The sequence below is a fragment of the Synechococcus sp. MIT2312 genome (genome assembly GCF_059772315.1).
The window spans coordinates 159,029-597,928 of the sequence record NZ_CM186281.1 but is presented as its reverse complement, the minus strand read 5'-3'; the positions used below and the strand labels follow the sequence as shown (position 1 = coordinate 597,928).

The window sequence follows — 438,900 nt, the reverse complement described above, 5'->3', positions numbered from 1 at the left end:
TGCTCGGCAGATGCGTGTCGATCGGTCGTTGCGGGTAGTCCCTTTCAATTCGCCGGGCAATCGTGGCCATCGTCTCCACTGCCTCGACGGGAAAATCTCCCACCGCAGTCTCATTGGAGAGCATCACGGCATCGGTGCCATCAAGAATGGCGTTCGCCACATCGCTGACTTCAGCTCTTGTTGGACGGGGGCTTGAGGCCATCGAATCCAGCATCTGGGTGGCCGTGATGATCGGAATTCCCAGGCTGTTGGCCTTGTGGATCAGATCCTTCTGCAGCAAAGGCACTTCTTCGGCCGGCATTTCGACGCCAAGATCCCCTCTGGCCACCATCACGCCGTCGCAAAGCGGAAGGATGGCGTCGATCTGATCGATGGCTTCAAATTTCTCGATCTTGGCGACCACCGGAGTCGAGAATCCATGCTTCCTGATCAGTTCACGAATTTCCTGCATGTCCGAGGGATTACGGACGAAACTCAGTGCGACCCAGTCGACTCCTTGCTGCAGGCCGAAGGCCAGATCCTGTCTGTCCTTGGTGGTGAGTGCTCTCACCGACAGCTGAACATCAGGGAAATTGACTCCCTTGTTGTTGGACAGGACTCCGCCAACCGTGACAACGCAGTGAAGGGTCTGGTCAACCTCATCCACGCGGTCAACCTTCATCTCCACCCGACCGTCGTCGAGAAGGATGCGACTGCCTGCTGTGACCTCCTCAGCCAGCCTGTCGTAGGTGACCGTGGCAACGGTCTGATTGCAGCGAACCTGCTTGGACGTGAGAGCGAAATGATCGCCCTTCCCCAGGGTGATTGGACCTTCCTCGAAGCGACCCAGTCGAATTTTCGGTCCTTGCAGATCCTGCAGGATTCCGATGTGAACCCCGAGCTCATGCGCCACCTGACGGATTGTGGCGATCCGGGTGGCGTGCTCGGAGTGGTCTCCGTGAGAGAAGTTCAGTCGGAATGTTGTGGCGCCTGCTTGAACCAATTCCCGAATGCGTTCGGGACTTTCGGTGGCTGGGCCGATCGTGGCGACGATCTTGGTTCTGCGTGTCAGATCGAGCTCGGCCATCCTTGGCGCCGGAAACCAGCGGAATCTACCGTCATGCCCTCAACCCTCCGCTGAGCTTCCATGCTCCTCAACGACTACCAACAACAATCACGTGACACGGCTCGATACCCCGATGCCGGCAACAATCTCATCTATCCAACTCTTGGCCTGACCGGTGAGGCCGGTGAGGTCGCCGACAAAGTGAAGAAACTGATTCGGGATCGTGGAGGGGTTGTGGATGAGCGCTTCACCGAGGACGTCGCTCTTGAGCTGGGAGATGTGCTCTGGTATGTCGCGCAACTGGCCACTGAACTAGGGCTCAGCCTTGAGCAGGTGGCCGCTGCCAACCTCAGCAAACTCAGAAGCCGGTCTCAGCGCGGAACGCTCCAAGGCGAGGGTGATCATCGCTGAGACCCCGGTGATTGGTCTTCAGCCGTACATGCCGAAACCGCCGGCGAAAGCGAAGCTGGCAGACATCAGCAACTGCTGCATCAGGCTCAGGGCGATGAAGGCCAGGATCGCCGAAAGATCCAGTCCGCCGAGCGGAGGAATCAAACCGCGAAAGGCATTCAGATAGGGATCAGTAATCGAACTCACGGTGCTGAGCACTGGATTTCCCCAGTCGAGATTGGGGAACCAGCTCAGAAGCACCCGCACGATCAACACCAGTGAATAGATCTGGAGTGTCTGGGCGAGCACCTGAAGGACTGTGGACAGAAGCTCGGTGGCCATGGAAATCGCGGAATTAAATGAATTTTATGCAGCCTGGGATGGTTCGGAGCCACCGCCAAGATCAGGAAGAACGGAGAACGTTCTGTGGAACTTCTCGGAGAGGGTGATCCAGTAGGAGCGCCCTTCACTCTGACGCTTGCGTTCGATGAAGTTCTGGTTCACCAGTTCCTTGATGTGGTCGTAGGCCCCTGAACCTCTGAGATCCACCAGATCCGACTGGAGAATTCTTTTTTTGAGTGCAACCGTGGCCAGTGTTCTGAGCGTGGCTGTGGAGAGATTCACCGGAAGCAGATCGCGCACCAGTTCACCCAGACCTGGACGCAACTGCAGGCTGTAACGACCGTTGCTCTGATTGATCTCCAGAGAGGTGTCTCGCTGGGCATAGCCAGCAATCAGGATCAGCATTCCCTGCTCGGTCTCCGCTTCGGAGAGCTCAACCAAGGACGACAACTCCTGCAGCGACACAGGACGTCCTTTCAGGTAGAGGATCGCCTCAAGACGAGCGGGGAGTGATACCAGCGACGCAGCGCTCTGAGCGCTGTGACTGCTTGGTTGGTCGCTTGCCTGGTCCAAGCCAGCATCCCTGAATCCGACAAGCCAAGGTAACGCCCATCCCAGTGAGCGCCATCAGGGACCTAGAAAAATCCGGTAGGCGGGATTGGATGTTTCTTCCCAGCTCGGATAGCCCAGGTCTTTGAGGACTGCTTGCCATGACTCCAGATCATCGGGGCTGACCAGAACGCCCACGACGATCCGACCGACATCGGCACCATGGTTTCGGTAATGAAAAATGCTGATGCTCCAATTGGAATGGAGCGCATTCACAAAGCGCATCAGCGCACCCGGTCGTTCCGGGAACTCAAAGCGATACAACAGCTCCTCAGTTGGCTGTTCCGACCTCTGCGGCAAACGGCCTCCCACCATGTGACGCAGATGCACCTTGGCCAGTTCGTCGTCGCTGAGATCCAGGCACTCATATCCATTGCTGCGCAGGGAAGCCAGCAGATCCGAGCGGTCCTGGACATCCTTGACCTGAATTCCCATGAAAATGTGGGCCTGATCACCAGCGCCCATCCGATAGCTGAATTCCGTGAGGCTGCGCTTCTGAAGGAGTTCAGACAGCTTGCGCAGGCTGCCGGGCCGTTCAGGGATCTGCACGGCAAGCATGGCCTCACGCTCTTCACCCAGCTCGGCCCGTTCCGCAACAAAGCGCAGACGGTTGAAATTCATGTTGGCGCCGCAGGCGATCGCCACAAGCTGCTTGTTTTTCAATTGCCGCCTGGTGACATCGGCCTTCAGTCCTGCAACTGCAAGAGCACCGGCCGGTTCAAGGATGGATCGGGTGTCTTCAAAGACATCCTTGATGGATGCGCAGATCTCATCGGTGCTCACCGTGACGATCGAATCCACATACTTCTGAGCCAGTTGAAAGGTGTGTTCTCCCACCTCTCGCACGGCCACTCCATCCGCGAACAATCCCACCTGCGGCAGACGGATTCTCTCACCGGCCTCCAGAGACAAGGTCATCGCAGCGGCGTCATGGGGTTCAACGCCAATCACCTCGATGTCAGGCCAGAGGCTCTTGACGTAAGCGGCCACCCCACCGATCAGGCCACCACCGCCAATGGCCACATAAATCGCATCGGGAGGTTGCTGGCTCTGGCGCAGGATTTCCATTCCCACGGTTCCCTGGCCGGCGATCACCTCCGGATCATCGAAAGGATGGATGAAACAGAGTCCATCCTCTTCGCTGCGTCTTCGGGCCTCCGCATAGGCCTCGTCGTAGGTCTCTCCATGCAGGATCACCTCGCCGCCCAGCTGACGAACCGCTTCCACCTTCACGCTTGGTGTGGTGATCGGCATCACGATCACAGCTCTGCACTGCAGATGGGCCGCGCTGAGTGCCACGCCCTGGGCATGGTTGCCCGCGCTCGAGGCAATCACACCACGTGAACGTTCGTCGTCCGACAGCTGAGCCATGCGGTTGTAAGCACCGCGCAGTTTGAAAGAGAAGACCGGTTGCAGATCCTCACGTTTGAGCCAGACGTGGTTGTTCAGTCGCCGGCTGAGATTCGTCGCTGACTCGAGCGGGCTTTCGCGGGCGACGTCGTAAACCCTCGCGCGCAGGATCCTCTGCAGGTAATCATCCATCGGATCAGTCTGACAACCAGAGGCTTTCACGGGCGGCAGGCACGCCTCGTAGATTGACTCAATCTGCCGGGAGGCTCATGCACCTGAGCGATCTATCGCATCCCAATCAGCTGCATGGACTATCCGTAGTCGAGCTTGAAGATGTTGCGGCTCAGATTCGACAACGCCACCTGGAAGTGGTGTCCAATAGCGGTGGTCACCTCGGCCCTGGCCTAGGGGTTGTTGAGCTCACTCTCGCTCTTTACCAGACTCTTGATCTGGATCGTGATCGTGTGGTCTGGGATGTGGGCCACCAGGCCTATCCGCACAAGCTGATCACAGGTCGCTACGCCGATTTCGATTCACTCAGACAGAAGGGAGGTGTTGCTGGTTATCTCAAACGTTGTGAGAGCTCATTCGATCATTTCGGCGCCGGTCACGCCAGTACATCCATTTCAGCTGCACTGGGCATGGCCATGGCCCGCGACCGCCTTGGCCAGGACCATAAATGTGTTGCGGTGATCGGTGACGGAGCACTCACCGGCGGAATGGCCCTTGAGGCCATCAACCATGCGGGACACATGCCCAACACACCCTTGCTGGTGGTGCTCAACGACAACGACATGTCGATTTCCCCACCGGTCGGGGCTCTCTCTAGTCATCTGAACCGGATGAGGCTCAGCCCTCCGATGCAGTTTTTGTCAGGGAGCGTGGAGGAAAGTATGCGCCATCTCCCTTTCATGGGAGGAGATCTTCCCGCTGAACTCAACCGACTCAAGGGCAGCATGCGTCGTCTGGCGGTGCCCAAGTTGGGTGCTGTGTTTGAAGAACTGGGCTTCACCTACATGGGGCCCGTCGATGGCCACGACATTGCCGAGATGATGAGAACATTCCAGGAGGCTCACCGCGTGGGTGGTCCGGTGCTGGTGCATGTGCTCACCACCAAGGGCAAGGGTTACCCCTATGCCGAGGCCGATCAGGTGGGATATCACGCCCAGTCGGCATTTGACCTCAACACTGGTAAGGCCCGCCCGAGCAAAACTCCCAAACCACCCAGTTACAGCAAGGTTTTCGGACAGACTCTGGTCAAAATCTGCGAGCAGAACCCCCGCGTTGTGGGGATTACCGCGGCTATGGCCACAGGCACGGGACTGGATCTGCTCCAGAAGGCTCTACCGGATCAATACATCGACGTGGGTATTGCTGAACAGCATGCGGTGACTCTTGCCGCCGGTATGGCATCGGATGGCCTTCGTCCGGTTGTCGCCATCTACAGCACCTTCCTGCAAAGGGCTTTCGACCAGTTGATTCACGATGTAGGGATTCAGAAACTGCCGGTCACCTTCGTGCTGGATCGTGCTGGCGTCGTTGGCGCCGATGGCCCGACTCATCAGGGCCAGTACGACATCAGTTACATGCGTGCCATCCCCAACTTCACGGTGATGGCGCCCAAGGATGAGGCTGAACTACAACGCATGCTGGTCAGCTCCCTCAAGCACGACGGGCCCTGCGCCATTCGAATTCCAAGGGGGCCCGGTGAAGGCGTTCCCCTCATGGAGGAAGGATGGGAACCGCTTCCGATCGGTTGCGGGGAAGTTCTGCGGTCTGGAGATGATCTCCTGATCGTGGCCTATGGCGCCATGAATGCCAAAGCGATGGCGACAGCTGAAATTCTTGCTGCTCAGGGGATTCAGTCCACAGTCGTCAACGCTCGATTCCTCAGGCCTCTCGACACAGCGCTGCTGCATCCACTGGTCCAGCGCATCGGTCGAGTTGTCACGATGGAGGAGGGGTCATTGGAGGGCGGCTTCGGGTCCGCGGTGATTGAATCCCTTCAGGAGTCTGAACTTCATCTGCCTGTCATGAGGCTTGGAATTCCAGACGTGTTGGTGGACCATGCCACCCCACAGCAGAGTTTCGAATCGCTCGGCCTGCTCCCTGATCAGATGGCTGAGAGAATTCGCGCACGTTTCAACCTCATCAACACCCAGGTTCAGAACTCCTCTGAAACTGGTGTTGAAGTGCCTTCTGTTCGTAGCTGAAACCACAAAAAAAGGGTGGCCTCGCCACCCCTGCATGTGGATTGATCAGTTCGGAGTCGTTTTAAAGAACCCCTCGGGTAGACAGGCCGAGAATGGCACCCATGCCGATGACGTGGCCAAGGCTTGTTGTGGCCAGCAGAGAAGCATGACTCATCCCACCGAAGAATGATGGGTTGGGCAACTGGGCCCCCTCATTCGGAAATTTGATCGCAGCTTTGCCGATCACAATGGCGATGACGTTGCAGACAATCATCACAAGCCCCACCTTTGGAGACCAGGTCAGCGTGGCGGGAGCAATGGCCAGTAGTGGAGCGAGCATGAAGAACAGAGGCAACGATTCATCTTCCAGCCTTTAGGCACTCACGTACAGCTCTTGTAAAAGTTGTTCATCGCAGTGCTTTTTGATACCCGACCAGGCCTGCCACGATGACGGCGTTGCTGAGGGTCAGGAACGCTTCGGCTCCGCCATGCAGGGGATCGATCGCCACCAGCTCAGTTCCAAATTTGAGATCTGCAATCACAGCTGCTGCAATGGTGATTCCGACAAACAACAGCGTGAGCTGAAAGCCCCTGCGACTGAGGGCGGGAAGCAGCCGACGTTGACCCAGGTAATAAAGAAAAATCAGATAGGGGAACAGAGAGAGTGCGAACAAGGGTGATGGATCGAAGTCGGGCATCAGATCTGATCCTCCAGGCTTGTTGGCGCTTTGATCGACCATGCAGCCCAGGCCAGCATGGCGTTGCCGATCAGGGTGAACGATGCCTGAAGCGTGACCAGCCAGCGCAGTTCTTCAGCGTTGTCGTAGAGATGCCAGGTGCACGCTGCCATTGCACTGACCAGAGCTGGAAGCATCGCCCAGGCGATCCGCTGAGTCGTGGCTGTCTGGCCATCGGGTTTGTATTGATGAATCAGCACGATGGCCATCAGCCATTCAGCCACTGAGGCCCAATGGATCCACCACGTCCCCAGCGATAGCGCGTGCATGTCATTTCAATGGCGTCGTTCACCGTAACGGTTGAGGACTTGGATAATGTCTGATCAACTGTGGATGACTGGTGAGGGCGCTTCGCAGTGGCCGGAAGTTGAGCGTGCTGCTCTGTGGTTATTACGGAGAGCACAATCTCGGCGACGATGCACTGCTCCAGGTGCTCGTATCGCAGATCCCTTCCACTTGGGACCTTGTGGTGACAGCCAGGGACTCCGACGCTGTTCACGCGTTGGTTCCTGGGGTGTCGACGGTGGATCGTCGATCACTGTCGGAGACCATTCAGGCTCTGAACCGCGTTGATGTTCTGGTTCTTGGTGGGGGCAGTTTGCTTCAGGACGGAACCAGCTTTAAAAGCCTTGTTTACTATCTCGTTCTCCTCTGGATCGCCCGTTTCAAGCGTCTTTCAATTCTGCTCTGGGGTCAGGGACTAGGGCCATTGCAGGGTCGATTCAGCAGTTTCTTGGTGAAACACACACTCTCTGGAGTAACTGCTGTGTCCTGGAGGGATCCAGGCTCGATGGGGCTGGCGCAGCGCTGGGGGCTCAGCATTCCCATGGTGATGGGACCTGACCCGGTGTGGCGTCATCCCTCGCCATCCTGGAGGGGTGGAAACCGGCTGATCCTCTGCTGGAGACCCACTCCTTTATTAGACATCAAGGGTTGGAGTGTTCTTCTCGAGGCGGTTGATCGATTCAGTTCCAGTGGTTGTTCTGAAGTGGTCTGGCTGGCTTTCCACGCAGATCAGGACGCCTCATTGTGGAATGATTTACGCAGTCGAAATGTGATCCCTGAGGGATTGTGTCGACGTTCCGTGCAGATCCAGGCCGACTCTCTTCAGCAGGTCCAGTCGTTGTTTAGTGAATCGGCACTGGTCATCGCAATGCGTCTGCATGCCTTGATTCTCGCTACAACGGCAGGTTGCCCGACCGCAGCACTGAGTTATGACCCGAAAGTGAAGGCAGCCGCTCAACTTGCGGCCTTGCCCTGGGTGGATCTAAACGATGCGCTCAACGCCGATCAGTTGAACCACCAATGGCAGGCAGCGATGACGGCCCATCGCGATGGCTCACAGATCGAGCAACTCAAGCGTGATGCTCAGCTTCACGAGACCATGCTTGTTGGTGAACTTCAAAAATTATCGGCTTAAACGACATCCTGTTTCAGCGTTGAAGAAAATTTCGTCCTCAGCCCGCCAGGTCAGTTTGATCTGTTCCGGAATGTTCTGCTCAGGAGGTGCCATCATTCGAATCAATCCTTGTTGTGTTTCAACGAACAGCAACTGGGAATTCCCCAGCCATTCTCTCGATTGAAGCTTGCCGGGTAATCCTGAATCAGAAAAATGAATCGATTCTGGTCTCACAGCGCGAAGATGATCTGACTCGTCCTTCAGGCAATTGATTTGTGGTCGACCAATGAAACGCGCAACGAAAAGGCTGCAAGGATTGTGGTAGAGATTGTATGGGGTATCAATCTGTTCGATTGTTCCTTCACGAAGTACAGCGATCCGTTGTGCCATTGCCATGGCTTCATGTTGATCATGAGTGACATAGATGGTCGGTTTGTTTTGCTCCAGGACCAGTCGACGAAGTTCAGGACGAATATCCTCTCTTAACTGTGCATCCAGATTGCTCATTGGTTCATCGAGAAGATAAACCTCAGGGTTTCTGAGCAGTGCCCTGGCCAAGGCAACTCTTTGACGCTGACCACCTGAGAGCTCAGCAGGGCGATTGCCGGCTCGATTCAGAAGTTGCACCAGCTCAAGAATCTGTCTGATCTTTGAGGTTCTTTCGCGTTTGGATACGCCTCGAATCCGCAAACCAAGTTCGAGGTTTTCAAACACCGTCAGGTGCGGAAGCAGTGCGTAGCTTTGAAACACCATGCCAACGCTTCGCTCAGCCGGAGAGAGGGGTGTGATGTCACGACCACTGATGTGAATCGATCCGGAGCTAACAGGATCAAGTCCTGCGATTAGGCGCAATGTTGTGCTTTTGCCGCAACCACTTGGTCCTACGAGAGCAAGACATTCATTGTCTGCGATCGTCATGGTCAGGTTTTCAACAATCCATTGGTTGTTGATGGCTCGCCCGACCTGCTTGAGTTCAAGTGTCATCCCTTAACGGCTCCAGTGGTTAAGCCCAAAACAATCGGTTTTTGGAACACCATGACCAATAGGATGAGGGGTATGGAACCAATCACTGTCGCTGCTGCATAAGGACCGTAAGGAACTGAATGAATGGATGATCCCGCAATTCTTGCCATCGCAACTGGTAGTGTTAATTGATCTGAGTCGCTGATCCATGTGAGTGCGATTGGATATTCATTCCAAGAGAACAGAAATACAAGAATTGCTGTGCTGGCAATGGCTGGTGAAATCAGTGGAAGCAGGATCCAACGAAATCGTTGCAAAACGCTTAAGCCTTCAACTCTGGCTGCATCTTCGAGCTCAGGAGGCAGATCTGAAAATGCATTTGTGAGAAGCAGAACTGCCAAAGGTTGCGATAGTGCTGCATAGGGAATGGCAAGTGCAATCAGGCTGTTTCCCAGTTGTAGGTGTCTGGCGATCTCTAGTAATGCCAGAAAGAGCAGAACGTAGGGGAATAATGCACATCCAATTAATACACATTTGACGATCAGTGCACTTCGCTGCCCGAGTTTGCTTAGGCTATAACCTGCGGGAATTGCCAATAACAATGTGAGGACTGTTGAGACGGCTCCTGCGAATAAACTATTGAAGAGATAGCGTATGAAAGGGGGATTACTCTGCAGAACACTTTGATAATGGGCGAGTGTCCAACGTTGATCAAGTGAAGCAAACGGTGTCACCAGAGCCTGATCCGTGCAGAACGAGGTGTAAAGCTGCCAGGCCAATGGGCTGAGTGACCAGATCAACAAAGTGATAACCACTAAACGTGTTGCTTTCATTTTGCGAAAGCTCCTGCGCAACGGTTTCGAGCCATCGAGATCACCAACCAGGCAATCACAATGAGTGAACAGAGAATCACGAAGCTGCCAATCATGATGGTTGCGCTATATCCAAAATCGAGAAAACGCAGAGCGTTCCAATAGGCATAAAGAGCAATACTCTCCGTGCTGCTCGCTGGTCCACCTCCGGTCATCACCTGGACAAGATCAAACACTCCGAATGCCTGAGCAAGTCTGAACATCAGCGCAAGACCCAAATAGGGAAGCAGGAGAGGAACCGTGATGCGCCGCAGACAGATCCAGGGACCTGCTCCCTCAAGTTTTGCAGCTTCGTAGAGATCAGAGGGAATCGTCTGCAGGCCGGCAAGCAGGATCAGCGCAACAAATGGCGTGGTTTTCCAGATGTCCGCGTAGACGGTGGTGATCCATGCAATCGATGGTTCTCCGAGTGCGTTGAGCGGTCGTCCCAATCCCGATTGCATCAGCCGGTCAAGGGGCCCATAGGGAGTATTGAAAATCCATCTCCAGCCCAGCGCCATCACCGTTGTGGGCAAGGCCCATGGAATTAATGAGGAGGATCGGATCAGTGCCCGCTTGCGCAAGGGCTGATTGAGGATCAAGGCAATGATCAAGCCGAGCACGATCTCAGCCGTCACCGAGACAAAGGCGAAGCGAAGCGTCTGGAGCAGGTCCTGCCAGTAACGGGAATCATGCAAGAACCGCTGCCAGTTCGCCCCCTGATTGGGGATGGCCAGCAGTCCTGTCATCACGGAATCAGCGTGGAAGCTGAGCCACGCGTAGCGAATCAGCGGCAGTGCAAACACCGCAATCAGGAAGAGCAGGGATGGAAGCAGCAGCAGCATCAATGGCATTAGGGGGCTGCTCCTGCTGCTTCAAGCACCTGAATTGTCGATTGCTCGGCTTGTTGCATTCCTGCTTTGGGGGATGTCATGCCAGTGAGTGTGCCGCTGAGTTTCCGCTGTAGAACATCACTGACCTGCGCATAAAGGGGAGTTTCTGGTCTGGAACGTGCATACGCCAAGGCTTCACCGATGGATTGCAAGGAAGGATGCTCCTTCAGCAGGTTCTGATCATTGAAGATCGCTTTTTGAGTTGGCGTATAGCCGTATTGGCTATACAAATAGCGTTGTGATTCCTCGCTGGTGAGGAATTTAATCGCCTCAACGGTTGATTCAGGATTTTCGGACCCCTTCAATAAACTCAGTCCCCAACTTCCCAGGGTTGCAGCAGGTTGATCGCCCTTTTGCGCCACCATCGTTGTAATACCAATTTTGTCCCTAACCTGACTGTCATTTTTTTGTAATTCAGCCCATGCATAGGGCCAGTTGCGCATGAAGGCAGCCTGGCCGGACTTGAAACTTTGCAAGGCCTCAGATTCAGAAAAGTTGGTGACGGCCCGTGGGCTGATGCCTCGTTGCATCAGGCCATCGAGCCACTCTGCAGCGGCAAATCCCGCTGGCTTGTCCAATCCAATTTGCCCGGATTCGGGTGAAAACCATGTACCGCCAAAACCATCAATGATCTCGAGAAAAACACAGCTGAGTCCTTCATATTGCCTTCCCTGCCAGACATAGCCATAGGGGACGCTGCCGCTGGATTGAAGTTTCTGACTGATGCTTTCCAGTTCTTGCGGAGTTCGAGGGGGTTCATCCATCAGGTCTGTTCGCCAGTACAGAAGACCGATGTCTGCAGTGAGCGGCCAACGCAACAGTGACCCCTGATAGTGATTCCCTTCACTGGCCCCTGAGGCAAGTGCATTCACTTCATCGTTGCTGAAATAGTTGTCAAGGGATTCGAGCCATCCCGCCTTTGCATATTTCGGCACCCAGGTCACGTCCATCAGAAGTCCATCAAAGGGCGTATCACCCAATAAAAGACTGCTGATTGCCAAGTCTGAAATTGCCTCAGTTTCCAGAGGACCCCTGATCACATTCAGATGAATTCGACCCTGGTGTTGTCGATTAAACCTTTTAACGAGTTCAACAGTCGAATCAGCGAAGGGAGCCGGCATCAAGATGGAGACATGCTCCGGTTGTCTTGCAACCACAGAAAGACCAAAGAGACCGCTGGCGATGATGATGATCGAGACCATCAAAAGCCTGAATGATCTCCTTCTGATCCAGAGCATGCTTTTACTCCTGGGTCTCAAGTGCACCCATTTGTTCATCCGCCCAGTCCGACACAGTGAATGCTTCCACTGCTGAACTCATTTTCTCCATTCTTTCGACCTGTTCTGATATGGGCATATCAATCGCTGCGTCAATGGCAGCATCCATCTGTTTATGCGAATAAGGATTGGTCAGAACTGCACCATCCAGAATCACTGAAGCACCTGTAAATTCGGACAGTACGAGAACTCCAGCCTGCCCTTTTCTGGCGGCGGCATATTCCTTGGCTACCAGGTTAAGACCGTCACGAAGTGGTGTGATCCAACAGATATCTGCTTGTGAAAACCAAGCCACCATCTCCTCATAGGGAATTCTGCGTGTTGAGAACCGAATTGGAACCCAGTCCATTTTGCTGAAACGCCCATTAATACGACCAGCTGTTTCTTCAATCAGTCGCTGGGTATCTTCATAGATTCTCATTCCTGAAGCTGCGGCAACGCAGGCCAACATCAGCACAACTGTTCCGTGCAGGTCGGGACGACGTTCAAGCAGTCGCTCAAATGCCAATAACAATTCTTCGTTACCTTTGGTGTAATCGACTCTGCTGGCAGAAAGGATAAGCTTTCGTCCTTTCTTTGTATCTTCGTCGATACGCTCTGATAAATGACGGACATGCGAATCTTTTGTGAGCGCTTGAATAACATCCGGAGACGTTCCAACTGGAGATGATAGAAGGCGCACCTTTCGCCCTCGATAATTCAGCCATGGGGTTTCACATGGCTCTGTCAAGGCAGATCCACAACCAAGAAATCGAAGAGAAACGTTTTGTTTTTCTCCTTTTTCCACTCCAAGCAGACAATTCGCGGCCCTTGCGAAGTTCTCTGTATAACGAGGAATATGAAATCCAACGACGTCGCAACTGAGTAAGCTTTCCACAATCTGCTTCCTCCAGGGAAGGATTGAAAACACATCACTACTGGGGAATGGAGTGTGGTGGAAAAAAGCTATTTTTAAGTCTGAACGCTTGCTGCGAATGTATCCAGGAACCAGCCAAAGGTTGTAATCATGAATCCATACAGTTGCCCCTGGGGCTGCTTCTGAGCATGCAGCGTCCGCAAAGCGTTGATTTACTTCTTCGAAAATACTCCAATCGGTATTGTTAACGTCAAAGTAATTTGGGAATGTATGTAAAATTGGCCAGAATGATTCCTTGGAAGTAACGTGGTAAAAGCTTGAAATCTGTTCCTGTTCCAGTGGTATTCGTCTTAGTGTGAATGAAGCAGGTTCATCCATCGTAATTCGTTCATCTTCGGCATTCGTTAAGTCATCAACCTGTCGCCAGGCAATCCAGGTTCCGTTGTCTCGGTCTCGGAACAGGTTTCTCAGAGTCGGGATAATTCCATTCGGACTCTTTTGGTCTCTCCAAACCCGTTGACCTGAATCATCTTTTGCTTCATCGAACGGTGTCCGATGATAAAGAATGATAAAATTACTGCTGCCGATGTTCAAATTCATTGGCATGAACTCCCGTATGATTCTGATTTAACTCCACGATTCAGCTCCTCAGAGATTCTGTTAAGCAATGGAATTACTCTGTTCTGACACCAAAGTATTTAGCACGTCCTGAGCATGCCCAACAGGTCTGACTCCCGTCCAGCGTGCGCGTAAAACACCCTTCGGATCGATCAAAAATGTGTGCCGAAGTGAGTACGGGGCCATCCATGAACCGTACTGACGACTGACCTTGCCTTCAGGATCGGATAGCAACGTGAAGTCGAGTCCTTCGCTGCTGCAAAATGACTCGTGATCATCAACGCTGTCAGCTGAAACTGCTGCGATATCGCACTGATGAGCGTTGAAATCTTTGAGTGATTCCTGGAAGCCGTGAGCTTCAATCGTGCAACCAGACGTGAAGTCTCTCGGATAGAAATAAAGCACAAGCCAGCGACCGGCCCAGTCGTCCAGGTTCCAGTTTTTTGACTCGCTTCCCCCCAGAGTGCCTGGGAGGTTGAAACTGGGTGCTGGATCTCCAATCTCGGGAAGCTTGCCTCCAAGGGCCTTTGCCTTTGACGGGTTCCAAAACAGAGCTGCTGCCCCAGTGATTGTGATGCCGAGAAAGTCTCGGCGTTTCAGCACAAGCTGAGGCATGTCAGTAACGATTCAGACTTTGGCCAAATCAATGCCAAGGGACTTGGCATAGGCACCAAGACCTTTCTTTTGAATGGTCTTCAGGGCACGGGTTGTGATCCGAAGATTCACCCAGCGGTTGCCTTCTGCCCACCAGAGTCGTCGTTGCTGCAGGTTGGCCTGCTGCAGCTTTTTGGTTCTGATATGGGAGTGGCTCACTGCCATTCCGTTATTGGCACGCGTACCAGTGAGCTGACACACCCGGGACATGATGACGATCCTTTGTTTCAGTGGCCATTGGCCAAGCAGCCAATTTAGCAAACAGACCTGGTCAGGTCCCTTTGCTGACCAGCTCGGACATCAGCCTGGCGCTGCGTGTCTGGAAGCCCGCCAGCTCATTGGGTTCCAGTCCACCCACGCTTAAGCGTGCCATGTCATACAGGTGCAAAGCGAGCTCTGAAGCCAGTTGCTTGCTAGGGGACGACTGTTCAGTTCCGACAAGCACGCCTCCTGAAGACAATCTCAGCAGTCCTTCGACAAGCGGATGCCGGCGGTTGATCAGCAGCACATGGTGGTCAGGCAACCCGGGCAACCGTTGATCCATCAGCGCGCCCATGTCATTCATGCGTCGCATCTGCTCCGGAAGCAGGATCATGGCTGGTGGGGCATCTTCACCTCCCTTCAGCGCCTGTACCTGAATCGTGACTTTGTCGTTGCTAAGTGCTTCTTTGATCAGGTTTCTGATCGATTCACTCTGCGTTTCACCATCCTGGTCACTGATTTCCGGCTTCTCATCGCGGAGACTTTCGTCGAGCTCCGCATCCACTCTCTGGAATTTGAACTGTTCATTGGTTGCCTCAAGCCATGGCAGAAACTGACTGTCGATGACCGTTTCGGCGAAAACCACTTCAGCTCCCTGGCTTTTCCAGAGGGACAGCGCACCAGCCTGGGCCACTTCATCAGTGCAGTAAAGAATCCGTTTGGATTGCGTGTCTGAAAGTCTCCCCTGGTATGACGACAATGTTGTGTAATTTTTTTCTCCTGCCTTGATCGGTTCGGGTTCTCCCTCAGTTGCTTCTGCAGTTGTTGTGAACAGAATCAAATCGGAAACCTGCTCGGCAAACTTATCATCTTCCATAGCGCCTATTTTCACAAAAGGCGCCAGAGAGTCCCAAGCTTCAGCGTATTGTTCTGGTTGGTCCTTCTTCAGATTCTTCAGGCGATCAGCAACTTTCTTGGCAACAAAGTTGCCGATAGATCGTACTTTGCGATCTGTTTGGAGAGCACTTCTGCTCACATTCAAAGGAATATCGGGGGAGTCAATCACTCCTCTCAGAGGAAGCAGATAGCGCGGAACAATTTCCTTGATCGAATCACTCACATAAACTTGATTGCAATACAATCGAATATCTCCCTTTTCCCAGTCAGCTCGACCCACCGATTGAGGGAAGAAGAGGATTCCCTGCAGTGTATAGGGGTAGTCGGTATTTAAGTGAACCCAGAGTAGAGGATCTCCCTGGAATGGGTAAAGATAGTGGTAAAGGTCGATATAGTCCTGGTCGGACATTTCTCTTGGATTTCTCCTCCAGGCTGGGTTGCGCTTGTTGACACTTTCACCTTCGAGTTGAACATCAATAGGCATGAAGTCGCAGTACTGGGTGATCAGTGTGCGCAACCTTGCTGGCTCCAGATACTCCAGTTCATCATCCATTAAATGGAGGATGACATCTGTTCCAGGCTCAGATCTTTCGTGACTCTCGAGTTTGAATGCGGGTGATCCGTCGCAAACCCAGCGAACTGCGTCACTGTCGGGACGGGCTGAACGTGTGATCAGTTCAACCTCTTTGGCAACCATGAAGCTGGAATAGAAGCCAAGGCCGAAATGTCCGATGATGGCGTCTGACTCCTGTTTGTATTTTTCCAGAAAATCTTCTGCACTGGAGAATGCGACCTGATTGATGTACTTTTTCACTTCATCAGCAGTCATGCCGATTCCGTTGTCACTGATTTTGACCGTCTTTGCTTCTCGATCAACAGTGATATTGATCAGACCTTCATCTCCTTCAGAACAATCGCCTGCCATTGCAGCCATGCGTCGCTTGCTGATGGCATCAGTGCCGTTGCTGACAAGTTCTCTTAGAAATACCTCGTGGCCTGAATAAACGGCCTTCTTGATGATTGGAAAAATGTTTTCGGTATGGATCTGAATCTGACCCTGTTCAAGCACCGACATCAGCACGCATGAGTTTGCTGAAAATTAGTCATGGTGGGTGCTGCTGATCAAGAGCTTGCTTGGAGAGTTTTCCGTACGTCAGAGCGTCCGTGGCTGTTGGAGCTCTGATCGTTCCTCGGGCAGGATTGCGCCCTCGAGGGGGCAGATCTGCAGACAAACGCTGCAGTTAATGCAGGTTTCGAAATCAATCCAGTAATACTCAGTTCCTTTTGTGTTTTTACCAGTTCCAGGTGTGATGCAAGCGACAGGACAGGCGTCGACGCAATCGCCCCCTCCTTCGCAGACGTCGGTCACGATCGTGTGAGCCATGCATCCGCTCAGCGCCGGCTGATCTTAGGGATCGATCCACTCGAGACTGTCGCAGCCCGACTGTTTCAGGCGATCCAGGGCTTCAGCCTGATCGCTGCAGGCACGATGATCCAGCACGCTGATCCTTCCTTGTTGGTGCAGCGCCATCTGGCGCTGCAGTGCTGACTCGAGAGTTTGCTTGGGCCCAAAACAGATCAGCGCCGCGGTCTCTTCACGGGTTGTGGGGATGGGATCTCCCGGCAGATCCCTGATGTCATCCACGCAGTAGCTGAATCCCAGACCTGTTGCCTCAGCACCTTCACCGCCAAGTCTTCTGACGAGTGAGTCGTACCGTCCGCCGCGCGCGATAACAACGGGAGCGGATGTTCCCTGACAGACCAGTTGCAGCACGATTCCGTCGTAGAGCTCGTAATGAGGTTGAAATGTTGGGTCGAGTTGCAGTTGCAGGCCCGAATTTTCAGCAAGAGGGTGGAGATGTGTGAACAATCTCTGCAGCTGCTTCAGCACAGCTTGATTGGGATACTGCGTATCCAGTGCTTCGAGGATCTCCCCGGGACTGCCTCGTCGGTCGAGCCAGGAAGCCAGGTTGTGATGCGCAGCGTTCTCCAGTTCAAGCTCCTGCAGTCCCAGGCGGTCGTACTGACTGAGGCAGGTTCGGATCCTGTGCCTCTGCCTCGCATCAAAAGGTTCGAGCAACAGGTCCATCAGGCTGGTGTGTCCGATCAACAGCCTGGGTTGATGGCTCTGGTTCAGGTTCAGGCCCTTCAGCGATGCCAGCAAGAGACTGAACAACTCAAGTTCTGACTCAACCCCCAGGCCTCCGAATAGCTCAACACCGCAGTGCAGGTTCTCCTCAATGCACTGACCGCCTTCGTCGGCTGTTCTTGACTCGAAGACCGTTCCGCAACTCCAGAGTCGTAATGGGCGTTGGCGCTCTAACAGCCGCGTGCAGGCTGCTCTGGCAATGGAGGCAGTCAGTTCTGGTCTCAGTCCCAGTGGTTCATCCGCGACGAGTCTCACGATGTCTCGGCTGTCGATGGCTCCTCCTGCCTTGAGCGTGTCCATCCGTTCAATCCTGGGAGGCGTGACTTCCTCGTATCCCCAGAGACGAAACACCTCCGCCAGTGTTTCTCTGAGTTCCTGGTTGCGCTGAACCTGCTGAGGATTGAGATCTCTCACGCCTGAGGCGGGTTGCAGGGCCATCGCGCCTATCGCTGCTTCGATCAGGATCCCATGGCCCGGGTTTCAGTCTGCGTAGAGCCGTTCTGCGAAAGGCTTGATCCCCTCGAGTTCACTCTGAAGTGTGCTGTGCAGCCCAGGGCCACTGGCCAGAATCCGACCGGACGAGATGTCGTAATTCCGCGCTCGGTAATCACTGACTTCACCTCCTGCGATCGCCACCAAAGCAGCTCCAGCTGTCAGATCCCAAGGAGATAAGCCTCGCTCCCAGTAACCATCGACTCGTCCCGCAGCCACATAGGCCAAATCAACAGCTGCAGCTCCACCGCGACGCACACCCCTTGTCTTGTGGGTCAACCGGCAGAACTCCGCGTAGTTGTTGTCCGCGCGTTCCCTGCGGTCATAGGCGAAACCAGTCACCAGCAGGCTGTCTTCCAGTGACGTACAGCCACTCACCTTGATGCGATGGTCATGGAGGAAAGCTCCTGTGCCGGGACAGCACCAGAACACCTCCTGCAACAACGGAACAGCCACCGCCCCGAGGATCGGGAGACCTTTCCAGAGCAAGCCGATTGATGTGGCAAAGAAGGGGTATCCGTGCGCGAAATTCGTCGTGCCATCGAGAGGATCAACACACCAGCACAGTTCGGAAACATCGCCTTGTGCTCCTGATTCCTCTGCCAAAACCGGAATCTCAGGGGTTGCTTCGCCAAGACCGCTGAGCACGGCTTTCTCAGCAGCCAGATCGGCATCGGTGATCAGATCTCCGGCACGTCCTTTCTCTCGGATCGAGACGTGTTGCCCGTAATGCTGCATGAGCACCGATCCACCCAAAGCAGCTGTCGCTCTGGCGACCTGACTGAGTTCCTCAAGTCTCAGGGCCGCCAGTCCGGCATCTGCGGCGGCTGCATCGCAATCAAGATGTTGCTTTGTCATTCATTCCAGGTTTCGAGTTCCTCGAGAGGGATCTCACGTTTGATCGTCCCTCTGCCGAAGTGTCGACCGAATTGCAGGTCGTAGACCTCATCCTCATCCTGAGTTTCAACGACAAGAGGGCCAATAGCTCTTGCCACACAGAGAAGCCCATAGCCCTTGGCCCTCAGTTCTCTGGAGAGTCCCATGGCTTCCTGTTGATCCAGTTCACCCTGCTGAACACGAACAGCGCAGGTCGTGCAACAACCGTTTCGGCACGAAAAAGGCAGTGGATCTCCCTGTTGTTCAAAGCTCTGCAGGATGTAATCACCCTCCGGCACCTCATGAGAAATCACCCGACCTTTCTGTCTCCAGTGGATGGTGACCCGATGAGTCGGCCTCATTCAGTGAAGTGGAAACGCCCTGCTACATTCTGACGTGCCAGACGAGCCCCTGGAGAGGTGGCCGAGTGGTCGAAGGCGCAGCACTGGAAATGCTGTATAGGGGCAACTCTATCGAGGGTTCGAATCCCTCCCTCTCCGTTTTCAGCCGGTCCCATGGGACCGGTTTTTTATTGGAAGGTTCACAGCGATCGATCTATGGGGATCGATGCTTTCAATTCATCCACAAACGGTTGATCAGCCGAATCGACCTGAGACGTAATCCTGTGTGGCTTGTTGAGATGGTGAATTGAAGATCATTTCTGTTTCGTTGAACTCCACGAGATAGCCGACTTTTCCAGATCCTCCTTCGACTGCTTCAGCATTAAAGAAAGCGGTCATATCACTAACTCTCAAGGCCTGCTGCATATTGTGCGTCACAATCACGATCGTGAAACTCTTCTTCAATTCGTGCATCGTTTCCTCGATTTTCAATGTCGAGATTGGATCCAGAGCTGAGCAGGGCTCATCCATCAGGATCACTTCCGGTTGAATCGCGATCGTGCGTGCAATGCAGAGGCGTTGTTGTTGACCGCCAGACAGGGAGTACCCACTCTCATTGAGTTTGTCTTTGCACTCATCCCAAACGGCAGCTTGGCGTAGTGAACGTTCAACCAATTCATCCATATCTCCTGTGTAGCCATTGATTCGAGCACCGAAAGCAATATTTTCATAAATACTTTTTGGGAACGGATTCGGTTGCTGGAACACCATGCCTATTCGGCGCCTCACTTCCACCGGATCGACTGACGGGCCATAAAGATCAGCTCCGTCGAACAGCACGCGTCCTTTCAGGCTGCAGCCCTCAATCAGATCATTCATCCGATTCAGTGCTCTCAGAACCGTTGATTTACCGCAACCTGATGGGCCGATGAATGCGGTGACTTTGCCTCGAGGAATATCGCAGTAAACGCTCTTGACGGCCTCATAGCTGCCGTAGCTGATTGTGGTGTTCTGAATGGAGAGGCAGATGTCTTTTGTGACGGCGCTGCTCGACTGGCTGGTGGAAGTCATTTGGTTAAAGATTGGTGCTTCAATTGGAGGCAAAGCGTCTTAGCCATCGAGCAAACATATTGATCAACAGGATAAATAGAACAAGCACGAACGATGCTGCCCATGCGAGTTCGTTCTGAGATTCATAGGGCAGTGTCGCAAAGTTGTAGATCAGTACTGAAAGCGTTGCAATTGGGTGGAAAATTGCATCGAATCCTTCAGGCCAGAAGGGTGAAAACAGAGCTGTGAAAATCAATGGCGCTGTCTCTCCTGCTGCTCTCGCAATCGATAACACCACACCTGTGGCAATGGGGGTGAAGGCTGAAGGAAGGGTGATTCGCAGAATCGTGACGAATTTGGATGCGCCCACACCCAACGCGGCGCGACGGAGATCGTCGGGAACCAGCTTTAGCCCCTCGTCAGTGGTCTTGATGACCGTCGGCAGCATCAATATCGACAATGCAACGCCACCTGCAATTGCACTGTAGGAGTTGCCAAAAATAATCTTTGTTTTGACGATCACAGCATAAACAAAGACACCGGCAATAATTGATGGGACGCCTGCCATCACGTTGGTCCCGAAGCGAATAAAATTCGCAAAGACCCCACCTCCCGAATACTCAGCAAGAAAAATCCCACCTCCTACCCCGACTGGAATGGCGATCAGAGCCGATAGAAAGGTGACGATGATTGTGCCGATCACAGCGTTGCCAATGCCACCACCTTCAAGTCCTGTTGATGCTGCAGTGAACAGACTCAGGTTGAGCACACCTCCACCCTTGATCAGCACATATGCCAGTACGGCAATTAACGGCAGAACGGCTATCGCTGAAAACAATCCGGCCAGAAACGTCAGAACTCTGTTGAGTAAATTGCGCCTCAAGCCCTGCTTATACGACAGGTCTGGGATGTCTCGTCTCTGGCTGAATGCTGGTGAAAGTGCCATGGTTCAGTACTTGAGGCTCAGACGTTTGACCAACCATTGGGCCAGAAGGTTCACCGCAAGGGTGAGAATCATCAAGATGAATGCTGCATACATGAGCGACGAAACCTGGCTTCCGTCGGCCTCGCCAAACTGATTGGCAAGCATCGCTGAAATGGTGTTACCGGGTGCCAGCAGTGACCAGCTGAAGGTGTTCGAGTTGCCGATGATCATGGTGACGGCCATCGTTTCACCCATGGCTCGTCCAAGGGCCAGCATGACGCCTCCCACAATTCCTGAGATTGCAGCCGGAAGCATCACGTTGAGAATGGCCCCCCAGCGCGTTGTGCCAACGCCGTAGGCGGCTTGACGCAGCTTCATCGGCACCTGGTTGAGTGAGTCTCTGGAGATCGCCGTGATGATCGGCAGAATCATCACAACGAGAATCAACACCGCCGGTGCGATTCCAGGTCCCATGGGATCCGTTGAAAAGAAAGGCAGCCAGCCGAGGGTCTTGTGCAGGACTTCGAGGAAGGGACGGATGAACGGTTCCATCACGAAGATGGCCCAAAGTCCCAACACCACTGAGGGAATCGCCGCCAGCAACTCCACCATCAATCCGATCAGCGTTCGGAGTCTCAGGGGAATGATGTTTTCGGTGATGAAGATCGCTGTTCCCACACCGAGAGGCACTGCAATCAGCAATGCCAGCAGCGATGTCAGCAGCGTTCCGTAAATGGCTGTGAAAGCGCCGTATTCATCTTTGACTGGATTCCAGTTGGAGGTCACCAGAAAAGACCAGCCATATCGGCCCATCGAATCCAGCGATCCCCAGAACACCACGATGAGGATGGCCAGCAGCACCATTGCCACCACGGAGGCCAGCACGATCGCCAGGATCCTGAAACCGCCATCCACCGATTTTTCAATCGGCGGACGTCGCCGTAAGCGATACAGCTCCAACGACCCGGGCATTCTGTTCTGAACAGACCCTTGAAACGTAACGGTCCAACGGCACCCGGATCACTAAGAGCGCGTTAAAGCACTCTGTGGGATGCGTGCGTGGGGGGCTGGGTGAGAGCTGTTTGGGCCGTTACCGTGGGATTCCACACAGGCTTTTATGGGCCGGATCGTCGGAATCGACCTGGGTACCACCAATTCCGTCGTGGCTGTTCTTGAGGCCGGGCGGCCCGTGGTGATTGCCAATGCGGAGGGGACCCGGACGACCCCCTCTGTCTTGGGGTACACCAAAGACAACGAACTCCTGGTGGGTCAACCGGCTCGACGTCAGCTGGTTCTCAATCCGCGCAACACTTTTTCCAATCTCAAGCGTTTTGTCGGTCGTGCCTGGGATGAAATCGACGACGGATCACTCACCGTTCCCTACACGGTCCGTTCCAACAGCCAGGGCAATGTCCGCGTGGCATGTCCTCAGACCGAGCGTGAGTATGCCCCAGAGGAACTGGTGGCCAGCATCCTGCGCAAGCTTGTGGATGACGCTTCCACCTATCTCGGCGAAGAGGTGGAATCCGCAGTCATCACTGTTCCCGCCTACTTCAACGATGCCCAGCGTCAGGCCACCCGGGATGCCGGTCGTCTGGCGGGAATCAATGTTGAGCGGATTCTCAATGAACCCACTGCTGCAGCTCTCGCTTACGGCTTTGATCGCAGTGCGGTCCGTCGCGCCCTCGTTTTCGATCTCGGTGGCGGAACCTTCGATGTGTCGCTGCTGAGGATCGCCAATGGTGTTTTCGATGTCAAAGCCACCAATGGAGACACCCAACTGGGTGGCAACGACTTTGATCAACGCATTGTTGACTGGCTTGCGGAAGCTTTTCTCAAGGAGCACGGTGTCGACCTGAGGCGTGATCGCCAGGCACTGCAACGACTCACCGAAGCTGCTGAAAAGGCCAAGCAGGAGCTCTCCGGTGTGACCTCAACGCCCGTCTCTCTGCCCTTCATCGCGACAGGCGCTGACGGCCCTCTTCACATCGAAACAACTCTGGATCGGGAAACCTTCGAGGGATTGTGCCCAGATCTTCTCGACCGGTTGCTCGTTCCGGTTCAGTCAGCACTCAGAGATTCCGGTTGGGCCGCTGAAGACATTGATGACGTGGTGCTTGTTGGCGGAAGCACCCGCATGCCGATGGTTCAGCAGCTGGTCAGAACACTCATTCCCAATGATCCCTGCCAGTCGGTGAATCCAGATGAGGTCGTTGCCGTGGGCGCAGCGGTCCAGGCAGGAATCATCACCGGTGAACTGCGCGATCTGCTTCTTAATGACGTCACGCCGCTGTCGCTGGGCTTGGAAACCATCGGAGGCCTGATGAAGGTGTTGATTCCTCGCAATACCCAGATCCCTGTCCGTCAGTCCGACGTGTTTAGCACGTCGGAGCCCAATCAATCGTCTGTCGAAATTCATGTCTGGCAGGGAGAGCGCCAGATGGCGACAGACAACAAATCACTCGGCCGTTTCCGTCTTTCGGGTATTCCTCCCGCCCCGCGTGGTGTGCCTCAGATTCAGGTTGCCTTTGATATTGATGCCAACGGAATCCTTCAGGTGAGTGCAACGGACCGGACGACAGGCCGCAAGCAGTCGGTGACCATCCAGGGAGGATCAACACTCAGTGAGGATGAAATTCAGAGTCTCCTTGCTGAAGCCGAAGCACGCGCTGATGAAGACCGTCGCAAGCGCTCCACCATTGAGCGGCGCAATTCGGCGATGACCCTGGTGGCACAGGCCGAGCGTCGCCTTCGTGATGCTGCTCTGGAGCTCGGTCCCTATGGCGCAGAACGTCAGCAAAGAGCAGTGGAGATGTCGGTTCGTGATGTTCAGGATCTCCTTCAGCAGGACGATCTTCAGGAGCTTGAGATGGCTGTGAGCGGTCTTCAGGAAGCGCTGTTCGGTCTGAACCGTCGACTCACGGCTGAGCGTCAGACCGAGGCGGGTCCTCTGCAGGGACTGAAAAGTACCCTCGGCACTCTCAAGGACGAGCTGTTTGCCGAAGACGACTGGGATGATGATCCCTGGGCATCGCCACAAACCCGCTACGACCGTTACGACGGACGCATGAGTGGTGGACGCAGAGGGATTGACCCCTGGGACGATGACAACTTCCGCTGAACCGGACTACTGGTCATTGCTTGGTCTGGAGCCTGGCGCAGCTCCGGACGCGCTCAAGCGGGCATTCAGGCGTGAAGCCAGACGCTGGCACCCTGATCTGAATGGCAATGATCGTCACGCCGAAGAACGCTTCAAGCTGGTCAATGAGGCTTATGCGGTGCTCAGCAACCCTGAGCGGCGCAAGGAATGGCAGACGCGCCAACGCGGAGGAGTTGCTGCAACTGACCCTTTCAGCACTGGATTTCCCGATTTTGAGGACTACCTTGCCGTTGTTCTCGGTCTGGAACGAGAGCCTGTTCGTCGAGAGCAGGCTGCAAGAGATCAGGACGTGCCAGAGCAGCCGTCAGACCCCAGCGCAGGGACTGACCAGGCGTATGGGGCTCACTGGCCTGAGGCTTCGCCGCAACCACCCCCTCCGGTCCGCAGTGAAGACGATCTGGAAACGGTTGTTGATCTCTCACCGGATCAGGCCCTTCAGGGCACAACCGTGGAGCTGGAGCTAGGGGACGGCACCCTGGTTGAAGTCGGGACTCCGCCTCGAGCCGGAGATGGTTGGCGGTTGCGCCTGGAAGGGGTTGCACCGGGAGGTCGCGATCATTTCCTGCACCTGCGGGTGATCACGGATGACGGGCTGCGCATTGATGGTCTTCGGGTGCATTACCGACTTGAGTTGCTTCCTCCGGATGCCGCGCTTGGTTGTGCTGTTGATGTGCCCACTCTGTCCGGCCCGGTGACCCTCCAGGTCCCTCCGGGTTCATCCAGCGGACGACTGTTGAGATTGCGCGGTCGCGGTCTTCAGCTTGGAGACGATTGCGGAGACCAGCTTGTGGAAATTGTGATTGTGATCCCAGCGGCTCTGGATGACGATGAACGGGCGCTTTATCAACGACTGCAGGAACTCAGTCTTGAGCGAGCAAACGGTTACTAGGCCCCTGTTCCGATGAGAGACTGCTGTTGACGACTGATCAGCATGTTGGTTCACGTGCTCCTGTACGACGCAGGACAGGACAGCGAAGGCATTCACTCCCTCGAGCTCTCGGGTCAGACGGTGGTGCTGATGTTTGAGAACCGCGATGATGCTGATCGCTATGCCGGACTGCTGGAAGCGCAGGACTTTCCCACTCCCAGCGTTGAAGCTCTCGATCGCGAGGAGATCGAGTTGTTCTGTCGTGAAGCGGGTTATGAGGCCCGTTTCGTCTCTGATGGTTTTGTGCCCAAGTCGGATGATGAACGCCTGATGCTGGCCCCACCGACTGCCAATCGTGACGTGGCCAACTGGCAGGAGCAGGAGCCGGAACAGGATCTGAACCAGCAGCAGGGACTTGCATCCAAGGACGACACGGATACCTCCATCAAGGATCTTGATGATGTTCGGCGGCGCCTTGAGGGTCTTCTCTAACCATGGCTGACGTCCCATCCATTGGCTCTGAGTCCAGCCCCTCGCTGGTGTCTCCGTCGGATGACCGGGGTTATCTGCTCACCGAACAGGTGAATCCAGCGAGTGATCAACTTGATCAGCTCTCCACCGATGCACTGGTTGAGCTGTTCATTGACGAGGATCGAAGGCCCCAAGAGGCTGTGTTTGGAGCCAGAAGGGCTCTGAGCCAGGCCATCGATGCGATTGCCGAACGACTTCAGCGGAACGGTCGGTTGTTTTATCTGGGTGCAGGGACCTCAGGTCGGCTCGGAGTTCTGGATGCTGCTGAATGTCCACCCACTTTTTGCAGCCCACCGGAGCTGGTTCAGGGCGTTCTTGCCGGGGGTGCTCCGGCGTTGTTGCGGAGTTCCGAGGGTCTTGAAGATCTTGAATCTGCTGCGGTCACCGATCTTCAGCAACGTGGTTTTCGCACAGAGGATTGTTTGGTCGGTATCGCTGCAGGAGGGACGACTCCTTATGTCCGCGGTGGACTCAGCTATGCCAAGCAGCTCGGAGCACTCACGATTGCCATGGCTTGTGTTCCTTCGGAGCAGGCACCTCTTCCTTGCGCGATCGACGTTCGTCTGCTCACAGGGCCTGAGCTGTTGACAGGTTCAACCCGCCTGAAAGCTGGAACGGCCACGAAAATGGCACTCAATATCCTCTCAACAGGGGTGATGGTGCGGCTTGGCAAGGTCTACGGCAACCGGATGGTTGACGTTGCTGCCAGCAACAGCAAACTTGTCGATCGCTCCATTCGGATGCTCAGGGACCTTCTCGGGTTGAAACGCGAAGTCGCTCTTGTTCTGTTGGAACGCGCCCAGGGATCAGTGAAACGTGCCCTGCTGATGGGCAGCTGTGATCTGGGGGCGAAGGAAGCTGATGCCCTGCTTGAAGCTCATGCCGCTGATCTGAGATCAGCGCTGGCCAGTCAGGGCAAGTCACTCCCTGTTCAGGTCTGAACGCTTCCCCAGTAAGGACTGGTGAACAGGTCGAGGCGCTGGCGTGTTGCAGCAGGAACCGCATCGGGAGCCGTCATCAGCGCATGCTCCAGTGCACGGTGTGCTGGCGATTCGGGTCGCTCTTTGGCGAAGTGGCCCATTAACCGTTCCAGAATCGGCCCGGTTGCCGTTGCATTGGCTTTGAGGTTGCCGACCACCATCTCCACGGTGACGGCGTCATGGTCGTCATGCCAGCAGTCGAAGTCAGTCACCATGCTCAGGGAGGCATAGGCGATTTCCGCTTCTCTCGCCAAGCGTGCTTCCGTGTGGTTGGTCATGCCAATCACATCGCAACCCCAGTTTCGGTAGAGCTCGCTTTCTGCGCGGGTTGAAAACGCTGGTCCCTCCATGCAGAGATAGGTTCCACCACGATGCAGATGGTGACCTACGGGCATGGCTGCCGCTGCTGACGTTGCCAGCCATTCACAGAGGGTGGGGCAGAACGGATCAGCCAAGCTGACGTGCGCAACGCATCCGTTTCCGAAAAATGACTGAGGGCGTTGCCTGGTCCGGTCAATGAATTGATGCGGCACCACCATGTCACGTGGTCTCAGGTGTTCTCTCAGCGATCCCACGGCGGACACTGAAATCAGCCAGCGCACACCGAGGCTTCGCATGGCCCAGATGTTGGCCTGATAGGGGACTTCGCTGGGAAGCAGATGGTGCTGACTCCCATGACGAGCCAGAAACACCACCTCAACGCCGTTGAGTGTTCCGACTCTCAGTGCATCCGATGGCTTGCCGAACGGAGTCTCGGTTTGCACCTCACGCACCGATTCCAGGTTGTTGATGGAATACAGACCGCTGCCGCCGATCACTCCCACCCGGGCGGAATCAAGCTCTGGACCTGAGGCTGTTTGACTCATGGCGTGGTTGAGGTCGGCCTGCACAGCCACCTGCCTAGCATGGTGTTTTCGAGTTGACGCCTTGACGACCGTTCTCATGTCCACGGACGCCGGCGATATCAAGCTGGAGATGTTCGAACAGGATGCTCCCAACACCGTTGCCAATTTCGTCAAGCTCGCTCGCGATGGCTTTTATGACGGGCTTGCCTTCCACCGCGTGATCGACGGTTTCATGGCACAGGGTGGTTGCCCCAACAGCCGTGAGGGTTCACGAGGAACGCCCGGCACCGGTGGTCCCGGATACATGATCGATTGCGAAATCAACAGCAAGAAGCACGTTCCCGGTGCTCTGTCGATGGCCCATGCCGGTCGCAATACAGGAGGCAGCCAGTTTTTTATCGTTCATGACGCACAGCCTCACCTGGATGGTGTCCACACCGTCTTCGGATTGACCGGTGATATGGACGTGGTCATGGCCATCAAGAACGGCACACGCATTAACAAGGTCAGCGTTCAGGACCAGTGAATCAAGGCTGCCTGGTTTCCTTCGGGGAACCAGGCAGTGTCCTGCGACGCATCAGTCAACGAGCTGCGTTTGAGCTCCCTGCGTTCCAGTGTCTGGGGTGGATGGGTGATCTGCTGTTCATTCACCGTATGCAGAAGACCAAGCCTTGAAGTTTCCGGCCAGCTCGCCATGGTTTCAAGCATTGCCATGATCGAGCCTGAGTCAGGATCTGATCCCTGCAGCGACCAGACGAAACGTGGTCGTTCCCACAAGGCCAGCAAGCGTGGCCCTTGTTCGGCCCGTAACTGAAGGCCACTGATTTTGCTGAGCTGTTCCACGCGATGCAGCAGATCTGAAAGAACCCCGTCATCGGTGGAGTTGCTGTCGAGAGAGAGAACCCAGTGAGAGCTGAGTTCGATGGCATCGAGCAAATGCCCCAGCTTTTCTTTTTTGGTGGCCAGATATCTGGCATTGAAATCACCGACAGGTGCTTTCATCGGCACACGATTCACCACCTCAAGGCCATAGCCGCCCAGGCCTGCAATTTTTCTGGGGTTGTTGGTGAGCAAATTGAGCCGGTGAATTCCTAGGTCGCTGAGAATCTGTGCTCCGACGCCGTAATTGCGCAGATCAGGTGCAAACCCAAGCTTCTCGTTGGCTTCAACGGTGTCGAGACCGCCCTCCTGCAGGCTGTAGGCCTTGAACTTGTTGATCAGACCGATGCCCCTTCCCTCCTGGCGCAGATAGACAACAACGCCTTCGCCTTCTTTTTCGATGTGCTTCATCGCCATATGCAGCTGAGCGCGGCAGTCACAACGCACGGATCCGAAGGCATCACCGGTGAGACATTCGGAATGCATCCGCACCAGCACCGGTTCGCTCAGGTTGTTGGGATCGCCTTTGACCAGCGCGACATGCTCACTGCCGTCCAGCTCATTGGAATAACCAATGGCGAGAAACGATCCGAATTCCGTCGGCAGTGAGCATTGAGCCGATCGCACCACAAAGCGTTCGTTATCGAGGCGATAGCGAATCAGGTCTTCAATGCTGATCAGCTTCAGCCCGCGTTCACGCGCATAGATCTTCAGCTCCGGAAGACGTGCCATTGAGCCGTCCGGATTCTGAATCTCACAGATGACACCGGAGGGATAGAGGCCCGACATCTGGGCGAGATCCACTGCGGCTTCAGTGTGTCCTGCTCGCTTGAGAACACCTCCCGGCCTGGCTCTGAGCGGGAAAATATGTCCAGGTCGCCTCAGATCCGATGGTTTGGAACCCGGTTGGATCGCCACCTGGATCGTGCGCGAACGGTCGTCCGCTGAGATCCCTGTGGAAACCCCATTCTCAGGGCCCGCATCAATGCTGACCGTGAAGGCTGTCTGATTGGAATCGGTGTTGCGATCGACCATCAACGGGAGATCAAGCGCGTCCAGGCGTTCGCCCTCCATGGCGAGACAGATCAGACCACGCGCGTCGGTGGCCATGAAATTGATCTGTTCAGGGGTGGCGAACTGTGCTGCACAGATCAGATCACCTTCGTTTTCCCGGCGTTCATCGTCCACAACCACAATGCACTCACCATTTCGGATGGCCGCGAGTGCATCAGGAATGGAATCAAACATGGGAGTAGCCCCCTCGGTATGAGCAACGGAATCGGGCAGCGGTCCAGGTGTCCTGAAATCTTTGACCATTATCGACGTCGGTACGATCGATCGATGTGCCGTCGCCGCAATGGGGATTCAACGGGTTGCTGTGGTGGGTGCCTCCGGGTACGGAGGTCTGCAGACCCTTCGCCTTCTGAACTCCCACGCAGGGTTTGACATCACCTACCTGGGAGGTGAGCGATCCGCAGGTCGTTGCTGGAGCGAGATCTGCCCGTTCCTGCCGCTTGGTGAAGACCTCACCGTGGACAGTCCGGATCCGGATCGCATCGCCGCAGCCGCTGATTTTGCGGTGTTGAGTCTTCCCAACGGACTGGCGAGTCAGCTTGTGCCTCCTCTGCTCGACAAGGGCGTCAGGGTGGTGGATCTCTCTGCTGACTATCGCTACCGCAGTCTTGATCAATGGGCTTCGGTGTATGTGCATGAGGCCAGAACCCATCAGCGCACGGACGCTGATCTCTGCAAAGAGGCGGTTTATGGGCTGCCCGAATGGCATGGCCCTGAGATCGCCGAGGCCAGGCTTGTTGCGGCTCCGGGATGTTTTCCCACCACCAGCCTTCTGCCCTTGCTGCCATTTCTCAAACAGGGCTTGATTGAGACCGAGGGTTTGATCATCGATGCCAAAACCGGTACGTCCGGAGGAGGTCGGGCTGCGAAAGAAAATCTGCTCCTGGCCGAAGCATCGGAGTCGATCAGCCCCTATGGCGTGGTGGGGCATCGCCATACATCGGAAATCGAACAGCTCGCCAGCAGCGTGGCGGGATGCCCTCTTCAGATTCAGTTCACCCCTCATCTCGTGCCAATGGTCAGGGGCCTTCTTTCGACGGTCTACGCACGATTGAGGGATCCCGGCCTCACCGCCGAAGACTGCACAACGGTTCTCAAAGCGGTGTATCGCCACCACCCCTGCGTTCGCGTGTTGCCTGTTGGAACCTATCCAGCCACCAAATGGGCCAAGCACACGAATCAGGCTCTTCTGTCCGTGCAGGTGGATGGACGGACAGGTCGTCTGGTGTTGATGAGCGCCGTCGACAACCTGATGAAAGGACAGGCTGGCCAAGGGGTGCAGTGCCTGAATCTGATGGCGGGACTCACGGTCAGTGAAGGGCTCCCATTGGCACCCTTCTATCCCTGAGCTGTGGCTGCCGTTCTCCAGCGTTGACCGGCGAGGGCCGTCGCCCAGGGAAGCAAACGGTGTTCCTGCGCCTGAATGCGGCGGCTGAGTCGCTCCCTGCTGTCATCACTCAGGATTGGGACGGCAGCTTGAGCCAGGATTGGGCCGGCATCCACATCGTTCAGCACTTCGTGCACCGTGCAACCAGTCACGGTCGCGCCTGAGTTCAAACACTGACCGATCGCATCCATGCCTTTGAAGGATGGGAGAAGCGAGGGATGGATATTGAGCAATCGGCCTGGGAAGGCATCGATCAGCACCGGTGTCACGATGCGCATCCATCCCGCCATCACAACGGCTTCAACACCTGCGCTCTGGAACGTGCGCACCAACTCGTGATCCATCGCCTCTCTGCTTGAAAACAGGCGGTGGTCTCTGAGCTCACATTGGATGCCAAGCCGCTCAGCTCGATCGCTGGCTCCACAGCCGGCTTTGTTCACCACGAGGACAAGGATCTGGGCATCCAGGTCGCCGCAGGCAATGGCGTTGTGCAGTGCTTCGAAATTGGTTCCTGTTCCTGAGGCCATCACCCCCAGTCGCAAAGGTGAATCAAACCTGGGCCACGTCCCGATCGCTGGAACGATCAACGCGGGATAACACTCGCTGTCCGTCTGGCTAGGGTCAGATTGCGCGGGCATTCCGATTACATGTCCCATTTGTCCATCCTGCCCACATTGGTGACCGATCTCGATCTGCTTGAGATCGCTCTCCGCAGCGAAGGATTCCAGGTCTTTCGAGGAGGGGTCGTGAGCTCCTTCGATAGTCATCAGTCGGTGGATCTTGCCGCCGTGCATCCATCCGGTCTGCAGCTGGGCTGGAGACACAGTGACAATCAACCCCATTTCGATCTGGTGGCGGACTTATCCGCACCTAAGGGTTCCGGACTGACAGAACCCTCTCTGCGACGCGTCTTGCGTCGTTACGCCATCAGTCAGGCCATGCGGCAGGCGGAGATTCTTGACGCTGAGACGGTCTCCTCCGGCATCTGATGGCCGACGTTCACGTTGCGCTCGATCTCAGTACTCCCGCTTCTCAGCTTGTTTGGGTCGAGCTCCGGTGGAGTCCTGCTCAGGCTCGACAAACCTGGACCCTGCCTGTTTGGACCCCAGGGTCATACACCGTCCGGGATCCCTCCCAGCATCTTCACAGCCTCACCGTTGAGCAGGCTGGGCAATCCCTCGTTCCGCGTCGCCGTTCACCGGAGACATGGGATTTGGAGTGCCGTGGTTCAGAACCGATCACGTTGCGCTACGCCCTGGAAGCGAGGCAGCTGACCGTCCGCACCAATCACGTCGATCCTCTGTTTGCGTCACTCTGTCTTTCCGCAGTCGTGATGTTGGTGGAGGGTCAACGCTGGAATCCACACGTTTTGGAGGTTTTGGTTCCTAGCTCTTGGTCTGTGGTCTGCCCATTGCCAGGGAACAACAACTCCTTTCGGGCCGAAGACTTTGACCATCTTGTGGACGCGCCGGTTCATGCCGGTGAGCTTCATATCGAGATGCTGAACGTCAGGTCGGTGTCTCATGAACTGGTGTTGATCGGCTCTCCGCCTTCGGGATGGTCAACAACGCTGCCGGCCGAGATCGAATCCATCTGCTCATCGGTTTGCGATCTGATGGGTTCCGACCCGCCTTCCCGAGAGCCTTATCAGCTGGTCTTGCAACTGCTGGATCAGGGTTACGGAGGGTTGGAGCACGACAACTCCTCGGTGATGCAGTTCCCCTGGACCCGCCTGCTGGAAGAGGGAGGAACCCGCAGTTTGTTGCAGCTGATCGGCCATGAATATCTTCATCAGTGGAACGTTCGACGACTCCGACCGAGTGAATACGTTCCCTACCGCTACGACCGGCCCGTGATCAGCGAGGGCCTTTGGTTTGCTGAAGGCATCACCAGCTATTTCGACCTGGCCTTGCCTCTGCTCTCCGGTTTTTCCAGTCGTCTGGATCTGCTTGAAGATCTGGCTGCTGATCTTTCCCACGTGCTGCTGAATCCAGGGACCGGCATTCAGTCCCTGGCTGACAGCTCAAGGGAGGCCTGGGTGCGGCTCTACAAGCAGTCCCCCGCCAATGCCCGCAGTCAGATCAGTTATTACCGCCTGGGAACCGCATTGGCCTTCTGCCTCGATGTGCGCTTGCGTCAGGTCGGTGGATCTCTGGCAGAAAGCCTGCGTCTGTTGTGGGCTCGACTTGGCTTCCATGGTCGGGGTTACACCCGCCACGATCTGATGGAGGTGATCGCAGCCAGCTCAGCAGAACTTGCTGCACAACTGCCAACCTGGCTCGATGACTGTGGCTCGATCCCGATCGTGTCCTGTCTGAGCGACCTTGGCCTCGAGCTGGAGCCTGTGATGGCAGCTCATCCCGATGCGGGATGGACGCTGCGTGAAGCGGATGGAAGTGTGTGGATTGACCGCACAGTGTCGTCTGGTTCCGCAGAGTCCGCGGGTCTGGTTGCAGGCGATGAGTTGCTGTCACTCAGGAATTGGCGCTGCCGAAACCTGAAACGCAGTCAGCAGCTGCTGCAAGGTTCGGAACAGTGTCAGGTGACGTACAGCCGTCGTGGCCGGATTGCCAGCACGGAGCTATCCCTGAAGAAGGCCGGGGTGGAACGCCACCGATTGGCCTGGAACCCTGGTGCGACCAGGGAGGCTCGTTTGCTCCGCGATCAATGGTTCCAGATGATCTGAACCGTGTGTGGCTCAAGTCCTTTGGCTTGCTGCGCCATCCAGGAGCTGGGATTCTGCTGGCGACAACCTCCACGCTGGTGCTGGTCCTGTCGCTGGTTGGTTTCACTGCAGAAAAGTCCACTGAACGCTTCGCTCGCAAGCCTTCCCTGCTGGATTTGCTGGATGAAGTCGCTCGCGACTCCGATCCGAACAAGGTTCTGCCGGGGCAGCAGCCTGATGCTCCAAAAGGTGCGTCCTGGTCATCTCCTCTAGCCCGGCAATGTTCCGGGATTGATCAGTCGACGCGCAGTCGACTTCTCGCCAAGCGCCGCAAACTGCCTCAGCTGCGCCAATCCATTCCGGCTGATCCAACCAATTACGGAGACCGCTTTCGCAGCAACCCATGGGGCCAGTCCATCAATCCTGCTCCTCGGGTTGTGGTTCTCCATGAAACGGTCTATTCCCTCAGCTCAGCCGTGAACACATTTCTGACTCCCCATCCCCGTGATGAGGATCAGGTCAGTTACCACACGTTGGTTGGTCTGGACGGATCGATCGTGGATGTGGTGGATCCCCTTAAGCGGGCCTACGGCGCTGGATACTCGGCGTTCCTCGGTGAGTGGGCCGTCACCAATGCAGAGTTCGATGGCTCTGTGAACAACTTTGCACTTCATCTCAGTCTTGAAACACCGGTTGATGGGCATGGCAGCCATGGCGACCACAGCGGTTACACGGTCGCTCAGTACGACGCCCTGGCCCTGGTTCTGGATGGATGGCTCGAACGCTTTGAGATCGATCCTGCTGCGATCACAACGCATCGACATGTTGACCTGGGTGGAGCAAGGGCTGATCCCCGCAGCTTCTCGTGGTCCGATCTCCAGAATCGCCTTGCTGCCCTAGGCAGGCTCTGCCAGTCGTAGCGAACAGCGGCAGCTGTTCAGATCACAGCAAGTGGTGCCGGTCGGATCGTGGAATAAATCAGTCCATGGAGAGCAGGGTCCTGCATGTAGCGGAGGACCCTGGCGGGATAATCCAGCTTGCCGTTATGGAGGTAGGCCAGCGTTGCGATGGCCTTGGCATCGACATAGGACCGGCTGGCAATCAGGATTGCGTGGCGCTCCAGTCCGAGCTCACCTTTCAGTCGCGTCAGCTTCGCTGCCAGCAGCTCCACGTTGGCGTCTGGATCCATCAGCAGGTCACGGGCAGCTGCAATCTCCTGAGGCGAGGGATTGGCAGGAAGCCGCCCTTGATGAATCAGTTCACTGATTCCAAGCTGGGCAGGACCATGTGTCTCCACAAGACCCGAGTGAACAACGAACGGCAGATCCTCTCCCGGTTTGGAGTGCTGAATTTCGTCGAACAGAATGGCCGTGATCAACATCGGATTGATCGTATGGCGATCCGCTTCTCTCTGGATCACCGGCTTCAGTCTGTGCAGTCTCGACAGAGTGTTGGCACGGAGAGGCTGGAGCTGATCCACTCCACGGGTGAACAACTGAGCCAGCTGAGTCTGAGGTCCATGGACGCCAAACCGGCGTTGCAGATGGTCGAGCTCTTCGGCACTGAAATCGGTCGGATCGGGATCAGTCTCCTGAGAAAGGAGCGAGGTTGACCGCGCAAAATCGCTGTGTGGATTGGTTTCACGCTGAGGGGGCCAACCCGCCATGGAAACGGCAACAGCCGTGATTGCCAGGGCTGTGAGGCTTGTGATCGCTCTCGGGACCATTGCGGAGCAGAAAATGAGCCTGTCAGGAAGCATTGACGGAGATTAGCCGTGGTGTCTCAGTTCATGGGCATTCCGCAGGATCCTGGATAACTTCGGCACAGAGAGTTTTCTCCGTTAGATGAGTTTCCCGGATTTCAGTGCCACTGATGCCCAGATTCAATGGCAGAGATTCTGTGATCTTCTCTGGCACCACGAGGACCTCGGAATGTGGCTGGATGTCAGCCGCATGCACCTGAACAATGCCCAGCTTGAAGAGCTCACGCCCAGACTGGAGAAGGCTTTTGAGGCCATGAAGGCCCTTGAGAACGGTGCCATCGCCAATGCCGATGAAAATCGTCAGGTTGGTCATTATTGGCTCCGGCATCCCCAACTGGCTCCTGATCCGGAAGTGGGTCAGCACATCTCCTCCGAGATTGATCAGATTGAGCAGTTCGGAAAGGCGGTGATCAATGGAACGATCAAGTCTCCGACCGGCCAACCCTTCACGGATGTTCTTTGGATCGGCATTGGTGGGAGTGGACTCGGCCCCTTGCTGATGATCCGTGCCCTTCAGGACAAGGGTGTCGGACTTCCTTTCCACTTTTTCGACAATGTGGATCCGAACGGTTTGAGTCGGGTGCTGGCTGAGCTTGGCGATGCTCTACGCACCACTCTGGTTGTCACAGTCAGCAAGTCTGGAGGTACCCCTGAGCCCCATCTCGGGATGGAGCAGGCCCGTCATCGCCTGGAAGCAGTCGGAGGTCAATGGTCGGCTCAGGCTGTGGCGATCACCATGGCTGACAGCAAGCTCGACCAGCAGGCCGTTGCTGAACAGTGGCTGCAGCGCTTCGACATGTTCGACTGGGTCGGCGGACGCACCAGCATCACCAGTGCTGTGGGCCTGGTTCCGGGAGCATTGATCGGAACTGATATCCGCAGCTTCCTGGCAGGTGCTTCTCAGATGGACGAGGCCACTCGTGTGAACGATGTGCGCCGCAACCCCGCAGCACTGATGGCGGCAGCTTGGTACTCCGCTGGGGGAGGCAAGGGCAAGCGCGACATGGTGGTGCTCCCCTATCGCGATCGCCTGGAGGTGTTCAGTCGATACCTGCAGCAGCTGGTGATGGAGTCCCTCGGCAAGCGCCTTGATCGCAATGGTGATGTGGCCCATCAGGGCATCGCCGTTTATGGCAACAAGGGATCAACGGATCAACACGCCTACGTTCAGCAACTGCGAGATGGTGTCGACAATTTCTTCGTGACCTTCATTGAAGTGCTTCGTGATGTGGAGGATATCCCCGAGATCAACGGCGAGCGGCCAGGAGACTTTCTTGATGGCTTCGTTCAAGGAACCCGCTCAGCTCTCACAGAGGGAGGCCGTCAGAGTCTCAGTATCAGCATGCGTCAGTTCGATCCCCGCCGACTCGGCGCGCTGATTGCCCTGTTCGAACGTGCCGTTGGTTTTTACGGAGAACTGGTCAACATCAATGCCTACCATCAGCCCGGCGTTGAAGCCGGCAAGAAGGCAGCAGCTGCGATCCTCAAACTCCAGCGCCAGGTTGAGGAGGTGCTCAGCGATGGGGTGTCCCGCTCGGTCGTGGAAATCCAGCAGGCCATCGGTGAGGGATCGGTTGAAGCCGTCTTCTGGATTGTGCGTCATCTCACCGGGAATAACCGGGGCTATCAAGCACAGGGTGACTGGAACAAACCGGCAACTCTGCGTTTCAGTAAATCCTGATTGGATCTCAGGACGGCACCAGATTCACCAGTTTCCCAGGTACAACAATCACCCGCCTGGGGGGCTTGCCGTCTAACCAGCGCTCGGCCACATCGCTGGCCAGCGCAAGGGCCTCCAGCGTGCCCTTGTCGCATTCAGCAGGAACCTGAATGGTTCCACGGACCTTTCCCTTGATCTGAATCACCAGATCCACCGTGTCTTGCACCAGTGCATCAGGGTCATGCTCAGGCCAGGCCTGGAGATGAACACTGCCCTGTCCACCGAGTCGGAACCAGAATTCCTCCGCAAGATGTGGAGCAAAGGGTGCAAGCAGTCTGATCAGTGCTCCCATCGCTTCCACCTGGACCGGTCGTGATGCCTCAAGCACAGCGCCAGACAGTTTGTTCGACAGTTTCATCAACTCCGATATCGCGGTGTTGAACTGGAACTCGCCGCTGAGATCCTCACCCACAGCCTGAATGGCCAGATGAACTGCCCGTCGAATCTCTGTTTCGGATTCGGACAGCTCGTCGGGAATGCCTGAGGCGTCGTTGTTCAGGAGTTGATCCGGAGCTGTCACCTTGCTGACGCTGTCCACCAGCCGCCAGAGACGTTGAAGGAAGCGAAACTGACCTTCCACATCGGCGTCATCCCACTCAAGATCCTTCTCGGGCGGAGCTTTGAAGAGGATGAACATCCGAGCTGTATCCGCGCCATATCGATCAACCACAAGCGCTGGATCGACTCCGTTGTGCTTTGACTTGGACATTTTTTCAAACAGCACCTCAAGCTCCCCGCCGTCTTCGGGATCACTCGGAGCACCCGGGTCGACCACCTGAGCGGGAGCGACATATTTCCCCGTCCGTGGATTGCGGTAGGTCACCCCCTGCACCATTCCCTGAGTCAACAGACGCTCAAACGGCTCATTGATCGAAATCAAGCCGCGATCCTTCAACGCCTTGGTGAAAAATCGTGAGTACAGCAAGTGAAGAATGGCGTGCTCGATGCCTCCGACGTATTGCTGAACAGGGAGCCACCTCTTGACGGCCTCGCTGGCAAACGGACGATCGGAGTTGCGCGGATCAGCGAAGCGCAGGAAGTACCAGGAGGAACACATGAAGGTGTCCATGGTGTCCGTCTCGCGTCGTGCCGGTTTCCCACAGTTTGGGCAGGGAACAGTCACCCAGTCATCGAGTGCGGCGAGAGGTGATCCGCCTTTGCCAGCAAGATTGACGTCTTCAGGCAGTGCCACCGGTAATTGATCAGCTGGAACCGGTTGGGCGCCGCAGTCGGAACAGTGAATGATCGGAATCGGACAACCCCAGTAGCGCTGTCGCGAAATCAGCCAATCTCGAAGCCTGTATTGCCGCTTGGCTCGTGCCCATCCTGTCGCCGTGCCTTGTTCGGTGATGGCCTCTCTGGCCTGGTGATTGCTCTGGCCATCAAACGGTCCGCTGTTGACGAGGGTTCCAGATCCTGTCCAGGCCTCACCGTCATTGAGGTGTTCATCAGCGCCATCCATCTGTATGACGCGCTGCACGGGCAGCTCGTAGGTTCGTGCAAAACGGAAATCGCGTTCGTCATGGGCGGGAACTCCCATCACGGCTCCGGTTCCGTATGCCGCCAAGACGTAGTCAGCAATCCAGATCGGAACCCTCTGACCGTTGGCCGGGTTGACCGCTACTGCACCGGTGGGCACACCACGCTTGGGGCGATCATCCGCTGTGCGCTCATCGATGGACAGGTCGCTGACCAAATCGCGGAATGCTTCAACGGATTCTTTCCGATCCGCAGTGGTGAGGGTATCGACGAGTGGATGCTCAGGTGCCAGAACCACATAGCTGACACCAAACAGGGTGTCGGCTCTGGTGGTGAACACGGTGATCGTGGCGTCGTTGTGGCCATCAACCTGGAAGTCGATCTCTGCCCCGATGGAGCGTCCGATCCAGTTGGCCTGCATCGTTCGGACTCGCTCAGGCCATCCCTGCAGCTGATCCAGGTCTTCGAGCAGTGCATCCGCGTATTGGGTGATTTTCAGAAACCACTGCTTGAGGTTTTTCTGCTCAACCAGCGCACCGGATCGCCAGGAACGCCCCTCGGAATCAACCTGCTCGTTGGCAAGCACTGTCTGGTCGATGGGATCCCAGTTGACAGTTGCTTCCTTCTGGTAAGCCAGGCCTGCTGAATGCAACTCAAGAAAGAGCCACTGTGTCCAGCGGTAATAGTCCGCATGGCATGTGGCCTGTTCCCGAGACCAGTCGATCGATAGCCCCAGGCGACCGAGCTGATCTCGCATCTGATCGATGTTTCGGTCAGTCCAGACGCCTGGGTCCACATTGCGTTCAATCGCCGCGTTTTCAGCTGGCAGTCCGAAGGCATCCCATCCCATCGGATGCAGCACAGCGTCACCACGCATCCGCTGAGCTCTGGCGATGACATCAGTGATCACATAGTTGCGGACATGCCCCATATGGAGGCTGCCGGAGGGATATGGAAACATCGAAAGCGCATAAAACGCCTTCTGATCTGGCCTGGGCTCCTGTGTTTGATAAAGCGCTGTTTGCTCCCATTTGCGCTGCCACTGTTCTTCGAGAAGCGAGGGCTCATAGCGATCGGACAGTCCCGAGGTGGATTCGGGCATGGACGAGGACTGCGGGGCTGTCACATCAGGAGAACACCTGCGAGAGATCGTGACACAGCTTGAGGCCTTCCTCTGGACGCAGCGCCGAAGTCTCTCAGGCCAAGGGGCGAATGGTGAGCACCGCCAGACGATTGATCAAGACGGGATCGCTGCTGTCCTCCCGTTGCAGTGCGAAGTACTGGGGATCCTGCCAGGCGAGACATCCATCCAATCTGCGGCCATCGTTCAGCTCGATTCCGAGCACTCGCTGCTCACGAATCCACGACTGAATCAACCGGATACCGGGCAAGCTGGGGTCGAAGCCCGTTGAATCCATGGTGTGGAAGCGAAAACGGCATGTTGTCTGCACTCCAGCAAAGACACCTGGCCACGTCAATCCGGACTTGGCGATGCCTGCTTCTGTGATCGATTGATCCTGCAGACTGAAGCCGGTTCGAACTGAAGGCACAACATCGCCTCAGCCATCATCGCCGAATCACTGATCAAGGTCTTGATTTGAATTTACTCGCTGAGACCAGAGAGCAGTTGCTCATCGCGCTCACGAATCAGTGGGCGTCAATGTTGGATCAGCTTGATGAAGGTGATTTCACGCCTGAAGATTTTTATGAGATTCGTAAAGCGGATTCAGATGATGAGCTGATCAGGGAAAGTGGCTGTCAAACGGATCAGGAGCTCAACAAATTCATTGATGACTGGTATTACAGCGGCTTCTGGACTGCGCCGTGATCAAGACGATCTTCGGAATGACGATTCTGAGATTGCATCGTGTTCCGTTAAAGACTGAGATTGGTTGAATTGGTTTTTTAAAAAATGCACTGATCCTTCAAGACTGAGCATTGTCAGTGTTCACGCCAACAATGCAAAAGGCCTGAGTTAAACTGATGCTCTTCGAGTTCAGCTTGATAATGAGTTTTTCTGTGAGGTTCTTGAGTTTTGCGGTTTTGGTTGTTTGCCTCCAGGGTTGTCAATACTTCATGTCTCCAAAAAAGATGCTGGAAAACACTGAAGCTGATGAGCTTTGTTATCAGTGGAAGGAGCAAACGAGAAAAGTAATTGTAAGATTTGACATGGACTACACGTTATTCAACAGGGGTTGTCAGTTGGATTCTGACCGGTCGCTTTATCTTGGTTACGAAGGTAATTATTTGACAGGCAATCAAGAGCAGGACAGGAAAATCATGTCGGGATGGACTGTTGTTAAGACGTTTAATTTGAAAAATTGATTCACGACTTGAAGCTTTCCACTGGATACATATCGGGAAGAAAGCATGGAAAAATCCAGGCCATTAATGGTATCTTTTGATTCGGCGACGTGCTGCAATCTTTCGATTTATGCCGCTCGTGTTTCAGGTTCAGTCATTAAATTATTTGTCTTTGATTGAGATTTCTGTGTTGAATTTCCTGCTTCTTCTGATTTTGCCCGTGGTGGCAATGCTCGGAGGTTGGGCTGTTCTTTCATCAGCAACCTGACGCGAGATCGATCAAGAGGTTGAGCTGTAATGCTCGGGATCAGCTCAGCTTGAGTGTCAGTGCTCGCGTGCAGCCTGACCGCATTCTCCTTTTGCATCGGTTTCATCAGCGCCGCTCTGAAGAGCAACTGAAGTTGAGCAGGATTGAAGTTGGAATATCTGTTCTCGAAATCCTGTAACGTATTGGTATCACTGGGTTGTTCTGAATGCTGACTTTCAGCAAATATCAAGGGCTGGGCAACGACTTCATTTTGATGGAGGGCCGTTCCGGGCAATTGTCCGCTGAGATTCATACACCCGATCCAGGCTGGGTCCAACGCCTTTGCGATCGCCGCTTCGGCATCGGAGCGGATGGATTGATCCTGGCTCTCCCCCCGGAAGGCGATGCCGAGCTGCGCATGCGCATTTTCAATGCTGATGGCTCGGAAGCGGAGATGTGCGGCAATGGAATTCGTTGTCTTGCGCGCTTCCTTGCTGACAGTGATGGGGATGGTTCAGGTCGTCGGTGGTCAATCGAAACCCCCGCTGGTCTGATCATTCCGGAACTTCAGAACGACGGTCAGATCCGTGTGGATATGGGAGCTCCTTTCCTTGATCCCGCCTCTGTACCCACCACGCTCAGTGCTGATGCAACGGGTCTTCCGGTGGGTGATCTCACCCTTGATGGAGACACCCTTGCCCTGGCTGCAGTGGGCATGGGAAATCCTCATGCAATCGTTCCCGTCAATGATCTGAACTCCATACCCTTTGAACGCTGGGGAGCAGAGCTGGAGTGCCACGAGGTTTTTCCGGCCAAGACCAATGTGCATTTTCTGAAGGTCCACGGTCGTTCTCAGCTCGAAATCAGAGTGTGGGAACGAGGTGCCGGTCCCACTCTTGCCTGTGGCACCGGTGCCTGCGCCACGCTTGTCGCGGCTGTTCTGCTCGGCCTCAGTGATCGGCAGGCCACTGTTGAGCTGCCAGGAGGTCCCCTTCAGATCAGCTGGGAGAGGCCCGGTGCATCGGTGTTCATGACCGGACCAGCAGTTGCTGTGTTCGATGGAGTTTTGAATCCTGAACTCGTTCCCTTACAGGGTTCAACCACTGATCCAGCATCGGCGGTGAAAGCTGAACAAGCAGCGTTCCTCCAGGCAGAAAGCAGCGAGCCTGACAACCGTCAACTCGCTGAGGACTGTTCTGAGGAGGAAGCCCAATCGAGAGTTCAGGAATTCCTTGCGTCCAATTCGCTCGATTCGATGATCAACATTGCCACTGAATCCCTGGAACAGCGAACGCTCTCGCGACTCCAACGCGATCCCCAATCCTGAGAAACGTGTGATTTATCTCGATGCTTGCGCCACTGCACCCCTCAGACCGGGGGTGCTTCAACGCATGATCGAGACCCAGGATCGAGCCTGGGCTAATCCTTCCAGTCTTCATGGATTCGGTCTGCAAGCCTCTGAAGCCTTGGAGAGGGCCCGCTCTCAGATCGCTGAAAAACTCAGTGCAGATGCCAGAGATGTGGTCTTCACCTCGGGAGCCACCGAGTCCATTCATCTCGCGCTTCATGGGCTCGCCGCCACACGTTCGCCGGGCAGGCTTGTGATCTCTTCGGTGGAACATCCCGCCGTCTCCGGCGCGGCAGGTCTGCTGTCCATGAGCGGCTGGGAGGTGACCGAATGGCCTGTGGATCAGCTGGGCAGGATCAGATTGGAACATCTGGAAGAGTTGTTGGCGCCTCCCACTCAGATGGTCTCCCTGGTCTGGGGCCAGGGTGAAGTGGGCACGATTCAGCCACTGCTGCGCGTGGCAGAAGCCTGCAGAACCAGGGGAATTCCCATCCATACCGATGCCACGCAGGTGCTGAGCCAGGGACTTCCCAGGTGGAAGCAGTTGCCGGTTGATTTGCTCAGTGCCTCGGCCCACAAAAGCGGAGGTCCCAGAGGAATCGGCTTGCTGATGATTCGTGAGTCGCATCGCTCTGAGCTCATGCCGCTCCTTTCAGGTGGCGGTCAGGAGGGTGGCCTCAGAAGTGGTACCGAATCAGTTGTTCTGGCTGCCGGGATGGCCGCTGCGCTGGATCAGATCGAATGCTGTGCACCAGCCGATCTCCCACGCTCAGGACACGGTGTTGCTGATCTACGCGATGCGTTGCGAGAGCGATTGCTCACCGATGAACGCTTGATGATCTGTGGTGATCCAGAGAACCGTCTGCCTCATCATCTTTCACTGCTGGTCAGCGATCACAGCGGTCAGCCTGTGTCTGGGCGTCGGCTCGTGCGCAGTCTTGATGCCTGCGGGTTGGCCGTCAGCAGCGGTAGTGCCTGTTCCTCTGGCAAAGACAGCGACAGTCCTGTTTTGGTTGCCATGGGGCTTCCACAGAGCCGGTGCCGATCCAGCGTCCGACTCAGCCTTGGGCCCTGGATTGAGCCTCAGCAGCTTGATGAGATCGTGCAGCGCTTCCAAGCCGGTCTTGAGCAGTCGCTCTGCAGTTGAGGCTGCAGCGGCAGTACGCTCCGCCAAACAATTGACAGAGCCTGGTGAGCGCCGTTCTTCCTGCTGATCTATCCGAAGCTGAACAGCGGACTTTCGTTGCTCTGAGTGAGGTTCTCAGCTCCAAACGTCGTGGTCGCTGGCAAGTGACGTGGAAGTTCGAGGGTCTTCGCTTGCTTGGGCCCTCTATCAGGCTGTCTCAAGCGCTGAAGGACAGCGGTCTTGGCTTGCTGCTGGCCTGGCCAGATGCAGGAGCTGCAGCCCTGGCCAAACGTGATGGACCTGAGCTGGCCGACTGCTGCGTTGATCTGAATCAGCTGCAACGCGACCCCGCTTGGGCAGGTCGTGGTGATCTGTTGTTGATTGTCGGCGCTCAACCCAGCGATTACGAAACGGTGGAAGCAATCTGCAGTCAGTGGTTTGAACCGGTCGTGCTGTTGAACAGCCGTCTTGAGGACGCCGCAGTTGGAATCGGCAGCGTGGCTCGTCAGCGACGCAAGGGGTTCATGTCCACCTGGCAGTCGGCTTTTCATCTGGAACCCTTTCTTCAAGGTGCTCTGATGCAGGAACATCAGCAGCAATGGGAACTGTTCCGACAGGATCCGGACGGATATCGCTGGGTCAAGCAATTCGAGGCCCGTCCGGATCAGGAACAAATTGACGAGGCCTTGGCCGCTGCGGGGGATGGTCTGAGGCAGACCCTCGGGGCGATGGATCGCTTCATCGATGATCTGCGTGGTTGATCGCCAGGTCCATCACTTTTAGTGTTGCCATCTCAAGCTCAATCCCATGGCCTTCTCTGAACGCCTTCGATCAATCTCCGTCATTGACGCAGCCGCAGCGGTTGTGGCGCTTGTGGCTATCGGAGGTGTGCTGTGGAGTCCGAAGCTCAGCAACCAGCTCGCCAGAGCCACAGGATCCATCAAACCGGTTGAAGTCTCTGTGGACGTCCGTAACACCAGTGCTGCGGATCCGGATCAACTGATTGCGGAGGCTCTCAAATCAGGTCGCACATCACTGGTGATCCGCAATCAGCCCGCTGGAAGCGTGCAACTGATCAGGGTCGACGACATCAGACGCCAGCTTGCAACCGTGCTTCCAGATGGAAGTGTTGTGATGGCTGATGACCCCAACAGGGAGATTCAGGGCATGCTTGATGCCCGTTTCGTTCTTCAGGGTGATGCCACAGTCACCTCGACCGGTGTTGTGATGGCAGGTACCAAGCTGAAAGTGGGAATTCCTGTAGAACTTGAAGGCCGTTTCTATCGGATGAACGGAATTGTCAGTGGAGTCTCCGTGCAATGAGAACAGCGTTCCTCACCTCTGGACTTCTCCTGACTCCAGTGGCCATGCCCGTGGCTGCCAGTCAGTTGGTTCCGCTGACGATGCCGCCGCCGCCGCCGACTGAGCAGCCGCTGCCGCAGTTGCAGCCGGGTCGTTCGTGCCCAGCTCTTCAAACCGCTCTGAAGACCAATGTCGGCAGCGAAGCGAGGGTCTGGTCCGTCACGGTTCTCAACAGCGACGGAGATCTCCTTGGACAGATCAACGGTGCCGTTCCAAGAATTCCAGCGTCGAATCAAAAGCTGATCAGCACGGCCTTTGCCCTCGATCGCCTCGGCCCGGATTTTCGCTTGAAAACCCGTTTGACCCAGAGGCCGGATGGTTTGATGGAACTGAACGGTCAGGGAGATCCTGATCTCGGTATCGCAGGTCTTCAGCGATTTGTTCTTGCCGCTCTTCGTCAAGGCGGTGCCAGAGGCAACTCAGTCGCTGACGTGAAGCTGATGGTGCGCGAAGAGCCCCGTAGCAACTGGTGGCCCAGCGACTGGCATCCTGCCGATCGTGGTTATGCCTATGGCGCTCCGATCACACGCTTGGCTCTCACCAGCAATGCCGTTGGCGGTGCCGTCAGCGATCCCTACTCGCGCCTCCAGCGACTGTTCCAGCAAGAAGCCCTGCGTCGCGGAGGAACGGTCCAGATCCAGAGGGGCCAACCAGTTGGAGAAACGCTTTCAGCTGTGCAGCAGAACACGGTGGTGTTGCACGAGGAAAGCTCTGCTCCCATGCACGCGTTGCTCAGTCTTGCCAACACGGAGAGCCACAATTTCACCGCAGAGGTGCTCATGCGCCAGGCTTCTGGTCGATGGGATGTCAGGGCGGCCTCCCGTGCCACAGAGCGCTGGATGTTTGAGCAAGGACTCCCAGTTCAGGGCCTGCGTGTGGCAGACGGCAGTGGTCTCTCACGTAACAATCGGGTCACGAGCAACACCATCGCTGCTCTGCTGATGCGCATGGATCAGCACCCGTTTTCCGCCTACTACCAAGCCTCAATGGCTATCGCAGGCCAAAGGGGAACCCTGCGCAATCTCTATCGAGGCAGCGTTCTTGACGGTCGTTTCAGAGGCAAGACAGGAACGATCAGCGGAGTGCGCAGCATTTCCGGTTATCTGCAGACCGCCGATGGCCCCAGATATGTGAGCATGATTTCCAACGGATCGGGCCGCCCCAACACGGTGATGGGGCAAATCCTGCGATCCGTCCAGAGGTTCAGCCCATGCCCCTCATCTGTCGCACCCGTGAAGCGGCCCGACGTGCTCGGCTGATCGGAACGGTTTTGCCGTCCTTGGCTTCAACCTCGGATGACTCTTGGCGTCCTGTCTGGATTTTGACCAGTTCCTGGCGTCCGGCCAGCACCACCTGAGCCATTTCTTTGAGCCTCTGCTCGAGTTCGCCCAGTGTCTGTTCGGCATAACGGTTGGCCCCGTCCTGAACATTTCCAGCTTCCTGGCGGCTGCGCTGAATCAGGGTTTCACATTGCTGCTGCGTCTGCTGTCTGAACTGCAAAGCATCCTGGTGCAGTCGCTCCGCTTCAGTCTGGGCTTCTTTCTGCAGGCGCAGTCCTTCCACTCGAATTTGCTCGAGTTCCTGAAGTGACTGTTGCCGATTGCGCTCATGCTGCTCGGTCAGCTGTCGCTTGAGTTCGTTGGCTTCCTGATCGAGCTGTTGCCGGCGCTGCAGTGACTCCTGCTCAAGCTGTTGGCGACGGGATGCAAACTGCTGTTCAAGCTGTGCGTGCTTCGACTGCATGTCCTGCTCCATCTGTGCGGACTGCTGGCGAACGCCCTGCAGCATCTGCTCGCACTGTTGACGAACCTGCTCGCGCATTTCGTTGACCTGGCGTTCCGCCTCCTGACGGATTGATGCCTGAGCCAAAAGCTGTTCGCGCTGTTGTTGGGCTTGGTTGACGATCTCGTCAGCCTTTGCGCGTGCCGTGGAAATGAACTCATCCCGCTTTTGGAGCAGTCGGTCTGCCTGCTCAACCTGTGCGGGCATGGCTTCGCGCACTGCGTCGAGCAACTCAACAGCATCCTGCTCATTCACGAGCCGCCCGCCACTGAAGGGGATGCGACTACCCTCCAGCACGATCTCCTCGAGCTGGTCGAGCTGGTCGAGTACGGAGAACCGGATCTCGCTCATCGCTGCGGTTGGTTGAAAGCCGAATTAAAGAACCTCATGAGGTCCTTCGCCACCACCGGCGGGACCATATGGTCAACAGAACCACCGAAACGAGCCACCTCTTTCACAACGGAACTGCTGAGAAAGCTGTAGTGAGCAGACGTGCTGAGGAATACCGTCTCAAAATCTGGATCCAATGACCGATTCGTATGGGCGATCTGCAGTTCGTATTCGAAGTCGCTCATCGCACGCAGACCACGCAAGATGAGTCGTGTGCCGTTGGATTTGGCGCATTCGACGGTGAGACCGTCAAAACTGATCACGCTCACATTGCTGAGATGGCTTGTTGATAGACGGATCTGATGAAGTCGCTCATCCAGCGAGAAGGCGGGTGACTTTCCTGGGTTCTGAAGCACCGCAACAATCAGTTCCTCCACCAGGGACGATCCACGTTCGATCAGATCAAGATGACCGAGCGTCAGAGGATCGAAGCTGCCTGGATAAAGCGCTTTCATCGCGACAACCTCAGCGGGAGCTGGCCGGATCCTATGCACTCCGGCATCACTAGATTCTCGGCATGCCCACCCTGCTTGAGCAACCGGATCGCCTGGAACGTCGGCTGAAGGACATCCCGGCCGAACCTGGTTGCTATCTGATGCGTGACGCTGAGGATCGTCTGCTTTATGTGGGCAAATCCAAGAGTCTGCGCAGCAGAGTGCGCAGTTATTTCCGCAGCCGTCACGATCTGAGCCCTCGCATCCGCTTGATGGTGCGTCAGATCTGTGAGATCGAGTTCATCGTGACCGACAGCGAGGCAGAGGCACTCGCCTTGGAATCCAACCTGATCAAGAACCAGCAGCCGCATTTCAATGTGCTGTTAAAGGATGACAAGAAATACCCCTACCTCTGCATCACCTGGAGTGAGGCTTATCCAAGAATTTTCATCACCCGGCGCCGACGTTTTCGCAGTCCGTTGGATCGCTTTTACGGTCCTTATGTGGATGTGGGGTTGCTGAGACGAACCCTGTTTCTCGTGAAGCGGGTCTTCCCGCTCAGGCAACGTCCCAGACCACTGCACCAGGACCGCACCTGTCTGAACTACAACATTGGACGTTGTCCTGGTGTGTGCCAGGAGCAGATCAGCTCAGAGGATTACCACAGCACGCTTCGCAAGGTGGCGATGGTGTTTCAGGGGCGCAGCGATGAGCTTCAGAACCTTCTCCATCAACAGATGGATCGTTATGCCGAGCGATTGGATTTCGAAGCTGCTGCCAAAGTGCGTGACCAGCTCAAGGGCCTCGATCAGCTCACTGCCGATCAGAAAATGAGCCTGCCCGATGCTTCCGTCAGCCGTGATGTGATCGCCATGGCTGCGGATGAACGGCTGGCCGCCGTACAGCTGTTTCAAATGCGGGCAGGCAAGCTCGTCGGTCGACTCGGATATATGGCCGATGCTTGCAATCAGGATCCTGGACAGATCCTTCAGCGGGTGATCGAGGAGCACTACAGCCAGGTGGATGCGGTTGAGATCCCACCTGAACTGCTGGTGCAGCATCCACTTCTCCAACAGCCCCTGCTCGAGGAATGGCTCACGGAACAGCGCGAACGCAAGGTTCAGATTCACTGCCCAAAGCAGCGTCAGAAAGCAGATCTGATTGAACTGGTTCAGCGCAATGCCGACTATGAGCTCCAACGTGCAAAGCAAGGTCAGGAGCAACAGGCGCTTGCCACTGAGGATCTGGCTCAGCTGCTGGAATTGCCTTCGCCGCCTCGACGCATCGAGGGCTATGACATCAGCCATATTCAGGGCAGCGATGCCGTTGCATCCCAGGTGGTGTTCATTGATGGCCTCCCCGCCAAGCAGCACTACCGCAAGTACAAGATCCGCAGCAGCAGCATCAGGTCTGGGCACAGCGATGACTTCATGGCCATGGCTGAAATCATGCGGCGACGCTTTCGCCGCTGGGCACGGGCCAAGGCTGAAGGCGTCGATGTCGGAGCCTTGCGTCGAAGGGGCGGAAGTGCTCTGCAGACCGATGGTCTCAATGACTGGCCTGATGTGGTGATGATTGACGGCGGAAAAGGTCAGCTCTCCGCAGTGATGGAAGCTCTCCGGGAGCTGGACCTGCAGGAGGATCTCAATGTCTGCTCTCTGGCCAAACAGAGAGAGGAAATCTTTCTGCCAGGTGAAAGTCATCCACTGGAGAGTGAACCCGATCAGCTTGGCGTGGTTCTGTTGCGGCGCCTTCGCGATGAAGCTCACCGTTTTGCCGTGAGCTTTCATCGACAGCAACGTGGTGAGCGCATGAAACGTTCGCGTTTATCTGATATTCCTGGCGTTGGACCCAAACGGGTGAAGGATCTGTTGGCCCATTTCCATTCCATTGACGCCATCCAGCTGGCACCGGTGGAGACTCTCGCTCAGGCGCCAGGTGTCGGTCTGGCGCTGGCCAGAGATATCCATCGCTTCTTTCATCCCGATCAGGAGACCGAGCAGGATGGGCAGATTGCAGACCCGGGCTCCTCATCACCATGATCCGTGCTTTCAAATTGGCTGCACTGGTGATGGGTCTTGTGATCGGCCTCATTTCCACCCGTGCGGTCCACGCCTCACCTGGACTCTGCACCGGACCTGTCTGTGCGGATGACATCACACGCAGTGCCAAGAATCACTGGCAGCTTGTGCTGAAGCTCAACGACCAGCTGGGCCATCGAGAAAAAGTCGTGATGAACTGCAGGGCAGGCCAGCTCAGCCCCATGTCAGGTCCGGTGGACAGGGCCTACGCCACATCGATCGGACGACGTGCGTGTCGTCTGGCGGGGGAGGGCTGAGATGGAGCTCACCGTCGTCTATCCGAATCAGCTGTTTGCCGATCATCCCAGCCTTCAAACAGGCCGGGTGGTGGCGCTGATCGAGGATCCGCTCTTCTTCGGTACGGACCCGCGTTGGCCGATGCAGGTGCATCGTCAGCGGCTGTTGCTGCATCGCTGTTCGATGTCTGTCTACGCCGAGGGCCTGCGAAAACGAGGCTTCACTGTTCTGGAACAACGCCATCAACTGGCGCCTGACACGCAGGGACATCTCCAGGCTCTCTTCGCCATGGGCTACAAGCACTTCCATCTGGCGGATCCTGTCGACGACGTGCTCAGTAAGCGCCTGCATCGATTTGCAGAGCAGAACGGCTGCGACCTCACAATCACTGCCACTCCGATGTTGCTGACGCCGGATTCCGTGATCAATGAGCACTTCGCCACAGGACGCAAGCCGCTCATGGCCAAGTTCTATGAGATGCAACGCAAACGTCTGAGTGTTCTGCTTGAAGCGGATGGTGGCCCCGTTGGAGGTCGTTGGAGTTTTGATGCTGACAATCGCAAAAAGCTCCCCAAGGGAATCGTTGTTCCTCAGGAACCAGCAGCCAGTCCAGCTGCAGTGGTGGACCGGTCGCGTCAGGAGCTGGAACAGGAGAATCTGCCGCTGATCGGTCGCTGGGATCTGTTTGCCTATCCGCTGGATCATGATTCCGCTGATGCCTGGCTTCAGGACTTTCTGACGCAGCGATTGAGGGACTTCGGCTCGTATGAGGACGCCATCAGCACACAGCATCGGGTGATGTGGCACAGCGTGCTCACGCCCATGCTCAATATCGGTCTGTTGACACCTCAGCAGGTTCTCGATCGCACGCTTGAAAGAGCAGCTGAGGGGGATGTGCCGCTCAATTCCCTTGAAGGCTTCATTCGTCAGATCATCGGTTGGCGCGAGTTCATGGCCGCGATGTACAAGCGCCATGGGGTGGAGATGCGCACCGGTAATTTCTGGGAATTCGACGACAGGCCCATCCCCGAGGCCTTCTACCGGGGCACAACCGGTCTGCCCCCAATCGATGACGCGATTCATCACGCTCTAGACACTGGCTATTGCCATCACATCGAGCGTCTGATGCTGCTGGGCAATGTGATGCTGCTTTGCGGCTTTCATCCCAACCGTGTCTACTGCTGGTTCATGGAGCTGTTCATTGATGCCTACGACTGGGTGATGGTTCCGAATGTCTATGGCATGAGTCAGTTTGCTGACGGAGGTCTGTTCTCCACCAAGCCCTATCTCTCCGGCTCGAATTATGTGCGCAAGATGTCGGATTATCGCAAAGGGGATTGGTGTGATATCTGGGATGGATTGTTCTGGAGTTTTATCAAGACACACGAGGACTTCTTCCGTGGTCAGTTCCGGCTGGCGATGATGGCCCGCAATCTGGATCGAATGGATTCCGACGTTCTGCGGAAGCACCAAAATCATGCCAGGCAATTTATTGAATCCCTATGACATGTCTCGATCAATGAGAGATGAAAGCGTTTAAAAATTTCTGATTGACTCAATCATTTCATCGACTTTTGTCCAATTCGTAAATTCATGTACTTTAGAGAGGTCTTTTGGACCATTGGTGATGGCCATAATCAGTAAAATCGCCAATCTGTTGGGACAGTTGAGGCTGGGATAGTCGAGTCTGCCTGCAAAAACACCTTTCAAGTCGGGATCCCATTCGACCTTTTTCAAGAATTTAACGATGTAGGGATTGGTCTCAGGGGTTGCTTTTTCAGGCTTTCTCGCCGTGAGGTTCAATGAAAAAAATGCCGTCTTTTTCTCAGAGAGCGTATCTTTGTTCTTTGTGACGAATTCATATACGTTTTTTCTGTGGTAGCCATATCTGACACTTGCGCCCAGCAGAACCTCATCAAAATCAGAAAGGTCTTGCTCGGAATCCGTATCAAGTGAGGCAATGGTTATCGCCTTGTCTTCATTCAACTTTTCCTGGGCGTATTCGCAAATATGCTTGGCATGTCCATCAACGGTTGAATAAAGGATTAAAAGCTTAGGCTTTTTATCAGACACGCTGGTTTGATGACGTATGACTCAACTATACTGTTACATGATCAACAACGCTTGTTTTTTCAACAACTGTAAAGAGTGCTGACTCGCTTCACTGTTTTTGTCATGCCTTGTTGACGTTAATCCTTGACTTGATCTATCCCTGTCATTTCTTTAATCTTCGTCTCAAGGATTGATTTCAGAGAATCACAATGCTTTGTCAAACATATCGATGTTGCAATCGATTGGTTCCCTTAATCTTCCGATTCGACTGCTCTGCTGATATCATCAATATGAAAAGATCAGTTGTTGATGCTCGTCGGCTGGGAGCGTGTCTTGTCAGTTGAATCTCACCCTCTTCGAGAGGTTCTCAGAGACGTCGGTCCCGACAGCTGCCCTGATATCTGTAATTTCCACTGCCACACACAATGCAGTGATGGCAGTCTGCAACCACTTGAATTAATTGAACAAGCAACTGAACGTGGTCTCAGTCATCTCGCTGTGACTGATCACCACTCCAGTGCTTCATTTCAACCGATGCTCGACTGGCTCAACCAGCGTCGTCAGCGTGGTGACAAGGTTCCGACTCTCTGGAGCGGTATGGAGATCAGCGCCATCCTGCGGGGCTGTCTTGTCCATGTGTTGGCTCTTGGTTTTGAACCTGGGCACAGGGCACTCGCTGTCTACAACAGCGGTGATGCAGCGGTCGGAGAGGATCTCAGAGCGGAGAGCGTCTGCCGAGCGATCCATGAGGCAGGCGGTCTGGCCATTCTTGCCCATCCAGGTCGGTACAGGGTCGGCTTTGCAGATCTGATCGATGCTGCTGCAGACCTCGGCTTTGACGGGGGTGAAGCCTGGTATGACTACGACATGCAAACCCGCTGGAGCTGGTCTCCTGTGGTCTGTGAAGCCATCGATCGTCGTTTGAAGAACCTTGGCCTTTTGCGTACGTGTGGAACAGATAGTCACGGCTTGAACCTGGAAGGTCGCTAAGTTCTACGGAATTCCCTGTCTCTGGGTATGGGCCTCTTCGATCGTCTGCTTAATTCCAGCTCGGATCAAAACGAGTCTGCAAAAGGTCCCAAGGCCAAAAAGCCGAAACAGGAAGCTTTTTTCCTCGACAGCGACAGCGCGTCAACCTTTGGCGACCGCGACTACATGCGTGAGTCGAAGACCATTCGCCACACGTTTCCAGGAACTCTTGACAGCCCTGGGATGAAGGAGATGGTCACTGAAGTGGACGCCACGGATCTCAAAGTCGATAGGCGCAGTGAGGGTCTGGGTGATCAGGTTGTCAAAAAGGAGACGGTCAGCGTCAATACCGGTGTTCCCAAAGCGGTGAAGAAAACCTTTGCGGAAACGATGTCGCAATCGGAACTGGACGAGCGGCTCAAAGGCAACGCACTGAAGCAGGCAGGTGTGAACGCTCTCGCTGCCCCTGATGCGGCTCCTCTGGCTCGCAAACAGGAGCTCAAACCCAAAGAGGAACCGAAGCCTTCGAGCTCAGGTTCTCAGAAGAGTAATAAGCCTGGTTCAATCGATCCTTTCCTCTCCATGGTTCGGGATCTCAACAAATAAAGTCGGGCCTCAGCGGTTGATGTCAACTCCTTCAACCGCACGCTCCGATTCGAGCAGGACACGACTGATCGCATCGAGCAACGAGGCATCGGCATCGGACCAGAGTCCCCTTGTGGCTGCTTCCAGACAGCGTTCGGCCATATCTCTCATGACCCAGGGATTGCGTCGCAACAGAAACTCTCTGACATCCTCGGCAAGCAGCCAGCTTTCAGCGATTCGGCCGTAACACCAATCCGGAACCGCACCGGTTGTGGCGTCGTAGGCGAACAGATAATCAAGGCTGGCTCCCATTTCGAAGGCCCCCTTGTAGCCGTGCTGCTTCATCCCTTCGATCCAGCGTGGGTTAAGCAGTCGGCTGCGGACCACCTTGTCGATCTCACGATCCAGTCGATGAATCCGCAAGCGTTCTCTGCGGGAATGATCAGCGAAAAACAGTTTCGGATCATTGCCGCTGACCCGGTTCACCGCAGCTGCCAACCCCCCCTGAAACTGGTAGTAGTCATCGGAATCCAGCAGGTCGTGTTCCCTGTTGTCTTGGTTGTGCAGCACAACCTGAATGTCCTGAAGAGCCTGTTCGAGTCCCACCCTGTCGCTGTGGGCTTTCGCGTCGGAGTCATAGCTCCAGGAACTCCAGGCCAGATAAGCCTCTCCAAGCTCATCACGCCGTTCCCACTGACCTGAGTCGATCAGGGCCTGAAGGCCAGCGCCATAGGAGCCTGGTGCGGATCCGAACAGACGGGCCTGAGGTCCCCGGCTGCGAGTGAGAGCTGCCAGGGGATTGTCCCTGTCGGCCTCCTCAAGCCCAGCAACCATGGACAAGGCGCGATCGACCCAGGCAAGCAGCTGTGGAAAGGCATCCCGGAAGAGACCCGACATGCGCAGGGTGACATCCACGCGTGGTCGCTCCAGCAGGGTCAAGGGAATCAACTCAAGATCCACCATGCGCCGAGTCGGGCCATCCCAGACGGGCCGTACGCCGAGCAGGGCAAACATCTGCGCGATGTCTTCGCCTCCATTGCGCATGGTGGCTGTTCCCCAGACCGACAACGCCAGGTGCCGCAGGGGTTCCCCCTCCTCGAGTTCGTAAAGATCCAGCAGTTGTTCCGCGCTGCGACGACCCAGATCCCATGCAGCTTCTGTTGGTAGACCTCTCAGATCAACGGAATAAAAGTTTCGCCCCGTCGGCAGAACGTCATCTCGTCCACGGGTTGGTGCGCCAGAAGGACCGCTAGCGAGACGTCGGCCGCTCGCTGCCGCCAGTACGGCCTGATGCTCATGACCGGCGGATTGCTGCAACCGAGGCCAGAGATCAGTCTTGATGAACTGGAGTGGACCGGGCAGTGGCTCTGAGCTGACTAGTTTGTGAAAGACATCGTCCAGCGGCGGGGCCTGGTCGTGCTGCTGCGATCGATCGCCATCGATCAGCTTCAGCAGAAGCCTTGCGGCCTGTGCCTCGATCCACTCCACCGCATCACTGAGTCGCCGAGGCTGATGACAGCCATGACATTCCAGGATGTGCCGATCCTGATCGGACAACACAGTTCCGTCCTCGTCCTTCCAGGGATCGCATTCAAGGCCGACACTGCGACTCATCCACTGGGTGAGTCCAGGACGATCAGACGCCGGAGAGCGGGCGATCGCCAGCAACAACTCTGCCAGTTGGGTTGGTTGGGGATGCTCCCCCAGCCGGTGCAACCCAGTCCTGATCTGTGCTTCCTTGAGTTCGCACAAGTAGGTCTCAACCTGCTCGAGCAAGTCAACGATCGCTGCTGATGAGCTCTGGTTCGCCAGGATGTTCTCCATTGACGGCCAGTTCAGATCGCTCAGCAGTTGGATCAGCTGTTGTTGGATGTGATCGCATCGAGAGGCACCGAGTTGCCTCGCTTCGACGTATTCATCCAGAAGAGATTCCAGGGACAGCAGAGGTCCATGCAGACCGGCCCTGCCGAGGGGAGGTGTGAGGTGGTCCAGGATCACCGCATGCCCCCGGCGTTTGGCCTGTGACCCCTCGCCCGGATCGTTGACGATGAAGGGATAGAGATGTGGGATGGCACCCAGAGCGAGCGCAGGGGCACAGGACCGACTGAGGCCCACCGACTTGCCAGGCAGCCATTCCGCACTGCCGTGCTTACCCACATGCAGCATCAGTTGACAGTGGTGGATTTCCCGCAACCAGAGGTACTGAGCCAGATAGCGATGGGGAGGGGGAAGATCCGGTGAATGCAGATCACTGAGCTGATCGGCGTCATAGCCACGACTGGGCTGCACCAGGACCACCGCATGGCCGAATCGCACACCGTGGATTGCGAAGCCCAGTGGCTCAAGATCAACTGCATTCTCTGGTTCCCCCCAGCGATCCTGAATCGGCAACCTGGCGGACTCAGGCAGTGATGACCACCAGCGCTGATAGTCAGAGAGCGGCAGATAGGTGAGCGGAGGCCTGGTGTGACTTTCTGGATCGTTGGTTCGGCCGTTGAGAACCTGTTGGATCAGCAGATCAGGATCCTGCGGCAGAGGCTCATCACCGAGATCGAATCCGTCATCGTGAAGCCAGCGCAGGATGTTGAGACAACTGGCGGGCGTATCGAGACCCACGCCATTGGCCAGCCGTCCGTTCCTGAGGGGATAATTCGCCAAGACCAGAGCGACTGAGCGTTGTGCAGCCTCAGTAGAACGCAAGTTGACCCAGGCCCTGGCGTGCTCAGCAATCCAGTGCAGGCCAGCGCGATCAGGCTCGAGGCGTTTGACCGCCGTGCACAAGCGCTCATCCGCGTGGTCCACCTCGCGGAAAGCTCCGATCCGCGTTGTGATTCGACCATCCAGCTCCGGCAGCACAACCTGAAGGGAGAGATCAATGGGATCAAGACCTTGAAACGAGTCCTGCCAGCTCTCACGGGAACGTCCTGAGCTCAGCATCTGCAGAACAGGACGATCCAGGTCATCCCAGAGGGGTGCACCCAGACCAGCTTCCGAAAATTGAACAGAGGCGAAGGATGTGCAGGTGATCACCAGCTCCACGGCCTGTTGTCGGTACAGATCCTTCACAGCCCTCTGAACGGCCGGATCACGCAGGCTGCTCACCCAGAGTGCTTTTGGCACCAGTCCATGCGCTCGCAGGGTTTCAAGCAAGACATCGCACCAGTGAACATCCGCCGATTGACGATGGGCGCGGTAGAGAAGCACCCCGACGTTCGGCCCGTCCTCCTGCCGCCAGTCGTAGGGATCAGGATCGGGATTGGCCGTCGACGTCAATGACGGTGCATCCACGGCAGACGTCTGGCCTGAAGCCGTGGACAGGATCCATTTCAGACCGTCGAGCCAGCGCTGCAGGTTGTCTGCTCCTCCTTCGCGCAGCAGCCGTGCCATGGCATCGCAGAAGGGCTCAGGCAGGCTGCTGAGTGGATGCAGTTCACGGTCCTGTTCCGGTGTACCGGCCAGAACCAGGAGCTGCCGACCCTTCTGTTTGGCAAGCCATGAGCAGCATTGTTCAAGTCCGTAGGACCAGTGCCCACGCCCCCCGAGCAATCGGATCACGATCAGTTGCGTCTTGTCGGTGCAGAGGGCCAGGTAATGATCGATCTGAGCCGGATGGGAAAGCGCCTCGAGTGGGAGCGCACGGATTGCGTCCTGCCAGAACGGTTGCGTCTGCCTGTCTAGAACCCTTGCCAGGGCAGAGATGTCCGAGCTGGCGCTGGTGAGAAACAACACCGGTGCGGTGGGTTGCTCCACGTAGGAGATCGGCCCATCGGTGTCGGCCCCCGGAAGGCTGCTTAGGCGATGCATGTCCCCATTCTCCAGAGGACAGGACGAGCGGGAACTGACGGGTGAGAAGATCTGGTCAACGGACGCTCAGCGATGCATCAGTTCCTTCCCTACGCCTGGTTCCAGGGACGATGCGTTCCTTTTGAGGACGCCAAGGTGTCGGTGGCGACGCATGCACTGCATTACGGAACCGGAGCCTTCGGTGGGATGCGGGCCATTCCCGACCCGATCAAACCCGGAGGAATGCTCCTGTTCCGTGCTGACCGTCATGCCCGTCGGCTGTCTCAGAGCGCCCATCTGTTGATGGCAGATCTCAGTGAAGAGACCGTGATGGAAGCTCTCACAGCGATGCTTCATGCCAACAGGCCCACCACACCGATTTATCTGAGGCCATTCGTCTATACGAGCGATCTCGGCATCGCGCCAAGACTGCACAACATCGAGACCGATTTTCTGATCTATGGGCTGGAGCTGGGTGACTATCTCTCTCCGGATGGAGTGAGTTGTCGGATCAGCAGCTGGACCCGCCAGGAAGATCGCTCGCTGCCACTGCGCGGCAAGATCAGCGGCGCTTACATCACCAGCTCACTGGCCAAGTCAGAGGCCGTCGCAAGCGGTTTCGACGAAGCTCTGCTGATGAACACCCGCGGCAAGGTGAGTGAGGCCAGTGGGATGAATCTGTTCATCGTCCGTGACGGCCAGCTGATCACCCCTGGGGTGGACCAGGACATTCTCGAAGGGATCACCCGTGCCAGCGTGATTGAACTGGCCAAGGGCATGGGCATTGATGTGATCGAGCGGCCGGTCGACAAGACCGAACTGTTCATCGCTGATGAGGTCTTTCTGACAGGAACAGCGGCCAAAATCAGTCCAATCCGCCAGCTGGAATCAACGGTTCTCTCGCAACACAGACCCCTGATGGAAGCGCTTCGCTCCAAGCTGGTGGCCATCACGGAGGGTCGGGATGAGCAATATGCCCACTGGGTCACCCGGATCGACCTGGAGAGCTGAGCCCGGCAAGGTCTGTGACTTTGGCCTCAAAACCAGGATCCTGAGACCTGCATTTCTTAGAATGCGCCCACCGATCCAGTGGTGATGCAGGCAGTTCAGACAAAGTCCATCACTGAATCATCCCGCTTCCTCAAGCGTCTGCACGATCCCAGTCGGCCTGTGCTGGTGTTTGACGGTGCCACCGGGACCTCCCTTCAGCAGATGGACCTCTCGGCCGATGATTTCGGCGGGGAAGTGCTCGAGGGTTGTAATGAAAACCTTGTGGTCACGCGTCCTGATGCGGTGCAGGCCGTGCATCGCCAGTTTCTTGAGGCCGGCTGTGATGTGATCGAGACGGACACCTTCGGTGCGGCATCCGTGGTGCTGGCGGAATATGACCTCGAGGATCAGGCTTTTGTTCTCAACAAGCGTGCAGCGGAACTGGCGCGTGAGATCGCAGATGAATACAGCACTCCCGACAAACCGCGCTTTGTCGCCGGCTCTATGGGGCCGACCACGAAGCTCCCCACCCTCGGCCACATTGATTTCGACACGCTGAGGGCTTCCTTCCGGGATCAGGCGGCAGGCCTGATCGCCGGCGACGTGGATCTGTTCATCATCGAGACCTGCCAAGACGTGCTCCAGATCAAAGCAGCACTTCAGGGCGTTGAGGATGCCTTTGAAGCCAGCGGCGAACGTCGTCCGTTGATGGTGTCCGTGACGATGGAGACCACGGGAACCATGTTGGTTGGCTCGGATATCGCTGCCGTGGTCTCAATTCTCGAACCGTTCCCGATCGATGTGCTCGGTTTGAACTGTGCCACCGGTCCAGAGCAGATGAAGGAGCACATCAAGTACCTGGCGGAATACTCGCCCTTTGTGGTGAGCTGCATCCCCAATGCCGGACTACCGGAAAACATCGGCGGCGTTGCCCATTACCGGCTCACCCCCATCGAGCTGAAAATGCAGCTGATGCACTTTGTTGAGGATCTTGGCGTTCAGGTGATTGGTGGTTGCTGTGGCACCACACCAGCCCATATCAAGGCGCTGTCAGAAATTTCCGATGAACTGAAACCGGCCAGCCGACAGGTGCGGACGCACCACCTTGAACGCCAGCAGCTTGGCTATGAGCCGGCGGCAGCGTCGCTCTATGGCGCCACACCCTATTTCCAGGACAACTCCTTCCTGATCATCGGCGAGCGATTGAATGCGAGCGGATCCAAAAAGGTGCGTGAACTGCTCAATGAAGAGGACTGGGACGGCCTTGTTGGTCTGGCGCGTGGGCAGGTGAAGGAGAACGCTCATGTTCTCGATGTCAATGTTGATTATGTGGGACGCGACGGTGAGAAAGACATGCATGAACTGGTGACCCGTGTGGTCACCAATGTGAATCTGCCACTGATGCTCGACTCAACGGAGTGGCAGAAAATGGAAGCCGGACTGAAAGTTGCCGGCGGCAAATGCATCCTTAATTCCACCAATTATGAGGATGGTGATGAACGGTTTTTCAAAGTGCTCGAACTGGCTCGCCGTTACGGCGCGGCTGTGGTGATCGGCACCATTGATGAGGAAGGCATGGCGCGAACGGCTGAGAAAAAAGTCGCTATCGCTAAACGTGCTTACAGAGATGCTGTTGAGTTTGGGATCCCGGCCCGAGAGATTTTTTACGACCCTCTTGCATTGCCGATTTCAACAGGAATTGAAGAGGACCGCCGCAATGCCACCGAGACGATTGAAGCGATTCGCCGTATTCGCAGCGAACTGCCCGGAGTTCACGTTGTGCTTGGTGTTTCGAATGTCAGCTTCGGACTTTCACCTGCCGCCAGGATTACGCTTAATTCAGTTTTTCTCCATGACTGCTGTGAGGCAGGGATGGACGCTGCGATTGTTTCTCCCGCGAAGATTCTTCCCCTGATCAAGATTGAGGAGGGTCACCAACAGGTTTGTCGCGACCTGATCACAGATTCCCGCCGCTTTGATGGCGATGTCTGCATCTACGACCCCCTGACTGAGCTCACCACGTTGTTTGAGGGTGTCAGCACAAAGGAGGCTCGCTCTTCAGGGCCCTCTTTGGCCGATCTTCCTGTTGAGGAAAGACTCAAGCAGCACATCATCGATGGTGAACGTATCGGACTTGAAGTGGCTCTCAACGAGGGGCTTGAAAATTACAAACCACTTGAGATTGTCAATACATTCCTTCTTGATGGGATGAAGGTTGTCGGAGAATTATTTGGCTCTGGCCAAATGCAGCTTCCGTTCGTTTTGCAATCCGCTGAAACCATGAAATCAGCCGTTGCTTTCCTTGAACCACATATGGAGAAGAGTGACGGAGAACGTTCCGCGAAGGCAAAGTTCCTGATTGCCACAGTCAAGGGTGACGTCCATGACATCGGCAAAAATCTTGTTGATATTATCCTCACAAATAATGGCTACGAGGTTATCAACCTGGGTATTAAGCAGGATGTTGGAGCCATCATTGCTGCCCAAGAACAACACCAGGCTGACTGCATCGCGATGAGTGGACTTCTGGTGAAATCCACCGCGTTCATGAAAGACAATCTCTCTGCTTTCAATGAAGCTGGAATCAACGTTCCAGTGGTTCTTGGTGGAGCTGCTCTGACTCCGAGATTTGTCAATAAGGACTGCAGTGAGGTGTACAACGGCAAGGTTCTTTACGGGAGAGACGCATTTACAGATCTGCGTTTCATGGATGCCTTTGTGGATGCCCGTCAGTCCGATTCCTGGGATAACCAGAAAGGCTTTCTGAATGGCACTCCCGAGGGACTGAGCCTCGGTGGTGAATCGATTTCGCAATCCGAGACCGACACATCCGACGATTCGAAGCCGAGTGAAGCCGGCAAGACGATCAAGGTCGACCCAGTGCCGGTCAGTTTCGATCGATCCGACACCGTGCCGGAGGAAGCGGCCATTCAGCCTTCGTTCCTGGGTCCGAAGGTGTTGCAGGGAGACAGTGAAATACCTCTGCCCGAGGTGATGGCCTATCTCGACCGACAGGCTCTGTTTGCGGGACAGTGGCAGATGCGCAAAGTCAAAGGTCAGTCGAGAGAAGACTATGAGGCTGATTTGCAAGCCAAGGCAGAGCCGGTCCTTCAGTCCTGGCTTCAACGCTCAATCAACGAAAAGCTTTTGCACCCGGCTGTGGCCTATGGCTATTTCCCCTGCGGACGTGAAGGCAACGATGTTGTTGTTTTTGATCCGGACGGATCGCGTCAGCTCGGCCGTTTTTCATTGCCCCGCCAGCGTGGCGGCAATCGTTACTGCATCGCCGATTTCTACAGAGATCTCGTTGACGGCGGTCCCAGCGATGTTTTGCCGATGCAAGCAGTCACCATGGGGGAACAGGCCTCTGTCTTCGCTCAAGAGCTCTTCGAGGCAGATTCCTACAGCGACTACCTGTTCTTCCATGGACTGGCCGTCCAGATGGCAGAAGCTCTTGCCGAATGGACCCATGCCCGCGTGAGGCGTGAATGCGGATTTGCGGATCCCGAAGGGATGCCGCTCAGGGATGTGCTGGCCCAGCGCTACAGGGGCAGTCGTTACTCCTTTGGCTACCCGGCATGTCCCAACGTGGCGGATTCTCGGCAGCAGCTGCTGTGGCTTGGTGCTGACCGTGTCGGTCTGAACATGGATGAGGGTGACCAGCTTCATCCGGAACAGAGCACCACGGCACTGGTGGCTTTGCACAGCAAAGCCCGCTACTTCAGCGCTTAAGCAGGTTCACTGCTGCAGACTGCAGCTTTCATCAAACGCATCACCATGGATCTCAGTGGGCCCGGCGCCATCGATGAGGCGATCAATGCAGGGATCGATCTGGATGGATCCCCTCTGCCTGCTGAGATGCTTGCGCTTTACAGGGAAGTGATGACCCTTGAAAGCCAGCGCAAGCGCAGTGGGGTACGCAAATCGATGCGCAACCGGGTGGTCAAGACAGGGGCCAAGCACTTTGACCAGGACACACTGAATCAGCGCCTGATCAATGCTGGATGGGAGGGTCTCAAGGCTAAGGAGATCAGCTTTTTCTACGGCTGACCCAAGCCGCTGACGGAGCTCTGCGGATCATTCCTGGCAGAGCTTCTCCATTGTGTCGATCACTTCCTGTTGAAATTCCTCGAGTGCGCTGGATTCGCTGAGGTCGATCCCCTCTCCCGCTGCATTCTGAGACAGGTCCTGGAAGTGGAAAGCCCCCTCACCATTGGCGAGGAACTCAATCGCCGAGGATTCCCCGCTTTCGCGGAAGGCGTCGCAGAGGGCGAGGAACGCTGCGTCTTCAGTGAACTCCCAATCCATCGAGGAGGCATAACTGATTGACCTTTAACGCCTCGCCCCCGGGATCCGTCAACCATCTTGTCGCGCAATGTGCCAGTCCTTCGGCAGACTCCTCATGGAATCCAAGGCCCGATGAGCTCCGACACGTTTCCCGAAACCGAAGTCCAGGCAAACGATCTGAACGTTCTGGGCAAGCCTCTGGAAGTGTGCAGTTGTCAGCCCATAACCGGATGGTTCAGAGATGGACATTGTCGAACCGATGTGGGCGATCTCGGACGTCACAGCGTCTGTTGCGTGATGACCGAAAGCTTTCTCAGTTACAGCAGGGCCCAGGGCAATGATCTGAGCACACCGATGCCTGAGTTTGGTTTTCCGGGTCTTCAACCTGGAGATCACTGGTGTGTCTGTGCTCCTCGCTGGAAGGAGGCGCATGAGGATGGAATGGCTCCGCCGGTTCTGTTGAACTCCACAGAACGCAGCACGGTAGAAATCATTCCGCTGGACATCCTGCGAGAGCATGCTCACCAGGGAATGTCCTGACCATCCCAGGCGAGAAATCGACCGCTGTCGGATGGTGTCTGACCCAGCAGCACATCCAGGAGATGCCCTGCTGCCCTTTCAGGGCTGAACAGCTTCTCCTTGGGTACAAAGCTCTGAAAAGGCTTTGAAAGGGCCGTATCTGTCGTTCCAGGGTGCAGAAGAGTCACCGTCGCGAGCGGCAGACGTCTGCCCCACTCAAGACTCAGACAGCGCAACATCATGTTCTGTGCTGCTTTTGCACCGCGATAGGCGTACCAACCGCCGCTGCGGTTATCGCCAATGCTGCCAACCCTGGCACTGAGACTGGCGAAATGAAAGGGTGAGTCTCTGCTCAGAACAGGCTCCACTGCCTTGGCTAGCAACAGTGGGCCAGCCGCGTTGATCGCAAACGAGTCGAGCAGGGCTGATTGCTCAGCATGTTGCAGTCGCTTTTCAGGTTGATACGAGGGACCGTGGAGACGTCCGGTGGCGTTGATCACAACTCTCAGAGGGTGGGAGTCACCCCTCAGCCGTTCGGTCAGTGTGCTGAGACTGTCCGTGCACTGGAGGTCAACGGTCCACTCCTCATCCGAAACCGGGTGACGCGTCGCCAGCGTCACCAGCAGAGAAGGCTGACGACGGGCCAGTTCCGCGCTCAGTGCCCGACCGATTCCGCCTCCTCCGACAACGAGAGCTCGTCCCTGCCAGCTATCGGTGCTCATTTCAGGCATGATTCCAGCTCCGCTTCAGCGGGTATGCGTCTCGTTCGACCACTGTTACTGACTCTGATGGCGAGTGCGGGGCTGACAGCACTGATCGTCTGGTCCAGCGGGACTGGGCGTGTCCATACAGACAGCCAGGACGCAGAGCTCTTGCTCAGCACCTTGTTTGACGCTGAAACTCAGTCCAACAACGACGGTCATGAGCTGCAAACAGCCTCTGCCCCTGAGGTGCCTGCACCCAGTGAGAGTCCTGATCCTCAGCTGCGCGTCGCCCTGTTGAGTCAGCGCCCGCTCCGTCAGATCAGCACACAGGGTGGAGCGGGTTGTCGGAAGCAGGGCGGAATTCCCGTGCCGCCCGGACTGGTCAACGGGATGCTCACTGAGGTCTCGACAGGTCTTGTGAGTTGCGGTGGGACCAGCGGGGCGGTGCTGGTCAACGGTCGTGCCTACGAAGGAACCATTCATCTGCTCAACAGAGGGCAGGGATGGCTGGCCATCAATCAGATCAACCTGGAACGCTATGTGGCGTCCGTTGTGGGAGCTGAAATGCCCAGCCACTGGAATGGTGAAGCCCTCAAGGCCCAGGCTGTGGCCGCCCGCTCCTACGGCCTTGTTCACATGCTGCGACCGGCCGATCGCGACTGGAACCTTGGAGACACCACTCGCTGGCAGGCTTACTCCGGAAGAACCAGCAGCAACAGTTCAACGATTCAGGCCACGGAAGCCACTCGAGGACTCGTGCTGAGTTTCAAGGGAGGCCTGGTTGAGTCGTTGTATGCAGCCACTCAGGAGATTTCCGATGAAGCACACGGACACCTCGGTGCGAGCATGAGCCAGCATGGTGCTCAGGAGCTGGCACAGCAGGGGCTTCGATTCAACGAGATCCTCGGCAGGTACTACGCAGGAGCATCACTGGCGAGGATCAAATCCGATGGGTGAGAAGCAATTCTGGTCGAAGGCGCTGGAGCGTTCCGAACAGGCCTTGAATTGCGGTGCCCTGATCCCTCTCAGCACCTCCACCATCGGGCTCTCAGGGGCCAGTGCGGAACAGTTTGAACTGCGTCAGCTGAATGCGGCTCTGCCCAAACATCACAGACCGGAGGGACCCAAACCCAATCCGTTTCTTCCCTGGGACCCTCAACTGGAGATTGAACGGATTCAAAACCATCACGTTCTGATTCTCAACAAGTACCCCGTGCAGCGTGGGCACATGCTGTTGATCACCCAAGGCTGGGCATCCCAGATCCACTGGCTTCAACCTCAAGACTGGCGTGCCCTGGTGCAGGTCGACAGGGACAGCACAGGGCTTTGGTTCTTCAACAGTGGTCCCAGGGCCGGTGCCAGTCAGCCTCATCGTCATCTTCAACTGTTGCCCCGTCATCCAGGTCAGCGAACCTGTCCGCGACTGTCCTGGTTTATGGAGCGACTCCACAAAAGTTCTGCATTGACAGGCAACAATCAAACACTTGATCCACTGTTCAGCAGCTGTGTCATCGCTGATCGTCCACTCTCGAGCGATCCAGACGAGGAGGCGAATCTCCTCCATGATCTTTACCGTTCCCTTGCCTCACGACTGGGGCTCGGGAATCAATCCAGTCAACATCCGCCAGCAATTCCCTACAACCTGCTGCTGACGCAGTCTTGGATGGCGTTGATTAAGCGCAGTCGAGAGAAAGTCAGGGGATTCAGCGTCAATGCACTGGGTTTCGCTGGTTATCTGCTGGCGACGAATCGATCTGATTTGGCCTGGCTTCAGAGGCATGGTGGTGAACAATTGCTGCGACAGGTTGTTCCTGACTTCCGTGATTCCACTGATGCAATGAGTTGATCAGCGATGTCTGTCTGAAGGAGTCCATCAGCTCCATTTGAAGGGATCCATGAACAGACAGCAGATCAGACGCAATGCAAGGGTTGAACAACACATGCAGCTTGTGAAACCGCTGGCCAGGCGTTATGCGGCAAAAAGCGGTCAGGATCCAGATGACCTTCTGCAGGTGGGATTGCTGGGTTTGCTGAGGGCTGCTGAACGCTATGAAGGCCAGAGAGACATTCCTTTTTCAGCCTTTGCCCGACCCCACATCAGAGGGGCGATCCTGCATTATCTGCGAGATAAAGCAGCAATCATTCGACTTCCGCGAGCGTTGCAGAACAGTGACTGCGATCTCGGGGCCGGATTCAATGCAGCGACTCAGCAACGACAACTGGTGCCACTTGACGATGACGCGATCAGCTCAGTAACCGACCTCACGAGCGAACTGGATCGAAGAGAGCATCGGCGGCAGCTCACTCGAGCGTTACAACGGCTCTCAAGACAGGAGCGGACTGCGCTGGAGGAAGTGATCCTCAAAGGGCAAAGTTTGAGAGACGTGGGCAATCAAGCTGGCGTCAGCGCCATGACCATTCAACGGCGAGTGAAGCGGGGTCTTGCCCAGCTGCGTCAACAACTCACCGTTCAGTTGGAACCAGCCTGATCTCGTTCGATCTGCTGTTCTAGGGTGCTGATTGCTGCTGTCACAGCAGCGATTTGACGCTCAAGTCCATCACGCCAGAAGCGCATCATACGCAATTTGCGCTCCTGGTGATGACGCTGCCAGTCGCCATCCGCGCAGGGTGAGCAGCCAAATGGAGGGAACATCCGAAGCGTTGTGAACTCTCTCCATCCTGGCGAGAACGGCACCCTCACTGCGTCATCGAGATTGCTTGGCGGTTTTTCCTCTGGCGATTAAGTTTGGAACTTGAGCCCTTCCAAGGCCACCAGTCACCAGTCGCGAGTGTCTCACCGAATCCCACTACTGGTCTTGATTGGCGTCTCGGTTGGGACGGTTTCGAGCGAATTTGCGAGACCTGTTCAGGCCTATGTGCCGTTGATGGCCGGTCAACGCGCAAGGCCTCTGAATGGCAGCTTCAATAATGTGCCCGTTCTTCACTCCAATCAGCCGGAGATTGTCAAAGGGCCAGGAATCCTGGTGAACACCTCACCTGGCAGTTCGATTGCTGCCGAAACCAACCAACCACTGAAGAACACCACATTCACTTTCAACGGTGAATTTGGTGTGCATATGCATCACAAATATTACCCGCAGGATTCCAGCAAACTCGGAGGCCGCAGAGCTCGTGGCCTGCTGACTGTTGCTGCTATTGCAATCAATCCCGGTACAAAACCTGTCACTCTGAGGTTCAAAAGAGGTTCCGTCAAAAATAGTTTTGAAGCTCCCTATCATCCCAACAAATTGATGGGAGTTAAGCCGCTAGGTCCCAGGCCCTGGAACACGGGACCTGGCGATGCGACTGCAGTTCAGATTCTTCGTGGCGAACTTGATCGCAATCTTTCCAGAGAAGTTGTGATTCCTCCAAATAGTCGCAAAGTGATTGTGAGCTCGGTTCTGCCCGCTCGCGGAATCATGAACGGGCTTTTGCGTGGCCATAGCAATGGACCCTTCCAAATGGCTGTGATCGCGGCGGAAGAAACTCAAGACGAACGTGCACTAATCGCTGTGCTTGATCGTGGACGACTAGCACCTGGAAGAATTTATCTCAATCGCATTCGCGAGATTCAGTCAGGACAAGTATTCTCCCGCGTTGCAGGAGTTGCGCTTGGTGATGAGTACAAAGCCTCAATTCAGCACGATCTCTCTCAAGGCTCATTGCATGTGCCATTAACCAGTACGCGAAAGCATCATTTCGGGACTCGAGATATTCAGGTCAATCAACTCAGCACCCGCATGGTTGATTCAGCTGTGAACAATGTTGGTACTTATGGAGTCCGTTTTGACATTGATCTGAATCTTGCAGGCGAGGGCGCACATGAGCTTGTTCTGAGTCACCCTGTTGCATCCGGTCGCTCATCGTTTACGGCGTTCCGTGGATCAATCGGCATCAAAACTGATCGGGGTTATCAAGAGGTCCATGTCGGCATGCGTTCCGGACAGAGTCTGTCCATTGCTGATCTTGATCTCAAGCGTGGAGCCAACAACCCAGTCACTGTGAGCGTCGTCTACCCAGCCGATGCCACGCCGGGACACTTGCTCAGCGTGGTTCCAGTGACGCAGTTGGCCATGCTGCGTGAGCGTCAGCAGATGTTGAAGGCAGCCCGCAAGGCGCAGGCTGAAGCCAAGGCGCGCAAGGTCAAGCCTGAAGTGGCTCCACCTGCGGTGAATGCCCAACCTGCACCTGAAGTGAAGCCTGCTGTGCCCATGGCCAAGCCCGCCCCGCAGCCGGTCAGAACCACTGCACCTCCACCACCTCCGATACTCGTGGCTCCCAGGGGTGGCACCAATGTCATGCCTCCTGCAATGATCATGCCGTCAAGAGTGAACAGCAGCCTCGAGCAGCGTTACCGTGACGCCATCCGTGCTCAACAGGAATGGTTGCGTCGCCTGCAGGGTCGATAATTCAACCTGCTTGACGGTCAGCAAGTCAGATCCTTATGAGCGGCAAGCGCATCAGTCTGGAATTACCCGAAGAGCTCGTCGACCAGATTGATCAGCTTCGCAGAGACTGGAAGACTCGTTCCAGGGGGGAATGTCTTCAGCGACTGCTTGAGGAAATCTTTCAGCCCGATCTTGATCAAGAGGAGGCGCCTGAAGCACTGATTGATTCACTGAGTGATCAGTCTTCCGAGGGCAGATCAGAGCCAGTTGCTTCTGAAGCTACGGCTGGGTCCCACGCTCCACCTGGTCCACAAGCGATCCAACAACCTCAGTACGACGAGGATCGCGCCATCGTTCTGGTTGGTTCAGCTGGCGGATTAGAAGCGATCGGTCAGGACGATGATCCTCCCCTCCCACCGCGACCAACGGCTCGCAATGCATCTCCTGCTGGGGTCGGGATTGATCTGCCCGGTTTCGTTCGCAAGCGCAGCACTGCCATTCGCGAAAGCCTCACACCACAAAACCAACCCAGCACGGAGATTCCCGTTGTTCCAGTGATCAGTGATGAGCAGATCAAGGATTGGTTTGACGTGGCTCTCAACCATTGGCTCAATCTGTATGGTTCCAATCCGGGTCCCACCGTGATGGAGGCGGTGATGCTGTGGATGGCTCGTGACATCTGGCCCCATATCGATGGATCCGAGGGGCGCACATTCACCTGGAGTCAGGTCAATCACTCCATGACCGAGTTCTGTAAAAGCTGGATGGTTCCTTCTCCCCGCTTTGAACAGGTGATTGTTGCTGCCGCGGTGTTGGAGGATCCTTTTGCCAGCGCTTCAGTGCCAGATCGAATCCCAACCCTGATTCGTCGCTTTGTCAGTCGTTTCAAACGCAGCCGCAAGGTCACATCCTTCGAAACGCTCGAATCCACGATGACTCTGCATGGTGCACTGAAACAACTTGAGTTGCCCACGCAGGCCGGCCAATCATTGACCTTGCGCTCAATTCGCGACGCATACAAGCGCAAAGCCGTTGAAGTTCACCCTGACTCGGGAGGTTCAACCGATGCCATGCGCCGACTGAACGAGGCTTATCAGATGCTGAAAGAGCTGTATCGCCAGAAAGAACTGTCTCGGTAGTCCAGATCAAGTCTCTGCCCTGGACTCAGATTAATTCTCAGCTTAGACGGCAGAGAGGTAAGATCAGTGGCCTCAGATTGAACCTTCAGGTTTCGAACTGGTGAAGTTCAATCATTTCTATCAAGATCACTTTTTTTCATTGTTTTATTTGCGTGATGCATGTCTTTGCATGCTGAATCTGAGGCACTGACTTTTGTTTGAGTCCTGCAGATTTCAACAACTTGCGATCGATCAGCGGCTGTCCAACGAGCGGATCGGCCTGTCCAGGTAATGAGCAGGACGGTTTCAAAGCCAGTGAGGAAGCACTTTTCTTGCCTTGCGTCTCTGCTGTTGACACAGTGACGCAAGCTTGTCGGACACAGCAAAAGGGAGACGGTGAAGGCTTGATCAGATCAAATCGATCAATAAAACCGGCTCCAAGAGTGGAGCTGTTTCTCAAAATCAGGCAATCCCATTCATCTTGAATGAGACCAATTTGAACCTTGAAGCAAGTCCTAGGTGAGACCCTTGAACATCTCAAAAAACCAAGAAGCTTCTTCAAAGGGGGGCTGCTCCCTGAGGAAGGGATAAGGAGAAAACAGCTGTCTCAGTCAAGACACACAACAAGTCCGATGAAGAGTCTTGCTTAAGAAGCCAGAGCCAAAGAATTTCAAAATTGGGAATGCTGTCGATTCAGCCGATCGATCAGGTGCTGGTCTGCATTCCTTTGATCAGATAATCGAAATAAGGACCTGCAATCTTTTGTTGTTCTTCCGAAAGAAGCACCAGGGAGGCCTCTCTCATGCACCGCATGGCATCTACCATCCCAGGCATGGGTACGCCAAGGCTGTTGTACATCTCACGGGCGCCGATCAAGCCGATCTGCTCAATCATGTCGGTGCTGCCTGCAAGCACTCCATAGGTCACCAGCCTCAGATACCAGCTGTAATCGCGCAGGCACTGGGCCCGTTGCTTCTGGCCGTATGCATTTCCGCCAGGAGCGACATATTCAGGTCGCAAGCCGAACAACTGGCGCGCTGACTCATCGACGATCTTCTTTTCGCTGTCGGTGAGGATCCTGACCACAGCCAGACGTACAGCACCCTGGCTGAGGTACTCAACCATCGAGCGAAGTTCTCCACTGCTCGGATAACGCAGATCGTCATCCGCCTGGAGGATCAGATCCCTTACAACGCTCATGACGGCTGGCATGCTGGAAACAGTTTAAGGGGCATGAACCCCAGTCATGGGGTGGAGCTGAGGGGTGTTACGCCATTGCAATGACAGCGATGAATGAAACGCCGCATCCGGGACTCACCATCGACGTTGTTGGAGAGGATCTCGACCAGCAGGGACGTGGTCTTGCCCGTTGGAATGGCTGGGTCATCACGGTGCCTGAGCTGCTGCCTGGCGAGGAGGCCAAGGTCAAAGTTCAGCAGCGACAGCGGCGGATGTGGCTGGCCCGAAGAGTGGAGATCATCTCCGCCTCTCCCCATGCACGCCGACCACCTTGCATTCTCGCTCGCGACTGCGGTGGATGTTCGTTGCAGCATCTCTCGGTGGAGGCCCAAAACAACTGGAAACAGGAACGATTGACCAACACGCTCACTCGCATCGGCCAGCTGGATCCGGATGTGAACGCGCTGGTGAGTCCAGACCGGGAATCACTGGGCTACAGAAACCGGGCGTTGATCCCTGTCCGTCGCGATGGACGGAAGGTGCGCCTCGGCTACTACAAACGCGGCAGTCATCGCATCGTTAATCTCAACCACTGCCCTGTTCTTGATCCACGACTGGATGCATTGATTGCTCCGATCAAGCAGGATCTTGAATCAACCAGCTGGCCCATGGATTCAGACCTGCAGGGCGATCCTGGTCTTCGCCACTTGGGTTTGAGAATCGGCGTCCGAACCGGTGAGGTGCTGATCACCCTGATCTCCGCCACACGGTCGCTGAAGGGCGTCGAAGCGCTGAGCGCAGCATGGATGCGTCGCTGGCCACAGCTGAAGGGTGTGACGCTCAACCTGCAGCCGAAACGCAGCAATGCCGTGTTCGGTGATCAGACCCTTTGTCTTCAGGGCGAGGATGCGATCGAGGAGAGGTTTTGTGATCTATCACTCGAGCTTGGAACCACAACTTTTTTTCAGGTCAACACACCCCGGGCCGAACGGGTGGTGGAGCAGATCCGCGACTGGCTCACGCGCGCGCAGGCCAATCAACGGGTGATTGATGCCTACTGCGGCATCGGCACGATTGCCTTGCCACTGGCAGCTGCCGGCCACAGAGTGACCGGCTTGGAAATCAGTTCTGCATCCATACGCCATGCCCAACGCAACGCACGACGCAACAGGCTGAAGTCAACACAATTTCTGGATGGCGATGTCATTCGGCATTTGCGCGACATGTTGCCGCTGCACGATGCCCTTGTTGTGGATCCTCCCCGCAAGGGCCTGGATCCCTCTGTTCTGGCGATGATCCTGGGCCATCCGCCACAACGGCTGGTGTATCTGAGCTGTGATCCTGCAACCCTGGCGAGGGATCTCAAACACTTGGCTGGAGATTCGGGTCCTTATCGAATTGAACATGTTCAGCCGATGGATTTCTTCCCTCAGACCTCTCACCTGGAATGTCTGGTGTTGATGTCGAGCTTCAACTGCGCAACTCCACCTGAAACTGCTTGACCAGTGCCTGGCGCACCTTCTCATGCACAGGCTGAATCATGTCGTCGGTAAGCGTGCTGTCTTTGCCGCGATAGCGCAGCCGGAACGCCTGACTGCAGGCATCGTCGCCCAGCTGTCCGCCTTCAAAACGATCGATCAATTCAACCGACTCCAACAGTGGTTTACCTGCTTTACGGATGGCCTGCAGGAGATCTCCTGCCGCCAGGCTGCGTGGAACAACCATGGCCAGATCTCGCTCTGACGAGGGAAGGGTGGAGTAGGCCTTGAATTGCGGGCTCCAGCGATTGCTGCGCGTGACTGCTTCCAGCAGACGTGCCAGTTCCAGATCAAACAGATACGTATCCGCCGGCAGCTCATGGCTTTCACACAGAGCAGGATGCAACTGACCGAAGCAGCCGAGGGGGCGACCTTCAACAACCACACACGCTGCACGGCCTGGATGAAGACGCGCATCATCGTTGAGACGACGATCCTGAGCCTCAATTCCGAAGGAGTTCAGAACGGTGGTGAGCACGCCTCTGGCCTCGTAATAGTTGAGAGGTTGTGGCTTGCCACTGGACTGCCATCGCGACAGGCGACGATCACCGCAGATCACACCCGAAAGCCGAGCGTCCTGATTGATCGCGGTGCCATCGGAGCTGAACACATGGCCGATCTCGAACACCCAGCAGCCAGGCTGTGAGGCCTGAAGATTGCGTTGACAAACCTGGAGATGCTCCCTCCAGAGTGCAGTGCGCAGATGGCTGGTCTCCGCCAACAGAGGATTGCTGATGGCGATGCGAGTTGGATCAGCTTCATCGGCACCAGTGAGTGACAACGTGGTGATCTCCTGCAGTCCTGAGGCAGTCAGCCGCTGACGCAGGCGTCGTTCGGCCTGCTGGATAAGCGTCAGCTGGCCGGGTTGCAGCGGGTCCGGAAGCTGAGACTGAAAACGATCAAATCCCACCAGTCGAGCCACCTCCTCGATCAGGTCAACCTCACGCAGCAGGTCCATTCGCCTCGACGGGGGAACGACCACCCTCCAGCCATCGGCATGGGGAGAGAGTTCACAGCCGAGCGCTGCGAGACAGGCCTCGACCTGAGCGTCAGCGAGCGGCTCAGGCTGACCTTTGCTGACTGGGGATTCAAGAGGCCCGAGCAGGCGATGCAGTGATCTGCGTCGCAGAGTGACGACAGGATCGTCTGCCTGTTCCGCTGAACAAACCCAGGTTTCACCGATCTCAGCACCCAGCATCTCCCTGAACAACGTCAGAGCACGACCCGCTGCGATCAGAGTGATTTCCCTTGGCAAACCCTTCTCGTAACGACTGCTGGCATCCGTGCGCTGACCTGTGGCCCGACTGCCGTTGCGGACGGAAGCAGGTGTGAACAGGGCCGATTCCAGCCAGATTCTGCGAGTGCTATCGGAGACACCACTTTCGGCACTGCCGATCACACCGGCCACGGCGACAGCACGATCCCTGCAGGTCACCACCTGAACACGGGGATCCAGTTCAATTTCACGTCCGTCCAGGCCTTTGAAGAGCTCACGTTCACGGGCCTGACGCAGTCCGAAATCCTTGGCTCTGATCTCAGCTCCGCAGAGTGATTCCAGTGCATCTGCATCAAAGGCATGCAGCGGTTGGCCCTGTTCAAGCATCACGAGGTTGGTGATGTCGACGACGGCGTTGACGGGCTTCACGCCGGCGCGCGTCAGCCGTCTCTGCAACCATTGCGGTGAGCGAGATGAACCGTCGACGCTCTTCACCTCGGTCAAGCCGTAAAGGCCTCCGGCCTGCATGGCAGCTGTGGAGTTCTGATCAGTTGCCAGCGTTTGCGTAGCTGATGGAGCGGATGACTCGGGCAGTGAAAGCCGAGCTCCTGTGAGTGCCGCCACTTCCCTTGCAATGCCTGTCATGGAGAGGCCATCAGGACGATTGGCGGTGATGGCGAGTTCGAGAACGCTGTCGTTGAGGCCGAGGGATGGGGCAACTGGCTCACCCGGAGCTGGCGCCTCAGCAAGGAGATCCTCGAGGATGGCGATTCCGTCCACATCACTGGCCTGGCCGAGTTCTGAGAGCGAGCAGATCATTCCTTCACTGCTCACACCACGCAGTTCACCTGCTTTGATCGTGAGGTTCACGGCTGGAAGCACAGCTCCAACCATTGCGACAGGAACGTGAATGCCAGCTCGCACGTTCTTGGCTCCACAGACAATTTGCAGAGTTTGTTCAGCACCCACATTCACCGTGCAGACACTGAGTTTGTCGGCATTGGGATGCCGTTCGCAGGCCACAACTTGACCGACCACGACACCTTGAGCAAGCAGAGAGAGATCCTCCAGCTCCTCCACTTCAAATCCAGCCATCGACAAGCGATCACCCAGTTGATCAGCGGGTTCATTCACCTGCACCAAATCCTGCAGCCAGGAGAGAGAAACCCGCATTGGGAGATCGAAGTCAGCGCGTGATCCTACGAACTCACAATCACTGCTGAAAGCTTGGAGTGGGGTGAGGTTGACCTGTAAAGTGGATGTTTGTCATTTCGCTTCGCAACTGCGGCGCTACGTCCTTTATGGCCAAGAACAAGGGCGTCCGGATCGTTGTCACCATTGAGTGCACCGAATGCCGGTCCGTTCCCGCCTCCGAAAAGCGTTCTCCCGGTGTGTCCCGATACACAACCGAGAAAAATCGTCGGAACACCACAGAAAGGCTGGAACTGATGAAGTTCTGCCCGCAGCTCAACAAGATGACTCTCCATAAAGAGATCAAGTGAGCCTGCTGTTCATCCAGTTTTCCAATCGTTTCTGATTCATGTCGAGCTCCTTCTTCAAGAAGCGTCTTTCTCCAATCAAGCCCGGCGATCCCATCGATTACAAGGATGTGGATCTGCTCAAGAAATTCATCACAGAGCGCGGCAAAATTCTGCCAAGACGTCTCACTGGCCTCACTGCGAAACAGCAGCGTGATCTCACCAATGCTGTTAAGCGTGCCCGGATCGTGGCGTTGCTGCCCTTCGTGAACCCCGAGGGTTGATTTCTGGCCACTGCTGACTGCAAACCGGGAGATCTGGTCGGCATCAGCGACCTGAAATCACCTCACCTTGCAGTTGTGCTTGCCGTTCAAGGCAGCAAACGTCGTTTAAGCGTTGGTTTTCGAGGCAAAGAACAAGTTGTTCCAGCCCGGACCATTGATTTGATTCACCCCCAGTCAGGCGACGCTGATCCGTCTGCCCGGCTGGGGGTTTTTCCATGGACATTCAACGAGGAGGATCTCACTCAAGCCAGTCCCAGCTGTCGCGACTGGGGCGAAGCATGGGTCCTGATTCTTGAATCAGGTGAGACTGTTGATCTCGCGGGATTTGCGGAGCTGGCCTGCGGCACTGATGCCGCGATCAGCAAAGCTGCCTGTTGGCTTGCTTTGCATCGTGACCAGGACTTTTTCCGCTGCAAACAGGGCGTGATTCAGGCCCGGCCTGCTTCCGAGATCCGTAGCCGACGTGCTGAACGGCGCATGCAGATCAATGCTGAACGACGAGGCAAGCGATGGATCCAGGTCTTGAAGACACGTCAACCTGTGGTCTTCAACAAGCTTGATCCCCTTCATCAGACATGGATCAAGTGCATGCAAGAGCTGGTGGGCGACAGCATTGAAGTGGTCCAACTTGATGCTCAGCTGTTGAAGTCACTGCAATCGGCGCGTATCGATGCCAACGCCAGAGATCTCCGTCATCTGCTGATTCAGCTCGGCCAGTGGGATGAGCATCGACCTGCCTCGATCACTGGCACGCCCTGGAGCAATGGATTCAGTGAAGCGCTGCTCCTGCATGCAAGGCAGCTGGTCGACAGCAGTGAGTCGGCGCTTCCAGGAGATGAAAAAAGACATGACCTCACGGCTCAGGCCTGCGTCACCATCGATGATGCCGAGACCTGTGACATCGACGATGCGATTGCACTGGAACGTCGACAAGACGGATCCCAACGTCTCTGGATCCATATCGCCGATCCGGGTCGGTTGATCTCTGAGGGATCACCCCTGGATCTTGAAGCTCGACGCCGCGGCAGCAGCCTTTATCTGTCACGGGGCAATCTCCCCATGTTTCCATCCGAGCTTTCGACAGGGCCTTTCAGTCTCAGAACCGGGCGCCGCAATGCTGCCTGGAGCACCTGGGTCGATCTCGACCAACACGGTGACATCAGTGATTTCGGGATGCTGCGCAGCTGGGTCACCCCCCGTTACCGCCTCACCTATGAGGATGCCGATGAACTGATCGATTTCGCTCCACCGGAAGAGGCAGATCTTTCGGATCTGCATCAGTTGCTGGAACGTCGTCGACGTTGGCGGACTGATCAGGGCGCACTGCAGATGGACCTCCCGGAGGGTCGTATCCGTTGCCGCGATGGAGAGCTGTCCGTGCAGATCACGGAGCCAGGCGCCTCAAGGACGATGGTGGCTGAGGCCATGATCCTCGCTGGTGCCGTTGCAGCCCGATTCGGATCGACCCACAACTTGGCGCTGCCCTATCGCAGTCAGCTTCCCGCCGACCTTCCCTCGGCAACTCAGCTTGAGCAGCTACCGGATGGAGCCGTTCGATTTGCTGCCATCAAACGTTGCCTGAGCCGCGGACTGATGGGAACACAACCCTTACCTCATTTCAGCCTTGGCCTCAACGCCTATGCCCAGGCCACATCGCCGATCAGGCGCTATGGGGATCTTGTTGTGCAACGCCAGATCGCTGCTGTGATCAACGCCGAAACCCCGCTCGGCGAGGAGTCCATGCAAGAGCTGATTGACAGTTTCGATTCAGCTGTACGCGAAGGGCTCACCATCTCAAGGGAAGATCAGCGTCACTGGCAACAGGTCTGGTTCGAGCGTCACCAGAGCCAGCAGTGGCCCGTGGATTTCCTGCGCTGGCTGAGACCTCAGGACAGGCTGGGGTTGGTTCGACTTGATGATCTGGCCATGGATGTTGCCGCTGAATGCCCTGCGGGATCAGCGCCGGGAGACGCTCTGGCGCTGAAAGTCGATCAGGTTGATTCTCAGTGTGATCAACTCAGACTGATTGCCTTGGCTTGTTGATCAACACAGCGAGGAGACCCGAAACCATCCTCCCCAGGGGTTATGGGTGCCTTGAACCATGACGCCTGTCGGCTTCTCGAGCATCTGAAGTCTGGCGTACACGGCTGGTTCCAGCGTGATCAACTGGCAGGACTCGGCATTCTCAAGCTGGATTCTGTAAGCACCTTCACCGTCTGGGCTGACCATGGCGTGCACTGATCTGCCTGAGTCCAATGTCTCGGGAAGGGCTGCTGTCAGCGGTTTGCGATCGAGGGCTGCTGTCTGCCGTTCCAACCACTGACTGTGATGCCAGGCTGTATCCCAGAGCGGTGCGACAGCGGCTGGCGCCCTGTCGTCGCCGATCAGTCGATTCTGCAGGCTGCGCACCGATAGTTCAGAAGGTTGCAGGTTTGATTCCACGGCGAGAGCGGACGCTGCACCTGCAGCTTGGCCGATGTTCATGATCAACGGTTGCAACCGGGTGGCGCCATTGGCCATGTGACTCGTGCTGAAAGCCTTGTCCGCCATCAGCAGATTGTCGATTGCATCACTCAGCAGGGCACCGAAGGGGATGCAGAAGGGTGTTCCTGTCCAGCGGCCGCCCCAACGACAACTTTTGGGCGCCAATGGCCAGTCATCGCCGGGGTAGTGATGGTCATTGGCGTAGTTTCCCACCGCAATCGACTGGAGCACTTCGCTGTCATTGACTGGTGGACCGGACATGCACACCCCTTCTGGCAGGGGGAGGAGGTCCTGTTCAATCACAGTGGTCCGGCCAATCATCCGTCGGCCTTCTCGCCAGTACGGCATGGCAGCAATCCAGGGCGCAGGGCTTGCAGCACTGCTGGGAAAGGCCCGGCCAAGTTGCAGCCAGCCATCAGTGGCTCGGCGCAGCTCGTCGGCGAAGCAGAGACTGTGTTGCTGCATCTCACTGAACAGCTCAGCTTCCTGGCGGGCATCAGCGAGGAATGCTCGTTCCAATCCTCGATGCCAGTCGTTGCCGTGCAATGGCCAATTGAGCATCACCAGTCCTGACGGCAAGCGGCCATAGGTGATCGTTTTTTCCAGCCCGAAGGTGTCGCAGGCACCTCCAAAGGGGGCAGGCAGTGGTGAGCCAGATGGTTGACCGTTTCGCTGAAGATGATCCGCGAGCTGATCGTTCTGAAGCTGGCCCATCACCACCCATGTGGGGGACTGAATGGGTTGATGTCTGAAAAAGGGTTCTGTGCTGAGACGTTGCTGCGATGGAGCACTGGGTTCATGCCACTGCTCCTGGGGCTCCCAGCCGAAACGAAAGGGAGCATCCGCCAAGGGCAACAGATCACCTCGATCGCTGCCGTCGATCACAACGCGGCACTTCACCCTGTGAACGCCTCCCTTTGTCTCAACGTGCAAGCCCGTGATCAGAGAGCCAGCACGCTCAACGTTCAGCAGCTGACACCCAGGCCACCAAAGCAATCTGGACTCCTGACGCAACCAGTTCTGAAGAATGATCTCCGCTGTGCCGGGTCGGTAACCGAAACAGCTCACCCAGTTCTGATCCAGTCCTTCTGGCTCGGCTTGTTCCAGTTCACGCAGAAAGGCTCCCCACAGCCCGGTTTGCCATGGGCTGAGTTCATTGCCATCTGGACAGCAAACACCGGCAGCACTGACCATCCCGCCCAACCATGCGCCTGGCGTGAGAAGCAGGGTGGTGGCACCGCCACGGGCGGCCTGAATCGCTGCTGCCGCTCCGCCAGTGCCCCCCCCCCAGACCAGCACGTCCACCGAATCAATGTTGACGGTCATGATCCTTTCCGTTCCTTGATGAGGACGGCCCGGCAGTCTGCCAATCACCCAGCTCAGAGGCCTGCAGCTGAATCAGATCTCACCCAGTCGCATGCTCCAGGCAGCGGGGTCGCAAGATCAGGTCCCCGGAAAGAGGGTCGTTAAGATCCAGCCCCAGAGCAAGGGGCCTAAGGAGAGCGCCGAAGCGATGACCTACAGCCTCACAACACCGCTCTATTACGTCAATGCCAAGCCGCATCTAGGCAGCACCTACACGACCATTGCCTGTGACGCCTTGGCTCGTTTTCAGCGCCTTGAAGGACAGCAGGTTCTGTTCGTCACTGGGGTGGATGAGCATGGTCAGAAGATTCAGCGCACGGCCGAGGCTCGCAAGATCAGCCCACAGGCTCACTGTGATCAGATCAGCCGCGAATACATGGATCTCTGGTCCCAGTGGGAGATCAGTAACGATCGTTTTGTACGAACCACAAGCGAGCGACACCTTCCCTTGGTTCAGGAGTTTTTCCATCGCTGTGAAGCTGCAGGTCACATCCGTACAGGCCATCAGGAGGGTTGGTACTGCGTCGATTGCGAGGAATTCAAGGATGATCCTGCCAATGCCCAATCACCGAGCTGTCCAACCCACCAGAAGCCCCTTGAATGGCGCGATGAAGAGAACCTGTTCTTCTGTCTCTCCCAGTTTCAGAAGCCGATTGAATCCCTGATCTCACAGCCTGGATTCATTGCGCCGGCAAGTCGTCGCAGGGAAGTTGAAAATTTTGTGGCCGGAGGCCTGCGCGATTTCTCAATCTCCAGGGTCAATGTGTCTCATGGGCTTCCGGTACCAGGCCATTCCGGCCACACCTTCTACGTTTGGTTTGATGCACTGCTGGGTTATCTGACAGCTCTGCTGGATGATGGAGGTTCAGTGGATCTGAATCGCCTGAGCAGTGCTGGCTGGCCCGTCAGCGTGCATGTCATCGGCAAAGACATCCTGCGTTTTCATGCCGTTTACTGGCCAGCGATGTTGATGTCGGCAGGTTTGCCCTTGCCCAAGAGCGTCTTCGGCCATGGCTTTCTGACCCGCGAAGGCCAGAAAATGGGCAAATCTCTGGGCAACGTGTTGGACCCTGAACTGTTGCTTGAGCGCTGCGGTACGGATGCTGTGCGTTGGTATCTGCTGCGCGACATTCAGTTCGGTGATGACGGTGATTTCCAACAGCAGCGGTTTGTGGATCTGGTCAATAACGATCTCGCCAACACGATCGGGAATCTGCTCAACCGCACCTCGTCGATGTCCAGGAAATGGTTTGGCAGTGGCTTGCCTCCTGTGGCTGAGACGGTTCGCGACGACCATGCACTTCGCGGCAAGGCAGAGCTGACGATTCAGCAGGTTCGGACGTCAATGCCGGCGCTCAATTTTCAAAAGGCTGCTGAAGCAGTGCTTCAGCTTGCAATCGACACCAACGGTTTCCTGAACGAACAGGCTCCCTGGAGTCTGATGAAGCAACCAGGCCAGGAAGTACAGGTTGGTGAAGATCTCTATGCCGTTTTGGAATGTTCCCGGATTGTGGGAATTCTTCTGCAACCGATCGTGCCTGATCTCAGTCAACGCATCCTTGCTCAGCTGGGTCTTTCCCCGATTTCAGGATCCTGGAACGATCATCTGGACTGGGGGAGGCTTGTTCCCGGATCACCTCTTCCCAAGCCGGAACCTGTCATGCAGAGACTCGAGCTCGAATCACCACTCTGATGACCTTGATCAATGCAACAGGTCGTCGGCGCGGTGGTCTGCTCATCATCCTGTTGCTGTTGACAGGCTGTGGCAGTGACAAACCGACGTCAACAGCTCAGGCACCACCGTTTGTCTTTCGCTCGCTGAAACTCGAACAGAAGACCAGACAAGGACTGATGGACTGGAGTTTGAACAGTCCTGAAGCCCGTTATGAACTCACTCGACGTCTTGTTCGTGCCCGCCAGCCTGTCGGTGTTCTCTACAGGAACGGCAAGCCATCATTCAGGGTGAACTCAGATCTGGCTCTCGTTGTCAACGATGGTGAGCAGATCCTGCTTGAAGGTGATGTGAGGCTGCAGCAACTCAATGGTTCGAGACTTCTGATCGAGGGAGATCGTCTGCGCTGGCGTCCGCAGCAGGGGATTTTGTTGATTGAGCAGCGACCGAGGGCTACGGACAAGGAATCCAGGATCAGCGCCAGCGAAGCACAGCTTCTGCAGACCACGAACGACCTGACCCTCAGGGGTGTTGTCAGACTTGAGCGCTGGTCAAAGGACTCCGATCCATCCAAGCCGGACACCACACTCCGAACCGGTCTGGCCGAGTGGAATCTCGATTCCGGTTTGCTGAAAGCCGAGGGACCCGTTCTGGCACAGCGACGCGACACGGAAGGAACGGTGCTTGAGCAGCTTGAGGGCAAGACTCTTCAAGGAAATACACGTGTAGGCGACCTGATGGTGATGGCTCCGGTCACTGTCCGGATGCCACGTCAACAAGGAGTTCTCAAGGCGCAGGACACCACGTGGAATTTTCGAACGCAGATCGTGCGGAGCGAGCAACCCTTCGAGGCGGTACTCGACCGCACCAGAATCTTTGGCAATGCTTTTCAGGCTGAACTGCAGGACAGCACGGTGGTGATCAAGGGTGACTGCAGGATTGAACAGCCCGGAGAGGCGCTCGATGCCACCACTTGTCGCTGGAACTGGGGCACTGAGGAGGTTCTGGCGGAGGGGAACGTCCTGTTAAAACGTGACGCCAATGACCAGTTGACCCGTGCCAGCAGATTGATGGGTCAGGTTGGTGAGAAAGGCAGGATCACCTTCACCGCTCCGGGCGGAAAGGTGCAATCTCGGGTCAGATTCCCTTCGGATCAATCTGTGGATCAGAGTCCTGGACCACGGAAATCAGCTCCAGTTGAGTTCTGAGCCTTTCTGCCCAGCCCGCCAGCCATCGTTCATCAGAACGGGTGAAGCAGCGCTCTGACCAGCCACCCAGCACAATCCAACCACGCTCTCCGAGGGGTTGAACCATCACAGCCGGCAGACCTGGCAGAACAGCATCAAATTCCTGACGACCTGGGTAGAGAGCGGTTCGGACCAGTGACACCAAGGCCTGCCGATCCGTACTGCGTCGACAGATCTCACCAGGAGAGAAAGGATCCTTGGTGATCAAACCTCGTCTCAGGAGCACCGTCTCGTCCCAGTTCACCAGGATCGTCGCCGCCGAGGTTGCCGTCAGAAACTGATGGCTTCCCCAGGCCAGTTCCGTGCGCAGGCTTTCGGAAAGTCCAGCGGCGATTTCAAGACCCTGTTTGCCTTCAAGCTTGACGGCCTTGGGGTTGCGAGGAACCGCTCGGGTCCAGAGCACTGCCACGAGCATCAGGCCAACCGCCGCCATACCCGACAACACTTCTGCACGCTGAAGTGCCGGTGTGAACGTTCCGGCTGTCAGAGCATTGAACACAGCCAGCCCCAGCACCAGCAGTCCGGAGATCAGACAGAGTCGCGCGGAGCCTGGCATGGTCTCGAGAGTCCTGCGGTCAGAAGAGCTCACTCTTGCTCAAATGGGGCAGCACTGACCAGTGGTGATGACGGACGCAGAAGCTTTTGCCTCGATTGCACTGGCTGCGGTGGCCTGCGACGGCACCCTCGGTCGTGAAGAAGCCCATGCCCTGCGACGATCACTGGAGTTCCGCACTCCCTACAAGGACCGCACGGAACAGGAGATGGGAGCCTTGTTCGACCGATTGCTGGTCACGCTGCGCGAACAGGGGGTCAACCAGCTGGTCACTGAGGCATTGCCGGCTCTCACTCCCGTGCAGCAGGAGACGGCACTGGCGGTGGCGGTTCAACTCACTCATGCCGACAGGGATGTCTCGCCAGCAGAACAGGTGTTCCTGAACCAGCTCTGCGATCGACTGTCTCTTCCTGACGGCCGAGCAGTGGCGGTGATGGAGGCCATCATGGCCCTGCATCGCGACAGCCTTTCCACCTGAAGGCAGACTGTCAGCACATTGCTCCTGACCATGAAGCGTCTGAACCACCTCCTCGGAGGGATTCTGTCTGCTGTGTTCTGTCTGCTGCTGGCTGTTCCAGCAGCAGTAGCGGTGTCTGCACAGGATTTCCCGCTGTCTCTGCCTGATGACGTCGTCCTCGATTCAGCTGATGTACTGAGCAGAGCCAGCAGGAACGAGATCAGCACGCGTTTGCAGGAGCTCGACCAGTTCCATGTCGATGCCCGTTTGGTGACGTTGCGACGACTCGACTACGGACTCAGCCTGTCCGGTTTTGGGGACGAACTTCTGGCTCGATGGGGCCAGGAATCCAACTTGACTGATCGCCCCCTGCTGATCTTCCTTGAGGAAACTCAGAGCAAGCAGGCGACGGTTGTTGCGGCTGACCAGCTGCTTGATCAGTTACCCGAGTCCCTGTTGCGCAGTACCGGACGGACGACCATGAGCCAGCCGTTGCGAGATGGCGATCGCTTTCGGCAAGCGACCCTCGACGGAGTCAGCCGAATTGAAGTCGTCCTCAATGGAGGAGAAGATCCTGGACCGCCCGTTCAGCTCGACCGTGTCTCCAACCCAACCAATATCCCAACTGCTGAAGAGACTGGAGAAAGCAACGCCTTCACATGGGTTGTCGTTCTTCTCGTCGTCGGCACCATAGTACCAATGGCGACCTGGTGGATTTTCTCCAGCTAACGACACGATGGCAGGACGTAACTGGCTTGGAACCTTCGGTGGAGCCAAGTCATTCAATGTGAATTCAGAACTGGATCGCGGTTACGAAGCCGCGCTTCTGATTCAGAGTCTTGAGCTTGAATATTACGGTGACAGGCCTATTCGTCCGGACTTGGAACTAGCTGTTCCATCAACTGTTCAGGCCACGATCCTTCGCAAGTTCAGGGCTGCTATCAACGTCTGCCGCTCATCCCTCGACAAACTGGAGTACCAGCGAGCGCAATTTGACACCCAGGAGCTCAGACAGCTTCAACTGATTGAAAGTGTTGTTAATCGATATAGCCCCAGGCGTGCAGCCTCTGCGCCAACGATCAGCCGTGCCCCTGACCCTCTGCCCCGCTCCTTGCTGGGCATCTTCGACACATTGCGGCGTCAGCTCAATCCAGCTGCAGAAGCGACGTTGGTGGCAGGTTTCCGACGCCGTAGAGATTCAACACTGATTTCACTGAAAGTTCTGCTTCTGCTGATTCTTGTTCCGTTGTTGGTTCAACAAGTCAGCCGCACATACATCATTAGTCCAGCTGTTGATCACTTTGCTCCAGACCTCCCGTTCCTCAGTTATCCCAAGCCTCAGCTTGAGGAGCAGGCTGTGGAGAAACTCAGGGTCTATAAGGCTGAGATTGAATTTGACGCTCTTCTTCGTGGAGATTCCATTCCCACCCAGGAGGAGCTTCAACAGAAACTATCTTCAAAAGCCGAAGAATTGAAGGAAGAAGCTGATTCAGAAAGTACTCATGCTGTTAAAAATGTTTTGGCAGATCTCGCAGCAACGATCGCGTTTGTTGTGGTTTGTCTGTTCAGTCGCGAAGAACTGAGGGTGCTTCGTGGATTCTTTGATGAAGCTGTCTACGGACTCAGCGATTCAGCCAAGGCTTTCGCAATCATTCTCTTCACCGATATTTTTGTTGGTTTCCATAGTCCTGAGGGCTGGACTGTTCTGTTGGATGGAATCGCCAATCACTTTGGGTTTCCAGCACGAGAGAACTTCATCCTTCTCTTCATCGCCACGTTCCCTGTGATTCTTGCGACCATCTTCAAGTATTGGATTTTCAGATATCTCAACCGTGTCAGTCCATCCTCTGTGGCCACACTGCGCGGCATGAACGGCGGTGGCTAATCCCTTGCATGGTCTGGTCATTGTGACCGGCCCAAGCCGTGGTGGAAAGAGCCGCTGGGCTGAACATCTCGTCGCTCAACACAGTCCTGTCAGTTACGTCGCCACATCCGATTCACGCCCTGACGACAGGGAATGGCAGGAGAGACTTCGCTTGCATCGAGATCGGCGCCCCTCGGATTGGGATCTGGTCGAAAGTGGAGCCGATCTATCGATGGCTCTGAACACCATTCCCACCAACCACACCGTTCTCGTGGATGCTCTGGGAGCCTTTACGGCTTGGCACTTGGACGCATCTCCCCCTCACTGGATGGAACTGAAAGCTGAGCTGTTCCAAAGCATTCAGGCGCGACATAGACCTGTCGTGATAGTGATCGAGGAGACGGGCTGGGGAGTTGTGCCGGCAACTGCCATTGGAGGTCGATTTCGTGATCGCCAAGGCCGGCTGGCCCAACAGCTTGAAACCATGGCCTCAGCGAGTTGGCTTGTGGTCCAGGGACGAGCCCTTGACCTGCATGCACTCGGATGCGCGGTACCTGATCGATGATGTTGGATTCCACGCCCTTGAGAGTTGCGCTGTTCGAACCGAGGATTCCCCCGAACACCGGCAGCATCGCGCGAACTTGCGCAGCATTTGGTCTGCCGCTCGCACTGATCGAGCCCCTTGGATTTTCAATTGACGATCGTCACCTCAAGCGCGCTGGCTTGGATTACTGGCCTTTTGTTGATCTGTCTGTGCATCAGGATTTTGAGCATTTTCTCAACAGACTTCCAACGCCGTCACGGTTGATCGGCTGCAGCCGTCGCGGAGGGCAAACCCTTCAGACCATCAGTTTTCAAACAGGCGATGTTCTGTTGTTCGGACGTGAAGACATCGGCCTTCCAGATCCAATCAGGACTCAATGCGATCAAATTCTCACGATCCCGATGCCCTGCAGCGCTGCTGACGACGGCAGTGGTGGTGTTCGCAGCCTGAATCTCTCAGTCGCCTGCGGAATCGTCAGTTATCACGCAGGAACAAAGCTTCAGTTGTGGTAATTGGAGATCTGCCACGAAAGCCCTTGCACTGTTGTATTTCGCTCGCTACTTTCAGCCGAATCCCGGGTTGTGGCGGCTCCGTCGGGAATGATCCTCAAGCTTGCCTGAATGAAGCCCCTTTTCATAGCTGTTACCGCAATTACTTCCTGCAGTGCGCTGTTCGCGGTTTCTCAGCTTTCGGGGTACGCCGAATCCGATCACTACAGCGCCCAGCAGCTTTTCACTGCACTTCCCAATACAGCATCTACTCCTTCTCCCCCAACGTCACTGATCTGGGTTGAGCTAGCAGCAGACAGCGATCTGAGTGTGATTGCCAGAGAGCTTGACCTTTCTCTGAGTGAACTTTCAAAACTGAACGAACAGTCAGCTTCCACGTTGCTAACAGCTGGCCAATGGCTTGTTTTGCCTGAACAGAGTCGTAGTGAAGTTGCCAGCTCATCCCGATTTGTTGCTGGGTCACTGCGCAAAACCGCACCTCTCAGTTCTCCTCCAGTTCCTAAGGATGTGGTGGAGATTCAATCAGATCAAACCCTGTCTGGGTTCATCAGGGACCATGGCATCTCGCTCCAACAACTCAAGGATCTCAACCCTGGAGTCCAGCTGTCGAAAATGTTGGTGATTGGCAGCAAAGTTCGTGTTGCCGAAGCACGCCCTCTGATGGGAATCCGACCACTCAGATCCGGTGGAGCGAGCTGGCCCAATCTTCCTGGCTTCAGTGGTTCTGAGGCCTTTGACCCCTCCCAGTCTTTCATCTGGCCGACCAAAGGTGTTTTCACCTCCGGTTATGGATGGCGTTGGGGTCGGATGCACAAAGGCATTGATATCGCCAACAATGTCGGCACACCGATTTTTGCAGCCAAGGATGGTGTGATTGCCTTCGCCGGCTGGAGCAGTGGTTATGGCTATCTGGTTGAAATGTCCCATGGTGACGGCTCATCCACGCGTTATGCCCATAACAGTCGTCTGCTGGTGAAAAAAGGCCAGATGGTGCCCCAGGGCACCCGTATTTCTTTGATGGGCAGTACCGGCCGAAGTACAGGTCCTCACCTGCACTTCGAGATTCGTCATCCGGGTGGTGCTGCCCTCGATCCGATGGCGATGCTCCCAGCTCGTCGTAGTTGACAACGATTGAGCGTTATAACTGTATTGGAAACTTCATTAGTTGTACCTCAATTTTATTATTTCACTGATCTGAAAGATATTTTTTGAGTTTGATCTGAATAATTAAATGTCAGAGGAGAGACTTGAACTCTCGACCTCAGGGTTATGAATCCTGTGCTCTAACCAGCTGAGCTACTCTGACGAATGGCCCTCAGGCCAGTACTCATCATACATCTTGGGATGTCCTGATTGAGCTAACGCATCTCAATGGCATTGAGACGTTCTCGGAAGGATTTAGGGGACGACTGCGCTGTTCCCGCATCTTCCGCCAAGGAGACATGACCATCGGGAATCGCATTGGGCCTACGTTGCTGCCTGACTGGTTGGCCACGGTGAGGCCGAGCTTTGAGCAAGAGTGCCCTCGTTTTTGGGTCACGTTCGAGTGGTTGGCTGCTCAGCTCGCTACGCACCTGATTCAGCAGTCGAAAATGCCCGGTGCTGCTGAATTTTCTGAGAAGAGCTGGATCCCAGCTCATGGATGAATGAATCATGCGTTGATAATAAGAGTGGGCCGTGCTGAGACAGGCTCTCCGACGTGCCGCAGTCTCTAGGTCAGCCGTGATAACTTGTCGCGAGCAAATGGAAGTCGGAACGACTACGACCTAGGCCTGTTCACTTCCTTGCCAAACCTCGCATCACCAACATGTCTTCGCTGCGCGTGGGCCAACAGGCCCCCGATTTCACTGCCACAGGAGTGGTTGACCAGGAATTCAAGGAAATCACTCTCTCGCAGTACCGCGGCAAGTACGTGGTGCTGTTCTTTTACCCTCTGGACTTCACCTTCGTCTGTCCAACTGAGATCACGGCATTCAGTGATCGCTACTCAGATTTCTCCAGCAAAAACACCGAAGTCCTAGGTGTTTCAGTTGATAGTCAGTTCAGCCACCTGGCCTGGATCCAGAGCCCACGTAATCAGGGTGGCCTTGGCGATATCAACTACCCCCTCGTGTCCGATCTCAAGAAAGAGATTTCCACGGCCTACAACGTGCTCGATGAAGCAGAAGGTGTTGCATTGCGCGGGTTGTTCATCATCGATCCCGAGGGTGTGATTATGCACTCAACCATCAACAATCTCCCTGTTGGAAGAAACGTTGACGAGACTCTGCGCGTTCTTCAGGCTTTCCAGTACGTTCAGTCCAATCCTGATGAAGTTTGCCCTGCTAACTGGACACCAGGTGAAAAGACCATGAAGCCTGACCCGGTTGGAAGCAAGGAGTTTTTTGCTGCGATTAATTGATCGATACATCGCTTGCTGATGTCTCCAAGGTCCGCGGCGAGCGGGCCTTTTTTAATGGCGTTGTGCTGCTTTCATCTTTACGGCTGTCGAGAAGTGACCTCAATCCAGTGTCCAGATCAGCTGCCATTGCCACACGGCGCCCATCACTCACCACGATTCTGGTCAATGTCGGTAGCCCTCCCTGCTGTGCCCGCAGATAAATCGGTTCGACATACAGCAGTGAATCGCCAACAGGAACAACAAGCAGATTGCCTTGCACAACCTGTGAGCCCGCTCGATCCCAGAGAGCAAACTGCTGACTGATTTCAGGATTTTGATTAATCAGCGCTTGAACTTGCTCTGGGCCAAAAATCGGAACATCACTCGGGAATCGCAGCAGAATGAGTTCTCCATAGTGTTCACCATCATTCCTTGCTGCCAACCAGGCAGATAGATTCGGCCGTGCCAGGGGAGTGAGAGGTTGCAACAGAAGAAACTCTGAGCTTTGACTCGGCTTAACCTGGGCTGTAATGTGATAAGGCGCTACTGGGATTTGATTTTTCCCGTATAACTCCATTGGCACTTGCCAGACATCATCACCGCTGTAGAAAATACGAGGATTGGTGACGTGATAACGCAGCAATTGCTGGACCTGTAATTCAAACTGTGCCTGAGGTACCAACAAGTGCCTTCTAAGACTGGGGGGCATCAACTCCAGAGGTTCGAACAATGATGGGAAAACATTGGCCCAGCCTTGAATGATCGGATCACGCGGTTCATTGATATAAAGATGAACCTTCCCGTTGTAGGCGTCGACAACTGCCTTCACAGAATTGCGCACATAACGAAGAGGTCGACCATCTGGAAGCGTTGCTGCGTAAGGGACGGTTCTTGATGATGTGAACCCTTCCACAATCCAGTACTGGTGTTGGCCCTCCTGATACCCACTTGGAGCATCATCCATCGGCACAGAAACCAGATATGGGTCTCCCATCAGATCCAGAAAGGGTGCCAGTGTTCGAACTCTTTCTTTGACATCACGCCGCAGAAGCAAACGGGACTTTTCAGTGAGAGCTCCTGTGTTTAGGAACCGAGGATCAGCAAGATATGTCGCCGCGGTAATTCTCTGCCATAGATGCTCAAGCGAGACACCCGCAGAACCTGAATAGTGGTTATATGTGTTGTCGTCGCCCTCGGGATAATCAAACTCTTCGATGCGAGTGGGTGCTACGGCATAGGGTGAAGGCAGGGCTCCAAAGTAAAGTGCAGCTCGACCGATCGGTACTTCACGTTCGACATCGGCCTTGGTAATACCCAACGACTTGTTCCCTTCAATCCGTGTGGATTGGCCCAGATCACTAATGAAGTAAGCCGGAAGACCATCCGGCTCTTTTGTATTTACAGGATTCAGCGTGAAGCCGAAACCGTGGGTGAAAACAAAATGACGGTTCTGCCAGGTTCGAGAACGTGCAGGAAGTGCAGCCTGGTCCAACTCCCGGGCTGAAATAATGACTTGCTGATTCTCATTGCTTTCTGGATTGAGTGGATAACGATCAACGGAAGCATTCGCAAATTGGTAGTAAACCCTCAGTTGCTGTAACTGTCGATTGGTATCCAGCATCGGTTGGCTGTCCCAGAGTCTGATGTTTTGAAGCGTGCTTGCTCCTTTGATCAGGTCCTCTTCGCTGATCTCCTGCGTTGGCGTGGTGCCACGGGCCCTGATGGAATCCAGCTGGTAGGCCTGTCGTGTCGCTGAAATTGAGCGACTGAGATAAGGAGTTTCGAGTTGCAGTTCTCGAGGCCTGACCACCATCCACTGGACAATCGGCGACAACAGGAGTTCTGCAAGAACGGCGACCAACGCCAGGGTGAACAGTGCTGTTCTCAGCCGTCGTCGTTGTTGCTGGGCCTCTCCCGGCCATGGCAGACAGGTACCGGCCATCAGCACCAGCGACAGAGCAACTAACTGACGCAGCGGCAGTCTGAGATGGATATCGAGCCATCCTGCTCCGGCAACCAATCCGCTCTGGGTCCAGAGCAATTGGTGACGGACGAGCCATGTGAGAGCAGCCAGCACGAGAAGCAACAGGGCCAGTACGGGTCGAAGCAATGCACGTTCTTGAGAATTCCAGCCAGGAAATCCCCAGTCACTGAGACAGGGAGAACGGGTCAATCGACTCCACGCCGAGGTGCTCAACGTCAGCAGGATCTGCAGCAGCAGCAGCTCAAGGGCCAGTGCAAAGGCTGAGAAACGACCTAATCCGAAACTGAGATCCGCACCCAGAAGTGGATCCGTGGTTCCTGAATCAGGGATCGTGATGGCCAGTGCCCAGAGTCCCCAACTGCGACCTGCCACAACACAGAGGCAAAGGCTCCCATACACAAAAGCCAGGTTGATGCGACGCCTGCGTCCGAGCCCCGATGTGATCAGCAGGATCAGAACAATGCTGAAAATCAGAACGGTCCATTCCGGTTGAAACGGAACACTCCACCAGTGGGCCAGAAGAAACGGTTGCTTCCATGCGAGCCATGCCAGCCGTGTCGTGACACCGAGAACGCTGAGAAGAATCGTGAGGCAAGCAAGTAAAGAGAGGGAATAGACGCCGCCTCGTAGTGCGGGAATCTCACCCCGTGGAGTCGGGACATAGGCCCGCATCCAGCGGTGTCGCCACCAAGCGGTGATGAGCACAAGCAGGAGCGCTACACCAGCCCCAAAGAACTGAAAAGCGAGTCGTTGCCCGTAGATCCCCTGATGCCCGAACTGAGAAAACCAAGACCACTCAACCTGGAGCCTGGCGAAGAGCCAGAAGGCGGGGAACACCAGCAGGAACCACACCGCTGATGGACGCATTAGAGGGGACATGCCCCGTTTGAGCAGGCTCAAGCCCCAGCCGGCAGCTGATCCAGGCTAGAGCTCCTGGAGGGGACGTCGAGTCCTGCAAGAGCATGGAAACGATCGGACTGAAGGGTCTCTTCCTCAATCAGAGCATCGACAAGACGATCCATCAGCTCTCGCCTTGGGGTCAGTAGATCAATGGCCTGCTGCAGGGCCTCTTGTGCCAACGCTCGAACCCGGTGATCAATTTCTCGACCGGTGCTTTCGGCATAGGACTGCCTCGTATGCACCAGATCACGCCCAAGAAAAACTTCCTGATCCTGACCTTCAAGAGCAACTGGGCCCAGGTCGGAAAATCCGAAACGCGTCACCATTTCCCGTGCGAGCTGCGACACCATCTGGAGATCGCCACTGGCACCCTGCGTCACCTCAGAGTCTCCGAAAACCACAATCTCTGCCGCACGGCCGCCCAAGGCCATCACGAGCCTTGCTCTCAGATAGGCACGCGTGACAAGACCGGAGTCAATAATTTCCTCATCAGGGAAAAAACGGGTGAAGCCGCCAACTCCACCACTGCGTGGCAACAGAGTGACCTTGTCCACGGGGTCGGCATGGGGAGTGAGCGAGGCCACGAGTGCATGGCCAATCTCGTGATAGGCAATTAATCGCTTCTTTGCGCCGTCCTGGAGCGGGGCAGCAGTCAGGCCCATCGTGATGCGCTCGAGGGCCTCCTCAAGCTCTCTGTTGCCGAGGAAAGACGCCTCATGACGCGCCGTCAGAATCGCTGCTTCGTTGAGAAGATTGGCTAGATCCGCGCCTGAAAAACCAGGTGTTCTACTGGCCCATTCAGCCAGCGAAACCTCATCGGACAACGGACGGGTTCGTGCATGCACAGCGAGAATCGATTCCCGACCGCGGCGATCAGGTAGACCCACCTGGATGCGTCGGTCGAACCGTCCAGGGCGCATCAATGCCGTGTCCAGCACATCAGGTCGGTTCGTCGCTGCCAACAGAATGACCCCCGAGTTATCGGCGAATCCATCCATTTCGGTCAGCAACTGATTGAGGGTTTGCTCCCGCTCATCATTCCCACCACCGATTCCTGCACCTCTCTGACGACCAACAGCATCAATCTCATCGATGAACACGATGCAGGGGGCTTTGTCCTTGGCCTTTTTGAACAGGTCTCTGACCCGGCTGGCACCAACCCCGACAAACAGTTCAACGAACTCAGAGGCTGCAATTGAGAAAAAGGGAACTCCTGCTTCTCCGGCGATGGCTTTGGCAAGCAGTGTTTTGCCGGTTCCTGGTGGACCAATCAACAACACCCCGCGAGGAATTCGAGCACCAAGCTTGATGAAGGTCTCCGGTTGTTTCAGAAAGGTGACCACCTCCTGCAGCTCTTCCTTGGCTTCGCCGATCCCAGCGACATCTTCAAATCGAACCGTCATCTCATCTTGCGGGGTGGTTCTCGCCTGGCTGCGTCCGAACCCCATGGCCTTGTTGGCGGCCTGAGCTGATCGGCGCAACAGCAAGGACAAGCCGACAACGATCAGAACAATCAGAGCAAGATTTCCAGCGAGACCTGCCAGTGCCTGCTCTTGGCGGACGTCCTTGACATTGAGAGGTGTGCCGGATGCTTCAGCAACGCGCAGGATCTGCTGATCATTTGCCAGCACAGGAACTGTGATTTGCTTCCCGTCGCGATAGGTGACGATCACCTGACGGCGAGCGGGCACCAACACAAGTTCCTTGACGGAGCCGGACGATATGTCCTTGAGCAGGGTGCTGTAACTCACTTCCGGTTGCCTTTGAAACAGGGCGAACGGATTGTTCTGTTGCTCCTCAGGCTTTGACTTGGGCGCTTGAGTTCCCGGTTCTGACTGGGTCGGCTGCTCTGAACTCACACCGCTGATGCGTTGCACCAAGACTAGCGATTTGACGAGTGGGCTCTTCGAAGTGGATCATGGCTGTTTGGCAGCGAAACGCCCGCGATGGCCGTCCCGAAGAAGAAAACCTCAAAAAGCAAGCGCAACCAGCGACATGCTGTCTGGAAGGCCAAAGCTGCCACCGCAGCTCAGCGTGCACTCTCGATTGGCAAGTCTGTGCTGAGCGGACGGGCGCAGGGCTTTGTCTATCCCGTTGCTGAAGAGGACGAGGCTGAAAGCTGATTGTCCAAGACGTGGATCTCACGTACATCGCGTGATTCCGTGAGATCGATCACCACACGGCTCAGGGGAAGGTTGCGTAGCCAGCTCGGCGGCAGTGCGGCAAGCACCATCCGGTTGAAGTCGGCAAGTTCATTGCTGCGGTAGCCCACCCCGGTCTGCTGCTCCAGGGTGGCGAGTTGCTGCTGCTTCCATCGAGACGATTGATCGTTTCGAACAGCCCGCAGATGCCAGAGATCATCAAGGAGTGTCCAGACCTCCTGATAGTCGGCAAGTTCAGAAACGGCTCTGGAGCGCCAGACAAGCTCTTGCTCTGACAATCCATCAAGGTTTTCGGTCTCAATCGAGGGGAGCGGAGAGGCCCCCAGAAACCAGCCTTCAAGCAAGACCACTTGCGGTCGTGAACTGCTGCTTCCGCATCGATCACCACGGCCATTGCGGAGTGACTTGTCGAAGCGCGGAACCGTGAGCTCACCAGTTTCTTTCCAGATTGCAAGGGACTGCAGCAGCCCATCAATGTCGTGGCTGCCAGGAAGAGCTCTTGCAACCGACCAGGGGTTCCCCCGCATGCTCTTGTCCAGCTGCTCCGCTGGCCAGTAGAAATCATCAAGTGAAAGGTGATCCACAGGCCAGCCCAGTTGTTGAGACGCGGATTTGACCCAGCTGCACAGCGTTGATTTACCGCAACCCGGCAGTGCACTCACACCAAGCACAACACACTCCCCCTGAAGCTGAGCCGACTCAACTCGGCTCAGCAAGGGCAAACCCACGAAGGCAATCCAGCCATCCATTACTGGCACAGACCAATGATGTCTGGCCAGATTCACACCACCAAGACGCTCCCATCGGTTCCACCAGTCCTCAACGTTGGACCAGTCGTGGCTTGCAAGCAGACGCTGGAGCCCATCAGGAACCTCCTGAGGCATCAAATCGTTTTGGCGATCAGGATCCAAGCTTGTAAGCCTCGAGCACAACCGCATAGACCGTGCCGATGCGCAAGTTGTCGAGAGCAAGCCAGGGGAGAGGCCATGGGCCGGAACGCACTTTGCTGCGCAGGCGAACGATCAGCTCAATCATCAGCACCATCACCAGCACCGCTGCAGGACGGTTCTGACCGGATCTCTGAAACCAAATCATCGTCACGTTGCTGCCAATGATGAAGCCGAACAGCAGCGCCAGAACAGCAACACTGCGTCGTCTCCATGGACCGACCAGTGTCTGGTTCAATTGCCTGCCGATCCGGCGCTGCAACTGCTCGTAGCGGGTGGCCTGAAGCGTCATTGCGAAGGGGCCGTGATCAGCAACTCCAGGTACTCCAGCGTGATCCGACCCTCAGCACAAGGGGGGCCACTCAAGATCCTCGCCTCCTGATCAACGTCTCCGAACTGATCGACCACGGCCTCGGCATCTCCCAGGTTGTTGTCAATCTCGGCATCCCAGGGGGATGGGGTCAGCAGGCAGCACAAACCAGCTGCTTTGGCTGACCGCAGTCCAGGGGATGAATCCTCGAAAGCGACAACATTGGCCCGATCTGATCGACTCAGATCAAGTGCGAGTTGATAAGGATCGGGATGGGGTTTGTGTCGATCCACATCATCGGCAGTCACCATTCCTTGGAAAATTCCGGACAATTCGCTTGGTAGAGACTGGAGTAGAGCCTCAACAGAAGCTCGTCCACTGCTGGTCACAATCCACTGCTGCACCTTGGCACTGTTGAGTTCCTGAAGCAGTCGACTGACACCGGGGCGCAGTTTCACAGTTCCAGAGGACGCGATCTTCAGGTAGTGCTGTTGTTTCGATCGACGCAATCGATCGAGCTGCTCCTGATCAATCGGGGCTCCCAATTGTTCTGCGTAGAACCGCATGCGCTGCCGTCCTCCAGGGATGCTCAGCAGTTCGCAGTAGAGCTCTTCATTCCAGCACCAGTTGAGACCACACTCTGAGAAAGCCTGATTGAAAGCAGGGCGATGGCCATTCAGCTCGGTGTCGGCGAGCGTTCCATCCACATCCCAGAAAACAGCCTGCAAATGGGTCATGTTGGAGATCCGACCGGGCCCCAGCTTGAACGATCGCTTTTGAAGCGATGAGGACCCACAATGCAGCCACTATCTCTTTCGACATGGTGGCTGGCGCCCAGGATCAGCAGTGGCGACTCCCACAACCAATCGACGGTGACCCACTGCCCTCCGTGGATCTTCCAGTCGCCCTGAAAGCGATGCTGTTCAGACGAGGACTGCAGAGTCCGGAGCAGGTGATGTTGCTTCTCAGCGATCAACCGCTGCCGGCAGCGGATCTCCACTTTCCGGAGCTGACCTCAGCGCTCACGAGGCTGAAAAAAGCGTGCCTCAACAAGGAAGCAGTGGCCATCTGTGGCGATTACGACGCTGATGGCATGACCAGTACTGCTCTTCTCATGCGCGCTTTTGAGGCCATGGGAGCCAGTCCTCAAGCAGCAATTCCAAGTCGGATGGCCGACGGATATGGCCTCAACAGCGGCATGGTGGAGCAGCTCCATGCCGAGGGCATTCGTCTGCTGGTGACAGTCGACAACGGGGTGGCTGCACATGACGCTCTCGAGAAGGCTTCTGAACTCGGCGTCGAAGTGATCCTCACCGACCACCACACCCTTCCTGCCAATCGACCCAAAGCATTGGCTCTGATCCATCCTGCAACCACTCCCAAGGACTCTCCTTATGGCTGTCTGGCTGGAGTGGGATTGGCCTACGTACTGGCCAGAGCACTGGCCGCGGAGTTGAAGAATCCCAGGTCGATCACCACAGCGAGAGATCTGTTCTGCATTGGCACCGTGGCCGACATGGCACCACTCACAGGTGCCAATCGAACCCTGCTTCGAGAGGGGTTGAGTCATCTGCATCGAAGCAGCTGCCCGGGGGTTCAAGCCCTGCAGCAACTGGCTGGACTAGGAGATCGTCCCTTACGTGCTGATGACATCGGTTTCCAATTGGCACCGAGGATCAATGCGGTCGGCCGCATCGGTGAACCCTCCTTGGTGGTTGACCTGCTGACAGCCGATGACCCCAATCGTGCTTTTGAGCTCGGGCGTCAGTGCGACGCACTGAATCGTCAGCGACGCGAGCTCTGCGATGCGATTGAAGCGGAGGCCGTCGCCTTGCTTGAAAGTGACCCATCACCTCTGCCTCCTTTTGTGCTGCTTGCGCAGGGTCATTGGCATCACGGGGTGATTGGCATCGTTGCTGCACGACTCGTTGAGCGTTATCAACGCCCCGCAGCTTTGCTCGCCAGCGATGGCGAAGGACGTATGCGAGCCTCGGTGCGTGCGCCCAATGGTTTCGCCGTTGATCGTGCGCTGCAGCATTGCAGTGATCTTCTGGACCGTCACGGAGGTCATCCCGCCGCTGGCGGATTCACGGTTCAGGTCACCTCTGTCAGTGCACTGCATCAGGCCCTCAACGGTCTGGCTGCTGAATGGCTGCAGAGTCGTGGTGAGAATCTCCTGGTGGAACCGGAAGCGCTGCTAGAGCTTGATCAAATTGACCATGATTTCTGGCAAGCCCTGCAAACACTCGAACCCTTCGGTGCTGGTCATCCAAAACCGCTGTTTTGGTCGCGAGGTTGCCGCATCACCGACCAACAACCCCTACGAGGAGGGCACTTACGTCTGAAACTTGAACAGAACGGAGTGGAACGCCAGGCCATTGTTTGGCGCTGGCCTGACAACGCCGTGCTCAGTCAGACAATCGATGCCATGTACACCGTCACTCAGAATCATTGGCGCGGCGAGACCCGTTTTCAACTGGAGATTCAGGCTCTTCGACCTCATCATGAAGTGATGGAACTCCTGCGTTCTCGCGGCAGTTATCGAGTCCAGCGCATCGACAGCCAAAGCCTGGAGCTGATCAACCCAGACGGAGAAACACTGGTGAGTCGTGTCAATCACGAGGGTGTTCTGGAAAGCGACGACAGTCGCGCTTCACACCCTTACGTTGCAGCTCTACTGCAGGAGGCCTGTATCGGCCTCGGTTTGCGTCCATGAGTCCGGATAGCCGTCAGGAACCAGTTCTGATTCCAGGAACATTGCCGTCACAGAGCCGACTCCAAGGCGTTGTTCGCCATTTCATCGGTCTGGTTCTGGTTGGAGTGCTGATCGGGCTGGCCTGTCTGCCTCTGAATCTTGTTGATGGCGTTCAGGATTATCTGTACGGCCTGATGCCGACCTCCGCCAATGAAGGTTGGAGCTGGAAGGCACTGCTTGTCGCCTTCATGCCACTGGTGGTGATGCCGATTCTGCTGTTGCTCCAGCGCGGCCCTTGGCAGGCCGGTGCAGGCTCCGGCATTCCATCCACAATGAATGGGCTTGAAGACCCCTCTCAACTGCCCAAAGCGATGGCAGTGGCCGGAACAGTGCAGCGTGGCGTGCTTTGGTCCATTGCCACCGCCGCCATGCTTCCGCTTGGAAGGGAGGGTCCAGTTGTTCAGTTCGGCGCAGCAGTTGCGCGGGCCTGCCATCGGCGCTTCCGCAATTGGTTGCCTTCTCTGAATGAACGCCAGATTGTCGCCATCGGGGGAGGTGCCGGTCTTGCCGGTGGATTCAACACGCCTCTGCTTGGAGCTGTGTTCATGCTGGAAGAGCTCACCGCCGACTATTCGATCGTGACGATCTGGCCAGCGCTTGTGGTCAGTGTTGCTGCAGCGGGGTTTTCCAACATCGGTGGAGAACCGATGTTTGGGCTTGGCGTCCTCAACATCGCCTTACCCGAAGTTGAGCAACTCATGCTGGCTTTCCCGATCGGAATTGTCTGCGGACTTGTCGGTGGTTTGTTCAACAAGGGCCTGGTCTGGATGACCGGACGTCTGGCCCCGGTGATCAAAAGACAACCCCTGCGAACAGGCTTATGTCTTGGTGGTGGATTGACAGTTCTTGCTTTGCTGAGCTGGGGGACCTCAACGTCTGATGGCGAAGCACTCGTCCGTCAGCTGATCGATCAAGGAATGCCCGATGCCTTCGGTAATGATCAGAATTTCATTGCCGGACTCACCAGCGTCTGGATCACGCTGGTCAGGGTGGTTGGACCGATGCTGGCTCTGAGCCCCGGAGTCCCAGGCGGTCTGATTGACCCTTCTCTGACATTCGGTGCAGTTCTTGGCTACACCGTTTGCGCTGTGGCCGGAATCAGCTCACAGGTGGGAATCGGTCTCGGCCTGGCTGCAGGCCTTTCAGGCGCAACCCAACTTCCCCTCGTCTCGATCGTTTTTGCCTGGAGGCTTGCAGGCGACCAGCAATTGTTTGCCGGAGTTGTTCTTGCTTCAGTCCTCGCCGCTTACACCGGACGCTTGGTCTGCAGAGATCCGGTGTATCACGGCCTCAGCAAACTTCAGAGGGCACCACGGCGATAGAAGAGGATGAAGATCACAGCGGGGCCGGCCAGGGTGATCAGGGCCAGTGCCGCGAAATTGGCGATCAGGTGGAAATCAAGTCCCATGGAACGGATGCAGATGAGCGGCATTTTGCCAAATACAGGCTACGAGGCATTCCCCCTCCTCGACCAGCACGAACTCACCCTCTGTGATGGCTTGTCACAGCCAAAAGCTGCTGATCAGGGTCTTGAGGTGGTCTCATGACGCGCTCTCAACGCCATTGGTCCTGCATGAACCAGTGCGGTGCCTGCTGCCGACTTGCGCCTGATGAACGCCCTGAAGCCGTTGAAGCTCTGGATCCTCTTCAGCAACAGCAATATCTATCGATGGTGGGTGAAGATGGCTGGTGCATTCATTTCGACAGTGGAGCAAGGCGATGTCGGATCTATGACTCCCGACCGGATTTCTGCCGCGTCAGCAGTCTGTGCGGCTTGTTCGGCATCGAACCCGATCAGATGGACCAATTCGCGATCAATTGCTGCCGACAACAGATCCGTTCGGTTCATGGCGGTCGCAGCAGGGAACTGCGTAAGTTCGAACGTCTTATCCGTTCAACGGATCCTTTGTGATGACTGAATCCGGTACCCCACCACGTCCTGGTTTCACCACCGTCCTTCTGACAACCTTCACAACGGTTTTTCTGGCCGAGCTTGGCGATAAAACCCAGCTCGCCACACTTTTACTCTCCGCGCAATCCGGGCAACCCTGGCTTGTGTTCGGTGGGGCAGCACTGGCCTTGATCTGCTCCAGTCTGGTCGGCGTTTTGGTGGGACGTTGGCTGTCAACCGTGATGCAACCGGAACGGCTGAAGCAGATGGCCGGATTGCTGATGCTGGGACTTGGATTGTGGCTCGGTTCCCAGGCACTGCAGTCGTTGATCGCCGCCAACCCTCTGTAAAAGGCAACTCTCGATCGATTGGCCTTTGAACGTCTTCTTTTCATGAATCTGCCCCTGCTTCTGTCCACATTCGCCACCGTTTTTCTTGCTGAACTCGGCGATAAAACCCAGCTCGCCACCGTGGCAATCAGCGGAACATCGAACAGACCCTTGGCCGTGTTTCTCGGCTCATCATCAGCGCTTGTGCTGGCAAGCCTGATCGGTGCCGTCGCCGGTGGATCGCTGTCAGGGATTGTGCCTGCCGACTGGCTACAGCTCATGGCATCACTAGGTTTTCTGGCGATTGGACTGAAACTGCTTTGGCCTCTTCTCAGTGGGGCGGAAACCACCGCGACGGCCGACGACTGAATCTCCAGGCGAGCTAGGGGGCTTTAAGATTGTGAGATCGAGGGGAAGCGCGGTCTTCCGCTGCACGCGCACCCGAGATGAATTCTCCCGGTCCTGAAGGCCGGTTCCTGTACACCGTTCCGATGAAATTCACGGTCGCTGACCTGCTCGACCAGGTTCCTGATGAGGGCAATCTTGAGATTGCCAAGCTCGAAAAGATCCTGCGACTGACCAATCGCTCAGAAAAACAGTCTCTCGAGCTCGCTGTTCAGGGTCTGACAAGGCTTGGGATCCTTGATCTTGACAGCGATCAAGGCATCAGCCGGGGGGCAGCGGTCGATCTGGTCGAAGCACGACTTCGCTGCAGCAGCAAAGGCTTCTGTTTCGCGATTCGTGATGACGGTGGAGATGACATCTACATCCGTGACCATCAGCTCAATCACGCCTGGAACGGCGATCGGGTCCTTGTCAGGCTGACTCGTGAAGGAGGACGACGCCGTTCCCCTGAGGGTGGAGTTCAGTGCATTCTTGAACGGGCCACCACAAGCTTGCTCGCTTCGGTGGAACAACAGGATGAACGGGTGATCGCTGTTCCACTCGACGACCGTTTACTGGCGTCGATTGAACTGTCTCCCGACGATGCTTCGCATGCGGAAAAACCGATCGGCATAGCTGTTGCCGAGGTTGTGCTGGATCGCTATCCAATCGCGCAGTTCCCGGCACGTGGACATGTAGCTCGATCGCTTCCCCTCGATGGCGGTGCTGATGCTGATCGTGAGCTGATGCTCACGAAGGCCAATCTTCATCAGCGGCCGGCTGCTCCTCGCGCCAGTTTCAAGGCGCCATCAGCCAAAAAACGTGAGGACCTCACCGAACAGCCCTCGTTGATGATCAGCGGCTGGTCTTCAGAAGGCGCTCCAGCACTGCCAGCTGTTCATGTCATTCCTCACGAGGGAGGCACCCGTTTATGGATTCACAGTCCCGCTGTGGCCGAACGCCTGACTCCCGGGAACAGCTACGACCAGTGGCTTCTCAATCAGTCGGAAAGCCTCTGTCTCGGTGGACACTGGATTCCGTTGCTGAGCCCCTCACTAGCAAAGGCCTGCGGCTTTTCCGTTGGGGAGGTGCAGGACGCTGTGTCCTTGCGTCTGGATATCGATTCCGATGGTGAATGGCGCGATTGGGACTTTTGTCTCAGTCGGATTCGGCCTGTCGCTCGGGTGAATGCTGATGCTCTCCATGCTTTGCAATCGCGTAAACCAAAGTCAAGGGCTGTTCCTGCAGCGTTGAAGTCGATCAAAGACCAAATCGGTCAGCTGGAAACACTGATTTTCTGTGCAACCCAACTGCATGATGCTGAACGGCGAGAAGGTCGCATCGAACTGGATCTAACGCGAGCTCAAGCGGACGATCTGGGTGATCTCAACCACGTGTCGCCTGATGGTGACGGTCAGAACTGGTCAACTCCACTGAATGCCAGTTGCCCTAATTCGGTTCTCTCCGTACTCATTCGGCACGCCCATCGTGTTTGGGAAGAACACAGTCGAAAACTGGGTTTGCCAGCGATTCTTCTTGACGCTCCACCTGCGGAAGATGCTGCTCTCAATGATGTGGCCAAGGCCGCTATCGCACTGGATGTGCCTCTAGAACTGGACGAAGATGGTGCGCCCACACCATCTGAACTCTGCCAGGCTTTGGCGAACAGCGACTCGAGCCATGTCCTCAATCTGCAGCTGAGGCAGGCGTTGCCTGAGAGTTTTTATCGGATTTCAAACAGCATTCAGGAGACAGGCTCAGAGGGTCCTGAACAATCATCGAGTGAATCCACTGTTGATCACACTCCGGATCATGAGTCCGACAACAGCGACGCTGATGGATCGTGCAAGCAACCACTTCAACCCTTTGCACCCTGGTGCTGCCCAACGCTGCATCAGGCTGATGTCATCAACCAGCAGGTGCTTTGTTCACTGCTCAACGACGGCAAGGATCGCCCAAACGTGCGCCAAAAGAACAAAGTCAAACTTGGCGAAAAAGGAGTCGCTGCATCCGTCACTTGGCCTTTATTCACCTCATCTCAGGAGCAGAAAATTTTCGACACGATCCGGGAACGCACGGTGCAGAGGTTGAATGCGCGTCGACGCCAGGTTGAAGAGCTCAAAAGGGATGTGGTGGCAATGGCCAAGGCTCGTAGTGCAGAACCCATGCTTGATCAGCAGCAGACCGGTGTCATCAGTGGAGTTCAGAGCTACGGATTTTTTGTTGAAATTGCCCCTTCCATGGTTGAGGGTCTAGTGCATGTCAGTTCACTGAATGATGACTGGTATGAATATCGATCAAGGCAAAATCGTCTGGTCGGCCGAAGAAGCAGACGCGTCTATCAGTTGGGAGACAGCGTCGACGTGAAGGTGCTGAAGGTTGATGTGTTGAGAAACCAAATCGATCTTGAAGTGGTTGCTGCCACTGCACCGGTCGCTGAGGATCCTCTGCCGGTGGCTGTGAGCGAGGAATGATTCCCTATGTAATCGGTATCAGCGGAGCTTCAGCACAACAGCTGGCAGAACGCACCTTGCAGTGGATGCTGCGACGAGATCTGAGCGTTCACGTGATTCTCAGTCGTGGCGCCCACGAAGTCTGGCGCGCCGAACGCTCGATCTCGGTGCCAGTGGATCCAAAACTTCAGGAACGCTTCTGGCGGGATCGCCTTGGAGTGAATGACGGTCAACTGGTTTGTCATCGCTGGAATGATCAATCAGCTGTTGTCGCCAGTGGCAGCGTGCGCACCAAAGGCATGGTGGTTGTGCCCTGTTCCATGGGAACTGTGGGTCGCCTCGCGGCAGGACTGGGCGGTGACCTGCTTGAGCGCTGCGCTGACGTTCATCTCAAGGAAGGACGTCCTCTCGTCATCGCTCCGCGGGAAATGCCATGGAACCTGTTACATCTGCGCAACCTCACGACCCTCGCTGAAGCAGGAGCAAGAATTGCTCCTCCGATCCCGGCCTGGTACACCCAACCGGAAAGCATCGACGACATGCTCGATTTTCTGGTGATGAGGCTCTTTGACTCGCTAGGGGAATCCCTCACCGATCAGAAACGTTGGCAGGGCCCCCAGCCATGACACCACTCCAACGCCTGTTGCTGATTCCCTGTCTTTCACCTCTGCTTCTCACGTTGCTCGTCGGTGGCCTCAACCTCGGAAAGTCAGGCAGTCTTCGCATTCTCACTTGGGAGCTACCCAAGCTGCCTCTTGGCGTGTGGATGGCCGTCGCAGCCACATCAGGCGCCGTGCTCGGATCTGGAGGAGTACTGGCTGCAGGATCTGCGACACAGCAGACCCTGCAACGGGAGGTTCGGCGGCCCTACAGATGGCAGGAAGAAGCTTCAGAGCCCGACACGCAACCTGCTGCCACGACGGCAGCAACCATGCCTTGGCCAGAGAGAGACGTGCGTGAACCTGCACCCACCGTGTCTGTGCCCTTCAGGGTGATTCGGACCGGTCGATCATCCAAGGACAGTGCAACTCGGCCGGAGGTGAGGGAGAAAACTGTTTCCGAGACTGCTCAGACCTCAACAACAGATCTTGATGACTGGAATCAACCGATTCCGACAGATTGGTGATCTAGTGAGAAGTGCCCTGGGCTGTCTACAGTCCCGCGAACGATTGATGTCCGGTGAGCGAAACCCCCGACACTCCTGCCAAGCCCGAGACATCTGAGGCACCTGCAGTGCCTGCAGGTACAGAAGCTTCGGCGGAAGCGGACGTGACTGTCTCCCCAGACAACTCGGACAAGACCGAAGCGACGGCCAGAGCAGAAGCAGCGGAGAAAGCCGAACCTGCAGCAGAAGCAGCTGAGAAGCCTGATAACTCTCCAACCCCGGCCAAACCGGATCAAGCAGAGAAGCCTGATCCAGCTCAGGAGAAAGCTGCCCCCGTCAAAGCTGACTCATCGGCCAGTTCGGATCCAGCAACCGACAAGCCAGACAAGACTCCAACCTCTGCCAAGCCGGATCAAGCAGAGAAGCCTGATCCAGCGCAGGAGAAAGCTGCCCCCCTCAAAGCTGACTCACAGGCCAGTTCGGATCCAGCAACCGACAAGCCAGACAAGACTCCAACCTCGGCCAAACCAGATCAAGCAGAGAAGCCTGATCCAGCTAAGGAGAAAGCTGCCCCCCTCAAAGCTGACTCACAGGCCAGTTCGGATCCAGCAACCGACAAGCCAGACAAGCCTCCAACCTCGGCCAAACCGGATCAAGCAGAGAAGCCTGATCCAGCTCAGGTGAAAGCTGCCCCTGTGAAAGCTGACTCATCGGCCAGTTCGGATCCAGCAACCGACAAGCCAGACAAGACTCCAACCCCGGCTAAACCGGATCAAGCAGAGAAGCCTGATCTAGCGCAGAAGAAGGCTGCCCCTGTGAAAGCTGACTCATCGGCCAGTCCTGTTACGGCTGCGGCCAAGGCAACCAAGGCTGATGCAACGGATAAACCAGCCAAACCCGCCAAGCCCGCTCCAAAGCCCAAACCGGAAGACAAGCCCTTTGCCAACTTCATCCAGGAGGATCTGCTGCCAACACTGACAAAATCTCTCACCGCGCGTGATCAAGCGCCAATCAGTCTCAAGCTTGTTGAGGGAGAACGACCAGTGGTGGGTGGTCAATGTTGGATGGTTCAAGGCGAATTGCCTTCAGAACGACGGTTCTGGCTTTGCTTTGCATCCGATGCGATCACCTCTGGCAAAACGATTGCTCTCGCTGAATCCGGTTCAGATCCAAGCCTGCTCGAATCGTTCTTGATCGATGAGAAACGCATCAACCTGGCCTTGCTTGAATCCCGACTGCTCCAACGCCTGAATGGTCAGAAGTGGTTCGGGGGCAACTGAACCAATGGGTTACACCCAGCCCCGGCTGTGCCTGGACTGCATTTACGATGCAGAAAACACACGTTGGATCTGATGGTGCCTCCCACCGCTGTGAATGACGCAAAATCCGGAGGTTCCGGTGTCTCCGTCAAAGATCCGGTCAAGGACACGATCCTGACGCCTCGCTTCTACACAACTGATTTTGAAGCCATGGCGGAGATGGATCTCCGTCCCAATGAGGCTGAGCTCGAGGCGATCTGTGAGGAGTTCCGCAAGGATTACAACCGTCACCATTTTGTGCGCAACGAGGAATTCGACGGCGCAGCAGACAAACTTGACCCCGAGACGCGTCGCGTCTTCATCGAGTTCCTTGAACAGAGTTGCACTTCTGAATTTTCAGGTTTTCTTCTTTACAAAGAACTGAGCCGTCGAATCAAGGCCAAGAATCCTCTGCTTGCAGAATGCTTTGCTCACATGGCCAGGGATGAAGCCAGACATGCTGGCTTCCTCAATAAATCCATGAGTGATTTTGGTCTTCAACTCGACCTAGGATTTCTGACCGCAAACAAGAAATACACTTTCTTCAAGCCAAAATTTATTTTTTACGCCACTTATCTTTCTGAAAAAATCGGATATTGGCGTTATATCGCAATCTTCAGACATCTTGAGCAAAATCCTGAAAGTAAAATTTTCCCTATTTTCAACTTTTTTGAAAACTGGTGCCAGGACGAAAATCGCCACGGAGATTTCTTCGATGCCTTGATGAAGTCACAACCTGACACTGTTCGTGGTCTGCGTGCGCGACTTTGGTGTCGGTTCTTTCTCCTTGCTGTTTTCGCCACGATGTACGTCAGGGACGTGGCTCGCAAGGAGTTTTACGAAGCTTTGGGCCTCGACGCCCGTGAGTACGACCGAATGGTGATTGACAAAACCAACGAGACATCCGCTCGAGTATTCCCAGTTGTTCTCGACGTCAAAAATCCCCGTTTCTACGAACGGCTGGAAAAAATCATCAAGAACAACGAGTCTCTTGAATCTGTGGACAAGAGTTCATCATCTGCTCCTCTCAAATTCGTTCGCAAACTCCCTCACTGGATTGCCAACGGAGCACAGATGGCATCTCTTTTCCTGATGTCACCTGTTCGCAGTGAAAACTATCAGCCCAGTGTGCGCTGATGCAGTCAACCCTTCAAAAATCTTTGGCTGGGTTCAATGATCTGGACCCAGGCCATCACCCCTGGCGTCAACGCCTCGACGCCTTACTGAATGCTGGGGTCAGTGCCGGCGCTGACCTCGTTGAAGTGTTTCTGGAACGCACGGATCACCTCGGAGTTCTTGCCGAACAGGACAAGATCACAAGTGTGGGCCCCTCGTTCGGAATGGGAGCAGGGATTCGTGTGTTCCGGGCTGGGAGGGATGGTTTCGTCAGCACCAACGACCTCAGTGATCAGGGTCTGGAAGAAGCTCTTCAGCAGGCCCTGGGCATGCTTCAGCTCAACGCTTCCACCCTTGCGTCCCCCAACTCATTTGATGGTCTTGGACCTTTCCGCGACTACGGCTCCTCCAAAAACAACTGGCTGGACAGCACACCTGATCTCGTCACGATCACGCAGCGTCTTCTTGAAGGAACCCATTGCCTGGAGAAGCGGGGTCAGCATCTCGACGTCCGTCGGGGCAGCTTCGCTCGCGACTGGCAGGAAGTGCTGGTAGCAGCCAGCGATGGAACGTTTGCCCGTGACATCAGGTTGCATCAGTCCAGTGGCCTGAGTGTGCTCGCAGCCGATGGCGAACATCGCTCCAGCATTGCCCGTCGTTACGGAAGCACCGACCGTCCCGATGATCTCTGCCACTGGAACGTTGATGCCTCTGCCCAAGAGGTCTGTGACAGCGCCGCCAAAATGCTCAGGGCCGATTACGTCGACGGTGGCCAGATGCCCGTGGTGCTGGCCAATCGATTCGGGGGCGTGATCTTCCATGAGGCCTGTGGTCACTTGTTGGAAACCACTCAGGTTGAACGTGGTTCCACTCCATTTGCCGACAGCATCGGTGAAAGCATTGCCCATTCGGCAGTCACTGCGATCGATGAGGGCGTGAGTGGCGGTGCTTTCGGATCCATATCCATGGATGACGAGGGTATGGAGCCGCAAAGAACCGTTCTGATCGAGGACGGAATCCTGCAGTGTTTTCTGAGTGACCGAGCTGGTGAAATGCGAACTGGTCACGCCCGTACCGGAAGCGGTCGTCGACAGAGTCATGGCTTTGCTGCCGCTAGCCGCATGCGCAACACCTACATCGATGCTGGACCTCACAGCATTGATGATCTGATCAGCTCGGTTGACCATGGCCTGTATTGCAAATCCATGGGAGCCGGCAGCGTCGGTGCAACCGGTCAGTTCAACTTCTCTGTTGAAGAGGGATACCTGATCAAAAATGGCGAACTCGGTCAACCGGTCAAGGGCGCCACTTTGATCGGAGATGCCAAGGAAGTCATGCCCAGGATCTCGATGTGCGCTGATGATCTTGAGCTGGCTGCCGGCTACTGCGGATCCGTCAGCGGCAGCGTGTTTGTGACCGTGGGCCAGCCTCACGTGAAAGTGGATTCAATCACCGTGGGAGGTCGTTGATCATGTCCAACGCTCCGCTCAATGTCAGGTCGCTTCAGGATCAACTCCAGTCGCTTGCCCGTCGTGAAGGAATTTCAAAATGGGATCTTGGCGCCAGTCGCAGCAGCAGTGCTTCAGTGCAGGTTGACCGGGGTGAGGCCAAGCAGCTGAAGGCTGCACAACGCAGTTCGATCACCATTCGAGTCTGGAATCAACAAGGGTTGGTTGGCATCACAAGCACCTCTGACCTGTCCGATTCAGGTCTGGAAAAGGCGCTGATGGGTGCTCATCAGGCGAGTGGATTCGGCAATCCCGATGACATACCTGGTTTTTCCCCTCTCGCCACGGCACCTCAACCGGATCTTCATCGTCCTCTCCAGGAAGCTCAGGGCATTCAGTGTCTCCTCAAGCAACTGCTGGACGCTGAGCAGCAGCTGCTGAGCCGCCATCCGGCCATCGGCACACTTCCCTACAACGCCATGAATGAGGGCAGTAGTGAACGGATCTATCTGAACAGTGAAGGTGCACTGCGCCAGGCACAACGCACTCAGGCGAGCATTTTCCTGATGGCTCGTGCGGAGCAAAGTGGTCGCAAACCCCGCAGTGGCGGAGCGGTGCGGATCGCTCTCGGCAGTCGCGATCTGGATCTGGCGGGATGCATCGATGAAGCTGCGGAGCGCACCATCAGCCATCTCAATTATCAGCCCATTGACACTGGTCGCTACCTGGTGTGCTTCACGCCGGAGGCCTTCCTTGATCTGATCGGTTCATTCAGCAGCATGCTCAATGCCCGTTCCGTTCTGGACGGTGTCAGTCTCAGCAAACCCGATTCGATCGGCGATCAATTAGCCGTTCCCTTCTTCAATCTCACCGATAACGGTCTGCATCCAGCCCATGTTGGAGCCATGCCTTTTGATGGCGAAGGAACGCCAACCCGAGCGCTTCCCCTGATTCGTGAAGGTCGCCTGGCGAATTTCCTGCATTCCGAAGCCACGGCTCGGCATTTCGGAGTGGATCCAACAGGACATGCAGGGATGGGTGCCAAGGTGTCCGTCGGTCCGGACTGGTTTGAAGTCAGTCGCACGCCCTCCATGGACACAGGGGCCGATCATCTTGACCACTCCACCAGTGGAGACACTTTCGTTTTAATTGAAAGTCTCAGTGCTCTTCATGCCGGGGTGAAAGCCAGTCAGGGAGCTTTCTCTCTGCCCTTCGACGGTTGGCTGGTTCAAGGTGGGGAACGCATTTCCGTCGAAGCCGCGACAGTGGCTGGTGACATCCGCGAACTCTTACGTTCAATTGTTCATCTCGAACCGGAATCCGTGATCACCCATGAAGGCGTCAGTCCCTATGTGTGGGTTGATGGTCTGGCCATCACTGGTGAAGCCTGAACAGTCTTTGCTGATTCATTGCTCTTGAAAGTTCTGTTCTGGGGTACCCCCGTTTATGCAGTGCCCACCCTGGATGCCCTGCAGATTGCGGGGCATCAGATCGTCGGTGTTGTGACGCAGCCCGATCGGCGTCGAGGTCGGGGCAAACAATTAATGCCTTCAGCCGTGAAAACACGGGCCTTGGAACTTGGTTTAAAGGTTTATACCCCGGAAAAAATACGCCGAGATCATGCCTGTCAGCAGCAGCTAGCAGATCTTGGTGCCGACCTTTCTGTTGTGGTTGCGTTCGGCCAGATTCTGCCTCCTGAAGTGCTGACACAGCCACCCTTGGGCTGCTGGAACGGCCACGGCTCGTTGCTACCGAGATGGCGGGGAGCAGGACCAATTCAATGGTCCATCCTTGAAGGTGATGCTCAGACCGGCGTTGGTGTGATGGCGATGGAGGAGGGACTGGACACCGGTCCCGTCCTCATCGAAAGGAAGCTCGAAATCGGTTTGCTTGAGAACGCACATCAACTCGGCGACCGACTCAGCAAACTCACGGCAGATCTGATGGTTGAGGCCTTGCCAAGGATTGAAAACGCAGGAGCAGGGCCGGAAGAGGAGCGACTTCGCAGGTTGGGCGTGCGCCACCAGACACCTGAGGTCACCTATGCACGCATGCTCGTCAAGAGTGACTACCAGATCGACTGGTCTGCTTCGGCACTGTCCATTCATCGCAAGGTGATGGGCCTTTTCCCGGGCGCTGTGACCCTCTGGAACGGAAAACGGCTCAAGCTGCTGGTCACTGAACCGCTGATCGAGAGACTCCGTCACGATCTGAGCCCAGTAGCGCAAGAGCTGCTCGGTCGCTGGCCAACTGGTGGACATCAGGCTGGAACGGTTCTGGAGAGCAGTGAGGCCGGCTTGGTGGTCAGCAGTTCAGGTTGCCCCTTGCTGATCCGCGAAGCACAGCTGGAAGGAAAAGGCCGGAGCCACGGTCGAGCTCTCGTTCAGCAATTGCAGGCCACTGCTGGCGACAGGCTTGGCTGACTGAGCAGGCAACCTTTGGAGCTGATCAACGTCTGCGCTGGCGGGACACGGGTGATGAACTGCCACGACCACGTTGATGACTGCGTTGACTGCTGCGCCGTTTGCCACCGCCAAGATCCAGGGGTGGGGCCGTCAGAATCGTCGGCTCAAAACCCTTCACCTGTTCTTTGCGCAATGCTTCCCCAGTGAGACGCTCAATGGCCTTCAGTAACAGCGATTCCTCAGCGGCAACAAGCGAAATGGCATGACCGGTTTCACCAGCCCGACCGGTGCGACCAATGCGATGGACGTAATCTTCAGCCACGTTGGGAAGATCCAGATTCACCACGTGCGGCAATTGCTGGATATCAATTCCCCTTGCAGCAATGTCCGTCGCCACAAGCACCCGGACATTGCCCTGCTTAAAACCCTGAAGGGCTCGGGTACGAGCACCCTGACTCTTGTTGCCATGAATCGCAGCCGCTTCGAGTCCTTCCTTGCTGAGTTTGTCCGCAACGCGATTGGCTCCATGCTTGGTCCGCGAAAACACCAGCACCTGACGCCAGTTGCCACTTCTGATCAGGTGACTGAGAAGTTCCGGCTTGCGTTTCATGTCACAGGGGTGAACAACCTGTTCCACAGAACGTGCGGTCTGGTTTTCAGGCGTGACCTGAATCTGCAGTGGTTGATGCAGTAACCCAGTGGCCAACTTTCGGATCGGTGGACTGAACGTGGCAGAAAAAAGCAGGGTCTGCCTTTGCTCGGGCATCAGGCGAATCAATCGGCGGATGTCATGGATGAAGCCCATATCAAGCATTCGATCCGCTTCATCCAGCACGAGGCATTCCAACTGATCAAAACGCACGACTCCCTGCTGATGGAGATCAAGCAATCGGCCGGGTGTCGCCACCAGTAGATCCACACCTCCCCGAAGTCGTTCAATCTGCGGATTGATCTTGACTCCACCGAACACCACATCACTTCGCAAAGGCAGGTGATGCCCGTAAGCACGAACATTCTCATGAACCTGAGCGGCCAGTTCACGGGTGGGCGTTAAAACCAGTGACCTCGCCTGACCACGACCGGAACGTCTGCCGTGCCGAAGTCGTTCGAGCATGGGCAGTGTGAATCCAGCTGTTTTCCCAGTGCCGGTCTGCGCTGCCGCCATCACATCACGACCACGGATCACCGCTGGAATCGCTTGTTCCTGAATCGGCGACGGGTGGATATACCCCTTGTCCCTCAGCGCTTTGAGAAGGGGTTCACCGAGGCCAAGGTCTTCGAAGCCGACCTGGGCATTGACCGTGACTGAGGTCTCGCCGATCGTGTTGGGGCCGAATCCTTCACCCTAGGAGGCGACCCAAAAACTCTGGTTAGACACTTGCCTTGGCTTCAACAGAACGAACTCAGTTGATCTTCCAGACAGCATCCTCTGGAATCTCAGGTGCAGTGTGTGGATCAGGTGGCTCCTGCTGGGTCACCCGCCAGGCTGGAACCCGTGTGTCTCGATAGCTTCCATGTTGAATCAGAACCCCTTCCTGTTCATCCGTGGTGGCATAAAACCCGCCTTCCCAGTGGGACTTCTGATTCAGACCACCACGAAACCAGACCCAACAACGCTCACGTTTCATCGATGTCACGCCGACCAGTGACTGCAACGTTCGCATGGACCTTCAGGGATCACAGCGCAGCGCATCAGTGGACTTCGAGCATTGAAACGACAGGCAGGGTCACCAATGACCCAGCCATGCTGAAACCAGCGTGCATCGTTGGGCCTCTTCTGAGGTTTCACCATCAGAACGACTGAACTCAACTGATAGCGACCGGAATGCAGTCGATAACGGTGGCGGCGCTGCATCACAAGGAAACTGCCGTCATCGTGGAGGAACCACCGCCCCGGGGAGGGTGGCTCATCGAGTTCAACACGGTCGAGCAGTTGCTCACTGCCGGTTTGTCGGATTTCCACGAGCATGCGCTCAGGACTCCTCAGCCGCAGGGGATTCACGCAAGGAAAAGCCCCAGACCATCAAGCCAACGACTGCGGCAAGCGTCACCAGTTCGGATGGATGCAGGGTCGGCAGGGCCATCATCGCCAGCAACTTGAGACCAACAAATCCGACCGCAAGGAAACCTGCTGTTTCCAACCGTGGATAGATCTGAAGCCAGCGAATGAACAGTCCTGAGGTGAAACGCAAAGCGACCACTCCAATCAAGGCACCCGTCAACACAAGTAGCAACTGATCACTGATGGCAACCGCGGCAGCGACACTGTCGATGGAAAAGGCGAGGTCGGTGACCGCCAGGGTCAACACCGTTCGACTGAATCGGATTGGCTTGGAAGGTGTTTCAACCGATCCTTCACCGGCATGTTCGGTCGAAGAATTCCAGTGACTGAAGCAGATCCAGAGCAGGTAACCGCCTGCAATCAACTGAATCGGCGGAAAAGCCAGAACATATTGCGCCATCAGGATCAGCCCGACGCGCAACCCGAACGCCATCACAATGCCGAGATTCAACGCGCGTCGTTCAAGTCGGGGATCACGCTGTTCACGGGCGATTGCTGCCAGCGCAATCGCATTGTCGGCCGAGAGAAGCAACTCGAGAGTGACAAGTACCGGCAACAACGGCAGCAGTTCACCCAGCTGATCAACGCCGTCCAACCAGGCAGTGAGTGACGACAGTGCAGCTGTATCCATTTCTACAGCTTAGAAATGGAAGACATTGATCAGTGGAATGCGAACCCACGCCCAGCTCTGCCATGTGAGTTCCGACCGATGCGTTGTGCTTGTTGAGGCTTATGAGGGAACCACACCGCTTGGGAGTGCTCTCGGTGAAGGTCGCAGCGTCTCAGAAGCTGAGGATCAGGCTCTTGATCGACTTCGAATCAGGCTGGTCTACTCCGAACCAGCCAATGCGGAGGAGACAACAGCAACGCTCTCACAGGCCAGCGTTGAAAGCCTGGTTCAGCCTGGCGGATCAAAACAGCAGCAACCGATCAAGCGCGTCGCTCCGCCTGAAATCAGGGAATCCGCGGAAGCCAAGCAGGTCATGACATCCCAGCGGGAGCAGCCAACTCCTGTTGCCGAAGCTGCCGAAAGCGTGGAAAGGGGGCCTGATCCCCAACCACCCAGCGAATCACCGGTCGACCCGGAGGACTGGAGTGAGGAGCTCACTGCCATCGACCTCGAACTTCAGAGGATCGGGTGGGACCGCGACGGTGAAAAGATCTATCTCGAACGAGCCTTCGGGCATGCAAGTCGTCATCGGCTCACGCGCTTCAGTGATCTCGTGGCCTATCTCAAACGTCTTCGTGATCTGGCTGCAGGAAGTGATCCACGGCATGCGGAGATTCCTTTACGTCGATCCGATTTAGTCGCACAGGGGGACGAAATTCTTATTCGGCTGCAGTGGAATCAGCAGCAGGCGAAGGACTTTCTGAATCAACACCTTCAGGCCAGTTCACGCCAGCAACTCACCGATGAACAACTTCTGAGTTTCAACATGATGCTCGAGGAACAACTACTCAATTCTTGAACTGACAGTCCTCAGGAATGATCATTCAAGACACATGGAGTCATCACCCAGCAAAACGATCAGGACAGCAGAGTGTTCAAGAAGCTGTTGCTATTGCATCAGGAATCTCTGAGCTGGGAGCTTCAAAACGCCCGTCAAGAACAAACTCAAGCCGTAATTTCATGAATGTAATGAAATTGGAATCTGTGGAGACCACAGCCGCAGCAGGCTGAGGGAGCTGATCAAGGATCGACTTCATCTCCGCTGCATTGAGAAAAGCAGGTTGGCGAACAAGCCAGAAATCAATCTCTTTTCCATGTTCTTGATAGTGACGTCGTCTTTCCTTGAGTACTTCCTCCAATGGCTCCTCCTCGGTGAGGAATCGATCGCTTGCTGCAACGAAGTAATAGGTGGTCATCAACTTTGGCTGGCGAACAATGGCTCACGGCGAGGATTCTGAACCAAGGAGCGCATCTCGCTGACAGCGGATTTCAAACCGACTGCAAGCGCTCTGGCCACGATCGTGTGGCCAATGTTCAGCTCCTCCATTCCCTCGATGGCTGCGACTGGTTCCACGTTCTGATAGGTGAGTCCGTGGCCGGCGTTGACGCGCAGGCCGAGGGAGCGGGAGAACGCAGTGGCTTCCGTCAGACGGGCCAACTCATGGGGCTGTTCAGTCCAAGCGGCCTCCGCATAGGTGCCCGTATGTAACTCAACCCAGCGTGCCCCTGCATCACGACTGGCTCTCAACTGCGATGGGTCCGGATCCACAAAAAGGCTGACGGGAATGCCTTGTTCATGGAGACGCTGCACCATGATTTTCAGCTGCGCAAGCTGACCTGCGACATCCAACCCTCCCTCGGTGGTGACCTCTTCACGACGCTCAGGCACCAGCGTGACCATGTCTGGCCTGACACGCAAAGCGATTTCAACCATCTCGTCTGTGGCGGCCATTTCCAGGTTCAAACGGCTGCGCACGGTCTGCCTGAGCAGATCAACATCACGGTCCTGGATATGACGACGGTCTTCGCGCAGATGCACGGTGATGCCGTCAGCACCACCAAGTTCAGCTAACAGTGCCATCGGCACAGGATCAGGCTCCACTGTGCGCCTCGCCTGCCGGACATTGGCAATGTGGTCGATATTCACCCCGAGGCTGGCCACGTTGTGTCGTCGGAAAGGCGTAAATCCTATTCAGCGCATGATCCGATTCGGCCGAAGGAGCAACTGCCCAGCAGAGTCTTGGGTGTGCGGTCTTCCCCGGTAATTTCTTCGGAGTGGATTTTTAGTTCAAGGCGGTGTCCAGCAGCCTGACGACGCGTTCATCTGCCCTTGATACGGGGATCGATCCCTTCTGGGCCCCGCTTGCCATGGTTGTGACCCAGGACATGGCTCTTCACTACCTTCGTGGCAGAACCGTTCTGGGTGCTGAGCATCTCCCGAAGAATGGTCCGGTTCTCCTGGCTCCAACACACCGAGCCCGATGGGATGCCCTGATGATTCCTATGGCTGCAGGACGACGGATCACAGGCCGTGATTGCCGTTTCATGGTCACGAGAACAGAAATGTCCGGATTGCAGGGATGGTTCCTGCACCGTCTGGGTTGTTTTGCGGTCGATCAAGACAAGCCTTCACTGACAACCCTGAGGTATGCCCTGGACCTTCTGGAGAGCGGTCAGCAACTGGTGGTGTTTCCTGAGGGGCGGATTAAAAGGAATGATGAACCGATTGTGTTGGAGCAAGGCCCCGTGAGGCTTGCGCAACTGGCGCAACGCAGGGGGATCGATGTGCAGGTCGTTCCTGTCGGTCTTGCCTACAACCCTGCTGTTCCAGGCCCGCGCAGTCGCTCAGCAATCTGCTTCGAACAACCCTTGGTTGTTGCTGGCAAGGGAAAGGACGAGGCCCTTCGCTTCAATCACGAGCTGGCCAATCGGATGCATACGGCTGAACAAGCGGCCCGAGAGGCCATCGGACGACCGCTGAATTGCCTTTAAAGTCCGCGCACTCAAGATTGGTTCCATGGGCACCCGCCTTCTTTGCTCAGCGATTGCCCTGACTGCCGGTTTGTGCATGACCCCTGCATTGGCACAGTCGGGACCGGATGCTTCTGGCTCAGCCACCAAGGTGCTTGCTTCCAGTGGCACGGGGTTCAACGTCTCGTCCGTCGAGGCCTTGATTCAGCGCGGGGATGCAGCAGTGGCATCCGGCAATCTGGTCCAGGCGAAGCAGGATTACGACAACGCTCGGACCGCTTCCAAGCAGCTGTTGGCGTTCTACCGGGATCTTTCCGGTTCTTTCCGAGGGCTCGATGCCCGTATCCCCCGGGAAATGGACACCAAAGGACGTGCGGCTCTGGCTCTACTCGCCCAGTCCAACCTTCGTCTTGCTGCGCTTTTCCGCCGTCAGGGCCAGCCGGAAGTTGCTGTGCCAGTGCTGGTTGAAGTCGTGCGACTGATGACTCCTGCCAAACCAGAAGGTCAGAAGGCCTACCAGAGTCTTCTGGAACTCGGTTTCGTGGACACCCCCTACCGCGGTGCTGCCGCTGGTGAGTGATCGGATTCACACGCGACATTCATCTGCCAGCATCAATTGAGTTCAAGCTCTGTTCCAATGGTTCAGCCTGACGCCGTCACCTCTGCAATTCGTCGCGCGATCCCCGATGCTCAGGTGAGCATCGAGGACCTGACCGGTGGTGGTGATCATCTTCAGGTGAGTGTGGTGTCGACTGCCTTCGACGGTCTCAATCGCATCCGTCAACACCAGCTTGTTTATCGCGCCTTGAGGGAGGAGCTGGCTTCAGAGGCCATTCACGCCCTAGCCCTGAACACCTCCACACCCAACTGACTCGCCTCTTTTTCTGATCGCCTGATACCCATGGACAGCCAGACCCAGTCCCGCATCGAGAGCCTGATCCAGTCGAGCCCGATCTTTGTGTTCATGAAGGGCACCAAGCTGATGCCCCAGTGCGGCTTCTCGAACAATGTCGTGCAGATCCTCAATGCACTTGGCGTGAGCTTTGAGACGTTTGACGTGCTCTCTGATCCTGAGGTCCGCCAGGGAATCAAGGAATACTCCGATTGGCCCACCATTCCTCAGGTGTATGTCAAAGGCGAATTCATGGGTGGGTCCGACATCCTCATCGAGATGTACAACGACAACACACTGAAGGAAAAGCTGGAGATCGCTTTAGCCAGCTGATTCATCCAACTGAGCCAAGAAATCATTCACTACTGCAATGAATGCCCGATTGCGATCGAGGTAGGTCTTGTGACCTGCATTCATCAGCACTTCCAATCGGGCGCGATCTCCAATGATTGATGCTGCATCCTGCAAGGTCTGCGGTGTGGCCGTGTCGTGTTCACCGCAGATCAGCAGCGTTGGCTTCGAGACGTTCTGAATGCTTGGGAACAAATCGAGGTCACTCAGCATGCCCTGGTGCCGGAACTCACTCGGTCCCCACATCTGTTGATAAAGCTTGTGGTTGCCTCGCTGACGCTCACAACGCACTGCATCTTGATCTGATCCTTGATCGGAACGACAGAAGTGTCGGCGTTCGAATTCCATCTCCAAATTCACCGATTCGCCTAACTCCCGTTGAATGGTTTTGATCAGTTGATTGCAATCAGCCATCCACCGTTGTGTTGACAGCAAAGGAGACGAGAGCAACAGGGCCGCCACTCGATCAGGATGATTCAGGCAGAACTGCGCCATGATTGCTCCTCCCCATGAATGTCCAAAGACATGGGCACGGGCAATGCCCAAGTGATCAAGAATGCAAAGGGGTTCCGTCGCAAAGCGCCTCAGTGTCATCTGCTTCGGCAGCAGATCGGCAGGCGATGCAAACGATCCGAGCTGGTCGTAGAAGATCGTTGGTCGTTGATCCGCCAGAGGATGCAGTGCGTCATAGAGACCAACGCTGGAACCACCTGGACCACCGTGCGTGATCAGCAGAGGAATCCGATCGGCAGCTTCCGCACAGTGAGGTCGGTAACAGCGGAGCTCAATGCAGCCTCCTTCAACTGAGACAGTCCTTACAGCCTCCAGCGAATGACGATTGATGCCCATGACCCCGACGGTTCAATACTGATTCGGATGCCTGTAGAGAGCACTCACATCCCCATCAGGACCGATGAAACTGGAGGGGTCCAGGATCCAGCGTTCAATCAGTGTCTCGAGCTTGGCCAATTCCCTTGGATCGAGATCACCGGTTCTGCGCAGGGCATGCAGATAGCCATCGGCATAGAGGCGCAACTCAGACGGTCCGTGATAGCGCGTTGTCAGTTCCTGGCAGGCATCACAAAGCGCCTGGAAGTGGCGAATGGCCTCCGGGTGCTGAAGAGATGTCATCTTTGGTGAGGACGGCAGCCTCTGTTACCAGCATGCCTAAGGATTGGCATTAGCGTAAGACGGCTTTCGGATGCCTTGTGACCTCCTCCTCCCGCGATCTCCTCGCCCATGGAACCGGTCAGGCTCCTGTGCAGCAACTGACTGTTCCCGCGATTCCTTCTCGGGAACCCGCACGGATTCTTGTTGTAGAACCTCATCCAACATTGCGGACCGTTCTTGTTCAGCGTCTGCGCCAGGACGGCCATCTCACTGCTGCGGTGTCGTCGTCGCAGGAAGCCATGGAGGTGTGCCAGGAGCAGTCTCCTGATCTGTTGGTGAGTGCTGAACTGCTGGAGCAAAGTTCTGCCCTGAGACTTGGCCAGCAACTGCGCTGTCCGGTGATTGTGTTGACAGCCCGCAGCGGCGCTGAACCCGTGGTGGGATTGCTCGATGACGGCGCGGACGACGTGCTGCGCAAACCCTTTGGCCTTGAAGAAATGGCCGCGCGCTGTCGCACTCTGCTTAAACGGGGTCGCAGCGGTCTCCAGGAGCGCGTTGCCGTTGGTCCTCTTGAGGTTCATCTGCTGTTGCGTCAGGTGACCCTGCGAGAGCAACCGGTTGAACTCAGTCCGCGTGAATTCGCCCTGCTGTGCGCTCTGCTGATGCCACCAGGAATGGTTCGCAGCCGACAAGAGCTTCTGAGAATGGCCTGGCCACCGTTCAGCGGTGGACCACGCTCTGTGGATACCCAGGTCCTGACACTCCGCCGCAAACTTGAACAGGCAGGTCTTGGAGAGGGTGGCGGGATCACCACCGTTCGTCAGCAGGGATATCGCTTCAGCCTGGATAACCTGCCGGAATAGCGATCCATCCCGATCTCACGGCAACAGCCACCGCCATTTCGATGGTCAGCATGCCAACTGCCAGACCGAACAACAGCTGGTAGGTCCAGGGAGGAGTCAATCGTTGAATCGCGTCTGTCCTGAGACCTGTTCTCTCCTCAAGGATTGAAAGAAACCGATCGAACTGCTCGAGGCGTTGCGGAAGCAACCGCTGCCCGTGGTGGATGGTGGTGAGGTAATAAACCCTTCCTCCCTGGCTTGTACCAACAGGTACGAGTCGCTTGATCTCCTCCCATTGCAGCTGCCAGCCACGACGAATCAACCAGCTGCACCAAGTGGGATGCCCCACACTGATTCCTTGGTCATCCAGGTTCACCTGCTCGCTGAGCATGGCAAGCACCAGTGCCAGTCCGATCGGAGCAGCCAGCCAGAGGGTCAGCTTTAAGCCTGGAGGTGCCATCAACGGCAATGGCAGCACCAGTGCCAGATAGACACAGATGAGAGTTGCCCTGATCAGAGGCGAAAGTCGAAACCGCTCCTGAAGCGCGACAGGCATCGCTCAGCGATCCTCTGGTGAACCCGGCAGTGGCTCGATGACATCGTTAGGTCTGTAATCGCCGTTGAAGACTTCCTGCTCTCGGCCCTTCCAGAATTCACCCAGACGCATTAAGTCGGCATGGGCCTCCTGAATTGATTTCAGATAGGTCTCGGGAGACATCTGGTCGCGAGCCTCCTTCAACTTTGAAAGCCGCAACATCTGAAGCATCCAGGGCTTCCCCAGTTCTCCGCGTTGTTCGAGGTAGCGCGCAAGTTCTGCAGAACTGGGTTGAGGTGCCGGTGCCATGGAAATGAAATGTTCAAAACGACCCTAAACAGCTCATGAGCTCTGACGTGGTCAGATTCAGGCTGGGAGAGCCCAGGGGTTCAAACCGAGATCCGCCCCGATGCGATGGCTGCAGGCATAGCCGCTGAAGGCAACCGCATTGAGTCCCTGGCCAGGGAAACAGGAGTCTCCAACGCAATAAAGACCGTTCAACCCAGTTCGATTGAACGGCATCGGCAGCAGACCTGGCAGTCGACCTGCCGGGATCGGCCCGTAGGAACCACCCATCCGCCCGAGGAAGCGACGATGCGTTCGAGGAGTCCCCACCTCCTGAAGTTCGATGGCCTGCGAAAGACCCGGAAGGATGGACTCCAGGCGCTCAATCAGCCGCGACGCATCGCGCTGCTTTTGAGCTTTGTAGTCCTTCGGCTTGAGATCGTCCCAGTGCTGGATATCGCTCATGGTGAAGGTATGAACGATGTGCCGACCCTCAGGGGCCAGGGATGGATCCAGCAAGGTTGGAATCGACACAAAGATCACTCCCTGCTCGGCTTCCAAGTCGTTCCAGTCCTCCAAGAGCAGGTGATGACAGTGGAATCCGTCAGGCACAACATCAGCCTTCACCCCAAGGTGAACCGATAAAAACGAACTGGATGGTTGATAGCGACGTCGCCAAGTGGATTCAGCGGAAGGGGTGTGGTCTTTCGCGACCAGAGTGCTGTCGGGTGAACCGTCTCCAGCGAATGTGTCCCAGCGGGTGGCATTGCTGACGATGCGCCTGCCTCTGAGCTCTTCGCCATCAGAAAGCTCAACGCCAACGGCACGACCTTGTTCGATCAACACCCGCTTGACACGGGCCCGGTAGCGGATCGTGCCGCCATGGGCTTCAAGCCCATCCACCAGCTTCTCGGCGATCGTTCCGACACCGCCCTTGGGGTAATTGATGCCACCGGCATGGCGGTCGGAGAAGACCATGCCGGCATTGATCATCGGTGTCCGATCAGCTGGCATCACCGACCAGCAGAAACACTCCATATCGATCAGACGCAGCAAGTCCTGATCGTGGATGTGTTTGCGAGCCACATCTCCCACATTGAAGGGAAGCCAGCGTGCTAGTCCCAGACAGGCAAGCGGGGCTCTGAAAAAAACTTTGGCCAGGTACGCCGGATCCTCAAGTGAGAGGAGCGGCATGGCATCCAGGCAACGAAAGACCTGCCAGCAAGTGTCGTAAAAAGCCCTGATTCCCCGTGCTTCATGGGGGAATCTGGCGCTCATACGAGCGATGAAGCCCTCGTAATCTCGATCCACTGCCATGGTCAGACCATCGGGCAGGTGATACTCAAGCTGCACTGGATCAGGCACCGTTTCACAGCGCTGCCCCACATCGGCAAGAGCCCTTGTCAGGAGGTTGGTGTGCCCATGCTCTCCGAAGCCGAAGATCATCGAAGCACCCACGTCAAAGGTGTACCCCTTGCGTTGGAAGCTGCCACCAGAACCGCCAGGAATCCGATACTGCTCAAGCACAAGCGTTCTGGCCCCTTTGGCAGCCAGCTGAGATGCGGTCACCAGCCCTCCGATGCCGGAACCGATCACAATCACATCCCAGTCCGGGTTCGAGCTCACGGCCACACCTGAGAAACTGCTGCAGCCTCAAACCCTAGGAAACACCGGCCGCAGCGAAGGGTGGCGTTGCAGTCAGGATCACCTCCGTTCGCACAGGACAGGCCAACAAGGACTGGCATCGCTCCTGAATGCGATCGCGGATCAGATCAATGGCGCCGCCATCCATCGGTTGACTTGGATTCAGATAGACGACCACAAAAGCCGTGCGGCCGACCTGATAAACCGTGAGATCAAGAAGCCAGCAGGACAGTCCTGCCAGGAGATCTTCCAGAGCCAACCGGGTGCTGTGGATGAGATCGGTCTCAGCTGAGGCCCCTGCCGCTTGCCCTAAAGCGGTGAGGAAACCTTGCAACGGTTCACGCAGCACCAAAAGACTGACCACCAGCACCAGCAAGGAGTCGGTGACGGGAATCAGGCCTGATAACAAGGTGCCCTTGAGCAACGGTGCCCCGAGCAGAGCCAAGCCGGTCAGACCACTGATCAGACCATCCAGTCGCGCAGCCTTGGCTTCGGTGAGCAGGATCTGCGAGTGCCGCCCTGTCCGGCACCAGTCGTGATGGTGACGCCAGGCAAGCCCCCAACAACTCGCCACCATGGCAATGGAATACCAAGCGACGGGTCCGAGCCGAACAGAGCTGACGGGAACCCCATAGGCGTAATCAATCACGGTGCTGAGAGCTGAGATGGCGGCAAAAGACAGCACTCCCATCAGCAACAGAGAACGGAAGAGCACGTACAGCGCTTCTTGCCCGTCGTAGCCGTAGGGATAGGCACGATCTGGCGGGCGAACCACGTTGCGACTGATCCTGGCGGCCACAAGACCCGAACCCACCATCACCGCTGAATACAGGCCATCCAAAAGCAGGGCGTAGGAACCTGAAATCACATGAACAGCAACCCCAGCCACCGCCATCAGTGCGCTGGCATAAACGCCGATCTTCAGGGAACGGCGCTCAATCAGCCGATCATCAGGCCGGACAGGCGACATCAACAGACTCCTGCTTCTCTGTTGCTAGCAGCAAATCGTTCAGGGCTCTGTCCCTGTAGGCGCCATAACGGCGGCGCTTGTCTCTGATCTTTTCAGGCAGAACGGGCAGCAAGCCAAAGTTGGGGGGCATCGGCTGAAATTTGCCGGATGGTGCCTCACTGATGAAATGGGTCAGTGCGCCAATCATGCAAGTGGGGGGCAGGTCGAACGTGGGGCGCCCTAAGGCCAGACGGGCTGCATTGGTCCCCGCAAGCCAACCACCAGCCACTGCAGCGGCATACCCCTCAGTCCCTGTGATCTGCCCCGCAGCGAGCAGACGTTCACGGCTACGGAATTGAAGCGTGGGCTGAAGCAGCTCAGGGGCCTCGAGAAAGGTGTTGCGGTGCATCACGCCAAAACGCACGAATTCAGCCTGTTCAAGACCCGGAATCATGCGAAGTACCCGTTTCTGTTCTCCCCACTTGAGATTCGTCTGAAAGCCCACCAGATTCCAAAGGCGACCGTCTCTGTCCTCCTGACGCAGCTGGGCCACAGCGTGGGCGCGTTTGGCACGTCGCACGTCGCGATCGTTGACATCTCCCCAGCGTGGATCCCAGAGGCCAATCGGCTTCAGAGGTCCGTAACGCATGGTGTCTTCACCACGGCGTGCAAGTTCTTCGATCGGCAGGCAGCCTTCAAAGAAAGTGGCGCTGTCTTTTTCAAAGTCCTTGAGTTCAGCTTGCTCAGCCTCGAGAAGAGCAGCCCGAAAGTCCAGATACTGCGGCTGATCCATCGGGCAATTGATGTAATCCGCGTCTCCCTTGTCGTAACGGCTGGCTCGAAAAGCCTTTTCCATATCGATGCTGTCACCGTCGACAATCGGACTGGCAGCGTCAAAGAAATGACAGTCATCACGGCCGGTGAAGTCACGAAGGTCATTGGCCAGTGATTCGCTGGTCAACGGTCCTGTCGCCAGAACAGTGATCTGGCCTGAATCTGGGAGTGCCATCTGTTCACGACGTTCGATCGTGACCAGCGGATGTTGCTCGAGAATCCGCGTTAGGGCAGCGCTGTAGCGACCACGATCGACAGCAAGTGCTCCGCCTGCCGGTACCGCATGATCATCAGCTGTTCGAATCACCAGCGAACCGAGGCGGCGAAGCTCCTCCTGCAGAAGGCCGGCTGCTCGGTCACTGCTCAGGGCCCCGAAACTGTTGCTGCAGACAAGCTCTGCGAATTCGCTGCTGTGGTGGGCGGGAGATTGTTTCAGAGGTCGCATTTCGACCAAACGAACCGCCACTCCTGCTTGTGCAATTTGCCAAGCAGCTTCTGTACCGGCCAGTCCAGCACCGATGACCGTTACGGAGCTGACGCTCAAGGGATTTCAATCAACAGATTTCAACCCTATCGATCGGATCAGAGCCCGTCGGAAAGACTCAAGCTTCTCCGCGCTTGAGCATCATCTGCAACTGACCGATGGCAGCTCGGCTGATGTTGTAACCAGCCCAGCCCAGGGCAATCAGGATCGGAGCTGCCACGACGACGACGCGAAGGTCCATGGTTTTTAGGGATGGTGGCGAGATCCTAATGAATACGGCTGCATCGAAGTCTTAAAAAGGTCAGTCCGTTTGGTTTTGCAGCATTTCAGCCCAGCTTGCAGCCAGTTGTGCGTAGTTCAGCGCGTGGTGCTTCTGCTCCAGCACTGCCGCATCGCTCTGTTCCCGCTTCACCTGAGCCGGAACGCCTGCCACCAGGCTGCGTGATGGAACATCACGGGTCACAACCGCGCCTGCAGCAACCAGAGCTCCTGCGCCAACGGTGACGCCGTTGAGAACAATGGCTCCGATTCCAATCAGACAACCGTCTTCGAGAGTGGCTCCATGCACCACGGCCCGATGGCCGATGGTGACATCAGACCCAATCAACACGGGCGAACCGGGATCTCCGTGCAGAACGGCACCGTCCTGCACGTTGCTACGAGGGCCAATCACGATGGACGACAGATCTCCCCTCGCCACGGCAGTTGGCCAAAGACTGGCACCTGCAGCAATCTCAACATCACCCATCACCACAGCACTCTCAGCCACCCAGGCCTGAGGATCAATCCTTGGGGAACCGATCTTCAACGGCTCTGGAGCGGAGGAACCAGCCATCAGTTCTCAGTCCTGAACTCGAAGTGCTGATTCAAGCGGGTGAGATCAGCCACTGGCCAGATCTGGCACTGATGGTCATGCCGATTGAGGCACACGTTGATTCCAGGGAGCTCATGGACGATGGTTCGCCAGGGTGATATTTTTCTTGAGTGCTTGAGAGCACAGCCTGTTCCGGATCGCTTGCTCCGGCTCAAGGAGGGTCGCTAGCTCAGCGGTAGAGCACTCGGCTTTTAACCGATTGGTCCTGAGTTCGAATCTCAGGCGACCCATTTCACCGACAGCTTCAGAACCCGGTCATGATTGGTGAAGCTGGCCAGGATTGAGCATGGATGGCAAACCGCGCGTTGCTTTCGTGGATGACGATCCACGTCTGCGCAGCCTGATTGCCGAAGAGTTATCGGATGAAGGCGTTCAGCCTCTCGCTTGCAGCACCGGTCAGGAACTGCTCGATTGTTTGGATGTTGAGAACGTTGACCTGATTCTTATTGATCTCATGATGCCTGTCATGGACGGTCTCACCTGCCTTCGGCATCTCAATCAGCGATCAGAAAGGATTCCGATCCTTGTTGTTACTTCGTTCAATGACGAGACCAAACGACAGGAAGCAATCGACAATGGAGCGACTGATTACATCATCAAGCCAGATCTGTTTGAACGCCTGCCTGAGCTGCTCGATCGATACCTCAACAAGCCACTGAACAGCAATCAGATGGATTAAATCAATCGATTCATCATTCAATCTCTGAACCTAACGATCGTCAAGCAATGCTATGATGTGCTACATGAGGTTCATAAAGGCAGGCATCAGCTCATAAAAATTATTCAAGAAACTGAAAGCCATGGCCTTGGGGAGTAAGGAGAACAGCCAGTCAAAAGACGCTAAAATTCACATTTAAAACGTATATTTAAAGACAAATAAAGTCAGCACAATCCCCACCCCTAGGACGACAGCTCACGCGGAAGCCAGTGACACTATGGCTGGAGAGCAACAAAACACCCCGTGCGTCACGGGGCTTGTGATTATCAGGATCACTAGTGGCCGTCGCGCTGAGTCCGATAGGCCAATTCCTTCTGTTCCATTAATTCCTGAAGTGCATTCTCGGCCAGCTGTGTTCTTGCGTGGGTAACGGCACCAACACCCACAGTGATGGAGAGGGCGATAATCAAGAGAGACTTGAAAGACATGGTTTGTAGGAGTGAATATTTGGAGGTGTTGCCTCCTCGACTCCTTCAAGTTCGCAGACCTTCTGGTGCCCCCCACTACACAGCTCTGGTGCAGCACCCAAGAGGGTCTGGTGAGCTTCTGGTAAATGGCTCAGAACACTGTACATAAGTGGGCTCTGCCCACCTAGAAGAAGATGATATCAAGTTCCAGGAGAGAAAAACTTCGCCCTGAGCGCGGCGTAATTGGTGTGAGATTGTTTTGTGGAAAGATCGACAACGCTGCATACTCCCATGCGTTTGACTTTCGGTTCCTGTATTACTCTCAGCCACGCTTATATAGCTTCAGTTGTGCTAAAAAAGAATCAGCCCTACCGACTCTCCTTTGCAGTCTCTCCAATTATTTGAGGTATTGCATTCCACCAACATGACTGCTGAATCTAGTAATAGCGGCATGGATTGACATCGCCCAAGCTAGTGACATTCAAAACAAGTGGAACGCCAAAGCTGTTCTTAATATCCTATACAATTAATCTTAATTCTGTTCTTGATACCGTGCAGGTCACTCGTCAATACGTTGACAATGCAATTCATTTGCTTGAAATTGGTGCCATCGACCAGTTTCTAGCTGATTTTATAGCGGAGAACGTCCAATGGGTTATCACAGGCTCAAGTGTCCTTGCTGGTGTTTATACATCCAGGACTCACTTCATCAATTCAGCAATCTCAAGACTAAAAGCATCCTTAGATGGTTCTATTCAGTGGAGAGTCAATCATGTCATCATTGATGGCTCATTCGTTGTACTGGAGATGACTTCCATGGCTGTTGCTAAAAACGGAGAGCCTTACAACAACCAGTACGCTTGGATATTAGAATTTGATGGCAAAATGTTTTGCAATGTGAGGGTGTATTTTGATGATGTGCTGGTAGATAAAATTATTAAATAGCTCACCTTCAAACGACACCAACCAAGTCACTGTCATGACAGTGATACGAGCGAAAGCTGAAAGTTGCATTTGCATAGTCTCTGCAGAGAGGATCATTCCTCATGGAACTCTTGAACATCTCCAGGATCAACTCGACCCATACGCTGGTGAAAGTAGACCAACTCACTACAAAAATTTAATCAATTAAAGACTTATTGCTTTATATTCAAGGGCAATTGAGCGAAGTGAAACCAACATTCTATCCAGCGAATATGCAATCATCATGATCGCAATGATCCCAAAAATACTTTCTAAAATACAAATGCTTTGATACCAAGGCAGAAAAGCTTGGATCCCGCGAAGTCTATCGAGCAACTGATCAAATCCAAGGTCAACCAATTCCAAAAAAGCAGCCGTCATGCTGAAGAGAGCCAGCATAAAATAACGCCCGGACCTTTCTTGGCTTTTCATGATAACTTTATGGCGACTAATAGCGATCTGAAGACTGCATATAAGAAAAAATATTGAAAACAGAGCAAGATGCAAGATATCCCTAAACAAATACGCTTCGCGCAACTCAATCGCTATCATTGATATAGCAGCTGCTATGATAAAAAATCTAAGGACAACCAACAAAACAAAAAGAGCTTTTTTGCTGTAAAAGTTTGGAATACCAGGGTTCATGACAAGAAAAATTGCTGTTGATGCTTCACTCGCTTCGTTCCGTCATAGCAAGAGTATGTTTCCGCGCAAATAGGATTGATTGAATCACACACGCGATCGGTGCTGTTGAAATCCGTCAGTCCTTTTCTGCGCAGCTGGAAGCTGATCAGCGATAACGAACTCACGCTCATGGTTCCGTACTGCTGAGCGCCATCTTGAGGCCAAAAAGAGCTAATACCACGGATGCTCAACTTGACAAGCATGATGAGAAGTGACACAAGGTCAGGAACCATTTCCCGTGTTGCATGGTCCCAGGTGACCATGTGAGAGTCCTATTTCTGTGACCCTTTTCAATGGCTGACACAGCCTGGTGATCAAAGACGAGTAGTTCTGCGGATGTGTTTACCGACCCGTTCTGGTTAGAAATCAATCAAGGTCATAGGCCACCGGGAGTAGATTCACACGGCCTTTAGAGCCCCAGACGGGGCCCTTCTTAATGGCCACTCGTCTCCCATGTGAAGCAGGTGTATCTGTGCTGATTTACGACTGACGTTCTACCCTCACCTGTTTGCCAAGATCAAGCATTGTCTTGACCTCTTTGAAGCAGTAATCAAGGAAATCCTTGAGGTCAACTTTGTTGGCTGTGTCATACCAGGTAACCCCGATGTTATGCATCATCGCAGGAACCCAATCAGGGGTGAACCCATGGATCGCTTGAGCTGTAGCTAAGCAATAGGAGGCTTCTAGATAGTCTTGTTTGAAGGTATCAGACAGACGATTATCTTGGCCGTACACATAGTCTCTCACAAGAATTCTCAGAACAATTGCTAAGGTGTCATGCGGATAATGACGATTCTCTCGATAACCAGATGCAACCTTAAGTTGTTCCATAGTGCATCCAATATTTAAGTTCTCTTGAACCTCAATGAAGATATCCGTTGTATAGCACCAGCGAATTGCATCGTTATAGATTTCAATCTTTTCTGCCTGTGTCTTATCTTGGCCTGTGGCACCCTCTATAAAGTACCCAAAGCTATAAGAAAGTGGGGCTAGAATATCAATAGTAAGTAAGGCCCGATTGGCTATGACTGGCAATAGCCCGATGGCTAGATTAAAGGAAGTCTGTTTAACTACAGCAAGATCTTGGTCCTGTTGGGCTTGATGTTCAGGTGCTATTTGCATCCCTTCCTCAATATTCTTGCCCCAATAAAGCCATCTGGGGATGAGTAAGCCAAGGCTGAGGAGGGCCTGGTATATCTCCTCCGGTGTACGCAATCTCTCTAGCTCCGAAGGCTCTATGCCTAGGTCCGCTGCCTCTTTGCGTAACTCGTCGTTCAAGTGGATGGATGTATTTTCCCTATTCTGACCATCTGAAGCTGACTCAGCATCACCACAAACCCATGCCAATCGTCTCTAACGAGAGGTGGCCCTGCTTACTAGACCATCGCCCTTCAGCCTGTGACCAACCTCACAACGCTCCATAAGGCATTCATAAAGTCAAATGTTGAATCCGCAGATGGTGTGTATGACCACACCTGACACAAGAGCGAAACCATCTGCAGCAGTGGGTTTTGGCCAGATCCACCTCAAGCTCTACTCGGTGGGTATGCCGGGGCGTGCCGCACGCTTGGCAGCGCGCCTGCTTTGGGAGCACTCTCTGACACAAGTCCTAACCCAGTCACAGCCTGAATCTCACCCTTCTCTGCTACCTAGCGGGCGACAGCGGGCGGAGAATCAGTCAATATCAGTCAGCCTTGACGAATTAGTGCCAGGACGTCGGGGTTGATTGCTGCTGCTGAACGAGTATTGGCCGGAGTTGTTAGTTGATTGCAGACTTGATTGCTAATTAAGCCCTGACTATCTCTGCTCAACTGCGCTCAATCGTGCCAGGTGTCGGATCCAATTTAAGTGAATAGTCCTGCCATTAAAAAAATTAATCCTCTGCCATTGCAAACAGTTTTAATGCGTATGCTGTTCAAGCATTACCTACCACCGTGGCAATTAGCCTTGGCAATTGCTATGCAGCGGTAACATCGAAAGGCGAACCCGGCATGGCCCCCAACCAGCTCTCCAGGAGTCCGCGCCACCAGCGACGCCCTCCAGCTCTTCTTCAGAAATCTCTGATTGAGCGTTCTTCAAGTCATCAGCAGAAACACTAAAACCTGCTTCTTTCGCAATAGAGACCACAGCATCAGAATCAGCCGCTGCTTTTAATCTTTCCTGAAGGTTAGTGTCGCCTTTCACCTTCTCTAGGAACGCTTTAAGTTGCTGTTCAGACATGGGTTGCAGGGGCTTTGATGAGTAGGCTCAGAATCCATCAAAAATTGAAGGATGATTCCACACAGTCAGCAGTGAATTGCCTGATGATGCCATACTCGAGTTCTGAAACCACCAGCCACCCCCTCCAATTCTTCGTCTGAAAGTTCGTATTGATCCTTAGTCAAGTCATCAGCAGAAATACTAAACCCTGCTTCTTTTGCAATCGAAACTACTACATCAGGATTAGCAGCTGCTTTGAGCTTCTCTTGAAGGTTGGTATCTCCTTTGACCTTTTCTAGAAAGGCTTTGAGTTGCTCTTCTGACATGGGTAGCAGGTCTGTTCAGCAGTCATAGCAACGGTTGGCAGGAAACACCGTATTCACTTGCTGGACATAAAAAGCCCCGCACGTGGCGGGGCTAATGGTTCACCAGCAAGTCAACTCAGACTCCTCTCATTGCCCCAAGTCTGTTTCGCCATTCCCTTTGTTGTGGTGTTAACAATGCATCAGGCAACTCAAATAGTCTATCGATTCCAGACTTTCCTCCAGCAACAGCCTCTAGCTCTTGATCAAGTAGTTCAGTTTTGTTGTAGTCAGTGTTGAAAGTAGTCATTGTTTTGAAGTGAGTGAGTGATGTGTGGGGTGTTGCCCCCTCGACTCCTTTAAGATCACAGCCCTTCTGGTGAATCCCACTCCACAGCTCTGGTGTAGACCCCATGAGGTTCTGGTGATCTTCTGGTGAATAGGTGAAACCTCTGTCACCACCAGGACTGACAGCGTTTCCAGCCGCCTGGCTTCTGCATCGTTTCCCATGCCTCAATCGCGTTGTGGCGCAGCATCCTTCTGACCACAGGCTGACCGCTGCCCCGTAATGGCCAGCATCACTGCGGTCATACCAGTGACGCAGCAGCTGGACATTCCAGTGCTGATGGTCCTTTCAGCAGGACTGATAAAAAGTCTGGGCATGAGCTGAGGGCAACTGGCACACCCCTCAGTCCAATTCGCATCTGCACGCCTTTGGTCCGTCGGCATTTGCTGCAGCATCAGGGTCAACAGAATCCCACTGAAGATCGAAGGCGTGAATGCCGGGGGCTCAGCATCAGATCTCGCTGCCTTGCTGAAAGCACTGGCTGCTTAAGCCACAGCATTAAAAAACCCCGCATTTGGCAGGTACTTGTCTGGTTACTTCATGCTCTCCCGCGAAATTTGCTTTTCAATGGCCTTATCAGGATCTAACTTTTTAATAGGAGATTGAATGAATTCGTTCAATAATGGAATGAAGCGATCCATTGAAATCAATCCAAATACTACAGCTGCTGAATTGCAGACCCAGCCAAGTAGAAAAAGAAAAGGAATTAAAGGAGTTTTTGGTAACACGTCCAGCTGGCTGAAGAAGGCATCAAGCGCTGCATCTATTGCAGCGAAAAGAGTCCCTATGAACATCAGTCCGCCAATTTGAGAAGCTTTGAATGCTGACTTACGTTTTGCCGTCTGAATCAGCGCACGACTGACTCCCATCTGAAAGCTTGCCATCATAAAAAGAAAAAGAAATACTGTAAAACTTGTAAGCTGTCTCAATTCAAAAATTTCACGTGACTCGATAACTAAATAAGCTATGCCAATTAATGGCAAAAGTATGCGAAGTGCTGTAAGAGAAGCATTAAGGGCTACGCGATTCAAAAAAACAAAGCGGCTATTTGCCAAGTTATAGTCAAACTTTTTATTCTTGCCTTGAAAAAGCAATTTCTGACATGCCTCGATCAAGGTGGAGAGTCTTCGTAGTATTCGAACAACTGCAAAAGCTCGTTGACCAGAAAAAATATCCCTCTAAGTATTAACGCTTAGCAGTTCAGAGAATAAGATCCCCGCATTTGGCTGGGTGTGATTGGTGTGAGGTGTTTTGTCGGGAGATCGATAGCGACTACTCAACGCCCCCGACCACAGGGGCTTTTTATTTCTTCAACCAACACCATAAACCCAAAATCACCCTTCAATACCTGGCACGATTGAGGGCTTTAATTGTTAGCCAAAGACACTTCAAGACATTATTGCTATAACAGTTAAAGACTTCAGATACCCATGACAGAAGAACAACTGAAGGCATTCATCGCCAAAGTTCAAGCCGATCCTTCACTGCAGGAACAGCTCAAAGCAGAAGGCGCTGACCCTGTTGCTATTGCCAAAGCTGCAGGCTTCTCGATCACCACAGAAGACTTAAAAGAGCATCGCCAAACCCTGCCTGATGATGAGCTGGAAGGTGTGGCTGGGGGGGCCTATAAACTTACAAATACCTGCATCCCAAACTGCTGCGCGGACACATTTAAAAAATAAATACTAGCTGAAAATTACGGCCACAGCCTACACACTCAAAGCCCTTGCATTAGCAGGGGCTTTTTATTTCTTCAATGACTTCCCTATTCGCTTAAAATGGCATCCGATACCTGGCAACTTGTAAACTCAAACAACAAACAATTTCTAATCTCATGTCAGAAGAGCAACTCAAAGCGTTCCTAGAAAAAGTCAAAGCAGACACCGGCCTTCAGGAGAAGCTCAAAGCAGCAGCTGATGCCAATGCTGTTGCTGCCATTGCCAAGGAAGCAGGTTTTAGTATTTCTGCTGCTGACCTAACCCAGGCTCAATCAGAACTTTCAGAAGATGAGCTAGAAGTCGTAGCTGGAGGACTTGAGAAGTCTACTCAAACTGGTGGCTGGGGCTCACACTGCGGTGTAGGTTGTTGCTGGTAAAAATCTAGTGTCCGTAACTTTTTCCCCTCGGCTTCAAAACTTACACACTCAAACCCTCTGCATTAACAGGAGCTATTTATTGCTTCAATCTCGCCAATAATCCCACAAATCAGCCTTCAATACTTTGCACGATTGAGCGCAGTTGGGCAGAGATAATCAGGGCTTAATTAGTAATCAAGCCTGCAATCAACTAGCTACTCCGGCCAATACTCACTCAGCAGCAGCCCGATCGACCGGGACGCCCGAGCACCGGTGAATCGTTATGGCCTGCAGCGATCCCAGGCACTGCCTTATGGACCGGCCCCCGCATTCATGCCACCAACTCCCTGCGATTCCTCAGCATTGACTCCAGCTTTTGCTTTCCATTGAGGGTTCGAGCTCTCATGGGTGTGAGACTGATTCCGGCGAGCTGTAGACCCCCTGGTCAACCGTGGACCTCCAAGCGGCGACGGGCATCTGCCTGAGTGCGGCGGATGGCAGCTCTCACAGGCAGAAGACAGGCGAACACATTCACTACAAGCAGCACCCAGAACACACCAACTGGAAGCCAGTTCACTGTCTCGCCGTCCGATAAACGGTGGAGGATCAACAACACGCCGCTAGTGATCAGCAGCAGGACAACACGTGCGACGACATCCCATAAAAATGGTGTAATGGTGCGCCGGGTAATCGCGTAATAGATGCCAGCAAAAGGCAGAACTGCATGCGCGAACGACCAGGGCCAGACACGATCGCGAAGGCGCAGCTCCAAAGCACGCTGTCGACTTGATTGCTGAGCATCCTCTGCCGAGCGTTGCTGCAACGCAAGATGGTCCGCACGAATGGAGGGGATCGACTCAACGATGATGCCCCACACGAGCAGGGTCAATCCGAATTGCAAGATCGGATCCAAGCGCCACCCCTGAAAAAACATGATCGATCCCACCAGCGGTAAGGCGATGCAGCGTCCGGCCAGGGTGACCAGAAGCCAAACCAGCCCGAGCCCCTGAAGCGACTCGAGCGGCTGATCCCGATCCATCAACACATCGAAGCGTCGCAACGACACCACGAGGGCAGGAACCCAGAGAGCCATGAGCAGCAGCCCCCAGAGCGAGGCCCAGTTCAGACTGGCATTCACCATCAACAGCTCCGCGTCATTCCCATATTGCTGTCCGCGACACTCAGACTTTTGCCTAGATGCAGCGCCTGCAGCTCATTGCACTGCATCAGCTGCACTGATCTCTTCAGCTGGTCGTGGAGATGGCCGACGCCTGATCGTCCAGGCCACCGTTGATATTCAGCAGCCCCGCCAAGCGCGCGGCTTTTTATTGACCTGGCTTGATATTGACCGTTTCTTTGGCCTTCTCAATTTCTGCGATTAGATCCTCGATTGTTCCGGATGATCCTTTGATTTTCTGAACTGCCCAGAGTGCTGACTCAAGACTGTCGATGAAGGTCTGGTTCTGATCAGGAAACTCAGTGCTGATGAGCTTGTAAACCATTACTGAGTTCTTGAGCAAGCGCTGAAGCTTAGTTGTTGTTCCCAAGCAGGGTCGACCATGGCCTCTAGCAGGCTTTCGGCAGGATGTGAGTCACCAGATCAGCGTTGACCCAGCGGATCACGCCTGAATCCACATCAGCGATCTGGAACAGGTTGTGGATCTTCGGATCGCGGGCAGCACCGCCATTGTGGATCACCTGCCCCATCCACCAATCCTTGTCGGCTGTCTCGCCGGTCATGGGGTCATGCTGCACCGCAACCGTCATCCCTGGAGCCACATCCAGAAAAACCGGACTCTCTGACTCGGGTGAGTTGTCGACCCCGTGATCGATTGACACGCTCGCGTGACAAGGACGCTTGTACTAGCCATGAACGCAAGAAGAGCCGCTCAGCCAAAGGGTTTGTTAAGCAGCCATAGAACCACTGCAAATACTGATGCGGTCGTCGCTGAATTGCGGTTCACGCAAGAAGCGATCTTTCCGGTGAGTGCAGCGCCATAGGTCGCCCCGTAAACAAAGCAAAACAGCACTGTGTAGAGAAGGAGGAGCCAGGGGTTCACTAATGAAATAAGCAACTGACCAGAGCTCTAGCAACACTGCAAAACCCGGGCCAGCACCCTCTCAGCCGCGACGGGCGCAACCAGGAAAAGCCCGGCATCATGCGCGGACTGACGCCATCCCAATGCTCCGCCGCCTCTCGATTGGACTGCTGGCTTCAGCTGTTGCCATCGCCCCAATGCCTTTGAAGGCACAGGACGGCAGTGCAGAGGATCTCGGCGATGTGATGAGCATCAGCCTCAAGGATGTGGTCAAGCCAACCCTTGGATTCCAGGGTGCGTTGCAGGGTGCGGGAACACCGAACCAAGCAGGCATCGGTGGGTTCCTGCCTCTCTCTGTTGGTGACAGCAGCATGTGGTTCGTTGATGCCCTGATCAACGCCAACTTCGCTGATCGAGCAGGTGACAGCAGCATCATCAATACCGAGGTGGCTGGCACCACCGTCAGCACCTCTTCAAGACTTGGCTATCGCTGGCTGAATAGTGACCGCAGTTGGATGTTTGGCATCAACGGTGGTTATGACAGCCGCCCGATGAATACAGGTGGGACCGATACCTGGGTCGATGTCAGCGGCACAGAGAAGAGTGCTTTCTTCCAGCAGGTGGCTTTAAATGCAGAAGCTGTTTCCAATGACTGGAACTTCAATGCTTATGCCTTAATTCCTGTTGGTGATACTGAGCAGAAACTGAACTGGTATTACCAAGGTGGTGCACTGGATACCTATGGGCTTGATGTAGGTTATTTCATCACGCCTGAGCTGAATGCCTCTGTTGGTTATTACTACCAAAATGGGGATGTAGGCGATGCTGATGGTTCTGGTGTGCTCGGACGCCTGGCTAATGAGATCAGCAGTGGCTTAACGGCTGGTGTGAATATCTCCTATGACGAGGCATTCGAGACCAAAGTTTCAGCCGATATTAAAGTTCGCTTTGGTGGTGCGAATACATCAGCACAGAGAAAAGAAGTTCAGCAATTACCAATGATCAATGCCTTAACGTCAACACCAAGCAACCGGGATGTAAGGGTGCACGACAGGGGTCACCCTCGTTTCATTCTAGGAGGCGATTATTGCTTGGGGAGCCCCCATGGACTTCAATTCTGCGCTCCCGTTACAGATGAACCGAAACGGTAACGGGAAAGGAAACGGGAAGAGGCACTACCGGGACCGTCAAGGTGATATTGCGCGCAATTGAGCAGAGATAGTCAGCGCTTAATTAGTAATCAAGACTGCAATCAACTAGCAACTCCGGCCAATACTCGTTCAGCGGCAGCCCGATCCACCGGGACGCCCGAGCACCGGTCGATCGTAATGGCCTGCAGGGATCCCCAGGCACTGCCTTATGGACCGGCCCCCGCAGTCACGCCACCAACTGCCTGTGATTCCGCAGTATTGACTCCAGCTTTTGCTTTCTATTGAGGGTTTGGTGTCGCATGGGTGTGTGACCGACTCCCTCCTCCGCTGCCAAGTCATTGAAGGATTCGCGGTGGGCAAAGTTGCTGTCAAAACTAAAAAACCCACTCGTGAGAGCGGGGCTCTTAGTTGATTGTTCTGCCGGGGGATAGATCAGCCTCGCTTCATGACCGCCCTGCTTTTCCCTTTTGGGTTTTTTATTGCTTTCAGCCTTAAGGCATCAGGATCCCCGACATTGGCATCAGAACAGAGTGGTCGTGCCGTCGCTGCTGTCAGATGGCTGACCAAAGAGGTTTTTGCTGAACGGATCGCCACCTTCATCCAGACCACCTTCGCCGCCGTTGTTACCGCCTTCACCAGGATTAATCAAGAAGCCAAGAGATGGATCAGCAATGAAGGTCCGCTTCATTTCAAAAGGATCGATAATTGTTTCATCAATAGGGCAGATAGCTCCTCGTTGATTCGTAAACCAATCATCAGCCTGAGCGGATCCAGCATCATTGTTCTGGTTGGCGCCTGGATTAATAAGGGGATCTTTATTTTCCCATTGCTCTTTGGCAATCTTTGCTGGATCTTTGCCGTTATACAAGTAATCCCTCACTGCCTCCATCATCTCAGCACTCCATGGCTTTCCATTAGGACCCCAATTCAAGCAATTATCTCGACTGCCACCATGCGCTGTACCAGCGAGTGCCAAACAAATATTTTGTGAAGTCTGCATAGCTTCTTGTTGCATCTCATTTTCTCCTGCTAATCCTATTGCAACAGCTAATCCCAAGATTGGGTTAACAGCACCAACGAGCAAACTTGCAGATGAGTCAAGTAGTGAATCCTCTTTATTCTCTGAATGTCCAACTTGAAAAGCAGAAATATAAGCACCTGGCCCATTACTTGCGATCTCTTTTACTGTGCTTGATCCAACTCCAGCTGCTTCAACAGCGTTGCCAGCCTTTACCCCAAGGTACGTTCCAACGGCTGCCCAAAAACTATTTTTAATAAAATCGACAACACTTCCACCTTCTACCCTTTTTTCCGTGCTCTCAGTACCACTTTTAGAATCACCACCGTTAGCGAGTGTTGAATCATATAAGCCTGCAAATGCTTTTTGCATGTCAGAACCGCCATCATCCTCTCGCTGCCAAGGAAGCAGGGTGTCTTCCTTACTAGCTGTTTTAGAGCCTGTTAGCTGATCTAACTTAGAGACATTGGTGCCAATGCTGAGAGGGCTTTCTTGCTTAGAGTTAAGACTCCCGAGTATTTCATCAGCAGTAGCTAGCTCGAAATCCTTTACCGTACTGTTTTTGCTTGGCTTGGAATCCTCGTTAATACCAAGAGGGTCAATTTGATCACGCTTATCAAAGTCTGCAACCACTGATCCATCTTGCTTGCCAGACTTTTGGTCATGCCACATAAACTTTGTTTTGTTGTATCCAAGGCTTTTTAGAGTGTTTGCGCTACCAGTAAAAGCTGGCTTGCGGAGATTGGTGTAGCGAGAGACTAATTTGATTTTGAAGGTCATGGATCTTGGAAGCGATGTGGTGGGTTATCGAGGGATCTCTCCCTCCGATGCACACACCATCTCTGGATTCAGCGTCTGACTCATTGACCTGGCTCAAGAAGAGCTGTGATCTTGCTCACAGCCCCCTCAGATCGATGGGAGTGAGTACGGCATCTAAAGAGCATTTATCTCTGACACCTCCCCCCATGGCATCGCAGCCATGTCGATCCTTTCCCCCGGGGGAGGGGGAGACATAGACGTTGCATCTCCTATCACCATCACTGGGTTCTCAACTGCGCCTCCCTATTGCTTCGCAATAAGGCCCGAAACCGGCCGGATTTGGGGTGCTCTGCCCAGAACGTCTGCTGTCACTCTTTGGTTGCTCTTCTAACAGTAGAGCAACTAGCGTTAAGGCTGATTTGAGCCTGCTGTGAAGGTCAATCGCCACGGTCAAGCGACGGTGCTCACCCCCGAGCAACTCGATGAGCTGTTGGCTGCTGCTCCGTCTCCTCGTTATCGGGCTCTGTGGTCTCTGCAGCGATGGTCGGCTGCTCGCATCACCGAGACCCTGGCCCTGACTTGGGGCGATGTTGCTGCCGGTCACGTCACCTATCGGAAGGCCACAACTAAGACAAAGGCCACCAAACAGATCCGCTGCACCGACAGGCTTCAGGCTGCACTGAATGATTACCGCCAGGCTTGGGCTGATGAGCATGGCCATGCCCCTGCAGCTGGTGAGGTGCTGTTTCCAGCTACTGGCAGCACCCAGACTCCAATGAGCAGACAGGCTGCTGACAAAGCATTGAGGGCCACCGCCAAGCGACTCGGGTTTGAGGGTGTCTCGACTCACAGTTTCCGTCGATCTTTTGCCACTGGTGCCCTGAAGCGCGGCGCATCATTGCCTGCAGTGCAGCGGGTTACGGGCCATCAATCACTTTCCGGGCTCACTCCCTACATCGAGGTTGATGAGGTTGATGTGATGGCAGCCCTGGCTGGTGCATAACTAAGGCCGACATTCTGATCAGCTGCCCGGCCGATGTTGCCGGGCTTTTAATGCCTTGCTGATCCTGGAATTACCTAATGCTTTATCTATGAGTACTTAGAGTTTGATATCAAGACCTAATTGCTCATCCTCAATGGACAGTCGCGATGATTATTACGAGCTTGATAATTAAAACCATCTATCATTTGCTTCTCATCTCGCCAATTAGTTGAACCGCCTCTCTCAATTTGAGCTTTTAGTGTATCTAAAAGAGCATATACTTGACTCTGGCTATAGCCAGAATCCAACATTACGCACGCTAATGATGCGACTCCCTGGCCAAAATCATATCTAGCAGCATGCGCCGGAGCCGCGGCAAGTAAGGCAACAAGAAGGAATAGTCTTTTCATGGCAATTGGGCGAAGGTGGAGACGTCTGAATTTGGCTGAATGGCCGACGATACTAGAGATGGCATTTCCGAGCAGTATCCCCCTGAACAGTTCATATCCACTCAACAAATAATCTGCTTTTTGACTTCTTCGATGGATCGCGCTGTAGCGATTAGTGAGGTTGATGAGAAATAGAATGGAGCTAAGTGATGCTTTCTCTCCTCTCGATTATTTTTGCCGCCGATTTGGGGGTGCCGGGGGGTTGCGATATGTGGGAGACGATACTTCTGAGATCAGTTATCCCGAGTGGTGATCTGGAGCAGTTTGGCCTGCAGGTTCACAGCCCCGATCGCGTTACTGTGCTGGTTTGTTTTGATCGAGAGCTCTGCAACCCGCTCCATTTTCTCCAGGGCACTAGCGACAAAATCCTTGCGTCCTTGGTTGTTCCAACGCTCAAGGATCACTGCTCTGGCCTCGTAGAGATAACTTTCAGCCTGCCTTTTGCTGACCCCCCATTCAGCCGTTGCGAGTCGAAGCATGACTCCAGTGGGTCTGCAGAGGCTGATCCATTCGACCATGCGTTCAATCCTGTTGTCTTTTACTTCTTTGCTGCATCGAGCAGTATGTTTTTTGCTGTATTTATCTGGTGTTTCGGCGCCCATGATTGATTCTGGCGTCAATAACTGAACCGATTTTAATCACCAAGCTGATGCACTGGAAGCGGGTAAAATCGTCCCTCTGATTGATTATTTAATTAAGTAGAGCGCAGACACAAACAACTCAAGTGATGCCCTAACTATGGGGGATAGAGCAACCGGCATTGAGCACGACTTAGCTCACTCTTCGCGATGCAGTCTCTGTATTGCTGCTCATAGTTGTTGGACTCAAAGGCAAATGCAGCAGCAAATACCAGTGCAAACAGACTGGCGACAGCGATGCCAGCAAGAGATCCCGAGTTTTTGGTTGTCTTGTCCATCAATCATTTCCCCCCACTTCAAGTTCCCCCGAATCCCTCCGATCCACATCCCCCATCCGGGTGATGCACTTCTATTCACTGCGGGTGATGCTGAAAAAGCCCACCTCTGGCAGGCCAAGAATGTCGGCAGCAGTTCTGTCCCGCTCAGCCAAGCGGTTGCTGTCGACGATGACCTGCACTTGGCTCCTGATCAGCTCGACTCCGATCCAGGAATTTGGCAAAGCGGGCGAGGAACCGGGCGACGCGGGCGACAGGCGGGCGAGGGATTGCCTCTAGATGACACCATCTGAGCACATATGGCGCAAGAGCTGAGACCCACTGCTGCAGCTTGTTTCGGCGAGATCGCCGTCAGGCCCTACTATGTGGGGGTAACGGGGCGTGGCGCAGCTTGGTAGCGCGGGTGCTTTGGGAGCACTAGGTCGCAGGTTCGAATCCTGTCGCCCCGATTGATGACTGAAAATCAGACAACAAACTCCAAGATGGTGTTTGTTGTGTGCTAAGGAAGATTATGGAAAAACTCTTGAAGATCATCGCTGTGATCTGTGCAATATCAGTGGCTGTAGTAACAGGATCTCTCTATGTGCGTGGTATCCGAGATGATATCAATGAGCAGGAAAAGCTCAATCAACGCCTCAAAGGGCTTTGTGACGAGGCAAGAAAGGCTGACTGGAGCGACCAACAACGCTCTGATTACCTTCGAAGACACTGCGAGGACTGAGTATTCAGCCAAACAGATTATAATTATTTTAATTTCGACAGAAAACCTTCAATCAGTTGCTACTGAGCTTGTGAGTTTATAGAAACCTTTCTATTTCCCTTTTTTAGAGTTTAGAATTGTTTGTTGATCACCCATGAAGGGGGCAAACCAGGATCGATCAGGCTGCGGAATCAGTCTCAGCCGTGGGCGTTAGCAAAATGCTCAACCAGGATTATTGAACCAGGGCATTCGCTTTGAAGGCGTTGAAACTGCGTATCTTGTTGCGATCACCATCTGTTGGCTTCTATTGATAGTTTCACACATATTTTCAGCGAAACCTGAAATTGTTGAAAAGTTGAGTTTTGGGAATAGACTGTCAAGAATATTAAGTGTACGAATGAAAAACCAAGCCAACACTCTCTGCATTGATATTGGTGGGACTGGTGTGAAGCTCATTGTTCTTGACCCCGAAGGGAATGGGCTTTGTGATCGTCAGCGGCAAGAAACTCCTCACCCAGCAACCCCGGAATCAATTCTTGAAGTGATTGAAGGGTTGACCAGCAAAGTGCCTGAATTTGATCGTGTGGCCGCTGGATTTCCTGGTGTCGTGCGTAATGGAGTTATTGAAACGGCTGCCAACTTAGACAGTCATTGGCCCGGCATCAATCTTGCAGCTCAGCTGGAACAGCGTTTGAAAAAGCCAACTCATGTGGCCAATGATGCAGATGTTCAGGGTTATGGATGTGTTTCTGGAAAGGGTGTTGAGATGGTGCTGACCCTCGGGACAGGAATGGGATCAGCCTTGTTTATTGATGGGCAGCTGGTCCCGAATCTGGAACTTGCGCATCATTTGTTTAAAAAGAAAAAGACGTATGAAGACTATGTCGGCAGACCAGCGCTTGAAGATATTGGCAAAGAGAAATGGATACAGCGTGTTGAAAGAGTGATATCAACAACAAAGCACATCTGGAACTGGGATTTATTACATTTGGGTGGTGGCAACAGTAAACTTCTCAAAGACGCGAAATTATCCAAAGAGGTAATTCTGCATTCCAATAAAGCCGGAGTGCTGGGTGGATATTTTTTATGGGAGCGCCATTAATGCAATCTAGCTTCACTTTAATGGATTGATTCTTGAAAAATCAAAGGCGTCATTCACGCAGATTCAGATAAATACTTTAAACTTTTGACGTAACAAGGCAACCCTGACAACCAACGATTGGCTCAGGCAATCATTCTGCCTACCCGATTATTTTGCCGATTCAACCGTTGAAGAACCAGGCAATGCTGTGAGTTGTGATGGCCTTGGTAGCTGTTGAAACCACAGCAGTCCGTTACAGAGTACAAACTTCTGGCCACTCGACGATTGATGGTGGAACTTCTCACAGCCCTTGCGGCTCTGCCGTTTCTCGCCGCTCTGGTCGTTGGAGCCCGAGAGGCTGAGCAGGATCAACGCTGAAGCGTGGCATTCGCAGCAGATCCGTGGCTATGCCTGTGGAAACGGGTTCGGTTATGCGCTGGCTGCTGGTTTTTTCCGGTCTCATCATGTCCGGGATCTGGGTTGATTTGAAAGCTGAGCAACGGCCACCTGAACTGCAAGCGGGCCAATCGATTTTGGTTGTCGACCAGACCTTGACATCAACAGGCTGGAATCCGGCGCCTGAAGGGCAAGTGCAGACCTTTGAGCAGACGCTGGCGGGCAATCAGCTGTCGTCACTGGCGTCCTGCTCAGGAACGGGTGTTGGTTACTGCCGATACGACTACCAGCGAAGCAACAAGAGGCTGGTCGTGGTCACGGTGCCTGCGAGCAAGCCCAATCAGGCTGGACGCGTCGCCCGTTGGTGGATGGAATCCGTGACGCTCAACCCAGCACATTGATCAATCTCAGGGTTCCCCAAAGGTCAAACACGCAGAAGATCAACCCAATCACAATCAGGTCCCAGGCACGGTGACGCAGTGCCCAAGGAGCCAGAAAGACTTCGGCAACGCCATGAAGTGCTGTTCCCAGTGCGATGTGTTCAAGCACCAGCAATCCATGAGCCAACAGGAAAAGGCCGCTCGCAACGAAGCGCATTAGCACCGACCAGGAGACCGACACTCTTTTCATCGAACGGAAAGTCAGCCTATCGGGTTTGCAGGCTCGAACCTCTCCAGGCTGTTGAGGCTTGTTAAGGCCGATGTGAGCTCAATCGGCATGAGCCTCTGCAAAAGCCTGTCCCAAATCTCACCAATTGGTGGTTGATGTCCCAGCTGGACTCATGCTTCGTATCAGAAGTCACTCACACGACCAGCCAAAGGAGAAAACAACTCGTCAACGAGCACTGGTGTTGACTCTCAATAGTGCGTACTATTGAGAAACACTGCATACCGTTTGCATGTCGCCTGCAACCTCTTCTGCTGAAGCGACCGGAACTCTGAAGAAGGGGCTGCACCAGGATGGGCGGCGAATGACGCCGCAAAGGCGCTTGGTGCTGGACCTGTTCGAGCAGATCGGCAGCGGCAGTCATCTCAGTGCAGAAGAGGTTCACCGTCAGCTTGTGGACAATCAGTCCAAGGTCTCGCTGGCAACCATCTACCGCACCCTGCGCCTGTTGGTGGAGATGGATTTTCTCCAGGAACTGGAACTACGTGATGGCGGCAGTCGTTTCGAGCTGGCGGATGCTGAACACATCCACCACCATCATCTTGTCTGCGTGCGCTGCGGGCTTACGGAGGAATTTGAGAATGAGGCGGTTCTCCAGGCAGGCCGTGATGCCTGCAAGCAATTCGATTTTGAACTGATCGATTCCAGCCTGAATGTGCGGGGCATCTGCACTGCTTGCCGCTGATCAGTGCTGGCTAGTGATGGCCCATTGAATGCTCGGCACAAGGCATCCAGTGACTGCCCATCTGGTGGACTCCCTCACAGCCGATCAGCTTGGCCTGTGCTTCAGCTTCAGCCTTGGTTGGATAAGCCAGGAGAAGTGGATCGTCCTCTGATTCAGCAGGAGCGTGGCTGTTGTGGTCATGGCTGCCACGCCCGCCGATCTGAACCAAACCCATGCTCATCGGTCCAACCGTCCAGACCCCCATGGTGTTGGCGCCGATCGCCAGCAGCCCCATTCCCACAATCGAAAGATTGATGACGCCCATGGCGACCACACCGATGGACACGACGCCCATCGGAACGATGCCGATACAGATCACGCCCATCGGGACAATTCCGATCGAAACAGTGCCGAGTGGAGCAATTCCGATAGCCAAGCGTTTGGGCTTACTGCCGCAGTGCGCTGGCGCCGAATCAGCTGATGAAGATTTGGTCATTTCTGCATGGTGACGGTTGCTGCGACTTTCCTCCAGCCTCGCCAGGCTGACAGTAATGAATCAATTCACTCAAGAGCATTTACGGGAACTGCTTGTGATCCGACCGCAAGACGTGACGGAGGGGATGGCCGCTGTTTTGGCTGTTCGCAGTCAGAAAACGGTCGTGCTTGATCTCACGTCCATGGAGATCGCCCAGGCACAACGCACTGCTGATTTCGTATCCGGTGGCGTGAAGGCCATCGATGGTGAGGAACACCGGCTCGGGGAGCATGTGTTCCTGTTCACGCCTGCTGGAGTTCAGGTCACGCTCAACTGAGCGAACCACCACAGCTGGACCCATTGCCAGCAGTGCACCCAAAGCAATGGTCTGCGACGGCAATCGGTTGATCCATCAGTCCATCCGCTGCACTGAGTAGATCAGCGAGCACTCGAGGGCCAGCGTTGGATGCAAGATTCAACTGTTGATTGAAATCGCAGTCGTAGAGAGCGCCTGTCCAGCTCACACTGATCAGGCTTCGGCACATGACCGCAGGGATGTTTTCCGGTCGATGGGCCTCACGCAAGATCTGCTGGTAGGGCTCGAGCTGACCCTGATGCTGCAAATCTCGCGCGAACCGCTGAATTGGCATGTTGGTGATCGTGAGCAGGTGAGAGAAGGAAATCCCGTGGCTCGAGAACAAAGCCTGCCGGTATTGAGCCTCAAGGGGTTCCTGAGCCGGTGGAAGAGAAGGGCCTGAAGGGTTGAACACCAGATCCAGTTGCAGGGGTGATCCGGGTTGGGCATATCCCAAATGATTCAACTGCTTGAGACCTGCAATGCTGCGCTCATAGACGCCCTGGCCTCGCTGTAGATCCACCCTCTCCTTTTCATAACAAGGCAGTGAGGCAACCACCCTCACAGCCTTCAACGCCAGGAATTCAGCAAGATCCTCATGCCCGGGTTCGCTGAGGATCGTGAGGTTGCAGCGATCAATCACTTCCACGCCAAGAGCCCTGGCCGCCGAAACAAGCTCACGAAACTGAGGATGCAGCTCCGGTGCACCGCCGGTGAGATCAAGACAGCGAAGATCAAGGCGGGCGAGCACTTCAGGGATCAGATCAATCAGCTCGCCAGCCATCATTTCTTTCCTCCAAGGGCCGGCATTCACATGACAGTGACTGCAGCTCTGATTGCAGCGATAGCCGAGGTTGACCTGCAGGGTGGTCAATTTCCCCCGGCGAACGGGGGGGAACCTCAGTGTTTCGGGAAAGGTTGATGTCAACGTCGGTGAGCGAGCTGAAGCCGTGACCTGTTGGAATTGTGGCTAGACCCGCAGATTTAGGGAAACGACTCTTCAACCAACAGCGCACACTCCCCGATCAATCTGGAAGGGAGGTTTCAGAGTGTGAGCTCGGTCCGAGCTTCCGACAAACCGATGAACCAGTTCACGTAGGCCTCAGGACCGCCAGGAATGCAGACATCGAAGTGCAGAGGATCATCAGGATCACTGATCCCAGCGAGAGAACCATCGGCCAACGATGGTCGGTCAACCTCTCCGCCACTGCTGTCGACCAGCACCACCCGGTTGGGACGGCCAAAGCTGCATCCGAGTTCCTGAAGAAGAGTGAGAAAGCCTCGATCACTGCCTCCTCTCAACCAGCCATCACCAGAGGGATTGACCGTTGACGTGACAGTGTCACCAACACCGACCAGAGAAGGCATCTGTTCAGGCGGTATCCGTTCCTCGCAGAGAGCCAGCAGCGCTTCATGGTCGTGGGGCGCGGTTCTGACGTTGAACGCTTCTCCGAGGGGTGCCGTGCCTGTGCGTGCTGCGATGTGGCGATTGATCAACACCAGCAATCCCGCTTCCTTGATGGCTCCTCGCAACATGAACTGGATATCGGTACTGCCGACGTCTCCCTTGACGGCAGGTTTGAGTCGTTCACAGCCAAGAGGGTCACGCCCGAGATTCGGCGCAACATGCAGGAAGAAGGAGTTTTGAAGGCCTTCGGCCTGGGCCATTGCCATGAGTTGCTGCATCAGCGACTCCAGCATTGACTGCAATTGACGTTGACGGTCGACATCGTCGGGGATCCAACCGAAAAGGCTGTTGAGATTGATGGTTGGTGACACCTGAGTGTCGAGAACAGCCCGCTCGACTTCGACGGCAAGCTCCGCTTCACCCAGTTCGGGCATCAAGGCAGGGAGCATGGAACGCATCAGAGCCTTCATCCGCCCGGGAACCGATGCCAGAAAACTCATTTCAGCCTCACTCACTCCAGGATGTGTAAGCCTCCCGAATTCGTCCTGCAGCTGCACTCCACCGGCAGCGAGCCCGGGGAGATAAAGACCATGTTTTCGGGCCATGGAGCAATCGCCGAGTGCTGTCTCAACCAGACGATTGACACCGCGATGACCTTCGTGTTCGCCATTGGTCAGAACGACAAAACTGCCATGTAATCGGGCAGCGGCATGCACATATCTTTCAGAAAGGCTTCGGGTCAGTGGATCCTTCACCAGAGGCATGCAGACCCCGTCAAGGTCCTGCACGATCAGCAGGTCTGGACTGGCGACGAGTTCCTGATGCAGTGAAGCGAGATCCATCCGAACCGTTGGTGGCGCGATCTTGGTCCTCACCCTCCCATGCAGCGATTGAATCGCCAATCATCGAAAAGCGGAACGCACATCAGCTTTCGGGCAAAACCCATGACCAGCCTGAAGGCAGGCCTGAGGTTGGTGCGCTCAATCACAATCTCAATCACCGGACAGGGGCCGAGAACAAGCACTGGGACAAAACAATGGCTGGTCACTGAGATGGGCCTGAACAGCACAGTCAGCAGCACCCCAGCAGTCGCCAACCAGGGGACGATCAGGATCCAATTGGCAATTGAACATCTCCATGAGCTGTGGACATTCACGATCACGACTGGAGAGAACAAACAAAGCAATGGAAAGGTTTGCGTTAACGGACAACACCCACTGACTGTTCAATGCGTGCTGTGCGGGCGCGATGATCTCGCCGCTCTCGTTCTCAGCAAGAAAGATCCCTCCGCAAGCAGTACATCACTGACGATCAAGGCAGGAAGCTTTCCGAATGGCTTGATGCCAAAGAAATCAGCACGGCCATGCTGCTTTGGCTGCAGGTGAAGTTCAAGCAATTGATTGTTGATCGCTTTCTCCTCCATAAACCCTCGGGGCATGCTTGCTCTTGTTCTTCGACCGCCGAAGAGTGCAAAAGCCACCGGATCGCATCACCGGTGGGTGAATGCTGGCAAAGGGCTGGACCAGATTCAAGCTGTCCGAACGATCGACATCAGACCTGAGGATGTCCTATCGAAAACTGAGCCTGTGATTCTGTAGTCTCATTGAACTTATATAGTCGGACCATCCGGCTATCCCGGTAGCTTCAATCTTGATCAATGAACATTTTTGATATGACATTAGATTTGAGTTCTTCGGAAATATTCGGTTTCGCAGCAGCAACACTTTCAACTGTTGCATTTCTGCCACAGGTCATCAAAACATGGAAATCCCGATCAGCAAGAGACGTTTCCTATGCCTTGCTGCTCACTTTCAGCACGGGATGTCTTTGCTGGGTGATTTATGGGTTTCAGGTTGACGCCAAGCCGGTAATGATCGCAAATTCATTCACACTGACATTGAACCTGGCAATTCTGGCGATGAAAATCATCTTCGAGAATGAATCAAGGCCAGCAACAGCAGGAGATCAGTAGTAACTTTTGAAAATCTGAATAATATCCTGGATCTCATCAATCTGAACAGAATTTCGATTTTGATCATCTAACAAAATCATTTCAAAACCATCCCAGTTTTTAATCAAGTCAACTTCAACAAAATGATTATTCAATGTCATTCTGATATTCACGCCCCAATCAGCCGAGTCCACCAAAAGACCTTCCATCGTTCCGATGTCGGCAGTTCCGAGCAGACGACGAATTTCATTCTCCATGTCCAGGCTATTCATCACTCAGAATTTTAATAATGGCGACAGGTCTCAGAGCAACGTTAAACTATCTGCATCATGATCTATCGAACAAAAGCAACATTCTCTGCGACTCTCTGACGCAAAGCAACCAATTGCCGACACAGCTTCGGTCTTCAATAATGAAATCCTCAACAATCCGATTCATCCATCTGACGTCAGACAAACCATTCACAAACTTGGTCCATGAGGTTATCGACTGGAGTTTTCAACTATTGACCCTGGAGCATCGGTGAAGCGCCCTCTGACCTGAGAGCAGATAATGGATGATTACTCAGATTGGAATGGGTTGATCCAACGGCTCGCCACGAACTAATGAACCAGCCAACAACAGCGGTGTAACTGGGCCTCCAGCCAAGCTTTCCATCCTTTGTTCACCTCATCCTCCCCTTCATTGCAATGAGTCTCAGCACTGCAGCACTGTTGAACTCAAACGGATTCTTTCCTCCCAGCCTCGACAGGGATCAGGTGCGTCAGCGGGTCTGGGAGCTGGAGACAGGAAAGGTCGGGTTCTACAGCGTGGGGCTCTATCCCGCGTCCCTTGCCTACAACTGCGCCATGCAGCAGAAGGACGAAGAGAATCTGCTGCTGGCACCCCGACCCGATCGCGAGCTTCTCGGTGCGTTCACGCAGTCGGCCCTCGACGGCATGGACCCCAAGCACGTTGCGGTCATGGAACGCATGGGCAGCCATCTGGTTGAGGGTGTGCGTCAGCCCAACACCCTGGCTGACCTGCTCAAACGCTGTGAGCTGGTGGTGCTCAGCGCCAACAGCAATCATGTTGAAGAAGACCTGATCGAAGCGATTCAACTGCGGGATCAATTGGGTCGGCAACATGTGGTGCTGGCCTGCCTGGCTGGATCATTCAGCCATGACAACTTGATCAACGAGTCCTATGTGCTGTGCGAAAAAGTCCCGAGCCTGGGCTTTTTCTCCGGTTTTCATCGCCATGGCGCCCTGCGCAATCCACTCGACAGCTTCACGGCCAACTTCTGCCATCCCAACGCACTGACAGCACTGCTGGGAGCGCGAATGCTGGATCGACTGTCGCCGAACATTCAGGTTTCAGCTGGGGTTCACAACATTGAGGGGCAGTACATCAAGGCTGCGAAAAACATGTCGTCGGTTTTTGCCGGGTTTGGCTACGCCTATCACCAGGACAACCCTGGAGTGCTTCCAACTCTGCTGACACTTCTGCTTGACCAGTGCCTGGACCAAGCGGCAACGGTTTCCATGGCTCGGCGCAATCGCCAAAGGCTTTACAACCGTCAGCCCTTTGCACTGACGGAACTCGGTTACGGCGTTCAGAGAATCGAAGCGGCTTTAGTGCGGGGGGGGGATATGGAAAAGGTGCGCGATCACACCTTTGCGCAACTCACAGCCATGGTGGCTGACGTGCGCGGCAGCATGATGTTGCCGGTTTCCGGCACACCGACCCGTAATTTTCAGGCAGGTCAGGTGTTGGCAGAGCACATGCGGGACGAAAAGCGCTGTCCGCACTCAATGGAAGAGCTTGAGAACTGGTGCGAACAGGCAGGCCTGCGTAAAGGAGGCCTGGAAGGTCTCAAGTCGTTGCGCTACTGGCCACAGATTGTGCGCAAATACGCCATTCCTGTGCACGACGCATCGATGGTGAACCTGCTCTACATGGCCATCTATGGAAATTCCACAACCAAGGATGTGGCGTTTTCGGTGATGACCGAAAGCCGTGAGCTCTCCAACTACTGCCAGGAGTCGGTGCGACCCACCCACAGCCGGCGATACGCCGAGGCACTCCAGAATCTTGACCAGCCCGAGGCGATGGATTTGTTGGTGAATGCCGTGATTGCCGATAACGCCCGCCGCCTGATTCGAGATGACAACGGCATCGAAGAACAGGACACAGTCGATGAACCACCGGCCTATCTCAAAGCCATGAACGTGATCGAAAACGCACTCTGAACTCGATCACCCCAATCCAGAACGTCAGTGATGGTCGAGATCGATCACCGCATCGGCAATTCCTCGGTAGGGATCGGGGTCACAACTGAGTAGCACCACCTGCAGACCCAGATCAACTGCCTGCCGGAGCATGCTCCCAACCGCTTCAAGTCGCGATGGATCGCTGTTGGTGAAGGCGTCATCAAACAACAAAGGAAGACAGCCGTCATGACCATCGCGCAGAGCCTCGGCGATCGCCAAGCGAACAGCTGCGTTGAGCTGTTCCTTGAGTCCTCCGCTGAGTTGTGAAAACTCGAGGCTCTGACCTGAGCGCTGAAGACGCAGATCCTTCAGGCCGTTGCTGGCATCAAAACGCAGCTCAGAGCTGTCGCCGGCTTGCTGCAGAAACGGAGCAATGAAACGATTGATGCTGGTTTTCAGTGGTGATGAGTAGCGACGTGAAAGGTCCGCACGCGCGTCCTGGAAACGCTTGAGAAGCAGAACCCGTGACTCAACCAGCTGGGTTTCCTGTTCTTCTGCCTGTTGAGCCACCTCAAGACGATTGGACATTTCCTCGAGGTCGGCATGGAGTTCACGACTTCCGAGACGTTCACAGCGCTCGAGCAATGAGCCCCGTTCACGATTGAGATCCGTGCGTTGCCGGTTGAGCTTCAGCTCACGATCATCCAGCTCAGCCAGTGGTGTCTCCACGTCGGTGCCAGATGCGAGACCACAGTCGTCACAGAGCACGAGCAGTTGGTCCTGCAACAGCTCACACTGATGCGAGACCGTCTTGAGTTCAACCTCGATTGATTGAGCTCCTCCATGCCGCGATTCAATCTCGTGTTGTTGTTGAAGCTGCTGTGCATGCTGGGCTTCATGCCGTTCCAGTCGAATCTGGAGCTCCTGAAGCTTCTTGGCGAAACCTTTCTGTTCTCGTTCCGCGCGCTCATAGTCGCCACGCAGTGCGCGGAGCCTTTCCTGGACCGATTGATAGGTCTGGCGGCAGTCGTCCAACGCCTTTGCAAGATCGTCCTCAACGGCAATCTCACGATCCACTGGATGGTGTCGGAGTTCAGCGAGCTGCTGCTCGAGTTGTTCGAGGTCTTGATCGCCTTTCAGGTTGCTCTGCTGCTGCTCCATGAGCTGGCGAAGACGTGCATCAAGAACAGCAAGCTGCTGTTGAAGCTCAGTGCGAGTCTGCAACTGGGCCTCTGCAGCTTCAAGGCTGCTGACACCCCAGACCTTGAGGTTCTGCTCCAACAGAGACTGACACTGCGTTCTTTCGGCCATCAGTGCTGAAAGGCCGATCCCTTCTCCTGGACTGACCAGCAAGGTGACGTCTTCACCCACCTCAAGCCGAAAAGCACCTGTTCTTTGGGCAACGTCGCCAATCCCGAGCTGTTCGCCATCCAGGCACACAGTCACGTTGGAGGACTGCAATTCGATCCGCGATGCCATGCTTTGAAGACGAATCTCCAGCTCACGAAGCTGTGACTGCTGAGCTTTCAGGGCCACCAGATCGCTGGCATCGCGACTTGGCAGTGCCGTCAGCTGTTGCGTGAGCTGGAATTGCTGCTGTTCGAATTTGGCGCGTTGTTGCTTGTGCCTGCGCAAGCCCTGGATGCGTTGTTCAAGCTGTTCCTGGTCCTGACGACGTCGCAGGGCATGGCCACGCTCTTCAAGCGCCTGACGCTTGCGATCAAGTTGTTCACAGGCACGTCGTTGATCTTCGAGTGTGATGGAGGTGGTCTCAGCGGACTCGTTCATGACCCTGAGCTCCTGTCGCAACACCCTCATCGCCGTTTCAGCTGCCTGCATCTCCTTGATCAGACGCGTCAGCGCACTGAGCTGTTGTTGCCATTGGGTCTGCTGAAGTCGAAGAGGAGCCAGACGTTGTTGCAGATCCTTGAGAGCTAGCAGCTGTCGACGTCGCCTCTGCACTTCCGGTGCGCGACATTCCAACTGATCAAGAGCCTGCTCATTGGCGTCTAGCTCGATGCAGGCTGCTTCATAACTGAGCAGTCGCTCCTTTGCCTCGGCGTGTTGCTCTGAAGCTTGTTGAACGTCCCGCCGGCGTTTCCAGAGTTCACTGTTTTGTTTCACGCCCCGACTGGTGAGGCTCGACGCCACAAGTTGCTCAAGCTGGTTGTAAACCTGCTGATCCATCGGCGACTGCAGTGATTGCTCAGCCTGTCCCTCCAGAGCGGTGATTAATCCCTTGAGGTCGTAGTGCTCGCCGCTGAGATCCAGCAGGTTGCGACCGGCCAGTCCTTGCATCACCCAGAGATGAGCCCAACGGGTGGGTAGAACACGGTTCACCTGTCGGCTACCGATGATTTCCTCGACTCCCAAAAGAGCAGCCAGCTGATCCTCTGCATCGCCACCAAGCAAAGCCTCCTGACCCGCTCGGCTCAGGCGGCTGGTGCCGCCGGCACCGCTGAAACATTTCAACAGTGACCAACGATATCCGGCAGCATCAAAATCGATCTCGACCTGGGGATGACCTGCGTGCGTGGCCGAACGCAGATCACGAATTGCAGCTCCCGTGGCAGAGGCACGCAGAAACAATGTCCGGTGCATCGCCTCCACGAGCGAGCTTTTACCGGATTCATTGGCCCCCCCAATCAAGGTCAGCCCAGGAGCAAAGGACACCTCCAGAGCTCGATGCCGGCGAATGCTTTCCAGTCGACAACGAATCAGGCGCATGGATCCGAGGAGCGAGATTCAGTGGCGTATGAACCCGTGGCGCAGAGACGGTGCAACTCGATCAAAGCATGCTCAACCAGCGGATCAGCAGTGCTTTGAAGCTCGTCCTGAAGACCTGCCGCGATCGTGCTGACCAGGGGACTATCGATCCGAAGCAGCAGCTCATCCCTCTCCTCTGCGGTTGGTTGGCGGTGCAGCTTGCCTCGCAGGCGAAGGTGAAGGAGCTGTTCTCGGAGCAGCGCTAAACGTTCCTCCAGTTGGAGATGGCCCTGGAGACCAAGTTGTCCGTTCAGCTCAAGCCGCATCAGATCACGACCCACCCGGCTGCCAACCGACTCGACCAGTTGTTGCTCAAGCCGGGGCAGATCGGCATCGCCGTTGAGCGTCATGGTGATCCGGTGCCAACGCAGACGGCCCGTTGGTTTCACGATGACCCTTGGCGGCTGGGCCCTTTCCACATCAATCACGAGAACCTGTGATCTCAAGTCATCGGGCCCTGTGGGAAAGCGATCGGGTTCCGGTGTACCGCTGTACCAGGTTCTGCGATCAACCTCCATCAGCGCATGCCAGTCGCCAAGGGCGATGTAATCGATTTGATCACGGGGCAGTGGCTCGAGGCAAAGCTGATTGACCTGGCCTTCACCACCGAAACCCTGCACCGAGCCATGGGCCAGAACAACGCGCGGTTTCACCGGATCGAGTTGTGTCCAGTTGAGCTGATCGAGCCAGAGAGACGGACTCTGGCTGTTCCGCTGTCGTTGCAGGGGGCAGGGCAGAAGAGTGACACCAGCAACATCGACTGGTTCCGGCTTGTCAAGCAATTGAAGATTGCCAGCACGCTGCTGCATCTGCCGGCGCAGATCGTCACGCCTCCAGATACCACCGGCGCCACCGTGATCATGGTTACCAGGGATCACGACTACAGGTGATGGGATCGATCCCACCGCTTCCAGCACCTCCATGACCACGGCAGCAGCCACCGTGCTCGAGTCGAACAGGTCACCGGCAACCAGCACAAGGTCCACGTTTTCCTGGCTGGCCACATCAGCAATCCTCAGGACGGCATCAACGCGCTCCTGCTGCAAACGAGCCTGTTTCTGAGAATTTTCAATCCAGCGATAGGGCTTACCGATCTGCCAGTCAGCGGTGTGAAGGATTCGTGGCACCCGTGACGTTCAGACAACGATCACCATGCTGCCGCCTTCCCGCCTGATTTTCCGCACACTCATTGCTGGCAAAGGGCAACAAAGACGGCATGTTTCGTGATGAGACCCATGCGATTCGCCGTGTCCTCCCCGCTCTCCAGCCCCAACTCGATCCTGGAGACCATCGCAGGCCTGTTCCATCCACCGGAACAGATCGATGGGATCAGCCAGCTTGGTTCAGGAAATGTCAACGACACATTTCTGGTGACACTCAATCGCAGTGCTTCACGATCAGCCTTCGTGATGCAGCGTCTGAACACTCAGGTGTTCGAACAACCTGAACTGGTGATGCGCAATCTGCTGAAACTGGGCAGCCATGTTGAGCAACGACTTGCACAAGAACCGCCAGAGCTGTTGGGTCGTCGCTGGGAGGTTCCCAAAGTTCTGCCAACCCTGGATGCGGATAGCCACTGGGTGGAGCATCAGGGTGAATTCTGGAGGTCGATCACCCACATCGGTGCAGCCACCACAACGGATGTCATCCAAGACGACCTTCATGCCCGTGAACTTGGCTACGGCTTGGGCATGTTTCATCACCTGATCAGTGATCTGGCCACTGACGAACTGGCAGACACTCTCGAGAATTTCCACATCGCGCCGGCTTACCTGGCTGAATTCGACCTGGCGTTCTCCAGATCGAGTGATCGGATCAGCCGACGCACCACTCAGGCCGTCTCCTTCATCGAGCAGCGAAGGCAAGGGATCGATGTTCTTGAGCAGGCCTGTGCACGAGGTGAACTGAAACGACGACCGATTCACGGAGATCCGAAGATCAATAACGTGATGATCGATAACGCCTCCGGACAGGCCGTCGGCCTGATCGATCTTGATACGGTGAAACCGGGACTGGTTCACTACGACATCGGCGACTGTCTGCGTTCCTGCTGCAACAGATTGGGAGAGGAGACTCTCGATGCAGAACAAGTCAGCTTTGATCTCAATCTTTGCCGAGCGATCCTTGAGGGATATCTGTCCATCGGCCGATCATTCCTCACGCCAGAGGATTTCCGCTACCTACCTGATTGCATTCGCCTGATTCCTCTTGAGCTTGGAATCCGCTTTCTCACAGATCATCTATCCGGAGACCACTACTTCCGGACATCAAGGCTTCAGCACAATCTCGACCGCGCTGAGGTTCAGTTTGCCCTGACTCAATCAATCGAGAATCAATGGAAAGACCTCAACAACCTGATTGAAGAACTTGCGCAAGAACCCTAAGTTCAAGCACGCGAGCGCAGTGCACTGAAGAGAATGAGGGCAAACATCATGACTAAAGGATAAAACGTCAAGGCAAAACCCAAAGCTCTTGAAATCGCTCCTTTGCGATATCCCCCGATAAACAAGATTCGTCCTGCAAAAAAACAACAAGCCGACAGCGGAAGTACTGACAACCAGACCGAAGGAGTCATCAGGATCCAAAGCAGGTAAACCACCGTGGCCAGCACCGTTTGCTCCAGAGTGTTCTGAAGAATCGATTGGAGACACACAAGCTTCAGCGATGAAGACTTGACTGCAGAAGAATCAATATCCGCAGAGGAAAAGAAACGATACTTGGCAACTCTTGCAATGGAACCTATCAGGAAGAAACAAGGAATCAGCAAACTCCAGCCCAGAACAATTAGCCTGCTATCCACTGTCTGTGAATCAGAGAAGGACAGTGGGTTGCAGAGGATCCCATAGAGAATCAACAGGAGGGAAATGATGAACCCAAGTCCCATACCTCGCAAAACACCTGACTGCTTGTCCGCCAAAGTCAGCGCCATATTCTTCAGCTGCATCGATGACTAACAATACTCAGATCATCACTACCAACAACGCATGGGATCAGTTCGCAGATGAAGCCAGCTCTCACAAGAGCAGAAAAGGCGTCAGATTTCCGGCTTTAAAATAGTGATGTTGTATTCCTTGGAAATCAGGATTGAAATCGTAGCGATTGCTTGCTGAACGATGAGATCAGCATTTTGATTGGTCTGCTCATTAAATTCAGGAATCAGTACTGCAGAGTCCTGTAGCTCTGGAGGTGTAACCAACCTCAGCCGAGCACGATCCTTCTCTGAACAATGATCAAGCACAGTCTCTACAGCTGCTGAAATCAACCACTCCCTGGCTTGCCTGTAACTATTGGAGCGATCAATCTGTCCAGAATCCTTTGGCATCTTGTGCTCCTTGCTTGGTGTCAAGCCAGGATGACTCAGTTCATCATGAACTGGTGTGGATGATGCCCATCCCTGCCCTCAGGTTGCAAAGAACCTGGCCAGCTTTTTCCTCTCAAGACTTGAACGAAGCGTTGAGTCTCTCGATCAAGCTTGTTGCTTGGGACCTTGTTCATCGTTTGGCTCTTGTTGAGCGTCTTCGTCCTGAGGGTTGGCCAGTTCCAATTGATGGCGCGTGAGTTCCACGGAACAGGATTCGATCAGGTCTGCTGCAAGGTCTTGCTCTTCCCCCTCAAGCCGAAGGTCCTGAGAAATCGGTGCTTCGGGGCAGCTGATGGCGGCGACCTGCTGCAGAGCATTCGTGATGGCAGAAAGGTCGTTTTGCCAGGTGACTGCCAGCCCCTCGATCTCTGCGAGCACTTCAGGACTGGCAGCTTTGAGACCAGAGGCAGCATTCACACGAGCAGCGATTCGCCGCTCATCCCAGACGGAGGCACCCACTAAATGCGCTGCATGAAGCGTGGCCAGAGAGCTGATGGCTTCGGCCTTAAGGGTTTTGACCGAACGGCTGATGACACGTTGATCCAGCGAAAGTGGTTCCACTGAAGGCAGATCAGCAGCATTCGCCGAGGCTGACATTGTGAGAGGAACGCCATCCTCCAAGGGTTCCAACGGCTGCGGCAGATCTTCGAATTCATCGGGATCCACAGATGGAGCGATGCGGCATGCCGCACGAATCAACAGATCAGCGAAGCGTTCTCTCAGGCTCATGTCTTGTCAGCTCCCCCTGGTTCCATTCTGACTCTGCTCCTAGTCTGCGAATCTCAACAGGCCGGACTTCACCACTCAACAGTGACGACAAGGCACACAATCAGGCATCGAGCTCAGCACGGCACAGCCTGGTCGGAGACTTAAAGAATGGGACGACACCCGGTGATGGTGAGGCAGGTCTGCCCACTGATTCCCTTCGATCATGCTCAATGCCCTTCGGTTCTCGCCACGGCGGAGTTCGTCTGGACCGAAGACGCTCCACTTGAACTGAGCTTCAGCCTTGGACCGAAGCTGGCCGAAAGCTGCATCGGTGGCCTCTCGTTCAACAGGCATAAACCAGAAAACTCAGCACGGAGGCAGGACAACCTCTGGGAACACACCTGTTTCGAAGCCTTTCTTGCTCGTCCAGGTGCCGAAGGGTACTGGGAGGTGAATATTGCTCCGAACGGAGACTGGAACCTTTATCAATTCGACGATTACCGCACGGGTGGAATCGCCGAACCACTGGCGAAACCCCCTGAAGTGCGCTTCAGCATGAATCGAGTTGGTTGCCGCTGCACCATTCAGATTCCACTCCAGCCCTGGTGGCCGTCCGCAGAGATTCCTGAAATTGCCCTGACCATGGTTCTGGAAGACCGAAGCAGCTGTCTGAGTTATTGGGCTCTGTCCCATCCAGCGGACAAGCCAGACTTCCATGACAGAAGGGGTTTTCTGCGTTGGTGAACAGTCATCTGCCTGACACCAGGATCTGGGTGCGTTGTCTGATGAGCATCGCTGTGCTGCTCAGTCCGATCACCGTGGCTTGCAAGACGGTTGAAACCATCGAAACGGCTGTCGATGCAAGACCGAGTGGCGCAACGATCCCGAAACTGCCAAACCAGACAGGCCTGCCCATTGCTCCGAATGGTCGGAACTACCCGTTGGTGCCGAAAGAACCAAGCGATATTGCTGCGCTGATTACCGGTATCGAGGCTGCTTTGATCACCCCGCAGCTGGCAGAACTGGACCTCGGGGCTCTGGCCCATCAGCAACAGGTGATTTACAGAGTTCTGTCCAAGCGCCCGCACCTGAGTGAGAACGTTCGCTCCCAAATGGATCCACGCTGGCGCTGGGTCTTTGACCAGCACATCGCAGCCCGCAGAGAGTTCCTGGCGATGCATCGTGGAACTGCTTCGTCCACCTTGCCGGCTTGGAGAATCCAGTCTCCCGAGCCTGCTGATCAATTACTCAGGGCCTACCGCAGTGCATCGGCGGCGACAGGGATCGACTGGACCGTTCTGGCTGCCGTGAATCTGGTGGAAACCGGAATGGGAAGGATCGACGGCGTTTCCGTTGCCAATGCCCAGGGTCCGATGCAGTTTCTACCAACCACCTGGGCAGAACCAGGCATCGGCAATGGTGGCAATATCCGAGACCCATGGGATGCCATCCATGCAGCAGCTCGCTATCTCGTGAGACGCGGAGGCTTGAAGGACATCCGCAGCGGCCTTTGGGGGTACAACAACAGCGACCACTACGGCCGAGCTGTGCTCCATTACGCAGCTCTTCTGAAGCAAGAGCCACTGACCTACAGGAGTCTTCACCAATGGCAGATCCATTACGCCTCCTCCGCCGGTGACCTTTGGTTGCATGAGGGTTATGAGCAACAACAACCCATTGGGGTGAACGACTATCTGCGACACAACCGCCACAGTGCACCCCTGAAGGAAGGACTCCAGCCCTGAAGAAGAACTCAGCAATGGGTTGAAGAAGCTGCAGCAGTGGCCATCCCCCCTGGCCTTTCATCGTCTGGCATCTACGCTTCGGGGATCAGGACTTAACAAGCTGCGTGGCAAAAGAACTCACCCATCGCGCCGACGAACTGGCCGGTCTCGGCTGGTCTGCTGACGATGTCAATCGCTACGCCGAACTCTGGGAGTATCGGCAGCGCTGGGGAGCGATGAACCTGGAACGGGAAGATCGTCTGTTTCTGCGTAAAGCCGAAGCAGCTCTCCCCGTGCTGGCAACAGGCAAAGCCTCTGTCAAAAAGAACACCCAAGACAAGTCTTACTACCGCTGGCTGCGTTTCCATCTGGACGCCATGAGTGCGGCGCAGTCTGAGATGCAACTTGCTGAAGGATCCCAGGGAGCGTGGGTGATTCTTCTGGAGGAAGAACTGCGTCTTCTGGACCACTACCAGCCAGTTCTGGGTCTTCCGGACACGATCAAAGCCAAGAGCTTTGATGCCTTCCGAGAGCAGATGGCTGAACAGGCTTCGGCGCTGGGCAGCGAGGAAATGCAATTACGCAGCCATGACTTTCAGGCAGCACTGGCGGAACTGAAAGAAAAGGAGAACAGCAAATGGCGTCATCTACGCGAACTCACTGGGGAACAGCCCTATCCGGTGTTGCTTGGCGGAACGCTCGACAGCTTCCGAAGCGAAGTTCGCAGCAGGTTGACTCCGCTGCTGCGTCAGACCCTTCCCTCACTGGCAGAGACCGATAAGCCTGATCCAGACGCCGGCTGAGGTCGCTCGATCGCCACACCGCTAGAAATGGATTGACTTCTCTGCGATCGCCGTGACGGATCAGCGCTTTGAGACCCTGCAACTGCACGCGGGACAGGTCCCTGATCCCACGACCAATTCAAGAGCTGTACCGATCTATCAGACCAGTTCCTACGTCTTCAATGACGCAGAACACGGCGCCAATCTGTTCGGACTGAAGGAATTCGGGAATATCTACACCCGGCTGATGAATCCCACAACGGATGTCTTCGAAAAGCGGGTGGCTGCTCTGGAAGGAGGTGTCGCAGCACTGGCTACAGCATCAGGACAGTCAGCCCAGTTCTTGGCGATCACCAACTGCATGCAGGCTGGCGATAATTTCGTCTCCACGTCATTCCTCTACGGCGGGACTTACAACCAGTTCAAGGTTCAATTCCCCCGCCTCGGCATCAACGTCAAGTTCGCGGAAGGAGACGACGTTGCCAGCTTTGCTGCGCAGATCGACGACAACACCAAAGCGATCTATGTGGAAGCGATGGGCAACCCCCGCTTCAACATTCCTGATTTCGAAGGGTTATCAGCTCTTGCCAAAGAACGAGGCATTCCCCTGATCGTGGACAACACCCTCGGGGCCTGCGGAGCATTGCTGCGCCCGATCGAGCATGGTGCTGATGTGGTGGTGGAAAGCGCCACCAAATGGATTGGCGGCCATGGCACCAGTCTCGGCGGCGTGATTGTGGATGCCGGAACCTTCAATTGGGGCAATGGCAAATTCCCGCTGATGAGCCAGCCCAGCGCTGCATATCACGGTCTTGTGCATTGGGACGCGTTTGGCTTCGGCAGTGACATCTGCAAGATGCTGGGACTTCCGGATCATCGAAACATTGCCTTTGCCCTGAGAGCCAGAGTCGAAGGACTGCGCGACTGGGGCCCGGCAGTGAGTCCGTTCAACAGCTTCTTACTGCTGCAAGGCCTGGAAACGCTGAGTCTGCGAGTTGAACGCCATGCGCAAAACGCCATGGAGCTGGCGCAGTGGCTGCAACAGCACCCGAAGGTCACAAGCGTGAGCTATCCGGGCCTGAGCGGCGATCCATATCATTCAGCTGCCAAAAAATATTTAACAGGCCGTGGGATGGGCTGCATGTTGATGTTCTCGCTCAACGGCGGCTATGACGATGCAGTGCGTTTCATTGACAGTCTGAAACTGGCGAGCCATCTGGCCAACGTGGGCGATGCCAAGACATTGGTGATCCATCCGGCATCCACCACACACCAGCAGCTGAGCGAAAGTGAGCAGGCCTCAGCCGGTGTCACCCCAACCATGGTGAGAGTGTCTGTGGGTCTTGAACACATCGATGACATCAAGGCTGACTTCGATCAGGCCCTGGCATCTGGCGCCTGATCGGAGATGTTGTGACATGGCTCTGATCCTCCCGGCTAATTATCACAAGATCACAGCCGTTGAACGCAATCGCATTTCCTGGATCAAACCAGAGCAGGCAGAACGCCAGGACATCCGGCCCTTGAGGATCGGGATTCTGAACATCATGCCGTTGGGGAAACAGTACGAATTCAACCTGTTGCATCCGCTTGGACTTTCAGTGCTTCAGATCGAACCAATCTGGATTCGTCTGCAGACCCATGCGTACAAGAGCTGGGACCAATCGCATCTTGATGGCCTTTACAAGACTTGGGACGAGGCCAATGCCAAGGGGCCTCTGGATGGATTAATCATCACCGGAGCACCTGTTGAACATCTTGATTTTGAGGAGGTGACCTATTGGACAGAATTTGTGAAACTGGTTGATGAGGCCCGCATCAGCTGCGCCAGCACCCTTGGCTTGTGCTGGGCGGGTTTTGCCCTGGCTTATCTGGCGGGAGTTCGCAAAGTGCCACTCCAACAGAAGCTGTTTGGGGTGTTCCCAATGCGCAGCCTTGTACCTGGCCATTCTCTGATGGGCACACAGAACGATCAATTTTTCTGCCCACAAAGTCGCTACGCGACACTTCCAGATACCGCGATGGAAGCAGCACAACGACAGGGGCGATTGCGATTACTGGCACACGGAGAATTGGTGGGCTACACAATCTTCGAAACGCCAGATCAACGACAACTGATGCATCTTGGACATCCCGAATATAACGTCGACAGAATTCTGGCTGAAATGGAACGAGACAAAGCCCGGGGCGATGTTCCGCCACCGCAGAACTTTGACTCCGACCATCCTCTGACTCTCTGGAGGTCACACCGAAATCTTCTATTCCAGCAATGGCTGTGGTTCTGTTATCAGAGAGTGAGTTTTCAAGCGTGATTGAAATAGAAGACATCGATGCATCCTCTTGAAACCTTTGGACAATGGCGCCAACGCTGGCTCGGATGGTTGCCAATTCTTCAACGATGGGAACGGTCAGCTAAGGAAATAGCACCTGAGCGACAAGATGATTGGTTATTGGATCCCGTCAATCAACAAGAAGCATCAGCATTGTTTCCGCACCTCAGCAAAGAGAGAGCGATACTTCAATATCAGAAAATGAGGCTACACATGCGTGAACAAGAACAGCGCGGTTTTTGATCACGGTTCGAGCCAATAGTGTCGTGAATCAATATCAAAATTAGATTATTCGGGAAAGAGCAGATCAAGCAAGACAAATAAAAATAGATCTACACCTCAATCGATTGAGCGGCTACAGCAATCAAATAACCAAAGGATATTGCAGAAGGGAGTACAGCAGGCGTCTCACCAAGGTGGCCGCGATGATTTCTTTAATACACCAACGGTTTGATGATCCAACACAAGGAACACTTTGCACAAGCATCCGGCACTGTCTGGTTCAGGATCAAGCTTTAAGATCTGAAAGGTTGGTTCAGCTCACATCAACTGGACCGAATTCGCCATAATCTTGATATGAAAAATCTTCTAGTGAAACTTCTCGGCCCTCTGCTCGCGATCGCAGGTGTCCTGGGTCTGACGGGTTCTTCGATTCTCTGGAATTTTCAGGGTCGCACGCTTGGACTCCCTGCCACTGTGCTCTCCTTGTTAGTGCTTGCTGTGGGAGTTGTTCTCTTGCGCCCCCTGCAACCAGCCGTAGCAACGGAGACAATCAACATTCCTGAATCTGAGACTTCAGAAGTCACCACCGCTGCGTCCACTGAGGAGAAGCCTCAATCTCGAGAGGATCAGACTAGTGAAACTGCAAATCCAAGTTCAGTTGACACGTCCAACCCGAAGAAACCATCTTTGACCACGGCCGAAGCGATCGCAGCCCAGCTCGCGGCAGCGGAAGCGGAAAAGCCTGAGCTTGTTCTTGTGAACTTTGCACCGGACGCACTGTCCCCTGGCAATTCAATCCGACCGAATAAGCGAGAACCAGGGAAGAATTTATCGGGCTTCCGAGACATGGCTTCCGAATTATTCAAAAGCAGTTGATCAATCAAGAATGACTGACGCAGCTCTTCATTCATGATTAATAAAAATTCTTCATCATCAATGCATTAATATCTTTAATTCAAAGTTTCTAACCAACTTTTGCTTTATCCAAGCTGGTTAACTCAGGTTCTAGCTTTGTAATGTTAGATGTCACAATATTTTCTGATAAAACTGATTGATTGAGAGTCTCCAAGCTGACTTGCCTTGTTCCAATCTAAACATGCTCGTTGAAGATCATTCGACATTTCCATTGCCATTCCATGATTGAAATAAGCTGTTCCGTCTTCGGGATTCATTTCAATCGCAACATCAAAATCAAGAATGGCCCCAGCTAGATCTCCAGTTCGCGCCTTTGCGATCCCACGACTCCCATAAGTGTTGCCAGTTGAATCAAGCTCGATTGATCTACTGTAATCGATAATAGAGCCTTCAAAATCGCCATATTTAGCTTTAACAACGCCTCGATATTGGTAGGCAGATGCGTTCTGCGGATCAAGCTCAATCGCCTTATTGAAGTCAGTCAGAGCACCGCGATAATCGCCAGATTTTGATTTTTCAACGCCAGCCTTGAGATACGCATCAACATTGAGTGCCAGTGCTGGAGAAACAAACGTCAAGAGACAGACCATCAATGAGGCAACAATCCTTCGAATTAGCATTAGCTGAGATGACCTGCTGAGAACAGTTTAGTCTTCGGTCTAAAAACTGCAAAAGGGCTTGTAGCCTCAAAATGTTGATCACAAGAATCAGAGAACGATGGTGTCATGCCTGTGTGATCGGCACTTGATCAATCAAGACTAATTTCCAATCATTGGGATCGTACTCTCCGTCTCCAAACATAATATTAGATGCCTCATCCAAGCATGACGCTTCGACTTCAACCGTTTTTTCAGCTTTCTGATTCAAAAAGGAATAGATATGACCCTCTTCATAATAAGCAAATGGCTTGGACGGCATTTGCGAATCAGGAAGCCAATCATCACGAGCAATGATTTCCTGAGTAATCCCTTCAATCATTTTCAAAGTATCAATGTCACCGTCTTCGAAATAGGCTTGCCAATTCATCTCAGCCCATTTTCCATTATCCTCCATATACAAAACATAAGCCTCATCCTGAACCGTATCACGCATTAAACAAAAGTTTTCACCAGAAAAACTGAATTCAGCAGATTGAAGCTTGTTATGGACAGACATAATTCAAAGTTAGCAGGATATTGTGCGAATCGAAATCACAAACTACTTGTGCAGTCATTATTGTGAATCTAGCATCCTGGCTGAGCTGCCGAGGTAGAGAGCTTAGGGTCAGCTTGGTCCAACAACGGCGAGAATGTCTTGAATCGGGCTTTTAAGGCGTCATAGAATTGCATGACATCAGCAGTCACCTGTCAAGCAAATACAGTTCAACAAGACTGGAAGGGGAGGATCCACATGGAACCAAGTAGTATTTCACATCCACGGCTGATGATATCTCACAACTCATCGAGATGATGGTACTCAATTCTGTCTGAGCAGCTGAGCTCACAAAGCGATTCATCGCGTAAGCAACAGAATGGCACCTATCAGCACACACGAGGGGCTTGAGAAGCCAGTGAAGAGTTCACTGCTGATGAAAAATTGTTCTAGTCAAGGCTTAACGACGATGCTTGATAGCAGCGTTCATAGTGATCACTGAATCATTGATAACTGATCAAAAAAAGAAACGACACGAAACTGTAATCTTCTAGACTACAATTCTAAATTCTGGAGTTACAAACAGCTCAATTACCCAAGACACCATGGCGAATTCAAGATTGAAAGGAGCGTGTTACGTTGTCAAGCTCAATGACGGCAATCTTCTAATCGAGGTCGATTCCTTCGAGACCTATGCCGAGGCCTTAGAACAGTTCACTCAAACGATTGGACTAGGATCGTTCGGTCGATGGAATGAAGTGTATTTAGAGGGAAAAGATAGAGCCGGACAATTCATTGACATTTACTGTTTTCACGACTTTCGTGGAAATTCATAATCCTGATGCTACAAGCCAACTTTAAGGACAGATCAATAACATCATGCAGAATAGGATGGACGCCAATGTCAAGACACAGAACAATAGATTATTGCATAGGTGAAAAAATCAAAATAAATCCAAGTGACTGAGTAAATTACTGGAATGAGGAATGAGGAATGAAGAATGAAAAAGGTGTTTCCTTCATATCTCAGAGAATATGGATGTTCAATAAAAGTTGCTCTAGATCCTTGTGCAAGGTTTCACCTTTGATTCTGTTGAAACTCAGCTTCAATCTCGGAATGGTCAACCTCTCGACAAGTGCCCATCACATCAACCACCATCGAAATATTCCTTTGTTGAATCCTTTGCTCATAGGTGTACTCACCTACAGGATCAAGATTCATCCGGATGGTTTCCTGGCTTGTACTGAAACCTTGCCCAGACACTCCAGTACTAGACAATACCCCGTCAATCATCTCTGCATTCAACCATTGTCCGCCCTGTGACATCAGCATTCTTCTCTGGGGATCAATGATGTAGGTCTTATTTTGCTTCCCTTTATTTTGCTGAATGATTTCTGAAGTATTGGTATTCATAACCTTTGAGGTAAGTTCTCCTTTGCAATGTAAATAAATGAGCTCGTCAGCAATTGCAGGAGTGCCAAAGATCAACACAACGCCAAACAAAGTTAAAAGATTCATTTCATTCAGAAACATCGTTTCCTGATCACTGTTTTCTACTTAACACCAAAAGAATACTGAGGACATCTTTGCTCAATACCAGGGTAAAACTGGCTATTGATTTCTTGCTCACTCATTGAAGCAAGCTGGTCAATCTTTTCTGGGTATTGACCCATGACCAATCCTATGGCCATGCCTTCATTCATGCCTCGATCATAAGAGTTCATAACGCCTACATTCTCTCCTTCCATGATTGAGCAATAGGCATCAACCATTTGATTGATCATAGATTCCGAACCCATTGCAGATGCTCCAATCCCACAGGCTGCTGCAATACCTGTGATCATGTACAAGGGGTTGAACTTCATAAGTGATTCGCTTTTTCCATTGATAGCAACGCACCAAAACTCTGCCAACATCTGTCATGATGGGATGCAAAATGCGCCGTCAGGACTTATCAGAGCATTGATATTGATAAGGTAAATACTATTAAAACTAAAATCTATCTTTTGAACATTGCGATCAACAAAGAGCCTGTGCTCAGAGCGATCACCCCATAGAGCCAAGTTTTCCTGCTGTATTGACTGTTGATGGCGTAAACCCAACCTGGGACACCATCAGATGTAAAAACGATGGTGAGGCCCAAGATAATCACAAGAGGAACGACTAAGGCAATAACTAGATCCATGTGAGCGATGCACTTGGTTAAACTTTAGAGCCACATCAGAGTCCTCAATCACAACGTCGTGTTGATCAGTGGCCAATCAAAAAAGCCTGCGTCCTCATGCTGCCATGAAAGGGTGTATTGCGATGAAATATGGATGTGGAGAAGCAACTCAACACGGGTTTAACCAGGCTATGGTGTTTGACTTCCGGTTCACCAATAGCTGGAGCAGTGCCAACCAGCTAACTAAAGATTGTGAACAAAAAAAATTGAAGAGAATGGTAAATAGGCAACCATTCCTTCAATGATTTCAAAAAACTCAAACTTTCGATAATTTTTGTCTGATCTACTTCTGGCGATGGCTAAGCATTGGTTTCGCAGACATCAAACTCACGATAAAGAGCGTCAGCATCTTGGAATCGCTTGCTCAAAAGCAGGTCTCTAACCCGTAATTTCCACCAATCCTCAAGCAACCTGGCATCGCGACTACTCAAAGTCAGCTTAGGTAAATCCATCATCCTCCTTTGAATTAAATGGTTTATATCCGAATTTTCACCTCAAACAAAATAATCCTTACATAACTTAAGCAGCCTGGACTACATGCCACGACCAATACTCTTAGCCTTTGCTCTCAACAACGGCGGCGATGATCGACTTGCTTTGCCAAAAATTCAAAAGCGTCGTCGATCAATTGATTCGGGTCAGTCACTTCTGGATGCAGTCGTGAATAGACATTCAAGGTGTTCACCCTCAAGCGGTTGGTGGCATCGCCATCTTCTTCAGGCAAGAGGCCAAGAAGGCGGCGTGCCTCCTCAATCGTCTTGATCTGTTGGGGTGACGGAACCCAATCCGTCAATTTCGGGTTGATGCTGAATGGTTTGGTCATTACGCCTTGGCCTCAAGTGAACGAATCAATCCCGGTGATTGTTATCTAATATCTCTTAGAGATATCAGAAGATCTAAGAGAAACAGTTAGAAAAGTCACCACAAGAACGCCAAAAATGGCTCCAAGGGGGGATCGCGGAGCTAGCTTCTGAAACTCTGCTCCTAACCAATGAAAGCTCTCAGATTTAGGAACGGTATTGTGTAACTTTCAATCAGTGCTTTTGGTGTACTGAGCAACTCACCAATGTAACGACAATAAAAACCCGTCGCGTGGAGCTTAGAAGACTTTTCAATCACTGGAGACAACAAAAGACTCAGAGATTATCCACCCGGACGATTTGTCTGATTATTTCTCATTCCTGACGAGACCAAAGAACACTGCTATCCACGTGAAAGCGATCAACAGATAAAGCATGGCGGCTCAGTTCGTCGATTAGGAAAAAGGCAGGGACTATCACCTCCTGCCTCGGACAGTCACATCCTTCATCAATGCGACTTAGCAACAGTAGAAACTGTGGATTGAGCGGCGAGAGTTCCATGATTGCGGTTTACCCAACCATCCTCAGAGATTGATTCCGTCAAGAGCATTGACGATCTGAGTGACCCCATCAGCACAGACGCGTCTGATTGAACCGTTATCGACATCGGCACTTTGGAACAGGGAGTTCACCTCAGGATTCCTGGCACCACCCTCACAGAACACCAACTGGCCCATTCACCAGTCACCCGTCTGCGCCATGGCAACCACTGGTTGAATCTCGGCAATGACGAAGTCGCCTGATTTCACGGACAGGAATGCCGTTAGAGACAGCAGGTCGCTGGGACTCAGGACACTCTCCGCCTTCTCGGCATTCACAGAACAGCTGTACTGCTGTGCAGTTCTGACCATTGATGAGAGTCCTGTCACCCTTTGCGAAAAGACTGAAGTCAATGATGCCAATAGCGTCAAAAGCAAGAGATAAGGCGATGGGCCGTTGCTTGAAGTTCTCGATTGAAGTCGAGATCTAGGCATGCCAACGATTCGTCATGGGTGTTTGTGGCACCCCTATCAGCGATTTGGGCTGACCCCGCACTGCAATCAAGACCAGCTCAATCAGTACAGCCAACTGACAACGAACGAGAGAGTGCAGAGACGAAGAGACTGGGAGCAAAGGCAAAGAGCGAAAAGAGAATTGCTTTGCACAGTGCTAACGCGAAAGTGTTAGAACAAGAGCAAGTAAATTTTTTGGCCTGTAACCTTCAAGAAAAGATGAGGTTCTGTAAAGACACCGTCGATGCTGGAGGAGATCACACATTCACGAACCATCGATATAATTGAATAATGTAATGACTACCTTGCTCTGACGATTGCAAGACGGTATAAGCAAGTAAAGGAGGAATCCATGTCGCCCAATCCCGATTGGAGAAAAGAGCAATCTTCAACAATTAGTGAGTGGTGGAAGCACCGTATCGAGAACCTATACGCAGATTCAAAGTTTGAATCTGCGGAGGCACTTTACAGAGAGTTCCGTTTAGATGACGAATGGATGTGATGTCAGGGACGGCAAGGACTCTTCTGTCCGCAACGGTTGCTGTGCTGGCTTTAGTCGCCGTTGTTGCAGTGGGAGTCCAGCAAGGCAAGGAACCAAGCATGGATAGACCAGTCGATACCAAAGGAGAACTGGAACGCCTCAGGAATGAGCGACTGAACTGATGAATAAAGAACAATATCTGAGGTATGTCATTATAATAATGATTTCCATAGGTGTGATTGCGTTTAATCACCAAGGGAACAAAGAAACGCCTGAAGACGTTCAACCATCAGAACACATTCAAGACAACAGGGCATTGAATCATGCTAAGCGCCTAAAGTAGTTATCAATCGACTGAGAAAGTTTGACTGCTGTCTTCCTCGTGAGTTCGTTTGTGTTGGCAGTGCTGCTCTTGAATGAGAGGGATGCCTCGAACAAAGCAGCTGCAGAAAAGGATAGAGCAATCAAGAACTACAGAGCATCAGAGAGGTGGTTTATCACTGCCCTGTCCATGGCCGACAATGAACAAGAAGTCGCCGATGGACTCACACAGATCGAGAAAGTGGAGAAGAGACAATGGGACAGAGACTGGCACGGAGAGTCTGATATCAAGATGAGCATGAACGATCAAAGGTATGTTGACATCTCAATGCTCGGGCATCTTCTTAAAATGCACAAAAACAGGAATGCCTAGCGATTACCTGTACATAATTGAGCAATCGTTATGTGCATATCTATGCTATCCCTGCTTCACTCTGTGAGTGGTGATGTAAAGCTAACCCGAATCACTTCATGCGGAGATTTCCAATCTATTTGTCACATGCTTTTGCCATTCCTTGATCCCTGAGGGAGGGTGAGATAAGCCTGCGCGTTCTTGTCTTAGACAAGGACGTACAGGTCATGAGATGTCGTGAGCTTGACCAGTAACAGATCTGGCAGTGCTTCATTATCTGTTGGAAAAAACGCCCAAAGGACAGCAGATTTTCCCAGGCTGTCGACTAGTTATTTGAACAGATCCCCATGAGATCCTCAAGAGGAAACCCTGGCGATTAGAGGTTATTCAAAGAACCAGCCATAACTGTGTAATCCAATCCCAAGAAGATTGACCCCGATGTAACACACAACAATCACCACCAGGCCTGAGGCGGCAACAAGCGCCGGACGCCGACCTTGCCAACCTCGGCTCAGACGTGTGTGGAGATAGGCGGCGTAGACCAGCCAGCAAATCAATGCCCAGGTTTCTTTGGGATCCCAACTCCACCAACTTCCCCAGGCCTCGTTGGCCCAAACAGCCCCACTAATGATGCCGACAGTGAGCAAGAGAAACCCGACCGTGATCGTGCGATAGCTCAGGCTGTCGAGCTGCTCCGTGCGGCTGAAGTGAATGGATGAAAGCTGTACTTCGGGAGGGTTCTGGACGGCAACACCCCCTTCCATCGACAACACCTTCGGCCGTCGATAAGCACCGGTTCCGATGGAACTACTACGCAGTTCCAGCTCTTCACCTCGGTCCGTGAGCAGCACAGCAACCGACAACAGTGACCCCACCATGAGAGCCGCATAGCTGACCATGATCACACTGACATGCATGACCAACCAGCTGCTTCGCAGGGCCGGCACGAGTGGTGATGCTTGCTGAAGCTGGTCGGGTAGGGCAAAGCTGGCAAAGGCAATGCAGCCAAGACCCATCGGTGTGGCGGCAGCTGCCACCAGTGGTGATGACCAGTTGCGTTCAACCAGAAGTTGGGTGAGCGTGCAGGCCCATGCAAGAAAACAGAGCGATTCGTAGAGATTGCTGATCGGGAAATGTCCCGATTGCCACCAGCGCAGCACAAGCTGAGCCGTCAGCAGAAGATTGGAAAGGGCGATCAGAGAACGCACACCACTGGAGCTCCGACCATTGGAAAGGGCCCAGAAACTCCACGGCAGAGCAACCAGCAAAAAGGCAAAGGCCATCAGACCCAGAAGCAGAACGGGTTCCGAGACGATCGCTTCCAGACCGGAAAAACCCATCCAATACCTCAAGCAGAGGACTCACTGATGCTGATTCTGACGGTCTGGCTCATCGACTGGCCTGTCGTAGTAAGAAACCGCCACCCCCGAGGCAGATCAGGATCGGGCTCCAGGCAGCCAGTATTGGTGTCAGCGTTCCTTTAACGCCCAGAGCACTGAAGCTGGAAGCAAGTAAGTAATACGTCAAAATCATCACGATGCTGAGTGCAAAACCCTGGCCTCGATTGGTTCGATTATTTGGTTTAGAGCCAAGGCTTGATCCAATTAATCCGAAAACAAGGCACGCCATGGGAAAAGTGAATTTCTCCTGGATCCGAACCTGTAATTTCCTTGCGCCCTTCAAATCACCGGAGTTCTGCAGTAGCTGCTCTGCCTGCAACGCCTCAGCCACGGTCATGTTGCGGGCATCCTTCGGCAGTTGGGCGATCCTGATCGGTGCTGCACTAAGCGGGTATAAATATCGATCGAAATCGGCAGAAGTGGTGCTTCCTGAAGGGGTCAGCGTCAGGATCTGACCGTTCAAAAATTCCCACTTCGCTTCCTGTTCATTCCATTGGCCTCTTTCAGCCAGCAACATCTGAGTGAAGCCGACCCTTGAGAAATCAAGCAGCGTGACTCGGGTCATGATTCCGTCCTGGAATCTGCTCGCATAGAAGAGCTGAAGCAGACCTTTGCTGGACGAACCATCAGGTTCCTCAACACGCCCGAAGCGTGGATAGATGATGTTGTTACCTTTCTCGGTTGAAATGGCCCTGCCAAGAGCACTGCTCAGGGTCACCTCCGCCGACCGGTTACTGCGCGGCACCAACACGTCGTTGAACAGAAAGGTGAGGCTGGACATCACCAACGCCAGCACCAGAGCGGGGATGATCATGCGCGTTGCCGTGACACCAACGCTGCGCAGGGCTGTGAGTTCACTGTTGCTGGAGAGTCGGCCATAAGCCAGCAACGTGGCGAACAAGGTTGCCATCGGGAACGAGAGCACCAGGAAGCTGGGCAGACGCTGCAACAACACCTGGATGGCAATCAGAACAGGCAGATTTTTTTCAGAAATCAGACGCACGAGCTCGAACAGCGCCCCCACCGTGATGGCGAGCACCGTGAACATGGCAATGGCGAACAGAAGAGGGCCGATCAACTCGCCGAGCAGCCAGCGATCAAGGAGCGGAATCCTGCGCAGTTGAGTTTGAATTCTCTGAATAAAAGCCTCCATCACAGCTGAAATCCTTCGCCGAGGTAATGACGGCGTACCAGCGGATCCGACGCCACCTGATCCGAGAGTCCTGAAGCCAGAACGCTCCCATCCGTGAGGATGTAGGCCCGATCCGTGATGGCCAGGGTTTCCCTCACGTTGTGATCAGTGATCAGAATTCCCATCCCCCTTTGACGCAACGCCTGAATCAGTTGCTGCAGGTCAGCCACTGCCAGTGGGTCGACACCGGCAAAAGGCTCATCCAACAGCAAGTACCGAGGGCCTTCAAGACCCACCGCCAGCGCCCGGGCCACTTCACAGCGCCGACGCTCGCCGCCGGACAGCTGGAAACCCTTGCGATTCAGAAACGGCTGCAAATGGAAATCGTCAATCAGTTGATGCAGGCGTTCGCGGGCCTGAGGCTTGGCAAGGCCGGTCTGCGACAGCACGAGCTCCAGGTTCTCTCGGACTGATAACTGCCTGAAAACACTGGGTTCCTGAGGCAGATAACCGATCCCGAGCCGTGCCCTCTGAGGCATGGAAAGACTGGCGACAGGGTGCCCGTCCATCAACACCTCCCCCTGATCGGGCTTGAGCAGACCGATGACGAGATTGAAGCTGGTGGTTTTACCGGCACCGTTCGGGCCCAGAAGACCAATCACTTCACCCGGTTCCAGCGTCAGCGTGAGGTCTTTCACCAGAGGTCGACCTCCCAGGGTGAGAGAGACCCGATTGAGACTGAGACTCATGGCGTCAGCGGGGTCTGCGCTGGCTGATCAGGGCGCAGGATCATGGTCGCGCGCACTTGCCCGCCATTCGACGGCACCGCAACAGCCCGCTCATCCTCAAGGTTGTAAGTCACGCGTTCAGCCCTGAGTGTGCTGCCATCTTCCTGCACCACGTCGACGTCACCACTCAGCACCAGGCGTCCCTCACGACTGAAGTACTGAGCCTGTCGAGAGGTCGCCACCATTCCGCGGGAGGGGTAAACGATGCGGACATTACCGATGGCGGTGACCACTCCCGTGACGTTGTCGGCTGTCTGGCTATCGGATTCGATGGTGATCAAGCCGTCGTCAGATGAGGGACCCTCAAGAGGTGCAACGAGCTCCTGTGCCAGAGAAGGTCCGCTCAAGGTCAGGAGCAGACCCGCACACCAGATCACTGAAGCGCGGAGCACGGTCATCGATCGCTGAAACGGTGGAAACACGATCGGTCCAGGCGCTGAGAAAGGGATGTGTCATGGTCCCATGAATCATTTCGCTGCAATCAGTCGGGGTGGCGGTAGGACCTCCGGGTCTGCTCCGGATTGAAGGGCGCTCAGGCGGTCAGCGACAGCCGTATGCAACGCGTCGAGGTCAAGTCCCAGCGCGCTAGGTAATGAGGGCTTGAGACGTCCGATGCCTTCACCGAGAAGGATCGTTGCACCGCGTGTGTTTCCCCTTTCGAGGTGAACATGGGCGACAGCGATCTGAACGATCGCCTGAATCAACTTGCGGTCGGGATCCATCTGTTCATGCCAGATCTCCTCAAAGGCATCGTGGGCCTCGTACCAGGCTCCGGAATTGAACAGCTCCAGAGCCTGCGGGAAGCGGGGATCGTCGGCCGGACTCAACGCTTGGCCATCTTCTTCGCGGGAAGTTTGCGCAAACGAATCGATTCCGGAGTGACCTCCAGCATTTCACCGGGTCCGATGTATTCGAGAGCGCGCTCCAGCGTCATCTGAACAGGTGCCTGAAGGGTGTCGAGTTCTTCAGCACCCGCGGAACGCATGTTGGTGAGCTGCTTCGACTTGCAGACATTGATCTCGAGATCCTGAGGACGATTGTTCTCGCCGATGATCATGCCCTTGTAGACCTTGGTTCCTGGAGCAATGAAGAACTGGCCCCGGTCTTCAGCGTTCTTAAGGGCGTAGAACGTTGCCGTGCCCTCCTCGAATGCGATCAGCACACCGTTGCGCCGGGTGTCGAAATCACCCGTCATCGGACGGTATTCGAAGAAGGAATGGCTCATGATCCCTTCACCACGGGTGGCGCGGATGAATTCACCGCGGAAACCAATCAGGCCACGGGAAGGAACGACAAATTCCAACTGTGTGCGGCCGTCAGCACTGGTTTCCATGTTCTGCATTTCAGCCTTGCGTGATCCCAGCTTTTCGATGCAGCTGCCCACAGCGGCTTCGGGGACATCCATGACGAGGGTCTCAACGGGTTCGCAGGGTGTGCCGTCGATGGTCCTGAAAATCACCTGTGGCTGAGACACCTGGAATTCGTAACCCTCGCGTCGCATGGTTTCAATGAGGATGCCGAGGTGCAGCTCACCACGACCACTCACTGCAAAACGATCAGGTGAGTCCGTGTCTTCAACACGCAGTGCCACGTTGGTCAGCAGCTCTCGCTGGAGACGGTCGCGCACCTGACGACTGGTCACAAACTTGCCTTCCTTCCCAGCAAACGGTGAGTCGTTGACCACAAAGGTCATCTGCAGGGTTGGCTCATCGACCTTGATGAGTGGAAGTGCCTTGGGTTCATCCGGACAGGCGATCGTCTCGCCGATGTTGACTTCGTCGAAACCGGCAACAGCCACCAGATCGCCAGCACTGGCTTCAGCGATTTCGACACGCTGCAGGCCCTCAAAGCCAAGCAGTTTGCTGATCCGACCCTTTTTGAGGTTGCCGTCATCTTTGATCAGAACTGCATTCTGACCCTGCTTGATCACGCCGTTGTGCACCCGGCCAATGATGATCCGACCAAGAAAATCGGAGTAATCCAGTGTGGTGATCTGAAGCTGCAGAGGCTTGGTGGAATCGCCAACCGGAGGCGGAACATGGCGAAGGATCGCATCGAAGAGAGGACGCATGGTGTCGCTCTCGGTTTTCATGTCGGGCTTGGCGAATCCCCCCAGGCCGCTTCCAAACAGATAAGGGAAATCACACTGGTCGTCGTCAGCGCCAAGCTCAAGGAACAGGTCCAGCACCTTGTCGACAGCCGTTTCGGGATCAACCCGGGCACGATCAATCTTGTTGACGAACACGATGGGGCGCAGACCCTGCTCGAGCGCTTTTTTCAGCACAAAACGGGTCTGAGGCATCGGCCCTTCGTTGGCATCAACGATCAACAGGCAACCGTCCACCATGCCGAGCACACGCTCCACCTCACCACCAAAATCGGCGTGTCCTGGGGTGTCAACGATGTTGATGCGGGTGTCGTTGTAAGTGACAGCCGTGTTTTTGGACAGAATGGTGATTCCGCGCTCACGCTCCAGATCGTTGGAATCCATGACGCAGGTGGGGACTGCTTCGTTGTCACGGAAAATGCCTGACTGGGCCAGCAGTGAGTCGACCAGGGTCGTCTTTCCATGGTCAACGTGGGCGATGATCGCGATATTGCGAATCGCCTTTTGCTGGGCGCTCATAGGAGTCTGTAGGGGGCGGAATGTCTCTTGGCGCCCGCAGGCGCAGTCGACGCACCCTATCTCAACGTGAGATCGTTCCGGGTCGATGTGGACGGTCTGGCTGAAGGTTGTTCCGGTTCAACACCCCGGATCAGCGCAAATCACCACACGATCTGAACCTCAGCGAATCAGCTCGGGGTTCAGCCATCAACCACCATTGGCCAGCCGACGCGCGGGTTCAAACCTTCGCAATGCATCCGCTGAACCTTCAAATCGCCAGTGCCAGGGCTCGTAGCTGACACCCTGGGAATTCACTGCAGGGAATGAAAGCGTGAAGTGATAGCTGGCGGCATGATCCTGAAGCCAGCTGAAGGCGTCGGTCTGTTCGAACGAAGCGGAGAGATTCGAAGCAGGATCAGCCCCATCACCGAGATCGACGGCATAGCCAGTGCTGTGTTCGGAATAACCGGGTGGCGCCGATACCTTGGCCCGTTCTGCGGCCGTTTGATTGCGCTCTGATTTGACGTCGAAGAAAATACTTTTTTGGAGTTCCTGGGAGCGATAACCGCTCAGCAACCTCAGATCAACACCATCGGCTGCAGCCGCACGACGCATGGCGTCAAGAGCGATGGCGGCGTCTCGATGCAATTCAATGCCCGCCTCAACAGGCACCAGTTGATCCACAACGGCTTCCACATAGGGGAAATGCCCCAGCAGGCGACCATCACGTCCTGGCTGTTCATCGATGCCCTCCACCACCTGGGTTTTGGAGCCGAAGGGCAGAAGCTCCGGCAGGAACACCACTGTGGCCAGTGACAGCGAGAAAACCACCCCGCAGCTGAGGAGAAAACCTAGGCCACTCCCCCGTTTCGGTTGAGAGGAGCGACTGCGGCGTGCGATGGGGATGTCATCGCGGCTGCTGTCACGCTTCCTGCTGCGGGTGGCGACAGCCCGGGACAAAAGAACACTTCAGTGATGTTTCGATCGTAAGGGGGTGCGCCAGTGCCAGCACCGAAACAACTGATTGAGGTGTAGCTTCAATTTAGAGTCCAGCGGAGTGTGCTGAGATGCTGAGAGTTGCCGTCATCGGCGGAGGTCCGAGTGGATCCTGCGCGGCCGAAGTGCTTGCAAAAGCTGGCATCAGCACCTGGATATTCGAGCGCAAACTCGACAACGCCAAGCCCTGCGGAGGAGCGATCCCACTCTGCATGGTCGAGGAATTCGAACTTCCCGAATCGATCATCGATCGAAAAGTCCGCAACATGAAGATGATTTCCCCCTCCAACAAGGAGGTGGACATCCGTCTGGATCCACTGGGGTACGACAACGATGCCTACATCGGCATGTGTCGTCGCGAGGTTTTTGACGCCTTCCTGCGCAACCGTTCCGCCGAGCTCGGGGCGACACTCGTGAATGCGCTGGTTCAGAAGATTGATACCGGAACCAATCGTCAGGGGCCCTACACCCTGCATTACGCCGATTACAGCAACGGTGGACCCACCGGTGAGCTGAAGACTCTTGAGGTGGATCTGATCATTGGCGCCGACGGCGCCAATTCCCGCGTTGCCAAGGCAATGGATGCCGGTGATTACAACGTGGCCATCGCTTTCCAGGAACGCATCAAGCTGCCTGCTGAGGAGATGACCTACTACGAGGATCTCGCCGAGATGTATGTCGGCACCGATGTCTCCCCAGACTTCTATGCATGGGTGTTCCCCAAGTTCGACCACGTGGCTGTGGGAACAGGAACAATGCAGCAGAACCAGTCGCTGATCAAAGGTCTGCAGAAAGGAATTCGTGAACGTGCGCGCAAGCGTCTGTTTAAAGGTGAGGTGATCAAGGTCGAAGCCCATCCCATCCCGGAGCATCCGCGACCAAGACGCGTCGTCGGCCGGATGGCTCTCGTGGGCGACGCTGCTGGATATGTCACCAAGAGCTCCGGTGAAGGGATTTACTTCGCTGCCAAGAGTGGGCGCATGTGCGCCGAAGCCATTGTGGAGATCTCAGCGAATGGAAGCCGCGTCCCCACGGAGAAGCAGATCAAGTCGACCTACCTGAAGCGCTGGGACAGAAAGTACGGAGCCACTTATGCGGTGCTCGACATTCTTCAGAAGATTTTCTACCGGAACGACGCCGCTCGCGAAGCCTTTGTGGAGATGTGCGATGACCGCGATGTTCAGAAGCTCACTTTCGACAGCTATCTGTACAAACGAGTGGTGATGATGAACCCCTGGCAGCAGGTCAAACTCACCTTGCGCACTGTGGGAAGTCTGTTGCGTGGTCAGGCCCTTGCACCGTCCAATTACGGGTCTGTTCCCTCAGCGGTGGGTCGCTCAGACGGCGACTTCCTTGCCGAGGAAGCAGCCCAGGCGATCAAGTCGAAGGCCAGCGAGGACCCGGCTTCAAACAGCGAGGAGCGTTCAAAAGTCCCCAGCAGCTGAGGTCAACACCGGCTGAGCCCGTCAACGGCCGAGCTCAGCCAGTCGTTCACGACTGGATGTTGTTGAAACACGCCAAAACAGAAGCCTGATTGCGCAGTACACCAAGCAGGCTCAGACGGTTGCGACGCACAGCATCATCCTCAGCCATCACCATCACACTGTTTTCACCATCGAAGAACGCTTCAAGAGCTCGGGCAGCACCCTGGAGCCCTGATGCCAGACCCCTGTAATCACAGGCCTCAGCAAGCGGACTGAGAGCCTCCAACTGCTTCAGCAGATCAGACTCACTGGGGGAGTCGAACAACGAGGCTTCGATCACTCGACCTGGAACCAGTTGAGAGCTGTCGAGATCTCCTTTCTCAGCGAGCCTGGATGCACGTTGCACCACAGCCTGAACCGCCTGAAGCCGGCCATCAGCCCGAAGATCCTGGAGCAACAACAGCCGTTCTCGCGCATCGACCGGATCCTGAAGCAGGCGTGCGCTGCTGACGCCCTCTCCGCTCACGGCCTGCACAAGGTCGGGGGGGAAACCATCCTCCTCGAACTGAGACACCATGCGTTGCCGCAACAGCTGGCCAAGGTCACTGGCCAGCGATGCAGCATCGAACTGAAACGCTGGGAACAACCCTGCCCAGTGCTCTGACGCTGTACCCAAGAGAGTCTGCAGCGGAAGGCGCCAGCCACGATCCCAGAGGATCTGAACGATCCCGTTGCCGGCACGGCGGAGCGCATAGGGATCGGACGAGCCCGTCGGGCGCTGACCTTTGGCGAAAATGCTGAGCAGAAGCTCCAGGCGCTCCGCCAGAGCCAACAGGGCGCCGGCATCGCTGGAGGGAGGCGAGTCCCCTGCACCGGCCGGTTGATAGTGCTCAGCCACTGCCAGGGCAACATCACGATGCTCACCCTCCTCAAGCAGATATTTGCCGCCCATCAGGCCCTGGAGTTCAGGGAATTCCCCCACCATCTGGCAGACAAGATCGTTCTTGCAGAGGTGGGCCGCTCGGCGTCCATGGCCTGCCAGTGAGTCGCTGGTTGCAAGAGCCTGAACCAGTTGCTCCATCACCCAGCTGATCCGATCGCTGCGATCCAGCAGCGTGCCGAGCCCTTCGGCAAAGGTGACGCGATCGAGCTGCTGACGGCGCTGCTCGCTGGGCTGACGACGGTCAACATTCAGGAAGAACTCCGCGTCAGCAAGTCGAGCGCTCAACACTCGCTGATTACCGCTCACAATCGTTTTGGAAGCATCCGGCAGTCCATTGCCAACAAGCAGAAAATCAGGCCGCAACACATTGCGAGCCTCAAGCTGCAGCGGATCAGCAGTCGCGTTCGGTTGTCTGAGAGGGACATAGCGCTGATGCGACTGCATCACCGTGACAATCACTTCTGGAGGCAGATCCAGATATTGATCTGCAATTTCACCCTTCAGGACGAGCGGGGCTTCCACCAGATCCACCAGCTCCTGAAACAGACTCTCTGGACAATCCGCCTCACCACCGCAGGATGCCGCCTCAGCCGCAATGGAACTGCGGATGATTTCGGCACGCTGTTCGCGATCCACCATCACACCGGCCTCAGCCAGACGCGCGGGGAGTTCATCCGCTGACTTCAACTCAGCGAGTGAGTGGTGGAGACGATGGCCTCGACTGTGACGACCACTGCGCACAAGAGGATCAGAGGCCTGGAGCGTGACTGGGATCAAGCTCTCACCCAGCAGAGCGACCAGCCAGCGCACGGGTCGACTGAACCGCTGCTCCCCACTTCCCCAGCGCATGAAACGACGCCCCTGAAGGCAGTCGATCCACTTGGGGATGAAGTCCTGCAACAGAACAGAGCTCTCCTGACCGGGTGTACAGACGCGCGCAAACAGACAGGGACCCTTGGGCGTCTCACGACTTTCGAGCTGCGAAGGTTCCACACCACAACGCTTGGCAAAACCGATGGCAGCCGGTCCTGGCTGACCGTCAACCAGCGCCTGGGACACAGGAGGGCCCTTGCGATCCTCCTCCAGATCAGGTTGTGAATCGATGAGATCGCTGATCTGCACAAGCAAACGACGGGGTGTGCCTGTTACGGAGAGCTGTCCATGGTCAAGCCGCAGCTCCTTCAGATCCGTGCGGACACGCCGCTCCAGCTGCTGAAGCGCTGAGCGCACGAAATCGGCCGGTAGTTCCTCGGTGCCGATCTCGAGCAGAAACGTGTTTGCCACTCCACGTGCCAATGCAGGTGGCGACTTTATGAGACGCCGCTTCGCTAGTTTCAAATGCAACAACGGTGCACGTGTGAGCGACGGACTGACAGCCACATCCAATGCGCATGAGGCCGTCGTGTCTTCTGTGCTGGATGGGCCTGCAGCGCGCACAGAGTCGATCGACACTGCACTGTCAAAAGCTGAGAAAAGGAAGCTTTACAGCGGCCATCTGCGCGAGCCGCTGCAGTCGGAACTGCTGAACGACGACATCCGTTTCAGTGAGGATGCCGTTCAGCTGCTGAAGTTCCATGGCAGCTATCAACAGAACCATCGCGAACTGCGCAAAACCGACAAGGTGCGCTGCTGGCAGATGATGCTGCGGCTGCGCAACCCAGGTGGTCGGGTTCCGGCTGATCTGTTCGCAGCTCTGGATGACCTCTCCGACCGCTACGGCGACGGCACACTGCGCGCCACCACCCGTCAGGCCTTTCAGATGCACGGGGTGCCCAAAGGTGACCTGAAGACCGTGATCGGCACAATCATCACCAACCTGGGCTCAACCCTCGCCGCCTGTGGTGATATCAACCGCAACGTGATGGCGCCCCCTGCGCCGTTCGAGAAGGGTGCTTACCCCGCCGCACGTGCGCTCGCTGATCAAATCGCTGATCTGCTCAGTCCTGAAGCAGCTGAGGGGTCCTATCTGGACATGTGGATTGATGGCGACCACAGCTATCGCTTTCAGCCGGCCACAACAGTGCGCAAGGCTCGCACCCGCCAGCAGAAGGGCGGAGTCTTTTCCGGCAGCGGAGCTGAACCCCTCTATGGCGACACCTACCTGCCACGCAAATTCAAGGTCGCCGTCACCGTGCCTGGTGATAACTCCGTGGATCTGCTGACGCAGGACATCGGTCTTGTGGCTTTTGCCGATGTCTCAGGAGCATTGAAAGGCTGCAATGTCTACGTGGGTGGCGGAATGGGCCGAACTCACAACCAGGAAGACACCTTTGCAAGAACCGCCGACGTGCTCGGCTACGTGAAAGCAGAGGAGATCTTCGATCTGCTGCAGGCGATCATGGCCCTGCAGAGAGACCATGGCGATCGGGAAGTCCGCAAGCACGCCCGCATGAAATATCTCCTGTATCAGCGGGGGATCACCTGGTTCAGAACAACCCTGCGCAAGCACTACTTCAAGGGTGAACTGAAGGGCATCCGCCAGGAACCGGTTGCCAAGCTTGAGGATTATCTGGGTTGGCACCGTCAGAAGAAAGGCCTCTGGTTCGTTGGCCTGCCGATGATGTGCGGACGACTGGAAGGTGCGGTGAAAAATGGATTGCGCAAGATTGTGCAGACCTATCAGCTTGAGATCCGCTTAACGGCCAATCAGGACCTGCTGCTTTGCAACGTCGGGGCCGCACAGAAACCATCGATCAAGCAGGCACTCGCCGAACTGGGATTTGAACTTCCGGGTGAACCGGCGCCACTGGCACGTCATGCGATTGCCTGCCCAGCCTTGCCGACATGCGGGCTGGCGATCACAGAGGCCGAGAGAATTCTCCCTGATGTGCTCGATCGCCTGGATGCGTTGCTGCAAAAACTGGGAATCGACCAATCGGTGTTGGTGCGCATGACCGGATGCCCTAATGGCTGCGCCCGGCCCTACATGGCCGAACTGGCTCTAGTGGGCAGTGGCCTGAATCAATACCAGCTCTGGTTGGGAGGGACTCCGAATCTTCAGGTGCTCGCCAGGCCCTTCCTGCAGAAGATGCCTCTTGATCAACTGGAATCAACACTAGAGCCCTTGCTGATCAACTGGAAACAGTGCGGCGTCAGGCGCAGTTTCGGAGCACACGTCAACCGACTCGGAGACGAGGTGGTTCAACAACTCCTGGGAACCGAGGCGTAGATCGCTGCGGGGGTCTGTTGTTGCCAGGCCCAGAGCTGGTCTCCGTGGCTGAAATGCCACCATTCACTGGGATGTCTGGCAAATCCAGCCTTGGTCATCACTTCATTGAGCAGACAACGACGACCATGCCAGCGAGCCGCCTCTCCGAGGGGATTCGCTTCAGCCTCCTTGGCGTGGTGATCAGGTATGGACTGATCGCCGATGGCATCGATGTCACCGCCCATCTCGAGTGGAGCTCCAGCGCTGTCCGCAAGGGTGAGATCCACTGCGGCACCTGTGCTATGCGGAGGAGGTGTACAGGGATCCGGACTCGGAGGAGCCCAGAACCGGGCCACATCGCTTTGAACCTGTTCAAGAGCTGCAGCCATCAACGGGTCTGAAGGATCAAAACCCTGAGTGCGGCATTGCTCCTGTACGGCGTGCTCCACCATGAAGGCCTGCACACGGATCGGTCTCCACGCATCAAAGATCGCAAGCTGCACCGTGCCGACCTCAGGATCACTGCGCATTGATAAAAGGGTCTGTGCGGCAATCAGCCGCTTGAGAACGCCGGAACGCAGTCGATAGGGATCTGCATCCTCGCCATACGGTGCGCCGACGCAGGCATAGGGATGGGGCTCAAGGCACAGGAAGCACGGCTTGAGCGACACAAGCGGTTCTCCACAGTCGTCGATCACCACATCGCTCCAGGGACGACGCATCCGACCTCGGAACGCAAGGCAGCCATCGTATGGGGAGAGCAACAGCAGCGACGATGGATGTCAGTTGAGCTGTGCCGCCGATGTCACACGACTGCGCTGCTCATCGAGAAGACGCCTGAGCACGGCGTAATCCTTCAGCTCTGGATCTTCACGCAGGATGTCCGCGGCTTCTTCGCGCGCTTCCTCCAGCACAGATCCATCATCAGCCAGGCTGGCGAGCGCCAGATCCGGCAGGCCGGATTGACGGGTGCCGAGGACCTGGCCTGGTCCGCGCAAGCGCAGATCCATTTCAGCGATCTCGAAGCCGTCGGTGGAGCGCACCAGCACCTCAAGACGTTGGCGGGCTAACGGGTTACGACTGTCGTTGATCAGCAGGCAGTGGGAGGCCGCTGCGCCTCGGCCGACACGACCACGCAGCTGATGCAACTGCGCTAGACCGAAACGATCGGCATGGTCGATCACCATCACACTGGCCTCCGGCACATCCACCCCCACCTCCACCACGGTGGTCGAAACAAGAACCTTGGTCTCCCCTGAAGCGAAGGCTCTGATCACAGCCTGTTTATCGGCGCTGGCAAGACGACCATGGAGGAGACCCACCTGAAGATCTGGAAACACCTCATCGGCCAGCTGTCGATGCACATCCACCGCTGAGCGCAGATCCATCTTTTCGGATTCCTCCACCAGGGGCAGCACGACATAGGCCCTCTGGCCCTTGTCCACCTCTTCACGGATCAAGTCGTAAGCCTCGTCACGATTCGAACCGGTGATCATGGCGGTACGGATCGGCGTCCGGCCGGGCGGCAGCTCATCGATCTGACTCACATCCAGATCACCGTGCAGGGAGAGCGCCAGGGTGCGGGGAATCGGCGTTGCCGTCATGGTGAGCAGATGGGGTTGCAGACCCTTGCCGAGCAAACGGTTGCGCTGACGCACTCCGAACCGGTGCTGTTCATCCACGACCACCAGGCCAAGACGGGAGAAGCCCACCGGGTCTTCCAAAAGAGCATGGGTCCCGACCAGAATTTTGCAGGCCCCGGAGGCAACATCAGCGAGGATCCTGCGCCGTTGCTTCTGGGGTGTTGAACCCGTTAACAGCTCAACGGTGACATGCAGCGCCGGCATCCAGCTGCAGAGACTGCGGTAGTGCTGCTCAGCGAGAACCTCCGTTGGAGCCATCATGGCCCCCTGCCAACCGGCCTGAATGGCTCTCAACAGAGCAGCCACGGCGACGACCGTCTTGCCGCTGCCGACATCCCCCTGAACCAGTCGAGCCATGGGTTCCTGGCGGTTCAGATCCGCCTCGATCTCCGCCAGCACCCGCTGCTGCGCTGCAGTGAATTCAAACGGCAGCATGGTCAGGAACCGGCCCAGCAACCCATCACGATCCGAGGCGCTGCTGCTCAGGGAGGGAGCGGAGCGCTGCTTCAACGCCGCGCGGCGTTGCATCAAGCCGAGTTGCAGCAACAGAAACTCATCAAAGACCAGGCGATGCCGGGCCTGCTGAAGTTGATCGGACGACTCAGGACGATGAATCGCCACCAAGGCCTGATCGCGACTGAGCAGTTGTCGTGCATCACGCCGGACCCGTGGCAGGGGCTCCGGCCACAGACGCACCGACGGCAGAACGCGTTCGATCAGCGAACGGAAACGATCCGCGGTCAGACCCTCCGTAAGTGGATACACAGGCAGAAGCCGGCCGATGCGGCTGGAACGAAGCGGTGCCTGAGCACTTTCCATCACTTCAATCAGTGGATCCTGAAAACTGATTCCATACGGCCCGCTTTTGACCAGACCACTGACGGCCACCGTGGCTCCACTGGGGTACTGACGGGTCTGACCATGCAGATAGGAGGGATTGCTGAACCGCTTTCCAGCCAGAAACCGGGTCACCTTGATCCGTCCTGTTGGATCCTGAAGCTGCAGCTCAATGATTGACAGGTTGGGATTGCGTGGACTGGTGAATCCATGGCTGCGACGCACCGTGGCCACGATCGTTGCGGTTTCACCCGGCACAAGGGCATCAATGCGTCGCAGCGCCGAATAGTCGACGTAATCCCTGGGGTAGTGGAGGATCAGATCACGCACCAGCAACAGCCCAAGGCTGGCCAGTCGCTCCGCAAGTTTCGGACCGATGCCCTTCACCTGAGCTAGTGGACTGTCGAGACCGGGTGCGGCGGAAGTGGATGCAGCAGACGACGATGATCGTTGCGCAACCTTCAGACGCGGTGGTGCCATGGGTGCTGATGGCTCCAGCCGCTGGCGCAGAGCATGCAGCCACTGCCTGACCACCGTGACCTGTCGGCGGCGGGCGGCGTCATCCAGGGATGCGTAGTCGGCGAATCCCTCTGCCAAAGCCTGAAGCCGAGGCGGAACATCACCTGGCAAAGGAATCTGCGGAGCAGTTCCTAGCTCGCGCTGCATGAAGCTGTCAAAGCGTTCATTGCGGCCCTGAAGATTGCTGAATCCGCGGTCCACCTCCAGTGACAACGCCTGCTGCAGAGGTCGGATCCACACCAGGAACCGCTCAAGAGCCTGATAATCAAGGCCGGCGTTCAACTGAGTTGAGGAGTCTCCGGCTGGTTGGGCCACCAATCGTTCTGGACCTCTCGGACACTGGCGCGACGCTGCCAGTGTCGCTCCTTCAGAAGCAAACTGCCTAGATCACGACGTTGCAATCGAAGCCGAGTGCGACTGCGCCTGAGACGATGGTCATCGAACTCAAGCTCGGACGGGCGCATCAAGACGCAGGCGGTGTCCATGGCCTGGTCGTCACCGACCATCGAGAGAGGCAGCGTCAACCTCAGCACATTGGAGGGTGCTGACTGAGATGGCAGCTGACCATTGTTGACGGCATCCAGAAGCTGAATGGGAAGCAGACTGCGCGTGACCCCTGCCCGCATCAGCTCAACATTCACAGCATGGGACACATTGCGCAGCCTGCGGATCAGGGCGGAATCCACTGAATCCATCCAACCCAACAGACCACTTGCCGTCGAAGGCATCAGCTGATCGCTCGATTGGGCCGCCGGGTGAAGAAGGGAATCGTCGGCTTCGAGACCGCTCTGAAGCTCCTGGGAGGACTCTCCCTGATCCAGTGATTCTCCGGCCATGACAAACAGCGACCGCAGAATCTCCAGCTCGGACAACTCAGTCCCTGGATCAGGTGGTGTCAGTGACTGAGGGTCGGCGGCTTCGGGACGATCCTGCGAATCCTCCGTGGTGGGTGGCTGATCATTCGGCAGCAGACCCTCCAGCAGATCGGGACGTTCCAGTGGCAGATCCAGTCCCAGCTCAATTCCCTGTGACGGTGCGACATCGATCGGTGGCTCGACGCTGTTGGTGGCGCGATCCGCGAGATTCTGAAACTGCTGAATGCGGGAGCGTCGCTCTTCGTCCTGAAGGCGCATGGCCAGAACAAGCAACTGCTCGATCGTGATCATCGATGAAGCACGCTGAACGAGTGCATCAATGCGTTGCTGCAGCACCGTCTGGCGTTCTGAGAGCGCGGCGCGTTGCAGCGGGGAAAGAGTGCAGAGCAGGTGGCGGATCGCCGATTTGACGGCAGTGGGCAAGATCCGACGCACCTGTTCCAGATACTGGGCCTGCTCTCTGTAGAGATGCGGTGCCAGAGAGTTACAGCGCTCTTCCAGACGTGCAAGCTGCACGCCTGGATCGTGAGCGTGACGACTCCCAGGCAATCCCGTCAAGATCAGCCTTTCGACATGGAGGCGACTTCTGCAGCGAAGTCGGACTCTTCAATCTCAATGCCCTCTCCGAGGGTGTAGCGGGTGAAACGACGCACCTTGACGTTTTCGCCGATCTTGCCTGCTGTCTGTTTGACGAGCTCCGCCACGGTCAGCGAGCTGTCCTTGATGAAAGGCTGTTCCATCAGAGCCAGTTCCTTGAGACGCTTGTTGATGCGACCCTCGACAATCTTCTCCTTCATCTGCTCGGGCTTGCCTTCAAGATCATCCCGACCCATTTCGATCGATTTCTCGCGCTCGCGGATCTCTGCAGGGATCTCATCCGTGGTGACGTACTCCACACCAGGACAAGCAGCGACCTGCATGGACACGTCGCGGAGCAATTCCTGGAACATGTCGCCACGTGCAACGAAATCGGTTTCGCAGTTGATTTCGATCAGCACACCAACGCGGGCTCCCGTGTGGATATAACTGCCGATGGCACCCTCAGCGGCGGTACGGCCGGATTTCTTTTCAGCGCTGGCGATGCCTTTCTGACGAAGCCACTCAACGGCTTTGTCGGCATCACCTTCTGTTGCTGCAAGAGCTTTCTTGCAGTCCATCATTCCAGCGCCGGTCTTGTCGCGGAGTTCCTTAACGAGCTTGGCGGATACGGCAACAGCCATCGGATGTGTTGGTGGAGGACGTTGGGACAAAAAGATCCGCCTTCCCGCTCTGGCGGGAGGGCGGCGTGAACTTAGCGGCTAAGGCGACTCAACCTTGGTTGTCGGCGCCACGCTCGTTGGAACCGTGACGGCCTTCGTTGATGGCATCAGCGAGGCGGCTCAGCACCAGCTGCACGGAACGCACAGCATCGTCATTGCAAGGGATCGGCACCTCGCAGAGATCAGGGTCGCAGTTGGTGTCAAGCATCGACACCAGAGGGATATCGAGCTTGCGGGCCTCGAGCACAGCGTTGGTCTCGCGACGCTGGTCCACCAGAACCACCACGTCGGGGAGACGACGCATGTTCTTCAGGCCACCGAGGTACTTCTGAAGCCGATCAAGCTCCCGGCGGAGCACAGCTGCTTCCTTCTTGGGGCGCATGGCGATGGCACCACTGGACTCCATCCGCTCCAGATCCTTCAGGCGATCGATCCGGGCCTTCATCGTGGTCCAGTTGGTGAGCATTCCACCCAGCCAACGCTGGTTCACATAGGAAGCTCCACAACGTGCAGCTTCATGAGCGATCACCTCGGACGCTTGTTTCTTGGTGCCAACGAACAGAAAACGTTTGCCGCTTCTGGCCGCGGTGCGCGTCCATTTGTAGGCGTTGTTCATGCAGACAGCGGTCTGCACGAGGTCAATGATGTGAACTCCGTTGCGCGCGCAATAGATGTAGCGCGACATCTTGGGATTCCAGCGACGGGTCTGGTGACCGAAATGGGCACCAGCTTCCATCATCTCGGCGAGAGTGACGACAGCCATGGTTGTGTTGAGGTTTCGGGTTCGCCTCCACCTGTCAGGGATGGTGTGTTGAACCGGAGTTCAGATCACATCCAGCACCCGAAACAGACAGGTGTGCGGTTTGAAAGGACCCGCCGAATTTAACAAAGTACCGGCTCAGGACAGCCCTGCTTGACGCGCTTCTCGATACAGCGCCTCCACACCGATCCGGTTGAGCGGAAGCCTCAGCAGCTCGAGTGCCAGAGACGGTTGACCCAGACGAATCAACCAGGCCAGCACGGGTCGCAGGCTGCGTTCATTGAGCAAGCCACCCAACGTCAGCAGCCCCCAGAGCAGACGATGCATCCAGGTGAACTGAATGATCATTCGCACCCTGCGGCTGGGATGCTTTCGATAGAACACGAGCCCCATGCGGGCGCGTTCGCGTTCGACCCTGACGAGGTCGGGGATCTGAGCAAGGCGAAAGGCGGGATGCCAGTGGTAACCAACAGCTTCAGGGCAGCGAACCAGCTCCACTCCCATCTGGCGGAGACGTTCACCCAGTTCGAGGTCCTCCCAGCCGTACAACCTGAATCCCGTATCGAACAGGCCAGAACGTTCGAGCACTTGTCGATCGATCGCGACATTTCCAGTCGCGAAATAAGCCCACGACAGATCGCGCAGCTTGTGACGCTCTCCTGTTGGATTGTCGAAATCGGCGGTGTTGATCACAGCGCCGTAGGTGAAGCAGAGACGGTTACCGGAACGCTGCCATTGCCTCTCAAGAGCCCGCGCATGGCTGGCCAGGAATGTCGGCGTGACGACCAGATCACTATCGATGAAAACGATCACATCGCCCCGGGCATGGGCAACACCACGGTTGCGTCCCTCGGCAGGTCCCCCATGGCTTTGCTCAATCAAACGGACCCTGGGGAACGTTTCCGCCGATGATCTGAGCCAGTCCGGCGTGCCATCGGTGGATCCGTCATCCACCACGACAACCTCATACTCATCAATTTCGGAACAGGCGTTCTGAGCGTCCAGAGAACGCAGACACTTCTCGAGGATGTCGCGTCTGTTGTAGGTGGGAATCACGACGCTGATGAACATCCGCCCGCACGATGAGCCGTAGAGAGTCAGCCTAAAGGCAAGAAAAAGGGGGCCCTCAGCCCCCTGTGAACAAGCTGTTTGCAAACAGATCAGTCTGCAGCGCCACCATTGTTGGCAGTGCCTGTCACTCCGTTGCCGGCACCTTCACCACGGCCATCGTTGCGCATCTTGCGCTTCTTGAACTTGCGCGCATAGGCGCGATTGCGCTCCTGCTTTTCCTTCTTGAGGTTTCTGCGCTTGGCCATTCGGGAGTCCGGAGCTGCTTGAAGTTCAACCCAACCTACTCAATGGCCTGAAGCAAATGGCCATCCTCCATTTTCACCAGCCGGTCAGCAACATCAAGAATGCGCGGGTCATGGGTGACCATCAGCACGGAACAGGCTTGCTCGCGAGCCAGGCGCTTGAGCAATTCAACAACCTCACGACCGGTCCCGCTGTCCAGCGCTGCCGTTGGTTCATCGGCAAGCAGCAACTGGGGCCTGGCAGCCAGTGCACGGGCAATGGCCACGCGCTGTTTCTGACCACCCGAGAGGTCCTGCGGAAGCTTGCTGAGGTGATCCTCCAGTCCAACGGCCCTGAGCCACTCCCTGGCCTGATCACGGCGACCGCGGTAGCTGAAACCCTCCAGGAGATCAGCTCCCATCTGCACGTTCTGCTCGGCCGTGAGGCAGCGCAGAAGGTTATGGCCCTGGAAAATCATGCCGATCCGGCGGCGTAGCAACTGTCGTTGGCCCCGGCCGGCACCCTGGAGCTGCTGTCCAAACACGCGCACATCCCCCTGCTGAACTTGTCGAAGCGCTCCGATCAAGGTCAGCAGAGTGGTCTTGCCACAACCTGATGGACCGGTCAGCAGCACCACTTCACCGGCTGCGATCTGAAGATCAACCGACTGAAGAACCTGTCGGCGCATTGACCCACGTCCGTACCAGTGGCTGAGATTTTCAATCTTCACCGTGCTGACCACATCAGCATCTTGATGTTGAGCTGGATGGGAAAGAACCGTCATGGCTTCAGAAGATCTCCGCCGGATCGGCATCCACAAGACGGCGCATGGCCAACCCCGCCGAGGCCATGCACATGACCAGGATCATGCTGAACACCGTCATGGCGCGACTGAAGTCCATCGCCACGGGGAGCGCGGTGGCACTTCTCACCAGCAGGTAAAGACCCTGCCCGGCGGCATAAGCCGGCAGATATCCGAAGAGCGCGAGCAGAAGCCCCTCCCGTACAACGACACCCAGCAGGGTTCTGAGCTTGTAGCCCATGGCCATCAAGGTGGCGTACTCCGGCAGATGGTCACTGACATCGGAATACAGCACCTGATAAACGATCACGCAGCCGACAACAAAGCCCATGGCAGCACCCAGGGTGAAGATGAAGCCGATCGACGTGCTTGTGCGCCAGTAGTTCTGCTCAAAATCAATGAAGCCCTGCTTGGTGAGAACCGTGACGTCCTCAGGCAGCAGAGCGTTGAGTTTCTCAACCACCGCTTCAGCGTCCGCACCCTGCTGCAACCGAACCAGTCCAACCTCGATGCTTCCTGGTGGCGTGTTGGGCAGGAGCTCGAGAAACGTTTCGCTGCTTGTGAGAAGGTTGCCGTCAGCGCCGAAGGAGCTGCCGAGCTCAATCAGGCCGGCCACACGCACCCTCTGACCAGAGATCTCACTTTCAACGGTTCGACCAGCACGGAACCACTCAGCAACGGGCCCAAACTCGGGCCGCGACTTCTCGTCGAACAGAACCCGGCCTTTCTGAGTCAGCACCTGAGCTTTGGGCGCCAGAGCTGGGTCCACAAACAGGGGATCACCCGGTTCGAAACCAAGAGCCAGGATCGATCGGGTGCCGCGTGTCTTGGGATTGCGCCAGAGCAGCAGATTCCAGTGCACAGGCGTGATGCCTTCCACCTCAGGCAAGGCCATGGTCTGCACCAGACGACGTCGGGGAAAGCCGGCCATGCTCACGGAACTGGTCGAGCGTGGACTGATCAGAACAATGTCAGCGTCGAAGAGGCGGTGCACCGTGACGCTGGCATCAAAGAGACCATCGCGGAATCCCAGCTGCATGAACATCAGGATTCCCGCGAAACTGATGCCAGCCAGTGCGACAGCCAGACGAACCGGCTGCCTGACCAGCATCAGTGAAGCAAGTGGAATCCCACGCCCGCTCAGGAAGCGACCGATCATGAGGATCCGAATCGGGCGATCACCTTCAGGCCCGAGAGTCTTGAAACGCGCTGAGTGGATCCTGGATCCAAGCGAACCAGCACTTCAACAATCCTGGCGTCCGCATCTCCGGTCGGATCCGTGGACAACACCTGTCGTTGTCGCACCTGAGGACTGATGCGCGCAACGGTTCCCTGAAGATCCCCTTCGAAACCGCCGTTCTCACTGATCAGGGTGACCGATTCTCCAACCTTGATGCGATTGATGTCTGACTCGTAGACCTCGATCAGAGCTTCCATTGACTGGCTGGCTCCAACATCCAAGACACCTTCGCTGCCAGGTCGCTCACCAACCCGGGTACGCAGCTTGAGAACGGTGCCATTGATTGGAGATCGGAGTTCGCTGTCATTCAGATCAGCTTCAAGCTTTCCGCGCTCAGCGATCAGCTCCGCCTTTTTGCGCTCAAGCAGGGTGAGTTGGTTCTGTTTTTCCTCGAGTAAGACAATTTCCACCGCCCCCTGACCAGCGCCCTGCGCGTAACGGGCAACCTCCCTTCGCTTCAGCGGTATCTCCGTCTCAGCGGTGAGGATCTTGGCGTCGGTTGCGGCAAGATCCGCTTCAATCTTGGGTCTGTTGTCGAACACAGCCAGAACCTGACCTTTGCGCACCGGATCCCCCTCCTTCACCAGGAGTGACGAGACCCTCGGTGAGCCACCGAAACCACTCACGGGCGCAGCCAGACGACGGACCTCACCGGCAGGTCTGAGGCTTCCAAGGGCTGCAACCGATTCCGGCTTTCGGCTTGCGACCTGCTCAGCAGCAGCAACAGGGGTGGATGGCTGCGGTCGACGCAGCATCAACACTCCGCCAGCAACAGCAAGGATCGCCAGCGCGCCGACGCCGAGCCAGATCCGACTCGATCCATTCAGGGACTCGGTGGCTCGTCGAACAGCAGCTCCTCGATGTACCGATCCGCCCACACTGTCCCGAAGGCTTTCTCCAGAACCCGCCGCGTTTTGTCGTTGCGTTTCTGTTGCCGGCAATAGGACACCTGTCCGTGATATCGGGCCAGAGTAGAAGGAGCACTGGGGTCATCGGGCTCCGCATCCTGCACGGCATCGCCCAGAACCTGGAGGTAATCGTCGACCAGTTCCACGAACCAATCTTCTTCCTGTTGATTCACGGGACGAATGAATCTGACGAACGGCGAGAAAATGGTTGCCCAGGTGGGAAGTTCGCGCACCTGTTCAAAGGCAGGAATCACAGCGGCTTCAAGGCCGCGTTCAATGCGTTCAGGAAGCTGATCACCAACCGGGGAAAGGTCGATGATGGCCGCCGAGATTCCGGCGGGGCTGGCAACGATATCGGCACCGAACACCGGCAGATCAAAGCGAGGATCCGGAAAGAACACGCAATGCAGGATCTGAAGCCCGAGTCCAAGTCGTGCGATTTCCAGGTGCAGCTTGCGCAGTCCACGGCAGGAATGCACCTCATTGGTGATGAACAGAGCCTCGCCATCGAGCGTGCCGATGATCTCCTCGAGGTCAGCCGACAACGTCAGTGGATTGAGCTCCGGAAAGCCGTCCCTGCACTGACGGATGCGAGCAGCCAGAGCCATCACCAGCGGATGCATCTCCTGACCGCTCGGGGACGCTGGCATCAATCCGATCCGTAATTGCACAGAATGGGACTTTGCCACGGGACCCTGACTGCGATCCCATCCGGTCCGGTGCTCGAACACCGCACGCTTCACAACGGCAGCAACCTTGTGACTGCCGCCATCCCTGATGCGGCACTCACCTGCCTTGATTTCTGGTGTCGAGGCGGAAGCGCCTGGGAAAGAAGCGGTGAGGAGGGCATGGCTCACTTCCTCGAGCACATGGTGTTCAAGGGAAGTCGAAGGCTGGGTCCAGGGGAGTTTGATCGGAGAATTGAGGCGCTTGGAGGCAGCAGCAATGCAGCCACAGGGTTTGATGACGTGCACTACCACGTGCTTGTGCCCAGCGCGGAATCAAAGGAAGCACTCGATTTGCTCCTGGATCTCGTTCTCGATCCGGCCCTCGAACAGGACAGCTTCTCAATGGAGCGTGAGGTGGTGCTCGAGGAGATCGCCCAGTACCGGGATCAGCCCGATGACCAGGTGCTGCAGACCCTGCTGGAACTCTGCTGTGCTCCCCACTGCTACGGCAGACCCATTCTCGGCTGGGAGAACAGCCTGCGGAACATGAACCCTGGTGGAATGAGGAACTACCACCATCGTCGGTATCAAGGAGCCAACTGCTGCCTCTCGGTGGCTGGAGCCCTTGAGGAGGGTCTGATCAGTCACGTGCTCAGCAGCCCGCTTGCGGCGCTGGACCAACGGATGGACTCCGATCAGGACACATCAACCAAACCTTCACTGAGCTTTCAAGGCGGACGGGAATGCCGACGGTTCGCTCGACTGGAAGCAGCACGATTGATGATGGTCTGGCCGGTTGCCGCGGCAGATGATCAGCTGGCGATCGCCGGAGCGGATCTGGCCACCACCATCCTCGCCGAGGGTCGGCGCAGCCGGTTGGTGCAGAAACTGCGCGAAGAGCTTCAGATTGTCGAATCCATCGACATGGATGTCACCACGCTGGAACAGGGCAGCCTGGTGATGCTGGAGGCATGTTGCCCAGACGATCAGATCGAACGTGTGGAGAGGGAGATCCACCAACAGCTGAACAGCAGCTTGACCACGGCCATCTCGGATGAGGAATTACATCGCGCGATGCAACTGGTCGGAAACGGTCATCGCTTCAGTCTCGAAGCGCCGGGAGCTGTGGCCGCCAGTGCTGGTTCACAGACACTCTGGGGACGGCACCGAGACCTGCTGGCTCCACTTCAGGACCTGATGCACTGGAATGGTTCAAGGTTGCGGGAACGGGTCATGCCGCTGCTGCAACCCCAACACAGCTTCACCCTGATTGCCCGATCGGAGGACAACGCTTGAGCTCCAGCTGTGATCTCGTTCTGGATCCGGTGACGACGACCGGGGTGCTCTCCGCCAAGCTCTGGATCCGGCGGGGAAGCAGTGCAGATCCTTTCGGGCAGAGGGGCGGGCATCAGCTTTTGGGCTCGGTGCTCAGCCGGGGATGCGGCCCTGTCGACCACCTGCAGCTGGCGGATCTCGTTGAAGGCTGTGGCGCCGGTCTTCGTTGTGACACCCATGAAGACGGAATTCTGATCAGTCTCAAGTGCCGCGATATTGATGCCGATCGTCTCTTGCCTGCACTGGGCTGGATGCTGCGTCAGCCGCATCTGGACGAAAGTCAGATCGAACTGGAGCGAGACCTGAGCCTGCAGGCCCTGCAGAGACAAAAAGAGGATCCCTTCCATCGCGCCTTTGATGGCTGGAGGCAGCTGGCCTACGGCAAGGGTCCTTACGGGCATGATCCTCTCGGAATCGGTGTCGACCTCGAACAACTGCAGAAAGCGGAGTTGGCAGGCCTTGCGTCAGATCTCGAAAGTCAGGGCTCGGTGCTGGCGCTGTCCGGAACGATTCCTGATCAGGCCCAAGCACAACTGGAGGACTGGCTTGGCACTAACAGGACCGGATCCAGCTCTTCGGAACCTGGATCAGCGATCCGAGAATCACCTGAACTGGACCATGGCGAGAGAGCGTCGTTAGGGCTTCAGTCCCTTGCCACGGAACAGGTTGTGCTGATGCTCGGTCAGGCCGCTCTGCCCCACGGTCATCCGGACGACCTGGCACTGAGGCTGCTTCAGGCCCACCTGGGCTCAGGCATGTCCAGCTTGTTGTTCCGACGGCTTCGGGAGGAGCATGGCGTCGCTTACGACGTCGGTGTCCATCACCCGGCTCGCGCTGGAGCGGCACCCTTCGTGATGCATGCCTCAACGGGAATCGACAGGGCGGAACTCTCGCTCGAACTCTTGCTCAGAAGCTGGATTGAGCTGATGGAGGTGAGCATTTCTGAAGCCGATCTCAAGCTTGCCAAGGCCAAATTCAGAGGGCAGCTGGCGCACGGCTCACAGACCACCGGCCAGAGAGCCGAGCGAAGGGCGCAACTGCGTGGTCTACATCTCCCTGATGACCACGACCAAAGCTGCCTCAACCAACTGGATCAGCTGCGGGCCAGTGATCTGCGTGACGCTGCAGGACGCCACTTGCAGAGCCCGCAACTCAGCTTGTGCGGTCCCGCGGGAACCCTGGAATCACTGGAGAAACAATGGACCCTCAGCGGTTTTGCTGAAGGCAGCGCGCCTTGATCAGTCCGCTGGATCAGCAGTCGCCTCCGTCTCTGATGAAACATCGGAATCCGATAAGCCTTCGGAGTTCGATGGAGCATCCTGATCAGAGAGCTTGTTCAAGTCTTCGCTCACAAGCGTGAGTTGCTCGATCGACAGCAAAAACGTGCCTCTGGCAAAGCGAACCGCGGCTGTTTGCGCCGGCTGCAGTGCCATGACCCTGCCGATCTCGTTGTGGGCCACAAGATCAGGAGGCCTGAGCATCGGCATTGGATCAGCTGTCTTCAGGAAGGTCTGAGGGCGAATCAGTCGCACCTGGTCACCAATGGAAACGGACATCTCGGCTGGGCAATGCATCTCTCTTACAGCAGGATGGTGCGAGCTGACGTTTGCCCGTGCGGGCACTGGCCACCTGGAGCGGCGCTCTTGCCGGATTGCTTCTGATCCTGGTCGGAAGCCTGATTCCGACTGCCCTGCTTCTGCCGCTGCCTGAATTACCCCCGGCCTTGCTGGGTCTTCCCAGCACCTGGCAGGTTCCTGCACTGCTCGTCTGCGCCCTCGTCGCGGGCCCACGAGCGGGCGTGATCGCTTCAGTGGCTTATCTGACCATCGGCTTGGTGGACCTGCCTGTGTTCCATGGAGGTGGTGGTTTCGCCTATGTGCTGAATCCTGGATTCGGATATCTGGCTGGATTTGTCCCCGCCGCCTGGTTGACCGGTCGGCTGGCCCAGCAGAACGGAATGAATGACATCGCCCGACTGACTCTCGCAGCCATGGCCGGCCTGCTGACCATCCAGCTCTGCGGTCTGATCAATCTTGTTCTGGGGGCTGCACTGAATCGCTGGAATGAGCCCCTGATCGAACTTGTCTTCGGGTACAGCCTCGGGCCCCTGGCTGCCCAGCTCGCCCTGTGTTGCGCCGCCGGACTGATCGCACGCGTGAGCCGTCGTGTGCTCTGGGTGGAATGAGCCGGAACCATGCCATGAACAACAGACCAGCCCGAAGCATGCGACGCGGCAGCGTCGTCGCGCTCAGTGTGCTCATGGTGATGCTGGATCAGCTCAGCAAGCACTGGGCCCGAGGCGTTTTGCTTCCAGGGGAGTCGAAGCCCTTCATTCCCGGATTGCTGCAACTGAATCTGGTGCGCAACACAGGTGCTGCCTTCAGTCTGTTCCGGGATTCCTCGATGATCCTGGGAATTCTCAGCCTGGTGGTAGCCATCGGCGTGAGCATCTGGATCTGGCGGGAGGCCCGACGAGGCCTCTGGATGGGACTGGCCCTCGGCTTTCTGCTCGGAGGCACGATTGGCAATGGCATTGACCGCTGGCGGCTGGGCCACGTGACCGATTTTCTGGAACTGGTGCCGATCCAGTTTCCGATCTTCAACTGGGCGGATGTCGCCATCAACCTGGCAGTCCTCTGCTTTGCCATCGACGCCTTCAGCAACAGACATGAGCAGAGCGACGGCTGAACCCAGGGGATTGGCCCTGCTGAGGATTCATCAGCAGGATCGCCCTGATCGCACCCTGCATCTGCACGGCGAGGGCTATCGGATTGGACGCGATGCAGACGTGGAGATCCGTATCGACCATGCAGCAGTCAGTCGCCTGCATGCGCTGTTACAGAAACAAGGCCGGCACTGGATTCTCAAGGATCAAGGGTCAACCAATGGACTGTGGTGGCAAGGGCGACGTGTGCAACAGCTGGAGCTCCAGGACGGCGATCGCATCGGTTTTTCCCCGACCCAAGACGCCGATACCCCCTGGATTGGTTTTGAGAAATCAAACCAACGACTGCAGCAGCGCATCCGCAAGTCGTTGGGAATCAGCATCCTGGGCTGTCTGGGCGGGGCCGGACTGCTCCTCGCTCTGGCCACCTTCAACGTGCCTGTGCGTGGACGACTGGCCAGCGTTCGCGGACCACTGGCCATTTACGACGGCAACAACAAACCGCTCAAATCGGTGGATTCCAATCGACACCGGGAACTGGACAGCCTTGACCAGTTTTCTCCGTTGTTGATCGATGCCTTGCTCAGCAGTGAGGACAACCGCTTCTGGTGGCATCCAGGTGTTGATCCAATCGGAAGCTTGCGTGCCTTCGCCGCCAACCTCGCTGGCGGAAGGGTTCTTGAAGGTGGCAGCAGCCTCACCCAGCAATTGGCCCGGAGCCTCTACCCCAACCTGGTCGGAGAAGGCGACACCCTTGGCCGTAAATGGCGCGAACTGCTAGTGGCGCTGCAGTTGGAAAGCCGTTTCAGCAAACGTGAGCTGCTGCTGAGCTATCTCAACAGGGTCTACCTCGGGGTGGGCTGGGGATTCGAAGACAGCGCCCAGACCTTTTTTGATCAATCGGCGGCTGATCTGAGCGTTGAGCAGGCCGCACTGCTTGTGGGACTGTTGCCATCACCCAATGGTCACGATCCCTGCCGTCACCCTCAGCGAGCTCTTGAAGCCCGCAACCGCGTGCTCAACAAAATGGCCGATTCCGGTCGCCTTTCACTCGACGCCGCTCGTCTGGCGAGACGTCAACCCATCCAGCTCGCACCCCAGGCCTGCAGCAGGACTGCTCTGACCCGATCAGCACCTTTTTACACCGATCAGGTGCGCAGGGACCTGACGGCACTTGTGGGTCCGGAGGTTGCCGCAGAAGGGAATTTCCTGATCGAAACCCACCTTGACCCCGTGCTGCAGTCGGTGGTGGAACGACAGCTGCGCAATTTGGTCAGCAATGCCGGTGGACTCGGCGTGAGTGAAGGGGCCGCCGTGGTGATCGACAGCAGCACAGGAGGAGTTCTGGCGATCGCCGGCGGACGTGACTATCGCTTCAGTCAGTTCAACCGTGCGTCCATGGCCCTGAGACAGCCAGGCAGCACCTTCAAGTTGATGACTTACCTGGCGGCTCTGGAAAGGGGAATCAAACCCAGCGAAACCATTGACTGCAGCTCCCTGAACTGGAGAGGGCAGCGCTTTGAAAGCAGCTGTCAAGGGCGCCTCAGCCTCACCAACGCCTTTGCATCCAGCAGCAACACAGCGGCTCTGCGCCTGGCACAGCGGGTTGGACTTGAACAGGTGGTTCGCCAAGCCAGAGCCCTCGGCATCACCACGCCGCTGGATCCGGTTCCAGGCCTCGCACTCGGCCAGAGCGAAGTGCGACTGATCGAGCTGACTGGAGCCTATGCAGCCATTGTTAACAAGGGGGAATGGAAGCCCCCCAACACGATTCGTCGTCTGCTCGATGCGGAAACCTGTCGCGACGACAAGCTGCGTGGCTGCGGCAGCCTTGCTGGCGACGATCAGCGCGGTGTGAACCCAGGTCGGCAGGCTGTTCGCCGCGCCAGTGCAGCTCAGATGCAGGCTTTGCTGCGCGCGGTTGTGCGCAACGGCACCGGCACTGCTGCATCGCTGGGAGGACAGGAAGGGGGCAAGACCGGAACCACCAATGAGGGCAGGGATCTTCTGTTCGTCGGCTATGAGCCCTCGCGTCGCTGGGTGCTGGGCATCTGGCTCGGCAATGACGACAACAGTCCATCCACAAGCTCAAGCGCCCTTGCGGCATCGCTCTGGGCTGACATCATCCGCGCGGCGGGACGAGGAGGGATCAACGGAGGATGAAGGGATCGACACGTTGGATTCTGTTGGGAGCCGCTGGTCTGATCGCCCTCATGGTGATTGGCCTGGTGCTGCAGGGAATCCGAAACCTGCTATGGGACCTGAGTTACTGGCTACCGCCCTGGCTGGTCGGCCCCGTGCTGCTGATCGGAACGGTTCTGCTTGTGGCGGTCGTCATTCAGGTTGGCCTGCCATGGCTGCGTCAGTGGCGCACACAGCGTCAACGTCGGGACGCCTCATCTCCGCAGGACAGACCGGCACCGAAGAGCAGTCGAGATGCAGCGGAACAGAGCCTGTCCAGCGTGGATCGTCTGCTGGAACGCCTTCAGGACGATGTGGCACGTCAGTCTCTGCTGCAGGAACGGCAACGGGTCGCCAGGGAGCTTGAGCGCGGTGATCTTGTGCTTGTGGTCTTCGGCACCGGCTCCAGTGGGAAAACATCTCTGATCCGTGCCCTGCTCAAGGAGATCGTCGGCGATGTCGGTGCCGCCATGGGCTCCACCAGTGAAAGTCGCAGCTATCGGCTTCGGCTCAAAGGTCTTGAGCGTGGGGTTCTTCTCGTGGACACGCCGGGAATCCTTGAAGCAGGACAGGAAGGGAGAGGACGCGAGCAGGAGGCACGACGCCAAGCCAGCAGAGCCGATCTCATGATCGTTGTGGTGGATGGCGATCTGCGCAAGAGCGAACTCAGTGTGGTTCAGAGCCTGTCAGGACTGGGGAAGCGTCTTGTGCTGGTTCTCAACAAGTGTGATCTCAGAGGCGAGGAGGAGGAACGCAGGTTGCTTCAGCTGTTGCGACAACGCTGCTCTGAATGGTTGCAACCCGACGATGTGATTCCTGCCAGTGCACGCCCCCAGTCACTGCCTCGCCCTGGCCAACGTCCCGTTCAGCCACCAGCCGAGATCGGCCTGCTGGTGCGACGGTTGGCCGCAGTGCTGCATGCCGATGGCGAGGAACTCCTGGCCGACAACATCCTTCTGCAATGCAGAGATCTTGGCTCTGCCGGTCGGGATCTGCTCGACCGGCAGCGCACGGACGAAGCCCGGAGAATCATCGATCGCTACACGTGGATTAGTGCGGGTGTCGTCGCCGCAACGCCACTGCCCGGAGTGGATCTACTGGGCACCGCTGCTGTGAATGCGCAGATGGTGATGGAGGTGGGAGCTGTGTATGGCATCGAACTGACCCGGAGCAGGGCCCAGGAGCTGGCTGTCTCGGTGGGTCGGACCCTTGCGGGGCTGGGGGTGGTCAAAGGCGGAGTGGCTCTGATCGGCACCGCACTGAGTGTGAACCTGCCGACCCTGCTGCTCGGTCGGGCCGTGCAGGGTGTGGCCGCCGGATGGCTCACCAGAATCGCCGGTGCCAGTTTCATGACCTATTTCCAACAGGATCAGGACTGGGGCGATGGCGGAGTGCAGGACGTGGTTCAGCACCACTACGAACTCAACCAGCGGGATCGCTCTCTGCAGGACTTTCTGCAGGCGGCACTGCGGCGGGTCGTGGAGCCCCTCCAGCAGGAGGCAAAGAAACGACTTCCGCCCCGGCCAGGGCCTCGGGCGGCGGAGGACGCATCGGACCGCGGCTATCGAGAACCGTGATCAGACCGAGGTACAGAACACCAATCAGGACTGACATGGCTCCGGTCACGATGGCAACCCAGCGCCCCCGCTTGTTCTGAGCTGCAGGCATCACACCATCTCCCGTGAGCATTCGTTCAGATCGGCCGCAAGTTGGTCGATCAGCGCATTCGAGGTGTGGGGGTTACCCAGCACGACTTTGATGCGATGCCGCCCTTGATGAACGGGCCTGGACACCATGATCTGCCGATCCAGCAGCCGTTGACGCACAGCCGCTGTCCAGTGATCGCAACGTGCGGAATCCGCTCCAAACGGCGCACAGGCCAGTAGGTGCAGGGGACCTGATGTGATCTCCAGGACAGAGGCGTCGAGACCCTGTTCCAGGCGCTGACGTCTCAACAGTGCCTTCTCCAGCACTGCGTTGATCCCCTGTTCACCCAGTTGACGCAACCCAAGCCAGAGCTTGAGGATCTCTGCAGGGCGACTTCCCTGCAGGCCCAGTTCACCGCCATGGGCACCAGCGAAGGCGGGCTCCATATAAGGGAGGCCAGTGTGGAATGTCTCCTGAAGAGCTGACTGTTCTCGCACCAGCAGCAGCGACGAGGTCTTGGCGATTCCCAGCAGCTTCTGAGGGTTCACCGTGATGGAATCGGCCTGGCCAAGCCCAGCCACAAGGTTCGAGGTGCCCGGACACAGTGCAAAGACAGCACCAATCGCTCCATCCACGTGCAGCCAGAGGCCCCGGTCCTTGCAGAACTGAGCCAGAGCGGGAATCGGATCGATCGCTCCACGCACAGTCGTGCCCGCTGTCGCCACCACTGCGATGCAAGGCCGGTTGTGCTGCTTCAGCTCCTGCAGATGCTCTTGCAGGTCTGCAATCAACATGCGTCCCTGGGAATCCACGGGAACGCGCCGAATGCCGTCTGGCCTGAGCCCCATGACTCTGGCCGCCTTCTCCAGTGACACGTGGGCGTCATCACTGATCAGAATCACCGCATCGGGGTCATGATCCAGACCCATCCGATGACGGGCCGTCACCAGGGCAGTGAGATTGCTGAGGGAGCCACCGCTCGCGGCAACACCACCAGAGCCATGGGGCAATTCAAAACGGGCGGCGAACCAGCTGCAGAGCTGGCGCTCCAGTTGACTGAGGCTCGGAGAGAGTTCCTCTGCCAGCAGATTGTTGTTGAGCCCGGCACAGATCAGTTCGGCAGCGATCGATGCCGTGTTCGGAGGCGGATCCAGATGTGCGAGGGCGCCAGGATGGTTGGGCTGATAAGCACCATCCATCAACTGCTGAAGGTCATCCAGCAGTCGGTCCGCGCCTACCCCCTGGGGCTCTGGGAACGCCTCGGGCAGCAGCCGCAGAGCTGGCAGCGGCGATCGCTTGGAGGCCGACCCGAGCCACTCACACAGGCGGGCGCCGGCGTCCTCCAGGAACCGCTGCAACTGCGGATCCAGGGCCTCGGAAGAGGCAAATGCGGACAGTTCCGTCGCAGTCGATGCCGCCGATGAAGTCCTGGAGGATCCGATCAAGGAGGGAGCGGAAGGAACAGCCATTCTCACCTGCGGTGGCACATTGGACGCCTCTGCACGATGGGGTTGGACGTGCGCCTGACACCGCTCGAGCTGGAGAACGCTGAGATCCATGCCTGGATGAAGCGCCTGCTCCAGCGTGCAGAGCGTCTCGGTGAGTCGGGAGAGATCCCTGTCAGTGCCGTGGTGCTGGATGCGCAAGGACGATGCATCGGCCACGGCAGCAATCGGCGCGAGTGGGCTTCCGATCCACTCGGGCATGCGGAACTCGTGGCTTTGCGCCAGGCATCCCTAATCCTTGGCGACTGGCGACTCAATGAGTGCACATTGATCGTGACGCTGGAACCCTGTCCGATGTGCGCAGGAGCTCTGGTGCAGGCCCGTATCGGTCAGGTGATCTACGGAGCGCATGATCCCAAACGTGGTGGACTGGGAAGCACGATTGATCTCTCCAAACACCCCAGCGCGCACCACCACATGCAGGTGACCGGAGGCGTGATGGAGCCTGAAGCATCCGCACTGCTGGGGAGCTGGTTCAGGCAGCGACGGCAGCGTTCTGACGGAACCGAGGCAGTTCGGACTCGAACAGATTGAGCAGACGATCCACATTTTCAGGTGTGGAGTTGTAACCCATCAAACCGATCCGCCAGATCTTGCCTGCAAGCACGCCAAGTCCACCACCGACTTCGATGCCGTGGGTGTTGAGCAGGTGAGAGGAGAAAGCCTTGCCATCCACATCCTCGGGAATGCGAACCGTGGTGAGCGTTGGCAGTCGCAGCTCTTCAGGCACATGCATTTCCAGGCCCAGTGATTCAAGGCCAGCCCAGAGGGCTTGCGCGTTGCGGCGGTGACGTGCCCAGGCGTTGTCCAGCCCTTCTTCGGCCAGAAGACGAAGCGCTTCACGCATGCCGAAGTTCATGTTGACTGGAGCCGTGTGGTGATACACACGGTCGCTACCCCAATACTGGTTCAGCAGGGATACATCCAGGTACCAGTTGGGGACCTTGTCTTGGCGTGCGGCCAGCTTGGCCTCTGCACGCGGACCCATCGTGAAGGGACCGAGGCCTGGAGGACAGCTGAGGCCCTTCTGGCTGCAGCTGTAGGCCAGATCAACCTTCCAGGCATCCAGATACAGAGGAACTCCGCCGAGTGAGGTCACCGTGTCGAGCAGAAGCAAGCAATCGTGCTCTCGGCAGAGATCACCGATCCCGTCCATCGGCTGGCAGATGCCGGTGGACGTCTCGGCATGGACCATCGCCAGGATCGAAGGCTTGTGCTTCTTGATCCCCGCTTCGATCTCTTCCAGCGTGAATGCCTCACCCCAGGGCTTCTCAATCACCTGAACGTTGGCGCGGTAACGGCCGGCCATATCCAACAGGCGATTACCGAAGTATCCCTTCACCGCAACCAGAACCGTATCCCCGGGTTCGATGGTGTTAGCCAGCGTGGCTTCCATGGCTGAACTGCCGGTGCCGCTCATCGGCAGAGTCAACCGGTTGTCGGTCTGCCAGGCGTAGCGCAAGAGCTCCTGCACCTCCCCCATGAGTTCCACATAAAGCGGATCCAGGTGACCGATGGGAGTGCGCGAAAGCGCTTGAAGAACCGTGGGATGGGCATTGGAGGGACCCGGACCCAGCAACAGACGGTCTGGTGTGTCAATCGGACCGATGGAGCATCGATGGCACGAGTCAACCGAAGGGTGAGGGTGTGTCATCGGCGGAGACGGAACCGGAAATCAATGGCGAGAAGCCTACGCATCAATCGGTCAGAAATTGGCCCTGAACGGTCACTCCGACGCCGCTTGAAATGATTTGGAGACTTTTCTTGCGATCAGCGCTGACGCACGTCGCTGGCTGCAAGACCGGAGGCCATGTGCTCAAACGGCTGACGCACAAGTCCGCAACGCTCCTGACGAACACCCTCATTCAGGAGGCGTTCACACAGAACATCAGCCAGAAGCACCATGCTCCTCACGGTCGGGCCTGTTGGGACACCAAGACTCTTGTAGGTGTCGTCAAGACCGTTCAGGACGCGCTCGTTGAGAATCGTGCTGTCGCCGGCGATCAAGGAGTAGCTGGCGTAGCGAAGGAAATAATCCATGTCTCTCAGACAGGCAGCGAGGCGACGGGTTGTGTAGGCGTTACCGCCGGGCAGCAACAGCTCTGGATCCGCCTGAAAGAGTCTCTGACTGGCTTCACGCACCAGCTCGGAGGCTTCACGATTGATGATCTCAACAGCAAGAACACGCACTTCCGCTTCATCGAAATAGCTCTCGATGCGATCGATCGCAGAACGATCGAGATAGCGACCCAGCTGGTCGTACTGACCGATCAGTCCAGTGATGGCATCGCGCATGCAAGCCCTGTCCACGTTGGTTGGAAGGTAACACCGACAACGCGATGAAACCTGCTCCAGCAAAGGCGATCACAGCAATCTGACAGAAACGGTTACTAAGTGGCGTTCTGAAGCCACCCAGCGAGACGGAAGGCAAAAAGGTGCTCGTTGATACAAAACAGCTGCGGATCGATATCTACGGTCGGAGCGACTTGTATGGGCTCAATTCCCCGCCATGGCCAAATCTGCCCAGGACGTGCTTCGTCAGATCAAGGATGAAGGCATCGAGCTGATCGACCTCAAGTTCACGGACTTGCACGGCAAGTGGCAGCACCTCACCGTCTGTCAGGACCTGATCGAACCTGAATCGTTCACGGAAGGCCTGGCCTTCGATGGCTCATCGATCCGTGGCTGGAAAGCGATCAACGCCTCTGACATGGCCATGGTGCCCGATCCTGCAACCGCCTGGATCGATCCCTTCTACAGGCATAAAACCCTGAGCATGATCTGCTCGATTCATGATCCCCGCACGGGAGAAGCCTACGAGCGCTGTCCCAGAGCTCTTGCCCAGAAAGCACTGGCTTATCTGGCCAGCACGGGTCTCGCTGACACAGCGTTCTTCGGTCCGGAACCGGAGTTTTTCCTGTTCGACGACGTGCGTTACAACTCCGCTGAAGGCGGGTCGTTCTACAGCGTTGACACCATTGAGGCCGGCTGGAACACAGGTCGGATCGAGGAAGGCGGCAACCTCGCTTACAAGATCCAGGAGAAGGAGGGATATTTCCCTGTCGCTCCGAACGACACCGCTCAGGACATCCGCTCGGAAATGTTGCTGATGATGGCTCAGCTGGGCATTCCCATCGAAAAGCACCATCACGAAGTTGCCGGTGCTGGTCAGCACGAACTGGGCATGAAGTTCGCCGAGCTGATTCAGGCGGCCGACAACGTGATGACCTACAAATACATCGTGCGCAATGTGGCCAAGAAGTACGGCAAGACGGCCACGTTCATGCCCAAGCCGGTCTTCAACGACAATGGCTCAGGCATGCACGTGCATCAGAGTCTCTGGAAAGGGGGACAGCCTCTGTTCTTCGGGGAAGGAACCTACGCGAACCTGTCTCAGACAGCCCGCTGGTATATCGGCGGCATTCTCAAGCACGCTCCCTCCTTCCTCGCTTTCACCAACCCCACGACCAACAGCTACAAGCGACTGGTCCCCGGCTTTGAAGCACCGGTCAACCTGGTGTATTCGGAAGGCAACCGCTCCGCTGCCGTTCGCATTCCTCTCACCGGCCCCAGTCCGAAAGCCAAGCGACTTGAGTTCCGCTCCGGCGACGCCCTGGCCAATCCTTACCTCGCCTTCAGCGCGATGATGATGGCCGGCATCGACGGCATCAAGAATCAGATCGACCCCGGCGACGGCGTGGATGTTGACCTGTTCGAACTCGCCGCAGAAGAACTGAAGAAGATCGCCACTGTGCCTGCATCCCTGAATGGGGCGCTCGAGGCTCTGAACGCAGACCACCACTATCTGCTGGAAGGTGGAGTCTTCTCCAAGGACTTCATCGACAACTGGATCGACCTGAAATACGAAGAGGTGCAGCAACTGCGTCAGCGTCCGCACCCCCACGAATTCGTGATGTACTACGACGCTTGATCAGCAGTTTCTGAATGCATTCAGGGGCAAATCTTTAAAACAGATCATCAAGTCATTGTCCCCGCAAGGGGACTTTTTTCTAGCTCAATCGCACGGCGCACTGGCTATCGACCGGGATCTCTTTGTATGCTCGGAAGCCATCCATTCGGACTTTGTCACAGCTCTGAAGCAACACAGAAATAAAGTCACCAAAACTCAGGTTAAAGTATTTAGAACCGGACCTGAAAATGAAAAAATTATTTGCTGTCACCATCATTGGCGTTGCTGCAACCGCCCTTTCGTCCTGTTCATCGCAACAAACCGCATGGTGCTCGCTTGAGTGGCCGGGAACGGAAAAAAGCGCTCTTTCAGGGGATTGCCGCTTCGAAGACAAAGAAGGGAAAGATGATAATGCCACTATTGATTTTTATTCCAATGACTACAGCTTTGTATTTCCCAACTCGAATAATGGGAAAAATTATGAGCGCGAAAACACGAATCAATCCATTCGCTTCAGCCACAATGGTTATGTGTTAAAAGTCTATCCGGACGGCGAACCAAAAGCCTGAGATAAACCGAGTCATCGTGAAACAATCGACGACAATTCTGCTTCAACGTTGTAGTTGCCAAGCAGGCGTGGCGAATCATCTCAACAACGACGACCTGTTCGCTCTGACAGACCTTGGTCTCTTTCAAGGAAGGCCGATCGAGTGAAGCGCTGCACGACGATTCCGGGGCATCACCTGAAGCTTTGCTTCACGCCTTAGGCGTGCCTTAGTTGCGCCATAGCGCTGTCATGCAGTTGCCTGGCATGCAGACGGCGACGAGCACACACTTGTTGCTGAGCCAGAGCGCTGCGCTGATCCAGTCGATCAGGGTGGCCTTCAACTTGAGCATGGGCCGCTTGCTGCCTCAGCACGTCATGGGCGTGGTGCTCTGCCCAGGCCAGGAATTCAGCGGCCGCTCGCTGACGACGCTCCAGCACGTTGCCCGAATACGACGCCATGGTTCCGGCGGTGGTGATCTCAACGGCCATCGAGAGCTCCTGGGGTACCTGAGGCAATTCTGTAGCAACGGCTACCATTTTCACCGATGCTTCACATAACTTTCGTGTTCAGTCCAGCAAAAGCCCACAACCAGGTTCGCAATCCATTGAAATGAGCTTGGATCTCAATCCTTTTCATGGCGCCCAGTTTCACTGAAATCGCTTACCGGACCATGCAACAGGGCCGCAGCCTTGCCGGGCTGGTCCACAAGGAACTGAGCACCAAAGTGATGGAAGTGGTGGCGCCTGATGTGGTGCCCAAAACGGAACCTGTTCCCAGCGAAATGATGGATGCGCTGCGTCAGTCGCTGGATGATCTGCATCAGCGTGACTGGCAGGATTCTGAGTCAGGGATTTATCCCCAGTCGCTGCTGTTTGATATCCCTTGGTTGGAGTGGGCTGAACGCTACCCACGCGTGTGGCTGGATCTGCCCTCCAACTGGGCCAGAAGACGTGCCAGAGACGTCAAGGACATTCCTGACCTGGCTAACCGCGATCTCTATCCCGACTATTACCTCCAGAATTTTCACCATCAAACCGACGGTTACCTCAGCGATCACTCCGCCGAGCTGTACGACCTTCAGGTCGACATCCTGTTCAACGGTGCTGCCGATGCGATGCGGCGCCGGATCCTGCCTTCACTGCAACAAGGGTTGAAGCGATTTGCAGACCGTGCACCGGGAAGCCTGCGCATCCTCGATGTGGCTACCGGCACGGGCAGAACATTGCATCAGATTCGTGCTGCGCTGCCGCAAGCCACTCTCGTGGGCGTGGACCTTTCCGAGGCCTATCTGCGCCAGGCCAATCGATGGTTGAACCAATCCAACAAACCGCTGGTGCAGCTTGTTCAGGGAAACGCAGAAAGAATGCCGTTCGATGACGGTGGCTTCCAGGCCATCACCTGCGTGTTCCTGTTTCACGAACTGCCTGCCGATGCCCGGCAGGCAGTGCTTCAGGACTGCTACCGCCTGCTTGAACCCGGCGGGGTTTTGGTTTTGGCCGACTCAGTGCAATTGAAGGATTCGCCGCAGTTCGACGTTGCCATGAACAACTTCAGACGCGTCTTTCACGAGCCTTACTACCGAAATTTCATCAGTGATGACATTGACCAGCGCCTCGAAGATGCTGGCTTCAGTGAAGTGCAAGCAGAATCTCATTTCATGACCAGGGTGTGGACGGCCATCAAGACTTCATGACCTCAACACAGTGATTCCCTGACATAGACGCTTGCAGTGGCACGGCAACCCCATATGGTGCAATCACTCAGGGACTCCGTCCATGTCGAATCCTTTTCGGATCCGCTGGTTGCGGGGATGGACCTTTCAGATCGTTTTCATGGAAGGAAAGGTTCAGGTTGAAGCGCAAGGTTTTGGTATTGGTCTGCGAACAGCTCTCAATCCAGGTGAAAGCCCAACTTCGGCTGCGGATCGTCTAGTGCTTGCGGAGGATCGACGTCGGCGTGCCCTCTATCAGGCCTGGATCAAAGGCCAAGCTCTGCCCTCCCCGAATGAAGGCCAGATTCATCCCGAACAGCGGCTTCAGGAAGCACCGGATTCACTGGTTGTGGTCGATAGCCCAGCAGTGGCTGCCTGAGTTTCAGCGAGTCAGCCAACACCCCAGCACCAGAGCCGGTCCACCCCAGCGCAGAGCTCTCCAGAAACGCTGACCACGTTCTGGTGTGATCAGCCAGTTGAAAGCTTCAGGGTCAGCCTCCACCAATTGACGAAGCAGTCGACGCTGCTGAATTCGACGGATCGAGCGTCGATCCTTTGCCTCCCAAGATCTGGGCTGATAGCGGAGAAGAGAGCGCAGTCCGTGCAAACCTCCCCGACTGCGAAGCTGTCTGTTCACCACCACCAGCAACCACAGCAGTCAGGATAGAGAGACCCCGCTGATCCAACGCCAACGTGTCCGCGAAAAAATGGCCTGAACAGTCGATTGAACAGGCTCTGTCTCTGCATCAGAGCCTCAGTATCAGTGATCGTGAATGGCACAAACTCAAATCCGACGCGGATCGACGCGGAGCGGAATTGCTGGCCGCGGCACTGGCGCAGCTGCTGCAAAACGGACGAAATCATGACGTCGAAGCTTTGACTCAGCAGGCTCTGGGCTGGATCAGGGGAGAGCTGAAAGACCCTGGCTGCCCTCGGCACTAATGGCCCGTTGGCTGGATCCAGGCCGGCGGCAGGCCAACTGCACCCTGTTGCCTCGACGACTCCAGCGAATGTCGTCAAAACACTGATGCATCAGAAACAGACCACGCCCTTGATTGGCATCGACTTGTTCCGGCAAACAACCTTGCCTGGCATCACTCGACAGACCATCACCTTCATCCTGGATCTGCCAGATCAACCAATTCGGCGTGAGAATCCGACGGATGCGCAGGCACTTGCGAGGGTCTCCCGCATTGCCGTGACGCACGGCGTTGACCAAGGCTTCCTGAAGACCCAGTTGCAACCGACACGAGGTCTCATTGCAGTCAACAGGCTCCAGCAACAGCTCCATCAATGGACTGAGCTGAAAAGTTGACGGAAGGATGAAATCAGCCCACCGAAATTGAGGTAGAAATCGGCTGAACATCAGCACTGTTTCATCCTTTTCGACCTTACCGGCCCGCTGACGTTCTGCCAGAGCAATCCAAGGTGTCAGGTTCTGCTCGCCAGACCGGGATGCTGAAGTAGCGCATCCATCAAACGGACTCCCCTGAGCTGGTTCACCAATGGCATGTGTCCCTCAGGTGCATCCATGCACCACTGAAAACTGCCGGGATAACGGGTCCAGACACCATCGTTCTTCCAGCCGATCTTCGGCCAGAGCCTGTCGTAACGACCGCCGAGTGCACGAAGCAGTCGAGCTTGGACCGTGAATCCGAAACGTCCCTGGGAATAGGCGATCCAGAGCCTGTCGATGGTGGTGAGATCCAGTGGTGTCATCGAAGGGACCTCGCTGAAATAGACGTATCCGCGTTCCACAGCCTGATCACCAGCCAGCTGGCGCAGTGCGCAACTGGTGAGGCGATCAGCCTCCTCAAACTCTTCTGTGAGCAATGCACGTTGGAGATCCGAGTAGTCGATCCCGCAGGACGACGGCATCTGAAACCAACCGGCAGAGGCACCTTCAATGGCGTCCAAAGCCTCCGGGTGGTGACGCTGAAGGATCTGCAAGATCCAGCCCGCTCCCCAGTCATCCCCCTCTGGGGAGTAAGCCTTCAGGGCAACATCGGCTTGACCTGAAAGCTGCTCTGAAATCTTTTCCAGCGCTGAAGCCGTGGAACGCTTCTGTCGAGATGATCCAGAAACCAGTCGCTCCAGCAACTGATCAATGCCGAGTTGTGTGGAGGGAGGTCGTCCGGAAAGCATGGCGATGTGCCGGCACCGACTGGCTCAGCATTGGCCCACTATGTCAGGCATGGGCAACAGCATCGTGACCGGTCTCAACAGCTTCCGCACGGCGCAGGGGACCATCGTGGATGTGAGAACACCCTCGGAATTTGCTCAAGGCCACTGGCCGGGCGCTGTCAACATCCCTCTGTTCACCGATGAGCAGCGTCACCTGGTGGGCCTGAACTACAAGCAAGAGGGGCGACTCGCAGCGATCCAACTTGGTTTGAAGCTCTGCGGTCCCTCTCTGGCCGAATTATCGAGTGCACTCACAACGGCAGCCGCTGGACCCGCAAATCCCCTGAGGATCTACTGCTGGCGTGGAGGAATGAGGTCCAACAGCATGGCTTGGCTGGCTGGCCTGAGCGATCACCCCGTGATGGTGCTGGAAGGGGGGTACAAGAGTTATCGCCGATGGGTGCTGAATCGCTTCGAGCAGACCTGGCCCTTGCGGGTGCTCGGTGGCAGAACAGGCACTGGCAAAACGGACCTGTTGCTGGAACTGAACCAACAGGGTGTTGGTGTGATCGATCTTGAGGGGCTCGCCAGTCACCGCGGCAGCAGTTTCGGCAACCTGGGGCTGCCGCCGCAACCGACCAGCGAGCACTACGAAAACAAACTGGCGGAATGCCTGGAGGTTTTACGCCATCAAGAAGTGCAGGAGATCTGGCTAGAAGCTGAAAGCATCCAGGTCGGCCGCTGCAGGATTCCAAAAGGGCTGTTTGATCAGATGCAGTCGTCTCCGGTCTTGGAGATCCAGCGCAGTGATCAGGAACGCGTGGAGCGACTTGTGAAGGTCTACTCGTGTCATGAACAGGCCGAACTGCGGCAAGCCACCGAACGAATACAGAAACGGCTCGGTCCTCAGCGCACGCGACAGGCGATCGAAGCGATCGATTCCCAGAACTGGGATGTGGCCTGTGAAGCCATGCTCGATTACTACGACAGCTGTTATGACCGTGAGCTTGAGCGATCACCTGCGAGATCCTCCGTGAATCTCCAGGGACTCAGCTGCGAGCAAGCAGCCAGACTGCTTCTGGATCAAGGGCACGTCATCCCTGGGATCTCCAATTAAGATCCACACCTCCAAGTAGATGAACCATGGCTGAAGGCGACAAGGCGGCGATTCAGTTCTTCCGCGGCATAGACGAGCCGGTGGTTCCCGATATCCGCATGACGCGCAGCCGCGATGGTCGCACCGGGCAAGCCAAATTTGTCTTCGAGGAACCCAAGGCACTGGCACCGGAAACGATGGAAGCCATCGCCGGCATGTGGATGGTGGATGAAGAAGGTGAAATGGTGACCCGCGAAGTGAATGGCCGTTTCGTGAACGGCAAGCCTTTTGCCCTGGAAGCGACCTACACCTGGAAAAGCGAGGCGGATTTCGAACGCTTCATGCGCTTTGCGCAACGTTATGCGGATTCCAACGGAATGGGTTATTCGCAGAACTCCGGCGACAATGACTCCAGCGAGGAAGGCACAGACGGGTGAAATTTCAGCACTGGCTCGGACTGGCGGCGTTGCTGACGTCCGGGCTGTTGCTCTGGAGCCTCCGCGAAGTCCTGATTCATCTGTTCGCCGCTGTGGTTCTCGCCATGGCGATTTGCACCCTGGTGGGTGCACTGCGCCGGCGATGGACGATTCAGAGGCCGTTGGCCCTGGTGATCTGTCTGCTCGGTCTGCTGTTGATCGTGGCCCTTGCAGTGGCCGTGATCATTCCACCGTTCTTCAGTCAGTTTCAACAGCTGCTGCAACAGCTTCCTGCTGCTGCCCGCGAGCTCCAACAGATCGTGATGGGTTGGGTCAACCATGCCTCATCACTTGTTTACGGCGCAGGCGAGGCAACTGATGTCGGAGCACGGCTCGTCCCGGGTGACCTTTCATCACTCCCCAACAGCACGGCTCTGGCGTCCGGAGTGAGTGGAGGTATCAAGGGTTTGCTGGGTCTGGCCAGCAATCTCGGCAGCGGACTGGTTCAGCTGGTGTTTGTGTTTGCGGTGGCGCTGATGGTGTCGATCCAGCCGGAGTCCTATCGCAACGTGGCCATTCAGTTGGTGCCTTCCTTCTATCGGAGACGCGCCAGAACCATTCTTCTGCAGTGTGGAGAAGCGCTGAGCAGCTGGATGATCGGCGTGCTGATCAGTTCGCTTTGCGTCGGCTTACTGGCAGGAATCGGACTCTCACTGCTTGGGGTGAAATTGGTGATGGCCAACGCCCTGCTGGCTGGCTTGCTCAACGTCATTCCCAATGTGGGGCCCACCCTCAGCACCGTGTTCCCCATGGCGGTGGCTCTGCTTGACGATCCCTGGAAGGCCGTTGCCGTGCTGGGGCTTTACGTCGTGATCCAGAACGTTGAAAGCTATGTGATCACTCCCTCAGTGATGCAGCAGCAGGTGAACCTGCTGCCTGGACTCACACTGACGGCGCAGTTCATTTTCACGGTTCTGTTCGGACCTCTGGGTCTGTTGATGGCCCTGCCTCTGGCGGTGGTGATCCAGGTGCTGATCCGGGAAATCGTGATCCACGACCTGTTGGATCCCTGGAAGAAACGTCGCGCGGCCGCATGAACCCAAGCAATCTGCTGGCAGCTCTCACCCTTGTGGTGCTTGCTCTGCTGACCTGGCAGCTGCGCTGGGTGCTGCTGGTGCTGTTCGGCGCGGTGGTGCTGGCGGTGGCGCTTGATGTGCCTGTTCACCATTTGATCCATCGCTTCCGGCTCCCCCGTCCGATTGCACTGCTGGCAGTGCTGATGATCGCAGTCGTGGGAGGAGTGCTGGTGATGCAGCTGCTGCTGCCTCAGCTGATCAACCAGTTCGAAGAGCTCACAACCCTGTTGCCTGCACTGTTCGGTCAGGTCCAGGCGCTGTTGTCCAATCAACCCCTGCTTGGAGAACTGGCACGCAGCCTGCCTGACCAGTTCAGCTGGGATCGCATCCAACCCTTCGGATTTCAATTACTCGGGGTTGCCGGAGGAGCAGCCAACGGTCTGGTTCAGGTGCTGCTGATGAGCCTGCTGGCGGTGCTGCTCGCCCTGGACCCCTCTGCACACCGACGCATGGTGGTTGCTGCGACACCGCGTCCTGCACGCGCATCGATGGAGGACCTCCTGGACCAGTGCCGCACTGCTCTTGGTGGCTGGCTGGCTGGCATGACTCTCTCCGCCCTGGCGATGTTTCTTTGCACCTGGGCAGGTCTGGCAATTCTGCGCATTCCGCTGGCTCTGCTCTCCGCTCTGGTCTGTGGTCTACTCACGTTTGTGCCAACGATCGGGCCCACAGCGGCAACGCTTCTGCCTCTCAGCCTGGCGCTGATGATCTCACCGGCAACGATGCTTCAGGTGTTGGTGCTGCGGCTGGCACTGCAGAACCTGGAAGCCTTCGTGCTCACGCCGCTGTTGCTTCGGCGGACCGTGAATCTGCTTCCCACTGTGGCCCTGACCTCCCAGCTGAGCCTGGGTGCTCTGCTGGGTCTTCCTGGGGTGTTGCTGGCGCTGCCACTGGTTGTGGTGCTTCAGGTGGGGATGGAGCAGGTCGTGGTCAAGCAGATCATGGACCGCTGGAGTTAACAGGACCTGTTAACCGCCGTACTGCCAACCGGTGGTGCTCAGTTCAAGGGCATCTCCATCTCTGTGAAGCACCGCTGATTTCACCTCGCCGATGAACACGGTGTGATCACCGTGGGCAAGCTCACCCACAAGTTCACATTCAACACCGCCCAGGGCATCCTTCAGAATCGGCAGACCGAGGGCGCCAAGCTCAAAGGGCGCAGCCTCAAAACGGCCACCCACAGCCGACTGGGGCTTGAAGAATGTCGCAGCCAGATTCTTCTGGTCGGCGGCCAGCACGTTGAGAGAGAAACGACGTGTGCGCTTGATCATGCCGTTGCTGGTGCTGTCAGCACGCACACCCATCACCACCAGAGGCGGCTCGAACGAGCCCTGGGTGACCCAGCTGGCCGTGAATCCGTTCACCTCATCACCCTCGGCGACGCCGCAGATGAACAGGCCATGGGGAATTTTCCGCAACAGTGTCTTCTTGGCGTCCAGATCAAGCGACATGGCGGTTGGTGCTCACGATGCGAGCAGACTAGGCAAAACCATGACAGCACAACGCGACAGCGCTGCAGACACCAGAAAGAGACTGCTAGTTTTCGACGGCTTCTGAGCTGGATCCCTGGATCGGCCCTCCTCCCTGAGTGTGTTCGCAACGGTGGCCGGAAGCGGAGTACTGGGCCTGCTGATCTACGCCGGTTTTTTTTACGCCAATCTGCGTCAAACCAGCACCATGGAGGAGCCTCAGGAGCTTCGCCCCGCCTATCCATCGCAAGCGCAGGCCGAGCAGGAAGCCGAACGCTGGATCAAGGAGGGGGGAACTTTCACCGTCACGACCACACAACGCGTTCGCAAGACCATTCCTCTCACCCGCCAGGAACGACGCAAACTCGAGCTTTTGGCGGATGAAAAGCGCAGAGCCAAGATTGAGGCGGATTACGAAGCCTGTCTTGATCAAGCGGCAACAGACCTCGCGAAGGAGCTCTGTTCCTTTCAGCAATCACCGCCCAACGCGACTTCAACGGCAACGGGGGCTGGAGAAGCCAGCGATCTTCCAACCACCAAAGTGATCGAGGACGTTCGTGTTCAGACCAGTCAACGCCCGCGCCGAACATGCACCCCAGTGAGCGCTTATCGACGCTTCAACTGCATTGAATTCGACGTTGCCAGAGATGGACGATTGAACGCTGAACAGCAGAACTCTCTGGAGATCAAGGGGTATCGCCAGTTTCGTTACTGACGCGCCGACGGAGCGGGCCATAGCGCCTCCAGAGTGAAGGTTGCAAGGACAGCACCACCACGGCGAGCAGGTGATGACGTACAGCAAAAATCAAAGCCGTCAGGGTCACCTGATCCGCTAACAGTCGCAGTTCCGTTCTGAGATCACTCAGAGCCAGAACAAGCAACAGCAGCGGGATCCAGCGCTGGGAGCGAACTGAGGCTGTCGCTGCGCGATCAGGCACCGGCAGCTGCACCAGATCGGGATGGCCAGATGCTCAACAGGGAAGGCGCCAGGGCAATGCTGGACCAGCTGCCAACGATCACACCCAGTGCCAGAGCAATGGCGAACCAGTAAAGCGTTGAACCACCGAACAGGATGAGGGCAACCAGGGGCAGAAGTGTGGTTCCGCTGGTGTAGATGGTTCTGGTCAGTGTGGCTGACACAGCGCGGTCAACCTGCACGGAGAGAGGAAGATCACCATCCATGCGCTGGCGCTCGCGAATTCTGTCGAAAACAACAACGGTGTCATTCACGGAATATCCAGCGATGGTCAGCAGAGCAACGGCAAACAAGCTGTCAACCTCCAGACCCGTTGCGAGTCCAAGCCAGGCAAAGACGCCGCACACGATCACGATGTCGTGAGCCAGGGCCACCAGAGCCAGAAAGGCGTAGCGAGGGTCGTAGCGAACGGTGATGTACAGAGCAATTCCCGTGAAAGCGACCAGCAGGGAAATCAGACTGCTGCGCAGCAGCTGTCCACCAAGGCTGGGACCGATGGTGTCAACGGACTGACCTCCAGGCTCAAAGGGTCCAGCAACCGGTTCAAGTGCTTCGATCACAGCCTGCCCCTGGCCTGCGGAGAGGGCCGGCATGCGCAGAACAACCGACTGGCCTCCATCAAGGAGCTGAACGCGGGCGTTCTCCAACTTGGGGAGTGCTTTTCCGCCCTGAACCGGAAGCTTGATCTGCTGAAGCTCAGATTCGACGGCGATGGTGCTGAGCTGAGCGCAGCTGTCAGCGCAGCTGCGCTCCAGCTGGATCTGAGTTCCACCGGTGAAGTCGAGACCTGGTCTCAAAGGCGATCCGATCTGAGGGTCAGTCCAGCTGCGCACAATCCCGATCAGGCTCAGCAGCAGGCAGACAGCAGACACCAACCAGACCTGCCGACGACGACTGGTCAGAGGGAAGCGCAGAGGTCGCTGATCAGTTGCGGATGATGTGAAAGCCATGGCTCAGGACGCTGTCGTGGGAAGTTGCCTTGCCGGCAGGAAGTTCGTCGGACGCCGCAAGCCCTGATAGCTCATCAGGAAGCGCAGCAGCGTGCGAGTACAGGTCAGAGCCGTGAACAGACTCAGCAGAACACCAATGCCGAGAGTCGCCGCAAAGCCCTTCACCAGACCTGTGCCGAGGAAGAAGAGAGCGGCACAACTGATCAAGGTGGTCAGGTGGCCGTCAACAATTGATGAAAACGCCTCGGAAAATCCCGTTTCAATCGATCGGATCAGGGTGTTGCCTCGCCGCAGTTCATCCTTGATGCGCTCGAAGATCAGCACGTTGGCATCCACCGCCATGCCGATGCTCAAGATGAACCCAGCGATCCCTGGCAGCGTCAACGTGACAGGGATCAGGGCATAGACCGCGAGGTTGAACAAGGCATAGAGGCTGAGTGCCATCACCGCCACAGCACCTGCAAGCCGGTAAATCAGCAGCATGAAAATGCCCACCAGCACAAGACCTGAAAGGGCGGCGATCAGGCTGCGACGGACGTTTTCCGCACCAAGAGATGGTCCGATGGTGCGCACCTCAAGGATTTCCACCGGCAAGGGCAACGAACCACCCCGCAGTTGAACCTCGAGGTCACGGGCGTCCTCAGCCGTGAAATTGCCGGAGATTGACGCCGTGCCTCCTGAAATTCCGGCGGCTTTGTACTGGGGACCGACGCTGGCTTCACTGATGAGTTCACCATCAAGAACGATGCCCAGCAGGCGCCCCGTGCCGGCGATCGACTGGGTGAGTTCGGCGAATTTCTCGCCACCCTCAGCGTTGAAATTCAGAGTCACCTCCCAGCCAGAGCCGTTTTGCTGTTGCTGACGACCTGCACTGACCAGTTGCTTACCGGTGAAGGCCGTGGACTCGAACCGATCAAGAATTTCCTGATTGGTGCGCGCGAGCAGCTGCTCCAGTTGCTCCGTCTCCGTCTTGGCCGTTCCATCAAGACCGAGTTCTTTCTGGCGTCTCGCGAGCTCGTCCTGCTCAACGGGGTCAAGCTCGGATGCGTCATCTTCATTACGCGTGGCCAGTACGCTCTGCAGCTGGCCTCTCAGCTGTCGAAGGCTTTGCACTTCCTCCTGCGTGCCTTCCTGCTGAGCTCTGAACTCGAGCAAGGCCGTGCTTCCGAGCACGTCTGCGGCGCGGGTCGGATCGGTGACACCCGGCAGCTGCAGCACGAGCTGATCATCACCGACGGTCTGCAGCGTGGATTCAGCCACACCGAGACCATTGACGCGGCGATCGAGCACCGCCTTCACCGCCTCCATCTGCTCGGCGCCGATGGTGGTGATCTCTCCGGCCGGCTGAACCTCCAGTGTGAGCTGACTGCCCCCACGCAAATCAAGTCCGAGCTGCAGCGGGAAGCTGGACAGAACTGCAGCTGCCGCGATGGCAAGCGCAAGGATGAGGGCGAACCAGCCCTGTTGACGGGCCATCAATCAGAGCCCCTGACGAACAATGGTCTGAGCCGCTTCGACAATCTGATGCGGCTGAATGATGGTCAGATTCTCGAGATTGCCGTTGTAGGGGGTGGGGATGTCCTGGCTGGACAGCCGGATCGGCCGGGCATCGAGCTCATCGAAACAGTGCTCAGTGATCAGAGCGATTAACTCGGCACCGATGCCACCGGTCTTCATGCACTCCTCAACCACGATCACCTTGTGGGTCTTGCGGATCGAGCGGGCAATCGTCTCCATGTCAAAGGGCTTGAGGCTGATCAGATCGATCAGTTCAGCATTGATCCCGTCCGCCTCGAGCTGCTCCACAGCCTTGAGGCAGTGATGACGCATGCGTGAGTAGGTCAGGATCGTGATGTCACTGCCCTCCTTGACAAGATCCGCCTGATCGAGGGCACAGGTGTAGTCGCCGTCTGGCAGTTCTTCCGTGAGGTTGTAGAGCAACACGTGCTCAAAGAACAGAACCGGATTGTTGTCGCGGATGGCGGCCTTCATCAGGCCCTTTGCGTTGGTCGGCGTGCTGCAGGCCACGATCTTGATGCCGGGGACGGCATGGAAATAAGCCTCGAGACGCTGACTGTGCTCGGCTCCCAGTTGTCGACCGACACCGCCAGGGCCCCGCACAACTGTCGGGATGGTGAAATTGCCGCCGCTTGTGTAGCGCAGCATCCCCATGTTGTTGGAGATCTGATTGAAGGCCAGCAGAAGGAATCCCATGTTCATGCCCTCCACGATCGGCCTCAGGCCTGTCATGGCTGCACCCACAGCCATGCCGGTGAAACTGTTCTCGGCAATCGGAGTGTCGAGGACCCGCAGTTCGCCGTATTTCTCGTAGAGATCCTTGGTGACTTTGTAGGAGCCGCCGTAATGACCAACGTCCTCTCCCATCACACAGACATGGGGATCACGGGCCATTTCCTCATCGATGGCCTCGCGAAGTGCGTTGAAGAGAAGCGTCCCTGCCACGGCGTTGCTGCAATCCCGGCAATGCCGGCGTCAGCGGCCAAGCTATCTCAGTCCAGGTGTGTTCAGCCCCCGGCAGCGAAGGTTGCCAGCAGCAGAACCGAAAGAAGCAGCCCGGGAGACAGCAGCAGCACCAGCTGACCGAGATCGTGGAGGGTCATTTAGCCAGAAGCTCTCAGCTGAGGCTAGGCAGCGTCCAGCTTGTCTTTCATGAAAAGACTGCGAAGAAACACCAGGAACAGGCCAATCCCGATGAAGGCAAAGCTGAATGTGGCCAGAAAACACATGCCGATGAACAGCGTTTTCATGGCAGATGCGATGTTCTGAGCTGTTGTGCTGCTGAAATTTGAAGAGTGCGTCGAGAGATAGATCACGACTTTTTTGCTCAAGCCGAAACTCAACCAGGCCAGAACCAGACTGGTGATGGATCCGGAAAGGAAACTGAGGGGTCCTTTGCGGGGTTTGGCTGTGGCTGCGTTGCTGTCACTCATGCCGCCAGCTTGACGCCGTGTGGGAGCAGGGAACAACTCCAGGATTGCAGGCCCTGCGCTTCAAACTGCGCAGCAGAATGCTGACGGGCTTGTTCAGCAGCGCTGAAGTCTGGAAACAGAGCAAAGCAGCTCGGGCCGGAACCACTCATGGCCACTCGCAACCGCCCTGGCAATACATCCAGGATTTCCAGCGCAGTGCGTACCGAGGGCGTCTGCGAAGCCACCACGGCCTGAAGGTCGTTGCGCAAGGGCGGAGGCACATCGCTGCGTAGGGGGCGCAGCCATGCAGAGCTGCGAAGCGCCTCACGACGTTGCTCAAAGGCTGACTCTCCAACGAGGTAGCGATGGAAACGCTCTCGCTTGCATTCGCCATACGCCCACGGCGTCGACACGCTGACGGATGGATCCTTCAGCAGCAGAACGCCCAGCGGCGCAGACACTTCAGGCAGTACCTCAAGCCGTTCTCCGCGTCCGAAACAGAGCTGGGTGCCACCGGCAATGCAGAACGGCATGTCGGATCCGAGATCAGCAGCCAGCGTCTCGAGCTGAGAGGCACTGAGGCCGAGGCCCCAGAGCGTGTTCAGGCCAACCAGTGCTGCTGCCCCATCACTGGAGCCTCCTGCAAGACCGGCGCCAATGGGAATGCGCTTGCACAGATGCATCCGTGCGCCCAACTCCCCGAATCCTGATCGCTCACGCAGCAGCCTGGCCGCCCGCATGATCAGGTTGTCGTCTGCGCAACTGAGTCCTGGTTGATCACAGCTGAGGGAAAGCGTTCCGTCGGCAGTGTTCTCGCACTCGAACTCATCGGCGAGATCAATGCTCTGCATCACCATGGCGAGTTCGTGAAACCCGTCTGCCCGCAGGCCCAGCACCTCGAGATGCAGATTGATCTTGGCCGGAGCTCTGACGCAGACCGGAGCCGTCATGAACAGGACCTAGCGCAGTCGGCCGGACTCCGACCGGGATTTGGAGGCTAAACCACGGCCACAACCCAGTTTTGGCAAGGGATCGAAGCCAGGATGTCTTGCTGATTGGTCATCCACGGCAGGCACAGACACCGACCCGGCCTCAGCAGTTCACGCGGATGTTTCCGCTGCGCTTAACCCCCTGGCTAGAGCAACCCAGTTTTCCGGCGCCACGTCCTGAGGCCTTTGCTGCAGATCAATACCGGCCTGCTGTGCCAGCTCCTGGAGCTGATCCGGCGGTTTGACACCGGCAAGGGTGTTGCGCAGCATCTTGCGTCGGGCCAGAAACGCCTGCTTGAGCAACCGTTCCACCCCACGGCAGAGCTCTGGATCTGGGCGCTGATCCGCTGGCAGGGGGTCAAGCCTGATCACCTCGGACTGCACCTTTGGAGGAGGCTGAAAGCAACGCGGAGGCACAGGGCAAACGGTTTGACAGCGGGCCAGAAGCTGCAAGCGCACACTCAAAGCACTGAAACTGCTGTGTCCGGCACGGGCTCGAATGCGCTCTGCCACCTCTTTCTGCACGAGCAGGATGAGCCTTTCATAGGGCGGATCAACGGGACGATCCAGACGACCAATCAGCCGATCGAGCAAGGGGCCCGTGATGTTGTACGGAATGTTCGCCACCACCTTGGAGGCCGGAGAACCGTCGGGAAGTGTCAGAGGAACGCTGAGAACATCGCCCTCACAGAGGGAAAAGCGTGATTGAGCTCCGTACCGCTCGGTCAGACCTGACACCAGATCCCGGTCCAGCTCGATTGCATGCACCAACGCGGCAGGGCTCCTGAGCAGTCGTTCGGTCAGAGCACCCCGTCCTGGTCCCACCTCGAGAACCCGGTCCCCCTCCACGAGTGCTGCCGACTCGAGAATCCGATCCAGAACCCGTTCATCCCTCAGCCAGTGCTGTCCAAACCGTTTGCGGGCCTGATGTCCTGCGAAGCTCATGTCATGCGGGCCATGGGTTCACTGTGCACCAGCGCAGAAGGCGCGGAACGCGAAGATGATGGTGCTCAGGTCTGGCGCGGTTGATGAACAGACCTGCCCTGCTGATCTGCATCTCCGGCCCCTCCGCAGCAGGCAAGACACACTTCAGTGAGGTGCTGAAAACGTCGCTCGCGCAAAGAGGGATTGCTGCTGTGGTGATCGGCTCCGATGATTACTACCGCGAGCACTGGACACCGGATTCGATCTATGGATTCGACACAGTCGATGCCATCGACGGAGATGCGCTGGTCGAAGACGTTAATGCTCTGCTCGAACGCCGTCTGCAGCAGCGACGCCGTTACGACATGAGCACCAGGGACGTCAGCTGGGAGTCTTTCAACGAGATCTGTGATGTTGTGCTCCTGGAGGGGGCGTTCGGTCCCCAACTGCTGGTGGATCAGCTCAATCCTGATCTTCTGATCTATCTGCGCGCATCCCTGCCGATCAGGGTGATGCGCCGACTGCGCCGTGACGTGCGCGAACGCCAGCGGACCCCCCTGTCGGTCTTGCGTCAGTCACTGACGCAGATGCTGCCGGGAGAGCGGCGGTTCATTCATCCGCTGAGACGTTCGGCTGATCTGGTCATCCGCGATCTTTCCACCGGTCTTCCGCTGTCTGTGAAACGGATTGAAGGTTTGATCAAGACATCCGAAGCTCCGGCACCCTGATCCAGCGCACAGGCCTGGAGCTGGGTGGCAGCGGCACCAGCGCAAGCACCACCTCGAGATGCCCCTGTTCACACCAGGGGTGACATGACTGCCAGCAGGCAAGCGTTCGGGCCAGTCGTCGGCGCTTGGCCGTGGCAAAAGCTCTCAATCCGCAGCCATCAAGACCACATCGCTGCCTGGCTTTGACCTCCACCAACAGAAGTCGCAGTCCTGAGCGACCCGATTTGATCATGATCAGATCCAGTTCCCCGTAACGACAGCTCCAGCGCTCAGCCAGGCAACGCCAGCCACGACGTTTCAACAGATTCAGAGCACGCTGCTCAGCCCAGCGACCGGGATCGCTCTTCGCATCAACAGCGCACAAGAGTCGGATCCCCGGATGCTCGGAGTCTTCCCCCTTAAGCCAGGAATCAGGCCCCCTAGGCTTGGATCACGCTTTTGATCCGCTGATGCAACGACATCTGCTGGCTTCCCTGCTTGCCCTGGTCCTGATGCTTGGTCTGCCTCTGCAGCCGGCGCAGGCCGCGATGGACTACGCCAAACAGGTGTTGATCGGTGCTGATTTCTCCAACCGGGAGATGCAGGGGGTGACTTTCAACCTCACCAACCTGCGCGAAGCTGATCTGTCTGGCAGCGATCTGCAGGGCGCCAGCCTGTACGGAGCGAAGCTTCAGGACGCCAACCTCACAGGAACCAATCTGCGTGATGCCACGTTGGATTCAGCAGTCCTTGATGGCACCAACCTCACCGATGCCGTTCTGGAGGATGCTTTTGCCTTCAACACCCGATTCATCAATGTGACCATCACCGGTGCCGACTTCACCAACGTGCCATTCCGCGGTGATGCACTCAAAACCCTCTGCGCAGCTGCTGATGGCACCAATCCTGTGACCGGCCGCGAAACCCGCGACACCCTCGGCTGCTCATGAGCTTCGATCCCCGCAGTCTTGAGCGACTCAGGCAACTGGGACGCCAGCTTCCTGAACCCATCCCCGCACCTGAAGCCGAAACTGAACGCTCTGCCAAAACCAGCCGACCGCGCCACAGGGTCGAAACCGAGCAGGACCCCAAAGCGCTGTTTCATGAACTGATGCAGGTGAGCCAGGACGGCACCGTTCCTGAGCATCTGATGGCGAGATTGCGTGATGCGGAAGAGCGGGTCGACAGTGAGCGACGCCGGAAGCTGAATGCGCCATCCCCCCTGACGCAGGATTCACTGGCATCCCAAACGGCGGTCCCAACCCGTTCGACCGGCAAGGGCAAGAACACCCGCCCTCAACGACGTGATGTGGTTCCCGGCAGCGAAGAGGACAGCCTTTATGTGGCTTTCGGGCAGATGTTTCTCGAGGAACAGGACGACGAGACGGAGTGACGCCGCTGTGCCATGAACATCTCCCGATGCCGCATCATCGCGGTCGGAAAAGTGCGCAAGCGATGGGTTCACGACGGAGTGGAGCTCTACCTCAAACGCCTGCCTGGGCTGATCATCACTGAACTGCGTGACAGCACTCGTGACAAGGAAGCCGAAGCGATCCGTCAGGCCTTGCGTCCTGATGAGTTGCCGGTGCTGCTGATGGAGCAGGGCAACACCCTGACCTCGGTGGACTTCGCTGATCGTCTGCGGCACTACGGCTCCGAGCGCCTGGCCTTCGTGATCGGTGGCGCTGACGGTTTCACGGATGCATTCAAGAGCTCTGCCCGCTGGCAACTGAGCCTTTCACCCCTGACCTTTCCCCATGAGCTGGCTCGATTGCTGCTGGTTGAGCAGCTCTACAGAGCGCAGTCGATCCTGCAGGGAAGTCCTTACCACCGGTCCTAAAACCAACACCAACACGAGGCTCAGGCCGGCCAGGCGCTGAGAGCCACAGGCTCGAACTTGGCGATGCTCATGGTCCAGGCACGCCCACAGATGGCTTGAAGACTGGCCTGAAAGGCCTCGGTGTCGCCGCTGTTGAGCCAGTCGGCTTTGAGCCTGGGGAGATCCTCCGGCAGACACTCCATCGGCAGTTCCACCAGCAGCAGACTCTCCACGCCGCAAGCCCGGCGCAACGGCCCTTCATCACTGCGCTGCCACAGCCGCAGCAGCAACTCCAGGGCCAGAGAATGGGCCGCCTGCGTGGGCTGTTCCGCAGCGGCATCTTCAGCCTTCAGGGAACGCCCGGCCAGCGGCAGAGCCCTCTTCCCCTCCTGCTCGATCAGCGCGAGGGCAACGAGATATGGAGCAGCAGCCATCAGGACAACGTCAGTCAGCGCATCCTCTCCGGTCAAGGCCGCGATGGCGCCGAATCCGGATCATGGCTGAACTGGATTTGCGCAGAAAGCCCGCCATTCATGACAGCACCAGCTCAGGAGCCGAGGACCATTCTCTGCTTCGGCGACTCCAACACCTGGGGATTCAACCCCGACGGTGGTGGGCGACTGCCCCACGACATTCGCTGGCCGAATCAGTTGGAGCAGCAGCTCAACCGGCGTGCATCCGGCCAGGCCTGGCGCACGATTGAAGACGGTCTCAATTCCCGCACCTGGCTGCTCGACGATCCCATCGGAGCAGCCAGATATGGCGCGCAATACAGCTGCAGCGGCCGCTCAGGCCTGATGACGTCTTTGCACAGTCACAAACCCATCAACCTGGTGATCCTTGCGCTGGGCTGTAACGACTGCAAGGACTATCTCAATCTGTCCGCCGAGCAGATCGCTGATGGCGCCCGCATCCTGATTCATGACATCCGCAGTGCCCTCAACTGTGGGCCGCGCGAGCGGCCCGACCAGCCCCCCAACATCGTGCTGATGACACCGCCGTTGGTGATGATCACAGCGCAGTCGCTGGCCTGGGGATTCGGGGGAGCCGACACGAAATCCCAGGCACTGGCCAGCCGCTATCTGCAGCTCGCCGATGAACTGGAGGTACTGGCTTTCGATGTTCAGACCGTGGCCAGCGTCTCCTCCCTGGATGGGATCCATTTCGACAGCCAGAGCCAGTCCGCAATCGCTTCAGGCCTGGCGGATCTCATCACCTCAACCTGAACACAGAGCGCAACCAGCCTCCAGCGGCCACAATAGAACACCTGTACTATTCTGCCCGTGTCGGCCTGCTGAACCCATGGCAATGGAGATCGATCGTTCCTTTCTCCAGCCACCGCAACCCCTGCGCCCCCAGCGAATGCCAAGGCAGCTTCCACTGGCCGGAGAGCGGGTGGCCGCGGGATTCCCTTCTCCGGCGGAGGACTATGTGGACGTGGGGATTGACCTCAACGACCAACTGATCCGGCATCCCACCAGCACCTTTTTCCTGCGCGTCAGCGGCGACTCCATGACCGGTGCCGGCATTCACGACGGCGACCTTCTGGTTGTGGATCGCAGCCTTGACCCCCACCCCGGACGCGTGGTGGTGGCCGTTCTCGATAGCGGCTTCACCCTCAAGCGCTTGGTCCGCCATCACGGCCGGCTGCGCCTGGAAGCGGCCAATCCCAACTATCCACCTCTCGACCTGGAGTCCTGCAACGACGTGCAGATCTGGGGGGTTGCCATCCATGTGATTCACCCCCTCTGAACGCCATGGCTCAGATCACCGCCCTCATCGACGCCAACAACTTCTATGCCTCCTGCGAGCAGAGCCTGGATCCAGCCCTGATCGGCCGCCCCGTGGTGGTGCTCTCCAACAACGATGGCTGCATCGTGGCCCGCAGCGCTGAAGCGCGTGCACTCGGCATTGCCATGGGCACTCCGTATTTCAAGGCCAAGCAGACACTGGAACGCTGCGGAGTGGTGGTGCGCAGTTCCAACTACGCCCTTTACGCCGACATGAGCCAGCGACTGATGAGCCTTCTGGAGAGTCAGGTGGAGGAGCTGGAGGTGTATTCCATCGATGAAGCCTTCGCTCGCATCAGTCGTCCAGCGACGGCAGATCTGCGGCCCTGGGGCCGGCAGCTGCGCGCCCTGGTCCGTCGCAATCTGGGACTGCCCATCGCCATCGGCCTGGGAGCCAGCAAAGGCCAGGCGAAGCTGGCGAACCGTCTCGCCAAGGTGGAGGCCGCCCATGCAGGCCTGTTCGATCTCGGGCACTGCAGCCATCAGGACCGCTGGCTGGAAACGATCGCCATCGAAGACGTGTGGGGAATCGGCCGCAAACTTGCGGACTGGTGCCGACTGCATGGTGTGCGCAACGCCAGGGAACTGCGAGACATGGCCAGCGGCCCCCTGCGGGCCAAAGCAGGTGTGGTCGGCCTGCGCCTGCAGAGGGAACTCCAGGGGCATGCCTGTCTCCCCCTCGACCTGGCCCCATCCCCGAAGCAGGAAACCTGTGTCAGCAGAAGCTTCAGCCGACCCATCACGTCCCTGGCGGAGCTGCGAGAAGCTGTGGCGACCTACGTGGTGCGCGCCGCGGAAAAGCTGCGCAAACAGCAGCAGCGCGCAGCCTCCCTAAGCGTGTACACCCGCACCAGTCCGTTCGTACCCGCCTTCTACAGCCGCAGCGCCAGCACCCATCTGGACTTGCCCAGCAACGACACCCAGACGCTGCTGAACGCAGCGCTTCCACTGGTGGAACGGATCTTCCAGCCCCACCGTCAGCTCGCCAAGGCCGGGGTGCTGATGGAGCACCTTCAGGACACGGAGCAACTTCAGCACCACCTGCTGGTGCCCTGCAGTGCAGCACATCTGCAACGGCGAGACACGCTGATGAACACCATCGACGGGCTCAACCGCCGTTATGGACGAGGCACCGTGCAGTGGGCCGCCTGCGGCCTGCATTCCGGCTGGTCCATGCGACGGGAACGCCTGGGCCGTGCAGCCACAACACGACTGAGCGATGTACCCGTGGTCCAGGCCTGAACAGCAGCCACAGGGTTCTATGAAAAAATCTGGCCACTATCGACGGAAGGGTTGTGTTGCGGCGAATCCCGATCATTGCTGCGGGGCTTGTCCTGCTGGGGGGCAAAGCGACTTTCGCCGAGCAGATCACCCTCAAGCTGAGCAACGGCGACACCCTGCACGGAGAACTCATCCCTTCCGAAAGCACAGACACCACAACGGTGCTGCAGCACCCGGTGCTGGGACGGCTGAGCATCCCGAAAACGGCGCTGATGCCCGAACCCAAGCCGAAGCCATGGAAACTGAGTCTCTCCGGCGGAGTCACAGGATCCAACACCGACAACGATCTCGATGCCGGGGGAACGGCACAGCTCGACACGAGCTACACCTCAGGCCCCGACAAAGTCTCACTGAAAGTGAATGCTCAGTATGAGGTTTCTCGGGACGAAGGAGAGAGCAGCAACTCAACAGACACCAATGAAGGCGATGCTGAACTGCGCTACATCCGCAACTTGAACGGTCGCCTGCACGCCTATGCAGGTGCGCACTTCAATTACGACACACTGAACTTCAGCGGAACCGACGCATTTGAAAGCTCAGTTGGGCTTGGTTACGACCTGATCAAAACTTCAAAAACACGGCTCACCGTGTCCCTCGGTCCCTCCATCGAGCAGATCTGGGGAGGGGATGGATGCAACACAGATCCAGTCTGCGGACAGACCTTCGCAGCAACAACAGCGAGAGCTGAACTGGAATGGAAGCCCAGTTCTGCAGCAAGTCTCACGCTGACCAATACCTATACCGGGGCTTACGTCAATGGAATCTCGACCAACAACATCTTTTCGATCGCGCTGAAAGTCTTCCCCATGAACAATCAGCGCCTGTTCACATCCCTGAACGGCCAAACGATCTACAACGAACTGCGCAGTCCGAAAATCAACAACAACATCTCCATACAGATGGGCGTGAAGCTGGATTGACCTGAGCAGACGTCATTGAGACGATTCCGGCCAGATGGTTTTGCATTGCGGATCTCTCGACAATGCCAGGGATTTTGCCCGCTCTGTTTCTTCTGGGTCGAGGTAATGCGCCTCCAGCAGCAACGTCAGACGCTTCAAGGCCTTCCTTCCCTGATCGGGAGTGAGCCATCCCAACCCGTAATAGGTGCAAGTGGCGTCAAGCCAACCCTTGGCTTCACCCTGCAATCTCAGCTCCAGATCATCCATGGCCGGGATGGCCATCATCGGTGGAGCACAAAGACAAGAAGCAGCAGCAAGGCCAATCAAAAAACGGTGCACGGAACAACAACGTCTGAAGACATGCTGCAGCAACAGCCGTTGCGCGAACCGGACAATTGCCAACATGGAGATCAAAGGACGGGTCTGGAATGCCAGAACGAACCCGGGCAGTCATCGAGTCAGGAGCTTTAACCCCTCTCTGTCGCAACCCGTGTTGGGCGATCTTTCCGATGCGAGACCGGCAACATCAGAGTGCTTAAACCGTGAGCTGCAGTGACTGCTCCGCCAGGGCCCGGAAAATCTCCTGCTTTTTGCATTCAAGGAAGTCCTGTTCGTTGGGATCGCCGCCCGGCCAGTTACGCAGTGCATCGCAGGTTGTCTTGTATTCCAACCGCAGAGCGTTCAAGTCATACGAGAAGGTGGCAACAGATTCGTTCATGGAACACGCAAGAAGATTGAGAAATTATTACAAATTTTGCAGCTGTCTTGACGTAGCAGGGGCAGCGGTATCCATTTTTCGAGAGGGACGTTAGGTCGCTGTTGAGCTTTTCGCGAGCCGAAACAGTGCGGATATCTCCGTCACGGATAACAACAGGATTTCGCGATGGTTTCGTTGATCTTTTTTCGCTCGTTCAGATGACTAACGAAATCCGCAACTGGGCCGTCATTGCCTCCGCCATGGAAAAGCAAGGCGCCACTGACAGCCAGATGTATCGACGCGCAAAGGCCATGTCCAACGGCAGCATTGATCCAATGCCAACAAGCTATCCAGCCGCTCCTTACAGCATTTCGGTGGCCTGAGCTCCTCAGAACCATTTCAAATCCTTGGGAGGCTGACCCCAGCCTCCCTTTTTGATGCGTTGCAATAACCAGAGTGCAAACCTGAGCAACGGTCACGTTGGCATCGACGAAAAGACATCCTGCAATCAGGCCCACCGACCATGAATCCTGCAGGACGCGCCATCCCAGCAAGTCAGGATTAATCCTGAGGCTTCAGCCAGGTGCGCAAAAGGGTCGACCTGGGTTACACCTGAAAGAACCGCTTTTGGTGCTATGCCCTCAATCGAGAAGAACGCAACGCAACAGAAGAAATCAGAGGCTTCTAAACCGCTCACTCTGCTGGCCCGTCCCGTGTATCCGGGAACACGCGGAACGCCCCACACCAACAGCTGAAGAACAAATTCCGGACTTCAAAGCGCTGGCATCCGAGGGACTACGGGCAACAGCCCCTTGGATGCCATCAACATGGACTGGAGCCATGCTTCAAGGATGCAGAGTGGCGGCATGAACGAGAAGAACACGACTGACTCCTGGATCCATATCGAAACATTCAACGCGACGCATTCCTGGACACAAACCTGGATGTTTCTCGGTGGTGCAGTGATGCTGTTTGCATTCGCACTGCTGTATGAGATCGACAAAGACTTGCATTGCAGGCCCAATCAGGCCTCCAGCAACTCACAAATTCTCACAAGCACTGCATTTTCACAGGAAAGACTCATAACAATCACTCCAGACATCACACTGTGATAGCTCGGCTCTGCAGGCTCACAGATCTGGCCGCCAAGATAATGAGGAGTTGAAGCATTAACAAGAGATCAACATTCGCAATTGAAAGCCATCAACAAATCACTGCAGAACGTCTTGAACTGCCTTTGAAGTTGCCTTCAACATTATCGAAGCATCGTTCTCATTCGCAGCAAGAGTGTCCTTGATCATCTGGACGTCAAGCTGCATCAGCTGCTGATAACGAGCGTCCTGACAAAGCTGAGGGATGCAATCAAGCTGATCAGCGCTGTAAGCCTGGGCATCGACCTTGATGCAATCCTTCTGAACCACAGTCCAATTCATCAGCTGATCGGTCGCATGCATCACCGCAACCTGCAAACGCAGAGGAGCAGCTGCTGGCAGTTGACTTTCATCCCCCTCCTAAAGCCAGTTTGTGCTCCCAAATCACGTCATAGCGTGAAGCGTTCTTCCACCCATGAGCTACAGATAACATCCTGCGTGCGACGCTAATGCTCCTGCGCAAAACACGGATTAACACCAAAAAAGACAATCAATACGATCAAGACCAGAAGCGTTCGGAGACCTGAAAGGAGCTTGAACATGGGTGGCCCAGCATCACTGAGCGAGTCTGACTAATCAACCCAGCCCACGCCTGGGACAGCTCCAGGAACGATTGATGTGCCCTGAGGCAGACGGTGTGTTCAACCTGATTCAGACAAGCCATCACAAATGACACGCCACGCACTTTTGGCACAACGGAGAACAGATCGAGGTCCTTAAGGTTTTCTCAACAATTGATCAACTCATCCATTTGTTGACTCCAAATTCACCACTGGGTCCAAGACAGTCAACCGCTGACCCTGTCAATCTCTACACCGAACGCCTGAATGGGCGGATGGCCATGCTGGGTCTGGCCATCGGAGTGACCGTGGAAGCATTCACTGGCAAAGGGATTCTCGACCAGGTGTTTGGTCTGTTCAGCTGACCCAATTGGGTTGAAGTTCTGATGTTCTTCAAGGGTCCATGAGCTACGACTGAGGGATCGGTACGTTGACCATGACCGAACTCTTCAACAGAACATCTGCACGTCGGGATTCAGAGGTGTTGATTCATCTCTCCGAATGGCTTGAGAAGATCTGCATGCAGACGCTGTTGACTTTGGCGTTGTGGCCGCTGAAGTTGATGTACAAGCGTCCGAGACCTGATGAGTCGTGGCCAGCCTGGCAAGCCAATCAGAAACTCTGCAGGGCTGACCAGCGCTACTGCTGAGAAGCCCTCAACAGGGATCCCAACAACGGCCAGAAGAGCTCACAATCAAAGCTGATTCAAGCACTGGCCTGAGACAATCGCTTTGCGAGGAAGGTGCTTCAGTGGTGTCTGATTGAAACGGCAACGCATGACCCAATCCAGGGAAGCTGACGTTCAAGCCATGGGAGTTGTCTTGGCTTGAAGTTCGCAGCTTGCGGTCAGAGGAGGAGCGGCCAAACCGCGGATATCACTGATCAAAGCACCGGTTGAACGATCCAAGACATTGGAAAGGTAAGACCCCGTGTAGGGCAGCTCTTTCCCAAAACGGACTTGTTCAGATGTGAACGTGGCTGGATATTCCGTGCTGCTGCGGAATTCAGGCTTGTAAACCCAAGCCTTGCCGGCCTCCTCATCGAGCGTGATTTCCCAGATCGTTCCATCCACTCCGGAGACATCGCAACGCAGATAGACCTGATCGGCCTGAGCAGGGTTGAATCGCCCCTCCACGGCTGGAAGCAGAACCGCCCCAATCAGTGCCCCAACAGCAGAACCAACAACAACTCGACTGAGACTGTCCATTCACCGAAACAAGTTGGCGCAAGGTTCCTCGATCTCGACGCAGAACACATCCCTCCAGCGAGTGATCGTGCATCCTGGCGATCAGTAGAAATCCTGAACACCCTCAAAAGCCAACGCTCGAACGACGTGTCCTGCAGTCTCTGCACAGAAGTGAAGCAACTGAACAAGAACACCCACTTGGGGGATGGCCCCGAACTCAACCTGTCCTAGAAAGGCATCAGTGATGAGGTCTGCCAATGGCGATCCCAACCCCCATCTGCGCCTGTGAGCCCTGCAATTGCACCGTTGCCCCGGACTCTGCAGTCGAAAAAGATGGGAAGCTGTTCTGCTCTCAGCCTTGCGCTGATGGACATGCAGGCGGAGATCAGTGCTGCACCAGCTGCGAGTGCTGCTGATTCCTGAACACAGGCCTTGACGTCAGAAGCCCCACTCATCCGAGTGGGGCTTCTGTTCGCGAAAGAACAGACTTTGATCAACATGCCCGGGAACAAGGATGGACAAATCTCCCGTGCAGTTCGGTATCGCGGAAAACGACCATGATCTGTTGTTCAAAACCCTGAGACGGATTCAAAATCATCAATCAGGACGGAACATTCGAAACTCATGCCTGCAAAAAACAAAAACACAGACTGACAAGCAAACAGGCAAAATAGAGACATACATTGATATCATCAGTCAGAGCCACCGCGCTCATGACAACATTATTTAAGAAAAAACTGCCTCAAGAGAGCGAAAGCAAGCAGCACATAGAATCACATTCATGAAGCAACAAATCCTGAATTACGACCCAAGTCAATACCAATTCCAGGAATGGGCATGCGCAGTCTTAGGCATTTCAAACCTGGAACATGCACATGCATCAGACAAGGTTAAGAGGCTGAACAGAAGTCCAACTTCAAACCAGTTAACTGATGCCTTTGAAGATATTTTCGAGAATTACCGTAAATTCATATCAGACATCATCATCGGAAATATTGGCAACATCGACTCATACCAATGTCCACCATCCTTTCGTTTTCACTACTGCGGCAGAGGAAGCAGCGTTTTTCACAAGGATCGAGACTTTGGCGTTGAAGATGGAAGACTGAATGTTTGGGTACCACTCACCAATGTGTGGGGAAGCAATAGCCTCTGGGTCGAAAATCAAATTGATGCAAAAGATTTTGAGCCGTTGATCATGCATCCGGGGCAGGCTTTGGTTTTTGACGGCGTGAATCGTGGACACGGCTCAAAAATCAATACAACAAGCACGAGTCGTATCAGCTTTGACTTTCGCTTCATGCCAGGCCCCGGTCCTGCCCTTCCGACCTCCTACTGAAAAGAAACATTGGCAGGGTCGTCAAGTGGCTGAAATCTCTGAATCAAGCCAAGTCCATCATGAGTTTTTTCATCTCATGAAAAACTCTCCACAACGGAACCTATGGTCGACGCGAGAATAAAAAATGTACACACAGCGATAAAAACTCCAATGAGAACTGTTGGGTTGACATCACTGACAGCCTCTTCACTCAGAGCCTGAGCATTGCTATTAGTCACTTTGTCTTCCATACGAGGCATTGAAACTTTGCTGAGTTTATGAGACAAAGGGCCTGGAAATTCAGAAAGGCGTTGAAGGCCCCCTGAAAACACGGCAACCGTTAAAATTGATCGAGCCAAAAGAAGCATTCGCGATTGACCAATGTTGAATCGAGCAAGTTGCTTCATGAAACAACATCAATAAGACTGATTATTGAATGTTTTGGCTTGTTTCCTGAAGGGCAATGGGGCTTGAGAGCTGATCAGACGTTCCTTTCACCGCATGAGTGAATCGTTAGGCCTCAGTGATCACTCAATGGGATTGACAGATGCCTGAGGTCACTGGCTAGTGCAATCGCAGGAGGTCAAAACTTGCGGAGTTCTCGTTGCCGTCCGGTTCTTGAAGGGCGCAGCATTGAATCCTGCTGACCAGTTGTCATTTCTGCAGATGGCCTGTCGTTGTCGCACTCGCAGCGGGGTTCTTTGATCGCGAGAAAGATGACAGCAACAGCAAGGAGCGCAACAGCAATCGAGTTGATCGGTGCAGTTTTGTTGTTCATAGGGCCCAAGAACACCGGTCTCCGAAACGCCAATCGATCTCGGCATGTCCAATGGCGATCATCGCCGGCGGCAGATTGATCTCTTTAACAAACAGCTCAGCCACGGTCCGGTCGTAGACATTCATCTTGCGCAGGTGATTCGGAGAGCCCTCGCGGAAACAGGGGCAGCCCGCTTTTCCCTCAGTTCAGGACAATCGATGCAGGCCATCGACATCCGCTCCCCATCGGTTGTTCGACAGGCCTCAGCGTCACAGCAGTCGCTGATGAACACACACTCAGCAGCACCTGGAGTGCCATCAATCGATGGCTGCATCAGATCCTGCCTGCATCTGAGCTTGGGCAAATCACTTTCACTATTGGAGGTTTTGCCGTTCAAGGCAATGCGTGATTCCACCGATGCCAGATCCACCTCTGCAGGTGGAAAGTAAGGCCACGCAATCGGAGGAACCAGCCTTGGTCGACACTCCACCTGAGCAGATCGCAGAAGCAGACTGACTTCTGGCCCCTGCTCCAACAGTCTCAACAATCAACTGGGTTGGTCCTTTGGTCGGCAGACCTTGTGCGCCACGCCAATCGACGCTCCACTCGCACCGCCCTAGGTGCCCCAGGAGACAACAACCCGACTCCTAGAGCCCATGGCCCCAGGGCGCCTCTAGCCAGAAGCTTCGAACCCTTCCTTTCTCTACAAGCGATGGGTTGAACAATGCACAAACGAGCGACTTAGGCCGTCTTTCCATCCGGAAGGGCGGCCTTCCTCTTCAAGGCCAGCACTCGGGCCGGACACTGATTCAGATCTCGTCAATGAAAAAGCCTCGCCGAAACGAGGCAATGGGCCCTATCGAGGCTGGATCACCCTGTGTAGGGGACACCGCGATAAGCCAGCTGGGGGTGAAGGTCACGGGCTGCCTGCTGGCGACGAGCGTTGTAGTGCTCACGCCGGTAGGTGAGTTCAACACTCTGCTTTTGAACAGCAGTGTGATGAGGGGTGTAGGTCTGACCTCTGTAAGTGAGAGTTGTCATGGATGGTTCCTCGAAGCAAGTTCAGGTCCCCGTTCCTTGGCCTGAATCGAACTGCGCCTCTCCGAAAAGAGGTGAACGTTGTTGGTAGCTGTTGCTACAAACTTTTATAAGACAACTTTCAAGGGGTTGGTCGTTCAAGTGGATACAAAACGGACGAATTCCCCCTGCAAAAGGAACTCAGCTGGTCTGGTCAGATGTGGGGATAGGCATTCGCCAAGCCCCAAACCGCCAATGCTGTGATGCAGGCAAAGGTCATTGCCGCCCAGGCCGCTGTGCTGGAGCTGGAGCTTTTCGACAGTGGCAGCTGAATTTTGCGGGCCATCAAATCACAGTTCACTCATCTCCGTGGTGGCTCAATTCATCCCCGATCGCCAGTGATATCAGTGAGCCCTAACCATTCAGCATTTCAACGCAGAGAGTCGCTGGTTTTTTAGAACGCTTCAAGTCTCTGCTCAGACAGGGCAGACCAATTGCACCGCATTGGATCTGGAGGAAAACAAGAGCACAAAATTATCGCCATGGCCATTCAATCCAGTTTGCTCACGCAGCAAGTCAGTGCTGGCCAGAGCCAGGCCACAGGTCTCGCAGAACAACACCGGCAACGTTGCAGCACTGCCCTGCATGGCCTGAAGATCAAGGGCCTGCCGGACAGCACGCTGCGATCGTTCAAGACCGAGTCGCTCCACCAGAGCAGGCCAGAGATCGTTCACCGGTGCGCTGGCCGCGAAATCAACAGATGGATGAGACATCAGACAGGCAGCTGTTCAATCGCCACCACAATCATCTGCGGCGAAACCTCGATCACATCCAGAGGATCCTGGTTATCGAGGTAAGCCTCGAATGACGTAAAGCGCTCGATCCGCGGAGCCGCCTCCTTCACGGCACAGGCCGCTATCCAGTCGTTGTCGTCGGGCTTGACGGTCACGTAAGCCTGCAGAGCCTCCTCCAGGTCACCGCCATCACCGATGCCCTCCCCATGCCAGAACGCTTCGAAGAATTCAGACATCGGACACGGGGAACGACCGTGTTGATCATGACTCCGACCTTAGGAACTGCCCAGTGCTTAGACACTCAAGAATGGGACTTGAGGGACGTGCAGAACGATGCAGGATTCGCTGTTCAGACTTGATGGTCAGGTGGCACTGGTCACGGGATGCCGGCGTGGGATTGGTCAGGCCATGGCGGATGCACTGGCCGAAGCAGGAGCCGACATTGTTGGAATCAGCGCCTCGCTCAACCCCGACAGCAGTGAGGTGGGAGACGCGATTCAGAAGCGTGGCCGTCGATTTTCTGGTTTTCGCTGCGACCTCAGCGACCGCCATGCCGTCGACCGCGTGCTCGAACAGGTTCTGAGCCAGCATCCAGTCATTGACGTGCTGGTGAACAATGCCGGCATCGTGCGACGGTCTCCGGCAGAGCAACACAGCGATGCGCTCTGGGACATGGTGCTGGAGGTCAACCTCAGTGCAGCGTTCAGAGTGAGTCGCAGGATCGGGACGCTGATGCTGGAGCGCGGCAAGGGCAGCATCATTTCCACCGCCTCCGTGCTCAGTGATCAGGGTGGATTGAATGTGGCCAGCTATGCGGCCAGCAAAGCCGGCTTGGCCAACCTCACGCGCTCACTGGCCAATGAATGGGCCGGACGCGGCGTGAGGGTGAACGCCATTGCACCTGGGTACGTGAAGACAGACATGACCGAAGTGCTGCAGTCGGATCCACTGAGATCCAGACAGATCCTCGAACGCATTCCCGCCGGTCGCCTTGGATCACCCGATGACCTGCGCGGTCCGGTGGTGTTTCTGGCCAGTGATGCCTCGCGCTACATGCATGGAGAGACACTGGTCGTGGATGGCGGTTGGATGGGTCGCTGAGCTCTCAGAACGGAGCGTCCTGCTGAACGGCATGGCTAGACACGGGGCAGCGATGTCGGCAACCCATGCAAACGCTGGAGGAGTACTGCCGCAGGTTCAAGGATGCGGATGCCCGCTGGCCGGATCTGCCGGTCCCCGCCGATGACCGGGAACGATGGTGGGAGCGTTGGCTGGCGGAGCGAGAACCGAATGCATGCTGGGAGGATCTTCGTCAGCTGCTGCCGCAGTTGCTACTGCAGCCTGGAGTCGACGTTCACAGTGGCGATGCCTATCAACGGCTGGTGATGCGAGGAGAGCTTGCACAGACCGAAGATCTGGAACTGGCACCGGTCCTGCATGACCCTTCAGGAACGACGATCTCCATCGCGCAGCATCCGACCGGTGCCGTTCCGGTACTGACGTTCCGCAACCATGAGGATTTCGTGCTGGCAGTGCGCTGTCTGGCGCACCGCTGTGAAGCGGTTCCGATTCAGCCCACTGTGCACGCTCAGGCCATTTCAGGGCTGATCCACTGGGGTTTGATCCGTGAGTTGGGCGTGCAAGCGCGATGCCAGATCCTCCTGTTACACCGAGCTCCCTACGCCTCTCTATCAGTGGAAACCATTCAGGGTGAGCCACCAATGGAACGCTGGCTCGACCTGTCGCAGACCTGGAGGCTGGAACATGAACTCACCCATATCGCCTGCCGCAGGCTGGTTGGTGAGATGCGCATCAATCTCTACGACGAGATCGTCGCCGATGCCATGGGGATGACGGCAGCGCTTGGGCACTTCGATGCCGATCTGTTCCGGAGAGGTCTGGGCCTCTCGATCGAGGGAGTACCAGAAACACAGGCCAGGGCTCATGTCTACGTCTCAACGCTTGAGCCGAAACAGCATCATCAGGCCTTTCAGCTCACACTCCAACGTGTGGGCGAACTGGAAAGGCTGCTGGACGAGCAGCGCTGGCCAGGGCACTCGATGGCGTTGTTGGGACGACTGGTCCGCGGGCAGCTCAATCAACCGTTGACGGAGGCTGCAGGCTCAGAACTGGTGTCCTCAGAATTGGTGTGCGACTCATACCCGGCACAGCGCTGTTGATCGAGATGTTGGATGTGTCGACGTTCGCTGTAATAGAGCTCCTGAAAACGCAGGGCTTCAGCGTTGAGGTCTTCGAACATGGTGTGGATGCGCTGCTCCATGTCGACTTCCATCTCAACAGCCGGAGCTGACTGCTCCTCTTTCTCCTGCTCGATCAAGACGGCGATGCAACGCTCCAGGGTCTGCAGACGCTGACCAGTCCAGGCTTCCAGCAGATGCCGGCAGCGTTTATGGCTCTTCTGACGTTCGAGCATCGCTGCCGTGCCGCGCAGCTGATCCATCGGCCGAGCCAACGCAACACGCTGCAGTTCGCCCGGTTCAAGCAATGGCGTCAGACGCGTCACCAGATCGCTGTTGTCCAGCAGGAGCTGATCCGTGAGCAGTCGGGGCAGATCGAGATCTGCCAGTTCATCGCCGCGATCCTCACCGCGACTGATCGCTTCCAGACGCACACTGCCGAGATTGCCTTCCTCCAGATCCGTGATGCCAGACCAGAGCAGACGGTGATGCTGAAGCGCGAAATCCTCGAGCTCCCGACTCCTCAGTTCCTTGCGGATGCCAGCCCGATGGGACGGGCAATGCAGATACAGCAGCAGGATCTCAGCTTCTGAACGTTCACGCTGGGAGGCTTCACCAGCCTTTTCATGTCGGTTGGAACGGCCGTGCCAACGCTGACCTTGAACCTGCTGGCGAAGGTCGTCTTCAAGCTGCAGAGCCAGACGCCCCTGCCCACCGCTGAGGCGCTCGGCCACCTGCTGGATGTAGTGGGTGCGGATGGCGGACTGGGGAAGCTTGCCCAGCAACGCAACCAGCGAAGCCACCGAACGCTGAAACTGATCCGCCTTACTGAGATCCCTGCCCTCAAGCACCTGTTCGATCTGCCAGTCGAGCCAGAGCGGCGCCTGATCCAGCAGAGCGCGGTAATCGCCGGCGCCATGCTCCTTGAGAAATTCATCAGGGTCCTTCCCGGATGGAAGGTGCAGAACCCTCAACTCCAGTTGCCCCTGGAGTGCCAGCTGCTCCACCTCACCGATCGCTCGGTTGGCGGCGCGCACACCGGCGCCATCAGCATCGAAATTCAGAATGATGCGCTTGCCATCACTGCACCGGCACAGCTGGGTGATCTGCTGACTGCTGAGAGCGGTGCCCAGAGAGGCCACCGCATTGGTGACGCCTGCCGCATGCAGGGCGATCACATCGAAGTAGCCCTCCACCACAACAGCACGATCGTCCTTGCGGATTGCGGATGAAGCCCGGTCAAGTCCGAACAGGTGCTTGCCCTTCTCGAACACCTCCGTTTCAGGCGAGTTGAGGTACTTGGGCTCACTGCCATCGAGGCTGCGGCCACCGAACCCGATCACCCGTCCCTGACGATCGCGGATGGGAACAATCACCCGATGGCGGAAGCGGTCATAAAAACCGTTCCCCCCTTTGCGGGGAACCACCAGTCCTGCGGCCTCCAGCAGTTCCGGGGCCAATCCTTCCACTTGCTGCAGATGCTTGAGCAGGCCATCCCACTGATCGGGTGCGTAACCCAGCTCGAACTGATCGAGGGTGGTTTCGCTGAGGCCGCGGGTCTCCCGCAGATAGCGAAGTGCATCAGCACCGGCGTCAGTTCTGAGCTGTGCACGGAACCAGCCGGAGGCCAGTGCAAGCGCTCGGTGCAGCTTGTCGCGGCGGGACAGCTGTTGCTTGAGTTTCTCCTGCTGAGGACCGTCGACGGTCTCCACCGGCAGTTGATATCGGCGGGCAAGGTCAAGCACCACCTCGCTGAAGCTCTGACGTTGAAACTCCATCAGGAACTTGATGGAGTTTCCTCCTGCGCCGCAGGAGAAGCAGTAGTAAAACTGCTTGGCGGGAGACACCGTCATCGACGGCTTGCTGTCGTCGTGGAACGGGCAGATTCCGACGAACTCACGCCCCTTTTTCTTGAGCACCACGTGCTCTCCGACCACATCCACGATGTCGGCGCGTTCCTTGACGGCCTCGATGGTGCGTGGGTGAAGTCGGGGGCTGACCATCAGACCATTCTGCGAGAAACCGCGCGTCCCGTCGATCGCAATAGCTGCTTCAGACGTGGCGCACCCAGTGATGACAATCCCAAAGGGGCTCAATACGATCCCATCAACGGCCGGGGAACCATGAACCAGGGATCCTCCCTGCTTCTCGCTCTGGGATTGTCCGCTGCAATCCTGAGCGGATGCGGCGCTGCTGAGAAGCAGACCGCTGCAACGGAAAGTGTTCAACCCCGACAGGTGTCTGCCCTGGGCAGGATCGAGCCTCTCGACGGAATCCTCAAGGTGAGTCTTCCAAATTCACTCAGCAACGACAGCATTCGTCAGCTGCTGGTGGGGGAGGGGCAGGTCGTTGAACAGGGTCAACCCCTCGCCGTACTCGAAACTCAGTCCGTCCTCAAAGCAAATCTGACCAAGGCAGAGGCCGAGGTCATCGCCGCACAACGGGGACTGGATGCTCAACGCTCAGTGATTGACCGCTACAGAGCTGAACAACGACAGGCGCAGGCCAAAGCAAATCGCAGCAAGCAGCTCTTACAGGACGGCGCGACGAGTCTTCAACGCCATGAAGCGCTTCAGGCCGATTCGGATTCAGCCCTGGCACAGCTCAATGAGGCGATCGGCAACGAGATGACCTTGAAGGCCGATGTGAGCGTCAAGCAGGCTCAGGTGAAGCAAGCCGAAGCTGACCTCGACCAGGCGACGGTCAAAGCCCCGTCCAAAGGCACCATTCTTGAAATTCTGGCCCGACCAGGAGACCGCGTCGGCGAAGACGGACTACTGCTGATGGGCGACACCACCAGGATGGGAGTGATTGCCGAGGTCTATCAGAGCGATCTTCCTGAGATTCGTCCCGGGCAAACGGCCACCATCACGGCCAGCGGCTTCCCCGGCAGAAGTCAGAAAGCCACAGTCACCGAAATGTCTCAACAGATCAGCAGTCAGAGCGTGGCGACTGGAGAGGCCGGCGACATGGTCGACAAGCGGGTCGTGCAAGTGAAGCTTGCCCTCCCCAAAGAAAGCCTCGCCGTTGCGAGCCGCATCAACAATCTCCAGGTGAACGTCCTGTTCGACCCGCTGACGGACGAGCAGCGACGTATCAGACCCAAGCAGCCCTGAAGGTGGTGTCGTGAAACTGATCAAGCGCACCCCCATTGCCTGGCTTCAGTTGTCCCACCGTCCTCTGCGTTTGGCAGCGGCTCTGGCAGGAGTGGGGTTCGCCAACGTGCTGGTGTTTTTCCAGCTCGGTCTCTCCGGGGGGCTCTACGACAGCCAGAAACGACCGATTCAACAGTTCCACGGTTCTCTTGCTGTGATCCCACGTCGGTACACCAATTTCGGAGAACCCGCTGGCTTCTCCAGATCACGGTTGTTGCAGGTCCTCGGGTTTCAGGGCGTGCGTGGAGTCAGTCCTCTGCGGCTGGGAAAACTGCAGTGGTTGAACCCGGAGACTCAGGAATCAACCCAGGCACTGGTGATGGGCGTTGACCCGGGCAATCCGGCGCTGATGCTTCCGGAGTTGTCAGCACAGCGGACGTCACTGCAACTGCAAGGTGGCGTTCTGTTCGACAAGGCCTCCAAAACATCAGCCGGACCAGTGACTGCTCGCCTTGAGCAAGGTCAGTCCTTCAACACTGAACTCAATGGTCAACGCACCAACGTGAACGGGTTGTTTCAACTGGGCCTGACCTTCGCGGCCGATATCAATCTGATCACTTCAACGAGCAATTTCCAAACGCTTTTCCCGGAGCGTGATCCCGATGAAATTCAGATCGGAGTGGTTCAACTTCAATCCGGAGCTGATGCCAGCGATGTTCAAAGCCGACTGAATGAAGTTCTGGGGCCCTCGCTGCAGGTCCTCACCGTGGAGGAGCTTCAGCAACGCGAAGTGGAGCACTGGAAACGCAACACCTCCTTCGGATTGATTTTCGGACTTGGCGTTCTTGTGGGATTCAGCGTTGGAGGAATTGTTGTTTACCAGATTCTGTATTCAGAAGTGGGTGAACACATCAGTGAATACGCCACGATGAAAGCAATGGGATATGACGATCGGTTCGTCGTGGCAATCATCATTCAGGAATCGGTGATTCTTGCGAGCCTGGCTTTTCTGCCGAGCCTGATTGTTTCAGCCCTGCTTTACAGAATTCTGATGCAAGCGACAGGCTTGCTGGTGGTGATGTCGTTCAGTCGGGCGGTGCTGGTGTTCACCACAACCCTGCTGCTTTGTTCAGGCTCAGGCTGGCTGGCCACAGCAAAATTAAGACGCCTTGATCCGGCGGATGTGTTCTGATCATGACTGAACAAACGCCACTGGTCGAAATCAGGGATTTGAATCACTGGTTCGGAGATGGAGATCAACGCAAACAGGTGTTGCGGTCAATCAACCTCACCGTTCAACCAGGTGAGATCACCATTCTTCTTGGTCCTTCCGGATCAGGTAAAACCACATTGCTGACAATGGTTGGTGGATTGCGCTCGGCGCAAGATGGCAGTCTGCGGATCTTCAATGAGGAATTGCGGCAAACATCGAAGACCAATCTCACAAGACTGCGCCGCAAAGTGGGGTTTATTTTTCAGGCTCACAATCTGATGCCATATCTCAACTCTCAACAGAACGTTCGGCTTGGATTGGAGGTTGTCCCTGAATGGCTGGAGAAAGGCCAGGCAGCCATGAATGATCGCTGCAACGAGGTGCTTGGAGAGGTGGGTCTGGGAGAACGCCTTGAGTACTTCCCTTCGAAACTTTCGGGTGGGCAGAAGCAACGCGTGGCGATCGCCAGAGCACTTGCCGCTTCACCCCAGCTGCTGCTTGCTGATGAACCCACAGCCGCTCTCGACAAGGACTCCGGACGCGATGTGGTGGATCTGTTCAGAACCCTGGCCCGTGACAACAAAACCGCGATCGTGATGGTGACCCACGACAACAAAATTCTCGACATCGCCGATCGGATCGTGAAGCTCGAACAGGGCTCGCTGGTGGAATGAGCCCGCCCTGATGTTCCAACACAGGGCTCGATCAGGAACAGCTGCGGTGGCATCGTTGAGAACTAGCGTGCAGAACGGTGCATGCGAGGCCTGCTGACAATCTTCCGCAGATCGCAGTCCCCTGAGGAATGGAAGGCCTGCGTGAGTCTGGTCGGAGCGGCATTGGCCTTCAGCCTGATGACCGTCTGCGTCAAACACCTCGGAGGTCGCTTACCCGTGGCTGAGGTCGTTCTGATTCGATCGCTGATCAGCCTCGCGATCACGGTCACCATGTTGAAGCGACTGGGAGTGTCACCCTGGGGCCACCAGAGGGGATTGCTGCTGGTGAGAGGGGTGCTCGGCACTGGCGCACTGCTGATGTTTTTCCAGGCCATTTCCAGCCTGCCTCTGGCCGCAGCCACCCTTCTTCAGTACACCTACCCGACCCTCACGACGGTTTGCGCCTGGGCCTTGCTGCGGGAACCGATCCGCAAGCGCATCAGCCTGGCGATCCTGCTGGGGCTGTTCGGTGTCCTGCTTGTGGTGCAGCCCGAATGGGCAGGACAGTCGATGGCGGGACTTCCACCGCTCTCAGCACTGATCGGACTTGGCGGAGCCCTGTTAACGGCACTCGCTTACGTAAGCGTGCGCCAGCTTTCTGTGCGGGAGCATCCTCTGGTGATCGTGTTCTATTTCCCGCTCGTTTCCGTCCCGGCGACGTTGCCGTTACTGGTGAACAATCTGGTGCTGCCGACGGGAAGCGACTGGCTGTGGTTACTGGGGGTTGGTCTGCTCACGCAGATTGGGCAGGTTTGGCTGACCGAAGGCCTGGCGGCGCTCCCTGCGGCGCGCGCAACCTCAATCAATTACGTGCAAGTGGTGTTCGCCACCCTCTGGGGTGTGTTGATCTTCGCTGAACCGGTCACCGGCACCGTCATCGTTGGGGCGCTTTGCGTGCTCGGCGCCACGCTGATCAGCCTCAGCGCCAAGCAACGTCAGGCCGGGTCGATGGCCAGTGGATAAGTGATCCAGGTCTGCGAACTGCCGTCATCGGAACCACTCGGCAACGCCAGACGCCAGCTCTGGCCGCGTTCACCTCGCTCCAGAAACAGCTCGAAAGGACTATCGACCTTGACAGCATCTCCAGGCAGTCGCCAATCGAAGCGTCCGATCAGATGCACGCCGTTCTGATCACCAATGCTCAGACTTTCTTGCTCCTCAAGGCGGACCCTGGTGACCTCTGGAGCCCCGGAGGCCTCAAGATCCAAGGACTGGGCGATTGCACTCTGGGTGAGCTGAATTTGCTGGCCCAGAGCGCTGAGAATCACTGCGCGAGGCGGACGATCGCCAAGTGAACAGGAGGTCAAACCAAGACTGATCAGACACGCCAGCAACACGGACAGAAGCAGCCTGCTCGCGCTGTGTAGAGATTGAATCACTGCATAGTGGAGAGCACGATCAGGCCCATGGAAATCTGAAATCTCGCTGACCTGGATGTCAATCATTGGTGATGTTCAGAGCGATCAAGCGGGGGTGCCGCACAAGGCTAACGGCAGCTCGACCCCTGAAACACACGCTTCCGACTGAACCCGAGATCGCCCTACCTCTCTGCGCCAGCAACGACTAGTCGGACGCCGAGGCAGCAGCCATGTTCCGCTCCCTGTTGAACATAAACAGACCGAACGAAAAAGCAAAGGAAATTGCAAACGTCACAGCGATGTAGAGATACCAAAACTTCATTTTCAACCGGATCCCTTCCGCTGCATAAAAAACAAACGATGCAATCAGCACAAGCGTGAGGTCAGCGGCAATAAATCCCGCAGAAGCATTGGCCCAGACACCCTGAGAGAACAAATTAACAATTTCAATTGGATCTGTTAAACCGAGTGCTTCCGTTTCTTGAATGAACTGATAAATGCAATACCAAGGCCACGCAATTCCAGCAAGTGCAGTGGCTCCATAAAGTCCAAGCCTTAACTTCGACATGTCTCAAAAACTAATGGCTCACATTCTCACACAACAAGAACCACTCAGGTGACCAAAGCTACAAGAGCTCAGAAGGACTTTCATTCACTGATGAATTCATGTACGAATCATCAATCAACTCATCGAGTTCATCATTGACAATGTGATTCATCAATCCACATCAATCAGGAACAATTCAACGTTCTGAGCCGGCCCAAAGACCTTCATGGGAACCGTGCAAGGGATGTCCCGGATGCTGACGCCCTTCGGCGTAATACAACTTTTCAGCCATGAGATCTCCGACCATCGGCGTGGCATCCGATTTGGCAGGGATGACCATCAGAGAGAGAGCAGCAAGAGAAGCAAAAAATTTCATGATCAATCACAGTGCAAGACGATGGGGAACACCATTTCGTGGATCATCGGAACAATCCAGACTTTCGATCCGCGTCACGTTCAATAAGGAGGAGTTGCATTATTCAAACCAGAACAGGACCGACTGACTTGGTGTAATCCCGATTCAGATCAACGTGAAGTACGGAGAGCCGCCATCAGAGGTACGGTCGGCGACCTGAAACATCATCCAGATCATGCGACTGGCAATGCTTGGCAACGTTTAAGCGTGTAATCCATGAAGTCAATATCAAAACCCCTGAATTTCTAGAGGCTGATTAATCAACAGTGATAACGACCACTTCAGCATGAACAGACTCTTTCAACATCAGGACGGAAGAGGACTCAAACACCATTGAATTCACCACATCACAATCCCTTGCTGGCGGGGAGTCACCCCAATCCCGGCGCGAATGGCTCAGCCAGACTGACCAGGAGCACTGCGAACAGACTCAGATCAGCTGAAGCAGTCATCCAAGCCGTTCAATCACTGCCTTCACCCTGGCAACCCAAGCGGGATGATCAGCGCTTCTCAGCCAGGCTGGCGAGCTTCAATCTGCCATTGATCAACTTGAACGGCTCTGAATTCAGTATTTACCGGCATCATTGAAGGCGGTCAGCATTCAACAGGCGGGGGCATTTCATGATCGGCTGGCTTCGGGGCGAACGGATCCAGACCTGGGAGCAGGGAGGCCGCCGGGGCGTCGTGATCGCCTGTTCAGGGGTGGGGTACGAAGTTCAGCTGACCAAACGCGACCAGCAAGCTCAGATTGACGACAGCTGCACCGTCTGGGTCCATCAGGTTCAGCGAGACGACGGTTCGACGCTCTACGGATTCCCCCAGCAACGCGACCGTGATCTGTTCCGAACCCTGATCGCCGTGAATGGCGTCGGTCCTCAGATGGCTCTTTCCTTGCTCGATTGCTGCGCCGCACCGGAACTGGTGATGGCGATCATTGAGGGGGATCTAAAGCGGCTGACGCAGGCTCAGGGGGTCGGCAAGCGCACTGCTGAACGCATTGCCGTGGAACTCCGTGATCGGCTTGGCTCCTGGGCACCCGAGGCCAACGAGGCGTCTCTATCGCTGGTTGATCGCAGCGACGTGAAAGCGCTGCCGATCCAGCCTGAATCGCTGCAGGAACTGCAACTCACCCTCGAGACTCTCGGCTATGAGGACCTCGAGATCCGACGCGCCATGCGTGCTGTCGCCAGCGGTTCCGAGGTACCTAAAGACAACGACAATGAAGGATGGCTGCGCGCCAGTTTGCGTTGGCTCAGCGAATCGGCTTAACGGGACCGCGGGAAGGTAAGTTGGTTCTTTGCACTGTCAGGGCCAGACGCCGCGCATGTCGCTCGATACCACCGAAAAGCAGCAGCTGATCAACACCCATCAGACCCATGCCACCGATACCGGATCGGCTGAGGTTCAAGTGGCGATGCTGAGCGAGCGCATCTCAAAGCTCAGCAGCCACCTGCAGCAGAACAACCACGACTACTCCTCCCGTCAGGGGCTGTTGAAGATGATCGGTCGCCGCAAGCGCCTGCTCAGCTACGTGAGAGGCAAGAGTGAGCAGCGGTACAGCAGCCTCATCGCCAAACTGGGGATCCGCGGCTGAACCGCGTCCTGGAATCTGCATGAGTCATGGCTGAAAAGCGCGATCCTCTTCCTTTTGAACCGCGTCGTTCAGCCCCAGAGACCAGCCGGAATCAAGCGATTCCGAGAGAAGTGGCCAACCGCATGGCCCGACGCGTCGCCATTGCCACAGGGGTGCCTTCCGTGATGGGAATGGCCGTTTTTGTGATCAGCTACCTCGTGGTGAGTCGGGGCATTCTTGATGTACCGCCGAGCATCACCCTGCTGGGCTCGGGCTTCTTCTTCCTTTTGGGTCTGGTCGGCCTGAGCTACGGCGTGCTGTCGGCTAGCTGGGAACCACAGCCGGGAACATTTCTGGGTCTTGAGCATCTGAAGCCCAACCTGCAACGTCTGCGCAGCTCGATCAAAGCCCAGAAGCAGGCCTAATCGGATTCAGCGTCAACGCATCAACGGATCGCTGCAGCTGACGGTGAAAGCACTGTTCTGCAGATGTTGCTGAGCCGCGGCCACATCCTTGACGCAGAACTGGGGGCCAAGACGCACATAACGCACTTCGGGGCCTCGACGCACCGCTGCCACCACGGGAACACGGACACCCAGCTCATCCTGGTCAGGACGATGGGCCTGGAGACACTCTCTCAGCTTGTGCTGAACCGCCACATCTGAGGCCTGATCGGGGTCGAGCTCCACCAGAAGCAGACGCAAATCATCAATCGCGCGGCAGTCATCCACGATCAGCTGAACCCTTTCATCGCGTCGATCCACGGCGGCCCAGACCAGAAGCCTGGCCTCAGCCATCAGGTGATCGGAGAGCCTCGCATAACTTTTCGGGAACACCACGGCTTCACAGGACCCGGTGAGGTCCTCCAGCTGAAGAATGGCCATGCGGTCGCCTTTGCGCGTGGTGACCTGACGCATCTCACTCACCATCGCGATGGCGCTGACCTTCGCCTTGTCTGCTTGTTCTTCCAGGCTGGCCAGGCCGATCGGTGCCAGCAGACGGGCGGGTGCGGTGAGCTGCTTGAGCGGATGATCGGAGAGATAGAACCCAACCAGGTCTTTTTCCAGCTTCAGTTTTTCACTGGGGTGATAGTCCTTCACAGGAGCTGCCTTGGGAGCAAGGCTCAGGTCCGTGCCGGCATCAGTTTCATCCTCAGCAGGTGCCGCCATCAGATCAAACAGATTGCCCTGACCGCTGGCACGATCCCTTGCACGGGATCCGGCCCAATCGAGCAGAAGATCAAGATCGGCAATCAGTTGCGCGCGGTTGGCCCCTGGCTCCAGCGCATCGAGTGCGCCGCAGTGAATCAACGATTCCAGGCTGCGCCGGTTGAGCACACTGGAGGGAACCCGGTCACAGAGATCGGCGAGTGACTGGAACACGCCATCGGATTGCCTGGAGCGAATCAGGGCACGGATCGCACCGTCGCCGAGATTGCGCACCGCCGATAGCCCGAAGAGAATGCGGCTGTCCCTGGGGGTGAAGTCGGTGCCAGAGGCGTTCACATCCGGCGGCATCACTTCGATGCCCATGGCGTTGCAGTTGGAGATGTAACGCTGAACCTTGTCGCTGGCACCGGCATTCACCGTGAGCAGCGCTGCCATGTACGCCACTGGATAGTGCGCCTTGAGATAAGCGGTTTGGTACGTCACCGCTCCATAGGCCGTGGAGTGGCTCTTGTTGAAGCAGTACTCGGCGAACAGAACCATCTGGTCGAACAACTCGTCGGCGACCTTGGTGTCAACGCCGCGCTCCGTGGCTCCCTTCACAAAAATGCCGCGATGCTTCTGCATCTCCGAAACTTTTTTCTTGCCCATGGCACGACGCAACAGATCCGCCTCTCCAAGGGAGTAGCCGGCCAGGTCCTGCGCGATGCGCATGATCTGCTCCTGGTACACCATGATTCCGTAGGTCTCGGACAGAATCGGCTCCAGGGTGCTGTGAGCGAAGTCGATCGCTTCGCGGCCATGCTTGCGGTTGATGAACTTGGGAATCAGGCCAGCATCGAGTGGACCTGGTCGATAAAGCGCCAGGATCGAGGAGATGTCTTCCAGAGATGAGGGTTTCAGATCACGAACGATCTGGCGCATCCCTGTGGACTCGAGCTGAAAAATACCCTCGAGATCACCGCGGGCCAGAAGATCGAAAGTCCCCTCATCTTCAGGTGGCAATTGATCAGGGTCGATCCGTTGGCCACTGGTCTGCTCGACAAGCTCGAGGGTCTTGTCGATCATCGTGAGGTTTTTGAGACCAAGGAAGTCCATCTTGAGCAGACCCATCGACTCCACGTCTTCCATGAAGTACTGGGTGATCACCTGACCATCGTTGTTGCGCTGAAGAGGGACCAGTTCGTCGAGGGGATCAGCTGCAATCACCACGCCAGCGGCATGAACGCCGAATGTTTTGTTGGTTCCTTCGATGCGCATGGCCATGTCGACCCAGCGCTTCACGATGGGATCCTTCTCGTAGCGCTCCTTGAAGTCGGGATTCGGCGACTCATCGCCGATCATGGCTTTGAGTTTGGCGGGCTTGCCTCTGACCACTGGGATCAGCTTGGCCAGACGGTCCGCATCTCCGTAGGGAATATCGAGGACGCGGGCCACATCCTTCAACACGGCCTTCGAGGTCATGCGGTTGAACGTGATGATCTGAGCCACCTTTTCATCGCCGTAGCGGCGCGTGACGTAATCGATCACCTCGCCGCGGCGCTCAATGCAGAAGTCGGTGTCGATATCAGGCATCGACTTGCGTTCCGGATTGAGAAAACGCTCGAACAACAGACCGTTGCTCACGGGATCAATGTTGGTGATTCCAAGGGCGTAGGCCACCAGTGAGCCTGCGGCCGAGCCACGACCGGGGCCCACAGGAATGCTCTGTTCCCGAGCGAAGCGGATGTAATCCCAGACGACCAGGAAATAGGTGGGAAAGCCCATCTGTTCCATGATCTTGAGTTCGTGCACCATCCGCTCGGCGTACACCTCCTCGATGGTGTCTGCCGGTGTCAGACCGAGACGGGCACGCAGGCCCTGCTCGGTGACCTCACGCAGATAGGTCACAGGAGTGTGGCCATCCGGAATCGGGAAACGGGGCATCTGATAGCGGCCCAGGATGTCGTAGTCCTCGACTTTGTCTGCAACGGCAACGGTGTTGGCAATCGCTTCCTGCACCACCTCAGGCTCGAGATGATCAGCGAAGAGATGGCCCATCTCCTCCTCCGATTTGAGGTATTCGGTGCCGGTGTAGCGAAGACGCTTTTCGTCGCTGATCAGTTTGCCCGTGAGCACGCACAACAGGGCGTCATGGGCCTCAACATCATTACGGGTGAGGTAGTGAGCGTCGTTGGTGGCAACAACCTTGATGCCCAGTTCGCGGGCGATCTTGACGATCTCCACATTGACGATGCGATCCTCCGGCGATCCGTGATCTTGAATCTCCAGGTAGAAGTCGTCACCGAAAACGCTCTGGTACCAGCGAGCAACATCGCGGGCCACATCCGGTCGTTCGCGCATGATGGCCTGAGGAACCTCTCCGCCCAGGCAGGCTGTGGCAACGATCAGGCCTTCGGAATACTGAGCGAGCAGATGCTTATCAACGCAGGCGCGTGAAAAAATTCCACGGCCGCGCATGCCACGCAGGTGACTGATGCTGGTGAGCTTGACGAGATTGCGATATCCGACGGCATTCTTGGCAAGCACCACCAGGTGATATCGACGTTCTTTCTTGGGCTGTGGGTCATCAATCGAACCGTTGATGACATACATCTCGTTGCCGATGATCGGCTTCACACCACTGCCCTTACAGAGCTTGAGCAGCTCCACAGCGCCGTACATCACCCCATGATCGGTGAGTGCCAATGCCGGCATTCCCAGCTCCTTGGCACGCTTCACCATCTGAGGCAGCTGGGAAGCACCATCCAGCAGGCTGTAGTCGCTGTGGTTGTGAAGAGGGACGAATGCCATGCACCCAGCCTAGGTGCATGCGCAAGATGCAGTGCACACGCAACCCAGCCAACACCAGATGCAGTGCCGCCCAGGCGATAAGTCTGGTGTCAAGCAGGGACCAGACCCGCTTCCGGCCTGGACTTCATCACATCGGCCGCGCGCTCGTACTGATGAGCCACCTGCAGCAGACGGGGCTCCTCCAGCACATTGCCGATGAGTTGAACACCGATCGGCAGACCACCGGCATCGAAGCCGCAGGGCACGCTGATGGCCGGCAGACCGGCGAGGTTGGCCGGAATGGTGAGCAGATCCGATAAGTACATGGCCAGGGGATCATCGGCATGGGCACCGTTCTTGAAGGCGGTGCTGGGAGCCGTGGGCGTCAACAGCACATCCACCGACTGAAAAGCCGAGTCGAAATCGCGCCGGATCAGCGTTCTCACCTGCTGCGCTTTCTTGTAATAAGCGTCGACATAACCAGCTGACAGGGCATAGGTCCCGATCAGGATTCGGCGTTGCACCTCACTGCCGAACCCCTCCGCACGACTTCTGGCCGTCATGGCAGCCAGAGATGCTGCATCCTCGGCCCGATAGCCATACTTCACGCCGTCGTAGCGGGCGAGATTGGCCGATGCCTCCGAGGGGGCGATCACGTAATACGTGGCGATGCCATCGTTGAAGCGGGGGCAGCTCACGTCCACCAGTTCGGCACCGAGAGCCTTGAGCTGATCCGCTGCCGCCAGCACCGACGCCTTCACCTGCGGGTCCAATCCGTCCTGGTCAAAGCACTCGGTGACCAGACCGACCCGCAACCCCTTGATCGGAGCGGCAAGGCCAGCGGAATAGTCAGGAACAGGAACATCCAGGCAGGTCGAATCGCGAGGATCAGCTCCTGCCATGACCTGCAACAGTTCGGCGGCATCCGCCACGGATGTGGTGAAAGGCCCCACCTGATCCAGGGAGCTGGCAAACGCCACCAGGCCATAGCGACTCACGCGTCCGTAGGTGGGCTTGAGACCAACCACCCCGCAGAAGGATGCGGGCTGACGAATCGAACCACCGGTGTCGGAGCCGATGGAGGCCAGACATTCTCCGGCGGCTACAGCGGCTGCACTGCCACCGGAGCTGCCACCCGGCACGTGCTCGGGATTCCAGGGATTGGCGGTGGCTCCAAATGCGGACGTTTCGGTTGAGCCACCCATGGCGAATTCGTCCAGGTTGGTCTTGCCCAGAAGAACTGCTCCGGAGGCCCACAGCCGGTCAGTCACCGTGGATTCATAGGGAGGCACGAACTGCTCGAGCATGCGACTGGAGCAGGTGGTGCGAACGCCCCTGGTGCAGAGATTGTCCTTGATGCCAAGGGGGATCCCAGCCAGTGGAGGGAGATCCTCACCGGCACGTCGAGCCTCGTCAATGCGATCGGCATCCTGACGGGCACGCTCTGCCGTGACTTCAAGGAAAGCATGAACGCTGGGGTCGACCGCATCAATCCTGGCCAGGTGATGGTCGGTGAGTTCCCTCGCGGACACCTCCCCGTTTGCCAGTTGCTGACGCCATTCGGCGATCGCCATGGTCAGGATTTGCGTGCAGCTGAGACGCTATCAGTCAGATGCGTTCGCATCGACTGACTCAGCCCTGGGATTCAATCGTGAACGGTTCGGAACGGCGACAGCGCACCAGTGAATGATCGAGTGAAGCGGGCGATTCCGAGGACACATCACTCAGAAAAGCGGGAAGCTCTCGCTCCAGAGTGGAGCGGCGCACGAAAGGACCGAACCAGTAGGTGACATCTGGACCATGGGTCTGAACCCTGGCCCACCAAGCCATGCCTAGACCGTTGGCAAGTGAGCGCATCGGTCGGTTCAGAGGGCCCATGGCGGAGCGATAAAGACAAAGTCATTGTGCACTGATTCAACGTTGGTGGAAGAATTCCAGCCATCGCTGTTCCGAGTCCCTGAAGTTCGCCGCACGGCGGTCAGAGATCGATGCTGCCTTCAAAGGGTGCTTCGGCGGTCTGCGGCAGACGTTCAAGTTGCAGATCAATGCCTGGAGTCTCGGGCGGCACTTGGGAGGAATCAGGCTCACTGGACGGCTGCATCCCAGCGGTCTCGGATTCCTCCGACGGTGCTGCAGTCCCGATCTTTGAGACCTCAATCTGCTCTGAAGGCTCTGATGGCGGCGGGGACAGCTGAGGACGAACGATGCGAGGAGATGGGTTCTGGCCCTTAAGGCCCTTCATCCAGCCTCGGCGTGCCACTTCATAGAGACAGAGAGCGGTCGCAACCGAAGCATTCAGGCTTGGCGTGACACCCCGCAATGGGATGCGAATCAACTGATCGCAATGGCGACGGGTGAGCATGGACAGCCCCTGGCCCTCAGAACCCGTGACCACCACGAGCGGACCTTCCAGATCAACTTCCTCAAGGGTCTGATCACCTTCCTCGGCAAGACCAACCACGCGATAGCCAGCATCTTTGAGGGTTTCCAGGGAGCGGTTGAGGTTGACCACCCGCGCGACAGGCAGATGTTCCAATGCACCAGCTGCAACTTTGGCCACGGATCCCGTCAGGCCTGCACTGCGGCGCTGAGGCAGAACCACTCCATGGGCTCCTAGGGCTTCAGCTGATCGAACGATCGCACCAAGATTGTGAGGATCGGTGAGACCATCCAGAGCCAGCAGCAGTGGTGGTTCATTGAGCTCACTGCAGCCATCGATCAAATCAGGAAGATTCAAGGTGTCCGCTGCAGCGGTCTGCAGCGCGATTCCCTGATGGACAGCACCACCGGTCATCTGAGCTAGACGCGCCCAGGTGACTTCCTCCACCAGAACTCCGGAAGCCTTGGCATCCCGGAGAAGCTGCATGAATTTGGGAGCACTTCGCATCTCACTGGTGCACCAGATGCGATGGATCGGCCGGCCGGCCTCCAGTGCCGCCTGCGTGGCATGCCGGCCCCAGAGCAGATCATCAGCGACAGGATCAGCACCATGGGGAGTTGCTTCTCCGCGGGGCTGGTCATCAGCCTGACGGTCTTGGCGCTCGCCGCGGCCAGGGCGAATGCTGCGGGCATCGCCATCACTGAAGCGGCGAGCTCCAGGACGACGGTCTGGGAATCGCCTCGCATCAGAACGATGCCCTTTAAAGCGCTGATCTCCATCCCGGCGCTCGTCAGGGCGCCGTCCTTCGAAACGGCGGTCTCCCTCACGGCGGTCACCCTCGCGGCGGTCTTCAAAGCGCTTTGAATTGAAACGCCGATCATCAGAACGGCGGTCTCCATCGCGGCGGTCTCCATCACGGCGGTCACCCTCGCGGCGGTCTTCGAAGCGGCGACCTTCAAAACGCCGATCACCCTGACGACGGTCTTCAAAGCGACGATCATCCGGACGGCGTTGTTCAAAGCGCCGGTCCCCATCACGGCGATCGCCTCGACCAGGAGGTCTTGATGCATCTCTGGGACCGCCGCGAAATGCACCATTCCGAGACGGTCCGCGTCCTCGAAACTCACCATCACGCGATCCACGCCAGGGCGTATCACCCCGGCTGTCATCTCCATCCCGCCGGCGGAATCCTGTCGGGCTGCCATCCACTCTTGGGCGACGACCACGGGGCCCACCGCGAGACGGTCGACCGCCTGCGGAATCACCACCACGGGAGGAACGAGCGGGGCGGCGATCAAAACGGGAGCTCATGGGATCGATGGTTATGACAGGGCGGATTCGGTCTCCTCGAGTCGATCCAGAAGCTGGGCAAGCCGCGTCGGATTCTGCAGAAAGAGCCAGCCAACCATTGTCTCAAACCCCGTGGCCTTTCCATAGGCCGCAGGGTCTGCACCGCGTGGGCCGCGGCCGGCACGATTGCGGCCACGACGCACAAGATCCTTCTCCTCCTCAGTCAGCCAGGGCTCAAGACGTTTCAAGGCAGCCGCCTGTGCATCGGCCCGAACCTCGGCCACCACCGCTCGGTGCAGATCCTTGGAACGGCCAGCCTGCCGGCAGTGCCGCAAACGCTGATGCAGCTCCCAGACAGCATCTCCGAGCCAGGCAAGCTGCAAGGGCCCGAGATCAGTGGAACCTGCCGGAAGAGCGTTTTGAAGCCGGATCCAGTCGCTCAAGCAGCCAGCTGGGTGTAGGCCGTCTCCAGATCATTCACCAGATGAAGGAACGATTCCAGTCGGACCAGTTTCACGGTCTGGGTCACACGGGCATTGCCAACCACTACGAAGCTGCGCTTGGCGTCTTTGCATTGTTTGGCCAGCTGCACCAGGGCGCCGAGACCGGAGGAATCGAGAAAGTCGATTTTGCTCAGATCAAAGACAGCCGGGAAGGCATTGGCCTTCAAAACATCCATCACGTAAGTGATGAACTGCTTTTCGGAGTAGGCATCCAGCTGGCCAGTGAAGTGAAACACCAGGCAGCCATCCTTCTGCTCAAAACCTCCACGGAGAGAAACCGTCAGTCGCTGCAGTTCAGTGATGGGACCAGACCCCCCATGTTGCGTCGTCGTCGTGCGAAGTGTAGTGATGCTCCAACGGACAGACCACGCATCAACGTCGATCTGACATCAGCGAAACGAAACGGGCAAAATGATGGTCGGCATCGTGAGGTCCAGGACTTGCTTCAGGGTGATATTGCACCCCAAACAGCGGCTGCTGGCGATGGGCCATTGCTGCAACGGTGCGGTCGTTGAGATTGAGATGAGTCACCTCGATGCTGTCGGCCGGGAGACTGGCTGCATCCAGGGCAAAACCATGGTTCTGACTGGTGATCTCAACCTGGCCAGTGGTGCCGCATGGATGGTTGAGACCGCGATGCCCATAGCCGAGCTTGAAGGTGGTGCCCCCCATGGCCAGTCCAAGAATCTGATGGCCGAGGCAGATGCCGAATAAAGGGAGATCCCGCTGCTGAATCAGACCGCGAGCCAGAGTGATCCCATCACTGACGGCAGCCGGATCACCCGGTCCGTTGGAGAGAAACACACCCTCAGGCTTGCAATCCAGCACGCTCTGCAGGTCTGTCGATGCCGGCATGACGGTCACATCACAACCATGACTGACCAATCGATCGAGGATGGCGCGCTTGATGCCGAAATCGATCGCGATGACGCGATACGGACTCTGCGGCCGGCCGCTCTGCAAGCGTCGGTCGAAATCAACCGCACAGGTAGCGCTCCAGGCGTAGGAGGTGCTTGTCGAAACCGTGTCGGCGAGATTCAAGCCTTCCATCGAGGGTGCTGAACGCACCACCTCAAGCAGCTCAGCCGGCGAGCGTCCGTCGGAGCTGATCACACCATTCATGGCGCCTGTTTCACGCAGATGGCGAACCAGGGCGCGGGTGTCGATGCCCTGAATGCCGACAACTCCATGGGCCACCAACCAGTCCTGGAGACTTTGACGAGAGCGCCAGTTGCTCGCCACCGGAGACAACTGCCTGGCGATCAGACCTTGAGCATGCGGCTGATCTGCCTCCTGATCATCGGGATTGACCCCTGTGTTTCCCAGTTCCGGGTAGGTGAACGTAACCAGCTGTCCGGAATAGCTGGGGTCGGTCATCACCTCCTGGTACCCGGTCATGCCGGTGTTGAAAACAACCTCACCGACCACGCTGCCGCCAGCGCCACAGGGCACACCGGAGAAGACAGTGCCATCGGCCAGCACCAGCCATGCCGACTCACTGGATGAAGCAGTCATCAGCAGACGAATCCCCTCAACAATGCTGGAACCCTCATCCTCCCTCGGCGGGGGTCAGCCCCTGGCGCAATTGCTCAAGACGCTTCCAGGCAAGGCCATCACCGAGAGCCGAAAGAGCTCGCTGCGCACCAGATTTCAGATCCATCTCCACACCGGCCACCCAAAGCACCAGAGCGCAGTTGAAAGCAACCACATCGGCCTGGGCTTGAGTGCCGCGCCCCTGGAGTAGATCACTGAGGATCGCCTGATTGCGGGCAAGATCACCGCCACGCAGCGCTTCGAGCGGTGCCTCCTGAAGTCCGAGATCTCCAGGTGAGATGAATTCTGAACGCAGCTCTCCATTTTCAAGAATGCGCAGGGCGTTGGGTCCGGCCAGTGACGCTTCATCCAGACCACCGGCACCGTGAACCACAACGGCTCGCTCCTGGCGAAGACTCTGGAGTGCCTCCGCCATCGGATCCAGCAGATCTTCGGTGGCCACACCCAGCACCTGACCATTGGGTCGCAGGGGGTTCACGAGAGGTCCCAGCAGATTGAACACCGTGCGCACGCCCAGACTGCGGCGAAGTGGAGCCAGGTTCACCAGAGCTGGATGCCATGCCGGCGCAAACAGAAAGGTCACTCCGGCCTGAGAGAGAGCATCCACCACCTGAGCCGCTGGTGCCTGCAGATGCAAGCCGAGCCCTTCGAGCACATCCGCTGAGCCAACCTTGCCGCTGGCACTTCGATTGCCGTGCTTGGCCACGTGGGCACCGCAGGCGGCGGCTGTGAAAGCCACGGCAGTGGAGATGTTGAAGGTGTCCGCACCATCGCCCCCAGTGCCACAGGTATCCACCATCAGCAGGTCCGGCCTTGCCCCCGGCAGAGGACAGGCTTCACGCAACACCGCTGCCATGGCACCGAGTTCTCCGCCGTTGACACCCCGTGCCCGTATGGCGGCCAAAAATGCCCCTGTTTGCACAGGCGTGAGTTCCTCGGAGAGCCAGGCTCTCATCAATGCCGCTGCCTGATCAGGAACGAGCACTCCGCCGTTGAGCAGAAGCTCAAGTGTCTGAGGCCAGGAAAAAGATGCGGAGACCATGGGAAGAGAGGCCTGGAGCCTGGAGATCGACGGACAGAAAAAAGCCCGGGTGCAGATGCACTCCGGGCCGGGTGATGGGGACCTCAACACTATCCCTTAAAAAGGATGCGATGGCCAGTTCAACGCCAATCTCAACGCTTACCGGAGCACTGCGCTCTCCTGAGCATCCGCTCAATGCCTAGGTTGTTCGTTGTTCAGGGTTCGCGATGGCCGCTTTCCGCCTCGATCTGATCGGCCGCTACCTGAAGCCCCATCGCCGCACGGTGCTGATGGGTGCGATCGCTCTGGTCATCGTGAACATCCTCAGCGTCACCATCCCGCTCGAGGTTCGGCGGGTGATTGATGACCTTCAGGAGGGTTTCGCCTTCTCCGATGTGCTTGCCCAGGCGGGCTGGATCGTGCTGCTCGCCACGAGCATGGGAGTGGTGAGGCTGATCTCACGCCAGTTGGTCTTCGGAGTCGGGCGTCAGGTGGAGGTTGAGCTTCGTCAGAAGCTGTTTGATCAGATGCTGCAACAGGAGCCCGGATGGGTTCAGCAAACGGGCAGTGGTGAGGTGATCAGCCGTGCCACCAGCGATGTTGAAAACGTTCGTCGGCTACTTGGTTTTGCAGTGCTCAGCCTGACGAACACCGTTCTGGCCTACGCCTTCACGCTGCCGGCCATGCTGGCGATTGATCCCGGTCTGACCATTGCTGCAATCTCCCTCTATCCGGTGATGCTCGGCGCCGTTCGCCTGTTCGGGGGGCGAATGATGCGCGAACAGCGTCGCCAGCAGGAAGCGCTGGCAGGTCTCAGTGAACTCATTCAGGAAGACCTGTCAGGCATCGCAGCCATCAAGATCTACAGCCAGGAACAACAGGAACTGAATGCCTTCAGTTCTCGCAACCGCGGTTACCGCGACACCGCCATCCAGCTGGCACGCACACGCAGCACCCTCTTCCCATTGCTCGAGGGCATCTCGTCCATCTCCCTGCTGTTGCTGCTTGCACTTGGCAGTGGGCAGCTCCAGCAGGGCACCCTGTCGATCGGTGGCCTGGTCGCCCTGATCCTTTACGTGGAGCGACTGGTGTTTCCCACCGCCCTGCTGGGCTTCACGCTCAATACATTTCAAACCGGACAGGTCAGCCTGGAACGTGTCGAGGAACTGCTGTCGCGACAACCGCTGATCCGTGATCCGATCGAACCAGAGCATCTGGAACTGCCTGTGCGCGGAGAGCTGGAGGCTCGCAACCTGCACATCCGCTACGACGGATCCGATTGCGACACCCTGGACGGCCTGAGTTTCCAGATTCACTCAGGCGAACTGGTGGCCGTTGTCGGTCCAGTCGGATGTGGCAAGACCACGTTGGCCCGCGCTCTGGGCCGCATGGTGGAAGTGCCCGCCAATCAGCTGTTCCTGGATGGGCATGACCTCACCAACGTGCGACTGAATGACCTGCGTGAACAGATCGCCCTTGTTCCCCAGGAGGGCTACTTGTTTACCAGCAGCCTGGCGGACAACCTGCGCTACGGCGAACCCGAAGCTGAGATCGAACGGGTTGAAGCAGCAGCGGAACAGGCCCGCCTGTTGGGAGATGTGCGCGGATTTCCCGATGGCATGAACACGCTTGTCGGAGAACGGGGAATCACGCTCAGTGGAGGCCAGAGGCAACGCACCGCACTGGGCAGGGCTTTGCTGCTGAAAGCTCCTGTACTGGTCCTGGACGATGCACTGGCGAGCGTCGACAACAACACCGCAGCTGAGATTCTCGCTTCAGTCCGACGCCAGACACAACGCACGATTGTGATGATCAGCCATCAACTGTCGGCAGCCGCGGCATGCGACAGGATCCTGGTGCTGGATCAGGGACGGTTGGTGCAGCAGGGGCACCATTCCGATCTGATCAAGGAACAGGGTCTCTATCGCAGTTTGTGGGAACGGGAACAGGCCGCGGAACGGCTGGAATCGGCGGCCTGACGCAAAGGTTGCGCAACGAACGGGCGACAAACCCTGGTGCCTCGGCTTAGCTGGAGTCTCTGCTGCCGAACCATGAAGTCAGGAACCCCATTCTCGGTCCGCTGCACCCTGACGTTCGGGGATATCTACGGGCAGATCCTGGCCTGGATGGCTGTGATTTTTGTGAGCCTGGCAGCGGGGCTGGCTCTGATGGGGTCTTCACGGCCGGTGTTTGCCCTGGTGGGAGTCGGCTTGATTCTCGTGCTCAGCGTTCCGTTTCTGCTGTTCGCCTTCGTCACCACGCTGCTCAACCACATCCGCCTGGATCCGATGACATCTGCCTAGGGTTGCGACACAGACAAGGATGTGATGCTGCCCAACTGGCTAACGGGTTCTCAGCAAGGACAATCAGACGGCAACGCTGACGAACGTCACGTTGTGCTCGGAACGCCACTCAAGGCTCCCCTGATGGAAGACCAGGAGGAAATTGTTTTTGGCTGCGGATGCTTCTGGGGTGCTGAAAAGGGTTTTTGGCGGTTACCGGGTGTTGTCTCCACAGCCGTGGGTTATGCCGGTGGCCAGACTCCAGCGCCAAGCTACGAGCAGGTCTGCAGCGGACGGACTGGTCACACCGAAGTGGTGCGCGTGGTCTACAGCACCCCCGCCATCGACGTCAGCGACCTGCTCAAGCTGTTCTGGGAATGCCATGACCCCACGCAAGGGGACCGCCAGGGCAATGACCAGGGCAGCCAGTATCGATCTGCGATCTACACGACCACCAGTCGGCAAATGCAACTGGCCCTGGCCAGTCGCGACTGGTACCAGCAGGCTCTGACTCAGGCCGAACGGGACAGCATCACAACCGAAATCGCAGCCGACCGAACCTTCCATTTCGCCGAGACTTACCACCAGCAATATCTGGCGCGACCCGGCAGCAGGCCCTACTGCTCCGCCATGCCCACAGGGATCAGCCTCGGTGCCTTTGATGGAGCCGACTATCACTTGCCCACTCAGGTCTGGAGCCATTACGACTGGACCATCAGTCACTGCGTCCTGCGTGGTGACAACAGTCCGATTCCGCTGCAGACATGAATGACTCACTTCCCGACAGGGTGGTGATCGCCGTCATCGCTCTGACGGTGATCCTGGTCTTCTCGATGGCCTTTGCTCTGAGACCAAGGCCGGATCATGAGCGTCCGTTTCTCTGGCGTGACCCTTCTCCCGCTCCTCCTGCACAGGTCAGCGCTCCCCTTCTGAGAGGAACGCTGGCGATCTGACCACTCCCTTCCCTCTGATCAAACCGACCTGGCAAGGTTGGTAGCGACTGGACTCCTCGCGCGGCGTGCCAACCATTCCCGAGCCGAAGCCCCCTCGTCGTCTGCATCCACTGCCGAGTGGCCTTGTGGAGCTCTATGGCCTGATTGCTGTGCTGGTGGTGCTGATTCCAGAGTGGATCGCAGATGGCACCCTGAGTCTCGGGAACAACAAACGACGCTCCAATCTGCCGATTGCCTCCAGAGCCTGGAGGACTCTGCCTGAACTGCAACTGGCCTCCATGAACCTGGTGGCGTTGCGTCAGCTGGGCAGACAACTGCGACTTTGGGGGTATGCGGGCGACAGCCGTGACAGGCTCACAACAAGACTGCTGACACGCATCAAGCGACACACGAAGAGCGGGAATGCCTTGTGATAGCTTGCATCTGCCGTCGGGGCGTGGCGCAGCTTGGTAGCGCACTACTTTGGGGTAGTAGGGGTCGTGGGTTCAAATCCCGCCGCTCCGATGTCACAGTCCAATCAATCAACTAGACCCCTCAATTGAGGGGTCTTTTTTTTGCTGTTCCCTGCAATCTGGCCAAAGTCAGCAACAACAATTCCGATCAAAAGCAGTGAAGACGTCTTACTCAGGGATCATTCATTTGCAGGGCAAATGCGTGATCACAAGGTGACGTTGGCCGTCGATCTTGAGCCATCCTTCGTCTCGGAGCAGACCGATGACCCTGGTCACCGTGACACGGGTGGTGCTCAGAGCACTGGCCATCTCCTGATGGGTCAGGCGCAGGTTGAGACGCAGTCCCTGTTCACAAGGCTGGCCGTAATCCTGGGCAAGCAGCTCCAGAAAACCTCTGACACGCTCCTCAACACGACGCAGACCAAGCAGAGAGAGCAGATACTCCGACTGCCGATGACGAAGCACAACCGCTCCCAGCAGATCGTTGGCCAGGTCCTGTGACTCACGCACCTCACCCATCGTCATACAGAGAAGATCCGAGTCGGTGAGCGTCACAGCCTCATAGGCCTGCACTGTGCTCAATGGCTCGCCAAAGGTTTCGTTGGGACCTGCCAATCCCAGCAGCAGCTCATCTCCATGAACAGAAACCGCCCCGAGCTTCACCATGCCATTCACGACAAGCCAGAGCCTGTTTTTGTGCAATGGCACCACATTTCCCGCAGCAAGGTGCAAGCGATTTCGATTTTGAATACTGGAGTCCAGAAGGCAGGACCTTGCATTTTGTATTTTGATTCTGGAGGAAATTCGACAGCATCGACTGACGATTCCCTACCGACGAGTGTATGGAGCGCAACATCACACACCCAGACGAAGAGCCAGCAATCGAATCAATAAGGAGTGGTCAAAAGTATCGAAAGATCAGGGCTTAAATGACCAATCGATGGTTGTCAAACCGGACAATGATCGATCAGCAGGCCTGCAATTACTGAGCAATCCGTTCAACGACTGGCCGCGACTTGCTGAGAATTTCAGCCTCCAGCGGAATCAAACCAAGCTCGGCAACCTGGCTTTGTGTCTGGTTGCTGAGCATGAAGTCAAGCGCCGCTCTGATCGCCGGCGTGTTCTCGCCGTTCCCAGACCTGTAGGCCAGAACCCAGATCAGCGAGACGATCGGATAAGCACCCTTGACCGAAAGGTTATGGCTGCTGCCTGCAAGATTGAAATCCAGCTCGATGGCCTTGAGGGTCTTGGCAGCTGAGCTCAAACTGGGCCGCAGAAACTCTCCGACGTTGTTTTCCAACGCAGCAGCCCTGACACTTCCGCTGAGATAGGACAAACCGAGGTAGCCGATGGCTCCCCGTCTGTTTTCAATCGCAGCAGCAACTCCGGAGTTCCCTTCCGCAGCGATCGCATGACCTGCTGGCCAGCGAATCGACGCGCCGGTTCCCAGCGGCCATTGCGAGGAAAACGCCTGCATGGATTGTGTGAAGGCATCAGTCATCCCAGAGACATCGGATCGATACACCCAGGTCAGAGAACCGGGCTGACAGCCGAGCTGCTTCCAGTCAGTGATCCTGCCGCTGGCCAGCTGAACAGCCTGCTGCTGGCTGAGTTTCAGGTCGCACCCTGGCTTGTTGTATCCGAAAGCGATGGCGCTGGCAGCGATGGGAATCTGAACCACACCACGCCTCACCTTGGCCAAATCCTTCGGTTGCATCGGGGCATCGGAAACCGCGAAATCAACGGTCTGCCTGATCAAGGCCCATTGAGCGGAAGCGGAGCCCACAGAGCGATAGCTGACCTCAGGGCCGCCTGAGCTGGCCATCTGAGCAAACCAGTTTCGGTAGAGCCTGGCGGGGAGTGAGGCACCAACACTGGTCAGAGATGACTCTGCAGAAGCGGAGACCCCGGCTCCGACAGCGAGCAGAGAACACAGGATGAGAGCCTGCCTGGCAACGCTCATGGGTGGCATGAGGGGAAGCGACCTACGCATAGCGGAAAGCGGACCCCGGCAGCGGTGGTGGCCGTTGTTGGTGAACGCTTCAAAGCGTTGACCAGGAAATCAAGGCTCCTGTGTGGATGCACCTGATGGCAATCGCGTTGATGCCGAATAACGGTTCAGCCATCGATTCACTCGCGACCGCTGACAGGAGGGAACCTCCTCCAGCAAATGCGAGAGTTCCAGCGCACCGAGACGCTTCAGTTCACGCACATCCACATGCCAGAGGCACTCCGCCTCGCGAATCAGGCGCGCCCAAGTGCGGACCTGCTGCCAACGCTGAAGGCGAGAACGAATGGAAGGCGGATGCCTGGGAAGATCCATGACGTCAGCCTGGCTGTCTGAGCGGCAGCAGCGGCAAACCCACCATGAGGCTTCCGACTGCTGAAGCAAATCAGGATGCCAGCGGCAATTCAGGATCAACAGGCACAACAGGAAAATCGAGTGTGCCGGCCTCCCTCACCGATAGACGCCTGGCCCAGGCTCCTTTCACCGGTTCATTCCAGCGGAAACCGGCATCCCGGGCGAGATGACGTTCGTCGTAAGACACCTGGGCACGCATCAGCTGACGTGGCTCCAGGCCTCGCTCGATCAACTGCTCAAGATCGTCACAGCGCCGGAAGACCTCTGCCAGGTAAATGCAATCAGTGAGAGCACGATGGGCGGCCCAGACGGGGATTTCATAGGCCAGGGCCAGATCACGCACCGATGGCCTCGACCTGAGCTGACGGTCAGCAGGCCAGCGCATGTCCTCCATGCTGCAGAGCCAGCGTTTCTCAGTGGCCGGCAGGTGACCACGCCCGAACCACTGGCGGTCGAAGGCGGCGTTGTGGGCCACCAGCACATCGGCAGCATCCAGCAACGACTGGAGATAATCGAGAGCGGGCCGCCAGGGCTGAGGCAGGTTGGTCGCGGAAGCGGGAATGCGATTGATCGCCTCTGCGGCATTGGCCTCCACCGGCAACAGAAACGATTGCTGCGCCAGAACCTGACGACTGGACACATCGAAGAGAATCACGCCCACTTCTAGGCAGTGGTCCAGCTGCGGGTCCAGTCCGGTGGTTTCAGTGTCAACAATCAACAGCGTGCGCGCTGCAGCCGAACCATCGGCTGCTGAGTGAGGCGAGGGACTGGTCTCAGGCCGCTGCAGCGATGGCGGTGGAACCTGAGGCAAAGATTGAGGCGGGGATGGGGGCGGCGAGACCGGAGACGAATGGCCACCGCTTAACGACAGCAGATCGAGCTGACCCGGTACGGATTGGTTCTCCATGCACTGACCTCCCTCCTGGATCGCTCCATTCTCCGTCCTTTATCCACGCTTCCTAAGGTTTCGCCACCAATTCGACTGCTTGGCATGGCCCTCACCGTTGGTGACAGCGTTCCGACTATCAACCTGGAGGATCACGAAGGCAACAGCTGCGCCATCAGCGAGCGCAACGGCACTCCCCTCGTGTTGTTCTTCTATCCGAAAGACGAGACCCCTGGCTGCACCGCAGAAGCCTGCGGGTTCCGGGATTCCCACCAGGAGTTGCAACAGCTGGGTGCTCAGGTCTGGGGCGTCAGCGGTGACGATCTGGTGAGCCATCGCCGCTTCGCGGAACGCCATCAGCTGCCCTTCCCTTTGCTGAGTGACAGTGATCAACGCCTGCGCCGAGCATTCGGTGTTCCCAAAACCTTCGGTCTGCTGCCTTCCAGGGTCACCTATGTGATTGATGGCCAGGGAGTGATCAGGCACGTGTTTAACAACTTGCTCGATGGCCCGGCCCATGTGCGCGAAGCCCTGCAGGTGCTGCGTTCGCTGCAGCCCAGTCAATGAGCAACTGGGTTCGCTTCCGTGACTGCTGGACCCTCTACCCGCGTCAGCCACGCGGGTTGGTTGAATTCGTGGGAGGCAGCTACCTCGCGGCAACACCACAGATCAGTTACCGGCGTCTGCTAGAAGGACTGGCGGCCCGTGGGGTCGCCATCCACGCCTGGAGCTATGTGCCGGGTTTCGACCACCAGCTTCAGGCACGCGAAGCCTGGAGTTCCATGCGCTCCTGTCGCTCACGACATCAGGACCGCCTGGGTCAGCTGCCACCACCTCTGAGGCTCGGTCACAGCCTGGGTTGCAAACTGCATCTGCTGGCTCCCGATGGAGGGCGGAACTGCAACGGCCTTGTGGCGCTCAGCTTCAACAACTTCACCGCAGATCAGTCAATACCACTGCTCGACGTTGTGGCGCCAAGCCTGGGGGTGAGCACCGAATTCAGTCCGAGCCCCAAGGAAACCCTGCGCTTGATCGAACGTCAGTATCTGCAGCCTCGCAATCAGGTGGTGCGCTTCAACAAGGACAAGATCGACCAGAGTCTCGATCTGATCACGGCACTGCAGGCGCGCAAGGGCGACTGCAGTGAACTGTTGAGGTTGCCGGGAGATCACCTCACACCCGCCAGTGCCGGCCTGCGCAGACAGTTCCTCGGCGATTGGGCGGAAGGCAGCGACCGGCAGCAGCAGGTGAACCGTCTGCAGGACCTGATCACCTCCTGGGCCTTGGGCGGCCCAGTCTCATCGCGTTAGGTCACCGGCACTGTTCAACCGTCGTCTTAGGAACGCAGCTTGTCCAGCACAGAGCGATCTTCCAGGGTGCTGGTGTCACCTGTGACTTCCTGACCGGCGGCGAGGGCGCGCAGGATCCGGCGCATGATCTTGCCGCTGCGGGTTTTGGGCAGGGCATCACTACAGCGGATCTCATCGGGCCTGGCGATGGGACCAATCTCCTTACCCACATGGGCCCGCAGTTCTGCGATCAGGGCATCCTCCGGTTCACGTCCTGCCTCAAGGGTGACGAAGGCGACAATGCCTTCACCCTTGAGGTCATCGGGACGACCGACAACCGCAGCCTCCGCCACGGCCGGGTGACTGACCAGAGCAGACTCGATCTCCATGGTGCCGAGGCGGTGACCGGAAACGTTGATCACGTCGTCCACACGCCCCATCACCCAGAAGTAGCCATCAGCATCACGACGAGCGCCATCACCGGCGAAGTAGATGTGACTGCCGTCAGAGGGACGGATGTGCTCCCAGTAACTTTCACGGAAGCGCTGAGGATTGCCATGCACGGTGCGCATCATCCCCGGCCAGGGACGACGCACCACGAGGTATCCCCCTTCATCGGCTCCAACCGTGTTGCCATCGGCATCAACCACATCGGCTTCAATGCCGGGCAACGGCAGTGTGGCTGAACCGGGCTTGGTGGGCGTTGCACCGGGGAGAGGGCTGATCATCACGCCACCGGTCTCGGTCTGCCACCAGGTGTCGATAATCGGGCAACGACCGGAGCCGATCACATCGCGGTACCACATCCAGGCTTCAGGGTTGATCGGTTCCCCCACGGTGCCCAACAGCCGCAGGCTGCTCATGTCGTACTGATCGGGCACCTCACGGCCGTTTTTCATAAACGCCCGGATTGCGGTTGGAGCGGTGTAGAAGATCGTGATGCCGTGCTTCTGAATCAGTTCCCAGAATGCTCCGGGCTTGGAGGGACGCGGCGCCCCCTCATACATCACTGTGGTCGCACCGTTGGAAAGCGGGCCGTACACGATGTAGCTGTGACCCGTGATCCAGCCCACATCAGCTGTACACCAGTAGACGTCATCGTCGCGAATGTCGAAGATCCATTGGAATGTGAGATGGGCCCAAAGGTTGTAGCCAGCGGTGCTGTGCACGACACCCTTGGGTTTGCCGGTGGAGCCGGAGGTGTACAACACGAAAAGACGGTCTTCACTGGCCATCGGTTCCGCGGGGCAATCGGCGCTCTGCGCCTCGACCAGTTCATGCCACCACTGATCACGACCTTCAGCCATCTCCACCGCCTGCTTGGTGCGCTGCACCACCAGAACGGACTGCACAGTTGGGCAACTCCCACCAGCGAGAGCCGCATCAACAGCTGGCTTCAGCGACACGGGCTTGTCCTTGCGGAAGCCACCATCAGCCGTGATCACCGCCCTGGCTTCACCGTCGATCAGACGATCACGCAGGGCTTCCGCTGAAAAACCGCCGAACACCACGGAGTGAGGTGCACCGATGCGAGCGCAGGCGAGCATGGCGATGGCTGCTTCAGGCACCATCGGCATGTAGAGCGCCACGAGATCGCCCTTGCCGATTCCCATTGCCTTGAGGGCATTCGCAGCTTTACAGACCTCGGCATGCAGCTCGCGGTAGGTGAACCGGCGCACATCACCCGGCTCGCCTTCCCAGATCAGCGCCGTTTTGTTGGCCTTTTCACTCTGGAGATGTCGATCCAGGCAGTTGTAGGAGATGTTGGTGGTGCCGCCTTCAAACCAGCGAGCGAAAGGCGCCTCCGACCAATCGAGGACTGACTCGAAAGGAGTGAACCAGGACAGTTGCTGGCGCGCCGCGTCTCCCCAGAAGGCTTCGGGGTTCTGGCGGGCTGCGTCGGCCATGGACCGATAAGCCTCCATGCCACCGATACGGGCGGAACTGGAGAAGTCGATGGGCGGCTCAAAAACCCGTTGCTCCTGAAGGACGCTCTCGATGGTGGATTTCTCGGTCGTCATCTGGGGATTCCTCGTCGTGATGCAGGCTATGACTGACATCAGCTGATGTCAGCGGAGAGCAATTGATTGACAGCTTTCTGACGCCTTAGGCGCGCTGTCCACGGCAATTGGTCAAATCAAGGACCCGATGACCGTCTTGACCAAAACTTGGATGCCATGCACGGCCGAGTCAGAACCCTGGATCAGAAGGCTGCAAGAAACGATGCAGTCAATTGCGGTGACAACAGCTGAGTGTCCAAGCGCTGAAGCGCCGCCAGCCTTGAACGAAAGGATGCAGGGAGGATTAACTTGCTGCTCTCATGGCCTGAAAAGACCGCAAAGGTTCGATGACTCCAGTCCCAGACCCTAAAACACTTAAAAATCTTGGCTTGATTTCTTATGCGACCTTTCTTTCAACAGTCTTACTGACCGCCACATCGTATGGCGAAAAGTCGTTCATCACAGACGTCTCAACCCTTCAACTTGCTCTCTGCTCGGCCGCAAGCCTCACAATCCCCCTCGCAATCTTCAGACGTCGCAAATCACTAGGACGACGAGAATGCCTGACCTGGATTGTTCTAGCGGTCGGATGCGCAGTTCTCGCAATGGACGACAAACTGATGCTGCATGAAAGACTGGATCAGACAATTCACGCAGCATATGGGTGGGAGGAAACACGCATAAGCGACAAAATTGACGACATTATCGTTGGCCTTTATGGAGTGATTGGCATTGTTTTCATAGCAGCGAACAGAAGATTTTTTCTCTTTTCCGCAAGATTCATGGCATTCGCAAAAGGCTCAATCGCTTTGGCCTTCATCATGGTTTTATGCGACATGAGGTCGCTCTACGGGCTCAACGAGACTCAGAATCAAGTCCTATCCCATCTTGAAGAATGGTCAAAAATATTCGGAGGAGCTTTACTTCTGATTGGGCTACTTTGCGCCCTAGAAGATGCTATGAAAACACAAGCAAGAATCCCCGAAGACCTTCATCAACTGCCATGAAAATTCAGGACTAGAGCATTAAGCGAACTGGATCAGCAAAAATCATTGTCATTCAGCTTCTGAAGGCTGTCCATAAGAAAACCCCGCTTGAAGCGGGGTTCGTTCACATCAATTCCTGAGCTTTATTCATGCCAACACGGGCTCACGCTGTGGCTGGAACTGATCTTGACGCTGCGGCTGCATTGGATCGGACGCTTGGATGGCCGCTTGGGTGGGATCAACAACTGATTGATCGCTTGGAAGCAGAGAAACAACATCAAGTTTCATCGGATTGATCTGCTGTTTCTGAAGCATGAAGTCTGCTTCAAGACTTCTCTCCTCAAGCGACGTGTCAAGCCCCCTCGGATCAGCCTGGCCAGATCCCCAGGCAGAAGGCTCCTTGAATCGATCCGAATCCTGTAATGCAGTCACGGAATCCGAGGATTGATTGGAATCCATCCCTGTCAATGGATCCTTCGTCGTGAACAATCCTTCAACGGCATCTGCAGAGCTGCTGGTGTTTTGGCCAGTTTGACCGGTCAGCACATCCCTCTCAGATGCTTGATCCTTCATCGCGAAGGGCTGTTTGTTGACATCATCCAAACCAGTAGAGGAGACGTCACCGATTTGCCCTTCGATTCTTGAATCAAGCGTCTCCGCTTGCTCCAAGCCGGCGATTGCATCTATAGAAGGATCATCTTGTCCAACATCCTTTGCGGCGGAATCTGAATCAGCTTGATCAGTTTCGTTGACATCCTTCTCCGCAACTTCTGCAGAAGCTTGATCAGCTTGATCAGCTTGATCAGCTTGATCAGTTTCGTTGACATCCTTCTCCGCAACTTCTGCAGAAGCTTGATCAACTTGATCAGTTTCGCTGACATCCTTCTCCGCAACATCTGCAGAAGCAACCTCGGTTGAATCAGGTTCTTTTGCATCATTACCCTTTGGATCTACAGCATTAGGATTGGAAGGCGCATCAACTTTGACCTGAACTTTAACGGGTTCAGCAGGTGGTTTATTATCGTCTCTAATCTTATTCGCTACAACAAGACTGGTTCCAACAGCACTCACTCCAAGTGAAGCTTTAGCTGTTGTTGACGCAGCCGCTGCTTTTGTTGCAGCAACGGCTGCAGCTGTTTTTGTGGCACCAGTCGCTGCAGCTGTTTGTGTGGCTGCAGCAATCGTGGCTGTTTTGGTCGCGCCAGCAGCTGCAGCTTTTGCCGCTGCCACAGTTGCCGTCTTTGTTGCTGCTTTGGCCGCAGCCACAGTTGCTGCCTTGGCTGCAGCTTTAGCAGCTGCCACAGTTGCTGCCTTGGCTGCAGCTTTGGCTCCGATCACTGCGCCAGCTTTGATCGCAGATTTAATGGCGACTACACCAAAAACAATGAATGGAATAGGCATTGGATTAAGCAGATTGTGGGATCTCTCCCGGACAACTGCACCCTCACCGTTGACTTTTGGAGGCTGTGGTTGAGCGCTGGTCAGAACTCAGAACAGTTCTGGTGAGAACCAGGAGATGTCGGTCTGCACTGGGATTTGACGTTGTTTGATCGTTCCACCAAAAAGATCCTCATCTCTGCGCTGAGTCGTCACGGACCCCACAAACAGAAATCAACACAGGTCAGATTCATGACCAGCCATCTCAGCCGTTCAGCTCAGGCGCTGGTACTGCCGTTGGCAGTCCCGTCAGTGCATCGGTGTTGTTGAGGCAGCATGCTGTGAAGAGAACCATTGCGGTCGCCCATGCGGCCAGCAGCCATTGCAAGCAGAGAGGCTGTCTCTGAACCAGCCAACCCACCCACCTGACGCCTGCCTGTTTGACCTGGACGGCCTGCTGCTGGACACCGAGCCGCTGCATGCACGCGCCTGGCAACAGGCGGCAAGCCATTTCGGCAGCGATCTCATGCCTGACCAGTTGATCCAGCTGCAGGGCCGCCGCCGTCTGGATAACGCGAGGCTCGTCTGCTCCTGGATCGAGCAGCCGATCACACCGGATCAACTGCTCGCCGTCAGGCAGCCGATCGCAGCACAGCTGCTGCCTGGAGCCAAGGCGATGGAGGGAGCCGAATCGCTGGTACGGACGGCCGACCGACTCGGCATCGCCATGGCTCTGGTCACCAGCAGTGACAGGCAGTCAGTGCAGCGCAAAATCGACAATCATCCCTGGGTGAATCTGCTGCAGTTGATGATCTGCGGCGACGATCCACGGATCAGATCAGGGAAGCCAGCGCCAGATCCATTTCTCACAGGAGCCGAATGTCTTGGCGTTAGGCCCGAAGACTGCTGGGCTTTCGAGGATTCCCAGGCCGGTTGTCGATCAGCCCTGACCGCTGGATGCCAGGTCTGGCGTCTGCTCAGAACTCATGAATCCTTCGATCCTCTGACTGATCAGCCAGAGGATCTTGAGAAAACAGCGCGACTGATCAACATTCACAGGCTCAGCGAAGCTGAGGCCTGCCTGAAACTGTTGAGTCAGTAAAGACGACTGAGCACGAAATCGGGGAGCTCCAACAAGGCCGTGCGATAGGGGGAATCCGGAAGCCATGTGAGCGCTTCACGAGATTCCTGGGCGAAGGTTTCAGCCAGCTGACGGGTGCGAGCAATCGCATCCGACTCACGTACGATGGCCAGGGCTTCGTCGAGATCACCCTCATTGCTGAATTCCCGTTCGATCAACACACCCATGGCTGGATTCCGCTCGAGGGCATACAAAGCCGGTGCGGTGAGGTAACCACTGGAGAGGTCACTGGCGGCAGGCTTGCCCAGTTGCTGATCACTGGCCGTGAAATCAAGAATGTCGTCCACCACCTGGAAGGCCAGACCCAACTGGCGCCCGTAGCGGTAGAGCGATTCCAGCTGTGGCTCGGTGCAACCACTGAGAACCCCAGCAGCACGTGCGCTGTTCGCAACCAGAGAAGCGGTTTTGCAGTAACTCTTTTCCAGGTAGGTCTCGAAGGTCTGGCCTGTGTCGTAGCGGAACAGACCCTGCTTCACCTCACCATCAGCCAGATCCATGATCACGCGGCTGAGCAGTTTCACCACATCAAGATCATCGAGATTGGCGAGGTGCCAGCTGGCTTGCGCAAACAGGAAATCACCGGCCAGCACGGCCACACGGTGATTGAAACGACTGTGAACAGTTTCAACCCCACGCCGGGTCGCGGCTTCATCCACGACATCATCGTGAACCAGCGAGGCGGTGTGGATCATCTCGGTGATCTCTGCCAGGCGGCGATGCCGGGATGTAAGCCCACCGTCGCTGGCAAGGGCTCTCGAGATCAGCAGAACGATCCCTGGACGTAAACGTTTGCCACCTGCACTGAACAAGTGCTCTGCAGCTGCTTGAAGGATCGGATGACCCGCTCCGATCAGACTGCGAAGATCGCTGAGCAGGATCTCCAGATCCGCCTCAACCGGCTCCAGCAAATCGGTGACGGTGGTCATGAATCCTCTCAGTGCGCAGATCCTAGAAGGCGTCGACCTGTCACTGCAGTTGCACCAGCTCAACCCGCGGCCGTTGCCCCAGCCAGGGCGTCGCGCGGTCCGCGAATCCCTCCGCGTCAGCCGTGACACAAATGCGGGTTGCTCCGATGGCAAGGGGCTGATTCAGGCCTCCGGGGACCGGCTTCCCCAGCAAGGCATCGAGCTGGCTGGCCACGGCCATGGCGGGATCAATCAGCCGAATGGATGGCGGCAACAGATTGTTGAGCAGCGGCACCAGCAGGGGATAGTGCGTGCAGCCCAGAACCACAGACTCCACGGAAGCCTCCATCAGGGGTTGCAGGTAGCGGGTGGCAGCATCACGGAGGGCCTCAGAACGCAGATCGCCGCTTTCAATCAAGGGAACGAAGTCAGGACAGGCCTGCTGCACCACCAGCGTTCCAGGATGAAGAGCCTCGATGCTTTCCCGGTAGGCACTCGATGCAACGGTTGCCGGTGTGGCCAGAACCCCAACCCGGGTTTCCCGAACCATTGCAGCGGCTGCTCCAATCAGGCCGACCACCGGAACACCTGCTTGCCCTTCGGCAACATCCCTGGCCAGCGCATTGGTGGTGTTGCAGGCCATCACCACAGTGGAGATCTGATGCTGGCTGAGCCAACTCACCACTTCTGAGGCAATCGTGCGGATTTCAGCGGCTGAACGACTGCCGTAAGGAACACGAGCCGTATCGCCGAGGTAGATCACCTGCAGGGATCCATGGCGTTCCAGCACGCGACGCAGGACCGTCAGTCCGCCAAGGCCGCTGTCAAACATGCCGAGACGGATGGTCATCTCACCCCCTGCAGATACTCAAGAATGCCGGTGGCGATAGCCAGAGAGAGTCGACGGCGATGCGCTGCGCTGGCCAGCCTTGGGGAGTCGAGGCTGCCGGTGACAAAACCTGTTTCCACCAGGACTGAAGGCATGGTGGTGCGGCGGATCACAAAAAAGCGGCCGCGACGAACTCCGCGATTGGGGCTTCCAGGAGACACATTCAGCACCTGCTGCTGAATGTGTGCGGCCAGCCTTGCGGAGCGGGGATCAGAGAAATAGAAGGTCTCGATGCCGTTCACTTCCGGACGCGACATGCTGATGGCATTGGCATGAATGCTCACAAAGGCCGTTGCGCCGAGTCGGTTGGCAAGCGAGACCCTCGGAGGCAGATCAACATCCACCTCTGCGGTACGGGTGAGGGTGACCTGTACACCCTTGGCCTCAAGCAATCGAGCCACCTGCAGCGAAACATCGAGAACAATTTCCGACTCGCGAATCCCCCTGATCCCCACGGCACCGGGGTCAGGTCCCCCATGACCTGGATCAATCACGACTCTGTAACGACCGCGAGCAACACTTGGGAGCCCGGCCGCATTCACCGGAGTTTTTGTGGGCTTGATGCGAACGCCGCCCCAGCGTCCTGTGCTGGCGCGATTGAGATCGCCTTCCCCGATGGTGCGCAGGCCTCTGGTGGGAAGCCCCTCGAACATCAACTTCCAACGATCCGGCGAGGTGCCGATCAGGCGTAACTGACCAGGATCAAGCTCAACGCCAGGATTGAACTCGATCACCAGACGTGTGGCGCCGGGGTTGGGCTTGCCGAGTCGAACCTCGCGAACCGGTCCGGAACCTCGCAGCTTGCGTGTGCGGCTCAGCTCACCGGGAAAATCGATCCAGACCCTGGGCCCACGACCGGCTTCACCGGCTTCAAAGAAAGCATCGAGGCGCGCTCCCGTGGCCGTGCGCAATTGCAGAACCCCATCACGCCCCAGCGACCAGGCCGCAAGGGCACTGGCGGCCCGAGCGGGCAGGGCCATCAGCACGCCAGTGCTCTGCACAACAAGAGCGACCAGCAGAGCGCTGAAACGACGAGGGAGCCGAGGCATCAGATTCAGAACAGTGCGGTTCTGCGGTGCTTCAGGCAAGGCATCTGCGTGCGGATGCGCTCGAGATGATCCAGGTCAACCGGAGCGACTGCTGCACCTGGGCTCACCCCGGCATCGGCGAGCACCGTTCCCCAGGGGTCTATGACCAGAGAATGTCCATGGTTCTGACGTCGTCCTGCGTAGACACCGGTCTGTGCCGGAGCCAGCACGTAGGACGTGTTTTCAATCGCACGGGCCTGCAGAAGCACCTGCCAGTGGTCCTTACCCGTGAAAGCCGTGAACGCGGCGGGAATCATCAGCAACTCAGCTCCTGCTCCGATCAGATCTCGGTAGAGCTCAGGGAAGCGCACGTCGTAGCAAATCGACAGCCCCACCCGACAGAGTCCAGGCACATCCACAACGGGTGGAGGCGTCGTACCTGGGCTGAAAGACGCTGACTCGCGGTAGGAACTGCCGTCAGCCAGGTCCACATCAAACAGATGGATCTTGTCGTAACTGGCAAGAATCTGACCATCGCGACCCACCAACTGCGCACGTTGATAGGTGTGCTCACCGTCCCCGACCGGAACAGGAAAACCACCGCCCAGGATCACCACCTGATAGCGACGCGCCATGGTGACCAGAAAATTGGAGGCCTGTTCTGCCAGGGCCGGAGCCAGTTCAAGGCGCCGTGAATCCTCACCGAGAAAGGCAAAGTTCTCGGGAAGTCCGATCAACTCGGCTCCCCGGCGTGCGGCAAGGTCGATCTGTTCCTCGGCAGCCGTGAAATTGCTCTGCGGGTCAGAACTGCTGGTGAGTTGCACGGCCGCCGCCAGGAAATCACGCACAGAGATCAGGGTTCAGTCGATGAAATGGTATGGCTGACGGGCGCTCCGCGCTTTAGACAGGCACGGCTCGTAAAACACCGGGCTCGACCTGGGTCGGAACCACGGGAATCTGATCCAACGCCGCGCAACAGCTGAAATCGGCATCGTGGTTGCCGATCCCGATCAGCCTCTGGCCATGCGAAGCGGTGCGCAGGCAGGCCTCAGGGTCATGCTTCCACTGGTTCCAGAGGGCCAGTGCAGCCTGAAGTTCGTCATTGGCAACCGAGGCTCCTGCCGCCACGAGCAGCTCTGCGATCGCTCCGGCAGCCAGCGAATCCTCCAGGGAATAGGTGCCTTCCCAACCACTGCCAAGAATGAGAATCCGCTGGTGTTGGCCTGCCAGCAACCGCTCTGCAACAGCGCGCCTGTTGGGCAAAGCCGCCGTCACAACACAAGCGACATCGCGAACCCGCTGCAATGCACGGGTGCCGTTGGTGGTGCTCATCAGCAATCGCTTGCCCTGCACCACTTCAGGGGTCACCGCCACCGGGGAGTTGCCCAGGTCAAAGCCTTCGAGCATGCAACCGCCGCGCTCCCCCAGCAGCAAACGGGAGGATTCAGACCACTGCTGCGCCTGGGCACGCAGTTCATCGAGATCAGCGAACGCCTGAACCGCCTCGGCACCGTTGTGCAGCGCCCAGGCAATCGTGGTCGTGGCACGCAGGACATCGATCACGACCGCCGCATCAGGACCGTCGGCGGAACCAATCGTGTCGGGAACATCCGCAGCCGCATGAAAATAGGAAAACTGCATGGCCACATTCACCGTCAGCGTGCGTCACAGTACCGAGATCACCCCCGCTGAGGTGGCTTCCAGATGGCTCTGTTCCGCTCCGGCCCCAGCACCAGGGATCTGCGCGCCTTCATTCAACTGCTGGAGGAGCGGGGTCAACTCAAGCGGATCACGGCCCCGGTGGATCCCGATCTCGAGTTGGCAGCGATCGCTGATCGCGTGCTGGCCAGCGGAGGGCCCGGACTGCTGTTCGAAAACGTGATCGGATCCTCCATGCCGGTCGCCGTCAACCTGCTCGGCACCGTCGAACGCGTTGTCTGGAGCATGGGCCTCGAGCACCCAGAACAACTCGAAGATCTCGGTGAGCGTCTGGCGCTGCTGCAACAGCCACGACCGCCCAAAGGATTAGGGGAGACCAAGAAATTCGCTCGCGTCTTCTGGGATCTGGTGAAGGCGAGACCAGACAGAGATCTGTTGCCTCCCTGCCGGCAGCAGGTGTTTGAAGGAGATGACGTCAACCTCGACAACATCCCTTTGATTCGCCCCTGGCCAGGCGATGCCGGAGGGGTCATCACGCTCGGACTGGTCATCACCAAAGACCCCGAAACCGGCGTTCCCAATGTGGGGGTGTATCGGCTTCAGAAACAGTCGGTCAACACCATGACCGTGCACTGGCTGAGCGTCCGCGGTGGTGCACGCCATTTGCGCAAAGCTGCAGCCCTCGGCCAAAAACTGGAGATCGCCATTGCGATTGGTGTGCATCCACTGCTGGTGATGGCGGCGGCCACACCCATTCCAGTGCAGTTGAGCGAATGGTTGTTCGCCGGGATTTATGCAGGCGAAGGCGTCAGGCTCACCCCCTGCAAGACCGTGGATCTCAAGGTTCCGAGTCACAGTGAGGTGGTGCTGGAGGGCACGATCACGCCGGGGGAGGTGATGCCGGATGGACCCTTCGGTGATCACATGGGCTTTTACGGGGGCGTTGAGGACTCACCGCTGGTGCGTTTTCACTGCATGACGCAACGCAGAGATCCAGTCTTTCTGACCACATTCAGTGGCCGTCCTCCCAAGGAGGAAGCGATGTTGGCCATCGCGCTGAACAGGATCTACACCCCGATCCTGCGCCAGCAGATCCCCGAGATCAAGGATTTCTTCCTGCCGATGGAAGCACTGAGCTACAAACTCGCGGTGATTTCCATCGACAAGGCCTATCCAGGCCAGGCGAAGCGTGCCGCGATGGCGTTCTGGAGCGCGCTGCCGCAGTTCACCTACACCAAGTTTGTGGTGGTGGTCGACAGTCACATCAACGTGCGTGATCCCCGACAGGTGGTCTGGGCCATCGCCGCTCAAGTGGATCCGCAAAGGGATCTGTTCACTCTGGAGAACACACCGTTCGACACCCTGGACTTCGCCAGTGAGCAACTCGGCCTTGGCGGACGATTGGCGATCGATGCCACTACCAAAGTCGGCCCTGAGAAAAACCATCCCTGGGGCGAACCTCTCAGCAGACCAGACGATCTCGAACAACGCGTGACTGATCGCCTGGACGAACTGGGACTTGCCGATATCAGCAACAGGGAGCCGAACCCGGAATTATTCGGCTACCTGCTGGATCAACTCATTGCCAACCGGACTGGGCCATGAGCTGAATCGCCTTGGGATTCAGTGCACTCAACTGAGAAATCGATACATTATCGGGGGTGAACTTGGTCATCCCTTTGAGATATGTCGAACCACCAACACCGGTGAGCGGGAATTCAAAGGTGGGACCAGCAATTCCTCGACTTCCGTTCGGTGAAGCCAGAAACTCGATGAGCTTGACAGCGGCTGATTTATTTTTGGCGTATTTCGAAACAGCAGCTGCGCTGATATTCACATGCGCAGGATTCGGCATCACAATTTTCACCTGATTGCCAAGCTTCTGGTCCCTCGCGCCATTAATGCCTGCACGCATGCGGGCGAGATAATAATGATTCACCACTCCAACACCGCACTTACCCTGGGCAACAGCACGAATCAGAGCAATATCACCAGGGAAGTAAGGCTGAGAGACATTGGAAATCAAACCCTTGAGCCAAGCCTTGGTTTTCGCCTCACCCCGGATTGCCAGCTGATCAGCAACCAAAGATTGGTTGTAGACGTTTTTACGATTACGAAGACAAACTTTTCCTTTGAGATCAGGAGAAGCTAGTTGTGCATAAGTTTGAACCTGTGACGGCTTAACCTGATTGGGGTTAATGATGATTGCACGCACGCGTCGTGCGATGCCAAACCAACGATTTCCTGGATCTCGGTAACGGGCAGGAACTTCGGAATTTAACTTTGCTGAGCTGATCGGCTGAAACAAGCCAGCTTTTGCTGCATTATTAATTCTGGCTGCATCAACAAGAATGATCACATCCGCCTTGGTGTTGCTTCCCTCGCGCTTGATGCGCTCAACAAGGGAGATCCCGGAGGCTTCGATCAGTCGAACCTTGATACCGGTTTTGTCGGAAAATGCCTTGTAACTCTGCCGGTCGGTATTGTAATGACGGCCAGAGTAAACACGAACTTCTTCAGCCTGCACAGCAGCCGTCAGAAAAGACAGCGACGCAAGCAAGGGAATGGCAAGCAGCTTCATAAAACACAAGAACCCACCTGAGGTTGTCTGCGAAAAACCAAAACGTCGCGCCAAGTCGATACCAGCTTACTAGACATTTGATACAAGTTTTCCGCCCTCAATGAATCACATCAAGCTCCAGCTTTTCAACTCTGAGCAGTGCCAGGCGGTTCTGGACAAAATCGAGACCGCCGAGTGGATCGACGGCAGGACAACGGCTGGAGCACAGGCCAGGGGCGGAAAAATCAATGAACAAATCGTGCACTCATCCCCGGTCAGAGCGGAGATTCAAAACCTTGTGCAGCAGGCAATGTGGGCACATCCTGCGATCAAAAGCTTCTGCGTGCCGCGCAAGCTGCACCGGTTTCTGATCAGCAGAACAAAAACCGGGGGTGGTTATGACAGCCATGTGGACAATGCCTACATGAGCAGCGGCAGAAGCGACCTTTCCTTCACGCTCTGCCTGTCTGACCACAAGACATTCACAGGCGGAACGCTGGAAGTCGATACGGTGACGGACTCACTGGAACTGGAACTTCTCCGAGGTGAGATAGTGATCTACCCCAGTTCAACGATGCACCGGGTCAACAAGGTCACGAGCGGAGAACGCATCGTTTGCGTGGGCTGGATCGAGAGTTATCTGAAAAACGAAGGGGATCGGGTCACCTTGTTTCAACTGGATACGGGGGCCAAGGGATTGCTCGCCAAGCACGGACGCAGCGAAGAACTTGACCTGGTGTTTCTGGCGTATACAAATTTACTGCGCTCACTGGGCACCTGATCAACCCAGTTGAAACGACTTAGAATTATGGAAGCCTATATAAATGGTGGTTATTGGAATGAAGAGGTCAACTCTTTCCATCTTCCTCGCCGGTGCAGCTGCACTGAGCAGCCAAATCGCAGTTCCAACTGCACTCGCTGACACCAACACCATGGGTGGTGGATTGCAGGAATGGAGCACTGATCAGGACATCGACGCCGAAGCCAAGAAGGATGCCGATGCAAAGAAGGCCGCTGAGAAAGCTGCTGAAGAAGATATCTGTGTGCCGATTGGCGAGGGCGAAAACTGCTGGTGATCTAGCCAGCCAGTCATCATCAATAAAAAAGGAGGCCATAGGCCTCCTTTTTTATTGGAATCATTCAGCCAAAAAAAAGCTCCCTCAAAGAGGGAGCTTGGAGAAGAATCAACCGATCTGAATCAGAAACGGAAGGTGGTCTTCACGAGGTAGCCGAAGGTGTTGAAGGTCTCAGCATCTTCGCCGCCGGTCAGAGGGCCGCTGCCGGTGAGTTCACCGAAGGGACGGGAGACGTAGAAGATCGCGGGAGTCACAGCAATGTTGTCGGTGACTTGGAACTGGTAGTACAGCTCCATGGCGTAGTTGCCGTCATCGGGAGTGCCGTTGTCACGATCGGTTTCGAACTGAGGCTGGCCGATGGCGAAGCCAAGCAGGTTGCCCTTCATGAAGGCATCCTTCCAGTTCAGACCAACGGTCCAAGCCTGTGAAGACTGCTTTCTGTAGAGCTTCTTGCCGTCGAAGGCAGTGTTTTTGATGGCCTTGGGAGTCTCAGCGTCAGAGAACCTGTCGCCGTGGTTGAAACCGGTGTAGTCGTAACCAAGGGTGATTGAAGGAACCCAGCTGGCCTCGGAAGGCTGCCACCATGCACGCAGTGCGAAAGCGTTGGCGTCGCTGAATCCGCGTGAACCGGACTCGTCGTCACCACCAAGAACTTTGGTGCCGGAACCCAGAGGTGTGCCGTAACCAACGGTCATACCGCGCTGGATGTAGGCATAACCAGCGTTGATGTTCCACTGGGGGCCGCCGTAACCAACCTGAGCAACAAACTTGCCTTTGGAACGGTCAGCACCGATACCGCCACCGGTGGTGGGGTTGCCCTTGGCACCGTTTTTGGCGGTGTAGTTCAGAGCAACGGTGAACTTCGGATCGTAAGGATCGTTCTGGCTGTTGGGCTTCCAGACGATACCGGCACCAGGTGAGGTGCTAGCGCCGTAAACGCCGTAGTAACCGCCCAGTTTGAAGTCCTTGAGAATCTCGCGGTACACGGTGGCGGGAGCGCCAAGCATGTAGTAGTTCTCGATCTTGGCACCCAGGTAAACCTGGAAGTCAGCACCCAGAGGGAACTGGTACCAGAGCTTGTCAACCTTCAGCGCATCGCCAGTTGACTTGGCAACGGAGAGCTGAGTGATGTTTCTGGTGTAACCCTTACCAGAGAATGCGTTGGTGTTGAAGTTACCGGCACGCAGGCGGGTGTACAGCAGATCCTTACCCGTGAAGCTGGTGTTCAGGTTCAGGGTTGCGCGGTAGTTGAACGTGAAAGCGTCCTGACCCAGGTACTTGCCGCCGTTCTTGTAGACAGGAACTTCGTCGCCGTCTTCGTCGATTTCAGTCCGGGTAGGAATGGTGAGATCGTAGTCGTCGCCGCCGTAGCTGACGCCGCCCATCACGAAGTCGACCTTACCTTTCAGCTTGGTGGTGGTGGAGAACTGGGTGGCTTCCAGTTCGCCAACGCGGGCTTCCAGACCGTCAACACGGCCCTTGACGATGGCGAGCTCCTTTTCGAACTCCTTCATCAGACGCTTGAGCTCGTCGGTCACTTCGGTGACGCGGTCGAGACAGGCGTTCAGCAGTGCAGCCGCTTCAAAGCGGGTCATGGCACGGTTGCCGCGGTAGGTGCCGTTGGGGTAACCGGCAACGCAGCCGTAGCGCTCGATCAGGTTGCTGAGAGCCTGATAAGCCCAGTCGGTCGGGTAGACGTCGGAGAACTGGGTGATGCTGGTGACCTGATCCACAGCAACCGCGTCAGCAGACACGTTTGCGTAGTCGGAAACACCGGCAACATTGACTTCAGTTGCACCAGCAGCCATCGGAGCCAGAAGGCCCAGAGCAGCAGGAGCAACCAGCAGTTGCTTGAACAGTTTCATTGATCCTCACACCAATAAAAGAGGAAGAGGCATTTGCCTCGCACCGTATTAAAACGCACAGACAGCGACTCCGCTACCTGAAAAGCAGTCACAACCACAAACAACAGAAGGCCTTAACGCGGAAAAAACGCTCAGAACAGCAAATCAACCAAATTCATGCCAGTTCGCGGCGCGCCAGCAACCCGTTGAACGACAGGCTGGATCGAACGTCTCACAGCCCGACGACGACGCAAAAGACAAAAGACGAAACACTCAAAACACTTGGCCTCACTGCCATGAAGCAAAAATCAAGCCCACCCGACTGCGGAACAGAGACGGGAAGCTCAGCAACAGGTCAACTGTTCTGGATGCCTGCCGAGGCGAAGACCGCACGCGGCCAGCGCGCCAAGGCTGTCAAAACACAAACCGGCCACCCTCGTGACAAATGCAACCTTTGCCTGTAATTACTGGCCACTTGCCGTCATGACCAGAACAAACATCGGCGTCATGCCGCTATCGCCATTCGCAGGTCAAACAGCGTCATGCCCAACAAGTGCCCGGGCTCATTGATCACCCAGCAGCGCATCAGAACTTCATCCAGGCCACCAAAACAATCCATAAATTATTTGGAGCAAATGCGAAGCCATGGACGTAGCGCACGAACTGCATCGGCAACAACTCATCAAGGCATATAACAACGCGGTTAAAAGGAAAGATTGGCAAGCAGCTCGAAATTATCGCGACGAGCTGAATATTTTAATTGCCAAGAAAGTCGCTTTGTCTTGAATTTCAAAATCAACTCAATCACTGTACTGACTTGGAATATCTCATTCATCAAATCATTGATAGAGAATGTTTATTGAACAATATTTCAACTTCGGAGTTGAAAACAAACTAGTTCGACGTACGGCCTTTCAGGAGAATTTTAACCATTACGATTGATGATTACAATAAAACCTTATTCATCGATTGATATTGACATCAGTCAATTGATGGTCTCCGGCGATTGTTCAAATCCCTTCTAGACTTGAATCTGGAAAAGATCTAATTCATTTCGAAAATTTAGTGCTGTTCACGAAAACTTGGTGGCTTCATTCCACAACCACGTGCGAACTGGTCCTGGATCAAACGACTCATAGAATTCAGCCACCAAGCCATGAGAGAACGTGCCGGGAACCCCAGGAGATGCCCGTCAACTGAGATCCGGCGGAACTCTCAGGGGGCATGTGAGGGTTCCCGGAGACAAATCGATCTCTCATCGGGCCTTGCTGTTCGGAGCCATTGCCGAAGGGCAAACCACGATTGAAGGGCTGTTGCCTGCTGAGGATCCGATCAGTACGGCCGCCTGCCTCAGAGCAATGGGAGCGCAGATCAGTCCCGTCGCCGACGGGGAGATCATCACCGTTCACGGCGTTGGCCTCGATGGTTTGCAGGAGCCCAGTGAAGTGCTCGACTGCGGGAATTCAGGCACCACCATGCGCCTGATGCTCGGGTTACTGGCCGGACGGGATGGCCGACATTTCGTGCTGAGCGGGGATGATTCCCTCAAACGAAGACCCATGCAACGCGTTGGGCAACCGCTCTCAATGATGGGAGCCGAGGTGCGCGGGCGCGGACAGGGAAACTTCGCCCCTCTTGCTGTTCAGGGATGCAAGCTGCGCGGAGCCGTTGTCGGCACCCCCGTCGCCAGTGCACAGGTGAAATCCGCCTTGCTGCTCGCCGCACTGACAGCGGATGGAACCAGCACGGTGATTGAACCAGCACACTCCCGTGATCACAGCGAAAGAATGCTGAAGGCCTTTGGCGCCGACCTGGATGTGGGTGGAGAAATGGGACGCCACATCACCGTTCGCCCGGGTGCTCAGCTGCAGGGGCAGCATGTTGTGGTTCCAGGTGACATCAGCTCAGCAGCGTTTTGGCTGATCGCCGGCGCCCTGGTGCCCGGTGCTGATCTGACCGTTGAAAATGTGGGCCTGAATCCAACCCGCACCGGAGTGCTGGAGGTTCTGGAACAGATGGGAGCCAAGATCGAAGTGGTCAATCAGCGCGATGTGGCAGGCGAACCGGTGGGGGATCTGCGTGTCACCCACGGATCACTGAAAGCCTTCCGGTTTGGAGAGGAGATCATGCCTCGACTGGTGGATGAAGTCCCGATCCTGAGCGTGGCGGCATGCTTCTGCGAAGGCGAAAGCCAGATCACAGGAGCAGCAGAACTGAGAGTGAAGGAAACAGACCGACTGGCGGTGATGGCACGCCAGCTGAAAGCCATGGGTGCCGACATCGATGAACATCCCGACGGGCTAACCATCCGTGGAGGTCGGCCACTGAAAGCTGCACAACTCGACAGCGAGACCGACCATCGCGTTGCCATGAGTCTCGCGGTGGCGGCCCTGATGGCCAAGGGTGATTCAACCCTGGCGCGCAGTGAAGCCGCAGCCGTCAGCTACCCCACCTTCTGGACCGATCTCGATCGACTGCAGCGTTGACCCATCCGCTCGGGCAACTCAGGGCGTTCGAAACGGCTGACGGAAGCCTGAGTCTTCACAGCGATCACTTTGATGAGGCGTTTCACAGCTCCGCAGGAGCCCTGGAGGAAGCGGAGACGAAATTTGTCCAACCCGCCGAGCTGGGACGGTTCTCGCAAACGAGCCAGCTCAGGCTGCTCGATGTCTGCTTCGGGTTGGGATACAACAGCGCGGCCGTGATGGCTGCACTGCCTCCAACCAGATCACCCTGGGTGCAGTGGTGGGGGCTGGAAGTTGACCCGCGGCCCCTCGCATGGGCCCTGAATCACCAACCGTTTTGTGAGCTGTGGCCCGGCGCCGTTCTGCAGAGGCTTGAACAGCTTCACAGGAGCGGCAGCTGGCGTGACGACAGGGGCCAGGGAACGATGCTCTGGGGCGATGCGCGCCAAACGCTGAAGACCCTGCCCAGCACTTGTCAGTTGGACCTGATCCTTCTGGATGCCTTTTCTCCTGGGCATTGCCCACAGCTCTGGAGCGAGGAATTCCTCGCAACTCTGGCCGGTCGTCTGGCACCGGGAGGACGCCTGCTCACCTACTGCAGAGCCGCCGCCGTGAGAAGCAGCCTGCGGAGTGCAGGCCTGACACTTCGATCACTGCGTCCGGCAGCACAACAACGGATCGGATGGAGCTCCGGCACCCTGGCAGTGAAACCCCTCGCCTCAGCGCCATTGGCGAAGGAAGGGCCTGGCTGGACTGCACTGAGTGCCATGGAGGAAGAGCATCTCAACACCAGAGCATCAGTGCCCTATCGAGATCCCGAGGGTGCTGATGTGGCCGAGATCATCCAGGAACGACGAGAGATCGAGCAGCAGTGCTGTGATCTGGAGAGCACCAGTGCCTGGCAGCGTCGCTGGTTGAAGAACAAAACGCTGAAGCAAGGTTCAGATGTCAGCTGAGTGTGATTCTGAAGTGGAGAAACAGGTCTTGATTCTCCAGGCTGCAGCGACATCAAAAACCACTTGTACAGGCTGAATCAAAATGCTCTGATCAGACTGTTTTCAGCGCTGAATTCAAGTTTCGCCCGTATGAAAAACAAGTCCAACCGGGGGGTCTTGATGGTCATTTCTGTTGCTTGATGGTGGGGAGTTCAAGACATCGTCGACTTCGGGCCCATGAAGGTCCAGGCTGAATGGAGTGATGTGCATTTCTGCCATGACTTTCACCCTGTCCGGCTTCGACGCCTGGACGTTTCAGATCGTCTTCTACGGCAGTCTTCTGGTTCTTGAAGCTCTGCATGACGATGAGCGCCTCAGCACAGTGCTCCAACCGATGGACTGCACCCGTCAACGGGCCCATGCCTTGATCCGTCAACCCAGTTGCACCCTGGTCGGCCGTTGAAGAGACCACGAACCTTTCTGCTGGGCTGAAGCCACGGGATCCCGGTAGATTCCGCCCGATTCGCATTGCTGTTCATGCTCGCTGTCGCTGTTCTGGCCGCAGGCAAAGGCACCCGCATGAAGAGTGCACTGCCAAAGGTGCTGCAGCCGCTGGCTGGCGCCACCCTGGTGGAGCGGGTTCTGGCCAGCGCCGGCAATCTCCAGCCTGAGCGGCGAATTCTGATCGTTGGCCATCAGGCCGATCGGGTTGAACAGCAGCTGAGCCCCATTGGCGGGCTCGAATTTGTCTTGCAGGATCCTCAGAACGGCACGGGACACGCCGTGCAGCAGCTGTTGACGCCATTGCAGAATTTTGAAGGGGAGCTGCTGGTGCTGAATGGCGACGTACCGCTGCTGCGTGCCGAAACCATCGATCAGTTGGTGGCCACACACCGAAGCAGTGGCGCCGATGTGACCCTGCTGACAGCACGTCTGGACGACCCCACGGGCTATGGCCGCGTCGTTGCAACTGCGGATGGCCTCGTGAGCGCCATCATTGAGCATCGCGACTGCAATGAAGAGCAACGCTGCAACGACCTCACCAATGCTGGTATCTACTGCTTCAACTGGCGCAAGCTCGCGGCCGTGCTGCCGACGCTGAGCACTGACAACGATCAGGGCGAGTTGTACCTCACCGACACCGTTGGCATGCTCGATCGGGCCATGCATCTGGAGGTGCAGGATTCCGATGAAGTGAACGGCATCAACAACCGGCGCCAGCTGGCTCAGTGCGAGGCCCTGTTACAGCAACGGCTGAAAGAGCACTGGATGGATGAAGGGGTCACCTTTGTGGATCCGAACAGCTGCAGCCTGAGTGAAACCTGCCAGTTCGGTCGCGATGTGGTGATCGAAGCTCAGACGCACCTTCGAGGCGCTTGTCAGATCGGCGACAACTGCCGACTGGGACCCGGCAGCCTTCTGGAGGATGCGGTGCTTGGGGACAGTGTCACCGTGCTGCACTCGGTGATCAACAAGGCCGTGGTGGGAAGCAACACGGCGATTGGACCGTTCGCCCACCTCCGTCCCGCTGCAGTCATCAGCGATGACTGCAAGATCGGCAATTTCGTGGAGGTGAAGAAGAGCACCATTGCCAATGGCAGCAAAGTGAATCACCTCAGCTACATCGGCGACGCCGAGTTGGGGACCAATGTGAATGTGGGCGCTGGCACGATCACGGCCAACTACGACGGTGTGAACAAACACCGCACCGTGATCGGCGACAACAGCAAAACAGGTGCCAATTCAGTGCTGGTGGCACCGATCACCCTTGGGAACAGCGTCACCGTGGCGGCCGGTTCAACCCTCACCAAGAACGTTGCCGATGGAGCTCTCGCGATTGGACGCGCGAAACAGACGATGAAAGAAAACTGGTCTACAGCAAAGCCATAGAGCCAGTCTCAAAACAGCATCTTGTGCTCAGGCATCGTTTCGAATCTCAAGCGCTCATGGCGATCGAGACACTTTCTGGGGCGAGGACAACTCAGCACTTTTGGGATCTGTCGGCCTTCATCATCAGCTGACGTTGAACGTTGGATCTACTACCAACAAGGGTGTCGTTGATGGCGCCTCTGCCATTCATCGCGCCCGACTGACCTCAGAGAATGGTGGTGCTTTCGACTCCGCGGCCAAACCAGTTCCTGACGTCCGACCTCTCCCCTGAGCATCGATGCCGTCGAAGATTGTTCTCAATGCCGATCTGAACGTCTGTTCGGCACTCAGATCCTGGATCGGCAACAACACTGAAGTGCTGAAGGGTTTCGATCTTCTGGTCGCCGAGGATGTGCTTGAGCGCATGACCAGCGGCGGCAGCCTCGACGATCACGCTGTGACGTCTTCGCGCGCTATCGCTGACGGGGGCGATATCGAACTGGCCGCGACGATTCTGCACGGCGATGTCAGCGGCCTGGTGCATTTCCCTGCCCCAGGAGCTGAACGGGCAGGGGATGTGCTGTCGGAGCCGCTCCTACGGGCAGCGCTGCTCAACAACCTGCCGATTGCGCTCAATCCGGCCACCGCGTCGGCGATCCTTCGAGGCATCAAGGGAAGTCGCCGGGGCTTTTTGATCTTCAACCCTGTCGCCGGACAGGGCGATCCCAGCGCCGAACTCGCCGAAATCCGCAACTTTCTCGAGCCGCAGATCATGCTTGAGGTGTGGATGACCAAACCCGGGCTGGATCCGGGCAAGCAAGCACAAGAACTGATCAAGGAGATCAACGCCTTCGATCAGGAGGGGCAGGGTAAATCGCTGATCATTGCCTCAGGTGGTGATGGCACCGTGGGTGCCGTCGCCAGTGCACTGCGAGGCACTGACATCCCTCTTGGCATCATTCCCCGGGGCACGGCCAACGCCTTCTCCGTCGCGCTGGGAATTCCAACGACCGTCAAGGCTGCCTGCACCAATCTGATCCTTGGCAACACCCGCCTCGTGGATGTGGCGATCTGCAATGACAAGCCGATGATCCTGCTGGCAGGACTTGGCTTCGAAGCCGGCATGGTGAACAAGGCCAGCCGTGAGCTGAAAAACATGCTGGGACCGATGGCTTACATCTTCTCGGGAGCCAGGCAGTTGGTGGAACAGCAACCCTTTGATGCCAAATTGATGATCGACGGCGAAGCAACGGAAGTGCATGCCAGCGCCATCACCGTGGCCAACGCCGCTCCGGCCACATCCGTGATGGCCCAGGGATTCGGACAGGTGATCCCCGATGACGGCCAGCTTGAGGTGATCATCGCTTCACCACGGGGCCGGATGGGCGGGTTCTCGGTGTTGTCCAGCCTGGCGAAATCAGCAGTGCTCAAGAACAGCGCCAACAATGCCGATATCTTCTGCATACGCACCCATCAACTGAGCGTGACGCTTCCCAAGCCTCAGACCATGGTGATCGATGGTGAGATCGAGGAAACCGATCACATGACCGTGTCGGTGATTCCTGATGCGCTGAAGGTCATCGCACCGATCCGTCTCAGCCCTTGAATCTCGCCAGCGACCCGCCGATCGAGCGCAAGATCATGCGCATGGCGCATCGTGTGCGCTGGAAGCATCCGGCGATCAGTGCACGCAACATTGACCAGACACGGCTGGTGATCGAGCAGCCAGACATGAACAGCGAGGAGAATTCCGCCTTTCACTTTCTGGTACTTGGTGACAGTGGAACCGGCCGCCATCGACGCCACAGCCCTCCACGTCACATCGCTGAACGTCTGCTCCCGCACAAAGACAAGGCAGCGTTTCTGCTGCATACAGGTGATGTGGTTTACCTGGTCGGAGCCGCGGCCCAGTACCGCAACAACTTCATTCGTCCCTACCGGGAGTGGCTCACTGGCGGAGAGGACTGGGAAAGCATCCACCCGCAGAACATGGTGTTCAACCAGCCATTCCTGCCGGTGCTCGGCAACCACGACTACTACGACCTGGCCCCGATCATCTCGGCAATGGCGGGATTGACCCTGCCGCTGCGTCGCCATCTGCAGTGGTTTCACGACGTGGACACGGGATGGCGCGGATCCGATCAGGGAGGCTGCTTTGCCCATGCCTTCATGGATGTGCTGTCGGATGTGTCAAGCAGTCGATTGGGCGACTATCTCGACCGCCATTACAGAGCTGAGTGGGATGGTCAACGCTGCCTGCAATACCAACCGGGTCATCACACCAGACTGCCGAACCGCTTCTACCGGTTTCGCCATGCCGGTGTGGACGTCTTCGCGCTCGACTCCAACACTCTGATTGCTCCGTTGAGCGGACGCGACGACCGAGCCTCGCTGCGACAACAGCTGAAATTCCTTGACGATGAGCAGACCCACTGCCTGAAAGCGCTGTCGCTGAAAGCGCGCGATGAACAGCAGCGCGATGGATTGATGGACGATCTCGAGACCTTGCAGGAGGAACGACTCGACCTGCAACGGAGGCTTCACCATCACGCCGCCGAAGATGGCGAGCAGCTCACATGGCTGCGCGACGGACTGATCGCATCCCATCGGGATCCAGGTGCGCGCGGCCGGATCCTGACCCTGCATCACCCTCCCTACGTGACCGAGAGAACCAAATGGTCACAGGCCGACACCCTGGGGATCAGGCAGCGGCTGCGCAATGTTCTGGATGATGTCAACCGAGTCCTTGGCCGTCAGAGCAGCAGCCAGCGAACCGTCGATCTCGTGCTCAGCGGGCATGCCCATTGCCTCGAGATCTTGAGGACGCACGACACCGGTCACGGTGATTCATTCACCAACTGGGCTGTCTGCGGCGGCAGCGGCTACAGCCTGCGGGACCAGCGAGGACAGGGCCCTCACCTCAGCGAATCGCAAAGCAATGGAGAGCAGCGACGGGTCGCCACCAGTGACCTTTATGTCGGCAGAAGCTGGGCTGACTGCGATGGCGGCAAGGCTTACAGCGCCCTGCGGGTTGACATCAGCGAGGGCAGTCCGCTGCGGATCAAGCTGACGCCCCTGATCTCCAACCGTGAGGAGAAAGGCTGGAATGAGGTCACGATGAATCCGATCGAACTTCCGCAGGCTGATCAACTCAAGACAATGATCTCAAACGCCGATTGAAGGTCTGACAACACTTGTTTCAGGACGGATCAACACGCAAAACTGAGCCGAATTCCCTGATTGTCTTCAGGTGCTACCGATGGCCTGAAGCTGATCATGCGGGACGTTGGGTGCATCCATCACTGGATCCATGCACGATCACAAGCGCTACACGGTGCGATACCGCGACGCCAACAGCCAACAGATCGAATCCTGTTACTACGCCGGTGATGCGTTTGAGGCCAGAGTGCTGGCCATGGAGGCGGTTCCCTACATCCGAAACCACCCCCATGCCATTGATCTGATTCGCTGCGAAGACACCCAGTCAGGAGTGATGGCGGCCTAAACCGCAACCCTCAGGGTTGGTTGAGCAAAGGGATCAGGCGCTCAAGAGCAACTCCGCGGCTGGCCTTGAGCAAGAGCTTGTCGCCCGGCTGCAACCACTGATTGAGAGGTTCTGCAGCCAGTTCGGGCGACTCCACAAGAGCAAATCGGTCGAGGGATCCCGCAGCCCGCTGCATGGCAGCAGCCTCCTCACCTGACGCCACCGCCACCAGACCATCCAGTCCAAGCTGGACGGCTCTGGCGGCCACGGCCTCATGCAGCTCAATGCTGCTGGCACCGAGCTCGAGCATGGTGCCGAGTACGGCGAACCGCCGACCGGGCTGCTGTGCCAGAAGGTCCAGAGCTGCAAGCACGGCTTCCGGGGAAGCGTTGTAGGTCTCATCGAGAACAGTGAGTGAGCCGATATTCAGGCGCCGGTTGCGGCCACCGGGCACGGTCACCTTGAGGTTTTGAAGATCGGCCAAAGCAACACCCAGTTCCGAAGCCACCGCCAGAGCCAGCATCAGGTTGCGCGCATTGTGACGACCCTCCAGCGGACAGGAAAAGCGCAGACCCTCCAGGCTGAGCAGACCCTGCTGTGGATCATGAACCCCGATCAGATCGGGTGCAGGACAATCACTCTCCGGCAGGTCAGCGGCAACATCACCTTCCAGGGCAACCCTCAGCGTGCGACCACTCCAGCAGCGCGACAGGGCTTCTTCCAACAGGGGATCACCCGCTGGTATCACAACCACTCCCTGGGGGGCCAAGGCGGCAGTGATCTCACACTTGGCCTTGGCGATGGCCGCACGACTGCCAAGCCGGCCGATGTGTGCCGTACCGATGTTGGTGATCACGGCAATTTCAGGCTCAGCACAACGGGAGAGACGTTCAATCTCACCCAGGCCTCGCATGCCCATTTCCAACACCACAGCAGCATGATCTTGGTGTGCACCCATCAGGGTGAGCGGCACTCCGATGTCGTTGTTGTTGTTGCTGACCGTGGCTTGAACATCTCCAAGATGCGCCAGCGCCACACGAATCAGCTCACGGGTGGTTGTCTTCCCGGCTGAACCGGTGACGGCCACCACACTGGCCTTGAGCTGACGTCTGTACAGCGTGGCCAGCTGCTGATAGGCCCAGAGCGTGTCCTCCACCCGCCAGTGCAGCAGCCCCTCCGGCAGAGGATGGTTCCAGTCACTGGCCACAACTGCGGCTTGCGCTCCCAGCTGCGCGGCTTGGCTCAAAAAGGTATGCCCGTCAAAGCGCTCACCGCGCAAGGGGATGAAGAACGAACCAGGTTGCAGCTGGCGACTGTCAGTGCAGACAGGCCCTAGCTCGACCTGCAGATAGGCAGACCTTGCTCCACTCATTTCGGGATGCCCCCAGAGCTGCACAAGCTGAGCGAGCTGCAGCGTCATGGCGAAGGCAACGGATCAAACATGATCATGCCGCCGCCCACCCGGGCCGGCCTGGCGAGCAGATGCTGATCGACAGCTTCGAGGGTGATGGCGTCATAGCCCTGGTCCTGCAGAGTGGCCCACCAGCTTTCAGCGCGATCACGTCGGAGAGCCTGTGGCAGTTCAGACCACAGATCTGAATCCACAACCAGCACCGCAGCATTCTCAGCAGGAACGGGACGTGCTGACAGCAACAAGCCAGCTGGAGCTGCACTGTCGGCATCCACTTGCTCCAGCAGGTTCAACAGGGGATCCACTTGAAGGACCGGGAATTCCGGCTCAGGGGGGTCGAGAACGACAGGCTCAGGTGGTGCGGCCTGAATGGGCGCTTGTGGAGGAGACGTTGACTGTGACGTCTCTGCTGGATCAGCAGGATCCGGCACGATCTCCGGCGCTGACATCAGCGGCCGGGCCTCTGGCAAGGGAGTCGTGCGAATGCGTTCAACGGCTGGTATGGGCTCTGGATCGGCGACGCTCACGGCTGCTCGTAGCTGAACGACACCAAGAGCAAGAAGCAGCAGCACAACGACCAGCGCAACAGGCCAGAACAGAGGAGCCAGATCCTGCGGCCAGAATCCAGGAGTGGAGAGATCGCCTTCGCGGTTGCGTCGCCAGAGTTCCTGAACGCGCAGGCGCAGATCAGCAGCTGCAGCGGGGAGATCCTGACGCAGGGCTTCCCAGGGGCTCTGGTAGGGAGCCGGAAGCGAACGTTCATCCCTTGCGTCCTGATCCTGCATCACTCAAGCGTTGGGACTTGAAAACCGAGTGCCGCCCAGTTGGTGCGCACCCGGCACTATCTCCATCATGACCTGTCCTGAAGGCGATCCGCTGGCTTCAGGAGCGTGACTGACGCAGCAAACGGGCCAGGGGGTTGCGACTGGCACGACCACGGGCGTCGTCTTGTGGGACTTCTTCGGACTGCGGATCAACGGCTCCGTTGCGTGATGGATCCGCTTGCTGGCCCTGAGAGAACCGCTCGACAGCTGCCGCATCGGGGCCGGGTTCCTTCAGGCCGCACACATCCCTGTACATCTGGTCGTATTCCAGGGCCGATCGCGCCCAGCTGTAGTCCTCACGCATGCCTCGCAGCTGGAGCTGTTTCCAGCTGTCCTGATGGCGGTAGGCCTCCCAGGCACGCACCAACGCGGTGTAGAAGTCGACAGCTTCAAAGCGATCGAAACAAAAGCCTGTTCCCAAAGCATTACGGGGATCGTGCGGCGGCACGGTGTCCACCAGCCCGCCGACCTTGCGGACAACGGGCACAGAGCCATAACGCATGGCATTGAGCTGACTGATGCCGCAGGGTTCAAAACGACTCGGCATCAGGAAGGCATCACTGCCGGCGTAGATGAGCCGGGACAGTGCATCGTCGTAGGTGAGAAACACCGAAACTCTTCCCGGATGGCGAGAGGCGAGCTGCCACAAACCAGACTCCAGGCCTCGCTCACCGGTCCCGAGCACAACGATCTGGGTATCGGTGTAGGCCAGAAGTCGATCAGCAACCTGAAGGAGCAGATCCACGCCTTTCTGATCAACCAGGCGCGTCACCATGCCCAGCACAAAGGCGTCATCCCGCACCTCAAGCCCCATTCGCTCCTGCAGCACACGCTTGCAAACCAGCTTTCCACTGAGATCATCGGCGCTGTAATTCGCTGGCAGGGCCTTGTCTGTGGCTGGGTTCCAGGCCTCAAGATCGATGCCGTTGAGGATGCCGCGCAACTTGCCGGCGATGTAATTCAGCAACCCCTCCAGTTTTTCGCCGTACTCGGACGTGCGGATCTCCTGCGCGTAGGTCGGCGACACGGCATTGACACCTTCGGCGTAAAGCAGTGCTGCAGCCATGGTGTGATCACCCTGCATGTACCAGGGACACCAGGTCATGCGATCCAGTTTCCAGCGCCATGGCCCCTGGTATTTGAGGTTGTGGATGGTGAAGACCGTGCTGATTTCAGGGTCTTGATGCATCCAGACGGGGATCATCCCCGTGTGCCAGTCGTGACAATGCAGCACCTGGGGCTTCCACACATTCCAGGAGAATTCCGCCGCCGCACTGGCGAAGAAGGTGAAACGCCAGTCTTCGTCTTCGCCGCCGTAGATCCGCTCCGGATCGAACACGGGATGGCCCACCAGGTAAAGGGGAAGGCCATTGGTGGGATGGCGGGTCTCGAACACTGCAAATTCAGTGCCCATGGTCTGGGCACGCCAGATCGGTTCAGCGGGAATCTCGAGCTGGCTCCAGAGCTTGCCGTAGCCGGGCATGATCAGGCGCACGTCGTGGCCGAGCTGGGCCAGAGCCGGAGGCAGGGAGCCGACCACATCGCCCATACCGCCCACCTTCACCATGGGTGCACATTCGGCGGCGGCAAACAGCACACGCATGGACGATCGATCCGGCTAAGCGGCGCGACTGTAAGCGCAATGACCCCCGTGAGCAGGCCGATCAGGGCAGCACGGTGACCGGAGTTCCGACACGCACCAGCTCGAAGATCTCCTGCACGTTCTCCTCGTAAAGACGCACACATCCGTGGGACACAGCGCGACCCACCGTCCAGCGATAGGGAGTGCCGTGAAAGCCAGCCACCGTGCAGCCATCAATATCGAGATACTGCTCCCCATCCCAGCCTTCACGGCCTTTGCAATCGCGATAGAAGCCGATCCAGCGGCTGCCGAGTGGATTGGTCGCATCATTCGGGCCCAGCTTCTTGCCGTTCACCGGATGGGTCCACACCGGTTTCTTGACCTTCTGCATCACGCTGAATCGCCCAGCGGGTGTTTCCCAGCCCACGGTGCCGACCGCAGCTGGGAAGCGCCGGGTGAGCACACCGTCGTGCAAAACAAGCAGCTGGCGATGTTGACGATCCAGCACCAGCTGCAAGCCCACCCGCTGCAACAGATCATCTGGAACCCGCTGCATCGATTCAGCATCTGAAACCGCTGCAGCCAGGGGAGGAATGGGATCCGGTTCACGCTTGGCTGAAGGAGCCGCAACCTTGTCAGCCGCAACAGCGTCGTTGCCGGGCTCTGTCTGAACAGACAGCGCAACACCAGGCAACATCAGCAGTGCGGCGGCCAAAGCCGGAAGGCCTGAAAAGAAAGGGATGCGAACCGGCATCGCTACGCAGAGCGGGAAATTTCTCCTTGTTTAGCTAGGGCAACCAGGGAGAAGCAGAGAAATCAGGATCTCTCTTCTCGAGGAAGGCGTTACGACCCTCCTGGCCCTCCTCGGTTCGATAAAAGAGATGGGTGGCCTGCCCCGCCAACTCCTGCAGCCCCGCCAGCCCATCGGTCTCGGCATTGAAGGCAGCCTTGAGGCAGCGAATCGCCGTGGGACTGTGCTGCAAAACCTCCTGGGCCCAACGCACGCCCTCGGCCTCGAGCTCTTGCAGAGGAACCACGGCATTCACCAGACCCATGGCGAGCGCCTGATCAGCTCCATAGCGTCGACAGAGAAACCAGATCTCCCGTGCCTTGCGCTGGCCCACCACCCGGGCCAGATAGCCGGCACCGAATCCACCATCGAAGCTGCCGACCCGAGGTCCGGTCTGACCGAACACGGCATTGTCAGCCGCCAGGCTGAGGTCACAGAGCAGGTGCAACACCTGGCCGCCGCCGATCGCATAGCCGGCCACCAGCGCAATCACCACCTTGGGCAGGCTGCGGATCATCCGCTGAAGGTCAAGAACATTGAGCCGGGCAAGACCCTGTTCATCGAGATAGCCGCCATCGCCACGGACGCTCTGATCACCACCGGCACAGAAGGCATAGCCGCCGTCGTCTGCAGGACCAACCCCGGTGAACAGCACCACACCGATGCTGCTGTCATCACGAATGCGGGCAAAGGCATCGCAAAGCTCCGCCACGGTGCGCGGGCGGAAGGCATTGCGTTTCTGCGGTCGATTGATGGCAACCCTGGCGATGCCTGCGTCGCAGCGATCCAGCAGCACATCCTCGTACTGGCCCCAGTGCTTCCACGTCACTCCTGGATCACCAGGCAAGACCGCGCGGGGGAACGACTCAGCCATGGCAGCGACGACGATCAGGCCTCCGTTGTACCGCCCCGCGACTGCTGCAGTGCGGCGGCCGTGATCTCACGCAGCTGATGACGCAATTCGGCATCGGCGGATCGATCCGTGCAAACACGCAGCAGTGCCGTGCGCTGCTGAGCCAGTCCCCACTCCAGAGCTGGCTGCAGGTCCTCGAGGCGGGTCAGCTGGCGAGCGGGCACCGCATAGGCCGCTGCCAGAGCCAAAGGGTCATGGCGCTGAGGCATGGCAAACAACTGATCCAACGAGCTGGAGGCAACGGAAGCAATCGGCAGCTGGGCGAAGATTCCACCACCGGCGTTATCGATCAGCAGCACCAGCAGAGGTGGTGAGGCCTCGCTGGCCAGCAACCAGCCATTGCTGTCGTGCAGCAGCGCAAGATCACCGCAGATCAGCACTGTGGGCCCCTGAAGGCGAGCCAGACCAAGAGCCAGTGACAGGGTTCCGTCGATGCCGGAAGCCCCGCGGAAACTGAAACAACGCCGTGAGCCAAGATCGGCAGCTGCGAAGGCCTGCCAGTCGCGCACAGGACTGCTGGCGGCGAGCATCAGCGGCAGCCCCTGCGGCAACAGTTCAGGCAGGGCCTTCATCAGTGCGGGCTCGCTGACGCCTCCTGCAGCCGGCAAATGATGATCCAGAACGCGTAGCACCTGGGCATCGGCCTGGGCCCATGCCGAGAGCAAGGCCCGCGTGCCGGACGGACTGAAGCAAGCATCGGCGCTGATGGCGTTCCACCAGGCCGCCAGGCCACTGCTGCTCTGCCGCGACAACCTCAGCGGATCCAGGCAGCGGGGTTCCCCTTCACTAATCAACAGCTGGCCCGAACCAAGACTGCGCAACCAGCTCTCGAGACGTCGGCTGGCAGGGAGTGGCCCCAGCCGCAACACCTGAAGACCTGGCGCAGCAGCCGGCAAAGAGTGCGGCAACAGCAGCTCCCAGTGGCGGATCAGATTGGGCAGATCAGCGGGAATCGCGGCCAGCTGGTCGGCCAGCACCGGCCAGCCACTGCACTCAGCGAGCGCCCTGAGTGCCTGCTGATAGGCGGGCTTATCGGATTCAAGGCCTCGCCAGGGTCCTGCCACCACCACGCCGGGACGGGTCCAATCGAAGCCATCGGTTGGCCCGGCAGCAGATGAGGCCGGTGGCCGGACAAACGGCCGCTGCTGATGCACAGCACAATCCCAGCTGGACCAGGCCTGCTGCTGGTCATCGCGGCTGGGATGCAGGGGCTCCTCAAAGGGGAGATTGAGGTGCACCGGCCCGGGATGCTGAAGCGTTTGTTCCCAGGCTTTGTTTGCCAGCGATTGCAGCTGGGTCTGCGACAGCCGATGCAGGCCATCGATGGGGCCAGTCATGAACGCACGACAAACCGACTCCAGAAAGTCCTCCTGATTGACCGTCTGGTTGGCGCCGCAGTTCTTGAGCCTTTGCGGACGATCAGCTGTGAGCAACAGCAACGGCAGAGCTGAGCGATCGGCCTCCACCGCAGCGGGCAGCAGATTGGCCACCGCGGTGCCCGACGTGGTGATCACAGCCACTGCACGCCCTGATGCTGCAGCCATGCCCAGGGCATGAAAGGCAGCGGAGCGCTCATCAATAGCCGTGGTCAGCGTCAGCAATCCCCGTGCAGCCAGGCCACCCGCGGCCAGCGCCAGTGGTGCTGAACGACTGCCAGGGCAAAGCACCAAGCGTTGCAGGCCTTGCCGCTGCAGGCACAGCAACAGACCGATCGCTGCAGCGAGATTGTCGGCGGCGTGACTCAGACCAGATGCCGAGGCTGATGCGATCCTCGGTCAAGGCCAACCCTCACTGCTGACGCTGCTGATGAGCGACCCGTCCGCCGACTCCACAAAACCTCAGGGGAGCTGGCGCTCCTTGCTGATCTGGGTGCTGCTGGCACTGATGCTGCGCTGGATCGTGGTGGAGCCGCGCTGGATTCCATCCGGATCGATGCTGCCCACCCTGCAGCTGCAGGACCGGATCCTGGTGGAGAAACTGAGTCCACGCTTTGACCGGGTGCGTCACCAACCGCTGCCTCTAAACAGCATCGTGGTGTTCAAAGTTCCCGAGCCACTGGTGCAGGCCGGCTATGACCCGGATGCAGCATTGATCAAGCGGGTGGTGGGCAGGCCCGGAGACCAGCTGGAGGTGCGTGATGGCCAGCTCAGGCGCAACGGTGAGGGCGTGGATGAGCCCTGGCTGAACGAAGCGATCGACTATGTGATGCCCCCGGTCACCGTGTCCGACAACGAGCTCTGGGTGATGGGCGACAACCGCAATGCCAGCCTGGATTCACACCTCTGGGGCCCCCTGCCGGAAGCCGATGTGATCGGAACGGCAATCCTGCGCTACTGGCCGCTCAGCAGGTTCGGTCCGATTCGGTTCTCTCGACCCGAGGCTTTAGTGACGAAGAGCACAGCTGCGATAGGGTCAGGCACATGACGGAGAGCGATGGGATGTTCAACCCTGAGTTTCTGACCACCGATAACCAGGAGGGTCAGCCCGTCAATGGCCTGATTCAGTACCTGCAGGATCAGTCTCCGGACGTGCTGCAACGCGTGGCCAAATCGGCCAGCCCTGACATTCAGGACATCATTCGCCACAACGTTCAGGGATTGCTGGGAATGCTTCCCGGTGAACAGTTCGAGGTGAAAGTGACCTCCAATCGCGACAACCTGGCGAACATGCTGGCCTCGGCGATGATGACTGGCTATTTCCTGCGCCAGATGGAGCAACGCAAGGAACTGGAAGAGACGCTGTTCGGAGACGATGAAATGGCGATTGACTCCGACTCGGATCTCTGATCCACATCCAATTCACATCTGCAGTGATCAGCGATTACCGCGTTCGCTCACTGCGATGACTGCTCCGAATCGGGAACAACGCCGAGATCCAGCAGGGTTTGATCAATGCTGCCAAGGAACTCCCAGTTGCCTTCACTGGGGGCCCATTCGCGCAGCATGAGATGCTCGCGCAGCTGAACCACCTGCAGGGTTGAGAAGGCCAGCGGCGCTGAATAGTGGGCCGGCACCAGCCAATGCAGATCGCGCTGCTGTTCGAGGGCCGCCAACCAGGCGATCAACGCCTGTCGTTGCCTGGGCAGCACCAGGCGCTCCAGCACCGGTGCCACCTGCAGTCGTGGTTGATCGTCTCCCATCAGAGCCTTGGCCGAATCCAGCCACCCCGGCTTCCAGGCGAAGGGATACAGGCCGAAATGGGTTCGCGCACTGCGCAGACCAGGCCGAAAGGCCTGCCGGATCACCTGCAGCAAACCAGGCACATCAAGCGGTTCAGGCCGCAGATAGGAGGCAAACAACACAAGCCTTGCCCAGCCGCGGCGTCGATTGTCGGGGGTGTCATCAAAGGGTTGATCACCGCGATCACGGGCATGGAACAACAACGGTGCAGGGTCGTGCGCAAACACCTTCGGTGGTTCAGAGGAAATCCCAACCAGGGCATCCGTCACCAGCAGTGCACCCGAGGGGCGGTGCAGGCAGCTCACTTCCTGAAAACGACCAACGCCGAGATCCAGGGGCCCAAGTGAAATCCACTCACAGACTTCGGGATGAGGCACGCCATCGTCGAGCAACACCCTGGTTCTCCTGGCGGGCACGCCCAGCCAAGACAGCGGCAGATTGATCGGAAAACTCCACTGGCCTGGGCAAACCCAGAGATCAGCTTCAGGAAAGGCCCTGGCCATCGGAGCCAGCGGCAGCTTGTGCTCCAGACCGGAGGCCGTGGGCAACACGATGCTGCGCACCGGTCCGTGCTCAGCTTCAAGACGGCGAATCAAAGCGCGGAGCTCGCCGGTGGGCGGCAGCGGATTCACCAGCATCAGACCGCCGGGAACCTTCACCACCGTGAGCCGGATCGGCACCGCCACGTAATACACACCCTGAAGCTGCTCGAGGCTCCAGATCTGTCCGGGAAACAGCTCTTCGAAATGAGTGGCACGGCGGCCATACGGATACAACGGCAGCAGCGGCCACCAGGGCCAGTGCTGATCAGCAGGTTGGATACCGTTTGCCGCCACTCAGCTGATGTTTCGTACCCACGATTCTGCCTAAAGGCGGTGCGTGCAGCTTCCGGATTGCAACCGCCCAACAGCCAGTGGCATCGACCAAACCTCGTAAACCAGAACCAAGCCTCAGCCCCTCTTGACGCCTCTCAATGAAACCAAGCGATGGCTTAACCAGATCGTGCACCAATGGAACCACATGCCAGTAGCTGCATTGCGATGCCGCTTCGATAATCATTGAAAGATCAAGCCTCCACTTGGTTATTCCCTCGCGCGCATTGACAAGGCGACTCCCTTGGAACAGGGAGTTGAACGCTGGCGTCTGGGCAGTTCCAGTGGAGCCTGGTAGCTGGCTCAATTTGAGAGATCAGCACGCTCATCCGGCTGAGTCGTAGCGATGGTCTGGCCTCAGAAGACCAACGGAGTGCTGACAAGTGTGGGGTTGAGCGTCAGCACGCCGTGGGCCTCAGGCTCCAAAAGACGCGTTGATCATGCTGGTGGCCTTGAAGGCAAAGAGCTGCTTGTCGCCGATGGGTCATGCCCCCACATCCGCGAGTTGCTGGCAACGTGCCGCGTTCCGGTGTTGTGGCTCACAGGCCAACAAGACCCGCTGATCGTTGTTGGTCGAGCCTTAGCCCAAAGAAGAGCAGAAGGAACGCCCGTTCAAACACTCCACTGGGTCAGCCATGGAGCGCTTGGTGCTGTTTTTGTTGGCCCCAAAAAGATCAACACAACGGCTCTGCTGAATGCCCAGCAGGAGCTCGCTGCTTGGCAACTCAAAACAATCAATCTTTGGAGCTGCTCAACTGGGGCAGACCAGGATTTTGTCAGTGTTTTAGAAGAACTTTCTGGCGCCTCAGTATGGGCCAGTCCTGGGACATTGGGCCGTCAGGCTGATGGCAGCAGTCATTGGCAGCTCACAAAACCATCAAAAAACAAGAGACCTGATTTACCCATCAACAAAAGACAAAAACTGGCATGGAATTATTCACTCGTTGCAGGAGCAGATTTTGAGGGACCCCAGTCGCTATCAGGAACGGTTGCCACTGGCCGCGCCTGGTTCTCATTAGAAGAGACAATCAGCTCAGGAGAACGTCTTCTTCTTAATCAAGATTTCTTTGGCAGCGTCTTCGCCGCCATGGGCGATGGTGATACTGTCCACATCGGAGTCAAATCCAGTACTTGGGCCAGTTCTGACAACCCATTCACAGCTGATTCTGCAGCAGGATTCGCAGGAAACTTCGCAATCAGACTTACAACACAGCGATCTGGGCAATGGGCTGGAACAAAACGGAGCAGTATCTATAAAGATGGCGCAGAAGTTGCCAGATCATATGGATCCAGTCGTGGAACCACATGGAGTCCTCAATATTTTTTAGAGCTATCACATGACGGCGATAATGTACGTATTGCCCAAAGCAGATCGTCTAGCTCCGAACGGGCGCTGCACATATCAACAACGCCATATTCCTGGTGGGATGTTGATGGGATCACAACAAACAAAGATCAAACAGGCGACCAAAATTTTAACTTTACGTCGACTGACATTCTTCTCCATTGGAGCGGCTGGGATGCAAACAGCACCTTTGATTATGCAACAGTCGACTGGTCAGAACTCACTGAGACTGCTGTTCCGACTGATGAAACTGCTCCCATTTTCTCTTCAGCTGCCACATCCACCGATGGCACCAAAGTTGTCCTCACCTACAACGAGGCACTCTCTGTAACCACCCCCTACGGAGATAGCGCCGTAACTTGGTCGCGCTTCACGGTCACAACGGATGGTGACGCAAATGCCGTCACTGGCGTCTCCGTCTCTGGGGCAACGGTCGAGCTCACGCTTACCAACACCGTCAAAAACGATCAGACCGTCACCGTTGCTTACACCGATAGCACCAACGACAACGACTACATCGCTATTCAAGATTTGGGTGGCTGTGACGCTGCATCGCTGAGCAGCACTGCAGCTATCAATAAGTCCAGCATTGCTGGTACTCCTCCCACCATCGCCATTAGCTCCGATGTCGCCTCCCTAAAAGCAGGAGAAACCGCATCCCTCAGCTTTGCACTCTCAGAAGCATCCTCCGATTTCGTTCAATCCGACGTCACCTTTTCCGGCGGGGCTCTCTCCAACTGGAATGCGGCATCCGCAACCTCCTATTCCGCCACCTTCACACCAACAGCGGACAGCACCACCAACGCGATGGTCTCCGTTGCCTCCTCCAAGTTCTCCGACGCCGCAGGCAATACCAACAACGACGGTTCTGATGACAACAACACTGTCACTCTCTCCGTTGACACCGTCAGGCCCACCATCGCCATTAGCTCCGATGTCGCCTCCCTAAAAGCAGGAGAAACCGCATCCCTCAGCTTTGCACTCTCAGAAGCATCCTCCGATTTCGTTCAATCCGACGTCACCTTTTCCGGCGGGGCTCTCTCCAACTGGAATGCGGCATCCGCAACCTCCTATTCCGCCACCTTCACACCAACAGCGGACAGCACCACCAACGCGATGGTCTCCGTTGCCTCCTCCAAGTTCTCCGACGCCGCAGGCAATACCAACAACGACGGTTCTGATGACAACAACACTGTCACTCTCTCCGTTGACACCGTCAGGCCCACCATCGCCGTTAGCTCTGATGTCGCCTCCCTAAAAGCAGGAGAAACCGCATCCCTCAGCTTTGCACTCTCAGAAGCATCCTCCAACTTCGCTGAATCCGACGTCACCTTCTCCGGCGGGGCTCTCTCCAACTGGAATGCGGCATCCGCAACCTCCTATTCCGCCACCTTCACACCAACAGCGGACAGCACCACCAACGCGATGGTCTCCGTTGCCTCCTCCAAGTTCTCCGACGCCGCAGGCAATACCAACAACGATGGTTCTCAAAGCAATAACTCCGTCACTCTCTCCGTTGACACCATCAGGCCCACCATCGCCGTTAGCTCTGATGTCGCCTCCCTAAAAGCAGGAGAAACCGCATCCCTCAGCTTTGCACTCTCAGAAGCATCCTCCAACTTCGCTGAATCCGACGTCACCTTCTCCGGCGGGGCTCTCTCCAACTGGAATGCGGCATCCGCAACCTCCTATTCCGCCACCTTCACACCAACAGCGGACAGCACCACCAACGCGATGGTCTCCGTTGCCTCCTCCAAGTTCTCCGACGCCGCAGGCAATACCAACAACGATGGTTCTCAAAGCAATAACTCCGTCACTCTCTCCGTTGACACCATCAGGCCCACCATCGCCATCAGCTCTGATGTCGCCTCCCTAAAAGCAGTCGAAACCGCATCCCTCAGCTTTGCACTCTCAGAAGCATCCTCCGATTTCGTTCAATCCGACGTCACCTTTTCCGGCGGTGCTCTCTCCAACTGGAATGCGGCATCCGCAACCTCCTATTCCGCCACCTTCACACCAACAGCGGACAGCACCACCAACGCTGTGGTCTCCGTTGCCTCAGCCAAGTTCTCCGATTCAGCTGGCAATACCAACAACGATGGTTCTCAAAGCAATAACTCCGTCACTCTCTCCGTTGACACCGTCAGGCCCACCATCGCCATCAGCTCTGATGTCGCCTCCCTGAAAGCTGGCGAGACCGCATCACTCGGCTTCACGCTTTCAGAATCCACCACCGATTTCGTGCAATCCGATGTGTCCGTTTCCGGCGGTGCGCTTTCCAACTTCTCCGGTTCAGGCACTGCCTACTCCTCCACATTCACTCCCGCTGCCAACAGCACCAGCGACGGTCTGATCTCCGTTGCCTCAGCCAAGTTCTCCGATTCAGCTGGCAATACCAACAACGATGGTTCTCAAAGCAATAACTCCGTCACTCTCTCCGTTGACACCGTCAGGCCCTCCTTCTCCTCTGCCGCCACATCCACAGACGGGGCCAAAGTCGTTCTCAGCTACGACGAAACCCTTTCATCTTCAACCGCTCCCACCTCGGCCTTTGCGGTCACAACCGACGGTGCCGCCAATGCCGTTACCGCCGTTTCCAATGACGGTGCCACCAGTGAGCTCACACTCACCAACACCATCAAAGCCAATCAGGCCGTCACCGTTGCCTACAACGACCCTTCCAGCTCCGACGATGCCAATGCGCTTCAGGACTCGGCTGGCAATGACGCCGTCTCCTTCTCCAGCACTTCGGTCACCAACAACTCCACCATCCCCGCAGCATCCACTGGTGGCTCAGACCTCATTCCCAACACGCCAACCACCAGCAAGCTCCTGCTCAGCAACGACAACTCGTTCTCTGTCACGAAAAGCGCAGCACAAGGACTCTGGATCAACCTCAAAGTCATCTCAGCTGACTCTGATCTCCAGAACAGCCTGATCATTGTTGATCAGAACAACAACGCCCTCGGCTGTATCGGCGCCACACACTCCTCAGGAAACTGCGGTGATCACGCGATCTTCATGCCACACGGATCCACCATCTCGTTCCATCAGTTCAGCAACAACCAACCGCTCATCAGCTCACCACAACTCGACATCACTGACAACAACGACGGCAGCTTCCAGCTCAGGCTCAACGACAGACTCAACGACAGCGATCACGATGATCTGGTCGTCGACATCAGCCACTCAGCCTCCTCACCCAATCCTGCAGCGACCGCGATGGCTGCCAAGCAACAAGGCATCCACAACGCTGTCCTTGATCTCTCCAGTATTCCAGCAACAGGCCAAACCCTCAAACTTTCACTGAACAGCAACTGCGCCTTCGTCAACCGCATCGCCATGGTCAAGCTCAGTGAGGACGCCGACGGTAACTTCTCGGTTGACGGCATCACCAACACTGCAGGCGCAGCCTTTGACCAGGCCGTTGCCGACAACCTCATCAATCCAGGCGGCGACAGCATCTCCTGCACTGGTGTTGAGACGCAGGCCATTGAATGGGATCTCTCGGCTTCTGATGCTGGCTTGTACGCACCTGTTCTGATCACACCCGATGGCGAGATCTACACCTACGGCTCATCTCAAATCAAAGCCCTCGGATGCAACTTCTTTGCCTTTGAGGACGACAACTCACAAAACTCCTCTGACTGGGATTTCAACGACCTCAGCATCAAGTTTGAAATCATCTAATTTCCATTCCTCAACAGCACCAGCTCAAGCTCCACCGCAAGCCCATCATCACTAGCCCATAATCACGCTCAGTTGCACAAAATTCCAAGGACACATGAGGGACAAGCCCCTCAGACCTTGAGCTGCAACTGAGAGCTGAGTGGCAGCAGCGGCCACCAAGACCAGCTTTGGTCCTCTGACGAGATGCCCTCAGTTGCACTCAGATCGCCCTTCATGATTGCTCTAGCTGGTGTTGGGAGCGCTCTGATTTCTCTAAGATTAATGCTTAGCCCGAAATATTGGCTAAACTTACAAAATCTTTTGAAGCTTAAATAGTGAATCGGATCAAGCCTGCTTTTTGTCTTGCGGCTGTCATCACAGCAACCTTGGCGATGAGTGCCAATACTTCTGGTTTTGCTAGCAGCAGGCCGTCAGAGTGCGACGACATCAAGCCTGCTCTTAAAAAAGAAAGTTCAACGACGAAAGCCATCGTCAATGCAGACAACTACGCGTTTGCCGAAACTGAAATAATTCTCGGTGATTATGTTCAAAAAATTGCAAAGGCAACCTGTTCAGACGGGATGGGTGTATTCATGCATTTCCGGAAGGCAATGGATCCCAAAGATAGAACTATATTGAGGCCAAACTTTGATACGTTGTACTCAGCAGCTGTTGTTGACTTGAAAAGTCCAGCAACAATCACCTTGCCAGCCTCCGATCGGCTGCAAATCCTGGAAGTGGTTAGCGCTTATCACTGGATTCCATTGGTGACTAGCAAGCCCGGCGTCTACGAGATAACAGAAGAAATGGTGGGTAGTCGCTTCGCATTTATCATCATTCGCACCCAAGTAAATATGCAGGATCCTGCCGATATTGAGCGGGTTGGCGACATTCAAGATGAAACAACAATTCGCCAAAAGAATCGCGGCAAATTCGTGCAAACAAAAGATTGGGATAGGAGCCAAATGCTTTCAATGCGATCTGACTATCAAGAAGAAAAGAATACAAAAGGTATTAGCAGTGAAGAAATCTTTGGCGACAAGGGTGAAATCAGTTCGGAGATGAGAAACATTGGGGTTGCCTTCGGGTGGGGTGCTCTAACAAAAGAAGGAGCTGTCTATCCCTCCATTAGCATTCCTGGATCTGATGAAGAATTCACACTCTTACTGAAGGATGTCCCTATGGCAAGCAATGCTTTTTGGTCGGTAACTGTCTACGACAAAGATGGATTCGCCCAAGGAGAGAATTACAATGTAAATAGCTCCTTTGCGAAGCAGGATAAAGATGGCAACTATGTGCTTAATTTCGGAAAGAATTCAGCCAAAGAAAATTTCTTAGAAATTTACCCAGGCTCCAATGCAACGCTGCGCATCTACTCTCCGCAAAAGCCTTATTTTGATGGAAGTTGGAAAGTTCCCGAAATGCAATCCGCTGCTAGAAGTCAGTAAATGTGTTGAGCAAGCCTGCATCATCGGATTGCTGCAAAAATCTCCCTTGTAGGGATCAAGACCACGCTCCCCCTTCAGAATTTCTGAGATGTCTCACCGCCTTCGTCGTTTCCTCTGCCTCCTGCCTCTGCTGACCTTGAGCCCAATGGCAGCAGCACAGGAAACTGTCGAGTCCTACTTGAGGGAGTATCCAAATCAGGAACAGGTCAAGATGATGAACACTTGGCTGGAGAAGAACGAGAAGGGCACTTTCAAGTTCACCGGTTTGGTGGATCCCAGCGACACCACAGTGGTCACGCCACAAGCCACTGTCGACTACGGCTACAACTGGTTTTCGATCTCAGACGGCCCGGCAATCCTGACGACGCCGACTTACGACAAATTCTTGTCGGTGTCGGTCTTCGATATGAAGCACAATGTGCCGGCTGTCATCACCAACCCAACAAAACCGATCCTGCTCAAACGACCCAGCCAAGCGATGCCCGAGGGCGACTTTGAGGTGGTTGAGCTTGAAACTGATCAAGGTCTTGTGCTGACCAGGATGGTCGTCGTTGAAAACCTGGACGCAGTCGTCGCCTCCCGTAGCCAATTCCAGATGCAGGGCGGCAAGGGAGACATGCAGCGTGAGGTCCAGCAATTCAGCCCAGAGACGGAAAAGAACGCCCAGGCCGTCATCGACACAGTGATCACCTATATCAACCCCGATGACGCCTTCGGTCGGGTTAGCGGAGACGTCAGCTTCCTCGACCTCGCAGCCGGAGTGAAGTTGGGCCAGTTAGGAACGCCTTCCGACACGGTCCGTTACGGCACCATCTTGGTCGACGACAGCGGTGCGCCTTTGCGCGGTGATGCGACGTATGTCGTGACTGTGCCTGCAGGGCTTTACAACCCTGGCGGCTACTTTTCAGTGACCCTCTACGGAACCGATAACAAGCTGCTGATCCCAAACGATCTGAAGATCTACGACCGAACCACATTCTCTTCAGAGCGGAACCAAGATGGAACAACAACCATCACACTCAGTCCTAATGGGAGTGGAAAAAACGGAATTCCCACTGGCAAAGACTTCTATGGAGTCCTTCGTGCGTACGTGCCAGCACCCGGTGCAATCATGAAAGTGAAGGTCGAGCGGCAGTAGGAAAAAGCGATGTTGGGATACCTGATTCTTCCGTAACGACTGATTGATCAGCACAATCACGCCATTCGAAAACTGGATGCCGTTGCTGAATCCAGCGGTTGCTCACAATCACGCCCAGTTGCACAAAAAACTGGGGACAACTGAGGGATTACCCTCTCAAACTCACTGTAATCAAACACTCTTAAGTGGCAGCAGCGGCCCCCACGGACAGTGTTGATCGCGCTGCTCTTCAAAGGACAAGGCACAACCTCGTTCCATCAATCATTGCTTCAGCGCAATACCAAGGGTTCAATCTGACCATCCTTCTCGATACCGAGCTGAATCGGTCTTGGTGCTCCTGAACCAGGCAGTGTTACCTCAACCCAAAGGGTGCTGCCATCCGGTCGGATTGAAGGATCCTTGACATGGGGTGGAATAAAAAAGGCTAATTCTGGCCCAGGATTAACCACCAGCGATCCCTCACGCAGCCTAATTTCTCCGGCATAATTATTGAATCCTGCTCCAACCTTCTGCACAGCCTGCAGCCGATCCGACTCAACGCGAAGCTGCACATCTTGCCAGGAACCAACCAGGTCAGTGGCAGAAACATCCGTGCTGTTGGAAATAAAAGGAACCACCATGTTCAAGGTGATGTAACGCCCTCGAATCGGCAGGTTTGGATCAACGGGTGCCGTTGGCACCCAGGCGCGAGGACTGATCTGACGATCGAACCAAAACAGTAATCCAGTGAAAAGCATCAGGGCGGCTTGAACACCAGCAAGTTGAAGACCTGGTCTCGATAGAACTCGACTCTTCATGACATTTATGACGGTGGATTGGGAGGAAGATTGGGAAGCAGAGCTTGTCGCAATCTGTTTAAGCCCCATCCACCAACCAAAAAGAACAAGCCAAGCCCCAAAAGAGACAGGGAGCGATCAAAACGACCGATCACCTCGGTGAAATAGAAGCCAATCAGCGTGGTTGCGAGCAGAACGGTGCCGATGTTCACCCGCTCTGCTCGGGCTTCAGTACTGCCCCAAAGCATCAAGCCCACAGACCCGACCCCCCACCAAGCAAAACTCAGCACACTGAATCCTTGAACCTGGATTACAAGATCGAGGACCATCCAGATCGCTACAAGGGCCAGGGGCCAAAAGCGATGGGGTCGCAGCCACCAACCAAGGATGACCGGCCCACCCAGCGTCACGACCCAGACCATCAATGACAACCAAAGCGGCTGTCCCAAAGCAGGCAAATCCAGACCCGTCGCCACCACAGCCCAAGTCACAGCTGCCGGCACCAGAGCAAGACCACCCATCCACATCAACACCGACCGAGCAGGGGTCAATGGCGTGCGATCAGGTGCCGTGAAGTACGTCAAAGAGGTCAGAAGTGCGCCAGCAGCAATTGGAACGACGGCCCAGTCCGGTTCAGAGCTCGAAAACCGATCCACTTCGAACATGATCAGTGCGGCGATCCATCCAGGCAGAAGCAGTGAAAGCAAGGCCAATTGGGGCCACTGCCGCAACAACTTCCACCCCGCTGCGGCTCCCAAGGACCAGAGCAGTAGGCCCCAACGGAACGACCAGAGGACATCAAGGTGGAAAATCTGAGCGCAGAGAAACACTCCCGCACCAAAAGCCACCGTGCCAACTGCGTGCAAGCCAAGTGCCATCAGCTGAAAACGCTCAGCAAACCAAGCACCACCAGCGTGCAAAGCGATCACAATGAACAGAAGCAGGCTCACTCGCCACAACGGTGGCATCTGATCCCAGTGAGCTGAGACGAAAAGCAGTAGGCCAGCAGCCAACAGCAGTGAGCCAAGCAGAATCGACAAACGGATGGGTACAGCCAAATGACGCACCGATGAATGCTTCGACTGATTGAGCTGGGAGTCTTCCCATCGCTGAATCGCTTCGGCCACATCGGCATCGATCAGCTCAGCTTGCAACCACCGGCGCAGCTGATCACTTAACGATTTGGAAGGATCCATTCAGAAACTACGCTCACATTCATTGTGCAAGACCCGCTCAGCTGACTGGACGAATTCTCCTGAAACTTGATGAGCAGTCTTTAGCCATCAACATCGTTTCGATAAAGATCCAGACCTTCAATGCTGATGACTTCAGGTTTCAAACCTCTGCGCTTGACGTCCTCAAAATCGACAGTTGAAGGCAACGCTGAGGTTCAGTTGTATCTGAACATTGCGCTGAGCTGATAGCCACCTAGGAAATGCCCATAGTTCTGCCCAGTTGCACAAAATTACAGAGACAAGTCAGGGATCATCCCCTCAGACTCATATCAAAAACTGGGCAAAAGGTGGCAGCAGCGGCCACCAGGGCCAGCTTTGGTCCTCAGGTTTGATGCTGCTCGCAGCCACTCAATTCAAGTTTCCTCACAACGATTCTGCCTAGAGGCGGTGCGTGCAGCGATCGATTTGAAAATGGCATGCAGCCAGTGGCATCGAACAGACCTCGAAAGCCGGAACCAAGACTCAGCCCCCTCTTGACGCCTCTCAAGCAAACCAAGCGATGGCCTGATCAAATCGTGCACTAATCGGACCACATACCAGTCGCAGCAGTGCATTGCCGCTTCGATAATCGTTGGGAGATCAGGTCTGAATTTGCTCCTTACCTCGCGAGCATCAGCAAGTCTGCTCCCTTGGAACAGGGGGTCGAATGCTGGCGTCGAGGCGACGCCCTTCGAGCCTGATCTGGGGGATCAGCACGCTCATCAGACTGAAAGGTAGCGATGGCGTTGTCTCATCAGGTTGATGAAGGATTTGTTGATGCGCAATTAAGGCTCAGCACGCTCTGGGCTTGCAACTCCCCAACAAGCGTCAATCAGTCGGTTGGCATTGAAGACAAAGAGCTGCTTGTCGCCGATGGGTCATGCCCCCACATCCGCGAGTTGCTGGCTACTTGCCGCGTTCCGGTGTTGTGGCTCACAGATCAACACGACCCGCTGATTGTTGTTGGAGAAGTCTTAGCTCAAAAGAGAGAGCAAGGCAGACCTGTTGAACGGCTGCACTGGATCAGCCATGGAGCGCCTGGTGCTGTTTTTGTTGGTGATCAAACGCTCAACACAACGGCTTTGCTGAATGCCCAGCAGGCGCTCGCCACTTGGCAGGTCAAAACAATCAATCTCTGGAGCTGCTCAACCGGGGCAGATCAAGATTTCGTCAGTGTTTTCGAAGAGCTCTCTGGTGCATCGATATGGGCCAGTCCTGGGATATTGGGCCGTCAGGCCGATGGCAGCCGACACTGGAGACTTAGCAATGCATCGACAAGGGACAAGCCTGATTTCCCAATCAATCAACACCAACTGTTGACGTGGAACTATCAATTAGCTGGCTTCTCAAGCAATACAACTAACCCCAAGGCGTCACCTGGGCGAACATTCAAAGAGAGTCGAAATCAATCCGCATTTGCAGCACTCAAAGACGACGGCTCCGTCATCACCTGGGGAGCGCTCTCCTATGGAGGCAGTTCATCCTCAGTCTCCTCCTCGCTGTCTTCAGGCGTCAGCCAAATCTTCTCCAACGGTTATGCCTTTGCAGCGCTGAAAGAGGACGGTTCTGTGATCACTTGGGGGGCTAACTACGCTGGTGGAAATTCATCCTCCTTCTCCTCCTCGCTGACCTCAGGCGTCAGCCAAATCTTTTCCACTTTCTCTGCCTTTGCAGCGCTGAAAGACGACGGCTCTGTAATCACTTGGGGGCGTTCCTACGCGGGTGGAAGTTCATCCTCCGTCGCCTCCTCGCTGTCCTCAGGCGTCAGCCAAATCTTTTCCACTAATTCTGCCTTTGCAGCCCTAAAAGACGACGGCTCCGTCATCACCTGGGGACAATCAAACTACGGAAGCAATTCATCCTCCGTCGCCTCCTCGCTGTCCTCAGGCGTCAGCCAAATCTTTTCCACTAATTCTGCCTTTGCAGCCCTGAAAGATGACGGCTCCGTCATCACCTGGGGAGGCTCAAGCAACGGAGGCAATTCATCCTCCGTCTCCTCCTCGCTGTCCTCAGGCGTCAGCCAAATCTTTTCCACTGCTTATGCCTTTGCAGCACTGAAAGACGACGGCTCCGTCATCACCTGGGGAGGCTCAAGCCACGGAGGCAATTCATCCTCCGTCTCCTCCTCGCTGTCCTCAGGCGTCAGCCAAATCTTTTCCACTAGATATGCCTTTGCAGCCCTGAAAGACGACGGCTCCATCATCACCTGGGGAGACTCGAACAGGGGAGGCAATTCATCCTCCGTCTCCTCCTCGCTTTCCTCAGGCGTCAGCCAAATCTTTTCCACTGGCTCTGCCTTTGCAGCGCTGAAAGACGACGGCTCCGTCATCACCTGGGGACAATCAAACTACGGAAGCAATTCATCCTCCGTCGCCTCCTCGCTGTCCTCAGGCGTCAGCCAAATCTTTTCCACTAATTCCGCCTTTGCAGCCCTGAAAGACGACGGCTCCGTCATCACCTGGGGAGACTCAAACAACGGAGGCAATTCATCCTCTGTTTCCTCCTCGCTGTCCTCAGGCGTCAGCCAAATCTTTTCCACTAATTCTGCCTTTGCAGCGCTGAAAAATGACGGCTCCGTCATCACCTGGGGAGCACTCGCCTACGGAGGCAATTCATCCTCCGTCGCCTCCTCGCTGTCTTCAGGTGTCGTTGGCTTCGCCAATCCATTCACCAATGATGTTTACGACACCATCGCCCCCAGCTTTTCTTCGGCCGCCACCAACACCGACGGAACCAAAGTTGTTCTCACCTACAACGAGGCACTCTCTGCAACAACCGCAGCCATATCGGATTTTGCCGTTACAACTGATGGTGCAGCGAATGCGGTCACCGCTGTTGCCATCTCCGGTTCCACCGTTGAACTTTCACTCACCAACACCGTCAGAAATGATCAGGCGGTCACCGTTACTTACACCGATCCATCCGGTTCCGATGACAGCAATGCTGTCCAGGATTTAGCCAGGATTGACGCGGCGACTCTGAGCAGCAGATCGGTCACCAACAACTCCACTGTTGCTGGCACACCGCCCACCTTCTCCTCAGCTGCCACGAGTACTGATGGCACCAAAGTGGTGCTCACCTACAACGAGGCGCTCTCTGCCAACACCGCAGCAGCATCTGCCTTTACGGTCACCTCAGGCGGGGTTGCCAATGCCGTCACCGGCGTTGGCGTTTCCGGTTCCACCGTTGAGCTCACAGTCACCAGGCCCATCCCCAGCTGGCATGCCATCAGCGTTTCCTACACCGATCCATCCGACTCCAACGACAGCAATGTCGTCCAAGACAGTCAAGGCAATGACGCCGCATCGCTAAGCACTACCGCCGTTACCAACAGTTCCACACAACCCTTTGAGCAACGCGGCAGCGACATCGATGGAGAAGCAGCGAATGACTACAGCGGCAGGTCCGTCTCGCTCTCCAGCGATGGCACCATTGTCGCCATTACGAGTCATGGTGGAAATAAAACCCGCGTCTTCCAGCGGAATTCAGAGACCAATGCCTGGATTCAAATGGGCAGCGACTTCGTGGGACCCACTGGCGTCTCGTGGGGCGCCGGTTCCGTCTCCCTGTCCAGCGACGGCACAATCTTTGCCCTTGGAAATCCTGGTGGAAATAAAACCCGCATCTTTCAGTGGGATGCAGGCTCTTCTGCATGGAACCAACTCGGCAGCGATATTGATGGAAAAACCGCTTGTGATGAAAGCGGATTCTCGGTCTCACTTTCAAGTGATGGCAGTGTTATTGCCATTGGTAATCCTGGTGTCGGTAGCTGTAGTCAGAACAAAAAAAGAGGAGGTCGCGCTCGCATCTACGACTGGAATTCACTCACGAACGACTGGATTCAACGCGGCAGCGATATTAGTAATCATTCAAGAGGAAAATCACACCTCTTAGTAAGCCGAGCTGGAGCAGGAAATTCTGTTTCACTCTCCAGCGACGGCAATGTTGTTGCTGTCGGAGCCAGCAACACAGGCCGACAAGGCTACACCCAAATTTTTGCGTGGGATGGCAGTGCCTGGGAGCAACGCGGCGGCCCTATTGATGGTGATACCTGGGGTGACGGGAGTGGAAACTCTGTTTCGCTTTCCAGCGACGGCAGCATTGTCGCCATTGGTGCCCCTAATCACCCCGGAAAAACCCAAATCCATGAATGGAATGGCAGTGCCTGGGAGCAACGCGGCGCTGACATCGTTGGAAAAGGTACACGCGACCAGAGCGGTCACTCAGTTTCTCTTTCGGGCGACGGCAACCTTGTTGCGATTGGTGCCCCTGGCACCCACAGTCCTACCGACAATCAAGGCTATTCACGTCTTTATCAATGGGATGCAAGCTCTTCAGCATGGAACGAATTAGGTACTGAAATTGATGGAGAAGAAGCTTATGACCGCAGTGGCTGGGCAATCTCTCTCTCAAAGGACGGCAGCACCGTTGCCGTCGGTGCCTTTTACAACGATGGCAACGGCGACCAAGCCGGGCATGTGCGGGTCTACAACCTCGACAACACCGCGCCAACCATCGCCGTCAGCTCCGATGTCTCCTCTCTGAAAGCCGGCGAGACAGCAACCCTGAGCTTCACGCTTTCAGACGCCTCCACTGATTTCGTTCAATCCGACATCAGCGTCTCCGGCGGTGCTCTCTCCAACTTTTCTGGTTCCGGAACCTCTTACTCCGCCACCTTCACACCAACAGCTGACAGCACCAGCAACGGCGTGATCTCCGTTGGCAGTTCCAAGTTTTCCGAAACCAGCGGCAACTTCAACGCCGATGGCTCCGATCCCAATAACTCCGTCACTCTCAGCGTCGACACCATCAGGCCAACCATTTCAGTTGCCATCAACGACGGTGGCGACGGAAGTCTCAACGCAGCGGAAGATGGCTCGGTCGCCATCGCAGGAACCACCTCTGGCGCAGAAGACGGTCAAACCGTTGCCATCAACATCTCCTCCTCGGCTGGCGGCACTCCCATCAACACCACCGCCACCACCAACAGCAACAGCTATTCCGTCACTGGCCTCGATCTCTCTTCTCTTAACGACGGCACAATCTCCATCACAGCCGATGTCAGCGACTTGGCTGGCAATGCAGCAACGCAAGCCTCCGATACCTCAACCAAAGACACAGCAGCTCCAACCATTTCTGTTGCAATCAACGACAGCGGCGACGGACTTCTCAACGCAGCAGAAGATGGCTCCGTTGACATCTCAGGAACCACGTCTGGTGCAGAAGACGGTCAAACCGTTGCCATCAACATCTCCTCCTCGGCTGGCGGCACTCCCATCAACACCACCGCCTCCACCAACAGCAACAGCTATTCCGTCACTGGCCTCGATCTCTCCTCCCTGAACGACGGCACAATCTCCATCACAGCCGATGTCAGCGACTTAGCTGGCAATGCAGCAACGCAAGCCTCCGATACCTCAACCAAAGACACGGCAGCTCCAACCATTTCTGTTGCCATTAACGACGGCGGCGACGGACGTCTCAACGCAGCAGAAGATGGCTCCGTTGACATCTCAGGAACCACGTCTGGTGCAGAAGACGGTCAAACCGTTGCCATCAACATCTCCTCCTCGGCTGGCGGCACTCCCATCAACACCACCGCCACCACCAACAGCAACAGCTATTCCGTCACTGGCCTCGATCTCTCTTCTGTTAACGACGGCACACTCACCATCACCGCTGATGTCAGCGATTTAGCCGGTAATTCAGCAACACAAGCCTCCGATACCTCAACCAAAGACTCCACTGCTCCCAACATCTCTGTTGCCATCAACGACGGTGGCGACGGAAGTCTCAACGCAGCGGAAGATGGCTCGGTCGCCATCGCAGGAACCACCTCTGGCGCAGAAGACGGTCAAACCGTTGCCATCAACATCTCCTCCTCTGCTGGCGGCACTCCCATCAACACCACCGCCTCCGTCAACAGCAACTCCTATTCACGCTCCAATCTCGATCTCTCCTCCCTGAACGACGGCACAATCTCCATCACAGCCGATGTCAGCGACTTAGCTGGTAATGCAGCAACGCAAGCCTCCGATACCTCAACCAAAGACACGGCAGCTCCAACCATCACCATCAGCTCTGATGTCGCCTCCCTGAAAGCAGGCGAAACCGCATCACTCGGCTTCACGCTTTCAGAATCCACCACCGATTTCGTGCAATCCGATGTGTCGGTTTCCGGCGGTGCGCTTTCCAACTTCTCCGGTTCAGGCACTGCCTACTCCTCCACATTCACTCCCTCTGCCAACAGCACCAGCGACGGTCTGATCTCCGTTGCCTCAGCCAAGTTCTCCGATTCAGCTGGCAATACCAACAACGACGGCTCCGATGCCAATAACGCCGTCAGCCTCTCGGTTGACACCGTCAGGCCCTCCTTCTCCTCTGCCGCCACATCCACAGACGGGGCCAAAGTCGTTCTCAGCTACGACGAAACCCTTTCCTCCACAACCGCTCCCACCTCGGCCTTTGCGGTCACAACCGACGGTGCAGCCAATGCCGTGACCGCCGTTTCCAATGACGGTGCCACCAGTGAGCTCACACTCACCAACACCATCAAAGCCAATCAGGCCGTCACCGTTGCCTACAACGACCCTTCCAGCTCCGACGATGCCAATGCGGTTCAGGACTCGGCTGGCAATGACGCCGTCTCCTTCTCCAGCACCACGGTCACCAACAACTCCACCATCCCCGCAGCATCCACTGGTGGCTCAGACCTCATTCCCAACACGCCAACCACCAGCAAGCTCCTGCTCAGCAACGAAAACTCGTTCTCTGTCACGAAAAGCGCAGCACAAGGACTCTGGATCAACCTCAAGGTGATCTCGGCTGATTCCGATCTCCAGAACAGCCTGATCATTGTTGATCAGAACAACAACGCCCTCGGCTGTATCGGCGCCACACACTCCTCAGGAAACTGCGGGGATCACGCGATCTTCATGCCACACGGATCCACCATCTCGTTCCATCAGTTCAGCAACAACCAACCGCTCATCAGCTCACCACAACTCGACATCACTGACAACAACGACGGCAGCTTCCAGCTCAGGCTCAACGACAGACTCAACGACAGCGATCACGATGATCTGGTCGTCGACATCAGCCACTCAGCCTCCTCACCCAATCCTGCAGCGACCGCGATGGCTGCCAAGCAACAAGGCATCCACAACGCTGTCCTTGATCTCTCCAGCATTCCGGCAACAGGCCAAACCCTCAAACTTTCACTGAACAGCAACTGCGCCTTCGTCAACCGCATCGCCATGGTCAAGCTCAGTGAGGACGCCGACGGTAACTTCTCGGTTGACGGCATCACCAACACTGCAGGCGCAGCCTTTGACCAGGCCGTTGCCGACAACCTCATCAATCCAGGCGGCGACAGCATCTCCTGCACTGGTGTTGAGACGCAGGCCATTGAATGGGATCTCTCGGCTTCTGATGCTGGCTTGTACGCACCTGTTCTGATCACACCCGATGGCGAGATCTACACCTACGGCTCATCTCAAATCAAAGCCCTCGGATGCAACTTCTTTGCCTTTGAGGACGACAACTCACAAAACTCCTCTGACTGGGATTTCAACGACCTCAGCATCAAGTTTGAAATCATCTAATTTCCATTCCTCAACAGCACCAGCTCAAGCTCCACCGCAAGCCCATCATCACTAGCCCATAATCACGCTCAGTTGCACAAAATTCCAAGGACACATGAGGGACAAGCCCCTCAGACCTTGAGCTGCAACTGAGAGCTGAGTGGCAGCAGCGGCCACCAAGACCAGCTTTGGACCTCAGATTGGATGCTGCCCGCAGCCACGCAATTCAAGTTTCCTGACCCACGATTCTGCCTAGAGGCGATGCGTGCAGCGGTCGGTTTGAAACCGCCCGGCAGCCAGTGGCATCGAACAGTGCGCTGAAAGCGCAACCAATCCATGGTCATGCCCCTGCCGGCAACACGGAGCAGAAGCAAGGCTCATGATGATGAGATCACGCGCTGAGATCGATGATTCGCTCCAGAGCTGCCGTGGCATGGGCACCCGGCAAACCACTTGACATCACCGAAATCGAGGTGGCGCCTCCAAAACATGGTGAAGTGCTGCTGAAAATCGTGGCCACCGGGGTGTGTCACACAGATGCCTACACACTGTCCGGTGCGGATCCGGAAGGACTATTTCCTGCTGTGCTGGGCCATGAGGGCGGCGCTGTGGTGATGGAGGTCGGAGAGGGCGTGAGCTCGGTTGCTCCTGGAGATCACGTGATTCCCCTTTACACACCGGAATGCCGTGAATGCAGCTACTGCCGCTCAGGCAAGACAAACCTTTGTCAGGCGATTCGAGCCACCCAGGGCAGAGGGGTGATGCCCGACGGCAGCAGTCGGTTCTCCCGCGAGGGTTCAATGATTCACCACTACATGGGAACGTCGACGTTCTCCGAGTACACAGTGCTCCCTGAGATAGCGGTTGCGAAGATCAATCAGGAAGCGCCATTAGAAAAGGTTTGCTTGCTGGGCTGCGGAGTCACAACGGGGATCGGCGCAGTGCACAACACTGCCAAAGTGCAGAAGGGCAGCTCGGTCGCTGTATTCGGTCTTGGCGGCATCGGGCTGGCCGTGATCATCGGTGCCGTTCAAGCAGGTGCCGAAAGGATCATCGGCATCGATCTCAACTCAGACAAATTCACCATCGCCCAGCAGCTGGGGGCGACGGAATGCATCAACCCACGTGACCATGAAGCACCGATCCAGGACGTCCTGATCGACATGACCGACGGAGGTGTTGACTATTCCTTCGAATGCATCGGCAATGTGGATGTCATGCGTGCAGCCCTCGAGGCCTGTCACAAGGGCTGGGGTGAGTCGACAATCATCGGCGTTGCAGGTGCAGGCCAGGAAATCAGTACGAGACCCTTTCAACTGGTCACTGGTCGGGTCTGGAGGGGGTCAGCCTTTGGGGGGGTCAGAGGCAGAAGCCAGCTGCCTGGCTATGTCGAGAGCTATCAGAAAGGAGGCATTCCCCTGGACAGCTTCATTACCCACACCATGAAATTGGACGACATCAATGAGGCCTTCGAACTCATGCATCGAGGAGAGAGCATTCGCTCTGTCATTCATTTCTAGGAACGACGACCAGAACCATGGAGTTGATCAACTGTCACCGCTGCTTCGACGGAGAGCAACGCCGTTACAAACTGGAATCCCGTCAGCTGAACAGCTCCACAACAGTTGGGGTCTTTCTTCCGAAGCGGGCGCTGGGACCGAAGCCAGAACGCGTCCCCGTCCTGATCTGGCTGTCAGGACTGACGTGTAACGACGAAAACGCTGTGCAGAAGGCAGGCGCTCAGAGACGTGCATCCGAACTTGGTCTGGCACTGGTCATGCCGGACACCAGCCCTCGCGGTGATGACGTCCCCAGCGATCCTGAGGGAAACTGGGATTTCGGACATGGTGCCGGCTTCTACGTGGACGCCGAGAAACAGCCCTGGTCATCGCACTACAGGATGCACAGCTTTGTGGTTGACGAGTTGATCTCACAGCTGTGCAAGGAAGTGCCCCTGGATGATCAGAGACTGGGTATCTCCGGCCACTCCATGGGAGGCCACGGTGCACTGGTTTTGGGTCTGCGTCATCCCCAGCTCTACCGATCGGTGTCTGCAGTGGCTCCGATCACACACCCAGTCCAGTGCTCATGGGGACGGAAGGCATTCAGCCACTTGCTTGGAACAACATCTGACGAACAGCTCTCATGGCGTCGATGGGATGCTGTGACACTCCTGGAGGATGGACACCTCAGGAATGATTGCCTGCTGGTGGATATCGGCTCCGCTGATCCCTTCCTTGAGGAGCAGTTGCGTCCGGAAGAGCTACGCAACGCCTGTTTCAGAAGCGGGCAGAGTCTTGAGATGGTGAGTCATGAGGGTTATGACCACAGCTATTTCTTCGTAGCCAGCGTGATCGACCGACATCTTGACTACCACGCCAACGCTCTCACACCAGACACTTGAACAGGCCTGGAGCAGCTGTTCAGGCAGGGGTCTGCAAAGTGAAAAGCTCTCTGCTGAAATCGATCATCCGGCGAAAGGGCACTGCCCACAATCACGATCAGTTGCACAAAAAGTCAGAGACAACGCAAGGACCACTCCACTCGATCCAATGCAATCACGAATCACTGAGTGGCAGCAGCGGCCAATTGGAACTTCCTTACCCCTAAGCACTGCTGTGATTGCAGAGCTGAAGCGAGTCAAAAAGGGAGTTGTTCATGACTGAAGCCCTCTGGGTCCCACCAGCTCAGATCGGCCGAGCGATAGGCCACCACGTTGAACATGCCTCGAGCGTGGTGGTAAGTGATATGGCAGTGGAAAGCCCAGATGCCGGGATGGATGGCATCAAAGGCAATGCGGCAGGTTCCTCCTTTAGGAACATAAACGGTGTCGCGCAAGGCACCTGCCAACGGCTCGCCATCGATTTCAATTATTTGAAATTCATGGCCATGCAGATGCATGGGATGTCCCATCGGGGTGGGATTGGAAAAAACCATCTCCACCCGTTGGCCTTCTTCAACCCAGTAGGGAGCTCTGTAGGGATAGAAACGATCGTTCAGTCCCCAGGTGTATTTGGGCGCAGGCCCTGTCAGAGCGATGGGGATCGTGTTGTCAGCGGTACGCGCCTTCAGAGGTCGTTGTGCCCGTAATTGCTTGTCTTGAGTGAAATCGAGGCGACCGGTCCACTGATCAGTTTGCGGAGTCAAAGCAGGCATACTGAGCTTCGGGTTGTTGCGCAGCACAACGCCACAGCGCAGGTTGCTGCGTTCACCTAAAGCCAGCAGTGGAAAAACCCCGGGCTCTTCAGGGACCTTGATGCGCAGCGTCAACCGCTGAGCTAAAGAGAGTTGAAACACCGAACCACTAATCGGCTCCACAGGATTGGCATCAGTGCGGAGTAATTCGCCATCGAGATCGCCAAGGTCGAGGAAAAAGCTCATGAAGGCGCTGCCGGCAATCCAGCGAATCGCAACGGTCTCACCTGGCAGCACATCGATGATTTCCGGCGCATCAAGACTTCGCTCATTCGCCAGCAGCGCGTCATAAACAACATCCGGGGCCATCATCAAATTCCCCTGCTCACGTTTCCAGCCAAAGCGTTGCTTCGATGGATCCCATTGCTGGCTGAGCAACATCCGCGGCTGATGCCATGCGAAATCAGCTAGGCGCTTAGACATAGCCGTACCACCGCCGCGCTCGCCAGCGATGACGTTTTCGAGAATCTGGCTTGCTGGCGTGAAGCTGAAGTCCCGCAGCATCACAGTGATAGTTCGATCAGCCCACAACTCCTGCTCCTGATCAAGTATCACAAAAGGCTCAGCCACATAGCTCTGGGTCTGCAGGCCATAGTGGGAATGCATCCAGAAGGTGCCGTTTTGCACAAGCGGATAGTGGATCCGCTGACTTTGTCCCGGTGGGATCGGGGGTTGCGTGACAAACGGCACCCCATCCATGGCATTCGGAAGAACCAAGCCATGCCAGTGAACAGATGAAGGTACCGGTAATCGGTTGATCAATTCGAGATTGATGCCATGAGCCTGAGAGGTTGTGTATCCGCGCTGACCATTCAGCTGCCGAATGCAGCCCCGAACTACAGATTTTCCTAAAACAGTGATGGGTGCTGTTGAAATTTCCAGCACGACTGTCTCTCGATTACGAGGCCGCTGAAACGTCGGTTGGCTGACGAATCGCTGCCAGGCGGATCGAGCGTTGGCTCGAGTTGTCCTGAACATTTCCAGGCTAACGCTGCCAACGAAAGCGCCAAGAGCGCCCAATCGCAAGAAAGAACGACGAAGCAAGAGAATATGAGCCAGTCCTCAATATTTAATCAAGGTGAGTTGAAAGAGGAACAATGCGCGACTCTTCTCAACATTGATGACATCGGCTCGCCTCTCATCTCAGGATTGTGTTGTCGAAACGACCCCTAACCGTTGCGCGCCTTATCAGCTGATCACTTGATGCCATCTAGATGCTCAAGATGATGAAAATGCTCAGAGTCAGCCACGTTAAGCGGCAGGGTTAGACAGGGCTTGCCAGAGGCGCAAAATCAAGCCAACCTGCATCAACATGCCAAAGTTAAATAGAGGAATGTGCAGGTGATGGCTGGCTCATCAACAACAAATCCGAAGATGAATCAGGATCACCCTCCAATACCGGCAGCAAGAGATAAAAAGCCAACCATCAATAAGGTTGCCCTTGAAGAACACTTCTCCATCGGAGAACTTCTTCCAAAATCCGAGGAATTGGAGTTTTTCGACCCGGAGGTGCTGGCTCAGATTGAACCGTTGCTGCCTGAACTGGCTGAACAGCGACTGGCCAATATGGACAAATCCGGGATCGAGATCGCCGTGCTGTCTCAGACTGCGCCGGGAATTCAAGCGATCGCCGACTCGCCCGAAGCATCGGCCATGGCCAGACATGCGAACGATGCTCTGCACACAGCAATCGAGCTGCAACCTCAACGCTTCAGAGGCTTTGCAGCACTGAATCTGCAGGATATCGAGACCGCTTGCGCGGAGCTGAAGCGATGCGTGAACGAGCTGGGTTTCGTTGGAGCTCTGATCAACGGCAGCACACAAGGTGAATACCTCGATAATCCCAGAGTCGATCGGCTGTGGGTGACACTCGAGCAGCTTGATGTGCCCCTTTATCTTCATCCCGGACTTCCCACCAACCAACCGGCTTCGATGGTGAAGGAGCTCGATGGTGCCACTTGGGGCTGGTCATTCGACACCGCGACCCATGCGCTGCGACTGATTGTGAAAGGCGTCTTCGAAAAACATCCCAATGCCAACGTGATCCTCGGACATATGGGGGAGAACCTGCCCTTCTATCTCTGGAGACTGGACAGTCGTTATGCGTCAACTCGCTATCGCAACGACATCGTCACCACGCCCAGCGCTGTCTTCCGACGAAATTTCTTCATCACCACCTCAGGCGTCTGTGATGACGCTGCACTGCAGTGTTCGATCGCGACTCTCGGCCCGGAGCGCATCATGTTCTCCACGGATTACCCCTATGAAGACATCGAACTCGCAGGCCAATGGATTGACCAGGCAACGATCGACCCACTCGCAAAGAGCATGATCTGCAGAGACACAGCACGGAGGCTGCTTCGACTGGGCTGATTCCCTTGTTCGACCCAACCCAGGAGCTCCAGGTTTCAAGCACCCATCACTGCCATCACAGAGCAGCAGCCATCAGGGCCAGGACTGATCCTCAGGTTGGCCAGCGTCTTGAGTCACACTGTTCCGATTCTTGGCTGAAGGCACTATCGAAAAAATGACTGCTTGAACGACGTTCCAAACCACAGCGCAAGGAGGAGCATCACCCTTTCAAAACAAGCTTCCAAGATAATCCTTAACTCTGTTCTCGGATCAGATTCCAAGCTTCAGTCGCGGTATCAGCAAACTGGATTAATTGACGGTCTTCATCATCAATCAGTCCCGAGTCCGCCATGAAGTCAAAATCAATCAATCGAGACCAGTAATCAGTGCCGAAAAGAATGACCGGCATCGCACTTTTAGCTCCAACCTGTCGCAATGTCAGAACTTCAAACAGCTCATCCAAAGTGCCAAAACCACCTGGGAACAACACTGCCCCAACTGAGCGCATCACGAAGTGAAACTTACGCAATGAAAAGTAGTTGAATTTAAAGCATAAATCTGGGGTGATGTAAGGATTTGGATATTGCTCATGGGGAAGATCAATATTGAAACCGATCGAACGGCAGCCAGCGTCAAAAGCTCCACGGTTGGCGGCTTCCATAATCCCAGGACCGCCGCCAGTGACGATGACATGGGTCGAACAACACGGAGACGAGCTGTCGTCTTGCTGACCATATCTGGAAGCCAGAAAGGCAAATTCTCTTGCTGAATCGTAGAAGTCTGAAAGCTCTACAAGCCTTCGGGCTTGATCCACCTTGCGTTGTAACAAGGAGGAGTTTGGGTCAGCATTCAGTGCATCCAGAGATTCAGCAAGAGACGACTCTGCAGCTGAACGCTCCTGAACCCGAGCACCTCCGAACACGATGATGGTGGAGGTGATTCCAGCCTCCTCAAGCCTTAGCTCAGGCTTGCTGATCTCCAAAAGCATCCTGACCCCCCGCATCGAAGAACGATTCAGCAGGTCAAGATCATGATGGGCCAGCCGGTAGGTATCCGAATGAATGATCCGATCAAGGTTCTGTGCAGTCAGGTTCTGATCGTCACTGAGAAAGCTGGAATCACTTGATGCTGAAGACATTGATGAACCATCGATAACGACAGGTTGGCGCCAGTTTTTATGACATCACGCCCATTTCATGGAGAGTGGTCATGACCTGTTGACGTGCAGCCGCTTCCGTAAGCCTTGGGTTCTCTCTTTTGATGTTCAAAACCATCTGCTGGAACATCTCTCGATGCTCGCTTGAAGCATGTTTGAGCCACTCTTCATATTCCGACCTGGTCTCGCTCAAGAGCTTCTCCTCAAACATCTTTTTGTAGTGGGGATAAAGGAAGGCATGGTCTCTCTCACATCGAATTCCCATGTCCGTCAGGAGCTGCATCGACGACCGACCACTGAGGTAGCTCAAGCCAACTTTTTTCTTGTATCCGAGCCAGTCACATGCAGAAGCAAGAGCTTCATACGCACCTTGCTGGTTGTTCATCACAAGCTGTTTCCAGTCGTCATAGGTGTCCTGATCAAACTGGCCGACGATCAATGTGCGAATGCCTGAGGGTGAACATCGGAACCGTTTGCCGGTCTTCACTCCCAGTGTCCAGACCGGATACTTGTGCCTCTTGCCTGCTTCGTCGGTGAGCGCAAGCACCACCGCCCACAGTCCACACATGAAGGTGATGCTGTGTGGATGCTTCACCACGAACACACCGTGGCCTTGTTGCCCCTCTGGCACTGGGGCCAACAGATCTGGTTTCCAAATCTTGTGGTCCTGGTTCTCTTCGGTCCACCTGTCGTGGTCGTACCACTTGCGGGCCCCTTCAATCTCCTCAGGGGTGGCGTCCTTGAAGTTCTGATTGAAGATCTCCTTGGTCCGCCTGGATGAGTAGCCGTCACCGGCCTCAATCTCTTGCGCAAATGCCGCCATCAGCCGATCGAACTTGCTGCTTGAACGGCGCACATGGTCGCCAGCCCATCCTTCTGTGGTGTTGTTGACAGCTCAAGAGTTGCTTCCAGGGAACGATCCAGCCACACCTTTCCACTATTGGAGGTTTTGCCGTTCAAGGCAATGCGTGATTCCACCGATGCCAGATCCACCTCTGCGGGTGGAAAGTAAGGCCACGCAATCGGAGGAACCAGCCTTGGTCGACACTCCACCTGAGCAGATCGCAGAAGCAGACTGACTTCTGGCCCCTGCTCCAACAGTCTCAACAATCAACTGGGTTGGTCCTTTGGTCGGCAGACCTTGTGCGCCACGCCAATCGACGCTCCACTCGCACCGCCCTAGGTGCCCCAGGAGACAACAACCCGACTCCTAGAGCCCATGGCCCCAGGGCGCCTCTAGACAGAAGCTTCGAACCCTTCCTTTCTCTACAAGCGATGGGTTGAACAATGCACAAACGAGCGACTTAGGCCGTCTTTCCATCCGGAAGGGCGGCCTTCCTCTTGTCATCTCATCTGTTCTTCCCGAACTGGAGTCACAATCCAACTCACATCAACCACCAACAATTGCACTTGACGGGATCTCATCCCGAGAGAAAAAAAATTTCACCAACCAACCACTAAAGCACCCAAGGGGACAAACCATAATTCAGAAGTTTACCGTTTAAAAATTGATCGACCGTTCCATGAACGAGTCATACTCGTGAGCCATTTATGTTGTTTTTTTGATCAGACGGCAACGTCCGACAACTCAAAAACATTGTCAGAACGAGGCCTGAAAGCGCAATAAAAAAACCAATCGCAAACAAGTCGAGATAAGTTTGACCGTATTGCAGTAATGCTGACATTCCATTGCTCCCAACCGTGAGGCCTAACGCAAATGCCAAAGTCATAGTTCCCCAGGTTTTGGGATGCTGGGCATGGCCCACAGCTTCCATTGTTCGCTGTGATGTCATGGCCACCAGTCCCATCAAAAACACACCTGCCAGTCCTGCGGCAAGAGCCAGCGCCCAAACTTTTGAAGTGAAAAGGACTAACAACATACTGATTACACCAGACACATAGACAACAAAAAGCGTGAGTCGACTGCCTACAAGTCCTGCAAACAAACCGCTAACACCAGCTCCAATCGCAGTTCCGACACCAAGAACACTGAAAACCTGACTGGCCTCAGAAACTCGCAAGCCAAGATCACGATGTAGGTAATCAGTCAAAAAAAGCGTGGGCGGCTGAACAGCCACAGCACCCAGTCCGTAAGCGAGAATAAGTCCAAGCAGAACCTTTCTCTGCCCACCATTGAGGTGATGAGACACTTCTGACCTCACAAGAGGCTTGCCCGAAGCACGAGAGGACAAAGGCCATACAAGGATGCAAGCAAGGGCAGTGACTGCAGCCTCGTAGAGCCATGACAGCTGTACATCAAACTCAAGAAAAAATGGCAGCGTCAATGAAATCAGCACTATAAATAGTCCATTTCCAGCAAAAGCAATACCACTGCAAACTTTTTTCCAACGATCAGAAATCTGAGAGCTCAGAACCGATGGAGTAAGAACCAATAAAGGTGCAGCCGACAAACCTGCGACAAAACGCGCCAAGATCAACCAACGAAAACCCAAATCAAAAGCAGACATCAACCCACCAATCAAAGCAATTGCCAATGACAAACGAATCACAGAACGAATCGGAAGATATCGAGGCAAGACAATGGCCAGGAGGCAACTTGCGAGATAGCCCATGCAATTAGCACCGCCCAGAAATCCAGCCTGAGGAACACTGACCCAGCCATCACGAATCAATGCAGGGATAAGAGGTGTATAGGCATATCGCGACATCCCAAGTGCAATTCCAATGGCACAGACTGCAGCAAGCGTTGCTCTGAAAGGATGAAGGGGCCGATAAGGGACAGCCGAATGGGACATGTCTTCCTCACTATCACTTCTTTAATAGCCAGACTTCACCCCAGCTCAATCAAAGAGACCAACGAGTGAGTCGAGGACGTGAGGGTTACCCACCTGATCGAACCGACGTCCACAGCTGCAGCTTGAACAATGGGGTGGTGGTCAGATCTCTGGTTCTTCCTTAACACCAAAAGAGCTGCCCCACTCACCAATCATCAATTGGCGACCTTTTGATTCCATGTTTCAACATGGAGGGTCTTGCAATCTCGCTTGATAGCAGCATTGAATGCTTTCATTTTTTCAGGGTAGGAGACAAATACAGCTCTCCAACCTTGGTCTGAGGATTCCGTGGCATAGGCGAAAGCTTCATCCCAATTCATGCCCTGCTTGTAAGCGTCACAGCGATTCTCTGCATGCTCTTCTGCCCACACGGAGTAAGCATGTTTGGAATAATCAGCACCACCTCCACCTCCTCCATGGCCAAACAGAAGCGGGAGCAAGCCAAGCGGAAGCAACAAAGGCATTTGCAAAACGTTTAGAGAACTTGAATCGCCCACCAGTCTGGGTCTAGAGGCCGATCAATCGTTGTGTTTGAGACGCCGAGAGATCTGAATCATGGGCTCCTGATGGACAGCGGCTGGTGTCGAACGATCCGCAGCACTCCATCTGAGTCAACCGGCTTGCCGCACAACCATGCAGATCACCACTGGGGCTGGATCAGCGGCAATCTCAGCAAGCAATGAATCCCACCTCCGAGCACGAGCCAAGCAACAACCGGCCAGATCGCAGCAGCATGAACAGCCTGTGCTCAAAGGCAATGTGATTGGTGTGGTTCGGGCGCCAACTACACCCTTGATGAACAGGCCAGTGATCACATCGAATTTCTGAGTGTTGCCAGCAGATCCGGGCATTCAAACCGGACCAAAGGCTTCCAGCGCTGAGCCTTGGCCCAATCTTGCTTTTGCTGCCTGTGCCTGCCGATGCTTGAAATGGTTCTTGAAGGGTGGTGAGTGTCGACGGCCCAGTGCTTGTCGTTTTGGTTCCCTTCGTTGTCGTACGCGATGGTCGTCGTCACGATTCAACAGAGTGCTCCTCCTGGCCATGGCAGCAAAACACGATGAAGCCTTGATGCGTGAAGCGATCCACCAGATGCGTGAAGCCGGGGTCGTCAATCAATCAGGGGGCCCCTTTGGAGCTGTGGTGGCCAAAAACGGCGAAATCGTGGCCTCGGCCGGTAACAGCGTGATCAGAGATCTTGACCCGAGCGCCCACGCTGAAGTGAATGCGATTCGAGCTGCCTGCAAGAAACTGGGGACCTGGGATCTGTCTGGCTGTGTGATGTACACCAGCTGTGAATGCTGTCCGATGTGCTACGCCACGGCTTACTGGGCCGGCATTCGCGACGTGTTCTACGCGGCGTCCTGGTCGGACTACAACGATCTGTTTTCTGATGAAGCCATCAATGACGACATGCAGAAACCAAAGGCGCAGCGTGACATCAAACTCACACAAATTCTCAAGTGTGAGGCTTGCAATGTGTGGGATGAATTCCGCAAGCTGCCCGACGGGGCTCGCTATTGAGCATCAAGGCCTAAGTCGTCATGTCTGAGCAAACTGAAAATCAATTTGTTTACACGATTCACAGCTCGATCGCAGCTTCACAGCGCCAGGACTACCAGAGCATTCAAGAGCGCATGAACCATGCCGCTCAGGCTTTTAACGGTTACCTCGGACAGGACGTCGTGTATGAGGAGTCAGACACTGATCCGGTGGTGAAGGTCACCACGCATGTTCGCTTTGAAGAACTGGAGCAATGCCTCCGCTGGCTGGACAGCCCGCAGCGCAGAGAATTGCTCAATCAAGCCGAAAAACTGATCGGCTATCACTATCGCTTCCGCTTGGATTCAAACTCCTTTGACCAGTGGATTCAGGCCAAGGGACCATCACGAACACCGATCTGGAGGGTGAATCTTCTGGTCTGGCTGGCCCTTTACCCCTCGGTGATGCTGTTGATGTGGCTGAGTGGGCCAACACTTGGCAGCCTGCCCATGCCTCTCAACATGTTGATCGGCAACCTGATCACGGTGTTACTCACCGGTTACCTGCTGGTGCCTTGGCTCAGCCGCCTGTACGCCAACTGGTTATCGACAACCTCCAGGCGTTGGACTCTGGCCGGGTGCGGCACGATTCTTGCAGCGCAGGGAGTTTTACTGACGCTGTTCTCCACGCTTCCCGGACTTCCCTGGAACACACCGAAGTTGTAACAGCAGAGCTGATTGGACAATCACCACGTTCAGACAACCACCTGAAGGTCAAGAAGTGCCAGCTCAGCACTCAGACCAGGTCCAAAAGCCAATGCAAGGCAGGGACCTGCCACCGATCGCCGACGCAGCCGTTCGAGAATGAACAGGATTGTCGCCGACGACATGTTGCCGTGATCTTGGAGAACGACTCTCGAGTCGTCCAGAAGCCTGGGATCCAGTCCCAACGCCTCAGCACAGGTCGAGAGAATCTTCGGTCCGCCTGGGTGCACGGCCCAGCTGCGGATCTCCGAGAGATCAACGGCCCGAGTCTGCAGCCAATCCTGCAACCAGGGCAACAGTGCTGCCCCCACCGCTGCCGGCACAAGCGGAGATAACCCCATCGAAAAGCCACGATCACCAATCTCCCAGTGCATCAGATCAGCACTGTTAGGGATCACGATCGAGCCACTGCCCTGCAGCACAAGATCCCGATCAGACATTGGCGGTCCGGCGGAGCCGACAACGGCTGCCGCTCCGTCGGCGAACAACGCATTGGCCACCACCTGTTCAGGATGCCAGCCATACGACATATGCAGGCTGCACAGCTCAACGGCGCAGAGCAAAACCACCGCACTGGGATCCATCTCGGCAAAGGCATGGGCGACACGTAAGCCGTTGAGTGCTCCGTGGCATCCCATGAATCCAACATGGGTTCGTTGCACGGCAGCGGAAAGTCCAAGCTTGTCGATCAGGAACAGGTCGACCCCAGGCGATTGAAAGCCGGTGCAGCTCACGGTCACGAGATGGGTGATCCTCGACGGCGTTAGGCCGGAATCGTTCAGCGCTTCGCGAGCGGCCTGCAACGCAAGCTCACCCGCATGCTCGCCAAAGGCCTGCATCCGCTCTGCCGTGCCAGGACTCTCCGTGCCGTAAAAACTCAGACGCTTCCGATTCACATCTCCATCGGCTCCATTGGCAAGCAGCACACTGCCGCGGTTGTGCACCTTGGTCTTCTGGTAGATCCGGTCCATCAGCCTGGCCTGTTCAGGACTTTCGGCATTGATTCGACGCGCCACCTCCAGCGCTTCCTCTTGACTCAGGCTCTGAGTGGGTACTGCCGTACCGATTCCATGGAGTGTCAGTGGCATGGATCAGGGCAGGCCGTGGAGGGAACAACGCGATTGAGGCCACTGATGACACGCTCAGGGATGGCGGGCCAACGGCATCCCAATCTGAACATGGCGGCTGTTGCGAGCGGTTGACGCAACAACGTCGACAACAGTCGGCAGAAACGCTGACGACTCACCGTCAGATCCTCAAGCCTCTGTTGCCAGCGCAGCTCAAGATCAGCGTTCCATGCTCCCTGTGCCTCCTCCACGAAAGGAGCAACCGCCGCTCCGGCAGCGAGAGCCCAGGCCATGCCTTCACCGGTGAAGGGTTCCACATAACCGGTGGCATCACCCAGCAGCAGAAAGCGCTCACCCGCGACGACAGCGGCACGGCGCGTCAGCGCTGGGGTCAACTGCCAGCGTGATGTTTCCAGTGCTCGAGGGATCGCGAATCCGGCCTGGCGCAGAACCAGCTCCGCCGCACGAGCCACTCCACCTGCAGACCTCAACGCAGTGGGATCGAAAGCAGCAGCCAGGTTGAGAGCACCATCCTCGCGGCGCACCAAACCGACATAACCACGCCGAGCGATGGCCATATGAATGGTTCCGCTGGCGTAAACAACCTCGTCGTCGTTGATCAGGCAGCCAGCCCCAATCCTTGAGTCCGGAGCGATCCAGGGTGTGTCCCGGTCGCCTGATGTCAGAACCTGATGCTGCAAGCCCGCTGCGACCAGAACAACACGGGCCCGGACCCGCTCGGCTGGTGCACCACCGGGAGGTCGCAGTCGCACCACTCGCTCATCGGCGCAGGTCTCCTCAAGAACTGCTCCGGTCTGGAACCTCACCGTGGCTCCTGCCGCCTCAGCAGCATGGATCAACGCCTGATCGAAACGCTCCCGTGACAGTGCCCAGCCTCCGGGTAACCCCAGATTCAGCGTCTTGCCATTCCAGCCGAGACGCACTTGATCGAGAGGCACTCCTCCCTGATCACGGATCAAGTCCGGCAAGTCGACCGCCGCCAAAGCAGCCAGGGCATTGGCATTGAAGCAACAACCACAAACCTTCCAGCGAGGAAAGGAGCGCTTCTCAACGAGAAGAACAGTCAGACCTCGACGCGCGCAGTCGAGGGCGGCCAGTCCACCGGCAACTCCCGCTCCAACCACCACGACATCCCAGCTGTTCTTCATCTCAGTGAGGTCTCCAGCAAAGCCGATATCGCTCTGGCCAGCCGCGCTCAAGCACCGGATGATGCAAGCCGGCCTGGGCGGCAAGTTCGAGGATCTCCGAGGGAGTAAATGCCGCCTGGACTGACAGCGGGCCGTCGTAATGCACCACCCAGGAACGGCTCAACAAGCGAGTACCAGCCCAGGCCAGTGCATAGCCCAGACGGCTGCGGATCAGATCATCCACCAGCACAAGTCTGCGCGCCTTGGCCGACATCACGGACAGCAGTCGCACAACCTCCGGAGGGTCGAGGTGATGCACGAACAGAGTGCAATACACCACATCAAACGTTCTGTCGTCAGACGGTTCGAGCGCATCGGCAACAAACAATTCGACACTGCTGTTTTGCCTGGTGACATTGCGACGGGCGATCCGAATGGCCTCAGGGTTGAGGTCGCAAGCGTGAATCGTCATCTTCAGCTGACGTCGCTGGGCCAGCGCTGCCAGCTCAATGGCTGTGTCACCTCCTCCACAGGCCAGCTCGAGCACACTCAGTGGAACCGTCGGGGTCTCAAGCGCGAGCGATTCAAGGTGGCGAAACAAGCCTGGAACGCAACGGCTGATGGCATTGATGCGTCGCAGACCCCGAAGAGCCCGGTCGTGCTCGGCAGGATCCAGGCCAGGCTGATCCATCACCTCAGGCCTGCGATCACGCAGCATCGGGGCCTGACCCGGGATCATCGGTCTGAGATCAATGGCAGTTAAAGCTAGGCGCCAGACGACGCCAACTGCTTTGCGTTGGTTGGATTCAGGAGATTGGATCCCAATTGTGCGAGATGAGCTTCGCGGCGAGAAGCGAAACAACGAAACGAGCTATCAGAACAACAAACGCCTCTCGCTCTGAACATGACAGGCACCGTTGGGAACCTTTCCTGGAAGGCCGACACAGATCGACCAAACATTGTTTTGATGCTCGCCGACAACATCGGCTTCGGTGACCTCGGCTGCTACGGCAGCGGCGGCGATCTGCGCGGGATGCCGACGCCGAATCTCGATGACCTGGCTGAAAAAAGCCTGATGCTCACCCAGTTCTTTGTGGAACCCGGCTGCACACCCTCACGGGCTGGCCTGATGACCGGCCGTTACAGCGTTCGCTCCGGCCTGAACAGCATCATCGTGGGCGGAACTCCCAGCACTCTGCAGGAGGGGGAGTTGACACTCGCCGAAATCTGCAAGGAGAACGGCTACTCCACGGGGATGGTCGGCAAGTGGCATCTGGGAGAGGAGGAGCAGAGCATCCCCACCAGGCAGGGGTTTGACTCCTACCGCGTCGGTATTCTGGAAACCACCGATGCGACTCTCTATCCACAGACGATGCGTCGCTCGGGCCTGAGCGAAGATCAGATCGAAGCAGCGCAGTCGCACATCTGGGAGTCAAACGATGACGGCAGCCTGCGCCGCGTTCGCCCCTATGACCTCGCGTATCGCCGTCACGTTGAAGGTGACATCGCCGATGCGGCAACGTCATTCATCAAGGAGAAGTCCGCCGGCGACGATCCTTTCTTTCTCTATGTCGGATGGTCTCATGTGCACTACCCGGAGGGAGCCCACCGCGACTTCGAAAATCGATCGTCATCGGGGCCTTACGGGGACATGCTCATGGAGCACGACCACCGCGTTGGCCAGGTTGTGGCGGCCGTCGAAGCGGCGGGAATCAGAGACAACACGATCATCATCTACCTGTCTGACAATGGACCGGTTCAGAATCAGGTGATCAGCACCGACTTCAAGGGCAGCTCACCGGGCCCCTTCCGGGGCGAAGTCGGCGACGTGCTCGAAGGATCGCTGCGCGTCCCGGGCATGGTGTCATGGCCGGGCAACATTCCTGCTCGCAAAAGCAATGAAATGGTGTCGATCCACGATTTTGTGCCCACCATCGCAGGAATGCTGGGCTCCAGCCTTCCCGACGATCGTCCCTACGACGGCGTCAATCAATGGAAGTTCTTCGTTGGTGAAAGCGAACGATCGAATCGCGATCATCTGATCACCTTCATCGGAGGTGAAATTGCCGCTGTGCGCTGGAAACAGTGGCGCATCTATCCGAAGCAGGTGATCCAGTCTCAGACCAATCCATCTTCCCTGGGAGTCTGTGCCTATCGAGCGGAGGGGATGGGATATCCGTCGGTGTTCCACATCGAGAGGGATCCCAGGGAGGAATTCAACGTGGTCGGAACATGCGCCTGGGTTCTGGGTCCGTACATGAAGATCGTCGGCAACTATCTAACCTCCATCAAGGAGCATCCCAATCCTCCGACCTTCAGCATGACGTCGTTTACCCAGTAACGAAACCGAGTGAATTGCAGTTGAACAACGCCAAGACGCAGGAGCTCATTCACGTTCGCGGTGGATCACTTTCAATGGGATCCACCGCTTTTTACATCGAAGAGTCACCGACCGTTGTGGTGAAGGTCGACGATGTGCTGATCCAGTCGAGGCTGGTGACGAACGCAGAGTTCAGGGACTTCGTCGCCGACAGCGGTTACGTCACGACAGCTGAGCGCAAAGATCGCGAAGGTTCCGTGGTGTTCATCGGAACAGAGGGGCCTGTGCAACTCAATGACTGGCGCAAGTGGTGGGCGTGGATTCCCGGTGCGAACTGGCGTCACCCCCATGGCCCCGAATCAAACCTGGATCAGCGGCTGGACCACCCTGTTGTGCATGTGTCCCTGCACGACGCCCGCGCCTATGCGGACTGGGCAGGTCTGGCCCTGCCGCATGAGCCGGAGTGGGAATGGTGCGCACGCGGAGGTCTTGATGGAGCCACCTACACCTGGGGCGAGCAACCGAATCAGGGAGATACGCTGTTCGCCAACACCTGGCAGGGCGACTTTCCGTTTAACAATCAAGGTGCGCATGGATGGAAGGGAACATCGCCTGTCGGGTGCTTCCCAGCCAATGGCTACGGCCTTTTTGACATGGCAGGCAATGTCTGGGAATGGACCGAAAGCGCATGGCAGGACCATCCGGGAGTGCACTGCTGCTGCTCAGGATCCGAACGCGGAGGCGACCTGAAAATCATCAAGGGTGGTTCGCACCTCTGCTCGCCTCAGTACTGCCTCCGCTTCCGCCCTGCTGCCCGCTCTCCTCAGGAAGCCAGCGAAAGCACAAGTCACCTCGGCTTCCGCTGCATCTCGCGCAACTGCTGAACGCAACGGTTTTTCTGGTCGCTCAGATCTCCCAGAGCAGAGCCTTCTCACTGACCACTTGGAGGATGTTGTTCCGTGCCTTCGCCTGCAGCTCGGCCGGGTACCAGACACCCGCGGGAATGGTCTGCTCTGCAGACGAGAGACCTGAACGCCCTCGCAGCAGCTCCATCGCGAATGCTGCTGTGGCCTGACCCACGCAATCCTCGAGATCCGCATGCACACAACGCAGCGTGACCTTTTCAGAGAAATTTGAGCTGTCATCAGCTTTGCTGTAGCCGTCGACACGCATGGCATTGGTGGCGCCGACAAGCTTGTCGACCAATCTGATCACAGGCATTGAGACCACTGCCAGACCCTGCATCGCCCTCCGATTGATCAGCCAGTCGCTCGGCAACAGTTTGATGGCGGCGAACAGACTGTTCCAGACACCCGGTGCAGTGCCGAAACGCGAGGAACAGTTGGCAACAGCCAACGCTTCAACGGTCGTGGGCACATCGGGGTTGTCGAGCAGGAAGCAGGCGTGCCTGCCCCCACCAGCACCGAAGTCAACCTGCCGACGCTCGGTCCATGGCTCTTTGGGCGTGAGCCTGCCATCCGAATAGGTCAGCACTTTGGTGGCCAGCAGTAGAAAGGTGGCACTCACGATGGTGGGACCGGCACCGCCGGTTCCAGCTGTGAAAAAGCTGAACTCAATGCGTTCACAGCTCTCCGGGCCCCCAAGCTGTTGCACCGCCTCCGCAGCCATGAGTGCACTGACGCCAGGCCAGATTCCACACGACACCACGGCAGGGATTCCAGCCGCCGCGGCCTCTCCCGAGAGACCCTTGGCATGGCGACTGAGGCTGTACTCATCGCAGACATCGCAATACGGCACTCCTGCTTCGATGCAGGCACGGAGCAGAGCAGGTTGTGTGCGTCCCTGAAATGGTCCTGCCGTATGCACCACCAGATTTGCGCCACGCACCACGGCGACGAGCGACTGCATCTCAGCCTCGAGATCCATCGGCTGGAAAACGAGCTCCGGAACATCGAGACGATGGCGCACAGCCTCAAAATGGGCCCTGCTGCGACCGCCAATCGCAAGCCTGAGTGGCGCATTCGCGCTGCAACGGCAAGAGAGCCGATGCAGCCAACGCACTGTTGAGGCGCCGACACGCCCATTGCCACCGACGACGAGCACATCAACAGTGGAAGACGACTTCATCACAGCTGGAACATGCCTGTTTTCAATGGCTGATCAGAACGCCTTCCTCATCTCGCGGAATGGTGTCCTGCACGAGAAGACTGAGGCCTGCCGCGGCCAACATCCCCACCACCACAACCGCATATCCCTGGAGTTCCTGCATCGATGAGGGTCGGAGTCCCGACGGGAGCCCCCATTGAGAGAACAGGCCCACGGTGGGCTGCACAATCACAGGGAAGAACATCACGATGAAATTGACGAAGGCCAGCGTGATCGCTCGGGTATGCCGCTTGGCAGTGTCGGCAACCATCACAAAAGCCAGAACCTGACTACCTGAAGTGAATCCCAGAGCGGCTACCAGCACAGCCACGAGGACCACCGGCAGACGACTTGTGAAACAGAGCAGCAGGGCGAAGCAGGCTGCACTGATGGCACCAGAGGTGAACAAGACCTTGCGGTGACCAATGCGATCGGACCAGTGGCCAGCGACCACACCACCGAGGGCGAAGCCGATGAACACCAGGGTGGTGATCAAGCTGGCCTGATCATCGGGAAGACCGGCCTCGATGCTGAAGAAGGACACACCCCAGAGATCACCGATCACAGAAACCGGCAAATAAATCCCCGCGGCAGCCAGCGCAAGAATCCAGAGACTGCGTTTGTGCAGAATTCTGTTGAGCTGAAATCCCATCGGCTCGGGGCTGTCCGGATCAAAGCCGTCCTCTCGCATCAGCTCCATAAACCATGTCGGTCGTCTCGGCAGAAAGCTCCAGATCAGCCAGGCGATGACGATGCCGGCCACTGTGCAGATCAACAGCGGCATCCTCCATCCGAAGTGATCTGAAATCAGCAGCAGAGGAAACTGCGCCGTCGCCGCACCCAGCGTGCCGATACCGGTGACCATCCCCGGGACCATGCCGTGACGTTGAGGCGGCAGCCAGATCAGTGAAAGGTAGATCACACCCAGATAGGCCACAGAACTGCCGAGCCCCTGAAGAAAACGACCCAAACCCATCAGCACAATGTTGTTTGATGTGGCGAAGAGCAGGCATCCGAGTGCAACAAGCAGCGATGCCGGAGCCGCAACAGCACGCACACCATGGCGATCCAGCAGACGGCCGACGAGCAGCTGAGCAGGCGCATAGGCCAGGAAATACAGACTCATCGAGAAGCCGAACGCGCCTTCGCTGGCGCCGGACACCTTGATCAGCTCTGAGTGCAGCACCCCGGGAGCGACCCTTGCAAAGAATTCGTAGAAGTAGAAGAGCGATGCGATCCCGAACAACATCCAGGGCCGCCAACCCTGACGGGCGCGCTTGGCACGCAGGTGGCAGGCCTTGAGATGGCGCTGGGCTGCATCGTGCGCTGGCCTGCCTCCTGGAGGGCGTTGTGGCATATCCATCGACGCGAAAAAAGTTCAGCGATGGGACGTCGCTGATGAATGAGCTGCATCCTTTGCTAGCCACGGTTGAGCAGGATGACTCCTGAACATTCAGGGCGTGACATCAGCGAGCAACCTGGATCCGAAGCGGGCATACAGGGCAGGAATCACCACCAGCGTGAGCAGGGTCGACGTGATCAGGCCACCCAGCACCACGATCGCCAACGGCTGCAGGATCTCATTACCGGCTCCGAAGGCCAGAGCCAGTGGCAGCATCCCCAGGGATGAGGTGAGGGCGGTCATCAGGATTGCGTTAAGACGATCCAGGGTGCCGGCTCGAATCAACTCCTTGAGGCTCTCGCCCCTCTGGTGGCGTCGGTTGTAGTTGTCAACCAGCAGCAGGCCATTGCGCACTGCCACACCGAACAGGGTGATGAACCCGATCAGCGACGCCACGGAGAGCACGCTGCCACTGAGCAGAACGGCAACAAGACCTCCAACCAGCGCCAGCGGGAGATTGAGCAGGATGGCAACCGTCGCCGGCAGAGAACGAACAGCCACCACCATCACCGCCGCGATCACCACAGCGGCAAGCAGGCTGTAGAGCACCAGAGAACGGGTGGCACGCTGTTCAGACTCAAACTGTCCGCCATAGCGCAGGGTGTAGCCAGAGGGCAGTTTCACCGACTGATCCACACGGCGACGGATGTCATTCACCACAGGCCCAAGAGGGCGCCCGGCGACATTGGCGGAGACGACGATCCGCCTGGAGACATCCTCACGATTGACCTCATTGGGGCCCGTCGTCTGCTCGAAGGTCATGAAATCACCAAGAGGCATCAAGGCCCCTGATGCCGTTCGGATCGGAAGCTCTCGCAGCGATTGCAGGTCGCCCTGTTGCGCAGTGGGAAGCGTCACCACAAGTGGTGCCGCAACGCCGGAGGATGGAGCATGGCCAACGGTCGTTCCATGCAGAGCCACCTCAGCGGCTCGCGCCAGTGCGGCGACGCTCACCCCGTCCCGCAGCGCCGCCTCGCGATCGATCCGCAGTTTGATCTGAGGTACAGGCAACTGCGGCTCCAGCTGCAGATCAACCACTCCGGCAACCTCGCTCACCGCATCGCGGACCTGCTCTCCGAGATCACGCAGTTCCCCCAGATCAGGACCGGCGATCTTGATCGCAATGGCACTGCGCACGCCCGACAACACCTCATCCATCCGGTGGGAGATGAATCCACCCACGTTGGGTGCCACGCCGGGCAGGCCAACAAACACCTCACGGATGCGGGCGATCGCAGCGGGACGGTCTCGCATCGCCTGATCACTCAACTCCAGATCAACATGGCCGATGTTCACTCCGGCGCCATCAGCATCACCCGGCGCCCGGCCGGCTCTCACCTGCACCCACTCCACATCGTCGCTGGACTGGAGCTGTTTGGAGAGCAGTCGACCCGCCCGGCTGGTCATCTCGAGCGAGACACCGGGGTAGAGCACCATCGAGTTCACCAGTGACTGCTCCCGGAACTCAGGCAAGAACACACGGCCGAGACTGGGAAGAATCAACAGGGTGGCGATCACCACAGACACGGCCAGCACAAGCACGCGACGAGGAGATCTCAGAACACTTTCGAGCAGAGGTTTGTAGAGACGCTGAACACGGGATTCCACCCATGACGCGGCAGCCGGCAGGGGAGCACGACTGAGAAGCAAGGCGCAGAGTGCAGGAGACAAGGTGAGCGCAACCGCTGTCGAGGCAACGATCGAGAGCACATAGGCGATCCCCATCGGCATGAAAATGCGCCCCTCCACACCACTGAGCGTGAAGATCGGTGCGAACACCACAACAATGATCAAGGTGGAGAAGAGCACCGGCTGTCGCACTTCAACCGAGGTGTGGAACACCACCTCAAGAGGGTTCAACGGCTTGTCCTGAAGCCGGTTGCTGCGCAGCCCCCGGTAGCAATTTTCCATGTCGACGATGGCATCGTCGACAACGGAACCGATCGCCACCACCAGTCCCCCGAGGGTCATGGTGTTGAGTTGCAGGCCGAGCCCACGCATCAACAACAGTCCAACAAGCAGCGACAGAGGAATGGCACTGAGGGCAATCAGGGCCGTGCGCCAGTTCATCAAAAACAACAGCAGCACCACAGCAACGATCACCACGCCAAGCAGCAGGGATTCACTGACGTTGCGGATGGCGATTTCAATGAACTTCGCCTGACGGAACGTCTGTGTGACCGAGACATCCGCGGGAAGTGACGACTGAAGCTGTCGCATTCTGTCTTCAACAGTGCGCGTCAGCTGAGGCGTATCCACATCAGGCTGCTTGTTGATCATCAACACCACAGCCGGTTGTCCGTTCAGGCTGGCCTCGCCACGCCGCAGCGCAGCTCCGGATCTCACCTCCGCAAGCAAGCCCAGCGGAATGGCACGACCATCACCCGCACGCACCACCGAATCTGTGATGTCGTCGTCGTTGCTGATGGCGTGGTCGCTGAGGATCAGACGCTCCTGACCACCGGAAATCTGCACCCCGCCACGGCCATTGAACTGAGCGTTGCCAGCTGCTTCAACCAGCTCATTCAGGGCGACATCCTGATCCCGCAGAGCCTTGAGATCAAGTTGCAACTGGGTCTGAGGACTGTCACCGCCGTAGATCGTGACCTGCGCCACACCGGGAATGGCCAGCAGAGGATGTTCGTAGGTGCGCTGCACAACGGTGCGCAGCTGCAACGCCTGCTCGGGGGAGGCGGTCTCCGGGAGCGTGAACGCGTATTGAAGAATCGTTCCCAGAGGCGAGAGCAACGGCGAAATTTCCGGAGCCTCTGCCGACTCAGGAAGTTGCATCCGCACTTGCTGCAAGCGTTCCGACACGGCCAGCCGGGCACGATCCAAGCGGGCCGAATCACGAAACACCACCTGCACCATCGACAGACCAGGTTTGGACGCGGATCGAACCAGATCCACTCCCCCAAGGCCGTTCACAGCAGCCTCGATCGGCTCACTGATCTGATGCTCGACCTGCTCGGGAGCCAGACCGGGCGCAACGGTCTGAATGTCAACCTGAGGTGGTGCAAATGGCGGAAACACATCCAACGGCATCTGCAGCACGTTGATCACGCCGAGGAGGCTGATCAGCAAGGAGCTGATCAGCACAAGCCATCTGCGGGCAATCGACCAGCGCAGAATGTCGTTCAGCAGATTGTTGAACATCGATGAACTGTTGAATCGCTGAAAGACAGAGAGAGAAAGACGACGTTCAGCGCTTGTTCTTCTGCGATTCAGCGAAGATCGACAAAGCACCGGAGACGACAATCTGCTCGTCTTCCGTCACACCGTCGAGAACCACCGTGCGATTCACAGAAACAGCGCCTGGCTTGATGACCACCGGGTCGTAGGTGGTTCCGCTGAAGACAAAGACGTAGGGCTGTCCATAGGCCCTGACGATGGCAACGTTCGGCACACTCAACTGGCCATTGGCCTCCATTTTGGGCTTTTCAGAGACGATCCCGAGCATCTGATCGCGGCTGGGATTGGCCTTCACCTGGCCTACGGAACCGGTCTGGACAAACTCATCGCCATGACCGGCATGAGCCAACACTGGAGATTGATCAAAACCACCGATACCGGCCATGGCGGCCATACATGTGAAAACGAGAGCGCGCATGCACAATCTGAAGTTGCATCCATTGTGATGAGAATGGTTATCAATGGCCACTGTTGTGACACCAGTCAGCTGCGACAAAAGACCTCAACGCGGCTTCAACAACAACCAGCGCACACGTAGCGCAGGCAGACTTGATTGAGCTCAAGCTGATTGCACACTGCGCGAGGTTCCGAACCTGCATCTGAATCATGGCTTTTTCTGCGCTGGCGATTGCATGGACAACCGTTGTTTCGATCTCTGCTGTTGTGATGTCTGGCCTGGCGATGCCTGACCCAGCACTGGCCCACAGCAAAGGCCTCTACGCAACAGAAGCCGAAGCACGTCAACGCGCTGAACAGATTGGCTGCAACTCTGTTCATGAGAACAACGGTCGCTGGATGCCCTGCGCAGATGAGCGTGAATTGCATCAACAGCTGCGTCAGCAATGAAGCGGGGCCTTCATTCACAGCGTCAGGCACGACGCATTCACCGCTGGCTAGTTCCCATTGCAGCGGCACCACTCCTGCTCACGGCAATCAGCGGTTCGCTCTACAGCGTTCTGCTGGAGCAAGGAATCGATGCATTCTGGTTGCTCAAGATTCACACCGGCAAATTCGGCTTGCTGAACCTGCAGTCGTTCTATCCGGCGCTGCTGGGAGTGCTGACCGTTGTGATCACAGCATCAGGAGTCACACTGCTGATGAAGCCCCGAAGCTGAAAAGCCCTTGAGACCCGGCTGATCCATGGAGTGCAAACCTGAAGCTGTGATTGTTGGGACGGAATCTCCCAGTTGCTAAGCCGTTAACGAACGGACAACAACCAACAATGAGTCGATTCGCTTACAGCTGCGCTGCGATCGGGTTGATGGCAGGCATCAGCGTTGCAGGCCTGCCAGCAGGAGCGCAGACACCGACGTACTGCGAACCGGATGTTGGTTCACCAACCAATCTCAAGACAATCAAGCATGGGCTGCTCGAGGGCTATCTGGCACCCGATGCCGTACCCGATTCGCTGAAGCTTCTGCCAGCGCATCCCATGAAGGGTTCCATGGCCTACGACCTGGATGTGGCCAATGCCGAATCAACCTTCCCGCTCCAGGGAGGCCCACGCTGGGAGGTGGCAGCGATTGATGCCAATCTGCATTTCCCTGAGGCCGCAGCGATCTACTCCTGCGCTCTTGGCGTGCCGATCACCGAGGAAGGAACACCAAGGCTTTACACCCTGCTGCGACGCACACTGACCGACGCCGGTCTGGCGACCTACAAGGCCAAAAACAACTATCAACGCCCCAGGCCGTTCATGGTCAACGGCAAGCCAATCTGCACACCCGACGAGGAAACCCTGCTGAGAGGCGATGGCTCCTACCCATCCGGACACACCGCTGCCGGATGGGCATGGGCACTGGTTCTCAGTGAGCTCGCACCGGAACGTCGCGATGTCATCCTGGCCAGAGGAATTGAGTACGGAAAGAGCCGCTACATCTGCAATGTCCACTGGCTGAGTGATGTGCAAGCCAGCCAGATCATCGCCTCAGGCACCGTGGCTCAATTGCAGAACGATCCGGTCTTCCGCGCTGATCTGAGAGCCGCCAGAGCGGAAGTCCAGGCCATGCGCCGTCAGGGCCTGTCCCCGAACGGAGACTGCGACCTGGAACGACGAGCCTTTCAACCCTGAGGTTGTGCTCCATCGGGCCACTAATCCAGCCACTGATCAGGCCACCCGCAATGAGCGAGTGGCTTTTCGACCTTGCAGTACTGAAGGAGTGAGACACGGCAAATCTTTGCAACATCCATTGGGAGATCACTGCTTCAGAGCGAAGCTGGAACCCTGCAAGAAGTCGAATACCTCGACGTCACCATGAACCTTCGTTCCCGGATCGGTGGTGTACCCGAAAATCTCCACGTCAACCTGAATGGCCGCGACGTTCGTGTCACCCTGGAACGTCGAGGTCCAGAGAACGGCGAACTCTGGCTGCTGCTACCAGCCTTGAGCACCGTGTCGAGCCGGGGCGAGTGGCATGACTTTGCTGATGCGATGGGTGAACGCTGTCAGCTGGTGAGCTTCGATTGGCCGGGATTCGGAGATAGCGAACGTCCGGCAATGGCCTACAACGCCGATGCTCTGCGTGTGGCTTTAACAGGCATTCTTCAACACCTTCAACGCGCTGATCTGGGCAAGATCAACGTTGTGGCGGCTGGCCACAGTGTTCCCATCGCTCTCGGCCTAGCCGAGCAATGCTCACGGCAATGGGCACAGATCGTGGTTGTTGCACCCACGTTCCGAGGTCCGCTGCCCACCATGACCGGACGAACAGGGACGAGCTTCCACTGGGTCAGACGGCTGGTGGAACTGCCACTGATAGGTCCGCTTCTTTATCGACTCAACACCAGTCGACCAATTCTGAAACTGATGCTGCGTCGCCATGTCTGGGTCGATCGCAGCCTTCTGACGCCTCAACGTCTGCGTGAGCAGCAACAGATCAGTCGGCAGCCGGGAGCTCGTTTTGCGAGCGTGGCGTTTGTCACCGGAGGCTTGGACGCGGCCTCCGACTCGCGCTGGTGGTTGGCACAGATTCAAAACCTGCACTGCCCCCTGCATGTGGTGCTGGCCAACGAAGCACCACCTCGATCGAAACAGGAGATGTTGACGCTGGCAGACAAGGCAGATCGTGCCTCTGACATCGACGGACGCCTTGGGCTGCATGAGGAATTCGGCGAAAAACTGGCACAGAGCATCAGCGCCAACTGAAAGAGCATCAGCGCCAACTGAACCAGAGGCAGAGTCACGAAGACCCGTGACGTCGGCAGTGCTCAGACAAAAGCTTTAAAGTCATGTCAAATCTGCACTGACGCAGCACTGGTTCACCCTCTTCCGACATCGCCATGGCCTCCTTCACCTGGAATGAATCCACACTCTCCGCAGATTGCGGAACTCTTGAAGACATGGCTGAACGATTCGAAGACACAGCTGCTCTGATGAGGCGTCTTGCTCAAACTGGATTTGCTGTCAAGCAGCAGGAAGGCGCTCGAAAAATCATTCACGCCAACGACGAGATTTTCAAGAGCTTTGGATTTGTGATCGAGGAATAAGGGCTGGTCATCAGGCAGGTCAGACCAACCCAAGCTTTCATTTCTGCTCTCCCAGTAAGTCTTTTTTCAAGGCGGCGATTCGAGCGAACAATTCCGCACGTCGATGTTGCAACAACAAATTTGCTGTGATCAATCGCACAACAGCAACCAGGCCAATCAGCTCGGCCACTCCCTGGAATAATCCACCAACAATGGGCAGATGATTGATTGAGCTCAAAAAAGTGGTGACAAACGACAACATCAAGCCGAGAATCACAGAGCCAAAGACAATCAGAAAGATTGGATAAATCTGTTTAAAACCTTCAAGATTCAACTGTTTCAGTGAATCCAATCCAAGCGAAAGCTGTTGGAGCAGGTGAGAGACAGAGAGTTCATCTCCAGGTTCCTCAGACGCCAAGGATGACGGCGATTGGAGGGCATCCTGTGGAGTCTTTGTGATTTCAACATTTTGAACCTCTTCAGCCTCAACTGGGCCACCACCGAGATTCAGCTCGGCAGCCTCAACAGGCTCTTTGAATGGCAAATCACCACTTTGACCAGAACTTTCACTCACCTGTACACCTCAGCAATCAAGCTGCCAATATGCGGGAGAAGCACAAGCCCAGAACAATAAATTCAGCAAACAAAAACTCTCACAACAAATCTCATCAACACCCGGCGACTGGAACACACTACTCAACAATCAGCGCAACAAAGATCCATCCTGTTCACGCGAACTGCCGATCCCGGACCGATCAGAGACCCATAAGGCGACGAATTCAAACTGACCACAACAGCAGAAGCATCACTGATCCACAGATCAGCGTGGAGCTGGGCCGCAAAAACCACAGGCATCGATCACCAGCTCGTGATCACACCATCAACGGGGCGCTGTGAAAGTTCCAGCTGTCACCATCCTCCAGCCACAGCTCCCAGGTCATCGCTGTTCCATCACGAAGACGCAACCGTCCTCCAAAACCAGCTGGAGTGGGTTGGTAGAGATCGGATAACTCAATCACAGCGTCGCCATCCCGCGTCAGCAGCAATTCAACAGGTCGACCAATCCGTTGGGACAGGTCCTGACGCAGCTCATCAATGGTCATTAATCAGGAACGCTGAAATCAAGCACCAGGTCGCCGAGATCTTCACGGCTGATGGTGAAAGCAAAGCCGTCAACCTTGCCTCGCCAGACCCCAATGACAGCATCGGCAGCCGTGCCCTCAAGCTGCTCAACCTTGTGATCAAAGAGAACGGAGAAACAGTGCGCCGCCACACGAGCAGCCTGATCCTCATCCATCTCATCGAGCTCATGCGCCTGAACCGTGCATCCTTCAAGCAGTTCGGCATCAATCACATTGCCGCCGCCGACGTCGGCGACGAGAGCCTGCAATCCGGCAAGTTCGCTGTTGTCTGTCATGTCGTCATTGTCCATTAAGGACAGGCATTAACAATGAAGTGCAACAGGGTTATAGCCATCAGATGACGGGACAATCAGCTGAAGAAGAGCCGGTGGTTCACCTGTCCGCAGAAACCCTTGATCCTGAGCATTGAACGATTCGATCCGATCCCCCAGCTCAACGCACAAACCCGAGAACGCCAGCAAGACCACAGACCCCAATAAAAACAAGCGGTGAAATCTTGGTCTTCAAAACAAAGAAGCAAACCATGAACGACAGTGCATAAGCGATCAAGCTGTGATTGGCTGTTTTCAGGATCGTGACGCTCACAGAAAACAGAATGCCAAGCGTCACCGGCCCGAGACCCCGTTCAAAAGCCATCCGCCATGGGGAGTCACGCCAGCGATTCCAATAGACCGATGCAATCAGCATGACCACTGTGGATGGCAGCAAAATCGCAATCTCAGCGGAGTAACCCGTGATCAGAGCCCAGACTGGTCCGTGCTTCCAGCCTGCTCCAAGACCCAGAAGGCCTGCGAACATGGAACTTGGCCCCGGTGCAGCCTCCGCCAGACCATAAAGATCAGAGAATTGACGGTTCGTAAGCCAGCCAAAAGTCTCAACCACTTCATGGTGGTAAGCCTGCAGAAGAGTGTTACCGCCACCGATCGAAAACAGCGAGAGTTTCAGGAACAGGAGCACCACATGCCACCACGTTTGAATTGCCGTCATCGACGTTGCCCCCGAGGCCAGTACAAACTCATCGAAATCGCACCTGCCACGAGAACAACAGGAATCAATGGAAACCTGAATCCCTGAAGACAGACAAAAACGATCACCGCAATCGTCAGGGCGAGATAATCTTTTTTATAAACATCCAATATTTTAAAGCCCATGGACAGTGCCATCCCTGCAGCTGCCGCGGCGAGACCAGCAAGAAGACGATTGACCTCAGAAATTTCACTGACATTGAAATAGATCAGGCCCAACAACATCAAGAATGTGAAAGGGAGAAGAATGATTCCTGCAGTTGCAGCAAGGGATCCAGGCACACCTTTGAAGATTGAACCGATGTACACCGACATATTGATCTGATTCGGTCCTGGGAAAAGACGTGCAACGGTCAATCCCGTGACAAAGGATTCAGAGGTCATCCAATGACGCCTCTCAACAATGATGCGGTGACTCCAGAGAGACATTCCTCCACCAAAGGCAGAGAAAGCAACCTGCGTCATGCAAACAAAAAGTTCGCGAAGGCCTGGATCAACAGCTTGATTGGACTGCAACTCGGAACCGGATTGATCACTCATGGATCCTGATCACTCATGGATGAAATTCGGATCCGGCGACAACTCTCCGCAATCATGCAAGGAAGGATCGAGAGGATCCGGCGCTAAATAATCCTTGGCTTCATGCCAATCCGACTCAAAGATTTGACAACAGCGCGCAATCACTTCTGGAGCGTCCGTTTCCATTCCCAGCTCTCGGCGAACATCAAAGGCGCTTCTGTCAATATTCATGGAGCCAATCACTGCCGATTTTTTATCAACAATAATCATCTTTGTGTGCAATTTTAAATGCTTCTGTCGGCGAATTTTGACGCCAAAACGCGACATCACACGTAAATTTCCAAAAGTGTCGTAAATATCCCAGTCAGAAATGCCATGCTTGCCACCACATAACAGGTGAACCTTGACGCCCCTGACACAGGCTTCAACAATCCGATCGAGGATCACAGCATCAACAAATTTGGGATGATGAATCCACAAATGCGTGGTTGAGGAGTCAATCAGTTTTGCAATCTGACCGCGACTATGAAGGTTGCTCCAGACCAGTCCGACCGTGAGATCAGGCTTGAATTCGAGGTTATTCCAATCAGCATCAAAGCCAGCAATGACCTGGTTGACCGCGTCTTGGTTGTAAGTCACCAACCCATGATCCCTGGTCAGGGTGAAGTATTTTTCAGCAAGATTAAATGTAGCAATCAACGCAAATTCATCATCAACAACAATTGATTTTTCATGAGTTACAGGAAAGGACTCGCTTGTCCAGCGCACATCCACCCCTGATTTCTTGAAGATTTCAAACGCCTCATCGTTCCATCGAACCCCGCCTGATGTGTGAGGGTTCAACATGATCTGCACTTTCACCCCTCGATCATGGGCGTCTTGCATAGCCTTGATCACAGCTGGAGCCTGCAACTTGAATTGCTTAATACGCAGACTCTTTTTTGCTGACGCAAGCAGATCCAGTACTGCTTGTTCCCCGTCATCAGGCATCACCAGCAAACGTTGGTGATGCCCCTGACTCGTTACTCCAGTAGCCATATCAGCTTCCCGTAAAACCAGGCAGTATTGACTTTCACAAACTAGCCACAACAGGCATGCTGGCCAAGTATCACTGAGTGCCAGAAGGTTATTGACAAAGCATCATGCGCTCAAAGGGGGTGAACCCTAGCTCCAACACAAATAGAATGCCACACATATTTTTAGCAACCATTAGCCAATGGTAATTTAATCATCAAATCACCAGAAAAGTCCTGACAAAATATTGATCAGATTGATCGCCACAGCAGGGGACATTGATCATCTGGGGATGAATCACTCACACAGCATTAAAACAGCAACAGTTTCACAAGCGAAAACGTGGATTCGGATTCATTGTGAGCACACCACAAAGAATCGAGCAGTCACGGATTGTGCTGTCAAATTGAACACACCATCTGAAGGGACGTCATGCCCACTGTTTCCTGTCGGTATAGCGGTGAACTGCGCTGTGAAGCCACACACCATGGATCTGGTGCCGTGTTGATGACCGACGCTCCGCTCGACAACGCCGGCAAAGGCGAAGAGTTCTCCCCCACCGACCTTCTGGCCACATCCGTCGCAACCTGCATGCTCACCATCATGGGTATCACCGCCAGGAGCAGGAACTGGTCCCTTGAGGGGAGCACTGCCGAGGTGGACAAACAGATGACCCAGTCAGCTCCCCGCAAGGTGGCGAAGCTGCGCGTCCATCTGAAACTGCCCCAGCAGCTCAGCAACGAACAGCGCGCTTTACTGCAACGCGTGGCCGAGCAATGTCCTGTGAAACGCAGCCTTGATCCATCGATTGAACTGGAGCTGATCTGGAGTTGATTACAGCGCCAGACCCTGGGCCAGGACCGCCGGCAGGGCGGTGTCGACACTGAGAGTGCGTTCACCAAGATGAACTCGCTTGGCCACAATCGAGGTTGCAAGCTCGATCTCGAAGGGGACAAATCCTCCCTCCGGACCGATCATGACCAGAGCAGGTCTTGCAGGGGTCTGCGACAGGGCAGTCGCTGCTCCCTTATCAGTGATCCAGCAGGGCCGACCGTTGCAAAGCTGGAGAAGCTCGTCCTCCACAAAAGGTCGAAAGCGTGGATGACAGTGCACCACCGGAGCGATCGTGTCCTGCGAGCGTTCCATCCCCGCAATCAAAGCTTCATCGAGCTTGGCCTGCGACAGCAGAGGTGACTGCCAATAACTCTTGTCGACCCTGGCACTGTTGATCAGATGGAGGTTTGAAACCCCAAATTCCGCGACGGTACGCAGAATCCGCCGCAGCATTTTTGGACGAGGAAGTGCCAGCACGATGTCGAAGCGATGCCTTGGCGGCGGTGATTGCGTCAACTGCACAGACAGCGTCACACCCTCGTCATCGATGGCATCAACACGAGCGCTCCCCTGAGCACCGCCAAATAACCCGACCCGGAGCGTGTCGCCGACCACCGCTTGCAGAACCGTATGGATGTGTTGGGTGCGACGACCATTGGCCAAAAAACAGCTGGATCCAGACCAGACGTCGTCGGCATAAAGCAGGATCAGATTCATGCTGCTGATCGTTGCTGAACGGCTTTGACATTCGCATGCCTGGTCATGAATTGCATGCAGCGCTGCAGTTTTAGGCCAAAAGATCAAAGCGGTGAACCGAACAACTCAGCTCGGCAATCACACCCTTCATTGAGTTGATGTTCTGGTTTCAATCATGGACAGTATCAATATGCAAAATACGCAAAACAACAACCGAACCAACACGATCAACGACTCTGAATCACTGCTGCAATTGCTGAGTGAACGCCTTGCACTGTGGGATCAGCAGGATGCAGCTCAGGCCGCCGGTGAATGGCATCAGGCACTCGCTCTCGAACAATCGATTCGGTCCATCTCGCCCCGCATCCGACAGAGCATGGGTCTGCTCGTGGTCTCAAGAGCAGGGGGCACTGAAGCTTGAGGCTGAGTGATGTTGTCGCCAACCATGGCTTCGCTCCCTGCAACCTGGCCACGATTGAGAATGCTCGTCTGTACCAGCGCGAGCACGACGATGGGGTTCTTGAGCTGCTCTGCGTTCAGAGAATCGGCGGCGAGATGCGGGTGGATCGTCAGCCGCTGATTCCCCTGGTCATCGATGGACAACTCACCATGCCCGTCTTTCTGCCGGTGGGAAACGCCGTTTCCGATCAGCGCATCCCCAAGGACCGGCTTGAGGATTACCTGAACACCACTCTCTGAGCGCTAACGGCAATACGCTGCGATTCCCGTCGTTGGAGGGCAGATCGCTTTCAGGGAGGTTCCTTGTTCAAATCCCTCTCGCAACGCGGAAACAACACGTTTGGCGATCCTGTCCAGGGTCAGCTTGCGTTGTCGTGGATCGCGCAGTCCTCGCTCCAGAGCCCCCTCAAGCATGCCGATTTCCAACATCGACACCCCCCTGCGAGGTGCTCCCAACATGCCTCTGTAGTCATAGGGATAGGCACCGAATTCCTTGGCCAGGGCTTCGTCCATCACGGAAAACCCGAAAGCGACGGCTGGGATGATTCCTGCACCGATGCCATGGGGTGAGTAGGCGTCGTAATGGATTTCCACCACGTAGCCCCCCTCTGAAGCATGCCGTTGCCCCACGGACCAGTTGGTGCGGGGATCCTGAACGTTACGGATGGTGCGCACACCGGGGTCATAGAAGGTGATGTTCAGACCCTGCTTTTTGCCCTCAGCCACCACTGCCCTGGCGGTGCGCAGGTTCCAGTAGAGCTCATCCGTCATTCCCGATTGCATCGGAGCGGCTCCGGCAACGCCGACTGCCCAGCCTGGCGTTCCAGAGCCATACATCCGCTGGGAATCAGCATGACCGGCCAGAACCAGGATCGGGGTCCCCTGCTTGGGCATGCGGTCACCGACCCAGTTCTTGCCGCGGCCAGGCTTCAACGGAAGCGGCGGAAGCTGCAGCCTGGAAGGCTCAGGGCGCGCCGGCTTCATGCTGTCGAGCAGCTCCATCAACCCGGCCCCTGACACGGGAGAGGCAAGAAGAAGAGCGCCCCCGAGGAGCCAGGCGATGCGACGCATGGGATTCAACATGGTTGACCATGCTGCCTGGCTTGGCCCAATCCGTCACCCCCCTGCTCCTTCCGCATGGCTGAACGAGGGGTTGGAGCCATCCAAGCAACCCTTGATCAAGACGAACATTGCTATCTCAAGGGCATAACGCAACCGGACAACAATGGCTGATCTGACCGCGCTGTTCATGGCCTTGATCTGGCCCGGCGCCCTTGTCATCTCAGTGCTTGCCGTCAGCCGGACCTTGATCGTTGTGGCACGGAGCGGGGTCCGCGTGGAGATCTTCACCCGCCAGCCGATTCTGATCAGCACAGGAAACGCACCGCTTCGCGCAGAAGTGGGCAAGGTCAGGATCTGATTCCGTTGATTCGCATCGGTTACAGCCAAGCTCGCGCTTCACCCAAACCGCCATGAGGGCGTATCAAACAACACGCATCACAGGCACGCTTGCACTGTTATAACGACAGCAATTAAAGGTGCATTTCTGAAATCATGCACCAGCAACTGATATGGCGCAGGCTGAAAAAAATCTGACAACACTGGTCACATCGGTCATCGCACTGAAGAAGTCAAGCCAACACAGGATCATCACGAATGAGAGCGAAAACAGAAGCTTTCAACTGAAAATAATCGATGGCTTTATTCGCCTGTACTGCGTCAACGACACTGGAAATAATGCGACCGAATCCACACTTGCTTTAATTCATGCTGGAACCAGCAGTTCATTTTCTTGGAATAACCAGCGAAAGCTGATGATTGAAGCCCTTGAAACATCAAAAGTTGAATTCAACCCTAAAGATCAACCTGTTGATACCAACCATTTCCTGGAAAACTGGATTCTCAACCTTTACGAAATCAAGCAGCCTGCAGACAGCCTTGAACGATTGATCAAGCTGTTCTTGCTGCTTGCCAAATCAAAAGGCGATCAAGATGGCCATGGTGAACAGACCCTGATTTCCGGCCTATCCCACCGACGCATCGGCGAAATCATCAGCAGCACCAGACCCACCATCAGCAGACACCTTGGCTGGATGCAACGCCAGAAGCTGATCGACGTGGATGCAGTGACGAAAACGATGCGGCTCAATCTGGCTCAACTCCAAGCCAAACAGGATGAGCTCTTCGCTCAACCTCGACCGCACTTGCACTGACCACCCTTCCACTTCGAGCATTTGGACTTCTTACAACCTTTCTTTTTCTGAGGCTGATGCACCGTCACGATCCAGGCTGCTGAGAATGCATCTCATTATACAGCGCTGATCAATCACGACACCAGCGGCCATCGAAAGACTCGACAACTCATGTACATTTGATACATAAGCGGTCCCTCGCCATGCTTTCAGACCCCTCCAAGCGCGTCCAACTCCCGGTTGGCCCTTCCGGTCGGGCCATGGCGGAGCCGATGGATCCGTCGTTACTGGAGGCCTTTCAGGCGCACTTCAACATGGAGCGCCAGGCCCATGCGACCTATTTCGGTGCTGCCATCTGGATGGGAGAACGGGAATTACGCGGTTTCTCCAGACACTTCAACGATGAGGCAGGAGGAGAACAAGAGCATGCAGCCAAAGTTGCTGATTACCTGATTGCCAGAGCACAGACGCCCGAACTGCATGCCCTCGAAGCTCCGGATCAATCCTGGGAGTCAGTGCTCGACGTGATGAGCACAGCATTCCTGACGGAACGGGACGTGACGACGTCGCTCCAACAACTCCTGATGGCAGCAGAACGCGTTGGCGACACACGCAGCACCGTGTTCCTCGAAACGATGGTGGAGGGTCAGATCAAAGCTGAACATGAGGCCGCTCATCTGCTCGGAAGGACCAAGTTCGCCGATGGCCATGCCGCCGCATTACTGGTCATCGACAACGAACTGAAGGAAGGTGTCGCACACCCTGCCCAGCTTCAGTGATCAGTTCGCCAAGGAGCGAATTTTCAAGATCGCCCGCCGGGCGACTTCACTGGCGAAATCCAATGCCAGTGGATCAACCACAGACTCGCGATCGATACCTGCGATCAGCTTTTGAAGTTGCTCGAGGCGTCGTGCAATCAGAGACTGCTCAGAACGCAATCGCTTGAGCAACTTCTGATTCAGGCAAAAATTGCACTGTTGACTGATCTGGAGACTCCGCCTCGAGCAGCGCTCTGCATCACGACAGAGCTCTGCCATGAGATTGCTGCCCTGGCGGTGAATCACAGCCATCAGAGATGGGTCAGAGGTGCTGTGCTGATCATGTCGATCGAGAAGTTCATGGTGAATTCACCACCAGAACAGTTCATCTGATCCACATTTCTCCACTTGGACACCTGACGGGTCGTGGTGACGCGCGTGGCTCCGATCAGTTCTCCGAGACGGTCATGAGTCAATCGGAAAGGCAGCTGGAAGCAATCGCTGCAACGCTTGCCGAGGCGATTGACCAGCAGTGCGAAGAGAGCATGAAGCCTCTGCTCAGCCTGTCCAAGGTGACGGATGCGCAGAAGCTGCAACGTCCACTCGTTCACCGCGTCCATGCCGACTTCATCGTCGGACGAAACGCTGCGGGCGAGGCGAAGATCAGTGAGAGCTTCGACGCAGATGCCTTCGCTGCAGAGGCGATCAGTCCTCAGGCGATCACCTGCTTGAAGGAAAGCCAGAGTCATGCCCTCTGTTTCCTCACAGGGGCAATAGACGCGGCAAAAGCCTTCATGAACCTCAAGAATGCTGCCTTGGCCAGCAGAAGCCGGGTCGATCAACACGGTCTGGTGGCGAGGCATCGTCATCAATGCCACGGGAGCATCGGGAAGAAACCGGTAAGCCGAGAGTGTCATGGACGGAAAACGTCCTGCTATTGAGAATCGATCTCGACTCTAGAAGCAAAACTTGCCTTCATGCAAGCGATTCTCAGAAGCAGTAGGGGGTTCCTTTGAGCCATTTGCTACCTGAAGACCCAACAAGACGTGGCCTGCAAGGTACAGATGGCACCAGCGCAACCGACCAGATCCCACTGGACAGCTGCAAAGACCGCAATCAGAGCGCCCATCGGTTCGCTAGGGGCAGCACGGGTTGAAGCCGGGCCAGACGCTGTCGATCAGCCGTAGCACCTCTTTACATATGGCCTTCGAGCGTCTGCAAAACACCATCGGAAGCTCCCTTAGCAACACCAAGAGAACTCGCAACTCGCGGTCGTGAGCGCAGCGTCCTGGAGAGCTCTCCAGACCGGTCCTTGAGGCCTGCACTCTCCAGCATTGAATCTGCCAACAAGGCATTCACGCGCAGAATGCCGACCACCAGACATCATCCACCCAAAAAATCACGTTTTGAGCGAGAAGCCTTCTCGCTGAAATCAGAATGACGATCAACGACTCACAACAGCAACTCGAAAAAGCGCTCAATCAACAAAAACAAATTCACACATTTGATACTGGAACAGTGCAGCGGTGCATTTCGCTACATGCGGGTGTTGAGCTTGAATCCACATACATTCGCTCGCAGAAGTAGACAAATCGAACTGAATCCAGCTCGATGGATCTGCCTGAACAATGCCATCACGGGTGTCGAAGAGCACAGGCAGCTGCATTACAGAACTGGTGCATGGGTCAACTCTCCAAACTCACACTCCAGGGTCGAGAAAACGATGCTCGAGCTCTGACGCAAGAACATCTGGAAACATTGATCAAGGTCGATATCAACACAATCATGTGGATGCAAATCAAAAAAGCCAGCTGAAATTGCAGGCAATCAGTCAGACAGCGAGCAGTAAAACAAGCCTTAAATTAGAATATTTAACCGGAAAACGATCAGCCCTGTTCAGACATCATCTGAACAGGGCTTTGATGCAGCGGACCCAAACGAAAAAGATTGTCGATACAAGATGAGATCGACAACCTTCCATCGATCAGAACGAAAAGGTCACACCAGTGCCGATGTGGTGGTTCCAGCCCTTGCCACCCTCAGAGCCCCAATCTTCAGAGCTGTACACAGGTTCCCAGTGAGCGAAAAGCGCAATGGTGTCTGTGATCGGGTATTCAAGCTCAAGCTCACCACCCCAGTCGGTGCGGGAGGACAGACCTGAGTAACTGCCAGGCACATAGAAACGCGGACCACCCGAAAGCGTGATGTTCAGCAGGTCAACATTGAAACCAAAACCAGGCCAGACGTCGGTGTAATTACCGATGTAGGTGCTGTCGGATTCCCAACCAGTGCGGTTTTCAACGGAAATGAACACACCGTCGATCACATCTTCCAGTCCATCACCCAACGCGAAGTTCACATCGCCGTCACCAAATGCATAGTTGACACTGACGCCCACTTCATTCTTCAGCCCTTCACCGAATTCCTCACCCTCACCAGTGACGTAGTAGGGCATCCATTCGATCTGGACAGCCAACTTTTCATTGGGTTGATAACGGGCTGCCAGGAAGCCCCTGACGTCGGTGCGCTTGAACGGTGCACCTGATTCATGCGCATGACCATGATCATCGTGGTCGTCGTGGCCATGATCGTCGTGATCATCGTGGTCGTCGTGGCCATGATCGTCGTGATCATCGTGGTCGTCGTGGCCATGATCGTCGTGATCATCGTGGCCATGATCTTCATGGTCATCGTGGCCATGGTCATCATGATCGTCGTGATCATCGTGATCATCGTGATCATCGTGATCATCGTGATCATCGTGATCATCGTGATCATCGTGATCATCGTGATCATCATGGTCATCGTGATCGTCGTTACCATGGGCATGAACCACTCCGTAGAAGTGTTCAGCCTCTCCATAAACAGCAGAAGGTCCAATGGATCCTTCAATGGCAAACACACCGTTGTTGGGCAGTCCCCATTCGAAGACATAACCAAATTGACCATCAATGGCGTAGTGTTCAGGCTTGCCATCGAGGTTGGTTTCCATTCCTCCATGACCCTCAATGGTGATCACCGGAGTGGCCCGGAATTCACCTTCGGGCACTTGTTCACCACCACCATGTCCGCCATGGGCATGGACCGCGCGGATTGCAGCATCACCGGCCAGCAAGAAGGCAAGACCGGCAGCGGCATTCAGAAACGAAAGACGAGAAAAGATCATCGGATCAGAAATTCAGTTATCCAAAAAATTCAGAAAAGTGTGCAAATCAATCAGCGAATTGAGGCCCAACGCTCCTGAAGCTGTGCTGCGCCGTTTTCATCACAACGTCCTCCCTGGGCTACAACGAAGATGCAGATGTTGCCGGTTGCTGTCTGCACAAGACTTTTTCCTGGAGCCTGGCCATCTGCAAACAAAGGCTTGCCGGCGAGAGGAACGCCACTGGCCTTGCTGATCCGGCGCATCGTCTTGGACGGGGGCAGCGCCTCGGGGAAGATCACCTTGGTTCCTGACTTCTTGATCGCCTTGCTGATGGCACTCAGGCTGGACGGGCGCATCCGGCCGCCGGTGGCGTACTCATCAATCACGGGGAGTTCGCGAATGCCGAACCGACGTGCCAGGAAGGAATAGGCGCGGTGGCCTGTAATCAGAACGCGCTGCTCAGCAGGCACTGTCTTGATCTGCTGGCCAGTCCAGGTCCCAAGCGAACCCAGCACTGAATCCATGGCAGCCCTCCTCTGATCAATCGCTGCGTCCTGAGTTCCGTTGAACACCGGCTTGAGCCTGACTGCAACCGCATTGGTCATGGATGCCGCAATGGCAGGGTCATGCCAGAGATGCGGGTCATTCAAGGGATTGCTGGGAACCGCAATTTCACCCACGGAGACCACAGGACCACCGGCTTTCACACCCTTGAGAGCGGGGGTGAGGTTGTAGCCGTTCAGAAGCACAAGCTTGGCTTTGCTGAGATTGCTGCGATCAGCAGGCCTCAGGGCCATGGTGTGCGGATCTGCACCCGGCGGTATCAGGCAGATCACACGGGCCTGATCAGCCACCAGCTTCTTGGTGATGTCGCAAAGAACGCCGTCAACTGCAACAACCGTTGGAGCTGACGATGCAGCGGCCAGCAGGGTTCCTGCTGCTGCCGTGACCAGAGGAAAAAGCAAGGTGCGACAAAATCTCTCCGGGAATGATAATCATTCTCACTGCTGATGCAAGTCAGGCTGGATTGGCTGGTCGCAACTTGGGCAGGCAGAGCAAAACCATGCAGACAACGCCGATCAGGGGACCTGGAGGAAGATTGAGCGGAACAGCCAACAGGAAGCCCACGGCACTGAGAGACAGACCCACCAGCGCCGACTGCAGCATTGCGGCACGCAGACTTTTCACTCGCCACAGCCCCGGAAGCACTGGTGCGCATAACAGGCCAATCACCAGAATCACCCCAACAGCAGCCATGGCACTCACGATCACCATGGAGGTGACCAGTGCCTGCACCAGCTGCAGGCTCCTCACCGACATGCCAGAAGCCTGGGCACCCTCTGGATCAACACCCAGAAAGACCAGCTGCTGATAGCGGTTCAGCAGCAACAACGCCATCGCGGCAGCGGCCACAAGAACCCTGTAGAGGTCTGACCAGTCGACAATCAACAAATCGCCGAACAGCAGCGCCTCCAGATCAAGGCGAATGTTGAAGACAGGAATCAAAAGCACACCCAGACCGAGAAAACCGGCAAGCACCGTGTTGACCACGGCTTCCTGTCCAGCCGGTTGCTCCCGCTGCATGCGCTCAGCCGCCAGTGAACCCAGCAACCCGCTGATCACGCCCCCGATGGCTGGGTCCAAACCGAATGCCACCGCGATGGCAACGCCCGGCAAAACAGCATGGGAAATCAGATTCGCTTGCAAAACGCGTCGTTGTGTCACAAGCAACGTGCCGGTGACAGGGCAGAGCACCCCAATGAGCAACGCCATCAGCAGCGGCACCAACCAGAGATCGAGCTCACTCATGTCTGTACTCCCGATGCTGAGGCTGGCTGCTGAGCTTGCGACGCACCTGCTCGGGGCGACCATCCGCCACGACGCCGACATCGAGGACAATCACGCGATCGAACAGATCCAGGGAGGTACCCCAGTCGTGGTTGCTCACCAACAAGGTGTGACCTGAATCAGCGAGTTGACGCATCAGTGCAAGCAGCTGCTCTCGCGAGGGCGGATCAATCGCGGCGCAGGGTTCATCCAGCAACAGAACCCGAGACGGCTGCACCAACGTTCTGGCCAGCAAGGCCCGTTGCTGCTGACCTCCCGACAAGGCATCCAAACGACGAGTCGCCAGCGTTTCCAGACCGACACGCTGCAATGCCGCCTCCCTGTCGCAACAACCAAAGGAACGGTGACCGATCTCCCCGAGTGCCACAAACTCACGCACCGTGATGGGGAAAGACCAGTCGATCCTGCCCCGCTGCGGCATCAGCACCACCTGATCACGGCAGCTCTGAATCGGCATGCCGTCGCAAGCGACCTTGCCGGCAGAGGGGGTTAATCGGCCTTGCAGCAAGTGCAGCAAGGTGGATTTGCCGGCACCGTTGGCGCCGACCAGCGCCGTCAGCGTTCCGGCTTCCAGGGTCAACGACACATCATCAATAACGACGCGATCGCCGTAGGCGACAGACAGACCTTGCGCGACGAGGGGAGCCACCCTCATGGGCAGTGAGAACGATTCTCAGTCAACTTATCGAGATGGCTTTGAAAAGTCAGTCAATGCTCCTCCAGCAGGCAGCCAGCGCGCCAGCACCGCCGGCTGCTCCAGAACCTCGAGGTTGAGAGTGCTTCCGGAGATCAGAGCAATTCGTCCATGATCTGCGGCAGGCTTCTGAACCACTGTGAGCAGTTGATCACTCACGGGGTCGTAGTCCAGTTCCGACCCCGAGCTCAATCGCCATGGACCCAGGGAGCGTCGACGGATCTCTTGCCCCTTGCTGTCGAGCTGCAGGAGCACGTCCTCGGTGCGCAGGCCGGCTTCCCGCAACACCAGCCAGAGGCGCTCGCCACCGTTATCGCAGGCTGCCGCCATCACCCCGGCCTCACCCAGCCAAACCTGCTGTGGAGGCCGGGCCGGAATCACCAGCTCAAGGGATCGGCGGTAGTCAGGCCAGTGACGCACCAACAGAGCTCGCCCGGAGCCGGAGCAGAAGGCCTTCACCTCCCGACTACCAGGCAGTGACTGCCGTGATCCTCCATCCAGGGAAGGATTGAGGGGCAGCAACTCCAAACCGTCGTAGGACGGCAACACCAGTCCATTGCCATCAGGGAGCAGACGCAGAGGACCACTGGCCTTCAACTCCAGAAGCCGTCGTGCTTGGCCTCTGGACTGAATCCAGACGCGATCACTGTCTGGCTCAAACCCCCCGAGCTGAACCAGCAATTCACCCAGTTGATTACTGCTCAGATGAGCAAACAGCAGCGATCCCGAGTCTCCGGACTCCAGCTCCTCAAGACTTCCCAGCACTGGATCACCAAGACCTTGCTCACGGATGCTCAGAGCCTGTTGATCCAGTTGACGCAGCAGCACCCGCTGCCGTGCCTCACTGTCGTCGCTGACCAGTCCAACACCGGAGCCATTGCCCAGTGGTTCAATCTGCAGAATGCGTTGCTGCACCGGTGCAAGCGACTGCCATCGTCCGTCTCGCAGGCGCAGCTTCAAGCGTTCTCCATCCCCGCTGGGCACCACTGCAAGAAGGTGGGGCCTGGGGTTCCACCAGACCACTTGCCTCTTGAGGGGCAACTGCCGCAGATCCTGACCCAGCAGATCCAGACGTAGAGGCCCCGCAATCGGTGGGCCGGAGTCCACCAGAAGCCGCAGACGATCCTGTCGACCGAACCAGCTGTGCGGAAGATCCGGAGCCAGTGCACTGGCTGCGACGGTGTCGCGATCCATCGGCCTGCTGAAGATCACATCCAGCGCAGCGGCTCCTGATCGCAGCGGCTGAATGGCCACGGATTGAAGCCGAGGTGGTCGTCTCAGCAGGATCTGCTGCTGCACCACAGCCAGTCCGGCCAGAGCCGCAAGGCATCCGAACAACAGCCGCGGCCGCACCGATGAAGCCGACAAGGTCATGGCTCGAGCGGGCGTTCAGGCCTTGGAATCAATGTCATCCGAGTCGGCTTCACCACACTGAGCGGCACACCATTGCGCTCCTGCACGATCATCGTCCCCTCGATCGAAAACCATTGGTCCGCCTGAGGGTTCGCCTCAGCTGGCCAGTCCACGGGCAGCCCTGCTGGCGTTGCATCCGCGAGGCAGCAACGCACCGTCAAGCGAGCCAGCTGCAAGGGTTCACCGGGTCGATCCAGAACAAAACCACTGATCCGCACCGGATCTCCTGCGTACAACTCCGGGTCAGGCTGACTGCGAAGTAGCCGCACCCACTCCGTCAGCGTGCGCTGCTCCGGAGGCAGGAAAAAGCTCAGACTTGGTGCCGCAGGAAGACTGTCCGGACGGCTCGCAGCAAGGTCACTGAACGATGGTCGAGGAGGCAGAAGCAAGATCAACAACGCCACCACTGCAGACAACAGCCAGCCGAGAGGGGCAACAGGCAGGCGACGACGACCCACCAGCCTCAGCTGGATCAATCCAGCCAGCATCAGCACCACACCGGCAACAGCGACCACCGGGTGAAATGCCGAATTCAGCAGCAGATCCAAGCGGGAAGACAGACTGCTCCACACCAGCACCCAACCCCAGAGCGTGAGCACCAGAGGGGGGAGAACAGCGGCCCGACGCAGATGACGTAAGGATCTCATCGCAGCAGACACCCCATCAGAGCTGAATCAGATTCACCCACTGGCCGATCAGCAGAACCATCAGAGATGCAGACAGCGCTGTGATGGCAATCGCTCGCGGCGTGAGCAGAACGGTGAACAATCCGGCCAGTTTGAGATCAACGACCGGTCCAAGCAACAGGAAGGCCAGCAATGCTCCTGGAGTGACCTGGGCGGCAAAACCGAGTGCCAGAAAAGCATCCACACTCGAACACACCGAGACCACCAACGCCAGCAGCATCAAGGCAAGGACCGAAAGCGTTGGCGCACTGCCAAGCGCCAGAAGCCAACTGCGCGGCAGCCAGGTCTGCACCACGGCGGCCAGAGCACTGCCGAGCACCAACAACGTGAGCAGGCTGAGGAATTCCCGGGTGCTGTGGGAGAGAAGCTCACGCGGCACAAGGGCCGTTGATTGGGCTTGCCTTTCAGGCTTGGCCGGACCTGCACCGACCAGTCCTGTGCGGCGCTCGAGCAACCCGATGCTCGACAGGGGCTGACTGAGCCTGCGCTCTTCCAGCAGTGCGCCCTGAAGCAGACGGGATTCAGGAATCAGCCCCAGCAGAGCGCTCAGAGCCAGTGCAATCACAAAAGCTCCAGCAGGCCTGGCCCAAAGCAACCAGGTTTTATCCGGAAATGCCGCCCAGGTGCTGGCCAGAACAATGGGGTTGAGAACAGGCGCCGCGAAAAGAAAGCCGAATCCGGTACCGAGGGGCGCGCCGCTGGCCAGGAGGCGACGAGCCACTGGCACATTGCCGCATTCACAGGCCGGAAGCGCAAATCCGAGCAAGGCTCCAACCATTGGTGCGAGCAGGGGATTCCGTGGCAGACGATGAACCCAGGCCGACTGGGGAACCAGCCAGCGCGCAAGGCCGGCGATGGTGACTCCAAGCATCAAAAAGGGAAGTGCCTCGATCAGCAGACCCTGGAAGATGGCCCAACCGGTTGCGACACGCGTCATTCAGCCCTGAGCACTTCAGCTCCAACCGTTCTTGGTTTGCTGCTCAACGTAGGAAGCAACGTTCTCAATGTCGACATCACTCTGCTGGGTGAGTGAACCACCGGAAGAGAACAGACAGCCGCATGCATCACCACTAACGTCCAAAAAGAGACGTCGTCTTGGGATTCATGGTGCGACTCTCGCTGCAATGGGTGCTGAGTTTGCTGATTGCAGCCACCGTGCTCTGGTCTCCCGCTGAAGCCATGGCCTGCATTTCTGGTTTGCAGTGGGGCATGGACAGCTCGACCGTCGAACAGCGTCTTGAGGTGTCTCTTGAGACAGCCCGCTCTCTGGACGCGGATTCGTCAGCCGTTTATCGCGTCAGCAACCAGCACATCGGTGACATTCCGGTTGAACAGCTGGATCTTCGCTTTGGCAACCAAGGGCTGGAACAACTGGTGTACAGCTTGCCCAGCAATTCAATGACGGAAGTGCTGGCAGGGCTCAGAACCCGTTATGGCTCGCCGGTCAGCACAACGATCAAACAACCAGATCAGCTGCCTCAACAGATCTGGATCTGGAACACAGATGAAGACTGCATCACTGCAGTGAGAGCCGAGAATCAGAAATTTCTGCTCAGCTATCGGCCAAGCCGGCTCAGGCCATCGTTGCTTTGATGACCCGAAGCGGCAAGATCGATCAGTGGACGCCGGAGCCATGGGACGAACAAGGCATCCACTGATTACCCATCTTGTGAGCCCCCGTGCAATTGAAACCTGGGGCGGCGGCTTCAGCCTCAGCTTGAGTGCTGAACACGGCTTTCAGGCCCTGGGGCGAACTGGAGGATTGACCAGACAGCATGGTGCCGGTGTGGTCGTCGCCAGGGACATGGTGGGCCCGGGCCGATTGTGCTCCCATGAGCGTGAGTGCGGCCAGTGCGGCCAGGGAACCCCGAACGACGGATCGGTTGGAGAGGAGCATCAGGCTGGACAACGAGATGTGTTTGATTCATTCTCCAACATCAGCCCAGCCTTTGTGCAGCCCTTTACGAACTAACGAGCATCAAATGGTGCTGACGAGTGATGCAGCACGATGCGAATCGAGCCATCGATTTCACGCAGGAAGGTCCAGGTCTTCTCAGGCTCAGCGGTTTGACCGTCGGAGTCGGTGAGGATCACCTGACCCATGGTGTTTGCAGTGTTACCAAAAAGCTGCACCACTTCGTCTTTGATTTCGCACTTGACCCAGTGGCGATAAGTGGCGAATCCCAGTTTCTTGCCTCGGTAGAGGGCGATGGAAGGGTCTGGACCGACAAAGTAAGCCAGAGCCCCGTCCCGGGTTGTGCGGAATGTGCCTGCTCCAGTGGCATAGGTGGGTTTGAAAGCGACCGGTCCGTAGTCGTAGGCGTACGCCGAATCGATCACAGCCGCTGCTTTGGCTCGGCCAGCGTCATAGCCCCCATCCTGATATGCCGCACTGATGGCCAGCACGGCATCGCACCAACCCTTTTGCATCTGATCGACTTCAGCCTCAGTGATACCAGTGTTGAAAACCTGAACCACAGGCTTGGCATGAACCTGCACACCAACAAGGGATGAAACCGCAACAGCGGCAGCGGCAACTGATGAACGTCGCAACAAAGTCATTGAAAGTGTCGTTACTAAAAGCTGCCTAGCAAGATCGTTGAATTCGCACTGAGTCGGGGCCGAACCTCAGGAGGACGGTCGGCAGAAGATTCCGTGACGCGGCGCCAGCAGGAACGCCAGCAGGAAGAGACCGGTCTGAACCAGAACGATGCAACCAGCCGTGGAGCTGTCGGTCCAGTAACTCAGATAAACGCCCAGAAGACTGGACAGCACACTGCTGCCGATCGCCAGCCAGGTCATGCGATCAAAGCGATCCGTGAGGAGATAGGCCGTTGCACCCGGTGTCACCAGCATGGCCACCACAAGAATGATGCCAACGGTTTGCAGGCCGGCGACCGCCGCAAGCGACAACACCGAGAGCAGGAGGTAGTGGAGAAAACCGGTGTTGATTCCGATCGAGCGGGCGTGGGTGGGATCGAAGCAGAACAGCAACAGATCGCGTCGGAACAGCAGCAACAGCGCCACAACAACAAGGCAGATCATCCAGGTCTGCTGGATGTCAGCCGCGGAAATGCCCAGCACGTTGCCGAACAGAATCTGAGTGAGATCGATATTGCTGCGCGTCTTGGAGACCAGCACCAAACCAAGAGCGAAGAAGCCTGTGAACACAAGGCCGATCACCGTATCTTCCTTGATTCGCGACTTCTGCTTCACAAAACCGATGGTGGCCACCGATCCGACTCCGAATACAAAGGCTCCTAAGGAAAAAGGCAATCCCAGGGCATAGGCCAGCACCACACCGGGAAGGACGGCATGGGAGACGGCATCACCCATCAGGGCCCATCCCTTCAGCGTCATGTAGCAGGAGAGCAGACCGCAGACTCCGCCAACCAGTGCACTGATCATCAGTGCGCGCACCATGAAGTCATGACGCAGAGGCTCGAGCAGGACGTCAGGCAACTTTGCGACTCCTCTGATCCCTGCGCTGGTGCAGCAAACAGGCCATCCTGCAGTCGCTGAAGATCACTGGGTCTGCCCCCTCAGCACATCAGGTGGAAGACCACCGAACGCCAGCGACAGATTTTCCGGTGTGAAGACCTCCGATGTTTCTCCGTAGGCCAGAACGGTCTTGTTGATCAGAACCACCAGGTCACAGAAATCACGCACATGGCTGAGGTCATGAGTCGAGATCAGGATTGAACAGGACTGGTTGCGCAGCTGCAGAAATAATTCGGCCATCAGCTTTTCAGTGCGCACATCAACGCCGTTGAAGGGCTCATCAAGCAGCAGCACAGAAGCTCTCTGGGCAATCGCCCTGGCCAGGAAAGCTCGCTTGCGCTGACCGCCGGACAACGCAGAAAGGGGGCGATCTCTCAGATCCAGCAGTTCCACCCGCTCGAGAGCATTACGGACCGCCAGGCGATCGGACTGACGGGGAATGCGCAACAGATTCATTGAGCCATAGCGGCCCATCATCACCACATCCCAGACAGACACAGGAAAATCGCAATCGATACCCTCGCTCTGAGGCACGTAGGCCACAGCCTGCTCCCGCTGAGCTTCAGCCACCTTGAGGCCGTTGATGCGGATCTGTCCTCGGGATGGACGAACAAAGCCGGTGAGTGCCTTGAACAGGGTGGTTTTGCCAGCTCCGTTCATTCCCACCATTCCGCAGATGCAACCGGCAGGCAGCGTCAGCGACGCGTCGTAAAGCGCAACGGAGCCGTTGTAGTCAACGCAGAGCTGATCAGCTGCGATCCGAATCGTCATGGCTTTGGATCGGCGGTGGAACCCAGCCCGGCTCGAATGAGTTTCACATTGTGGCGCTGCAGATCAAGCAGGGTGGCTGCAGGACCGTTGCGATCCGACAAGGAATCCACATAAAAGCTGCCGCCGAAACGACTGCCCGACGCCCTGGCAACTTCACGCTGGGCCTTGTCACTGACTGTGGTTTCGCAGAACACGGCTGGAACCTGATCTCGCTTCACCCGTTCAATCAGTCGGCCCATACGACGCGGTGAGATCTGGCTTTCAGCGTTCACGGGCCAAAGATAGGCCTCTTCAAGGTCGTAATCACGCGCCAGATAACTGAAGGCGCCTTCACAGGTCACCAGAAGGCGTTGACCAGCAGGGAGAACCTTCAAGGTGTTGCGCAGCTCCGCATCGAGTTCCTGAAGACGGCCTTTATAGGCCTCTGCATTGGCCTCGTACTGCTGCGCACCCTCAGGATCAAGCGACGAGAAAGCCTCAACCAGGCGGTCGACGTAAAGCTGGGCAGCCTTGGGAGACATCCAGGCATGCGGATTGGGGCGACCCGCGTAGGAGTCCTCAGCGATCAGCAGCGGTTCAATGCCATCGGTGAGCGTCACCGTGGGCACATCACCGGCCGCTTCCGTGAAACGCCTGGCCCAGAGCTCTAGGCCTAGTCCGTTTTCGAGAATCAGATCCGCACCGGCAGCGCGCTCGATATCGCTGGGCGTGAATTCATAACCGTGAATCTCCGCCCCGGGCTTGGTGATGGACTCCACCTGCAGCCTGTCGCCAGCGACATTGCGGGCCATATCAGCAAGGATCGTGAACGTGGTCAGCACCTTGGGGCGACCGTTCCGAGCCGAACGATCTGAGCCACGATTCTCCTGGGAGGGGGCAACCCCATTGGTGGACCCCAGTCGAGTCGAGCTGCTGCAGGCAGCCGTGATCAAAAAAAGACTGATCCCTGCAGCGGCAAGAGGCAGGCTCCGCTTCAACAAATCGAGCTCACCCTTGCGACACAGTCCTATTTCCATAGTAAGGAATGACATCCAAACTTGCTTCTGATTTTGCCTGAACTGTTCTGATCAAACGAGTAGATACGGTCCAGGCAAGGATGCCAATACCCCGCAAAGCATGTAATCAGTCGTCAAAGTCGTGATCGTGCTTGTTCATGGCCTCCACGATCAGATCGTGCATCAGCAGTTTGACTTCCATCGCACTGTGATGCACAACAAGACGCTGAATCGCGTAATACACGATCAACATCACTGGCAAAATCAGAACACAGATGATCTCAAACATGGTGTCCTTGAATGCATAACAACAGAGATGAACGTCTGCATGAACACTTCAACCAACATCATGACTCAGATCAATCGTTCCAGCCGTATTCGCTCGACCTGAGCTGCCCCTCTCACAACCGCACGACGATCCACTCCACATGTAGCGGCCAGAAAGCCCAAGCGATGAAACAGAGCGAGAGAGGGCAACGCACCGACCCATCCGTCCGCCTGGCGACACTAGATCTGGGGCTTGCGCAAAGGCGCACACCAGACCTATTGGTGGGAGGGTGAATGGGAGGCGGCATCAGCTGCTGCGACACCATTCCAGGGCCGGGTGTTGGGGACTTTCAATCACCGGCATCAGACTCCCCGATCGTTGATCGGGGATTTTTTTTGGCGCCTGCAGCGCTCGGAGCAGTAGCGCACGTCATCCCAGACATCCTTCCATTTCTTGCGCCACTGAAAAGGCCTGCCACAGACTGGGCAGGTTTTCGTGGGGCGGTCGCGCGGGCGCATTCCAGAGGCAAAGCCAGGTCGCTCCGTTCGCTGCCTACCCATCAGCACCAACGATCACAAACAGTCCTAAAACCGAATCAAAACCTAGAGCAACTGCTTGGCAATCCAAGACCCTGATCCAACCAGATCAGATCAAATCAGGATCGACGTCGACAGCATCAAGCAAGAATTGACTGAGCCCAATACAATCAAGGACAAATTCTTTAGGAAAAATAAATACCTATTTGCGATTTAAGAAGCTGCTGAACCGGCTCAAGACATTGGTCATAGTTTGAACACATTCTGTTTCTGGCGTGATATGGCTCTGCATCATTCGGCACCCTCCTGCTTCATGCACTGGAGTGTTCAGCGCGTGACCAACAACCTGTTTTCAGTGTCAGCAACCAGCGATGGCCTCGATTACACCCATGTTGGCAATTACCGGTCCGTTGAGGATGCCAACCGGGCTGGTCGACGCTTTGTTTCAGCCAGAGCACATGAACATGGCCACAACAACTCTGAGAGAGCGGGAGTCGGGCTCCGTCAGCATCGTCATCTAACCAGTAACGCTCTATCTGGCTAATCAAGGGAGCAAGCTGATCCAACAACAATGACTCTTGACGATCCATGCGTCTCGATACATCCCTACTTCCGCGTTCCCGTTGAACGCGAGCAGGAGGTGATGGAACTGTGTCAACAGTTTGTGGATCGTTCAAGCCAGGAATCCCTCTGCATTTACTACGGCTTTTCCAAAGCAGGTGAGATCCTCCACTGCCGCGAAGGTTACCGGGGCGCAGCAGGTGCACTGGCTCATCTGGAAAATGTTGGTGAGCTGCTTCAGACGTTTCTGCAAATCTGTGAACTCACCAAGCTCGAAGTGCATGGTTCTCGTGAAGAGCTTGAGACATTGCGCCCTGCCCTGAGGGCTTTTCCAGTGGAGTTTTTTGAATTACAGATGGGATTCCGACGCTGACCGAATAAAGCAGAACTCAAAACGCCAGAGGGATCGATTGGTATGCCATGAATCTGTAAAGGACCTGAATCACATCAGAGGTTGGGTCTCAACAACATGACCAAAATGATGAGAATTGAAAAATATTTTTGACGCTTATCTCATGCTGGTCGAAAAAGCTTCAGCAGGTTGTCAAATCATGCATCAGTTGATTCAAGGATGACTAATGTCAATCCACTTCTGGAGGTCTTTCAGGGATGGCAAGGTCTCGCTCCTGGATGACCCGTTGTTGAAGCTCAGTAAAGCGCTCATCCTTGTCTGGCACAGAAAACCAGCGACGCCTTCCACCTACAACAATGAAATCCCTGGACTTCGTGCTCTCTTCATTGGCCATGAATTTGGCTCCTTCGCTGTCTGCAGCAGGCATGACGCCATTGTCTTGCAAGAAGCTAACGAAGCCGTGATTTCGATGAAGCCCCAACCTGCCCTTTTTCAGCGGAGCTTAAGGTTTCAGTAAGATTCGAGTCACATCAGGCCATGATTCACACAAAAGTGTGATCAAGCAGACCAATCAACAGGGTTCATCATGAGCCATTGAACTGAACGACATCTGATCAAGAACGCTGAATCCTGCCAGCAATTATCGAATCATCAATGAACTGATGGGTGCGATTGGTCAGATCCAAATTCGTTTTCCCTGATGACGGCAAACAACCCCATGATTTTTCTCCAACGAGGGTTGTGATCAGATCAACGACCGGCGCAGCAAGCCCTTCTGGAACGCAACGCAGCCAAGTCCAAGTCGATCACCTCTAAAGCGATGTCTCTGTGCTTCAGATTGAAAGAATGTGGAGGAATCTCGCTGAAGCGCCCCGGTGATTGTTCTGGTCTTGCTGGTCATCCTCGTGGTGGTGTTTTTGGGCTTTGGCAGAGCCTGAACCCGAACCTGAGGCAGATCCCCTGCACCGCAACAGACCGACTGACCAACTGAGCAGCAATTCCAGATCGAGCAGTTCAATCGTGCTCTTGACAACCCAGGACACAGAACGCGGCAACGAGCTGGGTCCTCAAACAGGACATGCCCCGGTTGATCGCAGCGAATGGATGATGACGCCAGTCTTGGCCTTCATTGCCTAAAAATCACCTGTTTTCAGTGTCCAATGGACCTGCTGATCCCCACAACTGCCTGAGCAGCGCGCTTAGGGTTCTGGAAGGATCAGTTCCACATTGTTGAGCTTTACCTGAACGCCAAGCTGCATAGCTGCATCACTGAGGCTGCGTATCGATCGATGCTCACATTGAGGGATCTCGACGACCAATATTTCAAACTGCGCAGCGACTTGCTCAAACAGGTTGATAATAGATCGATCAGGCTGACCTGACCGTCCAGGGAACCCTTGTTTCAGACCAACGATCCACGCTTCTGGAGGTCTCTCCTGGGCATCCTCTCGTTGCTCGTGGGATGTTCTCTGGCCTGGTTGATTCTCAGCCTCTAATGGTCAGCTGATCAGCATCCAAAGCAGCGACACAACGGCGATGCTGACGCCGGCACCCAACAAAGCCAGCAACAACAGACTGCCTCCGGCGAACCAGAGCAATCGGCGGAATGTCTGGGGAAAGAGCAAATAGAGGCTGAGTCCCAGAGCGAGAGGCCAAAGGGGAGGAATCACCACACAGACAACGGTGAAGAGACCAAGCTTCAGACGCCGTTGTGACTCCTGCTCCTGCTCCTGTCGGGTCAACCGCTGCTCGTGCTCAAGCTGCTCAAGTTCGTCGTCACTGAGCCAGCGTCCCATTGCGCGAGCGTGATTCAGCTCCCGTTCCAGCTGCTGAGATGACATCGAATCGGGCATCCACCGATGCTATTCAGCGATGGTTACGGGTGTCGTTTTTGAGCCAGGACCTCTCAAGAGAGGCGCGCGCCTGATCAGGATTGAGCGATTCCAACCGTCGCTGAGCCTTCAGCTTGGAGCGGAACGGACCGGTGAGCCGCCAGAAGCGCAGTGCAGAAGCAACAGCCACCACCGCCCAGGCCACCAGGATCCAGCGGGGATCATGCAAGTTCATCGACATCCATTGGCATTACTGAAAGCGGTTGCTTCAAATGGGAGTGTGGCCAACCTTTGGCAAAGCTGTGATCCGATGGCTTCAGATTCTCGAGAGACCTGAGCCTCCTGCTTCAAACTAGATCGATCGGGCTGGCTCTCAGACAGATTTCAAAGACTCCAAAGATCCTCCTCTCTTCTAGGGAAGAAGGCATCTAGCCCGCGGACGCTGGACACAACATTCACTCACTGCAGCACTGCATCACGACGTAACGCCAACTGAAGACTCGTCCTTGAGTCAAAACGCCGTTCTCAGTTTAGACGAAACAGACAAGAACTCCAAGAGAATGGGGCTGGCCAAGAGGCAAAAATGAAGACCAGAGGCCAGTGCCAAAGCCCATTCAAGATTCTCAAAAGAATTAGGCTTGAGCAACATGAAGCACCAGCTCAGTTCAATGCAATGAAAACTCTTTCAATTTTTCTAGCAATCGTCGTAAGCAGCTTGACGGCATGCGACAACAACTATCAGTCAGTGCTGGAGGCAGAGAAAGCATGCGAAGACTGGGCTCGCCAGGGCGTTGCATTCACCCTTGAACCAAGCGGATACCTCGAGAGCATCGAATACAGGGGCGCAACAACCAATCGATTCTGCGAGAAGAAAGAAATTCAATACATCGGCTATGTATTCGACCTCCCAGACGATGACAAACCTGTTTTCGCCGATGAGTTAATGAAACTTCGAGGCGATGCCAAACCCAGTCAAAAATTCAGATGGTAAATAAACCCACAGACCTCAAGCCAATATCCATTCATCGAGCAGACTGAAGACAGCAGCCATCAATTCATGACATATGAGCAAGAGATCATCATCAAATGTGCAATCAAGGGAACTCTCGGAGGCCTGGGCAAAAAGATGACAGCCGAGGAGCTTGATGAATTGTTGAATGGCTCACAAGACTGGAGAAAGCACTTGGTGATTGAGGAGATCAGTGAAGTTGCGACCATCCATGCAGGTCGGAGACGCCCAGAAATCGAATAGCTCCCAGCAATTCCTTCATGAATCCATCAAGCAGTGCCATGAGGAAAGCTCGAAGGACTTAAAATCCCCTGGGCCACAATGATCTTGCTAACGAACTCGTCAGTGAAAGCTCAGACATCTCAACAGGTCGTGATTGAAGGACGTCATGATGAGTCAACTGGCGGAACTGCATTTGAAAATTAGTTAAGGAGTCTGGCAATCAAATAAAGGTACGCAACGATTAGACAATCAGAGTTGTTTCTATGCCAAGCAAGCATCAAAACATTGATGACGATTACATTGTGATCGGCGGCAAGCGCCGTTGGTTCGGCACACCAATGTCGCCAGACGAGTTGCCAACCAAGCAAGACGCTTATTCTGAACAGACGTTCGCAACAAAGAAGAGTATTGTCGTCCGACAAGTCGCTGGCCTGGGTTCATGATATCTGAACCTTTTCAGTGTCTGATCTGTGGGCCATCGCCGTCTGATCTGTTCACCTTGCTGGATCAGAGTTCCACCTCATGACGAAGCGCTGCAAGAACAAAGGCTTGATGCTCAACATCATTGACTGATGCTGATGAAACACAGGCTTTTCCACATCTGATTGGTTTTGATCTACTCCCAATCGACGCCCAGATTGCGTCTATTCATGATTTCAGATTCGATTGGCGCCTTGATAACCATGGTTCACACATGGTTCCTGCAAGTGAATTGATGAGCTGATGTCATTGAGGCCAATGGCCTGATCAGGTGCCTTACTTTGCAATCGCTGAAATCGTCTCGATTGCGAAGATTGTCCAGAGCACGCTGGTGCTCAACACTTAGCCATTCAACGAATCTGACTCATCATCATCTGGTGGCCCAACCAAGAGCACATCACAATCGCGCTGATTCACTTGAATGACCAGGATTCGTCTCGGGAATTCGTCATAACCTTTTTTTGCCGTTGCGACGGCCTCAACAACATCGTCCATCGTCGTGATGGCTCCTCTCTGCAAGTCTGATTGAGCCTCCTTCCATAACTGAGCGAATTCCTCTCCTGAGTCCATCAGCATCTTGTGCATGGCTTTCTCTGCTCCCCGTTCTTTCGCGAGAGCAATGAACTGTTTCACCAGTGGATTCGACATCGCCGAAGAAACCCTGAGATGAGTCGAGAGGCCTGAAAGAGTCGTCTGCATGACTTCGTTCTGCTGATCGATCACCACACACTCAGCACTGAGATCAAACGCAGTCCTGTTGTTCAGTCGCATCCAATGCGGCTCAATATCACTCCAATTGCGCTTCATCGGTTGATTCTGGCTGATCTGACAAGGGCAATCCATGGGGACCTTGCCCGAGTCAGCGATCGAGAAATAGGCATTAAGCCTTAGTCGTCGAAAAGAAAAAAGCGTCCAGAGTCAGGAGTCGCAAGAAGGCCCATGAAAGGACTGCACCTGTCGCTCCCCCTGTTCGGATGCACGGTTGCACTTGCCGTCATGGTGATGACCTTTGTGGTGAAAGCAACTGCATGAAGAGGCCTGACGTCGTCGGACTCTGCTGTCAGTCGACCACGATGAACAAAGAAAAAGGGGCATCCCACTGCCCCTTCCTGTGATGAGCTGGATCCCGTCCAAGGGACTCATTCCCAGGCAAGCGTAAAGATTGATACAAATATTCGTGACTTGAGACAAGAGCAAGCGAGCCGACGACATGCTCAATCGCTATGGGTTGTGCCGTTGAACGGACTGGTTGAACAGCAACTGGCACAGTGCCACTCAAGTGGCTAGCTTGTGTGTGTGAGGAGAAAAGCTCACGGGGTGGAAACAAGGACACACTCCCGCAGAGTTTTCAGAACCCCTGCCTTCGGCGGGGGTTTCTTTTTGATTGATCGTCGAACCATTGCATGTGGTGTGTCCAGTTGCAGCCATCAAGGCTTGATCCCCTCCTGCAGCTTGTATCGCCACGAGTTCTTCTGAATCCAGGCTGTCAGGCGAGTTCAGGCACTGAAGTGGATTTGCTTCAAACACTCAGTGGCCAGGGTCGAATCCGCACCTTGGCAGGGCAAGAGGCACGGCTTTTCGATGATCGATCGAAGGAGACGAACCGCCCATTCATTCAGATTCGCCGATCTCAGCTCAGGGCGAAGGATGCTGAGCTCATGCCGGCAGGTCAACTGACAGCAACTTCCTCTGGCTTTGGCCTCTGATCGAAACGATTAAGGTGCCAGCCCTCGGGATGGGGACTTGACACATCAACTGAAGAATCGGGTGGTCGTGATCTGCCGTTCAGACGAAAGTGCGTGGCGACCGAACGGCATCAAGGGAGCTCCCATCGAGTCGTATGCGATCGGCATTGATCCGATCACGAGGAAGATTCGCAGCGAGCGCAGATCGGAGAGCTGCCTGCAAAGCTTCAGCCACAGCGCCAATGGCACGCTGATCGAATTGTCCAGCGAGGGGACAGGGGTGATTGCCATTGACACCATTGAGCTGCCGCGCAGCACTTTGGCGGTGGTGCGTCTGGTTTCCAATCGCGAGGGCTGCGACATCCACCTGGTGGAAGGAGTGAAAGCCGAGGATTTATCGGCTTACAACTGGAGTCTGGAGGGCAAAGAGAGATTTCAGCTGTTCAGGGATCCAGCTCCACCCTCGAGCTGGGTGGGAAACCTCAAGGACTGGCGCCGCAGCGATCTTTATCGATCCCATCAGCAGAATTTCGATCATCGGCTGAACCAGGAATTCGCATCAGCGGTGCACGCTCTCTCGATTCACATCACTGCCGATGATCAGAGCATTTTTGATGGCTTCATCACCCGTGCCTGCGAGCAGAACACCGGCTTGTTCTGGGATATTCGCAAGGCTGCAGCCACTTATGCACTGCAGGGAAGCTTCAGCCAGAACGACCTGAACCGAATGGTTTATCTGGCGCAGGAGGGTATCGCTGCTCAGGAGCTGTGCCTTGAGTGCACAGCTCAGCAATTCCTCAAAGCCCTGTTCGATCACTGCAAGCAGAGCGCAGAAGCCCTGAGCGATGAACAGATCTGGGATGCGCAAACCCGGTGCGACCTGCTGAAACTGGATCAGCTGATGCCCATCGTGCAGACGAAGTCGAAGTACAAACCGTTCCTGTACCAGTGGCTATGGCGACTCGACGGCAAGCCCGATCCCAGTCTGATTGAGAACCCCGACCTCTATGAGATCTACCGCGAAGAATTGATCGCTGATCGAGACAAGATCATGACCGCCTTTGGTGTTGATGGTGCTCTGGAGGTCGACTATCGCGACCAGGTCATCAACTCCATGCTTCGAGATGACGGCTGGACCCTGGTAGAGACTGACCGGTTTGAAGAGGAAGAACAACGACGACGCGCGGGCGAGTTGTAGCCCATCAACGGCATCACCACTAGCGTGAATCTCCATTGGTTCTGCTCAGCAGACAAGCTCACCTTGAAACGCATTGACGGTCGAGTGCTGATTGGAGTGATCGGAGTGTTTCTCTTGGCGGCTGCTGCCTATGAGTACTCACTCGTGCAGGGATTAGCCCCTGCGGCCTGACCCCAACAGGTTCATTCTTCAGGGCTGCAGGCATAACTCACGATTCCGCCCTTGCGTTGGCGGAAGTCGGGGTGCTCGGCGTCCTCAACTTGCCACCACCAGCGACCATCGGTGTAACTGGGAGCCCCGGCATTGTTGGTGCGAGGCAGTTGCAGGGTCACGCCCCGCCAGCTGAGCAGGATCACATCACCAGGAACAGTGCCGTCAGCACTGTTGGGGATCGGCTCAGCCGTGGCACCGAAGGCATCACGACCCAGCTGAATGGGTTCTGCGGTGAGGCGGTCACCGTCACAAATCCAGGCCGCTGACGCCGGCAACTCAGCCGTGATGATCACGGTCAACACCAGCAGGAGCTGGAACAGTCGACGACCCATACGCTTGAGCCATTGCAGAGGTTGATCCACAGCAGCGTCTGGAAAACGACAGAGTGACACGGTCGCACCCTCGTGCAGGTCCAGCTCAATGCTCCCTCCCTTCGTTCCTTTCTGTCCAATCAGCACCGCGAAGATTGCCGGTCTCAAGGCCACGGTGACACTGTTGCTGATTCTGTTGATCAAATCCAAGCTGCTGCGAGTGAAGATGTCATTGCTTGGCTCTGTGATCGGCTTGATCCTGCTCACAGGATTTTTGTTGAGCACCGGTCTGCTCACCCTTGTGGCAGGCGGAGCCGTGGCCTATGCGGCTAACCAGAACAAGGCATGAGCGCACAGTCTCCAGAAGAAATGCCCCTTCCCGACCGCGACCAGGTTCTCGCCGCATCAGCGGGCTGGGTCGCCGTGCTGCTGAATGTCTTGCCGGGCCTCGGTGCTGGATACCTCTATCAGCGTCGATGGAAGGCCTACTGGATCACATCTGCTCTTGCCACCAGCTGGTTTGTTGCCGGTGCTGCACTGGCACAGGGAGCCACAGCTGATATGGAACAGCAGAATCAGCTGGTCGGTCTGCTCGGCCTTCTGTTGCTGGCAGGCATCACTGCAGCGGAAGCGGGTCTTGCCGTGAAACGGGTCCGCAATGCCGGCTGAGGGAATCCCCCTCGCCGAAGACATCCTTCGCTTCTGGTTTGAAGAGTGCAGACCCTGGCAATGGTTTCGCCGGGATCGCGAATTTGACCGTTCTGTCAGTGCACGATTCAGACCGCTGGTGGAAGCCGCTCAGGAGGAGGGTTTGATCGAGTGGGAAGTCAGCAGGACGTCGTCTCTGGCTCTTGTGTTGTTACTCGATCAGTTCTCTCGACAGATCTGGCGTGACCAGGCTCGTGCCTTCCAGGGAGATCTCCGTGCACAGCGATTGAGCCAACTGGCACTGGATCAACGTTGGTTGGAGCATGAGCCTCTGAAGGCACGTCGACAATTCTGGTTGATGCCTCTGTTGCACGCCGAATGCCTCGAGACGGTGAACAAGGCAATCCCTCTTCTGGAGAGATGGGTTGACATCGCAACGGCAAACGTGGCGCGTCGAAACCGCGACATGCTCGTCAAGCATGGGCGTTATCCCTGGCGAGATGGAGCGCTGGGCCGGTGATCCATGCTGAATCAGGATTCTGCTGCGAGCTCTGTGGAAGCCCCGGGTCTGTGCATTACCGGGTGCGCAGCGATGCAACGACAGAGTGGACTCTTGTGTGTGCAGAGTGCTGGGCAGCAATTGCTTCCCAACCGGGCTACAGATACGGAGGAACCCGCAAGGCGAATCGCCGTAAAACAAAGCGATGAGGCTTCAGGTCAGCACGATTGCTTCCAACTACACCAAGCACGGCTTGCATCAACTCATGCAACAGGCATCATCCGCTTAGTTCGAGATGGATCTGAGGTTGGAGCAATCCAACCTCTTTTTCTGGGTGATTGCACTGTTTCTTTGATGCCAATGAAAAACCACTGGGTTAGCAGTGGTTGAGACTGGAATGTCGGATAATCCCCATCATCCGGCCCAATACAACAAGGCTAGAGATCATCACCACGGAATAGGTGTTCTTGTATACGTTGTCACGAACTTTAGATCCCAGCTTCATGTCGAGCCCCGGAGGTTTTTGCGATGTGGTCTTTTGATTCAGCGTCATGGTGGACGACATTCTTGAACAAAGCTGATTGCAATCAGAGGCCATCAGAGATGGCTCGGAACTTGCGGTGCAAATGCAACCAGGTGTGTTTTCAATGCACCGAACCACACAGCTGTGGCTATACCTCAGGTGGTTGGCTCTCCTCACCGAGATTCCCAACTCCTCACACCCACTGAAGACCCCATGGGTCTTTTTTTTTGCCTTGGGTCAGCTTGCTGATTGGCGACCCACAGAGGGATCACTGCAGTCGTCATAGTCGTGGTCCGAACTGCGTCGAGCTTTCGGGCGTCTGACAATCCAGTGGATAGGGATACCCGCTGGGTTGGACAGCGTTAATCAGCAGAGATCACTGAACCTTGCCGTCTCAATCACGGAGCGGCGTTAGGTCGGCATTGCCCCATCGGATCACTCCATTCAGCCGCCATGACAGATACGCATGCGCTCGATGGACCAGGCGGCAGAGCTTGAGCTGGGCCTGCCAAAGCAACTGAGCTGAGCCAGGGAGGCCACACCCACCGGAATCAGAGTGATCGCAATCACGATCAACGCCACTCCCGTTCCCGGAGAGTGAATATTGGCTTGAAAAAACGGCTTGTTCCCCATGGTGGCCATTCAAGCAAGGTGGAACACCCAGTGGGTTGGGTCATGCCGTGCAGGCACTCATGGACTTTGGACCGATCAAAAACGCCCCATACAGAGAGGGGCGTGATGAATCAGTTTCAAGGTTTCAACGATCGAAACCATCGTTTTTGAGCTCGGCGAAGATACCGGCATCTGCCCCTGAAAGGTCAGCTCACTTCGCAGGAACTTTTGGATCGCCAGGCTGACTCTTGTGATGATCAGCGTTGGGGTTGTTGCAGCACATCGATTGAAGTACGACTTCAATCGTCCTAACAGTTGGATGATCTTGATCAGCTGAAAACCGAGTGAGAGTTACACAACGGCCGCAATGCGAGAATGATTATCACTCTCGTAGCTGACAGAGGACCCAGAGCTCATCCCGGGAATCCAGCCAAGGCTGACGGACTATCTGCCACAACTGCAGCCACAAGCACCCGCAGCATCATGACAAGGCTCATCGTTGGGGTGCCCCGTGGCGCAAGCATCAGAACAGAAACTTTGGCCGTTTCTTTGCACAGCAGCCGAACCGCCTGCTTCGCAGTTGCAGCCTGGGCAAGCACATTTCAAAACTGTTGCCATCAGGAAACATTGACCTCTGCCATTGTTCTAATGGCAAATGGAGATTCAGCGACCTGCGCACAACCAAAGGTCACACAATTGAACAGAGCAAACGATAATGATTATCGATTAATTCATTGATCCTGAAAATGATTATCACCCTTATGCGCGATGGATATGTTGCGATCAACCTGGCTGGCGAACAAGGCTGAACTGCCTCCAGCCAGGCCGAAGCAAGCAGTCAGCTGCCACCTGACATGCAGAAGGTCGAGATTGAAACAAGGCCGAAAGGGTCAAGCAGGTGGCGCTGAGCAGTCACTTTCGCTCTCTCCACAAAACCCCTCACACCTCGAAGCCCCGCGAAGTGCGGGGCATTGAGGTGTGAGGGGTCAGACCATCAGCGGCAACCGCAGGCGAGACCATCAGCGGCAACCGCAGGCGAGACCATCTGCGCAACGTTCACAGCAGAAGGCTTTGCCGTGTCGCATTACAGCTTTCGCAGCCTCGACGCTGCACTGACAGCCGCTGTTGCATTGACACTTGATGAGATCGGTATTCATGGTGATGACCGGAATGGAACAGTTCCTGTCTATTGCTGATGAACGTGACTCAACAGAGGGAGGACCGACCCTCGAGGTACGGTTTAACGTGCACTTATGCGTAGCCGAAACAGTCACAAGCATCCCCAGCAGGAGCCCCTCAAAACAAGTCGTGAGGAGTGTCTCCGGCCGGTTGCAAAGCACCAGCGGGAGCTGACCAGAACGCCCTGGCGAAACGCTGAAGGCTGGTGGAAGCTCACCACATCAGGTCGGCTCTGGTGGGCACCTCCGGGCGCTCGCCGCTGGCGCTGGACACCATGGTTCGTCGCGGACGGTCAGCTCTGGCACTCAGGCAATGCACCCAGCCCTGAAGACACGGATTCACTGCTGGAGCGACTGGCTGAAGGGCGCCGGAAGCAGCTGGATGATCGCCTTGAAAGACGTGCTGCTGATGCTCGCCGCCGCCGGGCACTCAGGCCAGCCCGTCCAGCGAGGCAGTGCTGCTGCTGTGGCTGCACGTTCACGCCGAAACGTGCAGATGCCAGGTGTTGTTCCGGTCGATGCAGAGCGAAGCTCAGCCGGAATCAGACCTCAGAGGATTGCTGCGGTACTGAGTGCGGCTGACGCTCCCCCGAGCGGGTGAGTTGATCACTCTTTGAGCAAGCCTCCGTTGGTTGGGCTCTGGGAACACAAATGATCGACTGATACAACCTGAAGACTCAACAATGGCTAAACCAGAGAAAAGCTATTGAAGCGATATGGAGTGGCACCAAACCGCTAATTGCGTGGAGGAGAGGCTTCACGTCATTCAGCAAATGCACAGGTTGAACGGGATTTCAGAACTCATGGCGTTGGCCGATTACTGCACTCAGCACAATCTGAAGACTGAGTGCATCTCCAAAGAAGAGCATGATGCCCTGATTGATCCAGAAAATGGCGATGGAGCCTGGGTTCTTCGTCGAAACGGAGGAATCAGACTGAAAATCACCTCTCAATCAGGAGAAGTGATTTTCAGCCTTCGCATCGAAGACAACATCTGGCATGGTTATGCCGAACATGTGGCTGACTGGCATACATTTGCTGAAAACGCCAAAGCACTCTTTCAGATTCCATCCAAGGATGAAATGAGCTGGCTGGTCTAGGAGGACTCCCAAATGGGGACAGAGTGCCTGTGAGACCAGCTAATCGAGTGATGAAACTTGGTTGTCGGACTGCATCAGATCACTGAGGCGTTGCATCGTTTCACGCATGCTGTTGCGGCTGAGTTCAGCGAAGACCGGTTGCAGCATGTCTGGCAGATCTGGAACAAGCGTGAGGGTGTGTTTGATGCGGGTACCACCAGCTGCCGGGGTAAACGTCCAGCTGCCATCGAGCTTGCGGATGCGATCACCTTCAAGCATGTGAAATCGAATTGCCGATCTTGGACTTTCTTTCACAACCAGTGTGGCGCTGATCGTCAAGCCGAATGTGTAAGGAGCTTGATAGGTCTGTCGTAGATGGAGGAGATTGTCTTGACGGCTCAGCAGCTGGACCTTGCTGATATCTGGCATCGCCTCTCCAGTTCCGACATAGTCCGTGAGCACGTTCCAGGCATGAACCTGCGACACTGGCAATGTCATGACAGCCGATCGGGTGTTGCCCGTCTGTTGAATTTGAATTGTGGCTGCTGTCGTCTCATTTCCCTGCGCTGCTGGTTGATTTGTCAACAGAATTCCCAGCCCAAACAACGTTGACTGCAGGCGAAGCTGGATGCTCATGGATTTAGCGATGATGACTGGACACAAAAAAGCCCTCACAGAAGCGAAGGCGAAAGACTCAAGATTGCTCCGCTAGGAAACTCACCCGAAAATTCCAAAGACCTGCTCGATGATGCCTCTTCCGGTCAGCGCTTCGGTGGCCAATCCAATCGCAAGACCGAGCATCGCAGCACGGCCGTTGAGCTTTTCACTGAAGACCTTGGTTGAATCGGGAGTGAAGTTGTCGGTGGCGTCAGGCATGGATCACAAGAATTTCATAAATATTAACTAATGTAAAGGGGCCGCCGCGACCTCTGGGAACTGGAGAGCTTGCGAACTTGCCTGACCGGCACTGAATGCAAATCAGTTCAAACAACTGGTCTTCAACGATTGCTCGTGCGCCCCTGACTCGAGCTTGTCTCAGCCTTCCCGCAATCAAGCCGTGAAGCGGTAGTCGGGAGATTCGACCAAGTGCCCACACAGGCTCAGGAAGCTTGAGTCAAGAAGCCATTTCGATTCGCAGGCCCAGACAAGAATGAAGCTAATGATGGACTCATTCCATCATTGCTGTTGAGATGTTGATCAAGACAATTGGAAACGCATTCATGATCATTCATCGAACATTCTGAAATGCATGTGAAATAACTCTCAAGCGCCTCCCAGCTTTCGGCAAGAGGCCTTTGATCACATTTGGCGTTTAAATAATCCATATCAGGCCTAAGAAGTAGATAGTCCATAAGACGTGCCACTAAATAAAGTCAAGCCTGTTGTTTCAATGCATAAATTACTTAGGTATAATTCTCTGAAGAAAAATACTCAACAATTTGTGCGCAGACACTCCCACGAATTCGTTTAAGTGAATTCTTCGAACACTGGCTGTATCAAAAGATCTGACTGAGTCAGATCGATCCACAGCCCACAGGCGCAAAAGCCAAAGGCTGAGAACAAGTAGGCGGTCCGCAACTTCTGAGCAGTGACTGACTCGGACTCGGGCACTTTCACCTGTCCTGAATCAGGACGCAAAAGTGCGGTCAGAGCCAAAGATCATGAGGCTTTGACCGCACTGATTCAGCCAGCCACAGCCGAAATGCTGAAGGGAGCTGCAGGGAAAGAGGTCGGCATTGGATCGGCTTTGCCTTCTGCCAAGGCTTTGGCGCGGAGATACATCTGGCTTGATGTCGTCCCGGCGGCTTCCATTGCTTTGGCAATGGTGTCCCAGTTACGAATCTCGGTGGTCATTGCAGTGAATTGATTGCAGTTTTAATCTTCGCCAGTGAGTTCAAGAGGTTGTGATGGTGATACCCGGCATGCAACCGACCACACAGAAACAATCGTTTGTTGATACCCACGAACAGATTGGAAACAGTTTCTACACATCTGTTCGCGGATGGATTGGCCTGACGGCCACAGCAGCAGGGTGAAACTTGTCACTATTGGATTCCGATTCAGTTTTGAGTCACAGCGCTCGACGCCGGACTTGTGGCTCAGGCTGACGGAGCAGGCAAGCCCGGGAATGTCAGCTCACTGCATTACCGGGCATGTCCGCTGCGCTGGATTGATCCCCTCTGATTGAGGAGGAAAAGCCAATCGCGTTAGTGAGTGTTGGAGAGTTGCTTTGCTGGATTGAGGGAATCAAGCAGCTCAGCCGAAGATTCCAACGCAACTAAACATCACAACCAGCAAACGTTTAACACCTGAGAAGTCAATCACAGATGCTTGGTTGAAGGTACTGACTTGTTCAATGATGCCTTTGCCGGTCAAAGCTTCAACAGCCAAACCAATACCTAGGCCCAGCATAGCTGCGCGACCATTCAGTTTTTCACTGAAAGACTTATAGGGATCAGGCGTGAATTTGCTTGTGACTTCAGACATTGCCAGACGACGGTTTAGATTATGTTAACTAACGTAAAGACGATCACGCGGTATCCCAGAAGACCAGTGCACGTCAAGCATCCTCGGAAGTGAGGATTCATTGGTCAGTGCCAATGCCTCTGTTCAATCAAGAAATAGCTGCTGTGATCAGACGCCCAGACCCGATCGTCATCAGGAAAGTCATCATGATCACCACATCCCATGCTTTGGATTTGATGAAGTAGGGCACAGAGATGCTCATGGCTGCCAAATGAACAATCACACCAGTCACCACATCAAGGTGGAGGGTAATGAAATATGCGGCAATGACTAACCCACTCCCGAAGATTCTCATTCGTTGAAGCAAGACCATCTTCCTTGTTCCAGCAATTTTGAAATCATCCAAAATTCTCCATGCCCAGTGCGGGAGCGAATCGATAGGGATTACCGGCCTCAACGGGGGATCTAGATCGATGGAATCTGATCGATGGGAATCTGATCAGTGGTGAATCCAGACAAAGGAACTCCGATGATGGATCCCATCGCCGCCATCGTTCTCAACGGTGCTCATTTGTCACGATCTTGCTGACCGTCACCACTGAGTTTGACAACGCTTCCACCCATGAGCCACCGCAGTGGGATTGGCGTTGGTGAAACTGCAGACCTTGGGTTCCTGGTCGTTCAGCAACTATCTGTCATTGCATCAAGGGCAGCTGATGCACATTCCAGAAACAAACCAAAGACCCTGTGAGAAATCTCACAGCACTGCTTGAGACAGGTCATCGATTCAGACGCCGAACCCGGAGATGGTGGGTCCATCGAGTGAAACACCGATGTCCAACAGCCAACTCATCTTTGATCTCTCCTCGACAACATTGCTTTGTTCACCATGAACGATCAGTACAAAAAACAAGCAAGTCGTGTTGGCAAGAGCAGCATCTGCATTTTTGTCACCCCGGAAAAGAAAGCCAAGATCATTGCTGCACTCGCATCCAACGGCTATGGGTGCAACTTCCAAGAAGGAATCACTAACTATTTGGATGCCCTTATCGAACACTCCATCAAGACCTGAAACGCTCTCACGAAAGGGGCTTGTGATTGCCTTCAGCCGATCTGAACCTCAAAAAGCAGCCACGCAGAGTCAAGAGCGCACTTGCTTGACAGAAAAACCCCGCACTTGGCGAGGTTTGTACTGGACTCGTCAATGAGCCTTGGGCTCAGTTCACGATTTGGCTGCAATACATGCGGGTAACACCTGTTCTGGGATCAATCCACTGGCGACATGTTTCATTGGCTCCACCAAAAACCATCTCAAGCTGGTCATCGGTCAGATTCTGAATCTGATTCTGATTCTGATTCTGATCAGTGGAGACACGATCGAACGAAATTGCAGTAGTCATGGTTTTGAAGTGAGTGAGTTCTGTTGGGGGTGTTGCCCCCTCGACTCCTTCAAGATCACAGCCCTTCTGGTGACCCCCACTACACAGCCCTGGTGCAGTGCCCAAGAGGTTGTGGTGAGCTTCTGGTGAATGGGGCAGAACTTATTCACCACCCAGACTGGCAGCGTTTCCACCCGCCTGACTTCTGCATGGCCTCCCATGCCTCAGTGGCGTTGTGGCGAAGCATCCGTCTGATAACAAGCTGACCTTGACCAGAGACTGACCGCGTTTCGACTTCTACCCAATGAGCGTGTGCAGTGGGCAAGTCGTTTCTGAACTGGGAGACCTTTCCTTGCTGGGTGTTCTCCAGCCAGCCAACACCTTTCTTCAGCGCATGACGGTCAACGAGTGAGCGGCCCTTGTTCAGCATGCCGACACGATGGCGAACCAAAGAAGGGACCCGCCAGCGATGCAGGCAGCTGACCGACGCTGCCTTTTGCACTCGATCCTGCCCTAATCGCAAATCAAAAGCAGGGATTTGAGGGCAGGATTTCGCTGATATTGACGGCAACAGCTGGCTTCTAGGAAGCCCTAGCTCACCTCCACACCTTTGCCGCGGTAAAAGGCGAATCGCTCACGGATCTGGTCGGCCTCAGGCTTAGGTGTTTCGTAACTCCAAACGACGTTGCTGATGGCCTTGTCATCCAGAACCACATCCCAATAGCGGGCAGTGCCCTTCCAGCCGCAAACCGTGGTGTGGCTGGAATCACGGAAGAACTCCTCACGCATTGCCGAGCGGGGGAAATAGGGGTTGCCATCCACCATCACAATGTCGTCACTTTCAGCAAGCACTGTTCCATTCAGGACCGCTTTCATACGCTTCATCCAGACCATCAGCAAGGCGACAACTTATCGACTTCGCCGGTGGATGGCGTGATGCCTGAGGTGTCGTCCGCCATTTGGGACGACGTTGCATGGTGATAAGACAACCGCAAATCCACTGCACTTCCGAACGCGGTGAGCATCAGCTGTCAATCACAGGGGTCAGGCCACAACAGCAGAATGTTCGGAGAAAAAAGTCTTCAATGCGCTTTGTTGCCTCGCTGTTGGCCCTCTGCATCGCCCTGCTGCTGCCGGGAAAAGTTCAGGCCAGCACTCTGGAGATTGACATCCACAGCATCTCCAAGGATGGGATCGGAGAGTCGATTGGCAAAGTTCTGGCCAGGGACAGTCGGAACGGACTTGTGATCACACCATCCCTCACCAGCCTGAGCGAAGGCGAGCATGGCTTTCATCTGCATGCCGGAACGTCGTGCCAGGCAGCTTTCAATGATGAAAATGTCAGCGTCGCAGGGCTCGCAGCCAAAGGACACTGGGATCCCGATAACACCAACACACACAGCGGTCCGTTCAGGGATGGACATCGTGGTGATCTCAGTCGTCTGATTGTCAATGCCGACGGCAGCACCACTTCCGAAGTTGTGGCGCCCCGGCTGAAAACAGCTGATCTGAGAGGGAGGGCTCTGATCGTGCATGCCGGAGGAGACACTTACAGCGATGTTCCTCCACTCGGCGGTGGAGGGGCTCGCATCGCTTGTGGCATCGCAGGATGAGCGACAGAGGCTGTTTCAGAAACTGCTCTGGTTCTGACCGGCGAAACGCCCTTGATAGTTCTCTTCTCCATCAAGAGTCTGGAAGATGAACTGGCAGATGGCGGTGCCAGGATGAACAGCAAGAGGAGCAGGTCCGAAATTGCTCATCTCCAGCACCTGTTGGCTGTCGATTCCAGGCCCCATGAAGGGTGCACTGATATGCACCATCAGGCCCAGACGAGCAAATCGGCTGCGACCCTCAAGCCATCCACAAAGTCCGGGGCCTAGCCTCAATCGTTCTTCGGTGATCCCCAGGATGGTTTCACCGGGCATGATCAATATGTGCTCTCCCTCGGCGATGTCGACCTTGTCGGTGAACGAGCGATAGTCGGTGTTTTCATTCACATCGACAATTTCGTGAACTTTGCGAAAGACCCGAAAACTGCAAGCCAGCGTGAGATCAACTGATGCAGGACCCACATGCTCCGGAATGAACGGAGTGATGGAGATGGCGCCACTGTTGATCGCCCGCAGGATTGCCTGACGCCCGAGAACGGCCATGAAAAGGATGTCTTGGCCATCCAGACTATGGACAACGGGCCGCAGTGGCCAGAGCGTCAGTCAGACAATGTTTCAGCAGAAAGTCCTTGCCTTCCAACCCATGACATTCTCAGGAACATCTCAACGCTGTTGAGACTCTCTAAAGGCTTGAAGCTTGTCGATGTCCTTTTCCTGATCGATCGAATAATCAGTGAGGATCAGTGCTTTACCAATCGTGCCAAGGGCGTATTCAATGCGGTCGAGATCTGCACGACCCTGCTGATCAGACCGAGCAGTGCGTATCACTGAAGGAGTGAGCTGGTCGGCCAACTTCTCGATTGCTTCAGCAATGGAACTGGCCTGAATGAGAGGGTCGCTGGAGCCCACGAGAGAAAACGATTGTGATCCTGCACCGATGATGCCAACAGCTGGCGACAAAAACACTGCTCTGGCGAATCAACGACTGTGCCAGCGATTCCAAACGCGTCGATGCCAAGGCGTTACATCTTTAGGGGGAACGCTGTCCCCTTGTTGGGTTCGCTCAAGCTGATCGATTTCCTGACGAAGCTGTTTGAGCACAGGAACCAACAGAACCGCTGCAATCAGTCCGACAACAAGCAGAACCGGCAGAAGCGTCACCATCCAGACCGTGACAATGACCAGAACAGCAAAGCTGATCAGTTGTTGGAGCCAGGGGGGGCGACTGCGCCCAGGCAGTTGCTTCATGCGCTGCGGAGCGAAGTGATCAACCTGCCAAGGAGAACACAGAATCAGGTCACAAGACAAGAATGCTGAGGCTTCAGCTGTATTCGCCGGGAGGCTGGCGTTTCGACACCGTGACGCGCCCCACCTTCTGTCCGGAGAAACGCAGGAGCTCATCACCGGCAAATTCATAGCCGAAACCGGCAGCGATTTTGGCCACATCGTCAGCAGTGGATGAGGCCAGAACAGCATCCTTCAAGGCTGGATCGCTCTGCATCAGAAGCAGAAACGCCTTCAACTGATCCAGAGCCATGGTCATCAGCAACCAGGCCGATCATCGCCTGTAGCGGCACTCATCGGAGACAGCAACACTGGCGAAGCCCAATGTTCAACCAGAATGTGATGTTTTTTGCATCAACAACACAGCGATTTAATTAGATTTCTCAAAATCACCAATTTAATGAAATTCAAACCACCATCTTTTCAGAAGTTTAAGAGGAAGGCAGAAGAAGCCTTGATAAGCAATAAAGCCTACATTGCAACCTTGCTGGTGTTTAACGTCGCTTACATTCTCCCGAAATTTACCGAAGCCTCCGATGCTTCAAGCATTTTGATTGCCACAATTCCACCGGCATTCATCATTTCAGTTGTCATTACATTCGCAAGAGACCAGTACATAAAAAACACACTGATTCGCAGATTAATGGAAGACTCATACATTCCGTCCGTCTACAGAAGCAATATCGACCTGAGAGCACTTGAAAATCCAACTCCGTTAAAGAAGGAGAGAGCCAAGACCAGACAATGGATTGAGCTCAACATTCTCGACCGAATCAGCAGCAAATAAGGATCGAACAGCTGCACTGACACGTTATTCAAGTCGAACCTTTAGCTAAACTTACGAGAACATATGTAAAATTTTCAATCAACTCAATCCAATCAGTCTCAGGTGACGTTGCGGCCACCAGTTAACAACTGAAAGGAGCAGCGGATCCAGTCAGTCACGAGATGAGACGGCCAAAGAACGCTAAATCTGCTAAATGATGAGGAATGGCCACTAATCGTTCAATGCTCCAGGGTCGATACGAGCACAAAGGCATGGCTTATGTCATTAAGGAAATGACCGGTGGTCCTGGATATCTCGTGCTTGGCTCTCCCAAGGGCCACCTCAAGCAGTTGGGCAGGGAGTATCCATCTCTGAAGGCTGCCGATGCTGCAGCACGACGCGCCATTGATCAGATGCTTGCGGAAGCCCAGTAAAAAGCCCTCTCAAACGGAGGGCTTTCTCTGCAGGTGGGCATCTGCATGGTAGAAATACTCAGCGCTGAACTGTGGCTGCCAGGCCAGATTCAGCGTTAACCGCTTGATCGAGTGATCACACCCAGGCCTGAAGAAGTTGCGGGAAACGATCCCGATAAAGCCTGGAGAGACTCAGCGAGCCAGAGCCCGCGATGGCAAGCACCAGAAATATAAACAGATAGAGCGCTGAAGTTTCAAATTCGTAGTTATGAGCTTCGACAACGGCGAATGGAGCACCTTGGAGACCTGTGTCAAGGAAATGAAAGGTCATCGCAAACAACATGGTTGACAACAAACCAATCACAGCAGGACGAGTGGCGATTCCAAAAATAAGAACAACCGAGCCGATGATTTGAGTGTAGGCAGCCAGATATGTCCAAAGGACATGGTCAAACGGCAAAAAAGGAAAATACTGATCGATAATAAATGAAGTGAATCCAACAGGGTCCTGCAACTTCTCAAAACCATGATGAATCATGAGAAAACCTGCTGAAACGCGCAGAATCAGTAAGCACAAGTCTGAGGAAAGTTGATTCGACGTTTCTTCACTCATGACTTTCAGGCAAACAAAAACCTGACTATCTTACTCCCGAGCAAAGCCCATTCGTCGTCGATCCACGCCATGGGACAAGACGCTTGACAGCGGTGCGCTGGTGAAACCATCCCTAGTAATCACCAGCCCAACCTGCCTGATTCGAATTGAGTGGAGAAACCTCCGTCAATCCAATCAATCCAATTGCGAAACAGCAACCGGAATTTCAACTCTCGGACAATCAAACTAGTTCAAGTGAAATGAATGAGACCAGATGAGGTGTCGCGAGTTGCTGAACCGTCGTAGCAATGCGTCTCAACAGATGAACCCATCAAAGACTCAGGTTCTTAAAGCCAAAAATATCCGCAGAGAGTATCAACCGGCACACTGACGCAACCTTATAAGAACGTAAATTATTTTTATGAGTCAAGTCAGATTACAGCGACTTTCCGAAGAATATTTCCTGATTACCCATTCGGATGGGACATGGGAAATCATCCATGGAGACCGCATCAGCACACTTCAAGGGTCATAACCATTGGCAGCTTGGAGCAATTTCAAAGCCAAGGGAGCGTAGACAGATGCTGCCAACCTTTGTTTGGTCAGGGGAAGAGATTGATCGTTTGGAGCATTGGTGGTCCAACCGGATTGAACAGCTGATTGTAATGAAACAGCCACTGGCTGCATCGGCTCTGTTCGATGAGTTCGAACTGGAGAAACGAAGTCATTTCACTCATCCAGACTGACTTTTGATACAATGCAATATTCATAGCATCAGCAACGACAGTGGAAAGACTCTACGGAGAAGACAAGAAAGAGGCTCTATCAATTTTTTACGACAATTTTTGCAAAGAAATTGACGAGCTCTTCTTCAATAAATTTCAGGAGCTCTCAGATCTGAACGTAGGAGAAGGTGAAACGACCAGAATCGTTGGCCGCCTTCTGAATGCCAAAACCAATGTGATTGATCAAATCAGAGGTTGACCGTGTACGGGCTGAGATTCAACTCCATCAATGAGTGATGATGAAGGGAAACAGCATTGACAGCAGCCAGTAGAAGAAGAGCTAAATTGAATGTAGTGGTGAGATGAAAGCTTGGAGACTCGAAAACAAAGTCAAAAATCGTCTTTCTGGACTTGGCTGCTTCAACCCCTGGACAAACTCAAAAGGCGAGTTGCAGTGGTTCCCTCAGTCAATGACACGGTCAGTGCCATGAAAGAGATTGGTGTCGACCTGACGAATGACGTCAATCAGGAATGACGCTGACCAAACTGCTGATTCGTTGAGATCTAGAGATTGGCATGCCATCCATACCCCGTGATCGTGTTGGCGAAATCTACGGACGATTGACCGTCGTTCGCCCTTCGGAACGCCGTACCAAAAGTGGCAATGCCTATTGGTGGTGTCGTTGCAGCTGTGGCCAGGAAAGGGAAGTGCCCGGAGACAAGCTTTCAACCAACACAGCTCGCAAAAAACCAGTGATCACAGCTTGTCTGCGCTGTTCCAAAGAACTGCAGGTTGAAGGTGTCTGCGCCAAGAACGATCGTGAAGAACGACAGCGACGGGAAGACGCCAAGAGTCAGCGCGATGCCTTGCAGGGGCATGTGCCAAATCGTTGGCTTCGACTTCCACTGACTGATGCCCATGCTCGGGAGCTAGGTCAGGTTCTGTTTTTTCGTGGAACCTTGTGCCTGCGAGGTCATCTGGCCCCCTATCGCATCAATGGAGGGTGTCTGGCTTGTTCAGGTCAGACACCTTCAGCTCACTCAGCACTGATGACAAACAGCACAAACTCAGCTGAACGCGAATGATGACAAATACCAGGATGCACAACTTGTCAGAAAATCAGAACCTGATCTGAACAAAGACCTGACTCATGCACGCCCTCTGGCTATCAAACCAGCAAGGGTTGAAAAGACGATGACAAGATTTGTGCTGAGGAATGGTGAGGTATTCGAGTCTGAGAGAGATCCGTCTGGTTTCGACACCTTTTGCTACGGAAAAAATGGGCAGGAACAAACCTGCCATCTCCTCTCGTTTCAATCAGAGATCGCCTTTTTGATGGTGTTGGGTGATGACCTCAACCTTCGCTACGAGCCTGTTCAAATCAAAGGTTGAAGCGATGATCAAGTATTCGCCGATGACATCTTCGTGTGGTCTTGTGAACGCAACATGTGCATCGTTCAGGAGAACTCGCTAGACAAGTCGTATGACTGACAACAACAAAAGACGAGCTCTTGAAGCTCTGATCGAGAGAGCAGCCGAAAACCTCAACCTCAGTGAAGAGGAATCAAAGGCTTTGATCGCACCGATTTCTGAACAATTCAAGCGACTCGAAGCCGACAATTGAATCACTGAACGCGTTTTTGCTCCAACTCACGCAAGGATTCATAAGCAGCCCAGAGACCTTCTGTGACTGTGCAGCTTCGGCCTTGATCGCACACTCTGTATTGACCACCTCCCAGAGCATCAATGGTGGATCCCCTAGATGTCAGGCAGATACGACTGGATTGAGCCATTGGGATGCAGATTCGCATCTCTAGGTCTATAACTGCGCGTTTCCACCAATCAATCGAATGTTAATCATCTAAATTATTCCCTTTGATGAATATCGGGGCCTTCAGCCTCTCGCCGTCAGCGTGACGAAGGGTGATCAATCCAGTCAGGCGCAGTGATCAAGCTCTAAAAAAACGTCTTGCCTGCAATCCAGGAGTCAAAGGGTGCCGAGGCAGCTTCAGACAAGGCCAGATAGCAGGTCGTAACCATACCAATGAAAGCGATGCCAACCCCAGTGACAATCAGCGACTCGTAAAGTTTCTGGGCAGCCCTTGTCTCAGGACTGGGGAAGACGCGACGACGGGCCATACCTACTCCTGAATGCGATCAGTCTGGCCACTAATGGCATCAAAGAGCAACGCAAAGAAGCAAAGATTTGCAAGTCCCAACCATGTAACTATCGCTTTACGTTGTAAAGATCACGTTACGTTCGCAGGCAAGTGTCGATCCCGGGCGCAATCCCGCCGGATTAATTTCACCAGAGAATTAACAAAGATCTCACAATCAAATGCCTTGACAATCAAACAGTCTGCTTCTCAATAGTGGGGCCCTTTGTGACTCAGTGATGACGGATCAAAGACTGACACTCCTTCTGCAAGAAGCGGAGGAGCATCTGCTCCGGCAGAGCTGCCGCAGTCGCTACGAACGATCAGTTGTACGCCTTCCTGACAGCAGGCGAAACATCTGGCTCAGAGACGACAAGCGCGCTGCTTAATCAACGCTTCCCTGGGCTCCTTCGGGACTCAGACCGTTGCCCTGGACGACCCGCTTGGCATTGACGACAGGTGCAAACAAAAGAACCGCTCCAGGATTGAAGCGGTTCACCCCTCAAGCCAAGCAATCCCCATCACCCGGCCGTTTGCACCACATCTTGTGGTACATGCAGAAAATGCTAGTGCGTTAACAGCACATATGGAGTTGCTAAAGCTGTCCTTCAGGTTTAAGTGAACTTTTAACAGTCTTGAAACACTTGGGCGAAAAACTCTGCATCTAGCGTTTCAACGACCTAGCTTTGGAGACCCCATCACCCGGCCTGCCCCAGTGGCAGGCTTTTTTGTTGAAAAGCACTAGCAGTGGGGTACGGGCCTGCAACAGCCGTCCAGGGCGTAAGTAGGCAGCATTTGGCGCAAACCGAAAAAAAAAAGGCCCGAAGGGCCTTCAGTGGGTGTGAGGAGTTGGAATCTCTGTGAGGAGAACCAACTGATCGAGTTCTAGCAGCTCTTCTGTGCCATTCAAGAGACCGGCCTGCCGACAAGTGGCACTGTGCCAGTGAACTGGCTAAATTAATCTTGTGAGGAGAAAAGCTCACGTGGTGGAAACAAGGACACACTCACGTTGAACTTTCAGGACCCCTGCCTTTGGCGGGGGTTTCTTTTTGCACATCAAAAACAGATTCAGCAAATTCTTCAACGCTCGATGGACGGCTCGATGACCGAAAAGGAGACATTGGTCGAACAGGTTTTCGCAAAATATCGTTCCTACTGCAACGAGATCGGCATTACACCAGCAGAGATGATGCAACAGGCCTATCTCAGCCACCTCAAAAGCCTCACGACAGAACAGCTCAAGGCAAAACTTTGACTCAGTGCGATCTTTGTGCAACGGACTGAGCTAAAGCGCTGGGTAAAAATGCTCAAAACCAAGGCCACAGAAGCATTTTGCACATCCTTCCGTGATCAAGCCAACGAAGTGCCAGGGAAGAACTCGCCAGACTCTGCAGGCATGAAGTTTTGTAATGGACTCCCAGATTCGACAGGTCCTGCAACGTGAAATCCTTGAGCGTTGCAACGAAGAAGAGCGGGAAGCCGTTGAACGATGGTTCAAGAGTTTCCAGGCCATTGGCTTGTCCAAGTTGAACGGGATGTCTGTAGCAAGAGGAACCACGATGTCTTGCCCTCTTTATTGAGCTGAATTCATTCAGATGCTCCGGCAGCATGGCAAACGACTCTTGATCAGATGTTCGGATATGCGCCCTGCTGAGCTTTCACAAATTGCGTTAGCCCATAAGTCGTTGCGAGAGTCGTCATGGCGATTCAACCGTCTGATCTCGGTGAAACATTTGTCAGATCTGGGAAGCGTCTGATCACCCAACGATCTGCTGATGACTTACTTGAACGAGCAAGCTTGAAGCAGTTTGCACCCAGGTTGATGCCTGAAGGGGGTTCAGACAGGGAATGACATGTTGACCAAACAGCCCGAATGAATTCGGGCTTGCGGACAGTAGCCAGTTTCGGAGGCGATGAATAGATGAAGACTGATCAACTAAACAAAAAGTTCAACTCAGTGAACTAGTGTTATTGATTGAATGCTTTAAGCCCGACATTTCTAGAAACAATTTCACAAAAAGTATGCGCTTAACGCACCATGAAAAATTAAATGAACAGCTTGTCAACGAAGAGAACAAACATAATGAAACCCACGTTAAGCAGCGCTAACACCCCACAGAATGCAAGAGTCAACATTGATCGACCTCAATAATGCTGCCAGATCTATTGATGAGATCTGGCTGCGGATTGATTGAATCAGAATTAATCTTCTTCACGCTCGGCCTGACGTGCGCCAATTGCAAGGGCAGCAACAAAGGGGAGAATTGCAATTGCTGTGAGAACTTCCATCAGATCACCATCCACTCTTCAAGAACCGACCGACAGAGGATGACCGTCGAGCCCGCCGAAGCGAACAACAAGCAGTTCCTCTTGCGTGATGAAGCCGTTTTCATCGAGCAATTCAGGGTGAGTTGTTTTCAAACCGGTTCTGTCACTTGTCCTGGTTTGCTTCCTGAATGTCAAAGCCATGCAACGAAACGCCGACAACAGCACAAATGTGCAAGCAGCGGTGTATGCGAGGGGTAGCAATGCTGTGGTCATGCTCAGCTCCTGACTTTTTTGACGGAAGGAAGATCCGAGGGTTGAGCCAGCACGTAGACAACACCTGCGGTGATTACAGACGCGAAGGCGATGAGGCCGTAGATGGCAGCGGAATAATCAGACATCACGATCGTGAACTTCTGTAAAGCAGTTTAGACGCTTTGTAAAGCTGTGTAACCAGGTGTATTTGCTTATCTTGCCGACCAGGCCGGGTTCAGTTGCGGCAACGAGTCGTCAGCCGCCTGCAGCAGCTCGGATGACTCCGACATCAGCCAGACCGAGCACACGGATGAACACGGCACTGATAACGCTGTAAGCCACAGCCCCAAGCACGGCACTGCGCAACCCATCCTTCAAACGAAAACCATCAATCAACGACGCAGCCAGGCCAAAGAGAATCACGGTGATCAACCAATCAAACAGCCAGCTGACCGGGGCAATCAAACCACCAAGACTGGTCACAGCCCAGGGCAGCGCCAAGACAAACTTCAAAGGCAGGATCAGAAGGGTGCCAAGTAAGCCAATCGTGACGGCCGACGAAAGAGCTGCCTGGAACCCAGCCAGTTCAACTCCCAGAGGCATCGCCGCCACGAGCAGCAGAACCACAGCACGCACAGGCCATTGCAACAACCAGCCAAACAGGCCCATGGGAACAGTGCGATTAGACCTGAAGGCTAAGCCTGGCCTCGGATTTCAGCAGAACCGAGACGATACAAACCATGGCGCAAGCAGCAGGACAAAACCCAATCCGCTGCTTGCTTTCAGAGCGCAAGAGCAACAACCGTGAAACCAGTCAGCAATGAAACCGTGATTAACCACATCGCTGATCAGGCCTCAGATTCCATGTCGCTGGTTGCACGCAGAAAAATGGTGAGACCAACGACTGTGCCCAAAACGAGGAAGGAAACCATCAGGACATCCCACACTGAGTATTTGTACTGATCTTAAGGGGATCTTGCGATCACGCGGTGTCTTGAGCGACATCAGGCGCAAAGGGCAGTCTCGGCCAAAGCCAGGTGAATGACGACTTCGATGAACTCAGCAGAACAGATCGGAGCAACAGGATCTCCTGCGGTACCGCGTGCCATCAGACTTCAGAGACCGGAACCGAGCATTGCGTCATCCAACGAAGCAGACTCGACAAGACCCTGGTCTGCTTCAGTTCGATCCATTGAGATGGGTTCGGACACAACAGGATTGCTGTTCAAAGCAACACCAGCGTTGGAACATGCCGTGACAAGCAGTCCCAGGCTCAGGCAAAGCAAAAGAGCTGAGTTGATGAGACGGATAACAAGGGTCTTGACAAACTCAGACATTTATCTGAAACGATGGCAAAGATAAAACTAATCGAGCGCAACAGAATCACCAGCAAGAACATCACAACAAAAGGCACATTCATCACAGCAATCGCGGTAGTTCTGCGAGCTATGTCCAAGCAAAGATTCAAGAGCAGAAAATGGATAACAGGTCACTTTGTGGACGGCAAAAATAAGGATCATTCTGAAGGGCCTAATCCTAAAATCCTCTTGTGTAGCTTGACTCTGCTGCGCAGATCATCAGACAAGGCTCTTGCCCTGATCGCCCTCGGAGACACAGACCAATCAGCTCTGGACTGGGCAAAAGTGGCCTGTAAAAAGGCATTGAACACTTAATCAACAGGCAAGATTGACAAAAAAATCAAAACGAACAGTTGAGTGTATTGCCTTCCAGCAATAAAATCAGCGCTAAGCATATAGCCCTAAGCATTATTACCTGGAAAAAGTTTTGTGTGGCAAAGGCTACGACTTACGCAAATTACCCCTATAAAACTAGGACAGTCGGAGGAATTTGATGAGTTTCACACTCCCTACCGTTCTGATTGGAGTCAGCCTGTATTTATTAATGCACGTTTTATTGTCGCCTGTCATGCAATAAGCAGACAGCGAAAACCTTCGCCTAAAGCCGAAAACCCCGGCCAAGCCTTGATTCCAGCCAGCAAAAACAACAACAAGGCACAGACAGCAACACGCCACCAAACAAGCCTGAGCAGCCACACTCAGGCCTTTTCGATCGACTTGAAACCAGCCAAGCGGCTGCAGAGGTGAACCTGTGAGCAACGCCGACAGAGGCCGGACGCGCTGTTCGCTGGTTTTTGCTGACCGGTTCAGCCAAACAGGCAAGTTTTTTGGTGATTTGTACTCAACCAAGACTTCACTTCTTCAGCTTGTTTGCTTATTTGTCTGGGTTCGCTGACATTAATGTGACAAGGTCACCCGCACGTTCTGCAGATGAGAGGCCAGTCTCCGGCACCACTGTCTTGCCTGAAGTGGGGAGTCGACGGAGAGTTGTCGGCACACGACACAGCACTTCTTGTGAACAGACTGGCATCATCCGAGAAATCACGACGAGCCTTCAAAGATCATTTCGACAGGCGTCAACATGGCAGCACTTCTGATCAGGGCTCACGTCAGTCATGACAGTGGCAGGGAGTGGGCTAACGCCAATGCCAACTACTAAAAGTGAGAGTTTGGTGAAAGAAGAATGACCGGGTGTGAATCTGCAATTCTGACAAAATGCGGTTTAAGCTGTCGCTGAATAAAACAACAACGGTGCCATGTACCCACGGTGGGGAGTGATCACGGCTGCAGTCGTAGCACTTGCTGCGCCTGGTCCTGCTCAGGCTAATTTGAAGAACAACATCATCTTCAGCAGCTGCGCTGCAGCGATGCGAAAGGAATATCAGCAAGCCAACAAACAATTACTGCTTAGCCAGCTCAATAAAACCTGCGATTGCGTGGTTCAGCAGATCAATAACCGCAAAAACATTGAGCAAGCCAAAGTTTCTTGCATCAATCTAAAACAGCCAATCAGTAGCAACAAGAACCGACAATCGCTCTAAGTGTCAACAGAAATACACAATCACTTAAGCCACCACCGAAATACGACCTACCCACAAAAAACATCTTCAAAGAGTTACATTCTCCAATTCCGTCAGTCTTATTGAATACTCAATCCGATCATCAGAACAGCAGAGATCGGCATAAAAACGTTCGAGTTCGTCATACGCCTCGTCATACGTGCTGAAGCACCTGCGCGTGAGCTCGTCTTCAACACCATCGTCGCGAATAACCTTCACCAGCTGGTTTCGATCGCTTTTCACCGCAGCTGAGCTGAGTAGGAACACCGATTCTCGCGCCTTACGTGCCAATCAGACTGAAGAGTGCGCGAAGAGAAAGAAAAGCATGAAAGATCAACGGGTTGATGCCATGCCCTCAGGCCTGAGCACAGAACAGGGCCGCCAGAAACTGCTCAACAACAAGGAACTGCTACATGAAAGGGTGTTGGCTGGAGAGGAATGCCGTGCCCGCAATGACCGTCAGACCTACTTCAGCATTACCCGTGACCTGGTCGACGCGCAGTTCGTTCTGGCCGATCAGGAATTAACACGCCGGCTCTGGCAGGAGGTGGGTGATCGAAACCTGGAGATCGGGCGCATCATCAACCTGCTCTACCGCTGCAGCAGCCATGAGGACGAGAGCGAAATGGTTGAGGTGGACGACGCTTTTCTGCAACTGACATTGAGCTGAGCACCAACTTCCATTGCCGTGAAGAGCCGGCCTACCGATACTGCATGCACACCCCGCACAGGGATCCTTCGAGGAGCCGCGAATGGCAACGAAGCTCTACAACGTCCGTTTTGAAACCGAAGGAGCAGACCTTTTCGTGGAAATGGAGGCGAACGAGGGACTCAATCGCCAGCATCTACTGGAGAGAGTGGTGTCAATCCTGGAGGACCGTCATGGCATGGAAACGGTCGAAAACGATCAGGGCGAAATGACCAGAGTGGGCCACAGCGATGGGGCAACGCTGCTGTCCTGGCTTTCGATCTCCGGACAATCCTCGCGACAGGCCCTTGATGACGACGGACTCGATGAAATACTGACCTGCCTGGTGTTCATGCTGTTCCCACCCGTTGTGGAAACAAGCGTGCAAGACGACAACAAGAAGGCCTTAGCCCTGGCTTGAAGCAGACCTGTCAGCGGCAAAAGCCAGTCACTGACTAGAGAAGCAAGATACAAACAGGGCTTTGAGCACGGCCTAGGTGGTCGTGCATGTCTTGCAGTTTCGCGTGGTTTCAGCAGGATTCTGGGAAGAAATTCGGAACGGATTCAGAACGAACGGAACAACTTCAGGCCACTGTCGCCCTTCATTTCTTCATCGGTCAGCTCTTCCCTGGTGTCGTTCTTCTTTGTCTGATCTTCCGACATAGGTAATTGGCTAGTACAGAAGACTTAGCCATGGCCAGCAGCCGCGTCACTAGTACTCCCGGCACCATCCGGCTTGGTTCTGCCAGAGGTGCTCAGAAGCTCGGGGCTCGACCATCGTTGGGAACCTCGAAGCCTGTCTCCTTGTCTTGCGCTAGTTCTTCAAGGGAAATGACTTTCTCGTTTTTGACCTCTTCAGAAACACCTTCAACAGTCGGCCTCTTCTTGAGGTCGGCAGCAGGAGGATTAGGAGCACTAAGCCCAGAAATCCAGTTCTCTGGCATTGGAGTTAACCAAAACGGAAATCATGCCCCAGGTATTCAGAGGGGCGCTGAATGCAGCCTTAGAAGCCAAGGAGGCTGGGGACATCGATGGTTGCGTCGGAGATGTATTTGCATTCATTGGCAGCATACGCTAAGCCGTGAATTGAAGCTTGATCGTATCTAGAGCTCGAATTATTGAAGTCATTAATATATTCCAGCAGCCACCTTTCAAAAATAGTTTTAGGTACAGTCCCATTCTTGACCGTAAAGCACATTGTAATTATCGGATTTGATGTCATCTCCAAGAGCAAGTGTCTTAATCAGATGCACACCATTCGCTGAATTTATATTGCAAGTCTGTGCATCTATCGGATTTACAACTGCCTCTGGCTGCTCTTTCTAAATCATTGATTGTGGTTTGCACATTTGCTGTGCTGAGAAGAAGCAAAGCGCCGAGCAGAATGAATGCCTTCCTGTTGTCTGTGATTAGCGCTCTGGCGGATTAAGAATACATCAGTTCGTTTGCATTCACTTCTCAAACAAAAGCCCTGCACTTAACGTAGAGGCATCAACTGGGTTTTACAGATCTCCAATGACCTTATCCACGGTACTTGTTTATATTTCCATACCCTTCGTGTTAGTAACCCTGTACTTCGGTACAAGGAATGGTTTTTACAATACAGATAAGTATGACGGAGACGGAACCGCACATAAAGTCCTGAAGTGACTTAACAAAAAGGGGTAGCGATAAAAACCCACGTCCTTCTGGCATTGATGGCATTCAGATGTTCACCAGTGATGGCAGGCCTCCGCATCAGCTATTTGGAGGTGGATGGGGCAGATCATCCACTGCGGTGGTGCTTCCCGTGATCCGAAGATCCACAACCTGCTCCAGATCACTGATGTGGATTCAGGTGTGATCAGGTCGGTCAACGCTGATCTCGTGCCCCACATCCTGGGCGGTCAGCGGCACCGTCTCCTCCGGGTAGATCACTGAATTGGCCTTGGGTTCTCCCCATATTTCATCTTCAGTGAGCTCCGTCTCGATCAGCTCAATTGGAACACCTTCCTCTTCGATGATGGCCACCTTGAAACCACTGAACGGTTCATAGGGCCCTAGAAGCAGGTGCTCATCAGCAACTGCGGCAACGAGATCATCCACCTGAAATGCCACATGAGGGGTGGACTGAATCAGTGGGTGCAAGCAGCTGCCGGGTTCGAAGCGATGAAATTGAATCCGAAATCCTCCAGGATCCTCACCACCGGATGTGTACATCCGAAAGGTTGAGCTGTAGTGCTCACCAGGGCGTTGCTCCGAAGTGGGAACACCCATGTGGTGGTAGCGATAGCTGACGTTGGGCTTGCGTTTCATCACTGTTGATCACCGCTGAATTCACCATGACCTGCTTCCTGGTGAGCAGCTGGTGAACAGGGAGAGAGTTTTCAGCATGTTCGGAACCTGACTGGTTCCAGGTGATCCACTGCGATGGTGCTGCCCTAGACCTGAGCATTCACAACCTGTTCCAGATCGCTGATGTGAATTCAGGAGTGATCCGCTGGGTCAAAGCTGATCTGGTGACCCACGTCTTTGCCTATGAAATACAGGTTTGTTGACCTGCTTTTCACCATAACTGTTCTGGCTTCTGACCAGATTTCTACCAAACTCTCAAACAACAGAAATGCAGAGTGAAGATGTTCGGGATCAATCCCACAATCCTTTTACTCAATGACTGAAGAACAAGAAAACAAGGCTGTTCAGAACGAATCGCCATCAAAAAAGGGCAAAGAACATATTGACAGTCCTAACAGCGAGCAGCGCCAATTCCCATCAGCGTGGGACCTCTTGGATGTGTTGTGGTGGATTTAAGCTCGAGCATAAGCAACATCATGCCATGCCATGATGTTGCAAAAATAAAGATCCTAAAAGTTAGTTTACACGCGTGAAGATGCATGAAAGGGATAAATCTAATTTACTGGATATGGTTGAGCGGCAGCCAATAGAGCGATTGGTGAGTCCGATACTCCGGGGCCGTAAAAAACCCCGCACATGGCGGGGCTTTTTACGGGTAAAGGTCTGGGCAGGTTGCAAGAAGACCCTTCGCTATTGCCTCACCAAAACCTTGCTCGCCAACTGACAAGGCATATGCGGTGAACTCAGGGCCATAGCCTTGCTCGAGCACGTAATTCACCGACTCTGTTCCCACCTCGCCCACTTGACCTTTCTCCGCGGTGAGCTCACACATCTTGTCGATCAGCAGTTCAAACCACGTCTCGGTCGGATAAGCAGCAACTGGATTGAAGAAAGCACCCACAGCCAACAGCAGTGCAGGCAGAGCATTGGATATGTTCTTCATCTCGGATCGAGAGGCGTCAGCTTCCACTGTGCACCCTCTGGAATTTCAGGGCCAACGTTCATGTCTGCCGGCTCTGAGAACACCACGCGGCAATCGGCGACACGACAGGGCAAGTGATCAGATCGTTCGATCCTTATCCCGCCGAGTGTTGATAGGTCGACATACCAACTGCTGCCCCAGTGAGAGTCTTCATAGAGCCCGCCTCTAAATCAGACCCAGCACCGACAGTTCGGATGGTGGGGGGTCTACGTGGGCTTGGACTGCTGGCTGTACTCCGCCGTGCCTACTCCCAGTCCCGGACGCAGAAGGATTACATCACGATCAGAGGTGCTCACCCCAAGTTGCTGGGGAGTGTGGTTCGTCAGCTTAATCACCCCAAGCCCCTGCATTCAAAGGGTTTTTATTGCTTTAATCACCCATACCCACCATCAGTCAGCCTTCAATACCTGGCACGATTGAGCACAGTAAGCATTAACCAAAGACGTTGCATTCATTCATTACTGTAACTGCCTAACATGCTCATCGCAGAGCCGAAATGAACTGATTTCATTGCATCAACCAAGGACAGGAAACGCTGATCGCACGCAATTCCAAAGATCAGATTGCATTGGGGCCACGCATGAATCTCAGCCTTCCCGAGCATGGACGGAGGCGTTAAGTATCGTGTGGCTCAGAAAAACTGGTCGGTTTCAACACATAGAGTATTGAAACAGTATTGAAAACAAGGATATGGGATGGTTGCGATCCAAACTTAGAATTTTCAGCAAAAGCCTAAAGCCTAACCAGCGCATTCATTCAGACGCATCTTTTTTTGCGGTCAGCGTCCAGTCTGATCAGTTGATCTGCACCTGGAAAATCAGAGACGAAAGCAAAACAATGATCCAACGTGACTTTAATTCAGCACTCTTTATCAGAATCAAAGACATCAGCGGGGATCAGTCGATATCTTCCAAAGTCATTCAAGTCTCATTAAATCAAGACACAACCAATATCCACTTACCCTCGAAAAGCGGAAAAATTCTTATCGACCTTGGCTACAAGAGCGGTCTGGATTTCATGACTCTTGAGTATCAAGTCTTAGATCTAGGGCCTAAGAAAGTTAGAACCAATTATGACGTGAATTGGTTCGCAGAAGAGTCTGACAATATCCACGAAGAAATGTACAAACTTTCCACTGGAGGACGGCCCTTGGGTGGATCAGAGATGGTGCACAAGGATTGACCTCTGGCCATTGAGCTCCACAAGAGAGCTGCTCCAGACAGGCTGGAACTTGGGCATCGATCCAGCATCAAAACCTCGGTGAGCACGCTGCTCAGCTGTGAGCAGCATCACAGACGTGGCTGCATCAGATCAACGGGTGAACCAGCAAAAACACGGATGGTGATGGCAACGGAGTTCCCTCCACCGCAAACAGTTCCATGTCTTTCCACTCAGGCCTGCTCGGCGCATCCATCACGCTGATGGGTGCTGTGTCTCTCAGCACTCCAGACGTCATGCAGATCCATGAAACCCAAGGACAGCATGCCCAGGCAGGGAACGTTGATCACCGCTTCGATGACGCGCTGTTCGAAACAGCTTCTGCCGATTCACGCAACATCTGCCTGAACGACAGCCCACAAACAAGCAGCACGGAAGGCAGGAGTGTGCTTGTCGGCATTGATTCAAGTAGCGTTCATTTAACTGAGGTCTTATTGATATGACTGATGAAAGACCCTCTTTCTTCTCTTTTGAAGGAGAGATGGGGCGCGTTGATTACTGGGGTAGCGCCATCTTCAGATCACTGATTGCAGGTCTGATTTTCTTCGTTGCTCTTGCCTGGATTTTCAGAGGTTATTTCAGCAGCTCTTACGAGGAGTTATCAGCGGCAATCTCACTATGGGCCACAGATCACGCAGTCAGAGTGTGGTTGCTTGGTGAGATTTTGAACGTCTTTCTATTCCTGCCAATCACCTGGAGACGATGGAGAGATCTGGGACCACGCTTAAAGAAAAACTGGCTCTACATCGCTGTCTTGAGCAGCCTGATGCCGGGATATGAGGTGTTCCCCTACGTGGGCGTGCAGTCGCTGATCATCACACTTGGGATCCTGTCGATTTATCCGAACTTCAAACTGCTTTTCTGGCCAGGGAAGCGATACGTACAACGACTGCAGAACGAACAGCCCTGACCCATGCCCAAAGGAAGCCGCTAGCCGCAACAAGCCATCAGCGTGCTCGTTGAGCTAGCACTGGACATGAATCAGGGTTGCCATGCAGGAGCTTCTGTTGATCTCGCAACTCCTGGCATGGAGTGATTTCGACTTCCAGGACTGGGTGGACAGCAGACCGCCGGCTGAACTTTGCCAGGGGTTCAAGGATGGTTTGATTCCTGAAACGATGCTCCCCGGAGGCCGGGCACAGACCCCATGCAGCAGCTTCAATGGAGACGACCCGATGAATTACGTCGTGGAGTGATGCACACGGTGCATTTGTCAGGCGACACGAAGCAAGTGATGCAACAACGCTGCCAACCGGCTCGCCATGATCACGGCGCGACCGTTCAGAGGTGGGCGTTCGCACGTGACGAACCCGACGGCGTATTGCGGAATGCAGCGTCGGGTGAGTCCACGTTGACGCAGATTCGAGCAATTGTGCCGAACGTCTGAATGACTTAACGAATCAGCCAGCTCATTCCGACTTACGGAGTTCATCAACAGAGCCACCGGATCAATGGCCTTGCCGAGCTGACGGCTGTTGCTAACGGCTGTTGCTGACGGCTGTTACCCACGACTGCACCAACCATCGGATTGAAGTGGAACGCATCACAACAGTGGAGCTGTACCGGCAGCGGCACGGCGCGATCGCAACCCGCAGGATTTGCTGAGACCTTCGACCAAGCGATTACTGATCCAGCACTCCCGTCGCCAACAGCAGCCAGACCAATCCCGCAAACACCAGGTAAGCCACCAGCAGAGGATTGGGGCCGATCGTCGCAATCAGCAGACAGGCAATCGCGCCGCTGGCGACAAGACCAATCAGCGGATTCCACCTCTGTTCGTGTGTTGGCTTCAAGGCTTGTGGGTGATCACCGGACCGGAGACAGGGTCAGTGACTCCAAGCTCTGGTGAGAGCTCCTCCAGCAAGTCGCGCACTGCATTGAGATGGTCAATCATCTGGGGCCGTGCAGCCACGAGTTTCTCCTCGCTCTCCCAGAGGCCAACAAAGCAATAGGAGCGTTCACCTGTCTTGGCCCAGTAAGCATCAAGCATCCCTTCGGGATTGACCCATTGGTCCGTCACGGCGATGAAGTTGTCTTCGCAGCCTTGTTTGCAGCGGACACGAACGTTGTTGAGGAACCGGGCTGCCACTTGAACTCTCAGACTTCAGGGAGACTGCCAGACGATTGCGCCGCTGTCTGTGACCAATGCGCCTGAGTGAAAAGAGCTGAATTCAGTAGTAACGGCCGGGATATTCACCGGGGTGATCAACGCGTGTGACGCGCACCCCCGCCGTGCTGCGGCCGGACAACATCAGCAGATCGCTGCCGGAAACGGCATATCCGAGGTCCTGGGCCAGCTGCGCCACTTCATCCGCCGTGACAGCCGCCTGAACCTTCACCTGCAGGACCGGATCACGGCTCAGATGCTCAAGAAACTGCTGCACCGGTGATGCGGTCATCGTTGCTGATGAACTGGTGCAATTGAACACGATCCTCAGCGGATGCGTGAAAACGAATCATTGTGTGGAGAGATCGCGATTCTCGAGGCGAGCCCCATGCTGAGTTCTCTGCTCAACATCCTCTGGGTGGTGCTCGGCGGTCTGATGATGGCCCTGGGCTGGTGGCTGGCCGGACTGATCTGCGCCATCACGGTGGTGGGGCTGCCCTGGGCTCGCTCCTGTTTTGTGATCGGGCGTTTTTCGCTCTGGCCCTTCGGACAGGAAGCCGTGAACCGCAGGGATCTGCGCGGTCGCGATGATCTGGGCACCGGATCTCTGGGATTGATCGGAAACGTGCTCTGGTTTCTGGTGGCGGGATGGTGGCTGGCGATCGGCCATCTGACCTCCGCCCTGGCCTGCTTCGTGACCATCGTGGGCATCCCCTTCGGGATTCAGCACATGAAGCTGGCCCTGATCGCCCTGGCTCCCGTGGGGATGACCGTTGTGCCTGTCCGCAACGTTTGATCGCCGCGGATCAGCAGCCTTCAAAGCGGCAGATAGAGAAAATCGGAGCCGCAGCGTTCCAGAGCTTCGCGCACCTCTTCGAGCTCCTGTTGCTTTGCTTCGAAGCTGCGACCCGCCGGCACCACAAGCTCGCCATCGGCATCGAGATGAATGTTGCCGCTGAACCACGATGCGCCTGAGGGAAGAAACGCCCGGCAGCTCAACGCCCCATCTGACCCCTGCCTGCGCTCGATCAACCAGCCATTGACCCGGTCAAGCTCGGTGTAGCTGTCGAGACCCGCAGAGCAAGGGTGCACAAGCAGCATCAGCATCGCCGCGCTTCCGCACAGCGCCGCCGGCAGATCTGATGGGGCTCCGCTGAGCCTCAAGAACGCTCCTCCTCCGTGAGGTACTCCTCAACGATGGGAGAGCAATCACCGCGTTCCAGCGCTGCGATCTCACGTTCAATGTTGTCGATAAACAGCTGATTACCGTTGCGTCTGGCCACCTCCAGAACGGTACGCAGACGCTCCAGCTGGATCAGGTTCTCATCGTCCATGAACTGCACACCGCAATCGGGGCAGCCAATCATGGATGGCGCATCATCAGCAAGCCCGCACCAACAGAACGGCCAAACGGTCGGCGTCGTTGCAACAGTGACAGGTCAAGATCCGTTAAAAGGAGTTGACACGAACAGCAAACATGGCCCACGGATACGGAGTAATCGGCAGCGGATACGTCGGCACCGCCGTGGCCATGCGCATGAAAAGAGCCGGCCAGTCCGTGACTGCCACCACCCGCTCAGTGGAGAACGTGCGCGAGCTGCGACGACTGATGGATGACGTCCGACAGCTCGACATCACTGACCACGATCCGGACCTTTCCTTTCTGGCCGATCTGCAGGGCCTGCTGATCAGCGTGGCACCCACCAGACAGAACGATGGCTACAGCGATGTCTTCGCCCGCGGCATGCGCAACCTGGCCGGCGCACTGAGGCGCAGAACCAGCACACAACCCCTGCACATCACTTACATCAGCAGCGTCAGCGTCTACGGAGACCGGCAGGGAGAGGAGGTGTGGGAGCACTCAGCGGTGGACTCCGGATCTCCGGTGAACAGCATGCTCGCTGCAGCGGAGGAACTGATGCTCGACATTGACCGCCCAGACACCTCAATCTGTGTGCTGAGGCTGGGCGGGATCTATGGACCCGGCCGTGACATGGTGGGCATGATCCGCGAGGCCGCAGGCCAGCAGGTGCCCAAGAACGGCAACGCCATCAATGCCTGGAGCAGTCTTGTCGACATCGCCAGAGGTGTGCAGTTCGCCTCCGAACACCAACTGACAGGCATCTACAACCTGGTCGACGACATGCAGCTCAGTCGCCGGGAACTCTCCACTCTGATCTGCGATCAAGACGGCTTGCCTCCGGTGCTCTGGGGTCACGCCAGCGCAGCCAGCGAACGCAGCATGAATGCCCGTGTTTCGAATCAGAAGATCAAGGACGCCGGCTTCAAACTGATGTCACCATCGATGCTGGAACCCGCCATCGTCTGAAAGGCGACATCAGCGACTGATCCATCGCTGACAACAGGCTGAATGCGTGTCATGCACACATCAACTTGCCGCCATGGTCCGATGATCCACATGAGGATCACCCCGGAGCCATTCCGCGCGGATTGATGGCTCACGGGCAGGCGCAACAGAGCCTTGACGCCGCTAACCGATCATGCGCTGGCGCACCAGTGCATCCCACAGCCTGGTGGGAATGAACCGCTGCAATAGCACCACCTCGGACTCGCTGCCGCAGCGGTAGCGAGGCTTGGGACTGGACGCCTCCAGAGCCGAGACGATGGTGCTGGCCACCAGCTCCGGCGAGGAACCCCGGCGAAAGCCCTCAGCCCAGCTGGCTGCAACACGACGCATCATCGGCCCCCACACCGGATCAGTCGACTGCTGCCGCAACAAGGCCTCACTCACCGTTTCGAAGCCGGTACGGATCAGCCCGGGCTCCACCAGCACCACCTGCACCCCGAAGCCGTGCAGCTCCAGACGCAGAGCGTCACTGATGCCCTCAAGCGCATGCTTACTGGCGCCATACCAGCCGGCTCCGGGAGTTACAAAACGGCCGGCAATCGAGGAAAGATTCACGATCCGGCCACGACGCCGTTCGCGCATGGGCGGCAGCAGCATCTGAGTGAGACCGATCAACCCAAACACATTCACTTCAAACATCGCCCGCGCCCGCTCGATGGGCATGGTCTCCACCGGACCCGTCTCTCCATAGCCGGCGTTGTTCACCAGAGCATCCAAGGCACCCACATGGCCGCTGACGGCATCAGCCAGCTGCCGGCAAGATCTCTGATCAGCGAGATCAAGCTGCAGCACCTGAGCGCCGCGGCAGCGCAGGGATTCCATCGCCTCTAGCCGACGTGCAGCAGCAAAAACGCACCAACCACGGTCGAGCAACTGGTGAGCTGTGGCCAGACCAATGCCACTGGAAGCTCCCGTGATCAGCACGCTGGGCCTGGCCTGGGATCGGGACGCCGTCATCTCACTTGTGGCAAGCCGCTCGGAAACGGTCGGCCGAACTGGTGCTGCCGTGCTTGGTACGCCGACCCGTCACTCGCTTGCGCCAGGCACGAAAAGAGCCTGACTTGAGCTGGGAACGCATCAGAGCGATCACTGCCGACTCAGACAGACCGAACTGGAATTCGATGGCCTCAAACGTGGTGCGATCTTCCCAGGCCATCTCGATCACACGATCGATGTCCTGGGAGGTGAGCTGGTCCGGCACGCCGCGATCCATTCGATGCTCAGATCACTGATCAGGGTGCTCGAACAGAGCCACAGCCCGATCGGATTCGCTGAGCTCGCAGGCGTCGGTGGCCGGCTCAAGCTCAGAAGCTGGCTGCACGGAGGACAGCGCGAAGGCTTTTTCCAACTCGGTTCTGGTAGCTCCGAAGGGATAGGTCATGGGTGGGTCGAAGCAACGAAGGGCGCTGGAGCCCAGGCTCTTTACATTGCGCAACATTAACAACAAGCGCCGCCGGGCGGGCAGAGCCGAAATCGCTGGCCAGGCAAACGACACTGATTCTCATCAGCAGATTTACTCTCCTGATTGTGATTCTCAACTGCATATCTTTGACTACTGAATGTGATTCTCAACTGCATATTTTGATCCCTTAATGTTCGGTTTTTACCCGTATCTTTCGCCCTTTTGTGATGTAGAACTGATTCATCCCTCCAAGAGGTTCGACATGACAAATTCAGCCACCGCACAAGCCACCATCGTCATTCCCGTCGGTCCTGCAGGCCGCGCCATGGCCGAGCCCATGTCCAGCGAAATGCTCGATCTCATGCAGGCTCACCTCAACCTCGAGCGGCAGTCCGCTGCTGCCTATTTCGCTGCTGCCATCTGGTTCGCTGAACGTGAACTGGTCGGCTTTGCCGAGCATCTCCGCGATGAGGCCAAACAGGAAGAGCAGCATGCCGCCAAGTTCGCTGACTATCTGATCTCCAGAGGTCAGAGGCCTGTTCTCGACACCGTTGAACCACCTCGCCAGCAGTGGCCTGATGTGGAACAGGTGATCGCCAATGTCTTCCGCATGGAAGCTGATGTCACCGCATCGGTGCTGCAGCTTTACGGCACCGCTGAACAGGACATTGATCGGCGCACCACTGTGTTCCTTGATCCCATCGTTGATGATCAGCGCCTGTCTGAGCACGAAGCCGCTTATCTGCTCGGCCGCGTCAAGTTCGCTGCCAACAACCCCGCTGCCGTGATGATCATCGACGCCGAGCTCAGGGAGGGCGAGGCCGAAACCGCCAAGCTCGAAGGCTGATCCATCAGCTCAAAGTCCCACCTGCCAATCCCATCCACCATCCCCAAAGCCCCGCTCACTGCGGGGCTTTTTCATCTGCGGGCACCCACCAACAACTGATGGCCGGCTTCAGGGTCGAACCAGCCTGAACAGCACCCAGAGAGCGGCGGCAGCCAGCAGCCAGTAGATCCACGACCATTGCAGGACAACAGCGGCGATGAGACCCAGGGCGAACAGTGCCAGAACTCTCCCGAAGGTCACACCAGGCTGTGCAAAGGGATTTCATTGAAGCCAACACCGGCCTGATTGCGCAGCCCGCATGAGCATGTCGCTGCTCCGTAGGGTTGCCAGCAAAGGGCGCTGGTTGGATGAACGTTGACAAAGAGCTGCAGAAGCAGGCACGCAAAAGCCTGCGCGGCACTGACCCCTCAATCGCCAAGTACATGCAGGTTCTCGAACACGAGGTCTGCCGCCTCGAGAAGCTCAACGCCCAGCTGAGCCAGAACATCCAGTCGATTCACCAGGGCGAGAAAGACTGAACGATGACCCCTCGACAGGATCAGGCAATCCTGAGAATCGCGCTGATCAGGTTCGGGCGCTGCCTCAGTTCGGCAGTGAATTCACGGGCCAGATCCCTGGCTTCCATCGCATCCGAGGCGTAGACGCAACCTTCGAGAGTTGCTCCGCTGAGATCCCGGTAGCGCACCAGATAGCGATTAACGGTTTGAAGTGGTGACATCAGAGAATTCCTGTCTTAGGCGAACCCGAAACGGCGATCGGCGCTGGCCTCAACCTCGCGTCGGATCTGCACAATCGCCTCGCGGGCGAAAGCCTTCTCGTTTTCCTGCGCCGTGATGATCTGCTTGGTGAGCTGACGCAGCTGTTCAATGTCTTCGCAGGCATCGATCTCACGAAACGTGGATTCGAGATTGAACTTCTGCTCAACCGACAAGCGATGGTTGGTCATGGTGCAGAGACGGCGAAAGCCTCACCTGGGTGAGACGTTGTTGGGCTGAATCCAACGATCGCCATTCCCCGGCTCGATCGTGACAGTGAAATCCGCCCTGGGCCGAACACACGGTCAGGCCCAGGGCTTGATAGGCCATCCTTTGACGATGACAGGCAGGGTCAGAAACCGAGCTGATTGAGGATGCCCTGGCCTGTGAGCAGTTCGGTGCCCAGGCCAATCACAAAGCCGAGCATGGCCAGACGGCCATTCCAGGTTTCAGCGAAGTTGACGAAGCCGAAGCGGCGTTCAGTGGTGTCAGTCATGGTTTCAGATGCAATGGGTACTGGTGCAGTGGATCTGGTGCAGTGGTTTCTGGTGCAGAAGTGAATCAGGGCGATCAACCGGCGCAGTTGCAACCACAGGGCACATGCTCATGGTCATGGCATGGCTCCCTGTTGAGATGACCGCTAGCGCAGGCTTGCGAGCAGAAGAGCTGGTTGCCACGCCGCATGACTGTGGCTTCCTCAACGGCACAGGTACAGCCAGGGCATTCGCACTGAAGCAAAACTGCTGTCATGGGGTCTCCGTGAAGGACCTCTTCGTTCTATGCCTGTCGCACTGCGGGGAGCGTGGGGACAGCCGACTTCAGAGGTACGGTTTCAGGATCTTTCCAAGCGGTTTTGACGGGAGCAGATTCACAGGTTTTTTTCATCTCGCTCATCCGCATCACAGCTGGTCAACACATCGATCGGTTTTCCGTAGCCGTTGTCACCGACGAAGGGATTTCGGCTGGCCAGCATGACGACATCACCATCGTTGGAGTTGGACTCATGAAAGCCAACAGCAACCGTTGCCAGGACCTGAACAAGCAGCTGGCCATGTATCGCGCCTTCCGCGACATGGATGGCGTGGCAGCCGTGACCCGCGAGCTGCAGATGGACGCCTGCGCCTGCCCGGTCAAGAACTGAGCAGAATCGAGGCACCCAGCATGGTCAGGCACTCCGCAATCGCCTGAAACCATCGAGACTGCCTGGAGCATGTCGAAGCCGTTGTTCGATCAGCAACTGCTATTCCCAGGAACTGAAGCCATCCAACCGGCCTGCCCTGAGGCTTTCCGCGGAGAGCCTCCCGCTGGGATCAATTACATCGGCACAGCAGTTGATCTGCCCGATCCTGATTCGATGGCTCTGTCCATCGGGTTTGATCTGGAAACGTTCAACCGCCGCACTGATCTGTGGCGTCACAAAGCCAGCCTCAGCCCCTCTCTCGGTGGCGAGATCCGTCTGGCTCAGCTGACGACGGCTGACAGCAACAGCACGCTGGTGATCGATGTGGCGGTGATCGGCCAAGCCGCCGTCGACTGGCTGCGCAGGCTGGCGCGCAACCCTGAACGCAGGTTGGTGGGCCACAACCTTCTGTTTGAAGCCACCTTTCTGATTGCCGCTGGAATCAGGCCGCTGTGCCAGTGGTGGGACACGATGCTGGCCTGTCAGATCATCGGCGACTTACCGAGCAACAGCCTGGCCGCCGCGTCTGCGCACTACCTGAAGCGTGAGCTCGACAAGAGTGAACAGACCAGCGATTGGGGGAATGCCCTCAGCGCCAGCCAGCTGCGCTATGCGGCTCTGGACGCCGAAATCGTGCTGCCTCTGGGGCGTGAGCTGCATCAACAACTGGTGGCCACGCAACAGGTTGCAGTGCACCGGCTTGATTGCTCGATGATCAGTGCCTGCGCTGATGGTCAGGTGCGAGGACTGGCGGTTGATGTCGAAGCAGCTCGCGACTCCAGAACACGAGCTCTCAGCGAACGGGAACACCTGGCGACTGAGGTTCAGAAGACACTCGGGATTGGGAATTACAGGAGCCCGGACAAGCTGCAGGAGGCTCTGAGTGTTCACCTGGGCGAGCCGGTTGAAAACACCAAGGACCGCACTCTGAACACTTACCTTCCCGATCCCGTCATCGAGACGTTGCTCCAGCTGAAGGCGTTGGATCAGGAACTGAAAGAGGTGAACTGGCTGCTCGAGGAAGCCCAGCTCACGGATGGCCGGGTCCGTCCCCACTACCGGATCATTGGTGCCAGCACCGGCCGGATGAGCACCAGTGCCCTGATCCGCGAAACCAGCAGTCAGGTTCCCTCCGATACCGAGCGGTTCAAAACAGGCCACAGGCAAGGGGAACCCAAGGCCGTGAAGCTCGGGCAATGCGGGTTCAATTTTCAGGGCATCACCGGCGATCGCAAAAAAGCCCTGGGCACCGGCAACCCCGACACTGTGCTGATGGACCTCGACTGGTCATCGATTGAGATCCGGCTCCAGGCCAGCCCGAAGCTGTACAACGACCAGGGTCAGCGCAGGATCCTGCTGGATGGCATCGACCCGCATGCCTACATCGCCAGCCAGGCCTGCGGACGCGAGATCACCAAAGCGGATCCGGAACGGTCAACGATCGGAAAACGTGCCAATTTCGCCCTGGCCTACGGCTGCGGGCTCTCGGGTGTTCGCAAACTGCTCTCCCGTGCCCGCGGTGAGCAGGTCGCGGAAACGGAAGCTCAGAGGGTTTACGACGCCTGGCATCGCCTGCACCCAGAAATGAGCCTGGAGATGGACAGGTTCTCCAACAGAACCGTCACCGAAGTGCGCAGCATTGCGGGGAGACGGATGACATTCCGCAGTCGCCAGGTCGGCCCGGATGGCATCAGACCGATGCAACCGCTGGGACGCACCAATGGAATCAATTTCCCTGTTCAGGGGTCTGGTCGTGATCTGCTCGCCGCGGCCCTTGGTGAGCTTTGGCCGGCATTGGATCGCTTCGCAGGTGTTCACATCGTTGGCCTGATTCACGATGAGATTCTTCTCGAGGTTCCACGGGATCTGGTGGAGGAGGTGAAAGCCGTGGCCCTGGCCTCGATGACCTCAGAAAAGCTTCAGAAGCAGTATCTGGGTGACATTCCCCTGGAGGCAGATTGCAACATTGCAGAGAGCTGGGGAGAGGCTCACTGAGAAGCACGCTTGCATCGACAAAGCCAATTCCTTACCAGCATGAGGCAGGACTCTGCGAGTTCATCGGCTACATCCGCATGCAATGAGATCCACGAAAGGTTGAGAGGCCGACGAGCTCAAGACTTGTTATTCATGCGCGGCAGGGTATAAATATGACTGACGAATTCTTCTACCTGAAATGCTCACTGGTGCCGATCTGCTGGCCAAGGTCAAAGAACTTGGAGATGTCTCTAAAACTGATTTGGCAACCGCCTGTGGGTATGTCTCCAAGAAGAAAGACGGCTCTGACCGTGTGAACTTCACTGCCTTCTACGAAGCACTGCTGAATGCCAAGGGCATCGAACTCGGTGGTGGTTCTGCCGGCATGGGTAAAGGTGGCCGCAAACTCAGCTACACCGCCAAAGTGCAAGGCAACGGCAACCTCCTGGTGGGCAAGGCCTACACAGCCATGCTGGATCTCGCTCCTGGCGATGAATTCGAGATCAAGCTGGGTAAAAAAGCAATCCGGCTGATTCCTGTGGGCGGTGAGGAAGAAGGCGAAGAGTGATCGGTCGACCAGAGCCAATCACCATCTAGTTGATAGAAGGCAGGGTTGCCGGTCAGCCCTGCCTTTTCTTGTGTCTGGGCCCAGCGAGGCGGACCCTTGGCCCATCCCTTAAAGTGCTGCTTCAGGCAAGCCATCAGTGAGCTCAGAAAAACTCCACTGGCAAGATTTATCGCTTGATGAGCTGGAGCAGGTTTTGAAGTCGGAAGCCGTCACTGGTGAACCGGAAGAATATGACTACATCAGGCGAGATGGAACACTCCATGTGTTCAACGACGAGTGCTCAATCGAATTGACTCTGAACAACGAGCAAGTGGCCTGAGCAACTCAGGTTGCGTTGAGAGTGAGTGCCGTTGCAGCCTCTCAAGGCAGCTAGAGTTTCGGCAATTCCTGAGTCAATCTTGCTGAGTCTGATCCCTCCTTACTATCTGGTGGCGCTCGGCCTCGGCCTGGCAGCAATTGTTGTCGTTCTCTTTTATTCCTTCACGCGCACAACCAATTACGAAGTGCAAGAGAAGATCAAGAAAGCTCAACTCAGGAAGCAGCGGCAGCAGGCCAACGATCTGTAAACCTCGATCTTTGCTTTGATCAACCGATGCTGAAGGTTGAGCTCAGGGCCGCCCGAATTCCAGGTTTGCCCGGATGGGTTGCAGATCATTTCTGGCTGCTGGTGATTCGCGACGTTGAAGCCAGCGATCATGAAACGGTTGATCGCTGGGAAGTGTGGCAATTCGCGCGCCAGAATCTCTCCTGCTGGGGACATCTGCACAAGAACCTTCTGCCTCCTTACCAAGGTGTTGGCAATGGTCCATCACGTTTAATCGAGCAATGGGTTGGTGATGATGCATTCAGCCTCGCAGAGAAGATTGAATCCTCCCCCTATCACTACCCCTTCACCGAAACCTACCGCTACTGGCCGGGACCGAACAGCAACACCTTTGCGCACTGGATCGTTGGTGAGAGGACGAAGCTCGGTCGTCGAGCCATCGGTCAAAGCTTCCCTGTTCCAGAGATCACCTGAGGACGATGCTCCTCCAGGGGATTGAGGGCATCACTGTCAAGACATCCAGGAGATGTGCCATTGAGAGTTTCCCTGGCAATCATCTGATCAATCAAAACGACAAAACCGAGTACATTCAGCCGATCTGCCAGCAACATATGTCGATGGAAGAATTAAAAAGATTTTTAGTTGCCATGCGAGCCGACAAGACGCTATACGACAAGGTTTCAAGCTTCGCGACTGCAAACGAGATCGCTTCCATCGCCAGCACTATGGGGTTTGAATTCACAGAAACTGAGTTAAAATCAATTTCCAATCAGAACATTGAAGGCGTGAAAATAAAGAGGCAAGACACTACACCTTCGTATAATTTTGGCGAAGGTGGCAACTGAAACCTCGCAGACATCAATCAGGCATCAGATATTCCAGAAGCAACGAAAAACTCCACAGCCCGGCAACGGCAATCAATCCCAGGAGGATTAACGCAGCGGGGCTCACCACACCGACAGACTCAGCCGGCAGCTCCTCAATGACACTCCTTTCAATTTGATTTTGCACAAGATTATTGATCACTGGATAAAGGCTATAGCACTGCTCATAAATCAAGTATTGCGCGACACTTCCGATACTTTTAATGCAGCATTGGGCGGCAATTCAATTCAGATCCGGTAGCTTCCGACATTTTTCAGAGTCGCTTCTTGTCAAACACTTCACAGACCACAACAAACAGGATTATTCATCCGAGAGCCAGTAACAGCAGGAGCCCTGAGCGAACTGACAAGGACTTCAGACAACATATAAATCGCCAAGACGACGATCATGAACCCAGAGCCCACTACCGACGGCGGCGGCTCATTTCATGCTTTGAGGTCTCGCTGAAAGCCGTGAATAAAACGACAACCACAGCAGCAAGGCCCAATCCAAGAAAAACAAGATAATAGGAAGGCAGAATACTTAGCATTTGAATTAAATCTTTTCCTGATTTTAGCCAGGAGCCAGAAAGCCAACTCACTTCTTGATACACAATTGCGATCAATCTATTGGTTGGATTTAAATTATTTTTCAGTCATCCGTCATCGATGCTTGTCCTGACGTGATCATCGATGCTGCAGCTGAAATGCCTGGACAATCAGAACTGACCCGCGCCGGTGACCGCCACATCGGGATGGATCACTGACTGCAGTTCTTCCTCAGCATCTACCAGGACTGGAGTTCACAGTTCTGAACATCCAGCAGAAGAGCTGACAAACACTGTTGCCATGTTCAATCTGTGGAGACCTGGGTCATCCACATGCTTTCACTGAGATCACCTGCCATCGCCTTGTTTGCCATTGCCCAGGGATTCACTGTTGGCGTGATGCCAGGCCAGGCCGCACAAAACTGTGGACCTGGCGCTCACTGGGTTCAGACAGGACCAATGCTGGGTTCTGGTTATTGCAAGCCAAAACATCGGAAAGACCATTTCGTTTGTGCCATTGGCTATCACTACGCCGGCCAAGGTCGTTGCGTTCGCAATGGTCCCTGGTGGACGGGCCGCAGACCTGTGAATTGGGGGCCTTATTACGAGCCACGCAATAAATCAGGCAGCGTCACCTTTGACGGCCCGAACGGAGGCCAGATCAAACTGAAGTGGTGACCTGGAACCCTGCAACAGGTCACCACTTTTGCGATTCGAATCTGGATGCCGACACTGTGGATCGATCGCCAAAAAACGGACCAAATCAATCACCAACGACAGACAGATCCGAGGAATCAACCAACCATGAATCGTTGATCATTTGCGACAATCTGAAGCAGCCATGAAGCCTGCTTGCAGCACCAGGGTGGTCGGTTCAGGCTGAGGCCATGAACCCTGAATTCACGATTCGCCCGGTCCAACCCGTTGACATTCCAGTGATCAACGACTGGGCGAGAAGTGAAGGGTTTGCCCCCGGGGCGGGAGATATCGGGATTTACCGCCAGACAGACCGTCAGGGCATTTGGACCGGTTGCCTGGGTGAAGATCCTGTCGGATGCATCGCAGGCATCCGCTACAACCATGCCTACGGTTTTATCGGGCTCTACATCGTGCGCCCGGATCAGAGAGGCCGAGGCTACGGAATGAAGCTCTGGCGAGAAGCTCTTGACCACCTCCATGACGTGAGCTGCGTTGGGCTCGAAGCAGCCGAAAACCGGATTGATGATTACTCAGACTGGGGATTTCAACCTGCTTCAACAACCACACGCTGGCAGCTTGAGGTTGACTCTCTTCCTGATCAGATCAGATCACTGGAACGACCGGAAGGGCTCAGATTGATTCACGGCGATGACATCCCTGAGCCCGGGGTTCAGTCCTATGACGCTGATCGTGAACTGAACCCCAGACCGCACTTTCTGTCTGATTGGCTGCATCACCCAGCCGGTGTTGTCACGGCACTGATTGACAATCAGCAGAACTGCCATGGTTTTGCCCGAATCCGCCCATGCCTGCTGAAACATGAAGCGGGCTCGCGCATCGGCCCCTTACTGGCGGATTCCCCTGAACTGGCCGAGCTATTGATCAGGGATCTGCTCAGTGCCAGCCAGGGATCGGTGATCATGGATTCACCGGGTGGCAATGCCCTGGCAGCGCCGCTGCTGCGGAAGCTTGGTTTCAAGGCTGTTGGACGCACGCTGCGGATGTACCGCGGAGTGATGCCATCCCGTCAGCTGGATGAGGTGTACGGGCTGGCCTGCCTGGAGCTTGGCTGAGCAGCACAAAAGCCGGCCAGCCTGCCCCGCCACGTGAATCGAATCAAAGACCCAGCGCCATCAGCAGTCCCTGGTGGAGCAAGGCTTCGCTGCCGATCAGAGCAACAAAGCCGAGCATGGCCAGACGTCCGTTCAGGCGTTCAGCTTTTGCCAGGTGTTCACGGCGCATCTGGGCTGCGGCAAGGTCTTGCCAGTAGCGCTCATCAGCCAGAAGAGTTGCAGTTGTCATGGCTGTCTCCGAGTGGGACCCGATCGGTCTATGCCCCCTCGATGGCGCTCGGAAGAGGGGAGAGCCGCCCAGGACGGTTCGGTTTCAGGACCTTCTCGGCCAGGTCGTCCAGGAGCAGAGTCACCCGATTTGCTCTGCCGCTCAGCAGGGTTGAACAGCAACGACGGCCAATATTCATTGGCCGAATGAAGTCGGCGACACATTGACGGGCCCCGCTGAAGTGGCAGTTTTGAGGTCCAATGAGTCAGAGGTGGCTGATTGGTCGTTCGGGCGCTGGTGGGACAGCGCCAGGACGTAGTGACACCCGCAAATGATTCAGTGGCTTGGATGCATTTCACCTGTGCTGGTGCTTCAGGTGATGCAGGGCTTTTTGGGCCGCTGTTGCCAGGTTGTGAGTCCAATCTGATGGTCGATTGGTCGCCTAGGTGGGACCGGTGCTGAACGATTCAGCGCCGGGCTAGACGGAACCCATCCAGCCCGAAAAGGCAATGGCCGAGGCACGCAATCACGCCCCTGGCTACAGATGGCAGAGAGTCATTCCGGGGCACAGGCAGCGGATCAGCATGGAATTACGGCTGCTAGCTCTGGCCCTGATCACCGTGGGCATCAGGCTGTTCGGGAATGCCAGCGTTGTGATCCTCACGGGGATTGATCCGCGGCCGGTCGCCGTACGCAGGCGGTTGCTGGCCTGGCTGGTGTCTCTTGGTGCTGCTGGGCTGGCGATGCTGCTGGCTCCGGTTGTGAGCAGCCTGTGAACTTCAAGCTGAGAACAGCCATCGGAGCCGCTGTGGTTCTGATCCTGGTGCAGACCTACTGCTCCTTCCTGACGCCTTGGATCCTGCTGTTGTTTGTGCTCTGGATCATTGGCGGCTCAAAACTGATCTGATCAGAGCCGCGCAAGCCCATGGCGAAGGCACAGGTTCAGAGCCAATGGATTGCCTAGGCGGTGGAGGCCGGCAGCCACTGGGATTGATAGTCAGCCAACGGTGATCGTTCCAGCAGCGTCGTCATCCCAAGTTGTTCACGCCAGGCGATCAGTGATTGATCCCATTGCTCCTCCCAGCGAACAGACAACAGGGAAATGGGTAAGTCATGAGCCAATTGAATTCCAAAATCCACACATCTCCAGATCAGCTGATTTTCAGCTGGCTGAAGGAAGCCATGCGTGATCCAGGTCGTCATCACAGCAAGGGCCCCAGGCGACCTGTAGCGACAGGCGTAGTAGGCCGAGGCAACGGCCTCACCAGCGACGGTGTCGGGCAACCCGAAGACCAGATGATGAAAGTCATGGGTTCGACGCAGACGATTCGCGAGATATTCCCAGTCTTCGTTTGTTTCAACAACAGATGGAGGCAGCTCCTGCAGATGTTCAGCATCGAGCCGCCGTTGCAGGCATGCGGCAAGACTGGCGGGCGGGGCACTGCGTCGCTCTTCTGGTGATGGCCACTGGGGGTCATAGCGATCCTTCAAAATCAGTTGATGCTCTGATTCGCTGGCCAGATCCATCAATCCACGCTGACTCAAATCACTGGAATCAATGTGTTTCAACATCCGAAAAAGATGATTGGTCGTGTGATCAGGATCTTTGGCTGTTTGTAAAAAGCCCACAGCCGCATCAAGGGCCACGGCACGTAATTCTTTAATCGCCACGTTGAATCCAAGGATTCACTTCAAACTAATCATGGTTGTGAACAAGCCCTGGCATTCACAAGCTGATGATCAGCGATGAGGTGCGCTCATCGCAGCTTTGCGAGAGTTCCCATGCAGCACGGAGGCAGTCGTGGGGATGTTTGGGCTCGATCAATACCTATTCGTGGAGTGGCTCTCCGCCTGGTTGGTGCTGAACTGGGGCGCCCACCTCGCCTTGAGCCAGATCCCGGCTGAAGACAGCAGCGATGGTGCAGCCAGGCGCCAGTTCCCCAGGCTCAGCGACCAGTTCCCTTATGTGCTGCATTCGCTGGCCATCGCCTGGTTGATCCAGTGGTCGTGGCAGCTCCTGCCACCGATTGGATGAGCCGGGAAGCCTGAGCGCTGATCGCTGGATCACACCGGGGTGATCCGATAGGTGTCGGGCAGACGTGCAACCTGGCCAGTGAGCATGCAGTCGATGATCCGGTGAATGTAGGCAGCCCGGCGCATGGTCTCCATGGTTTGCCATTTCGCCTCACCCATGGCTTGTCTGGCCACTGCGATCGAGGCAAGTCCGGCGAGATTCTGAGCGCGGTCCATGGGCCAAGCCCTGTTGCACCGGATCAAACCGGGTCGCCGTTCAATGGCAATCCGAAGATCAGCAAACCCCGGCAAACCGCTGGAACGCGCCTGAGGTAGTCAGCGCACCGGTGGACGGCAACGCCGCCAGCCGACCTTCTGCATGTTCTGCCAGGCCTCGATGGCGTTGTGCTGGAGCATCCGTCTCTGGCTCTGCGGCTCCGGGGGATGAGGCCTCACCCAGCGATAGGTGCTGAGAATCACCCACTGACCATGAGCAGTGGAGCGGCCATTGCTGAACCTCACCAGCAGCTGCTCCTCACCATTCACCAGCCAGCCATCCCTGCCGGCATGCAGCGGTGGTTCTCGGCTGGCCTCGTCCCAGTTCGGCATGCCGGGAAGTTTCGCTGTGATCCGTGTCAACGCGGGTCAGAGTTCACAGAACCTCACTCCAGCAGGTGCTTTGCAGCACATGGTCTGCGGCAGCTAGCTGATCAGCTGGGTGAGCAGAGCGGCGGACGCCAGTCCCCCGAAGAACAGAAACGTGGGCAGCATGGCCGGCCAGACCGAGGGCTGAGTCGGATCGGACATCCGTTGGATCTGCATTAGATCCTGCGAAATTAAAAGGCTTCGCGTCAGCCCCAGGTGATCAGCTGATGGCACGCAGGTCGTATTTGCTTGGTTGCCAGGTATCTGAGCTTGCGGCTGCAACTTGGCCTGGTTGAACAACGCAATTAATTTGATACTGAAGCTCAGTTGGCCGTGGTGAACGGGTTTTTCTCCAGACTCCTCCGCTGGAACATCGATGCTGGCGATGTGATCCCGGCACAACAGATCCAGAAGGAGAGAAACAAAAACTCACGGCTCTCCGCTGATTATCTGTTTCGCTGCATTGCCTCGGCACTGGTGGCCACCCTGGGCCTGATCGGCAACAGCACGGCGGTTGTGATCGCCGCGATGATCATCGCGCCCCTGATGGATCCACTGCTGGGACTTGCCGTTGCGATCAGCCATGGCAAGGCCGGAACAGCATGGCGATCCTTCATCTCCTTTCTGATCGGTTCCGCCTCTGTTTTCCTCTCCGCCTATCTGCTGAGCACGTTCGTGCATGTGAATGCCATGGGCTCGGAGATCTTCAGCCGAACCTCGCCAAGCCTGATTGATCTGTTCATCGCTCTGCTGGGTGGCTCGGTGGCGGCCTACATCACCACACGCTCCAACATCTCCAATGCGATTGCTGGTGTGGCCATCGCCGTTGCCCTGGTGCCACCGCTCTGTGTGGGAGGGATCGGCCTGACGCTGTCTCCGGAACTGAATTCGAAGCTCGGCACCCTGACCTCGCAGGACATGCTCTTCGAAATCACCTTCGGATCACTGCTGCTGTATGGCTGCAACTTCATCGGCATCGTCGTCGCTGCCGTGATCACCTACCTGAGCCAGTCGATTGGATCCTGGAAGCGATCGATCCTGCCCCTGGCTCTGCTGACCCTATTGAGTGTTCTGATTCTGAAACCCCTGCAGACCAGCTATCAGAGGTTTCTGATCAAAAACCACATCCGCAGGGAACTCTCTCTGATGGGAGCGGAACGGATCCAGCAGAACGAAGACTCCTCCGCCAGACCCAGAACGGGGATGCTCAAGAACTCACAGTTTCAAACCACAGACATCAAGGTGCAGATGGACGACCAGGGGCGCGCTGATGTGAGGATTTCACTGAGCGCTCTGGATGGCGTGATCACCCAGAAGAAGGCCGAGATTGCAGGGTCCCGCCTGGCCAGAGCACTTGAATCACTGGGGATCAGATCCAGCCGTTTTCAGTTCAGGGTGGTGCCTGTGAAAGTTCTGCACTATCAACACTGATTCAGCGGGGGCGACGATCGACATGCGGCCTGGAACGCGCAGAGCCAGAGGCAAAGCAGAGCTCTCAGCCGCCTGCCGACAACACCTTGAGGCCATCGCCGTTCCCCGCCATGCCAACTGGGATCCGGTGGGTCTGATGGCCGTGCGCAGTTATGTGCGCGAGCAGCTGGCCGCACTCGGGGATGTGCAGGAACACCCGTTCAGGCGCGGCAGCCATGAGGGGGTGAATCTGATCCTGAAACTTCCCGGCCGCGACCCCAGGCGCCGGCCACTGCTGGTGGGGGCGCATTACGACGGGCCGCTGCAATCAATCGGAGCCGATGACAATGCCAGTGCGGTTGCAGCCCTGCTGGAACTGGGCAGGCGCTGGCGCGCTTCACCCCCGAAGCGACCTGTGTGGCTGGTGGGCTTTGATCTGGAGGAATGGGGCCTGATCGGCAGCACCGTGCTGGCCGAACAGCTCAGAGCTGAGCGGCAACGGCTCAAGCTGATGGTGAGTCTGGAGATGCTCGCCTACACCGGCAGCACACAGAGCTACCCGCACCCCGCCATGGGCAGGCTCTACGGCAACCGCGGCGACTTCATTGCCCTGGTGGCGAATGCCCGCGCTGGCTTGATGCTCTCCAGGCTCACCCATGCCATGGGGCAACACGTGAACAGCAAAGCTCTGCCGGTGCCGCGCGCCGGCATCGATGTGCCCGCTGTACGCCGCAGCGACCACAGCCCCTTCTGGGATCAGGGCTACAACGCCCTGATGGTGACGGACACCTCGTTCATGCGGAATCCGCACTACCACCAGATGAGCGACACGATCGACACGCTCGATCTGCCCTTCCTGGCCTCAGTGATTGATGGGCTGGAGCTGGCGCTGGGGAGACTGTGAACAGCTCAACAAAAAGGAGGGATGCCATGGGAGCAGTGGCCATGGCAATTAAGGAGGAATTCAAGCCATTGCATCCTCCAGCACGAATTCGTTCCAAAGATGCAGGGACTGATTGCTGTTAATGGATCCCAAAAAGGCCCGGCATCCCGAAGACATCACGCACCACATGATTCGAGCTGCAGTGGTTCTTTTCATCACGGCTGCTGCAGCCGTGACGTATTGGTCAGTGCACAATCTGAACAACGATATCCCGGTACCGACGACCGAACCAATGACGCAACAAGCGATGCCCCGGAACTCGTCTCGCTGAAGAGATGTCTTCGAATCATCGAAACCATCGTCTGCACATTGGACATCAGCAACGCGTATGCGGAGTTTGCAGACCAATTCGATCACGAGGAGCCATCCGGTCGAGAAGCGAAAGCGATCAAGGTGCTGTATTGCAGGGTCTCCAGGGAGAACGCTTCCAACGTTGTGATCGTCGTCCAAGCCGAGACCGGTGTGATTTCAAGACAGGTGAAAGACAACGCAGCGCGTTTCAGCAGCATCGGGGTTCAACCGTGAGGCAACTGGCCGTTGCTAAAGCTCTCAATACAAGGGTGATCCAATCGATGAACAACCAAGAACTCAGAGAAGCTGCCCTGGCAAGCCTTAAGCACCGAAGGGGATTAGAGAGGCAGCTCAGGATTTATGCCATCACCAACATCACGCTTGTGGTGATCTGGGCACTGTCAGGTCGTGGTGATTTCTGGCCAATCTGGTCGATTGCTTTCTGGGGGCTGGCCTTGATCTGGCAAGCCATTTCCTACAACTATCGACCAAGGCCGATTACCGAGGATGAGATCCAAAACGAGATGAAGAAACTGGGTTCCTGACAGCTGTCGCAATCGATCCAGGCGTCAGGCGTTGTGCCGATGGCCAACCGCATCGGACTGCCGTCCGATCAATGGCACCTGGATTTAGCAGCTGACCTCCAGCACTTGCTGCGAGACCGTCTCGCCGAGTGCTGGAAGGCAGATCTTTCGGCTCAGAACAGCTTGATCCTGATCGACGGTGCCGATGGCTTGGACTTTGTTTTCGGCTCAGCAGGAGCGCTGTTCGAATCAGAATCGCTCGAGCTGCCGGACGATTCGCCGTAACACTCGGTGATCACGGCCTGATTCCCAGCACGCAGATCAGCGAAGTTCACATTCAGGTTGATCACGGAGGGGTTCAACATCACGGCCTGCGTGGACAGCACGGCGTAGTTGCCCGGTCTCGTGCCATCAACAACGGTTCCTTTCGGCGGTGCCCAGGTGGCTGCAAACGTGCCCCGGGTGACACTGGTGCGAATCGGTTCTTCGCAGTAACCGGCCTTGGTGAGATCGGCACGGATCTTCGCCAGCAGCGCCTCCAGCGTGGTGTTCTGATGCCGGCTGTTGAGCGCCAGCTGGCCCAGAGGATTGGCACTGAACATCAGCTCGGCATTGGATCCCAGGCTGGGAGGAAGGCTCTGAAGCAGCTGCTTCACCGGCTCCGCTGAAACAGAGGTGGCGCCTCCGCTCAATGCGGCGAAGAGCGATAACGCTGCGATTCTGCGAATCATGGTTCGATCAACCTGTGATCAAAAATCTAGGGATCCATCACCACGATCACAGCCCCTTAACTTCTCTTATCCAGAGACATCAACCACGGTTTGGCTCCATGGGCTGGAGGCATGAGCTATAGATCATCAAGACCGCCCAGATCGTGTGTTGTGGATTCGGCTGAGCTGAAGGAGTATTTTTCCAAACGTGTCAGCCTGATCAGTGCGGATCGATCCGCTACGGCGCAGTTATTTGCACAGTTGTATGCAGACTTTCAGACTGAGATTGTGCATCGGGTGTGTTGCACTGCTGTCGTCGATCGACCCTACACATGGGTCGATCCCCTAGACGGCCGCAGCTCACAGGTGATCGTGTTTTTTCATGGTGGTGGATACACGATGGGAAGCGCGGAAGACCACATGCAGCTGATTGCTTCTCTGGTGGAGCTGTCTGGAACAACCGTTTTAGCCGTTGATTACCGGCTGTTTCCTGCAGTGTCGTTTCCCGCTCCTCTTGATGATGCAGAAGCCGCCTACCGCTGGCTGCTCGAGCAGGGAATCGCAGCATCCTGCATTGGCCTGGCGGGGATCTCAGCGGGCGCCGCCCTGGTGACGCAGCTTGTGCATCGTTGCAAAGTCAAGGCTCTGGGATGCCCGGCCCTGGCCCTGGTGATGTCGGGCCTGAAGGATTTTCGGTTCAACCGCCCCTCAATTATGTTCAATGCCGACATGGACCTTGTCTCCCTGGAACGACTGGAGGCGATCCAACACTTCTATTTCCCCGATCAGCAATCGTTCAAATCAGATGATGTGCTTTGCATCGATCAGATTTACGCACATTACCCAACCACACTGTTTCAGGTTGGTGATCAGGAAATCTTGCTCAGCGATGCCATTGCGATGCATCAATCGCTGCGATCGCAAGGTCACGATGTGCATCTGAATGTGATTCCACAGATGATTCATTGCGGCCAGATGTTTGCGCGCGACTATCCACCCGGACAATCAGCAACCGAGCAGGCGGCATGTTTCATCAAGACAACCTTGCAGTGATGATCAATCCTGCTCAAAAGCGGCAAAGCTCCATTCAAACGACACCAGAGCGGCGATCAGGTCAGCAGCAACACCAAGGAGATCCGGATTGAGGCTGAGGATCCAGCCGCGGTTGATCTGTGAGGGGTGATCGCACGACGACGGGCCCGGAGGCAACAGCCAGACAGCCGGGCAAGTCGTCATGCCTGGGCCAGGCTGCGGCGACCGGATGGGTACTCACGGATTAACCGATGGGTCGATCAAGCCATAGGCAATAGCCTTCACAACCAATTGCGTGCGGCCTTGAGCACCGAGCTTGCCCGTAGCGTTGACGACATGGGTTTTCACTGTCTCAATCGAAATCCGCAACTGATTGGCGACGGCTTGGTTGCTGAGGCCCTGAGCAATCAAAGAAACCACCTCGATCTCGCGATCCGAAAGAGGCTCAACCAAAGCAGGAAGATCAGGCCGAGGCGCTTGTGCCCCCAACTGGCGGATCTCTTCGGGGTAATAAGCCTGGCCCTCAGCAAGGGTATGAAGAGCCTGAATGAAGTCGCCCCGACCTGTTCCAAAGCTGGATTTGAACATCACGCCATCGGCGTAGGCATCCATGGCCTCTCTGACGACGGCCTGTGTTTCACGAACCAGCACAATCAGGCGTTGGCAGCTGGGCAACTCGGCATAAACCCTCTTGATCAAATCGATTCCGTAGCCGGTTTCCAGATCTGAGCTGCAGATCAAGAGATCAGGTTTGTGAAGCAGCACCAGTTCAAAACCTTCGTCTTCTGTAGTGGCGGCACCTAAGAGCACAGGCCTCACTGGTTCGGTAAGGCAAAGGCACATCAAGGCCAAGCGGTCGCCCATACAAACCACCACCCGGCGGTTTTGAAGCAACACTCTGGCCTGATCGATCGCTCCTTTGATTGCGCGCGACTCAAGGCGCAGCTCCATAGCGGCCTTCAACAGTGGCCTCGTTTTAGCTGGCTTCAGGCTCCATGACCTCTATGCCCTCTTCGCAAACGACACCACGAATGCATTCGGAATAACGCTCACGGCCAATCCGCCAAGCTTCAGAAGCATCATTGGCTAACACAGTTTCAGTTTTCAACTCACCTTTATGCAAAAAAATCAAGTCGTAGGAAAGTTTCATTGGTCATTCAAAGAAGGCAAATAGTTTCAAGTGAGGTAAGTGCAAAAAGATCTGTTATGCAACTCCTTGCCTGGCCAGTGCATGAATACGCGTTAATCATTGACACAAAAGGGATTCTCCACATCCCTCAGTAGAGGGAGACGTTACCTTTTATTTTTCACTCACTTCAGCGATGTAAAGTCAAAGAAATGCTCATTTCGCCCTAAAAACAAAATAGGACTTGATCAAAAAGAACTTTGATCTTCTATTGAAAGAAGGATATACCCCACCACAGAGAGATGAAATCAAATGGCTAGTGGCTACCTTCTCTACGCTTACACCACATGGCTTCTCATTGAGAGAAATACCAGCTCAATACCAATCTGCAGGACATTGAAGATTTCGTTTTCCCTCTGAGACTTTGTACTCTGCCACAGCTACAAGCAGTTGATCTCCGCAGAAGGGCTCAGCTTGCACAAAAGAATCCCTCAACTGAGGGATGTGCTAACCAGCTACTGGCATTGAAACTACATCTCGGACTTTTCGTCGGCATTTCTTGACCTTACCTTTACAGCAAGTCGTTCTTGACTGCTGGCGAGTTAACGGGTTGTGCCTCATGTAAAGGCCATCAAAAATTTCACGTATAGCGGAGGCTTTTTCGATTTGCCTACTTGGATCAAATTCACCACGTCTTGCTTAGCAGGCATGGCTGCATTACTTGGTGGATCAGCGCAAGCCAGTGTTGAGTTCAAGCACGCTGTCATTAATAATCATCCACTTAAATCCGTGATCGAAAAGTATGGAGGACGCGTTCACATCAAGGCCAAATGCAAAAACGACTTCGTCGCAGTTTTCTACCCAATGCAAGGTGGCCAGATTGTGATTTGCAGTGAGAAGTCGACAACTGCGACTCAACTGGAAGAAGCTCTCACCCACGAAGCAGTCCACTTTGCCCAGCACTGCTATGGAGCGGAAGGCGGCAGTATTTATATAACCCAAGAATTGAAGAAGCATGCAGCCGTAAAGGGTTTTTCAGATGATGCTGAATATGCCCATAAAATGGCAAAAGCTTATACCGATAACAAGCACGATTACAACCAGGAATTCGAAGCATATTACTTTGAAGATTCACCCGGGGCTGTCAGCGACATGATCAAAGAAAGCTGTAGTGACTTTAACCTCAAAGAGATTTAATTCATTAGGCCACCGAATCAATCCATGCCAATCTTGGTCATGCTACTCATTAACAGACTTGACTGATTCACTCTTAGTGAAGCTTGATCAAAAGCCACAAGAGTTGAGCAACATTTTCCTTGCAAGGAAAGAAAATCTATTTCTTCCTCTGATCCCCAATGTTTATCATTTAGTCCCTCGTTTGGATGGCATGTGATCGAATCTTCCTTGAGCCGATCTACAACTGGTTCACAGCGAATGGTTGGTTTAAAAGTGATCGTACGCGGGCGGGCATGGCTGAGGTCAGCATTGCCGTGACCTTGGGTGCCATTGCTGGAGCAACCGTTGGCCCCTTCATTGCTGTGTCCTTGACCACCAACATTTGGAGCTGGGTGGCGACAGCAGCCCTGATTTTTACCTCCTTTATCGTTTCTGGAAGTTCCTTTGCATGAATAGCGACAACACAGACAAATCTCCCATTGGCATCATCGTTGCGGGCTCGGCTTCCTTGCCTTGTTTTGGACGAATTCACGCATCGGTTGGCGTTTAGCCGTGCCTCCCGTGCCACTCGGTGCCATGGCAAACCCTTTGAAACCAGGTCCTGAAGACAAAATCTTTGTCCTCTCGAGGCTGCAGCTTGATCGCGATCTATTTGAAGCCCTCGCGGAAATGGCCAAGGAGCAGGAACGCACCATTGCCCAGCAGGTGCGATGGGTCCTGAAGGACTGGTTCGCATCCAAGTCGTGCCTCGAGCGAGATGCAGACGCTTTACAGAGCGCGCAGAAGTATCAGGCCCTGCTCGACAAGCAAAACATCGAATGAACGAGACACTCCAAAAGACAGCGATCCGCATCCTTGGTCGACCAGGGATTGCCTCACTCCAGAAGCCCGACGGTGACGTTTATTGGCGTTGCTGGGCTGCCGATGGCTGGACGGACGACGAGGGTTCTGACGGCATTCTCGAGACGAGCCTCGGCGCCATCGAGTCCTGGGCGAAAGGCCTGAAAGGCCCAGCTGATGCAGACCGCAGGCTTTCAGTTCGCAAGATCCTGGAAAAAGGAGTCGCTGGTTATCCGCTGAGCGATAAAGACCTCGAGGTATTGCGGGCCTACCTCGCGCATTTTGCAAACCGCCGCTTTCACCTGGGCTTCCCTTCATCACGAATGGATGCCGCCGATGGCTTTGCACTGGATGACTCTCTCGCTGCTCAATACGGGATCCCTGCAGAGGAGCTGAGTGTCCCCAACATTGCGGCCGCCATCGCCGACCAGAGCACTGGCGATCAGCAACATCGTGAATTTCTGGCTGCGTTCGAAGAGCAGGAATCAATCAACGAAGGACTATTGGAGTGAGCGGCTGCATTGGAGAGGACTCCCTCGGGCTTTTGCCGAGCTCTCTGAAATCCGTCATCAGTTCCCTGCTGAACTGGGCTTCCTCAACACCCAACTAGCCACGGCCAAGGAGCTCTTCGAGTGGAGCGAAGCCTGATTAATCCCCCGAATAGGGGATTACTTCTTTTTGGCGTTCCACGAAGGTGGAGTTATTGATTTAAAAGGCAGCATGTCAGTCGAAGTACAAGACAGCAATGACTTCAATAGAGAAGCAAAAGCCATGATGCACTTTCAGAGAACTCAACTTATTGCCAACCTGCTCACTACAAGTTCAATGCTTGCCTCAGTCATCGCACCTGTCGTTTTAACGGTGAATCGGGGTAGCCCTCTCTGGCTTTTGATGTTTTTGATTTGGCCTGCCTGTATTTTCTTGATGGGTTTGGTCAAGCATGGTGGAGCGCCAACTTGGTTCCCCGCTCTAGCTCTTTTGATATTTTTTGTTGCCACACCTGTACCCAGTTGGTATTGGTTAATTGCTCTAGCAACAATGATGGCTTATCACGTGCAGCAAAATGAGATACCTGTGCAGAGAATGAAATTGGACCAGGCTTTTAAAGAGATAGGCCAATGATGCGTGACCACTTATAAATTGATAATCATCTTTGAACAAAAGTCGGACTTACTGCTCGCACCGTCATTTTTTCAAGATCTCTAACAGATATTACTAGGAGTTTCTAATGGCTAGTTTTAGTAGGCGAATTCAGCAATATTGCAGCTATGGCGGCACCGCAGGCCGTGATGAATTCTTTTGGGGCAATTTTTGTCGGTTCATTTTCCTAGGCATCCCTTACCTGTTAATCGGCACCATTTACTTCACTGGCTTGGGCTTTGAACCAGATACACCGCAAGGTTCATTAGCCTTGTCTATCTGGCTGATTCCCTATCTGCTGCTGTTTAACTTTCCGTTAGCCATGCGCAGATGGCGCGACCTCAATGGCAAGCTCCATGCCAGATGGCTCATGGTGTATTTCATCTATTGCCTCACGCCAGAGCTGAGTGACCTCACAGATAACCAATACCTAAAGCTCATTGGCTACCTGTTCACAATTCTCATGCTTTATCCCGGTCTTGTATTGACCTTTGCTCGCGGTGAGAAATCGATGTATTTTTGTCGCAATGAACCCAGCATCTCCCGCAAACGCATGGAGTGAGGGCGGACTACTTTATCACCCGTTTGGGGGATGTTTCTCTAAAGAATCTGATCTCAAATAGAGGAGAGAGAAATCCATCAACTTTCTACCAAGTCATGCGCACAGTGAACATAGAGTCAGAAACATCCTGCTCAACAAAGTCTTATGGCGAGTCGATGAACGCCGTTCAGAAGGTCATTGCATATATCGGTATTGCCTTGATGTGGATTGGAATCCTTGAACTAATGTCGTCACAAGCATGGCTTCAGCTGATTGGCTTTCTTCCGGCATGGTTTTTATTTACTAAATTTTTTGGGATCTCAATAATCATTGCTTTGTTCAGAACAAGAAGAATTACGAGGATTATGAACTTCAAAAGAAAGCTTCTAATTCAAGTAGGTTTTTTATTCATAATCTCCTTCGTGCTTGGGAGGGCTGGATACCTAATTCATGGGCTAGGGCCACTGTTTGTACTGGGTGGAATTACATCTGGCTTGTCGATGCCTATGAATTACCTGCTAGCTGACCTCAGAACGCCTTGAGCCACCTGATTACTGCCTTATTTTCTGCTTTGAAGAGATTGGCTCGTTTGGGGGATGTGCACTCCGGCCGAGTCCTGTTTAATACAGAAAGCTAAATTTGATGCAGGATTTGTATGAAACGTCTCTCCTCCTTGACGATCATGGTGGTTGAATTCATAAAAGATAAATTTAATCCATCTAGGCCTATAGGCAGGAAGAATTACTTCTGGTCATTTATGGCTTATATGCTCGTCTATATAGTTATCGCTTGAAATATACCGAGTATGGACCAGCTCCCCGCTCCGCCCGCAACAGCAATAGCTGGAATAATAATTTCACTACCTATATATCTCCTAAACCTTAGAAGAGCGAGGGCATGTCTTGTGCCAGTCGCTTTTATCTATGGGCTCTTGTTTCTCGCACCAATTAATTTAATGACAGACGGTGGGCCTGTAGAACATCTGATTAATTTCTATGGAACCATTATCGGCATTTATCTTTTGTTCGCACCCAATAAAGTTGATCCATTAAGTCCTTAGTGATTAAGGTATCTCGCTTTGATTCTTCAAGCTCTTTATTCTCTTGAATGAGCTATTCTATGGTTTTGCCAGGTCTGACGACATGGCGTAGGCATTTGTTGTGGGCAAGGATCATCGTCGAAAGGACCTGCTCTGCCTGTTCATCTGTGAGGCAGAACCATTCCGGTTGCGGCACTCGTTCGGTTGCGAATTTCTTATGAAGTTGACGCTCGAGCTGCTCCGGCTCTTCCACCAAAACTCGACAGATGATTGTCAGCCCATCGCCTCCTAGTTCTGACTCGCGGCGTTCAGGGTTGCGAGTGAGTCCGATCTTGGTGAGGCCTTTGGCATTGGGGTGAGTAATGACATATACGTAACCAAAACCCTGTATCGGTAATTCAGCCTGTGAATTCATCGTTGGGTGGTATCAGTCTTCGCTGAGCTCTTCTTCGAGGTGGGTGGTGAGGTGGCGAAGCCATTCGCCGTAGACAACTGTTGAACGTTCTGCTTCTGCATCTCCATGGAGCGCAGCAAGCAGCTTCAACGCTGCTGCGCGCTGTCATTGGTTCATGGACTCATTCTCCTTTCAGCCAAGGTCGAGAGCATCCCCCGATCGGGGGATTTCAGTCAGCTCAGCTGAAGTTGGTGATGCCTCTGCTCCAAGGGAGCAGTCCCTAAAAAAGTAGATGAGATCACATCCACTATCAGTTGCACTGGCTACGAGCTCGGCCCACCACTTAACGCCCTAGCAATCTTCGGCTTCGTTGAATTCCTCAACATAAATAGTGTCGAGAATTCCAATCTCTTTATCCTCTTCTTTTTCATCTTTCCTCCAGTTACCTTCGATTGTAAGGTAGTAAGAATCTTCATCCCACTCATTATTGTTGAGGGTAGAAATGTATTCATCGATCGCTTGCTCAAGTGTGGGGACAAAATCACTAATCACCTCTTCATGGTCGCCCGCATAGGAATGAACAAGGCAAAAGTTCTTGGGTTCTCCTCCTTCGCTTGATGTCTTGATTGCCTGAAGGCAGTCCTTAATCAATTCAACCTTATTGAGATGGGTAAATGAATTCTTTGCGTAGTTAGTCATGAGTGCTTTGACTGATGTAGTTAACTTAATTTGATTGGGCAGGCTCTACGACCCCCAACCGGGGGATTTAGCAATAAGGCTATACCCCCTGATTGAAGCGATCAATAAAAACTTGCTATTACCGATTGGGTAGCATGAGTTTTCTTATCGGAAGATCGATATCGACGGCTCGATGTTCCCTGCTTATCCCTTTCGGGTCTTAGATGGCTCTCATTCTCTCTTTCATAGTTTCAGTCTTCATGACAGTAAATTTTCATTAGTTAAGCTCCAAAGTTGATTCGAGAGGTTGAGGCGGGGCTTGCTTTTTAAGCACAGTGGAGCAAGCTGAAAAAATTCCAGAGACAACCAAAACGCAAAGCAGGATATTTGTCCAAGTGTTGGCTTGTTGGACGGGATCAGTGATTTTCATTGCATTAGAACAATGCGGTCGCCCGCTGAACAAGTGTTGGATCCCGGAGCCCCCGTGGAAGACAACCCTCCTGGTCCTCTTCACCATCTCCGGAATCAATCGGATTCACATCACCCAAATGGGGGAAGGGGGGAAATGACAAATCACCCAACCGGGTGTTTGTGAGAATCTATCGGTCAAAGACAATCTAAATATGACTTATAAAAACTCTTTTCCTCTATCACTGCTTTTTGCACTCGTTATTGCTGCCATTACAGGCTGCAATGAAGAAGAGGCAAAGCGTGAAATGGCGTCACACAATACTAGCTATTCGTCGCCCATCCAAAGGGTTAAACGAGATACCGCGCCAGAATGTTCAATACAGGAATATTCGGCAGAAGAGTTATTTGATAATTCAAAGAACGGCATTGCGGTGGTTCGTACAGAATCGGGCGTTGGTAGCGCTTTTGTGGTGAAGCACGAAGATAATTCGACATTGCTCATCACCAATGGACATGTTGTCGATAGTAACAGTATCGTGAACCTAAAATGGTCAGATGGATCGCAGAATCAAGCGGCTGTCGTAAAAATTGGCGACTCTCAGAGCCTCGATAATGATTTAGCATTGCTCGAGGTTAGAGGAATTATAGGCAAAGTACTCAACATCAAACAATACAAGGCAAAAATAGGAGCTGACATTATTACACTTGGCGCTCCAAGAGGCTTAGAGTTCACGATTACACGAGGAATCGTAAGCGCACATAGAGAAGAAGGCCGCGTAATTCAGATTGACGCTCCTGTTAATCCAGGGAATTCTGGCGGACCGATTCTTGACAAAACTGGGTGCGTCGTTGGCGTCTCTACCTACATTCGCAGAGACAGCGAAGGACTTGCATTTGGAATTTCATCAGGACAATTAACGGCATTCTTGAACCGCGAAGTACAAACCACCCCCAGCAAACATTTTTCAATTGCTTCCAACAACATGGCTGCTACTAAATATCCACAACTGTGCTGGACTTCTGCTCATCCAGACGCTCCCAAGGACAAGCTGACATCTCTACCCTGCAAAGTAACAAACCCTGAAAGAGGAATAGTAATCGTAAATTGGAGCGATGGTTACAGCACAAAATTCACGAACTATACTGACGCCCGTGACGAGATTCAGGATATTGGCAGTGGCACGGTTAGTTATGGGGAAATTGACAACGAGCTGACTGAGCACAAGGGTAAAAAATACTTTATTGTCAACTCCGATAAAGGTGCTCAGTCTTGGATAGACAGTGAATCACTTATCAACTGGGGTGGCAATTAGGTTAGTAGTTTCTGGGATCTCTAATATCTAAATATTTCCCTGGCAACTTGTATTGGCCTCTGAAGATTGCTTAAGCGTATGTATTTCCTCGCCTTAGGTATCAGCTCAACTTGAGACAGCTTCCTTGTAGGCCAATATTGCCGTCAATATCAATCAACCGTAACGCTCCGGTCTTGGTGTTTAGCTCTGTCCAGCTATTCGCTACTCCATCTCGACTCGTATTCGTAATCCATCTCCTCCAGCCTTCTCCAGCTTCCTTTCTGCCAATACTTACCTCCTCGAATCGGTATGGCTGCTCCCCGCTCATCACCTCAACATGTCCTACATCGTTCTCCGTGAATGTCACTCGATAACCCTGGCCGTTGCTCAAAGAATCACAGTTGAAAACCATCGCCCCTCCTTTCACTCCCTGCCCGCATCCAGTAATCAGACCTGCAGCAACGATCAAGCTCAGCCAGCGCATTTCAGGCTTTTCCAGTCACTCCTTGCTAGCTCACCCTGCAACTGGCAGACCCCGCAAAATGCTGCTCGCGATGAGATGGGTGTTATCAATCGCGTGATCGGCGTAGTCCCCCCTGTGGGGGGTGGCCCTAGCTCTCAAGCCAGTTTCTCTGGTCGTGGTGAGGAGCGCTCGTAGGGATAGGGGAGGGGGCTGCCGGTGAGTCATGGGGACCACTGACTGGCCCTTGTCGCTGTGTCTGCCCTCAAACTGCTCAAGACGGCACCAGTCGATGTCGACCTGGATTCCACCAGAGGCTGAGGATTCGCCTGACGTTTGGGATGCGCTTTCTACAGATGCCAGTAGCCGCAGGAGCAAGGCCCAGCCAATTCGTGCGGAATTTGCCGCACTCGTAGCCCGCAAGCGCCGTAAGCAGGGCCGAGATGATGGCTGGCCCCCAACCTTCTGGAGCTTGTGCCTCGGAAGCCTTTGGAGGCACTCTTGGCGAACCACCGATGGCGCGTTTACCTGAAACAGCTCAGGACCGATGACATGGACGCCAAGGGCTAACGAAGTTATGCCTGATTACCTGCTTGTGATGCATCAGCATCTTCCAAGCCGCGATTCAGTCTGTCTACAGACTTTCAATCAGCAGGCGATCTTTAGTTGCCCGATCTCCATTCCATTGCCATCAATGGATCGTGGGAAACGCTCTTGGTGGGGCACCCACGTCATGAGGACGGAGGCGGCCATGCCGCCCCCCTCTTAATGCAATCCGTCAGAGCGATCCAGCCTCAGGCGGCCTTGCTCTGCTCAGACTCTTCGGCTTCAGCTTCAGAACGAAGGAAACGCTTGCGCTGCGCTGACTCATAGCCAGACAGTTCAACCTGTTTCTTCTCGATGGGTTTGCGCTTGGTCTTCTCCAACCCCATCAAAAGGGGATGAATTCCTCTTCGGCTCATTGAATTGGTCCGTTTATTTGGATTCCGCGTCTTGGTCGGCTTGACCATCCACGTGAGGAAATCATGCCGCCTTCCAATCAGCAATGCGGTGGCATTGGAGACAAATGAAACGAATTGGCGATCACTTTTGAAGGATTGAACAAGCAACAGTCCTGGTGGGTTGCCACCGCCAGACTGATCCCAACCGAAGCGCACCGATGCTGTCTTTGCTGGCCACCAGCCTGATCGCCGTTGCGCTTCCTGCAGCCGATCAAGCCTGCCCACAAGGTGTGATCGACCAGCTCGATGGCCTCTATCACTGGCAGGTGCAGCGCATGGATCAGCGTGGTGACGCGGTGAAGGCTCTGGCCACACAGCGTCAGCGCTTCACACCATCACTGTTCAAGTTGCTGCTTGAGGCCAGACAACTCACACCCACGCGGGATGGTCGTTATCTGGATTTCGATGTGTTCAGCAACACCCAGGTCATGACGTTCGGAGCCAGAGTCACTGGCTGCAGTGCGGAGATCGAAAACAGTATCCAGGCCAAGGTGAATGTGCAGGCTGGTCTCAGAGGAAGAACAGGCGAACCCCCACGCAAGTTGCTCTACGAACTGAACAAGGACAGCACAGGCAGCTGGCGCATCAACGACATCACCTACCTCAATGAGCGGGTCTTTCAGCTCAAGCCGTTTCTGCAGCAACTGATCAAGTCAATGCCCTGAACCACTCCCCCACGCAGACGCTGAGCAGCGACCAAGCTGGTGTGTGAAGTCAACGACGCCGCTTGCCTAGCCCTTCTCCACTGCTCAGAGCTCTGCTGCTGATGCTGAGCGCCGGCAGCTTTGCGGCGGCGGCGGCGGCGGCACCGGTCAGCCGCGACGACCCAGAATCCTCCGACCCAGGCCGCAAGCCCATCTCCACGGCCGCAGGTTCTGCGGTTGTGGTCACCGCCAATCCCCTGGCCAGTTCAGCAGCCCTGAAAGTGCTCAAAAATGGCGGCACGGCAGCCGATGCTCTGGTCGCAGCGCAGGCCGTGCTGGCCGTTGTTGAACCGCAGAGCTCCGGTCTCGCCGGTGGTGGCTTCCTTCTCTACTGGGATGCGCAGCAACAAAATCTGGAGGTGCTGGATGGGCGCGAAGTTGCACCTGAACGCAGCCGGCCCGGCGACCTGCTGACGCCAACTGGAGCCCCCCTGCCCTGGCGCGAAGCCACGGCACGACTCGATGCGATCGGCATCCCCGGAACAGTGGCGCTGCTCTGGGAGGTCCATCAGCAGTTCGGACGACTGAGCTGGGCCAGCACGCTGCAAGCGGCGATCCAGCTGGCCAGCGATGGCTTCCTGCCCAGCCCACGGCTGCTGCGTTCGATCAGCCTGGCCCAGCGCATCGGAGTGGGTCACAACCAAGCATTCACTGCGCTCTACCTTCCCGGCGGCAAGCCACCACCGGCCGGTCAAGCCTTCCGCAATCCGCAGCTGGCACGCACGCTGGAAGCACTGGCTCAGCAGGGCGGCCCTGATTTTTATCGCGGAACCCTGGCCAGGCAGATCCTGCGGGAGATGGACGTGCTGCAGACCGGCGACCCTGACTTCCGCGGCTGGAGCCCAGCAGACCTCTCCTCCTATGCGGTGCTGCGCCGCCAACCGCTCTGCAGCGAGCAACTGAGGCACCGGATCTGCACGATGCCGCCGCCGAGCAGTGGTGGCGTGGGCTTGCTGCAGACCCTGGCCTTGCTCAACCAGTCCACGGATCTTCCCGGCTCCAGCGCCGCTGATCCGCAGACCTGGAGGCAACTGGCCAGAGCCCAGGCCTGGGCCGATGCCGACCGCCTCTACTGGGTGCATGATCCGATCGATGGTGGTGCTCCCGCCACGGCCTTGCTGGATCCGGCCTACATCAAGGGCCGAGCCAACAAGATCCAGGCCACACCCGCAGCACAACCCGCTCCGGGGCTGCCACCAGGACTCACTCACTATCCCTACGGCCATCCTGGCCAGGGCCGCGAACAGGGCACCACCCAGGTCACGATCGTGGACGGGTTCGGCAACATTGCGAGCTACACCTCCTCGGTGGAGACGGTGTTCGGCAGTCGGCACCTGGTGGCCGGCATGGTGATGAACAATCAGCTCACCGATTTCGCCTTTGCGCCATGGATCAACGACCAACCGGTCGCCAATCGACGCCTGCCTGGACGGCGGCCGATGTCGTCGATGGCGCCCACCCTGGTGTTCTGGCAGGGCCAGCCGGTGCTGGCGCTCGGCAGCCCGGGAGGCCGCAGCATCCCCCATCTGCTCAGCCGGGTGCTGCTGGCCTCACTGACCTGGAACGAATCACCGCGGCGGAGCGTGGGACTGCCCCATCTCTCCAGCCGCGGCCAGCAGCTCGTGCTGGAACAGGATCCACCACTCCCCTGGCCACTGCCGCTGGACCAGCTACAGACAAACGATCAACCCGCACGCCTGCAGCGGGTTGGCAGTGGCACCGCTCTGGTGCAGAAGATCAACGGCCGCTGGCACGGCGCGGCCGACCCACGCCGGGAAGGCACCGCCCTGGCTCTGCCCTGAACCTGAACCCCGCCAAGCTGGCTACTTCGCCAGCCAGGGCCAGTTGATGCCCAGGGTCTCCAGCGGATCCATCACCAGCTTGTTGAGCGCACGACCCAGCAGCACCTGCGGTTCATCCGAGCGAATCGGAATCACAGGGTGCTGCTTCGTTCTGGGCACAGCCTCGCCGCGCACGATGCCGCGCCTCAGCAGCGAGTTGCCCGCTTCAAGACCGCACACATAGGCGCGTTCCTGACACAACCCTTTGGCTCCGTGTTCCCTCTCACCCATGCGCACCCAGTCGCCGGCGCAGACCACCGGGGCCAGTGAGGTTTCCAGTGGTGGCCGCTTGTTGAAACTCCCCGGCGAGAACAGCGACACCGAACGCGGATAGCGCCGCACCTCCTGATCCACCACCTTGGCCTCGCCAAAGGCGGGCTGCGCCATCGGCAGCAGATCCTGCATCAGGCAATCGACAATCGCCCGATCACTCAGTTCAGCGATCGCGGTGGCGTTGTAGAAATCGCTGGCGATCACCGATCCCTGCGGAGTCTCACCACCCCAGAGCTCAGCCTCCGACGCCTTCTGCAGCTGATCGAGCATGAAGAAGGTGGCACCGGAGCCTTGCAGTGCGCTGAAGCGCGAGAACACATTGGCGGGATCGGCAACCGGCACGTAGCGATCCAGCCAAAGCCTTACCGACACCACGTCGATCGTGCCAAGCGTACCGGCCTGAACCAGCTCCGGTGCCAGCACGCCGCACTGCGGCGACTGCGACATCAGGGAGCTCATGCCCTTGGCGCCCACGGCCAGCACCACCGCATCCACGTCATCGAGCACAGCGCTGCTGCCCGTCATCACGTTGCGGGTCTCCAGCGAGCGGATGCTCTGGCCGTCAACTGACACGTTCAGCTTGGTGGCCAGAGTGCCGCCCAGCACCGTGAGCTGATGGCGTTCACGCAAGCGTTCACTGAGCGGTGCAATCAGCTGTTCGGCGATGCTCTTGGAGCGGATCCAGCGCACATCAAACGAGTCCTGGTGGGCCAGGGCGTAGTAGTAGAGCAGCTCCATGGTCACCGCCGCCGAGAGCTCCTCCGGCGGCTTGAACAAGCCCACCAGCAGCGTGGGCCGCAGGAAATCGTCGATCATGCGATCACTGATGCGCAGCTGTTTGAACAGCGTCAGCGCATCGATGGCGTCGTAGCTCCGGTACACCGCATCACTGCGGTTGAGATCGAGCATGGCGTAGAGCAGTCCGGCGATGCTGAGCCGGTCCGGCACGGGCAGTCGCTTGAAGTTCTTCACCGTGGCCAGCACCTGCCCCACCGGACTGGGCAGCTGCGGCGCATCACCGAACACCGGTGCGGTGGCCTCCAGCCCATCCGGCGACCAGAAGGCACTGGTGGTGAAGTCGGTATAGATCGAGCCGAGCCCCAGCTCATCGGTGAGTGCATTGATGTTGGGGTAGTCCTTCCAGAAGCCGCGGGTGCCGGCCTCGAATGGCTTGCCGCTCCCGGTGGTGATCGGCTCGCTGCCGCTGGGATCCGCCATCCCATCGATCAGGGTCACACGCACGCCGGCTTCACAGAGCGCCTTGGCGGCACCCCAGCCGCCCCAGCCGGCACCCACCACCACCACATGCGATTGCTGCACTGAAGAACCCGTTTCGCCCATGAAGCTGCTGTGCGTGCGCTCAAGTTAGGGAAATCAACTGCTCCGACAGCTGCCAAAGCTCCCTGGCCTTCTGCAGATCAGCACCTTCAGCACTGGTGTCGGTGGGCTCCAGCCGATGCCCACCGAAGCCCACCACCTTGTTGGTGAAGTAGCGGAACCCCGGCGCGATCTCCGGATCGCACACCAGCTGCGCCAGCAAGCGACCGGCGTTCTCGGGCGATTCCGTGATCCGCAGCAGATCGCGGGCCACAAACGCAAACGCCCCCATACCCAGAGGATTGCTGCGCTTGTTGTACCGGAAAAAGCCGCCGCTGTTGCGCGTGATCACCAGACCAGGGCTCCAGGCGATCACGGGCAGGGCGCCCTCCAGCTGGCGGTCGAGCTCCCGTGCCATCAGCACATTGCAGAGCTTGCTGTCTTTGTAGGCCTTGTTGCCATCAAAGCTGGGGCTGCCGTTCACCATCGCGAAACCGGCCCCGGCGCGCAGCCCTTCCAGATCGCCGAGATCCGCGGGCTTGCCCACCTTGCCGGCACCGCTGCCGGGGTTATGCACCTCAGACGCTGTGATCACCACCCTCGGGCGGTTGGCCTGGTGCAACAGCGGCAGCAGCCGCATCGCCATCAGCTGATGGGCCAGCTGATTCACCGCGAAGGTGAGCTCGATGCCCTGCACCGAAAACTGCGCCTCGGAGGCACCGGCGTATTGCAGACCGGCATTGAGCACCAGCGCATCCAACGCCGTGCCGCGATCCACAAGCTGGCTGCACATCGTGGCAACGGCCCCGAGATCAGCCAGGTCGCAGATCAGGGTGTGAACAGAACCGGGCATCAGGCTGCGGGTCTGATCGGCCGTGGCCTGGTTGCGGCAGACAATCGTGAGCTGATGCCCCTGGGCACTGAGAACTTTCGCCGCCTCAAAACCCACGCCGGAGCTTCCTCCGGTGAGCAGCACGCGCTGGGATGCAGGATCAGCCATGAAGCTGGAACACGTAGAGCTCGGCGTCACGATCGCTCACCACATAAACCCTGCCACGTTCTGAATCCACGGCGATGCCTTCGGCTTTGCGCACGCGCCTGGATTTGCCCTTCGGCTCGAGCACCAGATCCAGGCGCTGCAGCACCCGGTCGCGATTCCAGTCGTAATGAAACAGGCATTGCCCCTGGTCGCTGGCGATCCAAAGCGTGTCGCGCTGGCGGTCGTGGCTCAACCCCGAAAAGTCGAGCTTGCGAGGCCCCAGCTTCGGATGGGAAAAACCGTTGGCCTGGTTGAGCAACCGCGACGACAGGATCGTGCTGCACCCGGCATCGAGTTCGATCAGCAGCCCGGGTCGTCCTTCCTTGACCACGAACACATGCTGATTGATGCTGTTCACCGTGATCCCCTCCAGACCCTTGTTATCCGGCCCGGCAGGGAAGTGCATCGCAACACTGGCGTAGTTGGCCATCTCAGCCAGAGGGCGATGCTGCAGTTCGCGGCGACTTGCCAGATCAACCCTGATCACGGTGTTGCTTTCTTCCTGCACCGCGAACAGCTGTTGGCCGTCGCTGCTGAGAGCGAGACCCTCCAGATCCGACACGCTCACGACCAACAACTCACTGGTCGACACCCGGCCCTCGAGATCCATGCAGTAGATGGCCTTGGCGTCGTCGCTGACGGTGTAAAGCGCCGTGCCATCGGCATTCAGGCTGAGACCCGAGGGTTCTTTCAGGCCCAGGGCTGGATCACGGATGGTGTGCCTGCTGATCAGTTCAAGGCGGAACGGCCCCATCAACGGTGTGGAATCCATGGCAGTTGATGTCCCCGTAGCTGGATTGATCCCGGTGAGACGGTGGCTGGATTGGGGGTTGGGACGCCCACCGATCATTGACGCTCCAACGGCTGAGCCAGCGGTCAGCGCCAGTGCCAAAAGGGAACGTCGACGCATCGATCTGCTGAGGAGATGGAGCTTGCGAAATTCTGGCGCAACACAATGTGAACGCTAATGAGAATCACTTGCTCCAAGCAGAACGACCGTGCTTTGTTGAGAGTGAATCTCAGGTGCAAGGACAATGCTTCGGCTGTTCGGCGATCGTCAATCCCTGCTGGAAGCGCTGATGCAGGACTGGGCCGAGGCCCAGCTGCAACTGCCCAGCGCAAGCGAAATCCCCCAGCGCCTGCGCATCCAGCACAAACCGCTGCGCTCCTCAGGCAGCTGAGCTCAACGGAAGAATTGCCAAAGTTGCTCGGTTCCCCTTCCAGGCTCTCTAAGGTCTGAACGTAAGGAATTCGTTCTGTAGGAGGAATTGCGCGATGTCTGAAGGCAAGCACAAGTTCGAGGAGTATGAACTCCCTTACGGCACCAACGAAAAGCACTCAACCGAAGAGTTCGACCCCAAAAAGGACGCGGGAGTCAACAACCCCGACAGCCGTCACCGCGACAAAGTGCTCGACGAGATCTGCGATACCCATCCCGGCTCACCCATGTGCAAAGTCTTCGACGAGTGAGGCTCTGAACCTCAGGCATTCACCCCCACCGACGCGTGGGGGTTTTTTATGACCTGAACCGCTCCGGTCACCTTCAGCAGATGCCAGTCAGCGGATGCTGTCGAAGGCCTTGGCCCGCACCCTGCGGAAGTTGGGCGCAGCATTGGCCGTTGACCGGGTGATCGCCAGGATCAGAGCGCCGATCAGGGCCAGATTCATCAGAAACGGGATCGTCTCGAACGGGAAGGCATGGAAGATCAGCGTGGTGGGCACCAGGAACACCAGCAGCAGCGACGCCCCGAGGATCGTGTCAGCGCCGAACACCAGCAGGATCGAACCGGCGATCAGCACCAGAATCGCTGCGAACAACAGCACATTCGCCAAGGGCTCGGGGATGCCCTTGGACGCGATACGCGCAGCGTTGCCGGCGAAGTCGGTGATCTTGCCCGGAGCTGCATTCACAAACACGGCCGCGATGAAAACGCGGCCCAGAAAATCCAGAACCCGGTTGGGCGAAACGGGAGTACTCATGTCGATCGAGCGGTCACAGGCACCGCTTTGAAAGTGGTTGAAACAATAGTGACCAAATCGAGCGAAGCCATGCGAGCCCCCGTTCTGTCGCTGATCGCCCTCACCGGCCTGCTGGTTCCGGGAGCCGCGGCCCTGGCTCACGGGAACCATGAATCCTCGACCGTGACGCCCGCCCGCGAACAACGCCCAGCGCCCCGTGATGCACCCTCCACCACCCAAAAGGTGAGCGTGCAGCCTCTGGGCAGCCTGGATCTCTCCAGGGAATTCGCCGCACTGCAAGGCCGGATGCTGCGCACCAGGCGCATCACGATTGCTCCCGGTGGATCAGTGGCCTGGCATCAGCATCAGCAACGACCCGGTGTTGCCTACCTGATCCATGGATCCCTGATCGAGATCCGCGATGACGGAACAGGTCCCCGCGCGATCCAGCGCAACGCCGGAGAGGCCGTTTTCGAATCCACCGGTGTGCTGCACGGCTGGAGAAACGACTCCGACCAACCAGCCACGGCCGTGGTGATCGACCTGGTGCCGCAGACGCAGCCCTGAAGGCCCTGATCACAGCGCTCACAGGCTGGAAGCCCACGAATTCGGCGGCGTGAGCGACTACCAGGGACATGCCGCCGGCGATCAGACAGCCAAGCGCCAGCCCTGGCGCACCCACCTGGAACAGCCCTCCGCGCTGGCCGCACTCGATCTGGGCTGCGGCGAAGCCACCCGGGCCTGACCCCGAAGCGGCCTCAGCGCCTCATTCGCTCCATTCGGTGGTGGGCATCCCCCCAACCGAGGCCACCATCACCCACACAACCGTGGGCTTGTCGCTCCTGTTCTCCACGAAATGGGGTTCAGAGGAGCCCTCGAGAAAAGTTTCACCAGACTTGATCACTCCGCTCACCTCGCTGCCATCGGGCTGAACTCGGGTGTTGAACAGATCGCCGGAATCAACACCCTGCACGTACACCAGCATCGGAGCGGGATGGGAGTGCAGAGGAATCTTGCCGCCCACGGGGATCTCAACCCGGTAGAGGCGAAGCTCCGGCGTGCCTTCCGGGTAACTCAGCGTCGTGCCGTTGAGCGTTT

General features: G+C 55.9%; 514 protein-coding genes, 5 tRNA genes and 2 pseudogenes (2 of these 521 only partly in view). 247 read left to right on the top strand and 274 right to left on the bottom strand.

Features of this window, described 5'->3' with window-relative positions:
* On the bottom strand, nt 1-1,066 hold the 5' portion of the coding sequence (gene pyk / locus AC6EI9_RS03685) for a pyruvate kinase (RefSeq protein WP_498469161.1). 719 nt of this gene lie to the left of the window's left edge; 1,066 of the gene's 1,785 nt are visible here — the first part of the coding sequence; it begins with the start codon at nt 1,064-1,066; its stop codon lies beyond the left edge, outside the window.
* A 60-nt stretch (nt 1,067-1,126) separates the two neighbouring features.
* Between pyk and AC6EI9_RS03680 the strand changes: the two genes are divergently transcribed.
* The gene (locus AC6EI9_RS03680; protein WP_498469160.1) at nt 1,127-1,456 is read left to right on the top strand and encodes a nucleoside triphosphate pyrophosphohydrolase family protein; all 330 of its coding nucleotides are present in this window, start codon (nt 1,127-1,129) and stop codon (nt 1,454-1,456) included.
* An 18-nt stretch (nt 1,457-1,474) separates the two neighbouring features.
* Here the strand turns inward: AC6EI9_RS03680 and AC6EI9_RS03675 are convergent, their stop codons facing one another.
* From AC6EI9_RS03675 to ilvA, 3 genes are read right to left on the bottom strand one after another with little or no spacing between them, the layout of a single operon-like run.
* Nucleotides 1,475-1,777 (bottom strand): YggT family protein, encoded by a 303-nt coding sequence (locus AC6EI9_RS03675; protein ID WP_498469159.1) that lies wholly within the window; start codon nt 1,775-1,777, stop codon nt 1,475-1,477.
* 24 nt (nt 1,778-1,801) lie between these two features.
* Nucleotides 1,802-2,350 carry an SMC-Scp complex subunit ScpB gene (gene scpB / locus AC6EI9_RS03670; protein ID WP_498469157.1) on the bottom strand — a complete coding sequence of 183 codons (549 nt, stop codon included), beginning with the start codon at nt 2,348-2,350 and terminating at the stop codon, nt 1,802-1,804.
* A 54-nt stretch (nt 2,351-2,404) separates the two neighbouring features.
* Complete coding sequence (gene ilvA, locus AC6EI9_RS03665) at nt 2,405-3,928, bottom strand: threonine ammonia-lyase, biosynthetic (RefSeq protein WP_498469156.1); 1,524 nt, start codon at nt 3,926-3,928, stop codon at nt 2,405-2,407.
* A gap of 77 nt (nt 3,929-4,005) precedes the next feature.
* On the opposite strand from ilvA, the gene dxs reads away from it, so the two are divergent.
* The gene (gene dxs / locus AC6EI9_RS03660) at nt 4,006-5,949 is read left to right on the top strand and encodes a 1-deoxy-D-xylulose-5-phosphate synthase (protein WP_498469154.1); all 1,944 of its coding nucleotides are present in this window, start codon (nt 4,006-4,008) and stop codon (nt 5,947-5,949) included.
* Nucleotides 5,950-6,010: 61 nt separating this feature from the next.
* Here the strand turns inward: dxs and psaK are convergent, their stop codons facing one another.
* The 3 genes from psaK to AC6EI9_RS03645 form a co-directional block, all read right to left on the bottom strand.
* The gene (gene psaK / locus AC6EI9_RS03655; RefSeq protein ID WP_498470151.1) at nt 6,011-6,268 is read right to left on the bottom strand and encodes a photosystem I reaction center subunit PsaK; all 258 of its coding nucleotides are present in this window, start codon (nt 6,266-6,268) and stop codon (nt 6,011-6,013) included.
* A gap of 67 nt (nt 6,269-6,335) precedes the next feature.
* Nucleotides 6,336-6,626 carry a DUF3593 domain-containing protein gene (locus AC6EI9_RS03650; protein WP_498469153.1) on the bottom strand — a complete coding sequence of 97 codons (291 nt, stop codon included), beginning with the start codon at nt 6,624-6,626 and terminating at the stop codon, nt 6,336-6,338.
* A complete protein-coding gene (locus AC6EI9_RS03645) occupies nt 6,626-6,934 on the bottom strand; it encodes a DUF2499 domain-containing protein (protein ID WP_498469152.1) in 309 nt (102 codons plus the stop codon). The genes AC6EI9_RS03650 and AC6EI9_RS03645 overlap by 1 nt, the downstream gene beginning before the upstream one ends.
* A 104-nt stretch (nt 6,935-7,038) precedes the next feature.
* Here AC6EI9_RS03645 and csaB point away from each other — a divergent pair, with 104 nt between their 5' ends.
* Nucleotides 7,039-8,085, top strand: a complete 1,047-nt coding sequence (csaB, locus tag AC6EI9_RS03640; protein ID WP_498470150.1) for a polysaccharide pyruvyl transferase CsaB — start codon at nt 7,039-7,041, stop codon at nt 8,083-8,085.
* On the opposite strand, the gene AC6EI9_RS03635 is transcribed toward csaB, so the two are convergent.
* The 12 genes from AC6EI9_RS03635 to AC6EI9_RS03580 form a co-directional block, all read right to left on the bottom strand.
* On the bottom strand, nt 8,074-8,982 hold the full coding sequence (locus AC6EI9_RS03635) for an ABC transporter ATP-binding protein (RefSeq protein ID WP_498470149.1): 909 nt from the start codon (nt 8,980-8,982) through the stop codon (nt 8,074-8,076). The genes csaB and AC6EI9_RS03635 overlap by 12 nt on opposite strands.
* A gap of 62 nt (nt 8,983-9,044) precedes the next feature.
* Nucleotides 9,045-9,860, bottom strand: coding sequence for a carbohydrate ABC transporter permease (locus tag AC6EI9_RS03630; protein WP_498469151.1), 816 nt, complete (start codon nt 9,858-9,860; stop codon nt 9,045-9,047).
* On the bottom strand, nt 9,857-10,732 hold the full coding sequence (locus AC6EI9_RS03625; RefSeq protein WP_498469150.1) for a carbohydrate ABC transporter permease: 876 nt from the start codon (nt 10,730-10,732) through the stop codon (nt 9,857-9,859). The genes AC6EI9_RS03630 and AC6EI9_RS03625 overlap by 4 nt, the downstream gene beginning before the upstream one ends.
* Nucleotides 10,732-12,009, bottom strand: a complete 1,278-nt coding sequence (locus AC6EI9_RS03620) for an ABC transporter substrate-binding protein (protein ID WP_498469149.1) — start codon at nt 12,007-12,009, stop codon at nt 10,732-10,734. Before AC6EI9_RS03620 ends, AC6EI9_RS03625 begins: the two co-directional genes overlap by 1 nt.
* Nucleotides 12,010-12,013: 4 nt before the next feature.
* Nucleotides 12,014-13,504, bottom strand: coding sequence for a glucosylglycerol-phosphate synthase (gene ggpS, locus AC6EI9_RS03615; protein WP_498469148.1), 1,491 nt, complete (start codon nt 13,502-13,504; stop codon nt 12,014-12,016).
* Between the two features lie 60 nt (nt 13,505-13,564).
* Entirely contained in the window at nt 13,565-14,122 is a 558-nt protein-coding gene (locus AC6EI9_RS03610; RefSeq protein WP_498470148.1) for a peroxiredoxin, read from the bottom strand.
* Between the two features lie 27 nt (nt 14,123-14,149).
* Nucleotides 14,150-14,386: a 50S ribosomal protein L28 gene (gene rpmB / locus AC6EI9_RS03605; protein ID WP_066907589.1), complete on the bottom strand. Its 237-nt coding sequence runs from the start codon at nt 14,384-14,386 to the stop codon at nt 14,150-14,152.
* A gap of 61 nt (nt 14,387-14,447) precedes the next feature.
* Nucleotides 14,448-16,349, bottom strand: a complete 1,902-nt coding sequence (gene htpG, locus AC6EI9_RS03600) for a molecular chaperone HtpG (protein WP_498469147.1) — start codon at nt 16,347-16,349, stop codon at nt 14,448-14,450.
* A gap of 78 nt (nt 16,350-16,427) precedes the next feature.
* Entirely contained in the window at nt 16,428-16,658 is a 231-nt protein-coding gene (locus AC6EI9_RS03595) for a ferredoxin family protein (protein ID WP_498469146.1), read from the bottom strand.
* Nucleotides 16,659-16,682: 24 nt separating this feature from the next.
* Nucleotides 16,683-17,861 (bottom strand): ATP phosphoribosyltransferase regulatory subunit, encoded by a 1,179-nt coding sequence (locus tag AC6EI9_RS03590; RefSeq protein WP_498469144.1) that lies wholly within the window; start codon nt 17,859-17,861, stop codon nt 16,683-16,685.
* A 42-nt stretch (nt 17,862-17,903) separates the two neighbouring features.
* Entirely contained in the window at nt 17,904-18,773 is an 870-nt protein-coding gene (locus AC6EI9_RS03585; RefSeq protein WP_498469143.1) for an inositol monophosphatase family protein, read from the bottom strand.
* Nucleotides 18,770-19,153 carry a 2Fe-2S iron-sulfur cluster-binding protein gene (locus AC6EI9_RS03580; protein WP_498469141.1) on the bottom strand — a complete coding sequence of 128 codons (384 nt, stop codon included), beginning with the start codon at nt 19,151-19,153 and terminating at the stop codon, nt 18,770-18,772. The genes AC6EI9_RS03585 and AC6EI9_RS03580 overlap by 4 nt, the downstream gene beginning before the upstream one ends.
* Before the next feature lie 51 nt (nt 19,154-19,204).
* On the opposite strand from AC6EI9_RS03580, the gene AC6EI9_RS03575 reads away from it, so the two are divergent.
* Nucleotides 19,205-19,291: transfer RNA gene (locus AC6EI9_RS03575), tRNA-Ser, on the top strand.
* A 96-nt stretch (nt 19,292-19,387) separates the two neighbouring features.
* Here AC6EI9_RS03575 and pstB read toward each other — a convergent pair.
* The 3 genes from pstB to pstC are packed head-to-tail and all read right to left on the bottom strand — an operon-like array spanning nt 19,388 to nt 22,079.
* The gene (pstB, locus tag AC6EI9_RS03570; RefSeq protein WP_498469140.1) at nt 19,388-20,203 is read right to left on the bottom strand and encodes a phosphate ABC transporter ATP-binding protein PstB; all 816 of its coding nucleotides are present in this window, start codon (nt 20,201-20,203) and stop codon (nt 19,388-19,390) included.
* Nucleotides 20,204-20,222: 19 nt separating this feature from the next.
* Nucleotides 20,223-21,128 carry a phosphate ABC transporter permease PstA gene (gene pstA, locus AC6EI9_RS03565; protein WP_498469139.1) on the bottom strand — a complete coding sequence of 302 codons (906 nt, stop codon included), beginning with the start codon at nt 21,126-21,128 and terminating at the stop codon, nt 20,223-20,225.
* 3 nt (nt 21,129-21,131) lie between these two features.
* Entirely contained in the window at nt 21,132-22,079 is a 948-nt protein-coding gene (pstC, locus tag AC6EI9_RS03560; protein WP_498469138.1) for a phosphate ABC transporter permease subunit PstC, read from the bottom strand.
* Between the two features lie 145 nt (nt 22,080-22,224).
* On the opposite strand from pstC, the gene dnaK reads away from it, so the two are divergent.
* Genes dnaK through murQ form a run of 4 tightly spaced genes read left to right on the top strand, consistent with a single transcriptional unit; the run spans nt 22,225 to nt 26,607 of the window.
* Nucleotides 22,225-24,228 (top strand): molecular chaperone DnaK, encoded by a 2,004-nt coding sequence (dnaK, locus tag AC6EI9_RS03555; protein WP_498469137.1) that lies wholly within the window; start codon nt 22,225-22,227, stop codon nt 24,226-24,228.
* On the top strand, nt 24,212-25,156 hold the full coding sequence (locus tag AC6EI9_RS03550) for a DnaJ domain-containing protein (protein WP_498469136.1): 945 nt from the start codon (nt 24,212-24,214) through the stop codon (nt 25,154-25,156). The genes dnaK and AC6EI9_RS03550 overlap by 17 nt, the downstream gene beginning before the upstream one ends.
* 42 nt (nt 25,157-25,198) lie before the next feature.
* Nucleotides 25,199-25,627, top strand: coding sequence for a DUF3110 domain-containing protein (locus tag AC6EI9_RS03545; protein WP_498469135.1), 429 nt, complete (start codon nt 25,199-25,201; stop codon nt 25,625-25,627).
* A gap of 2 nt (nt 25,628-25,629) precedes the next feature.
* A complete protein-coding gene (gene murQ, locus AC6EI9_RS03540) occupies nt 25,630-26,607 on the top strand; it encodes an N-acetylmuramic acid 6-phosphate etherase (RefSeq protein WP_498469133.1) in 978 nt (325 codons plus the stop codon).
* Here the strand turns inward: murQ and mtnP are convergent.
* Nucleotides 26,598-27,512, bottom strand: coding sequence for an S-methyl-5'-thioadenosine phosphorylase (gene mtnP, locus AC6EI9_RS03535; RefSeq protein WP_498469131.1), 915 nt, complete (start codon nt 27,510-27,512; stop codon nt 26,598-26,600). The two genes, murQ and mtnP, sit on opposite strands and share 10 nt — an antisense overlap.
* 76 nt (nt 27,513-27,588) lie before the next feature.
* Between mtnP and AC6EI9_RS03530 the strand changes: the two genes are divergently transcribed.
* Nucleotides 27,589-28,017 carry a peptidylprolyl isomerase gene (locus AC6EI9_RS03530; RefSeq protein WP_498470147.1) on the top strand — a complete coding sequence of 143 codons (429 nt, stop codon included), beginning with the start codon at nt 27,589-27,591 and terminating at the stop codon, nt 28,015-28,017.
* Here the strand turns inward: AC6EI9_RS03530 and ribBA are convergent.
* The gene (gene ribBA / locus AC6EI9_RS03525; protein ID WP_498469130.1) at nt 28,005-29,618 is read right to left on the bottom strand and encodes a bifunctional 3,4-dihydroxy-2-butanone-4-phosphate synthase/GTP cyclohydrolase II; all 1,614 of its coding nucleotides are present in this window, start codon (nt 29,616-29,618) and stop codon (nt 28,005-28,007) included. The two genes, AC6EI9_RS03530 and ribBA, sit on opposite strands and share 13 nt — an antisense overlap.
* Before the next feature lie 109 nt (nt 29,619-29,727).
* Between ribBA and argC the strand changes: the two genes are divergently transcribed.
* Nucleotides 29,728-30,792 (top strand): N-acetyl-gamma-glutamyl-phosphate reductase, encoded by a 1,065-nt coding sequence (gene argC / locus AC6EI9_RS03520; protein WP_498469129.1) that lies wholly within the window; start codon nt 29,728-29,730, stop codon nt 30,790-30,792.
* Here argC and purN read toward each other — a convergent pair.
* A complete protein-coding gene (purN, locus tag AC6EI9_RS03515) occupies nt 30,783-31,358 on the bottom strand; it encodes a phosphoribosylglycinamide formyltransferase (protein WP_498469128.1) in 576 nt (191 codons plus the stop codon). The two genes, argC and purN, sit on opposite strands and share 10 nt — an antisense overlap.
* Nucleotides 31,359-31,478: 120 nt before the next feature.
* Here purN and AC6EI9_RS03510 point away from each other — a divergent pair, with 120 nt between their 5' ends.
* Genes AC6EI9_RS03510 through AC6EI9_RS03500 form a run of 3 tightly spaced genes read left to right on the top strand, consistent with a single transcriptional unit; the run spans nt 31,479 to nt 34,416 of the window.
* Entirely contained in the window at nt 31,479-31,820 is a 342-nt protein-coding gene (locus tag AC6EI9_RS03510) for a DUF1257 domain-containing protein (RefSeq protein WP_498469127.1), read from the top strand.
* Nucleotides 31,820-33,517 carry a M61 family metallopeptidase gene (locus tag AC6EI9_RS03505; RefSeq protein WP_498469126.1) on the top strand — a complete coding sequence of 566 codons (1,698 nt, stop codon included), beginning with the start codon at nt 31,820-31,822 and terminating at the stop codon, nt 33,515-33,517. Before AC6EI9_RS03510 ends, AC6EI9_RS03505 begins: the two co-directional genes overlap by 1 nt.
* The gene (locus AC6EI9_RS03500; RefSeq protein ID WP_498469125.1) at nt 33,499-34,416 is read left to right on the top strand and encodes an N-acetylmuramoyl-L-alanine amidase; all 918 of its coding nucleotides are present in this window, start codon (nt 33,499-33,501) and stop codon (nt 34,414-34,416) included. Before AC6EI9_RS03505 ends, AC6EI9_RS03500 begins: the two co-directional genes overlap by 19 nt.
* 17 nt (nt 34,417-34,433) lie before the next feature.
* On the opposite strand, the gene AC6EI9_RS03495 is transcribed toward AC6EI9_RS03500, so the two are convergent.
* On the bottom strand, nt 34,434-35,222 hold the full coding sequence (locus AC6EI9_RS03495; RefSeq protein WP_498469124.1) for a helicase DnaB: 789 nt from the start codon (nt 35,220-35,222) through the stop codon (nt 34,434-34,436).
* Nucleotides 35,223-35,340: 118 nt separating this feature from the next.
* Here AC6EI9_RS03495 and AC6EI9_RS03490 point away from each other — a divergent pair, with 118 nt between their 5' ends.
* Nucleotides 35,341-36,939, top strand: coding sequence for a glucose-6-phosphate isomerase (locus AC6EI9_RS03490; RefSeq protein ID WP_498469123.1), 1,599 nt, complete (start codon nt 35,341-35,343; stop codon nt 36,937-36,939).
* Nucleotides 36,940-36,946: 7 nt separating this feature from the next.
* Here AC6EI9_RS03490 and leuS read toward each other — a convergent pair whose 3' ends face one another.
* Nucleotides 36,947-39,583, bottom strand: coding sequence for a leucine--tRNA ligase (gene leuS / locus AC6EI9_RS03485; protein WP_498469122.1), 2,637 nt, complete (start codon nt 39,581-39,583; stop codon nt 36,947-36,949).
* A gap of 70 nt (nt 39,584-39,653) precedes the next feature.
* Nucleotides 39,654-40,007 (bottom strand): Hfq-related RNA-binding protein, encoded by a 354-nt coding sequence (locus AC6EI9_RS03480; protein ID WP_498469121.1) that lies wholly within the window; start codon nt 40,005-40,007, stop codon nt 39,654-39,656.
* Between the two features lie 77 nt (nt 40,008-40,084).
* Between AC6EI9_RS03480 and AC6EI9_RS03475 the strand changes: the two genes are divergently transcribed.
* Nucleotides 40,085-40,285, top strand: a complete 201-nt coding sequence (locus tag AC6EI9_RS03475) for a hypothetical protein (protein ID WP_498469120.1) — start codon at nt 40,085-40,087, stop codon at nt 40,283-40,285.
* 155 nt (nt 40,286-40,440) lie between these two features.
* The gene (locus AC6EI9_RS03470) at nt 40,441-40,782 is read left to right on the top strand and encodes a hypothetical protein (protein ID WP_498469119.1); all 342 of its coding nucleotides are present in this window, start codon (nt 40,441-40,443) and stop codon (nt 40,780-40,782) included.
* A gap of 107 nt (nt 40,783-40,889) precedes the next feature.
* Here AC6EI9_RS03470 and AC6EI9_RS03465 read toward each other — a convergent pair whose 3' ends face one another.
* Nucleotides 40,890-41,321: a hypothetical protein gene (locus AC6EI9_RS03465; RefSeq protein ID WP_498470158.1), complete on the bottom strand. Its 432-nt coding sequence runs from the start codon at nt 41,319-41,321 to the stop codon at nt 40,890-40,892.
* Here AC6EI9_RS03465 and dapF point away from each other — a divergent pair.
* The 5 genes from dapF to AC6EI9_RS03440 are packed head-to-tail and all read left to right on the top strand — an operon-like array spanning nt 41,235 to nt 46,103.
* Complete coding sequence (dapF, locus tag AC6EI9_RS03460; RefSeq protein WP_498469118.1) at nt 41,235-42,335, top strand: diaminopimelate epimerase; 1,101 nt, start codon at nt 41,235-41,237, stop codon at nt 42,333-42,335. The two genes, AC6EI9_RS03465 and dapF, sit on opposite strands and share 87 nt — an antisense overlap.
* Nucleotides 42,274-43,503: a cysteine desulfurase family protein gene (locus AC6EI9_RS03455; RefSeq protein WP_498469117.1), complete on the top strand. Its 1,230-nt coding sequence runs from the start codon at nt 42,274-42,276 to the stop codon at nt 43,501-43,503. Before dapF ends, AC6EI9_RS03455 begins: the two co-directional genes overlap by 62 nt.
* A 44-nt stretch (nt 43,504-43,547) precedes the next feature.
* On the top strand, nt 43,548-44,243 hold the full coding sequence (locus AC6EI9_RS03450; RefSeq protein WP_498469116.1) for a DUF1995 family protein: 696 nt from the start codon (nt 43,548-43,550) through the stop codon (nt 44,241-44,243).
* A gap of 46 nt (nt 44,244-44,289) precedes the next feature.
* Nucleotides 44,290-44,805: a DUF4330 domain-containing protein gene (locus AC6EI9_RS03445; protein WP_498469115.1), complete on the top strand. Its 516-nt coding sequence runs from the start codon at nt 44,290-44,292 to the stop codon at nt 44,803-44,805.
* On the top strand, nt 44,802-46,103 hold the full coding sequence (locus AC6EI9_RS03440; RefSeq protein ID WP_498469114.1) for a D-alanyl-D-alanine carboxypeptidase/D-alanyl-D-alanine-endopeptidase: 1,302 nt from the start codon (nt 44,802-44,804) through the stop codon (nt 46,101-46,103). Before AC6EI9_RS03445 ends, AC6EI9_RS03440 begins: the two co-directional genes overlap by 4 nt.
* Here the strand turns inward: AC6EI9_RS03440 and AC6EI9_RS03435 are convergent.
* Nucleotides 46,048-46,977, bottom strand: coding sequence for a hypothetical protein (locus tag AC6EI9_RS03435; RefSeq protein WP_498469113.1), 930 nt, complete (start codon nt 46,975-46,977; stop codon nt 46,048-46,050). The genes AC6EI9_RS03440 and AC6EI9_RS03435 overlap by 56 nt on opposite strands.
* Entirely contained in the window at nt 46,974-47,471 is a 498-nt protein-coding gene (gene coaD / locus AC6EI9_RS03430; protein WP_498469112.1) for a pantetheine-phosphate adenylyltransferase, read from the bottom strand. Before coaD ends, AC6EI9_RS03435 begins: the two co-directional genes overlap by 4 nt.
* Before the next feature lie 62 nt (nt 47,472-47,533).
* On the opposite strand from coaD, the gene uvrC reads away from it, so the two are divergent.
* From uvrC to AC6EI9_RS03415, 3 genes are read left to right on the top strand one after another with little or no spacing between them, the layout of a single operon-like run.
* The gene (gene uvrC / locus AC6EI9_RS03425; RefSeq protein WP_498469111.1) at nt 47,534-49,492 is read left to right on the top strand and encodes an excinuclease ABC subunit UvrC; all 1,959 of its coding nucleotides are present in this window, start codon (nt 47,534-47,536) and stop codon (nt 49,490-49,492) included.
* Nucleotides 49,489-49,788, top strand: coding sequence for a hypothetical protein (locus AC6EI9_RS03420; RefSeq protein WP_498469110.1), 300 nt, complete (start codon nt 49,489-49,491; stop codon nt 49,786-49,788). Before uvrC ends, AC6EI9_RS03420 begins: the two co-directional genes overlap by 4 nt.
* A 1-nt stretch (nt 49,789) precedes the next feature.
* Nucleotides 49,790-51,274 (top strand): cryptochrome/photolyase family protein, encoded by a 1,485-nt coding sequence (locus tag AC6EI9_RS03415; protein ID WP_498469109.1) that lies wholly within the window; start codon nt 49,790-49,792, stop codon nt 51,272-51,274.
* Nucleotides 51,275-51,304: 30 nt separating this feature from the next.
* Here AC6EI9_RS03415 and hemG read toward each other — a convergent pair whose 3' ends face one another.
* Nucleotides 51,305-51,841: a menaquinone-dependent protoporphyrinogen IX dehydrogenase gene (gene hemG, locus AC6EI9_RS03410; RefSeq protein ID WP_498469108.1), complete on the bottom strand. Its 537-nt coding sequence runs from the start codon at nt 51,839-51,841 to the stop codon at nt 51,305-51,307.
* 288 nt (nt 51,842-52,129) lie between these two features.
* On the opposite strand from hemG, the gene AC6EI9_RS03405 reads away from it, so the two are divergent.
* A complete protein-coding gene (locus tag AC6EI9_RS03405) occupies nt 52,130-52,810 on the top strand; it encodes a PHP domain-containing protein (RefSeq protein WP_498469107.1) in 681 nt (226 codons plus the stop codon).
* A gap of 27 nt (nt 52,811-52,837) precedes the next feature.
* Nucleotides 52,838-53,395 (top strand): hypothetical protein, encoded by a 558-nt coding sequence (locus AC6EI9_RS03400; protein ID WP_498469106.1) that lies wholly within the window; start codon nt 52,838-52,840, stop codon nt 53,393-53,395.
* Between the two features lie 9 nt (nt 53,396-53,404).
* Here the strand turns inward: AC6EI9_RS03400 and cobN are convergent, their stop codons facing one another.
* Nucleotides 53,405-57,178 (bottom strand): cobaltochelatase subunit CobN, encoded by a 3,774-nt coding sequence (gene cobN / locus AC6EI9_RS03395; RefSeq protein WP_498469105.1) that lies wholly within the window; start codon nt 57,176-57,178, stop codon nt 53,405-53,407.
* Nucleotides 57,179-57,250: 72 nt separating this feature from the next.
* On the opposite strand from cobN, the gene AC6EI9_RS03390 reads away from it, so the two are divergent.
* From AC6EI9_RS03390 to AC6EI9_RS03380, 3 genes are all read left to right on the top strand, one after another.
* On the top strand, nt 57,251-58,168 hold the full coding sequence (locus tag AC6EI9_RS03390) for a branched-chain amino acid transaminase (RefSeq protein WP_498469104.1): 918 nt from the start codon (nt 57,251-57,253) through the stop codon (nt 58,166-58,168).
* Nucleotides 58,169-58,252: 84 nt separating this feature from the next.
* Nucleotides 58,253-61,879, top strand: coding sequence for a methionine synthase (metH, locus tag AC6EI9_RS03385; RefSeq protein WP_498469103.1), 3,627 nt, complete (start codon nt 58,253-58,255; stop codon nt 61,877-61,879).
* 45 nt (nt 61,880-61,924) lie between these two features.
* Nucleotides 61,925-62,197 (top strand): small RNA NsiR4-regulated ssr1528 family protein, encoded by a 273-nt coding sequence (locus tag AC6EI9_RS03380; RefSeq protein ID WP_498469102.1) that lies wholly within the window; start codon nt 61,925-61,927, stop codon nt 62,195-62,197.
* 27 nt (nt 62,198-62,224) lie between these two features.
* Here the strand turns inward: AC6EI9_RS03380 and AC6EI9_RS03375 are convergent, their stop codons facing one another.
* On the bottom strand, nt 62,225-62,455 hold the full coding sequence (locus tag AC6EI9_RS03375) for a DUF8667 family protein (protein ID WP_066907493.1): 231 nt from the start codon (nt 62,453-62,455) through the stop codon (nt 62,225-62,227).
* Nucleotides 62,456-62,566: 111 nt separating this feature from the next.
* Between AC6EI9_RS03375 and AC6EI9_RS03370 the strand changes: the two genes are divergently transcribed.
* Nucleotides 62,567-62,974, top strand: a complete 408-nt coding sequence (locus AC6EI9_RS03370) for a DUF2237 family protein (RefSeq protein WP_498469101.1) — start codon at nt 62,567-62,569, stop codon at nt 62,972-62,974.
* On the opposite strand, the gene AC6EI9_RS03365 is transcribed toward AC6EI9_RS03370, so the two are convergent.
* Nucleotides 62,956-63,684 (bottom strand): SDR family NAD(P)-dependent oxidoreductase, encoded by a 729-nt coding sequence (locus AC6EI9_RS03365; protein ID WP_498469100.1) that lies wholly within the window; start codon nt 63,682-63,684, stop codon nt 62,956-62,958. The two genes, AC6EI9_RS03370 and AC6EI9_RS03365, sit on opposite strands and share 19 nt — an antisense overlap.
* Nucleotides 63,685-63,741: 57 nt before the next feature.
* On the opposite strand from AC6EI9_RS03365, the gene AC6EI9_RS03360 reads away from it, so the two are divergent.
* From AC6EI9_RS03360 to AC6EI9_RS03340, 5 genes are all read left to right on the top strand, one after another.
* Nucleotides 63,742-64,614, top strand: coding sequence for a SpoIID/LytB domain-containing protein (locus tag AC6EI9_RS03360; RefSeq protein ID WP_498469099.1), 873 nt, complete (start codon nt 63,742-63,744; stop codon nt 64,612-64,614).
* Nucleotides 64,607-65,503: an ATP adenylyltransferase family protein gene (locus tag AC6EI9_RS03355; protein ID WP_498469098.1), complete on the top strand. Its 897-nt coding sequence runs from the start codon at nt 64,607-64,609 to the stop codon at nt 65,501-65,503. The genes AC6EI9_RS03360 and AC6EI9_RS03355 overlap by 8 nt, the downstream gene beginning before the upstream one ends.
* Before the next feature lie 49 nt (nt 65,504-65,552).
* A complete protein-coding gene (locus AC6EI9_RS03350; protein ID WP_498469097.1) occupies nt 65,553-66,146 on the top strand; it encodes a sigma-70 family RNA polymerase sigma factor in 594 nt (197 codons plus the stop codon).
* A 396-nt stretch (nt 66,147-66,542) separates the two neighbouring features.
* On the top strand, nt 66,543-68,066 hold the full coding sequence (locus AC6EI9_RS03345; protein WP_498469096.1) for a DUF3370 family protein: 1,524 nt from the start codon (nt 66,543-66,545) through the stop codon (nt 68,064-68,066).
* 35 nt (nt 68,067-68,101) lie between these two features.
* The gene (locus tag AC6EI9_RS03340; RefSeq protein ID WP_498469094.1) at nt 68,102-69,184 is read left to right on the top strand and encodes a ribbon-helix-helix domain-containing protein; all 1,083 of its coding nucleotides are present in this window, start codon (nt 68,102-68,104) and stop codon (nt 69,182-69,184) included.
* Between the two features lie 684 nt (nt 69,185-69,868).
* Here the strand turns inward: AC6EI9_RS03340 and AC6EI9_RS03335 are convergent.
* Entirely contained in the window at nt 69,869-70,363 is a 495-nt protein-coding gene (locus AC6EI9_RS03335; RefSeq protein ID WP_498469093.1) for a bilin-binding protein, read from the bottom strand.
* Between the two features lie 80 nt (nt 70,364-70,443).
* Here AC6EI9_RS03335 and rlmD point away from each other — a divergent pair, with 80 nt between their 5' ends.
* Nucleotides 70,444-71,844 carry a 23S rRNA (uracil(1939)-C(5))-methyltransferase RlmD gene (gene rlmD / locus AC6EI9_RS03330; protein WP_498469092.1) on the top strand — a complete coding sequence of 467 codons (1,401 nt, stop codon included), beginning with the start codon at nt 70,444-70,446 and terminating at the stop codon, nt 71,842-71,844.
* Here rlmD and pheT read toward each other — a convergent pair.
* Nucleotides 71,813-74,269 (bottom strand): phenylalanine--tRNA ligase subunit beta, encoded by a 2,457-nt coding sequence (gene pheT, locus AC6EI9_RS03325; RefSeq protein ID WP_498469091.1) that lies wholly within the window; start codon nt 74,267-74,269, stop codon nt 71,813-71,815. The two genes, rlmD and pheT, sit on opposite strands and share 32 nt — an antisense overlap.
* Before the next feature lie 128 nt (nt 74,270-74,397).
* On the opposite strand from pheT, the gene rpmG reads away from it, so the two are divergent.
* The 3 genes from rpmG to AC6EI9_RS03310 all read left to right on the top strand — a co-directional run bounded on the left by rpmG (nt 74,398) and on the right by AC6EI9_RS03310 (nt 76,901).
* Nucleotides 74,398-74,598 carry a 50S ribosomal protein L33 gene (gene rpmG, locus AC6EI9_RS03320; RefSeq protein ID WP_066907761.1) on the top strand — a complete coding sequence of 67 codons (201 nt, stop codon included), beginning with the start codon at nt 74,398-74,400 and terminating at the stop codon, nt 74,596-74,598.
* Between the two features lie 38 nt (nt 74,599-74,636).
* Complete coding sequence (gene rpsR / locus AC6EI9_RS03315) at nt 74,637-74,858, top strand: 30S ribosomal protein S18 (RefSeq protein WP_006041316.1); 222 nt, start codon at nt 74,637-74,639, stop codon at nt 74,856-74,858.
* A gap of 75 nt (nt 74,859-74,933) precedes the next feature.
* Nucleotides 74,934-76,901 carry a ribonuclease catalytic domain-containing protein gene (locus AC6EI9_RS03310; RefSeq protein ID WP_498469090.1) on the top strand — a complete coding sequence of 656 codons (1,968 nt, stop codon included), beginning with the start codon at nt 74,934-74,936 and terminating at the stop codon, nt 76,899-76,901.
* On the opposite strand, the gene AC6EI9_RS03305 is transcribed toward AC6EI9_RS03310, so the two are convergent.
* Nucleotides 76,902-78,668, bottom strand: a complete 1,767-nt coding sequence (locus AC6EI9_RS03305; protein WP_498469088.1) for an FAD-dependent oxidoreductase — start codon at nt 78,666-78,668, stop codon at nt 76,902-76,904.
* Between the two features lie 187 nt (nt 78,669-78,855).
* Here AC6EI9_RS03305 and metG point away from each other — a divergent pair, with 187 nt between their 5' ends.
* Both metG and lptC read left to right on the top strand, forming a co-directional pair.
* Nucleotides 78,856-80,400, top strand: coding sequence for a methionine--tRNA ligase (gene metG / locus AC6EI9_RS03300; RefSeq protein ID WP_498470146.1), 1,545 nt, complete (start codon nt 78,856-78,858; stop codon nt 80,398-80,400).
* The gene (lptC, locus tag AC6EI9_RS03295; RefSeq protein WP_498469087.1) at nt 80,400-81,587 is read left to right on the top strand and encodes an LPS export ABC transporter periplasmic protein LptC; all 1,188 of its coding nucleotides are present in this window, start codon (nt 80,400-80,402) and stop codon (nt 81,585-81,587) included. The genes metG and lptC overlap by 1 nt, the downstream gene beginning before the upstream one ends.
* On the opposite strand, the gene AC6EI9_RS03290 is transcribed toward lptC, so the two are convergent.
* Nucleotides 81,517-82,182 (bottom strand): cofactor assembly of complex C subunit B, encoded by a 666-nt coding sequence (locus AC6EI9_RS03290; RefSeq protein ID WP_498469086.1) that lies wholly within the window; start codon nt 82,180-82,182, stop codon nt 81,517-81,519. The genes lptC and AC6EI9_RS03290 overlap by 71 nt on opposite strands.
* 67 nt (nt 82,183-82,249) lie before the next feature.
* Between AC6EI9_RS03290 and AC6EI9_RS03285 the strand changes: the two genes are divergently transcribed.
* The 6 genes from AC6EI9_RS03285 to AC6EI9_RS03260 all read left to right on the top strand — a co-directional run bounded on the left by AC6EI9_RS03285 (nt 82,250) and on the right by AC6EI9_RS03260 (nt 86,678).
* Nucleotides 82,250-82,657 carry a tellurite resistance TerB family protein gene (locus AC6EI9_RS03285; RefSeq protein WP_498469085.1) on the top strand — a complete coding sequence of 136 codons (408 nt, stop codon included), beginning with the start codon at nt 82,250-82,252 and terminating at the stop codon, nt 82,655-82,657.
* Between the two features lie 30 nt (nt 82,658-82,687).
* Nucleotides 82,688-83,365: a photosystem II repair protein Psb32 gene (gene psb32 / locus AC6EI9_RS03280; protein WP_498469084.1), complete on the top strand. Its 678-nt coding sequence runs from the start codon at nt 82,688-82,690 to the stop codon at nt 83,363-83,365.
* A 7-nt stretch (nt 83,366-83,372) separates the two neighbouring features.
* Nucleotides 83,373-84,521 (top strand): proton extrusion protein PcxA, encoded by a 1,149-nt coding sequence (gene pxcA / locus AC6EI9_RS03275; RefSeq protein ID WP_498469083.1) that lies wholly within the window; start codon nt 83,373-83,375, stop codon nt 84,519-84,521.
* Nucleotides 84,514-85,065: a bifunctional adenosylcobinamide kinase/adenosylcobinamide-phosphate guanylyltransferase gene (locus tag AC6EI9_RS03270; RefSeq protein ID WP_498469082.1), complete on the top strand. Its 552-nt coding sequence runs from the start codon at nt 84,514-84,516 to the stop codon at nt 85,063-85,065. The genes pxcA and AC6EI9_RS03270 overlap by 8 nt, the downstream gene beginning before the upstream one ends.
* Complete coding sequence (locus tag AC6EI9_RS03265; RefSeq protein WP_498470145.1) at nt 85,065-85,556, top strand: tRNA (cytidine(34)-2'-O)-methyltransferase; 492 nt, start codon at nt 85,065-85,067, stop codon at nt 85,554-85,556. The genes AC6EI9_RS03270 and AC6EI9_RS03265 overlap by 1 nt, the downstream gene beginning before the upstream one ends.
* 108 nt (nt 85,557-85,664) lie before the next feature.
* Complete coding sequence (locus AC6EI9_RS03260) at nt 85,665-86,678, top strand: peptidoglycan DD-metalloendopeptidase family protein (protein ID WP_498469080.1); 1,014 nt, start codon at nt 85,665-85,667, stop codon at nt 86,676-86,678.
* Between the two features lie 107 nt (nt 86,679-86,785).
* Here the strand turns inward: AC6EI9_RS03260 and AC6EI9_RS03255 are convergent.
* Nucleotides 86,786-86,859: transfer RNA gene (locus AC6EI9_RS03255), tRNA-Met, on the bottom strand.
* A gap of 52 nt (nt 86,860-86,911) precedes the next feature.
* Nucleotides 86,912-87,208, bottom strand: a complete 297-nt coding sequence (locus AC6EI9_RS03250; protein ID WP_498469079.1) for a hypothetical protein — start codon at nt 87,206-87,208, stop codon at nt 86,912-86,914.
* A 152-nt stretch (nt 87,209-87,360) separates the two neighbouring features.
* On the opposite strand from AC6EI9_RS03250, the gene AC6EI9_RS03245 reads away from it, so the two are divergent.
* Nucleotides 87,361-87,954: a peroxiredoxin gene (locus AC6EI9_RS03245; RefSeq protein ID WP_498469078.1), complete on the top strand. Its 594-nt coding sequence runs from the start codon at nt 87,361-87,363 to the stop codon at nt 87,952-87,954.
* Here AC6EI9_RS03245 and AC6EI9_RS03240 read toward each other — a convergent pair.
* Nucleotides 87,947-90,796 (bottom strand): UPF0182 family protein, encoded by a 2,850-nt coding sequence (locus tag AC6EI9_RS03240; protein WP_498469077.1) that lies wholly within the window; start codon nt 90,794-90,796, stop codon nt 87,947-87,949. The two genes, AC6EI9_RS03245 and AC6EI9_RS03240, sit on opposite strands and share 8 nt — an antisense overlap.
* A 17-nt stretch (nt 90,797-90,813) precedes the next feature.
* Nucleotides 90,814-92,676, bottom strand: coding sequence for an ATP-dependent zinc metalloprotease FtsH (gene ftsH / locus AC6EI9_RS03235; protein WP_498469076.1), 1,863 nt, complete (start codon nt 92,674-92,676; stop codon nt 90,814-90,816).
* Between the two features lie 87 nt (nt 92,677-92,763).
* Between ftsH and rpmF the strand changes: the two genes are divergently transcribed.
* The gene (gene rpmF / locus AC6EI9_RS03230; protein WP_066907424.1) at nt 92,764-92,940 is read left to right on the top strand and encodes a 50S ribosomal protein L32; all 177 of its coding nucleotides are present in this window, start codon (nt 92,764-92,766) and stop codon (nt 92,938-92,940) included.
* On the opposite strand, the gene AC6EI9_RS03225 is transcribed toward rpmF, so the two are convergent.
* Genes AC6EI9_RS03225 through AC6EI9_RS03215 form a run of 3 tightly spaced genes read right to left on the bottom strand, consistent with a single transcriptional unit; the run spans nt 92,904 to nt 94,973 of the window.
* Entirely contained in the window at nt 92,904-93,863 is a 960-nt protein-coding gene (locus AC6EI9_RS03225; RefSeq protein WP_498469075.1) for a kinase, read from the bottom strand. The genes rpmF and AC6EI9_RS03225 overlap by 37 nt on opposite strands.
* 16 nt (nt 93,864-93,879) lie before the next feature.
* Nucleotides 93,880-94,218: a DUF565 domain-containing protein gene (locus AC6EI9_RS03220; protein WP_498469074.1), complete on the bottom strand. Its 339-nt coding sequence runs from the start codon at nt 94,216-94,218 to the stop codon at nt 93,880-93,882.
* Nucleotides 94,215-94,973 carry an HAD-IA family hydrolase gene (locus AC6EI9_RS03215; protein ID WP_498469073.1) on the bottom strand — a complete coding sequence of 253 codons (759 nt, stop codon included), beginning with the start codon at nt 94,971-94,973 and terminating at the stop codon, nt 94,215-94,217. The genes AC6EI9_RS03220 and AC6EI9_RS03215 overlap by 4 nt, the downstream gene beginning before the upstream one ends.
* Before the next feature lie 83 nt (nt 94,974-95,056).
* On the opposite strand from AC6EI9_RS03215, the gene recJ reads away from it, so the two are divergent.
* Both recJ and AC6EI9_RS03205 read left to right on the top strand, forming a co-directional pair.
* On the top strand, nt 95,057-96,952 hold the full coding sequence (gene recJ, locus AC6EI9_RS03210) for a single-stranded-DNA-specific exonuclease RecJ (protein WP_498470144.1): 1,896 nt from the start codon (nt 95,057-95,059) through the stop codon (nt 96,950-96,952).
* The gene (locus tag AC6EI9_RS03205; RefSeq protein ID WP_498469072.1) at nt 96,949-98,313 is read left to right on the top strand and encodes a chloride channel protein; all 1,365 of its coding nucleotides are present in this window, start codon (nt 96,949-96,951) and stop codon (nt 98,311-98,313) included. The genes recJ and AC6EI9_RS03205 overlap by 4 nt, the downstream gene beginning before the upstream one ends.
* On the opposite strand, the gene psb30 is transcribed toward AC6EI9_RS03205, so the two are convergent.
* Complete coding sequence (psb30, locus tag AC6EI9_RS03200; protein ID WP_074159310.1) at nt 98,292-98,399, bottom strand: photosystem II reaction center protein Ycf12/Psb30; 108 nt, start codon at nt 98,397-98,399, stop codon at nt 98,292-98,294. The genes AC6EI9_RS03205 and psb30 overlap by 22 nt on opposite strands.
* A gap of 135 nt (nt 98,400-98,534) precedes the next feature.
* Between psb30 and AC6EI9_RS03195 the strand changes: the two genes are divergently transcribed.
* The 11 genes from AC6EI9_RS03195 (at nt 98,535) to fmt (ending at nt 109,438) form a co-directional block, all read left to right on the top strand.
* The gene (locus AC6EI9_RS03195) at nt 98,535-98,903 is read left to right on the top strand and encodes a YkgJ family cysteine cluster protein (protein ID WP_498469071.1); all 369 of its coding nucleotides are present in this window, start codon (nt 98,535-98,537) and stop codon (nt 98,901-98,903) included.
* A complete protein-coding gene (locus tag AC6EI9_RS03190; protein WP_498469070.1) occupies nt 98,903-99,232 on the top strand; it encodes a TMEM165/GDT1 family protein in 330 nt (109 codons plus the stop codon). The genes AC6EI9_RS03195 and AC6EI9_RS03190 overlap by 1 nt, the downstream gene beginning before the upstream one ends.
* A gap of 42 nt (nt 99,233-99,274) precedes the next feature.
* Nucleotides 99,275-99,580: a TMEM165/GDT1 family protein gene (locus AC6EI9_RS03185; RefSeq protein WP_498469069.1), complete on the top strand. Its 306-nt coding sequence runs from the start codon at nt 99,275-99,277 to the stop codon at nt 99,578-99,580.
* Nucleotides 99,581-99,702: 122 nt separating this feature from the next.
* Nucleotides 99,703-102,069 carry an RNB domain-containing ribonuclease gene (locus tag AC6EI9_RS03180; RefSeq protein WP_498470143.1) on the top strand — a complete coding sequence of 789 codons (2,367 nt, stop codon included), beginning with the start codon at nt 99,703-99,705 and terminating at the stop codon, nt 102,067-102,069.
* Nucleotides 102,066-102,674, top strand: coding sequence for a flavin prenyltransferase UbiX (locus tag AC6EI9_RS03175; protein WP_498469068.1), 609 nt, complete (start codon nt 102,066-102,068; stop codon nt 102,672-102,674). Before AC6EI9_RS03180 ends, AC6EI9_RS03175 begins: the two co-directional genes overlap by 4 nt.
* The gene (locus AC6EI9_RS03170) at nt 102,671-103,174 is read left to right on the top strand and encodes a LapA family protein (RefSeq protein ID WP_498469067.1); all 504 of its coding nucleotides are present in this window, start codon (nt 102,671-102,673) and stop codon (nt 103,172-103,174) included. Before AC6EI9_RS03175 ends, AC6EI9_RS03170 begins: the two co-directional genes overlap by 4 nt.
* Before the next feature lie 794 nt (nt 103,175-103,968).
* On the top strand, nt 103,969-104,433 hold the full coding sequence (locus tag AC6EI9_RS03165; protein ID WP_498470142.1) for a DUF2996 domain-containing protein: 465 nt from the start codon (nt 103,969-103,971) through the stop codon (nt 104,431-104,433).
* A 72-nt stretch (nt 104,434-104,505) separates the two neighbouring features.
* Complete coding sequence (gene acsF, locus AC6EI9_RS03160; RefSeq protein ID WP_498469066.1) at nt 104,506-105,588, top strand: magnesium-protoporphyrin IX monomethyl ester (oxidative) cyclase; 1,083 nt, start codon at nt 104,506-104,508, stop codon at nt 105,586-105,588.
* Complete coding sequence (locus AC6EI9_RS03155; protein ID WP_498469065.1) at nt 105,588-107,036, top strand: TldD/PmbA family protein; 1,449 nt, start codon at nt 105,588-105,590, stop codon at nt 107,034-107,036. Before acsF ends, AC6EI9_RS03155 begins: the two co-directional genes overlap by 1 nt.
* Before the next feature lie 2 nt (nt 107,037-107,038).
* Complete coding sequence (locus AC6EI9_RS03150; RefSeq protein WP_498469064.1) at nt 107,039-108,406, top strand: TldD/PmbA family protein; 1,368 nt, start codon at nt 107,039-107,041, stop codon at nt 108,404-108,406.
* A gap of 24 nt (nt 108,407-108,430) precedes the next feature.
* Complete coding sequence (gene fmt / locus AC6EI9_RS03145; RefSeq protein WP_498469063.1) at nt 108,431-109,438, top strand: methionyl-tRNA formyltransferase; 1,008 nt, start codon at nt 108,431-108,433, stop codon at nt 109,436-109,438.
* Nucleotides 109,439-109,463: 25 nt separating this feature from the next.
* Here fmt and AC6EI9_RS03140 read toward each other — a convergent pair whose 3' ends face one another.
* The 4 genes from AC6EI9_RS03140 to AC6EI9_RS03125 form a co-directional block, all read right to left on the bottom strand.
* Nucleotides 109,464-110,606: a DEAD/DEAH box helicase gene (locus tag AC6EI9_RS03140; RefSeq protein ID WP_498469062.1), complete on the bottom strand. Its 1,143-nt coding sequence runs from the start codon at nt 110,604-110,606 to the stop codon at nt 109,464-109,466.
* Between the two features lie 217 nt (nt 110,607-110,823).
* Nucleotides 110,824-111,084 (bottom strand): hypothetical protein, encoded by a 261-nt coding sequence (locus tag AC6EI9_RS03135; protein WP_498469061.1) that lies wholly within the window; start codon nt 111,082-111,084, stop codon nt 110,824-110,826.
* Nucleotides 111,054-111,389 (bottom strand): DUF6464 family protein, encoded by a 336-nt coding sequence (locus AC6EI9_RS03130; RefSeq protein WP_498469060.1) that lies wholly within the window; start codon nt 111,387-111,389, stop codon nt 111,054-111,056. The genes AC6EI9_RS03135 and AC6EI9_RS03130 overlap by 31 nt, the downstream gene beginning before the upstream one ends.
* Before the next feature lie 4 nt (nt 111,390-111,393).
* Nucleotides 111,394-112,113, bottom strand: a complete 720-nt coding sequence (locus tag AC6EI9_RS03125; RefSeq protein ID WP_498469059.1) for a TerC family protein — start codon at nt 112,111-112,113, stop codon at nt 111,394-111,396.
* Nucleotides 112,114-112,150: 37 nt separating this feature from the next.
* On the opposite strand from AC6EI9_RS03125, the gene AC6EI9_RS03120 reads away from it, so the two are divergent.
* Nucleotides 112,151-112,951 (top strand): hypothetical protein, encoded by an 801-nt coding sequence (locus AC6EI9_RS03120; protein ID WP_498469058.1) that lies wholly within the window; start codon nt 112,151-112,153, stop codon nt 112,949-112,951.
* Between the two features lie 76 nt (nt 112,952-113,027).
* On the opposite strand, the gene AC6EI9_RS03115 is transcribed toward AC6EI9_RS03120, so the two are convergent.
* Both AC6EI9_RS03115 and AC6EI9_RS03110 read right to left on the bottom strand, forming a co-directional pair.
* Nucleotides 113,028-113,348 carry an MgPME-cyclase complex family protein gene (locus AC6EI9_RS03115; protein ID WP_498469057.1) on the bottom strand — a complete coding sequence of 107 codons (321 nt, stop codon included), beginning with the start codon at nt 113,346-113,348 and terminating at the stop codon, nt 113,028-113,030.
* A complete protein-coding gene (locus AC6EI9_RS03110; RefSeq protein WP_498469056.1) occupies nt 113,348-114,094 on the bottom strand; it encodes a pyridoxine 5'-phosphate synthase in 747 nt (248 codons plus the stop codon). The genes AC6EI9_RS03115 and AC6EI9_RS03110 overlap by 1 nt, the downstream gene beginning before the upstream one ends.
* A gap of 134 nt (nt 114,095-114,228) precedes the next feature.
* Here AC6EI9_RS03110 and AC6EI9_RS03105 point away from each other — a divergent pair, with 134 nt between their 5' ends.
* The 4 genes from AC6EI9_RS03105 to grxD are packed head-to-tail and all read left to right on the top strand — an operon-like array spanning nt 114,229 to nt 116,128.
* Nucleotides 114,229-114,924, top strand: a complete 696-nt coding sequence (locus AC6EI9_RS03105; RefSeq protein ID WP_498469055.1) for a lysophospholipid acyltransferase family protein — start codon at nt 114,229-114,231, stop codon at nt 114,922-114,924.
* Between the two features lie 25 nt (nt 114,925-114,949).
* A complete protein-coding gene (locus AC6EI9_RS03100) occupies nt 114,950-115,483 on the top strand; it encodes a hypothetical protein (RefSeq protein WP_498469054.1) in 534 nt (177 codons plus the stop codon).
* A gap of 57 nt (nt 115,484-115,540) precedes the next feature.
* Nucleotides 115,541-115,774 carry a BolA family protein gene (locus AC6EI9_RS03095; protein WP_498469053.1) on the top strand — a complete coding sequence of 78 codons (234 nt, stop codon included), beginning with the start codon at nt 115,541-115,543 and terminating at the stop codon, nt 115,772-115,774.
* Nucleotides 115,775-115,804: 30 nt separating this feature from the next.
* Entirely contained in the window at nt 115,805-116,128 is a 324-nt protein-coding gene (grxD, locus tag AC6EI9_RS03090) for a Grx4 family monothiol glutaredoxin (protein ID WP_067097233.1), read from the top strand.
* On the opposite strand, the gene AC6EI9_RS03085 is transcribed toward grxD, so the two are convergent.
* Together AC6EI9_RS03085 and AC6EI9_RS03080 are read right to left on the bottom strand one after the other, a co-directional pair.
* Nucleotides 116,117-116,995 (bottom strand): alpha/beta fold hydrolase, encoded by an 879-nt coding sequence (locus tag AC6EI9_RS03085; RefSeq protein ID WP_498469052.1) that lies wholly within the window; start codon nt 116,993-116,995, stop codon nt 116,117-116,119. The genes grxD and AC6EI9_RS03085 overlap by 12 nt on opposite strands.
* A gap of 12 nt (nt 116,996-117,007) precedes the next feature.
* Complete coding sequence (locus tag AC6EI9_RS03080) at nt 117,008-117,277, bottom strand: DUF6761 family protein (RefSeq protein WP_498469051.1); 270 nt, start codon at nt 117,275-117,277, stop codon at nt 117,008-117,010.
* Between the two features lie 77 nt (nt 117,278-117,354).
* Here AC6EI9_RS03080 and AC6EI9_RS03075 point away from each other — a divergent pair, with 77 nt between their 5' ends.
* A complete protein-coding gene (locus tag AC6EI9_RS03075) occupies nt 117,355-118,119 on the top strand; it encodes a response regulator transcription factor (RefSeq protein ID WP_498469050.1) in 765 nt (254 codons plus the stop codon).
* On the opposite strand, the gene AC6EI9_RS03070 is transcribed toward AC6EI9_RS03075, so the two are convergent.
* From AC6EI9_RS03070 to AC6EI9_RS03040, 7 genes are read right to left on the bottom strand one after another with little or no spacing between them, the layout of a single operon-like run.
* Complete coding sequence (locus AC6EI9_RS03070) at nt 118,094-118,654, bottom strand: ubiquitin family protein (protein WP_498469049.1); 561 nt, start codon at nt 118,652-118,654, stop codon at nt 118,094-118,096. The genes AC6EI9_RS03075 and AC6EI9_RS03070 overlap by 26 nt on opposite strands.
* 3 nt (nt 118,655-118,657) lie before the next feature.
* Entirely contained in the window at nt 118,658-118,942 is a 285-nt protein-coding gene (locus tag AC6EI9_RS03065; RefSeq protein ID WP_498469047.1) for a hypothetical protein, read from the bottom strand.
* Between the two features lie 57 nt (nt 118,943-118,999).
* Nucleotides 119,000-120,550, bottom strand: a complete 1,551-nt coding sequence (gene crtH / locus AC6EI9_RS03060; protein WP_498469046.1) for a carotenoid isomerase — start codon at nt 120,548-120,550, stop codon at nt 119,000-119,002.
* A gap of 28 nt (nt 120,551-120,578) precedes the next feature.
* The gene (locus tag AC6EI9_RS03055; RefSeq protein ID WP_498469044.1) at nt 120,579-121,532 is read right to left on the bottom strand and encodes a cation efflux transmembrane domain-containing protein; all 954 of its coding nucleotides are present in this window, start codon (nt 121,530-121,532) and stop codon (nt 120,579-120,581) included.
* Nucleotides 121,513-122,889: an FADH(2)-oxidizing methylenetetrahydrofolate--tRNA-(uracil(54)-C(5))-methyltransferase TrmFO gene (gene trmFO, locus AC6EI9_RS03050; protein ID WP_498469042.1), complete on the bottom strand. Its 1,377-nt coding sequence runs from the start codon at nt 122,887-122,889 to the stop codon at nt 121,513-121,515. Before trmFO ends, AC6EI9_RS03055 begins: the two co-directional genes overlap by 20 nt.
* Before the next feature lie 58 nt (nt 122,890-122,947).
* Complete coding sequence (locus AC6EI9_RS03045; protein ID WP_067097253.1) at nt 122,948-123,070, bottom strand: photosystem II protein Y; 123 nt, start codon at nt 123,068-123,070, stop codon at nt 122,948-122,950.
* A gap of 60 nt (nt 123,071-123,130) precedes the next feature.
* The gene (locus AC6EI9_RS03040) at nt 123,131-123,664 is read right to left on the bottom strand and encodes a gamma carbonic anhydrase family protein (protein WP_498469041.1); all 534 of its coding nucleotides are present in this window, start codon (nt 123,662-123,664) and stop codon (nt 123,131-123,133) included.
* A gap of 197 nt (nt 123,665-123,861) precedes the next feature.
* On the opposite strand from AC6EI9_RS03040, the gene AC6EI9_RS03035 reads away from it, so the two are divergent.
* Nucleotides 123,862-123,933: transfer RNA gene (locus AC6EI9_RS03035), tRNA-Lys, on the top strand.
* A gap of 56 nt (nt 123,934-123,989) precedes the next feature.
* On the top strand, nt 123,990-124,382 hold the full coding sequence (locus AC6EI9_RS03030; RefSeq protein ID WP_498469039.1) for a response regulator: 393 nt from the start codon (nt 123,990-123,992) through the stop codon (nt 124,380-124,382).
* A gap of 314 nt (nt 124,383-124,696) precedes the next feature.
* Here the strand turns inward: AC6EI9_RS03030 and AC6EI9_RS03025 are convergent, their stop codons facing one another.
* Nucleotides 124,697-124,849, bottom strand: a complete 153-nt coding sequence (locus AC6EI9_RS03025; protein WP_498469037.1) for a hypothetical protein — start codon at nt 124,847-124,849, stop codon at nt 124,697-124,699.
* 531 nt (nt 124,850-125,380) lie between these two features.
* Between AC6EI9_RS03025 and AC6EI9_RS03020 the strand changes: the two genes are divergently transcribed.
* Nucleotides 125,381-125,773 carry a nuclear transport factor 2 family protein gene (locus tag AC6EI9_RS03020; RefSeq protein ID WP_498469036.1) on the top strand — a complete coding sequence of 131 codons (393 nt, stop codon included), beginning with the start codon at nt 125,381-125,383 and terminating at the stop codon, nt 125,771-125,773.
* A gap of 183 nt (nt 125,774-125,956) precedes the next feature.
* Here the strand turns inward: AC6EI9_RS03020 and AC6EI9_RS03015 are convergent, their stop codons facing one another.
* The 6 genes from AC6EI9_RS03015 to AC6EI9_RS02990 form a co-directional block, all read right to left on the bottom strand.
* Nucleotides 125,957-126,436, bottom strand: a complete 480-nt coding sequence (locus tag AC6EI9_RS03015; protein WP_498469034.1) for a hypothetical protein — start codon at nt 126,434-126,436, stop codon at nt 125,957-125,959.
* Nucleotides 126,433-126,738 (bottom strand): hypothetical protein, encoded by a 306-nt coding sequence (locus tag AC6EI9_RS03010; RefSeq protein ID WP_498469033.1) that lies wholly within the window; start codon nt 126,736-126,738, stop codon nt 126,433-126,435. The genes AC6EI9_RS03015 and AC6EI9_RS03010 overlap by 4 nt, the downstream gene beginning before the upstream one ends.
* 217 nt (nt 126,739-126,955) lie before the next feature.
* A complete protein-coding gene (locus tag AC6EI9_RS03005; protein ID WP_498469032.1) occupies nt 126,956-127,753 on the bottom strand; it encodes a hypothetical protein in 798 nt (265 codons plus the stop codon).
* A gap of 663 nt (nt 127,754-128,416) precedes the next feature.
* Nucleotides 128,417-128,695 carry a Nif11-like leader peptide family natural product precursor gene (locus tag AC6EI9_RS03000; RefSeq protein WP_498469031.1) on the bottom strand — a complete coding sequence of 93 codons (279 nt, stop codon included), beginning with the start codon at nt 128,693-128,695 and terminating at the stop codon, nt 128,417-128,419.
* 65 nt (nt 128,696-128,760) lie between these two features.
* Nucleotides 128,761-129,000 carry a Nif11-like leader peptide family natural product precursor gene (locus AC6EI9_RS02995; protein ID WP_498469029.1) on the bottom strand — a complete coding sequence of 80 codons (240 nt, stop codon included), beginning with the start codon at nt 128,998-129,000 and terminating at the stop codon, nt 128,761-128,763.
* Nucleotides 129,001-129,855: 855 nt separating this feature from the next.
* The gene (locus AC6EI9_RS02990) at nt 129,856-130,437 is read right to left on the bottom strand and encodes a hypothetical protein (RefSeq protein ID WP_498469028.1); all 582 of its coding nucleotides are present in this window, start codon (nt 130,435-130,437) and stop codon (nt 129,856-129,858) included.
* Nucleotides 130,438-130,752: 315 nt separating this feature from the next.
* On the opposite strand from AC6EI9_RS02990, the gene AC6EI9_RS02985 reads away from it, so the two are divergent.
* Together AC6EI9_RS02985 and AC6EI9_RS02980 are read left to right on the top strand one after the other, a co-directional pair.
* Nucleotides 130,753-131,004: a Nif11-like leader peptide family natural product precursor gene (locus tag AC6EI9_RS02985; protein ID WP_498469027.1), complete on the top strand. Its 252-nt coding sequence runs from the start codon at nt 130,753-130,755 to the stop codon at nt 131,002-131,004.
* Nucleotides 131,005-131,156: 152 nt separating this feature from the next.
* Nucleotides 131,157-131,417 (top strand): Nif11-like leader peptide family natural product precursor, encoded by a 261-nt coding sequence (locus AC6EI9_RS02980; RefSeq protein WP_498469026.1) that lies wholly within the window; start codon nt 131,157-131,159, stop codon nt 131,415-131,417.
* A 424-nt stretch (nt 131,418-131,841) separates the two neighbouring features.
* Here the strand turns inward: AC6EI9_RS02980 and AC6EI9_RS02975 are convergent, their stop codons facing one another.
* Nucleotides 131,842-132,537 carry a hypothetical protein gene (locus AC6EI9_RS02975; RefSeq protein ID WP_498469025.1) on the bottom strand — a complete coding sequence of 232 codons (696 nt, stop codon included), beginning with the start codon at nt 132,535-132,537 and terminating at the stop codon, nt 131,842-131,844.
* A 425-nt stretch (nt 132,538-132,962) separates the two neighbouring features.
* Nucleotides 132,963-133,235, bottom strand: coding sequence for a DUF3104 domain-containing protein (locus AC6EI9_RS02970; protein WP_498469024.1), 273 nt, complete (start codon nt 133,233-133,235; stop codon nt 132,963-132,965).
* A 343-nt stretch (nt 133,236-133,578) separates the two neighbouring features.
* Here AC6EI9_RS02970 and AC6EI9_RS02965 point away from each other — a divergent pair, with 343 nt between their 5' ends.
* The gene (locus tag AC6EI9_RS02965; protein ID WP_498469023.1) at nt 133,579-134,586 is read left to right on the top strand and encodes a carbamoyl-phosphate synthase; all 1,008 of its coding nucleotides are present in this window, start codon (nt 133,579-133,581) and stop codon (nt 134,584-134,586) included.
* Nucleotides 134,587-135,106: 520 nt separating this feature from the next.
* Here the strand turns inward: AC6EI9_RS02965 and AC6EI9_RS02960 are convergent.
* Nucleotides 135,107-136,384, bottom strand: a complete 1,278-nt coding sequence (locus tag AC6EI9_RS02960) for a hypothetical protein (protein WP_498469022.1) — start codon at nt 136,382-136,384, stop codon at nt 135,107-135,109.
* A 409-nt stretch (nt 136,385-136,793) separates the two neighbouring features.
* Between AC6EI9_RS02960 and AC6EI9_RS02955 the strand changes: the two genes are divergently transcribed.
* Nucleotides 136,794-137,366 carry a tyrosine-type recombinase/integrase gene (locus tag AC6EI9_RS02955; protein ID WP_498469021.1) on the top strand — a complete coding sequence of 191 codons (573 nt, stop codon included), beginning with the start codon at nt 136,794-136,796 and terminating at the stop codon, nt 137,364-137,366.
* Nucleotides 137,367-138,027: 661 nt separating this feature from the next.
* On the opposite strand, the gene AC6EI9_RS02950 is transcribed toward AC6EI9_RS02955, so the two are convergent.
* Nucleotides 138,028-138,396: a hypothetical protein gene (locus AC6EI9_RS02950; protein WP_498469020.1), complete on the bottom strand. Its 369-nt coding sequence runs from the start codon at nt 138,394-138,396 to the stop codon at nt 138,028-138,030.
* Nucleotides 138,397-138,781: 385 nt separating this feature from the next.
* A complete protein-coding gene (locus AC6EI9_RS02945; RefSeq protein ID WP_498469018.1) occupies nt 138,782-138,931 on the bottom strand; it encodes a hypothetical protein in 150 nt (49 codons plus the stop codon).
* A gap of 151 nt (nt 138,932-139,082) precedes the next feature.
* Here AC6EI9_RS02945 and AC6EI9_RS02940 point away from each other — a divergent pair.
* From AC6EI9_RS02940 to AC6EI9_RS02930, 3 genes are all read left to right on the top strand, one after another.
* Nucleotides 139,083-139,156 (top strand) — tRNA-Pro (locus AC6EI9_RS02940).
* A gap of 486 nt (nt 139,157-139,642) precedes the next feature.
* On the top strand, nt 139,643-140,509 hold the full coding sequence (locus AC6EI9_RS02935) for an ROK family protein (RefSeq protein ID WP_498469017.1): 867 nt from the start codon (nt 139,643-139,645) through the stop codon (nt 140,507-140,509).
* 443 nt (nt 140,510-140,952) lie between these two features.
* A complete protein-coding gene (locus tag AC6EI9_RS02930) occupies nt 140,953-141,285 on the top strand; it encodes a hypothetical protein (RefSeq protein ID WP_498469016.1) in 333 nt (110 codons plus the stop codon).
* On the opposite strand, the gene AC6EI9_RS02925 is transcribed toward AC6EI9_RS02930, so the two are convergent.
* The gene (locus AC6EI9_RS02925; protein ID WP_067097271.1) at nt 141,269-141,481 is read right to left on the bottom strand and encodes a DUF8641 family protein; all 213 of its coding nucleotides are present in this window, start codon (nt 141,479-141,481) and stop codon (nt 141,269-141,271) included. The two genes, AC6EI9_RS02930 and AC6EI9_RS02925, sit on opposite strands and share 17 nt — an antisense overlap.
* Before the next feature lie 301 nt (nt 141,482-141,782).
* On the opposite strand from AC6EI9_RS02925, the gene AC6EI9_RS02920 reads away from it, so the two are divergent.
* Entirely contained in the window at nt 141,783-142,235 is a 453-nt protein-coding gene (locus AC6EI9_RS02920; protein WP_498469014.1) for a Fur family transcriptional regulator, read from the top strand.
* 10 nt (nt 142,236-142,245) lie between these two features.
* Here the strand turns inward: AC6EI9_RS02920 and AC6EI9_RS02915 are convergent, their stop codons facing one another.
* Complete coding sequence (locus AC6EI9_RS02915; protein WP_498469012.1) at nt 142,246-142,710, bottom strand: DUF3721 domain-containing protein; 465 nt, start codon at nt 142,708-142,710, stop codon at nt 142,246-142,248.
* Nucleotides 142,711-142,765: 55 nt separating this feature from the next.
* On the opposite strand from AC6EI9_RS02915, the gene AC6EI9_RS02910 reads away from it, so the two are divergent.
* Nucleotides 142,766-143,026, top strand: coding sequence for a cell division protein SepF (locus AC6EI9_RS02910; protein ID WP_498469010.1), 261 nt, complete (start codon nt 142,766-142,768; stop codon nt 143,024-143,026).
* Here the strand turns inward: AC6EI9_RS02910 and arsS are convergent.
* From arsS to AC6EI9_RS02890, 4 genes are all read right to left on the bottom strand, one after another.
* Entirely contained in the window at nt 143,019-143,918 is a 900-nt protein-coding gene (gene arsS, locus AC6EI9_RS02905; RefSeq protein ID WP_498469008.1) for an arsenosugar biosynthesis radical SAM (seleno)protein ArsS, read from the bottom strand. The two genes, AC6EI9_RS02910 and arsS, sit on opposite strands and share 8 nt — an antisense overlap.
* Before the next feature lie 170 nt (nt 143,919-144,088).
* On the bottom strand, nt 144,089-145,294 hold the full coding sequence (stpA, locus tag AC6EI9_RS02900) for a glucosylglycerol 3-phosphatase (protein ID WP_498469007.1): 1,206 nt from the start codon (nt 145,292-145,294) through the stop codon (nt 144,089-144,091).
* 29 nt (nt 145,295-145,323) lie between these two features.
* On the bottom strand, nt 145,324-145,548 hold the full coding sequence (locus AC6EI9_RS02895) for a hypothetical protein (protein WP_498469006.1): 225 nt from the start codon (nt 145,546-145,548) through the stop codon (nt 145,324-145,326).
* Between the two features lie 129 nt (nt 145,549-145,677).
* Complete coding sequence (locus AC6EI9_RS02890; protein WP_498470141.1) at nt 145,678-145,875, bottom strand: thioredoxin domain-containing protein; 198 nt, start codon at nt 145,873-145,875, stop codon at nt 145,678-145,680.
* Between the two features lie 234 nt (nt 145,876-146,109).
* On the opposite strand from AC6EI9_RS02890, the gene AC6EI9_RS02885 reads away from it, so the two are divergent.
* Nucleotides 146,110-146,424 (top strand): SemiSWEET family sugar transporter, encoded by a 315-nt coding sequence (locus tag AC6EI9_RS02885; protein WP_498469005.1) that lies wholly within the window; start codon nt 146,110-146,112, stop codon nt 146,422-146,424.
* Here AC6EI9_RS02885 and AC6EI9_RS02880 read toward each other — a convergent pair.
* Entirely contained in the window at nt 146,418-146,675 is a 258-nt protein-coding gene (locus AC6EI9_RS02880) for a hypothetical protein (RefSeq protein WP_498469004.1), read from the bottom strand. The genes AC6EI9_RS02885 and AC6EI9_RS02880 overlap by 7 nt on opposite strands.
* 417 nt (nt 146,676-147,092) lie before the next feature.
* On the opposite strand from AC6EI9_RS02880, the gene AC6EI9_RS02875 reads away from it, so the two are divergent.
* Nucleotides 147,093-148,634, top strand: a complete 1,542-nt coding sequence (locus AC6EI9_RS02875; protein WP_498469003.1) for a DUF8648 domain-containing protein — start codon at nt 147,093-147,095, stop codon at nt 148,632-148,634.
* Between the two features lie 24 nt (nt 148,635-148,658).
* Here the strand turns inward: AC6EI9_RS02875 and AC6EI9_RS02870 are convergent, their stop codons facing one another.
* Nucleotides 148,659-151,322, bottom strand: coding sequence for an AAA family ATPase (locus AC6EI9_RS02870; RefSeq protein WP_498469001.1), 2,664 nt, complete (start codon nt 151,320-151,322; stop codon nt 148,659-148,661).
* Entirely contained in the window at nt 151,313-152,488 is a 1,176-nt protein-coding gene (locus AC6EI9_RS02865) for a metallophosphoesterase family protein (RefSeq protein WP_498469000.1), read from the bottom strand. The genes AC6EI9_RS02870 and AC6EI9_RS02865 overlap by 10 nt, the downstream gene beginning before the upstream one ends.
* 108 nt (nt 152,489-152,596) lie before the next feature.
* On the opposite strand from AC6EI9_RS02865, the gene AC6EI9_RS02860 reads away from it, so the two are divergent.
* Nucleotides 152,597-153,745, top strand: coding sequence for a phosphotransferase enzyme family protein (locus AC6EI9_RS02860; RefSeq protein ID WP_498468998.1), 1,149 nt, complete (start codon nt 152,597-152,599; stop codon nt 153,743-153,745).
* A 2-nt stretch (nt 153,746-153,747) separates the two neighbouring features.
* Here the strand turns inward: AC6EI9_RS02860 and AC6EI9_RS02855 are convergent, their stop codons facing one another.
* The 3 genes from AC6EI9_RS02855 to AC6EI9_RS02845 all read right to left on the bottom strand — a co-directional run bounded on the left by AC6EI9_RS02855 (nt 153,748) and on the right by AC6EI9_RS02845 (nt 155,451).
* A complete protein-coding gene (locus AC6EI9_RS02855) occupies nt 153,748-154,305 on the bottom strand; it encodes an MAPEG family protein (protein WP_498468997.1) in 558 nt (185 codons plus the stop codon).
* A 90-nt stretch (nt 154,306-154,395) separates the two neighbouring features.
* On the bottom strand, nt 154,396-154,707 hold the full coding sequence (locus AC6EI9_RS02850) for a hypothetical protein (protein ID WP_498468996.1): 312 nt from the start codon (nt 154,705-154,707) through the stop codon (nt 154,396-154,398).
* A gap of 120 nt (nt 154,708-154,827) precedes the next feature.
* On the bottom strand, nt 154,828-155,451 hold the full coding sequence (locus AC6EI9_RS02845) for a hypothetical protein (protein WP_498468995.1): 624 nt from the start codon (nt 155,449-155,451) through the stop codon (nt 154,828-154,830).
* 147 nt (nt 155,452-155,598) lie between these two features.
* Here AC6EI9_RS02845 and AC6EI9_RS02840 point away from each other — a divergent pair, with 147 nt between their 5' ends.
* The 6 genes from AC6EI9_RS02840 to AC6EI9_RS02815 all read left to right on the top strand — a co-directional run bounded on the left by AC6EI9_RS02840 (nt 155,599) and on the right by AC6EI9_RS02815 (nt 160,509).
* Nucleotides 155,599-156,174, top strand: coding sequence for a DOMON-like domain-containing protein (locus tag AC6EI9_RS02840; RefSeq protein ID WP_498468994.1), 576 nt, complete (start codon nt 155,599-155,601; stop codon nt 156,172-156,174).
* A 41-nt stretch (nt 156,175-156,215) separates the two neighbouring features.
* Nucleotides 156,216-157,175 (top strand): lytic transglycosylase domain-containing protein, encoded by a 960-nt coding sequence (locus AC6EI9_RS02835; RefSeq protein ID WP_498470140.1) that lies wholly within the window; start codon nt 156,216-156,218, stop codon nt 157,173-157,175.
* A 104-nt stretch (nt 157,176-157,279) separates the two neighbouring features.
* Nucleotides 157,280-157,957, top strand: coding sequence for a hypothetical protein (locus AC6EI9_RS02830; protein WP_498468993.1), 678 nt, complete (start codon nt 157,280-157,282; stop codon nt 157,955-157,957).
* Between the two features lie 52 nt (nt 157,958-158,009).
* Nucleotides 158,010-159,338: an O-acetylhomoserine aminocarboxypropyltransferase/cysteine synthase family protein gene (locus AC6EI9_RS02825; RefSeq protein ID WP_498468992.1), complete on the top strand. Its 1,329-nt coding sequence runs from the start codon at nt 158,010-158,012 to the stop codon at nt 159,336-159,338.
* A 16-nt stretch (nt 159,339-159,354) separates the two neighbouring features.
* Nucleotides 159,355-160,248, top strand: a complete 894-nt coding sequence (locus AC6EI9_RS02820; RefSeq protein ID WP_498468991.1) for a homoserine O-succinyltransferase — start codon at nt 159,355-159,357, stop codon at nt 160,246-160,248.
* A gap of 18 nt (nt 160,249-160,266) precedes the next feature.
* Entirely contained in the window at nt 160,267-160,509 is a 243-nt protein-coding gene (locus tag AC6EI9_RS02815; RefSeq protein WP_498468990.1) for a hypothetical protein, read from the top strand.
* Nucleotides 160,510-161,114: 605 nt separating this feature from the next.
* On the opposite strand, the gene AC6EI9_RS02810 is transcribed toward AC6EI9_RS02815, so the two are convergent.
* The 5 genes from AC6EI9_RS02810 to AC6EI9_RS02790 form a co-directional block, all read right to left on the bottom strand.
* The gene (locus AC6EI9_RS02810) at nt 161,115-161,399 is read right to left on the bottom strand and encodes a hypothetical protein (protein WP_498468989.1); all 285 of its coding nucleotides are present in this window, start codon (nt 161,397-161,399) and stop codon (nt 161,115-161,117) included.
* A 108-nt stretch (nt 161,400-161,507) separates the two neighbouring features.
* On the bottom strand, nt 161,508-161,981 hold the full coding sequence (locus tag AC6EI9_RS02805; RefSeq protein ID WP_498468987.1) for a tetratricopeptide repeat protein: 474 nt from the start codon (nt 161,979-161,981) through the stop codon (nt 161,508-161,510).
* 145 nt (nt 161,982-162,126) lie between these two features.
* Nucleotides 162,127-162,558, bottom strand: coding sequence for a hypothetical protein (locus tag AC6EI9_RS02800; protein WP_498468986.1), 432 nt, complete (start codon nt 162,556-162,558; stop codon nt 162,127-162,129).
* A 1,054-nt stretch (nt 162,559-163,612) separates the two neighbouring features.
* Complete coding sequence (locus AC6EI9_RS02795) at nt 163,613-164,068, bottom strand: hypothetical protein (protein WP_498468985.1); 456 nt, start codon at nt 164,066-164,068, stop codon at nt 163,613-163,615.
* A 20-nt stretch (nt 164,069-164,088) separates the two neighbouring features.
* Complete coding sequence (locus tag AC6EI9_RS02790) at nt 164,089-164,451, bottom strand: hypothetical protein (RefSeq protein ID WP_498468984.1); 363 nt, start codon at nt 164,449-164,451, stop codon at nt 164,089-164,091.
* A 337-nt stretch (nt 164,452-164,788) separates the two neighbouring features.
* Between AC6EI9_RS02790 and AC6EI9_RS02785 the strand changes: the two genes are divergently transcribed.
* Nucleotides 164,789-165,004 (top strand): hypothetical protein, encoded by a 216-nt coding sequence (locus tag AC6EI9_RS02785; protein WP_498468983.1) that lies wholly within the window; start codon nt 164,789-164,791, stop codon nt 165,002-165,004.
* A gap of 323 nt (nt 165,005-165,327) precedes the next feature.
* Here AC6EI9_RS02785 and AC6EI9_RS02780 read toward each other — a convergent pair whose 3' ends face one another.
* The 3 genes from AC6EI9_RS02780 to AC6EI9_RS02770 form a co-directional block, all read right to left on the bottom strand.
* Complete coding sequence (locus tag AC6EI9_RS02780) at nt 165,328-165,582, bottom strand: hypothetical protein (RefSeq protein ID WP_498468982.1); 255 nt, start codon at nt 165,580-165,582, stop codon at nt 165,328-165,330.
* 561 nt (nt 165,583-166,143) lie between these two features.
* Nucleotides 166,144-166,296 carry a DUF3104 domain-containing protein gene (locus AC6EI9_RS02775; RefSeq protein ID WP_498468980.1) on the bottom strand — a complete coding sequence of 51 codons (153 nt, stop codon included), beginning with the start codon at nt 166,294-166,296 and terminating at the stop codon, nt 166,144-166,146.
* Nucleotides 166,297-166,470 (bottom strand): hypothetical protein, encoded by a 174-nt coding sequence (locus tag AC6EI9_RS02770; protein WP_498468979.1) that lies wholly within the window; start codon nt 166,468-166,470, stop codon nt 166,297-166,299.
* A gap of 642 nt (nt 166,471-167,112) precedes the next feature.
* On the opposite strand from AC6EI9_RS02770, the gene AC6EI9_RS02765 reads away from it, so the two are divergent.
* The gene (locus AC6EI9_RS02765; RefSeq protein WP_498468977.1) at nt 167,113-167,274 is read left to right on the top strand and encodes a hypothetical protein; all 162 of its coding nucleotides are present in this window, start codon (nt 167,113-167,115) and stop codon (nt 167,272-167,274) included.
* 215 nt (nt 167,275-167,489) lie between these two features.
* Nucleotides 167,490-167,786: a hypothetical protein gene (locus AC6EI9_RS02760; protein ID WP_498468975.1), complete on the top strand. Its 297-nt coding sequence runs from the start codon at nt 167,490-167,492 to the stop codon at nt 167,784-167,786.
* Nucleotides 167,787-168,148: 362 nt separating this feature from the next.
* On the opposite strand, the gene ccsB is transcribed toward AC6EI9_RS02760, so the two are convergent.
* The 7 genes from ccsB to AC6EI9_RS02725 form a co-directional block, all read right to left on the bottom strand.
* Nucleotides 168,149-169,105 (bottom strand): c-type cytochrome biogenesis protein CcsB, encoded by a 957-nt coding sequence (gene ccsB / locus AC6EI9_RS02755; protein ID WP_498468974.1) that lies wholly within the window; start codon nt 169,103-169,105, stop codon nt 168,149-168,151.
* Nucleotides 169,106-169,154: 49 nt separating this feature from the next.
* Nucleotides 169,155-170,318: an LptF/LptG family permease gene (locus AC6EI9_RS02750; RefSeq protein ID WP_498468973.1), complete on the bottom strand. Its 1,164-nt coding sequence runs from the start codon at nt 170,316-170,318 to the stop codon at nt 169,155-169,157.
* Entirely contained in the window at nt 170,318-171,046 is a 729-nt protein-coding gene (gene lptB, locus AC6EI9_RS02745) for an LPS export ABC transporter ATP-binding protein (RefSeq protein ID WP_498468972.1), read from the bottom strand. Before lptB ends, AC6EI9_RS02750 begins: the two co-directional genes overlap by 1 nt.
* Nucleotides 171,043-171,483: an LptA/OstA family protein gene (locus AC6EI9_RS02740; RefSeq protein ID WP_498468970.1), complete on the bottom strand. Its 441-nt coding sequence runs from the start codon at nt 171,481-171,483 to the stop codon at nt 171,043-171,045. The genes lptB and AC6EI9_RS02740 overlap by 4 nt, the downstream gene beginning before the upstream one ends.
* A gap of 69 nt (nt 171,484-171,552) precedes the next feature.
* Nucleotides 171,553-171,912, bottom strand: a complete 360-nt coding sequence (locus tag AC6EI9_RS02735; RefSeq protein ID WP_498468969.1) for a DUF309 domain-containing protein — start codon at nt 171,910-171,912, stop codon at nt 171,553-171,555.
* On the bottom strand, nt 171,909-173,711 hold the full coding sequence (gene typA / locus AC6EI9_RS02730; RefSeq protein WP_498468967.1) for a translational GTPase TypA: 1,803 nt from the start codon (nt 173,709-173,711) through the stop codon (nt 171,909-171,911). The genes AC6EI9_RS02735 and typA overlap by 4 nt, the downstream gene beginning before the upstream one ends.
* 186 nt (nt 173,712-173,897) lie before the next feature.
* Entirely contained in the window at nt 173,898-174,650 is a 753-nt protein-coding gene (locus AC6EI9_RS02725; protein ID WP_498468965.1) for a M15 family metallopeptidase, read from the bottom strand.
* Between the two features lie 107 nt (nt 174,651-174,757).
* Here AC6EI9_RS02725 and chlP point away from each other — a divergent pair, with 107 nt between their 5' ends.
* Nucleotides 174,758-176,131 carry a geranylgeranyl reductase gene (chlP, locus tag AC6EI9_RS02720; protein WP_498468963.1) on the top strand — a complete coding sequence of 458 codons (1,374 nt, stop codon included), beginning with the start codon at nt 174,758-174,760 and terminating at the stop codon, nt 176,129-176,131.
* 46 nt (nt 176,132-176,177) lie between these two features.
* Here the strand turns inward: chlP and glyS are convergent, their stop codons facing one another.
* Complete coding sequence (gene glyS, locus AC6EI9_RS02715; protein ID WP_498468962.1) at nt 176,178-178,337, bottom strand: glycine--tRNA ligase subunit beta; 2,160 nt, start codon at nt 178,335-178,337, stop codon at nt 176,178-176,180.
* Between the two features lie 127 nt (nt 178,338-178,464).
* Between glyS and AC6EI9_RS02710 the strand changes: the two genes are divergently transcribed.
* Nucleotides 178,465-180,222 (top strand): NADPH-dependent assimilatory sulfite reductase hemoprotein subunit, encoded by a 1,758-nt coding sequence (locus AC6EI9_RS02710; protein ID WP_498470139.1) that lies wholly within the window; start codon nt 178,465-178,467, stop codon nt 180,220-180,222.
* Here the strand turns inward: AC6EI9_RS02710 and AC6EI9_RS02705 are convergent.
* The 11 genes from AC6EI9_RS02705 to AC6EI9_RS02655 form a co-directional block, all read right to left on the bottom strand.
* Nucleotides 180,195-180,965 carry a M15 family metallopeptidase gene (locus tag AC6EI9_RS02705; protein ID WP_498468960.1) on the bottom strand — a complete coding sequence of 257 codons (771 nt, stop codon included), beginning with the start codon at nt 180,963-180,965 and terminating at the stop codon, nt 180,195-180,197. The two genes, AC6EI9_RS02710 and AC6EI9_RS02705, sit on opposite strands and share 28 nt — an antisense overlap.
* 18 nt (nt 180,966-180,983) lie before the next feature.
* Nucleotides 180,984-183,518, bottom strand: coding sequence for an ATP-dependent DNA helicase RecG (gene recG, locus AC6EI9_RS02700; RefSeq protein WP_498468958.1), 2,535 nt, complete (start codon nt 183,516-183,518; stop codon nt 180,984-180,986).
* Entirely contained in the window at nt 183,479-184,633 is a 1,155-nt protein-coding gene (locus AC6EI9_RS02695) for a hypothetical protein (RefSeq protein WP_498468956.1), read from the bottom strand. The genes recG and AC6EI9_RS02695 overlap by 40 nt, the downstream gene beginning before the upstream one ends.
* A gap of 2 nt (nt 184,634-184,635) precedes the next feature.
* Nucleotides 184,636-185,295 (bottom strand): translation elongation factor Ts, encoded by a 660-nt coding sequence (gene tsf, locus AC6EI9_RS02690; RefSeq protein WP_498468954.1) that lies wholly within the window; start codon nt 185,293-185,295, stop codon nt 184,636-184,638.
* An 88-nt stretch (nt 185,296-185,383) separates the two neighbouring features.
* A complete protein-coding gene (rpsB, locus tag AC6EI9_RS02685; protein ID WP_498468952.1) occupies nt 185,384-186,097 on the bottom strand; it encodes a 30S ribosomal protein S2 in 714 nt (237 codons plus the stop codon).
* A 135-nt stretch (nt 186,098-186,232) separates the two neighbouring features.
* Nucleotides 186,233-187,165: a glycosyltransferase family 2 protein gene (locus AC6EI9_RS02680; RefSeq protein ID WP_498468950.1), complete on the bottom strand. Its 933-nt coding sequence runs from the start codon at nt 187,163-187,165 to the stop codon at nt 186,233-186,235.
* 89 nt (nt 187,166-187,254) lie between these two features.
* Nucleotides 187,255-187,410 (bottom strand): Asl3888 family RNA-binding protein, encoded by a 156-nt coding sequence (locus AC6EI9_RS02675; protein WP_006850288.1) that lies wholly within the window; start codon nt 187,408-187,410, stop codon nt 187,255-187,257.
* Nucleotides 187,411-187,445: 35 nt separating this feature from the next.
* Entirely contained in the window at nt 187,446-188,171 is a 726-nt protein-coding gene (locus tag AC6EI9_RS02670) for a DevA family ABC transporter ATP-binding protein (protein WP_498468948.1), read from the bottom strand.
* A gap of 4 nt (nt 188,172-188,175) precedes the next feature.
* Nucleotides 188,176-189,348: an ABC transporter permease DevC gene (gene devC / locus AC6EI9_RS02665; RefSeq protein WP_498468947.1), complete on the bottom strand. Its 1,173-nt coding sequence runs from the start codon at nt 189,346-189,348 to the stop codon at nt 188,176-188,178.
* Entirely contained in the window at nt 189,345-190,184 is an 840-nt protein-coding gene (locus AC6EI9_RS02660; protein WP_498470138.1) for a lipid ABC transporter permease, read from the bottom strand. The genes devC (AC6EI9_RS02665) and AC6EI9_RS02660 overlap by 4 nt, the downstream gene beginning before the upstream one ends.
* A gap of 68 nt (nt 190,185-190,252) precedes the next feature.
* A complete protein-coding gene (locus AC6EI9_RS02655; protein ID WP_498468946.1) occupies nt 190,253-190,987 on the bottom strand; it encodes a phycocyanobilin:ferredoxin oxidoreductase in 735 nt (244 codons plus the stop codon).
* A gap of 24 nt (nt 190,988-191,011) precedes the next feature.
* Between AC6EI9_RS02655 and AC6EI9_RS02650 the strand changes: the two genes are divergently transcribed.
* Together AC6EI9_RS02650 and AC6EI9_RS02645 are read left to right on the top strand one after the other, a co-directional pair.
* On the top strand, nt 191,012-192,301 hold the full coding sequence (locus tag AC6EI9_RS02650; RefSeq protein WP_498468945.1) for a M16 family metallopeptidase: 1,290 nt from the start codon (nt 191,012-191,014) through the stop codon (nt 192,299-192,301).
* Entirely contained in the window at nt 192,298-193,578 is a 1,281-nt protein-coding gene (locus AC6EI9_RS02645) for a M16 family metallopeptidase (RefSeq protein WP_498468944.1), read from the top strand. Before AC6EI9_RS02650 ends, AC6EI9_RS02645 begins: the two co-directional genes overlap by 4 nt.
* Here AC6EI9_RS02645 and AC6EI9_RS02640 read toward each other — a convergent pair whose 3' ends face one another.
* Nucleotides 193,579-193,896 (bottom strand): NAD(P)H dehydrogenase assembly family protein, encoded by a 318-nt coding sequence (locus AC6EI9_RS02640; RefSeq protein ID WP_498468943.1) that lies wholly within the window; start codon nt 193,894-193,896, stop codon nt 193,579-193,581. It lies immediately after the preceding gene.
* A gap of 56 nt (nt 193,897-193,952) precedes the next feature.
* Here AC6EI9_RS02640 and AC6EI9_RS02635 point away from each other — a divergent pair, with 56 nt between their 5' ends.
* Genes AC6EI9_RS02635 through AC6EI9_RS02620 form a run of 4 tightly spaced genes read left to right on the top strand, consistent with a single transcriptional unit; the run spans nt 193,953 to nt 198,763 of the window.
* Nucleotides 193,953-194,525 carry a biotin transporter BioY gene (locus AC6EI9_RS02635; RefSeq protein ID WP_498468942.1) on the top strand — a complete coding sequence of 191 codons (573 nt, stop codon included), beginning with the start codon at nt 193,953-193,955 and terminating at the stop codon, nt 194,523-194,525.
* Between the two features lie 14 nt (nt 194,526-194,539).
* On the top strand, nt 194,540-195,028 hold the full coding sequence (gene lspA / locus AC6EI9_RS02630) for a signal peptidase II (RefSeq protein ID WP_498468940.1): 489 nt from the start codon (nt 194,540-194,542) through the stop codon (nt 195,026-195,028).
* A complete protein-coding gene (locus tag AC6EI9_RS02625) occupies nt 195,009-197,168 on the top strand; it encodes a transglycosylase domain-containing protein (RefSeq protein WP_498468939.1) in 2,160 nt (719 codons plus the stop codon). Before lspA ends, AC6EI9_RS02625 begins: the two co-directional genes overlap by 20 nt.
* Nucleotides 197,165-198,763, top strand: coding sequence for a YcjF family protein (locus AC6EI9_RS02620; RefSeq protein ID WP_498468938.1), 1,599 nt, complete (start codon nt 197,165-197,167; stop codon nt 198,761-198,763). The genes AC6EI9_RS02625 and AC6EI9_RS02620 overlap by 4 nt, the downstream gene beginning before the upstream one ends.
* A 90-nt stretch (nt 198,764-198,853) precedes the next feature.
* Here the strand turns inward: AC6EI9_RS02620 and AC6EI9_RS02615 are convergent, their stop codons facing one another.
* Nucleotides 198,854-200,302: a pyridoxal phosphate-dependent decarboxylase family protein gene (locus AC6EI9_RS02615; protein ID WP_498468937.1), complete on the bottom strand. Its 1,449-nt coding sequence runs from the start codon at nt 200,300-200,302 to the stop codon at nt 198,854-198,856.
* 36 nt (nt 200,303-200,338) lie between these two features.
* On the opposite strand from AC6EI9_RS02615, the gene tadA reads away from it, so the two are divergent.
* Entirely contained in the window at nt 200,339-200,872 is a 534-nt protein-coding gene (tadA, locus tag AC6EI9_RS02610; protein ID WP_498468936.1) for a tRNA adenosine(34) deaminase TadA, read from the top strand.
* Here tadA and AC6EI9_RS02605 read toward each other — a convergent pair.
* Both AC6EI9_RS02605 and AC6EI9_RS02600 read right to left on the bottom strand, forming a co-directional pair.
* Nucleotides 200,814-201,992: a pyridoxal-phosphate-dependent aminotransferase family protein gene (locus AC6EI9_RS02605; protein ID WP_498468935.1), complete on the bottom strand. Its 1,179-nt coding sequence runs from the start codon at nt 201,990-201,992 to the stop codon at nt 200,814-200,816. The genes tadA and AC6EI9_RS02605 overlap by 59 nt on opposite strands.
* Nucleotides 201,993-202,108: 116 nt before the next feature.
* Complete coding sequence (locus AC6EI9_RS02600; RefSeq protein ID WP_498468933.1) at nt 202,109-202,633, bottom strand: bilin-binding protein; 525 nt, start codon at nt 202,631-202,633, stop codon at nt 202,109-202,111.
* 214 nt (nt 202,634-202,847) lie between these two features.
* Here AC6EI9_RS02600 and glnA point away from each other — a divergent pair, with 214 nt between their 5' ends.
* Together glnA and AC6EI9_RS02590 are read left to right on the top strand one after the other, a co-directional pair.
* Nucleotides 202,848-204,269 (top strand): type I glutamate--ammonia ligase, encoded by a 1,422-nt coding sequence (gene glnA, locus AC6EI9_RS02595; RefSeq protein WP_498468932.1) that lies wholly within the window; start codon nt 202,848-202,850, stop codon nt 204,267-204,269.
* Nucleotides 204,270-204,496: 227 nt separating this feature from the next.
* The gene (locus AC6EI9_RS02590; protein WP_498468931.1) at nt 204,497-204,817 is read left to right on the top strand and encodes a hypothetical protein; all 321 of its coding nucleotides are present in this window, start codon (nt 204,497-204,499) and stop codon (nt 204,815-204,817) included.
* Between the two features lie 194 nt (nt 204,818-205,011).
* Here the strand turns inward: AC6EI9_RS02590 and AC6EI9_RS02585 are convergent, their stop codons facing one another.
* Nucleotides 205,012-205,332 (bottom strand): hypothetical protein, encoded by a 321-nt coding sequence (locus AC6EI9_RS02585; protein ID WP_498468930.1) that lies wholly within the window; start codon nt 205,330-205,332, stop codon nt 205,012-205,014.
* A gap of 98 nt (nt 205,333-205,430) precedes the next feature.
* Between AC6EI9_RS02585 and AC6EI9_RS02580 the strand changes: the two genes are divergently transcribed.
* Both AC6EI9_RS02580 and AC6EI9_RS02575 read left to right on the top strand, forming a co-directional pair.
* The gene (locus AC6EI9_RS02580) at nt 205,431-206,489 is read left to right on the top strand and encodes a class I SAM-dependent methyltransferase (RefSeq protein ID WP_498468929.1); all 1,059 of its coding nucleotides are present in this window, start codon (nt 205,431-205,433) and stop codon (nt 206,487-206,489) included.
* Between the two features lie 82 nt (nt 206,490-206,571).
* Entirely contained in the window at nt 206,572-206,886 is a 315-nt protein-coding gene (locus tag AC6EI9_RS02575; protein ID WP_498468928.1) for a copper-binding protein, read from the top strand.
* Between the two features lie 3 nt (nt 206,887-206,889).
* On the opposite strand, the gene AC6EI9_RS02570 is transcribed toward AC6EI9_RS02575, so the two are convergent.
* Entirely contained in the window at nt 206,890-207,144 is a 255-nt protein-coding gene (locus AC6EI9_RS02570) for a hypothetical protein (RefSeq protein ID WP_498468927.1), read from the bottom strand.
* A gap of 56 nt (nt 207,145-207,200) precedes the next feature.
* Between AC6EI9_RS02570 and AC6EI9_RS02565 the strand changes: the two genes are divergently transcribed.
* A complete protein-coding gene (locus AC6EI9_RS02565; protein ID WP_498468925.1) occupies nt 207,201-207,449 on the top strand; it encodes a DUF6439 family protein in 249 nt (82 codons plus the stop codon).
* Here the strand turns inward: AC6EI9_RS02565 and AC6EI9_RS02560 are convergent.
* Nucleotides 207,409-207,873 carry an ATP-binding protein gene (locus tag AC6EI9_RS02560; protein WP_498468923.1) on the bottom strand — a complete coding sequence of 155 codons (465 nt, stop codon included), beginning with the start codon at nt 207,871-207,873 and terminating at the stop codon, nt 207,409-207,411. The genes AC6EI9_RS02565 and AC6EI9_RS02560 overlap by 41 nt on opposite strands.
* 65 nt (nt 207,874-207,938) lie before the next feature.
* The gene (locus AC6EI9_RS02555) at nt 207,939-208,652 is read right to left on the bottom strand and encodes a GUN4 domain-containing protein (RefSeq protein ID WP_498468922.1); all 714 of its coding nucleotides are present in this window, start codon (nt 208,650-208,652) and stop codon (nt 207,939-207,941) included.
* 40 nt (nt 208,653-208,692) lie between these two features.
* On the opposite strand from AC6EI9_RS02555, the gene mnmH reads away from it, so the two are divergent.
* The 4 genes from mnmH to AC6EI9_RS02535 are packed head-to-tail and all read left to right on the top strand — an operon-like array spanning nt 208,693 to nt 212,238.
* The gene (mnmH, locus tag AC6EI9_RS02550) at nt 208,693-209,748 is read left to right on the top strand and encodes a tRNA 2-selenouridine(34) synthase MnmH (protein WP_498470137.1); all 1,056 of its coding nucleotides are present in this window, start codon (nt 208,693-208,695) and stop codon (nt 209,746-209,748) included.
* A 26-nt stretch (nt 209,749-209,774) separates the two neighbouring features.
* The gene (gene psb28, locus AC6EI9_RS02545) at nt 209,775-210,164 is read left to right on the top strand and encodes a photosystem II reaction center protein Psb28 (RefSeq protein WP_498468921.1); all 390 of its coding nucleotides are present in this window, start codon (nt 209,775-209,777) and stop codon (nt 210,162-210,164) included.
* Entirely contained in the window at nt 210,161-211,240 is a 1,080-nt protein-coding gene (locus tag AC6EI9_RS02540; protein WP_498468920.1) for an AI-2E family transporter, read from the top strand. The genes psb28 and AC6EI9_RS02540 overlap by 4 nt, the downstream gene beginning before the upstream one ends.
* Nucleotides 211,237-212,238 (top strand): AI-2E family transporter, encoded by a 1,002-nt coding sequence (locus tag AC6EI9_RS02535; RefSeq protein ID WP_498468919.1) that lies wholly within the window; start codon nt 211,237-211,239, stop codon nt 212,236-212,238. The genes AC6EI9_RS02540 and AC6EI9_RS02535 overlap by 4 nt, the downstream gene beginning before the upstream one ends.
* A 9-nt stretch (nt 212,239-212,247) precedes the next feature.
* Here the strand turns inward: AC6EI9_RS02535 and AC6EI9_RS02530 are convergent, their stop codons facing one another.
* Nucleotides 212,248-212,730, bottom strand: coding sequence for a flavin reductase family protein (locus AC6EI9_RS02530; protein WP_498468917.1), 483 nt, complete (start codon nt 212,728-212,730; stop codon nt 212,248-212,250).
* A 151-nt stretch (nt 212,731-212,881) separates the two neighbouring features.
* Here AC6EI9_RS02530 and AC6EI9_RS02525 point away from each other — a divergent pair, with 151 nt between their 5' ends.
* Nucleotides 212,882-213,463: a hypothetical protein gene (locus AC6EI9_RS02525; protein WP_498468916.1), complete on the top strand. Its 582-nt coding sequence runs from the start codon at nt 212,882-212,884 to the stop codon at nt 213,461-213,463.
* Here the strand turns inward: AC6EI9_RS02525 and AC6EI9_RS02520 are convergent.
* From AC6EI9_RS02520 to rsmA, 7 genes are all read right to left on the bottom strand, one after another.
* Complete coding sequence (locus AC6EI9_RS02520; RefSeq protein WP_498468914.1) at nt 213,435-213,698, bottom strand: hypothetical protein; 264 nt, start codon at nt 213,696-213,698, stop codon at nt 213,435-213,437. The two genes, AC6EI9_RS02525 and AC6EI9_RS02520, sit on opposite strands and share 29 nt — an antisense overlap.
* Nucleotides 213,679-214,674 carry a protein translocase subunit SecF gene (gene secF / locus AC6EI9_RS02515; RefSeq protein ID WP_498468913.1) on the bottom strand — a complete coding sequence of 332 codons (996 nt, stop codon included), beginning with the start codon at nt 214,672-214,674 and terminating at the stop codon, nt 213,679-213,681. Before secF ends, AC6EI9_RS02520 begins: the two co-directional genes overlap by 20 nt.
* A gap of 3 nt (nt 214,675-214,677) precedes the next feature.
* Nucleotides 214,678-216,150: a protein translocase subunit SecD gene (gene secD, locus AC6EI9_RS02510; protein ID WP_498468912.1), complete on the bottom strand. Its 1,473-nt coding sequence runs from the start codon at nt 216,148-216,150 to the stop codon at nt 214,678-214,680.
* A 3-nt stretch (nt 216,151-216,153) separates the two neighbouring features.
* The gene (locus AC6EI9_RS02505; protein ID WP_067097485.1) at nt 216,154-217,137 is read right to left on the bottom strand and encodes an alpha-ketoacid dehydrogenase subunit beta; all 984 of its coding nucleotides are present in this window, start codon (nt 217,135-217,137) and stop codon (nt 216,154-216,156) included.
* Between the two features lie 182 nt (nt 217,138-217,319).
* Nucleotides 217,320-217,625, bottom strand: coding sequence for a DUF3082 domain-containing protein (locus AC6EI9_RS02500; RefSeq protein ID WP_413402384.1), 306 nt, complete (start codon nt 217,623-217,625; stop codon nt 217,320-217,322).
* Nucleotides 217,622-218,554: a 4-(cytidine 5'-diphospho)-2-C-methyl-D-erythritol kinase gene (gene ispE, locus AC6EI9_RS02495; protein WP_498468911.1), complete on the bottom strand. Its 933-nt coding sequence runs from the start codon at nt 218,552-218,554 to the stop codon at nt 217,622-217,624. Before ispE ends, AC6EI9_RS02500 begins: the two co-directional genes overlap by 4 nt.
* Before the next feature lie 150 nt (nt 218,555-218,704).
* Complete coding sequence (gene rsmA / locus AC6EI9_RS02490) at nt 218,705-219,538, bottom strand: 16S rRNA (adenine(1518)-N(6)/adenine(1519)-N(6))-dimethyltransferase RsmA (protein ID WP_498468910.1); 834 nt, start codon at nt 219,536-219,538, stop codon at nt 218,705-218,707.
* Between the two features lie 83 nt (nt 219,539-219,621).
* Between rsmA and AC6EI9_RS02485 the strand changes: the two genes are divergently transcribed.
* Nucleotides 219,622-220,245, top strand: a complete 624-nt coding sequence (locus tag AC6EI9_RS02485; protein ID WP_498468909.1) for a uridine kinase family protein — start codon at nt 219,622-219,624, stop codon at nt 220,243-220,245.
* On the opposite strand, the gene AC6EI9_RS02480 is transcribed toward AC6EI9_RS02485, so the two are convergent.
* Nucleotides 220,217-220,609 (bottom strand): YraN family protein, encoded by a 393-nt coding sequence (locus AC6EI9_RS02480; RefSeq protein WP_498468908.1) that lies wholly within the window; start codon nt 220,607-220,609, stop codon nt 220,217-220,219. The two genes, AC6EI9_RS02485 and AC6EI9_RS02480, sit on opposite strands and share 29 nt — an antisense overlap.
* 85 nt (nt 220,610-220,694) lie before the next feature.
* Between AC6EI9_RS02480 and AC6EI9_RS02475 the strand changes: the two genes are divergently transcribed.
* Genes AC6EI9_RS02475 through AC6EI9_RS02465 form a run of 3 tightly spaced genes read left to right on the top strand, consistent with a single transcriptional unit; the run spans nt 220,695 to nt 222,064 of the window.
* Nucleotides 220,695-221,174, top strand: coding sequence for a pentapeptide repeat-containing protein (locus tag AC6EI9_RS02475; protein ID WP_498470136.1), 480 nt, complete (start codon nt 220,695-220,697; stop codon nt 221,172-221,174).
* Nucleotides 221,171-221,617: a hypothetical protein gene (locus AC6EI9_RS02470; RefSeq protein ID WP_498468906.1), complete on the top strand. Its 447-nt coding sequence runs from the start codon at nt 221,171-221,173 to the stop codon at nt 221,615-221,617. The genes AC6EI9_RS02475 and AC6EI9_RS02470 overlap by 4 nt, the downstream gene beginning before the upstream one ends.
* 12 nt (nt 221,618-221,629) lie before the next feature.
* A complete protein-coding gene (locus tag AC6EI9_RS02465; RefSeq protein WP_498468905.1) occupies nt 221,630-222,064 on the top strand; it encodes a 23S rRNA (pseudouridine(1915)-N(3))-methyltransferase RlmH in 435 nt (144 codons plus the stop codon).
* A gap of 20 nt (nt 222,065-222,084) precedes the next feature.
* Here the strand turns inward: AC6EI9_RS02465 and AC6EI9_RS02460 are convergent, their stop codons facing one another.
* Nucleotides 222,085-222,477: a DUF8680 family protein gene (locus AC6EI9_RS02460; protein ID WP_498468904.1), complete on the bottom strand. Its 393-nt coding sequence runs from the start codon at nt 222,475-222,477 to the stop codon at nt 222,085-222,087.
* 99 nt (nt 222,478-222,576) lie between these two features.
* Here AC6EI9_RS02460 and AC6EI9_RS02455 point away from each other — a divergent pair, with 99 nt between their 5' ends.
* The 4 genes from AC6EI9_RS02455 (at nt 222,577) to AC6EI9_RS02440 (ending at nt 226,034) form a co-directional block, all read left to right on the top strand.
* The gene (locus AC6EI9_RS02455; RefSeq protein ID WP_498468903.1) at nt 222,577-223,269 is read left to right on the top strand and encodes an SGNH/GDSL hydrolase family protein; all 693 of its coding nucleotides are present in this window, start codon (nt 222,577-222,579) and stop codon (nt 223,267-223,269) included.
* A gap of 82 nt (nt 223,270-223,351) precedes the next feature.
* A complete protein-coding gene (locus tag AC6EI9_RS02450) occupies nt 223,352-223,795 on the top strand; it encodes a LexA family protein (RefSeq protein ID WP_498470135.1) in 444 nt (147 codons plus the stop codon).
* 5 nt (nt 223,796-223,800) lie between these two features.
* Nucleotides 223,801-225,075 (top strand): Y-family DNA polymerase, encoded by a 1,275-nt coding sequence (locus tag AC6EI9_RS02445; RefSeq protein WP_498468902.1) that lies wholly within the window; start codon nt 223,801-223,803, stop codon nt 225,073-225,075.
* Nucleotides 225,076-225,128: 53 nt separating this feature from the next.
* On the top strand, nt 225,129-226,034 hold the full coding sequence (locus AC6EI9_RS02440; RefSeq protein WP_498468901.1) for a DUF481 domain-containing protein: 906 nt from the start codon (nt 225,129-225,131) through the stop codon (nt 226,032-226,034).
* A gap of 12 nt (nt 226,035-226,046) precedes the next feature.
* Here AC6EI9_RS02440 and AC6EI9_RS02435 read toward each other — a convergent pair whose 3' ends face one another.
* Entirely contained in the window at nt 226,047-226,418 is a 372-nt protein-coding gene (locus AC6EI9_RS02435) for a hypothetical protein (protein WP_498468900.1), read from the bottom strand.
* Between the two features lie 130 nt (nt 226,419-226,548).
* On the bottom strand, nt 226,549-226,731 hold the full coding sequence (locus AC6EI9_RS02430; RefSeq protein ID WP_498468899.1) for a hypothetical protein: 183 nt from the start codon (nt 226,729-226,731) through the stop codon (nt 226,549-226,551).
* Nucleotides 226,732-226,928: 197 nt separating this feature from the next.
* Here AC6EI9_RS02430 and AC6EI9_RS02425 point away from each other — a divergent pair, with 197 nt between their 5' ends.
* The 4 genes from AC6EI9_RS02425 to AC6EI9_RS02410 all read left to right on the top strand — a co-directional run bounded on the left by AC6EI9_RS02425 (nt 226,929) and on the right by AC6EI9_RS02410 (nt 229,070).
* Nucleotides 226,929-227,093 (top strand): hypothetical protein, encoded by a 165-nt coding sequence (locus AC6EI9_RS02425; RefSeq protein WP_498468898.1) that lies wholly within the window; start codon nt 226,929-226,931, stop codon nt 227,091-227,093.
* Nucleotides 227,094-227,522: 429 nt separating this feature from the next.
* Nucleotides 227,523-227,822 carry a hypothetical protein gene (locus AC6EI9_RS02420; protein WP_498468896.1) on the top strand — a complete coding sequence of 100 codons (300 nt, stop codon included), beginning with the start codon at nt 227,523-227,525 and terminating at the stop codon, nt 227,820-227,822.
* Between the two features lie 793 nt (nt 227,823-228,615).
* Complete coding sequence (locus tag AC6EI9_RS02415; RefSeq protein ID WP_498468895.1) at nt 228,616-228,786, top strand: high light inducible protein; 171 nt, start codon at nt 228,616-228,618, stop codon at nt 228,784-228,786.
* A gap of 71 nt (nt 228,787-228,857) precedes the next feature.
* Entirely contained in the window at nt 228,858-229,070 is a 213-nt protein-coding gene (locus tag AC6EI9_RS02410; RefSeq protein ID WP_498468894.1) for a hypothetical protein, read from the top strand.
* 153 nt (nt 229,071-229,223) lie between these two features.
* On the opposite strand, the gene AC6EI9_RS02405 is transcribed toward AC6EI9_RS02410, so the two are convergent.
* Nucleotides 229,224-229,628 carry a hypothetical protein gene (locus AC6EI9_RS02405; protein ID WP_498468893.1) on the bottom strand — a complete coding sequence of 135 codons (405 nt, stop codon included), beginning with the start codon at nt 229,626-229,628 and terminating at the stop codon, nt 229,224-229,226.
* Between the two features lie 206 nt (nt 229,629-229,834).
* A complete protein-coding gene (locus AC6EI9_RS02400) occupies nt 229,835-230,062 on the bottom strand; it encodes a hypothetical protein (RefSeq protein WP_498468892.1) in 228 nt (75 codons plus the stop codon).
* 326 nt (nt 230,063-230,388) lie between these two features.
* Between AC6EI9_RS02400 and AC6EI9_RS02395 the strand changes: the two genes are divergently transcribed.
* Nucleotides 230,389-230,946, top strand: coding sequence for a phytanoyl-CoA dioxygenase family protein (locus AC6EI9_RS02395; RefSeq protein ID WP_498468891.1), 558 nt, complete (start codon nt 230,389-230,391; stop codon nt 230,944-230,946).
* Between the two features lie 74 nt (nt 230,947-231,020).
* Here AC6EI9_RS02395 and AC6EI9_RS02390 read toward each other — a convergent pair whose 3' ends face one another.
* From AC6EI9_RS02390 to AC6EI9_RS02360, 7 genes are all read right to left on the bottom strand, one after another.
* The gene (locus AC6EI9_RS02390; protein WP_498468890.1) at nt 231,021-231,332 is read right to left on the bottom strand and encodes a hypothetical protein; all 312 of its coding nucleotides are present in this window, start codon (nt 231,330-231,332) and stop codon (nt 231,021-231,023) included.
* Between the two features lie 367 nt (nt 231,333-231,699).
* Nucleotides 231,700-231,828, bottom strand: a complete 129-nt coding sequence (locus AC6EI9_RS02385; protein WP_498468889.1) for a hypothetical protein — start codon at nt 231,826-231,828, stop codon at nt 231,700-231,702.
* Nucleotides 231,825-232,226, bottom strand: a complete 402-nt coding sequence (locus tag AC6EI9_RS02380; RefSeq protein WP_498468888.1) for a hypothetical protein — start codon at nt 232,224-232,226, stop codon at nt 231,825-231,827. The genes AC6EI9_RS02385 and AC6EI9_RS02380 overlap by 4 nt, the downstream gene beginning before the upstream one ends.
* Nucleotides 232,227-232,552: 326 nt before the next feature.
* Nucleotides 232,553-232,723, bottom strand: coding sequence for a DUF4278 domain-containing protein (locus tag AC6EI9_RS02375; RefSeq protein ID WP_498468887.1), 171 nt, complete (start codon nt 232,721-232,723; stop codon nt 232,553-232,555).
* A gap of 190 nt (nt 232,724-232,913) precedes the next feature.
* On the bottom strand, nt 232,914-233,045 hold the full coding sequence (locus AC6EI9_RS02370) for a hypothetical protein (protein ID WP_413439737.1): 132 nt from the start codon (nt 233,043-233,045) through the stop codon (nt 232,914-232,916).
* Between the two features lie 130 nt (nt 233,046-233,175).
* Nucleotides 233,176-233,472 carry a hypothetical protein gene (locus AC6EI9_RS02365; protein ID WP_067097922.1) on the bottom strand — a complete coding sequence of 99 codons (297 nt, stop codon included), beginning with the start codon at nt 233,470-233,472 and terminating at the stop codon, nt 233,176-233,178.
* On the bottom strand, nt 233,472-233,729 hold the full coding sequence (locus AC6EI9_RS02360; protein ID WP_498468886.1) for a hypothetical protein: 258 nt from the start codon (nt 233,727-233,729) through the stop codon (nt 233,472-233,474). Before AC6EI9_RS02360 ends, AC6EI9_RS02365 begins: the two co-directional genes overlap by 1 nt.
* Nucleotides 233,730-233,826: 97 nt before the next feature.
* Between AC6EI9_RS02360 and AC6EI9_RS02355 the strand changes: the two genes are divergently transcribed.
* The gene (locus tag AC6EI9_RS02355) at nt 233,827-234,594 is read left to right on the top strand and encodes an SDR family oxidoreductase (protein WP_498468885.1); all 768 of its coding nucleotides are present in this window, start codon (nt 233,827-233,829) and stop codon (nt 234,592-234,594) included.
* 65 nt (nt 234,595-234,659) lie between these two features.
* Nucleotides 234,660-235,673 carry a DUF7005 family protein gene (locus AC6EI9_RS02350; RefSeq protein ID WP_498468884.1) on the top strand — a complete coding sequence of 338 codons (1,014 nt, stop codon included), beginning with the start codon at nt 234,660-234,662 and terminating at the stop codon, nt 235,671-235,673.
* On the opposite strand, the gene dnaG is transcribed toward AC6EI9_RS02350, so the two are convergent.
* Nucleotides 235,592-237,694, bottom strand: a complete 2,103-nt coding sequence (dnaG, locus tag AC6EI9_RS02345) for a DNA primase (protein WP_498468883.1) — start codon at nt 237,692-237,694, stop codon at nt 235,592-235,594. The genes AC6EI9_RS02350 and dnaG overlap by 82 nt on opposite strands.
* Before the next feature lie 120 nt (nt 237,695-237,814).
* On the opposite strand from dnaG, the gene AC6EI9_RS02340 reads away from it, so the two are divergent.
* The 4 genes from AC6EI9_RS02340 (at nt 237,815) to AC6EI9_RS02325 (ending at nt 241,675) form a co-directional block, all read left to right on the top strand.
* Nucleotides 237,815-238,807, top strand: a complete 993-nt coding sequence (locus tag AC6EI9_RS02340; protein ID WP_498468882.1) for a hypothetical protein — start codon at nt 237,815-237,817, stop codon at nt 238,805-238,807.
* A 10-nt stretch (nt 238,808-238,817) separates the two neighbouring features.
* Nucleotides 238,818-239,978 (top strand): ABC transporter permease DevC, encoded by a 1,161-nt coding sequence (devC, locus tag AC6EI9_RS02335; RefSeq protein WP_498468881.1) that lies wholly within the window; start codon nt 238,818-238,820, stop codon nt 239,976-239,978.
* A 2-nt stretch (nt 239,979-239,980) separates the two neighbouring features.
* Nucleotides 239,981-240,673, top strand: a complete 693-nt coding sequence (locus AC6EI9_RS02330; RefSeq protein ID WP_498468880.1) for an ATP-binding cassette domain-containing protein — start codon at nt 239,981-239,983, stop codon at nt 240,671-240,673.
* Nucleotides 240,674-240,754: 81 nt separating this feature from the next.
* Nucleotides 240,755-241,675, top strand: coding sequence for a DMT family transporter (locus tag AC6EI9_RS02325; RefSeq protein WP_498468878.1), 921 nt, complete (start codon nt 240,755-240,757; stop codon nt 241,673-241,675).
* Here AC6EI9_RS02325 and AC6EI9_RS02320 read toward each other — a convergent pair.
* The 3 genes from AC6EI9_RS02320 to AC6EI9_RS02310 all read right to left on the bottom strand — a co-directional run bounded on the left by AC6EI9_RS02320 (nt 241,648) and on the right by AC6EI9_RS02310 (nt 242,993).
* Nucleotides 241,648-242,157, bottom strand: coding sequence for a hypothetical protein (locus AC6EI9_RS02320; protein ID WP_498468877.1), 510 nt, complete (start codon nt 242,155-242,157; stop codon nt 241,648-241,650). The two genes, AC6EI9_RS02325 and AC6EI9_RS02320, sit on opposite strands and share 28 nt — an antisense overlap.
* A 118-nt stretch (nt 242,158-242,275) precedes the next feature.
* Nucleotides 242,276-242,638 carry a DUF2834 domain-containing protein gene (locus tag AC6EI9_RS02315; RefSeq protein WP_498468876.1) on the bottom strand — a complete coding sequence of 121 codons (363 nt, stop codon included), beginning with the start codon at nt 242,636-242,638 and terminating at the stop codon, nt 242,276-242,278.
* A 175-nt stretch (nt 242,639-242,813) separates the two neighbouring features.
* A complete protein-coding gene (locus AC6EI9_RS02310; protein WP_498468875.1) occupies nt 242,814-242,993 on the bottom strand; it encodes a hypothetical protein in 180 nt (59 codons plus the stop codon).
* Nucleotides 242,994-243,653: 660 nt separating this feature from the next.
* On the opposite strand from AC6EI9_RS02310, the gene ruvA reads away from it, so the two are divergent.
* The 3 genes from ruvA to AC6EI9_RS02295 are packed head-to-tail and all read left to right on the top strand — an operon-like array spanning nt 243,654 to nt 245,030.
* Complete coding sequence (gene ruvA / locus AC6EI9_RS02305) at nt 243,654-244,301, top strand: Holliday junction branch migration protein RuvA (RefSeq protein WP_498468874.1); 648 nt, start codon at nt 243,654-243,656, stop codon at nt 244,299-244,301.
* Nucleotides 244,302-244,356: 55 nt separating this feature from the next.
* Nucleotides 244,357-244,626: a 30S ribosomal protein S15 gene (rpsO, locus tag AC6EI9_RS02300; RefSeq protein ID WP_067097939.1), complete on the top strand. Its 270-nt coding sequence runs from the start codon at nt 244,357-244,359 to the stop codon at nt 244,624-244,626.
* A gap of 26 nt (nt 244,627-244,652) precedes the next feature.
* Nucleotides 244,653-245,030, top strand: a complete 378-nt coding sequence (locus tag AC6EI9_RS02295) for a PAM68 family protein (protein ID WP_498468873.1) — start codon at nt 244,653-244,655, stop codon at nt 245,028-245,030.
* 12 nt (nt 245,031-245,042) lie between these two features.
* On the opposite strand, the gene AC6EI9_RS02290 is transcribed toward AC6EI9_RS02295, so the two are convergent.
* The 8 genes from AC6EI9_RS02290 to trpD all read right to left on the bottom strand — a co-directional run bounded on the left by AC6EI9_RS02290 (nt 245,043) and on the right by trpD (nt 255,312).
* Nucleotides 245,043-248,564, bottom strand: a complete 3,522-nt coding sequence (locus AC6EI9_RS02290; RefSeq protein WP_498468872.1) for a DNA polymerase III subunit alpha — start codon at nt 248,562-248,564, stop codon at nt 245,043-245,045.
* An 89-nt stretch (nt 248,565-248,653) separates the two neighbouring features.
* Complete coding sequence (gene gatA, locus AC6EI9_RS02285; protein ID WP_498468871.1) at nt 248,654-250,117, bottom strand: Asp-tRNA(Asn)/Glu-tRNA(Gln) amidotransferase subunit GatA; 1,464 nt, start codon at nt 250,115-250,117, stop codon at nt 248,654-248,656.
* Nucleotides 250,118-250,175: 58 nt separating this feature from the next.
* The gene (locus AC6EI9_RS02280; protein ID WP_186489003.1) at nt 250,176-250,421 is read right to left on the bottom strand and encodes a DUF1816 domain-containing protein; all 246 of its coding nucleotides are present in this window, start codon (nt 250,419-250,421) and stop codon (nt 250,176-250,178) included.
* Between the two features lie 100 nt (nt 250,422-250,521).
* Complete coding sequence (gene rlmB / locus AC6EI9_RS02275) at nt 250,522-252,234, bottom strand: 23S rRNA (guanosine(2251)-2'-O)-methyltransferase RlmB (protein ID WP_498468870.1); 1,713 nt, start codon at nt 252,232-252,234, stop codon at nt 250,522-250,524.
* An 11-nt stretch (nt 252,235-252,245) separates the two neighbouring features.
* A complete protein-coding gene (locus tag AC6EI9_RS02270) occupies nt 252,246-252,656 on the bottom strand; it encodes a ribonuclease III domain-containing protein (RefSeq protein WP_498468869.1) in 411 nt (136 codons plus the stop codon).
* Nucleotides 252,653-253,000 (bottom strand): STAS domain-containing protein, encoded by a 348-nt coding sequence (locus tag AC6EI9_RS02265; RefSeq protein ID WP_074160780.1) that lies wholly within the window; start codon nt 252,998-253,000, stop codon nt 252,653-252,655. Before AC6EI9_RS02265 ends, AC6EI9_RS02270 begins: the two co-directional genes overlap by 4 nt.
* A gap of 88 nt (nt 253,001-253,088) precedes the next feature.
* Nucleotides 253,089-254,231, bottom strand: coding sequence for a glutamine-hydrolyzing carbamoyl-phosphate synthase small subunit (gene carA / locus AC6EI9_RS02260; RefSeq protein WP_498468868.1), 1,143 nt, complete (start codon nt 254,229-254,231; stop codon nt 253,089-253,091).
* A 34-nt stretch (nt 254,232-254,265) separates the two neighbouring features.
* Nucleotides 254,266-255,312, bottom strand: coding sequence for an anthranilate phosphoribosyltransferase (gene trpD, locus AC6EI9_RS02255; RefSeq protein ID WP_498468867.1), 1,047 nt, complete (start codon nt 255,310-255,312; stop codon nt 254,266-254,268).
* A 206-nt stretch (nt 255,313-255,518) separates the two neighbouring features.
* Between trpD and AC6EI9_RS02250 the strand changes: the two genes are divergently transcribed.
* The 6 genes from AC6EI9_RS02250 (at nt 255,519) to AC6EI9_RS02225 (ending at nt 259,030) form a co-directional block, all read left to right on the top strand.
* The gene (locus AC6EI9_RS02250) at nt 255,519-257,270 is read left to right on the top strand and encodes an ABC transporter ATP-binding protein (RefSeq protein ID WP_498468866.1); all 1,752 of its coding nucleotides are present in this window, start codon (nt 255,519-255,521) and stop codon (nt 257,268-257,270) included.
* A gap of 72 nt (nt 257,271-257,342) precedes the next feature.
* Nucleotides 257,343-257,594 (top strand): hypothetical protein, encoded by a 252-nt coding sequence (locus AC6EI9_RS02245; protein WP_498468865.1) that lies wholly within the window; start codon nt 257,343-257,345, stop codon nt 257,592-257,594.
* A gap of 24 nt (nt 257,595-257,618) precedes the next feature.
* A complete protein-coding gene (gene msrA / locus AC6EI9_RS02240) occupies nt 257,619-258,341 on the top strand; it encodes a peptide-methionine (S)-S-oxide reductase MsrA (RefSeq protein ID WP_498468864.1) in 723 nt (240 codons plus the stop codon).
* Nucleotides 258,338-258,526, top strand: a complete 189-nt coding sequence (locus tag AC6EI9_RS02235; RefSeq protein WP_498468863.1) for a hypothetical protein — start codon at nt 258,338-258,340, stop codon at nt 258,524-258,526. Before msrA ends, AC6EI9_RS02235 begins: the two co-directional genes overlap by 4 nt.
* Nucleotides 258,527-258,591: 65 nt before the next feature.
* Nucleotides 258,592-258,939, top strand: a complete 348-nt coding sequence (locus AC6EI9_RS02230) for a hypothetical protein (protein WP_498468861.1) — start codon at nt 258,592-258,594, stop codon at nt 258,937-258,939.
* 17 nt (nt 258,940-258,956) lie between these two features.
* Nucleotides 258,957-259,030, top strand: a tRNA-Pro gene (locus tag AC6EI9_RS02225).
* Nucleotides 259,031-259,161: 131 nt separating this feature from the next.
* Here AC6EI9_RS02225 and ptrA read toward each other — a convergent pair.
* From ptrA to AC6EI9_RS02205, 4 genes are all read right to left on the bottom strand, one after another.
* Nucleotides 259,162-259,770, bottom strand: a complete 609-nt coding sequence (ptrA, locus tag AC6EI9_RS02220) for a Crp/Fnr family transcriptional regulator PtrA (RefSeq protein WP_498470134.1) — start codon at nt 259,768-259,770, stop codon at nt 259,162-259,164.
* 190 nt (nt 259,771-259,960) lie between these two features.
* Nucleotides 259,961-260,941 carry a PstS family phosphate ABC transporter substrate-binding protein gene (locus AC6EI9_RS02215; RefSeq protein ID WP_498468860.1) on the bottom strand — a complete coding sequence of 327 codons (981 nt, stop codon included), beginning with the start codon at nt 260,939-260,941 and terminating at the stop codon, nt 259,961-259,963.
* A 99-nt stretch (nt 260,942-261,040) separates the two neighbouring features.
* Complete coding sequence (locus AC6EI9_RS02210; RefSeq protein WP_498468859.1) at nt 261,041-261,301, bottom strand: hypothetical protein; 261 nt, start codon at nt 261,299-261,301, stop codon at nt 261,041-261,043.
* A 70-nt stretch (nt 261,302-261,371) separates the two neighbouring features.
* Nucleotides 261,372-262,247 carry a 3'-5' exonuclease gene (locus tag AC6EI9_RS02205; RefSeq protein ID WP_498468858.1) on the bottom strand — a complete coding sequence of 292 codons (876 nt, stop codon included), beginning with the start codon at nt 262,245-262,247 and terminating at the stop codon, nt 261,372-261,374.
* Between the two features lie 84 nt (nt 262,248-262,331).
* Here AC6EI9_RS02205 and AC6EI9_RS02200 point away from each other — a divergent pair, with 84 nt between their 5' ends.
* Together AC6EI9_RS02200 and AC6EI9_RS02195 are read left to right on the top strand one after the other, a co-directional pair.
* On the top strand, nt 262,332-262,793 hold the full coding sequence (locus AC6EI9_RS02200) for a peroxiredoxin (protein WP_498468857.1): 462 nt from the start codon (nt 262,332-262,334) through the stop codon (nt 262,791-262,793).
* Nucleotides 262,790-263,536, top strand: a complete 747-nt coding sequence (locus tag AC6EI9_RS02195; protein ID WP_498468856.1) for a DUF1350 family protein — start codon at nt 262,790-262,792, stop codon at nt 263,534-263,536. Before AC6EI9_RS02200 ends, AC6EI9_RS02195 begins: the two co-directional genes overlap by 4 nt.
* Nucleotides 263,537-263,562: 26 nt before the next feature.
* Here AC6EI9_RS02195 and acs read toward each other — a convergent pair whose 3' ends face one another.
* Complete coding sequence (acs, locus tag AC6EI9_RS02190) at nt 263,563-265,536, bottom strand: acetate--CoA ligase (protein WP_498468855.1); 1,974 nt, start codon at nt 265,534-265,536, stop codon at nt 263,563-263,565.
* Nucleotides 265,537-265,862: 326 nt separating this feature from the next.
* Here acs and AC6EI9_RS02185 point away from each other — a divergent pair, with 326 nt between their 5' ends.
* On the top strand, nt 265,863-266,522 hold the full coding sequence (locus AC6EI9_RS02185) for a DUF8692 domain-containing protein (RefSeq protein WP_498468854.1): 660 nt from the start codon (nt 265,863-265,865) through the stop codon (nt 266,520-266,522).
* 126 nt (nt 266,523-266,648) lie between these two features.
* On the opposite strand, the gene AC6EI9_RS02180 is transcribed toward AC6EI9_RS02185, so the two are convergent.
* The gene (locus AC6EI9_RS02180) at nt 266,649-267,902 is read right to left on the bottom strand and encodes a hypothetical protein (RefSeq protein ID WP_498468853.1); all 1,254 of its coding nucleotides are present in this window, start codon (nt 267,900-267,902) and stop codon (nt 266,649-266,651) included.
* 358 nt (nt 267,903-268,260) lie between these two features.
* On the opposite strand from AC6EI9_RS02180, the gene AC6EI9_RS02175 reads away from it, so the two are divergent.
* Nucleotides 268,261-268,980 carry an HAD family hydrolase gene (locus tag AC6EI9_RS02175; RefSeq protein ID WP_498468852.1) on the top strand — a complete coding sequence of 240 codons (720 nt, stop codon included), beginning with the start codon at nt 268,261-268,263 and terminating at the stop codon, nt 268,978-268,980.
* On the opposite strand, the gene sds is transcribed toward AC6EI9_RS02175, so the two are convergent.
* The 5 genes from sds to AC6EI9_RS02150 are packed head-to-tail and all read right to left on the bottom strand — an operon-like array spanning nt 268,974 to nt 273,482.
* Nucleotides 268,974-269,945 carry a solanesyl diphosphate synthase gene (gene sds / locus AC6EI9_RS02170; RefSeq protein ID WP_498468851.1) on the bottom strand — a complete coding sequence of 324 codons (972 nt, stop codon included), beginning with the start codon at nt 269,943-269,945 and terminating at the stop codon, nt 268,974-268,976. The genes AC6EI9_RS02175 and sds overlap by 7 nt on opposite strands.
* Nucleotides 269,946-269,985: 40 nt before the next feature.
* Complete coding sequence (murI, locus tag AC6EI9_RS02165) at nt 269,986-270,774, bottom strand: glutamate racemase (RefSeq protein ID WP_498468850.1); 789 nt, start codon at nt 270,772-270,774, stop codon at nt 269,986-269,988.
* Nucleotides 270,771-271,862: an N-acetylmuramoyl-L-alanine amidase gene (locus AC6EI9_RS02160; protein ID WP_498468849.1), complete on the bottom strand. Its 1,092-nt coding sequence runs from the start codon at nt 271,860-271,862 to the stop codon at nt 270,771-270,773. The genes murI and AC6EI9_RS02160 overlap by 4 nt, the downstream gene beginning before the upstream one ends.
* 5 nt (nt 271,863-271,867) lie before the next feature.
* Nucleotides 271,868-272,689, bottom strand: coding sequence for a carbon-nitrogen hydrolase family protein (locus AC6EI9_RS02155; protein ID WP_498468848.1), 822 nt, complete (start codon nt 272,687-272,689; stop codon nt 271,868-271,870).
* A gap of 52 nt (nt 272,690-272,741) precedes the next feature.
* Nucleotides 272,742-273,482, bottom strand: coding sequence for a 2-phosphosulfolactate phosphatase family protein (locus AC6EI9_RS02150; protein ID WP_498468847.1), 741 nt, complete (start codon nt 273,480-273,482; stop codon nt 272,742-272,744).
* 63 nt (nt 273,483-273,545) lie between these two features.
* Here AC6EI9_RS02150 and AC6EI9_RS02145 point away from each other — a divergent pair, with 63 nt between their 5' ends.
* The gene (locus AC6EI9_RS02145) at nt 273,546-275,105 is read left to right on the top strand and encodes a UbiD family decarboxylase (protein WP_498468846.1); all 1,560 of its coding nucleotides are present in this window, start codon (nt 273,546-273,548) and stop codon (nt 275,103-275,105) included.
* Here AC6EI9_RS02145 and AC6EI9_RS02140 read toward each other — a convergent pair.
* Nucleotides 275,080-276,081, bottom strand: coding sequence for an extracellular solute-binding protein (locus AC6EI9_RS02140; RefSeq protein WP_498470133.1), 1,002 nt, complete (start codon nt 276,079-276,081; stop codon nt 275,080-275,082). The two genes, AC6EI9_RS02145 and AC6EI9_RS02140, sit on opposite strands and share 26 nt — an antisense overlap.
* Before the next feature lie 100 nt (nt 276,082-276,181).
* On the opposite strand from AC6EI9_RS02140, the gene AC6EI9_RS02135 reads away from it, so the two are divergent.
* Nucleotides 276,182-276,841: a Fe2+-dependent dioxygenase gene (locus AC6EI9_RS02135; RefSeq protein ID WP_498468845.1), complete on the top strand. Its 660-nt coding sequence runs from the start codon at nt 276,182-276,184 to the stop codon at nt 276,839-276,841.
* A 58-nt stretch (nt 276,842-276,899) separates the two neighbouring features.
* Nucleotides 276,900-277,136 (top strand): hypothetical protein, encoded by a 237-nt coding sequence (locus tag AC6EI9_RS02130; protein ID WP_498468844.1) that lies wholly within the window; start codon nt 276,900-276,902, stop codon nt 277,134-277,136.
* Nucleotides 277,137-277,258: 122 nt separating this feature from the next.
* Here the strand turns inward: AC6EI9_RS02130 and AC6EI9_RS02125 are convergent, their stop codons facing one another.
* Nucleotides 277,259-279,001, bottom strand: a complete 1,743-nt coding sequence (locus AC6EI9_RS02125; RefSeq protein WP_498468843.1) for an iron uptake porin — start codon at nt 278,999-279,001, stop codon at nt 277,259-277,261.
* Between AC6EI9_RS02125 and AC6EI9_RS02120 the strand changes: the two genes are divergently transcribed.
* The 8 genes from AC6EI9_RS02120 (at nt 279,001) to AC6EI9_RS02085 (ending at nt 287,754) form a co-directional block, all read left to right on the top strand.
* Nucleotides 279,001-279,444 carry a hypothetical protein gene (locus tag AC6EI9_RS02120; RefSeq protein ID WP_498468842.1) on the top strand — a complete coding sequence of 148 codons (444 nt, stop codon included), beginning with the start codon at nt 279,001-279,003 and terminating at the stop codon, nt 279,442-279,444. The two genes, AC6EI9_RS02125 and AC6EI9_RS02120, sit on opposite strands and share 1 nt — an antisense overlap.
* A gap of 702 nt (nt 279,445-280,146) precedes the next feature.
* A complete protein-coding gene (gene aroA, locus AC6EI9_RS02115) occupies nt 280,147-281,466 on the top strand; it encodes a 3-phosphoshikimate 1-carboxyvinyltransferase (protein ID WP_498468841.1) in 1,320 nt (439 codons plus the stop codon).
* Entirely contained in the window at nt 281,463-282,401 is a 939-nt protein-coding gene (locus AC6EI9_RS02110) for a tRNA (5-methylaminomethyl-2-thiouridine)(34)-methyltransferase MnmD (protein ID WP_498468840.1), read from the top strand. Before aroA ends, AC6EI9_RS02110 begins: the two co-directional genes overlap by 4 nt.
* Before the next feature lie 256 nt (nt 282,402-282,657).
* Complete coding sequence (locus AC6EI9_RS02105) at nt 282,658-282,843, top strand: hypothetical protein (protein ID WP_066906656.1); 186 nt, start codon at nt 282,658-282,660, stop codon at nt 282,841-282,843.
* Nucleotides 282,844-282,917: 74 nt separating this feature from the next.
* Nucleotides 282,918-284,270: a bifunctional UDP-N-acetylglucosamine diphosphorylase/glucosamine-1-phosphate N-acetyltransferase GlmU gene (gene glmU, locus AC6EI9_RS02100; RefSeq protein WP_498468839.1), complete on the top strand. Its 1,353-nt coding sequence runs from the start codon at nt 282,918-282,920 to the stop codon at nt 284,268-284,270.
* A gap of 277 nt (nt 284,271-284,547) precedes the next feature.
* Entirely contained in the window at nt 284,548-285,855 is a 1,308-nt protein-coding gene (locus tag AC6EI9_RS02095) for a diacylglycerol kinase family protein (protein WP_498468838.1), read from the top strand.
* On the top strand, nt 285,852-287,429 hold the full coding sequence (locus AC6EI9_RS02090) for a metallophosphoesterase family protein (protein ID WP_498468837.1): 1,578 nt from the start codon (nt 285,852-285,854) through the stop codon (nt 287,427-287,429). Before AC6EI9_RS02095 ends, AC6EI9_RS02090 begins: the two co-directional genes overlap by 4 nt.
* Nucleotides 287,430-287,559: 130 nt before the next feature.
* Nucleotides 287,560-287,754: a DUF8647 family protein gene (locus tag AC6EI9_RS02085; protein WP_498468836.1), complete on the top strand. Its 195-nt coding sequence runs from the start codon at nt 287,560-287,562 to the stop codon at nt 287,752-287,754.
* Nucleotides 287,755-287,764: 10 nt separating this feature from the next.
* On the opposite strand, the gene AC6EI9_RS02080 is transcribed toward AC6EI9_RS02085, so the two are convergent.
* From AC6EI9_RS02080 to menD, 6 genes are all read right to left on the bottom strand, one after another.
* Nucleotides 287,765-289,153: a UDP-N-acetylmuramoyl-tripeptide--D-alanyl-D-alanine ligase gene (locus tag AC6EI9_RS02080; RefSeq protein WP_498468835.1), complete on the bottom strand. Its 1,389-nt coding sequence runs from the start codon at nt 289,151-289,153 to the stop codon at nt 287,765-287,767.
* Nucleotides 289,150-289,929, bottom strand: coding sequence for a hypothetical protein (locus AC6EI9_RS02075; protein WP_498468834.1), 780 nt, complete (start codon nt 289,927-289,929; stop codon nt 289,150-289,152). The genes AC6EI9_RS02080 and AC6EI9_RS02075 overlap by 4 nt, the downstream gene beginning before the upstream one ends.
* Nucleotides 289,930-290,026: 97 nt before the next feature.
* Nucleotides 290,027-291,571, bottom strand: coding sequence for a glycogen synthase GlgA (glgA, locus tag AC6EI9_RS02070; RefSeq protein WP_498468833.1), 1,545 nt, complete (start codon nt 291,569-291,571; stop codon nt 290,027-290,029).
* A 61-nt stretch (nt 291,572-291,632) separates the two neighbouring features.
* Entirely contained in the window at nt 291,633-292,304 is a 672-nt protein-coding gene (locus AC6EI9_RS02065; RefSeq protein ID WP_498468832.1) for a L,D-transpeptidase, read from the bottom strand.
* 34 nt (nt 292,305-292,338) lie between these two features.
* Entirely contained in the window at nt 292,339-293,214 is an 876-nt protein-coding gene (menB, locus tag AC6EI9_RS02060; protein WP_498468831.1) for a 1,4-dihydroxy-2-naphthoyl-CoA synthase, read from the bottom strand.
* A 14-nt stretch (nt 293,215-293,228) separates the two neighbouring features.
* Nucleotides 293,229-294,959, bottom strand: coding sequence for a 2-succinyl-5-enolpyruvyl-6-hydroxy-3-cyclohexene-1-carboxylic-acid synthase (menD, locus tag AC6EI9_RS02055; RefSeq protein ID WP_498470132.1), 1,731 nt, complete (start codon nt 294,957-294,959; stop codon nt 293,229-293,231).
* A gap of 100 nt (nt 294,960-295,059) precedes the next feature.
* Between menD and lepB the strand changes: the two genes are divergently transcribed.
* Nucleotides 295,060-295,677, top strand: coding sequence for a signal peptidase I (gene lepB, locus AC6EI9_RS02050; RefSeq protein ID WP_498468830.1), 618 nt, complete (start codon nt 295,060-295,062; stop codon nt 295,675-295,677).
* A gap of 14 nt (nt 295,678-295,691) precedes the next feature.
* Nucleotides 295,692-296,039, top strand: coding sequence for a DUF760 domain-containing protein (locus AC6EI9_RS02045; protein WP_067098188.1), 348 nt, complete (start codon nt 295,692-295,694; stop codon nt 296,037-296,039).
* 47 nt (nt 296,040-296,086) lie between these two features.
* Here the strand turns inward: AC6EI9_RS02045 and AC6EI9_RS02040 are convergent, their stop codons facing one another.
* Nucleotides 296,087-297,268, bottom strand: a complete 1,182-nt coding sequence (locus AC6EI9_RS02040) for a DUF4336 domain-containing protein (RefSeq protein WP_498468829.1) — start codon at nt 297,266-297,268, stop codon at nt 296,087-296,089.
* Between the two features lie 382 nt (nt 297,269-297,650).
* On the opposite strand from AC6EI9_RS02040, the pseudogene AC6EI9_RS02035 reads away from it, so the two are divergent.
* The 4 genes and pseudogenes from AC6EI9_RS02035 to AC6EI9_RS02020 form a co-directional block, all read left to right on the top strand.
* Nucleotides 297,651-299,093: pseudogene (locus AC6EI9_RS02035) on the top strand (DUF4347 domain-containing protein); the annotation flags it as partial.
* A gap of 87 nt (nt 299,094-299,180) precedes the next feature.
* Entirely contained in the window at nt 299,181-302,339 is a 3,159-nt protein-coding gene (locus AC6EI9_RS02030; protein ID WP_498470131.1) for an Ig-like domain-containing protein, read from the top strand.
* Nucleotides 302,340-302,653: 314 nt separating this feature from the next.
* The gene (locus AC6EI9_RS02025; protein WP_498468828.1) at nt 302,654-303,766 is read left to right on the top strand and encodes a DUF1254 domain-containing protein; all 1,113 of its coding nucleotides are present in this window, start codon (nt 302,654-302,656) and stop codon (nt 303,764-303,766) included.
* Nucleotides 303,767-303,977: 211 nt separating this feature from the next.
* Nucleotides 303,978-304,904 carry a DUF1214 domain-containing protein gene (locus AC6EI9_RS02020; protein WP_498468827.1) on the top strand — a complete coding sequence of 309 codons (927 nt, stop codon included), beginning with the start codon at nt 303,978-303,980 and terminating at the stop codon, nt 304,902-304,904.
* A 269-nt stretch (nt 304,905-305,173) separates the two neighbouring features.
* Here the strand turns inward: AC6EI9_RS02020 and AC6EI9_RS02015 are convergent, their stop codons facing one another.
* Together AC6EI9_RS02015 and AC6EI9_RS02010 are read right to left on the bottom strand one after the other, a co-directional pair.
* Nucleotides 305,174-305,770, bottom strand: coding sequence for a hypothetical protein (locus tag AC6EI9_RS02015; RefSeq protein WP_498468826.1), 597 nt, complete (start codon nt 305,768-305,770; stop codon nt 305,174-305,176).
* Nucleotides 305,707-306,876 (bottom strand): DUF2157 domain-containing protein, encoded by a 1,170-nt coding sequence (locus tag AC6EI9_RS02010; protein ID WP_498468825.1) that lies wholly within the window; start codon nt 306,874-306,876, stop codon nt 305,707-305,709. The genes AC6EI9_RS02015 and AC6EI9_RS02010 overlap by 64 nt, the downstream gene beginning before the upstream one ends.
* A gap of 758 nt (nt 306,877-307,634) precedes the next feature.
* On the opposite strand from AC6EI9_RS02010, the gene AC6EI9_RS02005 reads away from it, so the two are divergent.
* The 3 genes from AC6EI9_RS02005 to fghA all read left to right on the top strand — a co-directional run bounded on the left by AC6EI9_RS02005 (nt 307,635) and on the right by fghA (nt 316,881).
* On the top strand, nt 307,635-314,498 hold the full coding sequence (locus AC6EI9_RS02005; RefSeq protein WP_498468824.1) for an Ig-like domain-containing protein: 6,864 nt from the start codon (nt 307,635-307,637) through the stop codon (nt 314,496-314,498).
* A gap of 389 nt (nt 314,499-314,887) precedes the next feature.
* Entirely contained in the window at nt 314,888-315,997 is a 1,110-nt protein-coding gene (locus tag AC6EI9_RS02000) for an S-(hydroxymethyl)glutathione dehydrogenase/class III alcohol dehydrogenase (RefSeq protein WP_498470130.1), read from the top strand.
* 17 nt (nt 315,998-316,014) lie between these two features.
* On the top strand, nt 316,015-316,881 hold the full coding sequence (gene fghA / locus AC6EI9_RS01995; RefSeq protein ID WP_498468823.1) for an S-formylglutathione hydrolase: 867 nt from the start codon (nt 316,015-316,017) through the stop codon (nt 316,879-316,881).
* A gap of 236 nt (nt 316,882-317,117) precedes the next feature.
* On the opposite strand, the gene AC6EI9_RS01990 is transcribed toward fghA, so the two are convergent.
* The gene (locus tag AC6EI9_RS01990; protein ID WP_498468822.1) at nt 317,118-318,389 is read right to left on the bottom strand and encodes a multicopper oxidase family protein; all 1,272 of its coding nucleotides are present in this window, start codon (nt 318,387-318,389) and stop codon (nt 317,118-317,120) included.
* Nucleotides 318,390-319,046: 657 nt separating this feature from the next.
* On the opposite strand from AC6EI9_RS01990, the gene AC6EI9_RS01985 reads away from it, so the two are divergent.
* Entirely contained in the window at nt 319,047-320,045 is a 999-nt protein-coding gene (locus AC6EI9_RS01985; RefSeq protein ID WP_498468820.1) for an amidohydrolase family protein, read from the top strand.
* 232 nt (nt 320,046-320,277) lie between these two features.
* Here the strand turns inward: AC6EI9_RS01985 and AC6EI9_RS01980 are convergent, their stop codons facing one another.
* The 5 genes from AC6EI9_RS01980 to AC6EI9_RS01960 all read right to left on the bottom strand — a co-directional run bounded on the left by AC6EI9_RS01980 (nt 320,278) and on the right by AC6EI9_RS01960 (nt 324,472).
* Nucleotides 320,278-321,162 (bottom strand): LOG family protein, encoded by an 885-nt coding sequence (locus AC6EI9_RS01980; protein ID WP_498468819.1) that lies wholly within the window; start codon nt 321,160-321,162, stop codon nt 320,278-320,280.
* 37 nt (nt 321,163-321,199) lie between these two features.
* Complete coding sequence (locus tag AC6EI9_RS01975) at nt 321,200-322,003, bottom strand: hypothetical protein (protein WP_498468818.1); 804 nt, start codon at nt 322,001-322,003, stop codon at nt 321,200-321,202.
* Nucleotides 322,003-322,287: a hypothetical protein gene (locus AC6EI9_RS01970; RefSeq protein ID WP_498468817.1), complete on the bottom strand. Its 285-nt coding sequence runs from the start codon at nt 322,285-322,287 to the stop codon at nt 322,003-322,005. Before AC6EI9_RS01970 ends, AC6EI9_RS01975 begins: the two co-directional genes overlap by 1 nt.
* 425 nt (nt 322,288-322,712) lie before the next feature.
* Nucleotides 322,713-323,936 (bottom strand): YbfB/YjiJ family MFS transporter, encoded by a 1,224-nt coding sequence (locus AC6EI9_RS01965; protein WP_498468816.1) that lies wholly within the window; start codon nt 323,934-323,936, stop codon nt 322,713-322,715.
* A 194-nt stretch (nt 323,937-324,130) separates the two neighbouring features.
* Entirely contained in the window at nt 324,131-324,472 is a 342-nt protein-coding gene (locus AC6EI9_RS01960; RefSeq protein WP_498468815.1) for a hypothetical protein, read from the bottom strand.
* A 544-nt stretch (nt 324,473-325,016) separates the two neighbouring features.
* Here AC6EI9_RS01960 and AC6EI9_RS01955 point away from each other — a divergent pair.
* Both AC6EI9_RS01955 and AC6EI9_RS01950 read left to right on the top strand, forming a co-directional pair.
* Nucleotides 325,017-325,496 (top strand): nucleoside deaminase, encoded by a 480-nt coding sequence (locus AC6EI9_RS01955; RefSeq protein WP_498468814.1) that lies wholly within the window; start codon nt 325,017-325,019, stop codon nt 325,494-325,496.
* Nucleotides 325,497-325,516: 20 nt separating this feature from the next.
* Entirely contained in the window at nt 325,517-326,179 is a 663-nt protein-coding gene (locus AC6EI9_RS01950) for a hypothetical protein (protein WP_498468813.1), read from the top strand.
* Nucleotides 326,180-326,208: 29 nt separating this feature from the next.
* Here AC6EI9_RS01950 and AC6EI9_RS01945 read toward each other — a convergent pair whose 3' ends face one another.
* From AC6EI9_RS01945 to AC6EI9_RS01935, 3 genes are read right to left on the bottom strand one after another with little or no spacing between them, the layout of a single operon-like run.
* Complete coding sequence (locus AC6EI9_RS01945) at nt 326,209-327,306, bottom strand: type III polyketide synthase (protein ID WP_498468812.1); 1,098 nt, start codon at nt 327,304-327,306, stop codon at nt 326,209-326,211.
* Nucleotides 327,297-328,454, bottom strand: coding sequence for an NAD(P)/FAD-dependent oxidoreductase (locus tag AC6EI9_RS01940; protein ID WP_498470129.1), 1,158 nt, complete (start codon nt 328,452-328,454; stop codon nt 327,297-327,299). The genes AC6EI9_RS01945 and AC6EI9_RS01940 overlap by 10 nt, the downstream gene beginning before the upstream one ends.
* Nucleotide 328,455: 1 nt before the next feature.
* On the bottom strand, nt 328,456-329,172 hold the full coding sequence (locus AC6EI9_RS01935) for a class I SAM-dependent methyltransferase (RefSeq protein WP_498468811.1): 717 nt from the start codon (nt 329,170-329,172) through the stop codon (nt 328,456-328,458).
* Between the two features lie 165 nt (nt 329,173-329,337).
* On the opposite strand from AC6EI9_RS01935, the gene AC6EI9_RS01930 reads away from it, so the two are divergent.
* Nucleotides 329,338-330,774, top strand: coding sequence for a sulfatase-like hydrolase/transferase (locus tag AC6EI9_RS01930; protein ID WP_498468810.1), 1,437 nt, complete (start codon nt 329,338-329,340; stop codon nt 330,772-330,774).
* Nucleotides 330,775-330,848: 74 nt separating this feature from the next.
* A complete protein-coding gene (locus tag AC6EI9_RS01925; RefSeq protein ID WP_498468809.1) occupies nt 330,849-331,637 on the top strand; it encodes a formylglycine-generating enzyme family protein in 789 nt (262 codons plus the stop codon).
* Between the two features lie 22 nt (nt 331,638-331,659).
* On the opposite strand, the gene AC6EI9_RS01920 is transcribed toward AC6EI9_RS01925, so the two are convergent.
* The 4 genes from AC6EI9_RS01920 to AC6EI9_RS01905 form a co-directional block, all read right to left on the bottom strand.
* On the bottom strand, nt 331,660-332,841 hold the full coding sequence (locus AC6EI9_RS01920; RefSeq protein WP_498468808.1) for a saccharopine dehydrogenase NADP-binding domain-containing protein: 1,182 nt from the start codon (nt 332,839-332,841) through the stop codon (nt 331,660-331,662).
* Between the two features lie 22 nt (nt 332,842-332,863).
* Nucleotides 332,864-334,222 (bottom strand): MFS transporter, encoded by a 1,359-nt coding sequence (locus AC6EI9_RS01915; RefSeq protein WP_498468807.1) that lies wholly within the window; start codon nt 334,220-334,222, stop codon nt 332,864-332,866.
* A gap of 90 nt (nt 334,223-334,312) precedes the next feature.
* On the bottom strand, nt 334,313-337,417 hold the full coding sequence (locus AC6EI9_RS01910; RefSeq protein WP_498468806.1) for an efflux RND transporter permease subunit: 3,105 nt from the start codon (nt 337,415-337,417) through the stop codon (nt 334,313-334,315).
* A gap of 46 nt (nt 337,418-337,463) precedes the next feature.
* Nucleotides 337,464-337,871 carry an efflux RND transporter periplasmic adaptor subunit gene (locus AC6EI9_RS01905; RefSeq protein WP_498468805.1) on the bottom strand — a complete coding sequence of 136 codons (408 nt, stop codon included), beginning with the start codon at nt 337,869-337,871 and terminating at the stop codon, nt 337,464-337,466.
* Between the two features lie 248 nt (nt 337,872-338,119).
* Between AC6EI9_RS01905 and AC6EI9_RS01900 the strand changes: the two genes are divergently transcribed.
* The 5 genes from AC6EI9_RS01900 (at nt 338,120) to AC6EI9_RS01880 (ending at nt 340,939) form a co-directional block, all read left to right on the top strand.
* Nucleotides 338,120-338,299 carry a DUF3721 domain-containing protein gene (locus AC6EI9_RS01900; protein ID WP_498470128.1) on the top strand — a complete coding sequence of 60 codons (180 nt, stop codon included), beginning with the start codon at nt 338,120-338,122 and terminating at the stop codon, nt 338,297-338,299.
* Nucleotides 338,296-338,568: a hypothetical protein gene (locus AC6EI9_RS01895; RefSeq protein ID WP_498468804.1), complete on the top strand. Its 273-nt coding sequence runs from the start codon at nt 338,296-338,298 to the stop codon at nt 338,566-338,568. The genes AC6EI9_RS01900 and AC6EI9_RS01895 overlap by 4 nt, the downstream gene beginning before the upstream one ends.
* A 107-nt stretch (nt 338,569-338,675) precedes the next feature.
* Entirely contained in the window at nt 338,676-339,524 is an 849-nt protein-coding gene (locus AC6EI9_RS01890; protein WP_498468803.1) for an acid phosphatase, read from the top strand.
* Between the two features lie 183 nt (nt 339,525-339,707).
* Nucleotides 339,708-340,598, top strand: coding sequence for an alpha/beta fold hydrolase (locus AC6EI9_RS01885; RefSeq protein ID WP_498468802.1), 891 nt, complete (start codon nt 339,708-339,710; stop codon nt 340,596-340,598).
* A gap of 134 nt (nt 340,599-340,732) precedes the next feature.
* Nucleotides 340,733-340,939, top strand: coding sequence for a hypothetical protein (locus AC6EI9_RS01880; RefSeq protein ID WP_498468801.1), 207 nt, complete (start codon nt 340,733-340,735; stop codon nt 340,937-340,939).
* A gap of 37 nt (nt 340,940-340,976) precedes the next feature.
* Here AC6EI9_RS01880 and AC6EI9_RS01875 read toward each other — a convergent pair whose 3' ends face one another.
* The 6 genes from AC6EI9_RS01875 to AC6EI9_RS01850 form a co-directional block, all read right to left on the bottom strand.
* Nucleotides 340,977-341,336, bottom strand: a complete 360-nt coding sequence (locus AC6EI9_RS01875) for a CAAD domain-containing protein (RefSeq protein ID WP_498468800.1) — start codon at nt 341,334-341,336, stop codon at nt 340,977-340,979.
* Between the two features lie 454 nt (nt 341,337-341,790).
* Entirely contained in the window at nt 341,791-342,021 is a 231-nt protein-coding gene (locus tag AC6EI9_RS01870; protein ID WP_498468799.1) for a hypothetical protein, read from the bottom strand.
* Nucleotides 342,021-342,335: a hypothetical protein gene (locus tag AC6EI9_RS01865; RefSeq protein ID WP_498468798.1), complete on the bottom strand. Its 315-nt coding sequence runs from the start codon at nt 342,333-342,335 to the stop codon at nt 342,021-342,023. Before AC6EI9_RS01865 ends, AC6EI9_RS01870 begins: the two co-directional genes overlap by 1 nt.
* A gap of 157 nt (nt 342,336-342,492) precedes the next feature.
* Nucleotides 342,493-343,047, bottom strand: a complete 555-nt coding sequence (locus AC6EI9_RS01860) for a chromate transporter (protein ID WP_498468797.1) — start codon at nt 343,045-343,047, stop codon at nt 342,493-342,495.
* Complete coding sequence (locus AC6EI9_RS01855) at nt 343,044-343,625, bottom strand: chromate transporter (RefSeq protein ID WP_498468796.1); 582 nt, start codon at nt 343,623-343,625, stop codon at nt 343,044-343,046. Before AC6EI9_RS01855 ends, AC6EI9_RS01860 begins: the two co-directional genes overlap by 4 nt.
* Nucleotides 343,626-343,634: 9 nt before the next feature.
* Nucleotides 343,635-344,642 (bottom strand): phospholipase D-like domain-containing protein, encoded by a 1,008-nt coding sequence (locus tag AC6EI9_RS01850; RefSeq protein ID WP_498468795.1) that lies wholly within the window; start codon nt 344,640-344,642, stop codon nt 343,635-343,637.
* A 408-nt stretch (nt 344,643-345,050) separates the two neighbouring features.
* On the opposite strand from AC6EI9_RS01850, the gene AC6EI9_RS01845 reads away from it, so the two are divergent.
* On the top strand, nt 345,051-345,452 hold the full coding sequence (locus tag AC6EI9_RS01845; protein WP_498468794.1) for an OsmC family protein: 402 nt from the start codon (nt 345,051-345,053) through the stop codon (nt 345,450-345,452).
* Here AC6EI9_RS01845 and AC6EI9_RS01840 read toward each other — a convergent pair whose 3' ends face one another.
* Nucleotides 345,453-346,169: a 16S rRNA (uracil(1498)-N(3))-methyltransferase gene (locus tag AC6EI9_RS01840; protein WP_498468793.1), complete on the bottom strand. Its 717-nt coding sequence runs from the start codon at nt 346,167-346,169 to the stop codon at nt 345,453-345,455. It lies immediately after the preceding gene.
* Nucleotides 346,170-346,323: 154 nt separating this feature from the next.
* On the opposite strand from AC6EI9_RS01840, the gene AC6EI9_RS01835 reads away from it, so the two are divergent.
* On the top strand, nt 346,324-346,569 hold the full coding sequence (locus AC6EI9_RS01835; RefSeq protein ID WP_498468792.1) for a hypothetical protein: 246 nt from the start codon (nt 346,324-346,326) through the stop codon (nt 346,567-346,569).
* On the top strand, nt 346,566-346,847 hold the full coding sequence (locus tag AC6EI9_RS01830; protein WP_498468791.1) for a hypothetical protein: 282 nt from the start codon (nt 346,566-346,568) through the stop codon (nt 346,845-346,847). The genes AC6EI9_RS01835 and AC6EI9_RS01830 overlap by 4 nt, the downstream gene beginning before the upstream one ends.
* 3 nt (nt 346,848-346,850) lie before the next feature.
* Here AC6EI9_RS01830 and AC6EI9_RS01825 read toward each other — a convergent pair whose 3' ends face one another.
* Nucleotides 346,851-347,678, bottom strand: a complete 828-nt coding sequence (locus AC6EI9_RS01825; protein ID WP_498470127.1) for a dehydrogenase — start codon at nt 347,676-347,678, stop codon at nt 346,851-346,853.
* A 154-nt stretch (nt 347,679-347,832) separates the two neighbouring features.
* On the opposite strand from AC6EI9_RS01825, the gene AC6EI9_RS01820 reads away from it, so the two are divergent.
* From AC6EI9_RS01820 to AC6EI9_RS01810, 3 genes are all read left to right on the top strand, one after another.
* Nucleotides 347,833-348,027: a hypothetical protein gene (locus AC6EI9_RS01820; protein ID WP_498468790.1), complete on the top strand. Its 195-nt coding sequence runs from the start codon at nt 347,833-347,835 to the stop codon at nt 348,025-348,027.
* Nucleotides 348,028-348,178: 151 nt separating this feature from the next.
* Nucleotides 348,179-348,820: a helix-turn-helix domain-containing protein gene (locus AC6EI9_RS01815; protein ID WP_498468789.1), complete on the top strand. Its 642-nt coding sequence runs from the start codon at nt 348,179-348,181 to the stop codon at nt 348,818-348,820.
* 182 nt (nt 348,821-349,002) lie between these two features.
* Nucleotides 349,003-349,578, top strand: a complete 576-nt coding sequence (locus AC6EI9_RS01810; RefSeq protein ID WP_498468788.1) for a ferritin — start codon at nt 349,003-349,005, stop codon at nt 349,576-349,578.
* On the opposite strand, the gene AC6EI9_RS01805 is transcribed toward AC6EI9_RS01810, so the two are convergent.
* From AC6EI9_RS01805 to AC6EI9_RS01755, 11 genes are all read right to left on the bottom strand, one after another.
* Nucleotides 349,579-349,869, bottom strand: coding sequence for a hypothetical protein (locus tag AC6EI9_RS01805; protein ID WP_498468787.1), 291 nt, complete (start codon nt 349,867-349,869; stop codon nt 349,579-349,581).
* Nucleotides 349,869-350,474: a cyclic nucleotide-binding domain-containing protein gene (locus tag AC6EI9_RS01800; protein ID WP_114992061.1), complete on the bottom strand. Its 606-nt coding sequence runs from the start codon at nt 350,472-350,474 to the stop codon at nt 349,869-349,871. Before AC6EI9_RS01800 ends, AC6EI9_RS01805 begins: the two co-directional genes overlap by 1 nt.
* Before the next feature lie 277 nt (nt 350,475-350,751).
* On the bottom strand, nt 350,752-350,934 hold the full coding sequence (locus tag AC6EI9_RS01795; RefSeq protein ID WP_498468786.1) for a hypothetical protein: 183 nt from the start codon (nt 350,932-350,934) through the stop codon (nt 350,752-350,754).
* Nucleotides 350,935-351,034: 100 nt separating this feature from the next.
* Nucleotides 351,035-351,223 (bottom strand): hypothetical protein, encoded by a 189-nt coding sequence (locus AC6EI9_RS01790; RefSeq protein ID WP_498468785.1) that lies wholly within the window; start codon nt 351,221-351,223, stop codon nt 351,035-351,037.
* Between the two features lie 318 nt (nt 351,224-351,541).
* The gene (locus AC6EI9_RS01785; protein ID WP_498468784.1) at nt 351,542-352,723 is read right to left on the bottom strand and encodes a hypothetical protein; all 1,182 of its coding nucleotides are present in this window, start codon (nt 352,721-352,723) and stop codon (nt 351,542-351,544) included.
* Between the two features lie 50 nt (nt 352,724-352,773).
* The gene (locus tag AC6EI9_RS01780; RefSeq protein WP_498468783.1) at nt 352,774-353,667 is read right to left on the bottom strand and encodes a metal ABC transporter substrate-binding protein; all 894 of its coding nucleotides are present in this window, start codon (nt 353,665-353,667) and stop codon (nt 352,774-352,776) included.
* 52 nt (nt 353,668-353,719) lie between these two features.
* A complete protein-coding gene (locus tag AC6EI9_RS01775; RefSeq protein WP_498468782.1) occupies nt 353,720-354,511 on the bottom strand; it encodes a metal ABC transporter permease in 792 nt (263 codons plus the stop codon).
* Nucleotides 354,504-355,205: a metal ABC transporter ATP-binding protein gene (locus tag AC6EI9_RS01770; RefSeq protein WP_498468781.1), complete on the bottom strand. Its 702-nt coding sequence runs from the start codon at nt 355,203-355,205 to the stop codon at nt 354,504-354,506. Before AC6EI9_RS01770 ends, AC6EI9_RS01775 begins: the two co-directional genes overlap by 8 nt.
* Before the next feature lie 27 nt (nt 355,206-355,232).
* Nucleotides 355,233-356,618: a hypothetical protein gene (locus tag AC6EI9_RS01765; RefSeq protein WP_498468779.1), complete on the bottom strand. Its 1,386-nt coding sequence runs from the start codon at nt 356,616-356,618 to the stop codon at nt 355,233-355,235.
* Nucleotides 356,615-357,304 (bottom strand): TIGR03943 family putative permease subunit, encoded by a 690-nt coding sequence (locus tag AC6EI9_RS01760; RefSeq protein ID WP_498468778.1) that lies wholly within the window; start codon nt 357,302-357,304, stop codon nt 356,615-356,617. Before AC6EI9_RS01760 ends, AC6EI9_RS01765 begins: the two co-directional genes overlap by 4 nt.
* A gap of 16 nt (nt 357,305-357,320) precedes the next feature.
* Nucleotides 357,321-358,280, bottom strand: a complete 960-nt coding sequence (locus AC6EI9_RS01755; protein ID WP_498468777.1) for a permease — start codon at nt 358,278-358,280, stop codon at nt 357,321-357,323.
* 167 nt (nt 358,281-358,447) lie between these two features.
* Between AC6EI9_RS01755 and AC6EI9_RS01750 the strand changes: the two genes are divergently transcribed.
* Nucleotides 358,448-358,936: a hypothetical protein gene (locus AC6EI9_RS01750; RefSeq protein ID WP_498468776.1), complete on the top strand. Its 489-nt coding sequence runs from the start codon at nt 358,448-358,450 to the stop codon at nt 358,934-358,936.
* 22 nt (nt 358,937-358,958) lie between these two features.
* On the opposite strand, the gene AC6EI9_RS01745 is transcribed toward AC6EI9_RS01750, so the two are convergent.
* The 7 genes from AC6EI9_RS01745 to AC6EI9_RS01715 all read right to left on the bottom strand — a co-directional run bounded on the left by AC6EI9_RS01745 (nt 358,959) and on the right by AC6EI9_RS01715 (nt 363,396).
* Nucleotides 358,959-359,120: a DUF3721 domain-containing protein gene (locus AC6EI9_RS01745; protein WP_498470126.1), complete on the bottom strand. Its 162-nt coding sequence runs from the start codon at nt 359,118-359,120 to the stop codon at nt 358,959-358,961.
* Between the two features lie 191 nt (nt 359,121-359,311).
* Nucleotides 359,312-359,905 carry a metal-independent carbonic anhydrase family protein gene (locus tag AC6EI9_RS01740; protein WP_498468775.1) on the bottom strand — a complete coding sequence of 198 codons (594 nt, stop codon included), beginning with the start codon at nt 359,903-359,905 and terminating at the stop codon, nt 359,312-359,314.
* Between the two features lie 66 nt (nt 359,906-359,971).
* On the bottom strand, nt 359,972-360,766 hold the full coding sequence (locus AC6EI9_RS01735; RefSeq protein WP_498470125.1) for a metal ABC transporter permease: 795 nt from the start codon (nt 360,764-360,766) through the stop codon (nt 359,972-359,974).
* Between the two features lie 102 nt (nt 360,767-360,868).
* Nucleotides 360,869-361,609, bottom strand: coding sequence for a metal ABC transporter ATP-binding protein (locus tag AC6EI9_RS01730; protein WP_498470124.1), 741 nt, complete (start codon nt 361,607-361,609; stop codon nt 360,869-360,871).
* Nucleotides 361,610-361,611: 2 nt separating this feature from the next.
* Complete coding sequence (locus AC6EI9_RS01725) at nt 361,612-362,592, bottom strand: metal ABC transporter substrate-binding protein (RefSeq protein ID WP_498468774.1); 981 nt, start codon at nt 362,590-362,592, stop codon at nt 361,612-361,614.
* Nucleotides 362,593-362,737: 145 nt separating this feature from the next.
* The gene (locus tag AC6EI9_RS01720; protein WP_498468773.1) at nt 362,738-362,899 is read right to left on the bottom strand and encodes a hypothetical protein; all 162 of its coding nucleotides are present in this window, start codon (nt 362,897-362,899) and stop codon (nt 362,738-362,740) included.
* A gap of 341 nt (nt 362,900-363,240) precedes the next feature.
* On the bottom strand, nt 363,241-363,396 hold the full coding sequence (locus AC6EI9_RS01715; RefSeq protein WP_498470123.1) for a DUF2256 domain-containing protein: 156 nt from the start codon (nt 363,394-363,396) through the stop codon (nt 363,241-363,243).
* A 589-nt stretch (nt 363,397-363,985) separates the two neighbouring features.
* Between AC6EI9_RS01715 and AC6EI9_RS01710 the strand changes: the two genes are divergently transcribed.
* Complete coding sequence (locus AC6EI9_RS01710) at nt 363,986-364,348, top strand: hypothetical protein (RefSeq protein WP_498468772.1); 363 nt, start codon at nt 363,986-363,988, stop codon at nt 364,346-364,348.
* Nucleotides 364,349-364,556: 208 nt separating this feature from the next.
* On the opposite strand, the gene AC6EI9_RS01705 is transcribed toward AC6EI9_RS01710, so the two are convergent.
* From AC6EI9_RS01705 to AC6EI9_RS01695, 3 genes are all read right to left on the bottom strand, one after another.
* On the bottom strand, nt 364,557-364,754 hold the full coding sequence (locus AC6EI9_RS01705; RefSeq protein ID WP_498468771.1) for a hypothetical protein: 198 nt from the start codon (nt 364,752-364,754) through the stop codon (nt 364,557-364,559).
* Between the two features lie 1,072 nt (nt 364,755-365,826).
* Nucleotides 365,827-366,168: a hypothetical protein gene (locus AC6EI9_RS01700; protein ID WP_498468770.1), complete on the bottom strand. Its 342-nt coding sequence runs from the start codon at nt 366,166-366,168 to the stop codon at nt 365,827-365,829.
* A gap of 25 nt (nt 366,169-366,193) precedes the next feature.
* Complete coding sequence (locus tag AC6EI9_RS01695) at nt 366,194-366,394, bottom strand: hypothetical protein (RefSeq protein WP_498468769.1); 201 nt, start codon at nt 366,392-366,394, stop codon at nt 366,194-366,196.
* Nucleotides 366,395-366,832: 438 nt separating this feature from the next.
* Here AC6EI9_RS01695 and AC6EI9_RS01690 point away from each other — a divergent pair, with 438 nt between their 5' ends.
* Nucleotides 366,833-367,150 carry a hypothetical protein gene (locus AC6EI9_RS01690; protein ID WP_498468767.1) on the top strand — a complete coding sequence of 106 codons (318 nt, stop codon included), beginning with the start codon at nt 366,833-366,835 and terminating at the stop codon, nt 367,148-367,150.
* A 1,062-nt stretch (nt 367,151-368,212) separates the two neighbouring features.
* Here AC6EI9_RS01690 and AC6EI9_RS01685 read toward each other — a convergent pair.
* Nucleotides 368,213-368,593, bottom strand: coding sequence for a hypothetical protein (locus AC6EI9_RS01685; RefSeq protein ID WP_498468766.1), 381 nt, complete (start codon nt 368,591-368,593; stop codon nt 368,213-368,215).
* Between the two features lie 1,020 nt (nt 368,594-369,613).
* Here AC6EI9_RS01685 and AC6EI9_RS01680 point away from each other — a divergent pair.
* On the top strand, nt 369,614-370,753 hold the full coding sequence (locus AC6EI9_RS01680; RefSeq protein WP_498468765.1) for a hypothetical protein: 1,140 nt from the start codon (nt 369,614-369,616) through the stop codon (nt 370,751-370,753).
* A 24-nt stretch (nt 370,754-370,777) separates the two neighbouring features.
* On the top strand, nt 370,778-370,924 hold the full coding sequence (locus AC6EI9_RS01675; RefSeq protein WP_498468764.1) for a hypothetical protein: 147 nt from the start codon (nt 370,778-370,780) through the stop codon (nt 370,922-370,924).
* Between the two features lie 11 nt (nt 370,925-370,935).
* On the opposite strand, the gene AC6EI9_RS01670 is transcribed toward AC6EI9_RS01675, so the two are convergent.
* Nucleotides 370,936-371,298: a DUF8671 domain-containing protein gene (locus tag AC6EI9_RS01670; RefSeq protein WP_498470122.1), complete on the bottom strand. Its 363-nt coding sequence runs from the start codon at nt 371,296-371,298 to the stop codon at nt 370,936-370,938.
* A gap of 88 nt (nt 371,299-371,386) precedes the next feature.
* Between AC6EI9_RS01670 and AC6EI9_RS01665 the strand changes: the two genes are divergently transcribed.
* Genes AC6EI9_RS01665 through AC6EI9_RS01650 form a run of 4 tightly spaced genes read left to right on the top strand, consistent with a single transcriptional unit; the run spans nt 371,387 to nt 372,633 of the window.
* On the top strand, nt 371,387-371,626 hold the full coding sequence (locus AC6EI9_RS01665; protein WP_498468763.1) for a hypothetical protein: 240 nt from the start codon (nt 371,387-371,389) through the stop codon (nt 371,624-371,626).
* 20 nt (nt 371,627-371,646) lie between these two features.
* Nucleotides 371,647-371,946 carry a DUF8646 family protein gene (locus AC6EI9_RS01660; protein ID WP_498470121.1) on the top strand — a complete coding sequence of 100 codons (300 nt, stop codon included), beginning with the start codon at nt 371,647-371,649 and terminating at the stop codon, nt 371,944-371,946.
* A complete protein-coding gene (locus AC6EI9_RS01655; RefSeq protein ID WP_498468762.1) occupies nt 371,936-372,445 on the top strand; it encodes a DUF924 family protein in 510 nt (169 codons plus the stop codon). Before AC6EI9_RS01660 ends, AC6EI9_RS01655 begins: the two co-directional genes overlap by 11 nt.
* Nucleotides 372,442-372,633 carry a DUF8622 domain-containing protein gene (locus AC6EI9_RS01650; RefSeq protein ID WP_498468761.1) on the top strand — a complete coding sequence of 64 codons (192 nt, stop codon included), beginning with the start codon at nt 372,442-372,444 and terminating at the stop codon, nt 372,631-372,633. Before AC6EI9_RS01655 ends, AC6EI9_RS01650 begins: the two co-directional genes overlap by 4 nt.
* Before the next feature lie 758 nt (nt 372,634-373,391).
* Here AC6EI9_RS01650 and AC6EI9_RS01645 read toward each other — a convergent pair.
* Both AC6EI9_RS01645 and AC6EI9_RS01640 read right to left on the bottom strand, forming a co-directional pair.
* A complete protein-coding gene (locus AC6EI9_RS01645; RefSeq protein WP_498468760.1) occupies nt 373,392-373,589 on the bottom strand; it encodes a hypothetical protein in 198 nt (65 codons plus the stop codon).
* A gap of 414 nt (nt 373,590-374,003) precedes the next feature.
* Entirely contained in the window at nt 374,004-374,177 is a 174-nt protein-coding gene (locus tag AC6EI9_RS01640) for a metallothionein (protein ID WP_498468759.1), read from the bottom strand.
* Between the two features lie 873 nt (nt 374,178-375,050).
* On the opposite strand from AC6EI9_RS01640, the gene AC6EI9_RS01635 reads away from it, so the two are divergent.
* Together AC6EI9_RS01635 and AC6EI9_RS01630 are read left to right on the top strand one after the other, a co-directional pair.
* Complete coding sequence (locus AC6EI9_RS01635) at nt 375,051-375,338, top strand: hypothetical protein (RefSeq protein ID WP_498468758.1); 288 nt, start codon at nt 375,051-375,053, stop codon at nt 375,336-375,338.
* Between the two features lie 202 nt (nt 375,339-375,540).
* Nucleotides 375,541-375,837, top strand: coding sequence for a hypothetical protein (locus tag AC6EI9_RS01630; protein WP_498468757.1), 297 nt, complete (start codon nt 375,541-375,543; stop codon nt 375,835-375,837).
* 39 nt (nt 375,838-375,876) lie between these two features.
* On the opposite strand, the gene AC6EI9_RS01625 is transcribed toward AC6EI9_RS01630, so the two are convergent.
* From AC6EI9_RS01625 to AC6EI9_RS01600, 6 genes are all read right to left on the bottom strand, one after another.
* A complete protein-coding gene (locus AC6EI9_RS01625; protein ID WP_498468756.1) occupies nt 375,877-376,314 on the bottom strand; it encodes an SRPBCC family protein in 438 nt (145 codons plus the stop codon).
* Nucleotides 376,315-376,533: 219 nt separating this feature from the next.
* Nucleotides 376,534-376,692, bottom strand: coding sequence for a high light inducible protein (locus tag AC6EI9_RS01620; protein WP_498468755.1), 159 nt, complete (start codon nt 376,690-376,692; stop codon nt 376,534-376,536).
* 224 nt (nt 376,693-376,916) lie between these two features.
* Complete coding sequence (locus AC6EI9_RS01615; RefSeq protein ID WP_498468754.1) at nt 376,917-377,048, bottom strand: hypothetical protein; 132 nt, start codon at nt 377,046-377,048, stop codon at nt 376,917-376,919.
* A gap of 451 nt (nt 377,049-377,499) precedes the next feature.
* A complete protein-coding gene (locus AC6EI9_RS01610; RefSeq protein ID WP_498468753.1) occupies nt 377,500-377,670 on the bottom strand; it encodes a hypothetical protein in 171 nt (56 codons plus the stop codon).
* A gap of 402 nt (nt 377,671-378,072) precedes the next feature.
* A complete protein-coding gene (locus tag AC6EI9_RS01605) occupies nt 378,073-378,303 on the bottom strand; it encodes a hypothetical protein (RefSeq protein WP_498468752.1) in 231 nt (76 codons plus the stop codon).
* Between the two features lie 127 nt (nt 378,304-378,430).
* Entirely contained in the window at nt 378,431-378,688 is a 258-nt protein-coding gene (locus AC6EI9_RS01600) for a DUF8641 family protein (protein ID WP_498468751.1), read from the bottom strand.
* Between the two features lie 483 nt (nt 378,689-379,171).
* Here AC6EI9_RS01600 and AC6EI9_RS01595 point away from each other — a divergent pair, with 483 nt between their 5' ends.
* Nucleotides 379,172-379,354 (top strand): hypothetical protein, encoded by a 183-nt coding sequence (locus AC6EI9_RS01595; RefSeq protein ID WP_498468750.1) that lies wholly within the window; start codon nt 379,172-379,174, stop codon nt 379,352-379,354.
* A 473-nt stretch (nt 379,355-379,827) separates the two neighbouring features.
* Here the strand turns inward: AC6EI9_RS01595 and AC6EI9_RS01590 are convergent, their stop codons facing one another.
* From AC6EI9_RS01590 to AC6EI9_RS01580, 3 genes are all read right to left on the bottom strand, one after another.
* Nucleotides 379,828-380,091 (bottom strand): DUF1651 domain-containing protein, encoded by a 264-nt coding sequence (locus AC6EI9_RS01590; protein ID WP_498468749.1) that lies wholly within the window; start codon nt 380,089-380,091, stop codon nt 379,828-379,830.
* Nucleotides 380,092-380,252: 161 nt separating this feature from the next.
* Nucleotides 380,253-380,537, bottom strand: coding sequence for a DUF427 domain-containing protein (locus AC6EI9_RS01585; RefSeq protein ID WP_498470119.1), 285 nt, complete (start codon nt 380,535-380,537; stop codon nt 380,253-380,255).
* A 17-nt stretch (nt 380,538-380,554) separates the two neighbouring features.
* Nucleotides 380,555-380,686, bottom strand: a complete 132-nt coding sequence (locus tag AC6EI9_RS01580; protein ID WP_498468748.1) for a hypothetical protein — start codon at nt 380,684-380,686, stop codon at nt 380,555-380,557.
* 60 nt (nt 380,687-380,746) lie between these two features.
* Here AC6EI9_RS01580 and sodC point away from each other — a divergent pair, with 60 nt between their 5' ends.
* Nucleotides 380,747-381,274, top strand: a complete 528-nt coding sequence (gene sodC / locus AC6EI9_RS01575; protein WP_498468747.1) for a superoxide dismutase [Cu-Zn] SodC — start codon at nt 380,747-380,749, stop codon at nt 381,272-381,274.
* Between the two features lie 15 nt (nt 381,275-381,289).
* Here sodC and dcd read toward each other — a convergent pair whose 3' ends face one another.
* The 4 genes from dcd to AC6EI9_RS01555 all read right to left on the bottom strand — a co-directional run bounded on the left by dcd (nt 381,290) and on the right by AC6EI9_RS01555 (nt 382,808).
* Entirely contained in the window at nt 381,290-381,814 is a 525-nt protein-coding gene (gene dcd, locus AC6EI9_RS01570) for a dCTP deaminase (RefSeq protein ID WP_498468746.1), read from the bottom strand.
* Nucleotides 381,815-381,934: 120 nt separating this feature from the next.
* Nucleotides 381,935-382,180 carry a hypothetical protein gene (locus AC6EI9_RS01565; RefSeq protein ID WP_498468745.1) on the bottom strand — a complete coding sequence of 82 codons (246 nt, stop codon included), beginning with the start codon at nt 382,178-382,180 and terminating at the stop codon, nt 381,935-381,937.
* A 69-nt stretch (nt 382,181-382,249) separates the two neighbouring features.
* Nucleotides 382,250-382,519, bottom strand: coding sequence for a hypothetical protein (locus AC6EI9_RS01560; RefSeq protein WP_498468744.1), 270 nt, complete (start codon nt 382,517-382,519; stop codon nt 382,250-382,252).
* A gap of 73 nt (nt 382,520-382,592) precedes the next feature.
* Complete coding sequence (locus tag AC6EI9_RS01555; protein ID WP_498470117.1) at nt 382,593-382,808, bottom strand: Nif11-like leader peptide family natural product precursor; 216 nt, start codon at nt 382,806-382,808, stop codon at nt 382,593-382,595.
* A gap of 147 nt (nt 382,809-382,955) precedes the next feature.
* Here AC6EI9_RS01555 and AC6EI9_RS01550 point away from each other — a divergent pair, with 147 nt between their 5' ends.
* Together AC6EI9_RS01550 and AC6EI9_RS01545 are read left to right on the top strand one after the other, a co-directional pair.
* On the top strand, nt 382,956-383,342 hold the full coding sequence (locus tag AC6EI9_RS01550; RefSeq protein WP_498468743.1) for a hypothetical protein: 387 nt from the start codon (nt 382,956-382,958) through the stop codon (nt 383,340-383,342).
* A gap of 203 nt (nt 383,343-383,545) precedes the next feature.
* Nucleotides 383,546-383,755 (top strand): hypothetical protein, encoded by a 210-nt coding sequence (locus tag AC6EI9_RS01545; RefSeq protein WP_498468742.1) that lies wholly within the window; start codon nt 383,546-383,548, stop codon nt 383,753-383,755.
* 115 nt (nt 383,756-383,870) lie between these two features.
* Here the strand turns inward: AC6EI9_RS01545 and AC6EI9_RS01540 are convergent, their stop codons facing one another.
* Nucleotides 383,871-384,347, bottom strand: coding sequence for a DoxX family protein (locus AC6EI9_RS01540; RefSeq protein WP_498468741.1), 477 nt, complete (start codon nt 384,345-384,347; stop codon nt 383,871-383,873).
* Between the two features lie 479 nt (nt 384,348-384,826).
* Between AC6EI9_RS01540 and AC6EI9_RS01535 the strand changes: the two genes are divergently transcribed.
* The 7 genes from AC6EI9_RS01535 (at nt 384,827) to AC6EI9_RS01505 (ending at nt 388,788) form a co-directional block, all read left to right on the top strand.
* A complete protein-coding gene (locus tag AC6EI9_RS01535; RefSeq protein ID WP_498468740.1) occupies nt 384,827-385,072 on the top strand; it encodes a hypothetical protein in 246 nt (81 codons plus the stop codon).
* Between the two features lie 40 nt (nt 385,073-385,112).
* Nucleotides 385,113-385,310: a hypothetical protein gene (locus tag AC6EI9_RS01530; protein ID WP_498468739.1), complete on the top strand. Its 198-nt coding sequence runs from the start codon at nt 385,113-385,115 to the stop codon at nt 385,308-385,310.
* 317 nt (nt 385,311-385,627) lie between these two features.
* On the top strand, nt 385,628-386,137 hold the full coding sequence (locus AC6EI9_RS01525) for an early protein (E6) (RefSeq protein ID WP_498468738.1): 510 nt from the start codon (nt 385,628-385,630) through the stop codon (nt 386,135-386,137).
* Between the two features lie 398 nt (nt 386,138-386,535).
* Entirely contained in the window at nt 386,536-386,676 is a 141-nt protein-coding gene (locus tag AC6EI9_RS01520) for a hypothetical protein (protein WP_498468737.1), read from the top strand.
* Nucleotides 386,677-387,447: 771 nt separating this feature from the next.
* A complete protein-coding gene (locus tag AC6EI9_RS01515; protein WP_498468736.1) occupies nt 387,448-387,597 on the top strand; it encodes a hypothetical protein in 150 nt (49 codons plus the stop codon).
* Between the two features lie 620 nt (nt 387,598-388,217).
* Nucleotides 388,218-388,463, top strand: a complete 246-nt coding sequence (locus AC6EI9_RS01510; RefSeq protein WP_498468734.1) for a hypothetical protein — start codon at nt 388,218-388,220, stop codon at nt 388,461-388,463.
* 154 nt (nt 388,464-388,617) lie between these two features.
* Nucleotides 388,618-388,788, top strand: a complete 171-nt coding sequence (locus tag AC6EI9_RS01505) for a hypothetical protein (protein WP_197459935.1) — start codon at nt 388,618-388,620, stop codon at nt 388,786-388,788.
* Nucleotides 388,789-389,515: 727 nt separating this feature from the next.
* On the opposite strand, the gene AC6EI9_RS01500 is transcribed toward AC6EI9_RS01505, so the two are convergent.
* The 3 genes from AC6EI9_RS01500 to AC6EI9_RS01490 form a co-directional block, all read right to left on the bottom strand.
* Nucleotides 389,516-389,749 (bottom strand): DUF2973 domain-containing protein, encoded by a 234-nt coding sequence (locus AC6EI9_RS01500; protein ID WP_498468733.1) that lies wholly within the window; start codon nt 389,747-389,749, stop codon nt 389,516-389,518.
* Between the two features lie 2 nt (nt 389,750-389,751).
* A complete protein-coding gene (locus AC6EI9_RS01495; protein ID WP_498468732.1) occupies nt 389,752-389,874 on the bottom strand; it encodes a hypothetical protein in 123 nt (40 codons plus the stop codon).
* A gap of 109 nt (nt 389,875-389,983) precedes the next feature.
* Nucleotides 389,984-390,397 (bottom strand): phage holin family protein, encoded by a 414-nt coding sequence (locus AC6EI9_RS01490; RefSeq protein ID WP_498468731.1) that lies wholly within the window; start codon nt 390,395-390,397, stop codon nt 389,984-389,986.
* A gap of 680 nt (nt 390,398-391,077) precedes the next feature.
* On the opposite strand from AC6EI9_RS01490, the gene AC6EI9_RS01485 reads away from it, so the two are divergent.
* The gene (locus tag AC6EI9_RS01485) at nt 391,078-391,401 is read left to right on the top strand and encodes a hypothetical protein (RefSeq protein ID WP_498468730.1); all 324 of its coding nucleotides are present in this window, start codon (nt 391,078-391,080) and stop codon (nt 391,399-391,401) included.
* A gap of 959 nt (nt 391,402-392,360) precedes the next feature.
* On the top strand, nt 392,361-392,627 hold the full coding sequence (locus tag AC6EI9_RS01480; RefSeq protein WP_498468729.1) for a hypothetical protein: 267 nt from the start codon (nt 392,361-392,363) through the stop codon (nt 392,625-392,627).
* Between the two features lie 66 nt (nt 392,628-392,693).
* On the opposite strand, the gene AC6EI9_RS01475 is transcribed toward AC6EI9_RS01480, so the two are convergent.
* Entirely contained in the window at nt 392,694-392,936 is a 243-nt protein-coding gene (locus tag AC6EI9_RS01475; RefSeq protein ID WP_498468728.1) for a hypothetical protein, read from the bottom strand.
* A 58-nt stretch (nt 392,937-392,994) separates the two neighbouring features.
* On the opposite strand from AC6EI9_RS01475, the gene AC6EI9_RS01470 reads away from it, so the two are divergent.
* From AC6EI9_RS01470 to AC6EI9_RS01455, 4 genes and pseudogenes are all read left to right on the top strand, one after another.
* On the top strand, nt 392,995-393,315 hold the full coding sequence (locus tag AC6EI9_RS01470; RefSeq protein ID WP_498468726.1) for a hypothetical protein: 321 nt from the start codon (nt 392,995-392,997) through the stop codon (nt 393,313-393,315).
* Nucleotides 393,316-393,397: 82 nt separating this feature from the next.
* The gene (locus AC6EI9_RS01465) at nt 393,398-393,754 is read left to right on the top strand and encodes a hypothetical protein (RefSeq protein WP_498468725.1); all 357 of its coding nucleotides are present in this window, start codon (nt 393,398-393,400) and stop codon (nt 393,752-393,754) included.
* Between the two features lie 1,094 nt (nt 393,755-394,848).
* Complete coding sequence (locus AC6EI9_RS01460; protein WP_498468724.1) at nt 394,849-394,983, top strand: DUF8629 family protein; 135 nt, start codon at nt 394,849-394,851, stop codon at nt 394,981-394,983.
* A gap of 105 nt (nt 394,984-395,088) precedes the next feature.
* Nucleotides 395,089-395,154: pseudogene (locus AC6EI9_RS01455) on the top strand (DUF3104 domain-containing protein); the annotation flags it as partial.
* A gap of 12 nt (nt 395,155-395,166) precedes the next feature.
* Here AC6EI9_RS01455 and AC6EI9_RS01450 read toward each other — a convergent pair.
* Nucleotides 395,167-395,628, bottom strand: a complete 462-nt coding sequence (locus AC6EI9_RS01450; RefSeq protein WP_498468723.1) for a VOC family protein — start codon at nt 395,626-395,628, stop codon at nt 395,167-395,169.
* 101 nt (nt 395,629-395,729) lie between these two features.
* Here AC6EI9_RS01450 and AC6EI9_RS01445 point away from each other — a divergent pair, with 101 nt between their 5' ends.
* Entirely contained in the window at nt 395,730-395,870 is a 141-nt protein-coding gene (locus tag AC6EI9_RS01445; protein ID WP_498468722.1) for a DUF3104 domain-containing protein, read from the top strand.
* Between the two features lie 446 nt (nt 395,871-396,316).
* On the opposite strand, the gene AC6EI9_RS01440 is transcribed toward AC6EI9_RS01445, so the two are convergent.
* Nucleotides 396,317-396,637: a hypothetical protein gene (locus AC6EI9_RS01440; protein ID WP_498468721.1), complete on the bottom strand. Its 321-nt coding sequence runs from the start codon at nt 396,635-396,637 to the stop codon at nt 396,317-396,319.
* 711 nt (nt 396,638-397,348) lie between these two features.
* Here AC6EI9_RS01440 and AC6EI9_RS01435 point away from each other — a divergent pair.
* Nucleotides 397,349-397,831, top strand: a complete 483-nt coding sequence (locus AC6EI9_RS01435; protein ID WP_498468720.1) for a hypothetical protein — start codon at nt 397,349-397,351, stop codon at nt 397,829-397,831.
* On the opposite strand, the gene AC6EI9_RS01430 is transcribed toward AC6EI9_RS01435, so the two are convergent.
* Nucleotides 397,808-397,939 (bottom strand): hypothetical protein, encoded by a 132-nt coding sequence (locus AC6EI9_RS01430; RefSeq protein ID WP_498468719.1) that lies wholly within the window; start codon nt 397,937-397,939, stop codon nt 397,808-397,810. The genes AC6EI9_RS01435 and AC6EI9_RS01430 overlap by 24 nt on opposite strands.
* Before the next feature lie 16 nt (nt 397,940-397,955).
* Complete coding sequence (locus AC6EI9_RS01425) at nt 397,956-398,105, bottom strand: hypothetical protein (protein WP_498468718.1); 150 nt, start codon at nt 398,103-398,105, stop codon at nt 397,956-397,958.
* Between AC6EI9_RS01425 and AC6EI9_RS01420 the strand changes: the two genes are divergently transcribed.
* The 3 genes from AC6EI9_RS01420 (at nt 398,104) to AC6EI9_RS01410 (ending at nt 399,063) form a co-directional block, all read left to right on the top strand.
* The gene (locus tag AC6EI9_RS01420; RefSeq protein ID WP_498468717.1) at nt 398,104-398,310 is read left to right on the top strand and encodes a hypothetical protein; all 207 of its coding nucleotides are present in this window, start codon (nt 398,104-398,106) and stop codon (nt 398,308-398,310) included. The genes AC6EI9_RS01425 and AC6EI9_RS01420 overlap by 2 nt on opposite strands.
* Nucleotides 398,311-398,348: 38 nt before the next feature.
* Nucleotides 398,349-398,777 carry a hypothetical protein gene (locus AC6EI9_RS01415; RefSeq protein ID WP_498468716.1) on the top strand — a complete coding sequence of 143 codons (429 nt, stop codon included), beginning with the start codon at nt 398,349-398,351 and terminating at the stop codon, nt 398,775-398,777.
* A gap of 82 nt (nt 398,778-398,859) precedes the next feature.
* Nucleotides 398,860-399,063, top strand: a complete 204-nt coding sequence (locus AC6EI9_RS01410; RefSeq protein WP_498468715.1) for a hypothetical protein — start codon at nt 398,860-398,862, stop codon at nt 399,061-399,063.
* Nucleotides 399,064-399,489: 426 nt separating this feature from the next.
* Here the strand turns inward: AC6EI9_RS01410 and AC6EI9_RS01405 are convergent, their stop codons facing one another.
* The 3 genes from AC6EI9_RS01405 to AC6EI9_RS01395 all read right to left on the bottom strand — a co-directional run bounded on the left by AC6EI9_RS01405 (nt 399,490) and on the right by AC6EI9_RS01395 (nt 400,266).
* On the bottom strand, nt 399,490-399,660 hold the full coding sequence (locus tag AC6EI9_RS01405) for a hypothetical protein (protein ID WP_498468714.1): 171 nt from the start codon (nt 399,658-399,660) through the stop codon (nt 399,490-399,492).
* Nucleotides 399,657-399,956, bottom strand: coding sequence for a hypothetical protein (locus AC6EI9_RS01400; RefSeq protein ID WP_498468713.1), 300 nt, complete (start codon nt 399,954-399,956; stop codon nt 399,657-399,659). The genes AC6EI9_RS01405 and AC6EI9_RS01400 overlap by 4 nt, the downstream gene beginning before the upstream one ends.
* Before the next feature lie 82 nt (nt 399,957-400,038).
* Nucleotides 400,039-400,266: a Nif11-like leader peptide family natural product precursor gene (locus tag AC6EI9_RS01395; RefSeq protein WP_498468712.1), complete on the bottom strand. Its 228-nt coding sequence runs from the start codon at nt 400,264-400,266 to the stop codon at nt 400,039-400,041.
* A 96-nt stretch (nt 400,267-400,362) separates the two neighbouring features.
* Between AC6EI9_RS01395 and AC6EI9_RS01390 the strand changes: the two genes are divergently transcribed.
* Entirely contained in the window at nt 400,363-400,770 is a 408-nt protein-coding gene (locus AC6EI9_RS01390) for a YccF domain-containing protein (RefSeq protein ID WP_498470116.1), read from the top strand.
* Between the two features lie 20 nt (nt 400,771-400,790).
* On the opposite strand, the gene AC6EI9_RS01385 is transcribed toward AC6EI9_RS01390, so the two are convergent.
* Nucleotides 400,791-401,138, bottom strand: a complete 348-nt coding sequence (locus tag AC6EI9_RS01385; RefSeq protein WP_498468710.1) for a hypothetical protein — start codon at nt 401,136-401,138, stop codon at nt 400,791-400,793.
* Complete coding sequence (locus tag AC6EI9_RS01380) at nt 401,135-401,341, bottom strand: hypothetical protein (protein ID WP_498468709.1); 207 nt, start codon at nt 401,339-401,341, stop codon at nt 401,135-401,137. The genes AC6EI9_RS01385 and AC6EI9_RS01380 overlap by 4 nt, the downstream gene beginning before the upstream one ends.
* Before the next feature lie 110 nt (nt 401,342-401,451).
* Between AC6EI9_RS01380 and AC6EI9_RS01375 the strand changes: the two genes are divergently transcribed.
* A complete protein-coding gene (locus AC6EI9_RS01375) occupies nt 401,452-402,303 on the top strand; it encodes an NAD-dependent epimerase/dehydratase family protein (RefSeq protein WP_498468708.1) in 852 nt (283 codons plus the stop codon).
* 162 nt (nt 402,304-402,465) lie between these two features.
* Here the strand turns inward: AC6EI9_RS01375 and AC6EI9_RS01370 are convergent, their stop codons facing one another.
* Genes AC6EI9_RS01370 through AC6EI9_RS01360 form a run of 3 tightly spaced genes read right to left on the bottom strand, consistent with a single transcriptional unit; the run spans nt 402,466 to nt 403,723 of the window.
* A complete protein-coding gene (locus AC6EI9_RS01370) occupies nt 402,466-403,299 on the bottom strand; it encodes an SDR family NAD(P)-dependent oxidoreductase (protein ID WP_498468707.1) in 834 nt (277 codons plus the stop codon).
* Between the two features lies 1 nt (nt 403,300).
* A complete protein-coding gene (locus tag AC6EI9_RS01365; RefSeq protein ID WP_498468706.1) occupies nt 403,301-403,555 on the bottom strand; it encodes a TIGR03643 family protein in 255 nt (84 codons plus the stop codon).
* A gap of 12 nt (nt 403,556-403,567) precedes the next feature.
* Nucleotides 403,568-403,723: a hypothetical protein gene (locus AC6EI9_RS01360; protein WP_498468705.1), complete on the bottom strand. Its 156-nt coding sequence runs from the start codon at nt 403,721-403,723 to the stop codon at nt 403,568-403,570.
* A gap of 283 nt (nt 403,724-404,006) precedes the next feature.
* Between AC6EI9_RS01360 and AC6EI9_RS01355 the strand changes: the two genes are divergently transcribed.
* A complete protein-coding gene (locus tag AC6EI9_RS01355) occupies nt 404,007-404,591 on the top strand; it encodes a ferritin (RefSeq protein ID WP_498468704.1) in 585 nt (194 codons plus the stop codon).
* A 108-nt stretch (nt 404,592-404,699) separates the two neighbouring features.
* Here the strand turns inward: AC6EI9_RS01355 and AC6EI9_RS01350 are convergent, their stop codons facing one another.
* Nucleotides 404,700-404,831: a hypothetical protein gene (locus AC6EI9_RS01350; protein ID WP_498468703.1), complete on the bottom strand. Its 132-nt coding sequence runs from the start codon at nt 404,829-404,831 to the stop codon at nt 404,700-404,702.
* A gap of 107 nt (nt 404,832-404,938) precedes the next feature.
* Here AC6EI9_RS01350 and AC6EI9_RS01345 point away from each other — a divergent pair, with 107 nt between their 5' ends.
* Complete coding sequence (locus AC6EI9_RS01345) at nt 404,939-405,109, top strand: hypothetical protein (RefSeq protein WP_498468702.1); 171 nt, start codon at nt 404,939-404,941, stop codon at nt 405,107-405,109.
* A gap of 20 nt (nt 405,110-405,129) precedes the next feature.
* Here the strand turns inward: AC6EI9_RS01345 and AC6EI9_RS01340 are convergent, their stop codons facing one another.
* From AC6EI9_RS01340 to AC6EI9_RS01325, 4 genes are all read right to left on the bottom strand, one after another.
* Nucleotides 405,130-405,309, bottom strand: coding sequence for a DUF8647 family protein (locus AC6EI9_RS01340; protein WP_498468701.1), 180 nt, complete (start codon nt 405,307-405,309; stop codon nt 405,130-405,132).
* Nucleotides 405,310-405,324: 15 nt separating this feature from the next.
* Complete coding sequence (locus tag AC6EI9_RS01335) at nt 405,325-405,537, bottom strand: hypothetical protein (RefSeq protein WP_498468700.1); 213 nt, start codon at nt 405,535-405,537, stop codon at nt 405,325-405,327.
* Nucleotides 405,538-405,698: 161 nt separating this feature from the next.
* Nucleotides 405,699-405,842 (bottom strand): CAB/ELIP/HLIP family chlorophyll-binding protein, encoded by a 144-nt coding sequence (locus AC6EI9_RS01330; protein ID WP_498468699.1) that lies wholly within the window; start codon nt 405,840-405,842, stop codon nt 405,699-405,701.
* Nucleotides 405,843-405,916: 74 nt separating this feature from the next.
* A complete protein-coding gene (locus AC6EI9_RS01325) occupies nt 405,917-406,030 on the bottom strand; it encodes a hypothetical protein (RefSeq protein WP_498470115.1) in 114 nt (37 codons plus the stop codon).
* A gap of 169 nt (nt 406,031-406,199) precedes the next feature.
* Between AC6EI9_RS01325 and AC6EI9_RS01320 the strand changes: the two genes are divergently transcribed.
* The 7 genes from AC6EI9_RS01320 (at nt 406,200) to AC6EI9_RS01290 (ending at nt 410,457) form a co-directional block, all read left to right on the top strand.
* Nucleotides 406,200-406,487, top strand: coding sequence for a hypothetical protein (locus AC6EI9_RS01320; protein ID WP_498468698.1), 288 nt, complete (start codon nt 406,200-406,202; stop codon nt 406,485-406,487).
* A gap of 69 nt (nt 406,488-406,556) precedes the next feature.
* A complete protein-coding gene (locus tag AC6EI9_RS01315; protein ID WP_498468697.1) occupies nt 406,557-408,521 on the top strand; it encodes a DNA polymerase in 1,965 nt (654 codons plus the stop codon).
* A gap of 178 nt (nt 408,522-408,699) precedes the next feature.
* Nucleotides 408,700-409,068, top strand: a complete 369-nt coding sequence (locus AC6EI9_RS01310) for an AbrB family transcriptional regulator (RefSeq protein WP_067093102.1) — start codon at nt 408,700-408,702, stop codon at nt 409,066-409,068.
* A 136-nt stretch (nt 409,069-409,204) separates the two neighbouring features.
* Nucleotides 409,205-409,387, top strand: a complete 183-nt coding sequence (locus AC6EI9_RS01305) for a hypothetical protein (protein ID WP_498468696.1) — start codon at nt 409,205-409,207, stop codon at nt 409,385-409,387.
* Between the two features lie 31 nt (nt 409,388-409,418).
* Nucleotides 409,419-409,634: a hypothetical protein gene (locus AC6EI9_RS01300; protein ID WP_498468695.1), complete on the top strand. Its 216-nt coding sequence runs from the start codon at nt 409,419-409,421 to the stop codon at nt 409,632-409,634.
* Between the two features lie 26 nt (nt 409,635-409,660).
* Nucleotides 409,661-410,086 (top strand): DUF3750 domain-containing protein, encoded by a 426-nt coding sequence (locus tag AC6EI9_RS01295; protein WP_498468694.1) that lies wholly within the window; start codon nt 409,661-409,663, stop codon nt 410,084-410,086.
* 5 nt (nt 410,087-410,091) lie between these two features.
* Nucleotides 410,092-410,457: a Nif11-like leader peptide family natural product precursor gene (locus tag AC6EI9_RS01290; RefSeq protein ID WP_498468693.1), complete on the top strand. Its 366-nt coding sequence runs from the start codon at nt 410,092-410,094 to the stop codon at nt 410,455-410,457.
* Nucleotides 410,458-410,470: 13 nt separating this feature from the next.
* On the opposite strand, the gene AC6EI9_RS01285 is transcribed toward AC6EI9_RS01290, so the two are convergent.
* A complete protein-coding gene (locus AC6EI9_RS01285) occupies nt 410,471-410,671 on the bottom strand; it encodes a hypothetical protein (protein WP_498468692.1) in 201 nt (66 codons plus the stop codon).
* Nucleotides 410,672-411,356: 685 nt separating this feature from the next.
* Between AC6EI9_RS01285 and AC6EI9_RS01280 the strand changes: the two genes are divergently transcribed.
* Both AC6EI9_RS01280 and AC6EI9_RS01275 read left to right on the top strand, forming a co-directional pair.
* A complete protein-coding gene (locus AC6EI9_RS01280; protein WP_498468690.1) occupies nt 411,357-411,701 on the top strand; it encodes a hypothetical protein in 345 nt (114 codons plus the stop codon).
* Nucleotides 411,702-411,910: 209 nt separating this feature from the next.
* Entirely contained in the window at nt 411,911-412,795 is an 885-nt protein-coding gene (locus AC6EI9_RS01275; RefSeq protein ID WP_498468689.1) for a GNAT family N-acetyltransferase, read from the top strand.
* 43 nt (nt 412,796-412,838) lie between these two features.
* On the opposite strand, the gene AC6EI9_RS01270 is transcribed toward AC6EI9_RS01275, so the two are convergent.
* A complete protein-coding gene (locus AC6EI9_RS01270; protein ID WP_498468688.1) occupies nt 412,839-413,024 on the bottom strand; it encodes a CAB/ELIP/HLIP family chlorophyll-binding protein in 186 nt (61 codons plus the stop codon).
* Nucleotides 413,025-413,512: 488 nt separating this feature from the next.
* On the opposite strand from AC6EI9_RS01270, the gene AC6EI9_RS01265 reads away from it, so the two are divergent.
* Nucleotides 413,513-413,779 carry a hypothetical protein gene (locus AC6EI9_RS01265; RefSeq protein WP_498468687.1) on the top strand — a complete coding sequence of 89 codons (267 nt, stop codon included), beginning with the start codon at nt 413,513-413,515 and terminating at the stop codon, nt 413,777-413,779.
* Entirely contained in the window at nt 413,776-413,910 is a 135-nt protein-coding gene (locus AC6EI9_RS01260; protein WP_498468686.1) for a hypothetical protein, read from the top strand. The genes AC6EI9_RS01265 and AC6EI9_RS01260 overlap by 4 nt, the downstream gene beginning before the upstream one ends.
* A 53-nt stretch (nt 413,911-413,963) precedes the next feature.
* On the opposite strand, the gene AC6EI9_RS01255 is transcribed toward AC6EI9_RS01260, so the two are convergent.
* Nucleotides 413,964-414,575, bottom strand: coding sequence for a Coq4 family protein (locus tag AC6EI9_RS01255; RefSeq protein WP_498468685.1), 612 nt, complete (start codon nt 414,573-414,575; stop codon nt 413,964-413,966).
* A gap of 229 nt (nt 414,576-414,804) precedes the next feature.
* On the opposite strand from AC6EI9_RS01255, the gene AC6EI9_RS01250 reads away from it, so the two are divergent.
* Nucleotides 414,805-415,038, top strand: coding sequence for a hypothetical protein (locus AC6EI9_RS01250; RefSeq protein ID WP_498468684.1), 234 nt, complete (start codon nt 414,805-414,807; stop codon nt 415,036-415,038).
* Nucleotides 415,039-415,067: 29 nt separating this feature from the next.
* Here the strand turns inward: AC6EI9_RS01250 and AC6EI9_RS01245 are convergent, their stop codons facing one another.
* Both AC6EI9_RS01245 and AC6EI9_RS01240 read right to left on the bottom strand, forming a co-directional pair.
* Nucleotides 415,068-415,253, bottom strand: coding sequence for a hypothetical protein (locus AC6EI9_RS01245; RefSeq protein ID WP_498468683.1), 186 nt, complete (start codon nt 415,251-415,253; stop codon nt 415,068-415,070).
* A gap of 99 nt (nt 415,254-415,352) precedes the next feature.
* Nucleotides 415,353-415,655: a DUF1651 domain-containing protein gene (locus AC6EI9_RS01240; RefSeq protein ID WP_498468682.1), complete on the bottom strand. Its 303-nt coding sequence runs from the start codon at nt 415,653-415,655 to the stop codon at nt 415,353-415,355.
* A 339-nt stretch (nt 415,656-415,994) separates the two neighbouring features.
* Here AC6EI9_RS01240 and AC6EI9_RS01235 point away from each other — a divergent pair, with 339 nt between their 5' ends.
* From AC6EI9_RS01235 to AC6EI9_RS01220, 4 genes are all read left to right on the top strand, one after another.
* Nucleotides 415,995-417,092, top strand: a complete 1,098-nt coding sequence (locus tag AC6EI9_RS01235) for a DUF389 domain-containing protein (RefSeq protein WP_498468681.1) — start codon at nt 415,995-415,997, stop codon at nt 417,090-417,092.
* 22 nt (nt 417,093-417,114) lie between these two features.
* Nucleotides 417,115-417,975 (top strand): M28 family peptidase, encoded by an 861-nt coding sequence (locus tag AC6EI9_RS01230; RefSeq protein ID WP_498468680.1) that lies wholly within the window; start codon nt 417,115-417,117, stop codon nt 417,973-417,975.
* A gap of 219 nt (nt 417,976-418,194) precedes the next feature.
* Nucleotides 418,195-418,539 (top strand): DUF3764 family protein, encoded by a 345-nt coding sequence (locus AC6EI9_RS01225; RefSeq protein ID WP_498468679.1) that lies wholly within the window; start codon nt 418,195-418,197, stop codon nt 418,537-418,539.
* Between the two features lie 47 nt (nt 418,540-418,586).
* A complete protein-coding gene (locus tag AC6EI9_RS01220) occupies nt 418,587-418,850 on the top strand; it encodes a 2TM domain-containing protein (RefSeq protein ID WP_498468678.1) in 264 nt (87 codons plus the stop codon).
* Nucleotides 418,851-419,002: 152 nt separating this feature from the next.
* On the opposite strand, the gene AC6EI9_RS01215 is transcribed toward AC6EI9_RS01220, so the two are convergent.
* Nucleotides 419,003-419,560 carry a hypothetical protein gene (locus AC6EI9_RS01215; RefSeq protein ID WP_498468677.1) on the bottom strand — a complete coding sequence of 186 codons (558 nt, stop codon included), beginning with the start codon at nt 419,558-419,560 and terminating at the stop codon, nt 419,003-419,005.
* A gap of 150 nt (nt 419,561-419,710) precedes the next feature.
* On the opposite strand from AC6EI9_RS01215, the gene AC6EI9_RS01210 reads away from it, so the two are divergent.
* Nucleotides 419,711-420,592, top strand: a complete 882-nt coding sequence (locus AC6EI9_RS01210; protein WP_498468676.1) for an alpha/beta hydrolase — start codon at nt 419,711-419,713, stop codon at nt 420,590-420,592.
* Between the two features lie 3 nt (nt 420,593-420,595).
* On the opposite strand, the gene AC6EI9_RS01205 is transcribed toward AC6EI9_RS01210, so the two are convergent.
* Genes AC6EI9_RS01205 through AC6EI9_RS01195 form a run of 3 tightly spaced genes read right to left on the bottom strand, consistent with a single transcriptional unit; the run spans nt 420,596 to nt 421,721 of the window.
* Nucleotides 420,596-420,775, bottom strand: coding sequence for a hypothetical protein (locus AC6EI9_RS01205; RefSeq protein WP_498468675.1), 180 nt, complete (start codon nt 420,773-420,775; stop codon nt 420,596-420,598).
* A 33-nt stretch (nt 420,776-420,808) separates the two neighbouring features.
* On the bottom strand, nt 420,809-421,522 hold the full coding sequence (locus AC6EI9_RS01200; protein ID WP_498468674.1) for a LuxR C-terminal-related transcriptional regulator: 714 nt from the start codon (nt 421,520-421,522) through the stop codon (nt 420,809-420,811).
* A 25-nt stretch (nt 421,523-421,547) separates the two neighbouring features.
* A complete protein-coding gene (locus AC6EI9_RS01195) occupies nt 421,548-421,721 on the bottom strand; it encodes a hypothetical protein (RefSeq protein ID WP_498468673.1) in 174 nt (57 codons plus the stop codon).
* Between the two features lie 684 nt (nt 421,722-422,405).
* Between AC6EI9_RS01195 and AC6EI9_RS01190 the strand changes: the two genes are divergently transcribed.
* The 7 genes from AC6EI9_RS01190 (at nt 422,406) to AC6EI9_RS01160 (ending at nt 425,936) form a co-directional block, all read left to right on the top strand.
* Nucleotides 422,406-422,894: a DUF8637 domain-containing protein gene (locus AC6EI9_RS01190; RefSeq protein WP_498468672.1), complete on the top strand. Its 489-nt coding sequence runs from the start codon at nt 422,406-422,408 to the stop codon at nt 422,892-422,894.
* Between the two features lie 272 nt (nt 422,895-423,166).
* Complete coding sequence (locus AC6EI9_RS01185; protein ID WP_498468671.1) at nt 423,167-423,325, top strand: hypothetical protein; 159 nt, start codon at nt 423,167-423,169, stop codon at nt 423,323-423,325.
* 124 nt (nt 423,326-423,449) lie between these two features.
* Nucleotides 423,450-423,695, top strand: coding sequence for a hypothetical protein (locus AC6EI9_RS01180; protein ID WP_498468670.1), 246 nt, complete (start codon nt 423,450-423,452; stop codon nt 423,693-423,695).
* Entirely contained in the window at nt 423,692-424,225 is a 534-nt protein-coding gene (locus AC6EI9_RS01175) for a hypothetical protein (RefSeq protein WP_498468668.1), read from the top strand. Before AC6EI9_RS01180 ends, AC6EI9_RS01175 begins: the two co-directional genes overlap by 4 nt.
* A gap of 166 nt (nt 424,226-424,391) precedes the next feature.
* Nucleotides 424,392-424,835, top strand: coding sequence for a hypothetical protein (locus AC6EI9_RS01170; protein WP_498468666.1), 444 nt, complete (start codon nt 424,392-424,394; stop codon nt 424,833-424,835).
* 106 nt (nt 424,836-424,941) lie between these two features.
* Nucleotides 424,942-425,415 (top strand): DUF805 domain-containing protein, encoded by a 474-nt coding sequence (locus AC6EI9_RS01165; protein ID WP_498468664.1) that lies wholly within the window; start codon nt 424,942-424,944, stop codon nt 425,413-425,415.
* Between the two features lie 155 nt (nt 425,416-425,570).
* The gene (locus AC6EI9_RS01160) at nt 425,571-425,936 is read left to right on the top strand and encodes a hypothetical protein (RefSeq protein ID WP_498468662.1); all 366 of its coding nucleotides are present in this window, start codon (nt 425,571-425,573) and stop codon (nt 425,934-425,936) included.
* A 570-nt stretch (nt 425,937-426,506) separates the two neighbouring features.
* On the opposite strand, the gene AC6EI9_RS01155 is transcribed toward AC6EI9_RS01160, so the two are convergent.
* On the bottom strand, nt 426,507-426,848 hold the full coding sequence (locus AC6EI9_RS01155) for a GIY-YIG nuclease family protein (protein WP_498468661.1): 342 nt from the start codon (nt 426,846-426,848) through the stop codon (nt 426,507-426,509).
* Nucleotides 426,849-427,178: 330 nt separating this feature from the next.
* On the bottom strand, nt 427,179-427,526 hold the full coding sequence (locus tag AC6EI9_RS01150; RefSeq protein ID WP_498468660.1) for a hypothetical protein: 348 nt from the start codon (nt 427,524-427,526) through the stop codon (nt 427,179-427,181).
* A 602-nt stretch (nt 427,527-428,128) separates the two neighbouring features.
* Here AC6EI9_RS01150 and AC6EI9_RS01145 point away from each other — a divergent pair.
* A complete protein-coding gene (locus tag AC6EI9_RS01145; RefSeq protein WP_498468658.1) occupies nt 428,129-429,229 on the top strand; it encodes a S1C family serine protease in 1,101 nt (366 codons plus the stop codon).
* A 1,233-nt stretch (nt 429,230-430,462) separates the two neighbouring features.
* Here the strand turns inward: AC6EI9_RS01145 and AC6EI9_RS01140 are convergent.
* On the bottom strand, nt 430,463-430,825 hold the full coding sequence (locus AC6EI9_RS01140; RefSeq protein ID WP_498468656.1) for a hypothetical protein: 363 nt from the start codon (nt 430,823-430,825) through the stop codon (nt 430,463-430,465).
* A gap of 2 nt (nt 430,826-430,827) precedes the next feature.
* On the opposite strand from AC6EI9_RS01140, the gene AC6EI9_RS01135 reads away from it, so the two are divergent.
* Both AC6EI9_RS01135 and AC6EI9_RS01130 read left to right on the top strand, forming a co-directional pair.
* On the top strand, nt 430,828-431,334 hold the full coding sequence (locus AC6EI9_RS01135; RefSeq protein WP_498468655.1) for a DUF3828 domain-containing protein: 507 nt from the start codon (nt 430,828-430,830) through the stop codon (nt 431,332-431,334).
* 101 nt (nt 431,335-431,435) lie between these two features.
* Nucleotides 431,436-433,175, top strand: a complete 1,740-nt coding sequence (locus AC6EI9_RS01130; protein ID WP_498470114.1) for a gamma-glutamyltransferase family protein — start codon at nt 431,436-431,438, stop codon at nt 433,173-433,175.
* A 21-nt stretch (nt 433,176-433,196) separates the two neighbouring features.
* Here the strand turns inward: AC6EI9_RS01130 and AC6EI9_RS01125 are convergent, their stop codons facing one another.
* From AC6EI9_RS01125 to AC6EI9_RS01115, 3 genes are read right to left on the bottom strand one after another with little or no spacing between them, the layout of a single operon-like run.
* A complete protein-coding gene (locus AC6EI9_RS01125) occupies nt 433,197-434,828 on the bottom strand; it encodes a hydroxysqualene dehydroxylase (protein WP_498468654.1) in 1,632 nt (543 codons plus the stop codon).
* Nucleotides 434,829-434,847: 19 nt separating this feature from the next.
* On the bottom strand, nt 434,848-435,804 hold the full coding sequence (locus AC6EI9_RS01120; RefSeq protein WP_498468652.1) for an SDR family NAD(P)-dependent oxidoreductase: 957 nt from the start codon (nt 435,802-435,804) through the stop codon (nt 434,848-434,850).
* Entirely contained in the window at nt 435,797-436,753 is a 957-nt protein-coding gene (locus tag AC6EI9_RS01115) for an SdiA-regulated domain-containing protein (RefSeq protein ID WP_498468650.1), read from the bottom strand. Before AC6EI9_RS01115 ends, AC6EI9_RS01120 begins: the two co-directional genes overlap by 8 nt.
* 124 nt (nt 436,754-436,877) lie before the next feature.
* On the opposite strand from AC6EI9_RS01115, the gene AC6EI9_RS01110 reads away from it, so the two are divergent.
* Both AC6EI9_RS01110 and AC6EI9_RS01105 read left to right on the top strand, forming a co-directional pair.
* A complete protein-coding gene (locus AC6EI9_RS01110; RefSeq protein WP_498468649.1) occupies nt 436,878-437,024 on the top strand; it encodes a hypothetical protein in 147 nt (48 codons plus the stop codon).
* A gap of 94 nt (nt 437,025-437,118) precedes the next feature.
* The gene (locus tag AC6EI9_RS01105) at nt 437,119-437,313 is read left to right on the top strand and encodes a hypothetical protein (protein WP_498468648.1); all 195 of its coding nucleotides are present in this window, start codon (nt 437,119-437,121) and stop codon (nt 437,311-437,313) included.
* Nucleotides 437,314-437,400: 87 nt separating this feature from the next.
* Here the strand turns inward: AC6EI9_RS01105 and AC6EI9_RS01100 are convergent, their stop codons facing one another.
* Nucleotides 437,401-437,823 carry a DoxX family protein gene (locus AC6EI9_RS01100; RefSeq protein WP_498468647.1) on the bottom strand — a complete coding sequence of 141 codons (423 nt, stop codon included), beginning with the start codon at nt 437,821-437,823 and terminating at the stop codon, nt 437,401-437,403.
* A 69-nt stretch (nt 437,824-437,892) separates the two neighbouring features.
* Here AC6EI9_RS01100 and AC6EI9_RS01095 point away from each other — a divergent pair, with 69 nt between their 5' ends.
* Nucleotides 437,893-438,369, top strand: coding sequence for a cupin domain-containing protein (locus AC6EI9_RS01095; RefSeq protein ID WP_498468646.1), 477 nt, complete (start codon nt 437,893-437,895; stop codon nt 438,367-438,369).
* Between the two features lie 49 nt (nt 438,370-438,418).
* On the top strand, nt 438,419-438,547 hold the full coding sequence (locus AC6EI9_RS01090; protein WP_498468645.1) for a hypothetical protein: 129 nt from the start codon (nt 438,419-438,421) through the stop codon (nt 438,545-438,547).
* Nucleotides 438,548-438,568: 21 nt separating this feature from the next.
* Here AC6EI9_RS01090 and AC6EI9_RS01085 read toward each other — a convergent pair whose 3' ends face one another.
* Nucleotides 438,569-438,900, bottom strand: the 3' portion of a protein-coding gene (locus tag AC6EI9_RS01085; RefSeq protein WP_498468644.1) for a cupin domain-containing protein. The gene runs 163 nt beyond the window's last position; only the last 332 of its 495 coding nucleotides appear in the window; the start codon falls outside the window, past its right edge — the gene reads right to left on this strand; its stop codon occupies nt 438,569-438,571.

Coding starts and splice junctions, on each gene's coding strand:
- AC6EI9_RS03680 (WP_498469160.1), top strand. CDS start 1,127: ATGCTCCTCAACGACTACCAACAACAATCACGTGACACGGCTCGATAC.
- AC6EI9_RS03675 (WP_498469159.1), bottom strand. CDS start 1,777: ATGGCCACCGAGCTTCTGTCCACAGTCCTTCAGGTGCTCGCCCAGACA.
- ilvA (WP_498469156.1), bottom strand. CDS start 3,928: ATGGATGATTACCTGCAGAGGATCCTGCGCGCGAGGGTTTACGACGTC.
- dxs (WP_498469154.1), top strand. CDS start 4,006: ATGCACCTGAGCGATCTATCGCATCCCAATCAGCTGCATGGACTATCC.
- psaK (WP_498470151.1), bottom strand. CDS start 6,268: ATGCTCGCTCCACTACTGGCCATTGCTCCCGCCACGCTGACCTGGTCT.
- AC6EI9_RS03650 (WP_498469153.1), bottom strand. CDS start 6,626: ATGCCCGACTTCGATCCATCACCCTTGTTCGCACTCTCTCTGTTCCCC.
- AC6EI9_RS03645 (WP_498469152.1), bottom strand. CDS start 6,934: ATGCACGCGCTATCGCTGGGGACGTGGTGGATCCATTGGGCCTCAGTG.
- AC6EI9_RS03635 (WP_498470149.1), bottom strand. CDS start 8,982: ATGACGATCGCAGACAATGAATGTCTTGCTCTCGTAGGACCAAGTGGT.
- AC6EI9_RS03630 (WP_498469151.1), bottom strand. CDS start 9,860: ATGAAAGCAACACGTTTAGTGGTTATCACTTTGTTGATCTGGTCACTC.
- AC6EI9_RS03625 (WP_498469150.1), bottom strand. CDS start 10,732: ATGCCATTGATGCTGCTGCTGCTTCCATCCCTGCTCTTCCTGATTGCG.
- AC6EI9_RS03620 (WP_498469149.1), bottom strand. CDS start 12,009: ATGCTCTGGATCAGAAGGAGATCATTCAGGCTTTTGATGGTCTCGATC.
- ggpS (WP_498469148.1), bottom strand. CDS start 13,504: ATGAATTTGAACATCGGCAGCAGTAATTTTATCATTCTTTATCATCGG.
- rpmB (WP_066907589.1), bottom strand. CDS start 14,386: ATGTCCCGGGTGTGTCAGCTCACTGGTACGCGTGCCAATAACGGAATG.
- htpG (WP_498469147.1), bottom strand. CDS start 16,349: ATGTCGGTGCTTGAACAGGGTCAGATTCAGATCCATACCGAAAACATT.
- AC6EI9_RS03595 (WP_498469146.1), bottom strand. CDS start 16,658: ATGGCTCACACGATCGTGACCGACGTCTGCGAAGGAGGGGGCGATTGC.
- AC6EI9_RS03590 (WP_498469144.1), bottom strand. CDS start 17,861: ATGGCCCTGCAACCCGCCTCAGGCGTGAGAGATCTCAATCCTCAGCAG.
- AC6EI9_RS03585 (WP_498469143.1), bottom strand. CDS start 18,773: ATGACAAAGCAACATCTTGATTGCGATGCAGCCGCCGCAGATGCCGGA.
- AC6EI9_RS03580 (WP_498469141.1), bottom strand. CDS start 19,153: ATGAGGCCGACTCATCGGGTCACCATCCACTGGAGACAGAAAGGTCGG.
- pstB (WP_498469140.1), bottom strand. CDS start 20,203: ATGACTTCCACCAGCCAGTCGAGCAGCGCCGTCACAAAAGACATCTGC.
- pstA (WP_498469139.1), bottom strand. CDS start 21,128: ATGGCACTTTCACCAGCATTCAGCCAGAGACGAGACATCCCAGACCTG.
- pstC (WP_498469138.1), bottom strand. CDS start 22,079: ATGCCCGGGTCGTTGGAGCTGTATCGCTTACGGCGACGTCCGCCGATT.
- dnaK (WP_498469137.1), top strand. CDS start 22,225: ATGGGCCGGATCGTCGGAATCGACCTGGGTACCACCAATTCCGTCGTG.
- AC6EI9_RS03550 (WP_498469136.1), top strand. CDS start 24,212: ATGACAACTTCCGCTGAACCGGACTACTGGTCATTGCTTGGTCTGGAG.
- AC6EI9_RS03545 (WP_498469135.1), top strand. CDS start 25,199: ATGTTGGTTCACGTGCTCCTGTACGACGCAGGACAGGACAGCGAAGGC.
- murQ (WP_498469133.1), top strand. CDS start 25,630: ATGGCTGACGTCCCATCCATTGGCTCTGAGTCCAGCCCCTCGCTGGTG.
- mtnP (WP_498469131.1), bottom strand. CDS start 27,512: ATGAGTCAAACAGCCTCAGGTCCAGAGCTTGATTCCGCCCGGGTGGGA.
- AC6EI9_RS03530 (WP_498470147.1), top strand. CDS start 27,589: ATGTCCACGGACGCCGGCGATATCAAGCTGGAGATGTTCGAACAGGAT.
- ribBA (WP_498469130.1), bottom strand. CDS start 29,618: ATGTTTGATTCCATTCCTGATGCACTCGCGGCCATCCGAAATGGTGAG.
- argC (WP_498469129.1), top strand. CDS start 29,728: ATGGGGATTCAACGGGTTGCTGTGGTGGGTGCCTCCGGGTACGGAGGT.
- purN (WP_498469128.1), bottom strand. CDS start 31,358: ATGGCCTCAGGAACAGGAACCAATTTCGAAGCACTGCACAACGCCATT.
- AC6EI9_RS03510 (WP_498469127.1), top strand. CDS start 31,479: ATGTCCCATTTGTCCATCCTGCCCACATTGGTGACCGATCTCGATCTG.
- AC6EI9_RS03505 (WP_498469126.1), top strand. CDS start 31,820: ATGGCCGACGTTCACGTTGCGCTCGATCTCAGTACTCCCGCTTCTCAG.
- AC6EI9_RS03500 (WP_498469125.1), top strand. CDS start 33,499: ATGGTTCCAGATGATCTGAACCGTGTGTGGCTCAAGTCCTTTGGCTTG.
- AC6EI9_RS03495 (WP_498469124.1), bottom strand. CDS start 35,222: ATGGTCCCGAGAGCGATCACAAGCCTCACAGCCCTGGCAATCACGGCT.
- AC6EI9_RS03490 (WP_498469123.1), top strand. CDS start 35,341: ATGAGTTTCCCGGATTTCAGTGCCACTGATGCCCAGATTCAATGGCAG.
- AC6EI9_RS03470 (WP_498469119.1), top strand. CDS start 40,441: ATGCTCTTCGAGTTCAGCTTGATAATGAGTTTTTCTGTGAGGTTCTTG.
- dapF (WP_498469118.1), top strand. CDS start 41,235: ATGCTGACTTTCAGCAAATATCAAGGGCTGGGCAACGACTTCATTTTG.
- AC6EI9_RS03465 (WP_498470158.1), bottom strand. CDS start 41,321: ATGAATCTCAGCGGACAATTGCCCGGAACGGCCCTCCATCAAAATGAA.
- AC6EI9_RS03445 (WP_498469115.1), top strand. CDS start 44,290: ATGGCCTTCTCTGAACGCCTTCGATCAATCTCCGTCATTGACGCAGCC.
- AC6EI9_RS03440 (WP_498469114.1), top strand. CDS start 44,802: ATGAGAACAGCGTTCCTCACCTCTGGACTTCTCCTGACTCCAGTGGCC.
- AC6EI9_RS03435 (WP_498469113.1), bottom strand. CDS start 46,977: ATGAGCGAGATCCGGTTCTCCGTACTCGACCAGCTCGACCAGCTCGAG.
- coaD (WP_498469112.1), bottom strand. CDS start 47,471: ATGAAAGCGCTTTATCCAGGCAGCTTCGATCCTCTGACGCTCGGTCAT.
- uvrC (WP_498469111.1), top strand. CDS start 47,534: ATGCCCACCCTGCTTGAGCAACCGGATCGCCTGGAACGTCGGCTGAAG.
- AC6EI9_RS03420 (WP_498469110.1), top strand. CDS start 49,489: ATGATCCGTGCTTTCAAATTGGCTGCACTGGTGATGGGTCTTGTGATC.
- AC6EI9_RS03415 (WP_498469109.1), top strand. CDS start 49,790: ATGGAGCTCACCGTCGTCTATCCGAATCAGCTGTTTGCCGATCATCCC.
- AC6EI9_RS03405 (WP_498469107.1), top strand. CDS start 52,130: ATGCTCGTCGGCTGGGAGCGTGTCTTGTCAGTTGAATCTCACCCTCTT.
- AC6EI9_RS03400 (WP_498469106.1), top strand. CDS start 52,838: ATGGGCCTCTTCGATCGTCTGCTTAATTCCAGCTCGGATCAAAACGAG.
- cobN (WP_498469105.1), bottom strand. CDS start 57,178: ATGCATCGCCTAAGCAGCCTTCCGGGGGCCGACACCGATGGGCCGATC.
- AC6EI9_RS03390 (WP_498469104.1), top strand. CDS start 57,251: ATGCATCAGTTCCTTCCCTACGCCTGGTTCCAGGGACGATGCGTTCCT.
- metH (WP_498469103.1), top strand. CDS start 58,253: ATGCAGGCAGTTCAGACAAAGTCCATCACTGAATCATCCCGCTTCCTC.
- AC6EI9_RS03380 (WP_498469102.1), top strand. CDS start 61,925: ATGGATCTCAGTGGGCCCGGCGCCATCGATGAGGCGATCAATGCAGGG.
- AC6EI9_RS03375 (WP_066907493.1), bottom strand. CDS start 62,455: ATGGATTGGGAGTTCACTGAAGACGCAGCGTTCCTCGCCCTCTGCGAC.
- AC6EI9_RS03370 (WP_498469101.1), top strand. CDS start 62,567: ATGAGCTCCGACACGTTTCCCGAAACCGAAGTCCAGGCAAACGATCTG.
- AC6EI9_RS03365 (WP_498469100.1), bottom strand. CDS start 63,684: ATGCCTGAAATGAGCACCGATAGCTGGCAGGGACGAGCTCTCGTTGTC.
- AC6EI9_RS03360 (WP_498469099.1), top strand. CDS start 63,742: ATGGCGAGTGCGGGGCTGACAGCACTGATCGTCTGGTCCAGCGGGACT.
- AC6EI9_RS03355 (WP_498469098.1), top strand. CDS start 64,607: ATGGGTGAGAAGCAATTCTGGTCGAAGGCGCTGGAGCGTTCCGAACAG.
- AC6EI9_RS03350 (WP_498469097.1), top strand. CDS start 65,553: ATGAACAGACAGCAGATCAGACGCAATGCAAGGGTTGAACAACACATG.
- AC6EI9_RS03345 (WP_498469096.1), top strand. CDS start 66,543: ATGGCCGGTCAACGCGCAAGGCCTCTGAATGGCAGCTTCAATAATGTG.
- AC6EI9_RS03340 (WP_498469094.1), top strand. CDS start 68,102: ATGAGCGGCAAGCGCATCAGTCTGGAATTACCCGAAGAGCTCGTCGAC.
- AC6EI9_RS03335 (WP_498469093.1), bottom strand. CDS start 70,363: ATGAGCGTTGTAAGGGATCTGATCCTCCAGGCGGATGACGATCTGCGT.
- rlmD (WP_498469092.1), top strand. CDS start 70,444: ATGACAGCGATGAATGAAACGCCGCATCCGGGACTCACCATCGACGTT.
- pheT (WP_498469091.1), bottom strand. CDS start 74,269: ATGCGGGTTTCTCTCTCCTGGCTGCAGGATTTGGTGCAGGTGAATGAA.
- rpmG (WP_066907761.1), top strand. CDS start 74,398: ATGGCCAAGAACAAGGGCGTCCGGATCGTTGTCACCATTGAGTGCACC.
- rpsR (WP_006041316.1), top strand. CDS start 74,637: ATGTCGAGCTCCTTCTTCAAGAAGCGTCTTTCTCCAATCAAGCCCGGC.
- AC6EI9_RS03305 (WP_498469088.1), bottom strand. CDS start 78,668: ATGACCGTCAACATTGATTCGGTGGACGTGCTGGTCTGGGGGGGGGGC.
- metG (WP_498470146.1), top strand. CDS start 78,856: ATGACCTACAGCCTCACAACACCGCTCTATTACGTCAATGCCAAGCCG.
- lptC (WP_498469087.1), top strand. CDS start 80,400: ATGACCTTGATCAATGCAACAGGTCGTCGGCGCGGTGGTCTGCTCATC.
- AC6EI9_RS03290 (WP_498469086.1), bottom strand. CDS start 82,182: ATGCCAGGCTCCGCGCGACTCTGTCTGATCTCCGGACTGCTGGTGCTG.
- AC6EI9_RS03285 (WP_498469085.1), top strand. CDS start 82,250: ATGACGGACGCAGAAGCTTTTGCCTCGATTGCACTGGCTGCGGTGGCC.
- psb32 (WP_498469084.1), top strand. CDS start 82,688: ATGAAGCGTCTGAACCACCTCCTCGGAGGGATTCTGTCTGCTGTGTTC.
- pxcA (WP_498469083.1), top strand. CDS start 83,373: ATGGCAGGACGTAACTGGCTTGGAACCTTCGGTGGAGCCAAGTCATTC.
- AC6EI9_RS03265 (WP_498470145.1), top strand. CDS start 85,065: ATGTTGGATTCCACGCCCTTGAGAGTTGCGCTGTTCGAACCGAGGATT.
- AC6EI9_RS03260 (WP_498469080.1), top strand. CDS start 85,665: ATGAAGCCCCTTTTCATAGCTGTTACCGCAATTACTTCCTGCAGTGCG.
- AC6EI9_RS03250 (WP_498469079.1), bottom strand. CDS start 87,208: ATGATTCATTCATCCATGAGCTGGGATCCAGCTCTTCTCAGAAAATTC.
- AC6EI9_RS03245 (WP_498469078.1), top strand. CDS start 87,361: ATGTCTTCGCTGCGCGTGGGCCAACAGGCCCCCGATTTCACTGCCACA.
- AC6EI9_RS03240 (WP_498469077.1), bottom strand. CDS start 90,796: ATGTCCCCTCTAATGCGTCCATCAGCGGTGTGGTTCCTGCTGGTGTTC.
- rpmF (WP_066907424.1), top strand. CDS start 92,764: ATGGCCGTCCCGAAGAAGAAAACCTCAAAAAGCAAGCGCAACCAGCGA.
- AC6EI9_RS03225 (WP_498469075.1), bottom strand. CDS start 93,863: ATGCCTCAGGAGGTTCCTGATGGGCTCCAGCGTCTGCTTGCAAGCCAC.
- AC6EI9_RS03220 (WP_498469074.1), bottom strand. CDS start 94,218: ATGACGCTTCAGGCCACCCGCTACGAGCAGTTGCAGCGCCGGATCGGC.
- AC6EI9_RS03215 (WP_498469073.1), bottom strand. CDS start 94,973: ATGACCCATTTGCAGGCTGTTTTCTGGGATGTGGATGGAACGCTCGCC.
- recJ (WP_498470144.1), top strand. CDS start 95,057: ATGGTGGCTGGCGCCCAGGATCAGCAGTGGCGACTCCCACAACCAATC.
- AC6EI9_RS03205 (WP_498469072.1), top strand. CDS start 96,949: ATGAGTCCGGATAGCCGTCAGGAACCAGTTCTGATTCCAGGAACATTG.
- psb30 (WP_074159310.1), bottom strand. CDS start 98,399: ATGGGACTTGATTTCCACCTGATCGCCAATTTCGCGGCACTGGCCCTG.
- AC6EI9_RS03195 (WP_498469071.1), top strand. CDS start 98,535: ATGACGCGCTCTCAACGCCATTGGTCCTGCATGAACCAGTGCGGTGCC.
- AC6EI9_RS03190 (WP_498469070.1), top strand. CDS start 98,903: ATGACTGAATCCGGTACCCCACCACGTCCTGGTTTCACCACCGTCCTT.
- AC6EI9_RS03185 (WP_498469069.1), top strand. CDS start 99,275: ATGAATCTGCCCCTGCTTCTGTCCACATTCGCCACCGTTTTTCTTGCT.
- AC6EI9_RS03180 (WP_498470143.1), top strand. CDS start 99,703: ATGAAATTCACGGTCGCTGACCTGCTCGACCAGGTTCCTGATGAGGGC.
- AC6EI9_RS03175 (WP_498469068.1), top strand. CDS start 102,066: ATGATTCCCTATGTAATCGGTATCAGCGGAGCTTCAGCACAACAGCTG.
- AC6EI9_RS03170 (WP_498469067.1), top strand. CDS start 102,671: ATGACACCACTCCAACGCCTGTTGCTGATTCCCTGTCTTTCACCTCTG.
- acsF (WP_498469066.1), top strand. CDS start 104,506: ATGGTGCCTCCCACCGCTGTGAATGACGCAAAATCCGGAGGTTCCGGT.
- AC6EI9_RS03155 (WP_498469065.1), top strand. CDS start 105,588: ATGCAGTCAACCCTTCAAAAATCTTTGGCTGGGTTCAATGATCTGGAC.
- AC6EI9_RS03150 (WP_498469064.1), top strand. CDS start 107,039: ATGTCCAACGCTCCGCTCAATGTCAGGTCGCTTCAGGATCAACTCCAG.
- AC6EI9_RS03135 (WP_498469061.1), bottom strand. CDS start 111,084: ATGCGAACGTTGCAGTCACTGGTCGGCGTGACATCGATGAAACGTGAG.
- AC6EI9_RS03130 (WP_498469060.1), bottom strand. CDS start 111,389: ATGCTCGTGGAAATCCGACAAACCGGCAGTGAGCAACTGCTCGACCGT.
- AC6EI9_RS03125 (WP_498469059.1), bottom strand. CDS start 112,113: ATGGATACAGCTGCACTGTCGTCACTCACTGCCTGGTTGGACGGCGTT.
- AC6EI9_RS03120 (WP_498469058.1), top strand. CDS start 112,151: ATGCGAACCCACGCCCAGCTCTGCCATGTGAGTTCCGACCGATGCGTT.
- AC6EI9_RS03115 (WP_498469057.1), bottom strand. CDS start 113,348: ATGACCACCTATTACTTCGTTGCAGCAAGCGATCGATTCCTCACCGAG.
- AC6EI9_RS03100 (WP_498469054.1), top strand. CDS start 114,950: ATGGGCACCCGCCTTCTTTGCTCAGCGATTGCCCTGACTGCCGGTTTG.
- AC6EI9_RS03095 (WP_498469053.1), top strand. CDS start 115,541: ATGGTTCAGCCTGACGCCGTCACCTCTGCAATTCGTCGCGCGATCCCC.
- grxD (WP_067097233.1), top strand. CDS start 115,805: ATGGACAGCCAGACCCAGTCCCGCATCGAGAGCCTGATCCAGTCGAGC.
- AC6EI9_RS03085 (WP_498469052.1), bottom strand. CDS start 116,995: ATGGGCATCAATCGTCATTCGCTGGAGGCTGTAAGGACTGTCTCAGTT.
- AC6EI9_RS03080 (WP_498469051.1), bottom strand. CDS start 117,277: ATGACATCTCTTCAGCACCCGGAGGCCATTCGCCACTTCCAGGCGCTT.
- AC6EI9_RS03070 (WP_498469049.1), bottom strand. CDS start 118,654: ATGCCTGTCGCGCTTCAGGAGCGGTTTCGACTTTCGCCTCTGATCAGG.
- AC6EI9_RS03065 (WP_498469047.1), bottom strand. CDS start 118,942: ATGGCACCGGCACCTCAACCCAGTTCTGCAGAACTTGCGCGCTACCTC.
- AC6EI9_RS03055 (WP_498469044.1), bottom strand. CDS start 121,532: ATGTCGCCTGTCCGGCCTGATGATCGGCTGATTGAGCGCCGTTCCCTG.
- AC6EI9_RS03045 (WP_067097253.1), bottom strand. CDS start 123,070: ATGGACCTTCGCGTCGTCGTCGTGGCAGCTCCGATCCTGATTGCCCTG.
- AC6EI9_RS03040 (WP_498469041.1), bottom strand. CDS start 123,664: ATGGCTGGTTCCTCCGCTCCAGAGCCGTTGAAGATCGGTTCCCCAAGG.
- AC6EI9_RS03030 (WP_498469039.1), top strand. CDS start 123,990: ATGGATGGCAAACCGCGCGTTGCTTTCGTGGATGACGATCCACGTCTG.
- AC6EI9_RS03025 (WP_498469037.1), bottom strand. CDS start 124,849: ATGTCTTTCAAGTCTCTCTTGATTATCGCCCTCTCCATCACTGTGGGT.
- AC6EI9_RS03015 (WP_498469034.1), bottom strand. CDS start 126,436: ATGAACCCTGGTATTCCAAACTTTTACAGCAAAAAAGCTCTTTTTGTT.
- AC6EI9_RS03010 (WP_498469033.1), bottom strand. CDS start 126,738: ATGGTCACCTGGGACCATGCAACACGGGAAATGGTTCCTGACCTTGTG.
- AC6EI9_RS03000 (WP_498469031.1), bottom strand. CDS start 128,695: ATGTCTGAACAGCAACTTAAAGCGTTCCTAGAGAAGGTGAAAGGCGAC.
- AC6EI9_RS02995 (WP_498469029.1), bottom strand. CDS start 129,000: ATGTCAGAAGAGCAACTCAAAGCCTTTCTAGAAAAGGTCAAAGGAGAT.
- AC6EI9_RS02985 (WP_498469027.1), top strand. CDS start 130,753: ATGACAGAAGAACAACTGAAGGCATTCATCGCCAAAGTTCAAGCCGAT.
- AC6EI9_RS02980 (WP_498469026.1), top strand. CDS start 131,157: ATGTCAGAAGAGCAACTCAAAGCGTTCCTAGAAAAAGTCAAAGCAGAC.
- AC6EI9_RS02975 (WP_498469025.1), bottom strand. CDS start 132,537: ATGGTGAATGCCAGTCTGAACTGGGCCTCGCTCTGGGGGCTGCTGCTC.
- AC6EI9_RS02965 (WP_498469023.1), top strand. CDS start 133,579: ATGCTCCGCCGCCTCTCGATTGGACTGCTGGCTTCAGCTGTTGCCATC.
- AC6EI9_RS02960 (WP_498469022.1), bottom strand. CDS start 136,384: ATGACCTTCAAAATCAAATTAGTCTCTCGCTACACCAATCTCCGCAAG.
- AC6EI9_RS02950 (WP_498469020.1), bottom strand. CDS start 138,396: ATGGGCGCCGAAACACCAGATAAATACAGCAAAAAACATACTGCTCGA.
- AC6EI9_RS02930 (WP_498469016.1), top strand. CDS start 140,953: ATGTCCGGGATCTGGGTTGATTTGAAAGCTGAGCAACGGCCACCTGAA.
- AC6EI9_RS02925 (WP_067097271.1), bottom strand. CDS start 141,481: ATGCGCTTCGTTGCGAGCGGCCTTTTCCTGTTGGCTCATGGATTGCTG.
- AC6EI9_RS02920 (WP_498469014.1), top strand. CDS start 141,783: ATGTCGCCTGCAACCTCTTCTGCTGAAGCGACCGGAACTCTGAAGAAG.
- AC6EI9_RS02915 (WP_498469012.1), bottom strand. CDS start 142,710: ATGACCAAATCTTCATCAGCTGATTCGGCGCCAGCGCACTGCGGCAGT.
- AC6EI9_RS02910 (WP_498469010.1), top strand. CDS start 142,766: ATGAATCAATTCACTCAAGAGCATTTACGGGAACTGCTTGTGATCCGA.
- stpA (WP_498469007.1), bottom strand. CDS start 145,294: ATGGATCTCGCTTCACTGCATCAGGAACTCGTCGCCAGTCCAGACCTG.
- AC6EI9_RS02890 (WP_498470141.1), bottom strand. CDS start 145,875: ATGGAGGAGAAAGCGATCAACAATCAATTGCTTGAACTTCACCTGCAG.
- AC6EI9_RS02885 (WP_498469005.1), top strand. CDS start 146,110: ATGAACATTTTTGATATGACATTAGATTTGAGTTCTTCGGAAATATTC.
- AC6EI9_RS02880 (WP_498469004.1), bottom strand. CDS start 146,675: ATGAATAGCCTGGACATGGAGAATGAAATTCGTCGTCTGCTCGGAACT.
- AC6EI9_RS02875 (WP_498469003.1), top strand. CDS start 147,093: ATGAGTCTCAGCACTGCAGCACTGTTGAACTCAAACGGATTCTTTCCT.
- AC6EI9_RS02870 (WP_498469001.1), bottom strand. CDS start 151,322: ATGCGCCTGATTCGTTGTCGACTGGAAAGCATTCGCCGGCATCGAGCT.
- AC6EI9_RS02860 (WP_498468998.1), top strand. CDS start 152,597: ATGCGATTCGCCGTGTCCTCCCCGCTCTCCAGCCCCAACTCGATCCTG.
- AC6EI9_RS02855 (WP_498468997.1), bottom strand. CDS start 154,305: ATGCAGCTGAAGAATATGGCGCTGACTTTGGCGGACAAGCAGTCAGGT.
- AC6EI9_RS02845 (WP_498468995.1), bottom strand. CDS start 155,451: ATGAGCCTGAGAGAACGCTTCGCTGATCTGTTGATTCGTGCGGCATGC.
- AC6EI9_RS02840 (WP_498468994.1), top strand. CDS start 155,599: ATGGGACGACACCCGGTGATGGTGAGGCAGGTCTGCCCACTGATTCCC.
- AC6EI9_RS02835 (WP_498470140.1), top strand. CDS start 156,216: ATGAGCATCGCTGTGCTGCTCAGTCCGATCACCGTGGCTTGCAAGACG.
- AC6EI9_RS02820 (WP_498468991.1), top strand. CDS start 159,355: ATGGCTCTGATCCTCCCGGCTAATTATCACAAGATCACAGCCGTTGAA.
- AC6EI9_RS02815 (WP_498468990.1), top strand. CDS start 160,267: ATGCATCCTCTTGAAACCTTTGGACAATGGCGCCAACGCTGGCTCGGA.
- AC6EI9_RS02810 (WP_498468989.1), bottom strand. CDS start 161,399: ATGAATGAAGAGCTGCGTCAGTCATTCTTGATTGATCAACTGCTTTTG.
- AC6EI9_RS02800 (WP_498468986.1), bottom strand. CDS start 162,558: ATGTCTGTCCATAACAAGCTTCAATCTGCTGAATTCAGTTTTTCTGGT.
- AC6EI9_RS02795 (WP_498468985.1), bottom strand. CDS start 164,068: ATGTTTCTGAATGAAATGAATCTTTTAACTTTGTTTGGCGTTGTGTTG.
- AC6EI9_RS02790 (WP_498468984.1), bottom strand. CDS start 164,451: ATGTTGGCAGAGTTTTGGTGCGTTGCTATCAATGGAAAAAGCGAATCA.
- AC6EI9_RS02780 (WP_498468982.1), bottom strand. CDS start 165,582: ATGACCAAACCATTCAGCATCAACCCGAAATTGACGGATTGGGTTCCG.
- AC6EI9_RS02775 (WP_498468980.1), bottom strand. CDS start 166,296: ATGGGCCAGTTGGTGTTCTGTGAGGGTGGTGCCAGGAATCCTGAGGTG.
- AC6EI9_RS02770 (WP_498468979.1), bottom strand. CDS start 166,470: ATGGTCAGAACTGCACAGCAGTACAGCTGTTCTGTGAATGCCGAGAAG.
- AC6EI9_RS02765 (WP_498468977.1), top strand. CDS start 167,113: ATGTCAGGGACGGCAAGGACTCTTCTGTCCGCAACGGTTGCTGTGCTG.
- ccsB (WP_498468974.1), bottom strand. CDS start 169,105: ATGGGTTTTTCCGGTCTGGAAGCGATCGTCTCGGAACCCGTTCTGCTT.
- AC6EI9_RS02750 (WP_498468973.1), bottom strand. CDS start 170,318: ATGGAGGCTTTTATTCAGAGAATTCAAACTCAACTGCGCAGGATTCCG.
- lptB (WP_498468972.1), bottom strand. CDS start 171,046: ATGAGTCTCAGTCTCAATCGGGTCTCTCTCACCCTGGGAGGTCGACCT.
- AC6EI9_RS02740 (WP_498468970.1), bottom strand. CDS start 171,483: ATGACCGTGCTCCGCGCTTCAGTGATCTGGTGTGCGGGTCTGCTCCTG.
- typA (WP_498468967.1), bottom strand. CDS start 173,711: ATGAGCGCCCAGCAAAAGGCGATTCGCAATATCGCGATCATCGCCCAC.
- chlP (WP_498468963.1), top strand. CDS start 174,758: ATGCTGAGAGTTGCCGTCATCGGCGGAGGTCCGAGTGGATCCTGCGCG.
- tsf (WP_498468954.1), bottom strand. CDS start 185,295: ATGGCTGTTGCCGTATCCGCCAAGCTCGTTAAGGAACTCCGCGACAAG.
- rpsB (WP_498468952.1), bottom strand. CDS start 186,097: ATGGCTGTCGTCACTCTCGCCGAGATGATGGAAGCTGGTGCCCATTTC.
- AC6EI9_RS02680 (WP_498468950.1), bottom strand. CDS start 187,165: ATGTTCATCAGCGTCGTGATTCCCACCTACAACAGACGCGACATCCTC.
- AC6EI9_RS02675 (WP_006850288.1), bottom strand. CDS start 187,410: ATGGCCAAGCGCAGAAACCTCAAGAAGGAAAAGCAGGAGCGCAATCGC.
- AC6EI9_RS02670 (WP_498468948.1), bottom strand. CDS start 188,171: ATGACGGTTCTTTCCCATCCAGCTCAACATCAAGATGCTGATGTGGTC.
- devC (WP_498468947.1), bottom strand. CDS start 189,348: ATGATCGGTCGCTTCCTGAGCGGGCGTGGGATTCCACTTGCTTCACTG.
- AC6EI9_RS02660 (WP_498470138.1), bottom strand. CDS start 190,184: ATGCTGCGTCGACCGCAGCCATCCACCCCTGTTGCTGCTGCTGAGCAG.
- AC6EI9_RS02655 (WP_498468946.1), bottom strand. CDS start 190,987: ATGCCAGCGTCCCCGAGCGGTCAGGAGATGCATCCGCTGGTGATGGCT.
- AC6EI9_RS02650 (WP_498468945.1), top strand. CDS start 191,012: ATGGGACTTTGCCACGGGACCCTGACTGCGATCCCATCCGGTCCGGTG.
- AC6EI9_RS02640 (WP_498468943.1), bottom strand. CDS start 193,896: ATGTCCGTTTCCATTGGTGACCAGGTGCGACTGATTCGCCCTCAGACC.
- lspA (WP_498468940.1), top strand. CDS start 194,540: ATGAACAACAGACCAGCCCGAAGCATGCGACGCGGCAGCGTCGTCGCG.
- AC6EI9_RS02625 (WP_498468939.1), top strand. CDS start 195,009: ATGAGCAGAGCGACGGCTGAACCCAGGGGATTGGCCCTGCTGAGGATT.
- AC6EI9_RS02620 (WP_498468938.1), top strand. CDS start 197,165: ATGAAGGGATCGACACGTTGGATTCTGTTGGGAGCCGCTGGTCTGATC.
- AC6EI9_RS02615 (WP_498468937.1), bottom strand. CDS start 200,302: ATGGCTGTTCCTTCCGCTCCCTCCTTGATCGGATCCTCCAGGACTTCA.
- tadA (WP_498468936.1), top strand. CDS start 200,339: ATGGGGTTGGACGTGCGCCTGACACCGCTCGAGCTGGAGAACGCTGAG.
- AC6EI9_RS02605 (WP_498468935.1), bottom strand. CDS start 201,992: ATGACACACCCTCACCCTTCGGTTGACTCGTGCCATCGATGCTCCATC.
- AC6EI9_RS02600 (WP_498468933.1), bottom strand. CDS start 202,633: ATGCGCGATGCCATCACTGGACTGATCGGTCAGTACGACCAGCTGGGT.
- glnA (WP_498468932.1), top strand. CDS start 202,848: ATGGCCAAATCTGCCCAGGACGTGCTTCGTCAGATCAAGGATGAAGGC.
- AC6EI9_RS02590 (WP_498468931.1), top strand. CDS start 204,497: ATGAAAAAATTATTTGCTGTCACCATCATTGGCGTTGCTGCAACCGCC.
- AC6EI9_RS02585 (WP_498468930.1), bottom strand. CDS start 205,332: ATGGTAGCCGTTGCTACAGAATTGCCTCAGGTACCCCAGGAGCTCTCG.
- AC6EI9_RS02580 (WP_498468929.1), top strand. CDS start 205,431: ATGGCGCCCAGTTTCACTGAAATCGCTTACCGGACCATGCAACAGGGC.
- AC6EI9_RS02575 (WP_498468928.1), top strand. CDS start 206,572: ATGTCGAATCCTTTTCGGATCCGCTGGTTGCGGGGATGGACCTTTCAG.
- AC6EI9_RS02560 (WP_498468923.1), bottom strand. CDS start 207,873: ATGTTCAGCCGATTTCTACCTCAATTTCGGTGGGCTGATTTCATCCTT.
- AC6EI9_RS02555 (WP_498468922.1), bottom strand. CDS start 208,652: ATGCTTTCCGGACGACCTCCCTCCACACAACTCGGCATTGATCAGTTG.
- mnmH (WP_498470137.1), top strand. CDS start 208,693: ATGTCAGGCATGGGCAACAGCATCGTGACCGGTCTCAACAGCTTCCGC.
- psb28 (WP_498468921.1), top strand. CDS start 209,775: ATGGCTGAAGGCGACAAGGCGGCGATTCAGTTCTTCCGCGGCATAGAC.
- AC6EI9_RS02535 (WP_498468919.1), top strand. CDS start 211,237: ATGAACCCAAGCAATCTGCTGGCAGCTCTCACCCTTGTGGTGCTTGCT.
- AC6EI9_RS02530 (WP_498468917.1), bottom strand. CDS start 212,730: ATGTCGCTTGATCTGGACGCCAAGAAGACACTGTTGCGGAAAATTCCC.
- secF (WP_498468913.1), bottom strand. CDS start 214,674: ATGGCTTTCACATCATCCGCAACTGATCAGCGACCTCTGCGCTTCCCT.
- secD (WP_498468912.1), bottom strand. CDS start 216,150: ATGGCCCGTCAACAGGGCTGGTTCGCCCTCATCCTTGCGCTTGCCATC.
- AC6EI9_RS02500 (WP_413402384.1), bottom strand. CDS start 217,625: ATGAGTGACAGCAACGCAGCCACAGCCAAACCCCGCAAAGGACCCCTC.
- ispE (WP_498468911.1), bottom strand. CDS start 218,554: ATGACGGCTCCGGTCTGCGTCAGAGCTCCGGCCAAGATCAATCTGCAT.
- rsmA (WP_498468910.1), bottom strand. CDS start 219,538: ATGAGCTTCGCAGGACATCAGGCCCGCAAACGGTTTGGACAGCACTGG.
- AC6EI9_RS02485 (WP_498468909.1), top strand. CDS start 219,622: ATGAACAGACCTGCCCTGCTGATCTGCATCTCCGGCCCCTCCGCAGCA.
- AC6EI9_RS02475 (WP_498470136.1), top strand. CDS start 220,695: ATGCAACGACATCTGCTGGCTTCCCTGCTTGCCCTGGTCCTGATGCTT.
- AC6EI9_RS02470 (WP_498468906.1), top strand. CDS start 221,171: ATGAGCTTCGATCCCCGCAGTCTTGAGCGACTCAGGCAACTGGGACGC.
- AC6EI9_RS02465 (WP_498468905.1), top strand. CDS start 221,630: ATGAACATCTCCCGATGCCGCATCATCGCGGTCGGAAAAGTGCGCAAG.
- AC6EI9_RS02460 (WP_498468904.1), bottom strand. CDS start 222,477: ATGGCTGCTGCTCCATATCTCGTTGCCCTCGCGCTGATCGAGCAGGAG.
- AC6EI9_RS02455 (WP_498468903.1), top strand. CDS start 222,577: ATGACAGCACCAGCTCAGGAGCCGAGGACCATTCTCTGCTTCGGCGAC.
- AC6EI9_RS02450 (WP_498470135.1), top strand. CDS start 223,352: ATGGAGATCGATCGTTCCTTTCTCCAGCCACCGCAACCCCTGCGCCCC.
- AC6EI9_RS02445 (WP_498468902.1), top strand. CDS start 223,801: ATGGCTCAGATCACCGCCCTCATCGACGCCAACAACTTCTATGCCTCC.
- AC6EI9_RS02435 (WP_498468900.1), bottom strand. CDS start 226,418: ATGTTGGCAATTGTCCGGTTCGCGCAACGGCTGTTGCTGCAGCATGTC.
- AC6EI9_RS02430 (WP_498468899.1), bottom strand. CDS start 226,731: ATGAACGAATCTGTTGCCACCTTCTCGTATGACTTGAACGCTCTGCGG.
- AC6EI9_RS02425 (WP_498468898.1), top strand. CDS start 226,929: ATGACTAACGAAATCCGCAACTGGGCCGTCATTGCCTCCGCCATGGAA.
- AC6EI9_RS02410 (WP_498468894.1), top strand. CDS start 228,858: ATGACCGAACTCTTCAACAGAACATCTGCACGTCGGGATTCAGAGGTG.
- AC6EI9_RS02405 (WP_498468893.1), bottom strand. CDS start 229,628: ATGGACAGTCTCAGTCGAGTTGTTGTTGGTTCTGCTGTTGGGGCACTG.
- AC6EI9_RS02400 (WP_498468892.1), bottom strand. CDS start 230,062: ATGAGTGGGGCTTCTGACGTCAAGGCCTGTGTTCAGGAATCAGCAGCA.
- AC6EI9_RS02395 (WP_498468891.1), top strand. CDS start 230,389: ATGAAGCAACAAATCCTGAATTACGACCCAAGTCAATACCAATTCCAG.
- AC6EI9_RS02390 (WP_498468890.1), bottom strand. CDS start 231,332: ATGAAGCAACTTGCTCGATTCAACATTGGTCAATCGCGAATGCTTCTT.
- AC6EI9_RS02385 (WP_498468889.1), bottom strand. CDS start 231,828: ATGAATGTCTACGACCGGACCGTGGCTGAGCTGTTTGTTAAAGAGATC.
- AC6EI9_RS02375 (WP_498468887.1), bottom strand. CDS start 232,723: ATGACAACTCTCACTTACAGAGGTCAGACCTACACCCCTCATCACACT.
- AC6EI9_RS02370 (WP_413439737.1), bottom strand. CDS start 233,045: ATGGCCCGCAAAATTCAGCTGCCACTGTCGAAAAGCTCCAGCTCCAGC.
- AC6EI9_RS02365 (WP_067097922.1), bottom strand. CDS start 233,472: ATGTCTCATCCATCTGTTGATTTCGCGGCCAGCGCACCGGTGAACGAT.
- AC6EI9_RS02360 (WP_498468886.1), bottom strand. CDS start 233,729: ATGTCTGAATTCTTCGAAGCGTTCTGGCATGGGGAGGGCATCGGTGAT.
- AC6EI9_RS02355 (WP_498468885.1), top strand. CDS start 233,827: ATGCAGGATTCGCTGTTCAGACTTGATGGTCAGGTGGCACTGGTCACG.
- AC6EI9_RS02350 (WP_498468884.1), top strand. CDS start 234,660: ATGCAAACGCTGGAGGAGTACTGCCGCAGGTTCAAGGATGCGGATGCC.
- dnaG (WP_498468883.1), bottom strand. CDS start 237,694: ATGGTCAGCCCCCGACTTCACCCACGCACCATCGAGGCCGTCAAGGAA.
- AC6EI9_RS02340 (WP_498468882.1), top strand. CDS start 237,815: ATGAACCAGGGATCCTCCCTGCTTCTCGCTCTGGGATTGTCCGCTGCA.
- AC6EI9_RS02330 (WP_498468880.1), top strand. CDS start 239,981: ATGACTGAACAAACGCCACTGGTCGAAATCAGGGATTTGAATCACTGG.
- AC6EI9_RS02325 (WP_498468878.1), top strand. CDS start 240,755: ATGCGAGGCCTGCTGACAATCTTCCGCAGATCGCAGTCCCCTGAGGAA.
- AC6EI9_RS02320 (WP_498468877.1), bottom strand. CDS start 242,157: ATGATTGACATCCAGGTCAGCGAGATTTCAGATTTCCATGGGCCTGAT.
- AC6EI9_RS02315 (WP_498468876.1), bottom strand. CDS start 242,638: ATGTCGAAGTTAAGGCTTGGACTTTATGGAGCCACTGCACTTGCTGGA.
- AC6EI9_RS02310 (WP_498468875.1), bottom strand. CDS start 242,993: ATGAAATTTTTTGCTTCTCTTGCTGCTCTCTCTCTGATGGTCATCCCT.
- ruvA (WP_498468874.1), top strand. CDS start 243,654: ATGATCGGCTGGCTTCGGGGCGAACGGATCCAGACCTGGGAGCAGGGA.
- rpsO (WP_067097939.1), top strand. CDS start 244,357: ATGTCGCTCGATACCACCGAAAAGCAGCAGCTGATCAACACCCATCAG.
- AC6EI9_RS02295 (WP_498468873.1), top strand. CDS start 244,653: ATGGCTGAAAAGCGCGATCCTCTTCCTTTTGAACCGCGTCGTTCAGCC.
- AC6EI9_RS02290 (WP_498468872.1), bottom strand. CDS start 248,564: ATGGCATTCGTCCCTCTTCACAACCACAGCGACTACAGCCTGCTGGAT.
- gatA (WP_498468871.1), bottom strand. CDS start 250,117: ATGGCGATCGCCGAATGGCGTCAGCAACTGGCAAACGGGGAGGTGTCC.
- AC6EI9_RS02280 (WP_186489003.1), bottom strand. CDS start 250,421: ATGGGCCCTCTGAACCGACCGATGCGCTCACTTGCCAACGGTCTAGGC.
- rlmB (WP_498468870.1), bottom strand. CDS start 252,234: ATGAGCTCCCGTTTTGATCGCCGCCCCGCTCGTTCCTCCCGTGGTGGT.
- carA (WP_498468868.1), bottom strand. CDS start 254,231: ATGACTGCTTCATCCAGTGAGTCGGCATGGCTGGTGCTGGCCGATGGC.
- trpD (WP_498468867.1), bottom strand. CDS start 255,312: ATGGTCTCCGCATCTTTTTCCTGGCCTCAGACACTTGAGCTTCTGCTC.
- AC6EI9_RS02250 (WP_498468866.1), top strand. CDS start 255,519: ATGGCCGCTTTCCGCCTCGATCTGATCGGCCGCTACCTGAAGCCCCAT.
- AC6EI9_RS02245 (WP_498468865.1), top strand. CDS start 257,343: ATGAAGTCAGGAACCCCATTCTCGGTCCGCTGCACCCTGACGTTCGGG.
- msrA (WP_498468864.1), top strand. CDS start 257,619: ATGCTGCCCAACTGGCTAACGGGTTCTCAGCAAGGACAATCAGACGGC.
- AC6EI9_RS02235 (WP_498468863.1), top strand. CDS start 258,338: ATGAATGACTCACTTCCCGACAGGGTGGTGATCGCCGTCATCGCTCTG.
- AC6EI9_RS02215 (WP_498468860.1), bottom strand. CDS start 260,941: ATGAGCGTTGCCAGGCAGGCTCTCATCCTGTGTTCTCTGCTCGCTGTC.
- AC6EI9_RS02210 (WP_498468859.1), bottom strand. CDS start 261,301: ATGGATCTTCCCAGGCATCCGCCTTCCATTCGTTCTCGCCTTCAGCGT.
- AC6EI9_RS02205 (WP_498468858.1), bottom strand. CDS start 262,247: ATGGAGAACCAATCCGTACCGGGTCAGCTCGATCTGCTGTCGTTAAGC.
- AC6EI9_RS02200 (WP_498468857.1), top strand. CDS start 262,332: ATGGCCCTCACCGTTGGTGACAGCGTTCCGACTATCAACCTGGAGGAT.
- AC6EI9_RS02195 (WP_498468856.1), top strand. CDS start 262,790: ATGAGCAACTGGGTTCGCTTCCGTGACTGCTGGACCCTCTACCCGCGT.
- acs (WP_498468855.1), bottom strand. CDS start 265,536: ATGACGACCGAGAAATCCACCATCGAGAGCGTCCTTCAGGAGCAACGG.
- AC6EI9_RS02185 (WP_498468854.1), top strand. CDS start 265,863: ATGACTCCAGTCCCAGACCCTAAAACACTTAAAAATCTTGGCTTGATT.
- AC6EI9_RS02180 (WP_498468853.1), bottom strand. CDS start 267,902: ATGCCTATTCCATTCATTGTTTTTGGTGTAGTCGCCATTAAATCTGCG.
- sds (WP_498468851.1), bottom strand. CDS start 269,945: ATGACCACCGTCACCGATTTGCTGGAGCCGGTTGAGGCGGATCTGGAG.
- murI (WP_498468850.1), bottom strand. CDS start 270,774: ATGACCATCCGTCTCGGCATGTTTGACAGCGGCCTTGGCGGACTGACG.
- AC6EI9_RS02160 (WP_498468849.1), bottom strand. CDS start 271,862: ATGCCTCGGCTCCCTCGTCGTTTCAGCGCTCTGCTGGTCGCTCTTGTT.
- AC6EI9_RS02150 (WP_498468847.1), bottom strand. CDS start 273,482: ATGCAGTTTTCCTATTTTCATGCGGCTGCGGATGTTCCCGACACGATT.
- AC6EI9_RS02145 (WP_498468846.1), top strand. CDS start 273,546: ATGGCTCTGTTCCGCTCCGGCCCCAGCACCAGGGATCTGCGCGCCTTC.
- AC6EI9_RS02140 (WP_498470133.1), bottom strand. CDS start 276,081: ATGAAGCTGCTTGCCATTCCCTTGCTTGCGTCGCTGTCTTTTCTGACG.
- AC6EI9_RS02135 (WP_498468845.1), top strand. CDS start 276,182: ATGAATCACATCAAGCTCCAGCTTTTCAACTCTGAGCAGTGCCAGGCG.
- AC6EI9_RS02130 (WP_498468844.1), top strand. CDS start 276,900: ATGAAGAGGTCAACTCTTTCCATCTTCCTCGCCGGTGCAGCTGCACTG.
- AC6EI9_RS02125 (WP_498468843.1), bottom strand. CDS start 279,001: ATGAAACTGTTCAAGCAACTGCTGGTTGCTCCTGCTGCTCTGGGCCTT.
- AC6EI9_RS02105 (WP_066906656.1), top strand. CDS start 282,658: ATGACTTTCACCCTGTCCGGCTTCGACGCCTGGACGTTTCAGATCGTC.
- glmU (WP_498468839.1), top strand. CDS start 282,918: ATGCTCGCTGTCGCTGTTCTGGCCGCAGGCAAAGGCACCCGCATGAAG.
- AC6EI9_RS02095 (WP_498468838.1), top strand. CDS start 284,548: ATGCCGTCGAAGATTGTTCTCAATGCCGATCTGAACGTCTGTTCGGCA.
- AC6EI9_RS02085 (WP_498468836.1), top strand. CDS start 287,560: ATGCACGATCACAAGCGCTACACGGTGCGATACCGCGACGCCAACAGC.
- AC6EI9_RS02080 (WP_498468835.1), bottom strand. CDS start 289,153: ATGACGCTGCAGCTCGCTCAGCTTGTGCAGCTCTGGGGGCATCCCGAA.
- AC6EI9_RS02075 (WP_498468834.1), bottom strand. CDS start 289,929: ATGCAGGATCAGGACGCAAGGGATGAACGTTCGCTTCCGGCTCCCTAC.
- glgA (WP_498468833.1), bottom strand. CDS start 291,571: ATGCGTGTGCTGTTTGCCGCCGCCGAATGTGCACCCATGGTGAAGGTG.
- AC6EI9_RS02065 (WP_498468832.1), bottom strand. CDS start 292,304: ATGCCGGTTCGCATCCCTTTCTTTTCAGGCCTTCCGGCTTTGGCCGCC.
- menB (WP_498468831.1), bottom strand. CDS start 293,214: ATGGCTGAGTCGTTCCCCCGCGCGGTCTTGCCTGGTGATCCAGGAGTG.
- lepB (WP_498468830.1), top strand. CDS start 295,060: ATGAGCGACCCGTCCGCCGACTCCACAAAACCTCAGGGGAGCTGGCGC.
- AC6EI9_RS02045 (WP_067098188.1), top strand. CDS start 295,692: ATGTTCAACCCTGAGTTTCTGACCACCGATAACCAGGAGGGTCAGCCC.
- AC6EI9_RS02020 (WP_498468827.1), top strand. CDS start 303,978: ATGATGAACACTTGGCTGGAGAAGAACGAGAAGGGCACTTTCAAGTTC.
- AC6EI9_RS02015 (WP_498468826.1), bottom strand. CDS start 305,770: ATGGGGCTTAAACAGATTGCGACAAGCTCTGCTTCCCAATCTTCCTCC.
- AC6EI9_RS02010 (WP_498468825.1), bottom strand. CDS start 306,876: ATGGATCCTTCCAAATCGTTAAGTGATCAGCTGCGCCGGTGGTTGCAA.
- AC6EI9_RS02005 (WP_498468824.1), top strand. CDS start 307,635: ATGGCGTTGTCTCATCAGGTTGATGAAGGATTTGTTGATGCGCAATTA.
- fghA (WP_498468823.1), top strand. CDS start 316,015: ATGGAGTTGATCAACTGTCACCGCTGCTTCGACGGAGAGCAACGCCGT.
- AC6EI9_RS01985 (WP_498468820.1), top strand. CDS start 319,047: ATGAATCAGGATCACCCTCCAATACCGGCAGCAAGAGATAAAAAGCCA.
- AC6EI9_RS01980 (WP_498468819.1), bottom strand. CDS start 321,162: ATGTCTTCAGCATCAAGTGATTCCAGCTTTCTCAGTGACGATCAGAAC.
- AC6EI9_RS01975 (WP_498468818.1), bottom strand. CDS start 322,003: ATGGCGGCATTTGCGCAAGAGATTGAGGCCGGTGACGGCTACTCATCC.
- AC6EI9_RS01965 (WP_498468816.1), bottom strand. CDS start 323,936: ATGTCCCATTCGGCTGTCCCTTATCGGCCCCTTCATCCTTTCAGAGCA.
- AC6EI9_RS01955 (WP_498468814.1), top strand. CDS start 325,017: ATGGCAGCAAAACACGATGAAGCCTTGATGCGTGAAGCGATCCACCAG.
- AC6EI9_RS01950 (WP_498468813.1), top strand. CDS start 325,517: ATGTCTGAGCAAACTGAAAATCAATTTGTTTACACGATTCACAGCTCG.
- AC6EI9_RS01945 (WP_498468812.1), bottom strand. CDS start 327,306: ATGCCACTGACACTCCATGGAATCGGTACGGCAGTACCCACTCAGAGC.
- AC6EI9_RS01940 (WP_498470129.1), bottom strand. CDS start 328,454: ATGAAGAACAGCTGGGATGTCGTGGTGGTTGGAGCGGGAGTTGCCGGT.
- AC6EI9_RS01935 (WP_498468811.1), bottom strand. CDS start 329,172: ATGATCCCGGGTCAGGCCCCGATGCTGCGTGATCGCAGGCCTGAGGTG.
- AC6EI9_RS01930 (WP_498468810.1), top strand. CDS start 329,338: ATGACAGGCACCGTTGGGAACCTTTCCTGGAAGGCCGACACAGATCGA.
- AC6EI9_RS01925 (WP_498468809.1), top strand. CDS start 330,849: ATGGGATCCACCGCTTTTTACATCGAAGAGTCACCGACCGTTGTGGTG.
- AC6EI9_RS01920 (WP_498468808.1), bottom strand. CDS start 332,841: ATGAAGTCGTCTTCCACTGTTGATGTGCTCGTCGTCGGTGGCAATGGG.
- AC6EI9_RS01915 (WP_498468807.1), bottom strand. CDS start 334,222: ATGGATATGCCACAACGCCCTCCAGGAGGCAGGCCAGCGCACGATGCA.
- AC6EI9_RS01910 (WP_498468806.1), bottom strand. CDS start 337,417: ATGTTCAACAATCTGCTGAACGACATTCTGCGCTGGTCGATTGCCCGC.
- AC6EI9_RS01905 (WP_498468805.1), bottom strand. CDS start 337,871: ATGCGCGCTCTCGTTTTCACATGTATGGCCGCCATGGCCGGTATCGGT.
- AC6EI9_RS01900 (WP_498470128.1), top strand. CDS start 338,120: ATGTCTGGCCTGGCGATGCCTGACCCAGCACTGGCCCACAGCAAAGGC.
- AC6EI9_RS01895 (WP_498468804.1), top strand. CDS start 338,296: ATGAAGCGGGGCCTTCATTCACAGCGTCAGGCACGACGCATTCACCGC.
- AC6EI9_RS01890 (WP_498468803.1), top strand. CDS start 338,676: ATGAGTCGATTCGCTTACAGCTGCGCTGCGATCGGGTTGATGGCAGGC.
- AC6EI9_RS01885 (WP_498468802.1), top strand. CDS start 339,708: ATGAACCTTCGTTCCCGGATCGGTGGTGTACCCGAAAATCTCCACGTC.
- AC6EI9_RS01880 (WP_498468801.1), top strand. CDS start 340,733: ATGGCCTCCTTCACCTGGAATGAATCCACACTCTCCGCAGATTGCGGA.
- AC6EI9_RS01870 (WP_498468799.1), bottom strand. CDS start 342,021: ATGACCATTGATGAGCTGCGTCAGGACCTGTCCCAACGGATTGGTCGA.
- AC6EI9_RS01865 (WP_498468798.1), bottom strand. CDS start 342,335: ATGACAGACAACAGCGAACTTGCCGGATTGCAGGCTCTCGTCGCCGAC.
- AC6EI9_RS01860 (WP_498468797.1), bottom strand. CDS start 343,047: ATGACGGCAATTCAAACGTGGTGGCATGTGGTGCTCCTGTTCCTGAAA.
- AC6EI9_RS01855 (WP_498468796.1), bottom strand. CDS start 343,625: ATGAGTGATCAATCCGGTTCCGAGTTGCAGTCCAATCAAGCTGTTGAT.
- AC6EI9_RS01850 (WP_498468795.1), bottom strand. CDS start 344,642: ATGGCTACTGGAGTAACGAGTCAGGGGCATCACCAACGTTTGCTGGTG.
- AC6EI9_RS01845 (WP_498468794.1), top strand. CDS start 345,051: ATGCCCACTGTTTCCTGTCGGTATAGCGGTGAACTGCGCTGTGAAGCC.
- AC6EI9_RS01840 (WP_498468793.1), bottom strand. CDS start 346,169: ATGAATCTGATCCTGCTTTATGCCGACGACGTCTGGTCTGGATCCAGC.
- AC6EI9_RS01835 (WP_498468792.1), top strand. CDS start 346,324: ATGGACAGTATCAATATGCAAAATACGCAAAACAACAACCGAACCAAC.
- AC6EI9_RS01825 (WP_498470127.1), bottom strand. CDS start 347,678: ATGCGTCGCATCGCCTGGCTCCTCGGGGGCGCTCTTCTTCTTGCCTCT.
- AC6EI9_RS01820 (WP_498468790.1), top strand. CDS start 347,833: ATGGCTGATCTGACCGCGCTGTTCATGGCCTTGATCTGGCCCGGCGCC.
- AC6EI9_RS01815 (WP_498468789.1), top strand. CDS start 348,179: ATGGCGCAGGCTGAAAAAAATCTGACAACACTGGTCACATCGGTCATC.
- AC6EI9_RS01810 (WP_498468788.1), top strand. CDS start 349,003: ATGCTTTCAGACCCCTCCAAGCGCGTCCAACTCCCGGTTGGCCCTTCC.
- AC6EI9_RS01805 (WP_498468787.1), bottom strand. CDS start 349,869: ATGGCTGTGATTCACCGCCAGGGCAGCAATCTCATGGCAGAGCTCTGT.
- AC6EI9_RS01800 (WP_114992061.1), bottom strand. CDS start 350,474: ATGACACTCTCGGCTTACCGGTTTCTTCCCGATGCTCCCGTGGCATTG.
- AC6EI9_RS01790 (WP_498468785.1), bottom strand. CDS start 351,223: ATGCAGCTGCCTGTGCTCTTCGACACCCGTGATGGCATTGTTCAGGCA.
- AC6EI9_RS01785 (WP_498468784.1), bottom strand. CDS start 352,723: ATGATCTTTTCTCGTCTTTCGTTTCTGAATGCCGCTGCCGGTCTTGCC.
- AC6EI9_RS01775 (WP_498468782.1), bottom strand. CDS start 354,511: ATGAGTGAGCTCGATCTCTGGTTGGTGCCGCTGCTGATGGCGTTGCTC.
- AC6EI9_RS01770 (WP_498468781.1), bottom strand. CDS start 355,205: ATGAGGGTGGCTCCCCTCGTCGCGCAAGGTCTGTCTGTCGCCTACGGC.
- AC6EI9_RS01765 (WP_498468779.1), bottom strand. CDS start 356,618: ATGACCTTGTCGGCTTCATCGGTGCGGCCGCGGCTGTTGTTCGGATGC.
- AC6EI9_RS01760 (WP_498468778.1), bottom strand. CDS start 357,304: ATGAGATCCTTACGTCATCTGCGTCGGGCCGCTGTTCTCCCCCCTCTG.
- AC6EI9_RS01755 (WP_498468777.1), bottom strand. CDS start 358,280: ATGACGCGTGTCGCAACCGGTTGGGCCATCTTCCAGGGTCTGCTGATC.
- AC6EI9_RS01750 (WP_498468776.1), top strand. CDS start 358,448: ATGGTGCGACTCTCGCTGCAATGGGTGCTGAGTTTGCTGATTGCAGCC.
- AC6EI9_RS01745 (WP_498470126.1), bottom strand. CDS start 359,120: ATGCTGTCTGGTCAATCCTCCAGTTCGCCCCAGGGCCTGAAAGCCGTG.
- AC6EI9_RS01740 (WP_498468775.1), bottom strand. CDS start 359,905: ATGACTTTGTTGCGACGTTCATCAGTTGCCGCTGCCGCTGTTGCGGTT.
- AC6EI9_RS01735 (WP_498470125.1), bottom strand. CDS start 360,766: ATGGTGCGCGCACTGATGATCAGTGCACTGGTTGGCGGAGTCTGCGGT.
- AC6EI9_RS01720 (WP_498468773.1), bottom strand. CDS start 362,899: ATGTTTGAGATCATCTGTGTTCTGATTTTGCCAGTGATGTTGATCGTG.
- AC6EI9_RS01715 (WP_498470123.1), bottom strand. CDS start 363,396: ATGCGCCCGCGCGACCGCCCCACGAAAACCTGCCCAGTCTGTGGCAGG.
- AC6EI9_RS01710 (WP_498468772.1), top strand. CDS start 363,986: ATGACTCTTGACGATCCATGCGTCTCGATACATCCCTACTTCCGCGTT.
- AC6EI9_RS01705 (WP_498468771.1), bottom strand. CDS start 364,754: ATGCCTGCTGCAGACAGCGAAGGAGCCAAATTCATGGCCAATGAAGAG.
- AC6EI9_RS01700 (WP_498468770.1), bottom strand. CDS start 366,168: ATGTCATCTCAGCAGCTGGAACGGGAGCTGAATCACGCTCGCGCAATG.
- AC6EI9_RS01695 (WP_498468769.1), bottom strand. CDS start 366,394: ATGAACTTGCATGATCCCCGCTGGATCCTGGTGGCCTGGGCGGTGGTG.
- AC6EI9_RS01690 (WP_498468767.1), top strand. CDS start 366,833: ATGAAAACTCTTTCAATTTTTCTAGCAATCGTCGTAAGCAGCTTGACG.
- AC6EI9_RS01670 (WP_498470122.1), bottom strand. CDS start 371,298: ATGGGTCGTCGACTGTTCCAGCTCCTGCTGGTGTTGACCGTGATCATC.
- AC6EI9_RS01665 (WP_498468763.1), top strand. CDS start 371,387: ATGCTCCCTCCCTTCGTTCCTTTCTGTCCAATCAGCACCGCGAAGATT.
- AC6EI9_RS01660 (WP_498470121.1), top strand. CDS start 371,647: ATGCCCCTTCCCGACCGCGACCAGGTTCTCGCCGCATCAGCGGGCTGG.
- AC6EI9_RS01655 (WP_498468762.1), top strand. CDS start 371,936: ATGCCGGCTGAGGGAATCCCCCTCGCCGAAGACATCCTTCGCTTCTGG.
- AC6EI9_RS01645 (WP_498468760.1), bottom strand. CDS start 373,589: ATGGCCACCATGGGGAACAAGCCGTTTTTTCAAGCCAATATTCACTCT.
- AC6EI9_RS01640 (WP_498468759.1), bottom strand. CDS start 374,177: ATGGCAACAGTTTTGAAATGTGCTTGCCCAGGCTGCAACTGCGAAGCA.
- AC6EI9_RS01635 (WP_498468758.1), top strand. CDS start 375,051: ATGCACCCAGCCCTGAAGACACGGATTCACTGCTGGAGCGACTGGCTG.
- AC6EI9_RS01630 (WP_498468757.1), top strand. CDS start 375,541: ATGGCGTTGGCCGATTACTGCACTCAGCACAATCTGAAGACTGAGTGC.
- AC6EI9_RS01625 (WP_498468756.1), bottom strand. CDS start 376,314: ATGACATTGCCAGTGTCGCAGGTTCATGCCTGGAACGTGCTCACGGAC.
- AC6EI9_RS01620 (WP_498468755.1), bottom strand. CDS start 376,692: ATGCCTGACGCCACCGACAACTTCACTCCCGATTCAACCAAGGTCTTC.
- AC6EI9_RS01615 (WP_498468754.1), bottom strand. CDS start 377,048: ATGAATGATCATGAATGCGTTTCCAATTGTCTTGATCAACATCTCAAC.
- AC6EI9_RS01610 (WP_498468753.1), bottom strand. CDS start 377,670: ATGACCACCGAGATTCGTAACTGGGACACCATTGCCAAAGCAATGGAA.
- AC6EI9_RS01605 (WP_498468752.1), bottom strand. CDS start 378,303: ATGTCTGAAGTCACAAGCAAATTCACGCCTGATCCCTATAAGTCTTTC.
- AC6EI9_RS01595 (WP_498468750.1), top strand. CDS start 379,172: ATGAACGATCAGTACAAAAAACAAGCAAGTCGTGTTGGCAAGAGCAGC.
- AC6EI9_RS01590 (WP_498468749.1), bottom strand. CDS start 380,091: ATGCTGAACAAGGGCCGCTCACTCGTTGACCGTCATGCGCTGAAGAAA.
- AC6EI9_RS01585 (WP_498470119.1), bottom strand. CDS start 380,537: ATGAAAGCGGTCCTGAATGGAACAGTGCTTGCTGAAAGTGACGACATT.
- AC6EI9_RS01580 (WP_498468748.1), bottom strand. CDS start 380,686: ATGCTCACCGCGTTCGGAAGTGCAGTGGATTTGCGGTTGTCTTATCAC.
- sodC (WP_498468747.1), top strand. CDS start 380,747: ATGCGCTTTGTTGCCTCGCTGTTGGCCCTCTGCATCGCCCTGCTGCTG.
- dcd (WP_498468746.1), bottom strand. CDS start 381,814: ATGGCCGTTCTCGGGCGTCAGGCAATCCTGCGGGCGATCAACAGTGGC.
- AC6EI9_RS01560 (WP_498468744.1), bottom strand. CDS start 382,519: ATGAAGCAACTGCCTGGGCGCAGTCGCCCCCCCTGGCTCCAACAACTG.
- AC6EI9_RS01555 (WP_498470117.1), bottom strand. CDS start 382,808: ATGGCTCTGGATCAGTTGAAGGCGTTTCTGCTTCTGATGCAGAGCGAT.
- AC6EI9_RS01550 (WP_498468743.1), top strand. CDS start 382,956: ATGAAATTCAAACCACCATCTTTTCAGAAGTTTAAGAGGAAGGCAGAA.
- AC6EI9_RS01545 (WP_498468742.1), top strand. CDS start 383,546: ATGGCCACTAATCGTTCAATGCTCCAGGGTCGATACGAGCACAAAGGC.
- AC6EI9_RS01540 (WP_498468741.1), bottom strand. CDS start 384,347: ATGAGTGAAGAAACGTCGAATCAACTTTCCTCAGACTTGTGCTTACTG.
- AC6EI9_RS01535 (WP_498468740.1), top strand. CDS start 384,827: ATGGAGACCGCATCAGCACACTTCAAGGGTCATAACCATTGGCAGCTT.
- AC6EI9_RS01525 (WP_498468738.1), top strand. CDS start 385,628: ATGCCATCCATACCCCGTGATCGTGTTGGCGAAATCTACGGACGATTG.
- AC6EI9_RS01520 (WP_498468737.1), top strand. CDS start 386,536: ATGACTGACAACAACAAAAGACGAGCTCTTGAAGCTCTGATCGAGAGA.
- AC6EI9_RS01515 (WP_498468736.1), top strand. CDS start 387,448: ATGACGGATCAAAGACTGACACTCCTTCTGCAAGAAGCGGAGGAGCAT.
- AC6EI9_RS01505 (WP_197459935.1), top strand. CDS start 388,618: ATGGACTCCCAGATTCGACAGGTCCTGCAACGTGAAATCCTTGAGCGT.
- AC6EI9_RS01500 (WP_498468733.1), bottom strand. CDS start 389,749: ATGACCACAGCATTGCTACCCCTCGCATACACCGCTGCTTGCACATTT.
- AC6EI9_RS01495 (WP_498468732.1), bottom strand. CDS start 389,874: ATGTCTGATTATTCCGCTGCCATCTACGGCCTCATCGCCTTCGCGTCT.
- AC6EI9_RS01490 (WP_498468731.1), bottom strand. CDS start 390,397: ATGGGCCTGTTTGGCTGGTTGTTGCAATGGCCTGTGCGTGCTGTGGTT.
- AC6EI9_RS01485 (WP_498468730.1), top strand. CDS start 391,078: ATGGCAAAGATAAAACTAATCGAGCGCAACAGAATCACCAGCAAGAAC.
- AC6EI9_RS01470 (WP_498468726.1), top strand. CDS start 392,995: ATGCCCTCAGGCCTGAGCACAGAACAGGGCCGCCAGAAACTGCTCAAC.
- AC6EI9_RS01465 (WP_498468725.1), top strand. CDS start 393,398: ATGGCAACGAAGCTCTACAACGTCCGTTTTGAAACCGAAGGAGCAGAC.
- AC6EI9_RS01460 (WP_498468724.1), top strand. CDS start 394,849: ATGACCTTATCCACGGTACTTGTTTATATTTCCATACCCTTCGTGTTA.
- AC6EI9_RS01450 (WP_498468723.1), bottom strand. CDS start 395,628: ATGAAACGCAAGCCCAACGTCAGCTATCGCTACCACCACATGGGTGTT.
- AC6EI9_RS01430 (WP_498468719.1), bottom strand. CDS start 397,939: ATGCTGCTCACAGCTGAGCAGCGTGCTCACCGAGGTTTTGATGCTGGA.
- AC6EI9_RS01420 (WP_498468717.1), top strand. CDS start 398,104: ATGCAGATCCATGAAACCCAAGGACAGCATGCCCAGGCAGGGAACGTT.
- AC6EI9_RS01425 (WP_498468718.1), bottom strand. CDS start 398,105: ATGACGTCTGGAGTGCTGAGAGACACAGCACCCATCAGCGTGATGGAT.
- AC6EI9_RS01415 (WP_498468716.1), top strand. CDS start 398,349: ATGGGGCGCGTTGATTACTGGGGTAGCGCCATCTTCAGATCACTGATT.
- AC6EI9_RS01410 (WP_498468715.1), top strand. CDS start 398,860: ATGCAGGAGCTTCTGTTGATCTCGCAACTCCTGGCATGGAGTGATTTC.
- AC6EI9_RS01395 (WP_498468712.1), bottom strand. CDS start 400,266: ATGACCGCATCACCGGTGCAGCAGTTTCTTGAGCATCTGAGCCGTGAT.
- AC6EI9_RS01390 (WP_498470116.1), top strand. CDS start 400,363: ATGCTGAGTTCTCTGCTCAACATCCTCTGGGTGGTGCTCGGCGGTCTG.
- AC6EI9_RS01380 (WP_498468709.1), bottom strand. CDS start 401,341: ATGATTGGCTGCCCCGATTGCGGTGTGCAGTTCATGGACGATGAGAAC.
- AC6EI9_RS01375 (WP_498468708.1), top strand. CDS start 401,452: ATGGCCCACGGATACGGAGTAATCGGCAGCGGATACGTCGGCACCGCC.
- AC6EI9_RS01370 (WP_498468707.1), bottom strand. CDS start 403,299: ATGACGGCGTCCCGATCCCAGGCCAGGCCCAGCGTGCTGATCACGGGA.
- AC6EI9_RS01365 (WP_498468706.1), bottom strand. CDS start 403,555: ATGGATCGCGGCGTGCCGGACCAGCTCACCTCCCAGGACATCGATCGT.
- AC6EI9_RS01360 (WP_498468705.1), bottom strand. CDS start 403,723: ATGACCTATCCCTTCGGAGCTACCAGAACCGAGTTGGAAAAAGCCTTC.
- AC6EI9_RS01355 (WP_498468704.1), top strand. CDS start 404,007: ATGACAAATTCAGCCACCGCACAAGCCACCATCGTCATTCCCGTCGGT.
- AC6EI9_RS01345 (WP_498468702.1), top strand. CDS start 404,939: ATGAACGTTGACAAAGAGCTGCAGAAGCAGGCACGCAAAAGCCTGCGC.
- AC6EI9_RS01340 (WP_498468701.1), bottom strand. CDS start 405,309: ATGTCACCACTTCAAACCGTTAATCGCTATCTGGTGCGCTACCGGGAT.
- AC6EI9_RS01335 (WP_498468700.1), bottom strand. CDS start 405,537: ATGACCAACCATCGCTTGTCGGTTGAGCAGAAGTTCAATCTCGAATCC.
- AC6EI9_RS01330 (WP_498468699.1), bottom strand. CDS start 405,842: ATGACTGACACCACTGAACGCCGCTTCGGCTTCGTCAACTTCGCTGAA.
- AC6EI9_RS01325 (WP_498470115.1), bottom strand. CDS start 406,030: ATGCGGCGTGGCAACCAGCTCTTCTGCTCGCAAGCCTGCGCTAGCGGT.
- AC6EI9_RS01315 (WP_498468697.1), top strand. CDS start 406,557: ATGTCGAAGCCGTTGTTCGATCAGCAACTGCTATTCCCAGGAACTGAA.
- AC6EI9_RS01310 (WP_067093102.1), top strand. CDS start 408,700: ATGCTCACTGGTGCCGATCTGCTGGCCAAGGTCAAAGAACTTGGAGAT.
- AC6EI9_RS01295 (WP_498468694.1), top strand. CDS start 409,661: ATGCTGAAGGTTGAGCTCAGGGCCGCCCGAATTCCAGGTTTGCCCGGA.
- AC6EI9_RS01290 (WP_498468693.1), top strand. CDS start 410,092: ATGCTCCTCCAGGGGATTGAGGGCATCACTGTCAAGACATCCAGGAGA.
- AC6EI9_RS01280 (WP_498468690.1), top strand. CDS start 411,357: ATGCTTTCACTGAGATCACCTGCCATCGCCTTGTTTGCCATTGCCCAG.
- AC6EI9_RS01275 (WP_498468689.1), top strand. CDS start 411,911: ATGAACCCTGAATTCACGATTCGCCCGGTCCAACCCGTTGACATTCCA.
- AC6EI9_RS01270 (WP_498468688.1), bottom strand. CDS start 413,024: ATGACAACTGCAACTCTTCTGGCTGATGAGCGCTACTGGCAAGACCTT.
- AC6EI9_RS01265 (WP_498468687.1), top strand. CDS start 413,513: ATGGCCGAGGCACGCAATCACGCCCCTGGCTACAGATGGCAGAGAGTC.
- AC6EI9_RS01255 (WP_498468685.1), bottom strand. CDS start 414,575: ATGTTGAAACACATTGATTCCAGTGATTTGAGTCAGCGTGGATTGATG.
- AC6EI9_RS01245 (WP_498468683.1), bottom strand. CDS start 415,253: ATGGACCGCGCTCAGAATCTCGCCGGACTTGCCTCGATCGCAGTGGCC.
- AC6EI9_RS01230 (WP_498468680.1), top strand. CDS start 417,115: ATGCGGCCTGGAACGCGCAGAGCCAGAGGCAAAGCAGAGCTCTCAGCC.
- AC6EI9_RS01220 (WP_498468678.1), top strand. CDS start 418,587: ATGAACAACCAAGAACTCAGAGAAGCTGCCCTGGCAAGCCTTAAGCAC.
- AC6EI9_RS01215 (WP_498468677.1), bottom strand. CDS start 419,560: ATGATTCGCAGAATCGCAGCGTTATCGCTCTTCGCCGCATTGAGCGGA.
- AC6EI9_RS01205 (WP_498468675.1), bottom strand. CDS start 420,775: ATGACGACTTGCCCGGCTGTCTGGCTGTTGCCTCCGGGCCCGTCGTCG.
- AC6EI9_RS01200 (WP_498468674.1), bottom strand. CDS start 421,522: ATGGAGCTGCGCCTTGAGTCGCGCGCAATCAAAGGAGCGATCGATCAG.
- AC6EI9_RS01195 (WP_498468673.1), bottom strand. CDS start 421,721: ATGAAACTTTCCTACGACTTGATTTTTTTGCATAAAGGTGAGTTGAAA.
- AC6EI9_RS01190 (WP_498468672.1), top strand. CDS start 422,406: ATGGCTGCATTACTTGGTGGATCAGCGCAAGCCAGTGTTGAGTTCAAG.
- AC6EI9_RS01185 (WP_498468671.1), top strand. CDS start 423,167: ATGGCTGAGGTCAGCATTGCCGTGACCTTGGGTGCCATTGCTGGAGCA.
- AC6EI9_RS01180 (WP_498468670.1), top strand. CDS start 423,450: ATGGCAAACCCTTTGAAACCAGGTCCTGAAGACAAAATCTTTGTCCTC.
- AC6EI9_RS01175 (WP_498468668.1), top strand. CDS start 423,692: ATGAACGAGACACTCCAAAAGACAGCGATCCGCATCCTTGGTCGACCA.
- AC6EI9_RS01165 (WP_498468664.1), top strand. CDS start 424,942: ATGGCTAGTTTTAGTAGGCGAATTCAGCAATATTGCAGCTATGGCGGC.
- AC6EI9_RS01160 (WP_498468662.1), top strand. CDS start 425,571: ATGAACGCCGTTCAGAAGGTCATTGCATATATCGGTATTGCCTTGATG.
- AC6EI9_RS01155 (WP_498468661.1), bottom strand. CDS start 426,848: ATGAATTCACAGGCTGAATTACCGATACAGGGTTTTGGTTACGTATAT.
- AC6EI9_RS01150 (WP_498468660.1), bottom strand. CDS start 427,526: ATGACTAACTACGCAAAGAATTCATTTACCCATCTCAATAAGGTTGAA.
- AC6EI9_RS01145 (WP_498468658.1), top strand. CDS start 428,129: ATGACTTATAAAAACTCTTTTCCTCTATCACTGCTTTTTGCACTCGTT.
- AC6EI9_RS01135 (WP_498468655.1), top strand. CDS start 430,828: ATGCTGTCTTTGCTGGCCACCAGCCTGATCGCCGTTGCGCTTCCTGCA.
- AC6EI9_RS01130 (WP_498470114.1), top strand. CDS start 431,436: ATGCTGAGCGCCGGCAGCTTTGCGGCGGCGGCGGCGGCGGCACCGGTC.
- AC6EI9_RS01125 (WP_498468654.1), bottom strand. CDS start 434,828: ATGGGCGAAACGGGTTCTTCAGTGCAGCAATCGCATGTGGTGGTGGTG.
- AC6EI9_RS01120 (WP_498468652.1), bottom strand. CDS start 435,804: ATGGCTGATCCTGCATCCCAGCGCGTGCTGCTCACCGGAGGAAGCTCC.
- AC6EI9_RS01115 (WP_498468650.1), bottom strand. CDS start 436,753: ATGCGTCGACGTTCCCTTTTGGCACTGGCGCTGACCGCTGGCTCAGCC.
- AC6EI9_RS01110 (WP_498468649.1), top strand. CDS start 436,878: ATGCTTCGGCTGTTCGGCGATCGTCAATCCCTGCTGGAAGCGCTGATG.
- AC6EI9_RS01105 (WP_498468648.1), top strand. CDS start 437,119: ATGTCTGAAGGCAAGCACAAGTTCGAGGAGTATGAACTCCCTTACGGC.
- AC6EI9_RS01100 (WP_498468647.1), bottom strand. CDS start 437,823: ATGAGTACTCCCGTTTCGCCCAACCGGGTTCTGGATTTTCTGGGCCGC.
- AC6EI9_RS01095 (WP_498468646.1), top strand. CDS start 437,893: ATGCGAGCCCCCGTTCTGTCGCTGATCGCCCTCACCGGCCTGCTGGTT.